The sequence below is a fragment of the Rhodococcus globerulus genome, from assembly GCF_019334125.1.
GTDB classification, from domain to species: domain Bacteria; phylum Actinomycetota; class Actinomycetes; order Mycobacteriales; family Mycobacteriaceae; genus Rhodococcus_F; species Rhodococcus_F globerula.
Genome location: NZ_CP079698.1, coordinates 3,144,035 through 3,605,407 on the forward strand (window position 1 = coordinate 3,144,035; position 461,373 = coordinate 3,605,407).

General features: G+C 60.9%; 437 protein-coding genes and 2 pseudogenes (1 of these 439 running past the window's edge). 188 read left to right on the top strand and 251 right to left on the bottom strand.

Annotation, left to right across the window (positions count from 1 at the left end):
* Positions 1-101: 101 nt before the first annotated feature.
* The 10 genes from KYT97_RS14120 to KYT97_RS14165 all read left to right on the top strand — a co-directional run bounded on the left by KYT97_RS14120 (position 102) and on the right by KYT97_RS14165 (position 7,822).
* Positions 102-1,394, top strand: coding sequence for a cytochrome P450 (locus tag KYT97_RS14120; RefSeq protein WP_219112636.1), 1,293 nt, complete (start codon positions 102-104; stop codon positions 1,392-1,394).
* Positions 1,394-1,582, top strand: a complete 189-nt coding sequence (locus tag KYT97_RS14125; RefSeq protein WP_045064766.1) for a ferredoxin — start codon at positions 1,394-1,396, stop codon at positions 1,580-1,582. Before KYT97_RS14120 ends, KYT97_RS14125 begins: the two co-directional genes overlap by 1 nt.
* 41 nt (positions 1,583-1,623) lie before the next feature.
* On the top strand, positions 1,624-1,935 hold the full coding sequence (locus KYT97_RS14130; RefSeq protein ID WP_219112638.1) for a DUF1330 domain-containing protein: 312 nt from the start codon (positions 1,624-1,626) through the stop codon (positions 1,933-1,935).
* Positions 1,936-2,152: 217 nt separating this feature from the next.
* Complete coding sequence (locus KYT97_RS14135) at positions 2,153-2,689, top strand: carboxymuconolactone decarboxylase family protein (RefSeq protein WP_033237414.1); 537 nt, start codon at positions 2,153-2,155, stop codon at positions 2,687-2,689.
* Positions 2,690-2,692: 3 nt separating this feature from the next.
* Complete coding sequence (locus KYT97_RS14140; RefSeq protein WP_033237420.1) at positions 2,693-3,958, top strand: aromatic ring-hydroxylating oxygenase subunit alpha; 1,266 nt, start codon at positions 2,693-2,695, stop codon at positions 3,956-3,958.
* Positions 3,942-4,265 (top strand): hypothetical protein, encoded by a 324-nt coding sequence (locus KYT97_RS14145; protein WP_033237421.1) that lies wholly within the window; start codon positions 3,942-3,944, stop codon positions 4,263-4,265. Before KYT97_RS14140 ends, KYT97_RS14145 begins: the two co-directional genes overlap by 17 nt.
* A gap of 54 nt (positions 4,266-4,319) precedes the next feature.
* Positions 4,320-5,531 carry a metal-dependent hydrolase family protein gene (locus KYT97_RS14150; protein WP_033236973.1) on the top strand — a complete coding sequence of 404 codons (1,212 nt, stop codon included), beginning with the start codon at positions 4,320-4,322 and terminating at the stop codon, positions 5,529-5,531.
* On the top strand, positions 5,518-5,937 hold the full coding sequence (locus KYT97_RS14155) for a nuclear transport factor 2 family protein (protein ID WP_045064773.1): 420 nt from the start codon (positions 5,518-5,520) through the stop codon (positions 5,935-5,937). The genes KYT97_RS14150 and KYT97_RS14155 overlap by 14 nt, the downstream gene beginning before the upstream one ends.
* A complete protein-coding gene (locus KYT97_RS14160) occupies positions 5,934-7,028 on the top strand; it encodes an acyl-CoA dehydrogenase family protein (RefSeq protein ID WP_033236975.1) in 1,095 nt (364 codons plus the stop codon). Before KYT97_RS14155 ends, KYT97_RS14160 begins: the two co-directional genes overlap by 4 nt.
* Complete coding sequence (locus tag KYT97_RS14165; protein ID WP_218833729.1) at positions 7,025-7,822, top strand: acyl-CoA dehydrogenase family protein; 798 nt, start codon at positions 7,025-7,027, stop codon at positions 7,820-7,822. The genes KYT97_RS14160 and KYT97_RS14165 overlap by 4 nt, the downstream gene beginning before the upstream one ends.
* On the opposite strand, the gene KYT97_RS31275 is transcribed toward KYT97_RS14165, so the two are convergent.
* The 3 genes from KYT97_RS31275 to KYT97_RS14180 are packed head-to-tail and all read right to left on the bottom strand — an operon-like array spanning position 7,755 to position 10,085.
* A complete protein-coding gene (locus KYT97_RS31275) occupies positions 7,755-8,576 on the bottom strand; it encodes a hotdog family protein (protein ID WP_425332404.1) in 822 nt (273 codons plus the stop codon). The two genes, KYT97_RS14165 and KYT97_RS31275, sit on opposite strands and share 68 nt — an antisense overlap.
* Entirely contained in the window at positions 8,512-9,141 is a 630-nt protein-coding gene (locus KYT97_RS14175; protein WP_045064778.1) for a PaaI family thioesterase, read from the bottom strand. Before KYT97_RS14175 ends, KYT97_RS31275 begins: the two co-directional genes overlap by 65 nt.
* Before the next feature lie 17 nt (positions 9,142-9,158).
* On the bottom strand, positions 9,159-10,085 hold the full coding sequence (locus KYT97_RS14180; protein ID WP_033236977.1) for a TIGR03564 family F420-dependent LLM class oxidoreductase: 927 nt from the start codon (positions 10,083-10,085) through the stop codon (positions 9,159-9,161).
* A gap of 198 nt (positions 10,086-10,283) precedes the next feature.
* Between KYT97_RS14180 and KYT97_RS14185 the strand changes: the two genes are divergently transcribed.
* The gene (locus tag KYT97_RS14185) at positions 10,284-10,865 is read left to right on the top strand and encodes a nuclear transport factor 2 family protein (protein ID WP_219112642.1); all 582 of its coding nucleotides are present in this window, start codon (positions 10,284-10,286) and stop codon (positions 10,863-10,865) included.
* 57 nt (positions 10,866-10,922) lie between these two features.
* Here KYT97_RS14185 and KYT97_RS14190 read toward each other — a convergent pair whose 3' ends face one another.
* The 3 genes from KYT97_RS14190 to KYT97_RS14200 are packed head-to-tail and all read right to left on the bottom strand — an operon-like array spanning position 10,923 to position 13,873.
* Positions 10,923-11,705: an enoyl-CoA hydratase gene (locus tag KYT97_RS14190; protein WP_033236979.1), complete on the bottom strand. Its 783-nt coding sequence runs from the start codon at positions 11,703-11,705 to the stop codon at positions 10,923-10,925.
* A 10-nt stretch (positions 11,706-11,715) separates the two neighbouring features.
* The gene (locus tag KYT97_RS14195) at positions 11,716-12,891 is read right to left on the bottom strand and encodes an acyl-CoA dehydrogenase family protein (protein WP_033236980.1); all 1,176 of its coding nucleotides are present in this window, start codon (positions 12,889-12,891) and stop codon (positions 11,716-11,718) included.
* On the bottom strand, positions 12,875-13,873 hold the full coding sequence (locus tag KYT97_RS14200) for an acyl-CoA dehydrogenase family protein (protein ID WP_045064781.1): 999 nt from the start codon (positions 13,871-13,873) through the stop codon (positions 12,875-12,877). Before KYT97_RS14200 ends, KYT97_RS14195 begins: the two co-directional genes overlap by 17 nt.
* 176 nt (positions 13,874-14,049) lie before the next feature.
* Between KYT97_RS14200 and KYT97_RS14205 the strand changes: the two genes are divergently transcribed.
* From KYT97_RS14205 to KYT97_RS14215, 3 genes are read left to right on the top strand one after another with little or no spacing between them, the layout of a single operon-like run.
* Positions 14,050-14,706: a TetR/AcrR family transcriptional regulator gene (locus KYT97_RS14205; protein WP_230590427.1), complete on the top strand. Its 657-nt coding sequence runs from the start codon at positions 14,050-14,052 to the stop codon at positions 14,704-14,706.
* 56 nt (positions 14,707-14,762) lie between these two features.
* Positions 14,763-15,587 (top strand): acyl-CoA thioesterase, encoded by an 825-nt coding sequence (locus KYT97_RS14210; RefSeq protein WP_219112643.1) that lies wholly within the window; start codon positions 14,763-14,765, stop codon positions 15,585-15,587.
* Between the two features lie 42 nt (positions 15,588-15,629).
* Positions 15,630-16,709 (top strand): NAD(P)H-dependent amine dehydrogenase family protein, encoded by a 1,080-nt coding sequence (locus tag KYT97_RS14215; RefSeq protein WP_219112645.1) that lies wholly within the window; start codon positions 15,630-15,632, stop codon positions 16,707-16,709.
* Between the two features lie 9 nt (positions 16,710-16,718).
* Here KYT97_RS14215 and KYT97_RS14220 read toward each other — a convergent pair whose 3' ends face one another.
* The 3 genes from KYT97_RS14220 to KYT97_RS14230 are packed head-to-tail and all read right to left on the bottom strand — an operon-like array spanning position 16,719 to position 20,251.
* On the bottom strand, positions 16,719-17,597 hold the full coding sequence (locus tag KYT97_RS14220; RefSeq protein WP_033236984.1) for an ArgK/MeaB family GTPase: 879 nt from the start codon (positions 17,595-17,597) through the stop codon (positions 16,719-16,721).
* A 58-nt stretch (positions 17,598-17,655) separates the two neighbouring features.
* Entirely contained in the window at positions 17,656-18,795 is a 1,140-nt protein-coding gene (locus tag KYT97_RS14225) for a thiolase family protein (protein WP_033236985.1), read from the bottom strand.
* A complete protein-coding gene (locus tag KYT97_RS14230) occupies positions 18,788-20,251 on the bottom strand; it encodes a class I adenylate-forming enzyme family protein (protein WP_219112647.1) in 1,464 nt (487 codons plus the stop codon). Before KYT97_RS14230 ends, KYT97_RS14225 begins: the two co-directional genes overlap by 8 nt.
* A 52-nt stretch (positions 20,252-20,303) precedes the next feature.
* On the opposite strand from KYT97_RS14230, the gene KYT97_RS14235 reads away from it, so the two are divergent.
* On the top strand, positions 20,304-21,065 hold the full coding sequence (locus KYT97_RS14235) for an SDR family NAD(P)-dependent oxidoreductase (RefSeq protein ID WP_033236987.1): 762 nt from the start codon (positions 20,304-20,306) through the stop codon (positions 21,063-21,065).
* Positions 21,066-21,259: 194 nt separating this feature from the next.
* Positions 21,260-22,153, top strand: coding sequence for a TIGR03619 family F420-dependent LLM class oxidoreductase (locus KYT97_RS14240; protein WP_045064789.1), 894 nt, complete (start codon positions 21,260-21,262; stop codon positions 22,151-22,153).
* 61 nt (positions 22,154-22,214) lie between these two features.
* On the opposite strand, the gene KYT97_RS14245 is transcribed toward KYT97_RS14240, so the two are convergent.
* The 4 genes from KYT97_RS14245 to KYT97_RS14260 are packed head-to-tail and all read right to left on the bottom strand — an operon-like array spanning position 22,215 to position 26,351.
* The gene (locus KYT97_RS14245) at positions 22,215-22,982 is read right to left on the bottom strand and encodes an enoyl-CoA hydratase/isomerase family protein (protein ID WP_033236989.1); all 768 of its coding nucleotides are present in this window, start codon (positions 22,980-22,982) and stop codon (positions 22,215-22,217) included.
* Between the two features lies 1 nt (position 22,983).
* A complete protein-coding gene (locus tag KYT97_RS14250; protein WP_219112649.1) occupies positions 22,984-24,072 on the bottom strand; it encodes an acyl-CoA dehydrogenase family protein in 1,089 nt (362 codons plus the stop codon).
* Complete coding sequence (locus KYT97_RS14255; RefSeq protein ID WP_033236991.1) at positions 24,059-24,964, bottom strand: acyl-CoA dehydrogenase family protein; 906 nt, start codon at positions 24,962-24,964, stop codon at positions 24,059-24,061. Before KYT97_RS14255 ends, KYT97_RS14250 begins: the two co-directional genes overlap by 14 nt.
* Positions 24,945-26,351, bottom strand: a complete 1,407-nt coding sequence (locus KYT97_RS14260; protein ID WP_219112651.1) for a class I adenylate-forming enzyme family protein — start codon at positions 26,349-26,351, stop codon at positions 24,945-24,947. The genes KYT97_RS14255 and KYT97_RS14260 overlap by 20 nt, the downstream gene beginning before the upstream one ends.
* A 139-nt stretch (positions 26,352-26,490) precedes the next feature.
* On the opposite strand from KYT97_RS14260, the gene KYT97_RS14265 reads away from it, so the two are divergent.
* The 10 genes from KYT97_RS14265 (at position 26,491) to KYT97_RS14310 (ending at position 40,184) form a co-directional block, all read left to right on the top strand.
* Positions 26,491-27,537, top strand: a complete 1,047-nt coding sequence (locus KYT97_RS14265) for a ferredoxin--NADP reductase (RefSeq protein WP_033236993.1) — start codon at positions 26,491-26,493, stop codon at positions 27,535-27,537.
* A gap of 367 nt (positions 27,538-27,904) precedes the next feature.
* Positions 27,905-28,858, top strand: coding sequence for an ABC transporter permease (locus tag KYT97_RS14270; protein ID WP_033236994.1), 954 nt, complete (start codon positions 27,905-27,907; stop codon positions 28,856-28,858).
* Positions 28,855-29,757, top strand: a complete 903-nt coding sequence (locus KYT97_RS14275; protein ID WP_141485104.1) for an ABC transporter permease — start codon at positions 28,855-28,857, stop codon at positions 29,755-29,757. The genes KYT97_RS14270 and KYT97_RS14275 overlap by 4 nt, the downstream gene beginning before the upstream one ends.
* A 90-nt stretch (positions 29,758-29,847) precedes the next feature.
* Positions 29,848-31,416 carry an ABC transporter substrate-binding protein gene (locus KYT97_RS14280; protein WP_033236996.1) on the top strand — a complete coding sequence of 523 codons (1,569 nt, stop codon included), beginning with the start codon at positions 29,848-29,850 and terminating at the stop codon, positions 31,414-31,416.
* A gap of 52 nt (positions 31,417-31,468) precedes the next feature.
* Complete coding sequence (locus tag KYT97_RS14285) at positions 31,469-32,467, top strand: ABC transporter ATP-binding protein (RefSeq protein ID WP_033236997.1); 999 nt, start codon at positions 31,469-31,471, stop codon at positions 32,465-32,467.
* A gap of 8 nt (positions 32,468-32,475) precedes the next feature.
* The gene (locus tag KYT97_RS14290; RefSeq protein WP_116103671.1) at positions 32,476-33,495 is read left to right on the top strand and encodes an ABC transporter ATP-binding protein; all 1,020 of its coding nucleotides are present in this window, start codon (positions 32,476-32,478) and stop codon (positions 33,493-33,495) included.
* 39 nt (positions 33,496-33,534) lie between these two features.
* The gene (locus tag KYT97_RS14295; protein WP_033236999.1) at positions 33,535-35,109 is read left to right on the top strand and encodes an ABC transporter substrate-binding protein; all 1,575 of its coding nucleotides are present in this window, start codon (positions 33,535-33,537) and stop codon (positions 35,107-35,109) included.
* Positions 35,110-35,492: 383 nt separating this feature from the next.
* A complete protein-coding gene (locus KYT97_RS14300) occupies positions 35,493-36,941 on the top strand; it encodes an ABC transporter substrate-binding protein (protein ID WP_245006128.1) in 1,449 nt (482 codons plus the stop codon).
* A gap of 32 nt (positions 36,942-36,973) precedes the next feature.
* The gene (locus KYT97_RS14305) at positions 36,974-39,211 is read left to right on the top strand and encodes an arylsulfatase (protein WP_219112655.1); all 2,238 of its coding nucleotides are present in this window, start codon (positions 36,974-36,976) and stop codon (positions 39,209-39,211) included.
* Between the two features lie 55 nt (positions 39,212-39,266).
* Complete coding sequence (locus tag KYT97_RS14310; protein ID WP_033237001.1) at positions 39,267-40,184, top strand: LysR family transcriptional regulator; 918 nt, start codon at positions 39,267-39,269, stop codon at positions 40,182-40,184.
* A gap of 2 nt (positions 40,185-40,186) precedes the next feature.
* Here the strand turns inward: KYT97_RS14310 and KYT97_RS14315 are convergent, their stop codons facing one another.
* From KYT97_RS14315 to KYT97_RS14330, 4 genes are read right to left on the bottom strand one after another with little or no spacing between them, the layout of a single operon-like run.
* Positions 40,187-41,239, bottom strand: coding sequence for a CaiB/BaiF CoA transferase family protein (locus tag KYT97_RS14315; RefSeq protein WP_116103675.1), 1,053 nt, complete (start codon positions 41,237-41,239; stop codon positions 40,187-40,189).
* Positions 41,236-42,192 carry an LLM class F420-dependent oxidoreductase gene (locus KYT97_RS14320; RefSeq protein ID WP_033237003.1) on the bottom strand — a complete coding sequence of 319 codons (957 nt, stop codon included), beginning with the start codon at positions 42,190-42,192 and terminating at the stop codon, positions 41,236-41,238. Before KYT97_RS14320 ends, KYT97_RS14315 begins: the two co-directional genes overlap by 4 nt.
* Complete coding sequence (locus tag KYT97_RS14325) at positions 42,177-42,605, bottom strand: cobalamin B12-binding domain-containing protein (protein WP_033237028.1); 429 nt, start codon at positions 42,603-42,605, stop codon at positions 42,177-42,179. The genes KYT97_RS14320 and KYT97_RS14325 overlap by 16 nt, the downstream gene beginning before the upstream one ends.
* The gene (locus tag KYT97_RS14330) at positions 42,605-44,182 is read right to left on the bottom strand and encodes a methylmalonyl-CoA mutase family protein (RefSeq protein ID WP_033237029.1); all 1,578 of its coding nucleotides are present in this window, start codon (positions 44,180-44,182) and stop codon (positions 42,605-42,607) included. The genes KYT97_RS14325 and KYT97_RS14330 overlap by 1 nt, the downstream gene beginning before the upstream one ends.
* Positions 44,183-44,252: 70 nt before the next feature.
* Here KYT97_RS14330 and KYT97_RS14335 point away from each other — a divergent pair, with 70 nt between their 5' ends.
* Together KYT97_RS14335 and KYT97_RS14340 are read left to right on the top strand one after the other, a co-directional pair.
* A complete protein-coding gene (locus KYT97_RS14335; protein WP_045064808.1) occupies positions 44,253-45,080 on the top strand; it encodes an SDR family oxidoreductase in 828 nt (275 codons plus the stop codon).
* An 89-nt stretch (positions 45,081-45,169) separates the two neighbouring features.
* Entirely contained in the window at positions 45,170-46,228 is a 1,059-nt protein-coding gene (locus KYT97_RS14340; RefSeq protein ID WP_219112657.1) for an alpha/beta fold hydrolase, read from the top strand.
* An 8-nt stretch (positions 46,229-46,236) separates the two neighbouring features.
* Here KYT97_RS14340 and KYT97_RS14345 read toward each other — a convergent pair whose 3' ends face one another.
* Positions 46,237-47,349 carry an Rv3169 family protein gene (locus KYT97_RS14345; protein WP_245006129.1) on the bottom strand — a complete coding sequence of 371 codons (1,113 nt, stop codon included), beginning with the start codon at positions 47,347-47,349 and terminating at the stop codon, positions 46,237-46,239.
* Positions 47,334-48,458 (bottom strand): phosphotransferase family protein, encoded by a 1,125-nt coding sequence (locus KYT97_RS14350; protein WP_245006130.1) that lies wholly within the window; start codon positions 48,456-48,458, stop codon positions 47,334-47,336. The genes KYT97_RS14345 and KYT97_RS14350 overlap by 16 nt, the downstream gene beginning before the upstream one ends.
* Positions 48,459-48,619: 161 nt before the next feature.
* Here KYT97_RS14350 and KYT97_RS14355 point away from each other — a divergent pair, with 161 nt between their 5' ends.
* On the top strand, positions 48,620-49,243 hold the full coding sequence (locus KYT97_RS14355; protein WP_045064816.1) for a TetR/AcrR family transcriptional regulator: 624 nt from the start codon (positions 48,620-48,622) through the stop codon (positions 49,241-49,243).
* Here the strand turns inward: KYT97_RS14355 and KYT97_RS14360 are convergent.
* Positions 49,233-50,495: a vWA domain-containing protein gene (locus tag KYT97_RS14360; protein WP_219112659.1), complete on the bottom strand. Its 1,263-nt coding sequence runs from the start codon at positions 50,493-50,495 to the stop codon at positions 49,233-49,235. The two genes, KYT97_RS14355 and KYT97_RS14360, sit on opposite strands and share 11 nt — an antisense overlap.
* Positions 50,496-50,613: 118 nt before the next feature.
* Here KYT97_RS14360 and KYT97_RS14365 point away from each other — a divergent pair, with 118 nt between their 5' ends.
* From KYT97_RS14365 to KYT97_RS14380, 4 genes are all read left to right on the top strand, one after another.
* Positions 50,614-51,117, top strand: a complete 504-nt coding sequence (locus KYT97_RS14365; RefSeq protein ID WP_219112661.1) for a MarR family winged helix-turn-helix transcriptional regulator — start codon at positions 50,614-50,616, stop codon at positions 51,115-51,117.
* 11 nt (positions 51,118-51,128) lie between these two features.
* Positions 51,129-52,199, top strand: a complete 1,071-nt coding sequence (locus KYT97_RS14370) for an LLM class flavin-dependent oxidoreductase (protein ID WP_172937616.1) — start codon at positions 51,129-51,131, stop codon at positions 52,197-52,199.
* Positions 52,196-52,759 (top strand): FMN reductase, encoded by a 564-nt coding sequence (gene msuE, locus KYT97_RS14375; protein ID WP_172937617.1) that lies wholly within the window; start codon positions 52,196-52,198, stop codon positions 52,757-52,759. Before KYT97_RS14370 ends, msuE begins: the two co-directional genes overlap by 4 nt.
* 72 nt (positions 52,760-52,831) lie before the next feature.
* Positions 52,832-53,206, top strand: coding sequence for a CD225/dispanin family protein (locus tag KYT97_RS14380; RefSeq protein ID WP_095887071.1), 375 nt, complete (start codon positions 52,832-52,834; stop codon positions 53,204-53,206).
* Here KYT97_RS14380 and KYT97_RS14385 read toward each other — a convergent pair.
* Positions 53,203-54,336: an alpha/beta hydrolase gene (locus KYT97_RS14385; protein ID WP_141485113.1), complete on the bottom strand. Its 1,134-nt coding sequence runs from the start codon at positions 54,334-54,336 to the stop codon at positions 53,203-53,205. The two genes, KYT97_RS14380 and KYT97_RS14385, sit on opposite strands and share 4 nt — an antisense overlap.
* 184 nt (positions 54,337-54,520) lie before the next feature.
* Between KYT97_RS14385 and KYT97_RS14390 the strand changes: the two genes are divergently transcribed.
* A complete protein-coding gene (locus KYT97_RS14390; RefSeq protein ID WP_045064827.1) occupies positions 54,521-55,984 on the top strand; it encodes a flavin-containing monooxygenase in 1,464 nt (487 codons plus the stop codon).
* On the opposite strand, the gene KYT97_RS14395 is transcribed toward KYT97_RS14390, so the two are convergent.
* A complete protein-coding gene (locus KYT97_RS14395) occupies positions 55,897-56,145 on the bottom strand; it encodes a hypothetical protein (RefSeq protein WP_133637934.1) in 249 nt (82 codons plus the stop codon). The two genes, KYT97_RS14390 and KYT97_RS14395, sit on opposite strands and share 88 nt — an antisense overlap.
* Before the next feature lie 184 nt (positions 56,146-56,329).
* Here KYT97_RS14395 and KYT97_RS14400 point away from each other — a divergent pair, with 184 nt between their 5' ends.
* Entirely contained in the window at positions 56,330-57,001 is a 672-nt protein-coding gene (locus tag KYT97_RS14400; protein WP_245006131.1) for an NAD(P)H-binding protein, read from the top strand.
* Here the strand turns inward: KYT97_RS14400 and KYT97_RS14405 are convergent.
* Together KYT97_RS14405 and KYT97_RS14410 are read right to left on the bottom strand one after the other, a co-directional pair.
* Positions 56,979-57,749 carry an ABC transporter permease gene (locus tag KYT97_RS14405; protein WP_033237016.1) on the bottom strand — a complete coding sequence of 257 codons (771 nt, stop codon included), beginning with the start codon at positions 57,747-57,749 and terminating at the stop codon, positions 56,979-56,981. The genes KYT97_RS14400 and KYT97_RS14405 overlap by 23 nt on opposite strands.
* A 35-nt stretch (positions 57,750-57,784) precedes the next feature.
* The gene (locus tag KYT97_RS14410) at positions 57,785-58,222 is read right to left on the bottom strand and encodes a GtrA family protein (RefSeq protein ID WP_045066699.1); all 438 of its coding nucleotides are present in this window, start codon (positions 58,220-58,222) and stop codon (positions 57,785-57,787) included.
* A 142-nt stretch (positions 58,223-58,364) separates the two neighbouring features.
* Between KYT97_RS14410 and KYT97_RS14415 the strand changes: the two genes are divergently transcribed.
* Positions 58,365-59,069, top strand: coding sequence for a TetR/AcrR family transcriptional regulator (locus KYT97_RS14415; protein WP_045064834.1), 705 nt, complete (start codon positions 58,365-58,367; stop codon positions 59,067-59,069).
* 61 nt (positions 59,070-59,130) lie between these two features.
* Here the strand turns inward: KYT97_RS14415 and KYT97_RS14420 are convergent, their stop codons facing one another.
* The gene (locus KYT97_RS14420) at positions 59,131-60,630 is read right to left on the bottom strand and encodes an MFS transporter (RefSeq protein WP_033237018.1); all 1,500 of its coding nucleotides are present in this window, start codon (positions 60,628-60,630) and stop codon (positions 59,131-59,133) included.
* Positions 60,631-60,730: 100 nt separating this feature from the next.
* Here KYT97_RS14420 and KYT97_RS14425 point away from each other — a divergent pair, with 100 nt between their 5' ends.
* Entirely contained in the window at positions 60,731-61,390 is a 660-nt protein-coding gene (locus tag KYT97_RS14425; RefSeq protein WP_239654629.1) for a TetR/AcrR family transcriptional regulator, read from the top strand.
* A 9-nt stretch (positions 61,391-61,399) separates the two neighbouring features.
* Here KYT97_RS14425 and KYT97_RS14430 read toward each other — a convergent pair.
* Positions 61,400-61,637 (bottom strand): annotated as a pseudogene (locus KYT97_RS14430) (PspC domain-containing protein).
* A gap of 156 nt (positions 61,638-61,793) precedes the next feature.
* Here KYT97_RS14430 and KYT97_RS14435 point away from each other — a divergent pair.
* Positions 61,794-62,645, top strand: a complete 852-nt coding sequence (locus KYT97_RS14435; RefSeq protein WP_095887076.1) for an alpha/beta fold hydrolase — start codon at positions 61,794-61,796, stop codon at positions 62,643-62,645.
* A gap of 14 nt (positions 62,646-62,659) precedes the next feature.
* Here the strand turns inward: KYT97_RS14435 and KYT97_RS14440 are convergent, their stop codons facing one another.
* Positions 62,660-63,439 (bottom strand): IclR family transcriptional regulator, encoded by a 780-nt coding sequence (locus KYT97_RS14440; protein WP_219112663.1) that lies wholly within the window; start codon positions 63,437-63,439, stop codon positions 62,660-62,662.
* A 169-nt stretch (positions 63,440-63,608) separates the two neighbouring features.
* Between KYT97_RS14440 and KYT97_RS14445 the strand changes: the two genes are divergently transcribed.
* From KYT97_RS14445 to KYT97_RS14455, 3 genes are read left to right on the top strand one after another with little or no spacing between them, the layout of a single operon-like run.
* Complete coding sequence (locus KYT97_RS14445) at positions 63,609-64,376, top strand: CoA transferase subunit A (RefSeq protein WP_174557385.1); 768 nt, start codon at positions 63,609-63,611, stop codon at positions 64,374-64,376.
* Positions 64,373-65,035, top strand: a complete 663-nt coding sequence (locus tag KYT97_RS14450; protein ID WP_095887077.1) for a CoA transferase subunit B — start codon at positions 64,373-64,375, stop codon at positions 65,033-65,035. Before KYT97_RS14445 ends, KYT97_RS14450 begins: the two co-directional genes overlap by 4 nt.
* A complete protein-coding gene (locus KYT97_RS14455) occupies positions 65,032-66,225 on the top strand; it encodes an acetyl-CoA C-acetyltransferase (protein WP_219112665.1) in 1,194 nt (397 codons plus the stop codon). Before KYT97_RS14450 ends, KYT97_RS14455 begins: the two co-directional genes overlap by 4 nt.
* A gap of 15 nt (positions 66,226-66,240) precedes the next feature.
* Here KYT97_RS14455 and KYT97_RS14460 read toward each other — a convergent pair whose 3' ends face one another.
* Complete coding sequence (locus KYT97_RS14460; RefSeq protein ID WP_245006132.1) at positions 66,241-67,065, bottom strand: esterase/lipase family protein; 825 nt, start codon at positions 67,063-67,065, stop codon at positions 66,241-66,243.
* Positions 67,066-67,302: 237 nt separating this feature from the next.
* Between KYT97_RS14460 and KYT97_RS14465 the strand changes: the two genes are divergently transcribed.
* The gene (locus tag KYT97_RS14465; RefSeq protein WP_116104779.1) at positions 67,303-67,719 is read left to right on the top strand and encodes a PPOX class F420-dependent oxidoreductase; all 417 of its coding nucleotides are present in this window, start codon (positions 67,303-67,305) and stop codon (positions 67,717-67,719) included.
* 1 nt (position 67,720) lies between these two features.
* On the opposite strand, the gene KYT97_RS14470 is transcribed toward KYT97_RS14465, so the two are convergent.
* Positions 67,721-68,074 (bottom strand): winged helix-turn-helix transcriptional regulator, encoded by a 354-nt coding sequence (locus KYT97_RS14470; protein ID WP_095887080.1) that lies wholly within the window; start codon positions 68,072-68,074, stop codon positions 67,721-67,723.
* 106 nt (positions 68,075-68,180) lie between these two features.
* Between KYT97_RS14470 and KYT97_RS14475 the strand changes: the two genes are divergently transcribed.
* A complete protein-coding gene (locus tag KYT97_RS14475; RefSeq protein ID WP_219112667.1) occupies positions 68,181-68,801 on the top strand; it encodes a malonic semialdehyde reductase in 621 nt (206 codons plus the stop codon).
* Here the strand turns inward: KYT97_RS14475 and KYT97_RS14480 are convergent.
* Positions 68,788-70,434: an MFS transporter gene (locus KYT97_RS14480; RefSeq protein WP_219112668.1), complete on the bottom strand. Its 1,647-nt coding sequence runs from the start codon at positions 70,432-70,434 to the stop codon at positions 68,788-68,790. The two genes, KYT97_RS14475 and KYT97_RS14480, sit on opposite strands and share 14 nt — an antisense overlap.
* A 193-nt stretch (positions 70,435-70,627) precedes the next feature.
* Between KYT97_RS14480 and KYT97_RS14485 the strand changes: the two genes are divergently transcribed.
* The 5 genes from KYT97_RS14485 (at position 70,628) to KYT97_RS14505 (ending at position 75,002) form a co-directional block, all read left to right on the top strand.
* On the top strand, positions 70,628-71,083 hold the full coding sequence (locus tag KYT97_RS14485) for a DoxX family protein (protein WP_033237350.1): 456 nt from the start codon (positions 70,628-70,630) through the stop codon (positions 71,081-71,083).
* Positions 71,084-71,351: 268 nt separating this feature from the next.
* Positions 71,352-71,999, top strand: a complete 648-nt coding sequence (locus KYT97_RS14490) for an ABC transporter permease (RefSeq protein WP_033237349.1) — start codon at positions 71,352-71,354, stop codon at positions 71,997-71,999.
* Positions 71,996-73,192: an ABC transporter ATP-binding protein gene (locus KYT97_RS14495; protein ID WP_033237348.1), complete on the top strand. Its 1,197-nt coding sequence runs from the start codon at positions 71,996-71,998 to the stop codon at positions 73,190-73,192. The genes KYT97_RS14490 and KYT97_RS14495 overlap by 4 nt, the downstream gene beginning before the upstream one ends.
* 110 nt (positions 73,193-73,302) lie before the next feature.
* A complete protein-coding gene (locus KYT97_RS14500; RefSeq protein ID WP_372472413.1) occupies positions 73,303-74,019 on the top strand; it encodes an ABC transporter permease in 717 nt (238 codons plus the stop codon).
* Positions 74,016-75,002 (top strand): glycine betaine ABC transporter substrate-binding protein, encoded by a 987-nt coding sequence (locus tag KYT97_RS14505; protein WP_095887084.1) that lies wholly within the window; start codon positions 74,016-74,018, stop codon positions 75,000-75,002. Before KYT97_RS14500 ends, KYT97_RS14505 begins: the two co-directional genes overlap by 4 nt.
* On the opposite strand, the gene KYT97_RS14510 is transcribed toward KYT97_RS14505, so the two are convergent.
* Positions 74,999-75,781, bottom strand: coding sequence for a trans-aconitate 2-methyltransferase (locus KYT97_RS14510; protein WP_045064850.1), 783 nt, complete (start codon positions 75,779-75,781; stop codon positions 74,999-75,001). The two genes, KYT97_RS14505 and KYT97_RS14510, sit on opposite strands and share 4 nt — an antisense overlap.
* Before the next feature lie 46 nt (positions 75,782-75,827).
* Complete coding sequence (locus KYT97_RS14515; RefSeq protein WP_219112670.1) at positions 75,828-77,354, bottom strand: HNH endonuclease signature motif containing protein; 1,527 nt, start codon at positions 77,352-77,354, stop codon at positions 75,828-75,830.
* A gap of 135 nt (positions 77,355-77,489) precedes the next feature.
* On the opposite strand from KYT97_RS14515, the gene KYT97_RS14520 reads away from it, so the two are divergent.
* The gene (locus KYT97_RS14520; protein WP_219112672.1) at positions 77,490-79,028 is read left to right on the top strand and encodes an AMP-binding protein; all 1,539 of its coding nucleotides are present in this window, start codon (positions 77,490-77,492) and stop codon (positions 79,026-79,028) included.
* On the opposite strand, the gene KYT97_RS14525 is transcribed toward KYT97_RS14520, so the two are convergent.
* Complete coding sequence (locus tag KYT97_RS14525; protein WP_219112674.1) at positions 79,015-79,569, bottom strand: TetR/AcrR family transcriptional regulator; 555 nt, start codon at positions 79,567-79,569, stop codon at positions 79,015-79,017. The genes KYT97_RS14520 and KYT97_RS14525 overlap by 14 nt on opposite strands.
* A gap of 163 nt (positions 79,570-79,732) precedes the next feature.
* Between KYT97_RS14525 and KYT97_RS14530 the strand changes: the two genes are divergently transcribed.
* The gene (locus tag KYT97_RS14530) at positions 79,733-80,953 is read left to right on the top strand and encodes a cytochrome P450 (protein ID WP_219112676.1); all 1,221 of its coding nucleotides are present in this window, start codon (positions 79,733-79,735) and stop codon (positions 80,951-80,953) included.
* On the opposite strand, the gene KYT97_RS14535 is transcribed toward KYT97_RS14530, so the two are convergent.
* Positions 80,943-82,538, bottom strand: a complete 1,596-nt coding sequence (locus KYT97_RS14535) for an amidohydrolase (protein WP_219112678.1) — start codon at positions 82,536-82,538, stop codon at positions 80,943-80,945. The genes KYT97_RS14530 and KYT97_RS14535 overlap by 11 nt on opposite strands.
* Positions 82,535-83,503, bottom strand: a complete 969-nt coding sequence (locus tag KYT97_RS14540; protein ID WP_219112679.1) for a DMT family transporter — start codon at positions 83,501-83,503, stop codon at positions 82,535-82,537. The genes KYT97_RS14535 and KYT97_RS14540 overlap by 4 nt, the downstream gene beginning before the upstream one ends.
* Positions 83,504-83,556: 53 nt before the next feature.
* Here KYT97_RS14540 and KYT97_RS14545 point away from each other — a divergent pair, with 53 nt between their 5' ends.
* Positions 83,557-84,114 carry a TetR/AcrR family transcriptional regulator gene (locus tag KYT97_RS14545; RefSeq protein ID WP_095887090.1) on the top strand — a complete coding sequence of 186 codons (558 nt, stop codon included), beginning with the start codon at positions 83,557-83,559 and terminating at the stop codon, positions 84,112-84,114.
* A gap of 23 nt (positions 84,115-84,137) precedes the next feature.
* Here the strand turns inward: KYT97_RS14545 and KYT97_RS14550 are convergent, their stop codons facing one another.
* Together KYT97_RS14550 and KYT97_RS14555 are read right to left on the bottom strand one after the other, a co-directional pair.
* The gene (locus KYT97_RS14550; RefSeq protein ID WP_116104770.1) at positions 84,138-85,025 is read right to left on the bottom strand and encodes a carboxymuconolactone decarboxylase family protein; all 888 of its coding nucleotides are present in this window, start codon (positions 85,023-85,025) and stop codon (positions 84,138-84,140) included.
* Positions 85,012-85,638 (bottom strand): TetR/AcrR family transcriptional regulator, encoded by a 627-nt coding sequence (locus tag KYT97_RS14555; RefSeq protein WP_245006133.1) that lies wholly within the window; start codon positions 85,636-85,638, stop codon positions 85,012-85,014. The genes KYT97_RS14550 and KYT97_RS14555 overlap by 14 nt, the downstream gene beginning before the upstream one ends.
* 268 nt (positions 85,639-85,906) lie before the next feature.
* Between KYT97_RS14555 and KYT97_RS14560 the strand changes: the two genes are divergently transcribed.
* The 3 genes from KYT97_RS14560 to KYT97_RS14570 are packed head-to-tail and all read left to right on the top strand — an operon-like array spanning position 85,907 to position 89,365.
* Positions 85,907-87,139, top strand: coding sequence for a cytochrome P450 (locus KYT97_RS14560; protein WP_045064860.1), 1,233 nt, complete (start codon positions 85,907-85,909; stop codon positions 87,137-87,139).
* Between the two features lie 28 nt (positions 87,140-87,167).
* Positions 87,168-87,983 carry an SDR family oxidoreductase gene (locus KYT97_RS14565; protein ID WP_092803729.1) on the top strand — a complete coding sequence of 272 codons (816 nt, stop codon included), beginning with the start codon at positions 87,168-87,170 and terminating at the stop codon, positions 87,981-87,983.
* 14 nt (positions 87,984-87,997) lie between these two features.
* Positions 87,998-89,365 (top strand): aldehyde dehydrogenase family protein, encoded by a 1,368-nt coding sequence (locus KYT97_RS14570; RefSeq protein WP_219112681.1) that lies wholly within the window; start codon positions 87,998-88,000, stop codon positions 89,363-89,365.
* A gap of 54 nt (positions 89,366-89,419) precedes the next feature.
* Here KYT97_RS14570 and KYT97_RS14575 read toward each other — a convergent pair whose 3' ends face one another.
* Genes KYT97_RS14575 through KYT97_RS14595 form a run of 5 tightly spaced genes read right to left on the bottom strand, consistent with a single transcriptional unit; the run spans position 89,420 to position 94,354 of the window.
* Positions 89,420-90,754 (bottom strand): MFS transporter, encoded by a 1,335-nt coding sequence (locus tag KYT97_RS14575; RefSeq protein WP_033236672.1) that lies wholly within the window; start codon positions 90,752-90,754, stop codon positions 89,420-89,422.
* 44 nt (positions 90,755-90,798) lie between these two features.
* The gene (locus KYT97_RS14580) at positions 90,799-92,256 is read right to left on the bottom strand and encodes an FAD-dependent oxidoreductase (protein WP_095887094.1); all 1,458 of its coding nucleotides are present in this window, start codon (positions 92,254-92,256) and stop codon (positions 90,799-90,801) included.
* Positions 92,253-93,035 (bottom strand): SDR family NAD(P)-dependent oxidoreductase, encoded by a 783-nt coding sequence (locus KYT97_RS14585; RefSeq protein WP_033236670.1) that lies wholly within the window; start codon positions 93,033-93,035, stop codon positions 92,253-92,255. Before KYT97_RS14585 ends, KYT97_RS14580 begins: the two co-directional genes overlap by 4 nt.
* Positions 93,028-93,864: an SDR family NAD(P)-dependent oxidoreductase gene (locus KYT97_RS14590; protein ID WP_033236669.1), complete on the bottom strand. Its 837-nt coding sequence runs from the start codon at positions 93,862-93,864 to the stop codon at positions 93,028-93,030. Before KYT97_RS14590 ends, KYT97_RS14585 begins: the two co-directional genes overlap by 8 nt.
* Positions 93,865-93,913: 49 nt before the next feature.
* Entirely contained in the window at positions 93,914-94,354 is a 441-nt protein-coding gene (locus tag KYT97_RS14595; RefSeq protein ID WP_095888002.1) for a nuclear transport factor 2 family protein, read from the bottom strand.
* A gap of 142 nt (positions 94,355-94,496) precedes the next feature.
* On the opposite strand from KYT97_RS14595, the gene KYT97_RS14600 reads away from it, so the two are divergent.
* From KYT97_RS14600 to KYT97_RS14640, 9 genes are all read left to right on the top strand, one after another.
* Positions 94,497-95,219 (top strand): IclR family transcriptional regulator, encoded by a 723-nt coding sequence (locus tag KYT97_RS14600; RefSeq protein WP_045064872.1) that lies wholly within the window; start codon positions 94,497-94,499, stop codon positions 95,217-95,219.
* A 100-nt stretch (positions 95,220-95,319) separates the two neighbouring features.
* Positions 95,320-96,285 carry a pirin family protein gene (locus KYT97_RS14605; RefSeq protein WP_095887095.1) on the top strand — a complete coding sequence of 322 codons (966 nt, stop codon included), beginning with the start codon at positions 95,320-95,322 and terminating at the stop codon, positions 96,283-96,285.
* Position 96,286: 1 nt separating this feature from the next.
* Positions 96,287-97,048, top strand: a complete 762-nt coding sequence (locus KYT97_RS14610) for a pirin family protein (RefSeq protein ID WP_045064874.1) — start codon at positions 96,287-96,289, stop codon at positions 97,046-97,048.
* Between the two features lie 28 nt (positions 97,049-97,076).
* Positions 97,077-97,841, top strand: coding sequence for a pirin family protein (locus KYT97_RS14615; RefSeq protein ID WP_033236665.1), 765 nt, complete (start codon positions 97,077-97,079; stop codon positions 97,839-97,841).
* A 45-nt stretch (positions 97,842-97,886) separates the two neighbouring features.
* Complete coding sequence (locus tag KYT97_RS14620) at positions 97,887-98,807, top strand: PaaI family thioesterase (protein ID WP_219112683.1); 921 nt, start codon at positions 97,887-97,889, stop codon at positions 98,805-98,807.
* 68 nt (positions 98,808-98,875) lie between these two features.
* Entirely contained in the window at positions 98,876-99,865 is a 990-nt protein-coding gene (locus tag KYT97_RS14625; RefSeq protein WP_219112685.1) for a peptidase associated/transthyretin-like domain-containing protein, read from the top strand.
* An 87-nt stretch (positions 99,866-99,952) separates the two neighbouring features.
* Positions 99,953-100,429: an Rv1352/Rv1906c domain-containing protein gene (locus KYT97_RS14630; RefSeq protein ID WP_138870389.1), complete on the top strand. Its 477-nt coding sequence runs from the start codon at positions 99,953-99,955 to the stop codon at positions 100,427-100,429.
* 95 nt (positions 100,430-100,524) lie between these two features.
* Positions 100,525-101,382 carry a type IV toxin-antitoxin system AbiEi family antitoxin domain-containing protein gene (locus KYT97_RS14635; protein WP_219112687.1) on the top strand — a complete coding sequence of 286 codons (858 nt, stop codon included), beginning with the start codon at positions 100,525-100,527 and terminating at the stop codon, positions 101,380-101,382.
* 39 nt (positions 101,383-101,421) lie between these two features.
* Positions 101,422-103,380, top strand: coding sequence for a M13 family metallopeptidase (locus KYT97_RS14640; RefSeq protein ID WP_045064883.1), 1,959 nt, complete (start codon positions 101,422-101,424; stop codon positions 103,378-103,380).
* A 66-nt stretch (positions 103,381-103,446) separates the two neighbouring features.
* Here KYT97_RS14640 and KYT97_RS14645 read toward each other — a convergent pair whose 3' ends face one another.
* Positions 103,447-104,361, bottom strand: a complete 915-nt coding sequence (locus tag KYT97_RS14645; protein ID WP_033236661.1) for an SDR family oxidoreductase — start codon at positions 104,359-104,361, stop codon at positions 103,447-103,449.
* Between the two features lie 102 nt (positions 104,362-104,463).
* Between KYT97_RS14645 and echA20 the strand changes: the two genes are divergently transcribed.
* The 4 genes from echA20 to KYT97_RS14665 are packed head-to-tail and all read left to right on the top strand — an operon-like array spanning position 104,464 to position 107,950.
* Entirely contained in the window at positions 104,464-105,240 is a 777-nt protein-coding gene (gene echA20, locus KYT97_RS14650; RefSeq protein ID WP_033236660.1) for a (7aS)-7a-methyl-1,5-dioxo-2,3,5,6,7,7a-hexahydro-1H-indene-carboxyl-CoA hydrolase, read from the top strand.
* Between the two features lie 6 nt (positions 105,241-105,246).
* The gene (ipdA, locus tag KYT97_RS14655) at positions 105,247-106,140 is read left to right on the top strand and encodes a cholesterol ring-cleaving hydrolase subunit IpdA (RefSeq protein WP_033236659.1); all 894 of its coding nucleotides are present in this window, start codon (positions 105,247-105,249) and stop codon (positions 106,138-106,140) included.
* Positions 106,137-106,892: a CoA-transferase subunit beta gene (locus tag KYT97_RS14660; RefSeq protein WP_033236658.1), complete on the top strand. Its 756-nt coding sequence runs from the start codon at positions 106,137-106,139 to the stop codon at positions 106,890-106,892. Before ipdA ends, KYT97_RS14660 begins: the two co-directional genes overlap by 4 nt.
* Positions 106,889-107,950, top strand: a complete 1,062-nt coding sequence (locus KYT97_RS14665) for an NAD(P)H-dependent flavin oxidoreductase (RefSeq protein WP_033236657.1) — start codon at positions 106,889-106,891, stop codon at positions 107,948-107,950. Before KYT97_RS14660 ends, KYT97_RS14665 begins: the two co-directional genes overlap by 4 nt.
* 51 nt (positions 107,951-108,001) lie before the next feature.
* On the opposite strand, the gene KYT97_RS14670 is transcribed toward KYT97_RS14665, so the two are convergent.
* Positions 108,002-109,234 carry a winged helix-turn-helix domain-containing protein gene (locus tag KYT97_RS14670; RefSeq protein ID WP_219112689.1) on the bottom strand — a complete coding sequence of 411 codons (1,233 nt, stop codon included), beginning with the start codon at positions 109,232-109,234 and terminating at the stop codon, positions 108,002-108,004.
* An 81-nt stretch (positions 109,235-109,315) separates the two neighbouring features.
* On the opposite strand from KYT97_RS14670, the gene KYT97_RS14675 reads away from it, so the two are divergent.
* Positions 109,316-109,873, top strand: a complete 558-nt coding sequence (locus tag KYT97_RS14675) for a TIGR03086 family metal-binding protein (protein ID WP_141485129.1) — start codon at positions 109,316-109,318, stop codon at positions 109,871-109,873.
* A gap of 10 nt (positions 109,874-109,883) precedes the next feature.
* Here KYT97_RS14675 and KYT97_RS14680 read toward each other — a convergent pair whose 3' ends face one another.
* Genes KYT97_RS14680 through KYT97_RS14690 form a run of 3 tightly spaced genes read right to left on the bottom strand, consistent with a single transcriptional unit; the run spans position 109,884 to position 113,222 of the window.
* Positions 109,884-110,249, bottom strand: coding sequence for an HNH endonuclease (locus KYT97_RS14680; RefSeq protein WP_233366212.1), 366 nt, complete (start codon positions 110,247-110,249; stop codon positions 109,884-109,886).
* A 22-nt stretch (positions 110,250-110,271) separates the two neighbouring features.
* Positions 110,272-111,546: an alkaline phosphatase family protein gene (locus tag KYT97_RS14685; RefSeq protein ID WP_219112691.1), complete on the bottom strand. Its 1,275-nt coding sequence runs from the start codon at positions 111,544-111,546 to the stop codon at positions 110,272-110,274.
* The gene (locus KYT97_RS14690; protein WP_219112693.1) at positions 111,543-113,222 is read right to left on the bottom strand and encodes an alkaline phosphatase D family protein; all 1,680 of its coding nucleotides are present in this window, start codon (positions 113,220-113,222) and stop codon (positions 111,543-111,545) included. The genes KYT97_RS14685 and KYT97_RS14690 overlap by 4 nt, the downstream gene beginning before the upstream one ends.
* A 130-nt stretch (positions 113,223-113,352) precedes the next feature.
* Here KYT97_RS14690 and ilvD point away from each other — a divergent pair, with 130 nt between their 5' ends.
* Complete coding sequence (gene ilvD, locus KYT97_RS14695) at positions 113,353-115,047, top strand: dihydroxy-acid dehydratase (protein WP_033236651.1); 1,695 nt, start codon at positions 113,353-113,355, stop codon at positions 115,045-115,047.
* A gap of 41 nt (positions 115,048-115,088) precedes the next feature.
* Here ilvD and KYT97_RS14700 read toward each other — a convergent pair whose 3' ends face one another.
* Both KYT97_RS14700 and KYT97_RS14705 read right to left on the bottom strand, forming a co-directional pair.
* Positions 115,089-115,745: a chymotrypsin family serine protease gene (locus KYT97_RS14700; RefSeq protein WP_045064893.1), complete on the bottom strand. Its 657-nt coding sequence runs from the start codon at positions 115,743-115,745 to the stop codon at positions 115,089-115,091.
* 74 nt (positions 115,746-115,819) lie between these two features.
* Positions 115,820-116,533, bottom strand: coding sequence for a DUF6319 family protein (locus tag KYT97_RS14705; RefSeq protein ID WP_033236649.1), 714 nt, complete (start codon positions 116,531-116,533; stop codon positions 115,820-115,822).
* Between the two features lie 196 nt (positions 116,534-116,729).
* Here KYT97_RS14705 and KYT97_RS14710 point away from each other — a divergent pair, with 196 nt between their 5' ends.
* A complete protein-coding gene (locus KYT97_RS14710) occupies positions 116,730-117,779 on the top strand; it encodes an adenylate/guanylate cyclase domain-containing protein (protein ID WP_371851348.1) in 1,050 nt (349 codons plus the stop codon).
* Between the two features lie 21 nt (positions 117,780-117,800).
* On the opposite strand, the gene KYT97_RS14715 is transcribed toward KYT97_RS14710, so the two are convergent.
* On the bottom strand, positions 117,801-118,433 hold the full coding sequence (locus tag KYT97_RS14715; RefSeq protein WP_116104794.1) for a TetR/AcrR family transcriptional regulator: 633 nt from the start codon (positions 118,431-118,433) through the stop codon (positions 117,801-117,803).
* Between the two features lie 70 nt (positions 118,434-118,503).
* On the opposite strand from KYT97_RS14715, the gene KYT97_RS14720 reads away from it, so the two are divergent.
* Positions 118,504-120,075 (top strand): MFS transporter, encoded by a 1,572-nt coding sequence (locus KYT97_RS14720; protein ID WP_033236647.1) that lies wholly within the window; start codon positions 118,504-118,506, stop codon positions 120,073-120,075.
* Between the two features lie 13 nt (positions 120,076-120,088).
* On the opposite strand, the gene dmpG is transcribed toward KYT97_RS14720, so the two are convergent.
* From dmpG to KYT97_RS14735, 3 genes are read right to left on the bottom strand one after another with little or no spacing between them, the layout of a single operon-like run.
* Positions 120,089-121,117 (bottom strand): 4-hydroxy-2-oxovalerate aldolase, encoded by a 1,029-nt coding sequence (gene dmpG / locus KYT97_RS14725; RefSeq protein WP_033236646.1) that lies wholly within the window; start codon positions 121,115-121,117, stop codon positions 120,089-120,091.
* Positions 121,114-122,058: an acetaldehyde dehydrogenase (acetylating) gene (locus KYT97_RS14730; protein ID WP_033236645.1), complete on the bottom strand. Its 945-nt coding sequence runs from the start codon at positions 122,056-122,058 to the stop codon at positions 121,114-121,116. Before KYT97_RS14730 ends, dmpG begins: the two co-directional genes overlap by 4 nt.
* On the bottom strand, positions 122,055-122,882 hold the full coding sequence (locus tag KYT97_RS14735) for a 2-keto-4-pentenoate hydratase (RefSeq protein WP_033236644.1): 828 nt from the start codon (positions 122,880-122,882) through the stop codon (positions 122,055-122,057). Before KYT97_RS14735 ends, KYT97_RS14730 begins: the two co-directional genes overlap by 4 nt.
* A gap of 69 nt (positions 122,883-122,951) precedes the next feature.
* Between KYT97_RS14735 and KYT97_RS14740 the strand changes: the two genes are divergently transcribed.
* A complete protein-coding gene (locus KYT97_RS14740; protein WP_033236643.1) occupies positions 122,952-123,713 on the top strand; it encodes an IclR family transcriptional regulator in 762 nt (253 codons plus the stop codon).
* Positions 123,714-123,725: 12 nt separating this feature from the next.
* On the opposite strand, the gene KYT97_RS14745 is transcribed toward KYT97_RS14740, so the two are convergent.
* On the bottom strand, positions 123,726-124,247 hold the full coding sequence (locus tag KYT97_RS14745; RefSeq protein WP_219112695.1) for an Lrp/AsnC family transcriptional regulator: 522 nt from the start codon (positions 124,245-124,247) through the stop codon (positions 123,726-123,728).
* A gap of 144 nt (positions 124,248-124,391) precedes the next feature.
* Between KYT97_RS14745 and hppD the strand changes: the two genes are divergently transcribed.
* Positions 124,392-125,597, top strand: a complete 1,206-nt coding sequence (gene hppD, locus KYT97_RS14750; RefSeq protein WP_219112697.1) for a 4-hydroxyphenylpyruvate dioxygenase — start codon at positions 124,392-124,394, stop codon at positions 125,595-125,597.
* On the opposite strand, the gene KYT97_RS14755 is transcribed toward hppD, so the two are convergent.
* The 5 genes from KYT97_RS14755 to KYT97_RS14775 all read right to left on the bottom strand — a co-directional run bounded on the left by KYT97_RS14755 (position 125,594) and on the right by KYT97_RS14775 (position 130,285).
* Positions 125,594-126,253, bottom strand: a complete 660-nt coding sequence (locus KYT97_RS14755) for an NUDIX hydrolase (protein WP_219112699.1) — start codon at positions 126,251-126,253, stop codon at positions 125,594-125,596. The genes hppD and KYT97_RS14755 overlap by 4 nt on opposite strands.
* The gene (locus KYT97_RS14760; RefSeq protein WP_219112701.1) at positions 126,250-127,530 is read right to left on the bottom strand and encodes an adenylosuccinate synthetase; all 1,281 of its coding nucleotides are present in this window, start codon (positions 127,528-127,530) and stop codon (positions 126,250-126,252) included. The genes KYT97_RS14755 and KYT97_RS14760 overlap by 4 nt, the downstream gene beginning before the upstream one ends.
* A gap of 28 nt (positions 127,531-127,558) precedes the next feature.
* The gene (locus KYT97_RS14765; RefSeq protein ID WP_219112703.1) at positions 127,559-128,545 is read right to left on the bottom strand and encodes a hypothetical protein; all 987 of its coding nucleotides are present in this window, start codon (positions 128,543-128,545) and stop codon (positions 127,559-127,561) included.
* 16 nt (positions 128,546-128,561) lie between these two features.
* Positions 128,562-129,581, bottom strand: coding sequence for a serine/threonine-protein kinase (locus KYT97_RS14770; RefSeq protein WP_219112705.1), 1,020 nt, complete (start codon positions 129,579-129,581; stop codon positions 128,562-128,564).
* Between the two features lie 65 nt (positions 129,582-129,646).
* Positions 129,647-130,285 (bottom strand): hypothetical protein, encoded by a 639-nt coding sequence (locus KYT97_RS14775; RefSeq protein ID WP_033236690.1) that lies wholly within the window; start codon positions 130,283-130,285, stop codon positions 129,647-129,649.
* A gap of 156 nt (positions 130,286-130,441) precedes the next feature.
* Between KYT97_RS14775 and KYT97_RS14780 the strand changes: the two genes are divergently transcribed.
* Positions 130,442-131,539 (top strand): ABC transporter ATP-binding protein, encoded by a 1,098-nt coding sequence (locus tag KYT97_RS14780; RefSeq protein WP_033236689.1) that lies wholly within the window; start codon positions 130,442-130,444, stop codon positions 131,537-131,539.
* Positions 131,540-131,595: 56 nt separating this feature from the next.
* Here the strand turns inward: KYT97_RS14780 and KYT97_RS14785 are convergent, their stop codons facing one another.
* A complete protein-coding gene (locus KYT97_RS14785) occupies positions 131,596-132,285 on the bottom strand; it encodes an HAD family hydrolase (protein ID WP_116104782.1) in 690 nt (229 codons plus the stop codon).
* Entirely contained in the window at positions 132,285-133,103 is an 819-nt protein-coding gene (locus KYT97_RS14790) for a DeoR/GlpR family DNA-binding transcription regulator (protein ID WP_045064910.1), read from the bottom strand. The genes KYT97_RS14785 and KYT97_RS14790 overlap by 1 nt, the downstream gene beginning before the upstream one ends.
* Positions 133,104-133,446: 343 nt before the next feature.
* Here KYT97_RS14790 and KYT97_RS14795 point away from each other — a divergent pair, with 343 nt between their 5' ends.
* The 4 genes from KYT97_RS14795 to KYT97_RS14810 are packed head-to-tail and all read left to right on the top strand — an operon-like array spanning position 133,447 to position 137,415.
* Complete coding sequence (locus KYT97_RS14795) at positions 133,447-134,403, top strand: carbohydrate ABC transporter permease (protein WP_051730728.1); 957 nt, start codon at positions 133,447-133,449, stop codon at positions 134,401-134,403.
* On the top strand, positions 134,403-135,257 hold the full coding sequence (locus KYT97_RS14800) for a carbohydrate ABC transporter permease (RefSeq protein ID WP_033236635.1): 855 nt from the start codon (positions 134,403-134,405) through the stop codon (positions 135,255-135,257). Before KYT97_RS14795 ends, KYT97_RS14800 begins: the two co-directional genes overlap by 1 nt.
* Positions 135,258-135,310: 53 nt before the next feature.
* Entirely contained in the window at positions 135,311-136,684 is a 1,374-nt protein-coding gene (locus tag KYT97_RS14805; RefSeq protein WP_219112707.1) for an ABC transporter substrate-binding protein, read from the top strand.
* Positions 136,685-136,686: 2 nt separating this feature from the next.
* A complete protein-coding gene (locus tag KYT97_RS14810; protein WP_219112709.1) occupies positions 136,687-137,415 on the top strand; it encodes a glycerophosphodiester phosphodiesterase in 729 nt (242 codons plus the stop codon).
* 5 nt (positions 137,416-137,420) lie between these two features.
* Here the strand turns inward: KYT97_RS14810 and KYT97_RS14815 are convergent, their stop codons facing one another.
* Entirely contained in the window at positions 137,421-138,182 is a 762-nt protein-coding gene (locus KYT97_RS14815; RefSeq protein WP_033236632.1) for an SDR family NAD(P)-dependent oxidoreductase, read from the bottom strand.
* A 184-nt stretch (positions 138,183-138,366) separates the two neighbouring features.
* Between KYT97_RS14815 and KYT97_RS14820 the strand changes: the two genes are divergently transcribed.
* Positions 138,367-139,164, top strand: a complete 798-nt coding sequence (locus KYT97_RS14820) for an SDR family oxidoreductase (protein ID WP_033236686.1) — start codon at positions 138,367-138,369, stop codon at positions 139,162-139,164.
* Between the two features lie 114 nt (positions 139,165-139,278).
* On the opposite strand, the gene KYT97_RS14825 is transcribed toward KYT97_RS14820, so the two are convergent.
* Genes KYT97_RS14825 through KYT97_RS14850 form a run of 6 tightly spaced genes read right to left on the bottom strand, consistent with a single transcriptional unit; the run spans position 139,279 to position 144,943 of the window.
* Positions 139,279-140,100 carry a MaoC/PaaZ C-terminal domain-containing protein gene (locus KYT97_RS14825; protein ID WP_033236631.1) on the bottom strand — a complete coding sequence of 274 codons (822 nt, stop codon included), beginning with the start codon at positions 140,098-140,100 and terminating at the stop codon, positions 139,279-139,281.
* Between the two features lie 14 nt (positions 140,101-140,114).
* On the bottom strand, positions 140,115-141,293 hold the full coding sequence (locus tag KYT97_RS14830) for a lipid-transfer protein (protein ID WP_033236630.1): 1,179 nt from the start codon (positions 141,291-141,293) through the stop codon (positions 140,115-140,117).
* Positions 141,293-141,721, bottom strand: coding sequence for a MaoC family dehydratase (locus KYT97_RS14835; protein WP_219112711.1), 429 nt, complete (start codon positions 141,719-141,721; stop codon positions 141,293-141,295). The genes KYT97_RS14830 and KYT97_RS14835 overlap by 1 nt, the downstream gene beginning before the upstream one ends.
* A complete protein-coding gene (locus tag KYT97_RS14840) occupies positions 141,718-142,833 on the bottom strand; it encodes an acyl-CoA dehydrogenase family protein (RefSeq protein ID WP_033236628.1) in 1,116 nt (371 codons plus the stop codon). The genes KYT97_RS14835 and KYT97_RS14840 overlap by 4 nt, the downstream gene beginning before the upstream one ends.
* Positions 142,833-143,780, bottom strand: coding sequence for a bifunctional MaoC family dehydratase N-terminal/OB-fold nucleic acid binding domain-containing protein (locus tag KYT97_RS14845; protein ID WP_033236627.1), 948 nt, complete (start codon positions 143,778-143,780; stop codon positions 142,833-142,835). Before KYT97_RS14845 ends, KYT97_RS14840 begins: the two co-directional genes overlap by 1 nt.
* The gene (locus tag KYT97_RS14850; RefSeq protein WP_033236626.1) at positions 143,777-144,943 is read right to left on the bottom strand and encodes an acyl-CoA dehydrogenase family protein; all 1,167 of its coding nucleotides are present in this window, start codon (positions 144,941-144,943) and stop codon (positions 143,777-143,779) included. The genes KYT97_RS14845 and KYT97_RS14850 overlap by 4 nt, the downstream gene beginning before the upstream one ends.
* Before the next feature lie 134 nt (positions 144,944-145,077).
* Between KYT97_RS14850 and KYT97_RS14855 the strand changes: the two genes are divergently transcribed.
* Complete coding sequence (locus tag KYT97_RS14855) at positions 145,078-145,530, top strand: nuclear transport factor 2 family protein (protein ID WP_219112713.1); 453 nt, start codon at positions 145,078-145,080, stop codon at positions 145,528-145,530.
* Positions 145,531-145,539: 9 nt separating this feature from the next.
* Here KYT97_RS14855 and KYT97_RS14860 read toward each other — a convergent pair whose 3' ends face one another.
* Entirely contained in the window at positions 145,540-146,760 is a 1,221-nt protein-coding gene (locus tag KYT97_RS14860; protein WP_219112715.1) for a fatty acid desaturase family protein, read from the bottom strand.
* Between the two features lie 111 nt (positions 146,761-146,871).
* Between KYT97_RS14860 and KYT97_RS14865 the strand changes: the two genes are divergently transcribed.
* From KYT97_RS14865 to KYT97_RS14875, 3 genes are all read left to right on the top strand, one after another.
* Positions 146,872-148,083 (top strand): enhanced intracellular survival protein Eis, encoded by a 1,212-nt coding sequence (locus tag KYT97_RS14865; protein WP_245006134.1) that lies wholly within the window; start codon positions 146,872-146,874, stop codon positions 148,081-148,083.
* 66 nt (positions 148,084-148,149) lie between these two features.
* Positions 148,150-148,689, top strand: coding sequence for a GtrA family protein (locus KYT97_RS14870; RefSeq protein WP_138870431.1), 540 nt, complete (start codon positions 148,150-148,152; stop codon positions 148,687-148,689).
* Between the two features lie 279 nt (positions 148,690-148,968).
* Positions 148,969-150,171: a ricin-type beta-trefoil lectin domain protein gene (locus tag KYT97_RS14875; protein WP_245006135.1), complete on the top strand. Its 1,203-nt coding sequence runs from the start codon at positions 148,969-148,971 to the stop codon at positions 150,169-150,171.
* Between the two features lie 66 nt (positions 150,172-150,237).
* On the opposite strand, the gene KYT97_RS31105 is transcribed toward KYT97_RS14875, so the two are convergent.
* The 3 genes from KYT97_RS31105 to casI all read right to left on the bottom strand — a co-directional run bounded on the left by KYT97_RS31105 (position 150,238) and on the right by casI (position 153,232).
* A complete protein-coding gene (locus tag KYT97_RS31105) occupies positions 150,238-150,363 on the bottom strand; it encodes a hypothetical protein (RefSeq protein WP_255285241.1) in 126 nt (41 codons plus the stop codon).
* A gap of 410 nt (positions 150,364-150,773) precedes the next feature.
* A complete protein-coding gene (locus KYT97_RS14880; protein WP_033236622.1) occupies positions 150,774-151,604 on the bottom strand; it encodes an SDR family NAD(P)-dependent oxidoreductase in 831 nt (276 codons plus the stop codon).
* Positions 151,601-153,232: a steroid-22-oyl-CoA synthetase gene (gene casI, locus KYT97_RS14885; RefSeq protein ID WP_033236683.1), complete on the bottom strand. Its 1,632-nt coding sequence runs from the start codon at positions 153,230-153,232 to the stop codon at positions 151,601-151,603. The genes KYT97_RS14880 and casI overlap by 4 nt, the downstream gene beginning before the upstream one ends.
* 272 nt (positions 153,233-153,504) lie before the next feature.
* Here casI and casG point away from each other — a divergent pair, with 272 nt between their 5' ends.
* The 5 genes from casG to KYT97_RS14910 are packed head-to-tail and all read left to right on the top strand — an operon-like array spanning position 153,505 to position 157,481.
* Entirely contained in the window at positions 153,505-155,166 is a 1,662-nt protein-coding gene (casG, locus tag KYT97_RS14890) for a steroid-24-oyl-CoA synthetase (protein WP_116104847.1), read from the top strand.
* Positions 155,163-155,633: a nuclear transport factor 2 family protein gene (locus tag KYT97_RS14895; RefSeq protein ID WP_219112721.1), complete on the top strand. Its 471-nt coding sequence runs from the start codon at positions 155,163-155,165 to the stop codon at positions 155,631-155,633. Before casG ends, KYT97_RS14895 begins: the two co-directional genes overlap by 4 nt.
* Positions 155,634-155,669: 36 nt before the next feature.
* Positions 155,670-156,026 carry an EthD domain-containing protein gene (locus KYT97_RS14900; protein WP_219112723.1) on the top strand — a complete coding sequence of 119 codons (357 nt, stop codon included), beginning with the start codon at positions 155,670-155,672 and terminating at the stop codon, positions 156,024-156,026.
* 44 nt (positions 156,027-156,070) lie between these two features.
* The gene (locus KYT97_RS14905; RefSeq protein ID WP_033236618.1) at positions 156,071-156,967 is read left to right on the top strand and encodes a TIGR03619 family F420-dependent LLM class oxidoreductase; all 897 of its coding nucleotides are present in this window, start codon (positions 156,071-156,073) and stop codon (positions 156,965-156,967) included.
* A 1-nt stretch (position 156,968) separates the two neighbouring features.
* Positions 156,969-157,481, top strand: a complete 513-nt coding sequence (locus KYT97_RS14910) for a nuclear transport factor 2 family protein (RefSeq protein ID WP_033236617.1) — start codon at positions 156,969-156,971, stop codon at positions 157,479-157,481.
* Positions 157,482-157,526: 45 nt separating this feature from the next.
* Here the strand turns inward: KYT97_RS14910 and KYT97_RS14915 are convergent, their stop codons facing one another.
* The 3 genes from KYT97_RS14915 to KYT97_RS14925 form a co-directional block, all read right to left on the bottom strand.
* Positions 157,527-158,720: an NAD(P)-dependent malic enzyme gene (locus KYT97_RS14915; RefSeq protein ID WP_045069512.1), complete on the bottom strand. Its 1,194-nt coding sequence runs from the start codon at positions 158,718-158,720 to the stop codon at positions 157,527-157,529.
* A 183-nt stretch (positions 158,721-158,903) separates the two neighbouring features.
* Positions 158,904-159,200, bottom strand: coding sequence for a putative quinol monooxygenase (locus KYT97_RS14920; protein ID WP_033237388.1), 297 nt, complete (start codon positions 159,198-159,200; stop codon positions 158,904-158,906).
* A 185-nt stretch (positions 159,201-159,385) separates the two neighbouring features.
* Positions 159,386-160,378, bottom strand: a complete 993-nt coding sequence (locus tag KYT97_RS14925; RefSeq protein ID WP_172937663.1) for a cyclase family protein — start codon at positions 160,376-160,378, stop codon at positions 159,386-159,388.
* A 494-nt stretch (positions 160,379-160,872) separates the two neighbouring features.
* Between KYT97_RS14925 and KYT97_RS14930 the strand changes: the two genes are divergently transcribed.
* The gene (locus KYT97_RS14930) at positions 160,873-161,655 is read left to right on the top strand and encodes an enoyl-CoA hydratase/isomerase family protein (RefSeq protein WP_092805074.1); all 783 of its coding nucleotides are present in this window, start codon (positions 160,873-160,875) and stop codon (positions 161,653-161,655) included.
* A gap of 20 nt (positions 161,656-161,675) precedes the next feature.
* Here KYT97_RS14930 and KYT97_RS14935 read toward each other — a convergent pair whose 3' ends face one another.
* The 6 genes from KYT97_RS14935 to KYT97_RS14960 all read right to left on the bottom strand — a co-directional run bounded on the left by KYT97_RS14935 (position 161,676) and on the right by KYT97_RS14960 (position 168,343).
* Positions 161,676-162,608: an ABC transporter permease gene (locus KYT97_RS14935; RefSeq protein WP_219112725.1), complete on the bottom strand. Its 933-nt coding sequence runs from the start codon at positions 162,606-162,608 to the stop codon at positions 161,676-161,678.
* Positions 162,609-162,635: 27 nt separating this feature from the next.
* Positions 162,636-163,577, bottom strand: a complete 942-nt coding sequence (locus tag KYT97_RS14940) for an ABC transporter permease (protein WP_033237386.1) — start codon at positions 163,575-163,577, stop codon at positions 162,636-162,638.
* Positions 163,577-164,404 carry an ABC transporter ATP-binding protein gene (locus tag KYT97_RS14945; protein ID WP_051730853.1) on the bottom strand — a complete coding sequence of 276 codons (828 nt, stop codon included), beginning with the start codon at positions 164,402-164,404 and terminating at the stop codon, positions 163,577-163,579. The genes KYT97_RS14940 and KYT97_RS14945 overlap by 1 nt, the downstream gene beginning before the upstream one ends.
* Positions 164,401-165,432 carry an ABC transporter ATP-binding protein gene (locus tag KYT97_RS14950; RefSeq protein ID WP_051730854.1) on the bottom strand — a complete coding sequence of 344 codons (1,032 nt, stop codon included), beginning with the start codon at positions 165,430-165,432 and terminating at the stop codon, positions 164,401-164,403. Before KYT97_RS14950 ends, KYT97_RS14945 begins: the two co-directional genes overlap by 4 nt.
* Positions 165,433-165,524: 92 nt before the next feature.
* On the bottom strand, positions 165,525-167,114 hold the full coding sequence (locus KYT97_RS14955; RefSeq protein WP_051730855.1) for an ABC transporter substrate-binding protein: 1,590 nt from the start codon (positions 167,112-167,114) through the stop codon (positions 165,525-165,527).
* A gap of 44 nt (positions 167,115-167,158) precedes the next feature.
* Positions 167,159-168,343 carry an amidohydrolase family protein gene (locus KYT97_RS14960; RefSeq protein ID WP_033237423.1) on the bottom strand — a complete coding sequence of 395 codons (1,185 nt, stop codon included), beginning with the start codon at positions 168,341-168,343 and terminating at the stop codon, positions 167,159-167,161.
* 485 nt (positions 168,344-168,828) lie between these two features.
* Between KYT97_RS14960 and KYT97_RS14965 the strand changes: the two genes are divergently transcribed.
* The 3 genes from KYT97_RS14965 to KYT97_RS14975 are packed head-to-tail and all read left to right on the top strand — an operon-like array spanning position 168,829 to position 171,524.
* Positions 168,829-169,713, top strand: a complete 885-nt coding sequence (locus tag KYT97_RS14965; RefSeq protein WP_051730822.1) for an NAD(P)-dependent oxidoreductase — start codon at positions 168,829-168,831, stop codon at positions 169,711-169,713.
* A gap of 51 nt (positions 169,714-169,764) precedes the next feature.
* Positions 169,765-170,619 (top strand): sugar phosphate isomerase/epimerase family protein, encoded by an 855-nt coding sequence (locus KYT97_RS14970; protein WP_033237246.1) that lies wholly within the window; start codon positions 169,765-169,767, stop codon positions 170,617-170,619.
* A gap of 56 nt (positions 170,620-170,675) precedes the next feature.
* Positions 170,676-171,524: a sugar phosphate isomerase/epimerase family protein gene (locus KYT97_RS14975; RefSeq protein WP_072782903.1), complete on the top strand. Its 849-nt coding sequence runs from the start codon at positions 170,676-170,678 to the stop codon at positions 171,522-171,524.
* A 223-nt stretch (positions 171,525-171,747) separates the two neighbouring features.
* Here KYT97_RS14975 and KYT97_RS14980 read toward each other — a convergent pair whose 3' ends face one another.
* Positions 171,748-173,370, bottom strand: a complete 1,623-nt coding sequence (locus tag KYT97_RS14980) for a flavin-containing monooxygenase (protein WP_219112727.1) — start codon at positions 173,368-173,370, stop codon at positions 171,748-171,750.
* Between the two features lie 190 nt (positions 173,371-173,560).
* On the opposite strand from KYT97_RS14980, the gene KYT97_RS14985 reads away from it, so the two are divergent.
* On the top strand, positions 173,561-174,499 hold the full coding sequence (locus KYT97_RS14985; protein ID WP_219112729.1) for an SDR family NAD(P)-dependent oxidoreductase: 939 nt from the start codon (positions 173,561-173,563) through the stop codon (positions 174,497-174,499).
* Between the two features lie 81 nt (positions 174,500-174,580).
* Here the strand turns inward: KYT97_RS14985 and KYT97_RS14990 are convergent, their stop codons facing one another.
* Positions 174,581-175,165 (bottom strand): HtaA domain-containing protein, encoded by a 585-nt coding sequence (locus tag KYT97_RS14990; RefSeq protein WP_219112731.1) that lies wholly within the window; start codon positions 175,163-175,165, stop codon positions 174,581-174,583.
* A 4-nt stretch (positions 175,166-175,169) separates the two neighbouring features.
* Positions 175,170-175,925, bottom strand: coding sequence for an SDR family oxidoreductase (locus tag KYT97_RS14995; protein ID WP_219112733.1), 756 nt, complete (start codon positions 175,923-175,925; stop codon positions 175,170-175,172).
* Between the two features lie 233 nt (positions 175,926-176,158).
* Here KYT97_RS14995 and KYT97_RS15000 point away from each other — a divergent pair, with 233 nt between their 5' ends.
* The 4 genes from KYT97_RS15000 to KYT97_RS15015 all read left to right on the top strand — a co-directional run bounded on the left by KYT97_RS15000 (position 176,159) and on the right by KYT97_RS15015 (position 180,115).
* Entirely contained in the window at positions 176,159-176,971 is an 813-nt protein-coding gene (locus KYT97_RS15000; protein WP_219112735.1) for an IclR family transcriptional regulator, read from the top strand.
* Between the two features lie 211 nt (positions 176,972-177,182).
* Positions 177,183-178,412, top strand: a complete 1,230-nt coding sequence (locus KYT97_RS15005) for an NAD(P)/FAD-dependent oxidoreductase (protein WP_219112736.1) — start codon at positions 177,183-177,185, stop codon at positions 178,410-178,412.
* A gap of 36 nt (positions 178,413-178,448) precedes the next feature.
* Positions 178,449-178,772, top strand: coding sequence for a ferredoxin (gene fdxA / locus KYT97_RS15010; RefSeq protein WP_033237250.1), 324 nt, complete (start codon positions 178,449-178,451; stop codon positions 178,770-178,772).
* Positions 178,773-178,774: 2 nt separating this feature from the next.
* Positions 178,775-180,115 (top strand): FAD-dependent oxidoreductase, encoded by a 1,341-nt coding sequence (locus KYT97_RS15015; RefSeq protein WP_219112738.1) that lies wholly within the window; start codon positions 178,775-178,777, stop codon positions 180,113-180,115.
* A gap of 175 nt (positions 180,116-180,290) precedes the next feature.
* On the opposite strand, the gene KYT97_RS15020 is transcribed toward KYT97_RS15015, so the two are convergent.
* The 7 genes from KYT97_RS15020 to KYT97_RS15050 all read right to left on the bottom strand — a co-directional run bounded on the left by KYT97_RS15020 (position 180,291) and on the right by KYT97_RS15050 (position 187,300).
* On the bottom strand, positions 180,291-181,511 hold the full coding sequence (locus KYT97_RS15020; protein ID WP_245006136.1) for a CaiB/BaiF CoA transferase family protein: 1,221 nt from the start codon (positions 181,509-181,511) through the stop codon (positions 180,291-180,293).
* Between the two features lie 5 nt (positions 181,512-181,516).
* On the bottom strand, positions 181,517-182,665 hold the full coding sequence (locus KYT97_RS15025; protein ID WP_092805080.1) for a thiolase family protein: 1,149 nt from the start codon (positions 182,663-182,665) through the stop codon (positions 181,517-181,519).
* Positions 182,658-183,071, bottom strand: coding sequence for a Zn-ribbon domain-containing OB-fold protein (locus KYT97_RS15030; protein ID WP_033237253.1), 414 nt, complete (start codon positions 183,069-183,071; stop codon positions 182,658-182,660). Before KYT97_RS15030 ends, KYT97_RS15025 begins: the two co-directional genes overlap by 8 nt.
* A complete protein-coding gene (locus KYT97_RS15035) occupies positions 183,068-183,286 on the bottom strand; it encodes a ferredoxin (RefSeq protein WP_202026694.1) in 219 nt (72 codons plus the stop codon). Before KYT97_RS15035 ends, KYT97_RS15030 begins: the two co-directional genes overlap by 4 nt.
* Entirely contained in the window at positions 183,283-184,572 is a 1,290-nt protein-coding gene (locus tag KYT97_RS15040) for a cytochrome P450 (protein ID WP_033237254.1), read from the bottom strand. The genes KYT97_RS15035 and KYT97_RS15040 overlap by 4 nt, the downstream gene beginning before the upstream one ends.
* A gap of 241 nt (positions 184,573-184,813) precedes the next feature.
* On the bottom strand, positions 184,814-186,304 hold the full coding sequence (locus tag KYT97_RS15045) for an aldehyde dehydrogenase (RefSeq protein ID WP_033237255.1): 1,491 nt from the start codon (positions 186,302-186,304) through the stop codon (positions 184,814-184,816).
* A 117-nt stretch (positions 186,305-186,421) separates the two neighbouring features.
* Entirely contained in the window at positions 186,422-187,300 is an 879-nt protein-coding gene (locus KYT97_RS15050; protein WP_033237256.1) for an SDR family oxidoreductase, read from the bottom strand.
* A 1,178-nt stretch (positions 187,301-188,478) separates the two neighbouring features.
* Here KYT97_RS15050 and KYT97_RS15055 point away from each other — a divergent pair.
* Together KYT97_RS15055 and KYT97_RS15060 are read left to right on the top strand one after the other, a co-directional pair.
* A complete protein-coding gene (locus tag KYT97_RS15055; protein WP_033237258.1) occupies positions 188,479-189,648 on the top strand; it encodes a cytochrome P450 in 1,170 nt (389 codons plus the stop codon).
* Between the two features lie 2 nt (positions 189,649-189,650).
* Positions 189,651-189,860 carry a ferredoxin gene (locus tag KYT97_RS15060; protein ID WP_092803899.1) on the top strand — a complete coding sequence of 70 codons (210 nt, stop codon included), beginning with the start codon at positions 189,651-189,653 and terminating at the stop codon, positions 189,858-189,860.
* Between the two features lie 161 nt (positions 189,861-190,021).
* Here KYT97_RS15060 and KYT97_RS15065 read toward each other — a convergent pair whose 3' ends face one another.
* The 4 genes from KYT97_RS15065 to KYT97_RS15080 form a co-directional block, all read right to left on the bottom strand.
* Positions 190,022-190,783, bottom strand: coding sequence for a FadR/GntR family transcriptional regulator (locus tag KYT97_RS15065; RefSeq protein WP_033237260.1), 762 nt, complete (start codon positions 190,781-190,783; stop codon positions 190,022-190,024).
* 287 nt (positions 190,784-191,070) lie between these two features.
* Positions 191,071-191,820: an SDR family NAD(P)-dependent oxidoreductase gene (locus KYT97_RS15070; protein WP_033237261.1), complete on the bottom strand. Its 750-nt coding sequence runs from the start codon at positions 191,818-191,820 to the stop codon at positions 191,071-191,073.
* Between the two features lie 76 nt (positions 191,821-191,896).
* The gene (locus tag KYT97_RS15075) at positions 191,897-192,763 is read right to left on the bottom strand and encodes a mycofactocin-coupled SDR family oxidoreductase (RefSeq protein ID WP_033237270.1); all 867 of its coding nucleotides are present in this window, start codon (positions 192,761-192,763) and stop codon (positions 191,897-191,899) included.
* A gap of 105 nt (positions 192,764-192,868) precedes the next feature.
* On the bottom strand, positions 192,869-193,714 hold the full coding sequence (locus KYT97_RS15080) for an NAD(P)-dependent oxidoreductase (protein WP_033237262.1): 846 nt from the start codon (positions 193,712-193,714) through the stop codon (positions 192,869-192,871).
* Between the two features lie 400 nt (positions 193,715-194,114).
* Between KYT97_RS15080 and KYT97_RS15085 the strand changes: the two genes are divergently transcribed.
* The 5 genes from KYT97_RS15085 (at position 194,115) to KYT97_RS15105 (ending at position 199,792) form a co-directional block, all read left to right on the top strand.
* A complete protein-coding gene (locus tag KYT97_RS15085; protein WP_095887121.1) occupies positions 194,115-195,299 on the top strand; it encodes an amidohydrolase family protein in 1,185 nt (394 codons plus the stop codon).
* A 35-nt stretch (positions 195,300-195,334) separates the two neighbouring features.
* Entirely contained in the window at positions 195,335-195,562 is a 228-nt protein-coding gene (locus KYT97_RS15090) for a hypothetical protein (RefSeq protein ID WP_033236798.1), read from the top strand.
* Positions 195,563-195,664: 102 nt separating this feature from the next.
* Positions 195,665-197,323, top strand: a complete 1,659-nt coding sequence (locus tag KYT97_RS15095; RefSeq protein ID WP_172937868.1) for a thiolase C-terminal domain-containing protein — start codon at positions 195,665-195,667, stop codon at positions 197,321-197,323.
* 38 nt (positions 197,324-197,361) lie between these two features.
* Positions 197,362-198,591: a CaiB/BaiF CoA transferase family protein gene (locus KYT97_RS15100; RefSeq protein WP_219112740.1), complete on the top strand. Its 1,230-nt coding sequence runs from the start codon at positions 197,362-197,364 to the stop codon at positions 198,589-198,591.
* A gap of 49 nt (positions 198,592-198,640) precedes the next feature.
* Positions 198,641-199,792, top strand: coding sequence for a thiolase family protein (locus KYT97_RS15105; protein ID WP_116104650.1), 1,152 nt, complete (start codon positions 198,641-198,643; stop codon positions 199,790-199,792).
* 97 nt (positions 199,793-199,889) lie between these two features.
* Here the strand turns inward: KYT97_RS15105 and KYT97_RS15110 are convergent, their stop codons facing one another.
* Positions 199,890-200,954, bottom strand: a complete 1,065-nt coding sequence (locus tag KYT97_RS15110) for a CaiB/BaiF CoA transferase family protein (RefSeq protein ID WP_245006137.1) — start codon at positions 200,952-200,954, stop codon at positions 199,890-199,892.
* Positions 200,955-201,069: 115 nt separating this feature from the next.
* Here KYT97_RS15110 and KYT97_RS15115 point away from each other — a divergent pair, with 115 nt between their 5' ends.
* The 3 genes from KYT97_RS15115 to KYT97_RS15125 are packed head-to-tail and all read left to right on the top strand — an operon-like array spanning position 201,070 to position 203,818.
* Positions 201,070-202,230: an acyl-CoA dehydrogenase family protein gene (locus KYT97_RS15115; RefSeq protein ID WP_095887123.1), complete on the top strand. Its 1,161-nt coding sequence runs from the start codon at positions 201,070-201,072 to the stop codon at positions 202,228-202,230.
* Between the two features lie 47 nt (positions 202,231-202,277).
* Positions 202,278-203,045, top strand: a complete 768-nt coding sequence (locus tag KYT97_RS15120) for an SDR family NAD(P)-dependent oxidoreductase (RefSeq protein ID WP_033236795.1) — start codon at positions 202,278-202,280, stop codon at positions 203,043-203,045.
* Complete coding sequence (locus KYT97_RS15125; protein WP_095887124.1) at positions 203,042-203,818, top strand: crotonase/enoyl-CoA hydratase family protein; 777 nt, start codon at positions 203,042-203,044, stop codon at positions 203,816-203,818. Before KYT97_RS15120 ends, KYT97_RS15125 begins: the two co-directional genes overlap by 4 nt.
* A 55-nt stretch (positions 203,819-203,873) precedes the next feature.
* Here the strand turns inward: KYT97_RS15125 and KYT97_RS15130 are convergent, their stop codons facing one another.
* The 9 genes from KYT97_RS15130 to KYT97_RS15170 form a co-directional block, all read right to left on the bottom strand.
* The gene (locus KYT97_RS15130; RefSeq protein WP_033236793.1) at positions 203,874-204,851 is read right to left on the bottom strand and encodes an NADPH:quinone oxidoreductase family protein; all 978 of its coding nucleotides are present in this window, start codon (positions 204,849-204,851) and stop codon (positions 203,874-203,876) included.
* Between the two features lie 73 nt (positions 204,852-204,924).
* A complete protein-coding gene (locus KYT97_RS15135; RefSeq protein WP_095887125.1) occupies positions 204,925-205,686 on the bottom strand; it encodes an SDR family NAD(P)-dependent oxidoreductase in 762 nt (253 codons plus the stop codon).
* Positions 205,687-205,791: 105 nt separating this feature from the next.
* Positions 205,792-206,535: an SDR family NAD(P)-dependent oxidoreductase gene (locus KYT97_RS15140; RefSeq protein WP_095887126.1), complete on the bottom strand. Its 744-nt coding sequence runs from the start codon at positions 206,533-206,535 to the stop codon at positions 205,792-205,794.
* The gene (locus KYT97_RS15145; protein WP_095887127.1) at positions 206,532-207,836 is read right to left on the bottom strand and encodes an acyl-CoA dehydrogenase family protein; all 1,305 of its coding nucleotides are present in this window, start codon (positions 207,834-207,836) and stop codon (positions 206,532-206,534) included. The genes KYT97_RS15140 and KYT97_RS15145 overlap by 4 nt, the downstream gene beginning before the upstream one ends.
* A gap of 61 nt (positions 207,837-207,897) precedes the next feature.
* Positions 207,898-208,554: a TetR/AcrR family transcriptional regulator gene (locus KYT97_RS15150; RefSeq protein WP_095887128.1), complete on the bottom strand. Its 657-nt coding sequence runs from the start codon at positions 208,552-208,554 to the stop codon at positions 207,898-207,900.
* Between the two features lie 31 nt (positions 208,555-208,585).
* The gene (locus KYT97_RS15155) at positions 208,586-209,608 is read right to left on the bottom strand and encodes a phosphotransferase family protein (RefSeq protein ID WP_095887129.1); all 1,023 of its coding nucleotides are present in this window, start codon (positions 209,606-209,608) and stop codon (positions 208,586-208,588) included.
* Between the two features lie 170 nt (positions 209,609-209,778).
* Positions 209,779-211,395: an AMP-binding protein gene (locus tag KYT97_RS15160; protein WP_245006138.1), complete on the bottom strand. Its 1,617-nt coding sequence runs from the start codon at positions 211,393-211,395 to the stop codon at positions 209,779-209,781.
* Positions 211,392-212,123 carry a tyrosine-protein phosphatase gene (locus KYT97_RS15165; RefSeq protein WP_092803921.1) on the bottom strand — a complete coding sequence of 244 codons (732 nt, stop codon included), beginning with the start codon at positions 212,121-212,123 and terminating at the stop codon, positions 211,392-211,394. Before KYT97_RS15165 ends, KYT97_RS15160 begins: the two co-directional genes overlap by 4 nt.
* Before the next feature lie 58 nt (positions 212,124-212,181).
* Positions 212,182-212,703, bottom strand: coding sequence for a DoxX family protein (locus tag KYT97_RS15170; protein ID WP_033236787.1), 522 nt, complete (start codon positions 212,701-212,703; stop codon positions 212,182-212,184).
* Positions 212,704-212,857: 154 nt separating this feature from the next.
* Here KYT97_RS15170 and KYT97_RS15175 point away from each other — a divergent pair, with 154 nt between their 5' ends.
* On the top strand, positions 212,858-213,622 hold the full coding sequence (locus tag KYT97_RS15175) for an SDR family NAD(P)-dependent oxidoreductase (protein ID WP_033236786.1): 765 nt from the start codon (positions 212,858-212,860) through the stop codon (positions 213,620-213,622).
* Between the two features lie 123 nt (positions 213,623-213,745).
* Here the strand turns inward: KYT97_RS15175 and KYT97_RS15180 are convergent, their stop codons facing one another.
* A complete protein-coding gene (locus KYT97_RS15180) occupies positions 213,746-214,195 on the bottom strand; it encodes a MarR family winged helix-turn-helix transcriptional regulator (RefSeq protein ID WP_165826234.1) in 450 nt (149 codons plus the stop codon).
* A gap of 127 nt (positions 214,196-214,322) precedes the next feature.
* Here KYT97_RS15180 and KYT97_RS15185 point away from each other — a divergent pair, with 127 nt between their 5' ends.
* Positions 214,323-216,029, top strand: coding sequence for an MFS transporter (locus tag KYT97_RS15185; protein ID WP_095887132.1), 1,707 nt, complete (start codon positions 214,323-214,325; stop codon positions 216,027-216,029).
* 35 nt (positions 216,030-216,064) lie between these two features.
* Here KYT97_RS15185 and KYT97_RS31110 read toward each other — a convergent pair whose 3' ends face one another.
* The gene (locus tag KYT97_RS31110) at positions 216,065-216,718 is read right to left on the bottom strand and encodes a TetR/AcrR family transcriptional regulator (protein WP_095887133.1); all 654 of its coding nucleotides are present in this window, start codon (positions 216,716-216,718) and stop codon (positions 216,065-216,067) included.
* A 158-nt stretch (positions 216,719-216,876) separates the two neighbouring features.
* Between KYT97_RS31110 and KYT97_RS15195 the strand changes: the two genes are divergently transcribed.
* Positions 216,877-217,707, top strand: coding sequence for a TauD/TfdA dioxygenase family protein (locus KYT97_RS15195; RefSeq protein ID WP_033236784.1), 831 nt, complete (start codon positions 216,877-216,879; stop codon positions 217,705-217,707).
* A 102-nt stretch (positions 217,708-217,809) separates the two neighbouring features.
* Here KYT97_RS15195 and KYT97_RS15200 read toward each other — a convergent pair whose 3' ends face one another.
* Entirely contained in the window at positions 217,810-218,568 is a 759-nt protein-coding gene (locus KYT97_RS15200; RefSeq protein ID WP_233364777.1) for an enoyl-CoA hydratase/isomerase family protein, read from the bottom strand.
* 307 nt (positions 218,569-218,875) lie between these two features.
* On the opposite strand from KYT97_RS15200, the gene KYT97_RS15205 reads away from it, so the two are divergent.
* Positions 218,876-219,931 (top strand): acyl-CoA dehydrogenase family protein, encoded by a 1,056-nt coding sequence (locus tag KYT97_RS15205; RefSeq protein ID WP_033236782.1) that lies wholly within the window; start codon positions 218,876-218,878, stop codon positions 219,929-219,931.
* Between the two features lie 101 nt (positions 219,932-220,032).
* Here the strand turns inward: KYT97_RS15205 and KYT97_RS15210 are convergent, their stop codons facing one another.
* The 8 genes from KYT97_RS15210 to KYT97_RS15245 form a co-directional block, all read right to left on the bottom strand.
* Positions 220,033-220,830, bottom strand: coding sequence for a crotonase/enoyl-CoA hydratase family protein (locus KYT97_RS15210; protein ID WP_033236781.1), 798 nt, complete (start codon positions 220,828-220,830; stop codon positions 220,033-220,035).
* 30 nt (positions 220,831-220,860) lie between these two features.
* Entirely contained in the window at positions 220,861-222,015 is a 1,155-nt protein-coding gene (locus tag KYT97_RS15215) for a thiolase family protein (RefSeq protein ID WP_033236780.1), read from the bottom strand.
* An 89-nt stretch (positions 222,016-222,104) separates the two neighbouring features.
* Entirely contained in the window at positions 222,105-223,619 is a 1,515-nt protein-coding gene (locus KYT97_RS15220) for a class I adenylate-forming enzyme family protein (protein WP_219112744.1), read from the bottom strand.
* A 253-nt stretch (positions 223,620-223,872) separates the two neighbouring features.
* Positions 223,873-225,063, bottom strand: a complete 1,191-nt coding sequence (locus KYT97_RS15225) for an acyl-CoA dehydrogenase family protein (RefSeq protein ID WP_033236778.1) — start codon at positions 225,061-225,063, stop codon at positions 223,873-223,875.
* A gap of 48 nt (positions 225,064-225,111) precedes the next feature.
* The gene (locus KYT97_RS15230) at positions 225,112-225,894 is read right to left on the bottom strand and encodes an enoyl-CoA hydratase/isomerase family protein (RefSeq protein ID WP_172937870.1); all 783 of its coding nucleotides are present in this window, start codon (positions 225,892-225,894) and stop codon (positions 225,112-225,114) included.
* A gap of 93 nt (positions 225,895-225,987) precedes the next feature.
* A complete protein-coding gene (locus KYT97_RS15235) occupies positions 225,988-227,268 on the bottom strand; it encodes an FAS1-like dehydratase domain-containing protein (protein WP_033236777.1) in 1,281 nt (426 codons plus the stop codon).
* Positions 227,269-227,460: 192 nt separating this feature from the next.
* Positions 227,461-228,966: a class I adenylate-forming enzyme family protein gene (locus tag KYT97_RS15240; protein ID WP_092803947.1), complete on the bottom strand. Its 1,506-nt coding sequence runs from the start codon at positions 228,964-228,966 to the stop codon at positions 227,461-227,463.
* Between the two features lie 57 nt (positions 228,967-229,023).
* Positions 229,024-229,335: a hypothetical protein gene (locus tag KYT97_RS15245; RefSeq protein WP_092805089.1), complete on the bottom strand. Its 312-nt coding sequence runs from the start codon at positions 229,333-229,335 to the stop codon at positions 229,024-229,026.
* Positions 229,336-229,503: 168 nt separating this feature from the next.
* On the opposite strand from KYT97_RS15245, the gene KYT97_RS15250 reads away from it, so the two are divergent.
* Both KYT97_RS15250 and KYT97_RS15255 read left to right on the top strand, forming a co-directional pair.
* A complete protein-coding gene (locus tag KYT97_RS15250; RefSeq protein WP_033236774.1) occupies positions 229,504-230,262 on the top strand; it encodes an SDR family NAD(P)-dependent oxidoreductase in 759 nt (252 codons plus the stop codon).
* Between the two features lie 120 nt (positions 230,263-230,382).
* Positions 230,383-231,282, top strand: a complete 900-nt coding sequence (locus KYT97_RS15255; protein ID WP_092803950.1) for an acyl-CoA thioesterase — start codon at positions 230,383-230,385, stop codon at positions 231,280-231,282.
* 134 nt (positions 231,283-231,416) lie between these two features.
* Here the strand turns inward: KYT97_RS15255 and KYT97_RS15260 are convergent, their stop codons facing one another.
* From KYT97_RS15260 to KYT97_RS15270, 3 genes are read right to left on the bottom strand one after another with little or no spacing between them, the layout of a single operon-like run.
* On the bottom strand, positions 231,417-233,705 hold the full coding sequence (locus tag KYT97_RS15260; RefSeq protein ID WP_172937874.1) for an acyl-CoA dehydrogenase family protein: 2,289 nt from the start codon (positions 233,703-233,705) through the stop codon (positions 231,417-231,419).
* A 47-nt stretch (positions 233,706-233,752) separates the two neighbouring features.
* Positions 233,753-234,532: an enoyl-CoA hydratase-related protein gene (locus KYT97_RS15265; protein ID WP_051730737.1), complete on the bottom strand. Its 780-nt coding sequence runs from the start codon at positions 234,530-234,532 to the stop codon at positions 233,753-233,755.
* Between the two features lie 7 nt (positions 234,533-234,539).
* The gene (locus KYT97_RS15270; protein ID WP_033236772.1) at positions 234,540-235,529 is read right to left on the bottom strand and encodes an NAD(P)H-dependent flavin oxidoreductase; all 990 of its coding nucleotides are present in this window, start codon (positions 235,527-235,529) and stop codon (positions 234,540-234,542) included.
* Between the two features lie 303 nt (positions 235,530-235,832).
* Here KYT97_RS15270 and KYT97_RS15275 point away from each other — a divergent pair, with 303 nt between their 5' ends.
* Positions 235,833-236,633, top strand: a complete 801-nt coding sequence (locus KYT97_RS15275; RefSeq protein WP_033236771.1) for a FadR/GntR family transcriptional regulator — start codon at positions 235,833-235,835, stop codon at positions 236,631-236,633.
* Positions 236,634-236,767: 134 nt separating this feature from the next.
* Here the strand turns inward: KYT97_RS15275 and KYT97_RS15280 are convergent, their stop codons facing one another.
* From KYT97_RS15280 to KYT97_RS15290, 3 genes are all read right to left on the bottom strand, one after another.
* A complete protein-coding gene (locus tag KYT97_RS15280) occupies positions 236,768-237,625 on the bottom strand; it encodes a VOC family protein (protein ID WP_033236770.1) in 858 nt (285 codons plus the stop codon).
* 71 nt (positions 237,626-237,696) lie between these two features.
* Positions 237,697-239,133: an aromatic ring-hydroxylating oxygenase subunit alpha gene (locus KYT97_RS15285; protein WP_033236769.1), complete on the bottom strand. Its 1,437-nt coding sequence runs from the start codon at positions 239,131-239,133 to the stop codon at positions 237,697-237,699.
* A gap of 66 nt (positions 239,134-239,199) precedes the next feature.
* Positions 239,200-239,481 carry a ferredoxin gene (locus tag KYT97_RS15290; protein ID WP_033236768.1) on the bottom strand — a complete coding sequence of 94 codons (282 nt, stop codon included), beginning with the start codon at positions 239,479-239,481 and terminating at the stop codon, positions 239,200-239,202.
* Between the two features lie 580 nt (positions 239,482-240,061).
* On the opposite strand from KYT97_RS15290, the gene KYT97_RS15295 reads away from it, so the two are divergent.
* Positions 240,062-241,591: an MFS transporter gene (locus tag KYT97_RS15295; RefSeq protein WP_033236767.1), complete on the top strand. Its 1,530-nt coding sequence runs from the start codon at positions 240,062-240,064 to the stop codon at positions 241,589-241,591.
* A 76-nt stretch (positions 241,592-241,667) separates the two neighbouring features.
* A complete protein-coding gene (locus KYT97_RS15300; protein WP_033236766.1) occupies positions 241,668-242,648 on the top strand; it encodes an NAD(P)/FAD-dependent oxidoreductase in 981 nt (326 codons plus the stop codon).
* Between the two features lie 74 nt (positions 242,649-242,722).
* Here the strand turns inward: KYT97_RS15300 and KYT97_RS15305 are convergent, their stop codons facing one another.
* From KYT97_RS15305 to KYT97_RS15335, 7 genes are all read right to left on the bottom strand, one after another.
* The gene (locus KYT97_RS15305; protein ID WP_230590393.1) at positions 242,723-244,312 is read right to left on the bottom strand and encodes an FAD-dependent oxidoreductase; all 1,590 of its coding nucleotides are present in this window, start codon (positions 244,310-244,312) and stop codon (positions 242,723-242,725) included.
* Between the two features lie 53 nt (positions 244,313-244,365).
* Positions 244,366-244,941 (bottom strand): VOC family protein, encoded by a 576-nt coding sequence (locus tag KYT97_RS15310; RefSeq protein WP_230590391.1) that lies wholly within the window; start codon positions 244,939-244,941, stop codon positions 244,366-244,368.
* A 356-nt stretch (positions 244,942-245,297) separates the two neighbouring features.
* Positions 245,298-245,891: a carboxymuconolactone decarboxylase family protein gene (locus tag KYT97_RS15315; RefSeq protein ID WP_051730736.1), complete on the bottom strand. Its 594-nt coding sequence runs from the start codon at positions 245,889-245,891 to the stop codon at positions 245,298-245,300.
* A gap of 156 nt (positions 245,892-246,047) precedes the next feature.
* Entirely contained in the window at positions 246,048-246,893 is an 846-nt protein-coding gene (locus tag KYT97_RS15320; RefSeq protein ID WP_033236763.1) for a TauD/TfdA dioxygenase family protein, read from the bottom strand.
* 78 nt (positions 246,894-246,971) lie between these two features.
* A complete protein-coding gene (locus tag KYT97_RS15325) occupies positions 246,972-247,718 on the bottom strand; it encodes an SDR family NAD(P)-dependent oxidoreductase (protein ID WP_033236804.1) in 747 nt (248 codons plus the stop codon).
* Between the two features lie 181 nt (positions 247,719-247,899).
* On the bottom strand, positions 247,900-248,307 hold the full coding sequence (locus tag KYT97_RS15330; protein ID WP_033236762.1) for a nuclear transport factor 2 family protein: 408 nt from the start codon (positions 248,305-248,307) through the stop codon (positions 247,900-247,902).
* A 212-nt stretch (positions 248,308-248,519) separates the two neighbouring features.
* Entirely contained in the window at positions 248,520-249,482 is a 963-nt protein-coding gene (locus tag KYT97_RS15335) for a VOC family protein (protein WP_202026728.1), read from the bottom strand.
* Positions 249,483-250,047: 565 nt separating this feature from the next.
* On the opposite strand from KYT97_RS15335, the gene KYT97_RS15340 reads away from it, so the two are divergent.
* The 7 genes from KYT97_RS15340 (at position 250,048) to KYT97_RS15370 (ending at position 259,094) form a co-directional block, all read left to right on the top strand.
* Positions 250,048-250,893 (top strand): IclR family transcriptional regulator, encoded by an 846-nt coding sequence (locus tag KYT97_RS15340; protein ID WP_080711852.1) that lies wholly within the window; start codon positions 250,048-250,050, stop codon positions 250,891-250,893.
* Between the two features lie 1,205 nt (positions 250,894-252,098).
* On the top strand, positions 252,099-253,064 hold the full coding sequence (locus KYT97_RS15345; protein ID WP_245005830.1) for an ABC transporter permease: 966 nt from the start codon (positions 252,099-252,101) through the stop codon (positions 253,062-253,064).
* Positions 253,061-253,966 (top strand): ABC transporter permease, encoded by a 906-nt coding sequence (locus KYT97_RS15350; RefSeq protein WP_080711851.1) that lies wholly within the window; start codon positions 253,061-253,063, stop codon positions 253,964-253,966. The genes KYT97_RS15345 and KYT97_RS15350 overlap by 4 nt, the downstream gene beginning before the upstream one ends.
* Positions 253,963-255,081: an ABC transporter ATP-binding protein gene (locus KYT97_RS15355; protein ID WP_051730735.1), complete on the top strand. Its 1,119-nt coding sequence runs from the start codon at positions 253,963-253,965 to the stop codon at positions 255,079-255,081. Before KYT97_RS15350 ends, KYT97_RS15355 begins: the two co-directional genes overlap by 4 nt.
* Positions 255,081-256,127 (top strand): ABC transporter ATP-binding protein, encoded by a 1,047-nt coding sequence (locus KYT97_RS15360; RefSeq protein WP_033236759.1) that lies wholly within the window; start codon positions 255,081-255,083, stop codon positions 256,125-256,127. Before KYT97_RS15355 ends, KYT97_RS15360 begins: the two co-directional genes overlap by 1 nt.
* Positions 256,128-256,225: 98 nt before the next feature.
* A complete protein-coding gene (locus tag KYT97_RS15365; protein WP_051730734.1) occupies positions 256,226-257,764 on the top strand; it encodes an ABC transporter substrate-binding protein in 1,539 nt (512 codons plus the stop codon).
* A 595-nt stretch (positions 257,765-258,359) separates the two neighbouring features.
* The gene (locus KYT97_RS15370; protein WP_092803983.1) at positions 258,360-259,094 is read left to right on the top strand and encodes a TetR/AcrR family transcriptional regulator; all 735 of its coding nucleotides are present in this window, start codon (positions 258,360-258,362) and stop codon (positions 259,092-259,094) included.
* Between the two features lie 735 nt (positions 259,095-259,829).
* Here KYT97_RS15370 and KYT97_RS15375 read toward each other — a convergent pair.
* The 4 genes from KYT97_RS15375 to KYT97_RS15390 all read right to left on the bottom strand — a co-directional run bounded on the left by KYT97_RS15375 (position 259,830) and on the right by KYT97_RS15390 (position 264,747).
* The gene (locus KYT97_RS15375; protein WP_033236757.1) at positions 259,830-261,203 is read right to left on the bottom strand and encodes a cytochrome P450; all 1,374 of its coding nucleotides are present in this window, start codon (positions 261,201-261,203) and stop codon (positions 259,830-259,832) included.
* Between the two features lie 56 nt (positions 261,204-261,259).
* On the bottom strand, positions 261,260-261,475 hold the full coding sequence (locus tag KYT97_RS15380; RefSeq protein WP_033236756.1) for a ferredoxin: 216 nt from the start codon (positions 261,473-261,475) through the stop codon (positions 261,260-261,262).
* A 50-nt stretch (positions 261,476-261,525) separates the two neighbouring features.
* On the bottom strand, positions 261,526-262,980 hold the full coding sequence (locus tag KYT97_RS15385; RefSeq protein ID WP_072782853.1) for an aldehyde dehydrogenase family protein: 1,455 nt from the start codon (positions 262,978-262,980) through the stop codon (positions 261,526-261,528).
* A 519-nt stretch (positions 262,981-263,499) separates the two neighbouring features.
* Complete coding sequence (locus KYT97_RS15390) at positions 263,500-264,747, bottom strand: amidohydrolase family protein (RefSeq protein ID WP_033237377.1); 1,248 nt, start codon at positions 264,745-264,747, stop codon at positions 263,500-263,502.
* A gap of 442 nt (positions 264,748-265,189) precedes the next feature.
* Here KYT97_RS15390 and KYT97_RS15395 point away from each other — a divergent pair, with 442 nt between their 5' ends.
* Positions 265,190-265,864 (top strand): pyridoxamine 5'-phosphate oxidase family protein, encoded by a 675-nt coding sequence (locus KYT97_RS15395; RefSeq protein WP_033237378.1) that lies wholly within the window; start codon positions 265,190-265,192, stop codon positions 265,862-265,864.
* A 467-nt stretch (positions 265,865-266,331) separates the two neighbouring features.
* A complete protein-coding gene (locus tag KYT97_RS15400; protein WP_095887140.1) occupies positions 266,332-267,180 on the top strand; it encodes a mycofactocin-coupled SDR family oxidoreductase in 849 nt (282 codons plus the stop codon).
* Positions 267,181-267,364: 184 nt separating this feature from the next.
* Here KYT97_RS15400 and KYT97_RS15405 read toward each other — a convergent pair whose 3' ends face one another.
* The 8 genes from KYT97_RS15405 to KYT97_RS15440 all read right to left on the bottom strand — a co-directional run bounded on the left by KYT97_RS15405 (position 267,365) and on the right by KYT97_RS15440 (position 276,409).
* Positions 267,365-267,793 (bottom strand): nuclear transport factor 2 family protein, encoded by a 429-nt coding sequence (locus KYT97_RS15405; protein WP_033237383.1) that lies wholly within the window; start codon positions 267,791-267,793, stop codon positions 267,365-267,367.
* Positions 267,794-267,804: 11 nt separating this feature from the next.
* Entirely contained in the window at positions 267,805-268,893 is a 1,089-nt protein-coding gene (locus tag KYT97_RS15410; protein WP_202026741.1) for a Gfo/Idh/MocA family protein, read from the bottom strand.
* 81 nt (positions 268,894-268,974) lie between these two features.
* Positions 268,975-269,784, bottom strand: coding sequence for an SDR family NAD(P)-dependent oxidoreductase (locus KYT97_RS15415; RefSeq protein WP_179300763.1), 810 nt, complete (start codon positions 269,782-269,784; stop codon positions 268,975-268,977).
* 339 nt (positions 269,785-270,123) lie between these two features.
* Positions 270,124-271,638, bottom strand: a complete 1,515-nt coding sequence (locus tag KYT97_RS15420; RefSeq protein ID WP_219110179.1) for an AMP-binding protein — start codon at positions 271,636-271,638, stop codon at positions 270,124-270,126.
* A gap of 350 nt (positions 271,639-271,988) precedes the next feature.
* Positions 271,989-272,849: a mycofactocin-coupled SDR family oxidoreductase gene (locus tag KYT97_RS15425; RefSeq protein ID WP_033237425.1), complete on the bottom strand. Its 861-nt coding sequence runs from the start codon at positions 272,847-272,849 to the stop codon at positions 271,989-271,991.
* 67 nt (positions 272,850-272,916) lie between these two features.
* The gene (locus KYT97_RS15430) at positions 272,917-274,371 is read right to left on the bottom strand and encodes an aldehyde dehydrogenase family protein (protein ID WP_219110181.1); all 1,455 of its coding nucleotides are present in this window, start codon (positions 274,369-274,371) and stop codon (positions 272,917-272,919) included.
* Between the two features lie 673 nt (positions 274,372-275,044).
* Positions 275,045-275,920 (bottom strand): alpha/beta fold hydrolase, encoded by an 876-nt coding sequence (locus tag KYT97_RS15435; RefSeq protein ID WP_165826344.1) that lies wholly within the window; start codon positions 275,918-275,920, stop codon positions 275,045-275,047.
* 15 nt (positions 275,921-275,935) lie between these two features.
* The gene (locus KYT97_RS15440) at positions 275,936-276,409 is read right to left on the bottom strand and encodes a cupin domain-containing protein (RefSeq protein WP_051730848.1); all 474 of its coding nucleotides are present in this window, start codon (positions 276,407-276,409) and stop codon (positions 275,936-275,938) included.
* A 146-nt stretch (positions 276,410-276,555) separates the two neighbouring features.
* On the opposite strand from KYT97_RS15440, the gene KYT97_RS15445 reads away from it, so the two are divergent.
* The 3 genes from KYT97_RS15445 (at position 276,556) to KYT97_RS15450 (ending at position 279,372) form a co-directional block, all read left to right on the top strand.
* Positions 276,556-277,020, top strand: coding sequence for a cupin domain-containing protein (locus KYT97_RS15445; RefSeq protein ID WP_033237321.1), 465 nt, complete (start codon positions 276,556-276,558; stop codon positions 277,018-277,020).
* Positions 277,021-277,666: 646 nt separating this feature from the next.
* Positions 277,667-277,789: a hypothetical protein gene (locus KYT97_RS31115; RefSeq protein ID WP_255285247.1), complete on the top strand. Its 123-nt coding sequence runs from the start codon at positions 277,667-277,669 to the stop codon at positions 277,787-277,789.
* A 716-nt stretch (positions 277,790-278,505) separates the two neighbouring features.
* Complete coding sequence (locus KYT97_RS15450) at positions 278,506-279,372, top strand: IclR family transcriptional regulator (protein WP_172937941.1); 867 nt, start codon at positions 278,506-278,508, stop codon at positions 279,370-279,372.
* A 360-nt stretch (positions 279,373-279,732) separates the two neighbouring features.
* Here the strand turns inward: KYT97_RS15450 and KYT97_RS15455 are convergent, their stop codons facing one another.
* Positions 279,733-281,172 (bottom strand): FadR/GntR family transcriptional regulator, encoded by a 1,440-nt coding sequence (locus KYT97_RS15455; RefSeq protein ID WP_033237331.1) that lies wholly within the window; start codon positions 281,170-281,172, stop codon positions 279,733-279,735.
* A 179-nt stretch (positions 281,173-281,351) separates the two neighbouring features.
* Positions 281,352-281,744, bottom strand: a complete 393-nt coding sequence (locus KYT97_RS15460) for a HepT-like ribonuclease domain-containing protein (protein WP_202026744.1) — start codon at positions 281,742-281,744, stop codon at positions 281,352-281,354.
* Positions 281,745-283,231: 1,487 nt separating this feature from the next.
* Between KYT97_RS15460 and KYT97_RS15465 the strand changes: the two genes are divergently transcribed.
* The 3 genes from KYT97_RS15465 to KYT97_RS15475 all read left to right on the top strand — a co-directional run bounded on the left by KYT97_RS15465 (position 283,232) and on the right by KYT97_RS15475 (position 288,166).
* Positions 283,232-286,000: a branched-chain amino acid ABC transporter permease/ATP-binding protein gene (locus KYT97_RS15465; protein WP_219110183.1), complete on the top strand. Its 2,769-nt coding sequence runs from the start codon at positions 283,232-283,234 to the stop codon at positions 285,998-286,000.
* Positions 285,997-286,773, top strand: coding sequence for an ABC transporter ATP-binding protein (locus KYT97_RS15470; protein ID WP_172937943.1), 777 nt, complete (start codon positions 285,997-285,999; stop codon positions 286,771-286,773). Before KYT97_RS15465 ends, KYT97_RS15470 begins: the two co-directional genes overlap by 4 nt.
* Positions 286,774-286,909: 136 nt before the next feature.
* The gene (locus KYT97_RS15475; protein ID WP_033237324.1) at positions 286,910-288,166 is read left to right on the top strand and encodes an ABC transporter substrate-binding protein; all 1,257 of its coding nucleotides are present in this window, start codon (positions 286,910-286,912) and stop codon (positions 288,164-288,166) included.
* A 276-nt stretch (positions 288,167-288,442) separates the two neighbouring features.
* Here the strand turns inward: KYT97_RS15475 and KYT97_RS15480 are convergent, their stop codons facing one another.
* Both KYT97_RS15480 and KYT97_RS15485 read right to left on the bottom strand, forming a co-directional pair.
* Positions 288,443-288,913, bottom strand: coding sequence for a VOC family protein (locus tag KYT97_RS15480; RefSeq protein ID WP_033237325.1), 471 nt, complete (start codon positions 288,911-288,913; stop codon positions 288,443-288,445).
* A complete protein-coding gene (locus tag KYT97_RS15485; RefSeq protein ID WP_172937944.1) occupies positions 288,910-289,278 on the bottom strand; it encodes a hypothetical protein in 369 nt (122 codons plus the stop codon). Before KYT97_RS15485 ends, KYT97_RS15480 begins: the two co-directional genes overlap by 4 nt.
* Positions 289,279-289,514: 236 nt before the next feature.
* Between KYT97_RS15485 and KYT97_RS15490 the strand changes: the two genes are divergently transcribed.
* The 4 genes from KYT97_RS15490 (at position 289,515) to KYT97_RS15505 (ending at position 293,839) form a co-directional block, all read left to right on the top strand.
* Positions 289,515-290,303 (top strand): FadR/GntR family transcriptional regulator, encoded by a 789-nt coding sequence (locus tag KYT97_RS15490; RefSeq protein ID WP_051730847.1) that lies wholly within the window; start codon positions 289,515-289,517, stop codon positions 290,301-290,303.
* A gap of 1,001 nt (positions 290,304-291,304) precedes the next feature.
* Positions 291,305-292,165 (top strand): mycofactocin-coupled SDR family oxidoreductase, encoded by an 861-nt coding sequence (locus tag KYT97_RS15495; protein WP_033237425.1) that lies wholly within the window; start codon positions 291,305-291,307, stop codon positions 292,163-292,165.
* A gap of 32 nt (positions 292,166-292,197) precedes the next feature.
* Positions 292,198-292,413, top strand: a complete 216-nt coding sequence (locus KYT97_RS15500) for a ferredoxin (RefSeq protein ID WP_033233201.1) — start codon at positions 292,198-292,200, stop codon at positions 292,411-292,413.
* A 55-nt stretch (positions 292,414-292,468) separates the two neighbouring features.
* On the top strand, positions 292,469-293,839 hold the full coding sequence (locus KYT97_RS15505; RefSeq protein ID WP_033233202.1) for a cytochrome P450: 1,371 nt from the start codon (positions 292,469-292,471) through the stop codon (positions 293,837-293,839).
* 414 nt (positions 293,840-294,253) lie between these two features.
* On the opposite strand, the gene KYT97_RS15510 is transcribed toward KYT97_RS15505, so the two are convergent.
* Positions 294,254-294,763: a nuclear transport factor 2 family protein gene (locus KYT97_RS15510; protein WP_033233802.1), complete on the bottom strand. Its 510-nt coding sequence runs from the start codon at positions 294,761-294,763 to the stop codon at positions 294,254-294,256.
* Between the two features lie 264 nt (positions 294,764-295,027).
* Here KYT97_RS15510 and KYT97_RS15515 point away from each other — a divergent pair, with 264 nt between their 5' ends.
* Positions 295,028-295,285 (top strand): hypothetical protein, encoded by a 258-nt coding sequence (locus KYT97_RS15515; protein ID WP_092804012.1) that lies wholly within the window; start codon positions 295,028-295,030, stop codon positions 295,283-295,285.
* 121 nt (positions 295,286-295,406) lie between these two features.
* On the opposite strand, the gene KYT97_RS15520 is transcribed toward KYT97_RS15515, so the two are convergent.
* Together KYT97_RS15520 and KYT97_RS15525 are read right to left on the bottom strand one after the other, a co-directional pair.
* Positions 295,407-295,907, bottom strand: coding sequence for a hypothetical protein (locus KYT97_RS15520; protein ID WP_033233204.1), 501 nt, complete (start codon positions 295,905-295,907; stop codon positions 295,407-295,409).
* Between the two features lie 523 nt (positions 295,908-296,430).
* Positions 296,431-296,571 (bottom strand): hypothetical protein, encoded by a 141-nt coding sequence (locus tag KYT97_RS15525; protein ID WP_165826230.1) that lies wholly within the window; start codon positions 296,569-296,571, stop codon positions 296,431-296,433.
* 195 nt (positions 296,572-296,766) lie between these two features.
* Here KYT97_RS15525 and KYT97_RS15530 point away from each other — a divergent pair, with 195 nt between their 5' ends.
* Positions 296,767-298,239 carry an FAD-dependent oxidoreductase gene (locus tag KYT97_RS15530; RefSeq protein ID WP_219110184.1) on the top strand — a complete coding sequence of 491 codons (1,473 nt, stop codon included), beginning with the start codon at positions 296,767-296,769 and terminating at the stop codon, positions 298,237-298,239.
* Between the two features lie 46 nt (positions 298,240-298,285).
* On the opposite strand, the gene KYT97_RS15535 is transcribed toward KYT97_RS15530, so the two are convergent.
* From KYT97_RS15535 to KYT97_RS15570, 8 genes are all read right to left on the bottom strand, one after another.
* A complete protein-coding gene (locus tag KYT97_RS15535; RefSeq protein ID WP_033233205.1) occupies positions 298,286-299,731 on the bottom strand; it encodes an aldehyde dehydrogenase in 1,446 nt (481 codons plus the stop codon).
* A 255-nt stretch (positions 299,732-299,986) separates the two neighbouring features.
* Positions 299,987-300,775, bottom strand: coding sequence for an SDR family NAD(P)-dependent oxidoreductase (locus KYT97_RS15540; RefSeq protein ID WP_033233207.1), 789 nt, complete (start codon positions 300,773-300,775; stop codon positions 299,987-299,989).
* Positions 300,776-300,800: 25 nt separating this feature from the next.
* Positions 300,801-301,451 carry a PaaI family thioesterase gene (locus KYT97_RS15545; RefSeq protein WP_033233208.1) on the bottom strand — a complete coding sequence of 217 codons (651 nt, stop codon included), beginning with the start codon at positions 301,449-301,451 and terminating at the stop codon, positions 300,801-300,803.
* Positions 301,451-302,320: a MaoC/PaaZ C-terminal domain-containing protein gene (locus KYT97_RS15550; RefSeq protein ID WP_033233210.1), complete on the bottom strand. Its 870-nt coding sequence runs from the start codon at positions 302,318-302,320 to the stop codon at positions 301,451-301,453. Before KYT97_RS15550 ends, KYT97_RS15545 begins: the two co-directional genes overlap by 1 nt.
* Positions 302,320-303,522, bottom strand: a complete 1,203-nt coding sequence (locus KYT97_RS15555; RefSeq protein ID WP_045064948.1) for a lipid-transfer protein — start codon at positions 303,520-303,522, stop codon at positions 302,320-302,322. Before KYT97_RS15555 ends, KYT97_RS15550 begins: the two co-directional genes overlap by 1 nt.
* Before the next feature lie 7 nt (positions 303,523-303,529).
* Positions 303,530-305,710, bottom strand: a complete 2,181-nt coding sequence (locus KYT97_RS15560) for an acyl-CoA dehydrogenase family protein (RefSeq protein WP_219110185.1) — start codon at positions 305,708-305,710, stop codon at positions 303,530-303,532.
* Between the two features lie 34 nt (positions 305,711-305,744).
* Complete coding sequence (locus tag KYT97_RS15565; RefSeq protein WP_033233804.1) at positions 305,745-306,908, bottom strand: steroid 3-ketoacyl-CoA thiolase; 1,164 nt, start codon at positions 306,906-306,908, stop codon at positions 305,745-305,747.
* Positions 306,909-307,088: 180 nt separating this feature from the next.
* The gene (locus KYT97_RS15570; protein ID WP_033233213.1) at positions 307,089-307,700 is read right to left on the bottom strand and encodes a TetR/AcrR family transcriptional regulator; all 612 of its coding nucleotides are present in this window, start codon (positions 307,698-307,700) and stop codon (positions 307,089-307,091) included.
* Positions 307,701-307,871: 171 nt separating this feature from the next.
* Between KYT97_RS15570 and KYT97_RS15575 the strand changes: the two genes are divergently transcribed.
* Positions 307,872-309,404 carry an FAD-dependent oxidoreductase gene (locus tag KYT97_RS15575; RefSeq protein ID WP_219110186.1) on the top strand — a complete coding sequence of 511 codons (1,533 nt, stop codon included), beginning with the start codon at positions 307,872-307,874 and terminating at the stop codon, positions 309,402-309,404.
* 57 nt (positions 309,405-309,461) lie between these two features.
* On the opposite strand, the gene KYT97_RS15580 is transcribed toward KYT97_RS15575, so the two are convergent.
* The 7 genes from KYT97_RS15580 to hsaA form a co-directional block, all read right to left on the bottom strand.
* The gene (locus KYT97_RS15580) at positions 309,462-311,315 is read right to left on the bottom strand and encodes an alkyl/aryl-sulfatase (protein WP_245005831.1); all 1,854 of its coding nucleotides are present in this window, start codon (positions 311,313-311,315) and stop codon (positions 309,462-309,464) included.
* 160 nt (positions 311,316-311,475) lie between these two features.
* Entirely contained in the window at positions 311,476-312,480 is a 1,005-nt protein-coding gene (locus tag KYT97_RS15585; RefSeq protein WP_219110187.1) for a TIGR03617 family F420-dependent LLM class oxidoreductase, read from the bottom strand.
* Between the two features lie 10 nt (positions 312,481-312,490).
* Positions 312,491-313,363 carry an SMP-30/gluconolactonase/LRE family protein gene (locus tag KYT97_RS15590; protein WP_095887156.1) on the bottom strand — a complete coding sequence of 291 codons (873 nt, stop codon included), beginning with the start codon at positions 313,361-313,363 and terminating at the stop codon, positions 312,491-312,493.
* Positions 313,364-313,462: 99 nt separating this feature from the next.
* Positions 313,463-313,921 carry an SRPBCC family protein gene (locus KYT97_RS15595; protein WP_045064958.1) on the bottom strand — a complete coding sequence of 153 codons (459 nt, stop codon included), beginning with the start codon at positions 313,919-313,921 and terminating at the stop codon, positions 313,463-313,465.
* Positions 313,914-314,264, bottom strand: coding sequence for an ArsR/SmtB family transcription factor (locus KYT97_RS15600; RefSeq protein ID WP_033233216.1), 351 nt, complete (start codon positions 314,262-314,264; stop codon positions 313,914-313,916). Before KYT97_RS15600 ends, KYT97_RS15595 begins: the two co-directional genes overlap by 8 nt.
* Before the next feature lie 56 nt (positions 314,265-314,320).
* Complete coding sequence (locus tag KYT97_RS15605) at positions 314,321-315,616, bottom strand: type I glutamate--ammonia ligase (protein WP_245005832.1); 1,296 nt, start codon at positions 315,614-315,616, stop codon at positions 314,321-314,323.
* A 45-nt stretch (positions 315,617-315,661) separates the two neighbouring features.
* Positions 315,662-316,828 (bottom strand): 3-hydroxy-9,10-secoandrosta-1,3,5(10)-triene-9,17-dione monooxygenase oxygenase subunit, encoded by a 1,167-nt coding sequence (hsaA, locus tag KYT97_RS15610; protein WP_033233218.1) that lies wholly within the window; start codon positions 316,826-316,828, stop codon positions 315,662-315,664.
* Between the two features lie 237 nt (positions 316,829-317,065).
* Here hsaA and KYT97_RS15615 point away from each other — a divergent pair, with 237 nt between their 5' ends.
* The 4 genes from KYT97_RS15615 to KYT97_RS15630 are packed head-to-tail and all read left to right on the top strand — an operon-like array spanning position 317,066 to position 319,832.
* Positions 317,066-318,229 carry a 3-ketosteroid-9-alpha-monooxygenase, oxygenase component gene (locus KYT97_RS15615; RefSeq protein WP_033233219.1) on the top strand — a complete coding sequence of 388 codons (1,164 nt, stop codon included), beginning with the start codon at positions 317,066-317,068 and terminating at the stop codon, positions 318,227-318,229.
* Positions 318,207-318,503 carry a hypothetical protein gene (locus KYT97_RS15620; RefSeq protein ID WP_033233220.1) on the top strand — a complete coding sequence of 99 codons (297 nt, stop codon included), beginning with the start codon at positions 318,207-318,209 and terminating at the stop codon, positions 318,501-318,503. The genes KYT97_RS15615 and KYT97_RS15620 overlap by 23 nt, the downstream gene beginning before the upstream one ends.
* 30 nt (positions 318,504-318,533) lie before the next feature.
* Positions 318,534-319,322, top strand: a complete 789-nt coding sequence (locus tag KYT97_RS15625) for an SDR family NAD(P)-dependent oxidoreductase (protein ID WP_045064968.1) — start codon at positions 318,534-318,536, stop codon at positions 319,320-319,322.
* A gap of 51 nt (positions 319,323-319,373) precedes the next feature.
* Positions 319,374-319,832 (top strand): nuclear transport factor 2 family protein, encoded by a 459-nt coding sequence (locus KYT97_RS15630; protein ID WP_219110188.1) that lies wholly within the window; start codon positions 319,374-319,376, stop codon positions 319,830-319,832.
* 1 nt (position 319,833) lies between these two features.
* On the opposite strand, the gene KYT97_RS15635 is transcribed toward KYT97_RS15630, so the two are convergent.
* The 5 genes from KYT97_RS15635 to KYT97_RS15655 form a co-directional block, all read right to left on the bottom strand.
* Positions 319,834-320,628 (bottom strand): SDR family NAD(P)-dependent oxidoreductase, encoded by a 795-nt coding sequence (locus KYT97_RS15635; RefSeq protein WP_219110189.1) that lies wholly within the window; start codon positions 320,626-320,628, stop codon positions 319,834-319,836.
* A 169-nt stretch (positions 320,629-320,797) separates the two neighbouring features.
* Positions 320,798-321,742, bottom strand: coding sequence for a TauD/TfdA dioxygenase family protein (locus KYT97_RS15640; protein WP_045064974.1), 945 nt, complete (start codon positions 321,740-321,742; stop codon positions 320,798-320,800).
* An 89-nt stretch (positions 321,743-321,831) separates the two neighbouring features.
* On the bottom strand, positions 321,832-323,352 hold the full coding sequence (locus tag KYT97_RS15645) for an AMP-binding protein (protein ID WP_095887159.1): 1,521 nt from the start codon (positions 323,350-323,352) through the stop codon (positions 321,832-321,834).
* Between the two features lie 34 nt (positions 323,353-323,386).
* Positions 323,387-324,508: a DUF5938 domain-containing protein gene (locus tag KYT97_RS15650; protein ID WP_033233226.1), complete on the bottom strand. Its 1,122-nt coding sequence runs from the start codon at positions 324,506-324,508 to the stop codon at positions 323,387-323,389.
* Positions 324,509-324,558: 50 nt separating this feature from the next.
* On the bottom strand, positions 324,559-325,362 hold the full coding sequence (locus tag KYT97_RS15655; protein ID WP_219110190.1) for an SDR family NAD(P)-dependent oxidoreductase: 804 nt from the start codon (positions 325,360-325,362) through the stop codon (positions 324,559-324,561).
* A 189-nt stretch (positions 325,363-325,551) separates the two neighbouring features.
* On the opposite strand from KYT97_RS15655, the gene KYT97_RS15660 reads away from it, so the two are divergent.
* Positions 325,552-326,259 carry a TetR/AcrR family transcriptional regulator gene (locus KYT97_RS15660; protein WP_095887160.1) on the top strand — a complete coding sequence of 236 codons (708 nt, stop codon included), beginning with the start codon at positions 325,552-325,554 and terminating at the stop codon, positions 326,257-326,259.
* Here the strand turns inward: KYT97_RS15660 and KYT97_RS15665 are convergent.
* Positions 326,256-326,879, bottom strand: a complete 624-nt coding sequence (locus KYT97_RS15665) for a TetR/AcrR family transcriptional regulator (RefSeq protein WP_245005833.1) — start codon at positions 326,877-326,879, stop codon at positions 326,256-326,258. The genes KYT97_RS15660 and KYT97_RS15665 overlap by 4 nt on opposite strands.
* A gap of 72 nt (positions 326,880-326,951) precedes the next feature.
* Here KYT97_RS15665 and KYT97_RS15670 point away from each other — a divergent pair, with 72 nt between their 5' ends.
* From KYT97_RS15670 to KYT97_RS15680, 3 genes are all read left to right on the top strand, one after another.
* A complete protein-coding gene (locus KYT97_RS15670; RefSeq protein WP_179300765.1) occupies positions 326,952-327,713 on the top strand; it encodes an enoyl-CoA hydratase-related protein in 762 nt (253 codons plus the stop codon).
* A 243-nt stretch (positions 327,714-327,956) separates the two neighbouring features.
* Positions 327,957-328,472, top strand: coding sequence for an OsmC family protein (locus tag KYT97_RS15675; RefSeq protein ID WP_219110191.1), 516 nt, complete (start codon positions 327,957-327,959; stop codon positions 328,470-328,472).
* A 36-nt stretch (positions 328,473-328,508) separates the two neighbouring features.
* Positions 328,509-329,822 (top strand): bifunctional o-acetylhomoserine/o-acetylserine sulfhydrylase, encoded by a 1,314-nt coding sequence (locus KYT97_RS15680; protein WP_045064988.1) that lies wholly within the window; start codon positions 328,509-328,511, stop codon positions 329,820-329,822.
* A gap of 64 nt (positions 329,823-329,886) precedes the next feature.
* Here the strand turns inward: KYT97_RS15680 and bphC are convergent, their stop codons facing one another.
* The 4 genes from bphC to KYT97_RS15705 all read right to left on the bottom strand — a co-directional run bounded on the left by bphC (position 329,887) and on the right by KYT97_RS15705 (position 334,171).
* Positions 329,887-330,807: a biphenyl-2,3-diol 1,2-dioxygenase gene (gene bphC / locus KYT97_RS15685; protein WP_045064991.1), complete on the bottom strand. Its 921-nt coding sequence runs from the start codon at positions 330,805-330,807 to the stop codon at positions 329,887-329,889.
* A gap of 35 nt (positions 330,808-330,842) precedes the next feature.
* The gene (locus KYT97_RS15690; protein WP_033233236.1) at positions 330,843-332,021 is read right to left on the bottom strand and encodes an acyl-CoA dehydrogenase family protein; all 1,179 of its coding nucleotides are present in this window, start codon (positions 332,019-332,021) and stop codon (positions 330,843-330,845) included.
* 304 nt (positions 332,022-332,325) lie between these two features.
* Positions 332,326-333,186 carry an alpha/beta fold hydrolase gene (locus tag KYT97_RS15700; protein ID WP_033233239.1) on the bottom strand — a complete coding sequence of 287 codons (861 nt, stop codon included), beginning with the start codon at positions 333,184-333,186 and terminating at the stop codon, positions 332,326-332,328.
* Positions 333,187-333,262: 76 nt separating this feature from the next.
* On the bottom strand, positions 333,263-334,171 hold the full coding sequence (locus KYT97_RS15705) for an IclR family transcriptional regulator (protein ID WP_033233241.1): 909 nt from the start codon (positions 334,169-334,171) through the stop codon (positions 333,263-333,265).
* 137 nt (positions 334,172-334,308) lie between these two features.
* Here KYT97_RS15705 and KYT97_RS15710 point away from each other — a divergent pair, with 137 nt between their 5' ends.
* Both KYT97_RS15710 and KYT97_RS15715 read left to right on the top strand, forming a co-directional pair.
* The gene (locus KYT97_RS15710) at positions 334,309-335,178 is read left to right on the top strand and encodes a TIGR03619 family F420-dependent LLM class oxidoreductase (RefSeq protein ID WP_033233243.1); all 870 of its coding nucleotides are present in this window, start codon (positions 334,309-334,311) and stop codon (positions 335,176-335,178) included.
* A gap of 31 nt (positions 335,179-335,209) precedes the next feature.
* Positions 335,210-335,719 carry a nuclear transport factor 2 family protein gene (locus KYT97_RS15715; protein WP_033233245.1) on the top strand — a complete coding sequence of 170 codons (510 nt, stop codon included), beginning with the start codon at positions 335,210-335,212 and terminating at the stop codon, positions 335,717-335,719.
* Positions 335,720-335,782: 63 nt separating this feature from the next.
* Here KYT97_RS15715 and KYT97_RS15720 read toward each other — a convergent pair whose 3' ends face one another.
* Positions 335,783-337,366, bottom strand: coding sequence for an acyl-CoA synthetase (locus KYT97_RS15720; RefSeq protein ID WP_219110192.1), 1,584 nt, complete (start codon positions 337,364-337,366; stop codon positions 335,783-335,785).
* A gap of 70 nt (positions 337,367-337,436) precedes the next feature.
* Positions 337,437-337,589 (bottom strand): hypothetical protein, encoded by a 153-nt coding sequence (locus KYT97_RS15725; protein ID WP_162487725.1) that lies wholly within the window; start codon positions 337,587-337,589, stop codon positions 337,437-337,439.
* 258 nt (positions 337,590-337,847) lie between these two features.
* Here KYT97_RS15725 and KYT97_RS15730 point away from each other — a divergent pair, with 258 nt between their 5' ends.
* Positions 337,848-338,786: a 3-oxoacyl-ACP reductase gene (locus tag KYT97_RS15730; RefSeq protein ID WP_033233249.1), complete on the top strand. Its 939-nt coding sequence runs from the start codon at positions 337,848-337,850 to the stop codon at positions 338,784-338,786.
* Positions 338,787-338,814: 28 nt separating this feature from the next.
* Positions 338,815-339,558, top strand: coding sequence for an SDR family NAD(P)-dependent oxidoreductase (locus KYT97_RS15735; protein WP_033233251.1), 744 nt, complete (start codon positions 338,815-338,817; stop codon positions 339,556-339,558).
* Positions 339,559-339,602: 44 nt separating this feature from the next.
* Here KYT97_RS15735 and KYT97_RS15740 read toward each other — a convergent pair whose 3' ends face one another.
* Positions 339,603-340,508 carry an amidohydrolase family protein gene (locus tag KYT97_RS15740; protein ID WP_219110193.1) on the bottom strand — a complete coding sequence of 302 codons (906 nt, stop codon included), beginning with the start codon at positions 340,506-340,508 and terminating at the stop codon, positions 339,603-339,605.
* A 126-nt stretch (positions 340,509-340,634) separates the two neighbouring features.
* On the opposite strand from KYT97_RS15740, the gene KYT97_RS15745 reads away from it, so the two are divergent.
* Both KYT97_RS15745 and KYT97_RS15750 read left to right on the top strand, forming a co-directional pair.
* Positions 340,635-341,162: a nuclear transport factor 2 family protein gene (locus KYT97_RS15745; protein ID WP_033233253.1), complete on the top strand. Its 528-nt coding sequence runs from the start codon at positions 340,635-340,637 to the stop codon at positions 341,160-341,162.
* 5 nt (positions 341,163-341,167) lie between these two features.
* Positions 341,168-342,301 (top strand): NADH:flavin oxidoreductase, encoded by a 1,134-nt coding sequence (locus KYT97_RS15750; protein WP_033233811.1) that lies wholly within the window; start codon positions 341,168-341,170, stop codon positions 342,299-342,301.
* A gap of 71 nt (positions 342,302-342,372) precedes the next feature.
* On the opposite strand, the gene KYT97_RS15755 is transcribed toward KYT97_RS15750, so the two are convergent.
* Complete coding sequence (locus KYT97_RS15755; RefSeq protein WP_219112971.1) at positions 342,373-342,936, bottom strand: ribonuclease H family protein; 564 nt, start codon at positions 342,934-342,936, stop codon at positions 342,373-342,375.
* A 73-nt stretch (positions 342,937-343,009) separates the two neighbouring features.
* Between KYT97_RS15755 and KYT97_RS15760 the strand changes: the two genes are divergently transcribed.
* The 3 genes from KYT97_RS15760 to KYT97_RS15770 all read left to right on the top strand — a co-directional run bounded on the left by KYT97_RS15760 (position 343,010) and on the right by KYT97_RS15770 (position 346,839).
* Positions 343,010-343,936 (top strand): DNA-3-methyladenine glycosylase family protein, encoded by a 927-nt coding sequence (locus KYT97_RS15760; protein ID WP_219110194.1) that lies wholly within the window; start codon positions 343,010-343,012, stop codon positions 343,934-343,936.
* A 414-nt stretch (positions 343,937-344,350) separates the two neighbouring features.
* Entirely contained in the window at positions 344,351-345,718 is a 1,368-nt protein-coding gene (locus tag KYT97_RS15765; RefSeq protein ID WP_245005834.1) for an NHL repeat-containing protein, read from the top strand.
* Positions 345,719-346,104: 386 nt separating this feature from the next.
* The gene (locus KYT97_RS15770; protein WP_219110196.1) at positions 346,105-346,839 is read left to right on the top strand and encodes a FadR/GntR family transcriptional regulator; all 735 of its coding nucleotides are present in this window, start codon (positions 346,105-346,107) and stop codon (positions 346,837-346,839) included.
* An 80-nt stretch (positions 346,840-346,919) separates the two neighbouring features.
* Here the strand turns inward: KYT97_RS15770 and KYT97_RS15775 are convergent, their stop codons facing one another.
* The 5 genes from KYT97_RS15775 to KYT97_RS15795 form a co-directional block, all read right to left on the bottom strand.
* Positions 346,920-348,278, bottom strand: a complete 1,359-nt coding sequence (locus KYT97_RS15775; RefSeq protein ID WP_219110197.1) for an MFS transporter — start codon at positions 348,276-348,278, stop codon at positions 346,920-346,922.
* Between the two features lie 27 nt (positions 348,279-348,305).
* The gene (locus KYT97_RS15780) at positions 348,306-349,265 is read right to left on the bottom strand and encodes an alpha/beta hydrolase (protein ID WP_219110198.1); all 960 of its coding nucleotides are present in this window, start codon (positions 349,263-349,265) and stop codon (positions 348,306-348,308) included.
* Positions 349,262-350,281, bottom strand: coding sequence for an LLM class flavin-dependent oxidoreductase (locus KYT97_RS15785; protein ID WP_219110199.1), 1,020 nt, complete (start codon positions 350,279-350,281; stop codon positions 349,262-349,264). The genes KYT97_RS15780 and KYT97_RS15785 overlap by 4 nt, the downstream gene beginning before the upstream one ends.
* 84 nt (positions 350,282-350,365) lie before the next feature.
* Positions 350,366-351,835 (bottom strand): aldehyde dehydrogenase, encoded by a 1,470-nt coding sequence (locus KYT97_RS15790; protein WP_219110200.1) that lies wholly within the window; start codon positions 351,833-351,835, stop codon positions 350,366-350,368.
* Positions 351,832-352,986, bottom strand: coding sequence for an acyl-CoA dehydrogenase family protein (locus KYT97_RS15795; RefSeq protein ID WP_219110201.1), 1,155 nt, complete (start codon positions 352,984-352,986; stop codon positions 351,832-351,834). Before KYT97_RS15795 ends, KYT97_RS15790 begins: the two co-directional genes overlap by 4 nt.
* A gap of 219 nt (positions 352,987-353,205) precedes the next feature.
* Here KYT97_RS15795 and KYT97_RS15800 point away from each other — a divergent pair, with 219 nt between their 5' ends.
* Positions 353,206-353,997, top strand: a complete 792-nt coding sequence (locus KYT97_RS15800) for an SDR family NAD(P)-dependent oxidoreductase (RefSeq protein WP_219110202.1) — start codon at positions 353,206-353,208, stop codon at positions 353,995-353,997.
* A gap of 98 nt (positions 353,998-354,095) precedes the next feature.
* On the opposite strand, the gene KYT97_RS15805 is transcribed toward KYT97_RS15800, so the two are convergent.
* From KYT97_RS15805 to KYT97_RS15820, 4 genes are read right to left on the bottom strand one after another with little or no spacing between them, the layout of a single operon-like run.
* Positions 354,096-355,307: a CaiB/BaiF CoA transferase family protein gene (locus tag KYT97_RS15805; protein WP_219110203.1), complete on the bottom strand. Its 1,212-nt coding sequence runs from the start codon at positions 355,305-355,307 to the stop codon at positions 354,096-354,098.
* Entirely contained in the window at positions 355,300-356,193 is an 894-nt protein-coding gene (locus tag KYT97_RS15810; protein WP_219110204.1) for an HpcH/HpaI aldolase/citrate lyase family protein, read from the bottom strand. Before KYT97_RS15810 ends, KYT97_RS15805 begins: the two co-directional genes overlap by 8 nt.
* Positions 356,194-356,208: 15 nt before the next feature.
* Entirely contained in the window at positions 356,209-357,855 is a 1,647-nt protein-coding gene (locus KYT97_RS15815; RefSeq protein ID WP_219110205.1) for an AMP-binding protein, read from the bottom strand.
* Between the two features lie 60 nt (positions 357,856-357,915).
* Positions 357,916-359,586 (bottom strand): flavin-containing monooxygenase, encoded by a 1,671-nt coding sequence (locus KYT97_RS15820; protein ID WP_219110206.1) that lies wholly within the window; start codon positions 359,584-359,586, stop codon positions 357,916-357,918.
* Between the two features lie 263 nt (positions 359,587-359,849).
* Between KYT97_RS15820 and KYT97_RS15825 the strand changes: the two genes are divergently transcribed.
* From KYT97_RS15825 to KYT97_RS15840, 4 genes are read left to right on the top strand one after another with little or no spacing between them, the layout of a single operon-like run.
* Positions 359,850-360,614 carry an enoyl-CoA hydratase/isomerase family protein gene (locus tag KYT97_RS15825; RefSeq protein WP_219110207.1) on the top strand — a complete coding sequence of 255 codons (765 nt, stop codon included), beginning with the start codon at positions 359,850-359,852 and terminating at the stop codon, positions 360,612-360,614.
* A gap of 39 nt (positions 360,615-360,653) precedes the next feature.
* On the top strand, positions 360,654-361,562 hold the full coding sequence (locus KYT97_RS15830) for an SMP-30/gluconolactonase/LRE family protein (RefSeq protein WP_219110208.1): 909 nt from the start codon (positions 360,654-360,656) through the stop codon (positions 361,560-361,562).
* Complete coding sequence (locus tag KYT97_RS15835; RefSeq protein ID WP_219110209.1) at positions 361,559-362,311, top strand: SDR family NAD(P)-dependent oxidoreductase; 753 nt, start codon at positions 361,559-361,561, stop codon at positions 362,309-362,311. Before KYT97_RS15830 ends, KYT97_RS15835 begins: the two co-directional genes overlap by 4 nt.
* A gap of 37 nt (positions 362,312-362,348) precedes the next feature.
* Positions 362,349-363,350: an LLM class F420-dependent oxidoreductase gene (locus KYT97_RS15840; protein ID WP_245005835.1), complete on the top strand. Its 1,002-nt coding sequence runs from the start codon at positions 362,349-362,351 to the stop codon at positions 363,348-363,350.
* Between the two features lie 70 nt (positions 363,351-363,420).
* On the opposite strand, the gene KYT97_RS15845 is transcribed toward KYT97_RS15840, so the two are convergent.
* From KYT97_RS15845 to KYT97_RS15855, 3 genes are all read right to left on the bottom strand, one after another.
* Positions 363,421-364,224: a crotonase/enoyl-CoA hydratase family protein gene (locus KYT97_RS15845; protein ID WP_219110210.1), complete on the bottom strand. Its 804-nt coding sequence runs from the start codon at positions 364,222-364,224 to the stop codon at positions 363,421-363,423.
* Positions 364,225-364,245: 21 nt separating this feature from the next.
* Positions 364,246-365,010 carry an SDR family NAD(P)-dependent oxidoreductase gene (locus KYT97_RS15850; protein ID WP_219110211.1) on the bottom strand — a complete coding sequence of 255 codons (765 nt, stop codon included), beginning with the start codon at positions 365,008-365,010 and terminating at the stop codon, positions 364,246-364,248.
* 67 nt (positions 365,011-365,077) lie between these two features.
* On the bottom strand, positions 365,078-366,256 hold the full coding sequence (locus KYT97_RS15855; RefSeq protein WP_219110212.1) for a thiolase family protein: 1,179 nt from the start codon (positions 366,254-366,256) through the stop codon (positions 365,078-365,080).
* Positions 366,257-366,387: 131 nt separating this feature from the next.
* Between KYT97_RS15855 and KYT97_RS15860 the strand changes: the two genes are divergently transcribed.
* Positions 366,388-367,557 (top strand): acyl-CoA dehydrogenase family protein, encoded by a 1,170-nt coding sequence (locus tag KYT97_RS15860; RefSeq protein WP_245005836.1) that lies wholly within the window; start codon positions 366,388-366,390, stop codon positions 367,555-367,557.
* A 339-nt stretch (positions 367,558-367,896) separates the two neighbouring features.
* Here the strand turns inward: KYT97_RS15860 and KYT97_RS15865 are convergent, their stop codons facing one another.
* The 8 genes from KYT97_RS15865 to KYT97_RS15900 form a co-directional block, all read right to left on the bottom strand.
* Complete coding sequence (locus KYT97_RS15865; RefSeq protein ID WP_245005837.1) at positions 367,897-369,132, bottom strand: cytochrome P450; 1,236 nt, start codon at positions 369,130-369,132, stop codon at positions 367,897-367,899.
* 68 nt (positions 369,133-369,200) lie between these two features.
* Positions 369,201-370,226 carry an ABC transporter ATP-binding protein gene (locus tag KYT97_RS15870; RefSeq protein WP_219110214.1) on the bottom strand — a complete coding sequence of 342 codons (1,026 nt, stop codon included), beginning with the start codon at positions 370,224-370,226 and terminating at the stop codon, positions 369,201-369,203.
* Positions 370,201-372,201 carry a dipeptide/oligopeptide/nickel ABC transporter permease/ATP-binding protein gene (locus KYT97_RS15875; protein ID WP_219110215.1) on the bottom strand — a complete coding sequence of 667 codons (2,001 nt, stop codon included), beginning with the start codon at positions 372,199-372,201 and terminating at the stop codon, positions 370,201-370,203. The genes KYT97_RS15870 and KYT97_RS15875 overlap by 26 nt, the downstream gene beginning before the upstream one ends.
* A complete protein-coding gene (locus tag KYT97_RS15880; protein WP_219110216.1) occupies positions 372,198-373,139 on the bottom strand; it encodes an ABC transporter permease in 942 nt (313 codons plus the stop codon). The genes KYT97_RS15875 and KYT97_RS15880 overlap by 4 nt, the downstream gene beginning before the upstream one ends.
* Before the next feature lie 58 nt (positions 373,140-373,197).
* On the bottom strand, positions 373,198-374,715 hold the full coding sequence (locus tag KYT97_RS15885; protein WP_219110217.1) for an ABC transporter substrate-binding protein: 1,518 nt from the start codon (positions 374,713-374,715) through the stop codon (positions 373,198-373,200).
* A 334-nt stretch (positions 374,716-375,049) separates the two neighbouring features.
* Positions 375,050-376,129, bottom strand: coding sequence for a Zn-dependent alcohol dehydrogenase (locus KYT97_RS15890; protein WP_219110218.1), 1,080 nt, complete (start codon positions 376,127-376,129; stop codon positions 375,050-375,052).
* A gap of 66 nt (positions 376,130-376,195) precedes the next feature.
* Positions 376,196-378,319 carry an acetate--CoA ligase family protein gene (locus tag KYT97_RS15895; RefSeq protein WP_219110219.1) on the bottom strand — a complete coding sequence of 708 codons (2,124 nt, stop codon included), beginning with the start codon at positions 378,317-378,319 and terminating at the stop codon, positions 376,196-376,198.
* Between the two features lie 82 nt (positions 378,320-378,401).
* Positions 378,402-380,516, bottom strand: a complete 2,115-nt coding sequence (locus tag KYT97_RS15900) for an acyl-CoA dehydrogenase family protein (protein WP_219110220.1) — start codon at positions 380,514-380,516, stop codon at positions 378,402-378,404.
* Between the two features lie 103 nt (positions 380,517-380,619).
* Here KYT97_RS15900 and KYT97_RS15905 point away from each other — a divergent pair, with 103 nt between their 5' ends.
* A complete protein-coding gene (locus KYT97_RS15905; protein ID WP_219110221.1) occupies positions 380,620-381,225 on the top strand; it encodes a TetR/AcrR family transcriptional regulator in 606 nt (201 codons plus the stop codon).
* A gap of 23 nt (positions 381,226-381,248) precedes the next feature.
* On the opposite strand, the gene KYT97_RS15910 is transcribed toward KYT97_RS15905, so the two are convergent.
* From KYT97_RS15910 to KYT97_RS15965, 12 genes are all read right to left on the bottom strand, one after another.
* The gene (locus KYT97_RS15910; RefSeq protein WP_219110222.1) at positions 381,249-381,989 is read right to left on the bottom strand and encodes a FadR/GntR family transcriptional regulator; all 741 of its coding nucleotides are present in this window, start codon (positions 381,987-381,989) and stop codon (positions 381,249-381,251) included.
* Positions 381,990-382,074: 85 nt separating this feature from the next.
* The gene (locus tag KYT97_RS15915; protein WP_219110223.1) at positions 382,075-382,482 is read right to left on the bottom strand and encodes a Zn-ribbon domain-containing OB-fold protein; all 408 of its coding nucleotides are present in this window, start codon (positions 382,480-382,482) and stop codon (positions 382,075-382,077) included.
* A gap of 15 nt (positions 382,483-382,497) precedes the next feature.
* Entirely contained in the window at positions 382,498-383,673 is a 1,176-nt protein-coding gene (locus KYT97_RS15920; RefSeq protein ID WP_219110224.1) for a thiolase family protein, read from the bottom strand.
* A complete protein-coding gene (locus KYT97_RS15925; protein ID WP_245005838.1) occupies positions 383,670-384,128 on the bottom strand; it encodes a hotdog family protein in 459 nt (152 codons plus the stop codon). The genes KYT97_RS15920 and KYT97_RS15925 overlap by 4 nt, the downstream gene beginning before the upstream one ends.
* Positions 384,125-384,733, bottom strand: a complete 609-nt coding sequence (locus tag KYT97_RS15930; protein ID WP_245005839.1) for an FAS1-like dehydratase domain-containing protein — start codon at positions 384,731-384,733, stop codon at positions 384,125-384,127. Before KYT97_RS15930 ends, KYT97_RS15925 begins: the two co-directional genes overlap by 4 nt.
* Positions 384,734-384,806: 73 nt before the next feature.
* Positions 384,807-386,027 carry a CaiB/BaiF CoA transferase family protein gene (locus KYT97_RS15935; protein ID WP_219110225.1) on the bottom strand — a complete coding sequence of 407 codons (1,221 nt, stop codon included), beginning with the start codon at positions 386,025-386,027 and terminating at the stop codon, positions 384,807-384,809.
* On the bottom strand, positions 386,024-387,301 hold the full coding sequence (locus KYT97_RS15940) for a CoA transferase (protein ID WP_219110226.1): 1,278 nt from the start codon (positions 387,299-387,301) through the stop codon (positions 386,024-386,026). The genes KYT97_RS15935 and KYT97_RS15940 overlap by 4 nt, the downstream gene beginning before the upstream one ends.
* A 4-nt stretch (positions 387,302-387,305) precedes the next feature.
* Positions 387,306-387,512 (bottom strand): ferredoxin, encoded by a 207-nt coding sequence (locus KYT97_RS15945; RefSeq protein WP_219110227.1) that lies wholly within the window; start codon positions 387,510-387,512, stop codon positions 387,306-387,308.
* Between the two features lie 127 nt (positions 387,513-387,639).
* Entirely contained in the window at positions 387,640-388,428 is a 789-nt protein-coding gene (locus tag KYT97_RS15950; RefSeq protein ID WP_219110228.1) for an SDR family NAD(P)-dependent oxidoreductase, read from the bottom strand.
* Positions 388,429-388,519: 91 nt separating this feature from the next.
* A complete protein-coding gene (locus KYT97_RS15955; protein WP_219110229.1) occupies positions 388,520-389,356 on the bottom strand; it encodes a glucose 1-dehydrogenase in 837 nt (278 codons plus the stop codon).
* An 84-nt stretch (positions 389,357-389,440) separates the two neighbouring features.
* Positions 389,441-391,117 carry an FAD-dependent oxidoreductase gene (locus tag KYT97_RS15960; protein ID WP_219110230.1) on the bottom strand — a complete coding sequence of 559 codons (1,677 nt, stop codon included), beginning with the start codon at positions 391,115-391,117 and terminating at the stop codon, positions 389,441-389,443.
* A 42-nt stretch (positions 391,118-391,159) separates the two neighbouring features.
* Positions 391,160-391,639 (bottom strand): nuclear transport factor 2 family protein, encoded by a 480-nt coding sequence (locus tag KYT97_RS15965; RefSeq protein WP_219110231.1) that lies wholly within the window; start codon positions 391,637-391,639, stop codon positions 391,160-391,162.
* Between the two features lie 1,016 nt (positions 391,640-392,655).
* On the opposite strand from KYT97_RS15965, the gene KYT97_RS15970 reads away from it, so the two are divergent.
* Complete coding sequence (locus KYT97_RS15970) at positions 392,656-393,066, top strand: hypothetical protein (protein WP_033233259.1); 411 nt, start codon at positions 392,656-392,658, stop codon at positions 393,064-393,066.
* Between the two features lie 29 nt (positions 393,067-393,095).
* On the opposite strand, the gene KYT97_RS15975 is transcribed toward KYT97_RS15970, so the two are convergent.
* Genes KYT97_RS15975 through KYT97_RS15995 form a run of 5 tightly spaced genes read right to left on the bottom strand, consistent with a single transcriptional unit; the run spans position 393,096 to position 397,189 of the window.
* Positions 393,096-393,464, bottom strand: coding sequence for an ArsR/SmtB family transcription factor (locus KYT97_RS15975; RefSeq protein WP_033233260.1), 369 nt, complete (start codon positions 393,462-393,464; stop codon positions 393,096-393,098).
* A 56-nt stretch (positions 393,465-393,520) separates the two neighbouring features.
* The gene (locus tag KYT97_RS15980) at positions 393,521-394,717 is read right to left on the bottom strand and encodes an acetyl-CoA C-acetyltransferase (protein ID WP_033233262.1); all 1,197 of its coding nucleotides are present in this window, start codon (positions 394,715-394,717) and stop codon (positions 393,521-393,523) included.
* A 38-nt stretch (positions 394,718-394,755) separates the two neighbouring features.
* Positions 394,756-395,208: a MaoC family dehydratase gene (locus KYT97_RS15985; RefSeq protein ID WP_116102726.1), complete on the bottom strand. Its 453-nt coding sequence runs from the start codon at positions 395,206-395,208 to the stop codon at positions 394,756-394,758.
* 51 nt (positions 395,209-395,259) lie between these two features.
* On the bottom strand, positions 395,260-396,006 hold the full coding sequence (locus KYT97_RS15990; protein WP_095887165.1) for a GntR family transcriptional regulator: 747 nt from the start codon (positions 396,004-396,006) through the stop codon (positions 395,260-395,262).
* Between the two features lie 31 nt (positions 396,007-396,037).
* Positions 396,038-397,189, bottom strand: a complete 1,152-nt coding sequence (locus KYT97_RS15995) for an acyl-CoA dehydrogenase family protein (RefSeq protein ID WP_033233268.1) — start codon at positions 397,187-397,189, stop codon at positions 396,038-396,040.
* 220 nt (positions 397,190-397,409) lie between these two features.
* On the opposite strand from KYT97_RS15995, the gene KYT97_RS16000 reads away from it, so the two are divergent.
* Genes KYT97_RS16000 through KYT97_RS16010 form a run of 3 tightly spaced genes read left to right on the top strand, consistent with a single transcriptional unit; the run spans position 397,410 to position 400,560 of the window.
* Positions 397,410-398,285: an HpcH/HpaI aldolase/citrate lyase family protein gene (locus KYT97_RS16000; protein ID WP_219110232.1), complete on the top strand. Its 876-nt coding sequence runs from the start codon at positions 397,410-397,412 to the stop codon at positions 398,283-398,285.
* The gene (locus KYT97_RS16005; RefSeq protein WP_219110233.1) at positions 398,282-399,310 is read left to right on the top strand and encodes a MaoC family dehydratase; all 1,029 of its coding nucleotides are present in this window, start codon (positions 398,282-398,284) and stop codon (positions 399,308-399,310) included. Before KYT97_RS16000 ends, KYT97_RS16005 begins: the two co-directional genes overlap by 4 nt.
* A gap of 20 nt (positions 399,311-399,330) precedes the next feature.
* Positions 399,331-400,560 (top strand): CoA transferase, encoded by a 1,230-nt coding sequence (locus tag KYT97_RS16010; protein ID WP_219110234.1) that lies wholly within the window; start codon positions 399,331-399,333, stop codon positions 400,558-400,560.
* A gap of 67 nt (positions 400,561-400,627) precedes the next feature.
* Here KYT97_RS16010 and KYT97_RS16015 read toward each other — a convergent pair whose 3' ends face one another.
* Positions 400,628-401,785 carry an acyl-CoA dehydrogenase family protein gene (locus tag KYT97_RS16015; RefSeq protein ID WP_045065007.1) on the bottom strand — a complete coding sequence of 386 codons (1,158 nt, stop codon included), beginning with the start codon at positions 401,783-401,785 and terminating at the stop codon, positions 400,628-400,630.
* A gap of 297 nt (positions 401,786-402,082) precedes the next feature.
* Here KYT97_RS16015 and KYT97_RS16020 point away from each other — a divergent pair, with 297 nt between their 5' ends.
* The 5 genes from KYT97_RS16020 to KYT97_RS16040 all read left to right on the top strand — a co-directional run bounded on the left by KYT97_RS16020 (position 402,083) and on the right by KYT97_RS16040 (position 408,162).
* The gene (locus KYT97_RS16020) at positions 402,083-403,420 is read left to right on the top strand and encodes an MFS transporter (RefSeq protein WP_373557481.1); all 1,338 of its coding nucleotides are present in this window, start codon (positions 402,083-402,085) and stop codon (positions 403,418-403,420) included.
* Between the two features lie 135 nt (positions 403,421-403,555).
* On the top strand, positions 403,556-404,686 hold the full coding sequence (locus KYT97_RS16025) for a thiolase family protein (RefSeq protein ID WP_095887168.1): 1,131 nt from the start codon (positions 403,556-403,558) through the stop codon (positions 404,684-404,686).
* Between the two features lie 54 nt (positions 404,687-404,740).
* Entirely contained in the window at positions 404,741-405,505 is a 765-nt protein-coding gene (locus KYT97_RS16030; RefSeq protein WP_095887169.1) for an SDR family NAD(P)-dependent oxidoreductase, read from the top strand.
* 11 nt (positions 405,506-405,516) lie between these two features.
* The gene (locus KYT97_RS16035; protein ID WP_219110235.1) at positions 405,517-407,199 is read left to right on the top strand and encodes a class I adenylate-forming enzyme family protein; all 1,683 of its coding nucleotides are present in this window, start codon (positions 405,517-405,519) and stop codon (positions 407,197-407,199) included.
* Complete coding sequence (locus KYT97_RS16040) at positions 407,200-408,162, top strand: NAD(P)H-dependent flavin oxidoreductase (RefSeq protein ID WP_219110236.1); 963 nt, start codon at positions 407,200-407,202, stop codon at positions 408,160-408,162.
* Here the strand turns inward: KYT97_RS16040 and KYT97_RS16045 are convergent.
* The 6 genes from KYT97_RS16045 to KYT97_RS16070 are packed head-to-tail and all read right to left on the bottom strand — an operon-like array spanning position 408,159 to position 414,185.
* Positions 408,159-409,037 carry a LysR family transcriptional regulator gene (locus KYT97_RS16045; RefSeq protein WP_033233289.1) on the bottom strand — a complete coding sequence of 293 codons (879 nt, stop codon included), beginning with the start codon at positions 409,035-409,037 and terminating at the stop codon, positions 408,159-408,161. The two genes, KYT97_RS16040 and KYT97_RS16045, sit on opposite strands and share 4 nt — an antisense overlap.
* A 3-nt stretch (positions 409,038-409,040) precedes the next feature.
* Positions 409,041-409,943 carry a LysR family transcriptional regulator gene (locus tag KYT97_RS16050; RefSeq protein WP_141485168.1) on the bottom strand — a complete coding sequence of 301 codons (903 nt, stop codon included), beginning with the start codon at positions 409,941-409,943 and terminating at the stop codon, positions 409,041-409,043.
* Between the two features lie 30 nt (positions 409,944-409,973).
* Positions 409,974-410,786 carry an enoyl-CoA hydratase/isomerase family protein gene (locus KYT97_RS16055; RefSeq protein ID WP_219110237.1) on the bottom strand — a complete coding sequence of 271 codons (813 nt, stop codon included), beginning with the start codon at positions 410,784-410,786 and terminating at the stop codon, positions 409,974-409,976.
* Positions 410,783-411,544, bottom strand: coding sequence for a crotonase/enoyl-CoA hydratase family protein (locus KYT97_RS16060; protein ID WP_033233296.1), 762 nt, complete (start codon positions 411,542-411,544; stop codon positions 410,783-410,785). The genes KYT97_RS16055 and KYT97_RS16060 overlap by 4 nt, the downstream gene beginning before the upstream one ends.
* A 38-nt stretch (positions 411,545-411,582) precedes the next feature.
* A complete protein-coding gene (locus KYT97_RS16065; protein WP_219110238.1) occupies positions 411,583-412,629 on the bottom strand; it encodes an MBL fold metallo-hydrolase in 1,047 nt (348 codons plus the stop codon).
* Complete coding sequence (locus KYT97_RS16070) at positions 412,626-414,185, bottom strand: AMP-binding protein (protein WP_033233815.1); 1,560 nt, start codon at positions 414,183-414,185, stop codon at positions 412,626-412,628. Before KYT97_RS16070 ends, KYT97_RS16065 begins: the two co-directional genes overlap by 4 nt.
* 159 nt (positions 414,186-414,344) lie before the next feature.
* Here KYT97_RS16070 and KYT97_RS16075 point away from each other — a divergent pair, with 159 nt between their 5' ends.
* Positions 414,345-415,289: a LysR family transcriptional regulator gene (locus tag KYT97_RS16075; protein ID WP_033233301.1), complete on the top strand. Its 945-nt coding sequence runs from the start codon at positions 414,345-414,347 to the stop codon at positions 415,287-415,289.
* On the opposite strand, the gene KYT97_RS16080 is transcribed toward KYT97_RS16075, so the two are convergent.
* Positions 415,223-416,140 carry a LysR family transcriptional regulator gene (locus KYT97_RS16080; protein ID WP_033233303.1) on the bottom strand — a complete coding sequence of 306 codons (918 nt, stop codon included), beginning with the start codon at positions 416,138-416,140 and terminating at the stop codon, positions 415,223-415,225. The two genes, KYT97_RS16075 and KYT97_RS16080, sit on opposite strands and share 67 nt — an antisense overlap.
* Positions 416,141-416,173: 33 nt before the next feature.
* Positions 416,174-417,364 (bottom strand): acyl-CoA dehydrogenase family protein, encoded by a 1,191-nt coding sequence (locus KYT97_RS16085; protein WP_095887174.1) that lies wholly within the window; start codon positions 417,362-417,364, stop codon positions 416,174-416,176.
* Positions 417,365-417,587: 223 nt separating this feature from the next.
* Here KYT97_RS16085 and KYT97_RS16090 point away from each other — a divergent pair, with 223 nt between their 5' ends.
* A complete protein-coding gene (locus tag KYT97_RS16090) occupies positions 417,588-418,808 on the top strand; it encodes an acetyl-CoA C-acetyltransferase (protein ID WP_045065029.1) in 1,221 nt (406 codons plus the stop codon).
* A 12-nt stretch (positions 418,809-418,820) separates the two neighbouring features.
* On the opposite strand, the gene KYT97_RS16095 is transcribed toward KYT97_RS16090, so the two are convergent.
* The 4 genes from KYT97_RS16095 to KYT97_RS16110 form a co-directional block, all read right to left on the bottom strand.
* On the bottom strand, positions 418,821-420,017 hold the full coding sequence (locus KYT97_RS16095; RefSeq protein WP_219110239.1) for a CaiB/BaiF CoA transferase family protein: 1,197 nt from the start codon (positions 420,015-420,017) through the stop codon (positions 418,821-418,823).
* 33 nt (positions 420,018-420,050) lie between these two features.
* Positions 420,051-420,791, bottom strand: a complete 741-nt coding sequence (gene fabG / locus KYT97_RS16100) for a 3-oxoacyl-ACP reductase FabG (RefSeq protein ID WP_033233311.1) — start codon at positions 420,789-420,791, stop codon at positions 420,051-420,053.
* Between the two features lie 39 nt (positions 420,792-420,830).
* The gene (locus KYT97_RS16105) at positions 420,831-421,994 is read right to left on the bottom strand and encodes an acyl-CoA dehydrogenase family protein (protein WP_116102709.1); all 1,164 of its coding nucleotides are present in this window, start codon (positions 421,992-421,994) and stop codon (positions 420,831-420,833) included.
* A gap of 106 nt (positions 421,995-422,100) precedes the next feature.
* Entirely contained in the window at positions 422,101-423,165 is a 1,065-nt protein-coding gene (locus tag KYT97_RS16110; protein WP_219110240.1) for an enoyl-CoA hydratase/isomerase family protein, read from the bottom strand.
* Positions 423,166-423,274: 109 nt separating this feature from the next.
* On the opposite strand from KYT97_RS16110, the gene KYT97_RS16115 reads away from it, so the two are divergent.
* Complete coding sequence (locus KYT97_RS16115; RefSeq protein WP_033233313.1) at positions 423,275-424,456, top strand: CoA transferase; 1,182 nt, start codon at positions 423,275-423,277, stop codon at positions 424,454-424,456.
* Positions 424,453-425,820: an amidohydrolase family protein gene (locus KYT97_RS16120; protein WP_219110241.1), complete on the top strand. Its 1,368-nt coding sequence runs from the start codon at positions 424,453-424,455 to the stop codon at positions 425,818-425,820. Before KYT97_RS16115 ends, KYT97_RS16120 begins: the two co-directional genes overlap by 4 nt.
* On the opposite strand, the gene KYT97_RS16125 is transcribed toward KYT97_RS16120, so the two are convergent.
* A complete protein-coding gene (locus tag KYT97_RS16125) occupies positions 425,817-427,337 on the bottom strand; it encodes an acyl-CoA synthetase (RefSeq protein ID WP_219110242.1) in 1,521 nt (506 codons plus the stop codon). The genes KYT97_RS16120 and KYT97_RS16125 overlap by 4 nt on opposite strands.
* A 45-nt stretch (positions 427,338-427,382) precedes the next feature.
* Complete coding sequence (locus KYT97_RS16130) at positions 427,383-428,180, bottom strand: enoyl-CoA hydratase (RefSeq protein WP_095887192.1); 798 nt, start codon at positions 428,178-428,180, stop codon at positions 427,383-427,385.
* 110 nt (positions 428,181-428,290) lie between these two features.
* Between KYT97_RS16130 and KYT97_RS16135 the strand changes: the two genes are divergently transcribed.
* Positions 428,291-429,721, top strand: coding sequence for an aldehyde dehydrogenase family protein (locus tag KYT97_RS16135; RefSeq protein WP_095887193.1), 1,431 nt, complete (start codon positions 428,291-428,293; stop codon positions 429,719-429,721).
* A 26-nt stretch (positions 429,722-429,747) separates the two neighbouring features.
* On the opposite strand, the pseudogene KYT97_RS16140 reads toward KYT97_RS16135, so the two are convergent.
* From KYT97_RS16140 to KYT97_RS16180, 10 genes and pseudogenes are all read right to left on the bottom strand, one after another.
* Positions 429,748-430,139, bottom strand: a pseudogene (locus KYT97_RS16140) (type II toxin-antitoxin system death-on-curing family toxin).
* A complete protein-coding gene (locus KYT97_RS31120; RefSeq protein ID WP_257013245.1) occupies positions 430,136-430,270 on the bottom strand; it encodes a hypothetical protein in 135 nt (44 codons plus the stop codon). Before KYT97_RS31120 ends, KYT97_RS16140 begins: the two are co-directional and overlap by 4 nt.
* A 58-nt stretch (positions 430,271-430,328) precedes the next feature.
* Positions 430,329-432,257, bottom strand: coding sequence for an SEC-C domain-containing protein (locus KYT97_RS16145; RefSeq protein WP_245005841.1), 1,929 nt, complete (start codon positions 432,255-432,257; stop codon positions 430,329-430,331).
* Positions 432,258-432,319: 62 nt separating this feature from the next.
* Entirely contained in the window at positions 432,320-434,161 is a 1,842-nt protein-coding gene (locus KYT97_RS16150; RefSeq protein WP_219110243.1) for an SEC-C metal-binding domain-containing protein, read from the bottom strand.
* Between the two features lie 44 nt (positions 434,162-434,205).
* Complete coding sequence (locus tag KYT97_RS16155; protein WP_033233383.1) at positions 434,206-434,871, bottom strand: GAP family protein; 666 nt, start codon at positions 434,869-434,871, stop codon at positions 434,206-434,208.
* 18 nt (positions 434,872-434,889) lie between these two features.
* The gene (locus KYT97_RS16160; RefSeq protein ID WP_219110244.1) at positions 434,890-436,443 is read right to left on the bottom strand and encodes a polyamine aminopropyltransferase; all 1,554 of its coding nucleotides are present in this window, start codon (positions 436,441-436,443) and stop codon (positions 434,890-434,892) included.
* The gene (locus KYT97_RS16165) at positions 436,443-436,913 is read right to left on the bottom strand and encodes a DUF350 domain-containing protein (protein ID WP_033233385.1); all 471 of its coding nucleotides are present in this window, start codon (positions 436,911-436,913) and stop codon (positions 436,443-436,445) included. Before KYT97_RS16165 ends, KYT97_RS16160 begins: the two co-directional genes overlap by 1 nt.
* A 40-nt stretch (positions 436,914-436,953) precedes the next feature.
* Positions 436,954-437,319, bottom strand: coding sequence for a DUF4247 domain-containing protein (locus tag KYT97_RS16170; protein ID WP_371851334.1), 366 nt, complete (start codon positions 437,317-437,319; stop codon positions 436,954-436,956).
* A gap of 35 nt (positions 437,320-437,354) precedes the next feature.
* Positions 437,355-437,855, bottom strand: coding sequence for a DUF2617 family protein (locus tag KYT97_RS16175; protein WP_033233387.1), 501 nt, complete (start codon positions 437,853-437,855; stop codon positions 437,355-437,357).
* Complete coding sequence (locus tag KYT97_RS16180) at positions 437,852-438,442, bottom strand: DUF4178 domain-containing protein (RefSeq protein ID WP_033233388.1); 591 nt, start codon at positions 438,440-438,442, stop codon at positions 437,852-437,854. The genes KYT97_RS16175 and KYT97_RS16180 overlap by 4 nt, the downstream gene beginning before the upstream one ends.
* Before the next feature lie 224 nt (positions 438,443-438,666).
* Between KYT97_RS16180 and KYT97_RS16185 the strand changes: the two genes are divergently transcribed.
* A complete protein-coding gene (locus tag KYT97_RS16185) occupies positions 438,667-440,043 on the top strand; it encodes an NAD-dependent succinate-semialdehyde dehydrogenase (RefSeq protein ID WP_033233389.1) in 1,377 nt (458 codons plus the stop codon).
* A gap of 5 nt (positions 440,044-440,048) precedes the next feature.
* Here KYT97_RS16185 and KYT97_RS16190 read toward each other — a convergent pair whose 3' ends face one another.
* Positions 440,049-440,780: a GntR family transcriptional regulator gene (locus KYT97_RS16190; RefSeq protein WP_245005842.1), complete on the bottom strand. Its 732-nt coding sequence runs from the start codon at positions 440,778-440,780 to the stop codon at positions 440,049-440,051.
* A 170-nt stretch (positions 440,781-440,950) separates the two neighbouring features.
* Between KYT97_RS16190 and KYT97_RS16195 the strand changes: the two genes are divergently transcribed.
* From KYT97_RS16195 to KYT97_RS16215, 5 genes are read left to right on the top strand one after another with little or no spacing between them, the layout of a single operon-like run.
* On the top strand, positions 440,951-442,216 hold the full coding sequence (locus tag KYT97_RS16195) for an MFS transporter (protein WP_219110245.1): 1,266 nt from the start codon (positions 440,951-440,953) through the stop codon (positions 442,214-442,216).
* Positions 442,217-442,269: 53 nt separating this feature from the next.
* Positions 442,270-443,064, top strand: a complete 795-nt coding sequence (locus tag KYT97_RS16200) for a putative hydro-lyase (protein ID WP_219110246.1) — start codon at positions 442,270-442,272, stop codon at positions 443,062-443,064.
* Complete coding sequence (locus tag KYT97_RS16205) at positions 443,061-443,816, top strand: LamB/YcsF family protein (RefSeq protein WP_219110247.1); 756 nt, start codon at positions 443,061-443,063, stop codon at positions 443,814-443,816. Before KYT97_RS16200 ends, KYT97_RS16205 begins: the two co-directional genes overlap by 4 nt.
* On the top strand, positions 443,813-444,451 hold the full coding sequence (locus KYT97_RS16210; protein ID WP_116102685.1) for a 5-oxoprolinase subunit B family protein: 639 nt from the start codon (positions 443,813-443,815) through the stop codon (positions 444,449-444,451). Before KYT97_RS16205 ends, KYT97_RS16210 begins: the two co-directional genes overlap by 4 nt.
* Positions 444,448-445,374, top strand: a complete 927-nt coding sequence (locus KYT97_RS16215; RefSeq protein WP_219110248.1) for a 5-oxoprolinase subunit C family protein — start codon at positions 444,448-444,450, stop codon at positions 445,372-445,374. Before KYT97_RS16210 ends, KYT97_RS16215 begins: the two co-directional genes overlap by 4 nt.
* Here the strand turns inward: KYT97_RS16215 and KYT97_RS16220 are convergent.
* A complete protein-coding gene (locus KYT97_RS16220; RefSeq protein WP_219110249.1) occupies positions 445,332-446,204 on the bottom strand; it encodes a LysR family transcriptional regulator in 873 nt (290 codons plus the stop codon). The genes KYT97_RS16215 and KYT97_RS16220 overlap by 43 nt on opposite strands.
* A 149-nt stretch (positions 446,205-446,353) precedes the next feature.
* Between KYT97_RS16220 and KYT97_RS16225 the strand changes: the two genes are divergently transcribed.
* Positions 446,354-447,208: an amidohydrolase family protein gene (locus KYT97_RS16225; RefSeq protein ID WP_219110250.1), complete on the top strand. Its 855-nt coding sequence runs from the start codon at positions 446,354-446,356 to the stop codon at positions 447,206-447,208.
* Positions 447,209-447,221: 13 nt separating this feature from the next.
* A complete protein-coding gene (locus KYT97_RS16230) occupies positions 447,222-448,055 on the top strand; it encodes a mycofactocin-coupled SDR family oxidoreductase (protein WP_219110251.1) in 834 nt (277 codons plus the stop codon).
* Positions 448,056-448,381: 326 nt separating this feature from the next.
* On the opposite strand, the gene KYT97_RS16235 is transcribed toward KYT97_RS16230, so the two are convergent.
* Positions 448,382-449,344, bottom strand: coding sequence for an alpha/beta hydrolase (locus KYT97_RS16235; protein ID WP_245005843.1), 963 nt, complete (start codon positions 449,342-449,344; stop codon positions 448,382-448,384).
* A gap of 433 nt (positions 449,345-449,777) precedes the next feature.
* Between KYT97_RS16235 and KYT97_RS16240 the strand changes: the two genes are divergently transcribed.
* Positions 449,778-450,551, top strand: a complete 774-nt coding sequence (locus tag KYT97_RS16240; protein ID WP_219110252.1) for an SDR family oxidoreductase — start codon at positions 449,778-449,780, stop codon at positions 450,549-450,551.
* A gap of 274 nt (positions 450,552-450,825) precedes the next feature.
* On the opposite strand, the gene KYT97_RS16245 is transcribed toward KYT97_RS16240, so the two are convergent.
* The 6 genes from KYT97_RS16245 to KYT97_RS16270 all read right to left on the bottom strand — a co-directional run bounded on the left by KYT97_RS16245 (position 450,826) and on the right by KYT97_RS16270 (position 456,888).
* Positions 450,826-451,284, bottom strand: coding sequence for a 6,7-dimethyl-8-ribityllumazine synthase (locus KYT97_RS16245; RefSeq protein WP_095887203.1), 459 nt, complete (start codon positions 451,282-451,284; stop codon positions 450,826-450,828).
* Positions 451,285-451,408: 124 nt separating this feature from the next.
* Positions 451,409-451,942 carry a riboflavin kinase gene (locus KYT97_RS16250; protein ID WP_245005844.1) on the bottom strand — a complete coding sequence of 178 codons (534 nt, stop codon included), beginning with the start codon at positions 451,940-451,942 and terminating at the stop codon, positions 451,409-451,411.
* 143 nt (positions 451,943-452,085) lie between these two features.
* On the bottom strand, positions 452,086-453,561 hold the full coding sequence (locus KYT97_RS16255; RefSeq protein ID WP_219110253.1) for an MFS transporter: 1,476 nt from the start codon (positions 453,559-453,561) through the stop codon (positions 452,086-452,088).
* A 326-nt stretch (positions 453,562-453,887) separates the two neighbouring features.
* Complete coding sequence (locus tag KYT97_RS16260) at positions 453,888-454,274, bottom strand: nuclear transport factor 2 family protein (protein ID WP_219110254.1); 387 nt, start codon at positions 454,272-454,274, stop codon at positions 453,888-453,890.
* Between the two features lie 206 nt (positions 454,275-454,480).
* Entirely contained in the window at positions 454,481-455,743 is a 1,263-nt protein-coding gene (locus KYT97_RS16265) for an acyl-CoA dehydrogenase family protein (protein ID WP_219110255.1), read from the bottom strand.
* A 17-nt stretch (positions 455,744-455,760) separates the two neighbouring features.
* A complete protein-coding gene (locus tag KYT97_RS16270; RefSeq protein ID WP_219110256.1) occupies positions 455,761-456,888 on the bottom strand; it encodes an acyl-CoA dehydrogenase family protein in 1,128 nt (375 codons plus the stop codon).
* Between the two features lie 357 nt (positions 456,889-457,245).
* On the opposite strand from KYT97_RS16270, the gene KYT97_RS16275 reads away from it, so the two are divergent.
* On the top strand, positions 457,246-458,145 hold the full coding sequence (locus tag KYT97_RS16275; RefSeq protein ID WP_219110257.1) for an AAA family ATPase: 900 nt from the start codon (positions 457,246-457,248) through the stop codon (positions 458,143-458,145).
* A gap of 14 nt (positions 458,146-458,159) precedes the next feature.
* Here KYT97_RS16275 and KYT97_RS16280 read toward each other — a convergent pair whose 3' ends face one another.
* A complete protein-coding gene (locus KYT97_RS16280; RefSeq protein WP_219110258.1) occupies positions 458,160-458,831 on the bottom strand; it encodes an alpha/beta fold hydrolase in 672 nt (223 codons plus the stop codon).
* A 41-nt stretch (positions 458,832-458,872) separates the two neighbouring features.
* Here KYT97_RS16280 and KYT97_RS16285 point away from each other — a divergent pair, with 41 nt between their 5' ends.
* Entirely contained in the window at positions 458,873-460,234 is a 1,362-nt protein-coding gene (locus KYT97_RS16285; protein ID WP_219110259.1) for a VWA domain-containing protein, read from the top strand.
* Positions 460,235-460,316: 82 nt separating this feature from the next.
* Positions 460,317-460,616 (top strand): hypothetical protein, encoded by a 300-nt coding sequence (locus KYT97_RS16290; RefSeq protein WP_095887212.1) that lies wholly within the window; start codon positions 460,317-460,319, stop codon positions 460,614-460,616.
* 85 nt (positions 460,617-460,701) lie between these two features.
* Here the strand turns inward: KYT97_RS16290 and KYT97_RS16295 are convergent, their stop codons facing one another.
* A complete protein-coding gene (locus KYT97_RS16295; protein ID WP_095887213.1) occupies positions 460,702-461,112 on the bottom strand; it encodes a Zn-ribbon domain-containing OB-fold protein in 411 nt (136 codons plus the stop codon).
* A 5-nt stretch (positions 461,113-461,117) separates the two neighbouring features.
* Positions 461,118-461,373, bottom strand: partial view of a thiolase C-terminal domain-containing protein gene (locus KYT97_RS16300; protein WP_143547524.1) — the 3' portion only. It continues 872 nt past the right edge of the window; 256 of the gene's 1,128 nt are visible here — the last part of the coding sequence; the start codon falls outside the window, past its right edge; it ends in the stop codon at positions 461,118-461,120.

Here is a 461,373-nt window from a genome sequence, read left to right on the forward strand (position 1 = left end):
ATGTCCCACTGTTCGAAATGACCCACTGACTCAGGTGAGCAGCCCCTCGCCTCAAGAATCGAGACATACGCGCGAGCGATGTCGCGGGAAACGGTGTAGCCATGACCGACTTCGAGACCAAGAACTTTTTCAAAGACGACGATCTTGTCGTGGACCCGTATCCGTACTTCGAGGCGATGCGCGGTCAATGCCCCGTCAAGCGCGAACCGCACCACGACGTAGTCATGGTGACGGGGTACGAGGAAGCCGTGGAGGTGCTGCAGGACAGCGTGACATTCTCGTCGTGCACGTCGGTTACCGGGCCGTTTCCAGGTTTCCCGGTCCCGCTCGAAGGCGACGACGTCTCGGAATTGATCGAACTGCACCGCCACAAGCTCCCGATGAACGATCAGCTTCCGACACTCGATCCCCCGATGCACACCGATCACCGCGCGCTGCTCATGCGATTGATCACCCCCAAGCGCCTCAAGGAGAACGAGGACTGGATGTGGACGCTCGCAGACCAGTTGCTGGACAAGGCACTCGAGGGCGGCGAAGGTGAATTCATCAGCGAGTTCGCCCTCCCGTATGCGTTGCTGGCCATCGCCGATCTGCTCGGTGTTCCCGAGGACGATCGCAACGATTTTGTTCGGAATCTCGGACAACCTCACGGTGGTGGGGGCGGCGGTGTCGGAAGCACCGGTGACGACACGATGGCCCACACTCCGATGGAATTCCTGTACGCACAGTTCACCGCCTACGTCGAGGGCCGTCGCCGTGAACCACGTGACGATGTCATGACCGGTTTGGCCACCGCAACGTTCCCGGACGGCTCGACCCCCGATGTCGCAGACGTTGTACATGTTGCTGCCAACCTTTTTTCGGCCGGCCAGGAAACCACGGTCCGCCTGCTCAGCTCCGCACTGAAGATCCTTGCGGAAGAGCCGGAGCTCCAAGCACTTCTACGCAAGGAACGCGACCGCATTCCCAACTTCATCGAAGAGACACTGCGGATCGAAAGCCCGATCAAAGGCGATTTCCGGCTCTCTCGGGTTCCCACAACCATTGGCGGAGTGGATATCCCGGCAGGAACCACGGTGATGTTGGTCAACGGCGCCGCCAATCGCGATCCGCGCCAGTTCCCGGATGCTGCGACGTTCGACATCGATCGACCCAATTCCCGCACACACATCGCCTTCGGCCGTGGCATTCACAGCTGCCCCGGCGCCCCACTCGCTCGTACGGAAGCCCGGATTTGCCTCGAGCGCCTTCTGGACCGCACCACGGACATCCGAATTTCGGAGAGTATTCACGGAACGGCGGATAACCGTAATTTCCAGTATGTTCCGACGTTCATCCTCCGCGGTCTCACCAACTTGAATCTCGAGTACACGCTCGCCGAGGAGGGCGCCTGATGAAGGTCACTGTCGACCCGGACGGATGCAAGGGGCACGGCGTCTGCCTCACGATCGCCCCTGAGGTCTTTACTCTCACCGACGACGGTTACGCCGAGGCGATTGCCGACGAGGTTCCGACAGACTCGGAAGGTGCAGTTCGTGACGCTGTCTCGAATTGCCCCGAGCGCGCAATCACCCTGACCTGACTTCACTTTCAACCATCAATCACGACAACCAGGAGTACGCAATGCCCAAGGGATATGTCATCTTGACCGAAGCCGTCAAGGACGAAGCCGGCATGAATGCCTATGGCCGGGCATCTGCGCCCTCACTGGCAAAGGGCGGCGCCACAGTTCTGTCGGTCGAGACGACACCTCGCGTACTCGAGGGCGATTGGCACGGCGACCGGACAGTCGTCCTCGAGTTCGCATCGGTCGAGGCGGCACGTACTTGGTACGAGTCCGACGAGTACCAGGAGGCAAAGGTGTTGCGCGAGAGTGCTGCCGAGACCAATGCCGTGATCCTGTCAGGATTCGAGATGCCGAGTCGCCGTGAGTGATGTCGACCTCTAACGGGTCGAGCAGACCCTGAATCTCACGCGGTGTTCGTCTGTCGAACACCGCGTGTTTTTTGTGTGTAGACCGACCGAACCCGGCCGACGTTGACGACGGGTGAGGACTGTGGAAATATTGCGCTCAGTTAAAGAGAATGTGATTCTCAAAGATGAGATCGAAAATATTGCACCTTTCGATGACAGCAAAGGAAACGAACATCTGATGCGGCTATCTCCGTTACCCGAAGCAGATTGGGACGACCAGGTCCGAATGTCGTTGCGCGGAATGCTGCCCCGTGAGCGGCAGAACCCGGAAGGTGCCGGACCGGCTCTGTCCACTCTGGTGAATCACCCTGAACTGACCAGGGACTTCCTCATCTTCAGCACGCGAATGCTGTACCGCAACAGCCTTCCGCCGCGCCTGCGCGAACTCGCCATCCTGAGGGTTGCAACGCGCCGAAACTGCGCTTACGAGAAGACCCACCACATCATCATCGCCCAGGAGGAAGCAGGCCTGACGCCGACCGAGATCGAATCGGCGATGCGCGGCGAAGCCCTCGTCGAACCCGACATCACGGTGTTGCGCGCCGTCGAAGAGCTCGAAGTCGATTCGATCGTCTCCGACGAGACCTGGGCTGCACTCAGCGAGTACTTCGACAAACGACAGCTGATGGATTTTGTCTTCACCGTCGGCTGCTATGGCCTGATGGCCATGGCCTTCAACTCATTTGGCATCGAGCCAGACCACGAAAGCGAGTAGACCGTGCCACACTTCGCCAAACCGGCCGCGGGAAGCTGGACCGAACAGTATCCCCACCTCGGCACCGCACCCGTCGACTACACCGACTCCATCGACCCCGAACACTACGAAGCCGAACGCGAAGCAATCTTCAAACGCACCTGGCTCAACGTCGGACGCGTCGAACGAGTCCCCCGCACCGGCAGCTACTTCACCAAAGAACTCGCCGCCGTCAACACCTCCCTGATCATCGTCAAAGGCGCCGACGGAACCATCCGCGCATTCCACAACGTCTGCCGCCACCGCGGAAACAAGCTGGTATGGAACGAAATCCCCGGCGACGAAACCTCAGGCACCTGCCGCCAGTTCACCTGCAAATACCACGCCTGGCGCTACGACCTCGACGGCAAACTCTCCTTCATCCAACAAGAAGGCGAATTCTTCGACGTCGACAAGCAGGACTACGGACTCGTCGAAGTCACCTGCGAAACCTGGCAAGGCTTCATCTTCGTCAACCTCAACCCCCAGCAAAGCCTCGAGGAATACCTCGGCCCCATGCTCAAGGGCGTCGAAGGCTACCCCTTCCACGAAATGACCGAGGTCTACAGCTACCGCGCCGAAATCGGCAGCAACTGGAAACTCTTCATCGACGCATTCGCCGAGTTCTACCACGCCCCCATCCTGCACCAGAAGCAGGCAACCAAGGCCGAAGCAGACAAACTCGCCGCCACCGGCTTCGAAGCACTCCACTACGAACTCGACGGACCCCACTCCCTCATCTCCTCATGGGGCGGAATGGCACCGCCGAAAGACCTCAACATGGTCAAGCCCATCGAACGCGCACTGCGCAGCGGACTCTTCGGCCCCTGGGACCGCCCCGACATCGAAGGCCTCGACCCCCTACCCCCCACACTCAACCCCGCACGCCACGCAGCCTGGGGCGAAGACAGCTTCACCATCTTCCCCAACTTCATGCTCCTCATCTGGGCACCAGGCTGGTACCTCACCTACCACTACTGGCCCACCGCAGTCGACAAACACATCTTCGAAGCCAGCCTCTACTTCGTACCCCCCAAGAACACCCGCGAACGACTCGCACACGAACTCGCCGCAGTCACCTTCAAGGAATACGCACTCCAAGACGCGAACACCCTCGAAGCCTCACAAACAATGATGGCCACCCGCACCGTCACCGAATTCCCCCTCTGCGACCAAGAACTCCTCATCCGCCACCTTCACCACACCGCACGAACACACGTCAAGGAGCACCGCGATGCCACTACCAACTGACTTCGCCGACCTCGAACGCTTCGCCGACTGGATCCTCCCCACCGAAGGCGAACGCTACGCAAAACGCCTCGCCTCCACCATGCCCGAAATGCAAGACTTCTACGACGCCGCCTTCAACCGACTCGAAGACGCCATCACCTACTGCGACAAATTCCCCCTCGACGACCTACCCGACGACGCACGAGCACTCGTACACCTCATGCAATCCTTCGTCATGGTCACCTTCCCCATCGAAGTCTGGAAACAACCCCGCGTCCCCGACAGCGGCGCAGCCTACGTAGCCGTCACCGTCGAACCCGTCGTCTGACCCGATCTACCGATCGTCTGATCTTCTGATCTTCTGATCTCAAAGGGACTGAACATGATCACACTCAAAGCAGCGGGAATGCTCGACGTCGACAGCGGCGAGATCGTCCGGCCGGCCGTCATCAAGGTCGACGAAGGCAAGATCGTCGGAATCGGCGGAACACCCGAAGGCGAAATCGTCGACCTCGGCGACCAGATTCTTCTTCCCGGACTCATGGACATGGAGGTAAACCTGCTGATGGGTGGACGCGGCGAAAAGCCGGTCTACTCAACGGTTCAGGATGATCCGCCGCTCCGGATGCTGCGTGCCGTCGGCAACTCACGTCGCACTCTGCGCGCGGGTTTCACCACTGTTCGCAACCTGGGACTGTTCGTGAAAACCGGTGGCTACCTGCTCGACGTGGCTCTCGGCAAGGCAATCGATGCGGGTTGGGTCGACGGACCGCGAATCATCCCGGCCGGCCACGCGATCACTCCCACTGGTGGCCACCTCGATCCGACGATGTTCGCGGCGTTTGCTCCCGGCGTGTTGGACCTGACTATCGAAGAGGGCATCGCCAACGGTGTCGACGAGTGCCGTAAGGCTGTTCGCTACCAGATCAAGCACGGCGCTCAGTTGATCAAGGTCTGCGTTTCGGGTGGAGTCATGTCACACACCGGACTACCTGGTGCGCAACACTATTCCAACGAAGAACTGCGTGCGATCGTGGACGAGGCGCACCGACGCGGTCTGCGTGTCGCGTCGCACACGCACGGCGCAGAAGCAGTGAAGGCGGCAATCGAAGCCGGCATCGACTGCATCGAGCACGGCTTCCTGGTCGACGACGAGGCCATCGCAATGATGGTCGAGCACGGCACCTTCCTGGTGCCGACCACGCGCTTGGCCGACGCCATGGATACCTCCAAGGCCGCGCCGGAGCTACAGGCCAAGGCGGCCGAAATGTTCCCGCGTGCACGACTTTCGGTCAAGGCGGCATACGACGCCGGTGTGAAGATCGCCGTAGGCACCGATGCGCCGGCAATCCCGCACGGAAAGAATGCAGACGAACTGGTTGCCCTCGTCTCTCGCGGCATGAGCAATATCGCGGTGTTGCGGGCGGCCACCACCGTCGCCGCAGATCTCATCAACGTCACCGACCGTGGCCGTCTGGCCGAAGGTCTACTCGCCGACATCATTGCGGTACCCGGAGATCCGTTGGAGGACATCACGGTTACCCAGCGAGTCGGCTTCGTCATGAAGGGCGGAAAGATTTATGTCAACAACTGACGAGATCATGGAGATCTCGCAACTTCTCGCTCGCTATGCGGTCAACATGACCAAGGGCGATGTCGACGGTGTTGTCGCTGTGTTCACTCCGGACGGCACGTACAGCGCTTTCGGCGACAAGTACCCACTCGACGAGTTTCCCGCTCTGGTTGCGGCCGCTCCCCAGGGGCTGTTCATGACGGGGACACCCGTCGTCGAATTCACCGGTGCCGACACGGCAACCGGAAGCCAGACACTGTGCTTCGTCGATCATGCAACGCACGACATGCGGATCGGCTACTACAGCGATACGTACCTGCGCACCGAAGACGGTTGGCGGCTGCAGACGCGCGCGATGACGTTCCTGCGCCGCAACGGCGATCATGATTCGGGTATTCCTCACGCTTTCGATCGTCCGGGGGCATGAACGTCCCCGAATTTCGGTCGGCCGTTCAGACCTGGCTGGCCGAAAACGATCTCTCCCCCGGATCCGATCATTCGCTCGACGGTCAGGTAGAACAGCTCGGCCGCGTTCGAGGTGCACTGTTCGACGCGGGTTGGATGCGGTACGGCTGGCCCGAGGAGGTCGGCGGGCTCGGTGGGCCCGCTGTCCTGCGTGCGGTTCTCGGCGAGGAAGTTGCCACTCGCGACCTCGCCGAGCCCGGCATCTACTCGATGATCGAAGTCCTTGCTCCCACGATGATTTCGTACGCCCGGCCGGAGTTGGCAGCGGAAATGGTTCCGCGACTTCTCAGTGGACGTGAGCAATGGTGCCAGGGCTTCTCCGAACCCGGTTCGGGTAGCGATCTCGCGTCGCTGAGCACCCGGGCAGTCCGAGACGGGGAAAACTGGGTTGTCAACGGTCAGAAAGTCTGGACGTCGCTGGCTCAGTATTCGGCGCGATGTGTCCTGCTCACCCGTACCGGGCCGGGCCACGACGGAATTACCGCCTTCTTCGTCGACATGGACACTCCAGGCATCACCGTCCGGCCGCTGCGCACCATGCACGGAGTCGACGAGTTTGCCGAGGTCTACTTCGACGACGTCGTCGTTCCGGCGGACCGCATGCTCGGCAAGCCGGGCGACGGTTGGCGAGTGGCGATGGATCTACTGCCCCATGAGCGTTCCACGTGCTTCTGGCATCGGATCGCGTACCTGTTCTCCCGTCTGGATCAGCTGCTCGCCGAATCCGACACAGACGCAACAGATGACGCCGAACTCGGCGCCGCCTACCTGGCACTGCACACCGTGCGAGCCCGGTCCCTCGCGACACAAACCCGATTGGCGGAGGGCGCAAAGATCGGCCCGGAGACATCGATCGACAAGGTTCTGCTGGCGACCTCCGAGCAGCAGTTGTTCGATACCGTGCGCGACTTGTTGCCTGGCACCATCGAACTCGACGAGACGCCATGGCGGTCGGAGTTCCTGTACTCGCGTGCAGCCACCATCTACGGCGGTACAGCTGAAATTCAGCGCAACATCATCGCGCGGCGGCTGCTGGATCTGGGGAAGGAATGAGCATGCACGACGACGAGCTGAATCTGCTCACCGAAACGCTCCGCAAGACAATGCTCAGTGTGTCCGGCAGCAAACTCGATGCCGCCATGACCGAACTCGGTTGGACCGAGATGCTCACCGAAATGCCCGATGTAGCAGTGCCTCTGGTATTTCGCCTGCTCGGCGAGACCGGCGCCCATGCACCACTGGTCAACGACGTGGTGTTGGCCGATACCGCGCTGAGTCTGCCCGTGGGCGGTACCGTCGCGCTGCCGTACTCCGGTGGGCGCTGGGTCCTGTGGGAACGGAGCGAGGGACCCGGAACAACATTGGACACCGATGTTCCGCTACGCGTCGTGGAGGCCGGTGATGCCGTCCCGCTCGCGGCGGGTCGCCGGGCACTCGGATGGTGGTTGGTGGGTACCAGTCGCGCAATGCTCGATCTCGCCCGCACCCATGCCTTGAACCGCATGCAGTTCGGTAAGCCGGTGGCATCGTTCCAGGCTGTTCGTCATCGGCTTGCCGAGACGCTGGTCGCCATCGAGGGCGCGGAAGCAACGTTGAATACCGCCACCGACGACCTCGGCTCGCTGCTGGCGAAGGCCGCGGCCGGCAAAGCCGCTCTGACAACGGCCCGCCACTGCCAGCAAGTACTCGGCGGGATCGGTTTCACTGCCGAACACGACCTTCACCGTCACGTCCGTCGGGCCATGCTTCTCGACGGATTGCTCGGCAGTGCACGGGAACTCACCCGTGAGGCGGGGGCAACCATCCGAACTCAGGGATTTGCTCCACGTCTGACGCAACTGAGCTGAGCTCACACAAGTCAGGTCGTCCCCCCCCCCCCCCCCCCCCCCCCCCCCCCCCCCGCCCCCCCCCCCCCCCCCCCCCCGCGCGGCCCCCCCCCCCCCCCCCCCCCGCCCCCCCCCCCGCCCCCCCCCCCCCCCCCCCCCCCCCCCCCCGGGGGGGGGGGGGGGGGGCCCCCCCCGCCCCCCCCCCCCCCCCCCCCACCGCCAGGTACCCGTCCACGGTGATCTCACCGTGAGCGCGGACCTTCTCGTCTTCATCGCTCATCCGACGACCGGTGATCACAACGCCTTCGAAGAGTGGGAGCGGCTGGTGGTAGCGCACCACCAGTTCCTCCAGAAGGGTCGATCCCTCCGGGTGTGTCAGGCCGAGTATGTGATCGAGCATCAGCGCCGACATCCCACCATGCACAAGTCCCTGCGGTCCTTGGTAGGGCAGGCCGAGCGAGCCGGTCGCCCGGACAGTGCCGTCAGGCAATCTCTCCATATCCAGGGGCGGTGCGAGGGCATTGCCTCTCCCACTGACAGGGTCACGGAACTCCACGGGTCCAGCGTTCTGCTCGAGCGCCGCTTCGATGCGGTCGAGTTCGTCGGCTACCGCGACCAGGGCGGGATCGTTCTCGTCCACCCTCAGGAGAAGGTCAGTCAATCGCCGCAGTCCGTCCGCCGCGTCGTCGATCGGTGACGGGTTAATCACGTCAGCCCTGTCGATCCTGGCCACGAGCCCCTCCTTCGCGCGGAACGATGAACAGTCCTTCTGCACTCACGCACAGGTCGTGTTCCCACCAGATTTCTCCACGGCACCACGACTTTCGGCCGTCTACGTACACATGCCAGGCCCGTACCGTCAGGTCGCAGCACACCGGCATCGGGTGGTGGTAGCGAAGCGTCAAACCTGCTGTCATGGCGGGGACTCCTGCTGCCATGTTCGCTTCCGCGAGAGCAACGTCGAGGACCATCGCCGCAAAACCCTCATGCACTACTCCGAGGGAACCCTGATGCGCGACCGAAAAAGTGACTGTCCCCTCGTTACCGTCGCCGATGTGACGCAAGTGGAGCGGAGCTGCAAGCACATTGGCGGATCCGACTACCGGACTGTATCGGACGATCCTGCCGATAGTGTTCATCTGATTCACCCGCTCCGCGGCAGAGCAGGAGCGAGCCTCGAGATCGTCAGCGAGAGCATGTATCCGCGAGGCCACGGCAGAGAGCCCCGGCATGTCGGAGCGGGCGGCCGCTACAGCCGCTGTCAGCCGCCGCACGGACACAACAGCTCGGGCAACCTCATCCGAATCCTGCTGTGCCACCGTGTCCACGTCGTACCTCATTCGGTTCCTCCCGGAAGTTACCCTGTTACCGGAGTTGCCATTTCGGCGAGAAGATCAGTGGTCCGGCGGACGGATTCCTTCCGGTCCGCACCGACGGGGAAGACGGCAGCCCAGATATCGGTCGCACCGGCATCCACCAGGGACTGCAATTGTGCGCGCACCGATCGAGCGTTGCCGACAATCGCCACATCCGCTGGGCTGCTTGCTCCGCCGGCGTCGAGAACCCGTTGATAGTTGGGCATTCCGGCATACGCGGTGGCATTTGCAGCAACAGCGGCGCGAGCTTCGTCGGCATCGTCGTGAACCGCCACCGGCAACCCGGCGACAATTCGAGGCGCTGGGCGACCCGCAGATTCCGCAGCAGTATGGAGCGCGGGAGCGATGTGGGACTCGATCACCTTGCCCGACGCCATCCATAACACCGTGCCATCGGCGTATTGTCCTGCCACCCGCAACATGCGGGGCGACATGGCGGAGAGCAGCACCGGGACGTCGTGGACGACCTTGGCCATCCGGCCGGCACTGCGCGTCGACCAATCCGCGCCGCGGAAGTCGACGTCTTCCCCGCGAAGCAGTGCGGTGACGATCTGTACATATTCTTCGGTATTGCGACCCGGGCGGTCGTAGGACAAGCCGTACACGTCCCGGACCAGCGATTCGTGCGAAGGTCCGAGCCCCAATGTGAATCCCTTGCGTCCCATGGCCTCTGCTACGGCAGCAACGCGATTCGCCTGCAGCAGTGGATGGCACGGATAGGTCTGCAGAACAGCAGTTCCGAGTTCGATCGACGTCGTGGCCCGCCCGGCTACCGCAAGTGCAGTCAGCGGATCACCGGCGACCGTGCTGGCGTACCAGAGTGAGGTAAAACCGTCTGCCTCTGCTCGTTGTGCTTGCTGGACAATTTTGTCGGTGGACGAAGCGCCGCCGGTCAATCCGATTCGCATGATTCCTCCAAAGTTGGAGTGGCTGATCCCGGCCACCGTCTGGCGCGAATAATGCTGCCAGAGAATTGGGTTGGCCTCGACGGAGACATATGACCGCCGGTCGAATCACGCCACGATTGGACTATACAACTGTATAGTCCAATGCGTCTATCGCGGCAGACTTCCCACCGACATCACATCAGCTGAAATGAGCAGAGGATGACCCTCGACAACTCCACCGAGACCCAGCAGCTCGAGACACTACAGAAAGATGTTCGCTATCTCATGGATCGCACCGCGATCCTGGACTGCATCAGCCGGCACGCCCGCGGATGCGATCGACACGACATCGATCTCATCACCGCCGCGTACCACGACAACGGCGTCGACGAACACGGGTTCGCAACCAATACGGGTCCCGAATACGGTGAATGGGCGAACACTGCCCACGCCGAAACCTCGCAGGTACACACGCACAACATCACCACGCACTCGTGCGACATCGACGGCGAGGTCGCACATGCCGAAAGCTACGTCATCGTTGTCCTCGTCGGCAATGACGGCAAGAGCGCGCAATTCATCAGTGGACGCTATCTCGATCGCCTGGAACGGCGAGAGGGTCAGTGGCGCATTGCAGTTCGCAGATCAACCGTCGAGGCAATGTTCGTCGCCGACGCACGGGTGCTGCAATCGCCCTTCTTCACAGAAAAGGGCTACCTCGTCGGCACCCGCGACCGCGAGGATTTGTCATACGAACGTCCGCTGACGTTGGAGAAGCCTGCCCCCGCAAGGTGGGAATAACCCTGTGCGCCTTTCCGGTAGCGCGAACTACCAGAAAGGCGCACAGAGCCGAAGGCCCTACTTGATCTTTTCCTTCATCTCGTCCAACTTCACCAGGATCGGGTAGCCCGAAACGCTGAGGGCATTGCCGTGACCGGTCTGGTGGATGTCGAACACGGACTGCACGGCAGCATAGAAGCCCTGCACGTCGAGTGTCTGGTTGACTGCGCGCTTGGCCTGACGGAGGCCGAATGACGGCATCTCGGCAATCTGCAAGGCCATGGCGCGCGCCTCGGCATCGAGCTGATCGCGCGGCACAACCTTGTTGACCATGCCGGTCTTCTCAGCCTCTTCGGCCGTCACCGGACGACCGGTGAAGAGGATTTCCTTTGCCTTACGGGCGCCGAGTTCCCACGTGTGACCGTGGTATTCGACGCCGCCGATGCCCATCAACGCAACCGGATCGGAGAACAATGCGTCCTCGGAAGCAATGATGAGGTCGCACGGCCAGCACAGCATCAAGCCACCCGCGATGATGCGCCCCTGAACCGCTGCGATCGACGGCTTGGGAGTGTTGCGCCAGCGCAACGTGTATTCCAGGTATCGACGGCTTTCGGCGCGGTAGATCCATTCCAAGGTGATTTCCTTGGGCGAGGGCCAACGATCATTGAGGTCGTGACCGGCCGAGAAGTGCTTGCCTTCGGCGCGAACTACGATCACCGCGACGTCGTCGTCCTCGGCCGCACGGGTCCAGGCTGCGTCGAGTTCGTCGAGCAACTGCATGTTCTGGACGTTCGCAACTTCGGGACGGTTGAGGGTGATGGTCGCGATCTTGTCGGCCACCTCGTAGAGAATGTACATGTCAGGCTCCTCAGCTTCGGGGAAGGCCGAGCACGCGCTCGGCGACGATAGTGCGCTGGATTTCGGAGGTTCCACCGGCGATCGTGCCGGCGAAGCTTCGTGCATAACGTTCGAACCAACTCGAACTGAAGGCCTCGTTGTCCATCGGGTTGTACGCCGACGTCAAAGCCGGATGAACCAAACCTTCGGGTCCGGCGGCGATCAAGGCTTCTTCCGAAGAGCGTTGTACAGCTTCGGAACCGAGCAGTTTGAGTATCGACAGGGCGGCCACGTCCTGTTCACCGCGAGCAGCGCGAGCCAACGCTGCCGAACCGAGCAGACGCAGCGCCTGATGGTCCATCACGAGCGTCGCGTAGTGATCCCGGTCGATGTCCGTCGCCGGATGGAAGTCCGCCATCAGATCTTGCAGGCGATCGGCAAAGCTGAGCCACAACAGGTTTCGCTCGTGTCCGAGCGAACCGGTTGCCACTGACCACCCCTTGTTCAGTTCACCGATCAGGTTCTCTGCCGGAACTTTCACATCGGTGAAAAACACTTCGTTGAAGTCGAGATCATCGTCTGCGCAGATGGATGCAAAGGGCCGGCGAACCAAGCCTGGTGAGTCGGTGGGGATCATCAGCACACTGATGCCCTGATGCTTGGGGGCATCGGGATCGGTGCGGACGAAGGTCAGGATCACGTCGGCGTCATGCGCGCCGGATGTCCAGACCTTCTGACCGTTGACCACAAAATGGTCTCCGTCACGATCGGCACGGGTGCGCAGCGACGCAAGATCCGAACCTGCGCCTGGCTCGCTCATGCCGAGTGCAGCGGTGATCTCAGCACGCAAAATCGGTGCGGCCCACTGCTTTTTCTGCTCCTCGGTTCCGAACGAGAGCAACGACGCGGCGATGATGCCCAGTCCTTGCGGATTGAAGCTGTGATAGATCCGCCGCTTCGACAGTTCCTCCAGATGCACGTACTGCTCGAGGATCCCAGCATTGCGCCCACCGAATTCCGGCGGGTTGCCCGGTAACAGCCAACCGTTGTCGAACTGCAGACGCTGCCATTCGCGCGCCCACTGCGGAATATCCGCGCTGGATCCGGCGCGCTCCGCGGCCTGCGCCTCGCTGGGAAGATTCTCGTCCAGGAAAGCGCGGAACTCTGCCCGGAATTCCTCGACGTCGGCGTCAAAGTTGAGTTGCACGGTACTCCTCGGCGATCAGCGCCCGATGCTGTGCCGCACCGCCGAGCAGTAGCTCACCGGCTTTGGCACGCTTGAGCGCAAACTGTAGGTCGTTTTCCCAGGTGAAGCTCATCGCTCCGAACAGCTGCATTCCGTTGCGGAACACCAACGATTGGCACTCCCCGGCTGCAGCCTTGGCCATGGACGCGGCCAGCCGCCGCCTCGGGTCGTTCTCGGCAATCGTCAGCGCTGCGTAGTACGCGAGGGCACGGGCACGCTCGATTGCGAGGTGCATGTCGGCAGCTTTGTGCTGGACAGCCTGGAACGATCCGATGAGGGAACCGAACTGCTTGCGGTTCCGCACATGGTCGAGTGCAAGATCAAGGACGCGCTGACACGCTCCGACTGTCGTGAGCGCCATTCCGGTGAGCGCGAGGTCCATGGCCCGTGCCGGATCTGCGCTACTGCGCTGGTCGACGCCGACCCGCACGCCGTCGAACGACACTTCCGCAACGTGAAGCACCGGATCGAAAATCGGACTGCGCGTCGCTGTGACGTCCGCGGCCGGAACAACAAAGACTCCCGCCGACGTGACGACGGCCAACTTCTCGGCGCGATCACCGTCGAGTACGCGGTGCGCCGTGCCGTCCAGACGCCACCCGTTTCCGTCACGGCTGGCACTGACGCCCTCGAATACTGCCGTTCCCGGCTGCTCAGGATCGATCGGCTCACTCGAAAGTGGAGCAAATTGTGTCATTGTCGCCAGGTAGGGAGTGGGATCCGTCGCTCGGCCCAACTCTTCCAAGACGATTGCCAATTCAACTGCGGTATCAGGATCGGTCAACTCGGTCCAACCGAGCGAAACGTAAGTTTTCCAAATTTGTATCGGGTTGGCGTCGTTGTCGACGACGTCCCGGATCAGCGACGACGGGCATTCCTTTGCCGTCACTTCGCGCACGGTGTTTTGCCATAGTCGCTGATCGGAGTCGAACTCGAAGAGCATCCCGAACTGCCTCCCTGTCGGAGCTGCGGTGCATTATTGTTTGAGAATAGCATTCTCGCTCAGCGATAGTAATAGTCTCGAAAATGTAAATAACACTTGGTCGTTCCACTGTGACACAGACATCTCCGGTACAGTGCAAACATGTTTTTGACAATCGGAAGGGGGCTGGTGCAGTGGTGACCACGCCCAGCGAAGAGCCGGCATGGAAGCAACGGTCGGTCGAGCGTTCCATCAAGACCGCAAAGCTTCGCGCAGAGCAACGCGTGCAGCGATTTCTCGATGCGGCACAGTCGATCATCACCGAAAAAGGCACCACCGACTTCACCGTGCAAGAGGTGGTCGACCGGTCCAAACTGTCCTTGCGTAGCTTCTACCTCCAATTCGACGGTAAGCACGAACTACTGTTGGCATTGTTCGAAGACGCCCTGAGCCGTAGCGCCGAACAGATCCGTGCAGCGACCGCCGGCACATCCGAACCGATGGACCAACTCAAGATCGCAGTCGAGCTTCTTTTCGAGTTCTGTCGTCCCGACCCAGCTGCTCAGCGTCCGCTGTTCACCGATTTCGCCCCCCAGTTGCTGCTGTCGCATCCGGCCGAGGTCAAGGTTGCCCACTCCTCGCTTCTCGCGTTCTTCGTCGAACTGATGGAGAAGGTGAGCGAAGCAGGACAGTTGCGCGAGGGCGTCAACCCCCGCCGAATTGCCGCCATGACCATGCAGACGGTGATGTTCATTGCGCAGTCCAGCGGCGCCCCGGACGACGCAACCGTCCATCCCATTTCCTCCGACGAGGTCTGGGCCTTCTGTTCACAGGGGTTCGCACACAAGGGCTGAAAAACAGGATTGAGAACTTCATTCTCAATTGAGGAAATTTTATATACACTCGGCCGATGTCCGAGTTATGGAACGACCTCCTAGCCTGCCTCGACCTGCAACCGCAGACCGGACGAACTGATACCGACGAGAATGCGGCCACCCTCGTTTTCGAGGGTCCCAACCTGCATTTGACGTACCACCGACTTTTCGGCGGGCAAATTCTCGGTCAGTTCGTCCGCGCGGCCGAATTGACCTGTCCGAACAAGAGCATGAAGTCGCTTCATTCCCTGTTTGCCAGGGAAGGCAGCGCCGACGAAACCGTCCGCTACGAAGTGACGCGTCAACACGAAGGCCGTTCCTTCGCAACATTGACCATCATTGCGCGCCAATCCAAAGGCGTCATCGCCACGTCCCTGATCTCCATGCATGCTCCCGAGGACGGCCCGGATCGTCAGTCAGAGAACACAATTGCGTCGCCACTCGGCGAAGAGTTCCGGACCGACGTCGACCTGATCCCGTGGGAAATACGCACCGACGTCGACCTCAACTCCACCGACACCGGCGCGCCCGAGTTCGAAATGTGGATGCGCACCCCACCGGTCAGCCAGAACCTCGCGCCCGCCATCGCCACCTACGCCACCGACCTCACGCTGATCGGCACCGCCCTACGCCCGGTCGACGGATTGAGCCAACTCGGCAACGGAACCACTTTCACGTCCGCAGTCACCTCACACAATCTGTGGTTTCACCGACCCTTCACGACCGACTCGTGGCTATTGCTGCGTCAGGACAGCCCCGTGACTGCTCACGGGCGCTGCTTCGGCCGCGGCGACGTGTACTCCGAAGACGGCAACCTCGTTGCCTCGTATGCACAGGAAGCCCTGCTCCGCCTACCGTGACAACCGATTCTCGGTAGCACCGACCGATCAGTTAGGTGTGACATGAGTTCAAATACACTGTCCGACAGCGCTGTCCAGAGAACCTCTGCCGTGAGACCCTACCGGGTGGTTCAGTGGGCGACCGGCAACATCGGCACCCGCTCGTTGCGCGGCGTCATCGAACATTCAAATCTGGAATTGGCCGGGGTATACGTGCATTCGGCTGACAAGGCCGGTCGTGACGCCGGTGAACTGTGCGGTATCGACGACGCCGGGGTGGTGGCCACCAACAGCATCGACGACGTCATCGGGCTGGCCGCGGATTGTGTGCTGTACATGCCACGCCAGTTCGACGCCGACGAAGTATGCCGCATTCTCGCGGCCGGCTCGAACATCGTCACCACTCGTGGAGAATTTCACTACCCTGCCGGCATGGACCCAGCACTGCGCGAGCGGATCGAAGCCGCGTGCCGAACCGGAGGAACGTCGATCCACAGCACCGGCAGCAGTCCCGGATTTGTGACCGAGGCACTCCCCCTGGTGTTGAGCTCGATTCAACGTCGCCTGAACCACCTCGCGATCAGTGAATTCGCCGATCTCTCCCAACGTAATTCACCCGGGATACTCTTCGATGTCATGGGATTCGGGCTCACCCCGACCGATTTCGACGAGAACCGAATCGCACACGTGAAGTCGAACTTCGGTCCGTCTCTCCAGCTGGTCGCCGAGTCGATCGGCATGCCGCTGGACTCCGTGGACGCCCACGGCGAGCTGGCCACCACCCGAACTACAGTCCAAATCGCAGCGGGAACCCTGGAGGCGGGCACCGTTGCCGCTCAACGGATCACCGTGAGCGGCAAACATGCCGGCCGAGAACTGCTGAGCTTCTGCGCAACGTGGTACTGCTCGAGCGAACTCGACGTGGATTGGAAGATTCGTGACACCGGCTGGCACATCGACGTCGACGGCGATGCGCCACTCGACATCGATCTTCGTTTCCCCATCCCCTTGGAGAGGATGAGCGAGACCGCGCCGGCCTACACGGCAAACCGGGCAGTCAACGCCATTCCTTCTGTCTGTGATGCAGCTCCGGGAATTCGTACGACACACGATCTTCCGCAGATTGTCGCAGATCTGAGCTAGCTGGCTTTCCTACGTTCCGAGCAGTCGCGCCGCAGCGGTGTACGCATCGCTGCGGCCCGCTGCGACGGCAGCGGCAAGTTCGTCGAGGTCTGCGTGGGCACGCAACCTCGATTGCGCCAACGACAGAATCTGCACCCTTGCCCGAGCCGTTCGCCGGGCAAGGGTGTCTGCACGCTGGTGAGCGTCGATGGCATCAGCCAGTTCTTCCGCACCAACACCTTTGGACGCAATCAGCTTGAGAATGGGGACGCCGGCCTCGGCGCGCAAGTCGCGGACGGTCTGATCCGCACCCTCTCGATCCGCTTTGTTCACGACCAGGATGTCGGCAACCTCGAGCAGTCCGGCCTTGGCCGCTTGAACTGCATCCCCCGCACCGGGATTGAGAACGACCACTGCGGGATCGGCGATGGCCGAGATCTCGATTTCGGACTGCCCGACGCCCACCGATTCGAGCAGAATCAGATCGTAGTCGAGCGCCGCGAGGAGGCGGATCGCTGCGGGTACGGCAACGGCCAGACCGCCCAGGTGACCGCGAGTGGCCACCGAGCGGATGAGGACGTCGGCGTCGTCGATGTGCTCTGCCATCCTGATTCGATCGCCCAACAATGCCCCGCCGCTGTACGGCGAGGATGGATCGACCGCAAGAACGGCAACCCGCAGTCCGCGCTGACGGTAGGCCCGCACGAGGACTGCGATGGTGGTCGACTTGCCTGCGCCCGGCGGACCGGTCACTCCGACCACCCGCACCGGTCGTGAGCCGACGATGTCGAGAACTTCTTCTCGCCGACTACTCTCGACCAGACTCAACAGCCGACCCGCGGCGCGCAGTGAACCTGAGCGCGCCGCGGTGACAAGATCCTCGATCGTTGCAACGGTAATTACAGTCATCGAGTACTCGAATACCTCTCGGCCCCAGTCGAAATCCCAGTCGATATCCCAGTCGACGTCACGGAGCCGGAACCTCGATGACAACCGCCGAACCCATACCGCCGCCGGCGCACATAGCTGCCACACCGATCCCGCCGCCGCGGCGTCGCAGCTCGTGCACCAGGGTCACCAGCATGCGCGCACCGGTGGCTGCCACGGGATGCCCGAGAGAACATCCACTGCCGCTGACATTTACGCGGTCAGCGTCGATTCCGAGCATCTTGATCGTCGCCACGCACATGGCCGCGAACGCCTCGTTGATCTCGAACAGATCCACGTCGGCCAGCGACATTCCCGCGCGTGCCAACGCCTTCGGAATTGCCTCGACAGGAGCCAGACCCGTGAATGCGGGATCGACCGCGACGGATGCCCACGACTTGACGGTTCCCAGTCCCGGCATTCCCAGATCGCTGCTGGCGATGGTGAGAACCGCAGCAGCATCGTTGGCGCCGCTGGCATTTCCGGCGGTGATGCTGAAGCCTTCGATCTCGGGGTGCAGCACCTTGAGCGAGCCGAGCTTCTCCAGGCTCGTCTCACGGCGCGGATGCTCGTCGACGGAGAAGAGTCCGTGCGGTGTGCTGATCGGCACGATCTCTTCTTTGAACCGCCCCTCGTCAATGGCGCTCACTGCCTTCTGGTGCGAGAGCAGAGCCCACGCGTCCATGTCCTCGCGCGAGACTCCGGCCTTCACCGCGGCATTCCAGCCCACCGTGATCGACATGTCCTTGTTCGGCGCATCGGGGCGATCCGGGTGCGTCGGGGACATCCACGGCACAAATTCGCCGTCGACGCGGAACAACGACCTCGGGCTGGTCGACGAGGAGTTGACGCCACCGGCGATGATCAGCTTGTCCATCCCGGAACGGATAGACCCTGCAGCGGCCTGCACGGCGCCCAGGCTGGCCGCACAGTGCCGGTTCAGTGCCAGGCCTGGCACCGTAGTCAGGCCCGCGGTAATTGCCGCGTGGCGGGCGATCACGCCGCCGCCGTACAGTCCCTCGGCGAGCATGACGTCGTCGATCTGACTCGCGTCGAGAGTTTCTGCTGCCGCCGCGACGACATGGTGCGCGAGGTCGTGAGCGGTGGTGTCTCGCAACGTTCCCTTACCCGCGGTACCGATGGGGGTTCGCAGAGCGGAGACGATAATTGCTTCAGGCATGGGTGTTCTCCAATTCGGCCAGCAGAACGCGGCGCAGTAGTTTTCCGGTTTCGGTCTTCGGGAGTTCGTGTCGGAACACGACGATGTCGGGAGTCTTGGACGAACGCAGTCGTTCCTTGACCCACGCCTTGATCTCTGCCTGATCGACCTCACCGACGAGAACAGCAACTATCCGCTGTCCCCATTCAGGATCCGGAACGCCGATCACAGCAGCCTCGATGATGGCGGGATGCGCAAGAAGCACGTCCTCGATTTCTGCGGGGGCGATGTTCTCACCCCCTCGGATGATGGTGTCGTCCGCGCGCCCCTCGATGAACAGGAAACCGTCGGAGTCGAGTCGGCCGAGATCACGCGTGGCGAACCAGCCGTTCTCGTCGAGGACGCTCCGATTTCCGTACTCACCGGAAATCTGCTCGCCTCGAACGAACACCAGGCCGGTAACCCCGGCACCGACCGGATCACCGTCCTCGCTGCGCACCTCGATTTCGATGCCCGGCAGCGTTTTTCCGACCGATCCGAGACGATCACGCACTGCCGGATCGGTAGAGGCAAACGCAATCCGGTGATCGTCGGGGCCGAGAACTGCCACCGACGACGCTGTCTCCGTGAGTCCGTAGGCATTGACGAATCCGGTATCCGGGAAGCTTCGCAGCGCGTGCTCGAGTACCGGCCGGGGTGTTCTCGATCCGCCGTACGCCAAACTTGCCAGCGAGGGAGTATTTGCATCGTTCTCCCCCAATTCGGCGACAACACGCGCCAGCATCGTGGGAACGAGCATTGCGTGAGTGACGCTTTGGCTCCGGACGGTGTCGAGCCACACGTTGGCGTCGAACGCGGCCAGATAGACGATCCGACGCCCGGTGTAGAGATTGGAGAGCAGGTTCGTCAGACCTGCGATGTGGTACGGCGGAACAGAGACCAACGACGCGTCGCTCTCGTCGGCCGACGAGAACTCCATGGTGTTGAGCACGTAAGCAAGTAGATGCCGATGCCGGAGTATCGCGGGCTTGGGATCAGCGGTGGTTCCGCTGGTGTAGATGATTGCGGCGACGCTGTCACCGTCCCACTGTGGAGCCGGAGCATCGGATGGAGCCGGAGCTTCGGATTCGGCCGAATCCTGCTGTATCGCTTCGATGTCGATCAGTTCGTCGAGATCGTCGAGACGCAGCACCAGTGCACCGGGGTGGCGGTCGATCAGGGCAGTCAACTGCTGATCGCCCAATCGGTAGTTGAGTGGCACGAACGGAACCCCGGCCATCGCGGCGCCGAACAGCGCGACGGGGTACGCGAGGTGGTTGGTGCCGAGGTAGAGCACGGCAGGGTATTGCCGGAATCGGACGGCGGCGCGGCGGGCAAGGGCAAGGAGTTGCGCGGCGGTCAATGACCGATTTTCGACGGTCACTACGGCCCGATCGCAACTCGATGCGGCCATTTCTGCAATCATGGTGATGTTCATGAGAACATTATTCTCTCAACAGAGATCAATACTTGCAAGAAGGGAAATCAAAATGCAGATCAACGGTTGTTCCGCCATCGTCGTCGGTGGCACCGGAGGGCTCGGCGAGGCTACGGTTCGCCGTCTCCACTCGGAGGGAGCCAAGGTCGTCGTGGCCGACGTTGCCGACGACAAGGGCAAGGAACTCGAACGCGAACTCGGCGTTCGATACGTCCGCACCGATGCCGGCGACGAAGACAGCGTTCTTGCCGCAATCGCCGAAGCCGAATCACTGGGTCCGCTGCGCATCTCGGTCGACTGCCACGGCGGCCCCGCCGGTGGCGGCCGCCTGGTCGGCAAGGACGGCAGCGCCATGAGCCTCGAGGCGTTCACGACCACGATCAATTCGTACTTGATCTCGGTGTTCAACGTGATGCGCCTGTCGGCAGCAGCGATGGGTCGTCAGGAGGCTCTCGAGAGTGGGCGCGGCGTCATCATCAACACGGCGTCCATCGCCGCGTACGAAGGCCAGATCGGCCAGCTGCCATACTCCGCAGCCAAGGGCGGCGTTGTCGGCATGACTCTTGTTGCCGCACGCGACCTCTCGCCGCTCGGCATCCGCGTCGTGACGATCGCTCCCGGCACTTTCCTGACGCCCGCCTACGGAAAGGCCGGCGATCAGCTCGAGGCGTACTGGGGACCGCAGGTTCCGCATCCCCAGCGCATGGGCCGCTCGCCGGAGTACGCCACGCTGGTCTCCTCGATCGTGGAGAACGATTACCTCAACGGCGAGGTCATCCGCCTCGACGGCGCACTGCGGTTCCCCCCGAAGTAAATTGCCGGACCGCGACGCCCGGGGGTGTCGACGCCAGTGCGACGCCCCCGACCGTTCGCGAAACACTATGAAAACCTTTGTTCTGCAATAACAATCAAAGATTCTGGTTATCCGACAACTTGAATGCCAGTCCCATACTGTGTCCGCATGACTTCCATACATTCGACAACCAGCGGCCAGCGTAGGGCAGAAGCATGAAATTCTGGACCGGCACAGCCTTCATGAACACCGCCGAGATGCCCTCCGTCGCAAAGATGCTCGACGAAAACGGCTACCACGGCGTCCTCGTATCGGACCACCTCATCTTCCCGCGTGAACTCAAAACACGTTATCCGGCAACGGAAAGCGGCGTGCCGTACTGGCAACCCGACACCGAGTGGCCCGATGCCTGGGTTCTCATCGGCGCAATGGCCGCGGTGACGGAGAACCTGCATTTCGGCAACAACGTCTACATCGCTCCCGCGCGCCCCATCCTCGAGGTCGCCAAACAGGTGGGCACCGCGGGTGCACTGTCCAACGGACGCGTGTCCATCGGACTCTCAGCCGGCTGGATGCGTGAGGAATTCGAACTACTCGGCCAGGACTTCGACAACCGTGGACCACGACTCAACGAAATGATCCAGGCACTGCGGGCCCTCTGGAAGGGCGGCTGGGTGTCGTGGAAAGGCGAGTACTACGACATCCCGGAAATGATGATCGAACCGCACCCGCCTGCCCATGTCCCGATCCTCTGCGGCGGCGAATCCGCTGCCGCGCTCAAACGCGCAGCGCGTTACTGCGACGGCTGGGTCGGGACTGCATACACGCTGGAAGAAGCCACTGTGTGGATCGACCGGATCAAGGGCTACCGCCGCGAATACGGACGCGAAAACGAGCCTTTCGAGATCATTCTCGGATTGTTCGACGAGCGGACACCTGACCTCTACAAGCGGGCAGAAGACATCGGCATCACCGGCGTGATGTGCTCACCGTGGGCCGACTGGGACCTCCAGCACAGCGGAGACCACTCGCACTTGAAGGGAAGCGCGGAGCAGTACCGAGCCCCCATCGAGAAGTTCGCCGAAGAGATCGTCTCCAAGTGCCTGTGATGTGAAAAGAAAAGGCTGGGCACAGATCCCCTGGTGCCCAGCCTCTTCCACTTTCTCCGATTCAACTCTTGACGGCGGTGAGCTTCGCGATGTTGTCCCGGAAATCCTCGCTCTGGAAAGTCAGCTCTTCTGCCGTCGTCGCGAAGTCGAGTGTGGCAAGAATCGCCCGCTCGAGGTGCATGTTCAGCAGTCGCTTGGTGCTCTCGACGGCCTGACGCGGCTGCGAGGCAATCTTTTTCGCGCATTCGATGGCGTCGGCAAGTGGATCGAGCGACACATGGTTGGCCAGGCCGAGCGTGCAGGCCTTCTCCGCTCCGATGCGCGTCCCGGTCAATGCGTATTCCTTTGCCAGCAGCAGACTGATCTGCAGCGGCCACGTCAGCGGTCCACCGTCGGCGGCAACCAGTCCGACCTGTACGTGCGGGTCGGCCAGGTAGGCGGATTCTGCGATGTAGACGATGTCGCTCAGTGCAACGAGGCTGCATCCCAGGCCGACGGCCGGGCCGTTGACAGCCGCGATCACGGGGACACGGCACCGAGCCATTCCGAGCACCAGATCACGACCGTGCGCGATTGTGCGAGCCCGCATTTCGGAGTCTTCGGCCAACTCTGCGAGGTAGGCAAAATCGCCACCCGCCGAGAAAGCCTTACCGTTGCCGGTGAGTACTGCGGCACGGGCGTCACGATCCGCGCTGAGCCGTGGCCACAACTCCGCCAAGCCGGTATGCAGACTGTCGTTGACGGCGTTGAGCGCGTCCGGTCGATTAAGAGTGATGATCCGCAGCGAGCCTTCTGCGCGGACGTCGATCTCTTCGGGCATGTCGTACATGTCAAACTCCCAATCCGAGAATGCGCGAGGCAATGATGTTCTTCTGAATTTGTGATGTCCCACCCATGACGCTCTGGGCGCGGCTGTACAGGTACGAACCGAGCATCTCGGTGTCGCGGCTACCCGCCTCCGTCAACGCTGCGTGCCCGACGGCCTGATCCACCCAGGTCATCAGGAGCTTGTCGAGCGAGCCCTCAGAACCGTGGGAGAGTCCGTCCAACTGCTCGGACAACCGGCGACGCACGTGTAGCCGCAACATCTCCGTTTCCACTGCAGCCCAAGCTAATTCCGTCGACCGCGGTCCGTCGCTCCTGGCTGCGAGCTGGCGGACCAGTTTGCCGTAGCGCGCCGCATAGCCCAGCGTGGAGGGTTCACGTTCGTGCCCGACAACCGTCATGGCCAACGCCCAGCCTTCACCGGGAGCACCGACCATCTGATCGACCGGCACACGAGCACCGTCGAAGAGCACCTGGCCGAACTCCTTGGTGACACCGTTCATCATCTTGAGCGGACGCTGCTCGATACCGGGCTGGTCCATCGAGACGATGAATGCGGTCAGTCCGCGGTGACGCTTTGCATCGGGTTCCGTCCGCGCCAAGAGCAGGCACCAGTCGGCGACATCGCTGTAGCTTGTCCAGATCTTGTGGCCGTGTATGACGTACTCGTCGCCCTCACGGACGGCGGTGGTCGTGAGCGAGGCAAGGTCCGAACCGGCACCTGGCTCACTGAATCCCTGGCACCAGCGTTCGGTGCCGTTGATCATTCCGGGAAGGAAACGACGCCGAAGATCCTCACTGCCGTGCCTGCCGAGTCCGTGTACCAGGTATCCGAGGCTGGGCCGAGGTGGAGCACCCGCTATGGCCAGTTCCTCGTCGACGATGACGTCGTAGACGGGCGGCAGTTCCTGTCCGCCATATTCTTTGGGCCACGATGCGCCGAAGAATCCGCCGCTGTAGAGCGCCTGATGCCACTCGCCCTGCCGTGCCCAGTACTCGTCTCCCGAGCTCGGGAATGTCTTTGCCCGCTCAGCTGCCCATGACCGCAGTCGGTCTCGGAAAGCGGCTTCTTCCGGCGAATCACGAAAGTCCAAGGTCGATCTCCTCCAGCCTTACGGGAAACAGTTCGGTGGACGTCAATGCCCGCCGCAGGTACACATGCACGAGGCACTCCCACGTGTTGCCGATTCCGCCGTGCACTTGCACTGCGGTTTCACACACGGTTCGAGTTGCCCGCGCGCAGTAGATCTTTGCGATCCGCGCCGCTGCGATCGCCTCGGTCGGCGGCAGCTCGTCCACGGCCCACGCCGCGTACCGGAGCACACTCACCGATCCTTCGATCAGCGCGAGGCCTTCGGCCAGCAGATGTGCAACAGCCTGGTACGACCCGATCGCCGTGCCGTACTGCTCACGGACCTTGGCGTACTCGGTCGCAACATGGTGAGCGCCCCGTGCCGTGCCGACCAGATCGGCACAGGTAGCGACGAGCGCAAGTGCCTCCCACCGCGTCACGTCGTCCGTCGATATCTCCCCGAGGGAATCCGTCGGATCGAGCAACTCGGCAAAACCTCTGGTCAGATCGGCGCCTGCAGCTACCGGTCCGACGCGGCCGGCAAATGCCTTGTTCTCACGCAAGACGAGAGCGTGGTCGAGACCGGTCGCGTCGACCGCCTCGTCACCGACAGCTATTGCCCACGTGAGCTGATCATCGGCGACATGACGACGTAGATCGTCGGCAAGCACCGGTCCGAGAAATGGAACGTCGACCAGTCCGCGGCCGAATTCCTCTGCGACGATAGCAACTTCGACGCCAGACGCTCCGTCCGAGCGGAGTGAACGCCAGCCGGTTGTGGCCACCGCCTTCTCCAGACGAGCGATGCGAGAGCCGTCCTCCAAATCGAGGACCGAACCCGGTCCCAAATCGTCGGCCAGTTTTGCGGCAGCGTCACGCAGCTGCCGCTGTTCATTAGTCAGACGTACGTCCATAGCGCTCCTTGAGTTCTCGGCGCAACACCTTGCCGGAGGGCAGGCGAGGAATTTCGGGCACGAACACCACTCGCCGCAGGCGTTTGTAGCCGGCCATCCGGCCGGCTACGAGTTCCATGAGTTCCACTTCCCCGATCGAGCCGCTTGTCGCGACAGCCGCGACGATCGCTTCGCCGTCTTTCGGGTCGGGGATTCCGAACACCGCGCAATCCGCGACGTCGGGGTGTCCGTGGAGGACTGCTTCGATCTCGGCCGGGGCTACCTGGAAGCCGCGAACCTTGATCATTTCCTTGAGGCGGTCGGTGATTCGCAGCCAACCGTCGTTGTCGAGATGTCCGACGTCACCGGTGCGGTACCAACCGCCGGCGAACGCACCGGCGGTTTCCTCGTCGGGAAGATACCCAGCCATGACCGAAGCCGACAGTGCCTGGATTTCTCCGGTCTCGCCGGTGCCGAGCACCTCGCCGGTTTCGGTGGACACGATTCGAAGGCTCACGCCCGGTGCCGCACGCCCCACGCTGTCGAGTTGTGCACCCTCGACGGGGTTGCACGCGATGACGGGCAGCTCGCTGGCACCGTACGCCGGCATCCACCCGACACCTGTTCGCCGCGTGACTTCCTCGGCAACGCTAGGTGTCACCGGCGTTGCGCCCCACATGATGTAGCGCAGCGACGAGAGATCGTACGATTCGAGTTTCGGATGCGAGGCGATTGCCAGAGCGATGGGCGCCACGGCCATTTCGACGGTAATCCGGTCTACCTCGATGTGGTGCAGCATCGTATCGAGATCGAATCGGCGGTGAAGCCGCAGCCATGCACCGGACTCGAGTGCCGTCACGATGTTGAGCAGCCCGAGTATGTGTGAAGGCGGAGTCACGATCTGCATGCGATCGCGTTCCGTCAGCTCCAGCACGTCTCGCCACTGCTCGACGGCAACGGCAAACGACGCATGAGTGTGCCGGACCGCCTTGGGTAAGCCGGTTGTTCCCGAACTGAAGACGAGAACGGCATCCGACGCGGGATCGGGCTCGCCGAACGTTTCGGTATCGGAGCTGCACGAGACCGACTCGTCAAGGCTCAGCATCGGCATCAGTTCCGCGAGCACAGGATTGTCTCCGATTGCATACACGGGGCTCGTTGTCGCCAGTGCGTGCGCAACCTCGACGCTCTTCCACGCCGGACTGATCAGCACGACAGCGGCGCCCGCGCGCCAGATCGCAAGTACCGCGACTACAAACTCCGGACGATTCGACGACATGAGAGCAACGCGTTGACCAGCAGTGACACCATCCCGAACCAGCCGCGATGCAAGCGCGTCGGCTAGCGTCTCCAGCTCGTCTCGGCTGTATTTTTGTTCGTCGAACACAAGGACGCTCTGCCCGCTCATCCTTGGCTCCTCACTGGGGGATGGGGGCTAGCGCATCCCCCGTCTCGCGTGTACAAATGCTTCATTGAGAAGATCCTATCTCGTTTGAGAGAATAGTATTCTCAAACTTATAGAATCTCAATATCAGCAGGAGGTAGCCATGGCGAGACCACCGTTGTTCCAACGAGCGACCGTCACCCGGATCGTCAAAGAGAGCTCCGACGCGCGTACATTTGTTCTCGCTCCGGCAGACGGTCCGTTCACCTACAGCGCCGGGCAGTTCTGCACATTCCGCGTCGAGGTCGACGGCACCGAACTGTTCCGCTCCTACTCGATGTCGAGCTCACCGGACACCGACAACGAATTGATGACCACCGTCAAACGTGTTGCCGGAGGCAAGGTCTCGAACTGGCTACACGACAATGTCTCCGAAGGTGACGAGGTGGTCGTCACCAGGCCGGCCGGCACGTTTCGCCTTCGCGAATCCGAGGCGCCGTTGCTCGGGTTCAGCGGCGGCAGCGGCATCACCCCGATCCTGTCGCTCGCCAAGACCACTCTCGCCACCACCGATCGCGAGGTTCACCTTCTGTGCGCCGATCGTGATCACGACTCGATGATCTTCGAGCGCGTTCTCTCGGAACTCGTCGACCGCTACCCCGGTCGGCTCACCGTCACACGCCACCTCGACGACAAGAACGGATTCCTCGACAAGGCCGCAGTACTCGACTTTGTCGGCAAGCACGTGGGAGCCGACAGTTACCTGTGCGGCCCCGAACCCTTCATGGACCTGATCGAATCGGCCCTACCGGGACCGGGTCGCGTCTTCAGCGAACGATTCGGCAGTGCAGCCGAACCGATTGTGGCCGAACCGATCGTGGCCGAACCGGTGAGCACCGGTGAATCTGCCGCTACCGAACCAACTTCCACCGAAGTCACCGGAACAGTGACCATCGTTCTCGGGCGAAAGAAGACCTCGGTACCACGACACCCCAACGAGACTCTGCTGGAAAGTGCTCGGCGCGCTGGACTTACGCCGCCGTTCTCCTGCGAAGCCGGAAACTGCGCAACCTGCATGGCACACGTCACCTCGGGAAGCGCCGTGATGAGAATCAATGACGCACTGACCGACGAGGAGGTGTCGGACGGCTACGTTCTGACCTGCCAGGCAATACCCGACTCCGAGTCGATCACAGTGAAATACGAGTGAGAAAGGAGATTCCAGGCCAAAAGTCGTTGTAAAACAACAGAATTGACGCATTCGCTCGGGGCCCATCAGCTCGCCGACATGAGCAACATCGCCGTGCCCAATTTCGGCAGACACGCTGAGGGCGCTACTTTGACAACCCTCAATCCTGTTGAATTAAACGATCATTCACTGGAACTCGGCGAACGTCGAAATGCACCAACGGGAGTTCGATCCAGGTTTCTCTTGCTATTCGCAGCGATCATTGAATATATTACAACAAATCCAGGTGCGCCAAGAGTGCGCATAATCACACGCAAGCTTCGTAACAGTCCAAAATCTCTGCATACAAGGAACTTTGGCCGCGCTTGCATGATGAAAGTCGAGTTGGATGATTCTCACAATTACGAGGCGTGTAGGCCGCAGCTTGGTGGTCGTCTTGTTGGTAGCGGCAGCAGCTGTTCTGCTGTTGAGCCTGGCACCCGGGTCTGCCGCCGAGGTGATCCTGGGTGAAAACGCTACCCCCGAGGCCGTTGCGGCGATGGAAGCAAAGATGGGACTCGACGTTCCCGTCTGGACTCAGTACTTCAATTGGCTCGGTGACGCATTCCGCGGAGACTTCGGAACCTCACCGCTCACCGGTCAGTCAGTCAGCGAGGCCATCGTCGAGCGCCTCCCTGTCACCCTGCAATTGGCCGCTATGGGCCTGATCATTGCTCTGGTTGTTGCCGTTCTGATGGCCGTCGCCTCCGCGTCGCGCCCAGGAAGCAAGCTCGACCGCGGCATCAATGTCGTTTCGGCTGTGTGCCTCTCGGTTCCCGCGTTCATCGCCGGCCCGGTCCTGATCTACTACTTCGCGATCAAATTCCAGCTCTTCCCGGTGACAGGCTGGTCGCGTATGAGCGAAGGCCTCGGTGCAAACCTCCAGAGCGCACTGCTGCCCGCGATCGCAATCGCGTTGACCGAGATCGCCGCATTCCACCGTCTACTGCGCACCGACCTGATCGGAACCCTGCGCGAGGACTACGTGGCAGCGGCTCGGGCGAAGGGAATGCCCGGGTGGTACGTGATGTTCCGGCACGCGCTCCGACCGTCGTCGTTCTCCCTGATCACCGTTGCCGGCATCAGTCTCGGTCGACTCATCGGTGGCACCGTCATCGTCGAAACACTCTTCGGTCTACCCGGTTTGGGACAGCTCATCTCCTCGTCCATCACGTCGCGCGACGTGATCATGGTCCAGGGAATCGTGGTCTTCATCGCGATTGTGTACGTGGGTATCAACACCCTGGTCGACCTCAGCTACGGATTGATCGACCCACGGGTCAGGAAGGTTGTCGGAGCATGACGCGATCAGTTGTCGAAGACCGGACCGGCTCGCAGGACGAGCAACCGTCGGACCCGCCGGCACCTCTGGTGCCACCGGCGAAGAAGTCACGATCCATTCTGGTGTACCTCTCCTTCGGTTGGCTCGTCACTGTGCTTCTCGCAGCGGCGCTGGCAAATGTCCTGCCCATTGCCTCCTACTCCGTTCCGGTTGGCGCACCGCGCCTTTCACCGTCGTTCGAATCCCTCGATCTGCTACTGGGGACGGACACCCTCGGGCGGTCGATGCTCTCCCGCATCATCTACGGCGCCCGTGTCTCGCTCCTTGTCGGCACTGTAGCCGGATTGATCGGATTTGTGGTGGGCTCCTTCATCGGCCTGATCGGCGGCTACTTCGGTAGGCGTCTCGATTCCGGCGTGACCCTCCTTGCCGACGCGATGCTCGCATTCCCGCCGTTGATCCTGCTGCTGGCGCTGGCGTCCGTCCTGACCCCCTCCATTCCGACCATGCTGCTCGGACTGACCTTGGTCGTGATCCCCGGATTCATCCGTCTGGCCAGAGCCAACACAATGTCGTGGAGCTCGAGGGAATTCGTCCGGGCCGCACGGAACATGGGCGCCGGCCACTGGCGAATCCTGTTCAAGGAAATCCTGCCGAACGTCCTCGCTCCCCTGGCTGCGTTCCTTCCGATCATCATGGCCGCCCTGATCGTCGCCGAAGGCTCACTGAGCTTCCTCGGCCTGGGAATCCCACCGCCACAGCCCAGTTGGGGCGGAATGATCGGCGACGGCAAGAACTACATTGCCGACTACCCATACTTGGTCTTCGTTCCTTCGTTGGCGATCTTCTTCACGGTGTTCGCCCTCAATCAGGCAGGTGACTTCCTCCGCAACAAGTTCGACCGCACTCTGCACGACTGAACCTCGAGGACTGCACGACTGAACGACCAAGACCGTTTTCCCGCTCGACACGACGTACTCATTTCCACGTTCCACCTGAGAGGGCTTTCCATGATCCGAAAAAGACGCTTACTGACAGCGGTCGCGATGGTGTGTACCGCAGCATTCGTGCTGACCGCCTGCGGCTCCGATTCCGGCAGCAGCAACGAGGGCACCACGGCTGCAGGCGATCCCGTATCCGGCGGTGCCGGCCGCGCGATCATGGCGGGCGAGCCGCGGTCCCTCGACCCGGCCACGCTGTCCAACACCTGGGCACACCAGGGCATCCTCGGCAACTCGCTGTACGGCACGTTGATGATCAACGACACCAAGACCCTTGACGTCACATACACCATGGCCGAGGACTTCTCGACCGCCGACGGTGGTGCCACGTTCAACCTGAAACTTCGCCCGAACCTGAAGTTCTCGGACGGAACACCTCTCGACGCCGAAGCGGTCAAGTTCAACTGGGAGCGCCTCAAGGACCCGGCTCTCGGTTCGACGTCTGCTCGCTACGTCGCACAGATCGCCAATTTGAGCGTCGTCGATCCGGCCAACCTCGCGGTCACGATGGTTACGCCTACCCCGCACTACTCGCAGACCCTCATCGCCAGCTCGATGAACTGGATCGCCTCACCGGCCGCACTGCAGAAGGGTCAGGCCGGATTCGACGAGAACCCCATCGGTGCCGGACCGTTCACGCTCACCAAGTGGGCGCGACAGGACTCCATCGAATTGGCAAAGAACCCCACGTATTACGACGCACCGCGCCCGTACCTGGATACCCTCACCATCCGTGTGGCCGCTGACACCAATCAGCGTTACAACACACTCTCGACCGGTGGCGCTGATCTGATCAACGAATCGAACTGGCAGACGTTGGATACCGCCGAGACCGCGGGCTTCCCGACCGAAATCGTTCCGATGGGCGGCGGCCAGTACTTGTCCATGAACTTCCGACGCGCCCCCTTCAACGACGAGCGTGCCCGTCGTGCAGTGTCACTCGCAGTTGACCTCGACGCCATGAACACCGTCGTCTACAGCGGCAAGGGCGAGGTCCCGGAGACCCTGTTCCAGGAATCCTCCCCGTTCTACGCGGACATCAAGTTGGGCGAGTACAACAAGGCCGAAGCGCAGAAGCTCTTCGACGAGCTCGCCGCTGAAGGCAAGCCTGTCTCGTTCACCTTCACGTCGTACCCGACGGCCGAGAGCAAGACCGCCGGTGAGGCACTGCAGGCACAGTTGAGCGCCTACAAGAACGTCGAGGCCAAGGTCGACGTGGTCGACTACGCCGCCGCTACCGCCAAGATGGGCACCAAGGACTTCGACATGGTGATCTCCTCCGCGATCATCCAGGATCCGGATTCCATGTGGTCGACCTTCCACAACAAGTCCCCTGGCAACATCATCGGTGTCGACGATCAGGAACTGAGCGACGCACTCGATGTCGGCCGTACCTCGCAGTCGCAGGACGAGCGCAAGGCCGCGTACACGACCGTGCAGGAGCGCCTCGCCGACCTCACCGTCGGACTCTGGTACATCCGCGCAGCACCGTCGACCGTGACGGGCAAGGACGTACAGGGCGTCACCATGTACGGCTCGGGCTCGCCGCTCACCGACGCTATGTGGATCGCGAAGTAGCCGAAAGCAATTCGACGCAGTAGCCGACTACAGATCAAAGGGCCGGATCACCATGAACTCTCAGCCACTCCTCGAAGTAAGGAACCTACGTGCCCACATCGGCACACCACGCGGAATCGTGCGTGCCGTGGACGGGGTCTCCTTGACCTTGGACCGAAGTCAAGCACTGGGAATCGTCGGTGAATCCGGCTCCGGCAAGTCCGTCATGGCACGGGCCATCATGGGCCTGATGCCACCGCGTTCGGGCCGATCAGGGGAAGTCACCTTCCAAGGACGCGATCTACTGTCGCTGACGAAGAAGGAAAAGCTCGAGATCTGGGGCAACCAGATCGCCATGGTCTTCCAAGATCCGGGCAGATCACTCAACCCTGTAGTCAAAGTGGAACGACAGATGACCGAAGGGATGCGCCGCCATCTCGGAGTCAGCCGTTCCGAAGCTCACAGTCGGGCCCTCGACCTCCTCAAGGAGGTCGGGGTGCCCGACCCCGAACGACGTCTGAGCAACTACCCCCACGAAATGTCCGGCGGCATGCGCCAACGCGTCATGATCGCGATCGCACTCGCGTGCGAGCCGGATCTGTTGATCGCCGACGAGCCCACCACGGCATTGGACGTGACGATTCAGCGCCAGATCCTGGACCTGCTGCGACGCATCCAACGCGAACGTGGCACCTCGATGCTGCTGATCAGCCACGACCTGGCTGTCGTCGCCGGCCGAACCGACCGCGTCTCCGTCATGTATGCGGGAAAGATCGCCGAAATCGGCTCCACCCGAGAAGTATTCGACGAGCCACGCCACCGCTACACCCACGCCCTCCTGGGAGCAACGCCCACCATCGACCACGAACGCCACTCACCGTTGCGTTTGATCGACGGATCGCTCCCCGACCCCACATCCCCACCCGAGGGTTGCCGCTTCGAGCCACGCTGCGGTCAGGCCGTCGCAGAGTGTTCCACTCCCGGCCTGCAGTTGGAATCAGTTGGCGCAGACCATGACGTGGCGTGCCTCAACCCGGTCGCCGTTCCGGCGTCGGCAATGTCCGGAAGGTAAAGAATCTCATGGCTGGTAGTGGTAGCGCCCATCTACGGGGCGACGACGCTCTCCTGAGTGTTCAAGATCTTGTCGTGGAATACCACACAAGTTCCGGAACCGTTCAGGCCGTATCCAAGATCAGTTTCGACGTACTGCCCGGCGAAACCCTGGGCATCGTCGGCGAATCCGGTTGCGGAAAGTCCACCACCGGACGCGCAGTTCTGCGTCTGGACCGAGTCACCGCGGGCCGAATCCGCTTCGGCGAGGACTGGATCGAAAACGCCGACGAATCGCAGATGCGTAAACTGCGCCGCGACATGCAGATGATCTTCCAAGATCCGGTAGCGTCGCTGAACCCGCGGCGTTCCGTCAAGGACATCGTCGTCGAGGGCATGGCAGTCGCCGGCGCCCCCACCGCAGAAAAAGTCACCACCTCGGCATCGGTTCTCGAACAGGTCGGCCTGTCCGGCACGCGGTTCGCAGAGATGTTGCCGCGCCAACTTTCCGGCGGCCAGGCACAGCGTGTAGCGATCGCGCGCGCACTCGCACTGAGCCCACGACTGTTGATCTGCGACGAACCCGTCTCCGCACTCGACGTCTCCGTCCAGGCACAGATCCTGAACCTCATCGAGGTACTCAAGAGCGAGTTCGACCTCACCGTTGTCTTCATCGCCCACGACCTCGGTGTGGTGCGAACGGTCAGCGACAACGTCATGGTCATGTACTTGGGCAAAGTCTGCGAGTTCGGCGACTCCGTCGAGGTCTATGACGACCCCGCACACCCTTACACCCGCGCACTACTCGATTCCGTACCGCTGACCGATCCGGAGAAGGGCTTTGCCGGGCCAGCGCTGGAAGGGGATGTGCCGTCGCCGCTTTCACCGCCGAGCGGATGCCGATTCCGCACCCGGTGCCCCCAAGTCGAAGAACGTTGCGTTACGGAGGAACCTGAGATGAGAGAGGTTCGTCCCGGCCAGTTCGCAGCGTGTCACTTCCCCCTGGCTCCGGCGAGCAAGAACCTTCTGGTGGACGCCGTCGCCGGGTGAACTCGACTTGCCAGCTGCATTACTTCTGAAAGGTCGACCATGATCCGAACGAGGCGCGCACTAGCCGCGACTCTGGCCGCGGTGTGTTCCGTGGCAGTTTTTGTCAGTGCGTGCGGCACCAGCCCCGCAGAAACCACCGGAACCAGCGCCGATGCCGGTGACCCGGTAGCGGGTGGGGTGGCGCGCGCCATTGTCATCGGCGAACCTCGCACTCTCGACCCGGCTGGACTGGGTAATTCGTGGACGCGGCAAAGCCTTCTCGGAAACGCGCTGTACGGGACGTTGATGATCGAGGATCCCTCGACGCTCGACATGAAGTTCACCATGGCGACAGACTTCTCCACAGTCGACGGTGGATCGACGTTCACACTGAAACTTCGCCCCGGGCTGACATTTTCCGACGAAACACCGTTGGATGCGGCTGCCGTGAAGTTCAACTGGGATCGTCTGCGTGATCCTGCGAATCCATCCGATTCGATCAGGCAGGCGTCGCAGGTGGCGTCCACCGAGGTGGTGGACGCCACGACTCTGAACGTCGTGATGGCAGCGCCCAGTCCGGTCTTCCCACAGGCGCTGGTGACCGGTGCCATGAACTGGATCGCCTCACCCACTGCATTGCAGAAGGGGCAAGCCGCCTTCGACGAAAACCCCGTCGGTGCCGGGCCTTTCACGCTGACGAGGTGGACACGCCAGGACGTCATGGAGCTGAAGAAGAACCCGCGGTACTGGGATGCGCCGAAGCCGTACCTCGACGGGCTGACCCTCCGAACGGTCGCTGACGCTACGCAACGCCTCAACACGATGATCGCGGGCGGCGCAGACTTTGCCATGGAAACGAACTGGGCGAGCCTGGCTCAGGCGCAGGACGCCGGTTTGTCCACCGACACAGTATCGTTCGGCGGCGGACTCTACATGGGCATGAACGTGCGGCGCGCACCGTTCGACGACGAACGCGCCCGTCGGGCAGTCTCCATGGCTGTGGATCTCGAAGCAGTCAACACCGTGATCAACGACGGTAAAGGCGTTGTCCCGCAGACACTCTTCCCGGAAACGTCACCGTTCTTCTCCGACATTCCACTGACGACCCCCAACAAGGAAACGGCGCAGAAACTCTTCGACGAGTTGGCAGCCGAGGGCAAACCCCTGTCCTTCACCTTCACCACCTATGCACTGCCGGAGAACAAGGCAACCGCCGAAACTGTGCAGGCGCAACTGAGCGCCTTCAAGAATGTGTCCATGGATATCGAAGTTGTGGATGCCGCGACCGGAAATTCCCGCAATGCCACTCACGATTTCGACATGATCATTGCATCGGCATTGTTCCAGGATCCCGATGCCGCGCTGTGGACCGCATTTCATTCCTCCTCGCAGGGAAACATCACCGGAATCAGCGACCAGCAACTCACCGGCGCCCTGGACGCCGGCCGTGTCGGGAAGACGATCGAGGAACGCCGCGCGGCGTACGAAACCGTGCAGAAGCGTCTGGTAGCACTTAATCCGGGTATTTGGTACGCAAAGTCTGCACCGTCGGTCATCACTGCAAAGAATGCACATGGCGTTGTGATGTACGGCTTCGGATCACCACTGCCCGAGGAGTTCTGGATGACCAACTGATCTTCCACAACTGAAGACACAACTATGGTCCCGCGAGTTGCGAACTCGCGGGACCATCTTCGTCGTCCGGCAAGGCCGAAGTCACAGGACACGCGGCGTCGATACATTCCAATGATTGTCTCGATACGAAATGTCTATTGGACGTACCGCCTGGCGCTGACTTGTAATAACAAGCACCCCTTGCCGATCAGGCAACTTCCCCGGCACGCGATTCCTCCGAAAGGCTGACGATGACTCGAGCGCAGCGAGTGTCTTTGAGAAAGTTTCGACCCACACGGCAAGCTAGAACGACACTAGTCTTGGCGTGTGCGGCGGTGCTCTTCCTGAGTGCTTGCGGCGGCGGAACTGCTGTCGATCAAACATCGACCACTGCAGGAGATCCGGTGGCAGGCGGCAGCGCACCGCTCACGTACAACAGCGAGCCTCGCACCCTCGACCCTGCAGCACTGTCCAACACGTGGGCACACCAGGCGGTTCTGGGCAACGCACTGTACGGAACGTTGATCGTCAACAACGCCGATACCCTCGCGATCCAGTACAAGATGGCCACGGACTTCTCTACCACCGACGGTGGCCGGACCTTCATGTTGAAACTTCGCCCGGGGCTTCAGTTCACCGACGGCACTGCGCTCGATGCCGCTGCCGTGAAGTTCAACTGGGACCGATTGCGCGACCCTGCGTTGGCATCGACGTCGCTCCGACAGGCCGCGCAGGTCGCGAGCAACGATGTGGTGGACGCAACCACACTTCGCGTCACCATGACCTCCCCCAGTCCGCACTTCCCGCAGAACCTGCTCGCCGGCGCCATGAACTGGATAGCCTCACCCACGGCACTACAGAAAGGACAGGCGGCATTCGACGCGGAACCCGTCGGAGCCGGTCCATTCACCCTGACCAAGTGGATGCGCCAAGATGTCATCGAGCTGTCGAAGAACACGGGTTACTGGGACGCGCCACGTCCATACCTCGACAGCATTACCCTCCGCGCCGCGAGCGATAACGCTCAGCGACTCAACGCGGTCACCACGGGCGCTGTCGACGTCGCAGCAGAAACGAGTTGGGCGAACCTCGCAAAGGCAGAAGAGGCCGGATTCCCCACTCAGACGGTGCCACTCGGCGGCGGCCAGTTCATCGGAATGAATTTCCGCCGAGCACCTTTCGACGATCCCAGGGCTCGCCGGGCAGTCATTCTCGCGATCGATCCGGAATCGGTCAATGTCGCCGTGTACAACGGCAAGGGGCAAGTTCCCGCCACCCTGTTCCAGAAGAACTCCCCCTACTTCACCGATATTGCGCTGCCGAGTCCGGACAAGGTCGAAGCTCAGAAACTGTTCGACGAACTGGCAGCAGAAGGCAAGCCTGTCTCCTTTGCCTTCACCACCTACCCGACGCCGGAAGCCAAGGCAACGGCCGAGAGCGTCCAGGCCCAGTTGAGTGCATTCGAGAACGTCGAAGCCAAGATCGATGTCGTCGACTTTGCTGCCGCCACGGCGCGCACCGCGGCGCACGATTTCGATATGACCATCACGTCTGCGCTCATCCAGGATCCGGATTCCGGTCTGTGGAACGCCTTTCACTCGACCTCACGCGGAAACACGATCGGCGTCGACGATCGAGAGCTCACCGCTGCGCTGGACGCCGGCCGCGTTGCCGAAGACCCGGCTGCGCGCAAGGAAGCGTACGAAACAGTGCAGAATCGTCTGGTCGCATTGAATCCCGGGATCTGGTACGTGCGGTCGTCACCGTCCGTCATCACCGGCAAAAATGTACATGGCGCGCAGATGTACGGCCTTGGATCTTCACTACCCGAGGAACTCTGGTTCCAGAACTGACCTGTCAACACACCGTTCACCGAAGGAGTGGGATGTCCGCGAATGCGCACAGCCGCAAGGCACCAGAAGGTTCACCCAACGTCGTCGTCATCGTTCTCGATGATCTGGGCTTCGGCCAATTCGGCTGCTACGGTTCGGATATCGAGACTCCGAACATCGACAAACTGGCCCAGGGTGGACTGCGCTACAACCGATTTCATGTTACCGCTCTGTGCTCGCCGACGCGTGCCGCCCTCCTGACCGGGCGCAATCACCATGCCGTTGGAATGGGGTTTCTCGCCGATATCCCGACGTCGGATCCCGGCTACACCGCCAAGATTCCGCCGGAAGCGGCAACCGTCCCCCGCATCCTGCGTGACGCTGGGTGGAACACGATGGCCGTCGGCAAGTGGCACCTCCTCCCGTCCGGTGAACGCAGCAGCGCCGGACCGTACGATCGGTGGCCGTCGGGACTTGGCTTCGAGAAGTACTACGGTTTCCTGCGCGGCGACGCCAACCACTGGGCTCCCGAGTTGGTCCGCGACAACTCGTACGTAGATCCTCCGAGCGGACCCGAGGACGGCTATCACCTCACCGAAGATCTTGCAGACGAGGCTATTCGGATGGTGGTCAACCAGCAGGAGTCGGCGCCGGGCAAACCCTTCTTCCTCTATTTCGCCACCGGCGCCATGCATGCGCCGCACCATGTCGAGAGGAAATGGGCGGACGACTACGCCGGTCAATTCGACCTCGGTTGGGATCGATGGCGCCAGAACGTCTTCGAGCGGCAGGTGGCCGAAGGAATCGTCCCCGCCGATACAATACTGACGGAGCGACCGTCGTGGGTTCCGGATTGGGAGCAGCTCACCTCTGACGAGCGGCGCCTGTACTCACGTATGCACGAGGTGTACGCCGGGTTCCTGACACACACCGACGCTCAGATCGGCCGCGTCGTGGACAGTCTCGAGGAATTGGGGATCCTCGACAACACACTGATCTTCGTGATGTCAGACAACGGCGCCAGTGCTGAGGGTGGGGTCGCCGGCACATCCAACGAACACCGGTTCACGCACCGCATTCACGACAACATCGAGGAGAGTCTCGATCAACTCGAGGATTGGGGCGGAATTCACGGATACCCGCACTACGCCTGGGGTTGGGCCTGGGCCGGTAACACTCCGTTCCAACTGTGGAAGCGATACACCTGGCTCGGCGGTACTCGTGTCCCGATGATTGCGCACTGGCCCAAGGGCATCAGCGCTGCCGGCGCGGTGCGTGGGCAGTTCGCGCACGTTATCGACGTCTTCCCCACAATCTTGGAAGCCTGCGGCGTCACCGCTCCCGATACAGTCGGAGGCGTCGCACAGCAGTCGGTCGACGGGGCAAGCCTGCTGTCGACGTTCAGCGACGCATCTGCTCCCGACCCGCGGACTGTTCAGTATTTCGAGATGCTCGGTTCACGATCGATCGTGGCGGACGGGTGGAAGGCAACAACCAATCACGTGTCGATGGGTGTGATGGACGAGGAACTGCTGATGGAGGGCAGTCGCGATTTCGACAACGACCGTTGGTCGTTGTTCAACCTGGAATCGGACTTCTCCGAAGCCAACGACGTGGCCGACGAATTCCCCGACGTCGTAGCGAAACTCGAGCAGCTGTGGTTCACCGAGGCGGAACGGAACAACGTCACACCGATCGCCGACAACCTGCGGGGCCGCACTGCAAGCATTGTGCCGCGGGACTATCCCGTCGGCTCGGACATCACGCTCTACCCGAAGGGCGGTCCGGTATCGGACGAGGCGATTCCCCGACTTTTTGCAGGCGGGCGTATCACCGCCGACGTCGATGTGGCAGCCGAGAATCCCGAGGGCGTTCTGTTTGCTCTCGGAGATTGGACCGGTGGTTTCGCGGCGTACGTCTGCGACGGGGTCCTTACCGTCACGGTGGCGACGCCGGGCGGGGAGATCCTGCTCTCCGCCGATCGGAAACTCACCAGTGGACGTCATCAGCTCGGGTGTGTTCTCAGTCCTGTACCCGAAGGCGGTGCGCGCGTGCAGATTTTCGTCGACGGCAACATTGTCGGGACCGGGCACAGCGATCATTCTCTGCCCCATGCCTGGCAACACGGCGGCACATCGATGACGCTCGGGTACGACCGCGGCCTCCCGGTCAGTAACAGCTACCGTCCGCCTTTCGCGTGGAACGGAGTGCTGCACCAGGTTCGGATCGAGGCCGGTACGCAGATCATTCCGGAGAAGGATGTCATCAGAATCGCGCTCCAGGTCGAGTAGCGGGGCACCGTTCTACCTGCCGGGACACGACATCCCGGCAGGTAGACTCGCGCGCATGGAAGTACAGCAACTCCGCTGCATCGTCGCCGTTGCCGACTACGCCCATTTCACCCGCGCCGCACAGTCTTTGCACCTCACTCAACCGGCACTGTCCAATGCCATCGCGAAGCTCGAGAAGGAACTAGAGCTCAAGATTTTCGTTCGGACCCCGCGCGGGGCGGAAGTGAGCGTGGACGGCGCCAGAGTTGTCGATTCAGCCCGGCGAGTGTTGCACAGTCTCGGCGAATTGAATTCCGTCGTCGACAGCATCAAAGGCGTCACGACGGGTGCATTGCGGATCGCCACACGCCGGACGTTCATGCGTACGACTACCGAGTTGGTGCGACGCTTTCACGAGAAGTACCCATTGGTCTCCATCGACGTCACGGATCCGATGACCGACGAGGAGGTCTTCGACGCTGTCGATCAAGGCAAGTGCGACGTGGGGTTCTGCCGGATCGGCGGACGTTTACCCGGGCTCGACTTCCAGGTCTTGTACGAGAGCGAACTGGTGGTGCTGAGCGCCGCTACTGCCGACGACTGCCCGCCGAGAGTTCTCAGTTGGCCCGACGTCGCGGAGTTGGAGTTGATCGCACCGTCTGCGGGCAGCCCTGTGCGGGTGGGGTTGGAGCGTATCTTCATCGAACAGTCATTGCAGATGAAGGTCTGCATCGAGAGCGAGAATTTCGAGTCACGCGTGGACATGGCACGAATGGGTTTGGGTTCCACGATTGCAGACCGAGTATCGGTACTCGGCTTGCCGGGGTTTCGAATCGACTCCATCAATCCCCCGATTCCCACGAAGATCGGAGTCATCAACCGAAGTCACTCGGTTCCCCCGACCGTGCACGCATTCAAATCCCTTGCGCGAGAATATTTCACGGACAACTTTCCGCAAGTAGCGCAATTCGAGCTCGGTGCACGGCCGGCGTGACATCAGATCCGAGCCGGAATGTCCCCGTGCTCACCGAGCAGGGGCGGCGGGCCGTACTCGGGTTCGTAACCAGCGACGCGGATCGGACTCCCGACCAGACGGTAGTCCCCGGCCGTCACTATCGCCTCCGGAAGCGCGTTGAGCGCGTCAGGTAGTGAACGCACTGCAGATGCGGGCACTCCTAATGGGCGCAGGCGAGATTCCCAGTTGGCTGCGGTGTCCGTGGCCAACACTTCGGTAACGGCGCCCAGTACCTCGTCTCTGCGCTCAGCTCGCTCAGCCATCGTCTCGAATCCCACGATGCCGGCTTCGCCGGCAAACGAGCGCCAGAAACCGTCGTGTGTGATGAACAGTGCGAGGTGTCCGTCTGCCGTCGGAAATAGTTGAGCGGGAACATAGTACGAATGCGCGCCTGAAGGGAGTCGACGCGGCTCCACACCGTCGTTGAGGTAGGACGACGCTCGATAGTTGAGCTGCGAGAGCATGACGTCTTGCAACGACACCTCGACCTGTCCCCCACTACCCGATACGATCTGCGCCAGAAGTCCAAGAGCCGCAGTAAGTCCGGAGGAATTGTCTGCCGAGGAGTATCCGGGAAGCGTCGGCGGACCGGACGGGTCCCCGGTCAGCGAAGCTACGCCGGTTGCTGCCTGAATGACGTAGTCGAAGGCAGGATCGTCACCGGCGGCCAGCCCGAATCCGGTAAGTGCAACGCATACGATTTGTTCGTTCCATTTACGCAGAGCCTCGTAGGTCAGGCCGTACCGGTGGATGGCCGACGGTTTCAGGTTTGCCAGCAGCGCATCGGATTCCTCCACCAATTCGCCGAGTCGCGCCTGCCCGGCCTCTGTCGTGAGGTCGATGCAGATACTCCGCTTGCCGCGATTGAGGCTCGCGAAGTAAGAATCGCTGACCTGGCGCGATATGTCTCCACTCGGCGGTTCGATCTTGATGACATCTGCGCCGAGATCAGCCAGCATCATGGTCGCGTACGGTCCGGCGAGCATGTGCCCGATCTCGAGGATCCGGATGCCTGCCAGCGGCCCGGAGGTCACCGGAACTCCGCTGCGATCTGTGCGATCACTTCGCGCGTCCGGTATTTGGAGGCGATCAGCTCGTCCCGGTTGTCACCGATGGGGAGTAGTCGCATCGAAAGATCGGTAACCCCGGCGGCCTCGTAGCTGCGGAATCCCTCGAGTATCGCATTCTCGTCACCCACAACGCACAGATCACCAATGTCCTTGGCGCCACCCTTTTCCAAGAGTTTCTGATAGTTCGGCGACACCTCGGCTTCACCGAGGATCCGGTTGGCTCGCTCGCGCGCTTTGTCGACTTCGGACGGACTGCACAGACAGACCGGGATGCCGGCGATGATGCGCGGATCGGGACGGCCGGCGTCGGCTGCTGCCTTGCTGATCCGAGGAACGACGTGATCTTCGATCGCACGCTGGTCTGCCATCCACAGTATGGTTCCGTCGGCGCGCTCGCCGGCGATCTTCAGCATGACTGGTCCGAGAGCGGCAACCAGAACTGGCATCGGAGATACGGGACCGATCTCGAGCGGATTGTGGACCGTGAACGTCGAGTTCTCCACGTCTACCGGACCGGGGCCGTTGAGGGCAGCGGCAAGGACCTCGAGGTAGTCGCGGGTGAGCCCGGCCGGCTTGTCGTAGGGCAAGCCGAGCATGTCCTCGATGATCCAGTGATGCGACGGACCGACACCGAGCGCCAACCGCCCGTCGGTTGCTGCGTGTGCCGAGAGTGCTTGCCGCGCCAGCGCAATCGGATGTTGTGCCTGCAGCGGAACGACAGCTGTGCCGATTTCGATTCTCGACGTCCGCGTGCCCATCAGGGACACAGCCGTCAACGCGTCGAAGTCGCTGGGAACCTGCGGCACCCAGACACTGTCGAGACCGGCGGCCTCGGCCCACTCCACGTCCGCCATCATGCGGGCGACCTTCTTCGCGGAGTCGCCCCGCTCGGGGCCGATCATCACTCCGATGCGCACGGTTCCTCCAGATTTGCTGTTGCCGATGTTTCAGTCAATGCGCGTACTCCGCTGACCAGCTCTTCCAGTGAAGCGCCGGTGGGAAACACTGCCGAGGCACCGGCCTCGAGCAGGCGCGGCACATCCGACTGCGGGATTGTGCCTCCTACAACAACTTTGATGTCTCCTGCGTCCGCAGCCCGAAGAGCCTCGACGGTTCGAGATGTAAGCGCGACGTGAGCCCCGGAGAGAATACTGAGTCCGACAACGGCCACATCTTCTTGCAGCGCAATGGTGACGATGTCTTCGACCGTCCGCCTGATACCGGTATAGATAACTTCGAATCCGGCGTCGCGCAACGCTCGTGCGACGATCTTGGCACCACGGTCATGGCCGTCGAGGCCTGGCTTTGCAACAAGTACGCGGGCGCTCATCAGAACACCACCGGCTGCTGGAATTCGCCCCATACTGCCTTGAGGGACGAAACCATCTCGCCGACTGTGCAGTACGCGTTGGCGCAGTCGATCAACTTGTGCATCAGATTGTCCGTTCCTTCCGCTGCTCGGGACAGTGCCGTCAGTGACCTCGCCACCTCGTCAGGATCACGGTCCGCTTTGACCCTCGCGAGCCGTTTCAGTTGCAGCTCACGCCCTTCGGCGTTGAGCTCGTAAGTCGAAATCTCCGGCGCGGGTTCCTCGGAGACAAACCGGTTGACACCGACAACCGGCTTTACGCCCGATTCGACGTCCTTGTGGAGTTGGTAGGCCTCATCGGCGATCAGCCCCTGCAAATAGCCGTCCTCGATGGCTCGAACCATGCCGCCGTGCGCCTCGAGATCCGCCATGATCTCGATGAGCCGCTCTTCCGTTGCGTCCGTAAGGGCTTCGACGAAGTAGGACCCACCGAGCGGGTCAGCCACCCGCGTCACGCCGGTCTCGTAAGCGAGGATCTGCTGGGTACGCAGGGCCAGCGTCGCAGACTCTTCACTGGGAAGAGCAAACGGTTCGTCCCAGGCCGCTGTGAACATGGACTGGACGCCGCCGAGTACCGACGCCATGGACTCGTACGCCACACGCACCAGGTTGTTCTGCGCCTGCGGCGCGTACAGCGACGCGCCACCGGCGACACAACCGAAGCGGAACATCGACGCCTTGTCCGTGGTGGCGCCGTAACGCTCCCGGACGATGGTGGCCCAACGACGGCGTCCGGCACGGTATTTGGCGATCTCCTCGAAGAAGTCGCCGTGCGTGTAGAAGAAGAACGAAATCTGCGGCGCAAACTCGTCGATGGTCATGCGTCCACGCTCGACCACTGTGTCGCAGTAGGTGACACCGTCCGCGAGTGTGAAGGCCATCTCCTGGACGGCGGTGGCGCCGGCATCACGGAAGTGCGCTCCGGCCACCGAGATTGCATTGAACCTGGGCACCTCGGCGGCGCAGAACTCGATGGTGTCGGCAATCAACCGCAGCGACGGCTCCGGGGGCCAGATCCACGTACCTCGGGAGGCATATTCCTTCAGGATGTCGTTCTGGATTGTCCCGGTGAGCTTCTCCCGCGGAACACCCTTGCGTTCAGCAGCAGCCACGTAGAACGCCAGCAGAATCGCGGCCGTTCCGTTGATCGTGAAACTGGTGCTGATCTTGTCGAGCGGGATGTCCTCGAACAGCACCTCCGCGTCGGCAAGGGTATCGACGGCTACACCGACGCGCCCGACTTCTTCGGTGACCTCTGGGTCATCGGAGTCGTAGCCGCATTGGGTGGGCAGGTCGAGGGCAACCGAGAGTCCGGTGCCGCCTTGCGCGAGGAGATAGCGATAGCGAGCGTTGGACTCTTCCGCGGTGCCGAACCCGGAGTACTGCCGAAAAGTCCACAAGCGCCCTCGATATCCCGAGGAGAAGTTGCCGCGGGTGAAGGGGTACGCGCCCGGTGCGGGCGGATCGACAGTCCTGTCCTCCGGTCCGTAGACCGGAGCGAGAGGGATGCCGGACGAGGTTTCCGTGAAGTCGTTCATCGTTGAATACGGTACTTGCAAAAAATGAGAATGCCAATACCATTCCAGAGAACGAGAACTTAGGAGAACGATGCCCAGCCAGAACGCACTCACCGATCGCACCTTGGTCATTTCCGGCGGAAGCCGTGGAATCGGCCTTGCCATCGCCACCGCAGCAGCCAAGTACGGAGCGAACGTCGTTCTGCTCGCCAAGACAGGCGAACCACACCCGAGACTTCAGGGAACCGTGCACACAGCCGTCGAAGGCATCCAAGCTGCCGGCGGAAAGGCCGTTGCCGTCGTCGGCGACGTCCGAAAAGAAGAAGACGCCAGGCGCGCTGTCGCCGTCGCGGTCGAGAATTTCGGTGGCGTCGACATCTGCGTCAACAATGCGAGTGCAATAGCCCTCGAAAGCACGGAAAACCTGCCGGCAAAGAAGTACGACCTCATGCAGGAAATCAATTCGCGAGGCACGTTCCTACTCACACAGGCCGCCCTGCCACACCTGCGCGAGTCGGAAAACGCACACATCCTCACCATCGCACCACCGGTGAACATGAACCCGTACTGGCTCGGCGCACACCCCGCATACACGCTCTCGAAGTACGGAATGAGCCTGCTCACCTTGGGCTTTGCGGCGGAATTTGCCGACGCCGGCATCGCCGCGAATTGCTTGTGGCCACAGACGTACATCGCCACTGCAGCGGTGGCCAACATGGCCGACGGAGACAGCCTGCTGTCCTCGTCACGTAGTCCGGAAATCATGGCCGACGCGGCCGTCGAGATCTTCTCCCAGCCGTCCACGAAGACCACCGGCAACTGCTTCATCGACGCCGATGTACTCATCGAGTCGGGAATCACGGACCTGTCGGTCTACGGCGGCGGCGACAATCCGCAGCTTGATCTGTTCCTGGACTGATTCGAACACACTGCAGCGGGTGTATGTGATCGTAGGTAACATACACTCGTTGTGGCCGAAGCACGGCTGCCGACTGCGAGGGGACAGCTGTGTTGGATACGAGGCGTTTGATCACGAGTGCTCGTAACGCGTGGGGTCTGTCCTTCGGCGACGGAGTCGAAGGGCGCCGGCGCACCCCGTCCACCCTGATCTCCGAAGGTCCGCACCGCGATCTGTACCGCTTCGGAGAAATCCAGGGACGACCCGTACTCCTGGTGCCCCCGTTGGCTGTCCCCGCATATTGTTACGATCTCCGGCCCGGCCAGAGTCTCGCTTCCCATCTCGTTCGAGGTGGACATACGCCGTACGCGCTCGACTACGGAACGATGCAATACACAGATCGGCACATGGGATTTGAATCCTGGATCGACGGCATCATCCCCGATGCCATACGTGCGGTCTCCGAATTGCACGACGGCACAGATGTTTCCGTCATCGGCTGGAGCCTCGGTGGAACCATGACGCTGTTGACCGCGTCGGCTCACTCCGACCTGCCGATAGCGTCGATCACAGCGATCGGCACCCCGGTCGACTACACCAAAATTCCCACAATCAGCCCACTTCGGCTGATCGGTGGATACACCGGCGATCGCCCACTCACGACGGCCATCGATCTGATCGGCGGGCTTCCCGCTCCCCTGGTGCAAGCTAGTTATCGCGTGACCGCGCCGCAACGGGAACTACTCAAGCCGTGGTTCATCGCCAAGAACCTGCACAACACCGAGACCCTTGCCCGCATGGAATCGATCGACACCTTCATGGCGGACATGCCCGGCTACCCCGGGCGGGCATTCAGGCAGATCTGTAGGCAACTCATCCTGGGAAACGGGTTGTACAAGAACACAATCGTTCTGGGAGGCCGAAGCATCGACCTGTCCGAACTGAATGTGCCGGTACTCGCCATCGGCGGAACATCCGATGTCATCGCACCCGCCGCCTCGGTGGCGGCAATCCGGTCGGTCCTGACCGGATCACCGTCCGTTCGATTCGAGGAGGTGCCGGGAAGCCACCTCGGCATTGTGGCCGGCCCGACGTCAGAGAACTCCACCTGGGCGCACATCGACAGCTTCTTGAAAGACGTTACCCAGCAGATGGTTACGGCTCTCTAGATACACGTTCACTTCGCCATGTCGAGCCAACCCACAAAGCCGGACGGGTCGTGGCGCCCCATGACGGCGTGTTCGAACATGCCCCACCCCTCGGACCCGTTGCAGGTTGCCCGCGCGATATGGTCGATTGTTCCGTAGGGAAGCTTGGCAACGATCGCCGGGTCGGTGAGGTCGTACACCGACGACGAGCTCCAGTTACGACCGCGCCATTCTCCATGCGTCCAGTCGCTGTCGCCGCCGTAGCCGGCACCGACGTTGAGAGCAACAAATCCGATGGTGTCGATATCGACAACCAGAGCCTCGCCGGCCGGCGTAGCCAAGTGAATACGTGCGCTCTCGGGATGCCTGGTTCCGGGTCGGTACGCGATTTCGGTACGCGGCCAACCCAATTGCTCGACTCGTCCGTCCGGGAAGGTCCGCGTCGCGTGGCTCAGAGTGCGGTAGCCGTCGGGGCTTTCCTGCACGATGATCATCAACGCAAAATCGTCGAATCGAAGCGGCACATACGTCCACCAGTGACCGCCGGGAGGTTCGTCGCCCATGCGGCCCGCTGGATCCGGCTCGCCGACGGGTCTGATCCCCCACGAGCGGTCACGACTTCCCGTCCACACTGCCGGATCGACGGCAATGTCGGTGCCGCGCACGCTCATCGTGCCGGACCAGCTTCCGACCTGCGCAAAGCGGGTGGCGTCGAGGATCGCTCGCGGACCCGACATCAAAGTGTGGTGTTCCTCGAGAACCGAATCGAAGGCGCCCTCCCATGTCATGTCGAAAGCAAGGTCCTCGTGTTCGCAGACAACCCGCAAGGTCTGCAGCGGCTTGATCACCTCGACCCGGTACCCACCTACTTCGGTCTTCGTCGACGCACCGTCGTGTGCATCCGAAAATCGCACTGCTACTTGCGTATCACCGGTGCGGACGGTGGCAAATGCGTCGACGACGCCGAGGTTGGGGTACACCCCGAGTCCGGTCACGAGGAAGACGTCCCCGGTGCGGTCGTGGGCGTTGAAGTAGCACCGGTCGTAGAAATTGCGGTCCGTGCTGGCAACGCGCGCCATCGACAGCGGCGCCTGGTGCACTGGGTATTCGTCCAGATCGATCGGCTTCATTTCTTGTCCCATTCGTAGGTTCCATCGATGAGGTCGGCAAGCATGCGGTGATGCAGTACGTATTCGTCGGGATTCTCCGGAGCCTCTATCTCCCCGAAGTGGATTCGACGTCGAGCGATCTGCGACATGACGATTCCGTGCCGCAACGCCGCGTACACCAGATAGAAGTCGAGGTCACGAACCGTCACACCCGTCGCCTGCTCGTATTGTGCGACTACGTCTTCGCGTCGGAACATCTTCGGCAGTCCGGGCATGGAGAACTGTTCCGCCAGGTCCTGGAACTGACGGTGGAAGAATATGAACCAACCGAGATCAACTTCGCGCGGCGCCGCGGCTGCCGATTCCCAGTCGAGGACCGCGACCGGAGTGGTCCCTTGGAACATGATATTGCCAACCCGAGAGTCACCCCAGCACAACACATCTGCACTCGGCTCTTTCGGCCAGTGGGCTTCGAGCCATTCGAAAGCAGCTTCCAACAGCGGGATTCGTAGTCCGTCGTCGCGGCGGGTCCAGTCGTAGTATGCACGCTCGCCCTCGAAGTGTCGGCGCAGGCCTGACATGCCACTCAGAAAGGGCAGTTCTGCGCCGATTCCGTGAATCCGCGCCAGAATATCGATACTGCTCGACTGAACACGCGCCTGGTCTTCACTGCTCGATTCCAGAAGCCATCCACCAAATACGTAGGGCGGGTTGTCCACCGGGACTGCACCGGTCACTCGGTCCATGACCAGGAACGGGGTCCCGAGGGCTTCTGGCGAGGTCTCGACCCAGCGAACGTGCGGGACGGGCACGTCACTTCGCTCGCGTACCGCGGTCAGGACGTCGAACTGATATTGGAGGTCGTACGTGGGGAAAACAGGAAATGCCGAGACCTCAGGTGCCAGTCGCGCCACCAACTGTGCCGACTGCGGGGCTCCTTCCTCGGTCCAGTCCAGATCGAACAGCACTGAGACACTGGACATTCCCGAATGAGCCGGCCTGCTCACGTTGTACACACGCACATCGGTGGCGGCGCCGAGCGTTCCGACAAGCCACTTTTCGAGTTGCGCAGAGACAACCTCGAGGTCGGTCTCCGTTGTGGTGATCGACGCTTCCACGTCGTCCGGCATGCTCGTTGTCACTTCAGGGAGCCTTCCTTCACTTGATTCACGTTCGCGCCGCATCTTCGACTCCGAGAAAATCGCCGGCAGCGTCAAAAGTTCCGTGATTGGGCTAAACTTTCTGTACTGCAGGCCAAATATAGACTTGAGTTTAGTTTTGTGGAAGGTTTTCGGGAGAATTGATGACCGACGAACAGATGCCGCTCTCACGCCGCGAGCGCAACAAGTACGAGACACGCCAGCGACTCCTGAGCGCAGCCCGCACATTGTTTGCCGAAAGGGGTGTAACAGGTACGACGATCGACGACCTCGCCGAGGCAGCCGATGTCTCGCGCGCGACGTTCTTCAATTACTTCCCCAGCAAGGATGCGGTGGTCTCGGCACTACACGACGGCCACATGCAGAAGCTGGGCGTTCTGATCGACGGACTGCTCGAGCGTGAAATGACGACAAATGAACGGATTCGCCTCGTCCTCGAAGACGTCACCGACGCAACGCACAGATTCAGGGAGTACCTCCGCGCCGGCGAACTCGAGCGAGACCCGGCGCGCGAACAGATCAGTCCCGAACGCACCGAACAGTTCCACGATCAAATCCGTCGACTACTCGATCGCGGAATCGTCGACGGCGAAGTGCGCACGGACTTCTCGGCCCATTTTCTCGCTCAGACAGCTGCTGCCGTGTATATCTCATCGGTTCAGTACTCGCGGCCGCCAGCAGCCGACAACACGGATAACACCGGCAGCTTCGACGACGCTCTACGTTTCATCGCCGAAGCACTCGAACCGCGAGACGCTATCTCGTGATTCCGGCTGCGACGGCACTCTTGTGCCAGTCCGGGAATTCGCTCAACAACCGTGAATAGAGCTCGGAGTCGGAAACGGAATCGATGTCGTCGAGTGCAAAGAACCCGGCGTTGTCGACCACTCGCCCGTCCATGTCGTCGAGCTTCTCGAGCACTCCGTACTTGGCCTTGCCGATCCCGACGAACTGCCAGAACGCCGGTAGCGCCGACGCGTCGCGCATCAGAGCCGTAATTTCCCGACGCTCGGTGAATCCTCCGTCGGTGAAGAAGAGGACAAGCGTTGGCGCCGTACCGGAGCGCAAGCCGGAGACGATTTCCGTCATGATCGGAATTTCGCGGTTGGACGCACCGATCGCGTCGTAGTCGAATCCGCCGTGCGATCCGCGCAGGTGGAGGTATTCCTCCGACCAGGATTCGGCGTCGTGCACCGATATCTCCGGAAGTTTGTGGAAGCCAACCGCATACAGGTACGGCTCGAGCTTGCCGTCGTCGTCGAGCTGAATCGCGACGGGAACCATTCGCTCGACGACCCGGTGAACCACCTTCGACCTGTACTGCTTGCTCATGCTGCCGGTTTTGTCGATCACCAGGATCACGCGGGCGCGGATTCCGTTGCCGCCCTTGGTCAACAGCACCTTCGCGACTTCGCGTTTACGAAGGTCGAGCTTCTCGCGCTTGACCATCGACAGCTTGGCTTCGTCGGGAACGCTGCGAATACCGTCCGTCGACGCTTCTGCAGGCTCATCGTCGACCGAGACCCCGAAAGTCGTTACCAGGTCCGCCAATCCCCCGTCCCACCCGGCTGAGACGTTGCGGATCTTCCATGCCTCACCGCGGCGGTAGATCTCGACCAGCACAGCCGCCCGTTCGGTGGTCAAGCCCAGCGCAGGGGCAGCGATCCGTTCACCGCCTGCCTGATCGCCCCCTGCCTGATCAACCATGGCCCCCAACTGCGGCACGTCGGCAAGAGCACCGGACACATTGCCGTCGAGCGCGACCGCAACGCTGAGCATCATGATGTCGGCCGGCACGCCGGCGCTGTCGATCTCGACAACTCCTCCGTCGCTCAGCCGTACCGCACCTTCCGGCGAATTCGGCTGATTGAAAAAGATGAAATCCGCGTCGCTGCGGACCTTGTTGTTGCCGTCGAGCTGGAAAACCATCAGGTCGACGCTGCCAGGTGCGGCACCCGTCACCGCCACTCTCAGCGTGTGTCCGTCGACCGTTGTGTTCGCTCCGCGTACCAACTCCATGCGGGAACACTATCGAGATCCGGACCTCTCAGAGCGTTCGGGAATAGATTCCGCCCTCCCAGCGTAATAGTTGAGTAAGCAATACTTGCGTAAGCAAATAAATCGAGGAGCGAGGGCGATGGACCAGGACAAACAGACGCGCGGCCGGGTGTGGCGCAATCTTGTCGTCGCGCACAGCGTCATCCTCGGAAAAATGGAGGCTGACCTGCGCGCAAGCACCGGGCTGACGCTCGGTCAGTACGACGTACTGCTGCGACTGCACGAAGCCCCCGGCAATTCACTGCGTATGGGCGACCTCGCCCAGCAAGTCCTGGTTACCACCAGTGGCGTCACCCGAGTCGCGGATCGACTAGTCAACGCCGGACTGGTAGAGCGGGTGCGCCCCGACGCCGACCGACGGGTCGTCACGGTCTCGATGACACCCGCAGGCAAGGAAACTCTGCGAGCCGCATCTGCCATTCATTCGCGCGGAATAGCGGAGTACTTCGCCGACCTGGTCGAAGCGGAAGAACTTCCGGTCCTCGATCGCTTCTTCAGCCGCCTCGCGGCTCACCACACCACAACAACTGACACCTGTGATGTCGGCGGCACGCGCCTCCCCATCACCCCCGCGACACGATAGAGAGAATCACCATGGCATTCGAACTCGGCATCTACCATTTCGGCGAACTCACGCCCGACCCCGAAACCGGCAAGACGATGAACCCCGGTGTCCACCTTCGACATTTGGTGGAGCAGGCAACCGTTGCCGACCAGGTCGGGTTGGACGTCTTCGGAGTCGGCGAGCATCATCGGACGGACTTCGCGGTCTCGTCGCCCGCTGTGGTGCTCGCCGCGATGGCGCAGGCCACCGACTCCATCAAACTCTCCAGCGCTGTCACCGTACTCAGCTCCGACGATCCGGTCCGCGTCTTCCAGCAGTTCTCGACGCTCGACCTCCTGTCCGAGGGACGAGCGGAGATCATCGCCGGACGCGGGTCCTACACCGAATCGTTCCCACTGTTCGGATACGACCTGTCCCAGTACAACGAGCTTTTTGCCGAAAAGCTCGATCTGCTCCTGAAACTGCGGGACGAGAATCCGATCACGTGGGAGGGACACCTGCGTCCCAGCCTCGTCGACGGTGACGTAACACCTCGGCCTGACCGTCAGATCCCGGTGTGGATCGCTGTCGGCGGCACCCCGGCGTCGGTAGTTCGGGCAGCCAAGCTGGGACTTCCGTTGTCGCTGGCCATCATCGGCGGTAGTTACCAGCAGTTCGAGCCCTTTGTCGACCTGTACCGCCGGGCCGCCGTGGAGTTCGGCCACGACCCGAAGAACCTGAAGGTTTCGATTGCGTCGCCAGGCTTCGTCGACACGTCGAAGCAGGCCGCTCTCGATACGTCGTACCCGTACTTCCAAGCCGGTTGGATGCAGAACCACCACCAGCGTGGCAACGGAGTTCCCATGCCGCGCAGGGCATACGAAGCGCAGGCGACAACAGCCGGAGCCTTCTTCCTCGGTGGTCCGCAAGAGATCATCGACAAGACAATGGCGCAGTACGAACTGTTTCACCACGACCGGATCATGATCCAGATGGGTTTCGGCAACGTTCCCCAGAAGGACATGCTCCGAGCCATCGAGATCCTGGGCACCGAAGTCGCTCCCGTCGTCCGCAAGGAAATCGAATCCCTGACACCAACCGAGAAGCAGGACAACTCATGACAACACCCCTGAAAGTTGTTGCCGTTGTCGGCAGCATGTCCAGGCCGTCGAAAACCCGGGCACTGGTCGACCTCGTCATCGAGACGATGGGAGACGTCGAGCAAGTCGACGCTCGGGTGATCGAGATCGTGGATCTGGTTCCCGGCTTGGCCGGCGCACTCGATCGTGACCACGTCGACGCAGCCACCGCCGACGCGCTGAACGCGGTCGAAAACGCAGACATCGTGATTGCGGCGTCGCCTGTGTTCCGCGGTTCGTACACCGGAATGTTCAAGCATTTCTTCGATCTCGTCGATCAATATGCTCTCGCGAACACGCCTGTCATTCTCGCGGCAACCGGCGGAAGTGATCGGCATGCACTGGTTCTCGACCAGGCACTGCGGCCACTCTTTGCGTTCTTCCAAGCATGGACTGCTCCTGTCGGCATCTATCTCAGCGCCGGTGATTTCGACGGGACGACCATCCTCAACCCTGAGGTATTCGAACGTATCGACATGGCCGTCAAGGACGTTCTTCCGGTAGCCAGGTTGCTCGCGGATCACACACCGGTTTCCGCCTAGTTGGGTTACTCCGATGATTCTCGAGCTGAATCGCAGTAGCGTCGAGGAGAACCCTCATGTCAGGAGCCCATCATGACAAGTTCGGAACAACCCCCTCGGTCGCAACCCACCGCTGCGCAACCCACCGCTGCGCAACCCACGTCTGCAGCCTTCCCGCGGAACCCCGACCGCCCACCGGTCAATGCCGGGTGGGCGGTGGTGTCCTTGCTCTTCTTCTGGCCGCTGGCCTTCTCGGCTTTCAACCACGCGTTCAACGTGTATCCGTTGTGGGCGGACGGCGACGCGGACGGTTCACGCTACGCATCGGACCGGGTCAAGAGGCTTGGACAGATATCACTCGTGATAGCGGGCGGGCTGCTGTTGATCTTCGTCATCCTGTACGCGATCGCGGCAATAGTGTGGTTCGCGCAGACCGGCGACAGCGATTTTCATCGCCGCATGCGCTAGCGCATTACTCGCTGCGTGAACTCGACAGTCTGATCCATCGATGCAATCACGGACTGACTGTGGGGGACTCCCTGGATTTCTTGATACTCGAATTGCGTACCTCTGGAACGTAGATCGACGAGTTGCGCCCAGGTGAACGGAATGGGAAGTGTTGTGTCGGCGGTGGACTGAACGATGCGCAACGGCCGGTCGTAACCGTCGACCGGAACCTGAAGCATCTCTCGCATCAATTCGTAAATGTGTGGCGTCCACAGCGATTGAGAAAAGAGAGCGCCCAAGGGAACCCTCTCGCTTGCAACAGTCTTACCGATATCGACCGCACACTGCGTCGCAGCCTTCTCCATCCACGAAATTCCGAGGGGCGAAAGATACTGTCGGACATTCTCTTCCGGACGCTGATCATCGATCCCACCGAGAAGGTAGAGGACATAAACCACGAGTCCGGGAATACCCAACTCCGGGAACAACGGGCCACCGAGCGGGAACAACCCCTCCAGGTGAGTAGGTCCGGCAACAACCACTGTGCCCCGGAAATCCAATTCCGGTGCGCGGGAACTTGCTTCATGGCCGGCGAAGTAGGCAGCATGCCCACCTTCCGACAGACCCGCCACCATCCAGCGTTCGTCCAGCACGTCGCCGTACACCTCGTGCGCGGCGCGAACGATGTCGATTGCGTTGGCACCCGCGGCTGGGCCGTCGAGGTAGGCCAGAGCGCCCTCGGTCCCGAGTCCCGAGTAGTCCGTCGCCACAACTGCGTAGCCCTCCGCCAACCATCGCTCGATGGGGCGTCGTTCGGTCTCGTAGAACCCGGCCACCGAAGGCGCGCAGCGATCAGCGCTGCCCACCGTTCCGTGGGCGTACGAGATCACCGGCCACCCACCCGTCGGCGGTGCCCCCTCCGGCAGGAATATCGAACCCGACGAGATTCCTTGCCGATCGGCCGTCCGAAGAGTTCGGTAGACAATCTGTTCGGAAACGGCGGCTCCAATCGGTAGCGTCGCCGCGGCGAGTGGCATATGAGAGACAACCGATCCCGCGATCGGTTCTTCCGCGCGCGCAACTGTCGCATTCAGTGACAGCGCTGTACACACAACCACCAGTGCCGCGCCGACCCTACTCGAACAGCCCATGTTTTCTTTTCTCCATAACAATGCCCATGACGTGTACTCGGACATCCCATCATCTGCCATAACAGCCGTGAATTGTGGAGCTTCGCGGCGCGAGGTTCCGATTTCGATCGCCGGCGCATCGGTCAGTAGGCTGGGTTTCGACCACCTTTTCACCGGGACGGCGCACTCGATACGGAGTACACAGATGAGCACCGAACACCTCGATGTACTGATCGTCGGTGCAGGCCTGTCGGGTATCGGTGCTGCGTATCGCCTTCAAACCGAGCTTCCCGGAAAGTCGTACGCCATTCTCGAGGCCCGCTCGAACAGTGGCGGAACCTGGGATCTGTTCAAGTATCCCGGCATTCGCTCCGACTCCGACATGTTCACGCTGGGGTATCCGTTCCGCCCGTGGACCGATGCCAAGGCAATCGCCGACGGCCCGTCGATCCTGCAATACGTCCGGGACACCGCCAGTGAGAACGGTATCGATCAGAAGATTCGGTACAACCAGAAAGTGACTGCGGCGTCCTGGTCGTCGGAAACGTCGGTCTGGACGCTCACTGTCGTGTCCGAGGATCGGGAACACACACTCACCTGCAATTTTCTCTATCTCTGCAGCGGGTACTACAGCTACGACGCCGGATACACACCCGATTTCCCAGGCTTGGAAACGTTTGGCGGAACCGTCGTGCATCCACAGTTCTGGCCGGACGATCTCGATTACACCGGCAAGAAGGTGGTTGTGATCGGAAGTGGCGCTACCGCAGTCACTTTGGTTCCCACGATGTCCAAGAGCGCCGAGCACGTCACGATGCTGCAGCGGTCGCCGTCGTACATTCTCACGTTGGCGTCGAAAGACAAGATCGCGGATTCCTTCCGCAAGTACCTGCCGAGCAAGGTGGCACACAGCGTGGCCCGATGGAAGAGCGTCCTGGTCAATCTCGGCTTCTACCAACTGTGCCGCCGCAGCCCGGCACGCGCGAAGAAGCTACTGAGCATAGCCGCCAAGCGGCAACTCCCCCATGATGTTCCGATCGATCCGCACTTCACGCCCGCCTACGACCCGTGGGATCAGCGACTATGCGTCGTACCCGACGGCGATCTGTTCAAGGCGCTGAAATCCGGCAAGGCCTCCATCGAAACCGATCGCATCGAGACGTTCACCGAGTCCGGGATCCGCTTGATGTCCGGCACTGAACTCGACGCGGACATCGTGGTCACAGCAACAGGATTGAAGATGGAAGCCTGTGGCGGAATGTCCCTCGACGTCGACGGTGAGCCGGTATCCCTTGGCGATCGATACGTCTACAAAGGCATGATGATCAGCGAAGTTCCGAATCTCGCGATGTGCGTCGGGTACACCAACGCGTCGTGGACGCTGCGGGCAGACCTGACGTCTATGTACGTGTGCCGCCTGCTCGCCGAGATGGACAAGCGCGGATACTCCACCTGCGTTCCGCAGGTAACCGAAGACATGGATCAACGCCCCATTCTCGATCTCGAGTCGGGATATGTGTTGCGTGCCGTCGAACAATTCCCGAAGCAGGGATCGAAGTCGCCCTGGAACATGCGTCAGAATTACATCCTGGATCGCTTCCACTCGACGTTCGGGAGCATCAACGACCACATGTCGTTCTCGAAGAACAACTCGCGCGCAAACAGGTAGACCAGTCGAACGAGTCCCACCACCACACCGATGAGAAGGCACATCGCGGAACCTGCGACAACAGCACACAGCGCGCCGAAAACGATGATGGTCAACGCCTCCACACATCGACCGGCGGTTTCCGACCCGAGCACATGTAGCTCGTCCCCCGCTTCGTCCATGCACCCATCCTCTCCCTACCGTCCGGACGGTTTGTAGGGACTTTGGTCGCAAGTTGGATGAAAGAGACCAATCGTTGCAGGTCAAACGTTCAGTTGGTGCTCCGGCATACTCCGCCCCGACACCGCTGCGTAGTGTGTTCGCAGAATTCGACAACGCAGAATTCGACAACGGGGGGCAACACAGATGAAGGTCGTAATTTTCGGGGCAACGGGAATGGTGGGCAACAGCGTTCTGCGCGAGTGCCTGACGGATTCGCGAATCGACACGGTAGTGACCGTCGGCCGTAATCCGATCACGATCGGCGACGCAAAAATAGTCGACATCGTTCATCGCGATCTGCTTGATCTCACGAGCATCGAGGGAGACCTCATCGGCGCCGATGCCTGCTTCTTCTGCCTCGGTGCCTCGTCTGCCGGAATGAACGAAACCGACTACACCCGGATCACCCGCGACTTCACGCTCGCTGCCGCGACGACACTCGCACGGCTGAATCCGCGCATGGTGTTCGTCTACGTTTCCGGCGAGAGTGCCGACTCCACCGAGACCAGCACGACCATGTGGAAGCGAGTACGTGGCGCAACCGAGAACGCACTGCTGGCACTGCCTCTGACCGTCTACATCTTCCGGCCGGGGTTTATCCGCCCGCGCCCCGGATCACCGTCGAAGACGTGGTGGTACAAGGCGTTCTATCAACTGTCAGCGGGGTTGTACCCACTGCTGCGCATTGTGCTGCCGGCAAGCGTCACAACAAGTGAGAACATCGGTACGGCAATGATCACTCTCGCGTCGAACGCCCCTGATCTGCCCGATCGGGTCCTGCGCAGCAACAAGATCAACGAACTCGCGCAGCTCTGACTCTCCTACCTCGGTAGACGCGGCCTCGCGCAACCAACTCCACGGCAACAGCTACCGCGCAGGTTTGCGCCAACAACAGCCCTGCCAATACAAGGATCTGCACAGCCCCGGCCTGCACCGCGGATCCCGTCGCAAGCAGAACGCCGACAAACGCTCCGGGCAAAGTCACCAGGCCGACGGTTCGCGTCTGGTCGACTCCTGGCAGCAAAGCGTCGGCGGCGGCAGTTCTCGCCACCTCCCACCGGGCGTCGCGCTGCGAAAAACCAAGGCTGAGGGCAGCTTCGACCTCACCGTATCGGGAGTCGATGGCGTCGAGTCCACGTTTAGCGGCCATCGATGTCGCGGTCATAGCGCCGCCCATCACGATCCCGCCGATCGGCACGATCGCAACCCCCTCCAAGGGAACCACCCCTGATATGAGCATGAGTGGGAGCACAACGGCGATGCCCGCGAGCACAGCGGCACTCAGCCAAACGCCGGAGCGACCGGAGTTCGATCTACGCGCAGCCGTGAATGACGCGGCCGCAAACATCCCGATCAGCACGAGTACCGCCGACCAGAGGTGAGCGAGAGCAGCAGCCAGGATCAAGGAAATCGCTGCCAATTGGATGGCGCCACGCACCAGCGCACCGGGGACGACACGAACACTGCCGATGCGAGTGAAGCGATAAACGAGCGCCGCCAACACCGCCATCGCCAGACAGAGCAGCCCGAGACGGATACCGGAGTCGGCTATCGACATGCTCATGACTCACAGTGTTCCGCACGCTGCGTCTGGTTCGGTCAGAACACCCATCCGCGGAGGGCGACAAAGCGCAGGCCTCCGACGAGTGCGCTGACTCCGATCACGAGGCCGGCTTGTACAACGCCAGTTGCGCCGGGGAACAGGAAACCCAGGGCGCTGATGGCAGCCGAGCTGGCGAGCAGTCCGACAAGTGCCAGTCCGCCGCCTTCCCACTGCGCGGTGAACCAGTGGACGCGGTCAGCGGCGTGGAACGTGAGCCGCCGATGAAGTTCGTTGGCAAGAATAGTGCTGAGCACCGCGCCCACGGCGTTGGCGACAAGGACTCCGTCGCCATGCAGAGCAAGGAACGCGGCGAAGTAGAGGATGTTACTGATGCCGCCGACAAGAGCGAATCGGATGAGCTGGATGAACGCACCGTCACCGGAGAGAGCCCGCAGTGCGCGGCCCGAGAAGCCGATATTCCGCGTACCCATCATCGAGGTCGTTTTACTCCCGACCCAGATGTCAGACGTGCTCATAAATGGCTTCTCTCGTGAAGTTAATCGGAACCATTCGTTCCGCTTAGCAATATAACACTAGCGGAACCGTATGTTCCGCTTAGTGTCGTAGACTGTGAGGATGCCGACAAGTCACCCCGATGCACTAGTGGGATCGTCGGACATTTGCGGACAGCCACGTCTGCGTGCCGACGCCCAGGCGAACCTCGAACGCATCCTCTGTTCCGCGCGTGAAGTCTTCGGAGCCCAGGGCCTCGATGCCACGCTGGCGGATGTCGCACGTCACGCGGGCGTCGGAGTCGGCACCGTCTACCGACGATTCGCCAGCAAGGACGAATTGATTCAGGCCTTGTTCGACTCCCGCTGCGCGGAGATCGAATCCCTTGCGACAACGTCACTCGAGATTCCCGGCGCCTGGGACGGGCTTGTCCACTACCTCGAAGCGATCTCGCGTCGTATGGCAGACAGTCGCGGATTCGGCGACATTCTGATGGACGCCCGTTTCACGTCCGACGCGTTCACCCGTGCCCGTGCCAGCATCACTCGCAGTACCGCCGCCCTCGTCAACCGTGCGAAGGATGAGGGCACCTTGCGCGACGACTTCGAAATCAGCGACGTTCCACTTCTCATCCAGACCATCAAGCTGTCGCAGAATTTCACGGGCGACGATGCTCCGGAGGCATACCGCCGCGTTCTAGGCTTCATCATCGACGGCTTGCGGGCATCGCGGACCACGCACCGTGAACTTCCCGTGCCGGCCCTCACGACCGAACAACTCGACCACGTTATGCACCGTTACGGAAGTGGACCGGACGGCCCCTGCTGAGTCGAGAAGGTCGGGGCCGCCCGCTGACCAGTTCATTCAGACAACAGCCCCGACCTTTATCTCAGTGCACCAGAACCGGTTCACCCTCAGGTGCCGTCGGGAGTAGTCCACTCCGAACAACCAATGCCGTCAGCACAGCGCCGACCGCAAAAATAGCTGCAGCCCAGTAGAACGTCGTGGTGTAACTTTCGACGGCGGCCTGCGCCTGCGTGATGGGGTTGACCTCACGACCGACGAGGTAATTCGTAGACGCGGATGCCGCGATGGTGCTCAGTAGTGCTGTCCCGATGGAACCGCCCACCTGTTGCATCGTGTTGACCGTTGCCGACGCAACTCCGGCGTCTTCGTAGCGCACACCCGAGGTTGCGCCCTGCATCGACGGCGCGAAGATGCTGCCCATACCGAGGCCGGTGACGACCAGTCCGGGCAGAATGTGGACGGCGTACGTGCTGTCCACCGAAATCTGCGCCAGAATTGTCATTCCGATTGCGGCGATGACCATTCCGCTGGTGATCAGGATACGAGGACCGAATCTCGGCAGAAGTACTGCCGTGGACAGCGTTGCTGCCGTGACGATTCCGAACACCATGGGCATGAAGGCCAGACCGGTCACGATCGGCGTGTATCCGAGGATCAACTGCATGTAGTACGTCAAGAACAAGAAGACCGCGAACATGCCTGCGCCGGAAAGGAAGATAGCCAGGTACGAGCCGGCGCGGATTCGATCGGTGACCACTCGCAGCGGGAGCAGCGGATGGTCGGACTTGGTCTGCCAGTAGATGAATGCGGCCATGAATACGACGCCCGCGGTCAGCCACGCAATGGTGGTACCGGCACCCCAACCGTTCGATTCAGCCTTCGAGAATCCGAAGACGATGCTGAAGAGGCTGATCGACACCAGAACGGTTCCGGGGATGTCGAGTTTCGGCCTGGCTCCGGTAGTGACGTGGGGCGCAAACAGCAGCACGGCTCCGACCAGCGCGATTGCCGCGAAGAACAGGTTCACATACAGGCACCAGCGCCAGTCCACCCACTCGGTAAGCGCACCGCCGAGGAGCAATCCGATAGCGCCGCCGCCGCCGGCCACTGCGCCGAAGATGCCGAACGCCTTTGCCCGTTCTGCCGGATCCGTGAAGGTCACCGACAGTAGTGACAGTGCCGCCGGAGCAAGTAGCGCACCGAAGACGCCCTGACCTGCACGCGCGGCGACCAGCATTTCGAAATTGACCGCCGCGCCGCCGATTGCCGAGGTAACCGCAAATCCGATCAGCCCGACGATAAAGGTGCGCCTGCGGCCGAACAGGTCGCTCAACCGGCCACCGAGCAGCAGCAAGCTGCCGAAGGCCAAGGCGTACGCGGTGATGATCCACTGACGATCGGAATCACCGAATTCCAATGAACGCTGCGCTGCCGGCAGCGCGATGTTGACGATGGTGGCGTCCAAGACCACCATGAGCTGCGCAATTCCCAGAACCGCGAGAATCAGCCACCGTTTTGCGTGGTTGTCCCCTGAAGGCGCCGGGGACTTGTCGATTTCAGTCCACTCAGCAGTTTCTGACATGTTCCCTCGCCCGAGCTATGCGGAGATGGCTTCTCCGGTTAGCAAAAACGGTACACCCAAATGGAGATCATGTCTCCACTTGGCGAGTAAACTGGACATCATGAGCACCGCAATGGAGCGCCCTCTTCGCGCCGACGCCGCCCGCAACAGGCGATTGATCATCGACGCCGCGCGTGAGTTGTACGCAGAAGAAGGCATCGACGTCACACTCGACGACGTCGCTCGCAGAGCAGGCGTCGGCGTCGGCACGGTGTACCGACGGTTCGCAAACAAAGAAGAATTGATCGACGGCGTCTTTCAACAGAACTTCGCCGACATGGCCGCTGCCACCGAGGCGTCACTCGCCAATCCGGACCCCTGGGACGCCTTGGTGACATTTGCCGAATTCGCTTGTGGCCGAATGTCTGTCAACCGTGGACTCAAGGACGTACTCAACGGAACAGACGAGGGATGCGAGCAGGTCGCGAGTCAGCGATCCATCATCGAACCTGCCGTCGAAGAGATCTTTCGGCGAGCCCGAGACGCCGGAATGCTGCGCCCCGATGCGGTGTCCACCGATCTCTTCGGACTTATCTTCATGGTGGGAGCGGTCACCGAGTTCGCCCAACCCGTCAACCCGACGGTGTGGCGCCGGTTCCTGTCGGTGATGCTCGACGGACTCCGCGCCGAGGGCAAACACCGAGACCCCTTACCTTTGCCGCCCCTGACGCCGGACGAGCTGCATCAGGCAAAGCTGATCATGAAGTCGCGCAAACGCTGAACAGCGCGCTCAGATCGCCTCGCGCGGAATGAAAATCCACATCACGAGGTAGATCAGAAACTGCGGTCCGGGCAGCAAGCACGACAGTACGAACAGTCGACGCCTTCCACCCGAAGTAGCGTGCAATGCCGGCGCAGACACCGCCGAACATTGCACCCGATCGTGCACGAGTGAGCTTGCGGGTCTTCATCGATGACGTCATGGACTGACCTTTCGGTACGTGTCGCGGCGACTGCCGCGTTGACATCAACTATCCGCCGAACTGCCGCGCCGCACATCGGGCGCAGGACCCATCTTTCCGGCCGCGGCTCATCCTCAGGTATCAGTGCTACCCCGAGTCGCAATCAGGGTTGACCCCGACAGAAACACACCTCAAAACTGAAACCTGTTCTAGCATTGCCGAATGGATGTGAGCTACGAGGGAACCAAGAGAGAAATCGCTACCGACAAAGGGGTATTGCGTTATCACGAGGCGGGCGACGGTCCACCGCTGATTCTGTTACACGGATCCGGAATCGGAGTCAGTGGATGGCGAAACTACCGCGGCAATCTTGCCACCTTCGCGCAGCACTTCCATTGTTACGTACTGGAATTCCCCGGCTTCGGCATCAGCGATCCCGTCGACGGGCATCCCGTCGTCACCGCAGGTTCCTCAGTCACTCGCTTCATGAATGCTTTGGACATCGAATCCGCTGCGATGATCGGCAACTCGATGGGCGGTGTCGTCGGGTCGAACGTGGCGATGCGGCACCCCGAGCGAGTGAAGAAACTGGTCACGATCGGCGGTGTTGGCCCCAACATTTTCAGCCAGAACCCGAGCGAGGGCACTCGACTGCTTCAGGAATTTGCCGACGGTCCCACTCGGGAGAAGTTGATTCGATGGCTTCGATGCATGGTGCATGACCCCGGCATCATTACCGAAGAACGCATCGAGGAACGCTGGGAGAGCGCCAAGGATCCGGAATCCCACAAGAGCCTCGCAGCGATGTACGGGTCCAAATCCTTTGCCGCGCAGCAGAAAATGACGTCCGAGTCGAATCGGCCACCGTACTGGTCCATGATGCACGGCGTGCAATGCCCGACATTGCTGACCTGGGGCCTCGACGACCGTCAGTGCCCGCCCGACATGCCGATGATCCCGATGCGACTCATACCGAACGCCGAGTTGCACATCTTCCCGAACTGCGGGCACTGGGTCATGGTCGAAGCGAAAGAAGCATTCGAACGAGTCACGCTCGAGTTCCTCCTCCGGTAGTGACGCGGCAAGTTCTACGGTACGGAGTGGGTTTTGAGCCCAGTCGTCAGGACATGTGCCTGCTCGAGCAGGAGTCTTCCCAGTTCGGGGATCCGGTCCGGCCGGAATCGAGTCTCGACACCGGTCAAGCTCAGGGCCCACGCCGGCCGTCCCCGTCGGTCGAAGACGGCGGCGCCCATCCCCCAACTCCCCTCGACGAGGAGAGCCGGATTGACCGCGTAGCCGGCGGCGCGGGTCAGGCTGATTCGACGGCGAACGGCTTCCTCACTGTGGTCGTCTCCCCACTCCGCGGTGAGATCTCTGCGCGCGAAATAACTGTCGACCTCACCGGCAGGCGAGTGACTCAGGATCACCAGACCAGCCGACGCGACGCCTAGTGGAAATCGTTTTCCTTCATAAAGCACATGGGATCTCAGGGGAAAGCTCCCCTCCTGCCTCACGACACACACTGTTTCGTCGCCGCGCCGTGCGGACAAGAAGGCACTCTCCCCCGTCAATCGGGCCAGATCCTCGAGAACATCGCGCGCCGAGTCGGTGATGTCATATCGACTGCCCGCAGCGGTACCGAGGAGGTACAACTCCGGCCCCAGAGACCAACGACCGCTCTTCGCGTCGCGGTCCACCAGACCCTCCTCCGCCAGAGACGTAAGCAGCCTGTGAGCCGTCGGACGAGCGAGATCGGCCGCCTTGCTCAGCTCAGTGGTCGTTGCACCGTCTGGTTCCGACGCGGCGACCGCACGCAATACCGCTGCCACCCGCGCCACCATGTGCGGCGCTTGCTCTCTCGATGTCATGTGACCATCTTAGCGTTCACTGAATGAACGTATTCACGAGAATTGGTCGCCCAGCGACCATTTTCTATCATCTTTCCAGCCGTCATTGATTGCTGGAGCTGCGCATAGTTGAATTCATCCAGAGAAAAACAATGCGTTCATCAGATGAACGCAAGATGGGGAGATGACGATGGCAACGAAGGTGTACCAGTCCGCGACCGATGCGGTCGCCGACATCACCGACGCCTCGACCCTGGCCGTCGGCGGATTCGGACTGTGCGGAATCCCTGACGCCTTGATCGAAGCGATCGCGGCAACCAGCGCACGGGAACTCGAAGTGTTCTCCAACAACTGCGGCGTTGACGATCACGGACTCGGAATCCTGCTGTCTGCCGGTCGAATTCGGCGCGTGACGGCGTCGTACGTCGGCGAGAACAAGGAATTCGCGCGTCAGTACCTGGCTGGCGAACTCGAAGTGGAACTGACACCGCAAGGAACACTGGCAGAACGCCTGCGCGCCGGCGGAACCGGAATCCCGGCGTTCTTCACTCCGGCAGGTGTCGGTAGCCCTATCTCCGACGGCGGCATGCCCTGGCGCTACAACAGCGACGGTTCCATCGCAATTGCGTCCCCACCCAAGGAAACTCGCACCTTCGGAACCAAGCGATACGTGATGGAAGAAGCAATCACGGCCGATTACGCCCTGGTTCACGCCGTCATGGGTGACACCGAGGGCAACCTCGTCTTCGACAAGACGGCGATGAACTTCAACCCACTCGCTGCTATGGCGGGGCGAATCACCATCGCCCAGGTGGAACGGCTTGTCGAGCCTGGCGAGATCGACCCGGCTTCAGTTCATCTTCCTGGGGTTTTCGTCCAGCGTGTTGTCCACACCGGGCCCCAGAACAAACGAATCGAAAAGCGAACCGTCAGCGCGTCCGAAGGAGCAACACGATGACCGCATCAGCCACAGTGACCGGTTGGACCCGCAACGACATGGCGGCCCGTGCCGCGGCCGAGATGATCGACGGCGAATACGTGAACCTCGGAATCGGTCTCCCCACCTTGATCCCCGGGTACCTCGGCTCGGACGTTCGGGTAGTTCTGCACTCGGAGAACGGAATCCTGGGCACCGGCCCGTATCCCACCGAGGACAACGTCGACCCGGATCTCATCAACGCGGGCAAGGAAACCGTCACCGTCAATCCCGGTGCGGCATACTTCGATTCCGCACTTTCCTTCGGCATGATTCGTGGCGGCCACATCGACACCGCAGTTCTCGGTGGCATGCAGGTCTCGAAGACCGGCGACCTCGCCAACTGGATGGTGCCCGGCAAAATGGTCAAGGGCATGGGCGGCGCGATGGATCTTGTCCATGGTGCCCGCCGTGTCATCGTCGTCATGGAACACACCGATCGCGACGGCAACCCCAAGATTGTCGACGCATGCACCCTGCCGCTGACCGGCCAAGGCGTCGTAGATCGCATCATCACCAACCTTGCAGTCATCGACGTCACCGACGGCGGCACACTCACCTTGCGTGAATTGGCCCCCGGCGTCACTGTCGATGACGTTGTCAGTGCCACCGGCACCGAATTGAAAGTAGACCTGACATGACCAGTTCTGTGATTGTTGCCGGAGCCCGTACCCCGATGGGTCGACTCATGGGTTCGTTGAAGGACCTGTCCGGGTCCGATCTCGGTGGCATCGCCATCAAGGGCGCCCTCGAGAAAGCCGGTGTCGCCCCCGAGCAGGTCGAGTACGTCATCATGGGTCAGGTTCTCACCGCCGGCGCCGGCCAGATGCCGGCCCGCCAGGCCGCCGTCGCCGCGGGCATCCCGATGAACGTTCCCGCCCTGAGCATCAACAAGGTCTGCCTCTCCGGTGTCGACGCCATCGCCCTCGCCGATCAGCTGATCCGCGCCGGCGAATTCGACGTCGTCGTCGCCGGCGGGCAGGAATCGATGTCCCGCGCACCGCACATGCTCGAAAAAAGCCGCGAAGGGTTCAAGTACGGCGACGTCACGATGCGCGACCACATGGCGTACGACGGCCTGCACGACATCTTCACCGACCAGGCGATGGGCCTGCTCACCGAACAGGTCAACCAGCAGGACGACACCCACATCACCCGCGCGGAGCAGGACGCGTTTGCCGCGGCCTCACACCAGAACGCCGCCCGCGCCTGGAAAGACGGCCTCTTCGACAACGAGGTCGTCCCCGTCTCGATCCCGCAGCGCAAGGGCGATCCGATCGTCTTCACGCAGGACGAGGGCATCCGCGCCGACACCACCGTCGAATCCCTCGGCAAACTGCGTCCCGCGTTCAGCAAGGACGGCACCATCACCGCCGGCTCCGCCTCCCCGATCTCCGACGGCGCCGCCGCCGTGGTCGTGATGAGCAAGGCCAAGGCCGAAGAACTCGGCCTGGCGTGGATCGCGGAGATCGGCGCCCACGGTGTGGTCGCCGGACCCGATTCGACCCTGCAGTCCCAGCCGGCGCGGGCCATCGCGAAGGCCTGCGCGAAGGAAGGCATCAACCCCGCCGATCTCGATCTCGTCGAGATCAACGAGGCGTTCGCGGCCGTCGGTATCGCCTCCACGCGTGAGCTCGGCCTCGACCCGGCGAAGGTGAACGTCAACGGCGGCGCCATCGCCGTCGGGCACCCCCTCGGGATGTCCGGTGCCCGGATCGCGCTGCACCTCGCACTCGAGTTGGCGCGCCGCGGCGGCGGCATCGGCGCGGCCGCACTGTGCGGCGGCGGCGGGCAGGGCGACGCACTGATCGTCCGCGTACCCAAGGCCTAGAGGCCAGACGACGGTTCAGCGCGGATACAGTCGCCGCAGATGCCTGGGAACGACAAACGGATCCCAGGTATCTGCGGCCTGCGCGAGCCGGTCGGCCACGGCCCACAACGCCGAAGGATTGTGCGTCAACCCCATGTGACTGCCATGTACCGCAACACTTTCCGAACGATCCGACGGGAAGTCGCGGCACACCTGCCACGGAACCACACCGTCCCGCTTGGAGTAGAGCGCCGTTGCCGGAACGGGTAACGGGTGACCGAGTTCCCACTCGATACCGTTGACGGGTGGGAGAATCGCATGGTTGCCGGACATCCGCGAGTACAGCGCACCGACACGCGTCTGCTGCAGGTTGCTCAGCCCGAATGGACTTCCCAGAGTGATCACTTGGCGCACTGCGTGCGGGAGGTCCCGCGCCAGCTGGCGGGCATAGATACCGCCCAAGCTCCACCCGATCACCGACACCGGTTTGTCGTAGCGATCCGCCAGACCTGCGAGGACCTCAGGCAGACCGTCGACAACCTCGGGCGTCGGCCCGGTATTGATGCCGAGGTTCCAGCCGTGGACTCGATATCCGAGAAACCGCAAGTACGCGCGCATTGCCATCGTCGACGTGTCGGACGCCAACAATCCCGGCAGGACCAGAATCGGGTGTCCGTCACCTCGCGGCGAACGGAGCAACCACGGTGCCGCGAGCACCAGCGAGGCAATGTCAGCGAGCCCTCGTGGCGGTTCCGTCAGGCACATCGCCAACGACGGCGGGCCGGGAAGAAGCTCGGGGAAAGTTTCGGGAAGCTCGGAGCACCCGAGGTCCACTACAGACGTATCCGCCGCGACAGACACCTGGACTCCTTGTCGGCCGGTGTCCGGGCGGTTCGCCCCACCTGGCCGGAGGGGACGGTTCCGTGGGCTGTGTTCTCAACCCACGGAGCCTTGTCCGTGATCGCCACCGGTAGCGAACCTGGACCGATACTGCGCACCAGTTTCCGAGGTGGAAACTCGGTGTGATCCAGAACACTATTGGCGCATACGTTGCAACTACGTTGCGGACTTGTCGCGAACCTGCGGAAGGATCAATTGATGTCGTTCACAGACCAGGAAATCGAGTACATGGCGTCGCAACCTCTTGCGAGAGTTGCCACTGTGGGCCCAGACGGTCAACCGGACGTCGTGCCGTTGGCCTTCGAATACGACAGCACTCATCTATGGATAGGTGGGGTCGGCGAGGCCGTCGTCAATACCCGCAAATTCCGCAACATCCGCTCAGGGCACTACGAGGTTGCACTGGTCATCGATGACATGCCGTCGTTCGAGCCATTCGTCGCGCGCGGAATCAGGATCTACGGCATTGCCGAACCGCCGATCGACAGAGTGGGCATGGTCGGCCCCGGGGTCTACTCACGCATCACACCGACGGTCTCGTGGAGTTGGAACTTGGGCGGAGAACCGACAGGTGACACCTGGTACGAATCTCACAAGACTATTCACACGCAGTAGGTCAGTTCGAGCAACTCTCGGGTGGCAGGTTTTCGGCGGCCCACGTTGTCAGTTCGCTGAGAGCGGGGAGCAGCGCCTGCCCCGACGCCGTGAGTTCGTACTCCACCGCGATGGGCGGACCGGCGTCGACGGTCCGTGTGACCAGGCCGGCACCAGCCAGTTCGGTCAATCGGTCCGAGAGCACGGAGTCGCTGATTCCCCCGACAGCACGCTTCAGTTCCGCGAATCCCGCAGGCCCACCGAGCAGCGTTGCGAGGATGACACCGTTCCAGCGTTTGCCGAGAAAGCGGAAAGCCCGTGCCAACGCCGCATCACAGACGCGGGGTTGATGATCAGTTCCACTCTTACTCTCCACTTCACCATCCTAGCGTCAGTGCTAACGTACTCATAGTCACTTTGTTTTTACTAGCAACTTGTCTTGCCGGAGATGCCTGGCAAGCCATCACGGAACGGAACCACCGATGTCAATCGACGCAGCCACCCCATTTACCGCACAGCAGCTCGACGAAGTCGGTCGCGAACTGCTGTTCACAGCAGCCCGCACGGCCAACTCATTCTCCAACGAACCTGTGACCGACGACGAACTCACCGCGATCTGGGAACTCGCGAAGTGGGCGCCGACCGCAGCCAACACCAACCCGCTTCGCGTGCTGTTCGTACGAACAGAGGAGGGTAAAGCGCGCCTTGTAGAGCACATGGCCGACGGCAACAAAGCCAAGACTGCTTCCGCGCCGGCAGTCGCGGTCCTCGCTGTCGACACCAAGTTCTACGAGCACATCCCGGCGCTCTTCCCGATCCGCCCGGAAATGAAGGACCACTTCGCATCCGACGAGGCTGCTGCCACGTCGACCAGTCGGTTCAACGCCGCCCTGCAGGCCGGCTATGTGATTCTCGCGATCCGCGCACAGGGCCTGGTCGCCGGCCCGATGGCCGGATTCGACGCTGCGGGCATCGACGGCGAGTTCTTCGCCGACGGCCGCTTCAAGACCACCCTCGTGGTCAACATCGGCCATCCCGGCGAGAACCCGTGGTTCGACCGCCTGCCGCGCCTGTCCAACGAAGACGCACTCAGCTGGGCCTGAGTCTGGCGCTCGCCTGCACTCGAAACGCTCCGATCAGACCCAGGACGAGGAACGCCGCCGACACGTAAAGCGAGTAGCGCGTCGCTTCCGCAAATCCGTCGGAGAGCAGACGCACGACATCTGGGCCGGCTTCGCCCAGTTGTCCGTGCGTCCCCTGCTCCCGCAGGACTCCGATAGAACTGCCTGCGGATTCTCGTGTCGCGTCGGACAGTTGGATTGCTTCGGACGACGGCACTCCCCCTGATTCGAGCGTGCCTGGCATGTTTCTCGACAACCCGAACGCCAATACTGCGCCGACGACGGCACTTCCGATGGCCGAGCCCAGCTGGCGAACCGTGCTCTGCGTCGCTGATCCCTGACCGGATTCTTCGGTCGGTATGTCTGCCAGGGTAATTCCGGTGAGCTGCGCGGAGGCCAATCCGAGGCCGGTTCCGTAGACCACCAGAAGCAGCGCCAGAAGCCACGGCGCGACAGTCGAACTGACAAAAACAGCAACTACGACAACACCGACAACTTCCAGGAGCAATCCCAGAATCACTGTTCGGGGTGCGCCGATCAGCGCAGTGAGATGCCGTGCGAGCGAACCGGATATGAAAGCGCCACCGGCCATCGCGGCAAGCACGAAGCCTGCGCCCATCGTACTCAGACCCAATGCGTTGACGAGATAGAGCGGCAGTACGAACAACAAACCGAATTCGGCGATCGCGACCGTCATGGCAGTCACGTTGCCCCAGCTGAAGGTGGGCGTGAAGAACAAATTCATGTCCAGAATCGCAGATCGGTGAATTCGTCCACGATGCCTCTCCCACAACACAAATCCCAGCAGCAGGAGGATACCGATCGTGCCGATCGTCGGAACCACGGATAGTGGTGCGTCGGCGGACCACGTGATACCGAAGAGATGCAGATCCGCCTTCTGAGTCCACCAACCGAGTGTGCCGCCCTCGATAAGTGCAAAGATCAACGCACCGAAACCGAAGGCGCTCAAGAACAGTCCCAGAACATCGAGCCCCGGTTCGACGACCCCGGCTCGGGTTTCGGGAACCACCATGTATGTCGCGATCATCAGGGCGATGCCGATCGGCACGTTGATGACAAAAATCCACGGCCAGGTGAAGTACGTGGTGATCCAGCCACCGAGTAGCGGACCTATCGCAGCAACGCCGGCGATGACGGCACCCCACACGCCGAACGCCACCGCCCTGTCCTTGCCTCTGAAGATCGAGTTCATCGAGGACAGCGTGGCGGGCAGTACGCACGCACCACCGACGCCTTGAATCGCTCTGGCCACAATCAGGCTGGTTGCGACGTCCGCGGTAGAGGCCAACAAGCTACCGACCACGAATATCGCGATACCGACGACGTACAGACGTCGGCGGCCCAATCTGTCGCCTAACCGACCTGCAGTGAGCAGAAGCGCAGCAAAGATCACCGAATAGAGACTGTTGACCCATTGCGCGTCGTCGAAATTCAACTTCAGATCGTCGATCAGAACCGGGAGCGCTACTCCGACGATGGTGCCGTCGATGACGATCATCGCCAGACCGCCGACCAGTACGATCAGGGCGGCCCACTTGTTCTTGACTGCAGACTTGTCGGGCTCGGGTGCGGTCTCCGTATTCGGCTTGTCCATGTCACACTCCCATAAGGGCGGATTGGTGGATTTACCCTAGGCCGCATTCTTTGAACTCGCAGCAAAATCTCCGACGCCCTTGCCTCAGTTACCTTGCCGCACATTTGGGATGTAAACCCACATGGAAGGACCTCGGACACCCGTCCAGTTATTAGGGTAGGCAAACCATACTCGAGTGTGTAATGCTCCTCCGGTGAAAAACATATCCAGCACGGCGGCACCATGGGGCATCGCAGCATTCCGCATCGTTGTCGGTTTCCTGTTTCTCTGCCATGGCCTGTCGACACTGACCGGATGGCCGGTAGCTCCATGGGGCGGAAACACATCGTCGTGGACGGACTGGCCCGGCGGCTGGGCAGCAACGATCGAGCTGGTGGCCGGCACGTTGATAATCATCGGACTCGGCACTCGTGCAGCAGCTTTCATTGCCTCAGGTTCCATGGCCGTTGCCTACTTCTGGAAGCATCAGCCCGACGGCTTGCTACCCATCCAGAACGAGGGAGACTCGGTTGTCCTGTTCTGCTGGTCCTTGCTCCTGCTGGTCTTCATCGGGCCGGGCGCTGCTGCTTTGGACAACCTCAGACGAGCCAAGGCCACCTCCAGCGAAGTAGCGGATGAGCCAGTTGCAGTAGGAACTTCCAGCCCGTAGTCCGTCATTTATCCAGAGCGACAAATCTGACCCGAACCTACGATTGCCGAACAGCCGGCGTCACACCGCATATACCTGCGGGTGACGCCGGCTTTTCGTCTGTTGAGCAACATCCGACACGCAGCTATCCGAAATAGTTGCAGTACTGAACTTTTTGGACGAGGGTCGACGTAAACACTTCACGACTCGAACGACGCCTGTGTATCCGAACTGCGGGACGGGTACACGTTCGAGTCAGCAACAGTCCGAAAGAGGGTCGGTTCGGAAAATGGGCGCACTGTGGGAATTTGTCGTCGAACGACGACAACAGCTATTGACCGATTCGTATCTCCATGTTTCGGCCGTCATTCAGTCGGTGATTATTGCAACCATTGCCGCGGTTGCCATCGGAATTCTCGTGTATCGCAGTCCTATTGGTTCATCAGTGGCAACAGCGCTGGCCAGCACGATCTTGACTGTTCCATCGTTCGCTCTTCTCGGACTTCTCATTCCGATTCTCGGTCTGGGTGTCGCGCCGACCATCACCGCACTGATTCTCTATGCACTACTTCCGATCATCAGAAACACCATCATCGGTCTCGACTCGGTGAATCCGGCCATCACCGATGCTGCACGCGGTGTCGGTATGAATCGACTGCGTGTACTCGGCCGCATCGAACTGCCTCTCGCGTGGCCGTCGATCCTGACCGGTATGCGGGTCAGCACTCAGATGCTCATGGGCATTCTGGCTATCGCGGCGTACGCAAAAGGCCCAGGTCTGGGCAACTTGATCTTCTCCGGACTATCTCGCGTCGGCAGCCCAACTGCTGTTCCTCAAGCGCTGACCGGCACGGTACTCATCGTCATTCTGGCTCTGATACTCGACGCCATCTACGTCGTCATCGGTCGGCTCACTACCTCGAAGGGTCTCCAGTGACTGAAACCATCCCCCATGACGTCACCAGCGATCCCACGGTTTCCGGAGTCGAGATCGTTCTGGAATCCGTGACCAAGCGATACCCAGGGCAGAAAGACGCGGCAGTCGACAACGTGTCCCTCACTGTTCCTGCAGGTGAGATCGTTGTCTTCGTCGGCCCGTCCGGCTGCGGCAAGACCACGACGATGCGCATGATCAACCGTCTCATCGAACCCACGTCCGGAAAGATCACCATCGACGGCAAGGATGCCTTGTCGATCGACCCGGACAAGCTGCGACGCGGCATCGGCTACTCGATCCAACAGGCCGGCCTGTTTCCACACTTCACGATTGCCAAGAACGTGGCGACGGTGCCGGGATTGATCGGTTGGGACAAGAAGCGGATTGCTGCCCGCACCGACGAGATGCTGGATCTCGTGGGGCTGGATCCGGATACGTATCGAGACCGCTATCCCCGGCAACTGTCCGGTGGTCAGCAGCAGCGTGTCGGGGTCGCGAGGGCACTTGCCGCTGATCCCCCAGTCCTGTTGATGGACGAGCCCTTCGGTGCTGTCGACCCCATCACGCGCGGACTACTGCAGGACGAGTTGATGCGTCTGCAAACGGAACTCGGGAAGACGATCGTATTCGTCACCCACGATTTCAACGAAGCAGTCAAACTGGGCGATCGAATTGCCGTGCTGGGCAATCAATCCACGATCATGCAGTACGACACTCCAGAAGCTATCCTCGCCAATCCGGCCAATGACATGGTCGCGGGCTTCGTCGGCGCCGACGCCTCCCTCAAGCAGCTGACATTGACGCGGGTGCGGCAGATCAAACTCAAGCAATGCCTCACCGCGCGGGAGACCGACTCGGTGGACGAGCTGAGAAGTTCACTCGCAGCACGTAAGTGGAAGTGGGCCCTCATTCTCGATCAGCGCGGACGCCCACTCCGCTGGGTCTCACCGTCACATCTGGCACACGCGTCGTCGCTGCGTGGCGTTGGCAACGAGATCGGTGAGGCTGTGTCCGTTCAATCGACCTTGCAAGATGCACTCGAAGCGCTGCTTGCCGAAAGCAATGCATCGACGGTAGTCACCGGCCGGCGCGGCGAATACGTCGGTCTCATCACCATCGACACACTGGTCAGCCATCTTTCGGAGATGCGTGAGGAACACGCACACGATCATGACGAGGATGTTCCGGAGTGAGCGCGTCGACGGAGGACCTGGCAGCGCCGCCCGCTGCTGGAGCCGCAGATCTCGATGGCGGCGCGGATCTCGGTGCCGCCGAAAATGCCGCAACACGTAGAGCAGAAAGGATCCGGCTACTGGTTCAGCCGGTTGTCGTCCTGATACTTGTAGTCGGAGTACTGGTCTGGGCCTTCAGCCGCGATCTCAACGCAACCCAGAAAGCCAGTATCAACGTCGACAACATTACGACGCTCACCTGGCAGCACATCTTGCTCACAGCCGCGGTGGTCATCATCGTCGTCGCGGTGGCCGTGCCGCTCGGCACTCTGCTGACCAGACCGAGATTCACCCGTCTGGCGCCGTTCTTCGTGGGAATAGCCAACATCGGCGCAGCCGCACCGGCCATCGGCCTTCTGGTCCTGTTCTATCTCGCCACTCGCACCACCGGATTCTGGATCGGTGTATTCCCCATCGCGTTCTATTCACTGCTTCCGGTGCTGCGCAACACGATTCTCGGCTATCAGCAGGTGGACGAGACACTGATCGACGCCGGACGCGGCCAAGGCATGTCAACATTCACCATTTTGCGACAGCTCGAATTCCCCATGGCAGTTCCGTATATCCTTGCCGGTCTTCGTACTTCGTTGGTACTCGCGGTGGGAACGGCAACACTGTGTTTCCTGGTCAGCGCAGGTGGACTGGGAATCATGATCGACACCGGGTACAAACTGCGCGACAACGTGACGCTGGTAGTAGGCGCGGTGCTTGCGGTATCGCTCGCTTTGCTCATCGACTGGTTGGGCGCACTCGCCGAACAGTTCCTCGGGCCAAAGGGATTGCGATGAATCGACGACGCACACGCGGTTGGAAAATTACCGCAGCCGCACTCGGGTTTGCCCTTGTGGCGTCGTGTGGTTTGGAATCCGGCGGCGCACTACCCCTCGCGGTCGGTCCGGGAAGTATCCAGCCAGTTCCGGAACTCGAAGGCGTGAAGATCACCGTCGGTTCCAAAGACTTCACCGAGCAGATCATCCTGGGATACATCATCGAATTCGCGATGTCTGCGGCCGGCGCCGAAGTTCGCGACCTCACCAACATCCAGGGCTCCAACAGCACCCGCGACGCGCAACTCAACGGGCAGATCGATCTTGCCTACGAGTACACGGGCACCGGATGGATCAACTACCTCGGAAACGAGACACCGCTTCCCAATTCGCAGGCTCAGTTCGAGGCAGTCCGCGATGCGGACCTGGCTGCAAACGACATGGTGTGGACCGATCCGGCGCCGATGAACAATACGTATGCCTTGGCGATGAGCAAGGAGACGGCCGAGAAGACCGGAGTCAAGACTGTCTCCGACTACGCTAAGTTGGTCGAATCCGATCCCGGTGCTGCAGTGACATGCGTCGAGACCGAGTTCAACGTCCGTCAAGACGGATACCCCGGTCTCGCAGAAAAATACGGATTCGACGCTTCGCGTGCCCAGCGCCAGATATTGCAGACCGGCATCATCTACCAGGCGACAGCCGACGGTGATCAGTGCAAGTTCGGCGAGGTGTTCACCACCGACGGACGCATCATCGCCCTCGACCTCGAGCTACTCGAGGACGATCTGTCCTTCTTCCCCAAATACAATCCAGCCCTTGTCATGCGTGCGAGCTTTGCCGAGGATCATCCGCAGGTAGCTGAGGTCATGGCGCCGATTTCGGCTCGTCTCACCGACGAGGTGATGACCGAACTGAATCGCCAAGTGGATGTCGAAGGCAAGGAACCCGCAGAGGTTGCCCGAGATTGGATGGTGTCGGAAGGGTTTGTGACAGCGGACTAGTCACTCATTTTTCGCCCCACGCAGAAGACTCTTCGGAACGGGAACAGTGTGCCTGCGGCCGTGGAGGGATAGGCCTCGCGGAGCCTTGCGGAGTACTCCTGCTCGAATTCGAGCGAGTCGGCTTCACTGAGCACATCAAGCACCGGACGCAGGCCTGTCCCCCGAACCCAGCCCAGCACAGGGTCTTCGCCAGTCAGCACATGGATGTACGTGGTTTCCCAGGCATCGACGTCGAACCCGTGAGCCTGCAGCCTGGCTGCGTAGTGCGCCGGGTCGTCAACACCCTCGGGTCCACGCAAAACTCCACCCACGCGATCTCGCCATCTCGACGACTCGGCAAGTTCACGCATCAAAGCGTGCGACGGGGCGTCGAAGTTACCGGGAACCTGCCACGCAATCCACGCTCCGGGCGCCATGGTCTCGGCCCATCCGTCGATCAGCTCACGATGGTTCGGAACCCATTGCAATGCAGCATTGCTCACAATGACGTCGTAGCCGGTGGCGTCGAACTCGTTGATGTCCTGCAGCGTGATGGTGACGTTGCCTGGCAGATCGGTGGGCGCCTGTGCCACCATCTCGGGCGACGAATCAGTCCCCGCCACACGAGCATCCGGCCAACGCTCACCGAGTATCCCGGTCAGTGACCCGGATCCGCATCCGAGGTCCGCGACTCGCGCCGGCGCCTGCGCCGCAATCCGCGAAGTCAAGTCGATATAGGGGCGTGAGCGTTCGTCGGCGTATCGACCGTAGATTTCGGGGTTCCACGTAACACTGCGCATGTGCTCATTGTGCCTGTCGTGGCAAATTGGTGGAGGCTGTGACACCTCAGAACGGTGGTGGGTCGTTGCCGTAGTCGACGGTTTCTCGGGGCATGGGCTTGCGGGGTGTGGAGATCGGGAAGGTTTGGCGGCGTTTCCGTTCGGCATGTTGTGCCGCCCGGTGTTGAATCTTGACGCGACGGTGTTTTCGTTCGCTTCGGATGTGGGCAGCTTTGTTTTCGAGTCGTGTGCGTCGCCGGGTTCCGCCTTCTGGTGGCGGCGGTTCCTGCATTCCGGCGAGTAGTCCGGCAGCTCTGGTGCGGTAGCAATGGCCCGTCTGGGAGGTCAGAGTGATGCTGCGATCCAGATTCGGGTCCAGTTGCCACTTGCCGGAGTGCTTGAGGCGGTGATGGTTGCGGCAGAACGCACTCAGATTCGACGCAACCGTCTTCCCCCCGTTTGTGGGGTTGGTGTGGTTGAACGGATCGTTATGGTCGAGGTCGCAATTCCAGGCCGGGACATCGCAGTGCGGCCACTGGCAGCTGCCCGCGCTGACCCGCAGCCACGCATCGAGCGCTGTCCCGGGACGGTACACAAACGCCGATGCCGGCTCAGGTGTCGGTTCAGGTTCAGCATCTGCCGGGACTCGCACTTCCCGAACGTCTGCGTCTTTCGCGATGTCGCGGGCATGCTCGGCGCTGATGACGCCAAAGCCGTCGAGATGTGCAGGTTCGTTCGATCCTGGGCCCAGGGTGGAATCGTGTACTACGACATGTACCAACGGCCGGCGCATGATCACCAAACCACTGCGGTCCTGCGGGCAATCACCGCGCTCGCAGTCGCACACCAACACCGTCGAACCACTCACCAAAGCGCCCAAGGCATCGGCTCGGCGCTGCTCGTACGTGCGGGAATCATGGCGGCACACCGACATCGCCAACTCCCGCAACCGGCCGTCGAACGCGCGGGCTTGCTCCGCCGGGATACTGCCGAGGATGCGGGCCATCCCGTCCTCGGCGGCGCTGACTCCGACAAACCTGTCGGCGAGGGCGCGGCGGCGTCGTTCTCGCATCCCTTCCGGATCGACGCGGGCGACGATCCGGTCGATCGCCGCGGTCAACCGCCGACCCGTCAAACCGATACCGCCGTCCACCGGTGGAGCCAACACCTGCTCGAGCAACAAGCGTTCGACCTCGTCGATCAACTCGTCACCGACATTCGCGGTTGCGGACTCGATCAACCCCACCCGGTAGAAATCGAGTTCACCGCGGGCCATAGCCGCACGAGTGCGATGCAACCGCGTCTTCAACGCAAAACCCAAACCGATGAGCTTCCCGGCAGCAGCGCGCCCCATCGTCAGGACCGCGCCGACCTCGGATTCGGCGAGCTCGTGCGCCGACGACGTCCACGTACCGCCCTCGACATGCTCAGCGCTGCGGCGGGTGAAGAACTCCGCCACCACCGCCAGTTTCCGCTCGACCAACATCGCTTCACATGAATGCAACTGGGCCATCAAATCAACGAGGGCGCAATCGGTTTCGGTACCACTCAGCTGTGCTGAGATACCGAAACTTCCCACCCCCGAATCGAACATTCCCCAACCATAATCGAAATCCTGTTCGAATAGAACAGCTATTCGAAACCAGTCGGAATAGTCCGAAAAATCACCCGGTAGAGGCCTGATGCGATGATTTCGGAGTCGTTGATTCACTGCCGCCGGAGGACAGTCATGTTTTTGACCCAGTTCATTCATCGGTCCCTGCGCGAATCGCCGGGACGCCCCATGACGGTGTTCGGCGATCGAACCTTCAGCACCACCGAATCTGCTGATCGCGTGGCGCGACTCGCGAACGGACTGGGCACCGGTACGGGCGATTGCGTCTCACTCCTGTCGCTCAATTCGGATCGATGTCACGAGACGATCTTGGCTGGTTGGTGGTCAGGCGCAACGGTCAGCCCGCTCAACTCACGGTGGACCGCGCCGGAAATCGCCTTTGCCCTCGAGGATTCCGGATCCACGATTCTGATCGTCGACGAGAATTCCGCCCCACTGGTTCCCGAACTCCGCGAACTCTGCCCCACCCTGGACCGCGTCGTGTACGCCGGCTCGGGGGCTGTCCCCACGCGCATGATCGACTACGACCGCCTCATCGCCGAATCGGAACCTGTCCCCGACCTACGGATCGGCGACGACGCCGTTGCGCTTCTGCTCTACACAGGTGGAACGACTGGCCGTTCCAAAGGCGTGATGGTCAGCCACAAAGGCCTGATGACGTCGACGTTCGGAACGCTGGCTGCCGGCAAACCCGCCATCGCCGACGGCGTGAATCTGCTTGCGAATCCACTGTTCCACATCGCCGGCATCGCGAGCTGGATGGCGCAGAACCTCATGGGCGGCACGCAGGTATTCCTGCCGGTGTTCTCGGCCAGGGCCATGCTCGAGGCGATCGACCGACATCGTCCCACCACGGTGGGCGTCGTACCGACAATGCTTCACATGTTGGTTGCCGCAGACGATCTCGATTCCTACGACCGTTCGAGTGTGCAAGTCGTCAGGTACGGCGCCTCCCCCATTTCGCCGGCTCTGCTCGAACGCGCCATGGAGGTGTTTCCGCATAGCGGTTTCACTCAGGGTTACGGGATGACCGAAACAGCGCACATCACCGTCCTGAGCGCTGCAGATCACCTGAAAGGCGGCGAATTGCTTCGCTCTGCCGGTCGCGCACTTCCGCATTGCGAAGTGCAGATCGTCGATCCCGCCGGAAACGAGGCACCAACCGGAACCGTCGGCGAAATAGTTACTCGCGGTGATCATCTGATGCTCGGATACCGGAATCTTCCCGCCGAGACGGCCGAGGCTCTCGCCGGCGGCTGGATGCACACCGGCGACGCTGGATACCTCGACGAACGCGGTTATCTGTTCATCGTCGACCGGATCAAGGACATGATCATCACCGGAGGTGAGAACGTCTATTCCACGGAGGTGGAGAACGCGCTGGCCAGGCATTCTGCTGTCGCCGCGTGTTCTGTTGTGGGAGTGCGCGATCCGAAGTGGGGCGAGCGAGTACATGCCGTGGTGGTTCTGCAGCCCGGCGTTCACGTCGAGTTCGAGGAACTTCGCGATCACGTGAAATCGCTTGTCTCCGCGTACAAGGCACCCCGCTCGATGCAGTTCGTCGACGCTCTGCCCCTCTCTGCTGCCGGTAAGGTCCTCAAGCGCGATCTACGCATCGCTGCGGAGGCAGAAGGGGCAATCACCTCCCGATAAAAGATTCGACCATGCGTCGTTCTGATTCTTCATCAGCCAACGGCCAGGCAAGTAGCGTGAGAACTATCCTGACCACCCACTGTGAGGTTTCGTCGCCGGCGCCCAGCCCCGCAAGATGCTTCGCCGACTCACCCAGCAGCGGCGACGACATGAGGTACTCGTCCATTCCCTTGCCCCGGGCAGACGCGAATCCTGCACTGACTGCAGCGTTCGCCCGGATCGCACGCACCGAAGCAAGCACGGCTTCGACTACCCGCTGCTCCCCATCCAATGGTTCGACGGCAGCTGACACCTCGAGCGCTACCGCTTCAACCGCACGGGAGATCACTCCGTCTTGGATCGCCTTCTTCCCGCCGACGTAGCGGTACAGCGTTGCCCGCGAGCACCCCGCGCGCTCAGCCACCTCGTCGACGCTGATTCGTTGGAATCCGCGCTCGAGAATGAGTTCGGCGGCGGCCGCATAGATGCGTTCCACCGCCAACTCATGACGATTACCGCCGGCCAGCCAGTCTGCGCCTTTCGGTTCAATATGTCTCACCATGAGACAAAGATAGCCAAAGATTCTCATCTTCGGACCCATTCCACTGCTGTGACCAGCATCGAATGCGAGAACGACGAATCGGGTGAGAATTTATGAAACTCCCTGGTCAACTCCTATTTTTCGGTGTTGACAATGCCTGTGCGAGCGGAGAATTCTTAGGCCGATGACCGCCTCGACCGACATCAACCGATTTGCCATCACAAACATCGAAAATCCGTACCCGCTGTATGCGTCACTGCGACAAAAGTGCCCGGCGTACCGGGTTCCCGGTACCAACTTCTACCTCGTCTCGAGTTGGAAACTTGTCACCGAGGCACTCACCCGGACCGAAGACTTCTCGTCCCATCTCACCGGTGTTCTGGTCCACCCGGCAGAAGGTCCACCGGTCACGTTCGACATGGATGGCAATGGGCAAGCGATTAACGTCCTTGCCACCGCTGACGATCCCAGCCATCAAAGACATCGCAAACTGGTTCTACCCACACTGGTCGCCAAACGAATCCGTACCATGGAACCTGCCATCGCCGACTACGCAGAACGGTTGTGGAACAACCACTTCGATGGACGGCACATCGAGTGGGTTTCTGCGCTCGCCGATCGACTACCACTGCAGATGGTCGCCCATCTGATCGGACTACCCGAAGCGGATGTGCCGCAACTACTGACGTGGTCTTACGACAGCACTGAGTTGCTCAGCGGGTTGGTGAGCGCTGAACGCCTGCCCGAAGTCGTGAACGCAGCCACCCAACTCGCCGGGTACCTGTACAACAAACTGGAAGCCGCCCAGGCCGCACCAGGCGAGAACCTACTCGGCGATCTGGTGCGCGCCAACACCAACGGCGATATCGATACAACCGTCGCAGTATTGATTCTCGTCCAACTTGTCGGCGCTGGAGGCGAGTCCACCGCAGGTTTGATCGCTAATTCCGCTCGGATACTGGCCGACAATCCCTTACTACAGCAAGAACTTCGAGAGAATCACGAATTGATTCCACCGTTCCTCGAAGAATCCCTACGACTCGAGTCCCCGTTCCGCGGACACCATCGCCATGTCACCCGCGATACGACGCTAGGCGGCGTCCCACTTTCGGCGGGAAGCCATCTCATCCTCTTGTGGGGCTCCGCCAATCGCGATCCGGCCACCTTCCCGGATCCGGACAGCCCGAACATCGGACGGCCAAATCTTCGCTCGCATTTGGCTTTCGGCAAGGGAGCCCACTTCTGCGTCGGCGCCGCTCTTGCTCGACTGGAAGCAAAGATCGCACTCACAATGCTGCTCGAGAAGAGCCAACACGTGAGCCTGACAGACGGTGCGCCTCCCGAATGGGTGCCGAGTCTGTTCGTGAGGCGCCATCAGAGTCTGCTCCTGACCGTCACACCGTGAAGATCGTTTCTCCGCCCACAACAGTCCGCAGTACCCGAAGTGCCGCCAGATCGACAGTGTCATCTACAAGCGGATCTCCGTCAAGGACAACAAAATCCGCCAGCAGACCTACTGCGATTCTGCCCTTGTCCACCTCTTCGCCGGTGATGCGTGCGGCGGCATGTGTGTAGCCGGACAACGCATCGCGCGTACTCACACGTTGCTGCGCACCGAGAACATGACCTTCGCGTGTCAGTCTATGGACAGCGGTATTCATGGTGAAGAGCGGATTCACCGGAGTGACCGGGCAATCACAATGCAAACCGTAGGGAAGTCCGGCAGCCACCACCGACGCTACCGGGCTGATTCGTTCACCTCGGCCGGGACCGAGAAAACGATCGCGGTGACGATCACCCCAGTAATAGACGTGATTGACGAAAATCGATGCAACAACACCTACTTCGACCATTCGCTGAATTTGATCCTCGCGAAGCGTCTGCACGTGCTCGAGTCGGTGCGCAACGTCGATGTCAGGGTACGCGGCCTTGGCGAGGGCAATGGCGTCGAGCGCATGGTCGATAGCCTTATCGCCGTTGGTGTGAATCGCTACCTGCCGTCCCGCGCCGTGATGCTCACTCACCAGAGCATCGAGCGCACCCGACGGGATTGCCATTCCACCACAATGACATCCACCCAAATCGTGATACGGCTCGCTCAGCGCCGCAGTGTGCAGCTGAATGGAACCGTCCGAAATCAGTTTCACGCCGCCAACCGCTACATGGCTGGTCGAATCAGCTAGTTCGCCCAACTGATCATGCACACCATGACCCAGGTACAGCCGCGCACGTAGGCGCAGTTCACCCTCGTCGTCAAGCTCGCGGTAGGCGTCGTACATCTCCGAGGTGACGTACATGTCGTGGAAGCTGGTCACGCCTACGGATGCCATCACATCTTGCGCTCGCAGTAGCGCCAGCTTGGAGGCACCCGGGTCCATTGCCGGAGCCAGATTGTGCACCAACGACATTGCCGGAATCTCGCACAGCTCACCGGTAGGTGTGCCGTCGGCATCGCGGACGATGACGCCACCCTCGGGATCGACGGTAGCCTGCGTGATCCCAGCCATTTCGAGTGCAAGCGAGTTGACGTAGATCCCGTGAGCAGACAGGTGACGCACCAAAATCGGATGCTGCGTCGACGCGCGGTCGAGATCTGCCGTCGTCAATCCCCGATCCTCGGCCACAAGACTGTCGTCGAATCCCCACGCCTGGATAGCCTCGCCAGGCGGCGTCGTCTCCGCACGCGCGGCCAATGCAGCAACAACCGCGTCGATTGTGGGGCACGCACCCGTCGTGGCCTCGACGTCACCGAGCATCAATCCCCACATCATCGGATGCAGATGGGTTTCGATGAATCCGGGAACTACCACCGCTCCGTCCAGATCCACGATCTCCACGTCAGGTCCGGCCAGCACCGTGATCTCGGCATCGGATCCGACGGCCACAAATCTGCCGTCCTTGCTTGCCATAGCCGTCGGCGCAACTGAGCCCGATCCGTCCATGGTCTTGATGTCGCCGTTGATGTAGATGCGGTCGGCCGTCACGGTCATGCTCGTGTCTCCATTCGTTCACCGACAACGGCTGTCGGTGTTTTCGCTGCAGGCTGCCGCGTCGCGACAACCACTCCGGCAAGAATCAGCGCCGCACCGACAATCTGCACGACGCTGGGGATCTGAGAAAGCAGAAAGGCACCGAACAATAACGCCGACGCCGATTGCAGCACCAAGCTGGCGGCAACGGAACCAGCTGGCAACCGCTGGCTCGCACTTGCCACCAATAGCCACCCCACCACTTGAGATACCAAGGCCAGCAGGATGAGCCACCCTTGAGCAGGTAAAGCTGGTGCAAGATCAAGAGTTCCGGTGACAATTCCGATCAGGCCGGATGTAAGTCCGGTAGCGATCGTGGAAACCAGCACCGGCAATGCAGTCCGGCCCGCAGCTCGCGTCGCCAATCCCATCAGGAAGATATACACGGCATACGCGCCGGCAGCGATCACCGCGAACGTCGCACCGACAGCAGGGTTGGCCCCGGTGAGCGTCGTACTCATTCCCGCAACCAACGCAACACCCACCAGGAGAAGTGGCAGGCTCGTCACCAGTTCCTTCGTAATGCGCTGGCGTAGCACTATGTAGCCCAGGACAGCCACAAAGAGCACCTGCAGATTCAAGAGCACCGTCGACAAACCGGCGCCAATCGAGTGAATCGCCTCATGCCACAGAACGAGGTCGACGCCCAGGAACACTCCAGCAAGAACAGCCTTGACTATCCACGGCCTCGTCGAGATCTTTCCCGGTTGGCGGCGTCGTTGAACCCAGACGAGGATCCCGAGCGGAATCAAGGCGTAGACGCACCGGAAGAACGCGCCGGTCGCGGGCGACACCCCGGACAGGTCGTACAGGATCGACGTGAGGCCGAGAATGCATGCACCAGAGACAACCACTCGCAGATCTCGACGGCGTTGCTCGTCGCCGGTCCGCGCCGAGGCGAGTCCCGAAGATACATCATCACTCATAGTGATAATGTATCACCGACAGTGAGATCTGCCCCACAAGGGAAGATGGAGCCATGAGAACCCCGGTCACCCGCGAACGCGTCATCTCCGCCGCAGCCGAACTTGTGGACAGCAATGGCCCGGACGCACTGGTTCTCAGCCAACTCGCCGACACCCTCGACGTGCGGCAATCAGCTCTCTACAAGCACGTTGACGGCGTCGACGACGTCCAACACCAGCTCAGCCTCCTCGCCCGGAAACTGCTCGCCCAGCACCTCCGCGACGCCGCAGTCGGCCTCTCCCGCGACGACGCCGTCGTGGCACTCGCCGACGCGTGGCGAGAATTTGTTCGCATCCACCCCGGGCTGTACGCAATCACCGACCGCTACCCCACCGCTCCACACGCTGACCTCGTCGCTGCGGTCGGAGAAGTTGTCGACGTCATCAACCGCGTCATTGCCGGATACGGCCTCGGTGAAGACGACTCGGAGCAGGCAGCGTGGTCGTTGCGAAGCGCACTGCACGGCTTCTGCGTGTTGGAGTCCCAAGAAGGCCACCCAGCCGGCACGGATCCCGACCGCGTTTATCGGCGCCTGGTCGAACTTCTCTGCGCCGGAATCAGTCGAATGTAGGTATGCACGAAGGGTCGTCGGATCTAGGCGCGGAAGCCCAACCCGAACGTGACCTGCCCGTCCTCGTCCACCTCGTAGATTTCCACGCCTTCATCCACGTGTGGGGCGTCCGAACCGAACGCGACAGCCACTTTCGAGCTTGCGTTTCTGGTCATATCCAGAACCAGTTCCACGGCCTCAGCCGGCGAGAAATGTTCGTGCACTTCACTGATCACGTGAGCCGGGATGTAGCCGGGTTGCCACACCATCGCGTCAGCCAGCGCCAAAGCCGCCTTGTGGCGATCCGACAACCCGCTGTCCTGGTAGTTGTCGACCTCGTCGAAGAGGGCTTCGTCGGCACCGGCCTCGAGCGCAGAACTCATTCGCAGGGACTTGCACAATCTGCAATTGTGTTGGCGAGCTTGGCGCAGCCGCACAAGTTCGGTGGTGACCGGATCGAGAACCCGCAACCGCGCCACGCTGCGCGAGAATTCTGCACTGTCCACCGACAGTTCTGTTTCGCGCCAGTCCTGCGGTGTCGGCCATTGCATTGTCGACGGCCTGAACAGCAGATCCAATGCATGCAGTAGCCGCGGAAACCAGTCCGCCACATACACCGCAAACACGAATTCCTTGGCCTGCGATCCCAGTTCGTTCAACAACGCGCCGCGCAGACTGCTGTCGACATTCGACACGTCGATGCTGAACTGCTCGGCAAAATCGTGCGCTACCGATTCCTGGGCGAAGTCAGTCGACGGCGGCAACGGCAAGGCAGACAGCGACAAAGCCTCGGCGCAGGTCGAGCGCACCTGCGCGTCGAGCACACCGCTACTGCTGAAGATCATGCGGTACAGCACTTCTGATACTTCCGGCGCGTATCGGGACAGCGCTTCTCCAGCGTCGATGCCAGTTGACTTGCTATACACGTCCATAAATCGACCCCATCCAGACCGCGCACAGTGCCTGCGTCGCCGCAGCCACATCAGCAGCCTTTTGATCACCGATCCAGTAGCGATCGCCCATGCGGGCAATGCTTTCCAACAGAACAAGCGCAAGCATCCGACTGTCGGCACCGACAGGCGCGCGGCCGGATTCCCGCTCCGAATCGATCACTGCCGCAACAGGTTCGACAAACCCTTCCAACCCACGGTTCCACAGGTCGTCCACCCCAGGATCCGATGATCTGGCGTCACGCATCGCCCGGAACAAATGCGGGTGGCGCATCCACGTGTCACGAACCGCACCGATCATCTGCCCGACTTGCCCCGCGGGATCATCAGTCCCACCCGAATAGATTGCCGACGCTGCTGCAACCTCTTCGTCCACCGCTTTGCTGAGTTCGCTGACTGCCGCAGCTTTGTTGTCGAAATAGAAGTAGAAGGCCGAACGGGTTACCCCGGCAGCCTTGGAAATATCGCGGACATTCAGTTCATGGAGAGTTGTTGTCTCCAAAAGGTTTTCCAAGGCACGCAGAATCGACTCCCGCCGAAGTTCACCTTTATCCGACCTTCCGGCATCAACACCGTCTCGCACAGCCGATTCCACAATCCACCTTCACGTCGATCAGTTTGTGAGCCGAACCACATCGTATGGAAGTTTTTGACACGTGTCAATAGTGCCGAGTCCAGTGCATTCAAGGACCGGACAGGCTCAGTCCCACTCACCGGGACCGGCGTTATCGCACCCACGTCAAATCCTGTTGCCTCTCCATCATTCGCAATCACAGACCTGCAATCCTGCAGTGCACCTGGTGATTTCATCCCCCACTGCCTTTCAAGTGGCGCACAAATCTCACCCAGACAAAGGATTCACCATGACGAGTACCGTCCCGTCCGTCACCGAACACCCGAGCGCGCCCTTCCCCTGGCCTCGCCCTCCGATCGACCCGCCGGCCGAGTACCAGTGGTTGCGTGAGAACGCCCCCGTCACGCGAGTCGAGATCTTCGGCGGCGAATATGCCTGGCTCGTAACCCGTTACGACGACGTTCGCTCGATCCTGTCCGATCCGCGAGTCAGCGCCGACAGCCGCAATCCCGGATATCCCCGATTCGGCGCACCACCCGAACCCGAAGACCAGCGACTTTTCTTGCGGATGGACGGCGCCGAGCACGAGATCTTCCGCAACCTGCTGGCCAAGAACTTCACGCTCACCGCGATGAAGAAGATCCGTCCGGCGCTGCAAGAACTCGTCGACACCACCATCGACGCGATGCTGGCCACTCCCGAAGGCCAGACCGACTTCGTGAAGGCCGTTGCGCTCCCCATCCCCAGCACGGTTCTGAGCTGGATTCTGGGCGTGCACGCCGAGGACCGCGCATTCTTCAACAAGGCCGCCGACGAGGCTCTGATGGCCAATGACCTCACGAACCCCGACGCGATGGGCCGAGCCATTGCAGCCATGAACGATCTACGCGGATATATCCGCAAGATCGCGAACGAACGAGCAGCACTTGATGATCCGGGTGACGACATCATCGGTCAGCTCGTGGCCGCCGAACGGGCAGGCACCATCACGATGATGGACGTCGAGAACTCCGGATTCCTCCTCATCATCGCCGGGCATGACACCACCACCAACATGACCGCCCTTGGCATGTACACCTTGCTGCAGCACCCTGAGCAGTGGGCGCAGATGCAGGAGAACCCGGCGCTGGTTCGCAATGCCGTCGAAGAACTGTTGCGCTACCTGACCGTCGTCCATCTTGTCATCCTCCGATCCTCGACCGAGGACATCGAAATCGGTGGCGTCACCATTCCCGCGGGCGAAGCCATCATCCCGCTCAACCTGTCGGCCAACCGCGACGACGCCCACTTCCCCGGTGCAGACGCACTCGACATCCATCGAAAAGCACGTGACCACTTCGCTTTCGGCTACGGCGTTCATCAGTGCATCGGTCAGGCCCTGGCTCGTCTCGAGCTGCAGATCATCTTCGAAACCCTCGCTCGCCGGGTGCCGACGCTGAAACTGGCCGCTCCGCCCGAAGAACTGCAGTTCAAAGTGTGGTCCGGCATCAACGGAGTCTTCTCACTTCCCGTCACCTGGTAGCCACCCCCTCACGTCAGGAGCATCAATCATGATCAGTTTCACCGGCAAAACCGTTGTCCTCACCGGATGTTCGTCCGGAATCGGAGCCGAGGCCGCCACCAAACTAGCCGCTCTCGGCGCCCGCGTGATCGGTGTCGACCGAGTCGCCTCGACCGACAACTCGATCACCCAGATGATTGTCGGCGACCTCTCCACCCAGTCGGGTGTCGCGGACATCGCCGCGCAGATCGACGGCCCCGTCGATGTGCTTATCAACAACGCCGGCGTCGCGGCAACACTGCCGTGGCGAACCGTCATGTCGATCAACGCGCTCGCTCCGCGCGATCTCACTCGCCTTCTCCTGCCGAAATTTGCCGTCGACCCGGCGGTAGTCACGACCGCGTCACAGGCAGGCTTTCTGTGGCAGCAGAACTTTGCCCGGCTCAATGCCTTTCTCGCCATAGATAATTGGGACGACGCCCTCGAATCTCTCGCAGACTTCCCCGGTATCGAGGAGGTCTGCTACAACCTCTCCAAGGAAGCCGCCATCATCAATGCGGGCAACCTGGCCGTCGACGGCAAGCACATCGGACTACGTTCCAACTCTGTATCCCCCGGCACAGTCGGCACGCCGCTCCTGAAGGACTTCACGGCCACCATGGGTGACGCCGCTATCTCCGGTGCCGTCACCTGGGCGGGCCGTCATGCCCAGCCAGGCGAGATCGCCGACGCCATCATCTTCCTCGCCTCCACAGACGCGGCCTGGATCAGCGGAGCAGACATCCCGATCGACGGCGGATTCAGCGCCATGATCTTCCGTTCGTACATCGCGCCGGCCATGGCCGCGATGGCGACCAGCGCCTAGTCAGGAGAACCACTATGAGCACCGACAACGAACTGATCTCGATCAATCCGGCGACTCTCGAGGAAGTGGGGCGCACCGCCGTCACCACGCCGGCCGAACTCGATGCGAAAGCTGTTGCCGCCCAGTCCGCCTTCCAGTCCTGGCGAACGTCGCGGAGCACCCGGCAGGGTCTACTCGCTGCTTGTTCCTACGAATTGATGCGGCAGTCCACGGCGATCTCCGCCCTACTCACCGCGGAACAGGGTAAGTCACTCACCGATTCGAGCGGCGAAGTCTGGATCTCGGCCCGCTGCCTCGCACACTTCGCCCGCCTCGACTGGGCGGACGAATCGCAAGCTCCGGCATCGCCGATACGCGACGCTCGAATTCAGCACCGCCCGTTGGGCGTCGTTGCGGCTATCGTGCCGTGGAACTTCCCGATCTTCCTCATGATGGCCAAGATTGCGCCCGCACTGGCCGCAGGAAACACAGTCCTGGTCAAACCTGCCGAGTCGGTGTCGCTGGTAGTCGGTGAGGTTGTCCGCATCCTGCAAAGCATTCTTCCCGAGGGCGTACTCGACATCGTCTACGGCGGACCGGATACCGGCAAGGCGTTGATCGAACACGCTGCCGTGCGCAAGGTCTCGTTCACCGGTTCAACGGGGGTTGGCAAGGCGATCATGAAGCAGGCCGCCGAAACGATCACGCCGGTCACCCTCGAGCTTGGTGGCAACGATCCCGCGATCCTCCTCGACAGCGCAGATATCAATTACGCCGCAGGATTTTTGGCGCACTCCGCCTTCTTCAACAGCGGGCAGATGTGCATCGCCCCCAAGCGCGCGTACGTGCCCGCCGACAAGGTCGACGCCTTCTGCGCCACGTTCGAAGCGGTCATGTCGACAATGGTGGTGGGCGACGGGGCCGCAGCGGGCACCACGGTCGGTCCCCTGCACAATTCTGCGCAACTCGAGTACGTGCAGGGCCTGCTCGACAAGGCCAGAGCTGACGGCGCAGCCATCACCGGCGGAAATCGAATCACCACTCTGCCCGGGTATTTCATGGAACCCGCTTTGGTGCGCGGTGTGGACGACTCCAGCGACATCGTCAAGTTCGAGCAGTTCGGTTTGGCATTCCCCGTCGTTGCCTACACCAACGTCGACGACGTTGTCTCCCTCCTGAACAGTCAGGAGTTCGGACTCGGTGCATCTGTCTGGGGAGAACAAGCTGCCGCAGTCGAGGTGGCCGAACAGATCGATGCCGGTCAGGTGTGGGTCAATACCCACAATGCCCTCGAAGTCGAACTTCCCTTCGGCGGAGTGAAGAGCAGTGGCTTCGGCCGGGAAGGTGGCGAAGCCGGTGTCCACGATTTCCTGGAGACCCGCGTGGTGAGTGTAAAGCTGTAACGCACTGTGCGCCTTTGTCAACCGCCCGCGGTTAACAAAGGCGCACAGCAGGGCTCAGTCGATCTGCAACGCGACGCCTTTGGTTTCCTTCACGAAGAACACCGTGACAAATGTGATCAGGGCGCAGAACACGAAGTAGCCGGCCGGCGCCAGATTGTTGTCGGTCACACTGATCAGGTACGTCGCAATGAAGGGTGCGGTACCACCGAGAAGCATGTTGGTGACATTGTTACCCAGGGCGAGACCGCTGTATCGCACTGACGCCTTGAGCATCTCGACGTACGTCACGTACGACGCACCGTTGACTACGGAGACGCAGATGAACAGAACCGACTGACCGGCCACTGCAGCCCACGTGCCCGAACTCGCCATCAGCATGAACATCGGGACGCCCAGGACCACCGACGCGGCACTACCGGCAAACAGCACCGGACGACGTCCGTACTTGTCGGCCATGTAACCCGCGATGGGGAGTGTGATCACGCCGAGCACCAGGGCGAGCGACGTGGACAGGAATGCAACCTGCTTGGAGTGTCCGCCGGCAGTCTGGAGGTACGTCGCGGCGTACACCGAAGCGATGTAGTAGCCGCCGGTGATGAGCGCTCCGAGAAGGATGATCTTGACGACGCTGCCACCTGAACTGCGCAGCAGTTCCTTGATCGGGAGGGACTCGGTCTCACCCTTTTCCTGGAGCTCCTCGAACTGCGGGGTGTCTTCCATCTGGCTACGGATCCAGATACCGATACCACCGATCAGCAGGCTGAGCAGGAACGGCAGACGCCATGCCCATTCGAGGACCTGTTCTTCGGAGAACACCGACGTGAGGCCGAGTGCGATCAGCGAAGCCGCGAGAGAGCCCAGGTAGGTTCCGGTGTTGACCATCGACGTCTGGGTCGCACGCCACCGCGCCGGAGCGGACTCGGAGACAAATGCGTTGGCACCGCCGAGCTCACCACCGGCTGCGAAGCCTTGAAGGCAACGAGCCAACACCAGGATCGATGTCGCCCACATGCCCAACGTGGCATAGGTCGGTAGCAGACCCATACCGGCGGTGGCGATAACCATCAGCAAGATGGTCCACGACAGCGCGTTCTTACGGCCGTACCGGTCGCCGATATGACCGAAGAAGATTCCGCCGGGAACACGGAGGAAGAAGGCCACGGCAAACGCCGCGAAAGTACCGAGCAGCGCTGCATTCGGATCGGAGGACACGAAGAACAGCGCGGCGATGGTGGTTGCCATGTATCCGTAGATACCGAAGTCGTAGTACTCGACGACGGTACCGACGATGGCCGCGCGAATCACCTTGACGGTGGACTGGCGTTCGGCTGGAGTGCCACTGTCTTCGACGCCGCCCTCGGCGCGCGCCATGGTCTCATTCTCTGACATGTTGGTCCCTACTGACTGAAGTCGTGCAGCGCAAACGATAGACGTCAGGCGTGCGCAATGGAATTGACCGGTACGCCCGCGGCGTCGGTCTTCGTGAAACTCGCCGCATTGCGTCCCGCAATACGACCCATGGTCAGAGCGTTTGCAACCGCGTTGCCACCGCCCACGTAGCGCAGTCCCAGAATGCCGGCACCGGCCTCGCCGGCGGCGTAAAGTCCCTCGATCGGAACACCGGTTTTTCCGAGAACTGCTGCACTGCTGTTGATTTCCAGACCGGCGTGTGTACACACCAGTTCGGCGGGAAGGATCTTTGCCGCGTAGAACGGTGCGGTGCCGATCCGGTCCGGATTGCCGACCGCACCTTTGTTTCGCAACGTGCGGTGACGCAAGAAGTCGTCGTCGTATCCGTTGGGCAATTGCTCGTTCCAACGATCTACCGTTGCCGTCAATGTCTGCGCCGGAACGCCGATCAGTTCGGCGAGTTCCTCGACCGTGTCGGCTCGAAGTGTGCGACCGGCAGCAGCTTCTTCGGCGACGCGCTCGGGGTTCCAGTCTGCATAACCGGGAGTCTGATTCACTCGGGCGTCCTCGTCGAAGATCATCCAGCCGTAGCCGCCCTGCTGGTCGATGATGCCCGTCGAGACCGCGTACGACGCGTCCTCGTCCATAAAACGCCGACCGTTCTGATTGACGTTGACGCGGGACTTCGGCGGAAACCCGGACTGCCAGTGATGGAACCGCTGGAAGTAGACGGTCGGCATGATGAGGCCCCAGCCGTCACCGGCAACCGACGCGCCGAGATCCTGAGCGAACCGCAGGTGGTCGCCGCGGCTGCCGTCGGCGGCAACGACGAACAACGATTCTTCAGCTTTGTTGGCGTCGGGGAAATAGCGATCGACCAGAGCCGGATCCTGAGCAAAACCACCGGAAGCAACGACGACGGCACCTGCAGGAACCTCGATGTCGTCGGCAACTACGCCGACAACCCGACCGTCTTCCTCGATCAGCTTCTGCACCCGCGTGCCGAAGATAACTTCGATGCCGTGCTTGCGCCGAGCCTTGTCCAGTACCTGAATCAGACCGTATCCCTGGTCTTTCGGAACGTGGCCACGCCAGACATCTTCGACTCCGGCCTGTGCCAGCCCCGGCTGATGGGCGTTACCCGAGATCGCGGCCGGGATCTCGACGCCGAGGCCGATGAGCCACTCGAGCGTCGGTGCGGCGTTCTCGCAGAACGCACGAATCAATCCGGGTGCAAGCACCCACTGGTTGAGATCCATGTAGTGCTGGAAGAACTTCTCCGCGGTGTCGTCGATACCCAGGCCGGACTGCACGCTGGTGCCGGCAGCCGTGAAGATGCCGGCGGAAAGTGCTGTGGAGCCGCCAAGTTCGGTCTCGGATTCGAACAGCAGCACGGAAGCGCCCTCTTCGGCTGCCGATACCGCAGCTGCGAGTCCCGCTCCGCCGCCGCCGATGACAACAACATCCCAGTGATCACTCACGAAAGTTCTCCAGTCTCCGCAATGATGCGGTGGTACAAGCCGTTCGAGACCAGTCCGCCGTCCACAGTGATTTCGGTTCCACTCGTGTAGGTCGACTTGTCGGACAGCAGGAACAGAACGGCCTCGGTGATCTCGTCCAGAGTTGCCATGCGCCCGAAGGGAACCGACTTCAGTGACGCGGCAACAAAATCGCTTGCTCCACCGAGCAAGTCCGTACCGACCAGACCCGGGTGCACCGAGTTGACACGAATTCCCCACTGCGCAAAGTTGCCTGCCGCTGATTTCGACAGCCCGGTCAGGCCCCATTTGCTCGAGGAGTAGGCCGGTGAGAAGTATCCGACCTGACCGGCGATGGACGAGATGTTGACGATGGATCCGCCTCCGCTCTCCTGCATCAACGGAGCCACCGCCTTCATGCCGTAAAACGGCCCGAAGAGGTTGATCTTCATGGTCAGTTCCCAGATATCATCAGGGGTGTCCATGAATTCGAGCCGCCGAGAGATACCGGCATTATTGATCAGCCCGCCCAGTTCACCGTGCGCAGAGCGGATTTCGTCGACAACTCGCGCCCACGCGGAGGGGTCGGTGACATCGAGCGAATGCGCGGACGCCGAACCTCCACCTGAGATGATCTCCTCGACCAGAGCGGAGGAATCCGCCACATCCGCGATGCACACGTGGGAACCACGAGCCGCCAGCGTGCGCGAGTGGTGTGCTCCCATGCCTCCGGCACCACCCGTAACCAGAACGACACCAGGATAATTCGTGCGATCAGACATGTCGCGAACCGCCGTCGACGGCAATGCTGTGACCGGTGACGTAACGCGCGCTGTCCGAGAGCAGGAACAGCACCGGGCCGAATACCTCTTCCGGGGAACCCAACCGGTGCAGCGGAACAGCGTCGAGAGCCTTGGCCAGTGCGGCCGGATCTTCCTGGACCCATTTGGTCATGGCGGTGTCGATGTACCCGGGCGCTATGGAGTTGACACGAAGTCCCTTGTCGCCGAATTCGACTGCGAGAGATTCGGTGAGGTGCGCGACGGCTGCCTTCGACGTGCAATACGCACCACGGCCCTTACGGACGCGCAGAGCGGACACCGAGGACATGTTCACGATGGCACCACCGGGCTTCATGTGGCGAGCGGCGGCCTGAGCGCCGTACAGGACGCCTTCGACGTTGACGCTCAACGTCGCACCGATCTGCTCGGGTGTGATCTCCTCGGCCAGCGCAAACGGGAAGATACCGGCGTTGTTGATCCAGAAGTCGACCTGTCCGAACTCCGCGAGTGCCAGCTTGGCCAGCGTCTCGTGATCGTCGGGCTTGGTGACGTCGACGCGGGCACCGATCACACGGCCGGGCTTGTCCGCCAAGGAGTTTGCGCTCAGTGCAGCATTGATTGTCTGGGCAGTTTCCAGCATCTGCTCTTCGTTGATGTCTGCACCGACTACGTTGACTCCGCGTGACGCCAGACCTTCCGCGAACGTCGCACCCATTCCCTGGGCAGCGCCGGTCACTACGGCAACCTTGCCTGCCAACTCCGGGTACACCGCCGACATTTGCGTGGCAACGGTGCGGCCCGGGTTCGTCTGATCGGCGTTAACGGTCATGATATTTGGTCTCCTACTGAATTCTGTTGTGCACAAACGTGAAAGACGGTTAGGGATTGCGTGGCGCGTCGTCGCGGGACACGATGCGGCGGGCGATCTTCCACTCGTCACCGACTCGAATCACTCGATCCGTGATCGTTGTCATCCGAACCAATCGCGTGTCCCCACCGCGCTTGGTCGCGACGATCTGCAGATAGCCGCGCACCGTCAACTCGGCTTCGACTGCCGTTTCCACCAACAAGTTGGTGATCACGTGCCGATGAACCTCGTCCGCCGCTTCGGCTCCGGAGTAGAACCGGCCGGCAAAAGCTTCGAGATCCGAAGAACCGACTACCGGTTCCGGATAGCTGGGCGAATGGAACTCACCGTCAGTCGTAAATGTTGCCGCCCAATCCCGTTGATGCCCGGAGTCGATGAGATGACTCTGCAATGCATACAACTGGTGGATTGCGGCAACGTCGCCGGCCGCCACTCCGCGGTAGTCAGTCATGAGGATGTTCTCTCCGGAAAACACTGCGCTGGACTCCCCTGAAGGGTTGCCCACCTGTCGAATGTGTGCGATAATCGCACAGGCCGTGCGATATGAACAAAGCGTAGGTGGCCCACCTCACAAACGTCAAGGAGCGAACTCGATGCGCGAACTCAGTGATGACCATCGACCCCGAATAAGTCCAGTTCAAGTGGACTCCGGCATGTCGAAAACTCTCCATCACGGACTCGAGATTCTGGAGCTCCTCACCTCCTATCCGCACGGGTTGTCGGTCACAGACATCGCCGACGGCATCGGAGTTCACCGCACGGTCGCGCACCGACTCATCCGGACTCTCGAGGCACATCACTTGTGCCGCAAGGACACTTTCAAACGCGTCACACTCGGCGCAGGACTGGTCACCCTCGCCGAACCGGTGGAGCAGGATTTACGAACCCTCGCCCGCCCGATCCTCGAAGAACTTGCCGACGCCACCGAAGCGACGGCCCACCTCGTGGTCCGCGAGAGCGAGACCGAAGTTCGCGCACTGATGGTCGTCGAGCCACGCAGCGCCCGAATGCACGTCGCCTTCCGTCCCGGCCAGGTCGATCCGATCGACCGCGGCTCCGCCGGCCTGTCCATGCTGGCCTCACTCCCACCCGTCGACGGTGAACGAGACGAAGTGCGTATTGCCCGTGCGCGCGGTTACGCGTCGACGATCGGCGAGATCACCCCTTCCGTCCACGGCATATCGGCGGCAGTTCCCGGACGCCGCGGCGACGCCATCACCAGTATCGGAATCTCCGCTTTCCACGCCGATGACCAAGACGCACTCGGCGCGGAGGTTATCGCCGCCGCACAAAAACTGGGAAGCTTGTTGCGCTGATCGCCGCAATGTCGAGCCTCGGGAATATCGCAGGCTCGACATTGTTGAGTCAGCATGAGATAGTTGAACAATCAACTACCTGAGTGCAAGGAGTTACGACATGCCTGCTGTGACAGTCGAGAATATTTTGGCCCTGCCCCGGCTCGACGAGCCTGCAGCGTCCGCAGTCAGCCGTCCCGTCAAGAGCATCACCACCGCTCCCGTCGGCTACGAAGGCGAAGGCTTCCCCGTACACCGCGCATTCGCGGGCATCGATCTCTCAGCACTCGACCCGTTCATCCACATGGACCAGATGGGTGAGGTCAACTACGCCCCCGGAGAACCCAAGGGCACGCCCTGGCACCCGCACCGCGGCTTCGAAACCGTCACCTACATGATCGACGGCATCATGGAGCACCAGGACTCCAACGGCGGCGGCGGCATTATCGGCGGCGGTGACACCCAGTGGATGACCGCAGGTGGCGGCATCCTCCACATCGAGACTCCCCCGGAGCACCTCGTTGTCAGCGGCGGCCTCTTCCACGGCGTCCAACTGTGGGTGAACCTCCCCCGAGACAACAAGATGGCAGCGCCGCGGTACCAGGACATCACCGGAAACAAGGTCGCTCTGCTCTCGTCGCACGACGGCGGCGCATTGGTACGCGTCATCGCAGGCGAGATCGCCGGCCACGCCGGACCGGGATCGACGTACACGCCCATCGCGTTGTCCCACACGACCATCGCACCTGGCGCCAGCGTCACGTTGCCGTGGAACCCCGAGTTCAACGCCATCGCCTATGTTCTTGCCGGTGAGGGAACCGTCGGCGCAGAGCGTCGGCCGATCCGCGCAGGCCAGACCGCCGTGTACGGACGCGGCGACTCCATCACCATCGCCGCATCCGATCATCAGGATTCCCGGACCGAATCGCTCGAGGTCTTCATCCTCGGCGGCAAGCCGATCCGCGAGCCCATCGCCATGGCCGGACCGTTTGTCATGAACACGAAGTCCGAGGTCATGCAGGCATTCGAGGACTTCCAGGCCGGACGCCTCGGTTCCATCCCGGCAGCCCACGAAACTCTGAGCTGACATGAAATCGGTAGTAGTTCAGCGTGCGCATGAACGTGCGCACCTGAACTACGGCTGGCTCACGTCCCGTCACAGCTTCCCCTTCGCCGGTAACTTCGACCACGCCGCTTACGCGCACGGACTACTTCTGGTCAACAACGACGACATCGTCGAAGCCGGCTCCGGTTTCGACACCCATCAACACCTCGATACCGAGATCGTGACGTGGGTGCTCAGCGGTTCCCTGGTCCACCAGGATTCAGCTGGGCACACCGGCGAAATTCATCGCGGCCTCGCGCAACGAATGAGCGCCGGAACCGGGATTCTGCATTCCGAGCGCAACGACACCCGGCGCGCCGACGGTACCCGCCATACAGAACCGGTCCACGTCGTCCAAATGTGGATTCCGCCAGACGAATCCGGGATCACTCCGAGCTATCAGGAACTCGACGTCAATACCGAACTCGACGCCGGTGGCTTGATCACCTTGGCGTCGGGAATGCCCGCGCATCGCGATCACAGCGCGATCACGCTTCACAACAAGTTTGCGGCGCTGCACGTTGCACGCCTCGACATCGGTCAGACGATAACCCTGCCGGACGCCCCGTATGTTCACGCCTACATCCCGCAGGGCTCCGTCACAGTCGAGGGCGTCGACACTCTCTCGACCGGAGATTCGTTGCGACTCAAGGAAACCGGCGGACATCGAGTCACCGCCGCGGAACCCGCAGAAGTTCTGATCTGGGAGATGCACGCCGGACTGCGGCCCCATCTCGTACGCTGAAAGCATTCGGCCCCAAAGGAGGAACGCCATGTCGGCGCTCACAACCCCGCACATCGACGTCCACCGCAGCGGTGATCGCCTGAAATCCCGCATCTCCTGGCTTGATTCGAAGCATTCGTTCTCGTTCGGGCAGCACTACGACCCCGACAACACCCACCACGGCCTGCTCCTCGTCAACAACGACGACACCGTGCTCGCGGGTACCGGATTCGACACCCATCCGCACAAGGACATGGAAATCGTTACCTGGGTGCTGCGCGGTTCGCTCGTTCACCAAGACTCCATCGGGCACTCCGGTGTCATCTATCCCGGACTCGCGCAACGGATGAGCGCAGGCACCGGGATCATGCATAGCGAGAAGAACGACTCGTGGCGTCTGGGCGGCCAACAGCACTCCGATCCGGTGCACTTCATCCAGATGTGGGTTGCGCCCGACGAGGGTGGACTGACTCCCGGATACGAACAACTCGAAATCGACGACGAACTCCTACGCGGCGGACTCATACCCGTCGCCTCCGGAATGGATCGCTACAAAGATCATTCGGCCATCCGCATCAACAACAAGTACGCGGCACTGCATGTGGCGCGGATTCTCCCCGGCACAAGTGTGACCCTGCCGAACGCCCCGTTCCTCCACGTTTTCGTGGCCGAAGGAACCGCAGACATGGAGGGCACCGGCACCCTCTACGAAGGTGATGCCGTCCGCATGAGCGACTCCGGCGGACAACTCGTCACCTCCGAAACCGGTGCCGAAGTGCTGGTCTGGGAAATGCACGCACGTATCGGTGGCTGAGACCCGGCGACCGGTCCCATCTCCGGTACGGGCGATACTCGATACATGAGCATCGACAACTCCGCGCCCACCGTCAAACTTGATCCCCTCAACACCTTGATGGATGTACGCGCAGTAGCGATCACTCCTGGCGATCTCAGCTTCGCGCAGACAATCGGGGACCGCTTCCACGACCACCGCGGACGCACAGTGCTCGGATCGCTCGGCGTCATGATCGACGGCGCCATGGGTGGGGCTGTGTACTCGGGGCTCACTTCGGGTCACCAGTCGGTGCTCGCACAGGTCACGGTCAGTGCGGCCGCCGATATCCCGTCGACGGGAACAGTTGGAGCCACCGGTGCACTCGTGCACCTCGACGACGGAGTCGGACTGGCGTCGGGACAACTACGCGGTGACGACAGCACACTTCTGGCAGTGATGGCCGGGCGCGCCATGATTGTCTCGCGGCCGCCCGTCGTTGCACCCGACGACTACATCGCCGGCCCCGCCCTCGACGTGCCGGTTCCCGAAGAAGTCAGTGACCTGAGTGGACTGAGCGGATCCGACGTCGTCGAAGGAATCCTGGCCGGAACTATCAAGCGTGGACCGCTCGCCGGACTCCTCGACCTCACGCTGACCGAGGTGACGCCAGGCGCTGTCGTCGGCGAACTCGCGCCGGTCGAATGGATGGCCAACCCACTCGGCGCAGTACAGGGCGGTGTACTCATCTCCGCCACCGACGCCATCACCGGGCTCGCCGCGCAAACCCTGACTACCGCCGAACAGGATTACCGCATCCTCGACCACAAGATCGACTTCCTGCGCTCACCGGCCATCGGTGGTCCCGTCATGCGCGCCGAAGCCAGCGTGATCCGCGCCGGACGTAGGCTCGCACTCATCGAATCGCGCATCGTGGACAACACCGGTCAGGTCTACATCCGCGCCACCTCGAGCGTCCAGATGATCTCCCAGCAAGTTCACAGCTGATAACCAGCCCCGCGCCAGACCGCTCGTCCACCATTGATTCAACAGCCCAGATCAATGGAGGTAGACGCGTGAACAAAGACATCGAAGCCAGTCGGCAACGAGTGAGTCGCAGGCGAGCACTGGCGCTCGGCGGCACCATCAGCCTCGGCGGACTCATCGCCGCATGTTCCGGCAACAGCGGCAGCTCGACCACGACGTCCACCGCTGCGGCGTCCACGACCACCGCCGGCACCGGCGCCGCTGCTGCCTCGGCTACCTCCGGCGACGCTGTCACCGCGCTGCTCGCCAAGGCACCACAGTGCGTCATGAGCGAGGAAGAAACTCAGGGCCCGTACTGGTTCGACGTCGACTCCATCCGCAGTGACATCCGCGAAGATCGACCAGGCACAACCCTCCAGGTCGCACTGCGGGTGCAGGACAACAGCATTTGCAACGCCGACGGCACCATCGGCGCCGTCAGCAACGCCGTTGTCGAAATCTGGCACTGCGACGCGGGCGGCGTGTACTCCGGCTTCGAGTCCGGCTCACTGAGCGCAAACGGTGGCGGCGGCGGTGGAACTCCTCCGTCCGGTGGCATGGGCGAACCCCCGGCAGGCGGAATGGGTCAGCCGCCGTCGGGCGCACCCGGCGGCGGTATGGGCGGAGGCATGGGTTCGATGGGCGGCTCCGGCGAAACTTCCGACGGCTCGTACAGCGTCGGTGACAGCGAAGCCACCACCACCGACGACGGCACCTACCTGCGCGGCGCCCAGACCACGGACGCAAACGGCATCGCGCAGTTCACCACCATTTTCCCGGGCTGGTACATGGGCCGCACCACGCACATCCACGTCAAGGTTCACATCGACAAGAAGACTGTCCTCACCACGCAGACCTTCTTCGAGGAGACCCTTCTCGACGAGGTGTATTCCGTCAGCCCGTACAGCGAGCACACGGGCCGTGAGAACAACACCAACAATTCCAACGACAACATCTTCTCCGACACCGGCATGATGACCGTCGAAAAGCAGCCGGACGGGTCATACCTCGCCGTCATCAACCTGGGCATCGACGCCTAATCCTTCACAATCAAGGGGCCCCACTTAACCAGACCGGTCGGTCGGCTAATGTTCGCAAGTCCAGTTTGCGAACATTGGGGTTATTGAGTGAAGAAGAAGTTTGTCGGCGCACTGTTGTGCGTCACGTCGGCAGTCGGTATGGCACTCGCAGGAGGTGGTGTCGCCAACGCCGCTGGCACCTACATCCCGGCTGGCACCGACGGCGTATACCGCGTCGGTGGCGGTGACGGCCAGATGCTGCCTGGCCTGTGGAGCACTTCAGGTGGTCGATCCTGCTACTGGGAGCGCACCGGCTACGGCCGGGACATCATTGCCAACAACTACGGCGGCGGCCCCGAAACAATCGAAATCAGTTGGGGCGATACAAGCTTCACCTCCGACCGATGTGGCGCCTGGCAGCGTCACGCACCGGTTCCCAATCCGATCCCCGGACTTCCGCCCATCGAGGCTGTCGACTACCAGAACATGATGTCTGTGCTCGTCCCTCTCGGCATTGGATCAGCGGCCGTAGGTTCATCGATGGGTTCCACGATCCTCCCCGCACTGATCGTCAGCGGGAGCTGATCCGATCGTGAAGGATTTTGTTCGCTGAGCGAGCAAAATCCTTCACGATCAGCGGCCTCGGGGAACCTCCAGCGCTGTGCTACGTCCAAGCAGTCATGAATACCAACAAAATCATGGCGGCCCAGGACGGCGTCATCACCCGCGCGCAGGCAATAAGCAGTGGTGTCAGTTCCGCTGCAATCTCGCGGCGACTGATCTCCGGCGAATGGACGGCCCTGCGCACCGGGGTCTACCTACGCGAGGATCGCGAACGGACACCGGCAGTCGATCTGCGTGCGGCCGTCTACAGCAGCGACGGGTGCGCGCACGGCCCCTCGGCTGCATGGTGGCACGGACTGCTCAGCAAACCTCCACGCCGCCATTCGGTGACCGTGCCCTTGTCCCGGTCCGTCACCTGCACGGGCGTTCAGGTGCGCCGGCGCGACCTCGATCGCCGCGACGTCGACAACCGCCGCTCCCTGCGCGTAACCAGCCTGCCACTGTCAGTGCTGGAGACAGCGGTGGTGGTGTCCGATGGTGCGGAGCTGATGGATCGAGCGCTTCAACGCCACACATCCCTCCCGATTCTCGAAGCGGTGCATCAACGCAACCTCGGACGCACCGGAAGCGCCGCGGCAAGAAAATTGCTGCACGCCGCTGGACAGGGCGGCGAATCCGAAGCCGAGCGGATCTTGCATCAGCTTTTGAGATTGCACCGGATCTCCGGCTGGACTACTCAGCACCGAAGCTGCGGCTTTGTCATAGACGTGGCGTTCGTCTCGCACGGCGTAGCGATCGAGGTCGACGGTTGGGCGTGGCACCGAGATGTGGACCGGTTCAATTCCGACCTGCACCGGCAGAACATTCTGGTCAACGCGGGCTGGCATGTCCTCCGCTTCAGCTGGCATCAATTGACGCTCACACCTGAACTTGTGGTGACGCAGATCGCCCGAGCACTGAACGGCTCACGATAACGACTGAGCGGATTGTGGTGATCGTGTAAGGATGGAGAAATGACCACGGCTCATCGCTCAGGCATCGACCTCACCCACCTAGACAGCGAGACCCGCGCGCAGGACGACCTGTTCGTCCATGTCAACGGGAAATGGCTCGCCGAATACGAGATTCCCGCAGACCGCGCAGTCGACGGCGCTTTCCGCACGCTGTACGACAAGGCCGAGGAAGATGTGCAGACCATCATCACCGAGGCTTCCGCGTCGTCACCGGAGTCCGGTACCGATGCCCAACGCATCGGCGATCTGTACTCGAGTTTCATGGATGCCGACGCTATCGAGGCTGCCGGTCTCACCCCGATCGACGACGAACTCGACGCAATTGCGGACGCGGCCGATCGTTCTTCGCTGGCTACCGTGATCGGACGCCATCAGCGCACGGGTGTCGGCGGCGCCATCGCGCACTACGTCGACACCGACGCCAAGAACTCCGAGCGCTACCTCATTCACTTCAGTCAGTCGGGTATCAGCCTTCCCGACGAGTCGTACTACCGCGAAGACAACTACGCCGAAATTCGCGACAAGTTCGTCGCCCACGTCGAGAAGATGTTCAACCTCGCCGGACTCGGCTACGAAGCGCAGCGGGTATTCGACCTGGAGAAGAAGATCGCGGCCGGGCACTGGGACGTCGTGAAGCGTCGTGACGCCGAATTGAGCTACAACCTCGTCGAATTCGAGGAGCTCACCGAGCAGAACCCCGGATTGGATTGGGCTGCTTGGCTGTCCGGCTTGGGAACGACGTCCGAGAAGTTCTCGGAAATCGTGGTTCGCCAGCCCGGATTCCTGCACACCTTCACCGCACTGTGGGCGTCGGAAGAACTCGACGACTGGAAGGCATGGGCTGCGTGGAAAGTCATCCATGCGCGCGCTCCGTACCTGCATTCCTCGTTGGTGGACGAGAACTTCGCGTTCTACGGCACCGCGCTCTCGGGCACCGAGGAGAACCGTGAGCGCTGGAAGCGTGGCGTCGGCCTGGTCCAAGATCTGCTCGGCGAGGCCGTCGGCAAGCTGTACGTGGAGCGTCATTTCCCGGCCGAGGCCAAGGTTCGCATGCTGGAGCTGGTCGGCAATCTGCAGGAAGCCTACCGCCGCAACATCTCCGAACTCGAGTGGATGAGTCCGGATACCCGCAAGGCCGCACTGGCCAAGCTGGACAAGTTCACTCCCAAGATCGGCTACCCCGACAAGTGGCGTGATTACTCGGGTCTCGAGATCTCGGCTACGGACGTCGTCGGCAACTACCGCCGCGGATACGCCGCGGAATACGACCGCGATCTCGCAAAGTTGGGCGGCCCCGTCGACCGCGACGAGTGGTTCATGACACCGCAGACGGTTAACGCGTACTACAACCCGGGTATGAACGAAATCGTTTTCCCCGCAGCTATTTTGCAGCCGCCGTTCTTTGACGCCGCCGCTGACGACGCCGCCAACTACGGCGGAATCGGTGCTGTTATCGGTCACGAGATCGGGCACGGTTTCGACGATCAGGGCGCCAAGTACGACGGTGACGGCAACATGGTCGACTGGTGGACCGACGACGATCGGACCGAATTCGGCAAGCGTACAAAGGCTTTGATCGAGCAGTACAACGAATTCGAACCCAAGGAACTGCCGGGTCATCATGTCAACGGCGAGTTCACGATCGGCGAGAACATCGGCGATCTGGGTGGGCTGTCCATCGCGATCGCGGCGTACAAGATCGCGACCGAAGGCACCGAACCGCCCGTTATCGACGGTCTCACCGGTTTGCAGCGCGTGTTCTTCGGCTGGGCTCAGGTGTGGCGGACCAAGGCGCGCGAGGCCGAGGCACTGCGCCGACTCGCCGTCGACCCGCATTCACCGCCGGAGTTCCGCTGCAACGGCGTCGTCCGCAACCTCGATGTCTTTCACGAGGAGTTCGACGTCAAGCCCGGTGATGCACTGTATTTGGAGCCCGAAAAGCGCGTAAAGATCTGGTAGGGGCAAAGCCCCTGTGCGCCTTTTTGGTAGTTCGCACTACCAAAAAGGCGCACGGGGCCGAAGGCCCTAAGCTCCGTACACCGGCGTCGGGGTCTCGGCCTTCTCCAACAGCGATGCCACAACGGGTCCGATTTCCTTCGGATCCCAGCGATCACCCTTGTCTTCGCTCGGGCCGTGACGCCATCCTTCTGCGACGGTGATCTTGCCGCCCTCGATCTCGAAGACGCGTCCCGTGACGTCCTTGGACTCGGCGCTACCGAGCCACACGACGAGCGGTGAGACGTTCTCCGGAGCCATGGCGTCGAAGCCCTCTTCCGGAGCTGCCATCATCTCGGCCATGGCGCCGCCGGCACCGACCGTCATGCGGGTACGCGCGGACGGCGCGATTGCGTTGACGCTGACGCCGTAATTCTTGAACTCTGCTGCTGCCTGGATGGTCATCTCGGCGATGCCGGCCTTGGCTGCGGCGTAGTTGCCCTGGCCGATGGAGCCCTGCAGTCCGGCGCCCGAGCTGGTGTTGATGATGCGTGCGTCGATCGGGTTGCCTGCCTTGGCCTCGGCGCGCCAGTAGGCAGCGGCGTGGCGCAGGGGCGCGAAGTGACCCTTGAGGTGGACGCGGGTGACGGCGTCCCATTCGGCTTCGCTCATACCGACGAGCATGCGGTCACGCAGGAAGCCGGCGTTGTTGACGAGCACGTCGAGGCGACCGAAGTTGTCGATGGCGGTCTTGATGAGGTTTTCCGCACCCGCCCAGTCTGCGACGTCGTCACCGTTGACGACGGCCTCGCCGCCGGCTGCGATGATTTCGGCGACTACCTGCTCGGCCGGGCTCTCGCCGGTTGCGGAGCCGTCCGCGCCTGCACCGATGTCGTTGACGACAACCTTGGCGCCCTCTGCCGCGAATGCCAGTGCGTGCGCGCGTCCGATACCGCGACCTGCCCCGGTGATGATGACTACGCGTCCATCGACCAATCCACTCATTTTTATCTCCTATTGCACTCTGCTCGGGCTTGTCGGCTCCGCTTGTGTGCTAACTTACCAAGCAATCGCTTGGTTTGGTACACAGACGTAAGGAAACCCGCTATGGGCATCAGCACCTCCTCCGACGGGACCGGCATCACCACGGTCACCATCGACTACGCACCGGTCAATGCAATCCCGTCGCAGGGATGGTTCGATCTCGCCGACGCGATCCTCGCCGCAGGTAAGGACCTCAATACCCACGTCGTGATCCTGCGAGCCGAAGGCCGTGGTTTCAACGCCGGCGTCGACATCAAGGAGATGCAGGCCACCGACGGCTACGACGCTCTGGTTGCTGCCAACCGCGGTTGCGCTGCTGCTTTTGCCGCGGTCTACGACTGCGCCGTTCCGGTCGTCGTGGCAGTCAACGGATTCTGCGTCGGCGGCGGCATCGGTCTGGTCGGCAACGCTGACGTCATCGTCGCGTCCGACGACGCGATCTTCTCCCTCCCCGAGGTCGACCGCGGTGCACTCGGCGCAGCCACGCACCTCGCTCGCCTGGTGCCGCAGCACATGATGCGCACGCTGTACTACACGGCGCAGAGCGTCGACGCCCACACACTCAAGCAGTTCGGCAGCGTCTACGACGTCGTCCCGCGCGAGAAGCTCGACGATTGCGCCCGCGAGATCGCCGCCAAGATCGCCGCCAAGGACACCCGCATCATCCGGTGCGCGAAGGAAGCCATCAACGGCATCGACCCCGTCGACGTCAAGAGCAGCTACCGCCTCGAGCAGGGATACACCTTCGAGCTCAACCTGCTCGGTGTGTCCGACGAGCATCGCGACGAGTTCGTCGCAACCGGCAAGCCGCGTGAGAACGCAACCCAGAAGGAAGGCTGAGACATCATGGCTAGCAAGCGTGACAAGACAATGTCGCTCGACGAGGTTGTCGGCGAGCTTCGCTCCGGAATGACCATCGGATTGGGCGGCTGGGGATCTCGCCGTAAGCCGATGGCTTTCGTGCGCGCGATCCTGCGTTCGGACATCAAAGACCTCACGGTCGTCACGTACGGTGGACCGGATCTCGGCCTGCTGTGCTCGGCCGGCAAGGTCAAGAAGGCGTACTACGGCTTCGTGTCCCTGGACTCGGCTCCGTTCTACGATCCGTGGTTTGCCAAGGCACGCACCAACGGTGAGATCGAGTCCCGCGAAATGGACGAGGGAATGGTCAAGTGCGGCCTCGAAGCTGCAGCTGCCCGTCTCCCCTTCCTGCCGATCCGCGCAGGCCTGGGATCCGATGTCCGTAACTTCTGGGGCGACGAACTCAAGACCGTCACCTCCCCGTACCCCGAGGCCGACGGCCGCTCCGAGACCCTGATCGCGATGCCCGCGCTCAACCTCGACGCGTCGTTCGTTCACCTCAACCTCGGTGACAAGCACGGCAATGCCGCGTACAACGGCGTCGACCCGTACTTCGACGACCTGTACTGCATGGCAGCGGAGAAGCGTTACGTCTCGGTGGAGCGCATCGTCGAAACCGAGGAACTGGTCAAATCCGTTCCGCTGCAGAATCTTCTGATCAACCGCATGATGGTCGACGGCGTCGTCGAAGCCCCGAACGGTGCTCACTTCACCCTCGCCGGCGAAAGCTACGGCCGCGACGAGAAGTTCCAGCGTCACTACGCCGAAGCCGCAAAGACCCCCGAGTCGTGGCAGGCATTTGTCGACACCTTCCTCTCCGGCAGCGAAGAGGACTACCAGGCCGCAGTAAAGAAGTTTGCAGAGGAGCAGGCGTCATGAGCGAATCCACCGTCACCCGCGCAGAGTACGTAGTCCTGGCTTGCGCCGAAATCTTCTCCGGCGCAGGTGAAATCATGGCCAGCCCGATGTCGACGTCATCGACCATCGGCGCTCGCCTTGCCCGCCTGACCACCGAACCCGATCTCCTGATCACCGACGGCGAAGCCCTCATCCTCGAGGACACCCCGGCAGTGGGAACGAAGGGCCCCATCGAAGGATGGATGCCGTTCCGCAAGGTGTTCGACGTGGTCGCTTCCGGTCGTCGCCACGTGGTCATGGGCGCAAACCAGCTCGACCGCCACGGTAACCAGAACCTCTCCGCGTTCGGCCCGCTTCAGCAGCCGTCGCGTCAGATGTTCGGTGTGCGCGGCGCTCCGGGTAACACGATCAACCACGCCACGAGCTACTTCGTCCCCAAGCACTCCAAGCGAGTGTTCGTCGACAAGGTCGACGTGGTGTGCGGCGTCGGCTACGACCAGATCGATCCCGAGAACCCGGCATACAAGTACCTCAACATCCCCCGCGTTGTCACCAATCTCGGTGTCTTCGACTTCGGCGGACCGGGAAACACCTTCCGCGCGTTGAGCCTTCACCCCGGCGTCACGGCCGAAGAGGTTGCCGAGAACACCTCGTTCGAGGTTGCCGGACTCGCCGAGGCAGGCGTCACCCGCGAACCCACAGTAGAAGAGCTCCACCTCATTCGCGAGACCCTCGACCCGCGCAACCTGCGGGACCGTGAGGTCTCGGCATGACCCCCACCCTCAAGACTGCGCTGACCGAACTGGTCGGCGTGGACTACCCGATCGTGCAGACAGGCATGGGCTGGGTTTCCGGTCCCGCTCTCACGTCGGCGACGGCTAACGCCGGTGGTCTGGGCATCCTGGCTTCGGCCACGATGACGTACGACGAGCTCGAGCACGCGATCAAGAAGACGAAGCAGCTCACGAACAAGCCCTTCGGCGTCAACATGCGCGCCGACGCCACCGACGCGAAGCAGCGTATCGATCTGCTCATCCGCGAAGGTGTCAAGGTTGCCTCTTTTGCCTTGGCTCCCAAGAAGGATCTGATCTCCAAGCTCAAGGACAACGGCATCGTTGTCGTTCCGTCCATCGGTGCGGCGAAGCACGCCGTGAAGGTTGCATCCTGGGGCGCGGACGCCGTCGTCGTCCAGGGCGGCGAGGGTGGCGGTCACACCGGCGGTGTGGCAACAACCCTTCTGCTCCCCTCGGTCCTCGACGCCGTCGACATTCCGGTTATCGCCGGTGGCGGTTTCTTCGACGGCCGCGGCCTGACGGCTGCACTCGCGTACGGTGCTGCCGGCGTGGCGATGGGCACGCGTTTCCTGCTTACGAGCGATTCCTCGGTACCGGATTCCGTCAAGCAGGAATATCTCAAGCGCGGACTGACGGATACGACCGTTTCACGCAAGGTCGACGGCATGCCGCACCGCGTGCTCAACACCGACCTGGTCAACAGCCTCGAAGGTTCCAGCTACGCAACCGGTTTGATTGCTGCCGCCAAGAACGCCATGAAGTTCAAGGCTATGACCGGCATGAAGTGGTCAACGCTCGCCAAGGACGGAATCGCGATGAAGCGATCCGGCGACCGCACCATCATGCAGATCATCATGGCTGCCAACACCCCGATGTTGCTCAAAGCCGGTCTGGTGGAAGGTAACACCGAAGCCGGTGTGCTGGCGTCGGGTCAGGTTGTCGGCATGATCAACGATCTGCCGAGCTGCAAGGAACTGATCGACAGCATCATGGAAGACGCCGTCAAGCGCATCGACGCGCTGGCTGCTCTTCGCTGAATCACGTAGCAATCACCGAGTGCGTCTCCCCCGACATCAGGGGAGGCGCACTCAGTGCGTTAAGGCTGCGTCGGGCACAGCTCTCATCGCGTCCGCCAACTCCGCCGCCATCGTTCCCTTGTTCTCCACCACGACGGTCTCGCAGCCCTGCCAGAGTGCGGTTCGCCGGAGCAGCGCCGCCAGGCGCGGTGCAGTATCTGCGTCGGCGTCGGGTTCTGCCCAGGCGGAGCGCACGAGCAGTTGACGGTTCTGACGGTCATTCTTGAGATCGACTCGCGCACAGATCTTGTCGTCGATCAGCACCGGCAGGACATAGTAACCGTGGACCCGCTTGTGGGCGGGAGTGTAGATCTCGATCCGGTAGTGAAAGTCGAAGAGCCGCAACGCTCGATCACGCGCCCATACGACCGGATCGAAGGGAGACAACAGAGCGTCGGCCCGAATTGCCCTTGGCCGCTTCGCCTGAGGATCGATCCATACCTCCCGCGGCTTTCCTCGACGCTCCCAACCTTCGACGGAGGCGGGGCGCACGCTGCCGGCGTCTTCGAGCTCTCGCAGTGCAACTCGTGTCTCGGCGCTGGGGAGTCGAAAGTAGTCGGCGATATCGTCGAGAGTGCCCAGTCCGTGTGCCCGCACTCCGCGCAGCACAAGCTCACGGATCGCGTCCGGCCGCTCCACCCTGACGTCGAGTATCGCCGGCGGCAGTATGTTCTCGGCGAGTGCGTAGCGACGTTCGAACCCCGCTCGACCTGCCGATACCACCTCGCCCCACCGGAACAGGGTCTCCAGGCCGACCTTCACGTCGGACCACCCCCACCAGGGTCCGCGCCGCGTGTTCGCGTCGTGCTCGACCTCGCTCGCCGCCATCGGCCCGTTGTCCCGCAATTCGCTGCGCAACCACTCGAGAAAGTCGAGCCGATCGGACGCCCATCCGTTCTTGTCTGCGAGGGCCTTGGCCCGAAACTGATCCATTCGCCAACGGAACAGCGGCCACATGTCGACGGGCAGGAATGTCGCCTCGTGGCCCCAGTATTCGAGGTATCCCGATCCTGGTGCAAAGGCGAGCTGGTCGAGTCTCGACTTGTCGTACGCACCCATTCGTGCATAGATCGGCAGATAATGACTGCGCTCGAATACGTTGACCGAATCGATCTGGAGCACCTGCAATCGGTCCATTACCCCGATCAAATTGCGTCGTGTCACGGCTGCAGGATGCGCTTTTCCAAACCCCTGAGCTGCAAGCGCGATGCGACGCGCCGCGGCCGGAGACACTACTTCGCTCATACTCGTGAAGACTAGCCATCACCTCCGACAGCAAAAACGAAAACCACGATTGAGCCCGCCAAGATCGGGTTACCCTCCAGTGTGGAATTTGACTGGCTCGAACTCGTGCTCACTGCCCACCGCGAATTCGGTTCGCGACTCGCTCAGGTCGAGGACTGGAATGTGCCTACCCCCGATTCCGACTGGCAGGTGGAACACCTGGTTCGTCATGTGATCGAGGAACAACAGTGGGTGCCTCCGCTGCTGTCCGGGCTCACCGTGGGCGAAGCGACGCCGGACATCGTTCCGGTTGGTGACGACCTGTGGACCGAATGGCAGAAGTACTCCGAAGCCGCGATCAACGCCTGGAAATCGACAAATCTCGATACGCAGGTTCATCTGTCCTACGGCACGGTGAACATGGAGCCGTATCTGCGTCAGCAGACGTCTGACGTCACCATTCACGCGTGGGATCTGGCACGGGCAGTTGGTGCGGACGACCGATTGGACCCGACGCTCGTCGAAGCCGTCTGGTCCGATCTCGACGGTCAACGCGACATGCTGGCCGAAAGCGGTTTGTTTGCCGCCCCGGTCGAGATTCCCGAGGACTCGCCTCTGCAGGACAAGTTGATGGCACTGACCGGCCGTGATCCGCGCTGAAGGAGACGCGCTAAAGGAGATCTGCCTCCGAGAAACGCCCTCTCAGATCGATACCGATCTCGGCGTGACGGAGTAGGAACGACTTCTCGTCGTACCCTTTGCGACGCAACCAGAGTGTGACTTCGCTGTTGCATTTGCTGGCGTTGCACGACGCGCAGGCCGGCGCAATGTTGTCGAGGGTGTAACGGCCTCCCCGCGAGATCGCGAGAACACAATCACGTTGCAGCGGTACGTCTTGCGCGCCGCAGTAGGCGCACCCACCCCACGAGGATCTGAGCGCGGCCCACTGCTCGGTGCTGAGGTCGTGTGTCGTGCTATCCATCCGGCGCTTGCGTTTGCGCGCGTATCGGGCTTTGCGACTGCGGTTGATCGTCACCTCGTCATGCTACTGACCGCCGCTAGACACCTACCGCGACACCCGCCGTGCGAGCGGCACCGTCCCACCCGCCAGTCGGTGCCGGAAGACCCAGGAGTGCCGCCACTGTCGGCGCCACGTCGATCGTGCGCACGGGGGTGTCGACGCGGCGGCCGCCGTCGAGGCCAGGATGCCCACCACTGAGGAAGAACGGAATCGGCAGTGTCACGGAGTGGCCGTGATTGCCAGGGATCGGGTTGGACAGCGGTGTCGGATCACTGAACCGCCACCCCTGTGCGCAGAACGCAACAACGTCACCGGCATTGTCACCGAGATTGAATTCCGCCGGCAGATGGCTCGATTCGACGCCGTCAACGCCCGAGACAATTTCCTGAATACGTCGAACAGCCTCGGCCCGTTCCTGATCCGGTCCTACGAAGTAGATCAGATCGGCGCCACCGTTCTGCGCGATGCGGATCTTCCCTGCCAACAACGGATCTGCGTTGAGTGGACGATCCAGCCCGATAAGGCGCGTCGGCTCCGACCAGTCCATCGAGTGATCGGCCAGCACGATGAGGACGCTCCGATTCCACCGTCCGGTGCTGTGAAGGAAATCGACAAAGCGTCGTACCTGATTGTCGGTGTTCTGCAGTGCGGCGGTACGCGCGATCCGAATCGACGGCCCCGAAAGATCAAGGTGACCAACACGGTCCACGTCGCCGAGGTTGGTGAACGACAACCGCGGTGAGCTCTCGCCGACGATCCGGATCAACGCGTCGATCGTGAAGTTGTCCGGGGCGTGCTCGGTGCCGGGAAGCAGCGGTTGCGGATCCCAGACGACGGATGCACGATCACCGAACAGTCCGTGCAGGTATTGCTTGGACAGCACACTCGCAGTGGTCAACCCGAGTTCGGTGCGCGCGCGGTCGAGGACCGTCGACGTCTGCAGATCCGAGGCCTGATCGAGGTCGCGCTTCCTGTCGATTGCCGGGTCGTAGACGGAATTGGCCGGCACACCCGAACGCACGGGGTACACACCCGTCATCATCGCCGTGTGGTTGGGAAGCGTCTCGGCGATGTTGATCGCGGTGGCATTCGGGTAGTGGACACCGCCCGCGGCCAGGCCGGTCAGCATCGGAGTGAGATCTGCTCGCAGTTCGTCCGGGCGCATACCGTCGACAACGACGACGTAGACGTCGACATCGGGCAGACCGCCACCGATAGGCACACCCGCGTGCGCGGGTGCACCGAGCAAAGCTGTTCCGGCAAGCACACTTCCGCCGATCAAGACGTTGCGGCGCGAGAGTTCGAGGCTCACTGGTTGACTCCTGGTCGGTACGAGTTCGGGTCGAGCGGACTGAAGGACGGAGCTACCCTGGCACCCGCACCGGCAGGCAGGCGGTAGCTGGTTGCGTAGTGGGCGTTGCTCTGTGGATCGGTGACGTTGTCGACGAAGTACCAATCCATCTGGGTACCGTCGCGGGCGATGTCGAATACGCCGTAGCCGTGCGAATCCAATTCGACGTACCGAACGTGGCGATTGACCGTCTTGAACGCTTCTTCTGCCGCAACGGATGCGGTGCGCGGCGGCACTTTCAACATGTCGTCGATGTTGGGAGAGGTCACCGACGGAACAACGAACTCTGCTCCGACGGTCGGTCCACCCGGATAGTTGGCGGCGTTAGTGGGCAGGTCACACGCCCACGACGTGTGAATGTCACCGGTGATGAAGACTGTGTTGTCAACGTTGTTCGACGTGATGGCGTCGAACAGTCGTGTGCGGTCGGCGGTGTAGCCGTCCCACTGATCGGTGTTGTACGGGAACCCGGCCTGCGGGATTCCCACCAGTTCGGTCAGCGCTGCGGTAGTAGCGGGTTCGAGCGGCGGAAACACACACGGGGTGATCATGACGGGATTGCCGACGATCTTCCATTGCGCCGGCGAGCTGACGATGCCGCTGGTGAGCCAATCCATTTGCGCACGTCCGGTAATGGTGCGATTCGGGTCGTCGACCTGACGCAATGTGGGCTGCTCGTCGCGGTACGTGCGCAAATCCAGCATCGAGATTTCGGCCAGGTTCCCGAAGCGGAACCGCCGGTACAGTTGAACGCTCGAACCACTGCCAGAGGGCCGAACCGGCATCCACTCGAAATAGGCCTTGGCCGAGTTGGCCTTTCGATCCGCCCAATCGCCTTCGACACCGGAAGTATGGTTTTCGGCGCCGTCCCGGAACGCATTGTCCGCCGATTCGTGATCGTCCCACGTGGTGATGAACGGCAGTTTCAGATGCAGAGCAGCAAGGTCCGGGTCGGTCTTGTACTGCGCGTGCCGGATTCGGTAGTCGGCCAGGGAAATGATCTCGTGTGCCGGTTCGTGCAGCCGTACCGATCCGTTTCTCGCGCCGTATTCCCCCTGACCGTATTCGTAGATGTAATCGCCCAGGTGGATGATCGCATCGAGATCCTCCCTGAACCCGAGATGGCGGTAGGCACCGAAATACCCGGCCTCCCAGTTGGAGCAGGAGACAACACCGAAGCGCATCCGTTCGAGATCTGCCGAATTCGACGGAGCGGTGCGTGTGCGGCCGACGGGCGAAACTACCGAACCGGTGGTGAATCGGTACCAGTACGTAGTGGAGGAATCGAGTCCCGTCACATCAACTTTGGCAGTGTGATCCGAATCTGCCGAAGCCACAACACTTCCCGACGCCACGACAGTCGCGAACCCCTCATCGGTCGCGACGTGCCAGTTCAGCGTCACTGCCGGCCCGATCCCCGAACCCGGGGTCGCGTCGGCCGTCGGCGTGATGCGCGTCCAGATGATGACGGCGTCCGGCAGTGGGTCGCCGGACGCAACTCCGTGGTTGAAGCCGACGGGCACCGCGGCACTCGCACGGTTCGCCGAGGCGACACCGAGGCCCACCGCACCGGCAAGTGCTGCCGAGCTCTGCAGGAGGCCACGTCTGGTTATTCGATCAAAGGCATTCGTGTGCACGCTAGGAGTGAATCTGCATCTGAACAGATGTTCAAGAGAGCTTCGGAATGTTCACCCAGGCTTCGCCTGTGCGCCTTTTCGGTAGTGCCGGCTACCAGAAAGGCGCACAGGTGGAGCCTATGCTTGGCAAATGACCGAACCCGACATCAAGCCCAGAAGTCGTGACGTCACCGACGGACTGGAAAAGACCGCAGCGCGAGGCATGTTGCGAGCAGTAGGAATGGGTGACGACGACTGGGTCAAGTCCCAGATCGGCGTCGCGTCCTCCTGGAACGAGATCACCCCGTGCAACCTGTCCCTCGACCGCCTTGCCAAAGCCGTCAAGGAAGGTGTCCGGGAGGGCGGTGGGTTCCCCCTCGAATTCGGCACAATCTCCGTGTCCGACGGCATTTCGATGGGTCACGAGGGTATGCACTTCTCCCTCGTCTCCCGTGAAGTCATCGCGGACAGCGTGGAAACCGTCATGCAAGCCGAGCGCCTCGACGGTTCCGTCCTCCTTGCCGGCTGCGACAAGTCACTACCTGGCATGTTGATGGCGGCTGCTCGCCTCGACCTCGCCAGCGTGTTCCTCTACGCCGGTTCCACGTTGCCTGGCGTCGCAAAGCTGTCCGACGGCACTGAACGCGAAGTCACCGTCATCGACGCCTTCGAAGCCGTAGGAGCGTGTGCCCGCGGGCTGATGAGCCGCGAAGACGTCGACACCATCGAGCGCGCCATCTGCCCCGGCGAGGGTGCATGCGGCGGCATGTACACCGCAAACACCATGGCCAGTGCTGCGGAGGCCATGGGTATGTCCCTTCCTGGTAGCGCGTCGCCGCCTGCACCCGACCGACGACGCGACGGATTCGCGCGCGAGAGCGGCAAAGCCGTCGTCGAACTCCTCCGTCGGGGAATCACCACCCGCGACATCCTCACCAAGGAAGCATTCGAGAACGCTATAGCGGTTGTCATGGCATTTGGTGGTTCCACCAATGCGGTGCTCCATCTCCTCGCGATCGCTCACGAAGCGTATGTCCCTCTGACACTCGACGATTTTGCTCGTGTCGGAGCCAAGGTTCCGCACCTCGCCGACGTGAAGCCTTTCGGAAAACACGTCATGACCGACGTCGACCGCATCGGCGGAGTTCCCGTCATCATGAAGGCGTTGCTCGACGCCGGTCTCATGCACGGCGATTGCCTGACCGTTACCGGCAAGACCGTGGCGGAGAATCTGGCGCACATCACCCCGCCCGATCCGGACGGCAAGGTTCTACGGGCGATGAACAAGCCCATTCACCCGACCGGCGGCATCACGATCCTCAAGGGCTCGTTGGCTCCCGGCGGCGCAGTCGTCAAGTCAGCCGGATTCGAATCCGACGTATTCACCGGCACTGCACGAGTTTTCGAACGCGAACGCGCCGCGATGGACGCTCTCGAGGACGGCACGATCACTGCCGGTGATGTTGTGGTGATCCGATACGAAGGCCCCAAGGGCGGCCCCGGAATGCGCGAGATGCTGGCCATTACGGGCGCTATCAAGGGCGCCGGCCTGGGCAAAGACGTCCTGCTGCTGACCGACGGGCGATTCTCCGGCGGAACGACCGGCCTGTGCGTCGGGCACGTCGCGCCCGAGGCGGTGGACGGCGGTCCCATCGCGTTTGTTCGTGACGGCGATCAGATCCGGCTCGATGTCAGTACCGGACTGCTGGAACTGCTTGTCGACGACTCGGAACTGCTTGCCCGCAAAGAAGGTTGGGAGCCACTTCCTCCGCGCTACACACGCGGTGTGCTGGCGAAGTACACCAAGCTGGTGGGATCAGCGTCAGGTGGAGCAGTGTGCGGCTGAACCCGAACAGATAGCGCGCTGATGCCAGCCAGCGCACCGATCTAGATCGGCTGGAACCCGGCACCGACGCCTCCATCGGAATTGATATCCGCGATGATCGAGGACATGTTGGTGCCGAGTTCCGGCCCCAGACACGGCACGTACAGGTAGGCGTTCACCATCGCCACCAATGTGGTTCCGACGGTGACAGGGGCTCCGGAATCGCCGTGATCAACACACACCTGCGTCCAGGTTTGGGCGTCGGCGCTCAGATTTCCCCACACGACGCCGCACGTCTGCCCCGTTGTCCGACCTTCTTTGCAGGCGATGGCCGGGAAGCTCGCCGGCTGGCCGATTGACGTGATGGTGGCACTGTCAACGGTCCGCACGGGCGTCACTTTTGCCGGATTGAACTCGATGATGGCGTAGTCTAGCTCCGAATTGGACTCGACGAAGGTGCCGACGACCCCGGCTCCTTCGTCATCCTCCGGAACAACCGTCGAACCAGGTCCGCCACAGTGACCTGCAGTGATCCCCACCAGCCGACCGCCGTTGTCACGCCCGATCGTTGTCAACGTACATATCGTCTCGTCGCTGATGATGATGCCGCTGCCCCCGCCGAGGGGTGTTGCCGCGGCAACGGCCGTCCCTGTGACCACCAACCCGAGTCCCAGTGCAATTACGACCGCCGCCAAAACGGAAATGATTCTCTGCAACATCACACACTCCCCGCCGAGATAGTCCCCGCTGCACAAATCGCATACCCCGGATACTCGGCACCTACGCAGGAGAGTTACTCGTTGGTCCCCAGCGCTTCGAGCATCTTGCGTGCTTCTTCGAGTTGACGGCTGAGCTCGTCCACCCTCGCGGCCGCTGCGTCGCGCGCCTCCACGATGATCGATTCGACAGCTTCGATGGCCGTCGGCTCACCCAGTTCGCGGATTGCGCGCTCAACTGCATCGGGTGCCACCGGAACCGCTTTGCCCGGCCGCTTGGCTCCCAAAGTGACGGTGACGCTCCAGTCGTTGTCGGCGCCGGCATGGATGGTGACGCTGACTCCTGGCGGCAGTTTCTTGGCACGCTTGACCGCCGGACGAGGCGCGGGAGCCGCAACGGGCGCAGGGGCCGGAGCGGCTGCTGCCGGTACGGTTCGGGGCTTCGGCCGAGTTTCGACGAGTGGTTCCATGAGCGGTTCGGACTCCACAACTGGTTTAGGGCGGGGCGCCGGCTTGGGGGGCGTCGACGCGACGCGGTTGATTCGCAATTCCTCTGCCTCGAAGGGCAATTCGTCGTTCACGCCCTTGGGGCGGATCAGCACGGTATTTCCGTCCACCGACACCACCTTCGCGGAAGTGCCTGCGTCGATGCCGAGGCTGGGAGTTGCCTCGCGCAGGTATACGGTGGCGCGTTTGCCTTCGGCGACTGCCGTGGCGAGAGCTGCCAAATTTTCCGCAGTGAGGTGATCCGGCGTTGATGCGGTAGCGCCGGAACGTCTACGGGGTGGCATGCGCAAATCCTTTCGAGAGTGTCGGTAGAGCTTTTCTCGGGGCAACTCTTGCACAGGGCACCGACGTGTTCCCGCGCAGCGCCGCTCAGGTTCGCCGAATTCAGTACTGTTCGGCAGGCAGCACGTGAAAGATAGTGTCGACAACACCGCAACATGGGACGCAAGGAGCACAGTGAGCAGTTCGGAGTCAGCACCGATCGACGAGGGCACCGAACCATCCGCGTCACTGTCGCGAAGTGGGTTCGACGCCCCTACCTTCAGCCGCATTCAGTCCGACGTCGAAGAGTTCCTCCTTGGCGGTCCTCGTTGTTACACGCAGTCTCAGATCGCCGAATTCGCGGGTGTTTCCCGCGAGCGCGCAGATCGCCTGTGGGTCGCGATGGGATTTGCCGTCGACGACGACCCGGACGCCGTCATGTTCACCCAACAGGACGCCGATGCGTTGCAGGGCATCATCACCATGGTCGATCGTGGAATCATCTCGCGCAGTAGCGAAGTCGCTGCGGCGCGCGCGCTGGGCCAATCGATGTCGCGTCTCGCCGAATGGCAGGTGTCGATCATCGGCACTCACATCGTCGATCAATTGACGGAGTCCGCGGATGACGATCCCGAGGCGATCCGGAAGCAAATTCTGCGACTCGGCGCCGAGATCATCCCCGCTGTCGAATCGCTCCAGACCTACGTGTGGAAGAGGCACATCGCTTCGTCGACGGGACGGAACGTCGGAAATCCCGGAGAAGAATTCTCCAGCCGAATCTTGATCGTCGGTTTTGCCGACATCGTCGGATACACCTCACTGACTCGGGGACTGGATCCCACCGAGCTGAACGATTTGCTCGAACGCTTCGAATCCGCGTCAACCGAAATCATCGGCCGAAACTTCGGCTGGGTCGTCAAAACCGTCGGTGACGAGGTGATGTTCGCTGTGGAAAGCCCCCGTCACGCTGCCGAAATCGCCTTGCAGATTCAAAGCGCCGTGCTCGCCGACCACGACGATCCACAACTGCGCGTGGGTCTTGCCATGGGTCCGACGCTCGTGCGTTTCGGCGATCTGTACGGGTCGGTGGTCAACAAAGCTGCCCGTCTCACCAGTTCCGCGCGTCCCGGCACGGTCCTGATCGATTCGGAATTGGCTGCCGCAGTGAGCGACGATGCCAATTTCAAGCTCCGCCACCTCCGGCCGCGTCGCGTGCGTGGCATCGACCGCCTCGAACAGTACGTACTACGACGAAATCTCGAACCCTAAAGATCTCGAACCGCAGCTATCTCACGCTCGCCTTGCCGCGAGGAAGTCGTCGACTATCTGCGCACACGCTGATTCCCCCAACGGGGTGAGGGTTGCCAACTTCGTGAGCACCAACGGACCGACCAACTGCGCGAGCGCAACGTCGTAGTCGTACTTCCCCAATTCCTCGATGGCCTCGGGCGTACGCAAGACCCGGTCGAACGCGTCCCGGTACTGCTCGATGATCATCTGCCGCAGCGACCGCATCTCCGGTTGGCGCTCGGTCAACGCGGCCGCGCTCGAGTAGCCCGTCAGATCCGGCCCCAAGCCGAGCCAGCACATTGCTGTGACCTGCACGGGAGCGCTCTCGATGGCCTTGGCTTGATTGGTGAGAAGCTCGAGCAGCTGCGCTCGCAGATCGCCCTCTCCCGATAGTGCCGGTACGGACGGCAGTAGCCGCGCAAAGGCAGCAGCCACCAGCTCGGTGCCGCTGTCGAAGTGCCGATACAACGTCGCGCGAGCAACATTCGCGAGCTTGGTGACGGCGTCGATCGTCACCGCGTCGACTCCGCCTTCGGCAAGAAGTGTTGTTGCAGCATCGAGCAATCGAGTCCGGGATCGCAGTTTGCGCGGATCCTCGTCTGCTGCCTGCCGATCAGAGCGAACCGTTGTCACAACCACAGTTATACCCAACCTGGGGTTGTGGAACTAGCATTCTCCCAACGATACTGATGGTCTCGTTTCTATGGGAGGCTTCGTGACCAGTAAGACGGAGATCGAACAGAGCACCTGGACGCCGCGGCAGATCTGGATGCTGACCGTCTCGTGCTGCGCGGTGGCATTGGTGGTCGCAGCCATGGCCGCACTCAACACCGCACTCCCCGACATCGCCCGGGACACCGGCGCCACCCAAACTCAGCTCACCTGGATCGTCGACGGCTACACGCTCGTGCTCGCCTGCCTGCTGCTGGCCGCCGGAGCACTCGGTGACCGCTACGGCCGACGCGAACTGCTGATGTTCGGGTTGGTCGTCTTTGCAGCAGGCAGCGCGATCCCCGTCTTCATCGACGAACCGTCCTGGATCATCGCCTCCCGCGTCGTCTCGGGAGTGGGTGCCGCATTTGTCATGCCTGCGACACTCTCATTGCTCACGGCCGGTTTTCCGGCTACCCAACGCAGTCGAGCCGTCGGCGTGTGGTCCGGCGTGGCCGGCTCGGGCGCCATCGCCGGACTTGTGATATCCGGTTTCCTGATCGAAAAGTGGTCGTGGCATTCGATATTCATCAGCCTCGCCGTCGTCTCGGGCCTCATCCTGGTGGCCTCGTTCACCATCGCGTCCTCGAAGGACGAGGAGACAACTCCACTCGATTTTCTGGGCACTGCACTGATTGCCACGGCGATCGGCCTTTTTGTCCTCGGCATGATCGAAGCACCCGTCCGGGGGTGGCTGAACCCTGTGGTTCTTGCGCTTCTGATCGGCGGAATCGCCACGGGTGTTGTATTCAGCTTCGTGGAATTGCGTTCGGCCCATCCACTTCTCGATGTCGGACTGTTTGCCAACCGTGCATTCGGTAGTAGCGCAACGTCACTCGTACTTCAGTTCCTCGCCACATTCGGAATGTTCTTCATGCTTGTGCAGTACCTGCAACTCGTGCTCGATTACTCGCCACTTCAATCAGCACTCGCACTTCTTCCGATGGCCGTCCCCGTCATGGCTCTGTCCGTCGTGTCGCCGCTGCTGATCCCGCTCGTCGGACTCCGAATTCTCACCTCGGTGGGAATTGCGCTTCTCGGCACAGGAATCGCACTCGTGACCCGGTTGGAGTTGGGATCGAGCTACGTCGACGTGTGCATTCCCCTGATCGTCGCGGCCATCGGGTTGGGACTGTGCACCACACCCGCTACCGCTGCAATCGTGTCCAATACACCGGATGCCAAACAGGGCGTCGCGTCGGCGATCAACGACGTCACCCGTGAAATCGGTTCTGCGATAGGCGTTGCGCTTGCGGGCAGCATCCTGGCCACGACGTACGCTCGGCATGTTCAACCTGCTGTAGATATGCTGCCCGAGCCGGCCAAGGAACCGGTCTCGGGCTCCTTGGCCGCGGCCCTGCACATCGCGGAAAGCGCGGGCTCACAAGGCGATCAACTGGCGGACTTCGCCCGCGAAGCCTTCATCGAAGGCATGAACCAAGCTGCACTGACCTTGGCCGTGATCATCTGGGTGTCTGCGGTCATCCTCGGATTCTGGGCACCCGGACGGCAGAAAACCGCAAAGGCGCTGCCGTCGGAATCGACAGCAGCGCCTTTGGCTTGACAGCTAGTGAGTGTCAGGCGGATGCGCGGTCACGTTCTGCAGCGAGGGTGAGCGCGATGTCGACGATCATGTCTTCCTGACCGCCCACCAGACGACGCTGGCCGGCTTCGAGCAGCAACGTGCGGACATCGATGCCGTAGCGCTCCGACGCGGTCTCCGCGTGGCGCAGGAAGCTCGAGTAGACACCTGCGTAGCCGAGCGTGAGGGTTTCACGGTCGACGCGAACGGGCCGGTCCTGCAGCGGACGGACGATGTCGTCGGCAGCATCCTGCAGAGCGAACAGGTCGCAGCCGTGCTCCCACTCCTCGATGTTGGCGACGGCGATGAATGCCTCGAGGGGGCAGTTACCGGCACCGGCACCGTGACCGGCGAGCGATGCATCGACGCGGGTGACGCCGTTCTGAACTGCCACAACGGAATTGGCAACCGAGAGCGACAGATTCTCATGCGCGTGGATACCGATTTCGGTGCCCTCGTCGAGGATGTCGCGGTACGCGCGAACACGGTCGGCGACGTCGTTCATCACCAGACGTCCACCCGAATCGGTGACGTAGACGCAGTGCGCGCCGTACGACTCCATCAACTTGGCCTGCTTCGCCAGTTCTTCGGCAGGCGCCATGTGGCTCATCATCAGGAAGCCCGAGACGTCCATGCCGATCTCGCGGGCGGTCTCGATGTGCTGCGCGGAGACGTCGGCCTCGGTGCAGTGGGTGGCAACGCGAACCGAGCGAACGCCCAGGTCGTAGGCATGCTTGAGTTCACTGATCGTGCCGACACCCGGAAGCAGCAGCGTGGTGAGGCGAGCGTGCTCGAGCACCTCGGCCGCTGCTTCGATCCATTCCCAGTCGGTGTTCGAGCCGGGACCGTAGTTGAGCGAGCCGCCAGCGAGACCGTCGCCGTGTGCAACTTCGATCGCGTCGACGCCGGCAGCGTCGAGAGCAGTGACGATCCGCTTGACGTCGGTGGGCGAAATGCGGTGGCGGACAGCGTGCATGCCGTCACGAAGGGTGACGTCCTGGACGAAGATCTTGCGGTTGCTCACTTGGTTGCTTCCTTCTGCTGGGCGATGCGCTCCGCGATCTGCATTCCGGCGGACGTCATGATGTCGAGGTTGCCGGCGTACGCGGGCAGGTAGTGTGCAGCACCCTCGACCTCGAGGAATACCGACACCTGGTGGGTGGGGCGATTGCCGTCGACGAGCAACGTCTCGACCGGCTGGTCGGCCGGGATCTCGGTGATCTGGACTTCCTGCTTGAGGCGGTAGCCCGGGACGTAGGCGGAGACGTCGCCGACCATCTTCTCGATCGACGCACGGATCTCCTCGTGAACAGCCGGGTCCGGGGCGTCGACGAGGCAGAAGACGGTGTCGCGCATGATCAGCGGCGGCTCAGCCGGATTGAGGATGATGATGGCCTTGCCGCGGCGGGCACCGCCGACTGCCACGATCGCCTCGGATGTGGTCTCGGTGAACTCGTCGATGTTGGCGCGCGTTCCGGGACCGGCCGACTTGGAGGCAATGGACGCGACGATCTCCGCGTACGCCACCGGAACAACCCGAGAAACAGCGGCAACCATCGGGATCGTGGCCTGGCCACCACACGTCACCATGTTGACGTTAGGTGCGTCCAGGTGCTCGTCCGCGTTGACGGCCGGCACGACGTACGGGCCGATCGCGGCAGGTGTCAGGTCGATCATGCGCTTGCCGAGCGGTGCCAGGCGTGCGTTGTTGGCGACGTGCGCCTTTGCCGACGTTGCGTCGAAGACGATCTCGATCTCGTCGAAGTTCGGCAGACCGACGAGGCCCTCGACGCCTTCGGCGGTGATCGGCACGTTCAGGCGCGCCGCGCGAGCCAAACCGTCCGACGCGGGATCGATGCCGACCATGGCACCCATCTCCAGGTAGTCGGAATTACGCAGCACCTTGATCATCAGATCGGTGCCGATGTTGCCCGATCCGATGATCGCGACCTTGACCTTGCTCATGCGATGTCCCCTTTAGTGGAAAAACTTGTGGTGACCGAACCGAGTCCGGATACGTTCACGGTGACGACATTTCCCGCTACAACCGGCGCCATGGGGCCGAGAGCGCCGGAGAGAATGACCTGACCTGCAGTCAACGGCTGACCGAGTTCGCGGGCCGTGCGGGCGAGCCAGACAACTGCCTCGATGGGATCGCCCAAGCAGGCGGTTCCGACGCCGGTGGACACCTCGGTGCCGTCGACGCTCATCGACATGACAACGTCAGCAGGTTCAACCTCGGCGAGGGTGTGACGCTCGGTGCCGAGGACGTACACGCCGGACGACGCGTTATCGGCCACGGTGTCACCGAACTTGATGTCCCAGGACTCGATGCGGCTGTCGCAGATCTCGATCGCCGCGACGGAGTATTCGATCGCGTCGCGAACCTGAGCGTTGTCCAGCGGTCCGTCGACGAGGTCAGCACCGAGTACGAAAGCAACCTCGGCCTCGACCTTGGGCTGGATCAGGCGGTCCATCGGGATCGACTCGCTGCCGGTGAAGTCCATATCGGCGTACAGAACACCGAGGTCGGGCTGATCAACGCCGAGTTGCTGCTGGACTGCCACCGAGGTCAGGCCGATCTTGCGGCCCACAACGACGGCACCGGCATTGCGACGGATTTCGTCGACGCGGCGCTGCACGGCGTATGCGGCAACGAGGTCTTCACTTCCGATCAGATCCCGCACGGGTGCGCAGGGCACGCCGGTTGCGGCGGCGGTCGCGAGGCGATCCGCGGCAGCGGCGATGTCGGTCTCGCTCGCTGTACTGGAATTCGAGGGCTGGCTCATGACCCCTACTTTCCAGGCTTGCACCCCACTACGCCAGGCTGATGTCTCACTCACCGATACGATTGACGAATGACTGGTGCCGCAAACCTCGACACCGTGCTCGGTAAAGCCGTGACGATCTTGCGCGCCTTCCGCCCCGACGACCACGCCGTGCCCCTCGCGACGCTTGTCGCGCGGACCGGATTGCACAAGGCGACAGTGCACCGCCTCGCCGGTGAACTGGTCGCGAACCGGCTACTCGACCGCGTCGAGGGTGGCTACCGCCTGAGCGGCGGCCTGTTCGAACTCGGCATGCTCGCCTCGCTCGAGCGCAGCCTCCTGGAAATGGCGATGCCGTTCCTGCAAGACCTGTACGAGCGAACCCATGAAACTGTGCATCTCGGTGTGCGCGACGGTCATGACGTCGTGTACATCGCCAAGATCGGTGGGCATCGTCAAGCCAACTCCCCCTCGCGCACCGGCGGACGAATTCCGCTGTACTGCACGGCAATCGGCAAGGCTTTGCTGGCGTACTCGGATCCGGAGTTTCGCCGCGAAGTGCTCGCGGCACCGATGACCCGACGCACCCCGCACACGATCGTCGCACCCGGCATCCTGAGCAATCAGCTGGACCGGGTCTTCGAAACCGGAGTGGCCTTCGAACGCGAAGAATCAGCGCCGGGCCTCACGTGTGTGGCCGCGCCGGTATTCGGAAGCAACGACAAACTGGTGGCAGCCATCAGCGTCACCGGCCCCACCACTCGGTTCAAGCCCGAAAGCCAGGTAACCGTCCTGCGTGCAGCCGCCGAAGGGTTGCGCAGCACGATGGCCCGCCGCGAGCACCTGCGCTGACCAGGGAAATAGTCACGCCCGATACGCGGGCGCCTTGGCAGAGCTGCGAGTCTCCAGGGTCTCGAGCAACGGCAACGCCCGGAACGGCACAACCACCGACAGAACCATCACGCTGGTGGAGCGCGTGGCCACTCCCGAACGATTGAGGTCGAGCAGGGTCTGCTGCAAACCTTGATGCGACGCTGCGGCGACTCGACACAGAACGTCACCGGCTCCCGTGGTCGCAAACGCTTCGATCACACCGGGTATGGCTTCGAGTTTGACCGTGACGGTGTCGAGCGCACCTTGGGCAATCTCCAGGGTCACAAATGCCTGCACGCCGAAACCTGCTGCAGCCAGGTCGATATGGGGCTCGTAGCCGGCGATGATTCCGCCGTCCTCGAGCCGGCGCAGTCTGGCCTGCACAGTGGCCCGAGCTACCCTGGTCACCCTCGACAGTTCGAGTGCCCCCGCCCGCGGATGCGTGTGCATCGCTTCGAGCAGCGCCAGGTCCAGACCGTCGATCGACACTGCAATGCGTACCGATTCCACCATGGCCTCCAACCTATACACAGCGACTGGAAAACCACACCCATCTAGCGGTATTCCGTCGAAACGGCTAGCAGGAAGCACGCCCGTTGACTAGCTGCATCGCGCCGGACTTAGCTACATGCATCGACACCGCTGGGAGGACACGAGATGACCATCGAACACAGCATCACCGACGAGGAACGACTGGCCGGACTCGATCTCGAACAACTACGCCAACTGGTGGGACTGGTCGAATACGACGACGCTTCGGATCCCTTTCCGGTCCACGGATGGGACGGACTCGAGTGGATCGTCGGCAACGCCACCCAGACTTCCCACTTCTATCAGTCCGCCTTCGGCATGACATTGGTGGCCTACTCGGGTCCGTCCACCGGTAACCGCGACCACCACGCGTTTGTACTCGAAAGCGGCGCAGTGCGTTTCATCGTCAAGGGAGCAGTAGACCCGGCAAGCGAGTTGATCGAGCACCATCGCGTACACGGCGACGGTATCCGCGACATCACCTTGAACGTCCCCGATGTCGACAAAGCCATAGCGCACGCAATTACGCAGGGCGCGCAGGTCATTGCCGAACCGCACGACATTGCCGATGATCACGGCAGCGTCCGCCTCGCCACCATCGCGACGTACGGCGACACGCGCCACACACTTGTCGACAGGTCCGGATACCACGGACCGTATCTGCCCGGATATGTCAGTCGCACATCGTCATTCGTGGCCCGCCACAGCGCTCCCGAGCACATCTTCCAAGCTCTCGATCACGTGGTCGGGAATGTGGAACTCGGGAAGATGGACGAGTGGGTCGACTTCTACCGCCGCGTCATGGGCTTCACCAACATGGCGGAGTTCGTCGGTGGGGACATCGCAACCGACTACTCCGCGCTGATGAGCAAAGTGGTCTCCAGCGGCGACCACCGCGTCAAGTTTCCGCTCAACGAACCCGCCATCGCGAAGAAGCGATCACAGATCGACGAGTACCTGGAGTTCTACCAAGGCCCGGGCGCCCAACATCTGGCACTCGCCACTGCCGACATCCTGGCCGCCGTCGACGCACTTGTTGCCGAAGGAATCGAGTTCCTGTCGACACCGGCGTCGTACTACGAAGATCCCGAGCTGCGGGCCCGCATCGGGAAGGTGCGGGTCCCCATCGACGAACTACAGAAACGAGGCATCCTCGTCGATCGAGACGAGGACGGCTACCTCCTGCAGATTTTCACCAAACCGGTCGGCGACCGACCCACCGTGTTCTTCGAACTCATCGAACGCCACGGCTCACTCGGTTTCGGCTTGGGCAACTTCAAGGCACTGTTCGAGGCGATCGAGCGTGAACAGGCGATGCGCGGAAACTTCTAGGTGTCCGCGCTCCACCGCCACACAACAGACGGGCGACCCGTTGAACTGACCCGCACCCGCTCGTCGGTACGTTCCAGTCCAGGTAAGGATTTGAGTGTGCGGTTGAGATTGCCAGGGTCCGGACGGGCGCCGGAAAGTTCCTCGGCGACGGCCAACGCATAGGACGCCGGAAACGACGCACCGGTCAGTGCCCGAGTGAAGACCTCATCGCGCCACAGCAGAGAGTCCGCAAGGATCGGCCGGGTATCCGCCACTATCCGATTGTGATCGAAGGCAAGATCACCCGGGTTATCCCAGCTCACCCATTCCGGGGTGATGTCACCCGTAGGCACGTCACCCGAAGTGATCACGGCCCACATCGTCACCGACAGTGTCGGACCACGCGGGTCTCGATGAGGTTCGTCGAACACCGCCAACTGTCCGCTCGCCAGAATCGCGTCATCGGGTAGCCCGAGCTTGGTGGTCACCGCTCGCCGAGCCGCATCCTGGAGCCGTTCACCCGCACCGAGCAGTACACCGGGCAACGCACGCTGCCCGGTGTACGGTTCTGCCTGCCGCTGCGCGACGGCAAAACGCAACTGGCCCGGTTCCGGATTGCCGAAACGCAGAGCGATAACGTCGATCGAGACAAGTGACTGTTCCACGCCATCCATCATGCAGGCACGCCGGCGCGAAGCCGACGGTCGGCCCGGTCCGGTCCGTCCGAAGTAAGCACTACCGGAACGCCGGCCTCGCTACCCAGGTAATCGATAAACAGCTCGGCTTCTGCCGGAACGTCCCGTCTCACAGCCGACATGGCCCGCAGCGCTTCCGTCAACGCTGCCTGGTGTTCGAGATCCTTCCGCTCTCCGACAGGTATACCCGCGCACCCGTCATACCTGTCCACACCCTGGATCGGTGTTCCCGCCGTTGTTGCACGCTCCAGCGCGTCGAGGTGTGTGAGGGCCAACCCGTCGACGCCTCCGCAGACCTCGATCGCGTACCGCAGCAGCAGTGTGTCGAGGTGCCCTACCCGAAATGACCCCTGGTACTCGCCGACGCCGTTGTGCGGTTCCGGCAGGACCACCCCGAGCGCGCTGTCCTCCGTAGGAAAGGGCCCGGCACCGTGACGCGTGGTGTACGTGCGGGTCACGCCGAGCACATAACTCTCCCTGCCTATTTCGGAGACCATCGTGCGGGCATTGGACGGTTCCACCGTCGACCACGTGGTGTGCGGGTGAAATCCACGCCACTCGTCGAGGAGGACACCTTGCGCACCTTCGAAGACCAATCGGCCACGTGCACCGATGGACTCCAGCGCCCCAGGCCCGGCGATATCCACTACTGCAGCAAATTCCGCGTACATGTCGACCATGTCCACAATCTCTGGAAACCCATGACGACTGTCGGTGATCAACGGTCCGTAGTACGCCGCCATGTTCTCGAGCTTGCGAGCGAGCACATCCGGCCGTTGGCAGTCCCCGACAGTCGGCGCATCAGGGCGCTCGAGCGCATACGCCGCCGTCTCGCCGATTCCCTTGCCACACGAGCCATGCCGATTGTCACCTCGCGCATCCTCACGCGCTCGATTGGCCGCAACGTGAATCGGCGTGGTCAACAGTGCCCGCCCGTCGATGGTCAACAGGTCGAATGGATCCTGCACGCCAACAGCTTCCAACGCTCGCGCTTCCCTCGCCAAAGAGATCGGCTCGACCAGCATGAATTGGGAGAGAAACGTGGGGACACCGTTGAGCGTCCCCGATCCGAATTGCGAGAAGGTGTGGTGGCGTTCTCCGTTCACGACATTGTGAGCGGCCTGCGCGCCTCCGTTGAATCGAACCACTGCTGCCACATCGAGATCCGCCTGCGGTGAGCAGAGCCAGTCGACAGTGGCGCCCTTTCCGGCGTCACCGAAGCCGAGGTCGACTACAATAATGTCACTCCGAGCGTCCATTGTGTCCTCCCTCAGTCGGTGTCCTAACTCAGTCGAAATCGACGTCATCCGAGCCTGTTCCGAGATCCTTCGGCAATGCAGCCACCCGTGCGGGCGTCCTTCTCGTGATTCTCACCAGTGCCTTGTGCACCGTCTTGGCTTCGGCTGTCGATCCCACATCGCGAAGGTCGGCCAATCCGTCACTCAAGTCGATGCGGTCTTCACCGATCCCCACGGTCAGGGCGATGAGTTCGCACACGGCGGCAGGATCGTCGAGCTTGAGGAAGCGTTCACCCAGGAGATCCGTCCAGTGGTCCGCGATCTCCGGATCGTTGTAGTACGACGACTGATTGGGCAACACGAAGTAGACGTTCCACTTTTGCTCCAGTTCCCGATACACCGAGGGAACGGAAATATCGCGCCGAACCTTGTCACCGATCACGTCGCGAATGTGACGACCCGACAGGCGCGGCTTGTTCAATTCGTCGCCGATGATGAACAGGTAACCTTTGCGGCCCCTCTTCTCCCAAGCGTCGGTGCTCGTGTGACGCGCCATGAAATATGCTGCCAGTTCGTAGCTTTCCGATTTCTGACCACCACCGTTTCCTTCGAGGAAGATGGTGCGCAACTGCTCGTCCATCGCGTTACCCGATTCGAATTGCCCTACCTGCAGGGGAACCCGATCGGAATCTGCGTCGCCGATTCCACCGAACAGAATCTGCGGGTCGTCTGCATATCCTTTGCGTTGCAGCAATCCGTGCAGCTTCCCGAGCTTGTCCTGCATGATGCGCGGAACGGCACCCATCGAACCGGTGACGTCGAAAAGCACTGCAATAGGCAAAGAATCAGGGTGTCCATCCGAATCCCGGCATTCTCGTTTGTCTACACCGAACGGATCGAGACTCGGATCTGCTTTCCAACTGTTTCGCGGACGCGACCGTAGCGTGTCGGTGTACCCGAAATCGTCGACACCGCGCGCGGCACGGAATGTCTTGCCCGCCAGGTATGTGTTGTCGTCCCAATATCCGTATCCCATGATGAATCACTGCCTTTCAGATTGGGCGGACGGTAAACGCCCGAAAGGTGCGTTCGCCGTATAGAAGCTCTAGGAGTTCGTCGAACTCGCCGAGGAGATCAGTGGCGTCGGGTCGTAGTCGTGGATTGTCTTGCATACACCCCAGTGCAAAAGTCTTCATACGACTGGGGATTCGGTCGCCGAGCATGGTCGTCATCAACTGATGCGCCATGTATATGTCCCACCCCGGGGAAGCTGCTTCGCCAAGTTCCGGTGGATAGGCACTTCGGCAGGAACTGATCTTTGCTGCCGGCCGCATTCCTGAACGAGTCGCAAACGACCAGCCCACCAGCACCACGCCATGTAATTCGGGCTGTATCAGCACATTTTCCTCGACGATCGCTGTATGGACCCAATCCGCCTGGTGGGCTGCCGCAAGTGCGCGCAACAGGCGTCGGTGCATCCAGGCCCAGTCTCGTGGATCGAGGCCGTTCGGGTAAGCGCGGCGAACATCGGCGAGGGTGACAAAGCCGGTGGACAGATCATCGAGCACATTGATCCGGCGAACTTCCCCCGAAGCTGGGTCGGCCGCTGAAATGCGGTCGACCAGCGTCGGGACGTACGGCGCGCCGCGGATGTCGGTGAGCGCCGACCTCTCAGTCTCCATCAGCGGGTTCGCTCGCCGACTCCGAGGGATCTTCACCACAACAGATGCCCCGGATCGGTCCTGCGCACGGTAGAGAGTTGCCACCGAACCTCGGGCGAGGACATCACCCAACACGTACTCGTTGTTGTCCCCGACATATGTCGCGGATGACTGCACTGCTTCGGCTTCCGCCACCCAACTGCGGTACAGCTCATTCAACCGAGTTGTTGCGGCAGCGTATCGCGCAACATCACTCGCCTGCGCCCGATCCGGATGGATCGCAGCAACCAAGCAATGGAATTGACGCTTCGCCTGCCGGCGCGATTCCGAATCCGTGGTGGCGCTTCCGAACAGCTCGGTCGAGGTTGTTGCCGCCTCGACAGTTTCGAGATCGTTCTTCACCGTGTTCATGAGTTTTAGTCTAAGTGACTAAAACTGATCGCGCAAGACGGCTCCTTCCGAGCAGCACAGTCTTGCTAGGCCGGTTCCGCCACTAGCGCACCGGGGCGACTTCTTCCGAGGAATACCGCAGAAGCGAACAGGAAGAACAGTGCGCCGACAAAGGTGCCGATGTTCGCCACGTTGGGATCAAGCGTGTTCCCGTCTTTCAGAATGAACGAACCGACTGCGGACACGCCAAATGCGATAGATCCGAGAGCATTGAGCCACACACTTTGCCATTCCGCCGATCGAGACGCCCAGCGCGTATTCGAGCGCCACAGCATGAGTATCGCCAGAAAACTTGACGCCAAGAACGCAATCGACCCCTCGGCGTCGGGATTCCACACGAGGTTGATCTCTCCACGAACATTGAGCGTGCGCATAGCTGATCCGGTGCTGATATTGAACATGATGGTGCCGAGCAATTGCACCGCTGCAGACAACCACACAACGCGTACCGCAGGCCTACCCGAATCAGTGATGATGACGGGACCGGCGAGCGCCAATTGAACAATCGCCGCTGCGGTGAAGAACCACGACCCGACAAAGAAGAGAAGATTCACGAGCGTTGCTCCGAAAAGCGACGACAAGTAGGGGGCTGAACCAAGCGCAAAGAGCGTCGATCCGATCACGAAGCCCCAGGACTGTACGCGAAGTGTCGGATGAATCAGCATGCGCTGCATTGTAGTTCAATGGAAGTGCGATACCCGGCATTTCTGCTGTGCGCCACACTCCGTTCACCCGGCTCGTGTTCAGTTGCAGAGGCGATACTCTCGCTCACTCATTCACTCGGATCGTCGGGCACGTTCCTGCCCGTGAAGGGAATCACCATGGCCAGCGTTACTTTCGACCGCGCAACTCGTTCATATGGGGGAACCGATCGACCCGCACTCGACCAACTCGAGTTGGATATCGCAGACGGAGAGTTCCTTGTACTCGTCGGACCGTCGGGCTGCGGGAAATCGACGTCTCTGCGGATGCTTGCCGGACTCGAACCCGTTGATTCGGGCCGAATTCTGATCGGCGATCGTGATGTCACCGATGTGGAACCGCAGCATCGCGATATCGCGATGGTTTTCCAGAATTACGCGCTCTATCCACACATGAGTGTGGGAGCAAACATGGGCTTTGCCCTCAAGATTGCCGGGGTTCCGAAGCAGGAACGGGAAGCTCGAGTGCTCGAAGCCGCCCGAGTGCTGGATCTCGAGCAGTACCTCGATCGCAAACCGAAGGCACTCTCGGGTGGGCAGCGGCAACGAGTTGCCATGGGTAGGGCCATTGTTCGCAATCCCCAGGTATTCCTTATGGACGAGCCGCTGTCCAATCTCGACGCCAAACTGCGAGTGCAGACTCGAACGCAGATTGCCTCCCTGACCCGCCGACTCGGTGTCACCACCGTGTACGTCACCCACGACCAGGTCGAAGCGATGACCATGGGTGATCGTGTTGCGGTACTCAAAGACGGTGTGTTGCAGCAGGTAGATACGCCTCGCCGCCTGTACACGAGTCCCGCCAACATCTTTGTTGCCGGATTCATCGGCTCACCCGCCATGAGCTTCATCGATCTCGACCTCGACGACGGCGAGATGTCACTCGGCGGGACGGCGTACCGCGTTCCACGTTCCGTCGCCGATGCCTCACTGACTCCCCACGTCACAGTGGGTATCCGGCCGGAGTCGTTTGTGCGGGTGGACAAAGGAATTACCGTCGTTGTCGACGTTGTCGAAGAACTGGGCGCCGACGCATTTGTCTATGGCCACACCATGATCAACGGCAAGCGCCATGAGTTGGTGATTCGCGAGGAAGGAAATAGTGCGCCGCCGATCGGCTCACGATTCGACGTTCTTCCCGTAGCCGAAAGCATGCACCTCTTCGACCCGACCACCGGCACCCGCCTGTCCACCGATGACACCGCTGTGCACGTGTAAGCACTGAATCACGAAGGTCCCGCCGCAGTTTCGTTCGCGGCGGGACCTTCACGTCTTCAGATCGACTGCAATTCGAGCGACGCTGCTCGCCCAGCCACCAACTCCTCGAGGTCCGTGACCGACTTTCCGGCCAACGTCGCCCACAGGACAACGCCTGGATCTTCCTTCAGACTCACCATGTTCGGCACGCCCACTGCGACGGCGCCCGCGGCAATCGCCGACGCCAATCCCGGAATCGAGTCCTCGATCGCCACAACCTGATCCATGGAGATCGGGCCGGTCAGCGCCGAGAGATCCGTTCTGGCCCGCAAGTACGGCTCCGGGTGCGGCTTACCGTGCTCGACCATGTCTCCGGTAACCATCAACTGAAATGTTCCCGGTGGGAGCGCGCTCGCAACAGCCTCCGCCAACGGCGCCTCGCTCATCGTCACCAACACACTGGGTATTCCGGCGTCGCGAACCTGCGCCAACAACTCACGGGCACCCGGACGCCACTCGATGGACTGCCGAACACCCGCCACGACGGCGGCCACCAGTTCATCGACTATCTCGCGGATCGTGAGATCCGCCCCCGCCGCGCGAAGGATCGCAGCAGAGTCGGGCAAGGCCTTCCCCACCAGTGCTGTTGCCTGTTCGTCAGACCACTCCACCCCGTACCTCGACATCAAGGCACGCTCCGCCGCAAACCAACTCGGCTCGGTGTCCACCAGTGTGCCGTCCATGTCCCAGAAGACCGCTTGCAGCATCAGGACTTTCCTTCCTCTTGTAGCTCAACACGATCGGATCCAACGACGCGCACCACAACACCCTGTGCACGGATATCCTCGATAATCCCCAGTGGTGCACCGTCATCGGTGATCAACTCGTCGATCACGTCCCAACCACACACTCGATGTAGCGAGGTGTGCGCCAATTTGGAACTGTCCATCAGGAGAACCCGCCGACCGGCACACCGAATCATCTCCGATTTGAGCCGAACGACTTTCTCTTCCTGGTGATACATGCCGTCGCGATCAGCACTCGACGTCGAGAAGTACAGAGCGTCAACGCGCAGTTCGCGCACGGCCTTGGCTGCACCCTCGCCGACAAACGATTCATGACCGGAGTCGAAGTCGCCGCCGATAGCGGTCACCGAAATGCCGGTCACTTCGGACAGTTCACGAAGTGAGGGCAGATAGTTCGTCACAACCCGAAGTTCTTCGATCTCGATCAAGTGGCGGATCATGTGGGAGGCGGTGGTGGAATCGTCGAGCATTATCACCTGCCCCGGAGCAACCTCGGTGGCAGCAGCAGCGCCGATCGCCAACTTTTGTTCGGTGGCGATGCGACGCCTCAGCGGTGCTGCAATCTCGTAACTGCTGGTTCGTTCGATGCTGACTCCGCCCCTGAACTTTCGGACTATTCCGCGGCGTTGAAGTTCGTCGAGATCACGGTGGACCGTCATCAACGACATGTCGAAGTGAGCGGCCAGCGATTGTGCGGACGCCGATTCATCTGCCATCAAGCATTCGAGAATGCCGTCCAGCCGTTCTTGCCTGGTGTGGGTGATCAATCGTCGACTCATCCAAGACCTTGCTGTTGCTGGTGTGATTACGAGTCATTTATATCACTCTTCCTGATATGAATGCTCGATGAACGAGTCGAGAAGCTTAGGCATGACAAACTGAAACTTCAGCTCGGTCACCGCCAGAACCGAAGACGCATAATTGACTAAACTCGCTGTGTAACAGCACATTTAACACGTATCGTAGACATTTCACACTCGCGCGCTCTGCCCGTTTTGACCATTTGACGACCATCCGCACGAGTGAAACGATCACTGCGATCAACGAAGACGTAACACCGTCGATGTGATCTTCACCGTCTCGCATCAAGAAAGCGACACCCCCGGAAGAAATGGTCTCGACATGTCGTTGACAACTCAACGCCCGGCACCGCCGACGGTCTCCGCCCCTGTGAGTCGCGGATCAACCCGGGGTCGCCCTACCCGAAGGCGTGAGCGCAAGGGCTACAAGCTCTTTGTGCTCTTCACCTTCCCGAACCTGCTGCTGATAGCGGTCTTCGCATATTGGCCCGTTATCGGCAACATCTACCTCAGCCTCACTGAATGGGACATGATCGCGCCGACGCCGCTGTTCGTCGGCGTCGACAACTACACGAAGTTGCTGCACGATCCTGCGTTTCTCCGGGTGTTACGCCTGACCTTGGTATGGGTTGTTGCGATTGTCGGCATCAGCCTGAGCGTGGGACTGGCCCTGGCGTGCCTGTTCAATCGCCAATCACGAGGACGCGCAGCCGTTTCCGCTTTGGCATTTTCGCCGCACATCCTCTCGGGCGCGGCGGTGGCCGCGATTTGGTTGTTCATCTTCGATCCGAACTACGGACTGTCCCGAGCGCTGTTCGGGTTGTTCGGAGCAGATTCACCACACTGGACAACCTCGAGTTCATGGGCGATGCCCGCGCTGATCATCGTCTCGATCTGGAAAGGTGTCGGCTTTGTAGCCATCGTCTATCTAGCTGCGCTTCAGTCGATGCCGGCCGACGTCCTCGAGGCGGCACGTCTCGACGGGGCAGGGGCATGGCAGACATTCCGCCACATCACCATGCCGCTACTCTCACCGACAACGTTCTTCCTCCTGATCACCCAGGTCATCAGCGCCTTTCAGTCCTTCGACGTCATCGCGATGATGACCAGCGGCGGACCCGCAGGCGCCACAACCACTCTCAGCTGGTTCATCTACCAAGAAGGATTCAAGGCCTTCAGTGCCGGCACTGCCGCCGCCGGATCCATGGTGATGTTTGTCGTCCTGATGGGCGTCACAGTGTTCCAAATGCGATTCGTCGAGAAGAAAGTGCACTACTGATGTCCGCACCCAGCAGAACGACAACCCCGAACAAGACGCGCATTAGATTTCGCCTGTCCTGGATCGGACTGGTTGTTGTCGGCCTCGTCTTTGCCATCCCGTTCTACTGGATGATCTCGTCGGCGTTCAAGCCGGAGAGCGAGATCTACCAGTGGCCACTGCAATTCGTCCCCAGCCGTCTGGCGTGGGAGAACTTCAGCCACGCGTGGAATGCCGTTCCGTTCGGCGACTTCTTCGTCAACTCACTGATCGTCACGATCGTCGGTGCCACTGCGAAGGTCACCTTGGCAGTGTTCAGCGCCTATGCCTTTGCCTTCCTTCCCTTTCCCGGCAAGAAGTGGATCTTCCTCGCGGTCCTGGGAGCCTTGATGGTGCCGGGGCACGTGACACTGTTGCTCAACTACATCACCATCGGCAATCTCGGAATGATCAACACCTACGCGGGAATCATTCTCCCCGGACTCGCGAGCGCATTCGGAACATTCCTTCTACGCCAGCACTTTCTGAGTCTCCCGAAGGAAGTCATGGAGGCTGCAGAACTCGACGGCGCCGGACACATCCGCAAGCTGTTCTACTTTGCATTACCGATGTCAGTTCCGGCGGTTGTCACCGTTGCGCTGATCGCTGTCATCGACGAGTGGAACGACTTCATCTGGCCTCTTCTCGTCACCAATTCCGTTCAGATGCGCACTCTTCCCATCGGTTTGATGGCACTCAAAGAGAGTGAGGGTGTTGACAACTGGGGCGCGATCATGGCCGGCACCACCATGGTTGTCCTCCCCATGCTGCTGCTCTTTCTTTTTGCCCAGCGGTTCATCGTTGCCGGGCTTGCCGGAGCGTCCGTTCGACGCTGATCAGTTTTCCGACCTTCCCCTGCCAGTTCAGCATCCTCCAGGAGATACCCATCATGTCGTTATTTGCCCGATCAGGCTCCGCGCAGAAGCCTGTGAACATCTCTCGCCGCAGCTTTCTCACTGCTGCCGGTATGACCGCGATCGCACTCCCCGTACTCGCGGCGTGCGGAAACGCCGGCGGCAACGCTTCGTTCTCGGCACCGGACGTCAAGGCCCCCAGCGAATTTGCCGGGAGGACCAACGTCGTCATCTGGAGTCCGTGGTCGGGCAACAACCACGAAGTCTTCACCGGAGTGGTCGACGGATTCAACCGCTCGCAATCCGGTATCTACGCAGAAGTTCAGCAGTTCAACGGGTACGACGGCGTCACCGAGAAGATCGCCGCCGGACTCCAGGCCAGGCAGATCCCCGACATCGGCGTCTTCTCCGACGTGTCGTGGAACAAGTTCTTCCTCAACGACACACTCGAACCGCTCGGCGGATACTTCGACAACAACTTCGGTCCGAGCACGTTCAACGAGCGCCTGTTCACCGAGGGCGTTGTCCGCGGCGAGTCCTACTGGATCCCGTTCGGCCGATCGACACCACTGTTCTACTACAACAAAGAGATCTTCTCGTCCGCAGGTTTGCCGGATCGCGCCCCCACCACCTGGGATGAATTCCGTTCGTGGGGAAAACAAATCACCGGCCAGAACTACAATGGCAATTCTCTGAAGATGCGCGCATACACCGGTGCCGACGACTGGTACATGCAGGGACTGCTCTGGAACTTCGGCGGATCGATCTCCGACGGACTCGACGTCACCGTGGACTCCGCAGCTGCAATTGCCGCCGCAGAGTTCGACCGGGCCGTGATCAACGACGACAAGATCGCGTACCTCGCGCAGGAAATCAACAATGACTTCATCAACGGCCAGGTCGCAACCATCACGAACTCCACCGGATCACTGACCGGACTGATCAAGGGCGCCCAGTTCGAAGTCGGTGCCGGCTTCCTGCCTCAACAGACCATACACGGCGTGCCGACCGGTGGTGCCGGACTCGGAATCATGAAGAATGCCAGCCCGGAACGCAAGGAAGCCGCCGCGCAGGTACTCGCGTATCTGTCCGGCGAGGAAGCGTCGTCGACCTGGACCGTCGGAACGGGATACCTGCCGTCGACAATCTCCGCGGCACACTCCACCAAGGTGCGTCAGGTCATGTCCGACAATCCGAACTACAAACTGGCCGTCGACCAACTCGAGCTCGCCCGCCAGCCTGACGCGGTTCGACGGTACGTCCAGAGCACCATCACGGAAATGCGCACCGCAATTCAGAAGCTGTACACCGAAAATGCCGACGCCGGCGCAACTTTGAAGGCAACGGCAACCAAGCTGCGCGCAGACACGGAATCCGTGCGCAAACTCTACGAAAGCAAGGTGGCCTGACCATGCGATCCGAATCATTCACCTTGGTAGGCCACCGCGGCGCCATGGCTCACGCACCCGAGAACAGCATTGCGTCATTTCGCCTCGCCGAGGAGATGGGCGTCGACGAGATCGAACTCGACGTGCGCTTGACCGCCGACGGCGTTGCGATCGTGCTCCACGACGCGACGCTCGATCGCACCGCCGCCGACGATTCCGGGCGTGGGCTCGGTCCCGTCGCGGAACTCTCGTTCGACCAGATCAAAGACATCGAATTGGACTCCGGACGCGGCGTCCTGACCTTCGACGAAGCGCTCGACAACACCACGGTGACCTTGCAGGTGGAGATCAAGGCCATCGAGGTGGTGCCGGAACTCGGACGGATCGTGGCGGCGCGGCCGGAAGACGCTCAGCGCATTCAGTTCACGAGCTTCTCGGCCGAGGCTCTGCTCGCAGTTGCCGAGGCAGCACCGTTCATCCCGCGAGGATTGATCGTGTCGGCGTATCCAAGCGCCGACGCTCACCCGGCCGGTATCGAATCCGTTCTTGCGGCCACCGGTTCCGGCGCGTTCTACTGCGGCTGGGACGGCCTGACGGCCGACCTGGTCCGCGACCTCCATGAAGCCGGACTGCAGGTTCACGCGTGGCCCCTGCGCACTCCGGCAGATGCAGCACGAGCCCTCGAACTCGGAGTGGACGGCACGACCACGGATTTCCCGGCGGACGCCAGGGAGTGGCTCGACCGCACCTGACGGAATTACCCCCAGCGCGACTGTCCACCGTCGAGGGGGATGGTTGCGCCGGTCAGGTAACCGGCATCTTCGCCGACCAGGAAGACGACGGCACGTCCGATGTCGGTTTCGGGATCACCCACGCGACCCAGCGGGATTCCCGCGACAAAGGCTGCCGCTTCTTCCGGGTTCTTGTCCATCCACCACTGCAGGGCCGGGGTCTGCGCGTGTGGCGCAACGTTGAGGACACGGATATTGTCCTTGCCCCACTCGCAGGCCGCAGCGCGGGTTAGTGCGCGCATGCCCTCCTTGATGGAGCCGTAGGCACCGTAGTTGCTGGCATCCCAGCGCACGGCCGCGGAGGTGACCATGTTGATGATGACGCCGCCGCCGCGGCTGTTCATGTGGGGATACGACGCCTGCATCATGCGCAGGGTGGCGAGCGGTCCCGTCGCGAAGGAGCGTTCGAAGTCTTCGTCGAGCACGCTGAGCAGGGGGCCGGGCTTGCAGTCGTTGGCGTTGTTGATCAGGATGTCGATTCCGCCGAACAGTTCGACGGTACGGTCCACGGCGGCGGTGATGTCGTCCTTCTTGCTGACGTCACACACGACTACCTCGCCGCGGGCACCGATGTCGGCGAGCAGCCCGCACGTGGTGTGGAGCTTGGACTCGGTGCGACCGGCTACCGCGATCTCGGCGCCTTCTTTCGCCAATGCCAAGGCAATGCCTTGCCCGATTCCCTGACCTGCACCGGTGATGAGTGCAACTTTGCCGTCAAGCGTGCCCATGTGATTGCTCCAATGTCCTGTTGCCTGCGGGGACTGGTCGATTCTGGTGACTGCCGGTGTTGGTCGTCTACACTCAACGAACTAAGCAACCAAGCATTTGCTTGACCCTATGACGACCGGCACTGTCGCGTCAATCACACTGGGCGGCAAATCGGCTCGGCCCCAACATCAGGAAGGCTCCACCGTGACACTCCCCAACCCCGTCGATTTCAGCGGACGCTCGGTGATCGTCACCGGCGGCACCAAGGGCATCGGCTTTGTCATCGCCGAAACCTTCCTGGCTGCCGGGGCAAACGTACTGGTCTGTGGCCGAAACGAGCCCGAAAAGCTCCCGTCGGCTGACGGACGCACTGCAGCATTCAAAGCCACGGACGTCCGCGATCCTGCAGACGCCGCAGCGCTCGTCCAGGATGCCGTCGATCGCTTCGGCCGACTGGACGTTCTGATCAACAATGCCGGCGGCTCCCCCGACGCCGACGCAGCCACCGTCTCCCCGCGCTTCGTGGAGAAGATCGTGGCGCTGAATCTGCTGGCCCCCTTCAACGTTGCTCAGGCTGCAAACGCCGTCATGCAGACACAGGACAACGGCGGCGCCATCATCAACATCGGCAGTGTCTCGGGCATCGACCCGCAGCCCGGCACCGCGGCATACAGCGCCGCCAAGGCCGGACTGTTGGTCCTGACAAAGGCTTTGGCGCTCGAATGGGCCCCCAAGGTCCGCATCAACCACATCACGACCGGCTTGATCCGCACGGAAGCAGCCGCAGAGGTCTACGGCGCAGACGGCGGCGCGGCCGTCACCGAGATCATCCCGATGGAGCGCATGGCCGTACCGTCGGACATCGCGAATTCCTGCCTGTTCCTGGCAAGTTCGCTCTCGTCGTACGTGACGGGGACAGATATCGCCGTCCACGGCGGCGGCGAATACCCGGCCCGTTACCTTGCTACCCACCCCGAGCTGTTTTCGCGAACCAGCTCGTAAGACCGAGCAACCAAGGAAGCCCTCGAGCAATTGCTCGAGGGCTTCCTCGTTTTGTGTGAACAACTGCGGGGCGCGACGGGGGGGTCAAGCGCCCCGCAGTTGAGTCTGCGGGTGCTAGCGAGCGGAGAAGCTCACTCGCGCACCGGAAATCGCTACCTGACCGTCCTTGTGCACCTGGAAGGCCAGGTCGTCAGGAGTACCCCACGCAACGATGGACGGCGCCTCACCCGGATGAATAGCCGCCGCAAATCGACCCTCGAGGCTCACGAGGTCTGCCGGATGCACTCCGGCGACCCGGGCAAGCTCGAGCGTGCTGGCAGCCAACGTGCACAGGCCGTGCATGATCGGGCGCGGCTGATTGATCCGTGCCGCGGCCTCTGGATCGATGTGGATGTGGTGCATGTCGCCCAGCAGGCGATACATCGCCGTCTGATTCTCCGCCGTGGTCAGCACACCGGTGAGTGAAGGCTCGCCCGTCGGCTCTGCCGGACGGGACGGCCCACGTTCTCCGCCGAATCCACCGGCGCCGGGAGCGAACAGCGACCAGGTCGCGACGAAGTACTCGCACTCCACCTTCACTTCGAAGACGGCTGCAGCACCCTTGTCCCACACCTCGCCGACCGAAGCCTTCAGCGTCACCTCACCGCTACGCGGCAGCGGAGCAAGCACTTTCAACTCTTGCGAGCCGTGCAGTGCCGTCGAGGTGTCGAAAGCGCCCGCCGAGCCCAGAGCGTCGGGAGCCCACTGCGCCAGTGTCAGAGCAAATGTCGGCAGCACCCGAAGCTGATCCTCGAAAACGAGGTCCAACTCGGTTGCCTTGGCGCCCACGGCAAGCGCGTACAGGATCGCGTCGCGCTCGGTGTACGACACGGTGCGGGTACCGAGATCGGCTCCGCGCCAATCGCCGGCAGTCTTCGCAGTTTCCGAAGTAGTCACGTTCAATTCCTCTCTCACACCACGCCGAGAATGAGACCACTGGTAGGTACTGCTGTTCCGGCAGTGACCAATACGTTCTCGACACCATCGGGCTGATTGGTCGACGTGCCACGAATGAGCCGCACACCTTCGGCAACACCGTTGACACCGTGCAGGTACGCCTCGCCGACCTGACCACCGTGAGTGTTCGCCGGCAGGCGTCCACCGAGTTCCAGGTTGCCTTCGCGGATGAAGTCCTTGGCCTCGCCGGGCTTGCAGAATCCCAGTTCTTCGAGCTGTGGGAGGACCAGCGGAGTGAAGTGGTCGTACAGGATCGCCGCGTTGATGTCGTCCGGTGTCAGGCCGCTCTGGCTGTACAGCTGACGGCCGACCAGACCCATCTCCGGGATACCCGTGATGTCGGGTCGGTAGTAACTGGTCATCATGTGCTGATCCTTGCCACTGCCCTGAGCAGCGGCCTTGATGAAGGCCGGCTTGTTGGCCAGATCCTTGGCGCGCTCAGCGGAGACGACGACGAGCGCCTGGCCACCGTCTGTTTCCTGGCAGCAGTCGAGCAAGTGCAGCGGTTCGGCGATCCAGCGGGAATTCTGGTGATCCTCGAGTGTGATCGGACGCTCGTAGAACCAGGCAGCCGGGTTGTTGGCAGCGTGCTTGCGGGCCACCACTGCAACTCGTCCGAAGTCCTCACTCGTCGCACCGTACTGGTGCATGTACCGCCGTGCGAACATAGCGACCCACTGAGCGGGAGTCGACAGGCCCTGCGGGGTCATCCACGCATAAGCCGCGCGGTCCGCTGTGGTTGCCATCGGGCGATCATGCTGACCCAGGCCGTAACGCTCACCGGAGCGCTCGTTGAAAGCGCGGTAGCAGACCACGACATCGGCGACACCCGTCGCAACGGCCATGGCTGCCTGCTGCACGGGGCCGCATGCGGCGCCACCGCCGTAACCGATGCGGGAGAAGAACTTCAGCTCGCCGAGACCACAGTTGCGAGCCACAATGGCTTCGCCGTTGGTTTCTGCGGTGAAGGTCGAAAGTCCGTCAACCTCGGACGGGGCGATACCCGCGTCAGCGAGTGCCGCGACGATGGCCTCACAGGCCAACTGCAGTTCGGTGCGACCGGAGTTCTTGGAGAACTCGGTGGATCCGATGCCGACGATGGCAGCGGCTCCCGAGAGCGGGCTGATCGCCATCAGGGCTTCCCCTCTTCTTTGAAAGCAACTGTGACGGTGCCGGATGCATGGTTGCCGAGGCTGTTTGCGCCCTGCACCTTGACCACGACAACACCGTCTTCCTTGGACACGACCTCACCGGTCATCGTCATGGTGTCACCCGGGTAGTTGGGCGCGCCGAGACGAATGGCGATGCGACGCAGGGTCGATGCCGATCCAGCCCAATCCGTGACGTACCGGCCGACGAGACCGTTGCTCGTGAGGATGTTCATGAAGACATCCTTCGAGCCACGCTCCTGGGCCAGGCTCGGATCGTGGTGCACGTCCTGAAAATCGCGAGTGGCGATTGCCGTGGCGACGATCAACGTGCGGGTCAGCGGGATCGCCAACTCGGGCAATGCCTCTCCGACAACGACGTTTGCGTAGCTACGACCGGCAAGAACGGTCATGCGAGCACCTCCACACCGGATGCGAGCTGCGCACCCAGACGCGCGAGATCGGAGCTGGAACCGCCGAGGGTGGCAGCAATCTGCTTGCCCCACAAGAGGTGACGGTGAACCGGGTAGTCGGTGTCGACGCCCATACCACCGTGGACATGCGTGGTGCGATGCACGACGCGCTGTCCGCCGTCGGTGGCCCACCACTTGGCGACGAGTACCGAGGTGCCGAGATCCAATCCCACGGAGATGCGCCATGCAGCCTGCCACAGTGTCACTCGCATCGCTTCGAGATCGATGTAGCAATCAGCGAGCTGGTGGTTGACCGCCTGGAAGGTCGCGAGCGGACGGCCGAACTGCATGCGGCCGTTCAGGTACGTGACGGCCTGTGCAACAGCACCGGAGCCGACGCCCCATTGAATTGCGGCCAATGCCAGCTCAACTCGGTCGATCAGCCACGGAACCGTGGTGCCGTCAGCCGCGCCGATCAGCTGCGCGGGGGCAGCGGCAAACGTGAGGTTGGCACAGATCTCGTGGTTGGTGGACTGCGTCTGCTCCACCGTGACACCGTCTGCATTCAGATCCACCAGCAACAGAGCCGTTCCCGTGGACGTGGTTGCCGAGACGAGCGCGAGGTTCGCGATGTTCGTGATCGGCACAACGGCCTTCTCACCGGTCAGCGTCCAGTTACCGTCGGCATCCTCGGCAGCCGTCGTCAGCGGGTCGCCGCCCGTGTACGGTCCGAATTCCTCGAGCCCGATCGTCAGGAATCGACTGCCGTCGGCAACACTCGGAAGGAGCTCTGCGCGAAGGGAATCGGAACCGAACTCGTTGATCGCCAACGCGGCGAGCGCCGTTTCCCAGATCGGTACGGCCGCAACGTGGCGGCCCTGTTCCTCGAGCAGGGTGTACAGCTCGGACAAGCCGAGTCCGCCGCCGCCGAACTCTTCGGGCAGGGCGATACCTAGCAAGCCGGTGGTCGCGAGTTCGCGCCACAGTTCACGGTCGACGCGCTCGGCGGAGAGTTCGATCTCCTTGGTGCGCTCGATCGTGGCCTTGCTGGTGAAGACCTCGTCGGCCAGTGAGCGAATCGCGTCCTGCTCTTCGCTGAAATTGAAGTCCATCAGTGCTCCTCGCGTGCGGCCGGCCGGAACGCGGGAAGCGTCAAATCCGGGTCGGCGTCGATCCAGTCAAGTTCCACGGGCATGTCGACCACGACATCTTCGGGCGCGATACCCACCATGTTGGCGATCAATCGGGTTCCCTCTTCGAGTTCGATTACCGCAACGATGAGCGGGTAGTCGAACGCGTCGATCTTGGGGTGATGATTGACCACGAAGCTGTACACCGTGCCACGCCCCGACGCGTCGATCGTGTCCCACTCGAGTGACTGGCACTCGCCGCACATCGGGCCGGTGGGATGACGCAACGTCTTGCAGGACGTGCAGCGCTGGATCACCAGACGGTGTTCCTTGGCCGCTTCGAACCAGAAAGCGTTGTCCGCGTTGAGAGCCGGACGCGGACGCAGTGCGCGCGGAGCCTCCGGAGCCTTGGCTTCCTGCGGTTTGAACCGCAGCGTCCGCCACCGCTGCGTGCCGACAACTTCGTCGTCGCCGTTGCGGTAGGTCTTGAGCGTCGTCACGAAGTGTCCGACGCCGAGTCCGGTCTTCTTTTCCGGGGAAATCGACTCGATGACCTCGGTGTAGTTCACACGATCGCCTGGGCGCAGTTCGCCGAAGAACTCCTGATCGGAATCGGTGGCGACGACGGAGCTGTAGCCGGCCGCGTCGAGGGTGGCGATCAGATCGGTCCACACCTGCGACGGGTCGTTGCCCGCCATCTTGTCGGTGAACGTCCGCATGATCCAGACCTGGAGCATCTGAGCCGGAGCGACGACGCCGTCACGGCCGGTGGCGCGGGCAGCTTCGTCATCGAGGTAGACGGGGTTGGTATCGCCCATGGTCTCGGCCCAATGCCGGATCATGGGGATGTTGACCTCGTCGGGTCCCCAGGTGGTGGGAACAAGCGTCTGGCCGACAAAAGCGTCGAGTTGCGCCGAAATGTCGCTCACTTGACCCTCTTTTCGCGAACGAGTCCCAAGCCGATGGTGCCGACCATGTCACGCAGAACCTCGTTGACGCCGCCGCCGAAGGTGTTCACGACACCCTGACGCGAGATCTGCTCGATCTGACCGGCAAGCAAAGCGCCCGGAGACTCGGGGCGGATGCGTCCGGCGGAGCCGAGAATTCCGAGCAGAGTGCGGTAGACGTCGACGTGAGTCTCGGTCCCGTATGTCTTGGTAGCGCCGGCGTCGGCTCCGGAGAGCGTGTCCTGTGCGACGGCTGCCGTCATCTTCCAGTTCAGCAGTCGCATGGCCTCGAGCTTGGCGTGTGTACGAGCGAAGTCCTGCTGCACCCACGGGATGTCGATGGCGCCGTTTTCCTTGGCCCAGTCCAGAACCAGGTTCCACAGACCGTAAGTGCGACCACCGATGGCCGCCAGGCCGATTCGCTCGTGGTTGAGCTGAGCGGTAATGAGCTGCCAGCCGCCGTTGACCTCGCCGACAACGTCCTTCGACGGGACGCGAATGCCGGAGTAGTACGTCGACGTCACCATCAAGCCGCCGACGGTGTTGATCGGTGACCACTCGAAGCCTGCGTCCTCCGTGGGGACGATCAGGATCGAGATGCCCTTGTGCTTGGGGGCGTCCGCGTCGGTGCGGCAGGCCAGCCACACGTAGTCGGCAGTGTTGGCGCCACTGGTGAAGATCTTGTTGCCGTCGACGATCCACTCGTCACCGTCGAGGACTGCACGGGTCTTGAGCGAAGCCAAGTCCGTTCCGGCCTCCGGCTCGGTGTAGCCGATGGCAAAAACGATGTCGCCGGCAAGAATGCCCGGCAGGAATCGTTCCTTCTGCTCTTCGGTGCCGTACTTCATCAATGTCGGCCCGACGGTATTGACCGTCACGAAGGGGAACGGCAATCCCGCGCGCTGAACCTCGTCGAAGAACACGAACTGCTCTTCGATGGAGCGTCCCTGGCCACCGAATTCCTTGGGCCAGCCGATACCGAGCCAGCCGTCCTTGCCCAGCAACTTCACGATTTCACGGAAGTATTCGCCGCCAACACCCTGTTCACCGGCAGCGCGGCGCTTCTCCTCCGGCAGCAGCGTCGCGAAGTACGCGCGCAGCTCCTTGCGGAGCTCCTGCTGCTCGGGCGATTCCCTCAGATCCATCGCGGTTCTCCTATGGCATTCATGGCTAGCAACTTTGATCTGGACGCTAACTAGATGCATCTTTGGGCGCTGAATGTGTCTCGTTGAGCGGGAAGGCGAAACATGAGCGCCGTCACATAAGGTGAAATGCTGCCATGGAACCCTCGGATCGGATCGCCCTCACCGACTTGGCTGCCAGGTACGCGCAGGCAGTCGACCGACGAAATCCCACCGCTCTCGCAGCCCTGTTCACCGAAAATGCCACCTTTGTCCTGCCGCCGGCATTGAACGGCACCGACGGACCGACCGAAATTCAGGGCCGGTCGACTCTGTCCGATTCGATAGTCGGCGCCGTCGCACACCTGCGCTCGACGCGGCACATCGTCGAGCAGCAAGTCCTGGATTCGGACAGCGCCACCACGGCCCACGGCGAGGCGTACTGCTCGGCGCACCACATCTATCCCCGCGGCGAGGGATACCGAAACAACCGGATCGAGATCCGGTACCAGGACAGTTTCGAGAAGGTCGACGGCACCTGGCTGTTTTCTCGTCGCGAATTGGTTGTGGACTTCGCCGAGGACGTGCCGGTCATTCTGCTCGGCAGTTAAAGGCGAGCGTCAATTCGCCATCATGGCGATGGCCGTTCGCAGCCCACGACGCTTACCCGTGTGCGGATCGACTCCGAATACTTCCTTGATGCCGCCCCGAACGCGAAACTTCAACTCGGAGTGCGTTTCCGGCGCGTCATCCTGGGAGGCGGAGAGAAACCTGTTGGGAAGCGACAACTTCCAGATGGTGCGCAATGTCAGTCCGTACTGCTTCCACAGTGGACCTGTTGTGTACGGGAGATCGTACTTGTCACATAATTCACGAAGTGGCACAGCGATTTCCGAGTATCGGTTGCTCGGCAAGTCGGGGAAGCAATGATGCTCGATCTGGTAGCAGAGGTTGCCGCTCATAAATGCCATGATCGGTCCGGCGTGAAAGTTGGCCGAGCCGAGCATCTGTCGTAGGTACCATTGCGCGCGCGATTCGTTCTCGAATTCCTCGAGAGTGAACTTCTCGGCTCCGTCGGGAAAATGCCCGCAGAAGATGACTGCGTAACTCCAGTAATTGCGAATGAGATTCGCGACGATATTTGCCGTCAGCGTGGACTTCCACGCTGGGCCGGTCAGAGCTGGGAACAGAATGTAGTCCTTGGTCACCTGCCGTGCGATCTTCTTGCCGATTTCCTTTGCCATCTCGGATTTGTCGGACCACTTCACCTGCCCCTTGCGAAGTTTGTCTGTCTCCAGATGGTGAAGTGCGACGCCCCATTCGAACAGTGTTGCCAACGCGAAATTAGTGATCGGCTGGAATAGGTAGTCCGCGTGCCACTTCTGATCTCGCGTGACGCGCATGATGCCGTAGCCCACGTCATTGTCGAGACCGACGATATTGGTGAACTTGTGATGGGTGAAGTTGTGCGAGTGCTTCCAACCCGACGATGGGCAGGTGTTGTCCCACTCCCAGTTGCTCGAATGAATCTCGGGATCGTTCATCCAGTCCCACTGACCGTGAATGATGTTGTGGCCGAGTTCCATGTTCTCGATGATCTTGCCGACCCCCAGAAGCGCTGTTCCCAGAATCCATGCGGGCTTCTTCTTGCTGGCAAACAGGACGACACGACCGGCCACCATGAGAGAGCGTTGAAACGCGATAGTTCGCTGAATGTATCGAGCGTCACGCGCACCGCGCTTGTCCTCGATGTCGAGCCGAATAGCGTCCAATTCACGCCCGAGCGCCTCGACGTCTTCCTCGGTGAGGTGCGCATATTCCTTGATATCGGTGATCGCCACTGTATTCACTCCTGTCGCGGGGCCGGTTCGTCGGACGGTACCCCCAAGAATCGCCGGTGAAACGTCGGCTCGCGCGCTACGTGCGTCACCGCGCAATCTGTGCCAGCATCAATGAGCGTGAGCACCGACAACCAGATCACCATCCGAACTGCCACTGAAGCCGACTGGCCGGCGATCCAGTTGCTCGACTCGACTGGGTTCGGGTTTCATCCGTCGAGCGCCGACAAAACACTCACTCGGACGCTCTATCGCCCCGAGGACATCGTCGTCGCGACAGAAGGTGATCAAGTTGTCGGACTGGCCATCGAGTTCGACATGGAAATCACGGTTCCGGGCGGGAACCAGCTACCCACTCGCGGAATCACATGGGTGTCCGTCGCCCCGACGCACCGTCGCCGCGGAATCCTGCGCTCGATGTTCGTCCGGTTGCACCACCACATCGCGTCGACGGGTGCTCCCCTGGTAGCTCTGACGGCCAGCGACGCGCGTATCTACAACCGGTTCGGCTACGGCCCCGCAACCGTCAGCGAGAGCATCACGATCGATCGACGTTTTGCCGATTTCCGCCCGCAGGCCCCAACCGGAAGCGGCGTGCGGATCACCGACGCGCAGACCGCAGCCACGCTACTGCCCGCAATCTACGACCGCTGGCGCCTCGTCACTCCAGGCGCGCAAAGGCGTCCGCAGGCGCATTGGGATTTCACATTTGCCGACCCGTCCGACCATCGTGCCGGCGCCTCGGGACTGTTCTTTCTGACACATCCCGACGGCTACGTTTCCTACCGCCACCGAAGTGACGGCTCCGACAGCGTCGTCGACATCGCCGAGTTCGTTGCCATCAACGACGACGCCTACGCCGCGCTGTGGCGGACAATGTGCGGGCTCGATCTCGTGACCCGCATCGAAGCCGAGCAGCATCCTGAAGATCCGCTGCGACTGATGCTGACGGACTACCGTTCGGTGCGGACAACCCGCCGATCCGACCGTCTGTGGCTGCGAATCATGAACGTCCCAGCAGCACTCGAAGCTCGTGAATATGCCGCTGACCTCGACACTGTCATCAAAATCGAGGATCCGTTCCTCGACTCCGGTGGTACGTTCGCGCTCAGCATTCGGGGTGGAAAGGCCACCTGCCGACCCACGGACGCCGACGCACAGATCACGATGGCGTCCGATATCTTGTCCAGCATCTACCTGGGTTCGCATCAGGCTCGAATCTTCGCGGCAGCAGGGCGCGTCCAGGCCTCCACCCCTCAGGAGATACGCGACTTCGACTTCGCTTTCGGCACCACACGCCCCGCAGTCATGGGGTATGGTTTCTAACTTTCCGAACGCTCCGGCGCTTGCGATTTTTATGCCTAACGGCACCGACACGGTTAGCCTCGACCAATGGCGTTTGTAGGAAAACTGGTCAATTGGCTTCCTGAGAAGATTCTCGTACGGGTTTTGCCGCACGCGGAGATGCTCAAGTTTCTGGTGGTCGGCGGCATCGCCTTCATCGTCACCACGGTGTTGTTCTTCGGCATCAAGTGGACCGTACTGCCGCAACATCCGGTTACCGCCAACATCATCGCGGTCCTGGTCGCGACGGTCCTGTCGTACGTACTGAACCGGGAATGGTCGTTCGCTGAACGGGGTGGACGACAACGTCATCACGAGGCGGCACTGTTCTTCATCGTCGCCGGAATCGGCCTGGCCATCAACCAGGTGCCACTCTGGATCTCGAGTTACGTATTCGACCTCCGCCAGCCAAACGTCTCCGTATTGATGGAGAACTTCGCCGACTTCATCAGTGGCTCCATCATCGGCACGCTGCTCGCAACGGCCTTCCGTTGGTGGGCGATGCGCAAATTCGTCTTCCCTGAAGAGTCCACGAACGGCGAAATGATCCTCGACGCGGAAGCCACAGACGCTCCTTCACTCGACTGACGCCGGCAGCAACCGAAGAGCATCACGCACCGGCGAATTTCTTCAATATCTGCACTATTTCAACCTTCCCGAAAGGTGCAAATAACCCCGATCCTTTTGTGTAGCATTTCGCCAACAAAGCCTGTGGAATTGTTTCCACCGGGCTAGGTTCTCGCCGCACAAAAGAATGGAATCACAATGAGAGTGACTGTGTTTTCGTATATTTCGGGGGAATCGTCAACAAAGAATCGACATTCGAAACAGACCGTTTGTTTTCTCATCGCGTCCATCGTCATGGCGATGGGCGCACTGGTAGTTTCTCCGGCCGTGTCCGAGGCTGCCGTGATCGGCGCGGTCAAGACACCCAGTGGGCGATGCCTGGAAAACAAGTGGGGCGTGACATCGGACGGCAACCCGGTTCAGATCTACGACTGCAACGGCTCGGCCGCACAGATCTGGAGCGTTGAAAGCGATGGCACCGTCCGGGTACAGACGAAATGCCTGGGTCCCCAGGGTGGTTCTCTGGCGGCAGGGACTGCCCTGGTCATATCGAATTGCACAGGCGCAGCATTCCAAAAATGGACCTCCGGTCCCGGAGGTACCGTTCGAAGCCAGGTCAACGGACTCTGCGTCGAGAATCGCGGTGGTGTCAATGCAAACGGAAATCCAGCCGTCGTACAGGTATGCGATGGCACACAGGCGCAGAGTTGGTCGTACACCGGAGCCATCGTGACGCTTCCGTCTCCGTCAGGGGTTGCGGTACCGGTCGGCAATCTCAACGGATGGCGTCAGATCTTCTACGACGACTTCACAAAAGACGCTGCGCTGGGGACGTGGGCAAATACGTGTGATCCCAACAAGATCGTCTACACCGGCGCACAAGGGCAAAAGTGGCGAACATACCCGTCTTGTTATCTCGATACATATCAACAGCGGCCGTATCGCGCCGACCAAGTTCTCAGCGTCAAGAATGGCGTCCTCAATTTCAATCTGCACAATGTCAACGGGCAACCGGCGGGGGCAAGCCCGTCACCCGTCATCAACGGCCAGAATCAAAATCAAACCTACGGCCGCTATTCTGCGAGATTCAAGGTCGACAACCCGAATCTCAACGAATATTACGTTGCCTGGTTGTTGTGGCCGCAGTCCGAAGTATGGCCGCGCGATGGTGAATTCGACTTCCCCGAAGGTGGACTGTCCGGCACTGCAGGCGGTTTCCACCACTACTCCGGTGCGGGTTCTTGCGTAGGCGGGTGTCAGGACCTCGCAACGGACATCGGAGCGCGGTTCACCGACTGGCACACGTACACGATCGAGTGGTCGCCCGGGCGGATCAAATATCTACTCGACAACCAGGTAGTCCTGGAAAGCACGTCCTGGGTTCCGTCCACCCCGATGCGCTGGCAGTTGCAGACCGAGACAAAAGGCACGGGGACCAGCAACGGGAACCTGATGCTCGATTGGGTCTCGGTCTATGCCTACGACACGAGCGCACGGCCGTAACCTCAAAACCCGAGAAGGTCCGCATGCCAGAGGCGCGCGGACCTTCTCGGTCGATTCGATGCGGAACTAGCTCAACCCACCGAAAACCACGACGAGACTGTTCACGGTGTTCGTCAGAGATTCGAACACGCCCTTGAGGACGAGGTCTGCGCTACCGACCGGGATCATGAGAATTGTCGAAAGGGAACCCATTGTGTGCCTCCATGATTGGACCAGGCCGAAGAAACCGGCCTTTTCGAGAAAATAGATCGCGCTCGGATAGAGCGCACGTTGAAGTGCGGTGGCGACTACTGGTAGTCACCGCAGTCCGGGCGCGCTATCAGCTACCGAACGCTCCACCGAGCACACCGAGGAGGTACTTGAACGCAGCCAAAGCCTGGCTCTGGGCAAGAAGATCGGCGATCGATCCCATGTGAAACTCCTTATGTGAAGGGTTGCTGTACTTGCGCTTTCGCTGGCCAAAGACAGCAAACATCGCTCGTGCCCGAGCTGTTCACCCGGGCACCATCGGATGCTAACACCGTGATCGAGAGCTGTGGGGTGCTACGAATTAGCCGTCAACTGCTCGAGTATTCGGCCTTCTCGTCGATGAACCCCAAGCTTCATTTCTTCTCGTGAAGCGTCGCCATCAGTTTCGGACCGTCCACCACTCGGCCGAGGAATCGGTCGGCATCGGGATCAGTTGCCAGCCATACTGCGGCCGCTGCCGGGACCGACGCCGGTGTGGCGGCGAATCCTGCGTCCACGATCGCGTCCGCACCACCGCGAGCCTTACCCGATTCCGTGATCACAAACCCCGGACTCAGATTGAATGCCTTGATACCGGCGCCGCGGTACTCCGAATTGATCGCACCCGCGATACGCCCGAAGCCGGCCTTCGACGCTGCATACGACAGGCCCCAGCCGCCTTCACCGGGAGGCGCCGGTGGGTCCATGGTGGCCGAACCGGATGCGAGACCGATGACAACACCGTTGCCGCTCTTGATCATCGACGGAAGAATCACCTGGACCAAGGCGAGCTGATGCAGATAGTTTCCGACAACCATTGCCTGGGCATCGTCGATCTCGATGTCGAGAATCCGGTCCATGTTGCCGACGGTCTGTGCATAGGCGTTGTTGACCAGCACATCCACCCGGCCCCACTCGCGCAGCACCTGCTCCCCGGCCGCAACAACCGATGCCCGATCGAGGAGGTCCATCGGAACCGCCATGGCCCGCACGCCGCAGGCCTCGATTTCGGAAACTGTCGTCTCGAGACTTCCGGTAACGGGGATAACCTGCTCGCCGTCGCGCGTTCGCGGTGCGGCTCTGCCTTCACCTTCACGGACGGTGCGGGCAGTGATCGCGACATCGAACCCGGCGCGAGCAAATGCCAGTGCACATTCGCGGCCGATACCGCGAGAAGCGCCGGTTACCAGCGCAACTCGGTTCACAGGAACCTCGAACGACCGTGAGTCTCGAACTCCTTCTCGAGGCTCTCGATATCAGCTTCTGTCATCAGCGTGTACTCGGGAGCGCCGCGGCCCACCCAGTGGTACACCGGCTCGTCGGTCCGCCAGCGATCGACCTGAAGGTCACGCTTGAGTACCTTGTTGGAACCGGTGACGGGCAGGTTGGTCGATACGCGAATGAAGCGCGGCGCCGACTTTGTTCCCAAATCTGCCTGTGCGGCAAGGTAAGCCGCAAATTCGACGGGGTCGAAATCCGCCAGATCCGCAACCTCGATGCCCGCCATGACCTGATCACCCGAGCGCGGGTCAGGTACCGCAAACACACCGGTTGCGATCACCTTGGGGTGGCGACGCAGAATGTGCTCGATCATCAGAGCCGACGTGTTCTCACCATCCACGCGGATCCAGTCACCCTTACGGCCGGCGAAGTAGATGAATCCCGCTTCGTCGACGTAACCGAGATCGCCTGTCCAGTACCAACCGTCACGGATCTTCTCCGCCATGGCGTCTTCGTTCTTGTAGTAACCCTCGAACTTCTGCGAACCTGCCTTGTCGACCATTTCGCCGATGGACTCGTCCGAGTTGAGCACGTGTCCGTGCTCGTCCAGGATCGCGCGCGGACGCTCTTCCTTGGTGTCGGGATTGACGATGACGATGTTCTCGTTAGCCGGACGTCCCAACGCTCCCGCGGGCTGGTTCGGATCGAGGACCACCGAACCGGCGCCTTCGCTCGAGCCGTAGCCCTCGAAAAGCTGTGCGCCGAAGCGACGAATGAACTCGGCCTTGTCACCCGGCGACGCTTCGGTACCAAAACCGTGTGTAAGGGTGTTCTCGATGTCGTCGGACTGCTCCGGCGTCGCCATCAGGTAGCCGAGTGCCTTGCCGACATACGTGAAATATGTTGCGCCGTAGAACCGGACGTCGGGCATGAAGCCCGAAGCCGTGAACTTGCGAACGAGGCAGACCGTAGCGCCCTGTGACAGCGCGGGAGCCCACAGTGCCATCAGCGCGTTGCCGTGGAAGAGCGGCATGCAGCAGTAGCAGACGTCATCGCGATCGATGTCGTACTTGGCACAGTTCGCGTATGCCAGACGCGTCAGACGACCCTGGCTGCATCGGACAGCCTTCGACATACCGGTAGTGCCGGAGGTGAAGAGGAGAAGGAAAAGCGTCGACGCATCGACGCCCAGGTCGATCTGCGGCGTCTCGACGCGATGCGCAGCAACGGTTTCGGCATACGACGCGTCGTCGACGAGGATGAAGCGGTCGTCGGTCAGACCGAGATCGAGACCAGCGAGCTTCTCGTGGCCTGCCTTGTCGGTGACGATCATCTGGCAATCGACATACCGGACCTCGGCTTCGAGTTCGGCACCGCGACGAGTCGGGTTGATTCCGACGATCGTGGCGCCCGTCAGTGCGGCGCCGCCGAGCCAGAACAGGAACTCGGGCTCGTTCTCGAGGAGAACACCGATGTGGAAGGGGCCCGGCGCGCGAAGCGACTTGGCGTACGAACCGCGGGCGGCACTTTCATGGACAACCTCGTCCCACGTCCAGTCCTGAGTACGCGTCCGCAGTCCCAGATGCTGATCACCGACACGATCGATCAACATCTGTGCGACGTCCGCGCGCTGCGGAGTGGCAACGGAACTGCTCGGAGGTGCTTCGGTGGCGGTGTTCGTCATCGTGATCCTGTGTCCTACTCGAGAGGGAGGGAATTCGTGTGCGCTCACGCTCATTCCTTCGGCTGCGATTCTTTCGGAACGCTAACTGCGCGTTATGTCAGTAACCCGCTCAGTCTCGCTCAGTGGTAACCGCCCCACAGATAGGATTGTCCCGTGACATTTTGTGACGTGAAAAGCGCCACAATACGAAAGGCCATTCCATGACTGCCCCCGCAGATCCGCAGTTGCTCCTGGACCAGGCGGTCTCGCGCCTCACCGGTCCCGGTGGGCCGTTCGAGATCGTCGAAGAAGAGGTTCTCGGCACCGTCATGCCCGTGATGAAGAATCGCGGACATGCCATCGGTGAGCTCATCTCCGCGTCCCGGGCCTGGGGCGACGGCGACTATCTCGTCACGAGCGACCGTCGGATTTCCTTCACGGAGCATGCCGACGCTGTAGCCGCGCTGGCGACTGCGCTTCGCGACAAGTACGGCGTCCGCAAGGGCGATCGAGTGGGAATTCTTGCCGCCAACAACCCTGAATGGGTCATGACCTTCTTCGCGACGCAGGCACTCGGCGCCATCGCGGTCGGTCTCAACGGCTGGTGGGTTCCGCGCGAGGTGACACACGGCATCGAGCTGTCGAGCCCGAAGGTGCTGGTAGTCGACGCCAAGCGCGGCGCTGCGCTTCCCGAACTGCCGGCAAGCATCACCGTTCTGACCATGGAAGAGGATCTGCCCGCACTCATCGCCGAATACGCCGGCGCAGATGTACCCGCCACGGACATCGACGAGGACGATCCGGCTGTCATCCTGTTCACCAGTGGCACCAGCGGCCGCCCCAAGGGCGCCCTGCACTCACACCGCAACGTGATGGCTGTTGTCGACTACCACAAGTACAGCGACGCCATCGGCGCTGCGTTCACGGGCCGCGAGTACGACGGCTCCAAGCCCAGCCCGCTCCGCTACCTCCTGACCTCTCCCCTGTTCCACATCGCGAGCCTCCATAACCTTGTCATCCCGCGTCTGGCTACCGGCAGCGCTGTCGTGATGATCGACGGCGGCTTCGACGTGGACAAGGTGCTCGGTTTGGTCGAACGCGAACGCATCACCAACTGGGGCGCGGTTCCCACCATGGCGTCGCGGTTGCTCGAACACGGCAACATCGGCAAGTACGACGTGTCCTCGCTGACGGCATTCTCCCTGGCATCGGCGCCGTCGTCGCCCGCGTTCAAGGAACGCCTCAAGGAGCAGGTACCGTTCGCCCGCAACGCCCTGGTCGACAGCTACGGCCTCACCGAGTGCAGCACGGCTATCGCCGTTGCCGTCGGAGCTGAGCTCGAAGAGTTCCCCGGGACTCTCGGACGTCCCATTATCACCGTGTCCATGGAAATTCGTGACCCCTTCGGTGAATGGCTGCCCGACGGCATCGAGGGTGAGGTCTGCGTGCGCAGCCCGTTCGTGATGCTCGGTTACTGGGAGAACGAAGAAGCCACCGCTTCGGCAATTTCTCCCGGACGCTGGCTCCGCACCGGCGATTTCGGCGTGATCGAGAACGGTCGCCTCCGTCTGACGGGACGCCGGTCGGATCTCATTCTGCGTGGCGGCGAGAACGTCTACCCCACAGAGATCGAACAGACCCTCGACGAGCATCCCGACGTCATCGAATGCGCCGTCATCGGTTCGCCTCACCCGGACCTCGGCCAGGAAGTGTCAGCTGTCGTCGTTCTGCGCTCCGGTGCAGTCACCACCGAGGAAGACCTCCGCGAATTCGCGGCTGAGCGTCTGTCGTACTTCAAGGTGCCCTCGAAGTGGCGTATAACCGGCGATCTGTTGCCCCGCAACGCAACCGGAAAGATGGTTCGCCGCGAGATCACGGTATGACCGAAGAGCTGTCACGGATCGTCGCCGAGTCGGCGATCCGTGACCTGCTCTGCGAGTACACGCACCTGATCGATCAGGGTAGGTTGCGTGATGTCGCATCATTGTTTGCGCACTCCGATTACGGCCAGTGCGGCGCGGACGGTGTTGCAACAACTCTGATTTCGTCCGATGCCGACGCTGTGTTCGCCGCGTGCAGCAGCTTCATCCGGATGTACGGCACTCCCGCGGTCCCGCGAACCAAACACCTGCTGACCAATACCCGCATCTCGGTTGACGGAAACGAGGCGTCGGCGCTGTCCTACATCACGGTCATCCAGGGCACCGAAGATTTTGCCCTGCAACCCATTTTGTCCGGACGCTACTTCGATCGATTCACGTGTGTTGACGGATCGTGGCGTTTCGCATCACGACTATTCTGCATGGACAGCATGGGCGATATGTCTGCCCATGCCAACCGGTCACTCTGAGTACATCTCGCAGCACCTTCAACGGGGAGACGAACGATGTTCAAGGCAATCGCACTACTCACTCGTAAGCCGGGACTCACGAAAGAAGAGTTCATCGACTACTACGAGAACAACCATGCCCCGCTGATTGCCACAACCTTCCCGTCGATCATCGAGTACCGGCGGAATTACCCCGATCTCGCTCAGGTTCTGCGCTCAAAGGGCACGCCTGACCCACATTTCGATGTCATCACCGAAATGTGGTTCCACGACAAGGCCGGGTACGAAGACATGCTGGCCACTCATGCCCGCCCGGAGGTCGGCGATCGAATTCGGGCCGACGAATCCAACTTTCTCGATCAAAGCAAGATCATTCAGTTTGTTACCGACGAGCGCGAATTGCCGCAGAGCTGAGACCCGCCCGTCGTTCCCGCAGATTTTCGGAAAGGACTGTTTGCATGGAAATCGGTGTCAACGTATTGGGCCTCGAGGCACTGTTCGAGGGAAAGATCAGACCGGTTCTCGATTTCGCCGCTGCCGCCGATCGGGCCGGCGTCGACTTGATCTGCACCGGCGATCACCTCGGGTTCAATGCTGACGCTCATGCGCAGCGCGTCAGCGAACACAACTTCCTGTTCCCGCTCGATCATCCTTGGTACGAGCCGATTTCGCTGCTCTCCTCGATTGCTGCAGTCACCGAACGCGCTCGCCTCGGAGTGTCGGTTCTCATTGCAACGGTTCGACCACCGGCACTGCTCGCCAAACAAGTCGCCACCCTCGACGCACTGTCGGACGGACGCGTGACCATGGGCTTCGGAGTCGGGTGGCAAGAGGCCGAATACACCGCCACGAACATGCCTTTCGATGCCAGATTCGGGCGCATGGAGGAAACCGTCGCAGCGTGCCGTGAACTCTGGACACAGGCTCCCGCCAACTTCAAGGGGCGCGACTTCTCCTTCGAGAACTACCACAGCATTCCGCTCTCGACCCAAGACCGCGTTCCTGTCCTCTTCGGGTTCGGGCCCAGCCAGCGGAACTTCGACCGCGTCGCACGTGTCGCCGACGGCTGGACCGTCAACCCTGCCGATTTGGATACATTCACGGACAGCGTTGCGCTGCTACGCAACACATTCGAAGCTCACGATCGCGATCCCGATACCGCGCGCGTGCAGGTGTCTGCATCGCCGGTTCGTCGTGACAACGGAACCGTCGACCTCGAAGCCACTGCTGAGAAGGCTCACGACTGGTCCCACCGCGGCGCATCCGTCGTCGTCTTCCGTCCGGTCGTATTCGACTGTGCCAGCGAAGAACTACCGGAACTGCTCGACTGGATGATCAGCGTCAAGGAGTCCTGAAATGGAACAGCAATTGCAGGATCTGCTGGACAAGCAGGCTATTCGTGAAGTCGTTTTGACGTATGCCCGAGGCATCGACCGGCTCGATTTCGATCTCGTTCGCAGCGCCTATCACCCCGACGCCATCGATCATCACACCGGATTCGACGGCAACATCGACGAATACATTGCCTGGGTGAAGCCCAAACTCTCCGTCATCGGCGGCACCATGCATCACATCGGCAACCACCTCGTCGAGCTGCACGGCGACCACGCGATCAGCGAGGCATACTCGATGTCAACGCATTGGGGCGGTCCCGAAGGCGTCGGAATGATCAACTTCACCAGCGGCGCACGCTTCATCGACCACATGGAGCGTCGAAATGGGCGTTGGGCAATCAAGGAACGATGGGCCGTACGCGAATGGACCCGCTCCGACGAAGGCCGATTCGTGAATCCCGAGAGCGCCGGCCCCCGAGGACGACGCGATGATTCAGATCCGTTGGCCGCCTTACGAAAAACTCTCCCCATCTAGTCTGCGTGAACCCCGCGAGTCTTTGAACCGGCAGGTTCAATCCTCTTAGCTGGTCACGCCCTCAGCGTGCGCTGCGGCCGCGACGGCTTCCGCAACTGCGGTCGCCACGCGAGGGTCGAGTGGGCTCGGAACAATCTTGTCCACAGCCAACTCGTCGCCGACCACCGACAGGATCGCCTCGGCGGCAGCGAGCTTCATACCTTCGGTGATGCGACGGGCACCGGCGTCGAGCGCGCCCTTGAACACACCGGGGAAGGCAAGCACATTGTTGATCTGGTTCGGGAAGTCACTGCGGCCCGTAGCCACGATCGCCGCGTACTTCGACGCGGTCTCGGGGTGAATCTCCGGATCCGGGTTCGAGAGCGCAAACACGATCGACTCGGGAGCCATCGACGCGATGAGCTCCTCGGGGATCTTGCCCGCCGAGACACCGAGGAAGACGTCCGCTCCGGCCAAAGCCTCGACGGCACCGCCGTGGACACTGCGCGGGTTGGTGCGCGACGCCAGCTCTACCTTGATCTCGTTGAGGTCGCTGCGCTCGCTGGAGATGATGCCCTTCGAGTCGAGCACGACGACATCGCTGATACCGGCGGCGAGCAGAATGTTCGCACACGCGACACCCGCTGCACCCGCACCGGAGATGACAACCTTGAGCGTGGTGATGTCGCGGCTCTGCACCTTCACGGCGCCCTTGAGCGCAGCAAGAACCACAATCGCGGTGCCGTGCTGATCATCGTGCATGACGGGGCAGTCAAGTGCCTCGATGACCCGCTTTTCGATCTCGAAGCAGCGCGGCGCCGAGATGTCCTCGAGGTTGACCGCGCCGAAGCTCGGACGCAGACGGATCAGAGTCTCGACAATCGCGTCGGGATCGGTGGTGTCGAGCACCAGCGGAATGGAGTTGAGTCCGGCAAAGCTCTTGAACAGAGCGGACTTGCCCTCCATGACGGGCAACGATGCGCGGGGTCCGATATCGCCCAGACCGAGAACCGCCGTGCCGTCACTGACGACGACAACCAGTCGGTTGGTCCACGTGTAGCGATCGGCAAGGGTCTCGTCAGCGGCGATGGCGCGGCTCACCTGAGCCACACCCGGCGTGTACGCGATCGACAGAGCGCGCTGCGTATCGAGCGGCGCGGTGGTCTCGACCGACAGTTTGCCACCGACGTGAGCGGCAAAGATTTCTTCGTCGGTCAACTCGACCTTGGGTACGTTGATGGCTTCAGTCACAAGGGACACAATGACACTCCTGAAAAGTTCGAGATACTGGCGATAACTGACAAGCTGCGTGGGGGGTCGAAGAAAGCCGACGCCGAACTGCATCCCCTACTGCCGAAGGTGCTCGCGTAAGGGCAACAAGTATGGGGCGTGCTCTTCGGCACTGTTCACGAAGGACACGCCCCATCTGGACAAACAAATAGGTCAGATCGCAGAGTCGAGTGTGTACTTGGCCAGTCCTGGCGCCCCTGCGAGAAGCGGTCCCAAATCCTTGATCATGCCTGGGCCGGCGCGCCATTCGCGGTATGCGGCATCCGCCTCGGCAGTAGACCATTTCTCGAAACACAGCCAGTGCGTTTCGTCGTCGGCATCAATCAATACGTCGACACCTTCGCAACCTTCGAAAGCACGGGTCTCAGTCAAGATTCGTCCCACCACCTCGCGTGCGGTAGCAAGACTCTCTTTCTTGAGTCGCAGGTCCAGAATCGCGGAAATCGTCACAGAAAACTCCTTGTTCTCAGGGGGTGAATTCGAATCATTCAGGAGCACCCACGTTTTCCAGGGTGCACAACTCCAAGGTGCACAACGCACGTCCGACAGACTTCAGACTGTCGAAAGCACACTCTCGGACAAACTGTTGATGTCCGAGAGTGTGCCGAACCGATAGCGACAACCTTGTCGAGAGGTCAGTAAAGGAACAACGGATTGATCAGGACACCCGTCGAACGGTGGATGGCAGTCGGAGCCGCTACGACAAGACCTGTCGACGTATTTGTCTGCTTCAACGCCGCCACGGCCGGGCCGAGTAAGCAGTTGTCCACCAGACACAAACCGATCGCATAGATCAGGTTGTGCACTTCCAACGAGCCGGCAGGGTTGTTCCGGGCATCGTGGAAGTCCCACAGCACCAAGCCCGGATCCTTCGATGCGATCCAGACTGCACCGTCCTCACCGATACCTGGGCGCGCCACTGCTGCGGCGCCGCTCGGGTAGATGTTGCCGGCCGCCTCGTAGCGATCGCGCCCCTGGTAGATGATCAGCGCATCGCCAGGCTCGAGGGTGACTCCGGTTGCCGCGAGCGCTGCGTCCAGGTCCTCGCCGGTAACGGGGTGTTCGGCGTCGATCCACTCGACCCCTCGCGCTCCGGCGACATCGAGGACTACACCACGCGTGGCGATTCCATGGTTCGCCCACGCCACCATGGTGTCCTCGTCAGTCAGGGACGCCTCGGCGGGAATCGGCCCGTGCCAAGACCCTTCGGCACCGATGTGCGCCAAACCGTCCATGTGTGTGTTGTGGACTCCATGGGCGTCGTACTTGATCACGTCACCGCCGTGGGCCGAGCGCATACCGCGAACGCCGACCTGTACATCGAGTTCTACTGATCCGTGGCCAGAAGGCATCTCGGCAAGCCCCAGCTTTTCCCACTGCGCTGCCTCGAGTTCCGCCACAGCTCGACCATCGGCAAGGCGGCCGGGGCGGGTTTCCACCTCACGTTCGAGAGAGATGGCTTTCCCGTATCTGACAGCGGAAACGCCGCGCAGGCGGGCCGATTCATCGATGAGGTCCACGGAACCGCGGCACTGCACACCGTCCACGTGTCGTGATGAATCGTGCTCGTCCTTGATCTTACGGAGCCACGGGGCGAGGGGATCTGTTTCCAGGTCGTCGACTGTCATTCGTTTCTCCATATTCGTTTCCGAGGGGCAGAATCAGCTGATATTCGTTCCGAAGGGCAACGTCAGGCTGACAACGCCCCGATGCAGCGGTTGAGTTGCAGGGACTACTGAATCGAATCATCTTCACACACTGGGTATGTCGATCGGCACATCCGGTCCTGTTGTTCGATTCTGTCATAGATACTCGCCCAAACGAAGAAGTCGAGCGAGGCAATCTCTCCAGACCGAAACTCCGTCGATCACATGGCCAGTCGTAGACACAAAAGGTGTATCAGCTTGAACTGTGCCAGGTTTCGTCCGGAAACCGACTGCCTCGTTACCCAGACGCCATACACCCGTGGGCGACCCAGACATGCCCATTCCGCTAGCCGGAACATCCCGTTGACCAGGCATCCACGATGCAGTTATCTGAACCCCGGCGAACCATGTGCAGGCATCGTGACCTTTCGAAGCCGTCACTGGCCACGACATGGAGAATGCTATACGCTGCATTTATGGTAAATAGCTTGGGCGCCAGCGGTTTACGATTCGAACGTGAAGGCTCGATCGGATGGTGCATCATCGACCGTCCGGCTGCCAGAAATGCGTTGACCTCCGCGATGTACTACGGATTGAAGCGAGCAGTACGCCTCGTGAATTCCGACCCGGAACTGTCGGCATTGATAATCACCGGGGTTGACGACGTATTCGCCCCCGGAGGAGATCTGGGAAGGCGATCGGATCCGGGAGATGCTTTGCCGGAGGGCCTTTCGAGCATCGATATCGTTCCCTTCCTAACCATTCGAGACAGTCGCGCACCCGTCATTTCCGCGGTCAACGGAATCTGCCAGGCCGGTGGACTACTGATTGCAATGATGTCCGATATCGCTGTCGTCAGCGACCGGGCGACATTCCGTGTTCCCGAACTTCTACGAGGCATCCCGGATGCGACTTTCGCTGCAGTCCTGCCGGCACACATCGGAATCGCCGCAGCACGCGACTTGATGTTTTCCGCGCGCAAGTTCGATGCGGCAGAAGCGCTTCGGCTCGGAGTGATCTCCCGAGTTGTGCCACATGAGAACCTTCGGACTGCGGCACTCGAGGCTGCGCGTGAGGTACTGCAGACCGCACCTGTAGCCCGAGCCCAGGTCAAGCGAATGCTCAACGAGCGCTACGGGCAATTCGACTACGAAACCATGTTCGGCGCACTCGACACTTCTCCGGAACCACGTGAGGGAATGCGGGCGTTCATGGAAAAGCGTGACGCGTGCTGGATACCGGCGAATCTGCCGCGATAACGCGGCAGATTCGCCGCTCGTCATTCGTCGTTTGAAATCGAACCCGAACCTTCGAGCGCATCCCGCAAACCGTCACCGAACGTCGAGAATGCCAGGACGGTCAGCACAATCATGATCGCCGGTGCAGCAATCAGCTCCGGAGCTGTGTAGATATTGTCGAAAGCCTCACGCACCATTGAACCCCAGGAAGTCTGTGGCGGCTGAACACCGAGACCGAGAAAACTCAGACTTGCCTCGGCGACAATCGCGACACCCGCCGAGAACGAAAGCTGCACCAGTAAAGGCGAAGCCGCGTTTGGTAACACATGACTCCACAGCAGCCTGCCCTTGCCGCAGCCCAGCGCTCGGGCAGCTTCGATATACGTTTCCGTCGACACCGACTCCGCAGCACCTCGTGCCAACCTGTACAGCGATGGGGCCATAACCAGTCCGATCGCCATCATCGCGTTGGTCAATCCTGGACCGAAAATTCCGATGATCGCAATGGCGAGGATAAGAGGCGGCAAGGACTGCAGGGCATCAGAGATTCTACTGATCAGTCCCCCAGCCCATCCCCGGACAAGTCCCGCGAACAGCCCTGTGGGAATACCGATCACAGCCGCAACTCCCACCGCCTGGACAACCGCGAGCATGGTGACACTTGCCGAGGCGAGCAACCTGCTCATGACGTCACGACCATAGACGTCCGTACCGAGCCAGTGCTCCCCGGAAATTCCGGCCAAACTGTTTCCCAAGTTCTGCGCGTTCGGATCATCGGGCGCAATCATGGTGCCGAAACCCGCGACCAGAAACACCAGCACTAAGAAAACCAGCGAGATCATGGCCGGGATGTTCCTGCGCAGCAGTCGAAGTGGACGTGAAGTCCGCAGTGTGTACATGAAGCGGCTTCGGCTCGAAAATGGTGTCGCGCGCCGCGGGTTATCGGGATCCGCAACAATACCGGTTTCACTCATGAAAATGCCTTTCGACAGCTGACCGGGTCAGGCCCGGGTCCTCGGGTTGAAGTAGCCGTAGGCCATATCGACGATCAGGTTGATGATCACGATGGCAACCGCCATGACCATGACGATGCCGAGGATCACCGGAATATCCCGGCTGAAAACAGAATTCACGGCAAGAGTCCCGAGGCCAGGTAGCGCGAAAACGAACTCGACTGTCACCGCGCCTGCAAATACTCGACTGACCTGTAGACCGAGGACCGTCACGATCGGAACTCCGGCGACCTTGAGGGCGTGCTTCAGCACGATCTGCTTGGTCCGCAGCCCCTTCGCCCGAGCAGTGCGGATGAAATCCTTGGCGAACGTGTCAACCATGGCCGCACGGGTTTGGCGCGCCACTTCCGCAGTGGAAATGGCCGCAATCGCGAGAGCCGGAAGAATCAGGTGTTGAAGCCAAACCCCAAACCCTTCGCTGAGCGGTGCGTACCCAGTCGCCGGAAAAACCGGCGCGGAGATTGCGAGGGCAATGACCAGAACCAAACCGATAATGAACGGTGGGACCGCCATCGCAACCGACGACACAGCCGTCAACGCGCGGTCGAGCATCGAATTGGCACGCATAGCGGCAATGATTCCGATCGGCAGACCGAGCAAGATCACAATTACCATGGTCACGACGGTCAAGGACAGAGTGGTCGGTATCCGATCCGCGAGGATCTGAGTGACGGACTGAGAACTGTAGAGCGAGGTGCCGAAATCACCGGTAATGATGTGACCGAGCCACTCGACGTACCGGATCAGCAGTGGCCGATCCAGACCCAGTTGTTCGCGAACCGAAGCGATTTCGTCCTGCGTTGCGTTGTCACCGGCAAGCCCAGCTGCAGCGTCTCCTGGCATGAAGTCAACCAGCACGTAAACGAAGAAGCTGAGGAACAGCAACAGTGGGATTGCCGAAAGCACCCGTTTTCCCAACAGATTCGCCATTATGACCCTCCCGTCGGTACTGAAACTCTGCGACGACGGTTCCTCGGGTCCGGAACTGCCGAGACCAGCATCTTGGTGTACGAGTGCTGCGGATTCTCGAACAACTCCTCCGCGGTCCCGGCTTCGACTACCTCGCCCCGGTACATAACGATGACGTGGTGGGCGAGATATCGCACGAGGGAGAGATCATGCGAGATGAAAATATAGGCCAAGCCGCGCTCGGCCTGCAGGTCGAGCAGCAGGTTGAGAACTTGAGCTTGGATTGAAACATCCAATGCAGCAACAGGTTCGTCACACACAATGAAGTCGGGATCGAGTGTGAGCGCCCGGGCAATCGCGATCCTCTGAAGCTGACCGCCGGAGAACTCTCGTGGATACTTGTCGAGTTGGTCCTCGCGCATACCGACCCTCTGCAGAATTTCCACGACACGCCGATCACGCTCTGCCCCAGCGATTCCGAAGTGGATCGACAACGGTTCGCCCACCGCGTTGCGAATCGTCATATGCGGATCGAGCGAGCTGAACGGATCCTGAAAGATCATCTGCGCGCGCCGCCGAAAGGACAGCAAATCCTTGCCCTTGAACTTACGGACATCGTGTCCGTCGAACCGGATCGTGCCGGAGTCGGGTTCGATCAAACGCAGAACCTGACGTCCGATCGTCGACTTCCCCGCTCCGGATTCGCCCACAATGCCGAGCGTTTCACCACGTTCCAGGGTAAAACTCACATCGTTGGTCACCACGGACCGCTCTCTCACGCGACCGAGAAAGTCTCTCTTGACCGGATACGACTTGCGTAGTCCGGAGACCTCCAATAACGGACTCATCCGGTAAGTCCCTTCAGATTCAGTTCGCCCTCACGCACGCAACGTACTGACCGATTGCGAGCGATGTCGTGCAGTATTATCGGTTCCGAATCGCATCGACCAGCATCTGCGTAGTTGCAACGATCCTGGAACCGGCACGTTTGCGGCCAGTCCCATGGAGCTGGAACTGCACCCGGAATCGACGACAGACGTATACCTTTGGCCCTCGGGTCGGGAATTGCTGCCAGCAGACCCTCCGAGTACGGATGGCGTGGGTCGTCGAACAGGTCATCGATCAAGGTCGATTCGACAACCTGCCCCGCATACATCACCGCCACTCGGTCGCACATCTCGGCAACGACCCCCAAATCGTGAGTGATGAACAGAATCGATACGTCGAACTCGTGTTGCAGATCCTTCATCAATCGCAACATCTCTTTCTGCACCGTCACGTCCAGCGCGGTCGTGGGTTCGTCCGCAATGAGCAGTTTCGGTCGACATACCATTGCGATTGCCAACATGACGCGCTGACACATGCCACCGGAGAACTCGTGCGGGTATGCCTTTGCCCGATTGCGTGCATCGGGAATACCGACCGCGTCGAGCATCTCGACAGCGCGGGCAAACGAGTCCTTCTTCGACAAACCTTGGTGACGACGGACAACCTCGGCGATCTGATCCCCGACAGTGAATGCCGGAGACAGACTTCGCCTTGGTTCTTGAAAGACCATCGATACGTCGACCCCACGAATGCCGGACAACTCCGACTCCGACAACCCCACCACCTCACGGCCGGCGATACGGATCGATCCAGTTACCCGACAACCCTGGGAAGGCAGTAATCCCATTGCAGCCAAGGAAGTTACGGTTTTCCCGGATCCGGATTCACCCACCAGCCCGACCGTCGTGCCGGGTGCTACTCGCAAGGACACGTCGTCGACGACTCGAGTCCAGCCGCGATCGGTATCGAAGTCGACCGAGAGATTCTCGATCCGCAGGATATCGCTGTCCGTCGCGTCGAGCGACGACAACGGTAGATCAGTTGCCATGGACAGGATCTCCTAGCGTCAGGTAGTGGACGGCGACAACGGGCGCACCGCCCAAACTGGATATGAGTGAGACTTCGACTATTCGCGCAGAATCATTTCGCGACACCGACGTAGCGCAGGTCCATCACCCCGGTGTAATGCGAAACGCCCATATTCGAAGCACCGATTACATTGTCTGCGAAGGCAAACTGTGTACTTACAGCACAGAGGAAGACGTCGAAAGCGTTCTCGACCGCAACGGCTGATGTCGCTTCGAGAGCAGCAGTACGGTCTACCTCGGACACGTTGGGATCAAACGCCGGCGCCAATGAGTTCTTGAACTCCGCGGGAAGTGTTCCCGGAAAAAGGCGTGGGACTGTGTAGTTGCGGTTGAGGAACTGTGCAGAACTCGGATCGCCAACTCGCACACTGACGATGGACGGTTGTGCCTTCGCTGCAAACTGAGCAGTCATGTCGACCAGATCCACCGGCTTGGCATTCATCGTGACACCGACTTCGGCGAACTGCGCTTGCAGGGCCGACGCGATCTCGTCCTGCGGCGAAAGTCCCGCACCGAGAAGCGTATTGAATGTGAGACCGTTGACCCCTGCCTCCGCGAGCAAAGCCCGCGCCCGATCCGGATCGTAGGTGTAATCGATCGGCGGATCCGAAAGGTGCCCGTCCGCGCCGACCGAAAGCGGTTGGCCGGAGACCTGGCACTGATTGTTGAGCAACGACGAGTTGATACCTTCCCGGTCAACGGCAAAGTTCAGCGCTTGACGCACCCGCACATCCGAGAACTCCGGGCTGTCGATATTCATGGCCATCGTGTACAGCTGTGCAGGCGGATAAGAAAAGAACCCGTATCCAGATCCGAGCGCCGATGCCTGCGGGTACTGACCGATCTTGGATATCATCAGATCGATCTGACCTGATCGCAGCGCGTTCAGTCGAGCATTGTCGTCGACGATGCCGGTGATCGTGATCGTCTTGGACAACTGTGCTGCAGGATCCCAGTACCCCTCCCGACGCTCGTATGTCACCGAATCACCTATCCGGACCGAGGTCGCGACGTACGGACCCGAACCCACCGGATTGATGTCCAGATCCGGATTGTCGAGAGCCTTCGGACTGATCAATGCCGCTTCCACACCGGAGAGCACAAACGGCAAATCTGCGGCGGGTCGGGTAGCGATGACCTTTACCCGGTTCGGATCGACCACCTCTACCGAATCGATCATCGAAAAGGTTGACGCCACAGTCGATCCCGCCGCCGTCTTCGCATGATCAAGCGTTGCCTTGACTGCGGCGGCATCGAGAACTTCACCATCGGTGAAAGTGATCCCGTCACGCAATGTGAAGACGACCTCACGGCCGTCCTCGGAAAACTCCCACTCGGTCGCAACCATCGGAGCTATCGCGAGAGACCCATCCTCGTCGACCATTTGGGTGAGCCTGTCGTACACCGGAGTCAGATACGGGTACGCGGCCGGCGCAGACGGCATCTTGTGCGGGTTCAGCGCCGGTGTCGCCACAGTGTGGCCGACCCGGAGATGTCCGTTCGGATCGGCGTCAGCGGCCGCTGCGCCGACGGCACCACCTAACGCCGGGGACGAATTGCCGGCACTTCCACTGCCACAGGCGGAAAGCACCAGGCTAAGAGCGGCAATGGCAACGCCGATACGTACGGAACGTGTGATCACTATCTTGGTGTTCCTCTCGATTGGGTTAGGTACGCGGCAGTGGTTTAGGTACGGGGAAAGTGCAGCAGGGCACGGGCATTGGTTTCGACCATCTTCTCGACTTCGTCATCGGGAACATCGATCATCGCGTCGTGTACTTTCTTGCGACTGTTCGGCCAGTTCGAATCCGAGTGCGGGTAGTCACCCTCCCAGGTGATGTTGTCGATACCGACGTCGTGACGGTTCTTGATACCGAAGTTGTCCTCGATGAAACAACCGAAGAGGTGCTTGGAGAACAATTCCGACGGACGCACTGTTTGGTTGATGTTCTGGTAGAACCGGTGCTTCTCCCACGTCTGATCCATCCGTTCGAGCATGTACGGAACCCAGCCGATCCCGCCCTCGGAGAGCAGGAACTTCAGTGTCGGATGGCGATGGAAAACCGGGGAGAACAACAGATCGGCGGTCGCGTACATCGAGTTGCACCCGAAGAGTGCCGTCATCACGGCCATCGGGGCTTCGGGGGCGGTGATCGGGGCCTTACCCGAGGTGCCGAAGTGCACGGTCAACGGGATGTCGACATCCTCACACGCCGAGAACAGCGGATCCCAGTGATCGGTGTGGAACGACGGAAGTCCTAGCGGTACAGGATTTTCGGGGAAGGAAATCGCTTTTGCGCCCTTGGCTGCGGTGCGGTAGACCTCTTTGACGCATTCCTCCACCGACCACAGCGGCAGGATCACCAGCGGGATCAACCGGTCCGGGGCGCTCGCGCACCATTCGTCGATGTGGTAATCGTTCCAGGCCTTGACCGAGAGCAACGCCAACTCCCGGTCCTTGCCTTCGAGGAAGACCGTTCCGGCGAACCGGGGGAACGAAGGAAAGGACAGTCCGGCTTGGACGCCGTCGATATCCATGTCCAGCACACGGGCTTTCGGGTCGAAGCAGCCGGCGATCATGTCCTCGTACCGGGTGGGCTCGGCGCCGTACTCCTCGGGTTTCTTCCCAGCCACCGCGTTGAGTCCGATGTACGGGTAGACACGGTCTTCGTAGATCCACACTTCGGCGAGTTTGGTGCCGGCATCACCGCGGGCGCCGTCACCGGCGTGCACCGATCGCGGCATCACCTTCTCGATGATCCGGGGTCCGGCGTCGAGGAACTTCTTCGGCAGACGATCCGACCAGAGCTTCGGATGCTCGATCAGGTGATCGTCGGTGGAAATCAGATGCATGTGGTTCTGCAGGGGCATGAGTCCTCCGGGGGTACCCTCAACGCACGCGAAAGGGATAACTTGTTTACCTATGTGGACGATAGCACGCACTGTTGTCCACGTCACTACGGCATGTTCGAACCAAAATGTCGCGGCGGAAGTGCCATTGCGACAGCATGTCCCGGCACCGTTGCCTGAACTCCTATCGAGCATCACCCGTCAGCCACCTAGAAAAAGTGAACTGCTTCACCTTTAGCTTATGTAGTGATGCAAGCAACATGGTATGACTAGTTAACCTAATTTGCCTTCTCGAGTTGCCACAAATTCGAGATGACTGTCTCTCTCCGGCTTGCCGGATCCGCGATACGCGAGACACCTGAGCAACGACGGCGAGCCTTGCTCGGAACCGCTGGTCGAAGATCACCGGTCCGAGTTCACAAAGCACAGAGGAGATCGGACATGCAACAACTGAAGGCGAACGACCTGTCGGGCCCCGAATCCATGACTGTTGCATTGAGCCCGCGATGAAGATCGGATTCATCGGAGCGGGCAGAATGGGCGGGCCGATCGTCGAACGCTTGATCGCTGCCGGGAACGACGTCACTGTTCTGACTCGAGGATCCGAAACACGATCCACCGCAAAGGCCAAGGGGTGGAACACCTCCGACACAATCGAGCAAACAGTGCAGTCCGCCGAGTTGGTCATCAGCATCGTACTCAACGACGAGCAGGTGCAGGCCGCGCTGCTGGGATCGGGTGGCGCCGTCGCGGCCATGGCACCCGGTGCAATCCTGGTGCAGCACACCACCTGCGATCCCGACACAGCAGTCATGGTTGCCGACGCAGGGGCTGAACGGGGCGTGCACGTGCTTGACGCTGCCGTCTCCGGCAGCCCACAAGACACGGCTGCCGGTCGCCTCACGCTCTGGGTGGGAGGCGATGAATACGTACTCGACAGCGTCCGCCCCGTGCTCGAGTCCTATGGCTCCCCGGTGATGCACGTCGGTCCGATCGGTCATGGTCAGCGCGTCAAACTCGTCAACAATGCGCTCTTCGTCGCGCAGATCGGGCTCGCCGTCGACGCCGTGCGCCTCGCTGCGGCCGTCGGAATCGGTGAGGCAGAGATCCTGGCCGCCATCCAGCACGGCAGTGGCGACAGTCGAGCGCTGAGCAGCCTCGCCTGGATTGGGGTCGACGCCGTCGGCATCCGGCTCGCAGAGCTCATGCTCAAGGATGTAGATGTCATACGGCAGATCGCCGACCGGACCGGAGCTGATCTGGGACTGATCGGAGAAGTGCTTTCCTCAGAGTTGGTCGAACGCGAAGTGCTGTACTCGGGCGCGCCGCCGAACCGCGAGCTCATCGAGCAGACACCACTGACCCCAGGCTCGATGAAGCCGTCGATGTGAACACCACGCGGCCGATACCGCCACGCTTGCCGGCGCTCTGGAAGGACACTCATGACTGAAATCGGAATCGAGTACCAAACCGTCCTAGGCCTACCACCAGTGGACTTCGTCCACCTGGCAGCAGATCTCGGCTGCCACCACATCTCGATGAAGGTGGCCGGCGGCGGCGGACCGTACAACCCATACGGCCACCCGACGTATTCCATGCTCGACGACGTGGCTTTGCGTCGGCGTTTCATCGCAGCGATGCAGGATCGCGACGTGTCGATCTCACTGGGTGAAGGGTTTGTCGTCCAGCCGTTCCACGACCTTCGTGATGAAGATGCGAACCTGGATGTGATGGCCGAACTCGGGGTAACCCGGGTCAACGCCGTGACAATGGACCCTGACCTGCCGCGCAGCTTCGACCAACTGGCTACGTTCGTAGAGATGGCAGCCGGCCGAGGAATGACCACAACGATGGAATTCGCGAAGTCGCTCACCGTTCCCGACCTACCGACAGCGCTGCAGGCCGTCGGACACGTCGGCCGTCCGGACTTCAGTCTGCTCGTCGACACGATGCACTCCTCCCGATCCGGCCACGGCGCGGAAGATCTCATAATGCTCGACCACGAATATGTCGGCTACATCCAGCTCAGCGACAACACACTCGCGCAGCGAAACCCGGTGTATCGGGACGACTCGATCGATCGTTGTGTTCCCGGTCAGGGTGAACTGCCGGTGGTGGAGATAGTGGCAGCGCTTCCACCTGTCCCCGTGATCGGCGTCGAAGCTCCGATGCGGTCGTTGGCTGTTGCGGGCACCTCGGCGCAAGAGTGCGCGCGTCTTGCCGTTATCGGGGCGCGGAACGTGCTTCACGCCGCCGACGAGATCCGGCGGGTGCGCGCTCTCGGTTGCCACACGTGACACCCGATCCCCGTTCCTGAAGCCGGGCGAGACCGGTCATGACAGAAGGCAGAACAATGAACACCAAGAGCGATTACAACACCGCCACGACCGACCGAGCGCACCCGCGAGTGTCCGTGAGCGGCCTGTGCTTCCCGACTTTGTCGGCGATCGACGCGATCGAGGCGATCGGCGAACTCGGCGTCTCGAAGACGTCCATGACGTCGGCAAAGATCCGGGAAAGTGGTGTTGACGCAGTCGCAACGGCGAGCCGCAGACACGGGGTCAGCATGGTCACGACCACCGCTCTCCTGCGCTTCGATCTGACGCCCGGCGCCGATATCGAGGGTCAGATCGACGGGGCGCGCGCCGACATCGACCAGGCGGCAGCGGTCGGTGCCGGCTCCGTCTATACCCTGACCGGACGCCGCGCCTTCGCCGACTGGGATGCCAATGCGGCCGCATACGCCGAAGCCACGTCAGACCTCGTCCAGTACGCCGCCGACAAGGGCATCGCTGTAGCCGTAGAACCGACGAACTGGCTCTACGCCGACCTCAACTTCGTGCACAGCTTCCACGACGCGCTCCTGCTGGGCGTGCGCACCGGAATGGGCGTGTGCCTCGACCTCTTCCATGTCTGGACCGAGGCCGAGTTACTCGACGACATCCGCAAGAACATCGAACTCGTCTCGCACGTCCAGCTCAGCAACATGAGTGCCGGCATGCGATCGCTGCCCTGCCGGGATGTCCCCGGCGCCGGGGACATCCCGATCCGGCACATCGTGAAGGAACTGCTGGACTCCGGGTACACGGGAACCTTCGACCTGGAACTCAGTGGTCCGAGTATCGACGATCGCGGACACCGAGAAGCTGCCGCAGAGTCCGTCGCATGGCTCGGTGAACTACTGACCGAGCTGGGCGCCTAGCCGACCTCGTGGTCATCGACGGAATCCGCTGAGGGTCCGGACGAGCCCTCCGGGACCATGACTCTCCGATCACGTTGTCGCGGATCGATTTTCAGTTCCCGAATCGACACGAGGATCGACGTCACGTTCCCTGGCTCGACGCCACGCGTGGGTCGGCACCTCCCGAAGGGGAGGCGCCGACTTTCCACGAGCCGAAAGGCCGGCACCACCGATCGCGTGATCGTCAGACGCCGACCCGAACCGAAGAGGAAAGCGCACCGCCGAAATCATGTGTGGCGGATACCCCGTCGAGGATCTCGTGTAGCTTTGCTCGCCCACCGGGGTTGAGCAGGAATTTGCGAGCCTTCCCTTCGACGTTCGCACCGTAGTAGTGACTGTGCTCGGCGGAGAAAATCGAGAGCGGCGCGAGAGTCTCGACCATCGTCATCCACGTTTCCTGGTGAGCTGCAGTCGGTTCGAACCGATCGAACCCGTGCTCACGCGCATAGATCAACGTCTTCATAATCCAATCGACCTGATCCTGCGAGTAGCGGGGGTAGTTGCCGCCGCCTGCGCCGTGCGGACCGCCTGGGAAGAAGAAGTTCGGCATGTGGTGTGCACTGAACCCCCCGAAGTCGGACGGTCCGTCTACCCAATCCACGCTGAGGTCAAGGCCGCCATGGCCTTTCACGCCCATTCTCGTGAGGGCACCGGTTCCGAAATCGAATCCGGTCGCGTAGACGATGATGTCGTAATCGCGGTGCTGCTCGGTGGTTTCGATGCCCCTGGCATCGATGCGGACGATCGGTGTCTCCCGGAGCGCGATGAGCGAGGCGCTCGGCTTGTTGAACGACTCGAAATAGTCCGCGACAAAAGGCGGACGCTTCGCACCGAAGAGCTGATCCTTCGGAATGAGACGCTCGGCCGTTTCCGGGTCGTCTACGATCTTTCGGATCTTGTCCGCGAGAAATTCGCAAAACTCCAGATTGACCTCGCGATTCGTCGTCATGTCGTAATAATTCGCTGTCAACTTGGCGAAACCTGGACTCTTCCAGATCTTCTCGTAGAAGGCTTGCCTCTCCTCCGGCGAGTCGTCAGTCGAGAACTTTCCCGCCGGCTCATGCAGGAAGCCGGAAGGGCTCGTGTTCAAGACGGTGGCAATCTCGTCGAAGTTATCGCTGAGCCATTGCCACCGCTCATCCTCGATCGGCGCGTTATTCAGAGGCGTCGTCCACGTCGGCGTGCGCTGATAGAGGTCGACTGCTTCTACAACGTCGACAATCGCGGGCAGGAGCTGCGCGCCACTCGGCCCGTTGCCGATGATCGCGACGCGCTTGCCACTGAAGTCGAGCGGAGTGTGCGGCCACGCGCCGGTATGATGGGCCTCCCCCTGAAAGCTGTTCAGCCCGTCGATGTCCGGGTAGTTGGGAACCGAGAGACCGCCGGTTGCGGAAATGACCCAACGTGCGCGCAACGTGTCACCCTGCGCAGTCGTCACGACCCACACGTTGTCGGCCTCATCCCACAGCGCGGAAACGACTCGCGCTCCGGTGCGGATATGTCGGCGCAGCTCGAAGCGATCCACGACATGGTTGAGGTAGCTCTCGATTTCGGGCTGCGTCGCGAACTCTTCCGACCAACGCCACTCGTCGAAGAGCTCCTTGGAGAAGATGTAACCGTAGGTGTAGCTCTCCGAATCGAATCGCGCTGCGGGGTAACGATTCCAGTACCACACCCCGCCGACGCCGTCGCCGGCCTCCAGCGTCACGGCACTGAAACCGGCTTCGACCGCCCGATAGAGAGCGTAGATGCCGACCACTCCGGCACCGATCACCAACACGTCAACGTCGGCTTTATCGTCAGACATCATCGCCATTCGACTTACTCCCATTCGATTCCGTCCATATTTCACTTGCCACTAGATAAGCACATCTGCTCAAAAGCTCCAAGCAATTCCTCGTATGCTCACATTTAACCTGGGTTTTCGAGCTAGCATGTGATCTCATTACATGAGCGATCATGGTGAAAATTTGGTCGATTCAGTTCAAAGGAGAATGATGAACGACAGCAATGACCTTCGATTCGACGGACGAGTCGCCATCGTGACCGGCGGGGGTCGTGGACTCGGCCGAGCCCATGCACTGCTTCTCGCATCACGCGGCGCAAAGGTGGTGGTCAACGACCTCGGCGGCTCGAAGGAGGGCGAAGGCAGCGATACCGGCCCCGCGAACGACGTGGTGCAGGAAATCAAAGCAGCCGGGGGCGACGCTGTCGCCGATATACACAACGTGGGAATCGAGGAAGACTGCCACTCGCTCGTCGACACCGCCATCCGCGAGTTCGGGCGGATCGACATCGTCGTGAACAACGCGGGCATCTCCCGCTGGGCTACATTCCCGGAGGCGGACGCCGACAACCTCGAACGCACACTCGATGTGCACTTGCGAGGTACGTGGCACACTACGCGCGCGGCGTGGCCTTACATGGAAAAGCAAGGGTACGGCCGCATCATCACGACGACGTCGACCGGCATGCTCGGCCTACCGGACAATCTCGCCTACGCGACAGCGAAGGGCGCGCTCATCGGATTCACCCGGAGCCTTGCAGTCTCGTCAGCTCCGAAGGGCATCCTCGTCAACTGCATCGCCCCCAACGCCATTACCCGGCCCAGCATTTCGGCGAAGAAGCCCAACATCGTCACCACCACCCCGACAGATCCGGCCATCCTGCAGGCAATGGAAACCGGACTGGTTTCTCCCATGGTTGCGTTTCTTGCACACGAATCGTGCCCAGTGAACGGAGAGATCCTGGTCGCCGGCGCCAAGCGGTTCTCCCGATGGTTCCTCGGCATCACGCCGGGCTGGATCTCTGACGGCGAGCCTGCAATCGAGGATGTCGTCGAGCACTGGGACGAGATCAACGATCAAGATGGATACTACGTACCTGCGAGCCTTAAAGACTGGACGTCGACGTTCATGGCACATCTCGGCAGATAACTCATCGGCCCGGCCACGGGTTCCTCAGCACCGGTTGCCGCGAAGACCGGCACCGAGGAACCCGTAGCGGGGAAGTGACGGTCACGCGTCCAATTGGACTCGAATCCCCAGGGACGCCATGTCAGTGCCCTTGGGATAGACATTTCCCAACAGTTCCGCGCCGGCAGTCGCCAACTTTGTTGGAACCTCCTGCCAGACAAGCTCTTTCCACGAAAATTCTGGAGATGCGGCGTCGGTCACCACCATAGCAATGAGCTCGTCGGCATCACCGCGAACATGAGTAGCGAGTACTCCACCGCCTGGGCCCACGACGAGTTCCGGGTCCACGATCAGAACGTCCAAAAGACCATGATGCGCAACAAAGTGGACAGAGCCGCCAAAGGACAATCGCCAGTCGTCACCCTCTTGGACTGCCCGTCGCAGCGGAAACGCGAATTGCCCGTCTTCACCCTCAGTGACTCCGCCGGCGATCGTGTACTCGCCCCGTGCAATCAGAGTGACGTACCTGACGAACGATTCCCGGATTGCCCATACGAGCCTTCCTGTCGCGGCCACGAACTGGTCCACAACCACCGCTTCCGCGGATTCCGGGGCGCTGACCGGGAGTCCACCGTCTGCGTCGCTCCAGCTTTCGTTGGGGCTCAGGGGAATTTGTCTGTTCAGCATGTTCTCACCCGATGAACGATCCGCCGTTGACGCTGAGCGTCTGACCTGTCACGTACGAAGCACCTTCGGAAACAAGGTATGACACGGCATTCGCGATGTCTTGACCGGTACCCTCGCGGCCGACCGGGATGTACTTTGCCATGTCCTCTGCCGAGGGAATGGTTCCTTCCTCCCGCTTCTTCTGCACGCTCGGTGTGTCGATCGACGACGGTGCCACAGTGTTGACCGTTACGCCGCTTTTCGCGAACTCGACGGCCAGCGCCTTCGTCAGCGCAATCTGGCCGCCCTTCGACGCGGCGTAGTGGGCCATCCTCGGAGCACCGCGCTGCGCGCTGGACGAAGAGATGAGAACCACACGGCCCCAACCTGCTTCGACGAGATCCGGGAGGCACGTCTGAACGACGTTGAATGTGCCCGTCAGATTGACCCCGAGGGTGTGATTCCACTGTTCGAGCGTCATGCCCAAGAACTCCTGCTGTCGGGCAATCGCTGCATTCGCAACGACGACCGCGATGGGGCCGAGATGCGCGCGGGCTGCCTCGACAGCGATGTCGACCTGTTCACGGTTCGCAACGTCGGCACGGTATCCCTTGGCCTCGCCGCCCGCCGCGGTAATGGCGTCAGCCGCAGCCTCAGCTGCGCCGTCTACGACGTCGAGGACAGCGATCTTGAAACCGTCATCGGCCAGTCGCTGGGCGATCGCCAACCCGATACCTGCTGCTCCGCCGGAGACGACTGCAACTCGACCAGAAACCGTCATCGCGTTCGCACTCCCTTGTTCGCGGCACTGCATGCAAACCACATCGCGTTTCAATCCCTCTCGCTGACAGCCTGGTGTCCGGTGCGCGACCCATCGCCTGAAGAGCCTGACGCGCCAACACGCATTGCGTTGAATAGAACGACCGTTCCATTGAAGCCCAAGGCTTAAGGCTCGCTTGCGCTACGGTCTGTTGTCAAGCCTCTTCGGAAGAATACGAGTGAAATGGATGCGCAATGACCAAGCTGACAGATGAGGCCGAACAAGAGCCAGGCAACGAAGGGCGTCGACGGCAGCCCCTCGCGCGTGGAATCGAAATACTCACATTCATGATCGAAAGCGAACACGACTCACATGGCGTGCGAGAACTCGCTGGTCACCTCGATGTAAGCCCGAGCACTGCCCATCGACTGGTGACAGACCTCGAGAAGCTCGGCTTGATGCGACGCGCAGAGAACGGCTCCTACCGACTCGGACTGGAGTTCTTGCGGCTCGCCTGGACAACGACGAACAAGTATCCACTGCAATATCTGTCGGCCGAGACACTCAACGAACTCATGGAGAAGTCGGGAGAATCCGCATTCTTCTCGCTGTACAGCGAACAACGCCACGAGATGATGTTCACCCTCACAGCCGATTCTTCACATCCGCTTCGCTACACGCTGCCGATGCGGCAGTGGCTCCCGTTGCACGCCGGCGCAAGCGGTCTCGCAATCCTCGCCTTTCTTCCCAAAGAGGTCCGACACGCAATCGTCCACGGCCGACTGACGGCTGCAACGAATCGAACGCTGACAGACCCCGATGAACTGCTCGCGCGACTGGACACCATCCGCCGCGACGGTTACTCGATCACGCACGGGGAACGTATCGAGGGGGCAATCGCGATAGCCGCGCCGATCTTCGGACGTTCCGAAACCGTGGTCGGCGCCGTTGGCATCACTCTTCCCGAAGCACGACTCAATGCGACGAATGCATCGACACTGGTAGCGCTTGTCCGCGAAGCTGCGGGGCGGATCACCGAGCTGATCGCAGGAACGGAGGAGCGGTAAGCCGCCCTCCCCCAGCTGAAGTCGTACGCTGCGGTAGTCCAACACAAGGTTGACAGTATCCCCTGTGCGGGTCGATACTTCTGTTGCGTTGTAGCGACCAAGTGTTCCGTTAAACGGAACATGGCGCGAACGTGCAGTGCGCCCTCACCCGCTTGGGTCTCTGACAGATGGGCGGCTTCCGCGATCTGACACCACAGTAAGGACTTGAGCCATGACTGGATCCGACGCTCGGCGCCACATCCTTGTAGTCGGCGCATCGCTTGCAGGCACTCGCACCGCGCAATGCCTTCGCGCAAGCGGCTATTCGGGTCCGATAACTCTGGTCGGAGCCGAGGCTGATCTGCCCTACGATCGCCCGGCCCTGTCGAAAGGCTTACTCAGCTCAGAGTGGTCCGACGCTGCAGTGGAGGCGAACCGGCTCATCACCCGGCCGGAACTCGACGCCCTCGACATCGTTACGAGGCTCGGAACAGCGGCCACCGGCCTCGACACCACGACACGGACGGTCTCACTCGACGACGGCTCTACCGTCACCTACGACGTCCTTGTCATCGCCACCGGAGCGATCGCACGACCTTCGCCATGGCAGCCGACATCTGGAGTGTTCCAACTGCGCACTCTCGGCGAATCACGGGCCATCGCCGAGCGACTCAGCCTCCGCGAGGCTGTCGTTGTCGTCGGCGGAGGGTTTATCGGCACCGAAATCGCTTCTGCTGCAGTTAAACTCGGATGCCCGGTCACTGTCGTCGACCCAGTTCCCGAGCCGATGGAGCGACTCGTCGGACCCGAAATCGCGAGCCTCCTCGTCGACCTTCACCACCGCAACGGTGTAGAAACCAGATTCGGTGTCGGAGTTGCCGATATCCACGGTGAAGCCGGCTCCCTCACCGTAGTCCTGGATGACGGTACCCAACTCGAGGCATCGACGGCAGTCGTGGGAATCGGCTCCCTCCCCTCAACGGACTGGCTTCTCGGCTCCGGTCTCACTCTCGACAACGGTGTGCTGACCGACCGGCACCTCCGTGCGATCGGCGCAGACGACGTGTACGCCATCGGCGACGTCGCGCGCTGGCCGCATTCGGATCGAGGCATGGATGTGCGAGCCGAGCATTGGACGAACGCCAGTGATCAGGCCAGATTTGTCGCGAACGCGATCACCGGAGGCCTGGCCGAGGGGTACGACTCCTCGGACTACGTATGGTCCGACCAATACGACTGGAAAGTGCACTCGGTCGGCCGCCGTGATCCGGCAGGCAGCTCGACAGTCTTCGGAGACCTCGAGGCGGGCGAGAGAGTCGCAGTCGTCCACGCCGACGAGACCGGAAGAGCATGTGGCGCTGTAACAGTGAACTGGGTGCGCGCCCTCAATCAAGCACGACGGGTTATCGCCGCAGGCGGCCCGACCGAAGAAATCGTCGACAAACTGCGGCAATGGGCCTAATTCATCCCAGCTGCAGAGGCAAGGAGAAAAGCCGTCATGGTCTACGTAGTCACAGAGGCGTGTGTTGACGTCCAGGACAAGAGTTGCATGCAGGAGTGCCCGGCCGATTGCATCTTCGAGGGAGGCCGGATGACGTACATCAATCCGGACCTGTGTATCGACTGCGGTGCCTGCGTACCGTCATGCCCGGTCGACGCAATCTTCTACGAAGCTGAGATCCCCGGCGATCAGGAGCATTACATCGGGGTGAACGAGCGATTCTTCGCAGAGACGACGACGCCGAAGAGCGGCCGCAAGGGCGGAAAGATCGACTACGACGTCGACCTGATCACCGCTCTGGCCCCGAGGGGAGGCAGCTGATCGTGAGCACATTCAGAATCGCAGTCGTAGGGTCGGGGCCGTCGGGTTCGTACTGCGCACAATTACTGTCCGAGGAATCGGATCTACCGATCGAAGTCGATGTCTTCGAACAACTTCCGGCTCCGTTTGGCCTCGTGCGTTACGGTGTCGCCCCTGACCATCCGAAGATCAAATCCATCACGATGTCGTTCTCCGAGGTATTCGAGGAGACACCAGGTGTGCGCTTGCTCGGGAACGTGCGAGTCGGTGTGGACATCACCTCGAGTGAACTTCGTAGCCACTACGACGGGGTGGTGTTCGCCTCCGGGGCCCCGCTCGACCGACGACTGGGTGTGCCGGGGGAAGACCTTGCAGGCGCACACGCGGTTCGCGACTTCGTATCCTGGTACGGCGGTCATCCGGATACGCCGTCGAACGCATTTGTACTCGACGGGCACCGAGCGGTCGTGATCGGTGTGGGAAACGTGGCACTCGACGCCGCACGCATGCTCGTGCGCACCACCGAGGACCTGCGTGCCACCGATGTACCCCAGCACATCGTCGAGGCGTTCACGGCGAGCACCTTTTCCGAAGTCGTCATCGTCGGGCGCCGAGGCCCCGCGTATGCGAAGTTCACCAACAAGGAGTTCATCGAGCTACTAGACCTCGAGAACTGCGACGTCATCATCGACCCTGACGATCTCGAACTCGATGCCGCACAACAGGAATACCTCGATTCCAACCCCGCTGCGACGCGCTTGTTCGCTTCATTCCGCAAAGCGGCGGAGCGTGGTGCGCTCGGCCGAAAGTACAGGATTCGCTTCGTGTTCGATCGCACTCCCGTCGAGTTCCTCGGCGAGGACGGATCAGTGTCGGGTGTCCGACTGGCGAAGACCAGCGATCCGACTGTCACGGAGACTCTCGATACCGAACTCGTTTTCCGCTCGGTCGGATACATGGGCAAAGCAGTGCCAGGCCTTCCGTTCGACACCGAGACCGCCACCGTTCCCCATCGCGATTCACGGGTGATCGACGGCGAAGAAGAAGTTCCCGGGGTGTACATCGCAGGATGGATCAAACGGGGGCCGACGGGAGTCGTAGGGACCAACCGCCGATGCGCCTTGGACACTGTCACGTCGATCCTCGAGGACATCGGCTCGAAGTCCTCGTCGGCCTCCACCTCGACCGTCGTGGACGAACTACTTCGCTCTCGCGGCGTCCAGGTTGTCGACTGGGCGGCCTGGCGAAGGATCGACGAGGCTGAGCGCGCGGCAGGCGAATCGACGGGACGTGAGCGCGTGAAACTGCACGACCGCAACGAAATGCTGCAGTTCGCTGCCGACGACGTGATTCGACTCGGCTGATCGTAGCCACCGACCGGCCGTTCAACGGCCGGTCGGACGATTCACCACGGTTACATCGTCGTCCAACTCACGTTGCCCGGAAACGGCTTCGGCGAACCTGTAGATACGGCTGCATTCCACAACAGGTCTGCCCCTGCGGTAATAATCACCGCAGGGGCAGACCTGTTTCACCGTCTTACGTTGTGACGCTCACAGCCGACGGCACACCGACCACACCGTCTGTCACGAGTGCCGCTATCTCTTCGTCGGTGAGTCCCAATTCCGTCCTGAGAATGTCGTCCGAGTCCTCGCCGAGGGCGGGAGGATAGCCGGGCTCGACATCGGCGGTACCGACGAAACGGATTGGCATGGCGACGTTCTCGAACTCGACCGTTTCGTTCCCCACAGTCACGAGCGATCCGTCATCGGCTTCTCTCGCATCGTCAAGAGCTTCGAGCACGTTCTTCACTGGAGCTACCGGAACCGACGCCGCGGTGAGCAGGCCGACCCACTCTGCAGCCGGGCGCTCGGCGATCCTGGCCTCGAGAATATCCGACAGAGCTTCCCTGTTCTGCAAGCGTGTCGCAGCATCCACGAAACGCTCGTCGACAATCAACTCGTCGAGCCCGACAACACGGCAGAGATCTTCCCACATGCGTGGTGTATTGGCCGTGACGACGAACTCGCGGCCGTCGCCACCACGGAAGGAACGGTAGGTCGCGATCGAATCATGTGCTGCCCCTTGAGGACCGGGCGCAACTCCGTTGAGGTTGGTATACAGGGCTTGGTAGGACAGCATCGCCAGCTGTCCGCGGAGCATGGAAACATCGACGATTCTCCCGCGACCGGACTCTCCGCGAGCATGAAGAGCGCCGAGGATACCGATCACTGCGTATAGCCCGGCAACCACGTCACCGGCTGGTATTCCGAGCCGGGCTGCTGGGGAGCCCGCATGTCCATTCAGACTCATCACACCGCTGAGCGCCTGCACGACCATGTCGTAAGCCGGTCGGTCGCGCCACGGACCTTCCTGCCCGAATCCACTGATCGACGCCCAGATCAACGCGGGATGGTCCTCCACGATCTGCTCGGGCACGAGTCCGAGCCTGGTGGTGACTCCTGGCCGAAAGTTCTCGATCACAACGTCAGCTCCGGCGATCAGGTCTCTGACGACATCTCGTCCACGCGGCGACTTGAGATCGACTGCAATACTTCGCTTATTGCGATTGTTGGCAAGGTAATACGCACTGTCACCGTCAAGCTCCGGACCGACGATCGACCGACTGGAATCGCCGCCGAGCGCCTCGACCTTGATCACGTCTGCACCGAGGTCTCCGAGAAGCTGTGTTGCAGACGGACCGGAGAGAAAAGTCGTCAGATCGATGACCCGGATCCCCTCCAATGCGGGCCGTTCCACCGTGATCACACGCCCTCGAAGATATGGATCGTGCAGGCGCCGTGGTCCAGACCGGCCGTGCCACCACCGGTCACATGCGTCATCGCCCAGCGTGCGTCGTCGACCTGGCGTGCGCCGGCGTTGTCGGTCAGCTGCCAGAATGCCTCGGCGACCTGTGCCACGCCGCTGGCACCGACCGGATGTCCCTTCGAGAGGAGACCACCACTGGGGTTGACCACGACGTCTCCGCCGAAGGTAGTCTTTCCGTCGCGGAGAAGATCGATCGCACGTCCACGCTCGGCGAGGCCGAACGCCTCGTAATACACGAGTTCGGCGATGGAGAACGCGTCGTGCAGCTCGATCATGTCGAGGTCCTTGGGTCCGATCCCTGCCATCTCGTACGCGTCAGAAGCGGAATGCTGGCTGATCTCCGGCATCGTCATGTCGCGATACCCCTCCTTGACCTCGCCCGAGTGCAGAATCGAGGCCGCGACACGCATCCCCTTCGGTGTGTTCAGACGGTTGCGAGCGCGCTCCGACACGAGTACGACGACGGCTGCACCGTCGCCGGTCGGGCAGCACATCATGAGTGTGAGTGGATCGGCGATCGGACGTGCGCCGAGCACCTCGTCGACTGTCACCTCACTGCGGAACTGTGCGAAGGGATTGAGCGCCCCGTGCTTGCGCGCTTTCACACTGACAAGTGCGAGATCCTCGACCGTCGCTTCGGTTTCGTGGAGGTACCGCGTCGCACGCATCGCGTAGACGGCCGGCATCACGATGCCTTGCTTCACCTCTCGATCCTCGGGAGACAACGGAAGGGTCCCTCCGCCGAACTGGGTCAGTTTTTCGACTCCGACCACGACTGCGACGTCGACAAGCCCTTGTGAGATTGCCGTCCAAGCCTCGTGGATAGCCGTCGCACCGCTCGAGCATGCGTTGTCGACATTGACGGTGGGCACCGTCCCGAGGCCGATTTCCTTACAGATCCGTTGTCCGGTCATCATGCCGCCGAAAGAGTGTCCGACGTAGACCGCGTCAACGTCCGACTTCTCTATCCCCGCTCCGCGAAGGGCGTCGACGAGCGGTGCGACGGCGAGTCCGACATACGACGATGTGCGGTGTTTGCCGAACGGGATCATGGCCGCCGAAACGACAAAGACTTCTTCAGTCATCGGATTCTCCTCCATTCACACCGGATACCGGAGCGAAGAACCAATTGGAGCCATCCACGCCGAGTTCTACCTGCAGTCCGGGTTGCAATGACTTCCCGTTCTCACGGATATCGGCGAGTGTTCGAACATCACCCTCTAGGTCGACGTAGCCCAGGATGCGGACACCGTCGCCGCCGACATGCAGCCGAGTGAAGGTGTACAGCGAACCACTCGTCGGGAGCTCGATGCGACTCACCTCTGTGCTGACACAGGCACTGCAGACCACGCGGACGCCGATCATGGCGCGCCCACAGCGATCACATTTCGTGCCGACAAGCCGCGGCCCACCAGGAAAGGACCCGAGGAGGCCGTCACTGTCCAGATCGGCAATCGGTCGAGAGACCGTCGCCTCGGTCGTAGTTGTCACTGGGTATCGACTCCTTCTGCTCCAGCTGCACGAACGATGGAACGCGTCGGGCAGACGTCGATCGCCTGCTGAATGTTGTCGTGGTCGTCACCGTGATCGTCGATGACCACGGCGATGCTCATCTCGTCGAGGTCGAAGGTGGCCGGAGCATAGAACGTGCACTGCCCCGACCCCATGCACCGATCACGGTCGATGGTCAGTTCGCCCGATATCACGCGTCCGCCTGGGTGAATTCGAGATAGAGATGGGTATGCCCGCGGAACTTGTAGCTGCGGATGAGTTTCCATTCGCGTTCCCCTACGGGTCCGTGATACTGCTCGTTGATACGAATACTCTTGGTACGCTGCAGAATTCGCTGTATTGAGAAGACCGCCTCGGCGCGCGCAAGCGGCGCTCCCGGGCAGGTGTGGATACCGCGGCCGAATGCCAGGTGCTGCCGCGCGTTCGCGCGCTCAACCTGGAACTCGCCGGGGTTTTCAAAGACCTTCGGGTCGCGACCGGAAGCCCCGTTGATCAACATGATGACGGTGCCAGGTGCGAGGTCGAGGCCCCCGATACTTGTCGGCCTCTTGGTGAGCCGGAACGATCCCTTGATGGGCGCCTCGACGCGAAGGGCCTCTTCGATGAATTTCGGAATGAGTGACGAGTCGGCGCGCAACCGGTCCTGCAGTTCGGCGTCCTCGGCGATCCGCTGCATGGCGATGCCCAGGAGCTGGACGGTTGTCTCCTGCCCTGCCGCGAAGAGGTTGGAGGCGATCCGTGCGACCTCGATCGGCTCGGGAAGCGAACCATCCGGGAAGGTCGCAAGCGCCATTCCCGTGAGGACATCCTCTTGCGGTGTCTTCCGACGGTCCTCGATCTTGGCCACGAAGTAGTCGTACAGCGTCTCTAGGCCACCGTGGTGAACGGCTTGGAGTTCGAGATTTCCCAATACGGGCGCCGGCACGGAGGCCAGGAGGTCGAGGAGCATCGAGTGCTCTTCCTCCGGCATACCGAGCAGGTCAGCGACCGCGAGAACTGTGTACTTCTTCGCATAGTCCCAGATGAATTCACAGTTTCCGCGAGGGATGAGTTCGTCCAGGTAACGGTCGGCGGTGTCCTTGAGGAACTGCTCGTTCTCCTTGAGCCGCTTTGGCGTGATCAACCCCATCAAGATCGCGCGGTGATCCGTGTGAAGTGGTGGGTCGAAAGTGACGAGTTGATCGTTCGACGAGAAATATCCGCGGTGCTTCTCGAGGATCTCACTGATGTCGTCGCCGACGATTTCGAAGGGGAGGTCGACCACGGGGCCACCGGTGCGGTTGATCGACGAGTACACGTCGGGCTGGTGGTAGACCTGCAGTGCTTCTTCATAGCCGGTCACGATCACGACGCCGTACTTCGGCTCGCGGAATACCGGATGATTCGCCAGCATGTAATCGAAGTAGGGCTCCGCCTCCGCCGCGATGTCAGCATCGGTGAAGAAATCGGTCTCTCTGGGGTTGATCTCGACGCCAGTCATCTTTCGTCAATTTCCTTTCTTTGCGCGACCCGTACTTGCTCTGGTAGCAGGCTGAAGCACTGCCGAGTTCGTAGTAATTGATCGAGGCCGCCGCACCGTGCTCGTTAAGTTTCGTCAGCGGGATCGCCTGTATCGCAAACGCAACGAACAGATTCGATTCCCACTGGTCAGAGGTCAGGCACAGTTCCGGGCAGATGCGATATCCCGGCCTGCACGCAGCAGTCCGGGATATCGCGGCTGTTCATCGGAATTGCGCGGGAGCTCCGTCTAGCAGCACTGTCTTGGACTCCAGGTAGGGCAGGAGGCCCTGAAGGCCACCTTCCCGCCCGACGCCCGACTGCTTGAAGCCGCCATATCCCATCCTGGTGTCCGTCTTGAATCCGTTGTGCCCTACCGTGCCCGAACGAAGTCGACGTGCGACCTGGTAGGCACGGTCCACATCATTCGTGAAGACAGCTGAGTTGAGTCCATATGGCGTGTCATTCGCCAATGCGATTGCGTGCTCTTCGTTCTCGGCCGGGATCACCGACAGAACTGGCCCGAAGATCTCCTCCTGCGCGATGGTGGACCTGTTGTCGACATTCGAGAACACTGTCGGCTCCACGAAGAAGCCACGGTCGAGGTGCGCGGGACGGTTGCCGCCCGTCACGAGCGTCGCGCCCTCGTTCTGGGCAGTGTTGATGTAGCCCAGAACCCTCTCCTGCTGCCTGGCCAGGGCAAGCGGACCGAGCTGCGTCTGCGGGTCGAAGGGATCTCCGACCCGTACCGCTCCGAAGACCGAGCCCAGCGCCTCGGCGAACTCGTCGTGGCGCGACTTCGTGACGATGACGCGGGTGAGCGACATGCACACCTGGCCGTTCAATGAGGTCTCCTGCGCAGCGATCGCAGCAGCTGCTGTGGCGAGGTCGTAGTCGTCAAGGATGACCGCGGCCGACTTGCCGCCGAGTTCGAGGGTGTATCGAGCCAGACGCGCTCCACACGTTGCACCGATTTGACGTCCCACAGCACTCGAACCGGTGAAAGCGATCTTGTCGATCCGCGGGTCGGCAACAAGCTGCTCGGAAACCTGGCGGTATCCGTTCACGACGTTCAGCACGCCTGGCGGCAGGCCGATCTCCTCCGCGACCTCGGCGAGAATGTACAGCTCACCCGGCGCTTCCGGCGGGGCTTTGAGGACCATCGTGCAGCCTGCGAGAAGAGCCGGCGCGACCTTGTACGCGGCGAGAGAGAGTGGCGTGTTCCAGGGAACGATCGCCCCGACGACGCCGACCGGCTCGTTGACGACCGCACCGAACGCGGAGAACTCGGGCGTATCCTGCGTCGCCCACGGGTAGTTGGCGGCAAGGTCGGCGTAATACTCGAAGAGCGCGGGCACGCGGCTGAGCGCGCCGACAGACATACCGAAGATGACTCCGGCCTGACGTGTCCAGAATGTGCCAGCCTCTTGAGTGCGGGCACGCAGGCCGGCGGCCATCTTCCGGAGGTACTCAGCTCGCTCCGCGGGTTCGAGAAATGGCCACGGAGAGTTATCGAAAGCGTTGCGCGCCGCGGCAATTGCCGCGTCCATGTCTTCGGGACCGGTCTCGGCTACGCGGTAGAACGTTTCCTCCGTCGTGGCATCGATAATGTCGATACTGGAGGGATTGGCCGGAAGTTGCCACACGCCGTTGATGTACAGACGATCCGGATGCTTCAGATTGATTGCGGTGTCGCGAATGTCCAGGACGGTCACAGAAGTCTCCTTGGTTCAAGTTGGTAGATCTCGGGGAGCGAGTGCCCCTGACGCCGGGTGTTCGATGAACAATCCCGGCTCAGTTACCCGAGTTCGCGTGCTCGTTCTCGGCTGGAGTTACGCACTCGGCTGCTGCGAGAGGACGCCGCGAAGAGTCCACCCGAGCCGATCCGGCGCCAGCCCTGCGATCTGTAGCGCGTTCATGCCGAAGTCGACGGAGGTGTGCGTTCCCGACACGTAGCTCGCTAGGTCGCTACCGAGGAACGCGAGCACTTTCGCCATCTCTACCGACTCTGCAAGACGCCCTGCCGGCCCGAGGTCAGCTTCGACGGCTTCCTGACCGCCCTTCATCTCAGCGAATTCGGGCAGCATCCCCGAGATCGTCATGGCGGGGAGAACGGCGTTGATCCTGATTTTGCGCAGGCTTGCGAGCGGAGCGACCTGCTCCGCGACCCAGAAGTTGAGCAGACGCTTCGACATGATGTAGCCGAGCGATCCGGGAACACTGCCGAACTCCGCTTCGAACTTCTGAACCGTCTGTACGAGGTCGTTCCAGTTGTCGCCGCGGGTGAAGAGCTCCAATTCTTCACGCACTGCAGGGGTTTCCCAACGGACCCCACCATTTGACGTTACGAAGACGAGAGAACCGTTCTCCGTGATGCGATCAGCAAGAAAGGTGTCGGTGACGTACTTGTTCGCGATGAAGTTGACGGTGAGTGTCTCCAGGAAGCTGTTGTGAACACCGGAAACTCCCGCGACCCCGAAGAAGACATCGATCTGCAGTGGCAACTGTGCAAATGCCGCATCGATCGAGTCCTTGTTCCCGAGGTCCGCGATGATGGACTTCGTAACGCCGGCAACCGGGGGCTCCACTCGATCCAGTGCATACACATTCGCACCGAGATCAACCAAGATCTCGGTGAGCGCCTTCCCCATACCCGACGCGGCACCGGTGACGACGGCAGTCTTTCCGGCATATCCGAAGTAATCGTTCACTTAATTGCTCCTTGGTGTGTTGTGGACGGGACATGCAGGAGGCATCGGCCTCTGGCACCGCCGTCCGTTGCATTTCGGATTCACAGCGCTAGCGGAATTCGGTGGGGCCATGTCGCCACCCTCTGCGACGGAAGGCGTGGCGTACCTGATACCGCAGATCCGACATTGTTGAATGTCCCTACCGAGGCAAGAATCCCTGAAAATGATTTTTGGACAACGGAATACACGTTGACTGCCCCACTCGCAAGGCTGGGCACGGCAGAGTGCACCACTGTGAACACGAACGAGCAGACTGCCAACATCAATATGGCAATTCTCGAGCCGAGTGGGCGCCGAGAATCGATTTCGGTCGGCACGAGTGTCGTCATGTCTTGTCACTCTCACATCGAGGTCTGCGGCGAAGGAACAATGCGTGTGGGAGTTGCCGGGGCCTCAACGAAACAGTTCGCTTCGACCGGGTGTGCTCCGTTTCGGTATGCACAGGACTGAGCTATGGCGGAGTCACCACACACAAACCCTGTTCGCTTTAACGGAACACCTGATCCGTACAACAGTAACAGTGTGCTGTACGACACCATTGGTGTCAATCGTCGCCCTGATAACAGACCTGGTGGTCACTGCACGATCATTCGTCAGCGAACAATGCCATTCGACCGATACGCGGTCCCCCCACAGGGAAACCCACAGACGCTTCGCCGACACTCTTACCTGAAAACGCAGTACACGCCGCCCACACCAGCACTGGGAGATAACTTGGGAGCCAGGAGTTTACAGCTCGAACAAAGCAACTCCCGCTGCCCGCGACACTCAATTCGACCCGGCAGTTCGGTATGCGCATTTCCCCGTGAACCACGCCGGGCGGGATACACCTACGCCAGAAAGTCAGAGCTACAACAACATTGACAAGGCATGCCTACGTGGATTTACTGCACCCCGGACGCAAGCAGTGCACCCGCAGCACACTGCAGACCTGATCGTCTGCATTGGTCATCGCATGACGTTCGCTGGCGTTTTCACGTGAAACTACGAAAGTGCAACGCGGGCAATTCAGATGAGTTGCCTCGTGGTCTAGACGCACGGCACTAATCGTGACTAAACTCTCGAAAATAAGCACTCCACCTCAAAAGTAGGAGGCGCTCATTCACGCCCCGCGCTGTTCGCCGATCAAGGGAGATCTCATGGCTACCACAGCCTTCTCGACGCAACGCATGGATCCGTACAGTCCCCCGCCCGAGCACCTGCGACTGCAGGAAGTCGAGCCGGTCAGCCAAGTTGGCTGGCAGAATGACGGCAAAATCTGGGCGATTACGAAGCACGCAGACGTTCGTGCCGTTCTGAGCGACAGCCGGTTCAGTTCGGATCGGACATTGCCCGGCCACCCGACAAATCTCGGATACGCTCCGGGTAACAAGCTCAAGCAGTTGATCGAGATGGACCCCCCGGAGCACACAGAGGCTCGAGGTCGTGTAATGGGGGAGTTCACCTTGAAGAAGATCAGTGCTATGCGTCCGCGCATCACCGAAATCGTCGACCAAGCCCTCGACGCGATGCTGCTGGGGAAGTCCGAGGCTGACCTCGTGGAAGCACTCGCACTCCCGGTACCGTCAGTTGTGATCGCCGAACTGCTCGGCGCACCGTACGAGGACCACGACTTCTTCCAGAAAAACAGCTCTGCTTTCGCCGATCCTCATGCATCCTCCGAAGTGCGCATGGAAGCGATGGGTCGACTCAAGGGATATATTGCCGATCTTGTGAATTCCCGCGTGGAAAATCCGGGCGACGACATCCTGAGTCGACAACTTGCGGCCGGAGCGAACCCGGAGGACCTGACCGGCCTCGGAGTCCTCCTGCTCATCGCCGGACACGAGACGACCGCCAACATGATCTCCCTCAGTATCGCAACGCTGCTGGACAAGCCCGAACTCCTTCAACAACTACGCGATAATCCAGAGCTCATCCCGGGCGCTGTGGAAGAACTGCTGCGCTACTTCACGATCGCCGAGATCGGTGGTCTGCGTCTGTCGACCGACGACATCGAGATCGGCGGTACGTTGATCCGGTCAGGCGAGGCAGTGTTCGCGGTATGCAATACCGCCAACCGCGACCCGGAGGTGTTCCCCGAGCCGAACAAGATCGACTTCACACGAGGAGCGCGTAATCACGTCGCTTTCGGTTTCGGTCCACATCAGTGTCTTGGACAGAATCTCGCTCGATTGGAGCTCGAAGTCGTTCTCTCCGCAGTCATCCGTCGGATTCCGACACTGCGTCTCGCCATTCCGTTCGGGGAAATTCCATTCAAGGAATACGGTCCCACCTATGGAATCTTCACGCTCCCGGTTGCGTGGTGACGATGCTGATTGTTGCCAACCAAAGCTCGTGCATAGGGTCTGGGCAGTGCGTCTTCACCGATCCCGACACGTTTGACCAGGACGACAACGGGGTGGTGGTCGTGCTTCGTTCGGAGCCGGCGGCCGACGACGAAGTGGCGCTGGCCAAGCAGGCTGTTGACGTTTGCCCGAGTCGCGCGCTCTCGCTTGTGGCAAGAAAGACTCCTGTGTGAGCCAGGGGGCACACAGGCATCGGATACCACAACCTCTGCGAACCTCCGCCCGTCGGAGTGGACTGGTTCGGCACTGAAGAGTTACTCACTGCAAACGAAACTGCGGTTTCCCCCTCACCTGCAACGAGGGGGAAACCGCAGATCTGGCCGAGGCCGCAAGCTCAATCGAACAGACTGATGATCGAATCTCGTTCGCGATTGCGATAAACGACTTCCGCAGCACCGTAGAGGTGCGCTCGCCAGTGCTTTTCCGCCGCAGCCGCGTTTCCTGCTTCGACCAATCGGACCAATTTCTCGTAGTCCGCGATCACACCGGGAATGTACGACGTGTCCGCAACCGCATCGGGATCTGCTCGACGTTGGATACTCACGACGCGATGAGCTCCGAGTACGTCCGCCAATGACTTGGATTGCGCCTCGAGTGTCTTGTTCCGGCAATGCAGCGCGATGAGATTATGGAAGTCTCCGGTGAGCGATACCCAGCGCGCAAAGTCCGCTCCAGTATCGACGCCTGCCTCCCACACTCGATACTGCTCTCGGACGCAGGCCGTCAACTCCTCCAAGCCTTCTCGGGTGCAGCGCTCTGCCAGCAATCGCACGCAGATGGCACCGAACTCCGCTCGCGCTTCGAGCAGATCCGCAAGAGTTGCACCGCGAGTCTGCAAGTACAGTCCGATATGCCTGGACGCAACGCTTAGGTCAGGTAAGCGCACCTGAGGTCCGCCTCGAGCTCCGGTCAGTACCGTGATCAAGCCCTCGCTTTCGAGAATACGAAAGGCCTCACGAAGCGTCGGCCGAGAGACGCCCAGATCTTCGACCATCCGTTTCTCCGTTGGAAGCATACCGCCGGGGAGAATCTCGCCTCGAACGATCTGTCCGCGCAGACGATCAGCAATTCGCTCCGAAGCCTTGGGTACACGCACGCTCGAATGCGTGGCCCCTCCCCCAAATTGAGAGTGCACGCCTTCACCGATCCTCTCCCCGTCACTGACATGACAACTCTAGCCCGCCTGGTTGGCATTACCTGATGTCCGTACCAGTGCATCATCGATCCCATCGACGAGTTTCTGCCAAAGGTTCTTCGAACTCGAAATCCAAGGCCGGACAACGTCGCCGCCTGCCGAACGCGGACTCACTGAGGCCCATCACATTACGTGCGACGTGCCGCAGTCGGTCCGAGACGCACGAGCACATGGCGGGCGGGGCGCTACTAGCCGATCATCATCAATCCACCGTCAACCGCAAGTAGTTGACCCGTGATGAATTTCGCCGCGTCACTCGACAGGAATGCCAACACCGGCCCCAGGTCCGACACCGGATTGCCCAGCTTGCCCCCAAGGGGAATTACCATCTTCAACTGCTGCTCGTACTGCTTGATCGCCTCCGGACTCATGGTGCCGAGCCTGCGGTCGGCGCCCGGCGTCTGGACAGCCGGCGCGAGCGCATTGACTGTCACGCCATCCGCACCCCACATTTTGGCCACCGACCGCGTCCACGAATGCACCGCAGCCTTCGCTGCCGCATAGGTCGCCGAGACCGGGCTTCCCGAAACTCCTTCGCTGGAGCCGAAGTTGATGATCTGGCCGCCGGATTCTTTCATCACTTCGTACGCAGCCTGATTTGCGAAGACCGTTGAACTGAAATTGACGTCGATCATGGTTCGGATGTTCTCTGCGTCGATGTGTCCCGGCGCGCCCAGTTGCCAACTGCCTGCCGCATGGATCAGTACGTCGAGACCGCCCAACGCTGCGACTGCTTTTGCCACGGCTTGTTGCACCGACGACTGATCAGTCACGTCACACCGAATCCAGGTTGCTGCCGACTCGGTATCGGGTTCGGTGTTGTGGAAGGTGCCCACCACCCGAGCCCCGGATGCAGCGAGCACTTGCACTGCAGCCGCTCCGATTCCGGTGGCGGCACCGGTAATCAATACACGCCTGTTTTCGAGAGACAGGTCCACTTCGTTCTCCTCCACGCTGCCGTAATTCTGACGCCGCCCGCCACGATTCAAGTAAAATTGAGCTTTACTGACTAATTCAGGCAGGGGCGCCGGAGGACGTGCTGACCAACAAAGCCCCGGCGTCGACCTTGAGCTGCTGACCGGTCACGTACCGCGCTGCATCCGAAGCCAGGTAATACACAGCCTCACTGATGTCACGCGGATCGATCGTGACGACCGGAAGTTGGTGTGCGATACCGAATGCGGGCTCGGCGTCCTCCCGAGTCGGGTTGGGTAGATCCGGACGGAACACCTTGTACATAGCGTCGTTCTGAAGCATGGGAGTGTCGATGTTTCCGGGATGCACTGCGTTGACCCGGATCGACAGCGGGGCGAACTGCAAGGCTGCGTCGTGGACGAATCGCGCCACACCCCGCTTCGCGTACGCGTATCCCGCGGCACCGGGGCCGGCCTCAGGACTGGTCATCGTCTGGGACATCATCGCTGCCATCGATCCGGTACAGATTATCGATGCACCCGCACGTAGATAGGGGAACGCGGCTTCGACGGTGTTGACAACACCGACCAGATCCACCGATACCGTGTCGAGGAAAGCCGACGCGGCGACGTCCGGACCGAGTGGGCAGATACCTGCGTTCGCTACGACCACATCGATACGTCCGAACTCGTCGTAACCGGCCTGGGCCGCGGCGATGAGTGCGGAGCGATCACGTACATCTGCAATGCGCGGCAGAACCCGGCGACCGAGTGCGGTGATCAGCCGAGTCGTCTCGTCCAAATCAGACTCAGTGGCCATGGTATGCGTTGCGGATTCGATCTGTGCACAGATGTCGATCGCAATGATGTCGGCGCCTTCCTCGGCCAACTTGACCGCATGACTACGGCCTTGACCCTGACCTGCACCTGTAACGAAAGCTACTCGACCCGACAAACTTCCGGCCATTTCCGACTCCTTCTCCACGTATTCGTTCAAGCTGATTTCGAGATCCCACATAGTGCAGTGGCCGACCATCGCAGATGCGGTGTCATCGCCGGCGCCTAGCTATCCTCAAGCCCGCGACTTCTCGAGTCCGTCGGCCTGTACGCGGTCGTCGAGGTCCATCGGTCCGCGTTCGGCCGCGGCAAGAAGATCCTCGATATCGATCCCCAGATCCGCGGTGACAGTCCTGACGGAGGCAAGGTCCTTTCGCAGATAGCGGGGCAATCGGGCGCTGTAGGTCTGTGCATCCTGTTCGGACGCAGCGACGTAACGCGCGGCAGTGCTGCCTCCGCTACTTACAGCAAGTACGTCGAGAAGCTTGTTCTCATCCAATCCGAGGGATCGTCCTGCGGCAAGGGCCGAAAGCGTAAGTTGAGAACACGCTGCGAACAGAGCATTGTTCAGTAGCTTTGCGGCCAGCGCTGTACCCAACGGACCGGTCCGGTGAATATTCGACGCATACGCCGCAACAACGCCGGCTGCAACATCGACAGCATCGTCGTCGCCCGCAAGCAGCACTGTCAATTCCCCACGACGAATATCCTCAGGCTTCCCACTGAAGGGCGCCTCCACCACTGATACCCCACCCTTGTGCCCGATGTCGCGGAGTCGCTGGATCATCAACGGACTCCCCGTCGTGTGTGAGATGAACAGGGATCCCGGACTCATCTTCTCGATGATCGGCGTGCACTCCTGGAGTACGTGCGCATCACTGAACAGGCAGGTGACCACTACCGGAGCAGCCGCTAGCTCCTCCTGATGCGCCGCAATAATTGCGCCACGTCCGGCCAACCTATCCCGAACCTCCACGCGTCGGGCATAGACGGCCGTGCGTCGGCCCGTAGCGAGGAACTTCTCGACCATCGGTTCGCCGATCTGGCCGGCCCCGATGAATCCGATATCAGGCAGAGTCATTCATTTGCTCCATTGTTCGAGGACAGTCCGTGCCGCACGTGTCAGCGTCGCCGAGTCAACGCAGATGGGCGACAATCTTCGCTGCACTCACGGCAGACACGCAGGTAGGACTGAGGGCGAATGTGCCGTCGTCCGGCATCTCGAATTGATCGGAATCCAGGCGGCTGAACTAGTAATAAGTGAACTAGTTCTACCATGTGTCCTCCATCACGGCAAAGGATCGATAGCATTCCCGCCACGGGTCGAGATCGAGTGTACGAAGTTGCTGGATAGTGCAACTGACTACTACCGATCCGCAGGGTGGAATTCAGTAGTGACGTGGGCAACAGTGCATGCTACCGTCCACATAGGTAAACAAGTTATCCCTTTCGCGTGCGTTGAGGGTACCCCCGGAGGACTCATGCCCCTGCAGAACCACATGCATCTGATTTCCACCGACGATCACCTGATCGAGCATCCGAAGCTCTGGTCGGATCGTCTGCCGAAGAAGTTCCTCGACGCCGGACCCCGGATCATCGAGAAGGTGATGCCGCGATCGGTGCACGCCGGTGACGGCGCCCGCGGTGATGCCGGCACCAAACTCGCCGAAGTGTGGATCTACGAAGACCGTGTCTACCCGTACATCGGACTCAACGCGGTGGCAGGGAAGAAACCCGAGGAATACGGCGCCGAACCCACCCGGTACGAGGACATGATCGCCGGCTGCTTCGACCCGAAAGCCCGTGTGCTGGACATGGATATCGACGGCGTCCAAGCCGGACTGTCCTTCCCTTCATTCCCCCGATTCGCCGGAACGGTCTTCCTCGAAGGCAAGGACCGGGAGTTGGCGTTGCTCTCGGTCAAGGCCTGGAACGATTACCACATCGACGAATGGTGCGCGAGCGCCCCGGACCGGTTGATCCCGCTGGTGATCCTGCCGCTGTGGTCGGTGGAGGAATGCGTCAAAGAGGTCTACCGCACCGCCGCCAAGGGCGCGAAAGCGATTTCCTTCCCCGAAAATCCTGTACCGCTGGGACTTCCGTCGTTCCATACCGATCACTGGGATCCGCTGTTCTCGGCGTGTGAGGATGTCGACATCCCGTTGACCGTGCACTTCGGCACCTCGGGTAAGGCCCCGATCACCGCCCCCGAAGCCCCGATGGCCGTGATGACGGCGCTCTTCGGGTGCAACTCGATGTACGCGACCGCCGATCTGTTGTTCTCCCCGGTTTTCCATCGCCATCCGAAGTTGAAGTTCCTGCTCTCCGAGGGCGGGATCGGCTGGGTTCCGTACATGCTCGAACGGATGGATCAGACGTGGGAGAAGCACCGGTTCTACCAGAACATCAACCAAACAGTGCGTCCGTCGGAGTTGTTCTCCAAGCATCTCTTCGGTTGTTTCATCGAAGACAACTTCGGTATCAAGAACCGTCACGACGTCGGTATCGACAACATCACCTGGGAGGGTGACTACCCGCACTCGGATTCGAACTGGCCGAACAGTCGCAAGAAAGTACACGACGCGATGATCGATGTTCCCGATGACGAAGTCGAGAAGATGGTCGAAACCAATGCCCGTGCCCTGCTGCACTTTCCCCGCACCTAAACCACTGCCGCGACCGAGAAACCGGGAGGAATGCCATGGAAGAACTGATCGAGCAGTTCCCAGAAGATGATTGGGTCGACCAGGACCTGCTCACGCGAGACCTGGCAGGCGAATTACTGGACGCGGAGATCAAAGCCGAGAAAGAACGCCTCGAATCTCCGGATGACGCCGACGCCGGCCTGTTCAGCCACTCCGACCGGCGGCGCAGAATCGCTGCCATGGTTGCCATCCGGGATCGCCATCGTGCACCGAATACCCTGTAACGCTGTGAAATCCGACACCCTGCAGCGGCGCCGGCACCAACAGGTCAGCGGTGTCCCGTGCCAACGACGAGCAACGAAATCGCAACTTCGAGCGGAGAACACGTGAGTCCCATCGTGGATACCGGCCGGCCACTGCCCCAGCCGACACTGGCAAGCGCCGAGTTCTGGGCCTCGGGCGCCGATGGCATCCTGCGGATCGCCCAATGCTCGGATTGCGGTAAACGCACACATCCACAGTCGGTGCTGTGCCCGGACTGTCATGGTCGCAAGCTCCCCCTGCATCCAGTATCGGGAAAGGCTGTTGTCGTCGGCGTGACGATCAATGTCCAACAGTGGCTTCCGAACTTCCCGCCGCCGTACGTCATTGCGATTGTCGCGTTGGCGGAAGATCCGCAGGTGCGCCTGACGACGAATATCGTCGGGTGTGAGCCAACTGATGTCCAGGTCGGTACTCGAGTCCGTGTCGTATTCGAGCAGGTCGAGGAATCAATCTGGTTGCCGCTCTTCGAGATCGATCCCGATGCCGACGAGCCCGGCCCGCTCCCCGAACCCGAAAACTACAAATCCCGGCTGCGCCAACCGGTGAGCACCAACCGGTTCGAGGATCGGGTCGCGATCAGCGGGGTCGGACAGTCGAAAATCGGCCGCCGACTCATGGCCGACCCGCTCTCACTCACTGTCGATGCATGCTTGGCCGCCGTCACCGATGCCGGTCTGACGCTCGATGACATCGACGGATTGTCCACCTACCCAGGCAGATCCGTCGGCGGCATGTCCGAAGGCGGAATCATGCCCGTCGAGCAAGCACTGCGGATACGTCCGACCTGGGTCAACGCAGGCGGTGAACTACCCGGGCAGAACGGATCGATCGTGGCCGCGATGCTTGCGGTGGCCTCAGGACTATGCCGGCACGTGCTGTGTTTCAGAACGGTGTGGGAATCCTCGCACTCGGAACTCGTCCGCTCCGGCGCTTGGGCGTCCGGCGCCGGCCGAGCCACGGACATGTTCGAATTCCGTCATCCTTTCGGCGCGATGTCTGCGGCTAACTGGATTGCCTGCCAAGCGTCGCACTACTTCCACCGCTACGGCGATGCGAAGGACGCTCTCGGGGCAATCGCCGTAAATACCCGCGACAACGCCTCCGCTAATCCGGAGGCCGTATACCGCACCCCCATCACCATGGAGGATTACCTCACCGCCCGCCCGGTCTCCACACCGTTCGGCCTGTACGACTGCGACGTTCCCGTCGACGGCGCGGTAGCGGTCATCGTCTCGGCCGTCGACACCGTGCAGGACCTGCGCCACAAGCCCGTGTTCGTCGAGGCTGTCGGTACTCAGATGATGGAAAATCTCTCCTGGGATCAAGGCACTCTTACCCATTTACCGCAATCTCTCGGACCCAGCGCGCATTTGTGGAGTCGCACCGACCTGCGGCCGGATGACGTCGACGTCGCCTTGCTCTACGACGGGTTCACTTTCAATGCGTTGTCCTGGCTGGAAGCCCTCGGGTTCTGCGAATTCGGCGGCGCGGGGGACTTCATCGACGGTGGCCGCGGTATCGCGATCGACGGGCGTCTACCGCTCAATCCGCACGGAGGCCAGCTTTCTGCCGGTCGGACCCATGGTTACGGATTCTTCCGAGAGGCCGTGCTGCAACTTCGCCGGCAAGCACCTGGCCGTCAAGTCACAGATCCACGCGTCGCAGTAGTTACCTCGGGTGGCGGAGTGCCATCTGGAGCAATTTTGCTGCGCGCCGACTGATTCCACTCACCCCGAACCTCCCATCATCAGGAGCTGACATGCAACGACCACTCGAAGGTATCCGCATCCTCGAAGTAGCCCAATACACATTTGTGCCCGCTGCCGCGGCTGTGCTCGCGGACTGGGGTGCCGACATCACCAAAGTCGAACACGCCGTGAACGGAGACGCGCAGCGAGGACTCGTCCGCGTTCTCGGCTACGACGCCAACCGCCCTGGGTCGTCGTTCGCACCGATTATGGAAGGACCGAACCGCAGCAAACGCAGCATCGGCATCGACCTCGCGAATCCTGAATCACGCACGGTTCTCACCGAACTCGTACGCCGAAGCGACGTGTTCCTCACCAACTACCTGCCCGGCCTGCGCACCAAGCTAGGTTTGACGCTCGAAGAAATCCGGGCAATCAATCCCGACATCATCTACGTCACCGGGAGCGGTTTCGGCAGCGAAGGTCCCGACGCCAACAGTGGTTCATTCGACGCGACCGGATTCTGGGCTCGCGGTGGCAGTGCCGACGGCCTGATGCCGCCGGATACCGAACACATGGCGTTCATGCCGGCAGGCGCTTACGGCGACAACATCGGTGGTATGACCATCGCGGGTGGTATCGCAGCCGCGATCGCCGGCCGTGAACGCACCGGCGAGCCATCGGTTGTCGACGTCTCCCTACTCGGAGTAGGTGCCTGGGCTACACAGTTCACGGTCAACCTGGCGCTGTTCACCGGCGGACCACTACCCAAGGTACGCAAGAAGTCCGCCGCGGCAGGAAATCCTCTGACCGGCTCCTATCGCACTTCGGATAACCGCTGGCTGCAATTCTCCATGCTCCAGCCCACAAAGTTCTGGAACGAGTTCGTGACCGCTCTGGGCCTCGAGCATCTCGCCGGGGACAGCCGATTCCAGACCATGGAGTCCATCACCGAGCACAGTGAAGAAATCACCGGCTGGTTCGCCGACGCGATCGCCTCGCGCCCCTACGACGAGTGGACCGCAGTCCTCACGAATCTCAGCGGACCGTGGGCTCCCGTGCAGAACAGCTGGGAGTTGGGTCACGACGAATCGCTCGTCGCCAACGGCCGCATCGTCGAGGTCACAGATGCTGACGGCGTGCCGCAGAAACTCGTCGCAAATCCAGTCAAATTTGATAATTCCCCAGTGCAGATGACCCGCGCCCCACAGTTCGCCGAGCACACCGACGACATTCTGCGCGAGCTCGGCTTCGACGATGAACGACTCATCGGGCTCAAGATCGCCGGAGCCGTTACCTAGCTGGCGCCCAACACAATCCATCCGCTTGAACGACAGGAGTCAAAACAGCATGCGAATCAGAGAAGCCGTCATCGTCGAGGCGGTACGCACGCCGATCGGCAAGCGGAACGGGTCGTTGAGCAGCGTCCACCCAGTTGATCTATCCGCTTTGGTGCTCAATGAGCTGATCCGACGGACCGGAGTCGACCCGTCGTTGATCGACGACGTCATGTGGGGCTGCGTCACTCAACTCGGTGACCAGTCCAGCAATGTCGCGCGATTCGCAACCTTGGCGGCGGGCTGGCCGGAAAGCGTACCGGCTGTCACCGTCAACCGTGCGTGCGGATCAGGTCAACAGGCCATCGAATCAGCGGCCCACGCGGTGATGTCGGGCGCCTACGATATTGCTGTCGCGGGAGGGGTCGAGATGATGTCTCGAATTCCACTCGGCGCAGCCCGAGCTTCCGGCTTCCCTTATGGTCAAACCGTTCTCGACCGATACGACGTCGACAAGCTCGACCAAGGAATCGGCGCGGAACTGATTTCCCAGAAGTGGAATCTCTCGCGTCAGATGCTTGACGAGTTCGCCTCCAGATCTCATGAACTCGCAGCCAAGGCAATCGACGGCGGAGCGTTCGACTCACAACTTGTAACGGTAGACATCGGCGAAGCACAGCTCGCTGTCGACGAAGGTCTGCGGCGCGGAACGTCGCCGGAGACGCTTGCCAAGCTGAAGCCGTCATTCCGCGACGACGGTGTGATCCACGCCGGAAACGCGTCACAAATCTCCGACGGCGCATCGGCAGTAATGATCACGACGCCGGAAAAGGCCGCAGAGTTGGGGCTGGTCCCCATCGTTCGTCTGCTCGCCGGCTCGGTTGTCGGTGCAGATCCCGTCATGATGCTCACTGCTCCCATTCCCGCCACGCAGAAAGTTCTCGCCCGTGCCGGTCTCGGAATCAACGACATCGGCGCAATCGAGATCAACGAAGCGTTTGCGCCGGTTCCGCTGGCATGGCAGATCGAACTCGGTGCGGATCTCGAACGCATCAATCCACTCGGTGGCGCAATCGCGGTGGGACACCCCCTCGGCGCGTCGGGGGCGATCCTGACAACCCGGCTCGTTCACCACATGCGCGATCGCGGACTCAAATACGGGTTGCAGACCATCTGCGAGGGCGGCGGAACTGCCAACGCAACGATCTACGAACTCGTCGAGTGACGCGGACCGTGGTCGCCGTTTGATCTTGCGCACTTACGAACCGTCCCGATGACGGTTGTCAGTCATCGGGACGGTGAAACCAATACGGCACAGAGATTTACGGGCCCGCCGTCCCTTGACCCCACAACCGGAGGATGTCGTCTACTGGCTTAGCGGCGTCGGAGTATCCGATCGGCAGTCGCGGAGTCCATGCATCACCGTCCTCGGCGACGAGGATGCCCCGTGCGGCAACGTGCGGATGGTGCGGCGCCTCCGCCAGGCTGAGAACCGGCGTCAAGCATGCGTCGGTGTGGCCGGCGAGGTCAGCCCATTCGTCACGGGTTCTCGTCGCGACGGCCGCCGCAATTCGATCTCGAAGAGCAGGCCACGCCTGGGGATCGTGCCTACCCTGGGCCAATTCGGGTTCGAGCCCGAGGACCTCGAGGAGCACATCGAAGAACGGATCTTCGAGAGCTCCTACAGCCACGAACTTACCGTCAGCGCAGGGATAAACATCGTAGTAAGGAGCGCCTGTGTCCAGCCGATTCGTACCGGGTTCGTCGGACCACCGTCCAGTCGCGCGGTATTCGTGAAGCATCGAGGTCAGATAGTTGGTGCCGTCGAGAATCCCGATATCGAGAACCGACCCCGTGCCGGTCCGGTCGCGCTCGAAGACAGCTGCCAGAATCGCTGTGACGAGATACATTGCGCCGCCTCCGAAATCGCCGAGAAGGTTTGCCGGCGGCACGGGCACCGAACCCACTCTGGTGGCGGAGTGCAGCGCACCTGTCAGTGCGATGTAATTGATATCGTGCCCGGCGGTGAACGCAAGCGGACCCGTCTGGCCCCATCCGGTCATCCGGGCATAGATCAGACGATTGTTCACAGCTGCGAGATCATCCGGACCCAATCCGAGACGCTCCATGACACCGGGACGAAACCCTTCCACCAAGACATCAGCAAATCCGATGGCATTGTGTACGAACCGAATCGAGTCTGGATCTTTGAGGTCGACTTCCATCGTCGACCGGTTACGCACCAACGCCGGTATCTCCGATCCGGGGCGGCGCAAGGTCAGGATCTCAGCTCCCAAATCGGCCAGCAGCATGCAACCGAAGGGAGACGGTCCCAATCCGAGAAACTCGACAACTCGCAGACCACTAAGCGGCGCACTAGATTTCATGTCATCCATCCCTTGGTTTCAAATTAGTCTGTCGGTAGATTGAACCGCAGGCTCGCCCATGTCGACAAACTGGACGCCGAGCACGAGTATTACCGATCAATTTAGGAGAAGCCAAGTGCCTCAACCATTTTACGACGATGACCACAACCAGTTCCGCGCACTGGTGCGCGAATTCGTGAAGCGTGAAGTCACCCCGAACCTCGACCGATGGGAGGAGGACGCAAGCACTGGCCGCGACGTATGGAAATCCGCAGGCGCACACGGAATTCTCGGTATCCGAATCGCCGAAGACCTCGGCGGAGGCGGAATGAAGGACTATCGCTTCCGCTGTGTGATCCAGGAGGAACTTGCCGCAGTCGGAGCGGCATCCCTCGCTTCCGGGTTCTCGATCAACGAGGATATCGTCGCGTCGTACCTGACGACATTCGGGACGGCCGAACAGCAAAAAGAGTGGCTCCCCGGGATGGCCGAGGGCTCCATCGTCACGTCCATTGCCATGTCGGAGCCCTCGGCCGGCAGCGACCTCCGTGCGATGAAGACGTCGGCGGTGCGAGACGGCGACGATTGGGTCATCAACGGCTCCAAGACATTTATCACAAGTGGATTCTCTTCCGACCTAGTTCTCGTCGCCGCACGTACCGGCGAGGTCGATGGACGCCCCCGACTGTCGCTCATCCTCGTACCCACCACCACCGACGGATTCGTACGGGGTCGCAAGCTGCGCAAACTGGGCTTGCACGCCCAGGACACGGCCGAGATCGCCTTCGATAACCTGCGTGTCCCTACGTCTAATCTCGTCGGTGAGGAAGGACGTGGGTTCCACCACCTGACGGCGCAGCTTCCACTCGAACGCCTGTCGATTGCATGGCGCGCCCTGTGCGCGGCCGAGGCGGCACTGGAGTGGACGGGCCGCTACACCAGCGAGCGAAAGGCATTCGGCCAACGCATCATCGACCTCCAGAACACGCGATTCCGGCTTGCGGAGATGACGACCGAAGTAGACATCACACGAACGTTCCTGGAGCAGTCCATTCTCGCGTACAACGACGGCACATTCGACGCTACCCTCGGAGCGAAGGCCAAGTGGTGGTCCACCGAGTTGCAGAATCGCGTCGTCAACGGATGCCTGCAGTTGCACGGCGGATACGGGTACATGGACGAGTACCCGATCTCACGTGCCTACGCCGACGCCAGAGTGCAAACCATCGTCGGCGGCACAACAGAAATCATGAAAGAAATCATCGGCCGCGACGTAGCCGCCCGATTCTCCTCATGACACACACCCCTCGATCCTCCCCTCCCCTTCCGAAGAAAGCCTGACACATGCAATTGCGAGACAACACATTCCTGGTTACCGGAGCAGCCTCCGGCCTCGGTGAAGCAACGGCCACCGTTCTCGTCGAGGCCGGTGCGCGCGTGGTGATCGCCGATCTTGCCGAGTCCGACGGAAAAGCGACCGCAGCACGCCTGGGCGACGCGGCCGTCTTTGCGCCGATCGATATCACCGATGAGGCGTCATTCGGTCCCGCACTCGACGCTGCCGAGGCGATCGGCCCCCTGCGCGGAGTCGTGCACTGTGCCGGACGCGGCGGCGATCGTCTACGCATTCTGGACAAGGAAGGCAATCCGAACGACTTGGAAAGCTTCCGCAACGTCCTCGAGATCAACCTCATCGGCACCTACAATGTCCTCCGCTGCACCGCAGCCAGGATGGCACGCAACGAGCCCCTCGACGGTGAGCGAGGCAGCATCGTGCTCACTGCATCGGTGGCTGCATTCGACGGTCAGATCGGCCAAACCTCCTACACCGCATCGAAAGCCGCCGTTCACGGCATGACACTCGTCGCGGCACGCGATCTCGCAAGCTTCGGGATCCGAGTCAACACGATCGCTCCGGGATTGTTCGACACTCCCATGCTCGCGCGACTTCGCTCGGACATCCGTGAGGGCCTTGCCGCAGGCGTGCCCTTCCCGAAGCGACTGGGTCGCCCGCAGGACTATGCGGCAATGGCCACTGCACTCCTGACGAATTCGTACGCGAACGGTGAGACTATTCGACTGGACGGCGCGATCCGGATGGCGCCTCGATGAACGCACTGACAACGGCCGACGTGCTCGTGGAAGCTGATGCCGGGATTCTCACGATCACCATCAACCGTCCTGCACAACGCAATGCGATGACGCTGGCCGCTGCGACCGAGATCGCCGCGGCGTTGACTCGTCTCGACGAGGACCCGGATCTGTCGGTTGCAATTCTCACTGGCAGTGGCGGAACATTCTGCGCGGGAATGGACTTGAAGAGATTTCAGCTCGGTGAGCGGCCAGTGGTTCAGGGCCGCGGTTTCGGCGGCCTCGTCGAAGCGCCACCGGCCAAGCCCCTGATCGCCGCGGTCGAAGGATGGGCGCTGGGCGGAGGATTCGAAATGGTTCTGGCCTGTGACCTGGTCGTCGCGGGCAGTGGTGCCAAGTTCGGACTTCCCGAGGTAAAGCGCGGCCTTGCCGCGCGCGCCGGCGGAATCTTCCGTGCTCCCCGAACCCTGCCCCGCGCTGTCGCGCTCGAGATGCTGCTCACCGGCGAACCGATCGACGCGCAGACTGCGCTCACGCATGGCCTGGTCAATCGAGTGGTTGACGACGGTTCCGCGGCGGAAGGCGCACGCGCTTTGGCAACAGCGATCAGTGCAAACGCTCCGCTGGCGGTGCGCGCCAGCAAGGCTCTGGCGCTTCAATCACGGACCTGGACCGATTCGGAAGCCTTCGAGCGCCAGAACACATACACGGATCCGGTCTTCGCTTCCGCTGATGCGCGCGAAGGCGCGGCTGCATTTTCGGAGCGTCGAACGCCGAACTGGCAAGGCCGGTAATAAAAATGGCCGATGCCTACGGCCACTCGAAAGCAGTCGTAGGCATCGGCTGGTATCAACGCCGGGTCATGTCGATGACCAGTTTGCCTGTAGTGAGCCGTTCCGACATACGAGTCAAGGCGAGCGGCACTTCATCGAGTGTGTAGATTTCGGAGACGTAGGGCTTCATTCCTTGTCCGACAAGACGTTCGATCTCCTTGCGACCCTCCTCGACAGCTTGCGGTAGATGAGCGGCGAGCGTACGAATCTCGAACCCTCGCAGGATCGCGCCTTTCAGGAGAACTAGATTCATCGGGATCCGCGGAATATCACCTTGCGCAAAACCTAGGCAGACATAGCGCCCGCCCCACCCGATCGCTCGAATCGCTTGCTCCGAGTACGCACCACCCACCGGATCGATCACCACATCAGCACCCGTGCCGGTGATTTCCTTGATCCGCAGTTTGAGATCCTCGTCGTCGTAGGCGATCGTTTCCACGGCGCCGAGCGCACGACAGGCTTCAGCGCGTTCCGCGGTGGACACTGCGGCGATCACCTTAGCTCCGAGACGAGTCGCGATGTCGATACAGGCAGTGCCCACACCACCAGCGGCGCCGAGAACCACCACCCAGTTCCCAGGTTTCATATCTCCGAATGTCGTCAGAGAGTGGTATGCGGTTCGGTAAGTGACGTTGAATGCTGCGGCATGGATCATGTCCAACCCTGCAGGGGCCGGCGACAGTGCGGTGTGCGGAACGGTGATCTGCTCCGCAAATGCACCGCCGAATGCCGTGCCCATCACGGCATCCCCAGGTACGAAGTTCGTGACCTCGGCTCCGACTGCCAGCACCCGCCCAGCGAATTCGCTTCCCGTAGTGAACGGAGTCGGCACCGTCACCTGATAGCGATCCGCAGCGATGAGGACGTCCGGATAATTCACGGCGGCAGCCTCGATTCCCACAAGCACCTCCGACGGTCCGGCTACCGGATCGGGTATTTCACGGATCACAATCTTGTCCGGATCTCCGTGGATCTCACACCGCGCTGCTCGCATGCTATGGCCTTCCTGCCGAGTGGGGTTTGCTTGGGTTTTCCGCTTTTGGTGTTGTCGCGCTGCCGCCCGCCCGCTACCTGACCATGAGCGACCCGCCGTCGACTGCGAAGATCTGCCCCGTCATGAATCGTGAGCCTTCGCCTGCAACAAATTCGAGTACTGGAACCAGATCCTCGACGTTTCCGAGTTTGCCACCGAGCGGAATCAGGTTTGTCATTTTCCGGTCGTGCTCGACCAGTTGCTCAGGTGTCATCGACGCCCGCGTCGTCTCGTACATCGGCGTACGAATTGCCGGAGCGATTGAGTTGACGGTAATCCCGTACTGCGCCCATTCGGCCGCTACGGTCCGACTCCAGCCCAGCACGGCGCCCTTACTCGCTGCGTACGCGGCCTTACCCATCAAGCCTTTTGCACCTGCTGCGGAGGCAAAGTTGATGATGCGCCCGCCTCCATCTTTCAGGTACTCGAATGCCGCTTGGTTAGTAAGGAACGTCCCCGTGGCGTTGACCGCCATAGTGGACTCCCACATCGACAGCGGCGTGGATTCTGCCGGCGCGCCAGGAGCGATTCCAGCGGCGTGGATCAATACGTCGAGGCCCTTCAAGGATTTCACACCCCGCGCGAAGGCCTGGTCAACCGATTCCTTGTCGGTGACGTCGCACCGAATGAACTCCGCGCCTGCCTCAGCGGCAATCCGCGCTCCCTCGTCCGCTGTGACGTCGAAGGAGACTACCTTTGCGCCCGATTCACCGAACGCTTTGACTAACGCGGCGCCCATTCCACTAGCGCCCCCGGTGATGATGACACGTCGATCAGTCAAATTTCGATTTCCCATTACGTACTCCATATCTGTTGATTCGAAACGAATTTGAGCGGCGCACCTACTGGAAAGGCGCGCGTTCACTGGAACCGGAGTTCAGTAAACGCGCGCCTTTGCCGTTCAGTACAAGCCGCCGTCGACGCGGATCAATGACGAGGTGGTGTAGCTGGATGCGGGACTCGCAAGGTACAGGGCAGTAGTGATGATCTCTTCGGGGTTTCCAGGCCTTCCGATCGCACTCTGCGTAGTGTGCCGCTTCTCTTCAGCCCACGACTTGGAGATGTCGGTCAAGAACGGACCCGCGGAGATCGTATTGACTCGCACTTTGGGTCCGTACTCGCGTGCAAATACTCCCGTCAGCGTGTTCAGAGCCGCCTTCGCGCCGGCGTAAGGGCCGAATCGCGGCTGCGGGAAGAGCGCTCCCGAAGACGAGATGTTGATAATCGATCCGCCGTCGCCTGCTGCCATGCGCTCACCGACCAACGATGACAGATGGAACGGGCCTTTGAAGTTGACGCCGATGACCTTGTCGAAAAGCTCCTCGCTGGTTTCAGCCGACGACGGCGCGAGTGGAGACATACCGGCGTTGTTGACCAAGACGTCGATCCGCCCGAACACCTCGTAGGCCTTCTTGACCAGTGCATCGATTTCGTTCCACTTACCGACGTGACAGCTCACCGGAAGAGCCTTGCGGCCCAGGGCTTCTACCTCTTTGGCGACGTCGGCGCACGCTTCCGCTTTGCGGCTGGTGATCACGACGTCGGCGCCAGCTTCAGCGAAGGCCAACACCATTTGACGTCCCAGTCCTCGACTGCCACCGGTGACGAGGGCGACCTTACCTTCGAGAGAAAAGTGATTGCTCATGCGATTCCGTGCTCCTCGAGAATAGCGGCATGCTTGATTTTTGCCTCGGCCAATCGGGTGGGAATGTGCTCGCTGGGGAACAAGTTTTCAGTGGGCTCGTAGTTCGCGAGTACACCGCGTGCGACGGCAACCTTGTGCACTTCGGTCGGTCCGTCCGCCAAGCCCATCGAGATGACGCCGCTCCACCAGATATGCAGCGGGGTTTCAGTCGTGGCTCCCAGTGAACCGTGAATCTGGATCGCGCGGTGAATGATGTCGTGATAGATCTTCGCCATCGCGACCTTGCACATGGCGATGTAAGTGCGTGCCGCACCGTGTGGTTCGTTGTCGATGACCCATGCGGTCTTGATCACCAGCAGTCGGTACTGCTCGAGTTCGATCGCCGAATCGGCGATGAACTGCTGCACCATCTGCTTCTTCGCAAGGGTCTCGCCTTGCGTACGACGCGAGAGCACTCGCTCGCCCATCATGTCCAGGGCACGCTGGCATTTGCCGACGGTGCGCATGGCGTGATGGACGCGGCCGCCGCCGAGTCGAGACTGAGCCACTTCGAAGCCCTGTCCGGGACCACCGAGGATCGCGTCGGCCGGCAGGCGCACGTCGTTGTAACGGATGTAGGCGTGCGTTCCCTCGTCGAGTTCGTCTCGATCACCCATGACGGAGACGTTGCGGACGATCTCGATTCCCGGAGTTTCCGCGGGCACGACGAACATCGACATCCGGCGATACGGCGACGCTTCGGTGTCCGTCACCGCCATGACGATGAGGAACGACGCGTAGCGCGCATTCGACGAGAACCACTTCTCGCCGCTGATAACCCACTCGTCACCGTCCTTGCGTGCCGCGCAGACGAACTCCTTGGGATCAGACCCTGCCTGCGGCTCGGTCATCGAGAAGCATGAAACGATGTCGCCATCCAGCAGCGGCTGCAGATACTTCGCCTTTTGTGCATCGGTTCCGTACATCGCGAGAATTTCGGCGTTTCCGGTGTCCGGTGCCGCGGTACCGAAAACCGTTGGAGCCCACATGGACCGACCTAGAACTTCATTCAGCAACGCAAGCTTGAGCTGACCGTAACCCTGCCCGCCGAGCTCCGGACCGAGATGGCACGCCCACAGACCCTGTTCTTTGACCCGGTCTCGTAACGGGCCGAGTATGGCCCGTGCGGCCTTGTTTTCCATGTTGTACGGCTGACCGAGGTGAGGGAAGAGCAGGTCCAGCGGCTCGCACTCCTCGCGAACGAATGTCGCCGCCCAGTCGAGCTTTGCCTGAAATTCAGGATCGGTCTGGAAATTCCACATCGTATGAGTCCTTTGTTAGTACGGGGTTCACACTCGAGCGACACGCACGGTCGGGCGAACTTCAGTGTTCGGTTACGGCTTTGAGACAAAACTGCAGCAGATGCTCGCGTTCTTCTTGTATGGGGGTGTGATCGGCTTCGAGATATGTTGTCGTCAGGCCCATTACCAAGGTCTGAATGAACATGGCGGTGCGTTCGGGGTCCGGGACGTTGCCCTCGATAAGGATGTCGCAGAGTAGATCCCGGATACGGCTGAGTCCGACTGGCTTGATCTCGCTTTTAGTTCTGGCGATCTGGCCCATGTTCCAGATGATTACCCGGCTGACATCGGAGAGATCAGGATCTTCGATCTGCGCCAAGACTCCGTCGATCCAGGCGGCGAGACGCCCTTGAAATCCGGATTGCTTGAATACTCGATACTTCAGGTAGGCATGGATGTTCAGGAGCCCCTGCTCGTAGAGCGCGACGATGATGTCGTCTCGACTCCGGAAGTGCCGGTAGAAGGCCTGATTCGACATTCCCGCCTCGCGGACGATTTCGGCAATTTTGGGCTGATCGGTACACCCCTTACTCAACATCACAGTCTGGGTAGCCCGGATCAGTAACTTCACCTCGCCGTCGTACGAGGCCTGCCGACCAGGCTTAGGCACTCGACGGAGTTGACTCCCACCCGCGATCACCGGCGGTGCGTTATCTACATCGCGAAGTGGTTCGGACATCACGTATGCTCTCGTTCTTCGATTGCCGCGATCAATATCCGATCAGCGCGAGTGCTTCTGTCAGCAGGCCAGGCAGTGCGGGTTCCATCTTCTGGAATGCCGGGCTCAATGCTCCGCGTTTGCGTCCACGTTTGATCAATAGTGCTGTCGCGGCGGCTTCCTTGTACCGCGTGAGTGCGTGAAACCATTCGATGTCCTCGACTGGCCGACCCAGGGTCTGCTCGTAGATCCGGACAACCTCGTCGACAGTTGGTGTACCGCAAGGCTTTTCTGAGTAGGCCGCGGGGTGGGCGGCCTCATCGGTGAAGTAGGTGAGCCAGGTGAGATCGATTCGCGGGTCACCGACCGACCAGATTTCCCAGTCGATCAACGCTGTGACACGGTCTCCCTCACAGAGCGTGTTACCCAATCGATAGTCACCGTGGTTGACGACGGGTTCCGCCGGGACTGGCATCGTCGCATGCAATGCCTTTGCACATCGCAGATAGTCACCGCTCAGATCATCCGAAACTGTCTCGAATGCTCTGGTCCACCTGTCGATTTCATCGCCCAGCGACACCACCGGCTCGTCACCCAGACCAATATCGGAAGGCTTGACCGAATGCAGATGAGCAAGCATCCGCGTAGCGGAGAGGTACCTCTCGCGTGTTTGCGCACGCGCCGCCCCGTCTCGAGGACGTTGAGCATCGAGCAGTGGTTCCACACATTCTCCAGCGACCATTTGCATTGCCACGAAAGGAGGATCACCCGCGTCCTCGAAATAGACTGCCGGTGTCGACACCCCGGCAGCACCCTGCAACGCCTGCATGACACGTCCCTGACGTAGCACGTCTCGATTTCGAACGGGTGCCAGTCCTGGAGGCGCAACCTTGAGGACGACAGATTCGTCGATTGTCCCACCCGAAACGTCGGCGATGAAGGTCAGGCTCGATGTTCCGCCGGTCAGTGGCCGCACGTTGGAAACCTCGAGATTTGTTTGCCAACTGTGACTGGCATCGCCAGCTCGGACGCTCAGATCGGCGAGGAGTTCGGTATGTTCGGATTCCGTTGTCATGGAAGATCCTTCGGATTTCGGACAATCCAAAAGTGAGATTGTCATTCTGGGAACATGATTCTGAGGTTTCGGCACGATGTCAATAGACGCATTCCACTCAGCAGAACCGGGCCCGGAATATACCCGGAATCTGAAGACTGAACTCCGAGAGCATCTTCCGCGGACCATTCTCAGGTGAAATGCGCGGAGCGGAGCTCCGCCTTACGAATCTTGCCGAGCGCTGTTCGAGGGAGCTCGTCAACGACAACAAGCCGCTCGGGTGTCTTCACTCTGGCGAGCCCGGACGCCGCGAAATGCTCACGAAGTCCGGCGAGTTCAAGTTTCATGCCCGGAGAAAGTACGACAACGGCCGCGACCACTTCGCCGTAACGTTCGTCCGCAGCTGCAACGATCGCGCCCTCCCGGATCGCCGGGTGCGTGACGAGCACGTCTTCGATCTGGCCGGAAGACATCGTCTCACCAGCCCTGATGACGACATCCTTCATACGATCGGTGATCGTCAGCCGACCATCGACATCCAGGTGCCCGAGATCGCCGGTCCGCATCCACCCGTCCTCAGTGAATGCCTCGGCATTGAGGCTACTGTCGCGATAGCCGACAAATTGGTCCGGACCTCGAAGTATGATCTCGCCGTCGCCCCCGACCGGAACATCGATGCCGAGTTCATCGACGACACGCACACGTACCCCGTCCATCGGTGCGCCGTCTGTTCCCAAACGCGCATCCTCGGGATCGTCGACGCCCCCTGATGTGGCCGTCGGATGCTCAGTGGATCCGTAGCAACGAAAAGTTGCAATACCGACTCTCTGCGCCCGACGCACGAGATCCTCCGGCACCGTGGATGCACCAATGAGGAAGTCGGACAACGTCGTCAGCTTGTCGGCAACACCGTCTACGTCGAGGATCCCGGCAAGGTGAAATGGGGTTCCACCTGTCGCAGTCACCCGATGGGACGAGATCAGTTCGACAGCAAGTTCCGGATCCCACATCTGCATGTACACCGCGTTCCAGCCGTGTACAAGAGGGCGCAGCACACTGGAGACGCCGGCAATGTGTCCGGGCGGAAAGGAAACGAGTTGCACCGAATCGTCGCGGCCGCGGAGATAGCGGGAAGCAGACCTGACCTCCGAAAGCAGCGAATTATGACTGTGCTGAACACCCTTCGGGGCCGCTGTGGTCCCGGAGGTATAGATAAGCAGCGCAATGTCGTCCGCATGTACTGCGGGAGCTGTGTATGTCGCATGCGTGCTCAAATCCGACCATGCGAGACAACCATCCGGGCCGTCGTCACCAACCACGACAATTCGTTCGAGGGTGACGATATCCCGATAATCCCCGACCCGATCACCGTAGTTGATCGAGCGCCATTGGTTCGGCTGGATGAACAGCTTCGCCTCTGATTGCTCGAGAATGAACTGCACCTCGTTCGGGCCGTACACATGCACAATCGGAACCAGTACCGCGCCTGCCAGAAGTACGGCGACGTAGGCTACCGATGCCTCGAAACAATTGGGCAGCTGAACTGCTACAGAGTCACCCGAACCGATGCCGTACCCTCGCAGGGCCGAAGCAACATCTTCTGCAGCAGAGTAGATCTCACCAACCGTGGTCTCGCTCTGTGCGCCGTCGGCCGCGACGTACACGATTCGGGTAAGCGCATTCTCCGCACATTTCTCGGGTAGAACGTCGACCCAACTTCGGTGTGAGTGAAAACCCTCTCGGTACCACAATTCGCTGAGATCACTGATGACCTCAGCCCTGCACATCGAACCCGGCAAACCCTTCACACTCCATCCGCCCGTTGGATGAGCGCCGGCACCGGGGCTCCGTGCAGTCGAGTTCGCCACATGTCGAGCAGGACAGGATCCGCACCGTGATCGAGCATCCACTGCGCCGGTCCCCCACGCGTTGCGGTGATTCGTTCGACGATCGGTTCGATCGCCGAGGACGGCGCGTGCATGTACTGCTCCGGAAGCGGCGGCGACTTCGCGGTGCGCACACCGACGTCGAACCATCGAGCCATGAGGTCAGGCAGAGTCCGCTCGGTACGCACGTAGTCATCGACGACGGCCTCAGGCCGCACGCCTGCAGCAAGAAGCAATACCGCTACCGCAACACCGGTACGGTCCTTACCGGCCGTGCAGTGCAACAAAACTGGGCCCTCTGGCTGGGTAACCAGATCAAGAAGTTCACCGACCCAGGAACTGCCGCGGTCGATCATGCGCGCATAGACGACTGACAGATCGCTCGGCTGAGCGTCGGGGGCCGCAGCGGCAGAAAGCGGTACGTGATGCACGCTGGTTCCTACCGGCCATTCATAGGCAAACCGAGCACGTTCCCTTGCACCTCTCAGATCAATGACGCTCTTGGGTGGCCACAATGCAATTTCGGGAATCACGGAATCGCCGGGGTAAGGAGCGTCTCCGCGATACAGGATGCCGTGCGCGGTCGCGCCCTTGCCTAGGAGCGGCAAACCGCCGACGTCCCGGAGATTGACCAACCCCCGGCCGGTCACACGCGACTCCGGACACTACTGATCCAGTTAACATTTTGACCTTCAACAGTTTTCACGGTCAACCTCGAGCAGGTTCCGCGGCAACAACTTCGGGGCGATAGGCACTTCCGAGCAGAATTCCCGCCGCCACTAGGCCGCCGACCGCCGCCGTGAGACCGCCTGCCCAGCCGGCGAACAACTCGCCACCGAAGAACTGGTTATCGAGGCTTGCCGTTCCGGGTCCGGTGATCGCGACGACGACAGCACCAACTGCGAGCACCATGTTGTACTCCCACCCGTCTCCGGCGATGAAGAATCCCTTGTCGCGGTGCACAGTCCACGCCGCGACAAACATCAGGGCGACAAAGCCCGCAGCAGCGAACGGAGTGAGCAGGCCCAACGCAAGAGAGATGCCCGCAGCAACTTCGGTGGCAGCAGCCAACCACGCGTGCACCAGTCCCGGTCGCATGCCGATGCTCTCGAACCATCGTGCAGTGCCTGGGATTCGGCCACCTCGGAAGAGTTTCCCGTATCCGTGCGCGGCCATGGTCAGGCCCAAGCAGACCCGCAGGATCAGCAGTCCCGTGTCGATCGAATTCACTACCACTCCATCCGTCTGATCGACAGCACATCACTCCTCGAACTGCCGGTTTAATAGACAAATATTACCTCTATAACTAAGTTATAAACAAGGGTGGACCTCCCGGCTCGTTCGAAACGACCAATTCCGCACTCACCTCATCGAAAGGCACACCATGGACCTCACCAACGCGTCTGCTGCAGTTACCGGCGGCGCTTCCGGCCTCGGGCGGGCGACCGCAGAGGCTTTCCTAGCCCGCGGCGTCCCGACAGTAATCATCGATCTGCCATCCTCGAACGGCGAAGTAGTAGCCAAGGAACTAGGCGACCTGGCTACATTCATGCCGGCCGACGTCCGTGATCCCGAGGCTGTCGACGCCGCCCTCGCCGAGGCGGAGAGCAAAGCCCCGTTGCGGGCAGTCGTGCACTGCGCTGGACGCGGCGGAAAACTGCGCGTGGTCGAAAAAGACGGCACACCAGGGAGCCTGGAGCTCTATCAAGATGTCATCAGTACAAATCTCGTCGGAACGTTCAATGTATTGCGACTGGCCGCTGCCCGCATGGTCAAGAACGACGTGGTCGACGGAGAGCGCGGCATCATCATCATGACCGCATCCGTGGCTGCCTTCGAAGGACAGATCGGCCAGGCCGCCTACTCGTCTTCCAAGGCCGGCGTTGCGGGGCTGACCATCGTCGCGGCTCGCGATCTGGCACGCAAGTTCGTACGCGTCGTTACGATCGCGCCCGGTACCTTCGAGACGCCGATCCTCGGCGGCCTGTCCGACAAAGTGAGGGAGTCGCTCGCCTCCCAGGTCCCCCATCCGTCCCGTTTGGGCGCTCCGACGGAGTACGCCAAGCTCGCGCTGGCGATCGTCGACAACGCCATGATCAACGGCGAGACCATCCGAATCGACGGCGCGATTCGTATGGGCCCGGTCTAGTCCGAGATCAGAACGGAATCGAAATCGGCATGCGAGGAAACAGCGCACCGATTTCGATTCCGCGGATTACGAACACCACGAATACTCGTCTTGCCCAGTCGCTCTCATTGGTCGCTACAGTCCTCAATTTCCGTAGGCAGATTGATTGAACCTATCCAGCAACAAGACGAACACCGACACATCCTGCTGCGTCCAATCCGATACCACGTCTGCTGTCCAGCCGTGCCTCGCCTTACTGACCGCACTGAACTTCTCCGCGGCATCGGGCGTCGGGGAGAACAAAGCCACGCGGCCGTCATGGGGATCAGGCTCAGAGACCAGATAGCCGTCCCTGGTGAGAGCCGTGAGATGTCGACTCACCACACTTCTGTCCAATCCTGTGGCGGCAATCAGCGCTGCCGGCGATGCCGGAAACGTGTCCGCAATTTGCGTCATGATGACAAAAGCGGCCGGCGCCATCTCGGGCGCTATCAGAGCCACATTCGTGATCAACGCCTTCCTCGAACCCCGCACGAGCTGACTGATCCCCGCTTGAATCGAGCGGATATCGGCTTCACGTTGTGTCGAACTCACAGGATCAGCATAGATCTTGCCACGACACACACTGCACATCTTCCGTCGATTTTAGTTGCTTAAATCAACTATATATGTTTGACTTTCGTCACATACTTTTCGGATCGCACAGCTCTCGAGGAATCCCATGACCGAAACGACGGCCGAGAACGGCTCATCGCCGACGATGTCCCGACGCCAAGTGAACGAAGCATTCGCCGGCATCCTCATTGGAATGCTGGTTGGCATCTTGTCGACCTCGGTGGTCAACACTTCTCTCCCGCGTATCGTGTCCGATCTTCACGGTGATCAATCGACGCTCACCTGGATTGTCACCGGAGCCCTGCTCACGACCACGGTGAGCACCCCGATCTGGGGCAAACTGGCCGACCTCTTCAATCGCAGACGTCTGTTGCAAATCGCACTCGCTATCTTCATCGCCGGTTCACTCGCCGCCGGATTTGCACACGAGCCCACGCTGATGATCGGAGCGCGGTTGATACAGGGAGTCGGAACCGGCGGACTGATGGCACTCTCCCAAGTCGCGATCGCTGACATCATCAGCCCTCGCGAGCGTGGAAAGTACATGGGCGTCCTCGGTGCTGTCGTCGTAACCGGCACAGCCGGCGGCCCTCTCCTCGGTGGCTTTGTCACCGACACAGTCGGCTGGCGCTGGAACTTCTACCTCGTTATTCCCGTTGCAGTGATCGCGATGATCGTCATCCAGTTGAAGCTCATTGTGCCGACACGTAGGGGCGCTACCAATATCGACTATGCCGGGTCGATTCTGCTCATTGCCGCGATCTCGACGCTTCTCATCTGGCTCTCGCTGGGCGGCAAGCAATTCGCGTGGGAATCCTTGCTGTCGTGGTGTCTGGGTGTCGGTGCAGTAGTGCTGATCGTCGTAACCCTGATCGTCGAGAGCAAAGTGAAGAACCCCGTCCTCCCCCTGCACATGTTCCGGCAACGGACCTTCACGTTGGCGGTCGTGGCCAGCGTGTCCGTCGGCATCGTCATTTACAGCGTCTCGATCTTCCTCAGCCAGTACATGCAGCTCAGTCGTGGTGCCACAGCCACAGGAGCGGGTCTGATCACCTTGCCGCAAGTTGCTTGCAACCTCATCGCCTCCACCGTCGTCGGCGCTCTCATCAGCAGGACAGGGAAGTGGAAGCGATGGTTGATCACAGGCGCTTCCCTCCTCACGGTCGGCGTTTTCCTGCTCTCGACCCTGCGAGTCGACACTCCTTTTACCGTGATTTTCCTGGCCACACCGCTGGTCGGTCTCGGCCTCGGCATGCTGATGCAGAACCTGACTCTCGTCGTACAAAATTCCGCAAGCGTACTCGAGATCGGCGCTGCCAGCTCCGCCACCACGTTCTTCCGTAGCCTGGGCGGTGTCCTGGCCGTGACAGTGTTCGGTGCTGTCCTCTCCACTCGAGTCGATACCGAGATCGAGCAGGGCCTACAGCAAGCAGGCATCGCGCGATCGGCAAGCGGACTAACGGACGGTAATCTCCCGAACCTCCCGGCCTTGTCCGATCAGGTGCGCAACACTGTCGAGTCTGCATACGGCCAAGGCGTCGGAGAGGTATTCCTCTATTCCGTTCCGTTCGCCGTCATCGCCCTGATCTGTACCATTTTCATGCCCAATGCCGTCCTCGGAACCAAAACAGGTATCCAGCAACTCTCCGACATCGTGTTGGACACAGCATCAAACGACTTGGATACCGTCAATGTTCCACGACACTCGGAGAAGCTTGGTGCCGAACGTGAAATGGCCCTCGCGGAATACTCGGGAAGTGGAAGCGATCGCGTGACGTCGGCCGCATCGCCACCCAATACGAGCAGTTCGTAACGCACTCCTCAATCGTGACTCGAGCAGTCAGCTTCCTAGCGGCCCTCGACAAATGTGGGCGGCGCCGTGAGCAATCCGACCATCGCATCGACGAGGTCGGTCTCGAACTCTTCGCGGGTCAGTTCCTGGTCTTCGCCCGCAACCATCCGAGATTGACGATTCGCAATCGTGTGCATCATCAGCTCGACAGCCATCGAGTGCCGATGCCGACGCAGCGGTTCGGACAGTTCAGTGAGCGCTGCCTTGATCCCCTCAGCCGCAATTTGCGCGCTCACCACATGGTCGATCGTGGTGGCATATGCACCGGCGCGTTTCTCCGGGTCGGACATCAGTCGAGCAAGAAATGCCACGTAGTGGTTGGTGTGCGGATCGAGGTCAACCAGAGGTCGCACCATGGACTCGACGAGGGCACGTAATTCATCCTGACGTCCCTCGCTGCGCATCCGGTCGAGAAACTCGAGTCGTGCGGCGTTGATCGGGGGCAGTCGATACTCGAGGATCGCCTGCAGCAGAGCCGTTTTCGACCCGAAGTGGTATTGCACAACTGCGGGATTGCGATGGCCCGCCGCACTGCCGATTTGCCGTAGGGATACACCGTCGATCCCGTGGACAGCAAAGAGCTGCTCCGCTACCTGCAATAACTCGACGGGGTTTCGTTCACGGACCGACAACTGTGACGCCTCGCGCATGGTTCTGATTCTCTCACGCCCCTCCTCTCAACCATTGACCCTGCAGTAAGGCATGTGATTTAGTTTAAAACAGTTGTTTGATTGCAACGCAATCCTACGTTCGTATTCGACAAATCGAATGCATGCGCCGTCTCCACTCAACCCGGAAACGAGGTCTCATGATCCATGTTCGCCCTCTCAGCAGCCGCATCGGCGCAGAAGTTCACGGCGTCGAACTCGACGGAACCCTCCGTCCAGAAATAGTCGCCGAACTAAGGAAAGCGCTGGTCGAATTCAAGGTTCTCTTTTTTCGCGATCAGACACGCATGACCCCTGACAAGCACCTCGACTTCGGTCGCCTGTTCGGCACGCTCGAAGCACATCCCGTGGCCACTGCCGATCGATCCGAGTTGATGACGCTCCGGAGGGCACCGGATGTCGCTACTGCACGCGCGAATTTCCCGTACGGCGAGGACTATTGGCACTCCGATGTCAGTTGGCGTGAGCATCCGTCATTCGGCTCGATCTTGCGCGCCGTCGAAATTCCCCCCGTCGGCGGTGACACCCTATGGGCAGACATGGAAGCAGCATTCGCGGGTCTGAGCCCCCAGATGCAGGGAGCACTGCGGCCACTACGCGCAATCCACGACTTCGACCGAGCCTTCGGACCAGGACTGGCGCCAGAAGATCGCGCAGCTATGGCCAAACGCTTTCCGCCCGTCGAGCATCCGGTTGTGCGAACCAATCCGGACACCGGAGCACCTTTGCTCTACGTCAACGAAATTTTCACGACCCGAATCGTCGGCATGGACCTTCGCGAGAGCGACTCTCTCCTCCAATTCCTGTACCGGCAGGCGACAAAGCCTGAGTACCAGTGCCGGTTCAGTTGGAGAGAGGGATCAGTCGCGTTCTGGGACAACCGCACCACTCAGCACTACGCGTGCCACGACACCGGCGAAGGCGTTCGCGAAATGCATCGAGTCACTATCTCCGGCGACCGCCCGTACTAGAACACGCCTCGCTGTCGTGACGATCTGCGCGACGCACGGTCACGCTAGTTGACCTGTTTCATGAAAGATGTTGGGGCGGCATCGGATAACCCTCGAACAGTCTCAGCGGAATACCGGCGCCCGCTTCCCGAGGAACGCCGCCTTCGCTTCAGCCGCATCGCCACCCGTGATGTTGTTGCCCTGAGCCTGTGCTTCCAACCTCAATGCAGACTCCAGACTCCCCCCGTCTGCAGACGCATCGAGAAGCTGTTTTGTCAGGGAGAGCGCACGCGCGGGTCCCGCAGCGAGCCGCTCGGCCATCTCGTCCACAGTTGCGTCGAGGTCGGCTACCGGCACCAGCCGCGTGACCAAACCCATTTCTGCTGCCTCCGCCGCGGAATACATGTCACCGAAAAAAGCGATTTCCTTCGCCTTCTGAATTCCGACCAACCTTGGGAGTAACCAGGAACCGCCCATGTCGACGGAGAGCGCACGACGAACGAAGATCTGCGAGAACCGAGCTCGATCGCTGGCAACCACCAGATCACAGCCCAGCGCGAGGTTCCACCCCGCGCCGACGGCGACACCGTCCACCTTGGCGATCGTCGGAATTGTCAACGCGTGCAACGCGCGTGCCGCATCACTCGCATCGGACATGAAGTCGAGAGGATCACCGTTCACACTTGCCAGATCGGCGCCGGAACAAAAGTCGCCGCCGTCTCCCGTCAGCACCAACACGCGGTCGGTATGTGAATGCTCGACACTGGTGAACGTCTCGGCCAGTTCGCGCCACATCTCCAAATTCGCCGCGTTCTTCTTCTCCGGACGCGACATCACAACCGTTACGACACCGTCGCGACGTTCGACACGCAGGAATTCCACCGTCGCACTCCCATCTCTTCTTACATAACTAAGTTATCTGGATAACGTGAAGACGCAGAGACAACTACGCCAAAGTGTGACGTTTGATTTTCCGAGGAGGTTTCAGGCCGCTCAGCGCGACCGCCGAATAAGTGGTGCACACTATCCTGAGCGAGCCACACGGATGCAGCGACGACCACTCGACGCCAGACCAGACAACGAAGGAAGGAAGTGGACTCTCGATGCAGACGCACTCCTTGGCGTCACTACCGAAAAGGTAGATGACATGGTTAACTATGTCAAGAAATACGACTTATAGAGGAGAGCCATGGACTTCGCGCTGAGTGACGAGCAGGTAGCCCTAGCGGAGGCCGAACGGGCCTGGTTGGTGAAGAACTCACCCCTCATGGAACGCCGCCCGTTGATAGACGATGCTCCGGCGCGAGTTTCGCCGGCACGCCTTCGCCGTCTTGCCGAGTCGGGTCTGATCGGTCTTCTCACAACAGAGATGGGTGGCACGCACGTCGATCTGCTGGTGCTGGCAGAGGAGCACGGCCGCGCAGGAAGCCCCGTACCCGTGGCCGAGTTGGCTGCGGCGGCCCGCTTACTCGAACAAATCGGCCACCAGGCCCTCGACGAGACCACTGACGGGGCGTCCTTGGTCGTGCCGGCGCTCAGCTCACCCGAAAACTCCGCGCTGCATGCCACAGTCGAAGGGACATCACTTCGAGTACAGGGAACTACGGCTCCGATAACGGGCCTGATAGACGCCCACCGACTCCTTCTCGTCACATCCACTATCGACGGCGCCGAGGTCGCCGCAGTAGTGGACATCGCAGCCGTCAGCACGCGTGTCCTCGAAACTCTGGATGTAACGCGGTCATGGGCGGTAGCCGAGATTGATCTCACCTTCGAAGCCGGCGAGTGGACGCTGCTATCCAGCGGCACAGTGGGTTTCGTTCGTGATCAGTTGGCAACCTTCCGAGCCGTCGACGCGCTCGGCGCCGCAGAAGCACTCCTCGCCCTCACGGTCGAATACGCAGGGCAACGCACGCAGTTCGGGCAACCGATCGGAAGCTTCCAGTCCGTTAAACACCATTGCGCAAATATGGCCCTGTCAATCGAGGCATCGCGCGCGGCATTGTGGGCCGCGGCTGTGGCTCTCGACGGGGACGACCCCGGTGTCCGCGCTCGGGCCGTCGCGGCGGCCGCAGCGTTCACCGGTGAGGGAACCAGCTCCGCCGCTCAGACGGCGCTGCAAGTACACGGCGGAATCGGATTCACCTGGGAGCACGACCTGCATCTACTCATCCGCCGAATCAAAGTCGACGAGCTACTCGACGGTTCGGTGAGCTACCACCGTCGCCGCCTCGTCAACGTCTGAGCCGAACCAAGACTACGAGGCAGCAAGCCAACACAAAACGACCCGGATTGCATTTGAGTAAGTGCAACCCGGGTCGTTTCGGAATAATCAGAGAACTCGGTTCAGCGTGCTTTCCAGACCGGCTCGCGCTTTTCCGCAAACGCGCGAGGCCCCTCCTTGGAGTCCTCACTAGTTGCGAGCTGATCCCACTCGGCGGCCGACAAAACCCACCGGTCAGCCTCCTCGACGCGGATCGAGTCCACGACACCGTAAGCGACGCGCTTACTGGCTTGCACCGACAACGGCGCGTTGACCGCAATCCGCTGTGCCAGTTCGACAGCCGCACTGACAACCTGCCCCTCGGGCACAACCTGGTTGATCAGACCGACCTCGAGTGCGCGGGCGGCACTGATCGGATCGCCGGTAAAGATCATTTCCATTGCCAGTCGCTGCGGCATCTGTTCAGGCAACCTGAAGACACCACCAGCGCCCGCAATAAGCCCACGCTTGACCTCGGGCAAACCGAAGGTTGCATTTTCGGCCGCAACGATGAGATCCGCGGACATCGCCAACTCCGTGCCACCGCCCAGTGCCGTTCCGTTAACCGCGGCAATCGTGGGCTTGTCGGTGTACTTGTTGACGAAACCGGCAAATCCCCATTCCCGATTATTCGGCGCGTACACCGATTCACCTCTCGAAATAGCCTTGAGGTCAGCACCCGCACAGAAGGACTTCTCCCCTGCTCCTGTCAGAACAATCGCACGCACATCGGGGTCCGCGGCAGCTTCGTCCAATGCTCCGCCGACGCCCGCACTTACTGCGGAGTTCACCGCGTTACGTGCTGACGGACGGTTGATCGTAATCACCATGACATTGCCCACTCGCTCTACGAGAACCGCGGGTTCGTTCGTTTCGCTCATTGTTGTCTCCTCCTTGTGCTGGATCGGGTTTCAGCGCGCGTTCACGAGCTCGAGGATGGTGGCGTTGGCTTGTCCGCCGCCCTCGCACATCGTCTGCAAGCCGTATTGGATGTTGTTGCGAAGCATGTGATGCAGCATGTCCGTCAGAATTCGTCCGCCCGATCCACCGAGGGGATGCCCGAGAGCAATTGCACCTCCGTTGGGGTTGACCCGCGCGGGGTCCGCTCCGACCTCTGCCAGCCACGCAAGTGGCACGCTCGCGAAAGCTTCGTTGACTTCGAAGACACCGATATCGTCGACAGTCAGACCAGCTTTCTCGAGCACCTTCTTCGTGGCCGGGATCGGAGCTGTGAGCATGATGATCGGGTCGTCTCCGACAACAGCGACCGAGTGAATCTTCGCTATCGGAGTCACCCCGTACCGCGCAGCGGCCTCTTCGCTCATGATCAGCAGCGCCGACGCGCCGTCCGAGATCTGTGACGCGTTACCCGCATGGATGACACCGTCTTCCTTGAAGACCGTCTTGAGCTTTCCGAGTGATTCGACAGAAGAGCCGCGACGGATTCCCTCATCTCGCGAGACCACGGTGCCGTCCGGCGTCGTCACCGAAACGATCTGGTGGTCGAACAGCCCTGCATCCTGAGCAGCTGCTGCACGTTCATGTGACTGAACTGCGAACGTGTCCAGGTCATTTCGCGTCAGACCCCACTTCTCCGCGATCGCCTCTGCACCAACGCCCTGGTTCGGCTTGACTCCGTTGTAGCGCTCCATGTAAGCCGGGCTGTACGGGCTCCCCTCGAAGGTTCCCGCGGACCCCATCGGCACTCGGGACATCGACTCGACACCACCGGCAACGACAACGTCGTAGTGTCCCGCTGCAACACTGGCGACGGCAAAGTTGAGCGCCTGCTGCGACGAACCGCACTGACGGTCGACCGTCACCCCCGGAACGGATTCAGGCCAGCCGGCGGCCAGCACCGCATTGCGAGCAACGTCGTTGGCCTGGTCTCCGACCTGCTGGACGCAACCCCAGATGACATCCTCGACAATTGAAGGGTCGATACCGGCGCGCTCGACCAACGCATTGAGAACTACGGCCGACAGATCGGCCGGATGAACGCTCGACAATCCGCCGTTGCGTCGGCCGACCGGGGTGCGCACTGCTTCTACGATGACTGCAGTCATGTTGTACTCCTTGCATTACCGGGCAGCAGCCCGAATTCGTTTGAGTGGTACCACGAGCGATTCGAAAAGGCGTTTAACGATCGCCTGCGTCAAACTCGGGCAGCTTCGAGATCTGCCACCAACTCCAGCAGTCGGCGACGATCGATCTTGAGTGATACTCCCCGCGGAAGTTCGTCGACGGTGTGGATATCGACGGGCACCTCGTAACCGGTCAACTGGCCACGGAGGAATGTCTTCACTTCGTCCTCGACCAAAGGAATCGCACCGTCCACAAGCTCGACAACAGCGACCGGCACCTGTCCTAGCCGATCGTCAGCTTTCCCGTACACACTCGCGTCGAGGATCGACGGATGCGCACGCAAGGCGTTCGAAACGACCTCCGGGTGAACTTTGAAGCCGCCCCGGACAATTGCGTCGTCAGCTCGACCGTCGATATACAGGAATCCGTCCTCGTCGATGTGCGCGAGATCGCTGGTACGCAGCCAACCGTTCGCACCTTTACCGGTCTGACCCGCCCGCACTTCGAGCTTTCCGGTCTCGTTGACCGGCAGGACCTCTCCGTTGTCGTCGACAGTCTGCAGATGCACGCCCGGAAACGGCCGCCCGACGCTGCCACGCTTGCGCGCCCACCATTCGGTATGCAGCGGCTTGGTCCATCCGGCGATGGCACCGGAAAACTCGGTGGCACCGTACATGATCAATACGGGCACGCCGTACCGGTGCGTGAACTCCTCGGCCAGATCCGGGCCGACGTAGGTCGTGCCTGCCGTCACCGCACGCAAGCTCGACAGCTTCTCTGCCGGGATATCGGCACTGAGTACCGATCGCATTGCCGCCGGGGGCAAGCTGGCGACCCGCAGTTGATGCTCGGATACCGCGGTAACCCACCCGTCTACGGTGAATCGCGAGAGTAGGACAAAGGGTCGAGCTTCGGTGAGCGCCTGCAGAACTGCCCACAGGCCGCCGATGTGAACCATCGCCAAGAACACCAATGACACCCGTCCGGTGAGCGGGTCGCGTTCAGGGCCGGCCGCACCGGTATGGCCGTGCACCGCTGACATCGCGGAATCGAGCTGGCGCCATGTCAGCGGGACCCGTTTCGGAGGTCCTGTTGTTCCAGAGGTGAACATTTCCACCGCCACCGGATGCTCCTCGGTGTGCAGGGCTTCGATCGTTGCCGAGGATCCGCCACTGCATTGTCGGAGCTCGACGCCATCTACAGCGAAGCCCACAATTCCCGAATCCTCAGCAGCCGAAAAGAATTCAGTCTCCTTCCAGACACTCGAGGGGCCGAGAACGACCTGCGGTTTGGAACTCACCAGGTCCGATGACAGACGTGCAGCCGGCTGCATCGGGTTCAGCGTGACGATTGTTCGCCCTTTGCCGAGGATGGCCACGAGGGCCGCGACGGACTCCATCCTGTTTCCCAGAACAACGCCGACACGAGAACCCTCGTCGCATCCCACCCGGCTGAGTTGCTCGTCGATACGTTCAGCGAGGACGCGAACCTCACCCCATGTGACCCATCGACCATCCTGCTGGATCATGTTCGCGCCATCGGGTGCCAACCACAGAGCACCCAACCCGTCTCTGATTCCCGCCATTGACTGCCTCCAGTTCTGCCGACGAGGAAGCCATTGCTCCCCCGGCCCGCCCATAAGGCGCCACCCGGCATCCGATCGCGCCGATAGAACGCGTGTAACTATAAGATAGATCACATAGTTAACTAGGTCAATTCTTTTATTTCTTCGGTGATGGCTCCGAACAAAAAAGGGGAGACTCGAATATCACGAGTCTCCCCTTGCCGGAGCGATGCACATCCTGAAATCGGCGGCGCCGGCTATGTAAATCCCTGCGTCAGCGCGGCATTGACAATCCACGTTCCGCGATAATGTTGCGCATGATCTCGGAACTTCCGCCCGCGATCGTATAAGCGCGGGCATACAGGAATTCGTCTTGCCAACGCCCACAATCGATTGCATTCGGGTCGCGCTCGACAAGAACGCCGGCCTCACCACTGAGCTCGAGCGCGAATCGCGCGATCTCGACTCCCAATTCGCTGAAGAACAGTTTTGCCATCGGGCCGTCGAAGACCCGTTCTGTCTTCCGTGACCACCGACTTACGTTGGCGTACACCATCGCCGAGAGCGCTTCGACCGACGCAGTCAACTGACCGAGCTTGTCCAGTACGGCGCCGTCTTCGATAGCGGGACGTCCGTTCCTCGTCACCTTCTTGGCGAGATCGACGAGAGCGGAAACATTCTGCTGCAGCCGGGCTGCGCTGGCTGCGACTGCGCTGCGTTCATGTCCAAGACTGGAATTGGCAATCACCCAACCCTGGTTCAGATCACCGATCAGAGCATCGGGACCTACCTCGACATTGTCGAGAAACACCTCATTGAAGTCCGAAGTGCCAGTCATCTCGCGGAGGGGGCGCACCTCCACGCCCGGCAATCGCATATCAATGATGAAAGCACTGATCCCCCGATGCTTCGACGCTTCCGGATCCGTACGCGCCAGCAGATAGCCGTAATCAGCCCACTGACCGTTGGTCGTCCAGACCTTCTGTCCGCTGATCCGGAACCCGCCGTCGTCGGTACGTATCGCCTTCGTACGCAGTGAAGCCAGGTCGCTACCGGAACTCGGCTCGCTGAAAAGTTGACAGAAGATCAGCTCACCGGAACGAATGCCGGGCAGGAACGCCTTTCGCTGTTCCTCGGTTCCATAGTCGAGCAGTGCGTTCGAGACAAGTTTGGAGGCCCCCTGAACCGCGGCGGGGGTGCGGCCGCGAGCCAACTCTTCCCCCACAATCACCTCGCGTTCCATCGATTCCGGATTACCTTGCCCCCCGAAACGTTCCGGCCACGACTCACCCACGTATCCAGCATCGAAGAGCTTTCGTGTCCAGTCCTTCAGTAACGCAAGCTCTTCCGCATCCTCTGCCGTGCGCACCCCCGCCTTGGGCGCGATCGCAGGCGCGTTGGCCTTCACGAATGCCCGCACCTCGGCGCGGAAATCCTCGAGTTCGGCAGTCATGCCGTAGTCCATCTCAGCTCCCTTTGCGCATTGTGCCGGCGCAGTGCGCCAACGCGGCGGTCATCGAACCTCGTACTTTCGCGTAGGCACCTCTGATCGGCTGACCTGAGCCTTGCCGATCGGATTGCCCAACGATGTGTACGACATCGCCGTGGCGAGTGCGTGCGAACGAGTCGAGTCCTTCGACTCCCAGATCGCACGAATACTTCCCTGGATCGCGGCCGCCGGCTTGGCCGCGATCCGGCCGGCAAGATCCTGCGCGCGGTCCCACAGATCACTGCGCGACACGATCTCACTGACCAGTCCGATCTCGCGGGCACGCTCCGCGGACATCCGCTCGTCGAGACCGAGCAGAACCATGCGCAGCACCTCCCCGATCGGGATGCGGTGCGCCAACCCGATCGGCTCGAGCGCCGCGACCAGGCCGTAAGAAACGTGCGGGTCGAAGAATTGCGCATCATCACTTGCAATGATGATGTCCGCCTCATTGATCCAGTACAGCGCACCGCCCGCGACCATGCCATGCACTGCACAGACCAAAGGCTTCCAGCACCCGTTCTGCTTCGGTGACAGGTCAGCGCCCGGGTCTCGGCGGGTGAATACGTTCTCGGCGACGTACGTCCCTTCCTTGACGTCCATCCCGGTGCTGAATGCGCGATCCCCGTTTGCCCGCAGGACCACAACATGGACGTCGTCCGTCTCCGCCGCGTAGTGCCACAGCGAACGGAACTCGCTCCGCATGACATTGGTGAACGAATTCATCCGATCGGGGCGGTTCAACGTAATCGTCAGAACATGATCGTTCTGCTCTGCGATCACCGTCGTCAAACTGCTCAAGTCCACAGGTCCTCCTGAAGTTAGGGACACACCGTAACGAAATTTCTCAGCCACCGAGCTACCCGACTCGCCGGCACGTGAGCGGATCGGCGCGGTTGCTCAAGCCTTCGAGCCAGAACGTGCCTGCGCACGCAACTCACCGTTGCGCTTGAGCATCTGCGCGGCAATCCGCTCCCACTCCGCCGGCGCGGTCGGGAGAACGGCAAGGTCGGACTCCCGACTCGGCAGCGACACCGTCGCTGTAGCCGGACAGGTCACCTCGCCGCGCTGACTTGTTCCCCGGAGTTCGATGTCGATCAGGTGTCGGTCGCCTTCTATTCTCTTCCCCACAACCTCTCCAGTGAAGATGTGGGTATCACCGAGGTAGTTGAACTTACGCATCTGACTGGACATCGTCTCGATCCAGCCTCCGTCACCGATCCAGTCGGTCAGGACGTGCGTCAGCCAGCAGTCACGCATCATTCCATAGTCGTATGCAGCCGGAAGGCCGATGGAGCGGGCGTACTCACTATCCCAATGGATGCGTTGCGCCACATCAGGAACGCCCTGTTCGTTGGGAATGTAGAACGGGGCGATGCGCTGCCGATTCTTGTATGTCAGGCGCGAGGCCGACGGCGTATAAGGCGCGAAACCGTAACCACCGGAATGGAAGACCATCATGTCGGTAGCTGTCAGCGGGCCCTTTGCCATCTGGTCGAGGCTCTCGCCGACCTGTACGTCGTCCCAGTATCGAGGCTCTGCACCTCGAGGCTTCTCGGCCGCGTAGATCTCGTCGATCTTCGCAATGTCCTCGGGCGTGTATGTCGCAGGCTCGATTGCGTCATACTTCTTTCGCTTCTTCGACTCGTGCCGCTCCGTGTGGATCGTGAGCACGCGCTGCGCCTGCACGACCTCTGCGCGCTGGTTGAACTGCACGTGAATACGCGTGACGAGTAGCGATCGGCCCGCGAATTCGGACTCTTTGAGCTCAACCTTCTCGAAGCCGTGGAACGAGTAGACGGTGTCACCGTCGTACACAGGTCGGTACCAGTCGGTTGTGCTGCCGGAGACAAACACGTGGATACCACGGAAGGCCGGGCGACGCTGTTCGCGCGGGACACGATCTGCGAGCAGTTCCTTGCGCAGTCCGATGTTGATCATCGGCGGTGCAATCTGGCCACCCCAGCGTGTGTCACGTCCATATTCTTCATCGACGAACAACGGATTGTCGTCTCCGTAACTGCGGGCGAAGTTGCGCACCACGTCCGGCGTGACCCGGCTGAACTGCTCGCGCTGGGTGACGGCGTGGTAAATGCCGACCAGGTCCCGGGCCCGCTGAATGTCGTCCTCGAGGAAGCTGTAAACCTCGGGTTCGGCTTCCGTGATCTCCGATGTGCTCATGGAATTCCTCCGTGATCGATAGGGCGCAAATGATGTCTATGCCGATACGCCAACTGGGCGAGCGGCATGATCCAACTCGACCCCACCCAATAGTAGGTCAACTTAGTAATATATGTAAGAGATTCCAAGGATCGGATGTTGGCACGAACCAAGATGCGAAGTCGAAATCGACTGCAGCTGAACGTAACCAGATCAGATAGGTGCTACCTGCGTACCGAGCCGTTCGACCACATGTCGTCGGACAAGCTTGCCCGTCTCCGTGCGCGGGAGTTCGTCCCAGTACACGATTCGCTCAGGTGTCTTGCTACTGCGCAACTTCTCGCGCACAAAGGCGCGCAATTCGTCCACATCGGCGCCCTCGCCCGGACGAAGCACAACCGCCGCCTCGATTCGCTGCCCCCACTCTTCGTCCGGCATCCCGACGACGGCAACATCCAGCACGGCCGGGTGCCGCAGAATCACATCTTCGATCTCGGCGGGAGCGATGTTCTCCGCGCCTCGAATAATGGTGTCGTCCACACGACCTCCGACAAAAAGATAGCCCTCGTCGTCGAGATATCCTTTGTCCCGCGTATCGAAGAAGCCGCGGCCGTCAACCATCCGACCAACTCCTGCATACTCTGCCGACACCTGGTCACCGGCCACACAGATTCGGCCCACTTCTCCTGCCCCCAAGACCGTTTCATCGTCTCCGCGAATCTCGATCTCGACCCCGGGGACCGGACGACCCACCGAACCAAGTCGTGCCCTGGCCTTTTCGTCATCGCCGACAATCGCTGTTCGATGATCATCAGGGCCGAGAACTGCGATGGTCGAGCTGGTCTCGGTCAATCCATAAGCATTGACAAAACCGATCTCGGGCCACAATTGCAGCGCTCGCTCGATAACCCGAGTGGGCATCGGCGCTCCGCCGTATGCAAGGCCCCGCAAGGACGGAATATCCTTTGTCGCATCGGAATCCACAATTCGGGCCAACATCGTGGGAACCACGAGAGCGTTTGTGACGCCTTCACTGCGAACCGTATCGAGCCACTGCTCCGGCGTGAACTGCTCGAGGACCATCGTTCGACGACCGGCGTAGAGATTCGTGATCACATTCGCTACTGCCGCAATATGATAGGGCGGAACACTGACCAAGGCCGCGTCCGCATCCTCCGCGCTTGCAAATTCGACCGATCCGAACACGTACGACGACAGATTCTCGTGGCGAAGAAGCACGCCTTTCGGCGCGGAGGTCGTGCCGGAGGTATAGATGACGACCGCCGGGCCGTCGTCATCGAGAGCCTCCTCCTCATCGGCCGTCGTCACGTCCGAACCCGAGAGCAAGCGCATCCACTCTTCCGGCGTATGCACACTCAGTCCGGCACTCGCCAGAACGGCAGCCTGGTTCGGGTCAGCGATACCCAGCGCTCGGGGATGATTCGACAGAAGTGAATCGAGCTGCTCGCGACCCAAACGGTAGTTGACCGGAACCAGCGGCACGCCTGCGCGCGCAGCGGCAAACATCGCGACCGGAAAAGCCGGACCGTTGACTGCCAGATACACCACTGCATCAGCACCCGATTTCCGGATCATGTCTGCGCCGGCCACTGCCAGTTCGTTCAACCTCGTCGCGGAGATGCCCGCGTCTTTCGATCCGATGACAACGCGGTCGCCGAAACCATCGACCGCCATGTCCAGCAGCATCGAAATATTCATCCGTCACTCCACTCGTCTTCGTTCTGGGTACGCACTACTTGGCCGAAAAGCAGACTGCTAGTCGGAGGACGGAAGCGGCTTTGCGGTCTTGAGCACAAGCGCGACCCCGTCCAATGCGAGCTGCCCCTGACCGGACTTGGTGCACAGCACCTCCAAACCCGAAGACTCGTCGACGTACCGCTTGCCGAGCACGGCGCCACCGGTGTTCGCCGGATCGATCGTGGAACCGTCTCCCGAGGGCTTCTTGCCCTCTTCCATCGCAGACCCACCGCAGGTCAGTGTCACGTCACCTCCCTGAGGAGAGCGAACCACGATCAGTGTGGTGGTGTCGACATTGCTGGCCAACGATTGACCGACCTTGAGAATCACGATTGCTCCGTTCATGGGGACAAGCAGTTCGGCCGCGCACGGCCACTGAGAATTCTTCGGACAACGCACCTATGCCCCCTAAAGGTAGCGCGCGTCACATAGTTTAGATAGTACTATAAGTTAACTCAAGCCTTCACAGGCGAACACCTACACGATTAAGGACGACGTATGAATATCACCGGAAAGAAGGCCGTAGTGGTAGGCGGCGCATCGGGCATGGGCCGGGCGACGGCCGAAGCCCTCGCCGCGGCGGGAGCCAAGGTCGCAATTCTCGATCGGGAGACCAGTGACGGCAAAGAAATCGCCACCGACATCGGCGGCATCTTCCATCCGATCGACATCACTGATTTCGAGGGAGCCGAACAAGCTCTCGGCAACGCCGTGACCGAACTGGGCGGACTTCACATCGCCGTCAACACCGCCGGTGGCGGATCCGTGAAGAAGACCCTCGGCCGCAACGGCCCCCACGACCTCGACAGCTTTCGAAAGATCATCGATCTCAACTTGATTTCCACCTTCAACCTCAATCGGCTGCAGGCCTTCCACATGTCCAGCAACGACCCCGAGGACGAGGAGCGTGGAGTCATCGTCAACACCTCCTCCATCGCCGCCTTCGAGGGTCAGATCGGCCAGGTCGCCTACAGCGCCGCAAAGGCCGGCATCGCCGCGATGGCACTGGTCATGGCACGAGACCTCGGACCGCAGGGCATCCGCGTCGTCGCAATTGCACCCAGCTTGTTCGCCACCGGCGCCACCGCGAAGTTCACCGACGAGCAGGTCGCACCTCTCGTCGAGGACGCGGCGTTCCCGAAGCGAATGGGCCGACCGGAGGAATACGCCAAGCTCGCACTCGCGGTCGTCGACAATCCAATGCTCAATGGACAGGCCCTGCGCCTGGACGCCGGACAGCGATTCGCACCCCGCTAGTTCCAGCGACCTGATTCGCCAATCCCCCTCCTGCCGTGGCTGATTCGTGTCGACGTGCCGAATCGGCCGCGGGCGCGCCCGCAATACTGATTCAAGATTACCTAGTTATACTTTTCAGCTATGCCTCATCCATTGGCGACGCCCGCCCTAGCCAGCCTTTCCCGTCCACCGGTCAGCTCGATCCTTGAACTCGCGCAACTCGATTCGAACAGCTTTCGCGGTGAATCACACACTGGTGTCCGCCGCGTCTATGGGGGACAGACCTTGGGACAGTCGCTCCTCGCGGCAGGCCGTACCATCGAGCACGAGCACCACCCCCATTCACTGCACGCAAATTTCGTCCACCCGGGAAGGTCCGATCTCCCAGTGGACTACCACGTCGAGCGCGTGCGCGATGGCGCGAGCTTCACCACCCGCCACGTACGCGCCGTTCAAGGTGGACGGACGCTACTCCTGGCTACGGCATCTTTCCAACGAGATGAAGAGGGACTGCGACATCAAGATATAGAGCCGTCTCCTGTACCACCGCTACCGGAGGATCTACCTCACTTTCAGGACAGCCTCACCATTTCGGAAGCCGCCGAGGCGAATTGGCTCCCGCCATTGATGGCCGGCGTCGGAATCGAGTTCCGCTTTCCCGAAGAGTACCCACGACTCGCCTGCCGACGAGGAGAGAACGGACCGCCGCGGCAACGCGCGTGGATTCGCACGCTGGAACCCCTGGGGGACGAACGTCTGATCCATGCCGCGGGGTTCGCATATTGCTCAGACCTGTTCCTGCTTTCGGCGACCCTCCCTCCCCATGCCCGACATATCGACACACCCGGACTCCAGCTGGCGAGCATGAACCACGCGGTGTGGTTGCACGCACCGTTCAGATCTGACGAATGGCATCTATACGAACAGCACGGATACTGGATGGGTGGCGGACGCGGAATCAGCACAGGCCGCCTTTTCGACCGGAAAGGCACGCTGGTGGCAAGTACAACGCAGGAGGGCCTGCTCCGCTTTCCGCTCTGAACGCCGATCCCCTGCGCCATCGAACGTTTCCCAATCTTTATACCGGTCAACCACATACGCAATAAAAGGCCGTGAAGCCTGGTCACCCAGGGTTCACGGCCTTCGTCATGTCCGGATCACACTGATCACGCTGATTACCCCAGACGGGCGATCAACTCGCCGGCGGCGAGATCCCTCAGCACCTCGGGCCGACAGATCGAAGCCTCATTCGCCATTGCTCGCCGAAGGAGCAGATGCGATGGATGCTCCCAGGTGAAACCGATACCACCATGAATCTGGATACATTCCTCGGTTGCCTTCACCGCCGCCGACAACGCCTCTGCCGCAGCAAGATCGGCAGCTGTTGCAGCATCCGGATCAGCAGCATCACGATCCGCAGCCTCGAGCACCTGGGCTCGAGCGCCTTCCGCGAGGACCAGCAGATCCGCGCATTTGTGAGCGATCGCCTGGAACGAACCGATGGCATGACCGAACTGTTCACGCCGGCCTGCCCACTCGACTGCGAGTGCGAGCGCCCGATTCGCAACACCGACCGAGTCCGCGGCAACCAGCAAACGGGCTACACGACCTGCGGACTCGAGTGCACGAACTACATCGGTTCCAGAGGCCACGGTCGTCGCCGCCGCCCGATCGAACGTAACTATGCCTACCGTCGAAGTCAGATCCACCGGGTTCTGTGTCGTAGCTGTGAACTCCTCCGATGTAATGGTCGCGAGCACCGGATCGCCGGTAGCCGCATCAGTCGCGAGCACCACCAGCACATCGGCTACCGGCGCACCCACGACACGTTCCACGGTGCCGGTCAGCCGGCCGCCCTCGACCACCGGTAATCCCTCGTCGCGAACCCATCCACGATCGTCCACCGCGGCGACGAAGGCCGCAGTCGCTCCACCGATGACAGCTTCGGCCGCGTCCTGCGCCCCGACCGCAAGGAGCAACTCCAGAGCGATTGCCGTGGGGACCAGCGGCACGGGCGCGAGATGGTATGCGGCTTCCTCGACGGCAACGCACAACAGACGCAGTGAAGCGTCCCCTCCACCGAGAGAGCTCGGTGCGGCCAAACCGGGTAGCCCGAAGCTGACCAGATTGTCCCAGAGCCCGATGTCGTAGTCGGCGGGTGCCACTTCCCGGGCAAGAAGCCGCTCGGTCTCTACACCGGAGGACACCATCGAACCGACGACCTCACGCAATGCTGCTTCGTCCTCTTCCGGGGTGATGAGCGGCCGGCCGGGTGTCACCGTGGGAATCCGCCGACCTTCGCCTCGATGCGACGGCAGTCCGAGCACGCCCTCCGCAATCGTGTTGCGTTGGATCTCCGCGGTTCCGGCGCCGATCGTGGCTGCTCGTGACATCAGATATCCGAAAGTCCACCGTCCATTTTCAACCACTCCGGTCGAACGCGCGCCGAGAACGACCGCGTTCCCGGTCAGCCGCAGCGCCAACGAATGCAAACGCTGTTCGAATTCGGATTTGACCAGCCTGTTGATCGACGCGACACCGCCTGGATCTTCACCGCGCAGTACCGCATCAAGCGCCCTCGCGCTATTCGCCGCGATGCTCCGCACCGACGTCTCGAGCTGTGCAAGCTCCTGACGAATCAGTGGGTCGCTTCCATAGCCCTGATCAATCGCCAGACGGACAACTTTGTCGACGGTCCCTCGGTAACGGAACTCGTCCGCGAGAAAGGCGGTAGCGCGTTCATGGCCGAGAGATGTCCGCATGATGGACCATCCCTCGCCTTCGACCCCGAGGCGGTTCGCAACCGGTACCTCGACGTCGTCGAGGAAGACCTCGGCAAAATGGTGGCCTCCGGCAGCATCGCGCAAGGGTCGCACCTCGATTCCCGGTGAGTTCATCGGGATCAACAGGTAGGTGATGCCCGATGTTCCTCGACCGGCCGGTCCGGTCCGGACAAGCGCAAAGATCCAATCGGCCTTGTCGGCCTTCGTTGTCCAGATCTTCTGACCTGTCACCCGATAGACATCTCCGTCACGGACTGCGCGGGTGGACAGTGATGCGAGGTCACTTCCGGCGCCTGGTTCGGAAAAGCCTTGGCACCAGAGTTCATCCGCACGTAAGAGTGGATCGAGGAAACGGTCCTTTTGCTCTTGGGTCCCGTGGACGATGATCGTGGGTGCCACAATCATCGACATAGCACATGGATGCTTCGGAACTCCGGCCTGCGATGTCATCCGGTAGTAGTCGAGCTGGTCTTCGAGTGGGAGTTCCATTCCGCCGACCTCGGCGGGCCAGCCGGGGGCCGCCAAACCCGCGTCGACGAGTTCACTCTGCCAGGACACCGACTCTTCGAATCGAGCCCGGGACGTAGCCGGACGCGTACGTGCCCGATAGTCGTCGAGTAGTGCGGTCAGGCGAACACGCCAGTCGCCGATATGCGCGTCGAGTACTGCCGTAGAAGCCATTTCCACCGCGGCCACCTCCCCTTGCTTGGTTCGAAAACTTCTCTGGATCAGTCTTTTTCAGCGCGACGCTTGCCGAAACGAGCACCGACATCGGCACCGTTCGTGCGGAAGCCCACCGACGCCTCGATTTCGAGACCGAGGGCGTGCGACGTGGATGCTCCTGCGCCTTCCTTGAGAAGACGCAACATTCGCTGGATCGCACCAGGGTGACCGGCCGCGATCTTGTGAGCAATCTCGAGGGTGCGGTCCATGAGTTGGTCATGCACTACAACCTCATTCGCGAGCCCGATCCGTGCTGCGGTCGCACCGTCTATCGGTTCCCCGCTGAGCATGAACTGTACGGCTGCGGGCAACCCCACCATTCGTGGGAGCATCGCGCTGCCGCCCCATCCGTTGAGCAGGCCGATCTGCGCATGAGTATCGGCGAACTCCGCGAGGTCCGAGGCAATGATGAACGAGCAACTCACCACGAGTTCGTAACCGCCGGTATAGCACGGTCCGTTCACAGCGGCGATGACAGGTTTCGAAATTCCTCTCAATACCTGTGTCGGCGTAGCACCTTCTGTTCGCGGAGACGGGCCTGAAAGCGCCTCGGGGAGATCGACTCCTGCGGAGAACGAGGTGCCGGCACCGGTGATGACAACGACGCGGACGTCGTCGTCGGCGTCGGCCTTCCAGAGTTCTTTCTTGATCGCCTTTCGCATTGCTCGGTTGATCGCATTGCGACGTTCCGGACGATTGAGTGTCAAGACCGTGACGTGTCCGTCTCGCTCGACCAGAAGCGGCGACTCGTCAGTTTTCACGACTGCTGAACCAGTCTCTGTCATGAGAAGCTCAGCCCGCAGTCACAGGGCTGACAACAACATTGCGGGCGAGGTTTCCCAGCAGAGTCTCCGCATCCGCAGCGATTCGGCGCACGAGGTCACCGGCCGAAGGAACATCATGGATCAATCCCTGAACGACACCAACGGTCCAGATGCCGGCCTCCGGATCCCCGTACTCGTAGACCTTGCGGCCGCGGGTACCCACGACAAGATCCTTGACATCCTTGAATCGCCCACCCTTGTCAAGGATTTCGACAACCTCCTCACTGACCGAGTTTCGCGCTGCGCGCATCGTGTTGCGGAGCTGGCGGAAGATCAATTGGGTATCGAGTTCTGAGGCTCCCACGATTTGCTGCTTGATGTTCTCGTGAATGGGGCTCTCCTGGGTGCACATGAACCGAGTGCCCATATTGATTCCGTCCGCGCCCAGGGCGAGTGCCGCAGCAAGTCCGCGGCCGTCGGCGAAGCCGCCAGAAGCGATGAACGGAATCTTCAGCGCATCCGCCGCCGCAGGAATCAGTACCAGGCCCGGGACATCGTCCTCTCCCGGATGTCCTGCGCACTCGAATCCATCGATGCTCACGGCATCGACGCCGATCCGCTCCGCTTTGAGTGCGTGCCTCACACTGGTGCACTTGTGAATGACCTTGATACCGTTTTCTTTCAGGTGCTCGACGTGCACCGTCGGATCGGAACCGGCTGTCTCCACGATCTTTACACCGGAATCGATGATCACCTGCCGGAACTCGGCGTACGGAGGTGGATTAACCGACAAAGTGAGTGTCAAATTTACGCCGAAAGGCTTGTCCGTCAGCGCCTTACACCGCTCGATTTCGAGCGCAAGCGCCGCCGGAGTCGGCTGCGTCAGCGCCGTGATGATACCGAGACCCCCGGCCTCGGACACCGCTGCTGCAAGTTCTGCTCGTCCAACCCACATCATGCCGCCCTGCACAATGGGGTGCTCAACGCCAAATTCCTCGGTAAACCGTGTCGTCAACATTGCCGCTCCTTGGCGTGTGCCGGAAATCCGGCAGTCAGTATCACGGTGAGCTACCACACCGTCCATTTCAACGAAGGTAACATAGTTTACTATGTTATGTGACATTATCAGTCCGTGAAATCCAGGGAATCGAGAACGGAACACACTCATGCTGTCCGTATTCGGCAACCACGAGGTTCGAGAACTTCCACACGTGCCCACCCACACCGTAGTGACAATGCGCCCAGCTCCCGCCAATGTTCTAAATAGGATGCTTTACTGAGTATGCATAGTTACCGTTGACTAGAGAAGGTGTACGTACCCATGACCGATGACGCCGCCATAGCGCCCGTCTTCGAGCAACGATCACCTTCCGGGCGCGCCATCCGCACCCCGAAGACCGCGGAGCTGGTTGCACTCAAGCTTCGCAGCATGATCGTTGACGGCGAACTGAAGGACGGCGACCACCTCCCACACGAGGCTGAACTGATGGAACACTTCGCGGTGAGCCGTCCGACACTCAGAGAAGCGGTTCGAGTCCTCGAATCCGAACGACTCGTCGAAGTCCGTCGCGGATCGAGATCCGGTGCACGCGTGTGTGTACCAGGCCCCGAAGTGGTCGCCCGGCCTGCCTCGCTCCTACTGGAGCTATCGGGTGCCACCGTCGTCGACGTCTTTGCCGCCCGCGAAGCTATCGAACCAGCAGCAGCTCGGATCCTCGCCGAAACCGGGTCAACTGAAGACTTCGACGAACTCGAACGGCTGATCGACGAGGAAGTACCCGCGGCCTTCGCAGTAGGTGATTTCGGCCCTGCCGCAGCACGGTTTCACCTCCGAATGGTCCAGTTGTCGGGAAACGCCACACTTGCACTGATAGGCGGAATGCTCCAAGAAATTTTCGAACGCCATTCCGGCAATATCGCCCGCGAAAGCGCCATGTCCAACGCCGAAGCCGCTCAGCAGCGATACAGGTTGTTCATCCGATCGCTGCGAAAACTCATCAAACTCCTCCGCGAACGCGACGGCGACGGCGCATCGACTCACTGGAGTAAACACATGAAGGCCGCACAGGCAATGCTGCTGGCCGGCAACGAAAACACACAAGTCCGCGACATCCTCAACTGATCCGCCTGGACGAGTTATTGCCGAACGTTGTTCATCCGGACCGGCAAGCCAGTTAGATTTCCGTGCAGGAACTTACGCGCTATATGACTGATGCCCCGGCGCTCAAAAAGAGCACCGGGGCATCATGTCTGCAATCAGGCGGGGAGCGGCGGCGGGGTGAACTTGTGTCCCCAGAGCGCCCCTTCGGTTATCGCGTAGGTCGGTTCCTCGGTCTCAACCCGAATGCCTTCCCAACCACATTCGATCGCGTACAACTCCGGCGAATAGACGTAGAACGACAGCATCTGGTCGTTCGTGTGCTTGCCGAGTGTGTTCATCATCGGAATGTTCAGGTCAGCGGCGCGGTCGAGGGCACGACCGACATCATCGATCGAAGCCATTTCGACCATCAAGTGGAGCAGTTTGCCCGGGCCAGGCGTGGGAGCAAGACCGAATGAATGATGTCGCGGGTTGCAACCCATGAAGTACGTCGGGCCCGCTGTGTTCCGCTCGACGAATCCAAGTACGCGAGAATAGAAGTCGAACGCCGACGGCACATCCTCGGCGGAGACGATGGCATGTCCCATTCCCATGTCACCGGTGACGAAACGACTCACCAATGGCGTGTTGATGAGAACGTGATCGAGCACGGGTCCGTAAAACAATTCGACCGGATTTCCAGCCGGATCGTCGAACCGAGCGAATCCTGTAACCCGTCGCTCAGCACATTCTTCAGTCGAACCAGCGGTGACCTTGATTCCCTCTGCTTCTACGGCAGTCACGACTTCAGCCAGGTCACGTTGGTTCAGCACCTCGAAACCCAGTGCCCCGAGCGAGGACTCTTCCGCCGCAGATACCACCAGACGCGGTGGATAGTGGTCCATTCGGAAATAGAGCGAGTCCGGATTGTCTCCGTCGATACGCATCAGCCCGAGGAAGTCCTCCCCGAATGTCTTCCACGCATCGATGTCAGGTGCATTCAGCCTGACATAGCCGAGAGATCGAATCCCCATTTTCCACTCCAATCGTCAAATGACGCAAAGAAAAACGAACAAAACAAAACACGAATTGCTGCGTGCCGAGGTCAGTCGGTCCAGATATAGCGATCCGCAACACGATGATGATTCCAAATCGTCATCTCCTGCTCCTCGCTGAGCCGATGACCATCAAAGCTCGGCGAATGCATTCCCACCGTCACTTCCTTCATATTCGCGAAGTCCTGATTGAAAACCTGCCCCATATCGGCATCGCGGTAATCATCGAAATACTCCGGCGTAAACTCACGCTTCTTGTCGTAGTCGGCAACCGGAATCTGATCAAGACTGAAAACCTCGAACAGACACTTGTTCGGATCATTGTCGACCGGACGCGACCGATACCAGAACACAGACCCCTGACCAGGAAGAATAATGCTGTTGGGGAACACATTCCACGCACTACCCGCCTCCGTCCACTGCTCGGGCGTAATAACCGGCCAGTCGTAGCCCTCCGCAATCGAAAGCTCCCGATACAACTGAAGGAAATACTGACCCGCCGACATACCCTCAGGCACCTCCGACGTCTTCAACGCCTCCGCAGCACGCCAACTACGCTCGTTCTCCAGCCCACCCATATCCTCGTGCAGGTACTGCACTGCATTCGCTACCGACAAGCGCTCATCGGACTTACCGTCGCCACTACGCTTCGACGGATCCTTGCCCGCATCCTTCGACGCCGACGACTTCGGTCCGAGCGCCGAATAATGAGCATGCCGCTCATACACCGTCGTCGGCGCCCACGGACGAATATCAAGCTCGCGCAACGACGCAATCTTGTCATTGGTGCGATCAAGACGAAACAGCTGAGGATGCGTACCCGCAACGTGATACGCCTCGAGAAACGCATCCAACGCCGTCTTCCAGTTGCACTCCATCACAACGCCCTTGCCCCACCGGATCCGAAAATTCTCGATCTGGAACGGCTCGAAAATCCTCGCGATCGGGTCCAGATACTCGAGCAGCGGCTTCGCCTCAGGATCCATATTGATGAATACGAAACCCGCCCACTGCTCCGCTCGCACCTTCCCCAAACCCAGATCGTCATCCGAACGCGGCACGAACTCCTCACGGTCGAGCACCAACTTGATCGAACCGTCCAAATTCCACCGCCACCCGTGGAAAGGACAGATCAACGAACCCACCCGACCACGCCCACGCGCAAGGCGAGTACCGCGATGCCGACACGCATTGTGATACGCACGAATCGAATCCTTCGACTCACGCACCACCAGAATGGAATAACGACCGATCTCGTACTCCACGAAGCAACCGACACTCGGCAACTCCTCAACCCGACACGCAATCTGCCACGTCCGAGTGAACATCTTACCGAGCTCGAGATCCAAGAACTCTTGATCAAGGAAGCGAGTCTTCGGAATGAAAGCTCTTCCCAGACGGTACTTCTCAGGAACCTGCTCCGCCGGAACATCACCCTCGAACCACGGAACAACCCGATCGACCTTGGATTCATCCAGAACGGACATCGACAATCACTCCTCTTGTAACTGATGCTCAATCGTGCGTGTCTGCACGGGAAACTGGGACAACGACTAGCCGGCGTTCGGACCGGCGATTTCGACACCGTCTGACAGGCGGGCAACGTGGATGCAGTTACCGGGACATTCGTCTGCTGCATCTATGACATCGAGGCGAAGGTGTTCTGGCACATTCGCCGACGCCCCCTCATCGGTCAACAAGGGTCCAGCAGGGTCGTTCTTGACGTGTGCTACCCCACCCGCGTCGAACTCGAAGACATCGGGGGCGTACTGAACACACAGTCCATCTCCAGTACACAGGTTGTGTTCGATCCACACTCGAACTTCGTCACTCATGCGATATGCCTTCCTCGTCCACTAGCTTTTCCGGGGCCTCGCAGAAGGTTTACTTCCCCGACAGCAATCCGATACGCAGCGACTGTTGACGGCAGTGCCTAGGCGCAATCTAGCGATGCGCGACCGACTGCTCGAACAACGTCCTAACCAGATCTGCACGTTCGCGAGGAGTCACTGCCACCCGCCGAAACCCATATATCCGGCCTGAAAAATACTCTCCACCAGTCGTTTCCGAATGTCCATTCGCCATTCCATCAAACGGAACCGGGACTATGTAACTTGCATGAACACGATTTATGCTTGCCGGACAATGACGGACCCGCGTGTGAGGGCGCGGCTACTGCACTTGCGCCGACAACACGCACAATCCCCTCCTCGTGCCGACGGCAATCTGACGCCGGCCATTCGTCTCAGCATCGTTACGGAAGTCGTTGCGGCCCTGAAGACCCCACATTGCCGGATCATGCAACGTCGCCGACCGTCTTCTGCACCACAGCTACACCTAGTCCCTCATAGAGCGAACACTCGCGAGGCTGCGTGCCTGCAGGTTCGTCCTTACCTCAATGAGAAGAGATCTCAGATGGCACTTTCGATGACAAAGAATGGCAGCGACCCCGGATCCGCGCAGGGTTGGACCGTCCGCCTGATAGTCGGAACAATTCTCATGGCGATGGTGCTCGAAGCGCTCTCGCTGGGCACCAGCATGGTTTCAATCGGCCTGCCCGACATTCTGAAGGCATTCCCGACGACGCAGGGCGGTTGGCTGACAACCGTCTACTTCCTCGTCGGCGCGGTATGTGCACCGCTGCTCGGTAAAACTGCCGACCTCTACGGCAAACGCCGGGTGCTGCTGATCACGATGATGGTGTCCGGAGTTGGTGCCCTCATCTGTGCCGTCGCTCCGAACTTCACGATCCTGCTGATCGGTCGTGTACTCCAGGGTCCCATCCTCGCAACGCTCTCGCTGATCCCCTCTTTCGTCCGTGACATCTACCCGCCCAAACAAGCCGCATTCGCGGCCAGTATCACCGTGACAGGAATGGGCGCCTTCTCCCTCGCGGCACCTACAGTCATCGGTTGGCTACTGGCAAACTACGGCTTCCGCGGAATGTTCCTGTTCGATGCCATATGGACTCTCGGCCTCTGCGTTGCTATCTGGGTGACCCTGCCCGAATCGAAGATGCGCCGCGAGACCAAGCCGGATCTACTAGGCGGCCTCATCCTGGCTGGTGCTGTCCTGCCTGTGATGCTCTACGTGAGTATGGGCCGGACTTGGGGCTGGCTTGAAGCCTCACCGCTCCTGCTCATCGGCATCGCGCTGGGATTCCTGTTTGTGCGACACACCCGTAATGCCAACGAGCCCATCATCAATCTTTCGCTCTTCCGACGTAAGCCCCTCGTCTTCGTGGCGTTCGCCGGAGCGATTTCATACTCGATATCCGCCTCGATCTACCAGCTGATCCCCCTGCTCGCCATGACCTCGAAGGACAACGGCGGCACATACGGTCTCGGACTGAACACCATCGAATTCTCGGGCATCGCGACTCCGAAACAACTGGCCACGGTCATCGGCGGCGTCGTCATCGGCTTCCTCCTTGCACGGGGGCGGAACCCGCGGATATTCCTGACCCTTGGAGTCGCCCTCTTTGCGACGGCGTTGATCTCGCTCGCGCTGGCACACGATACTTTCGCCACCGTGATGATCGGCAGTCTGCTCCTCGGTCTGGCAGGCGGCGTGTCCAACGCTGCGATCCCGAATCTGGTTATGCGTGCTACTCCCGTCGGCGACCAAGGATCGACCGCCGGCACGGTTCAGTTGTGTACGACAGGAGCATCCTCGATTCTTCCCGTCGTCATGTTCGCTGTCCTGGCTCCCTACATGATGGCCGCACCGGAAGGTGGTGTGTTCTACCAAGACCAGGGCATCACCATGTGGCTGTGGATCTCGGCCGCTATCTGTGTCGTTGCCCTCGTCGTCGGTGCCACGGTTCTCCGCGAGCGGCGTGGCGAAAGCTTCGAGGAGTTCTCGGTCAACAGCCCGAACCCAGCATCGGATACCGCTGACGGCGTCGCACCGCCAGCAGCCGATCTAGAAGCCAACAAGATCTGACATCTACACGTTGGTCTGCCGACACGCTTCGGTAGCAGACCAAACTCATCGTTGCCACACATCAGGAGGTTGGCCCATGGCCGAGACCGTTACGACAGACATCCTCATCATCGGTGCAGGTCCCGTTGGACTGTTCGGTGCATACTCTGCAGGTTTTCGCGGCTTGTCCACAGTGCTCGTCGATGCCCTTCCCCAGTGCGGAGGACAGATCACCGCACTGTATCCCGAGAAGGAGATCCGCGATATCGCAGCCGTCCCGGGCTCTCTCGGCCGGGAAGTTGTCGCTGCGCTGAAGGCACAAGCCGACGCTTTCAAACCGATCTACCTTCTAGGGCGCCAAGCAGTCACTCTCGGTTACACCGACGGTCGCCCTGTTGTCACACTCTCCGATGGCACCGTTGTCAATGCCGGTGCAGTGATCGTCACCGCCGGCATCGGGACCTTCACTCCCCGCACACTCCCGGCCGGAGAAGAGTTTCTCGATCGTGGCCTGAGCTATTTCGTACCCGACCCGCAGGAACACACTGACCGCGACGTACTCGTCGTGGGCGGCGGCGACAGCGCCGTAGATTGGGCCCTTGCCCTGCGGAAGATCGCTCGATCCGTCACTTTGGTACACCGCCGCAGCGCGTTCCGAGCCCACGCGGCGAGTGTTCAGGAATTGATGGACAGCGGCGTCGAGATCATTACCGACGCACAGGTAGAGGCGCTCCACGGAAACGGCACACTGCAGCAAGCCCACATTCGAATCGACGGTCAGAGTGAGCCTCGAATCCTCCCGGCGGACGCGGTAGTCGCCGCCTTGGGATTCATCAGCAATCTCGGACCGCTGACTGAATGGGGCATGGACTTGGACCGCCGCACGATCGTCGTCGACACTCGTATGCAGACCACCGCCGCACATGTCTATGCGGCCGGCGATATCACGTCGTACACAGGCAAGGTTCGGCTCATGTCGGTCGGGTTCGGCGAGGTTGCCACAGCTGTCAACAACGCAGCCGTCGCCTTGGATCCTGCACTCTCGCTCTTTCCTGGTCACTCAACCGACGCTGCATAAACACCAGATCAGAAAGTCGATGGCCCCGAAGGAAATCCTTCGGGGCCATCGACTTTCATCTGACACTTCGCGAATCAGCCGTTCGGACCAGCCATGTCCAAAGCAGCCAGGTACGAGAAGACCATCGACGATCCCACCGGACCACCCGCACCGGGGTAAATCCGACCAGTCATCGGTGCCATCGTGTTGCCCGAGGCATAGAGACCTGAAATCACAGACCCATCCTCCCGCAGAACTCTGGAGTTCTCGTCCGTCTTCAGTCCGCCCTTCGTCCCGAGATCCGACAGTACGATCTGCGCCGCGTAGAACGGCCCCTTGTCGATTACACCCAGGCACGGATTCGGGCCGTCCTCGTGACTGCCACACATACCGACGATGATTCGATCCCACGGTGCGTCGCCTCGGCCGAACGCTTCATCCTTGCCGCTGCGCGCGTACTCGTTGAACTGCTCGACGCTCTTCGTCAGGGCGCCTGCCGGAATACCGATAAGCTCTGCCAACTCCTCGAGTGTGTCAGCCTTTCGGAGAACACCGGCAGCGAGGAACTTGTCCACATCGAACCAATTCGTGGACTGCGGTGCGACCGGAGGCGATGCAAATGCCCGTTCGTTGTCGAACTGGCGTTGATCGAACACCCAATGCGTCGGCAGATGCGACACCTCCGACGCTCGGTGCGCACGAAGTATCTCATGACCCGACCTGTCGTACGGAAGTCGTTCATTCATGAAACGCTCACCGGCATCGTTCACCCAAATGCCACTCCACACAGAGGTATAGAACACCGGACGCTCATTGGGAACCACCAGTCCCGGAGCAAACCAGGCTTCCTCGAGTAGATCAGTCGCAGCACCGATTTCCATGCCGGCAACTAGAGCATCACCAGTATTGCCGGGCGCTCCCTGGGACCATTCATCCGTCACTTCCGGTTGATATTTCTGACGCAGTTCAGCGTTCCTCTCGTAGCCACCGGCTGCAAGGAGCACGCCTTGACGCGCACGGATAGTTATCGATCCACCATCCGTGGTCGCGTCGACCCCAACTACGCGGTCGCCCTCCAGAACGAGCCGCTCCAGACCGGTGTTTGTGCGGATCGTTCCGTTACCAGTGGCTACGAAGGCAAGCAACAGTCGAGCGATCAGCGCCTGCCCGCCAGTCATGACGGGCCCCGGCTCTGCACCCGAACGCTCAGCCCACTGCGGTCGCCGAACCAGCGGCTCGAGGTCACCCAAAGCCGAACGATCAAGCGGCTCAGGAAAAATCGTGCGCCCGGTCGACAAGCTGCCCGGAGCCTTCTCGAAGTAGTCAGGAACGCCCTGCCAGTAAAACTGTCCAAGCCATTCATGGCTCTCCAGTTCGTCGATCATCGGCGCCCCCACCTGCAGAAAGGCTTCTCTCAGCGCAGAGGGAGCATCGTCACCGACGATCGCATCCAGATAAGGCCGGGCTTGATCCGGACCGGAGTCGACCCCGGCGCGACGCTCCGCGGCATTGCCTGGCAGCCACAGGCCAGACCCCGAGTATGCGGTTGTACCACCGATGAACTCGGTCTTCTCGATGACAAGAGTCTGCAGACCGCGCGAAGCCGCAGCGAGTGCACCGACCAACCCGGCACCTGAACCGACGACGATGACATCGTAGATGTCATCAATCTTATTGCTTTCCACTTTCATTCCTCTCGTGTATTACCGGAAATGCGCGACACGCGATGTAGCGGAAATCAATTGACCACGTTCGAGGCCGCTTCCAGCTTCGCGAATCCGCTCGCACCGGCTTCGTCGAGTTCCATCACCTCGACGAAGTGACCGAGTTCCGCCGTCAGATCCAGATAACCGAACCGGATACCGCCGCTTCTTCCGTATTGCGCCCACGTACGCCCACTTTCGGCAACGATTGCGGATGCCTCGTCGAAATCGTCCACGCGAAAACCCATGTGATGGAGTGTCGCTGGAGCACCGCCGCGCAGTGCGCCCCGGTAAAGATCGACCGCGCCACTGACCGGCCGAATGATCTCGATGTTGGTTGCGCCGGCGTTGACCAACGCGACATCGATCACCCATTCTTCGGCTATTGTTCCTCCGACAACTACGAACGATCCCTGGGGTTCATTCCCATTCGCACGTGAGGACTCTTCGGCCGCAATCTCATCAGGCCGACGACCCAATGACGATCGATAGTGTTTCACGCACTGGACTGTCCCCAGCGTTTTCTCGAGAAATTCTGCGGCGGCATCGATATCGTCTGCCACATATCCGAGTTGCATACAGTTACGTAGCAGATCACTCAATGATTTCATCCGAAACCTCACCTTCAGCCTTGTAGATATGAGTGGGCGCTCGCCACGAGCGTGTGCAGATCACCGAGCCCACAACACATTGACTGTCGCCGCTCGGAAGGCATCGAGTCCACCGCTCATACCATCAGGCGGAATCGGATCCGATCCTTTCAGCGGTAGTGGACGCTCGAGCGCCTAACCGGTCGACTGCCCCGAACAGCGCAGTGCATCACAGGTGTTGGACCCGGCGACTCCGATTCGCGGCATCGACAAACGTCCCCCACAGGCCGTCGGGGCGGGCCGCACCAGTGGGTACGTCCCCCTGCGAATTGACCGACTGCTCCACAAGGACTTTCATCGTGGGGAGTCCAGGGCGACTAGAAACCTTGCATTCCAGGTTCCAGTTGCAGCCCGAAGGTGTTGAACACCATGCAATGCATGTCGTAGGCGCCGATCAGGAAAACCACGTCCATCATCTGCTTGCGATCGAAGTATGTTGCAAGCTCAGCCCAGGTGGCGTCGGAAACGTAACGGTCCTGGCAGATTTCTTCTACGGCGCAGAGCAAAGCCGCATCCATCGGACTCCAGATAGTCGCCGATGAGCCAATTTTGACGGCCTCGATCTCGTCATCGGAGAGCCCCGCAGCTCGACCCATTCCTGTATGTTGCGCCCACTCGTACTCACCTCGTCGTAACCATGAAGTCCCGAGCGTGAGTAGCTCCCGGTCCCGTTCATTCAACGTCGAATCGCGCAGATGATTGGAAAACGTCAGCCAACTGCGACTCAACTCAGGGTGCCACGCGTAGATAGCGATGATGTTGGGCACTGATCGGGGCTGGGGAGGAGTCACGACCGGTGGCTGCGCGCCGACAGTCGAGTTGCTCTTGCCCGTGCTCAGGACAGACAACGCGTCTCGAACTTCTTCGTCCCAATCTTCCAGGGGGCGAGGAACAATCCGGGGTTCACTCACTGCGTCACTCCATTGTGCTCTGGTAGACGGGACTGACGATCCAGTCGGACTGGGGTCGCTCACCTTTGTCGACCTCCCCCACACGGTCTACGCGTTGACATATTGCCTTACGTTTTCTGCGGCTGTGCAGCAGACCCTACAAACCCAAGCTGGGTGTTACTCAGTGGGTTCCTCACCGACAAGTGTGCAGCGGATCATTTCGCGCGCGGAACCGTCTTCGTAGGGTTGCACACGGTGCAGCATCCCCGGATTGTCCCAGATCACGGTGTCACCGACCGACCATTCGTGGCTGTACACCCGATCCGGCGTTGTGGCCCGAGCAACGAGATCGTCGAGGAACAACCGACTTTCGTCCTTACCCATACCCACGATGTAGTCCGACGTGCCGCCGATGATCACCGAAGGGCGGCCCTCACGGTGCCGCCAGACCATCGGGTGTTCACGGCTCTGCATCGCCGCCCAGGCCTGTTCCTGCTCCGGAGTAGGGTTCGGGATCACTCGTCGCCGGGAACCGGCGACGGAGTGCACAACCCGCATCGTCGACAACCGGTCCTTCTCTTCATCGCTGAGCGAGTCGAAGAATGCACGGGTGCTGGCGAATTCGGTTTGGCCGCCGGTCTCGGATGTGACCGCGCAGGTGAGGATTGTTGCCGGTGAGGGGTTCTTCTCGGCGGGCAGAGTGCAGCCGTCCATGTGCCAGTTGAACGTGCCGCGCACGGTCTCCTGGCCACCGTTCTTCTTCGGGTCCATCGAGACCCGCTGAATTCCGGGTTCGTTGTACTGCTCCCCGTTGGTGCGGTCCAGGGTGCCGAGTCGTTCACTGAATTGGAGTTGGGTGTCCGGAGTGAACCCGAGGTCATGGAAAAGAAGGACGCCGTGCTCGCGTAGTGCGTTCCAGATCAGTTCCGGGACAGTGTCGTCGTGAAGCAGTTGGTCGAGGCCGATGCCGCTGATCTCTGCGCCCATGGACGCCGTCAGTGTGTTGATGGTCAAGGTACTCATGAAACGTTGTCTCCTTGGAGAAAAGGATTCCTGTCCGGAATAGACCTGTCGCCGTAGCCGGCGCGGCTACGGCGAGGTTCAGGCGAGGTAGGAACCGCCGTTGACGCTGACGGTCTGCCCGGTAACAAAGGACGCGTCGTCAGAACACAGGTACGCACACGCCCCTGCGATATCTGCGCCGGTGCCCATGCGGCCCACTGGAATATGTCGGCCCATCACTTCATTCGACGGGACCAGACCGGCTTCCTGCTTACGGCGAACACTGGGGGTGTCGATCGAAGACGGGGAAATGTTGTTGATCGTCACGCCCAACGGCGAGTATTCGAGAGCAAGCGTCTTCGTCAACGCGATCACACCCCCCTTCGACGCGGCGTAATGGGCCATCTTCGGACCGCCACGCTGTGCACTCGACGAGGAAATGAAAACTACGCGGCCCCAACCAGATTCGACCATTTCCGGCAAAACCGATTGCGCACAGTTGAATGTGCCGGTGAGGTTGATCGCCATGATCCGATTCCAGGACTCCACACTGATTTCCGCGAACGGCTCCTGAATGGCAACCGCGGCACTGGTAACCAGCACACTCACTGAACCCAGCTCTGCCCGGACCTCTCCGAGGACGCGATCGACGTCAGTTCGATCACTGACGTCAAGCTGATACCCGACAGCCTGGCCACCGGCAGCTACGATCTCTTTCGCTGTCAACTCGGCACCGTCACCATTGAGGTCGAGAACAGCGACCGCGTAACCGTCGGCACCTAGGCGCTGACAAATTGCGCTACCGATACCTGAACCGCCGCCGGTCACCACCGCCACACGCTTCATCACAAGCACCGACCCAATCCCTCAAAAAGACTCACGAACTTCGACCAATCCCTAACGGCCATAACCATGGACCTTTCAAACGCGGCATTATCTTCCGGAGGCACCGGATTGATTCTCGGACTTTCGGCTGGTTCCCGGAGCACTCCGAATTGACCAGCCGGTCGATCGAAGACCTTGGAACTCAGATTGCAAAGGACAGTGTCCGGCGCTGGAACAGCCACGCGCCGCTGACGGACCGCAGGATGTCCTGATACTTACCGACCATGATGAGCCCCCAACCGGCGTCGCCCTTTTGAAGGACGAGGAGGTCACTGCTCACCTCTACCTCGCCTTCCTTCTGATCGGAGACAAGCGTATTGACGACCACATGCCGTAAGGGCGCCCCACCTGTCGTGGTCGCGTAGTACTCACGGATCGCATCGTGCCCCTCGGCAACCACACCGAAATTGGGAATCTCGAATACGGCGTCGCTGCTGAATGTGGCTAGGACGTCGTCGAAACGGCCAGAATCCATCGCCTGGGTGTATGCAGCGAGGCTGGCCTGGACACCTGCGACAACGTCTGCGTAGGTCAGAGTTTCCGTACTCATACGACCTCCTGGGTCAGCACATCGATACACAGACGGAATGGGCATCGAAGGGTGCGGGTGGGATGGGCGGCGGATGCCCACAATTTTGGTTCGAGATGTGACTGCCAACACAGATAGTTAAGCACAGTTTGTTAAGAAATGGGAAGCATATTTTCCGGCAATCTTCTCGAAACCCAGCGGTTGGGCGTCCCTGTGCGCGCAGGCGTACATGTTCAACGCGGATCACCTGGGACCCTCTTGGTTGTAAAGCCCCACGGGACACCGAGACTCGTAGAGGGGTCGGTAATGATCGTGTCGTCAGTGCGGGTCAAGATGCGCAAGCCCTGGGCTTCGACATGACGTTCGACCCGATCGATGTCGACAACTTTCCATGTTATTGCGTGATACACGTCGTCCGCACCATTCGCAGCAAGGTCTGCTTGCGCGGCCGAATCTGCATCCGGTGCTGCGTACTGGAGGATCGCATCGGCAAGATGAACGTACGAACCGGTGACACACCGGACATTGTCGTGACCCTCATGGATGACTGTTCCACCCAAGACATCGACGACAAACTTGTGTGCCCGGTTCGGGTTATCAGTCAATACCGTGTGGTGCGAACAGTATTCGATGCCCAGCGGGTCATCTTCTGACACAACGGGAATAGACCAGTCAGGCGTCAGTCGGAGGTCAGGCTTGAAGGGAAACAGCGGAAAGAAGTAGTAACGAATTCCGGCATCCACCGGAAGCGTATGGAAGTGCGGAATCGGGCCGGCCATCGGCAGCTCGTCGCCTTCGGCAATTTCGTCCTGGCTGTTGGTAACTCGGATGCCTTGATGCTTGAGTTCGCGGTAAAGCTCGGGCATTCCCTCGATGTACCAACCGAAGGTCTGCAAATGTCCCTGCTCGACTGCAGGTCGCTGGACTCCCCCAGTGATGTACCGCTTCGGATCAAGACTGTCGATCAGAACGTCGCCAACAGAAGTAAATATCGAATGGTCGATGGAATGATTCGGCTTCGGCGGTGCTTTCCTTACCGACGCGAGGGGGGTGCTCGACCGGCCGAAAACCCTCCGGTAAAAATCTTCGGCTTCGTCGAGATCAACAACGTGAAGCACAGGGTGGTAGATCATCTTGACGCGAAAGTCACGCTCACGAGCTTGAGCATTTATAATGCTTCTTGTGTTTTCAGACATGGTCACCCTCTCGTGTCATGACAATGCAATCGATCGATTTCCCTCTGCGCACCGGTATCGTTGTGCACCGGTGCGTTTGTGTATCGGTACCGGGATCTCTACACCGGCACACATCCGGAACGGTGCCGACTACCTCGCGGGTGTCGGTTCGAGCGCGATGCCTACTGGAAATGGCAAAAAGCCCTTGCAGTCGTTCACAACCACTTCGCGATCATCTCGCTCCCTGATCCGGCAGTCCCTCGCACTCACCTCGGACCGACTGCCGCACAGCAGTGCGCCAGCCTCCATGCCTGGATCAGGTCAGAGTTGGACCGATCCAGGTCCGACCACATCGAATCCTAGCAATTAAGCATAGTAGCTTGGATTGTGTCAATCACCTGACACGAGCATCGACAAATGGTGCGGTCACATGCATTGCTTGATGTCGACGCGGTTTCCGAAGTACACCCGAGCAAGGGTCGCGCTGGACTCCCGACTTCACGCAGCGAGACCACGTTGATGCTAACGTTCGATCGAACGGGACACTCGTTTCGCTGTGAAGAGTCAAGTGCCACACAGAAGACGAATGACGCAAAGAGCAGATCCCGAGGAGATGAACTTGGTCGTAGAAAGTCCACAGGAACTGTTGGAGCAGAACGAAATCAGGCGGCGCCGTGATCCACTGGGGCGAGCAATACAACTTTTGGTCCACATGGTCGACAGCGGTGAAGAGGCCTACGGTGTCCGAGAATTAGGTACGCGACTGGGCGCGAGCGCGAGCACAGCCCACCGTCTACTCGGCGAACTTGAACAACTCGGAATGGTAGATCGGACACCCAGCGGCACCTACCGAGTCGGACTGGAATTCCTGCGAATCGCCCGAACCTCGATAGCCCAGTTCCCACTACACGACAAGGCGAACGACGTTCTCTGCGAGCTCACTCGACGCAGCGAAGAAACCTCGTTTCTCAGTGTTTACAGTAGTCAACGTCAACAGATGATGTTCACTTTGTCCATCGAGTCCGCTCATCCGCTCCGCTACGTGCTCCAACTGAACAAATGGCTCTCGGTCCACACCGGCGCGAGTGGACTCGCGATCCTCGCGTTCCTACCCGATGAGGATCGCCGCGAGATCGTGGAAAAACAACTCGGCACATCGCCTGATATCAGCGACGATACGTTGCGCCTCACCGAACGCCTTACAGAGATTAAGCGCCAGGGCTACGCCAGTTCCCGCGCCGAACGGATCGTTGGCGCCGTGGCGGTGGCCGCACCCGTGTTCGGGCCCTCCGGTGAGGTTTTCGGCGATGTCGGCGTCACGATCCCCGAGAGTCGGTTCAACGAAACAGACGAACCTGTCCTTGCCGGACTCGTCGTCCACTCGGCCGAGATCCTCACTGTCAGTATGGGCGGGACTGTACCTACGAGTTGACCGAATGTCAGATTCCGCCGAAACATGCTGACCTCGGCTGACTTCCGTATTCGTTCCCCCCGCCACAAGAATCGCTGCAGGAATCGGCTTTAGCGGGTCGACACTTGACGGCGCGGTCTTGTAGCCCCGAAGGCTCTGTCTGCTCGAGACAGGCAGATACGCCTGGGTACCAAATCCATTGCAGACAGCCGATTTTAGTCAAATAGGACCGTACGGTCGTGTTGGTGGTAACTCCAATGACCGAAGGGCATGTGCACGGCTACCGATGGTCGATATATTCACTCCCTGGGTAGCCGACGGCGCATACTGTGAGCGATGACAAAACCGAGTGGCGCTTAATTCGATCTAGTCATCTGAGCGTTGAAACCCGGAGGCATTGCCAATCTGTCGGCACCTATTCGCCGAAACGACTGCGGATCCCAGCTCACATCTGTAGCTTTCACAAGGCCGCCACTGAGCACCGCAGCTCCAGGGCGACGCGAATTACCGAGGCCTGATCGTGTCCGCACCGGCGCGATATCGCCAGATAGGACAACGCCTTCGTGAAGATATGCGGTGAGTGCAGCACGCCCGAACCCGTCAGACATAGAGGCCGTTTTGGCCTGTGAACAGCCCGAACTCGCAAACCGGCGGGAAGATCGACTGGGTCGATTGCCGCCGAATCCACGAAACTTCAACCTTCCACGGCCGACCGAGATTACGGCTCTGCACCACTACACACATCGGACTCTGCCGAGAACTGAGTTCTTGAACCAAGTAAATTACCTTGATCGTCCAGAGCGAATGGGTCTCCTGAAGAACAGGACCGGGCACACCCCTTGACGCTGACAACCTCAGCTGCCAAGCTTAATCGAAACACGGAACATGCGTTCCGTTATCCGGAACGATAACGAGCGCTGTTTCGTAGGAGTGCTCAACGAACTGGTTAGATCCCGAGACCGCGTGAGGACGACGATGCCAGTATCCGAGCCGGCTCAACTGCAGACCTTCCTCACCAGAACTGCATGGGAAGTGAACTGGCCGAAGGCATATCGCCTCAGCTGACTTCTCGGCCGGCACGTCGGTCCACTTTCGATCCGGACGCACTTCGTAACTGTCATCGCACCGCTGTTCCCCACTCGCTTGACTGCGCTTCTCGAGCAAATTCCGGAAGAAGGATGTCCCGTGGGGTTAAAGAGATTGGGATGTAAAGAGATGGTAGAAAAGTGAAAACATGGAATTTCACGCAGCGAGCTGGTTCGCTGTTCCAGTTCCTGATGCTGCTGTTCATGGTATCGGTGGCGGTGTTCTTGCTCCTCGAGCTGATTCCAGGCGACCCAGTGGATGCGCTTCTTCCACCAGATGCCTCCCCTGAGCAGATAACCGCCGCCAGGGATGCGTACGGACTCAATGATCCACTGCTGCAACGGTATTTCAGTTGGATGGGAGCGGTTCTCCATGGTGACTTCGGCAGGTCCTATCAGACGGGCGTTTCCGTCGGAGAGTCGATCATGGAGCGGCTTCCCGTCTCCCTTGAACTTGCTCTGGTTTCCATAATTTTGGCTCTGGTCATAGCGATTCCGACGGCAGTCTGGTCGGCATACCGTCCGGGCGGAATAGTCGATCGGGTGACCACGATCATTTCGTCGGCCATGTTGGCAACACCGTCTTTTGTTCTGGGAATCGTGCTTATCTTTGTTTTTGCAATGACACTGAATATCTTTCCGCCGATGGGGTGGGTGCCGTTCTCGGAAGACCCGATTGCACATATTGAGAAACTGATACTTCCGGTGGTAACTCTTGCCGCGTCCGAAATCGTGCTCTTCATACGAATTCTCAAGGGCGATATGATGACTACTCTCCAGCAGGACCACGTTCTGTCGGCCCGCGCGCGTGGGCTTCCGACATGGCGCATCCTGTCGGGGCACGCATTGAAGCAGTCTTCCTTCTCGTTGGTAACTGTGTCCGGAATGGTGATCGGCCGGCTCATCGGAGGCACCATTTTGGTTGAGGCGATCTTTTCTCTCCCCGGCTTGGGAACACTAGCCATCAATGGAATTCACTCCCGCGACTACGTCGTGGTGCAAGCTGTGGTGCTGGTCTGCGCTGTCGGATACATACTCATCAACGCATTGGTTGACCTCACCTATCCGCTACTCGACCCGAGAGTCAGGAAGGAAAGGACGTCATGAGCGAAGTTATCCAGGATTCGCCCGGATCCGTCGCCGTGGCGGAACGGAACGCGCAGTCCCCACTGCCAGAAGTGGTTATCAAACCCATTCGGCGCCGGCGTGATATCGGCGCCCTGATCGGTGTTATCTGGATTACCGTTGTGTGCCTGGGCGCGATTTTCGCGAACGTACTGCCTCTGCCGGATCCGAACGACGTTTCCAGCGTTTTCAATGCGATTCCCGGAACTGACGGGCATATTCTCGGAACCGATTCGCTAGGTCGAGATGTCTTGTCTCGCCTAATATTCGGCGCCCGTGTGTCGCTGGCAGTTGCCATCGGTGCCACCAGCATCTCGCTTGTCCTCGGCGTAACCCTAGGGATGCTCGCGGGCTACTTCGGAGGAACAGTTGACAAGTTCATCTCGTTGTTCATCAACTTCACGCTTTCTTTTCCTCCGCTGATCTTCCTGATCGCCATGGTGGCAGTTCTCGAGCCGAGCCTGAGCACACTGGTGATTGCGCTGGCCATCATGGGCATCCCGAACTTCGCACGTGTCGCTCGGGCCAACACGTTGGCTTTTGCTGAACGCGAGTTCGTTACTGCTGCAAAATCTTTGGGTGCATCACCGCTACGCATCCTGCTCCGTGAACTGCTGGCGAATGTCATGCTACCCATTCTGTCGCTGGCGTTGGTCGTGATGGCGACTCTCGTGATCGCCGAGGGATCTTTGAGTTTCCTCGGCGTGGGTGTTCCCCCGCCGACTCCCAGCTGGGGTGGCATGCTCGCAGCTGGTCGCGAACAGATGAGCCGGCACCCTCAGCTTGTACTGATACCAGCGCTGTTCTTCTTCGTAACCGTCTTCTCCTTCAACAGGATTGGCGACTGGGTTCGTGGACGTGTTGGAAAGGATTCGGCGATATGAGTCAGGCAATCAAGTCTCCCGAGCACGAACATTCTTCGGCGGATGTCGACTCGACCGAAGTACTTCGGGTCAGGGATCTCCGGGTGTGGTTTCAGACGCCGAAAGGGCTGGTCCGGGCCGTTGAAGGTGTCGATCTCGATTTGCGTCGCGGTGAGACATTGGGCATCGTCGGTGAATCCGGATCGGGCAAATCCGTTCTGTCCCGGGCGATCATGAAGATCCTCGCTCCCAACGCGCATGTCCTTCCGGGTAGCAAAATCATCCTCAACGGAGTGGATCTGGCAACAGTTACCCGCAAGGACAACCCGCATTTGTGGGGCGTGGACCTATCGATGGTTTTCCAAGACCCGATGACGTCGCTGACGCCGGTGATCACCATCGGAAAGCAACTGACCGAGACGCTCAGTTTCCACCTCGGTCTCGACAAGAAGCAAGCCACGGCAGAGGCGACACGACTGCTCCGAATGGTAGGCATCCCCGAACCGGAGAAGCGCTTCAGCCAGTACCCGCATAATCTGTCGGGAGGTATGCGTCAACGCGTTACTATCGCACTTGCCATCGCGTGCTCACCCAAACTACTTATCGCGGACGAGCCGACCACCGCGCTGGATGTGACAGTTCAGCATCAAATCCTGAACCTTCTGCAGGATCTGCAGGAATCGTCGGGAATGGCCATGATCCTCATTACCCACGATTTGGGTGTGGTCGCCGGCCGTGCTGACAACATTGCGGTGATGTACGCCGGACGTGTAGTCGAGAAGGCGCCTACACGCCAATTGTTCGCAAACATGCGCCATCCCTATACCAAGGCACTTATTGATGCGATCCCCAAGGTTTCTCATCCGAGCCATACTCGGCTTCCGTCCATTCCCGGGCGTCCCCCGATTGTGATCGACCCACCTGCGGGATGCAGTTTCGCTTTGCGGTGTGCTTCAGCGCAATCTCGTTGTCTCGAGGAAACCCCGACCCTGCAGATAGATCCATTCCAGCCAGAACACTCGGCAGCCTGCTTCTTCCCGCTGGGCACCGCTGACGGAGATGCCGCTCGTTTACGAAATTCCGAAGCAGGCTTCACTGCTGCGGGTACCCCGGTTGGTAATGAGGTGATGATCTGATGGCTGGTAGTGGAACAGCACATCTACGCGACCAGGATGACGTCGTTCTCAGCGTTCGAAATCTGGTGGTGGAGTACGCCGGCCGTGGCGGACAGCGAGTCTATGCAGTGTCGGACGTCAGTTTTGACGCTATCCGCGGTGAGACAATCGGCCTGGTCGGTGAGTCCGGTTGCGGCAAGTCCAGTGTGGCGAAGGCAATCATGCAACTTCCGGGTCCTACCTCCGGATCGGTCGAGTTCGATGGCGTCAACGTTGTCGGTCTCAAAGGCGCTGCGTTGCGCCGCCAACGCCGCAAGATTCAGATGATCTTTCAGGATCCGATTTCCTCGCTGAACCCGTTGCGCAAGGTCAAGGACATCATCGCCGAGGGTCTGCGCATACACGACGACCTGAGCAAGTCGGAGGTTCTGGCCAAGACGCAGGCGATGATCGAGCGGGTCGGACTTGACCCTGATACTGCCGCAGACCGCCGTCCCCACGAATTCTCGGGTGGTCAATGCCAGCGCATTTCCATCGCGCGCGCTATGGTGCTCGATCCCGAGGTGATTGTCTGCGACGAGCCGGTATCGGCACTGGATGTTTCGGTTCAGGCTCAGATCATGAACCTGCTTCATGAAATGAAGGAGCGGTACCAGCTCACGATGGTCTTCATCGCCCATGATCTGGCCGTGGTCAAGAACCTCAGTGACCGCATCGTGGTGATGTACCTCGGAAAGATCTGTGAGATCGGAACTTCGGAGGAACTCTTCTCGTCCCCGGCCCATCCCTACACTCGTGCACTCGCACAGTCGATTCCAGAACCTGATCCCGATGCTCCGATTCGGGAGGCCGCACTCTCTGGCGACTTGCCTTCGCCGCTGAATCCGCCGAGTGGGTGCCGGTTCAGGACACGTTGCCCGTTGGCGCAAGAACAGTGCGCCTCTGATGAGCCGGAAATTCGAGAGGTTCGTCCAGGTCGCTTCGTCGCCTGCCACTTCCCTCTCGACGACTCGGCGCTCCTGCAGGCAACTGGTCAGAGTTCGGTGCTGTCAAAAAATCCCGCCTGATACACGAAGTCCCACAAGCACAGACATCTTCCGAACCCTCACGAGCAGGGACGGGTAAGCAAATGAGAATGGAGTTCACTTTGCGCACGCAAAAAGGTATGAAGTCTCGGCGGGTCATTGGCGCCCTCGCGACTATTGTCGTCACGGGTATCGCCCTGACCAGTTGTTCTTCTTCTTCGGGAAGCGAGGGCGATTCCGTAGGCGAGCCGAAGACCGGCGGCACGTTGGCATATGCAATGGGAGGCGAAACCCAGTCCATGGACCCGGCGAACTGCGGTTTGGTTGCGTACCACCGCTGTTCACCTGTGTTCGGCACATTGGTGCGTTATGACGCCGCGACTGACACGTTCGTGCCGTATCTCGCAGAATCATTCGAGAGTTCGGACGGGGCGAACTGGACGCTCAAACTCCGTGAGGGCGTCACCTTCAGCGACGGCACCCCGTTTGACGCTGAAGCGGTCGTGTTCAACTGGGACCGCATCAAGGATCCCGCGACGCTTTCGGCCGCAGCGTCTGCCACCAATGGTATGGCGTGGGAGATCGTTGATCCGCTTACCGTCAAGGTGACGCTCGACGAAGCGAACTTCCAGCTGCCCTGGCAGTTGGTCAGGGGCCTCGGTGCTATCGGTTCGCCCACCGGGATCAAGGCAGCAGGCGCGGAAGTCGGCAACAAGCCCGTCGGAGCCGGCCCGTTCCTCATGCAGGAATGGGTCCGCAACTCCGAAATGAAGCTCGTCCGTAATCCGACCTACTTCGAGCAAGGCTTGCCCTACCTCGATGCGATGACCATCAAACAAGCTGGCTCCGATCCTCAGAAAATGAATGCGGTTATCAGTGGAGAAGCTTTGATGACCCCCCTTTCCAGCACTATCGATGCCGAGAAAATGGAGGACAGCGGCTTCAACACCGATGGCGGTCAGCTCATCGGCGGCAGCGGCGTTATCTTCAATTACAAGGATCCGACCATCCAAGACGCTGGTCTACGGAACGCAATGCTGCACGCAATCGATGCCGACCAGATGGTTGCGGCGCTCGGCACCCAGACCGTGACTGCTGACGCGTTCATGCCTTCGGACAGTGGCGCAGCGTTCCCCGAACTTGCCTTGAGCGAGGCACAAAAACTGTTCGATGACTACCTGAGCAGGACCTCGAAGACGAGCGAGACCATTTCGCTCACGACTTATGCGGGTTTCCCGGTGATGGAACAGACATCTCAGATGCTCCAGGCCCAACTGCAGAAGATCAACGGCCTGACCGTCAAGATCGTGCCCCTCGATCCCCCAGTTCTCTTGGCAAATCAGAGGAAGGGCGACTTCCAACTCATGACCACGACTTATCAGTCTGCGTCCAAGGATCTGCTGTTCGACCTGTTCTACACCAATGCACCGCAGAACGCGACCGGCTATTCGAATCCCACAGTGGACGCTGCACTCGAGCTCACCCGCTCGTCGAAGGACGCCGCTGAAGTCGCCAAGGCGTACGAGATTGTCAACACCGAGGTCTCTCGGGACGCTCCGATGCGTATCTGGCAGTACATCGGTGCCTACATTGCCTCGGACAAGAAGGTCCAGGGCATCACGGTTGTTCCGACGGGTTCAGGTGCAGCATGGGACTGGGAAAAGGTCTGGCTGAACTGATCGAAATACAGGTTGGCCGGCTGATCAGCCGGCCAACCTGTGCGGACAGACCGCCAGTGTCAACGGCGGCTCCTGCCTCGCCTGAATCTCGCCGTAGCCGCACCGGCTACGGCGACAGGCCTGTTCCGGAAGCCGGACAAACACCCAGCAGAATCGTCCCCAGCCGGCCCTTGCTGGACACCGGATGCCTGCACAGCCAGACGGCACGAAGATTAACCAGACAAACTTAATTCATACTCATAGTAATTTGCGCTGCACATTATTTGCAGCACCGCAGGGCCCAGAGGTGTGACCCAGGCGACAGGTGTCAGTTCCTTCACTGAATCATCTGGCGGCGTCATCCCTGAAACAAAATAAGCTATAATACTTAATTCCAAGGCTGCCCGATTCGAGGTACCGTAAGTTAGAATCCAAATTCGCAGGAGCGGGGCCGGGTACATCAACCGATCTGGAAATTGACACAAGGCATACGCTCTCCGCGGATAGAGATGAGCAGACGAGAGGGGGCGGGGACAGCGCCGGACCATAGGCACTTCCCTGGGCAAATATGCCGATAGCACCAGCGGACAAGATACCTTCGAGCGACGGCGGGAACATGCGGCCTTCCGCTGGTAAGGAACGAGTAAACTCACGGGGCGACGCGACCCGACTGCTACTTCTCATCACAGCCGAACAGCTATTTGCCGAGCGCGGAATCGCAGCAGTTCCCCTCAGGGACATCGGCATCGCTGCCGGCCAGAAGAACCATGCCGTGGTGCAGTACCACTTCGGCGACAGGGAAACTCTGGTGAGCGAAATTATCGCGTACAGGGCCCACACCAGCGAAGAACGTCGTGTGGAAATGTTCGCAGATTTGATGGTACGCGGCCAGCCTCGAGTTTCCGACCTCGTGCGACTATTCGTCTTCCCTCTGGCCAGCCATCTGGACGAGGACAATCATTACCTTGCATTTATGTCCCGTTACATTCTGGAGAATGGCGGCTATTCACGGCTCAGTGTAAGTAGCAACACTGTAATTCCGTCCGCCACTGCCAGTACCGTACTGGGGCTATTGGGCCGACTCCTGTCCAACCTTTCCGAAGAAGTCCTCGAAGAGCGCTGCATGCACATGCTCACGGGTACCGTTCATACACTGGCTCGCTATCAGGCGGTTCTGGCGTCTGGCGAGAAACTCCCCCTGCCGATGGACGTCCTACTCGAGGATCTGGTCCAGTTCTTCACCTCAGGGCTTGAAGCATCGCTAGGGCCGGCCACTGCAACGGCCAATGCCGCTCCGGATCGAGGGCGGGCTCCTAGCCAACTGAAGCGGAACACTATCTCCGCCAAGTAAGTTCCGACGAGGAACTTGATGGCCCGTGCGGTGTTTTTCGAAACCTTCCGATCATTGCGCGTAGTTCACCGGAGCCACTGACCCACGCGCGACGCGGATACCGACATCATTGACGATATCGGTATCCGCGCTAGATTCGATTCCCGTTAATGAAGGCCTTGATCCGGTGACCGCCGGCGTTCGTACGGGCACGTCACGTACTCGAAGTCAGGACTTCGATGCCGACTCGATCGCGCCCGGCGCCCGTGTCCCCCGGGGTCACAGTCCCCGTGCCGAGAAGAATTCGGCGATGAAGGTATGAGTGAAACGAACGCGCTGCACTACGTACCCAATAGTGACGACGTCCTCAGTCTGGCGCGGCACAATTCCAACAGATCGCGTCTCAGCGAGAACCTCAACTCCATTCGCTTACTCAGCGCAACAACCGACAGTCTTTCGTAGAACTGCCGACTGCTGATTCCGAACTCTACGAAAACTTCCTCATCCGGCACCGCGCCGTAATGGACCCACCTCGCGCCGAACTCAACCATTCGGTTGCATTCAGCCTGACTCAGACGGAACGCGCGAGACGACGTCTCGGCCCCGACCGAACCGCAAACAACTTTGTTCATCTATTCCCCCACATCCCGCATCGAAGATTCTCAACAGAACTGCATTACCCGTCATGGCATAATGACACGAAAACTACACTGGGAGAGCGGAATTCAATCTCCGCCCTCCCAGCCTTGTTCAAGATCACCCGCCGACCGACGCAGCACCTCTCCTTGACGCCACGGGCTCGGCCAGCCCCTGCTCGATGACGATCTGCTGGACTCGCTCGATAGTTTCTTCCAACCCCGGCCCGATGCGTTTGCCCGGAGCGAAAGTCGCCGGCAGGTTCACCAGTCCGTTGATCATCGCCACTGACTCGTAGTGCACAACCTTCTCAGGATCGACGACGAAGTCGGGCATGCGTTCGAGCACCGCGGTCAACATCCGTTTGAAGAGGACGCGAGCGACGTTCGAGCCGATGCAGCGGTGGATCCCGAGACCGAAGGCTGTGTGCCGATTACCGCGACGGTCGAAGTCGACCTCATCCGGGTTCGGGAACACATCAGGTGAGCGGTTTGCCATGGCCCACGAAAGCCAGAGACGCTCACCTTCCTTGAACTCGACGCCGTTGATCTCGACATCCTGGCTGAAGGTCCGCCCATCACCCTGCGCCGGTGTGACGTAGCGGAGGAACTCCTCCGTTGCAGGGTCGAGAAGAGTATCGATCTCGTCGATGAGACGAGCCCGCTCTGCCTGATGTTGGGACAGCCACAGGATGGACTGACCGGTCAGTGCAGTGGTGGTGTCGAACCCCCCACCGACCAACAACGCCGCCGTAGCTCGGATCTGCTCATCGGAGAGAGGCTTACCGGCTACCGTCGACCTGACTAGTGCATCCAGCAAACCAGGTCGCGGATTCGCTCGAACGTCCTTCACCGACTCCATGAGCGCAAGCTTGCTCTCCTCGAAAATCTGCCTGACCCGACCGAAATCAGGAGAATGAGGAGGTGTGTACATCAGCGCGTGAGCCGGCTCGTTGTGGATCACCCAGTCGGTGAGCGGCAGGCCCAACAGTCCCATGGTGACGACAGCCGGGACGACATTCGCCAGATCGAAGACGAAATCGATACTGCCGCTTTCGATGTTGTCGTCAATGCACGCACGAACGAGGTCGTCGATCACCGGAACCCACCGCGCGACGGCGGCCGGCGACAGGTAGGGATTGAGAATTGTCCGGAAGTCGGTCTGTTCCGGCGGATCCAGCTCGAGGAACGACGGCGCGGTGTACGGACCGCTCTGCGCGTACGCCGGGATCGAGATGCCCTTGTACCCGTTCTTGCTTCCGTCGACGTCCCGGAAACTGGTTACCGCGTCCGATCGGCGAGCAATTGCGAACAGTTCGTCAATTCCGCTGGCAACCCAGTGTCCATCGTATGAATCGCTCCACGCGATCGGGCACTTCGCATGAAGCTCGTGTGTCTTCTCCACGAACTCGTCGCGAAAGTTCGGCCCGTGACGTTCATAGTCGATCGGGCACTTCTTCAGGTTTTCGACATTGCGAACATCGTCTGCTGTCATGATTACTCCGGGATGCGATCAAGGCGCTCTTACGCAGCGCCAGAGGATATTACGGTTCAGGCTTCCTGAATTGCGTGCTCGGAAACCTCGACGATCGCGCGCTCCGGGCACGAGAGCATTGCCTCGCGCGCGGCGCCCTCGAGCTCGGCGGGGACGTCACCGTCGATCGCGTAGGCATGACCGTCCTCGTCCCTGAGCGCAAAGAGGTCGGGTGCGACCATCGAGCAGATTGTGTGCCCCTGACAGATGTCCTGGTCGACATAAATGTTCATGGTGCATTCTCCTTCGAAAAAATCAGTCGGCATTCAATGTTGTTCATTGACTAGGCAGGACGGGCGATGGTCTTGACCTCGAGGAGATCCTCTAGACCTTCGACGCCCCACTCACGGCCGATTCCGCTCTGCTTGTAGCCACCGAACGGTGCCGTCGGGTGATTCCACGTGGCGCCGTTGACGCTGATCGCTCCGGTCCGCATACCCTTTGCCACCCGCATCGCCCGCTCCACATCCGCACTCCACACGCTGCCGGCGAGACCGTAGATCGTGTTGTTCGAGATCGCGACCGCGTCGGCATCGTCCTCGTAGGGCAGCACGCTCAGCAACGGACCGAAGATCTCCTCCTGCGGCACGGTCGAGAGGGAATCGACGTCGGTGAGCACAGTCGGCTCGACCCAGAATCCCTTCTCGAAACGGTCGCTGGCCTTACCACCCAACGCAATCCGCCCGGTCTGCTTCGCGATCTCGTAGTAGCGGAGCACCGATTCGTACTGACGCTTGTTGGCTACAGGCCCCATGTAGTTGGCAGGATCATTGACGTCACCCCACGGGAACTTCTGCATAGCCGCCACAGCCAAGTCCACTGCGTCGCCGAGGCGCGAACGCGGCACCAGCAGCCGCGATGGGACACCACAGCCTTGACCCGCGTGACTGCAGGTACCGGCAACCACCCTGGGGATCAGTGCGGTGAAGTCCGCGTCGTCGAGCAGGATCGATGACGACTTACCACCGAGCTCGAGGGTGAGACGTTTGACCGTCGGCGCAGCCGCCGCCATGATCCGCCGACCCGTGACAGTCGATCCGGTGAACGTAACCGCATCCACCTCCGGATGGGTCGTGAGCACAGACGCCACGTCATTGTCGTCAGTACTGACGATATTGACCACACCAGCCGGAATATCGGTGTGCTCGAGCAGGATACGACCGATCTCCAACGTGTTCCACGGAGTATCCGGCGCCGGCTTGAGGACCACGGTGCACCCCGCAGCCAACGCGGGAACCAGCTTGCCGAGCGCCAGGTGGAACGGGTAGTTCCACGGCGTAATCGCCGCGACGACACCGGCACCCTCACGCCGCACGATGCGGTGCGCCTTCTCGTCACCGGCAACCGGGGTAATGACCCGCTCGAACTCGAACGTATCGAGGAGACCGATGTAATGGCTCATCAAATCGATCGAGCGGTCCAACCCGACGTCGTAGGTCAAGGCAACCGGTAGGCCGGCTTCGGCGACGATGACCGGTCGCAACTCTTCGGCGTTCTTGCGCAGAGCGGACTGCAACTGCACCAGGCACCGCTGACGGAACTCGGTGTCTGTCGACCACGTCGTGGTGTCGAAAGCCCGCCGCGCAGCCAGGATCGCCCGTTCGACATCGGCCACACCGGCATTCGGCGAAACACCGATGACTTCTTCGTTCGCCGGGTTGACATTCTCGTAGGTGCGGCCCCCCGTCGCGGCGACCAGCGCACCGTCGATCAACATGCGGTACTCGGAATTACTCATTTGTCACTTTCTCTCAGTCCACACCCGTTGTCGGCGTTCTCTACATCCGCTAACCGAATTCGAGTCCGGCGATTAATCGCAGTGCGACAGAAGCTCTGTTTCATCTATTCGATATTCGACGCCCCCGAGGGCAACAAACACATATCGCTATCGACCCACGACTCGTACCGGCGGGGGGAGGGATCAGTTTCGGTTGCACTTCACTGATTGTCCAGCGCGACGAGAAAAGTCGAATCATGTTGCGAATTATCGGCATATCCGGTGTCGACTCCACCTAACCGACGAACTCCGTCTGACAATTGATCCCGGTGTTGCCGGTGCGCTGGATCCGAACAGCGCGTATTGCAAGGTGCCTGCGGCGCCACCGGACCTCTATGGACTCAGTCAGGTCTCTTGCTGGAGGCACCGCAGGCATCAGGGCTTCGACTCAGGGAGAGATTCCGCCCTCATCACGTTGACGAACCTCGAGCCGTCGCCCAACTCCCGCGACCGGTCATCGGGACATGCCGGTCATGAAAATTACGCTCCTACAGTGGCATCCGGACGCATGTGCGCGGTGGGTACGACACTGGTGTCCCAATCCGGAACGCGACTGCGCAGCGCCCCGACTGTGGCCTGCTCTCGCGAAATATGAGCGAACGGATCGTACTGGAAGTGCTTCATCGCGTTGAGGTGGGTGATCTTGTTGATCGTCTCATCGGAGATTCTGTTCATGTAGCGCATTGCTCCCTCTGGGGAGTTGGGCCACATCGTGTCGGAGTGCGGGTAGTCGCATTCCCAGGTGACATTGTCGATGTTGAGTCGATGCAGGTTGTCGACGCCGACCTCGTCGTCGATGAAACAGGTGATGACGTTCGAGTTGAACAGTTCCGAAGGCAGACGGCCACCGAGATCCATACCCGACCAGTGCTGAGTGTGGTTGTACAGGTAGTCCAAACGCTCCAGGAAGTATGGAACCCAACCGATTCCACCTTCCGATAGTGCGACGCGCAGTCGGGGGAACTTGATGAACAGTTTGCTCCATACAAGATCCGCGGCAGCTTCGAACGAGCCGATGGGCGACAGCGAGTAGATCAGCTCTACAGGTGCGTCCGGGGACGTCGTCGGCGCCTTCGAGTTGGAGCCGATGTGCATGCACACAACGGTTCCTTCTTCCTCACACGCACGCCAGAACGGATCCCAGTGATCCTGGTAAATGCTCGGCAGACCCAAGTCGTAAGGATTGGAAGTGAAAGTAACTGCGTGGCAGCCCTTCTTCGCTACTCGGCGAATCTCTTCGGCTGCCAATACCGGATCCCAGAGAATCGGAATGGCCAGCGGAATGAACCGGCCTGGGTAGGTACCAGCCCACTCGTCGATATGCCAGTCGTTGTAGGCGCGGACCATGGCGGCGGACTGATCACGATCGCCGTTTTCCAAGAAGAGTGCACCGGAAAAACGGACGAACGAGGGGAAGCACATCGAACCCAGCATGCCGTTGACATCCATGTCCTTGACACGCGCGTGGATGTCGTAGACGCCCGGTCGCATTTCCTCCCGACACACGGGGTCCATGCCCCACTCGGACTTCGGTCGGCCCACAACCGCCTGTACAGCGGGGTTCAACACGACGGCGTCCCCGTACACCCACGCCATTGTCCCGTCTTCGCGAGTGATGAAGCGGGGTGCCGCATCGGCGTACTTCTTCGGAAGCCGACCTTCAAATAGGTGGGTCGGCTCGATCACATGATCGTCCGTGCTTACAAGAATCAAGTCTTCAGTCCTCATCGGACACCTCTCCGTAAACCATTCGGATGACTCGCAACATGGGAAGTAGAGCATTTCCTCCACACACGCTTACGTGGAGAACCTTTCACAAGCCGTACGACCAGCTGGTATGTGTTAAATTAATCACTAGAGCTCAGTTTGTCAATGATCCACGGGGCATCCCCTTCCTTCGACGAAACTCCAGCGTCGTCGCCCCGAGATCTACGGCGTCGTCACGCCAGGTCCGCAGCCAGATCTACTTGTGCTCAGTCGATCTCTGCCTGACCGCTGGAAAAAATGCGATGACGGAATCGATATCGTTGCTGGCCCCAGCCCTGCATGCAGGCCGGCACTGAACTAAACAAGGGCGAACAGTCGAGATAGACCTCCATACTCCGTCTACAGCAGATAGCCGGCATCACGTTCGAGGTTTTGCCAGGGCGGACCGGAGCACCCTCGGGGCATGCTCCCGGACGACGATCTCCCTGGCCGAAGGAAGAATCCGCACGGGATCTTTGCGACCACCGATGTCGCACAGGAAGTTTCGTCAAAGGCTGTACCGTTGAGCGGAATCGTCAAGACCTATTTGCGCGCGACCCACATAGCATCCATCAGCATGGCAAAAAGAATCGATAATCTCGAGGATCTGTCGGCCTTCAAACTCTCCGAGGACGACCGCGAGAAGTTGTTCGACTTGCAGCACGAGTGCACCGTCAGCTGGACGAACAAGGACGGATGGCCGGTGTCCATGCCACATTCATTTGTGCGATCGGAGGGTAAGTTCTGGGTCCACACCACGACTAACCGCAAGCGAGTGCAGGCATTGCGCGCACGTCCCGAGAGTTGTGTCGTGGTCTCGAGCCTGGGCACCGGAATGACCGGCGCCATGGTCACCTCCAAGACGATCGCGACAGTTCACGACGGAGATCGCGATCTGGTGCGTTGGCTTCTGCCGTTGTTCCTGAAGCGAGTCGGAATGGGCGCCGACGAAGAAGCAATGAACCAGCAGTTGTCGCTGCTCGACACGCCGAACCGCGTAGTGGTCGAGTTCGACCCGGTCCAGTTCTTTACCTATAACTCGCAGGCACTGCGCCAGGCCGTAGCGTCCAGCGGCTACGACCGATGGTCCCAGAAATGAATCTGGTTACTTAAGGCAGGTTGACCCCGAATCACGGTCATTCGATGTTGCACGGGAGCCAAGAGAATGACACCGATCAGCCGAGCATTTGAAGTTCAATCATGCCGAGATCGACTGATCAGCAGTAACTCCTGAACATCAACGGATAGCGACCCACACCGTGACCTGTTGCCATCCTCGCGCTCCCGGAAATGTTCTGTGCCAGTCCGATATCGCCCCGTACCAACAATTCGGCTTGCCCCTCGGCGAAATCGCTGCTGCACAACCGATACCGGTGAAACATGTGAGTTCACTCGTGTGGAGTGAGTGCGACAGCAACCTTGCGATCCCTGCCCCGGCTACCTCGATATCGATCGACCGACAGAACGAAATCTTTTGCAAGAGAGTCGAATTGAAGTTGCGCAGGCCACTTTGGAGACATACTGTGCGTGATGGCACTCTGCCACATTTCACGACCGAGGAGCGAAATGACCATCGAGATTCCCGAAGCGCCGATCCCCGACGCCCCCAACGGCCATAGATACGAAGGGAAGGTTGTGTTCATCACCGGAGCGGCCCGAGGACAAGGACGCGCTGAAGCAGTCCGCTTCGCAGCCGAAGGCGCAGATATCATCGCTCTCGACATCTGCGAAGACCTCCCGACTGCTGAATACCCCGGCCCGACAACCGAAGATCTCGACGAAACCGCACGACTGGTGGAAAAGCACGGCCGACGCGTCGTCACCAGCGTCACAGACGTCAAAGACTTCAGCGCTCTCAAAGCCGCGGTCGAAAACGGGGTCGATCAGCTCGGCAGACTTGACGTTGTAGTCGCCAATGCAGGCATGACCACCGCTTCGCTGTCCTGGGAAATTGATCTCGATCACTGGCACTCCACCATTGACAATAACTTGCACGGTGCCTTCTACACGGCCAAAGCCACTGTGCCGATCTTGATCGAGCAGGCAACCGGCGGCTCGATCGTCTTTACCAGCTCAGTCGCCGGCCTGAAGGGTCTTCCGTTCCTCGCAGACTACGTAGCGGCAAAGCACGGTGTAACAGGCCTCGCGAAGACGATGGCAAACGAACTTGCCAAGTACCGAATCCGGGTCAACAGCGTTCATCCGCACGGTGTCGCCACCGGGCTCACCGTCCCCGAACTGCATCAGAAGATGGAGGCGCGTCAAGACCTAGGATTGCTGTTCATGGGAAGTCTCCCCGACCCGGTTAGCGAGTCTGAAGATATAGCCGCTGCCGTAGCATGGATCGCCTCCAACGAAGCCCGTCACGTCACCGGCATTCAGCTACCCGTCGACCTCGGACGTACCAACCGCTGAGCCTTCCGAGGGACGCACCTGGCCGATTCAACGACTGCGACGGGGCGAGCGGCGACAAGTCTTGTGCATCAATTCACCACGGGGAGAGAAGTCGCTGAACTGGATTCGGCAAGGAAACAACGAGGCGCCGCCGGGGTAGATTCCCGGCGGCGCCTCACCATGACTCTTGACGACTATCCATATATCAGATGTCGATGCGGAGTCGTTCCAGGCGCAGAGATCGGATGCGCCACTGTCCATCCTGACGTTCGTAGTGCTCAACGTAATGCCCGTAGCCATTCGTGATCGTGGACCCCTGAGGAGAAACGCGCTCGAGAACGTCCGACATGGCCCAGACGCCCGTCGCAGTGTCCGGACCGGTGATCTCGATCTCCGGAGCGTGTAGGTGGTGAACAGTACGTACACCGTCCATACCGACACTGATTCCCTGCACGATTCGCGCCCGCCCTTCCCACCGTAGATCCGCTTCGGGCGCTTCGAGCGTTGCATCGTCTGTGAAGCAGTTCCCGAACTCGTCCCACCGCTTGGTGTCCAGGAATCGCGCGACGCGGGCACGCATCTGCTTGATGGACTCGACGGTCCACAACTTCTGCAGTAGGTCGTCTGTGTTCATGCGGTACTCGGTCACTGGCCCTGAATGCACTGGCGCGAACCGGTTTCCGCTGCTCGCTCAATGGCGTCGAGCAACCGGTGACGCAGAAGTCCGTGCGCGAAGTCCGGTGCCTGCTTGCTGCCCCCATTGAGGTCCAGTCGAAGGCGGTCGTAGGCGTGGGCGACAGCGTGGGCGGGTGAGCCGACCAAATCAGCGTGGTGATCGTAGCCGTCGGGAACCGGTAGTTCACTCAAAACATCGTCACCGCGCGCTCCCCGGATGGTCACCGGGTTGGCCAGAGTGCCCCCGGTCCCGTCGATCCTCAGGTGCCCCTCGGTGCCGTTGATCTCCCAGATCAATTTACTGGAGTGATCATTCATCCCTCTGAGATGGAGCGAAGCGATCGCGCCATTGGTGAGAGTTCCCGTCACGACAATCTCATCCTCTGCCGTGGCAGTGACGAACTCACCGGAATCGGTGTTGAGCACCGTGGGGCGCCGTATACCCGTAGTGGCGTTCAGGTCGGCTAAGTCGCCGACGATGTAGCTGAACGAGTCCACAAGATGGCCAAAGACGATAGACAGCAGAGTCGCACCGTTGGACTTGTCGAGCAGGTACTCGGTGCGATTCCCGACAGGCCCACCCCAGGGGCCCGCAGTTGCGATCAGGCTGGTGGAGACCAGTTCACCGACAAATCCGTCGGCGATCAGATCCTGTAGGTAGCGCACAGCCGGCGCAGCTGTTCCCTGAAAGCCGACATAGGCATGCTTGCCTTCGGCGGCACTGGCCAGTTCGGCGGCCTCAGCAACACCGTTGGCAAGGGGCCACTCGCACAGCACCGGCTTCTCGGCGGACAATGCCTCGAGGACGAGCTCACGATGGTGAGGCACCTTGACTGCCACCACCACGAGATCAACCTCGTCGCATCGTGCGAGGTCCTCGACGCTCGAAAACGCCAGCGGCACCCCGTAGGCCTCGGCTGCAGCTTGCGCTGATTCGGGGGAACTCGTTGCCAACGCGCGCACTTCGAAGCCCTCGACGGCCCGCAGCGCGGGCAGATGCGCGTATGACGCCCAGCTTCCCGTGGCGCTCAAACCAACCACACCAACTCTTACTGTCATCGTCTCTCTACCCATCTGTTCGAAGAAGCTTCCGGTTCTTGGCAGTCACACTTGCGATCTAGGGGATCTCGAAGGGAGAAGTCATTGAAAAACGCCGATCTTGTGGGCGGACTCCCCACCCACATGGAAGCGTCCGCCATCGATGCGAAGTACTGAGCCGTTGACCCAACGCGCATCGGGCCCGAGGAGATAGAGCACGGCGTTCGCAATATCGGAAGGGTCTCCGAGGCGCTGCATCGGGATGAGCCGGCTCTCCGCTGCTTCGCGCTCGCCTTTCCAGATCGCACCGGCGAGATCTGTCTTGATGATGCCGGGTTCGATGGCGTTGACTGTCACGCCACGAGGTCCGAGTTCGCGTGACAGCGTGAAGGTCAAGCTCTCGAGTGCGGACTTTCCCGCAGTGTAGACACCCGCCGTCTCGTGAACGCGTTGCGCCCCAGCCGAAGAGATGTTGACGATCGACGAACCCTCGGGGAGGCCACCTGCCACGGCTGCTTGGATAATCGCCACGGCCGGCCAAGTATTGGACAGGATTGTCTTGATGAAGGCTTCCCTTCCACAATCCAGAACCCGTCCCGAATGAGCGCTGGTCGCGGCATTGTTGACCACGAAGTCGATTCGTCCGAACTCGGATTGGCAAGCACCGATCAGCTTTTCGGGAAATTCGGGGTCAGCGAAGTCGCCTTGAACCCCGATCGCCGAGCCACCGGCATCTTCGATTTCCTTCACTGCGAGATCGAGAACCACCTGATCCCGCCCGTTGAGGACAACCGACGCACCTCGTACTGCCAATTTCCCGACCACAGCGCGTCCGATGCCGCGCGATGCCCCGGTGACAATTGCCACCTTGCCCTCGAACCAATCGTCGACGCCTTCGCTCACATGCCCCATCAGCCCCGCCAATCCGTATTTTCGATCCTGTATCGTTCGGGCGGTTTGTACGGTCCGGAAAGGTGGAGTTCCATCCCTGAGCCAAGCCGTCAGAAACACAAGTTGGTCCCGATGGGACGCTATCAAGATTTTCGACGTGCTCGATACCGAGTATTCCGTTGTGCGGAAAGAACTCCCGAGTTCAGTTGACATCTTTGACCGACACCGAGCGTCGTCACCCCTGGCCATGCGCGCACTACCACCGCACAGTCAGACCATGACGGCGATCGTGCGAAAAGTGCTTCTACGCATTACATCTTGACCGAACCTCGCCAGAACTGAGCTGACCGGTTGCTTCGTTCATGCTTCGCCGAAACGTGCCATCAGCTCGCGGCGCAGTATTTTTCCGCTGGGTAGCCGGGGCACCTCGTCGAAACTCACCGACCGCGGAGCTTTGTATCGGGCAAGACGCGCTCGACAGTATTCGATGAGCTCTTCAACCAGTGCTTCGTCGGCTACGACACCCGGCGTCACCGCGACTACTGCGTGCACCTTCTGCCCCATCTCGTCATCGGGAAGTCCGACTACGACAACATCGTCGACTGCAGGATGGAGGGCGAGTTCGTCTTCGATTTCCCGAGGATAGATGTTGACTCCGCCCGAGAGAATCAGATCGGTGCGCCGTGCAGACAAATAGAGGTATCCGTCTTCGTCGACATGCCCAAGATCGCCGAGCGTGTTCCACCCTTTGTCGTTGAAGGACTCTGCGGTCTTCACAGGATCACGGTGATACTCGAATCGGCGGATGTCGCTGAACCACACCGTTCCGATACTCCCAGCTGGTAGTTCCATCCCCTCGTCGTCACAAACATGAACCACACCGATAACAGCTCGTCCGACAGAACCCTTATGCGCCAACCAGTTCGGGGAGTCAATCATGAAGAATCCAGTGCCCTCGCTACCGCCGTAGAACTCGGTCAACTTCGGCCCGAACCAGTCGATCATTCGCTCTTTGATTTCGATGGAGCATGGAGCTGCTGCATGAACAACCAGTTCCATGCTCGAGACGTTGTATCGCAAGCGGGTGACGTCGTCGAGTTTGAGCAAGCGCACGAACATCGTGGGAACGAACTGGCCGTGGGTAATCGAGAACCTCTCGATGAGGGCCAACGCAGACTCGGCGTCGAACCGCTCCATGACAATGGCAGTCCCTCCGTTGCGCATTGTTCCCAGGCACCAACCGAGGGGTGCGGCATGGTAAAGCGGACCCGTACTGAGGTACACCGCTTCAGGTCCGAATCCGAAGGCTGAGGCCATCCTGGAATCAATCGGGAGCCCCGACCCGAAGGGCTGGTCTGTCCGTTCCGGCACAATTCCCTTGGGCCGACCCGTGGTGCCAGACGAGTAGAACATGTAATAGCCCTCGGACTCGTCCGGAATAGGCGTGACGGGCACCCCTTCTAACTCTGCTTCCAGCGAATCTCCGGCACCCGAGCCCACCACCAACCGTGACTTCAGCTGAGGTGCTGACGCTTCCGCCTTCAGCGCCAATTCACTCAGCGATTCAGAATGTACAAGTAGCCGAGCGCCACAGTCCTCGACGATATAGGCCGCTTCATCGGCGCTGAGGTGCCAATTCACCGGCGTGTACAACAACCCGGAGCGTTGCGCCGCCCATACGATAGGGAAAACTTCAATCTCGTTCTCCATGAGGATCGCGATGTGATCACCTGCGATCAGTCCTCGCAGTCGAAATAGATGCGCAATCGCATTCGACTGTTCTTCGAGTTGCCGATACGTCAGCGATTTTCCCGTTCGTCCCATGACAACGGCAAGCTTGCTCTCGTATAGCCCGGCGAGTTGCGTCAGATTCACGATTCATTCCACCTCTGAGTGCCAGCAGCATGAACTGCCACGTTCCGGCGATGCACGAAACCTTGCAATGAAGCGGAAAGGGACTGCTGTACAGACGATTACGTCGCACACAGAGCGCTTCCCGACTAGGTCGATATTGGTCGGCCGACCTCGCTGGTGTCAGTGCGCAGAATCTCGGCGCGGTATCCGAAACCAATGAGCGAACGCGCACCGTCGATATCGTTCTTCCGGGTATACCGACGAACAGCAAAACCTCCGGTCGGAGGCGGGGCTTCGATAAGCCACACCCCAACCGGAGGTTCCCTTCACATCACACCGAGGCGAGGACCTTCGGAGCTGTCGGTGGGTGTTTACGGGTGGAAGGAATGCATCTTCAGGTAACCGCCCGCATCGACCCGCATCTGAGTGCCGGTGACGTAGCGTGCTTCATCGGAGGCAAGGTAGAGGACGGCGTTGCTGATGTCGACAGGCTCGACCCACGGAATCGGCATCGCCTGCTGAACATGGAAAGGGCCGACAGCATCGTCGAGAGTCGGGCTCTCGAGATCCGGACGGAAAATCTTGTACATCGCCTCGCTCTGCAGCATGCCGGTGTTGCAGTTCGTCGGATGGACGATGTTCGCACGAATCATCTGAGGTGCGAGAGCGCGCGCGATTTCGTGAATGTACTGCGAGAGCATCATTTTCGCGACCGTGTAACCGGATCCGCCCGGATCCGCTCCCGGATTTTCCACCACATCGTTGGGCATGAACGCCGCCGTCGATCCGGTCGCGATGATCGACGCACCCGCCTTCAGGTGCGGCAGGGCCTCGTGGATCGCATTCTGCGCACCCATCAGGTTGACGCCGATGACATCGAGCCAGCCTTGCATGTTCGGGCCCCCCAACATCGGGGCGATACCAGCGTTGGCGACGACGATGTCGAGCTTGCCGAATTCCGAGATCCCCTGATCGAGTGCCGAACGCAACTGCGAAGCCTCACGCACGTCCGCTTCCACGGCGACGATACGACGGCCCTGCGCCTCGACCAGACGGACGGTCTCCTTCAGGTCCTCGGGTGTCCCGAGTGGATAGGAGTTGGTCTCGATGTTGCGGCACAGGTCGACCGCGATGATGTCCGCGCCCTCCTCCGCAAGCCGCACCGCGTGACTGCGTCCCTGTCCACGGGCTGCGCCCGTGATGAATGCGACCTTACCTTCAACTCTGCCCATCGAAGTTTCCTCTCGAGTGAATCTGAATGTTGTTCAAAGCCTGGCTATCTGAAATATCGAGCACGAATCAGGCCGGGCGGGCGATGGTCTTGACCTCGAGGAGATCCTCGAGACCTTCGACGCCCCACTCCCGGCCGATTCCGCTCTGCTTGTACCCACCGAACGGTGCCGACCGGTGATTCCACATCTGATCGTTGACCTGAATGGAGCTCGCCCGCATACCCTCGGCAACCCGCTGAGCCCGCTCGACATCCGCACTCCACACACCGCCGGCGAGACCGTAGATCGTGTTGTTCGAGATCGCGACCGCGTCGGCATCGTCCTCGTAGGGCAGCACACACAGCAGCGGACCGAAGATCTCCTCCTGCGGCACCGTCGAGAGGGAATCGACGTCGGTGAGCACAGTCGGCTCGACCCAGAATCCCTTCTCGAAACGGTCACTGGCTTCACCACCCAACGCAATCCGCCCGGTCTGCTTCGCGATCTCGTAGTAGCGGAGCACCGATTCGTACTGACGCTTGTTGGCGAGCGGTCCCATGTAGTTGGCGATGTCGGTGGGATCGCCCCACGGAATCTGTTGCATCGACGCGACCGCAATTTCGACTGCCTCGTCGAGTCTCGCGCGGGGCACCAGTAGTCGCGAGTAAATACCGCAGCCCTGACCGGCATGGCTGAGAGTGGTAGCAGCCACAAACGGAATCGCAGAGGTGAAGTCCGCGTCGTCGAGCAGGATCGCCGACGACTTACCACCGAGCTCGAGGGTGAGACGTTTGACCGTCGGCGCAGCCGCCGCCATGATCCGCCGACCCGTGACAGTCGATCCGGTGAACGTAACCGCATCCACCTCCGGATGGGTCGTGAGCACAGACGCCACGTCATTGTCGTCAGTACTGACGATATTGACCACACCAGCCGGAATATCGGTGTGCTCGAGCAGGATACGACCGATCTCCAACGTGTTCCACGGAGTATCCGGCGCCGGCTTGAGGACCACGGTGCACCCCGCAGCCAACGCGGGAATCAACTTCGCGATCGCCAAGAAGATGGGGTAGTTCCATGCGGTGATCGCCGCGACGACACCGGCACCCTCACGCCGCACGATGCGGTGCGCCTTCTCGTCACCGGCAACCGGGGTGATGACCCGCTCGAACTCGAACGTGTCGAGGAGATCGATGTAATGGCTGATCATTTCGATCGAGCCATCGAGCGCCACGTCGTAGGTCAACGCGAGCGGCAGGCCACCCTCTGCAACCATCACCGGCCGCATCTCTTCGGCGTTCTTGCGCAGAGCGGACTGCAACTGCACCAGGCACCGCTGACGGAACTCGGTGTCCGTCGACCACGTCGTGGTGTCGAAAGCCCGCCGCGCGGCCAGGATCGCCCGCTCGACATCGGCCACACCGGCATTCGGCGAAACACCGATGACTTCTTCGTTCGCCGGGTTGACATTCTCGTAGGTGCGGCCCCCCGTCGCGGCGACCAGCGCACCGTCGATCAACATGCGGTACTCGGAATTACTCATTTGTCACTTTCCTTTGAAGATCGGATCGTTACGGCAGGGCTGGCCTCTCCCCTGGTTCGTCAGAGGCTGCTGGAGACACTCACCAAAATTCACCTGTATTACATGTAATACTTTGTATATGTAGTGAGCTCCATCACGCAAACTGTAGAACTTCCGCTCGATAAGCACAAGTACTTCAGTTGAACTCCGGCTTCCCTCTCCTCGCCACACCAAAATCTCTGTCTACAAGGAATTTCCACGGCTGGTCCAGTAGTCCCACCACACATTTCGAATCGGTGCCATGCGCCCGACACCACTACGCGCTACGTCTACCGCGACGCCGTATGCCCTAGAACTGAATCTGTGCGGCCATCCTGCCGCAATCTATGAGTGTGCTTGCACGATTCGACATCGTGCGCATTGCGTCTGACTCCGAATGTCCTCGTCGCCGGCAGCGGAAGCCAGGCTGTTGTCTGGACGCTTACGTTGAACTGTCACCCGCTCGATCACTCCGGCGCACCGCCGCAGCGCTTTTCGGGTACATGTGCGCCAACCGTGAAGACGACATAGAAGCACTGAAGGTGAAAGCGATCGTCGAGCGCCGGGCAGCCCGCTTCATCTATTGCGCTCTGAGACAATTCTGCCCCGGCGGTCCGTTGGATCACCGGGGCAGAAAGATTGTCCCAGAAGGGCTTCAGAGCACTGGTGCAAGCTTCCGGTCGCGGAGCAGGTACGAGAGCACCACGCTTTCAAACTCGTCTTTGCGTTCGATCATCGCCCAATGCCCACAATCGTAGAAGACGTGCAGTTCACACTTCGGGATCAGTCGCATCGGGACAAGCGAGCTGTCCATGGGCGTTACACGGTCGTCGCGGCCGAAAGTGATCAGCGTCGGCGCCTGGATCTTCGTCAGTGCTCCAACCTGTTCGGCTGCGTTCGTACCCCGATTACGCATCGCCGCCAGCGAACGGAAATTGAACAATTTCTTGATGTCAGCAAGCGCGGCCGGGTCCGATGCGGCTCTCCACCGCATCTCGACGAACTCCTCCGTCAGAATGGAGGTGTCGTACACCATGGCCTCCATCCACGTCATCAACCGCTCACGTGTCGGGTCCTCGACGAACTGCACGAGAAGCTTGATGCCTTCCGGGGGCGACGGACTGAACACAGGCAGCCCGATGCCGCCAATCGTAACGAGTCGAGTCACTCGCTCAGGATGTCTGGATGCCAGCTGTGCCGCAATGTTTCCGCCCATCGAATTACCAACGACCGGAACAGAATCGAGCGACATACCGTCGAGGAAGTCCAACACCGCCGGCAGTCCGGCAATCATCGGATTGTCCTCGCACGAATAACTCTTGCCGAATCCAGGGAAGTCGAGAACGAGCGTCCTGAAATGCTCGGCGAAGACCGGTAGATTTCCCTGGAAGTTCGCCCAGCCACTGACCCCTGGACCCGAGCCGTGCAGCAAGAGCAATGGAGGACCGTCGCCAGCCTCGTGATAGTGCAGCGGCCCTCTGGGCGTCTGCAGAGTCCTGCTCGTGCCTTCAAACGTAAATTCAGCCATCAGTCGTGTCTCCTCCTCTTAGCTCGACGGTGCTTCCAGCCAACCAAAGTCATGCCAGTACGTCTCGAGTTCGGCTACCGGCTTCGGCCAGGTCTCGATGTAGGTGACGCCTTCGGACCCGGCCGTCATCGTGTACGCAGTGCCTGCGCGGCTGAGAAAGAACTCCCCCGGACGCACTCGCACGGTCTGCCACTCGCCGTCTTCCTCGTACTCAATGCTGTACTCGCCTGCGAAGACAAAGAGCAACTCGTCCATGTTGTGATGGTGGCGAGGTACCGTAAAGTTCGGTCGCACCCGCAAAGGGTTGCGATTGAAGCGCTTCACCTGAATTGGCTTTGTGGTCACCCACATCGACCCGCCGAACGTCGCCGCGAAATCCACTGGCGCGTCGATCAGCAAACCACCGTCCTTCCAGAAGTAACTCGGCGCCACATCAAGGCCCAGAGGAATCCAATCCGCATCGTCCACCAGATCACCAAAAGTAAGTGCCATTCCGAAATAGTATGTGCGGCTGTACATCCTGTCGCCGGAGAATTCCGTTTGATGGAACGGGTCTGACGAGCACGGTCACCTGCCCCCATTCCGTCCAACGGAACCTGTTGATGACACACCCTGTCATGTTCGACAGACTCCGGAGTATGGCAATCGAATACTTCAATCTGCTGTCCGAAGAAGAGGGTTGGATCGACCTGTCGGTCGATCAGGACCTTCCCTCTTACCTCTGGAATGAAGGCGGACTCCTCGCCGATGCGCCGATCGACATGGAACAGACCTTCAAGGGCAATATGTGGGTCTCGAACAAGGTAGACAGGTCGTTCAATCTCAACGGCCTTCGGTGCGCCCCGAACTTCTCGGTGCCTCGTCACCACCACAATCTTGACGAGTTGATCATCGTATTCGAGGGTGAGTTCCATGTCGCCTGGGGCCAAGACGGCGAGGAAGGTAGCCAGACCATCGGTCCAGGCGAATTCTGGATCAGTGAGGCCGGCACCCCCTACATCATGACTGCGGGGCCTGAAGGCGTCACTTACATCGAGACCTGGCCCGAACCGATGGAGAAGCTCGAGACGTACTGGCACGACGCAGGCTGGGTACATCGCTGAGTAGCAGCCGACCGCTCCTCGATCACTTGTGAGGTTGCCGCCCTGAACTTGTTCACAACAGAGAAACAGGGCGGCAGTTTTGCATCCACGAAATCATCGGAGCAACCGCGCGGCGCTAGCGCCTCCGTCTCCATGCACTGCCTCTTCCGATCAACGGGCGAGCCGGAGCGGTAGCGGATGCATTCCAATTATCTTTCTGGAGTTACCGATTGGCGCGTGTTGCTGGGGTCACGACCTCACAGATACGCGCGCACCGCTGTTCACCGCCCGACTTTTCCAAGGCCGCGAATTTTCCTGCGTGAATGTCGAATCCGTGCCACGTGGTCGGGCGTCCGCATGATCGAACTTTCTGTGAGTCCGGTCGCTTGTTGCTCGCTGTCGAGAAAGACGTGGGCATGCAGGCAAGGTTTCCATCCCGGCAATGCCACTCTCTTCACCGATCGCGAATGATCCTGAAAGTGAACTGGAGTCGCGCGCCCGGGCCTGTCGCGGCCACGGACTTTTCACGGTCAACGGACTGAGCCTTCCAGTCATGGAGTATCTGGGGCGAGCGTGGTGAGTGTCCATCCCTCGACCTCCGCCCCCGGCCAGATCACCGATCGAGCGGCAACCACTGTCTGCCTCCTGAATGCCCTCCCTGAATGCAATGGTTACGTCGACGAATTCCGACGACGCCGCACTCATGCGCGATCTTCACAGCCTTCTCGACGCCGAACTCGCCACGATCGTCCAGCTCGCCGATGATGCAAGGCACCGTTCGCGTTCATAGAAGTCGAGGTCGACCCATCCGAGGTCAGCTGTGACTCTGTATCGTTCAACGAGTATCGCTGCGCCACTTACTTTTTGATGCTCAGTCGATTTCGAGGCCAGGCGCGGCCGCGCCACCTTGGTAAATTCCGAAGGCCGCGCACTCCGCAGCGGTCAGCATCGTCCACCTGTTTCCAATGCAGCGAAACGATCCCGACCACCCAAGATCCGGACCGTTGTACGCTCACTGTTGCGGCATTTCGCCGGCTTCCCAGGCCACGGCCGTTCCGGCCTCCCAGGCCGCTGCCGTTCGCCGAAGTTCGTGTCGACCTCGTGACACTTGTGTCACGAGGAGCTTAGTTCGGCTTGTCAGCAATTTGCAGAATCGAAGGCAGCGGACAGCGCCACCGGAGCGAACTTTTTTGCTATTACTACCGATCTACGGGGTTGATTCACCGCCAATTTCCGTTCTCGGCCGGCTCACAACACCTCCCGATCAGTGCACGGCCGAGGTTGACCACCCGTTGCGTGCGTGACTCCCACCAGGCAATTACTGCGCCTACGCGGGCGATTTAGCTGATTCGACACGCGGGGGTTGACATGCGCGCTCGTTGATGTGACCCTGATTACAGGAATAAAGGACACTAATTTAGAAAACATTCCGGGATGTGCGCATGCAATCCTAGATTTGGACCGAATTAAGTGTCTATTAGTAGCCTGAATTGGGAGGTGGCAGCCGTGACATCGAGTTTGACGCAGTGCACGTCGATTTTGCCGATGGAATCAGTGGTCGATTCCATGGACGAGTACATATCGTCCATGGAGGTCGATCATGTCGGAACTGACGTCCGACTCCGACCCGAACGCACCGTGATGGGAAGGGTCGCTGCCATCATGGGGGCGTTCAACGGCAAACAGCAGGTGCTCGGTCTCGGCGATCTCAGTGAGAGCACTGGGCTGCCGAAATCGACGTTGCATCGACTTGCTGATCAACTGTGCCAAGTGGGATGGATCGAACGGGATCCTGACGGCTACCGCATCGGCATTCGCATGTTCGAGCTGGGAAGTCTTGCTGTCGAAGGAAACCAACTCTACGAAGCCGCGATTCCACATCTGCAAGCCCTCGCAGCCAAGACCGGAATGTCCACACAACTCGGCATTCTCGATCAGTCCGAGGTCGTATATCTCGAACGTATCGCGGTAGGCGCAGTCCGTTTGCCGACCCGACGCGGCGGACGAAATCCCGCGTACTGCACCGCATTAGGCAAGGCCATGACCGCCTTCGACGACGACGCCATCCGCACAGTAACCTCCTCGCCCATGCTTAGGCGGACGGCGAATACGATCACGGACCCCGCAGCGCTACGGACCGAGCTCAGCCAAGTGCGCAGGGTCGGAATAGCGTTCGATCGTGGCGAGATCTACCAAGATTTCGTGTGTGTTTCCGCGCCGATCCGTAGCTCCGGAAACGTGATCGGAGCCGTTTCCGTTACCGCGCCGGCGGGCCGAATGAGATGGGGCATAGCGACCGAAGCAGTTCGGAGCACCGCCGCCGCGATCTGGAATGCAACCCACAGACTCGGCGGAGCAAGCACCCGATTGTAGTAACTTTTCGATGTGTCCACACGAGCATAACCGCCGTACCGGCCCCGAAGTGCTTCCGAATCTCTATGTAAAACCCGGACTCTGAGCACTTCGAGGCATCAGATCCCGCGCCGACGACTACCTGACCGACTCTCGGAGTCGGGTGGTCGTCAGCTCGAATTTCGACGGAATGTCGGAATTCACGACATTTCGAAAGGCAACCCGGCCGTGAGAATACCCAGGTGCGCCGGTCGAAGAGTCCCTCGGCTGAGACACCTCGACTGATCTGCCCAAGTTCGTTGCGACTCGTCGATCACCACCGCGGCGAGTATTGGAACTCGCCCCGTAAATTCGTCCTCGATCAGGTAGACGTTCCCAAACCTAGTGCCACCACGTGGTGAGCTCCTGTAGGTGGCGCCGCATGCGATGCTGAGCGAGCCCATCGTCCCCAAGGAGGATTGCCTCGAGGATCTTGTCGTGGGTGCACCGGACCTGCACCTCGACGGCCGGAGTCATGGACTCTTCGGAGCGACTCTGGCGGGTCCAGAGGTCGGTGATGACGCGCAAAAACAGTGTCAGAACCGGGTTGTCGGCAAGGTCTGCAACCTCGGTATGGAACATGTCGCCGGCGTCACCGTGCACAGTGGTGTGGTCAAGTGCAGCACGTAACCGCGAAGCTACATCGGGGGCAGTTGCGACGGCGGTGACGGTCTGGATGCACCCCAACTCGATCACTTCACGAACCAGGTGGAGGTGGTCGGGGCTCATACCCTCGAAATCGAGATAGAGAGCGATCGCACGAATACTGGCCGTTGGGTCGGGAGCCAGGACGACCAGTCCGCCGCCAGGTCCGCGGCGCATCCGAGCAACGCTGTGGTGTTCGAGGATCCGAATCGCTTCACGCAGGACCGCACGGCTAACCTCGTAGCGCGCCAAAAGATCTGGCTCCGATCCGAAGACCTCACCGATCTGCCAGCCGTCGCTGGTGATGTCGTCATGGATACGGCCGGCAATAACCTCGGCAAGTTTGGTGCCTTTTGTGGCGTTCGGGTTAGGGTCGCTGGGTCGAGTCCGCATGCGATGCGATGGACGTCGGATCCGGTTGGCCAGCATCCACTCCTCGATCTCTTCGAGATGGGCGCTTAGTTGGCTCTCCGAGGCTGCGGCGTCACCTGCGATTACCGCGTCTACGATTTGGACGTGCCGCGCGATGGCAACAGCCTTAGCCGCGGCCCCCGCCTCCCTCGACGTTGGCCCCCAGGCGCGAATGTAGCGGGACGTCAGCAGCATCACAACCTCGATGAACAGCTGCAGCACCGCGTTGCCGGACAGGCTTCCGAGCAAAATGTGAAACTCGTCGTCGAAGGACCAGTTCGGATCACCGATCTGCTCCTGCTCTTTCCCAACGATCGACCGCAATCGATCAATACCGTCCTCGGTGATCGCCCCCGCTGCCAACCGAGCTGCGAGCGGCTCGAGTAGCAATCGGGCGTGGAGCAGATCTTCGACGCTCACGCCTATGTACTCCAGGTAGATCACCAACGCACGCATGGACGCCGATGCGTTCGGGGCGCACACCACCAGCCCTCCGCCTGGACCGCTACGCATCCGCGCGACCGAATGGTGCTCGAGCAGCCGAATCGCTTCTCTCAGAACCGACCGAGACACTCCAAAGCGCTCCAGCAACTCGGGCTCCGAACCCAAGACCTCACCGACCGGCCATTTCCGGACGATGATCTCATCCTCGAGCTGCCGGGCAACCTGTGACGCGAGCTTCTCCGGACCCACCGACCATGTCTCTGTATCTTCCGCACTCGTCATCAAGCCGGTCGCTCCCAATCCCCAAGAAACACGGATCTCGAACACCGAGATCTTTGAATGTTCATTACGATACTGAGATCCGTGACCCGATAGAGTGTTCCCTACCTACGCTACCTATCAGCATGCTGAAGTCACCAAGATCCAATCGAGAATTGGCTCGCCAGGCCTCGACAACACATTCACGCAGAAGCGTTGGCCTCGATCCAGCGAGTGACCTGCTGCACGTACTCCTCATATCCGGAAGTCGCCGCGGACACGACCGCGGCGACTTCCTCGGGTTCGGTGTCCATGTACAGCTGGAGAAGAACGTTGTGCGGGCCTTCCGGAGGCACTAGAGCGGTTGCTAACTCCGCGTCGATCATCCCGGCCTTCTCGGCCGCACCGAACGAATCTGCCGATTTCTGCGGCACTTCACCCAGCACGCTTTCCAATACATGATTGTTGATCGCAACCGCCAATTCGACCAGTAGCGCCAGGATCCGTTCAAGGACAAGCCCTATCGCCGGATCGATTTCCAGTCGCTCGCGGTCCAACGAACCGACGCCGACGAGCTGTCCGACCGCTCTGCGCATCGTGATCAGTCTGTGTTCCACAAATCCCCGGTCCAGGCGAGGCTGTACCGCTCGACTATTTTGATTCGCGGACTGTCGCGGCTTCCAATCTGCCACGACAGCAAGCGCATTCATCATGCTCGTCGACTCTTCACTCGAACTGATCACCTATACATAGTCCCATACTCTCACGCCTCCGAAGCCTAGATCGACCTGTCGCTTGATGAAGCACTGTAAGCGCCTCCACCGAACCGACTGACCAAGTCAACCAGTTTCAGAGCTGAGCCATCACCTATGGTTCCGCCTGACGGAACAGACAGTAGACAACCGGGATATCAAGGCGGAGAGTCAATTTCCATGCAGTAATATCGGCTGTATTCGGCAACAACACCAGAGGTGAACTCGCTCAACGATCGAGTCGTCGATGCCGCTCTGTCAAAGCTGTTCCAACCAAGTTGGAGAGCATCCGCCCAGCCTGGGACTCGGCCGATCTCCATCGGGACACCAATCGGCCGGAAGAGCCAGTGACGCCACATCCCTGGGCGTGCGCAGCGAAACGTCAACGTCAACGTCAACGAAGCATCGGCAATCGTGCATACGAGGGTAAGAAACTGGACCTAAATCACTGCCTTTCAGTTCTACATTAGATGTTCGAATGATTCTGGTGTACAACAATTTTCGGTTTCACCTGCGGACAAATCGCCCACGTAATGCGCCGCATCAGCCTGACCCCGAAAGCGCCTCGGACCCATCGTCACAGCCACCAGAACGGTCCACTAGACACGCCGGCCTGAATCTGTCGCAAAACCTGACACCTCCGACATCTCCCACACCTCATTGGGGCGACCTCCGAGGACATTTGCACTCAGGCGAAAACTTTCATCCCTAGCGCGCGTCGCCCGAGTGTGCCAATCCGCCCGCACGAGATCGCGATGCCACGCCACGTCACAGAGAGCATCTACCGCACCGAAGCCGACTTCGCTACAACCAACAAGGCAGCAAAGACCCTTGCCACCTTCATTCGATTAGTGCGGTGTTGAATTCGACGTGTCAGAAGGCAGCAAATAGTTCGATATCTAAGTTATCTATATCTTTACTCATCGCTGTCCAGTAATTGAGCTGGAGATTTTCCACTCAGCGCTCCTCGAACAGTAGCAGCTCCGGCAGTTCAACTGACATCGGTAAGTAGTACAAATCCGTTGCGCTGCAAGTACTTATTCGACATCACTACAACAGGCCGCACGGGCGGTTCGGGCACGACTCCCACCACAAGACGACCGACGACGCACTTGCGACCAACCCGGCCGAACCGAAACTTCACCCACTTAGTGACGTACATCATCATGTTGTGTCATAGTAGAAACCTGACTTAGTGACCTAAGTCTCTCGGGAGATGTCAACGCGGAGGTCAGAGGCCGTCGCGGCGACTAGCTAACTGACCCTGAGGTCATCCTCAACTGATCCGACAGCAGCAGCCACTCTTCCCTTTCTAGCGAAAGACCCAAGTGATGACCCAAGATCTCCAGTTCCTGCTCCTCGGGCTGGGTAACGGCGCTGTCTACGCAGCGCTCGCCCTGGCATTGGTCATGACCTACCGAAGCTCGGGCGTAGTGAACTTCGCGACCGGCGCTATCGCGCTTTACGTCGCCTATACGTACGCCTACCTACGCAGCGGCGAACTCCTGATCCCGATACCTGGCCTGCCCAAAACCCTGGATCTGGGTGGCCCGATAGGACTGATCCCAGCGATGGGCATAGCAATGGCCATCGCCGCAGCCCTAGGCGTGCTGATGTACTTCGCAGTATTCAGGCTGCTCAGGACCGCGCCGGCCACCGCCAAGGCCGTAGCCTCGATCGCTCTGATGCTTGCCGTTCAGGCTCTCTTGGCGGCGAGGGTCGGCACAACTCCGGTCTCGGTGAAAGCCATCCTGCCTACAAATGTCATGAAATTCGGCGGCATTCGTATACCGGCAGACCGAATCTGGTTCGCCGCCATCATCATCGTTCTGACCATCCTGCTCGTGCTCGCTTTCCGATTGACCCGATTCGGACTGGCAACCCGAGCGGCTGCCGAATCGGAGAAAGGCGCGATCGTCACCGGGCTCTCCCCCGAACGAATCGCCTACGCCAACTGGGCATTGAGCACCATGATCGCCGGGCTCAGCGGCATCCTCATCGCCCCGATCGTGCCGCTCATCCCGATCTCTTACACAATGTTCATCGTCCCGGCCCTCGCCGCGGCGTTAGTCGGAAACTTCAATTCCATCGGACCAGCCGTGGCTGCCGGACTCGGAATCGGTGTGCTCCAGTCGGAGATGACCCACCTGCAGGCAACGGTGAGCTGGCTACCACAAGCGGGAATGGCCGAGTTGATTCCGCTGATCCTGATCCTCATTTTTCTCGTCTTCCGCGGACGACCGCTCCCCACACGTGGTGCGATCATCCAGAACACCCTTGGCGCCGCGCCACGGCCCAAGAACTTGGTGATCCCCACAGTCACCTTCACCGTGATCGCGCTAGGATTTCTCGTCTTCACTCACGGCAGCTACCGCGGTGCGGTGATCTTGACGTTCACCCTCGCGGTCATCGCCATCTCACAGGTGTTGGTCACCGGATTCGCAGGACAAATATCGTTGGCGCAGTTAGCGCTTGCCGGAGTGGCCGCATTCATGCTCAGCCGCTTCACCACGGAGTGGGGAATCCCCTTCCCCATTGCCCCCGTCCTCGCAGCACTGGTGGCGATGGTGATCGGGGTAGTCGTCGGCCTGCCGGCACTACGCATCCGAGGACTACCCGTCGCGGTGGTGACGTTGAGCCTCGCAGTGTTTCTCGAGATGTTCTGGTTCCGCAACAACAAGTTGAACGGTGGAGTCAACGGAGCACGCGTCGACGACCCGTCGCTGTTCGGCATCGATCTCGGGATCGGATCCGGCGACTCCTATCCAAAAATCTCCTTCGGCATTCTCTGCCTCGCAGTACTGGTGATCATCGCCGTCGGTACGGCAAAACTACGAACCAGTCGACTCGGTGCATCAATGCTCGCGGTACGTGCAAACGAGCGATCTGCTGCCGCCTCCGGCATCAACGTTTCCCGCACGAAACTGATTGCCTTCGCGATCGGCGCGTTCATCGCCGGTCTCGGCGGGTCCTTGATGGCGTACCAACAAACCATGGCCGTTCCTGAATCCTTCTCTGCCATGGGCGGAATCGCGATGTTCGCAGTCGCCTACCTGGCAGGTGTCACCTGCGTCTCCGGCGGAATACTCGCCGGAGTCATGGGAGCCGGCGGAATAATGTTCATCTTCCTCGACCGCGTCGCCAACGTCGGTAGCTACTACGCAGTGATCACCGGGGTTCTCCTGGTTATCACCGTCATCATGAATCCAGAAGGAATCATCTCCGAAGTGCACAAGACGGTCGACTACCTGCGCCGCAAGATCACCCCCGCAACTACCGACCCAGAATCCGAGCACATCGAGTTCGAGTTGGACAGCACAACCCCGTACCTCGGCACTGCCCGTCCGATCGGTGACGTCGTCCTCTCCAGCCACGAAATCGGTGTCCGATATGGCGGCATCACCGCACTCGACGACGTCTCATTCGATGTCCGTGACGGCGAGATCATCGGCCTGATCGGCCCCAACGGAGCCGGCAAGACCACCTTTATCGATGCGATCAGCGGCTTCGCCGACGCCACCGGCAGTGTCACAATCGGCGGCCTGAATCTCAACGGCAAGAGGGCTTTTCAACGCAGTCGCTCCGGACTCGGGCGCACCTTCCAAGGCATCGAGTTGTACGACGATCTCTCGGTCCGCGAAAACGTCTCCGTCGGCACAACTGCGTCACACCATCGAGGACCGGACAATCCGCCACTCGATTCCGCTGGCCTCGACGAACTATTCGAACTACTACACCTGAGCTCGGTCGCGGACCGACCGGTCAAGGAACTCTCTCAAGGACAACGCCAGTTGGTCTCGGTTGCCCGCGCTCTCGCCGGCCGGCCGCGCGTCGTACTGCTGGACGAACCTGCTGCCGGACTGGGCAGCACCGAAAGCATGTGGCTGGGGAATCGACTACGGGCCGTACGTGATTCAGGCCTGACGGTCGTCATGGTCGATCACGATATGGAGCTGGTCTTGGAGGTCTGCGACCGGATTGTCGTTCTCGATCTGGGTAAAGTCATCGCAATCGGCACTCCGGAAGAAATACGCAAGGACCCCGCAGTTACCCGGGCCTACCTCGGCGCGACGCACACCGGACAGGAGCTGAACGCATGACCGCGGTCTTGAAGTGCACCGATATGGATGCCGGCTATTCGCAGGGCCGACCCTGCGTTCGCGATTTCGATCTAGAATTACGTGAAGGCGAAATCCTCGCGCTCCTCGGACCGAACGGCGCAGGCAAGACAACTATGCTGCTCACGCTGGCAGGTTTGTTGCCCAGTCTCGGTGGCACGGTGGAGATCACCGGCCATCACGTCAAGTCCGGGCACGCACGCAGCGCATCCGACGCCGGGCTGGTGTTCGTCCCCGACGACCGCGCACTGTTCACCACCCTGACCGTGGAAGAGAACCTTCGACTGGCAGTGAAATCACGACGCGAATGGGCCGCATCGCGAGAGAAGATTCTCGGCTACTTTCCAGAGCTGGACAAGCGACTGAAAGTGCACGCCGGCGCACTCTCTGGTGGAGAACAGCAAATGCTTGCCATCGGGCGCGCCCTGATTCAACACCCGAAAGTACTTCTCATCGACGAGTTGAGCATGGGTTTGGCACCTGTCATCGTCGAACGGCTTCTCCCGGTATTGCGGACAGTCGCCGATACCACCGGAACTGCCGTCATACTCGTCGAGCAGCACGTGCAGCTCGCACTGACGGTGGCCGACACAGCACTCGTCCTGCGCCACGGTGACAACGTCTTGCAAGGGGATGCCGCCGAACTTGCGGCACACCCTCACCTGATCGAAGACGCATATCTGGGCGCAAACGAACGTCCGCGCACGGAAGCAGTAGAGACCGTGGACGCCGTTGAACAGAGCACGATCATCTGACACAGGGCTGACGAATACGCCGCTACGAGCAGGCATATCGAAACCCGGAGCGCTTCTGCCGTCTCCATCCACTTCACCCGGTCCGCCATGGCTTCAACGGCGGCCGATGTTATCCACCCCAACAGAAGGACCACCGATGAAACCCTCGAACGGCCTGCATGTTTCAAAGATAGTGGCGGCGTCCATTGCCGTCGTTGCGATGACAGCAATGACTGCTTGTAGCAGCGAGAGCGCAGGCGATACCTCCGACTCCTCATCGTCCTCCTCTTCGGCAGATCTACCCGCCGGCGCATTCCCCGGTATCGCCGCCACAGGCACACCTGTAAAGATCGGGTTCATCAATAACGAAAATGGGCAGGCTGTTTCACAGCCCGAAAACCGGGAAGCCGCCGAAGCTGCCGCAAAATATGCAAACGAGCAGCTCGGTGGCATCGGTGGCCGCCCTGTCGAATTGGTCATCTGCAAACAACAAGAAGAACCTGTCTCTGCACGCGATTGCGCAAACCAGATGGTCGAAGCAAAGGTATCCGCGGTGGTACTCCCCAGCAGTGGCCTCGGCCAGATCATCGCACCCATCATCACTTCAGCAGGGATCCCCTACGTCGCCGCACTCGGTGGCAGCGCCGTCGAGACCACTGGCGACGGCGCGTACATGTGGACCGCAGGTTCCAACACTTCCCAGGCCATGGCTCAATACGCCGGAGAGAAAGGGATGAAAAATGTTGTCGCATATACGATTGATCTTCCCGCGGCAACCGGATCTCTCGAACAGATCGGCGTACCCGCATTCGCCGCCAACGGCGCAAATCTGAAGATCATCCCCATCCCCTTCGGAACCCCCGACGCCACTCCACAGGTCAATGCGGGGCTCGACAGTAACCCGGACGGTATCGTCGTCTACGGCGAGTCAACGATCTGCACTTCCATCCTGAAGGCACTGAACACATTGGGCTCGACCACCGAGACCATGGCAGTTCAATCCTGCGCCAACGCGGACGTTGTCGACGCCGTCGGCGCCGCCATGGAGGGCACTAAGATCATCGGATCCGCGGACACAGTCTCCAACTCCCCCGAAAGCGTTCTGTATCGGGAAGTTATGAAAAAGTACTCACCCAACACTCCCGTCGAGGGTTACGCCGTGACCGGCTATCAGGGAATGCTCGGCCTGATTCGTGCCACCAAGTCTGTCACCGGTACCGATACGTCGCCGGCAGCACTAGACGCGGCAATCCGTTCCGCCAAGGACATCCCGCTGCCCGCCGGCGCAGGGCTGACCTTCACGTGCGACGGACAAGCAATCGCCGGATTCAAAGCCGTATGCGGCAACGGTCTTATCGTCTTGACCATGAAAGACGGTGTGCAAACCGACCCGACTACGGTAATCATCAAGTAACGCCGGAGTCGCCACACCGAATTTCCGGTAGATCGAAGGAAGCTGCTATCTCTGCTCTGTGTGGCAGAGATAGCAGCTGCGTTTACCCATCCGGCGATCAGCGATCGGTGCGGCGAAAATTTACAGGACTGACTATCCGGATCGTGGAGCACCGCGGGCGAGAGTTGCGATCACGTCCACTTAGCAATGGCCGCAACCAATTCCGATGTAGAAGCCGGGCAAAAAAACCGACGTGTGCGAAGTTGTGAACCCCACACACGTCGGTGTCTTTCTGAACTAGGACGACAACTTTCCAGTCTCGAAGTAGCGGTCCAACACAGGCTTGAGATTCCGGCTGACAATCTCGATGCGTGGACCGGACGGACTGCAGTGATAGGCCCAATACGCAGTGCCGTCCGGCCAGTTGCCTACCGCCTCGACTGCGTAGCCTCGCCGCGTCAGTTCGGCGGACTCCGCACTGACATCGTCCACCCAATAGCCCAGATGGTGAATGCCAGAACCCTCAGTGGGAGTCCACACTGAGCCTGGAACACTCTGAACGATCTCCATTCGCGGTTCGGACAGTGAATACCAGGCTTTGAGCTCGACAGTTGTATCGACGGTCGTATCGCCGCTGGGCACGGTAACCGTAGTCGGGCCTCCCATCATTTCGCCCCATTCGTAGCCGAAGAGTTCCGAGAGCTCGAGCATCTTCGCTTCTGGATCATCAGTGACGATAGCGATGTGGTACTGATCTGCAGCCTTCATTCGATCACCTGAATTGGGGTGAACATACAATCTCCATTCTCTGCCACAGGTCCACCACTCACGAGAACATCAATGTAGGTGGTTGCCTGGACATACTCGACCTGGTTGGCGCGACATATTTCGGTGACGATGCACTCACGGCGTAGTGCAGCGAAGTTAGGTCTCGTTTGGAGAACGTGGCACCAAGACGACCTAACTGAACCGAATAGTACTGCAATAAAATAGATTTCGATGGAAGTTCGTAACAAGCGCCCTTTTGCACCAATGCGCGCATCACTCATGCGAACGGGAATCTTGCCCACCACTGTCGGTAGATCACCGACCGCTTCTCCCCCGAGATCCGCCTCGACAATGGTCAACTCCACCCCGGACAGCATCGGGAACGGCGCCCGCGTTTGCGAGGAACATCTACATCCCACTAGCTCACTACATAGTTACATTTCTACAACTCAGAGGAGCTGAGACCGATCCGTTCGTCGCGATACCAGGGCGGCAATTGATCTCATCATCATCCGTTGTGAACCCGATCAAGCACTTCGGGGTGCTTTACTAGGTATATGAAGTTGCTCCAGACCAAAGGCGAGGTAGACCAGTGACTGACATGACCGAGGCTCCGGCGTTCAACCTGCTCAGCACAACAGGGCGACCGGTCCGTACGCCGAAGACAGCCGAACTCGTTGCCGGCAAGCTCCGTCGCATGATCGTCGAAGGAAAACTGGTCGACGGCGATCACCTGCCCCACGAAGCAGAACTGATGGAACACTTCTCGGTCAGTCGACCGACTCTCCGCGAAGCGGTCCGAGTCCTCGAAGCAGAACGTCTCGTCGAGGTCCGTCGCGGATCACGTACCGGCGCCCGGGTCTGCGTGCCCGGACCGGAGATAGTGGCCCGCCCTGCATCATTACTCCTCGAACTCTCGGGGGCAACGGTTTCCGACGTGCTCGTCGCCCGCGAAGCTATCGAACCCGCCGCAGCCGGCCTTCTTGCGGTGAGCGGGACAGAGGCTGCGTTCGACGAACTCGAGCGATTCGTCGACGAGGATATCCCCGCTGGATATGCGGCCGACGACTTCGGCAGTGCTGCTGCACGTTTCCACCTCCTCATGGTTCAACTATCGGGAAATGCCACCCTTGCCCTGACCGCTGGCATGCTTCACGAGATCGTAGAACGCCACACCGTTTCCGTCGCGCTCGAGCGCAGTCGCAATGACGTCGAGACATATCAGGCAAACTACAAGTTGTTCGTACGGTCACAACGGCGACTGATCAAGCTTCTACGTGCACGTGACGAAGCCGGTGCGATAGCCCATTGGAAGAAACACATGGGTGTCGCACGTTCGATAATGCCGGCGGATCACCTGAGCGCTCAGGTTCGAGACATACTCCACTGAGTCTGTGGGCGCTGGCGCCCTGGAGAATCGCTGCTGCGGATGTCTTGCCAACATCCCACTGTGCGAGCGCAGCGAATCCGATTCCGACACCCCATCCGGACCATTCACCGAGACGTGAACCGACACTTGGGTGTTCCCTCCAGCTCCTTGCCGATCGTCAGGGGTGACGATACTCTCGCCGCCCCTGACGATCATGGTCGTTTCGGCCCTCGACGTAAAACTCGCTGCCATCGTCGAACGAATATCACCGATACAGAGCGAATCCCTTGCCGAGGTTTGTTCAGCCGCATACCTCGCGCTCCGGCAACGGGGCCATGACTTTCAATTCACGCGCTGCAATCTCATCGGGATCTTCTACCCGAGAAACGTGTAGCCCCATTCCGGCAGTCCGTCCGTCGAGGTTGGTTACCGTGCTCGGTACCCAGTTGTAGACGTAACGCCACGTCCCATAGCGCAACCGCAACATTGCGACTCGGACTTCGGCCCCGGTGACGTCATCACGCTGCTATTTCCCGCACCAAATCAGCGGCCCCGTCGTCGTTGACCACCAGCGCGTACGACGTGGTGTCGCGACGTTGGTCCGACGCGCCAGATCTCGACCCCGATGCGAGGAGTCGATCTACTAATAGCGGGACCACCAGCAGCACAAAGAGGAATGATGCGTGTCCAAATCTCTTGTGTGCAGAGAATCCAAAGCCGCCTGCGAGCAAAAACGTGGATGGACGAAGTGGGACTTGCGCCACCCCGCAACACGACCTAGAGTTCATGTGGTCGAGATCACTGAGTAAACGAAGTAAAAGATGTAACCGTCGGGAGTCGGTAGGTGCCAGGAATGCATTCAGGTGTCGGCGCTGACGGACTGGATGTGGCCGGGTGGGGCGTCGAAGGTCTCGAGGATCTCCTCGAGGTCAAGACCATCGCCCGCCCGGCCTGATTCGTGCTCGATATTTCAGATAGCCAGGCTTTGAACAACATTCAGATTCACTCGAGAGGAAACTTCGATGGGCAGAGTTGAAGGTAAGGTCGCATTCATCACGGGCGCAGCCCGTGGGCAGGGACGCAGTCACGCGGTGCGGCTTGCGGAGGAGGGCGCGGACATCATCGCGGTCGACCTGTGCCGCAACATCGAGACCAACTCCTATCCACTCGGGACACCCGAGGACCTGAAGGAGACCGTCCGTCTGGTCGAGGCGCAGGGCCGTCGTATCGTCGCCGTCGAAGCCGACGTGCGTGAGGCTTCGCAGTTGCGTTCGGCACTCGATCAGGGGATCTCGGAATTCGGCAAGCTCGACATCGTCGTCGCCAACGCCGGTATCGCCCCGATGTTGGGGGGCCCGAACATGCAAGGCTGGCTCGATGTCATCGGCGTCAACCTGATGGGTGCGCAGAATGCGATCCACGAGGCCCTGCCGCACCTGAAGGCGGGTGCGTCGATCATCGCGACCGGATCGACGGCGGCGTTCATGCCCAACGATGTGGTGGAAAATCCGGGAGCGGATCCGGGCGGATCCGGTTACACGGTCGCGAAAATGATGCTCTCGCAGTACATTCACGAAATCGCGCGCGCTCTCGCACCTCAGATGATTCGTGCGAACATCGTCCATCCGACGAACTGCAACACCGGCATGCTGCAGAGCGAGGCGATGTACAAGATTTTCCGTCCGGATCTCGAGAGCCCGACTCTCGACGATGCTGTCGGCCCTTTCCATGTTCAGCAGGCGATGCCGATTCCGTGGGTCGAGCCTGTCGACATCAGCAACGCCGTCCTCTACCTTGCCTCCGATGAAGCACGCTACGTCACCGGCACTCAGATGCGGGTCGATGCGGGCGGTTACCTGAAGATGCATTCCTTCCACCCGTAAACACCCACCGACAGCTCCGAAGGAGATGCACCATGAGAATTCATGTCGACCAGGACATCTGTCAGGGACACACAATCTGCTCGATGGTCGCACCCGACCTCTTCCAACTCAGGGACGAGGACGGGCACGCCTACGCGATCGACGGTGACGTCCCCGCCGAACTCGAGGGCGTCGCGCGCGAGGCCATGCTCTCGTGCCCCGAGCGCGCGATCGTCGAGATCTCCGAGCATGCAATTCAGGAAGCCTGAACCGTAATATCCTCTGGCGCTGCGTAAGAGCGCCTCGATCGCACCCGGAGCAATCATGACAGCAGACGATGTTCGCAATGTCGAAAACCTGAAGAAGTGCCCGATCGACTATCAACGCCACGGGCCGAACTTTCGTATCGAGTTCGCGGAGAAGACACACGAGCTTCATGCGAAGTGTCCGATCGCGTGGACTGATTCATACGAAGACCACTGGGTTGCCAGCGGAATGGACGAGGTTTTCGCACTCGCTCGCCGATCCGACGCGGTAACCAACTTCCGGGACGCCGACGGCAGCAAGAACGGGTACAAGGGCATCTCCATCCCGGCGTATGACTATGGCCCGTACGACACTCCGTCATTCCTCGAGCTGGATCCGCCGGAACAGACCGACTTCCGGAAGACGCTCAACCCCTACTTGTCACCAGCCGCCGTCGTACGGTGGATTCCGGTCATCGACGACCTCGTTCGTGCGTGCATCGACGACAAGATAGAAAGCGGCAGTATCGATTTCGTCCACGACCTCGCGAACGTCGTTCCGGCGGTCGTGACCATGGGCATGTTGGGCCTGCCGCTCACCGACTGGGAAATTCACAACGAACCCGCTCACGCGCTGATGTACACCCCGCCAGGTTCGCCCGACCACGAACGGGTGACGCAGATGGCCATGGACAGCCGTGCCGCCCTGACCGCGGCGGTGCCCGAGGTGCGCGCGAATCCCCGACCAGGCCTGATGGACGCTCTCGTGAAGACAACCGTCGTAGGCAAGCCCCTCACCGACCAGGAGGTCACGGGCACAGCGATGCTGCTGGTGGGCGGCGGGTTCGACACCACAACCGCACTGACCGGTCAGTCCATCCTGTGGTTGTCTCAGCATCCGGCAGAGCGAACTCGTCTCATCGACGAGATCGACACTCTTCTCGACCCGGCGACTGAAGAATTCCTCCGCTATTTCACCCCTGCACAGGGCGACGCGCGGACCTTCAGCCAGGATATCGAGATCAACGGCGTCGAGTTCAAAGAGGGCGAGCGCCTTTGGATCTCATGGGCGATGGCAAACCGATCGCCTAATGTGTTCCCGAACCCGGATGAAGTGGACTTCGACCGCGGTGCGAACCGTCATGCTGCGTTCGGACTCGGTATCCACCGCTGCATCGGCTCGAACGTCGCTCGCGTCCTCTTCAAGCGGATGTTGACCGCGGTGCTCGAACGCATGCCCGACTTCGTCGTCGACTCGGAGAAAGTTGTGCATTACGAGTCCGTAGGGCAGATCAACGGACTGGTGAACATGCCCGCAACGTTCACACCCGGCAAACGGCTCGGTCCCGGCTTCGCCGAGACCATCGATCGAGTGCAGAAGATAGTCATCGAGCAGAGCTTGGCAGAACCTGTGGTGTCACGGAGAGAAGCGGCGAAGGTCGGCGACTGAGAACGTGCGGTGTTGCGGTAGGGAGTCTTGTTCCGAGTATCTCCCTGCCGCATTACACCAATGGACTGGGCTGGGGATGTGAGTAGTGATCCGGCTCGATGTGATGAAAAACTGATCAAGTTACGACAGTTCACGCAACTCCCCCTTGTCCCTCCTAGCTCCAGGCGAGCCGGGAGGGATTAAGGAAGCCTTTTCGTCAAGGATTGGGCACGAGGCCGGCCCCTGCATCGAAGTGAGCTCGAGCAGTCGCTCGCGTGAAGTGAAGTTTCCCGCAGCACTGTCCGCAGAGCGCTGTCCGCTGGCGGGACACACCAATTGTGAACCGAGTCGTCACCAAGGTAGCCCGTCATGTCGGACCGACGTTGCTGTCGCACAGATCTGATCCTCCTAGTCACCGTCGGAGATATAGCTGCGTCAGCCCAGAACCTGGTAGCTCGGGTCTGTGGTGTCCCTTCGCCCCCAGGTTTCAGGTCCCGCTTGATTCGACGTCTCATGCATGAGGTCTGCAACGTAGATCCGATGATCGATTGCCCACAAGTCTTCGCGCAGAGACCATCGATCGACGTATCGGCCGCGGTGAAACACATCGGTGACCGTTCCTCCCGACGGTGCCGACCGCAACCACACGGCGACATACGATTCGCTCTTCGCCGTGCCCGAATTCAGATCGACCGAGATGATGGTGTTGCTCACCATATGGGAATGCGACTCTAACCTGAGGTGGTAAGCCCACACGAAATCGAGAAACCCCGCTGCACTGCCTCGATATCCTGGACCGTAGTCAGCCGTACCGTCTGGGTGCCAGACACTGTCGGCCAGCGGTCGATCCATTCGATCGAGCCCACGGCAGTACGAGTACAGCGATTCGGCGATCTGCTGTCTGGCCGCCAACTCGGCGATGACGTTCGATTCGGTTGAAACCACGGTGAGCACTCTTCCCGCTAGATGTAAAGTGAGAAACTCGTCTTAGCCTACCCAAATCTCTCACCCGGTTCCTTCACGGATTCCGGTGGCCGGTACGACATTCCACCCGACCGCCGAATCACGCGAAAGGCCAAGGCTAGATACAACCTAACGAACGAGCCCTGGCCATCGCCCTGCCTTCACTGTCGTGGAATGCCAACATCCCGACACTCGAAACGCTAAACTTAAAATACAAGGATTAATTTTCAACGAAAGGAATTCCTCGTGATTGCAGCTGATCTACGTGACGAGCTCACGTCGGGCTCCAGCATGAGTGTTGCCATCGCTCGCGAGTTCGACCGAGCTGTGGACAATTACGTCTACGAAGGTTTGGCCGACGGAGCGGTTGTATCCGTACTGTCGTCGCTTGTTTCCGCTGTTGGGATACTGGAAGAGGAAGTCCGGAGTCTTTCGAACATCCTCGCTCAGACCCGAGGCGAGTCAAGGCTCACCACGTCCGGCGAAGCCGCAACTGAGAATTAGGAGCAATCGACAGCGGGTAGGTGGCGTATCGAGCCAATGACGAAGCTCTCGAGGAGACCTTCGCGATCAAAAGCAAGGGGAATGCCCAACTAGGCGGCAAACCAAGCCCAGTCGCGCAAGATCAAACCGTCATATTCGACTTCTCCAGAGACCGCTCTGCGTTGTATCGCAGGATCGCCGACGCAGTGTAATCGTCTACGCCATACCGCTCGGCGACCGCACCGACGAGCCTGGCGGCTCCATCTGCACCACCATCCGCCAAAAGATCCACGAGGACCGCCTGGTCCGCGGCGGCCAAGTCTTCGTCCCTGCTGTGATCCACTATGTGAGCGACGATCAGGGCAGATTGGCCGTTGGCTGGTTCAACAGCCATCACTACCGGCTCTCGCAGTATTCCATCGCGCCGCCGCAGGACTACGTGATTGCAGTGCTTCGCACTGAGCGCGGCGGCGACCTCTGGACGCACATCACGCAGACCACGCCGGGGTTGGTTGACCTGACGTTCCACCGATTCGACGAACGTTTCCCCGAGAATGCTCGCCGCAGCGCTACAGACAGTCACCGTGGACGTGGGTAAGTCGATAACCAGCCTTCCCACCAATGCTGTCGTGCCATCGCCCATTGTCTTCACCCCTACTCGTTCCAGCCGCTAGCCAACAGAGCGCGGATTTGACGTACCCCAATGACAAAAACACTATAACTAATTAATACAAGTGAAGGAACTGTCCCGACGGAACCCGATCGAGATCGAGACACGACAATCGCAAGCCCAAGTCTTCTTCGTCGAGGCGATGGGTCCCGCACGAGTACGCAGGGTGTGGACGGGCGTCGGCCAAGACGGCAACCTCTGCGCCAACTCCGGCGCATGAGATAACGATATTGAGACAACCGACGAAGACATTGCGCAGCGTTGGGCTGGAGCGAACACGCAATTCACAGAGCCCCACTCGACGTCAGTCAGATTCAGTGTCGTCGACACTGCACGAGTGATCGCTCTCAGTGGACTGGCGGGCTGCGTGGGCGCGAGTAAGCCGGATGTAACAGTTCTGGACTTTCTGGGCAGCCTTTCCGATCTCCCCCCAAAAAGCGCACCAACCAGGGCAACGACCCGCCACCGTTCTGACGGACCCTGGCGTACTCGAGGCTCAATCCGATGTGGGCGTGTCTTCACCTTGCTCGGCAAGAGGATCGATGGTGTCGACGCCCTCCAACACCGTCAGCTCTTCTTCTGCCTCGGCTAGCAGACCTTTGGCCTCGGCCTCGATCTTCTTCACCCAATCGGACATCCCGAGCCTCGTCTCTTCAATACGGAGTTCTCGATTTCTGGATTCAGGATACGTCGCCGGGCCTCTGCGAGTCAGCCGACTGGCTGCCGAGCTATCTACTCAGACCCGACATCTCCCGCTGGATGGCACAAGCACTTCACCAGCACTACGAGCGACCGTAGCGTGCGGAAAACACAACTGAACTGGAGATCTTCTATGAGTGCGCGCCATCCCGTAGCCCCACTGAATATCCACGATGTAGAGAATTTCGACCACGAAACCGAAGTCCTCGTCGTCGGATACGGCTGCGCGGGTGCAGCGGCAGCGTTGGAGGCCTGCGCTCGTGGCAGTGACGTGATTCTGCTCGAACGGGCAAGCGGTGGAGGCGGGTCGTCCGCACTGTCCGGTGGCGAAATCTATCTCGGCGGCGGCACCGAAACTCAGCGTGCATGCGGATTCTCCGATACTCCCGAAGATATGGCGGCGTACCTCATGGCTGCGCTCGGGCCGGACGCAGACAAAGAGAAAATCGATGCCTACGCCCATGGCAGTTTGGAGCACTACCAGTGGCTGGTCGATCACGGTGTGCCGTTCAAACCGTCGTTGTGGGATTCTCCTACGTGGGTGCCACCCACTGATGACGGTTTGATGTGGCTGGGCGAAAACAGCTGGCCTTACGACGAACTCGCCAAACCAGCTCCGCGTGGTCACCGCGTCACCGCTGACGGCTTCGGCGGCAAGGTATTGATGGCAAAGCTCTCCGAACAGGTGGCTGCACACAATATCGGCGTACACACCGATACATACGCCACACGCCTCATCATGGACGGCATTCGCGTCGTTGGGGTCAGTGCACGTAGTTTCGGCAAGACGGTCACATACCGCGCGCGACGCGGGGTTGTTCTCACCACAGGTGGCTTCGCCGACAATGCCGAGATGGTGGCTCAACACGCACCACAGCTTGTGGGATTGGGCGTGAATAGTGATGGTGGCGACGACGGTCGGGGCATCGTTATCGCCCAGGCAGTCGGAGCTGCCGTCAAACACATGTCTGCCGGCCAGGTGGGAATCACGCTGGTTCCCGCAATGATGGTGCGCGGCATGATCGTCAACAACGTGGGGCAACGCTTCATCAACGAGGATGTCTATCCCGGCTTGGTCGGTCAGGCCGCGTTGTACCGACACGGTCTCGATGTATGGGTAATCCTCGATGAGCAGGCGTACGAAGAAGTCCCCGAAGTAGAACGTTGGGGGGTGCAGCCTCACTATGTGGCCGAAACCCTCGAAGAACTCGAGGAAGAAATCGGGATGCCCGCAGGAGCGTTGGTCACCACGATCGGTGAGTACAACAAGCATGCAGCAGATGGAGTCGACCCGTACTTCCACAAATCTGCGCGATGGTTGCGTCCGCTCCAATCTCCTTACGCGGCAATTGATGTTCGACGCGGGATGGCGCCTCCCGAGCTTGGCGCATCGAATGGGGGCGGTGCCGAGGTGTTTACCACCGGCGGTCTGTGGACCACTGTCGACGGCAGAGTCCTCAATCTGGACGGGGAAGCTATCCCTGGACTGTTCGCGGCCGGCCGAGCAACATCAGGCCTGCATTCTTGGGGATACATCAGCGGAACCTCGTTGGGAGACGGCACCTTCTTCGGCCGCAAAGCCGGTATCTCGGCGGCCGGCCGATAGACAACCGCAGCCCCGGAGTTCGGCACTCCGGGGCATTCGAGCAGTGCTACTCCGGCAGGAAGATCGATTTGAGGCTGTAGTACGACGCGAGCCCTTCCGGCCCCAATTCACGGCCTACCCCACTGGCCTTGACCCCACCGAAGGGCGAACCCCAGTCCAGGCCATAGGTATTCACTCCGAAGGAACCTGTTTCCACCTTCCGGGCCACGTCGATCCCTCGATCGCGGTCGGCAGTCCACACCGTGCCGCCGAGGCCGTACTCGGAATCATTCGCCAACGCGATGGCGTCGGCTTCGTTGCTGTAGGGGATCACGGTCAGAACCGGCCCGAACACTTCGTCCTTCGCGATGTTCGCGTCGTTGCTCAGATTGCCGAATACTGTCGGCTCGACGAACCATCCACGATCGAGGTGCGCAGGACGCTTGCCACCTGTCGTGACCGTTGCGCCCTCGGCACTTCCCGCGTCGATCATCGACAGAACTCGCTTGTACTGACGCTCGCTGACCAAGGGGCCGACAAAGGTACCGGCATCAGCGGGGTCACCGATCGGCAGCGACGCCGCCATTGCAGTCACCGCATCGAGGAATTCGGAATACCGATTGGCCGGTGCAAGAATTCGCGTCGACATGTAGCACGTCTGACCACTGTTCAGCAGAGACGCCGTGGCCAGGCCTGCCACGGTCGTTTCGATGTCGGCATCGTCGAGGATCAACGCGGCTGACTTTCCGCCGAGTTCGAGGGTGACGGGACGCAGAAGTTCACCACAGACTCGACCGATGTGCCTACCGGCAGGTGTCGAACCGGTGAACGCAACCTTGTCGACGCCTGGGTGGGCCACCAAATACTGACCGACGTCGGGGCCGCCGGTCACGATATTGAGAACACCTGCAGGCAGGCCGGCTTCGACGGCAGCTTCCGCCAGGAGGTAGGAGTCGAGTGTCGTTTCGGGAGAAGGCTTGAGCACTACCGTGCAACCGGCGGCCAGTGCAGGAGCGATCTTGAACATCGACAAGATGGCCGGGTAATTCCACGGTGCGATCGCGGCCACGACGCCGACCGGTTCCTTGCGAACGATCGTCGTACCGGCACTGGAGAGACTCTGACGCACTTCTTCGACCGACGACGAACGAATCAGATCGGAGTAGTAGCGCAGCAGCTGCACCGGGGCGTCCCCCTCAGCAAACCGGGCGAGAGTGATCGGCATACCGTTCTGCCGGCTGACCAGCGAAGCTCGCTCCTCCGATCGCCGTTCGACAGCATCCGCGAACCTGTCGAGAATCGCGGCGCGATCGGATCCGTCCAGGTTTGCCCACTCCGAGGAGCGCAGTGCTCGGCCTGCGGCAGCGACGGCCGAGTCGACATCTGCCGTCGAGGATTCCGGAAAAATGCCAAACAACTGTTCGGTAGTTGGCGAGAATACCTGAATCGCACCACCAGTCGCCGGCTTTGCCCACTCGCCGTCGATGAACAGAGTCGAATGCTCGATTTCCATGTCTGCCTCGGTACTTTCAGCTCGGAAGAATAGCCTGAGCGATCGATCGCAGACGCCACTGCAACGCCGTGAAGCCTCAACCTGCAATCGACAGGTTAGCGATCGTTCGTTTGACTACTATCGGTGAGCCACGAGGCGCTGTCAAGGACGTGGTTTGTTTCGGGTACTCGAGGCAGGAACGGGACAAGGCCTACAAACGCACAGTGGCTCGACGCTGAATCAGCGTCGAGCCACATGTGTCTATGCAGGCGAAAGTCAGTCCACGGTAGGCGCCCACTGCACACCGTTGATGTGCCCACCACCGTCGACGAAGAGGGTATTGCCGGTGACATAACGACTGTCGTCACTTGCCAGGAAGGCTGCAACGGGGCCGATATCGTCGAGGGGATCGCCGATCCGCCCCATCGGATTCTGCGCGGCCATGACGGCCACGTTCTCCGGATTAGCTTCGGCAACACGCTTATACGCCGCGCTCTGCGCACCGGGGCAGATGACGTTGCAGTTCACGTGCTTGGGAGCCCACTCGCGGGCAGCAGTGCGAGTCAGTGTCCGCAGCGCTTCCTTGGCCGCGTTGTACTGCACCGAGTACATGTGAGCATTCACGCCGTTGAGGCTGCACATGTTGATCACGCGGCCGGTGCCGTGACGCTCGAGTTCAGGCAACGCGGCTTGCATGGCCCAGAAAGCGGCCATCACTGCCATGTCGAAACCGCCGCGCAACTGCTCGTCCGTCATCTTCTCCAGCCGAGCGAAACCGAAAGTCCGCCAAGCATTGTTGACCAGGATGTCGAGGCGTCCGAACCGCTCGACGGCCTTGTCGACCATGGCAAGAACCTGAGCTTTGTCGGTGACGTCGGTGCGGATGAATTCTGCTTCCGCGCCCCACTCGTCGCGCAACCACTGGGCGGTTTCGAGGCCGGCCGCCTCGTCGATCTCGGCAACCAGCACCGACGCGCCTTCACGCGCGAAGGCACCTGCCACACCACGTCCGATGCCCATGCCGGCGCCGGTCACAACAGCTACGCGTCCGTCGAGCTTCCCCACTGGGGTTCCTCCTTCGTCAGAACCCCTACCTGGGGCGCGGAATTGTCTTGTCGATGAACAGACCCTCGACCGAAACGCACACTTCACCGTCGGGCGTCCTGATCTCGCCCACCGTGTGAACCTTGCGGCCTTCTTTGGAGATGAACTTGCCACTGATGGTCAAGGGCACGAACAACGGGGTCGGACGGTGGTAGCGCGTGCTCAATTGTGCTGTCATACCGGCTGTTCCACCCCAAGCGTTCGCGACACCGAGGACGTGATCGAGCAGCATCGCCGACACGCCACCATGCACGTGGCCGGGAGGGCCCTGGTACGGCAATGTCAACGTGACAACGCCCTGCACCGAACCGTCTTCGAGTCCTTCGAGAACCACCGGCGGTGCGATGGCGTTTTCTCGACCGGTCACCGGGTCGTGACGAGTGACGCCTTCGCCGTTCCACATGTCGATCAATCGCTCTTCGACCTCGGGCGCATGCTGCTCGAGGTGAGCGACGATGCTGTTGAGTTCCTCGGCAACTCGATCGAGGTTTGCGTTGTCGCGGTCAGTGCGCTGTAACGCGTCGATGAGCCTGCGCGCCGCCTCGGTCGCACGATCGATGGGAGCATCCTGCGGCGGCGACGTCAGAACCGTTCCGCCCGGATGTGTTGCGGCAGTGGGGTGGGTTCCGACGGTCATCAGTTGATCTCCATTGTGGCGTGCGTGAGAACCGGGGAGTTCTCGCGCTCAGGGCAGGTTGCCGCCAGCGTCAAGGTGTTGCCGTCCTGCCACACCGACGTGGTGATGGATTCGCCCGGGAACAACGAACCGGCAAAGCGCACCGAGTAGTTCTTCACCCGAGAGGGGTCGCCGCCGAGCACACCGTCCACGACGGCCTTGCAGACGATGCCGTACGACGCGAGGCCGTGCAGGATCGGTGCGTCGAAGCCGGCCATCTTCGCGAATGCCGGATCAGCGTGCAGCGGGTTCATGTCTGCACTGAGCCGGTAGAGCAACGCCTGCGACGAGCTGGTTGCGGAGGTGAGCACGGCGTCGGGCGCACGATCGGGAACTCCGGCAACAACTTCGGGACCGGCGCCTCCACCGAATCCACCTTCACCGCGGGCCCAGATTTGCATTCCGGTGGTCCACAATGGATTACCGTCGGAGTCCGCGGCCGCAGTCTCGAGCACGATGACGGCAGCCTTGCCCTTGTCCCACACATCGGCAATGCGAGTGGAGATGCGCGCAGTACCCGTCGACGGGATCGGCGCGTGCAGGGTCAGCGACTGTCCGCCGTGCAGAATCTTGCGCAGATCGATGTCGATGCCGGGCATGTTCATCGCCGCGGGCGGCAGTACGCCTGCCGAAATGCCCTGACCCGCAACCATCGCGAAGGTCGGAAGAACCTTCAGACCCTTTTCGTACACCCAGGTGAGCTCGGCAGGATCCAGAGCATTTACTCCCGCTCCGAGGCCCAGCTGGTAGAGCATGACGTCGCGGTCAGTCCATGACGCTTCGCGCACAGTCGGTTCGGCGGCCAATGCCACCTCGAGATCGATAGCCATCAGTTCTCCAAAGTTCCGGCTCGGTAGACCGTCACGACGCACGCGCCGCCCAGTCCGAGGTTGTGCTGCAATCCGATTCGAGCGCCCTCGACCTGACGGGCGTCTGCGGTACCGCGGAGCTGCCACGTCAGTTCGGCGCACTGCGCCAACCCGGTGGCACCTAGCGGGTGGCCCTTCGAGATCAGGCCGCCAGACGGATTGACCACCCACTGGCCGCCGTACGTCGTGGCACCGGATTCGACGAGCTTGCCGCCTTCACCGGCCGCACACATTCCGAGACCTTCGTAGGTGATGATCTCGTTGATCGCAAAGCAGTCGTGCAGTTCGATGACATCGACGTCGTCGATGCTGATGCCGGCTTCGGCAAAGACCTGCTCGGCGGCCGCAGCCGTCATCGGAGCGCCGACCACGTCGATCATCGACTTCTCGGCAAACGCTGCCTCGGTGTCGGTAGTCATGGCCTGAGCGACGATCTCGATCGCACGGTCCTCGAGTCCGTGTTCACGGACGAACTTCTCACTCACGACGACGGCAGCACCGGCGCCGTCCGAGGTCGGCGAGCACTGCGAACGTGTCAGCGGCGCATGGATCATCTTGTCCTCGAGCACCTGTTCGAGGGTGTACTCGTCACGGAACTGCGCATACGGGTTGTTGACCGAATGCTTGTGATTCTTGACCGCGACGGCAGCGATCTGTTCGACCGTGGTGCCGTACTTCTGCATGTGCTCGACGGCAGCGTTACCGAACAGCTGAGCTGTCATCGGCGAGCGGGCGAACCCGTAATCCTCGACCATGATCTTCAACTGCGAGTCCAAGGTGGTGACCTTGGGCATCTCACCGTTGCCGGTCAGTGCCGTCTTGGTCATCTTCTCGAACCCGACGGCCAGTGCACAGTCGGCTTGTCCGGCCTGGACCCATTCGCGAGCCATCATCAGCGCCGTCGAACCGGTGGCGCAGTTGTTGTTGACGTTGAAAATCGGGATACCGGACAGACCTGTTTCGTACAGGGCACGCTGGCCCGCTGTCGACGCGTTGAACACGTAACCGACTGCAGCGCGCTGGATCTGGTCGTAGCTGATCCCTGCATCGGTGAGTGCGTTCGTGACAGCTTCGGTCACCATGTCCGGGTATTCCCAGTCACGGGTCTCGATCTTCTCGAACTTGGTCATACCCACGCCGATGACGAATGTGCGATTGCTCATGTGCAGATCACTTTCCCGGTTCGGGGTCACGAGGTAGACCCAGGATTCGCTCACCGATGATGTTGAGCTGAACATTCGTTGTACCACCCGCGATGGACATGCACTGCGAGTTCAGGAACATCTGAGTTGCAGACATCCGATGCTGGTCGCCCAGTAGCGAACTCGGTCCGGCCCACTCCATGGCCACGTCCCACACCTGCTGGATGTGCTCGACACCGATGAGCTTCGCAACGGAGGACTCCGCACCAGGCTGCGCACCGGACAGCGAGCGCAGCGTGGTCCGCAGACCCAGCAAACCGCCGGACTGCGCGTCACACAGCACCTTTCCGAGTACCGTCAGCTGCTCGTCGTCGATACCGCCTGGCAGTCCGTCGACCAGGCTCAGCAGTGCCTCGCCGCCCGATCCCAGGGAGGAGTCGTTCGACAGCGAGACACGCTCGTTGGCCAGCGTGGTTCGAGCGAGCTTCCAGCCGTCGCCCGGCCCGCCGACGAGGCACTCGTCGGGAACGAAGACGTCGTCGAAGAAGACTTCGTTGAACAGTGCTTCACCGGTGATCTCGCGCAGCGGGCGAATGTCGAGGCCGCTGTTCTTGATGTCGATGAGGAAGTAGGACAGGCCCTTGTGCTTGGGGGCGTCGGCGTCGGTGCGGGCGAGGCAGATGCCCCAGTGCGCGTCGCGTGCCATGGACGTCCATACCTTCTGGCCCTGCAACTTCCAGCCACCGTCGACCTTGGTGGCCTTCGTGCTCAGAGCTGCGAGGTCGGAACCTGCGCCCGGCTCGGAGAAGAGCTGGCACCAGACGATGTCACCGCGCAGTGACGGTGGGACGAACTTGGCAAGCTGCTCTTCGTTGCCGTGCGCGATGAGCGTCGGGATGACCCAGTTTCCGATGATCATGTCGTGCGGCTTGATCTTCGCCGCGCGCAGTTCCTCGGCGATCACGAGCTGGCTGACGGCGTCGGCGGACTTGCCCCACGGAGCCGTGAAGTGCGGTGCGGTGTAGCCCTTTTCCGCGAGGTACGTCTTCTGCGCGGCGCCTTCGAGTTCGAGAGCCGGAGCGAGTTCAGCGCGAACATCGGCGCGGATCGCCTCGGCCTCCGGCGGCAATTCGATGCTGAGCACGCGGCGGGTGCCGGCAATGGTCAGCGCGGCGACACGGCGACGCCAAGAAGCGGTGGAGCCCAACAGAATCCGCAGGGACTGCGCGCGGCGCAGGTACAGGTGCGCGTCGTGCTCCCACGTGTAGCCGATTCCGCCGAGCACCTGGATGCAGTCACGGGTGATGGAGAAACCGGCTTCGAGGGCCGTGGCTCCGGCGACTGCTGCTGCGAGAGAAGCCTCTTCGGCACCGACTCCGTTTGCGGGCGTCAGCGCACGCGCTGCGTCCCAAGCACAGACACGGGCCTGCTCGGCAAGAGCAAGCATCCGGGCAGCCTTGTGCTTGACACCCTGGAACTGGCCGATCGGGCGCCCGAACTGCTGACGCACCTTCGCGTAGTCGGCAGAAGTGGTCACCGCCCAGTCGGCCAGACCCGAAGCCTCGGCCGCGAACAGGGTTGCGGCGATGTCGAGTACACGCTGGCTGTCGATGTCGAGGATCTCGGCGGCGGTGAGCACCAGTCCGTCGACGGTGACCTCGGAATTACGACGCACGACGTCGTAGCTGGCCAAGTCGGTGACCTCGAGCCGGTCGCGTCCGAGCAGAACGAAACCGCTGTCCGTGGCGAGTAGGAACTGGTCGCCGACATGTCCGCCGAGGATGTGGCTCGACGTTCCGCTGAGGGTAGCGGTGTCACCGTCACGGGTGATCTTCAGCGAACCGGGCTGCACGGCAACAGCTCCGAGCGTGCTGCCGTCGACCAGGCCGGCAAGCGGCGCGGTGACTCCGGCGTCGCTGAGGACTGCGCTGACCAGCACGGTCGGCAGGAACGGGCCGGGAACCATGGAGCGTCCCAGTTCCTCGACGACGATCGCGAGTTCGACGAGTCCGTATCCGGCGCCACCGAATTCCTCGGCTACGTGCAGACCCAGAAGGCCCTGCTCGGCAAGCCCGTCCCAGAGTTGCGGGCGGGTCTCGACCTTGGCCTCGACAGCTTCGCGGATGACGGCGGGCGTTGCGTGGCGCGCGGCCCAGCCCCGTACGGAATCGCGGAGGTCGCGATCTTCTTCACTCAATCCAATAGTCATGTCTACCTCGTCAATTCGAAAGTGTGAGTACGGATCAGATGCGTTCGATGATGGTGGCGGTCGAGAGAGCTCCACCGGCGCACATCGTGATCAGAGCCGTGGACTTGTCGGAACGCTCGAGTTCGTGCAGCGCCGTCGTGATCAGGCGAGCACCGGTGGAACCGACGGGGTGTCCCAGAGCGATTGCGCCGCCGTTGACGTTGACCTTGGACAGGTCTGCCCCGTGGACCTGCGCCCAGGAGAGGACGACGGAGGCAAAAGCCTCGTTGATTTCGACGAGATCGATGTCGTTCAGGGTCATTCCGGCCTTGTCGAGCACCATCTGGGTGGACTCGATCGGTCCGTCCAGGTGGTAGAAGGGATCGGATCCGACCATGCCGGATGCGATGATCCGCGCGCGGGGCTTGAGGCCCAGTTCCTGCGCGCGCTCTTCACTCATCAGCAGCACTGCTGCGGCTCCGTCGCTGATCTGCGACGAGTTGCCGGCGGTGTGGATATGACCCTCGATGACCGGCTTGAGTCCGGCGAGCGCTTCCGCAGTGGTCTCGCGAAGGCCGCCGTCACGGGTCACCGTAGCGATCTCGCCGGTCGGCGTACCTTCCTTGGTGACGACCGGAGCCTTGACGGGCACGATTTCACGGTCGAAGCGACCTTCGGCCCACGCCTGGGCTGCGCGGCGCTGCGACTCGAGACCGAACGCGTCGACGTCGGCGCGCGTGATGCCACGCTTCTCGGCAATTCGCTGCGCAGAGGTGAACTGGTCGCCCATGTCGATGGTCCAGTCGTCCGGGTACGGGTTTCCCGTTCCGGGCGCATTTGCCTGGCCCAGGAACACACGACTCATAGCCTCGACGCCGCAGCCGATACCGGCCGAGATCTGACCCGAGGAAATGAGGCCGGAAATCAAATGCACTGCCTGCTGGGCAGATCCACAGGCGCAGTCGATGGTGGTTGCCGCGGTGCTGTACGGCAGTCCGGCGTGCAGCCATGCCTGACGCGTGACGTTGTTGGACTGCTCGCCCGCCTGGGTGACACAGCCGCCGATGATCTGTCCGATGTCTTCCGGGGCGACGCCTGCGCGTTCGAGAACTCCGAGCTGCGCTGCTCCCAGAATCTCGGCGGGGTGCAGTCCCGCCAGCGCGCCGCGACGACGGCCGATCGGTGTGCGGGCGGCTTCGACGATGACTGCATGGCCCATGATGAGCGCTCCTTCGTAGAGATATCGGTTGGTGAGCTGGCTCACCTATCACTTTTCTGCAATGTATTCTATTTATTTAAGTAGAGCAACGCGGCGGTCCACGTTTAGTGCGCTTCTTGAATTAGAATTCATTTCAATTTTGAGAATAAGACAAGCTCAACGCCCGGAGGCGAATCGCTGTCAGTGCCGCGAAAGATTGACCAGAAGCAAATCGCAGCCCTTGCGGATGTCGTACTCCGCGTCGGGAATCGAGATTCGCCCGTTGAGGCAGGACTGAATCACGCCGAACCACAGCTGCATCAGCAGTCGCAATGCGGTGTTGTCGTCTTCGGTGGGATTGTCGATTCCCGCCGCATCCAACACGATCTGACGAAAACCCCGATCGATCTTGCCTGCATCGGGAACTGTTGCGACGTTGGCGGTGCTGGTTGATTGCAGCATCGCTGTCGAGAGGGCCGGCCGACGCAGTAATCCGCGAGTTGCGCGCACCAACACTTCGTAGACGGCATCTTGTGGATTAGCCGACTGCACCTGATGCTTGGTGAAGGTGTCGCCGATCTGATCGATCTGCTCGACCATCACGGCAACGAACAAGTGAGTTTTCGACGGGAAGTAGCGGTACAGCGTCCCGATAGCGACTCCGGCACGCTTCGCGACCTCGTGCATCTGGACGCGAGCAAGTTCCTTCTCCGTCGCCAGCTCTTCTGCAGCTTGCAACATCCGGACATGGCGTGCCCGCTGCTCGTCCGAACTGGGCTCGGCCGCGTCTCTGACCTCGGCAATTCTCGGCACCGTCGCCCCTAATCATCCTGTGAGTGTGTAGCGGCCGCGGACGACCGAGTCAATTCTCGCACCCAATCCCCGCATGTCGGCATATTGCCCGCTGAGTGAGACCTGACATAGCCAACGCGGGCCACTGGGTATTGCGTGTAGGCCCCACCCTCTTCGAGTTAGGACGCAATGATGCAGGACTGGACCACGGAGTGCGACGTATTGGTCGTCGGTTCCGGCGGCGGCGCGCTGACCGGTGCTTATACCGCCGCAGCTGCCGGATTGAGCACCATCGTGATCGAAAAGACCAACCGCTTCGGCGGAACGTCGTCGTACTCCGGAGCTTCCATCTGGCTGCCGGGAACTCAGGTCCAGGAACGTGCCGGCCTGCCCGATTCCACCGAGAACGCGCGCACCTACCTGCGCTCACTGCTCGGTGATTCCGAGTCCGATCGCCAGGACGCGTACGTCGACACAGCCCCCGCTGTCGTCGCGCTACTGGAGAAGAACCCGAACATCGAATTCGAGTTCCGGGCTTTCCCCGACTACTACAAGGCTGAAGGCCGGATGGACACGGGACGCTCCATCAACCCGCTGGATCTCGACCCGGCCGACATCGGCGACCTCGCAGAACTGGTTCGTCCCGAACTCGATCAGGACCGAACCGGCCAGGGCCATGCGCCCGGCAAGATGATCGGCGGACGTGCACTGATCGGCCGTCTACTCGCAGCCGTTCAGAGCACCGGCAAGGCCGATCTGCGCACCGAAACCACTCTCACCTCCTTGATCGTCGAAGACGGCCGCGTTGTCGGCGCCGAGGTCGAATCCGGTGGCGAAACCCAGCGCATCAAGGCAAACCGTGGCGTGCTCATGGCAGCCGGTGGAATCGAAGGCAACGACACGTTGCGCGAGCAGTCAGGCACCCCGGGCAAGGCCATCTGGAGCATGGGCCCGTTCGGCGCGAATACCGGCGACGCGATCAGTGCCGGCGTTGCTGTCGGCGGCGCAACAGCGCTGCTGGATCAGGCCTGGTTCTGCCCCGGCGTCGAGCAGCCCGACGGCAGCGCCGCATTCATGGTCGGTGTCCGCGGCGGCCTGGTCGTCGACAAGGCCGGCGAGCGCTACCTCAACGAGTCGCTGCCGTACGACCAGTTCGGCCGCGCGATGGACGCGCACAACGACAATGGTTCTGCCGTACCGTCGTTCATGATCTTCGATTCCCGTGAACGCGGCGGATTGCCCGCGATCAGCATCCCCAACACCCCTCCCGCCAAGCACCTCGAGGCTGGAACCTGGGTTGCTGCAGACACTCTCGAAGAGCTCGCAGAAAAGACCGGCATCCCGGCTGACGCGCTGCGTAGCACCGTCGAAAAGTTCAACGACGCAGCAAAATTGGGTGTCGACGAGCAGTTCCACCGCGGCGAAGATCCCTACGATGCGTTCTTCTGCCCGCCCAACGGCGGCGCCAACGCAGCACTCACCGCAATCGAGACCGGCCCGTTCTACGCGGCACGCATCGTTCTCAGTGACCTCGGCACCAAGGGCGGCTTGGTCACCGACATCGACGGACACGTTCTGCGCGCCGACGGTACCGTGATCGACGGCCTCTACGCAGCAGGCAACACGAGCGCGTCGCTCAGCGGCCGCTACTACCCCGGCCCCGGCGTCCCGCTGGGTACGGCCATGGTCTTCTCCTACCGAGCAGCCCAGGACATGGCGAAGTAGCACTACACAGGCAAGTGGGGCAGGCGATGTCGTACCGCCTGCCCCACTTGCCTTGTTTCACGGCGTGGCGATATCGAAATTCGGATCGAAGGTATCCATCACCTCGGCCAGCGTCTTCAAAACCGACAGATCACCTGTTGCACTTACTTTCCCACCGTCGAGAATCGCTGATGCGCCACCCGGTTTCAGCAGGATTCCCGCAAGTAGAGGCTTGGGACCGCTGAGCGTCAGTTGCGCATCCGGGACGTGCCCTGCCCGAGCGTTCAACACCGCCCGTCGCACCCACATGTTCCAATCCTGTTTTGTGTCAGCAAAACTGAAGTTGATGGAAATGTCGACGTCGTCCGCCTTTTCTGCGATGAGATGTACTGCCGCGTAGTCGAAAAGCAGATCGATCGGCAGCGCAAGAATTGTGTCGGTTGTGTCGGTGTTGATCTGGCCTGCACCGGTCACCCCGTTCCGCAGTTCCATCGCTGTGGCGAGAAAGATCGAACGATACTGCGGCACTTCCTGCTGGTATCCGAGCTGCTCGTAGGCGTCGGCCTGCAGGTTCTTCGCCTCGACGTCGTCAGGGTCGGCAAAAAAGAGGTGGTGCAGCAGTTGCACTGCCCACCGGTAGTCACCGGACTCGAAAGCGTTGCGCCCTTCGGCAAGCAACTTTTCACGTCCGATCAGGTCGACGTGGCGCATGGCATGATCTACCGGCAACAACGGCAAAATCGTCGCAGGGTCACCGTCCCAGAAGCCGAGCTCCTTGTGGAAGACAGCGCGAACGTTGTGATGCAATCCGCCGTGGTAGTAGCGGTTGTACCACTTCTGACCGATTGCCTCCGGTAGCCGGACGACCTCCGCAGCTTCGAGCGGCGTGTAGCCCTGGTTCGCGAATCGTAGCGCCTGATCGTGAATGAACTTGTACATGTCCCGTTGCGATTCAAGGAATTCCACCACCGTGGCGTTCCCCCACACCGGCCACGTGTGTGGACCGTGATGCACTTCGACGTCGGCACCCCATCGCACCAAGGTCTCATCCAGATACCTGGCGAAGTTGCGCGCATCTCGGGTACGTGCGCCTCGGATCGTCTGGATGTTGTGCATCGAGTGATTGGCGTTCTCGGCACAGGTGAGTGCTTTGATGGCCGGGATCCAGATGTGCATCTCCTCCGGTGCTTCGGTATCAGGAGCGTAGAGGAACTCGAAATCCCACCCGCCGAGATTGCGTACCTCACCGGTCTTGGTGATGCCGTCGGTCGGCGGAATGTAGGTCATGTGGATGTTCATTCCGTCAGCGCCAGAGCCCAGGCCAACGGTCACCAGCCCGCAATCACATTGCGGCAGAATCAAACCGAAGGTGTATCCCATCCGCCGCGACATCGCATTACCGGTGATGACATTCTCGCCGATCGCGAACTTGTTGAAAGACTCGATGGTTCCGGGCGCGACGATCGGGACTTTTCCCGATGCCACGTCTGCTTCGTCGACCAGGCCTTTGACTCCGGCGTAATGGTCGAAGTGTGTGTGGGTGTAGATGATCGCGGCGATAGGTTTGTCATTGTTCAGCTCACGCCGGAACAGTTCGAGTCCTGCTTTGGCAAGGTCGGCGCTGGTGGTGGTGTCGATGATGACGAGCCCGTCGGGGGCGTCGACGATGGTCAGGTTAACCGCGAATCTGACTTGGTACAGACCGTCGACAACCTTGTACAGACCGGACCGCTTCACTACCTGCGACTGGCGCCACAGGCTGGGGTTGACGGACTCTGGCGCAGGTTTGTCGTCAGCGATGTACTCGAGTGGTCGACCGTCGTGGATCAGCTCGCCCTTGTCGTTGAAGACCTGGTCGTTTTCCCACCCGGTGATGAACCCCCGGTCCGCGTCACCAAAATCTTCCCGATCCGACATCGGATAATTAGCCACCGCCGCGCGGTTGATCTCAGCGGTGAATGCTGTTGCTGGTTTTTCCTGCCCGGAACATGACGTCTCCTCCGACTTCGTCTCAGAACCCTCAGGAGTCAATCTGGCCTGCCGACACCGTCGGCGCATCACCCGTAAGAGATGAGATCAAACCGCAGCAGTATTACTCCGCGGCTCGAAACTCCGCGCACATACTTCGGAAATCTTCATCGTCGGCCGGATCCGTCGGGATCGCCAAGGCAACGCCGTCACAGATGCTTCCGTACTTCGTAGTCAGCACTTCCGGCAACTCTGAATACGTGCATTGTGTGATCAACCCGTCAAGAACGTCGTCGGTAAGTACGCCGGCCAGATCGGCCCAGCCGCCCGAGCGCGCCATCGACGTCAACTTCTCACCGACCTCAGGGAATCCCAGTACATCCAACGCAATTCGGTAGGCCGGTGTGGAGTACAGGAACGCAAGCTCTTTGCGTACCGGCTCACGGGCCGCAGCTACTGCGGCGCCATCACGCCCGGTGATCACCTTCGGAACTGCGACAATCCGAGGTTTCCGGCCACCGGACTCGAGCGCCGGAATTATCTTCTCCCCGAGCACTTTCGGATGTGAACTCGTCGGATGTGCAACAAAACCGTCGGCAACCTCGCCTGCCAGGGCGCACATCCGCGCGTTCACCCCGCCCGTCCAGATCTCGGGTGCGGGGACGTCGATCGGCCCCGGATTGAAATACGGCTGCAACCGATTGAATGTGTAGTGCGTGCCCTCGTAGTCGAGAGCACTACCGGATCGGAAAGCCTGGAATATCGACCGGACAGCACCGACGTAATCGCGCAGTTGCGCAACAGGATCAGTCCACGGCATCGAATACCGTCCGACGATGTTTCCGCGCACCTGAGTTGCCAAACCCAACTGGAACCGCCCGCCGGAGAAGTCCGCCAGATCCCAGGCCGCCAATGCCGTCAGCATCGGACTACGCGCAAACGCCACCACCATGGACGTCCGCACGGTGAGCCTGGAACTGTGCTCAATGGCCAGAGCCGCAACGGCAAACGGATCTCGAACGGTCTCCGAAATGTGCACGGTGTCGAAACCGAGTTCCTCGATGCGGCGCACCCGTTCCGCAACGTGCCGGAGCGGGGTATCGGCAGGCAGCGACGTCACTAATTCCATGTGAATCCAACTACTCCAGACGTATCGACAACAACTTTCCTTCCGTTGCCACCTTACGTGCGTGCTCGTTGAAATCCGGTGCCGCACAGACAAACAGTGTTCGTCCGTCTGCCCCACCCAACCCGCAGGCAAACACCCCGGTTTCGAAGGGAATCTCGTCGATCACTCCAGATCCCGCCGCCACATGAAGTATCCGACTACCGATTGCGTCGGCTACCCACATCGAATCGTCCGCATCGATGCAGCACCCGTCGGGCGCGATCACCATCTGGGAAATGGTGGACTCCATCGTCGAACCATCAGGCACGCCGCCGAACGTCGCCCAATCACGACGCTCCCCCAGGGAACCGTCGTCCGCGACGGAGAAAACACTGATGCGATTGCCCAAGGTCTCGTCCACCAGCAGTTCCCCACTGGAAGTCAGTGCCATGCCGTTGGGAAAGTGCAGATCCCGCGCCACAACATGCACGCTGCCATCCGGATCGACCCGCAGCAGATCCGCAGTCTCCACCGCCGCCAGATTCATCAGATCGAACCCGAAGTTGCCGACGTACGCACGGCCGTGAGCGTCGACGAGCATGTCGTTGACGTTGCCGCTCACATACGTCGACAGGTCCGCATGAACGACCAGTTGCCCGTCCGGTTCGCGACGAAGGACCTTCTGATCGCGCATCGACACCACAAGCAACCTGCCGTCCGGCAACCAGCCGAGACCCGACGGCTGCCCGGGAACTTCGGCCTCGACGCGAACATCCGTTCCGTCTTCGCGAGCCGAAACCACCTGGTGGCTATAGAAATCCGATACCCAGATGCGGTCGTCGTGCCAACGTGGGCATTCGAAATAGGTGTAGCCGTCGAGTACGACGGTCGTCTCACGCGCCATGGCCTTGGACTCCCCTTAAATCGGTGAAGTGCGGTATCGGTGAAGTGCGAGCTTTCCGCCATTCAATCACCGGCACCGGGACACAGGGCCCGATTGCGACTATTCAGTCATCAACTCCTCGAAGATGTCGAAGGCCTCGTTCCAACCGTCGTACACATTCCCATCGCCCTTGAATCCGGGGATACCAACCAGGTGGAACGTCATTTCCGTCTTGTCCCCTTGCTCCACCAACGTGACGGTGATGCGGGGTGCACTCTCGACCGACTCCTCCGGGTTACCCCAGGTGAAGACCAGCCGCTTCGGCTCTTCGACTTCGAGATAGGTTCCGCCTGTCGGGTATTCGGCGCCGTCCTCGTCGTTGATCATCAAATAGCTGTATGTCCCACCAACGCGCGGGTCGATGGCGACGTGCTCGCGGGGGCTCCTCACACCACGCGGGTGCCACCAGCGCGCCGCCTCGTCCGGGTCGGTCCAGGCACGCCAGAGAAGTTCGCGCGGTGCGTCGAAGATTCGGATGATGGTGAATTCTGCGGTCTGATCGACATTGTGCTCACTCATTGCCCTTCTCCTTCTTCAATTCGGGATTCTTCAGTTCACGGAGTCGCTCGTCGAGAAGATCGAAACGCTCGTTCCAACCGCGACGGTGTTCCTCGACCCAGACGGCTGCGTCGTCCAGACCTTCGGCGCGCAGCGTGCAGGTGCGCCATTGCGCAGAGGCCGTCCGTTCGATCAATCCGGCCTTTTCGAGCACCTTCAGATGCTGCGATATCGCCGGCCGACTCATCTCGAACGGCTCGGCCAATTCCCCCACGGTCATGGAACCGCTGGTCAAGCGTGACAGCATCGCACGCCGGGTGGGATCTGCCAACGCCCCGAATACCGCGTCGAGCTCATTGCTCATTTAAGCAACTCCTTAATTAAGGAACAACTTAAATTTAGAACGCCCATCGGTCCCCGTCAAGCACTCCAGGCGTATCGCAATCGCTCGACGAGCACCGACTCGTCCAACTCCGAGCACCGTGACTTTTCGAGTGCTTTCACGGCAACCATTGCGTCGATGATCGCGTCTCCGAGGACACTCTTCGCAACTTCCGACAAACGCAGTCGTTGCAGCATCTCGCCCATCTCGGTCGGCATGCGCGTAATCGAAAGCACCGCCCGCTGTGCATCAGCCAGACCTGACGGATTGACGCTCACTTCCGGCGGCAGCGTCAGCGCACCGGCAATACCCGCATGCATGGCGCCGAGAATGACAGCAGTAGCAAGATACGGATTCGCGGAGGCATCCACCACTTTCACTTCGACGTTGGCGCCGTGAGGATTTCCGATGGATTCGGCGCAGAATCGGACTGCGGCCTCGCGGTTTTCATGACCCCAACAGATGAAGGCACCTGACCAGGTGTCGGGCTGCAACCTCAGTCCCGAAAGCGGCGACGACGCCAACACCGCGCCCAGGTCTGCGAGGTGAGCGAGCAAGCCACCCACCGCACCGGCACCGTCTTCGGTCATCCCGTAATCCTGTTTTCCAGCGGAGAAGATCGGCTTGCCGGATCGAGTCAACGAAATATGCTGATGTGCACCGTTTCCCGAGCCACCCACGATGGGCATCGGCGAGAACGATGCAGCCATTCCGTGCGATCGGGCGGTGCGGCAGATCAGAATTCGGGCTGTGATCACGCTGTCCGCCGCTTCGAGCGGTGACGCCGGCGCCAGCGAGATCTCGAACTGTCCGAGGCCGTACTCCGCGTGAAACTGTTCGATATTCAGTTGGGCGCGTTCGGCATTCACCAACAGATCCCCGACAAAGCTCTCCTGCGCAAGTGCAGCTCCGAGTCCGTAGGCGGACCATTGTTCGGCCACAACCCCGCCGAAGAGTGTGAACTCGATTTCGTGACCCACCCGAGCTTCGAGATTGTCGTGCGCAAGCGTCTGGACTGTGCGGCGTAGTGCCGTTCGACTGCACACAGCCGATATCGATCCGTCCAACTCGTGCAGGGTCGCAGGCGCCCAGGACACATCGTCCCCCACGGCACGCAGGTCTGATTCCGCGATCCTCAACCGAAGATCACCCACCGCGGAAAGCTCCTCGGTGAAGGCGAGGGCGTCGTCGGCGCAGAACACACTCCAGCTCGGCGACGCCCCCATCCCGCTGGTGACAAAAACGTCAACCCTGTTCGCGGGCACCATTTTCGCCCGCGAAACACCAGCCAGATCGACAATCGACCCGATGATCAGTTCGGAGGTGTACCTCACAGGGCGGAGGTTACCCCGCAACCTCACATTGTGAACCCGGGACAGTCAGATCAGATTGTCTTCGACCGGCAAACCGAATGCTGCCCGTCCGTACAGCGCCAGCGCCCGCTCCGGTTCGTTTGCCACATGCACGCTGCCCGCGTGAACGTCACGCCACGCCCGCTCGATCGGGTTGCCGCGCGACAGCGAGTTTCCGCCGGCCGTCTTGAACAGCATGTCGATCGCTTCCACCGAACGCTCCGTAGCGCGAACCTGGTCACGCCGAGCACGCAGCCGCATCGAGAGAGGCAGCTCCTTACCGGCCGCGGCGAGTTCGTACATCTCGCGGACGTTGCGATCCATCTGCAGAATCGCCGCATCGATCTCCGACGACGCCCGCGCCACGGCCACCTGAGCGAATTGGTCCTCGCTGAACCGTCCACCGCCCAGGCTGAGCCGAACACGCTCGCGCATGACTTCGAGGTAACCCTCGTAGCAACCGGCGACAATTCCCACGCAAGGTGCTGCCACCGTCGACGTGAAGATAGTTCCGAAGGGCAATTTGTACAGTGGACCGGGATTGACCGCCTGGCCGGGTCCCTGCAAGTGGGCCGTCTCGTAATTGCGCTTCAACCGGTGCTCGGGGACAAAGGCCTTCTTCACAACAATTTCGTTGCTCGCCGTCCCGCGCATGCCCACCACGTCCCAGACGTCACGGATCTCGTAATCGGTGCGCGGTACCAACACAGTCATGAAGTCGACCGGGCGGCCGTCCATTCCCACAACCATCGCTCCAAGCAAAGCCCAGGTGGCGTGCTCACACCCGGAGGAAAATCCCCAGTTGCCGGACAGTTCGTATCCGCCTTCCACCGCCGTCAGACGACCGACCGGCGCATAGGCGGACGAGATGAGCGTCGACTGGTCCTCGCCCCAGACATCTGCCTGGGCACGGTCGTCGAAGAGGGCCAGATGCCACGGATGTACGCCGACGACGGAGGCGACCCACCCGGTCGACCCGCAGGCTGCAGAAATCGCACGAACCACTTCGTAGAACTGGACGGGATCACTCTCGGCGCCGCCGTAGCGCTTGGGCTGCAGCATCGCGAAGACACCCGCATCGCCAAGCTCACGAATGGTTCGATCCGGTATCTTCCTGGAGTCGTCCACCTTCTGAGCTCGCTCGGCAATCTTGGGAAGCAGATCGCGAACGGCGCTCAGAACCTTGTTGACCATGGGAAGACACTCCTTGCACCGATCAACGGAAACTGGATCGGCAAATAGACATAGCGGATGCCCCGTCACGATATCTTCTTCCGCGATTCCGCTGACCGGAAGTCCCGGAGGCCGGGACTGATGCCGTCTTCGACTCGGTCACACACTGGTCCCGCCTAGTGAGACGACGGCCAGAGCGCCCATCACGGCTCACCTAGCGTCAGTCTGACATTGACCCTGGAAAGGACGGGACTCATCGTGACGATCAATCAGTCCGACAACGACGAGGTTCGCGAGATCCAAGCTGGAACCGCACCTACTCGCTTTGCACGTGGATGGCACTGCATTGGACTCACGGAGTCCTTCAAGGACGGCGAACCGCACTCCATCGAGGCGTTCGGCACCAAGCTCGTCGTCTTCGCCGACAGTGAAGGCAACGTCAAGATTCTCGACGCGTACTGCCGTCACATGGGTGGCGACCTGAGCCAGGGCACCATCAAGGGCGACGCCATTGCCTGTCCGTTCCACGATTGGCGCTGGGGCGGCAACGGCAAGTGCCAGAAGATTCCGTACGCACGCCGCGTTCCCCCGCTCGCAAAGACGCGTGCATGGCAGACCCTCGACCAGGACGGCATGCTCTTCGTCTGGCACGACCCCGAGGGCAACCCGCCGACGGACGACGTAGCCATCCCCCGCATCGAAGGCGCGCTCAGCGACGAGTGGAGCGACTGGGTCTGGTACACCACGACCGTCGACACCAACTGCCGTGAAATCGTCGACAACATCGTCGACATGGCGCACTTCTTCTACGTGCACTACTCCTTCCCGACGTACTTCAAGAACGTCTTCGAAGGCCACGCCGCAACGCAGTACATGCGCGGCGTCGCTCGCTCGGACATGCGTCCGCACGCAGCAGGCACCCCGAAGATGGTCGGCAGCAACTCCGTCGCCACGTACTTCGGCCCCTCCTTCATGGTCGACGACCTTACCTACGAGTACGAGGACTACAACGTCGACTCCGTACTCATCAACTGCCACTACCCGGTCAGCGCAGACAAGTTCGTCCTCCAGTACGGCATCATCGTCAAGAAGTCGGATCGTTTCCAGGGCGAAGCCGCCGACGCGATGGCAGCGAACTTCGGCACGTTCATCGCCAAGGGCTTCGAGCAGGACGTCGAGATCTGGAAGAACAAGACTCGCATCGAGAACCCGCTCCTGTGCGAAGAGGACGGCCCGGTCTACCAGCTCCGTCGCTGGTACGAGCAGTTCTACGTCGACGTCGCGGACATCGCTCCCGAGATGACCGAACGCTTCGAATTCGAACTCGACACCGCGCGCCCCGTCGCCGCCTGGCAGAAGGAAGTCGAAGACAACCTCGCTGCGAAGAAGGCAGACGAAGATGCAGCCTCTTCAGTGCGCTGAGTGCAAGGCGCAGGTCCTGGTCCAGAAGAACAGTTGGGAACACACCACCGTTCAGTGGAGTGACCAGGCCCGCGCCAAGTGCCTCGAGATCGCCGACGAACGTGAATTCGGGCAACGTGAGGGACGCCCAGGCGCTCCTCGCAAGGAGTGCGGCGCCTTGATCGCGTCCATCGTGAACGCTGCAACGGCAGGCGAGCTCGAGATCCTCAACGACGAGCCGGTGCCCAAGCCGATCGTCGACGACAGCGAACCCGTTCCCGCCCCGTTTCATTAGTCAAGCCAACATCTTTCGAAGAAGGTAGTAATGATCGATCCTCAGTACTACGGCCCGTGGGCAGTCATCGCCGGCGGTTCCGAAGGTGTCGGCGCGGGGTTCGCCGACGAGCTCAGCAAGCTCGGTATCAACCTCGTGCTCATCGCCCGCAAGCCGGGCCCGCTCGAGGAGACCGCGGCCAAGGCACGCGCCAACGGCGTCGAAGTACGCACTCTTGCACTGGATCTGCTGGTTCCCGACGCGCTCGATCAGATCAAGGCTGTCACCGACGACGTCGAGGTTGGCCTGCTCATCTTCAACGCCGGCGCCAACAGCTACGGCCACGAGTTCGTCACCGGTGATCTGACGGGATTTGCCGGAGTCATCGAGCTGAATATCAACAAGCAGCTCGAACTCTCGCACCACTTCGGCGGATTGATGAAGGATCGCGGACGCGGCGGCATCATGCTGCTCGGTTCGCTGGCCGGATTCATGGGTTCCGAGCACCAGAGCATCTACGCAGCGTCCAAGGCATTCGGACGCATCTTTGCCGAGAGCCTGTGGCTCGAACTCCAGCCGTACGGCGTTCACGTCGTCGAGTTCATTCTCGGGGTGACGCGCACACCGGCTATGATTCGCGCCGGTCTCAACTTCGACATCCCCGGCATGAACGTCGCCGAGCCCGAAGATGTTGCACGCGAAGGCCTCGAGCACCTTGCCGACGGCCCGATCTGGGTTGCCGCAGGAAACTACGAGGGCGCTCAGAAGCGCAGCGGCTTCCCCCGCGACAAGATGGTCAAGGGCGCTGCCGAAGCGATGCGCAAGCTGCTCAACCGCTGAGATCTGCTGTGCGCCTTTATTAACCCCCCGACGTTAAGAAAGGCGCACAGCATGAGCGTCGACATCACGATTCTTCACGCCGAACGCGAGATCACCCGCTCCATCTTCGAGTTCGCCCGAGCCATGGACGCTCGCGATTGGGACGAACTCCACCGGATCATGACGCCGGACGCTACTGCAGAACTGGGTACCGGAACGCTGCGCGGACCCGCCGAGGTCGTGGCTTCCATCCGCTCGTTCCTCGACGAGTGCGGTCCCACCCAACATCTGATCGGCAACGTGCTGGTCGAGGTGGTCGGCGATCTCGCCACCAGCCGCTCCTATGTCAGCGACATGCATGTTGGCACCGGGAGCAAAGCTCACCTGAACTTCTTCACCCTCGGCGACTACCACGATTCGTGGGCGCGGATCGACGGAACGTGGCGAATGACGCACCGCACCAAACATTCCCACGCCAGCCAGGGATCTATCGAGGTTCTGGGCACCGGCCCCAGCGGTTGGCGGAGCTGACTCAGCTCAACATCGACGAACGGCCGGTCGCGAGCGGGCTCTTGCTGGTGAGTCCCCCGTCGACCACCAAGGTCTGCCCGCTCATGTAGCGAGATTCGTCCGAGGCCAGGTAGACCATGGCGTGCGCGATGTCTTCCGGCTGCCCGAGGTACGGCAGAGCGTTTGCCTGCTTCATTTCTTCGATGACGTCAGCCGGGATGTTGTCCACGAGTGCGGGTGTCATGATCGCACCCGGTGCCACGGCGTTGCACCGAATGTTCTCCGGCCCGTACTGAACAGCGATGTACTGAGTCAGCCGGATCACCGCAGCCTTGGCCGCACCGTAGGCCGACTGCAAAGAATCACCGATCAATCCGCCCACCGACGCGGTGTTCACGATCGACCCACCGCCTGCCTTGATCATGTGCGGAATCGCCAGCCGCGACGCGACAACGGTGCTGCGAGCATTGAGCGCCATGACGCGATCCCACTCGTCCAAGTCCATCCGAAGCAGATCAAGATCCTTGCGCGGATTGCTTCCACCGACGTGATTACACAGCACGTCGATGCCGCCGAATTCGGCTACTGCTCGGTCGATCATCGCGGCGACGGCATCTTCGTCCATCACATTGACGCCGAAACCTACTGCAATACCGCCTGATTCACGAATCGAAGCAGCAGCCTCCTCCGCGTGAGACGCATCAAGATCGGCAACCAGAACCTTCGCACCTTCTGCAGCCATCAACCCTGCCGCAGCGCGCCCGATCCCGCTGGCCGCCCCCGTGATCACAACATTCTTACCTTCGAGCCTGTTCATCTTCGTTCCTTTCGGCGTATCACCGAGCTCCGGATCTCCCGTTAGGCGAGAAATACCCAATTGATCCCAGTGAACGCCTGACGAACGGCTCGGTTCAACTTTCTTGAATGAACTCACAAGTACGTGACGAGTGGCCTTGCCCCTGCTACACCCGAAATTCGGCGGGCGGCTACACGATCCCAACCGGCCGGTCACCGACGATGGAGATCCGATCCATCACGCGCCGCGCGGGAAAATAATCACTCGACGCATAGTGCTGACACGTCCGATTATCCCAGAAGGCAACGGTATTCGGCTCCCATTTCAACCGGACCTGGAACTCCGGACGGTTGACGTGCCGGTACAGCAGGGTGAGAAGTTCGTTCGACTCCTCTTGCGAAACGCCGACGATCCGCTGCGTGAAAGTCATGTTCACGAACAGGACCCGTCGGCCGCTCTCGGGAATAACGCGCACAACCGGATGCCGAACCGGCGGAAATTTGGGGCGCAGCATGTCTACCGCTTCGGCCGGCATCGACTTTCCGAACGCGTTGATCCAATCATGCTCGGCTTCAAGGTGTTCGATGCGTTCTTTGATGTCCTGCGGCAAGAGGTCGTACGCCGCAGCAGTGTCAGCCCACAACGTGTCGCCTCCAACTTCCGGCACTTCGACGGCTCGAAGAACTGCCGCAAAGGACGGATGCTCGTGCCACGTCACATCGTTGTGCCAGTTGTTCTCGACGCCCCCAACCATTGCGTCCTTGGCCAGCGTCGTGACGTCGATGTCGGTCTGACCAGGCTGGGTGTATTTGAAGAACGGATGCTGCTCCAGTGAACCCCATCGTTCCGCGAAGGCACGATGCTCCGCGCGGTCGATGTCCTGGTCCCGAAAGAACAGCACCTTCCACTCGAGCAAGGCGCGGCGTAGTTCGGCCATGACCTCGTCGGACAGGTCGCCACCCAGCCGCAGCCCCGAGATTTCCGCACCGATGGTGGGTGTGTGCGGCTTGACCGCAAAATGGATATACGGCTCTGGTGCAACCGTTTCCGGATTCCGTTTTGCCACTAGCGGGCCATACGCAGCCAATGGGTCCGTCGGAATCGGAAAGATCATGGTGGGAAACAGGACGGCCATCTTCAGACTCCCTCGAGTACAGCGACAGTGAACCAGATCACTTCAACTTTAAGGAGACGCCCTTAACCTGTCAATGACTCATCCCGGACTTATCCCAGCAACACCCCCTTGATCTCGTTCTTGAGCACCTTCCCCACTTTCGACCGCGGCAGATCTTCCCAGACGACAACCTCTTTCGGTGTCTTCACGCTTCCGATGCGAGCCTTCACAAAGGCCATGACTTCGGCTCCGTCGATGACAGCTCCCTGATGCGGCTGCACTACAGCCACAACGCGCTCGCCCCACTTGTCGTCAGGGAGGCCGATCACCCCACAGTCCTGAATTCCCGGATAGGCCATGAGGGCCTGCTCGACCTCCACCGAATAGACGTTGAATCCCCCGGTGATGATCATGTCCTTCGCCCGGTCGACGATGAACAGGAAGTTGTCCTCGTCCAGATATCCGATATCACCAGTGTGATGCCATCCGTGTGCCGATGCCTCCGCACTGGCTTCGGGGTTCTTGAAGTACCCCGCCATCACCAGCGAACTGCGAATCACGACCTCACCGCGTTCTCCGCGCCCGAGCAGTTGCCCCTTTTCGTTCATGATTGCGACGGTGACCAAAGGCGACGGGCGTCCGGCGGAGGACAGCCGCTCGGTTGCAATGGCACCGTCCGGGCCGAAATGGTCCTTCGGTGCCATCGTGGAAATCATCATCGGCGCTTCGCTTTGGCCGAACAGTTGCGCCATGACCGGCCCGATCTTGGTGATCGCCTCCCCCAGCCTGGTCGGCGAGATGGGCGCTGCGCCGTACCAGAAGCATTGCAGCGAGCCAAGATCCGTGTCCGCCAGATCGGGATGCTCGAGCAGCATATAGATCAGCGTCGGCGGCAGGAACGTGTGCGTGACCCGATGCCTCTGTACGTTCTCCAAGAAGGCACCGAGATCGGGTTTCGGCATGATGACAACCTCCCCGCCCAACGCCATAATCGGGAAGCAGAGAACCCCGGCCGCGTGTGTCAACGGCGCCAACGCGAGATACACGGGACGACCCTCGAACGGGTAGCTCATCAACGTGATCGCTGTCATCGTCTCGATATTGTGGCCGGTCAGCATCACACCCTTGGGGCGCCCGGTGGTGCCGCCGGTTCCGACGAGCATGGTCACGTCGTCGGGCGGCGACGCCTCCGAATCTTGCTCCCCGAGCCATTTCCCGAGTGACGGCGCCCAGTCGGTCTCACCGTCGATGCAGACCAGCGTCGCCAATTTCGGCAGCGCCTGCCGGATCGAATCGACAAGAGGCGCATACGACTTCTGAAAGAACAGGGCCCGAGTATCGAACAGATCCAACAGGTCACGGTTTTCCGCAGCCTCGTTACGTGGATTGATCGGACACCACACCGCACCCGCCCGGCTGATACCGAAAACGCACGAAAACGAGATCGGATCATTGCCGGACAGGATGGCCACTTTGTCTCCCGGGGCAATCCCGGAGGCTGCAAGGGATGAGGCAAACCGGCGACTGAACTGTTGAACGTCACCGTAGGTGAGCGTGCGCTCCCCCATCGTCAAACATGGCGCGGTGGAACCGAGAGAGGCTCCCTTGTCGAGATAGTCGGTCAAACGCATAGCGGGAGCCTCTCAGGCAGAATCGAATGGTGGTCTAGGTGTTGACGGTGATTTCCGGCTCCAGCACCAAACCGAAACTCCTTAGCGCACCGAGCAATTCACGGTGTCCGAAGGCCTGGCACGCCGACGCCAACCCGGCACGCTTGGGCGGCTGCTGCAGCAGCGAGTGAGCCGCGTACGCCTGCAGCAGGCCCGTCTGCTTGTAGTTGCAGTTGCCGTGGATGACGACGTGAGCACGTCCGAGCGGACCGGATGCGTACACCGAGTCCATCGACGTGTTGATGCGCGGGTTTTCCCGTGGCGGCATGCCTGCCTGCACCGAACCGGCGATTTCCGCCAGCGCTGCCTCCTGCTGATCGGCGGGCAACGTCTTGATCTGCTCTTCCACCATCTTCTGGGTGGCAACAACACCTTCCATCACCGACCGATCGAACACGCCACCCGCAGCCTTGACGTTGGACACGCGCGGGTCGTTCTTGAACCACACAGGATGACAGGTTCCGCCCCACGGCAAAGCGAGAGCGGTTTCGTGCTGACCCGGAACAACAACGTCGAAGGTCGAACCGGGCGCCCACTGCACGTACTTGTTCTGCTCGAGGTAGTACCAGTCGGCTTTGAGGATCGTGAAGATGGTCTGGGTGGACGCGTACGTGGGAAAGCCCTTCCACAACACCAGAATATCGAGCGTGTCGAGGCCCGGATTCTCCAGCGCGATGTTGGCAGCGATCTCACCTGTCGTGTACATCTGCGCAATACCGGGTGAGAGCAACAAGCCCTTCTCCTGGTACTTGTCGCCGAATTCCTCTTGGACGTCGAGAACCCAGTCCTGCTCACCGGTGGTGTCCATGTAGTGGCAGCCGGCATTGAGCGCTGCCTCGACCACGGTGCCACCCAACTTGATGAACGGGCCAACCATGTTGCTGACTACCTGTGCGCCGGTGAACAACTCGGTCAATGCTTCTACCGTGTGCTCCACCTCGACCACTTCGTGATCAACAGTGTCGAGGCCGGGGATCTTGTCGAGCACTTCCTGGATGCGTGCGGCATCTCGGCCGGCGGCGATGAACGGAATGTTGAACTCACGCAGGTATTCACACACGAGGCGTCCGGTGTACCCGGAAACGCCGTAGACGACGACTGGCTTCTTGTCAGACATGTTGGTTGAACCTTTCGAAGTTGGGGTCGAGCCGAAAAAGACTGTGTGGGTTACATACCCATGCCGCCGTCGACGGGCAGGCCGATACCGGTAATGAAGCGGGCAGCATCCGAGGACAGGAAGACGACCGCGTCCGCCATGTCGTTCACTTCACCGAGACGCCCCAGCGGGGTGAGACCGATGACGTCGCCAACGGCCGCCTCCGCACTGGGCCACAGACCGAGTTTCTCCATGTCCGACGCAAGACCCAGCCCCATCTCCGTCGCGACAAGTCCCGGATAGACGCAGTTCACGCGTACTCCGTAGCCGAGTTTGCCGGACTCCGTCGCAGCAACGCGGGTAAAACGGTCGACGGCGGACTTGGTGGCCGAGTACCCACTGATTCCGGGAAACGGAATAGTGGCCGCAACCGACGAGATGTTGATGATGGAACCGCCGCCGCCGGCAATCCCACCAGGCCGCATGCTGCGCAAACCGTGTTTGGTGCCGAGCGCGGTGCCGAGGATGTTCACCTCACACATCCGGCGGATGTCATCCGCGTCCAGGTCCACCACGAGCGAAGAGATTTCAATGCCCGCATTGTTGACGAGGATGTCGAAACCGCCCAGGGCCTCCGTCGTGGCAGCGACCGCGTCAGCCCAGTTGGCGTCGTCGGTGACGTCCAGCTTCACGAAGCCGGTCTTGGCTCCGCCCGAACCGACGGCCTCCGCGGTTGCCCGGCCCTCGTCCTCGAGAACGTCGCCGATCATCACCGACGCTCCCGCCTTTGCCAACGCCTCTGCCATTCCTGCACCGAGACCCTTGACGCCGCCTGTGACCAGTGCTTTTCGTCCCTCGAGATCAAACACGCTCATTTTTCACTGCCTCCATGACTGAAATGAATCTCGCGATGCCACCGTTCACAGCGACGCTGCCAAGTGGCGTGTGTCACAGAGTATTCAACTTTGGACGAGTGTCAAGAGAAATCTTGACGACTGTCAAGATTTTGTTACACGATCGTCAAAGAGCAGGGACTACACTGTTTCCAGCAGCCGGTCATACTGATGGCACACATCGCACGAACAGGACGTAACGCCGTGACTACTACCGTCGAGAATGCAAGTGGGACAAGTAAAAAGTCCTCCCCGAGCAATGCCGACAAGGTCTCACGTCGGCAGGTCGACAAGTTCTCGGATCGCCGCGACGAGCTGGCCGAAGCAGCGTTGCAAACGCTCGCCGAACTCGGATATGCGCGGACCAGCCTGCGCGAAATCGCTCAGAACTCCGAGTTTTCGCACGGCGTCCTGCACTACTACTTCAGCGACAAAGTCGACCTCATCACGCACTGCGTGCGCCACTACAAGGCGCGTTGCGTCACCCGCTACGACGGCATAGTCTCCACTGCGCAGACACCCGACGAGCTGCGAGCGGGCTTCGGGGCTATCTTGGCCGAGACCATGATCAACGAGGCGACCATGCACCGGCTCTGGTACGACCTGCGAGCACAGTCTCTGTTCGAGGATTCTTTCCGCGCGGATGTGGCCGCGATCGACGAAAGCCTCGAAAACATGATCTGGCGCATCGTCAGCCGCTACGCAGAGCTCCTCGACACCGAACCCACCATTACGCCCGCCGCTATGTACGGAGTTTTCGACGGCCTGTTCCAACAGAGTCTGCTTCGCCATTTCTCCGGCGACGCGAGCGCAGCCACGTATCTGTCCGACACCGTACAGTCGATTCTCTCACAGGTGGTGCCCACACCACACGCCTAGCGGGCAGCGATACTATCCGTGACAAACCTTGCGCCACGATCGAATTCGGCCACCACATCGTAGCCGGCATCCTGACGCCAGAACCTGACCAGCGTGCTGTAGACGCCACCGATCATCTGCGCCAAGAACAACGGTGGATAGTCGGCTCGAACTTCACCAGTCTCGAGACCTGCCGTGACGATGCGCAACAGTTCCACGTGAAACCGCTTGTCGTGGGCGGCTCCCGCACCGGATGCGGCAAAGTCGCGTTCCAATTCCGTTGTCACCATACGCAAATAGCGTGGATGCTTCACCGCTTGCAGTGCAAAATCCTCGAAGAGCTTGACAATTCGATCCGTCGTGGACATCGGCGTACCCATGAGCTTGTCCACCATTGACGCCAGCCGATCCAGATGGTCGCTGTGCAGCGCTTCGAGAACCGCATCCTTGCCCTGAAAATAATTGAAGAAAGTAGCCCGCGAAACTTCTGCCCTTTCGGCGATATCGTCGACGGTAGTGCTGGCAAATCCTTGCGCCGAGAAGAGAACACGGGACGCGGACAACAACCGATCGTTGGTGTCGCGCTTGTTCTGCTCGCGTTTGGAAACCATGCCTTTGGAAACCACGTCTTTCGAAACCACGCGGACTCGCCTCCTCAGCCCTTGGCCTTGCAATCAGCGTACGTAAGAATATAGATGGACTACAGTCCAATTATGTCGACTGTAACCACTGAACGCCAGGGCAAGGTACTTATCGTTCGGATCGAACGCGAAGAACGTCGCAACGCCATCAACCGCGAAACCGCCGAGGGCATCGAATCCGCACTCGACCTCCTCGACGACGATCCCGAGCTGTGGGTCGGCATCATCACCGGCACAACCTCCGTCTTCTGCGCCGGCACCGACATCCGTGAGCGGGCCGACCTTCGCATGCCGCGCGGTGGCGAATACGGCATCATCCGGCGACAGCGCAACACGCCGTTGATCGCAGCAGTCGAGGGATACGCATTGGGCGGCGGATTCGAAATCGCCCTGGCCTGCGACTTGATTGTTGCCTCTCGCACAGCACAATTCGGCCTTCCCGAGACCCGCCGCGGATTGGTCGCCACGTCGGGCGCCCTGTTCCGGGCACCACGCGCACTACCTCTCAACGTTGCCCGTGAACTCTTGATTACCGGCCGCACACTCGATCCCGAACGCGCGCTGAATTTGGGCGTCGTCAATGCGGTAACCGAATCGGGCAAGGCGCTCGACGAAGCACTGGCTATAGCGTCGGAAATCTGCGAATCCTCCCCCACCTCGGTGAGCCTGACTTTGAAGTCGGTGAATGCCCTGTACACCGAAGATGATTCGCATGGCTGGAATGTCACCGACACGGCGCGCGATCACATCCTGCAATCGCCGGACATCGCCGAGGGACTCGACGCATTTGCCAACCGCCGAGTGCCACGTTGGAACAACGTCCCGACCGCATGAGCAACCAGCATTCGGGACAGATTCCCTATAGGGCTGGTGGGAAAGGTTGCCAGCCGGTTACAGTCACTGGCGTGACGGGATTCGGCGCATACACGACACGCACGCTGCTGACGCGGCGTCGCCATGTCGATTTTGCGCACGTCTGTACCTCTGGGTGTCCGATCTTCTGATCGGACCTACTTCCGCGGTCACCGCCCGCGGAAGGTATTCGTATGCTCACCCAGATCAGGGGATCTTTCTGTCATGACCACCGCATCCGTTTCACACTTGAGTTCCGTTGTTGCCGCAAACGCTGACGCGATCGGCAAGGACGCCGGCAAGGCTCATGTCGTCTTCAAGGCGTCGGCGCAAGCTCACGATGCCGTTGCCAGCACAGTCACGCTCGGCAAATACAGCGTCGAGGTCGACGAACCGCCGGCCCTCGGCGGCGAGAACACTGCCGCCAATCCGGTCGAGTACTACCTCGCTTCACTCCTGTCCTGCCAGGTGGTGACGTATCGAGTATGGGCGGACAAGCTCGGCATCCGACTCGACGACATCTCGGCACGCGCCGAGGGCGACCTCGACGTGCGCGGCTTCTTCGGATTCGACGACGCTGTCCGCCCCGGTTTTTCCGAGGTTCGTGTGGTTGTCACACTGACCGGCCCGGAATCGCGTGAGCGCTACCTGGAGTTGCAGGAGACGGTCGACGCCCATTGCCCCGTGCTTGATCTCACCCGCAATCCTGTTCCAGTGAATACAGTCGTCGAAACCGCCTGACCCGCATCAATCACCTTCACTACGGAGTATGAATTCATGAGCGAGAACACCCCAGCCGAAATTGATCCGACCGCCAACTGGTCGTTCGAAACCAAGCAGGTCCACGCCGGGCAGGGCCCCGACAGCGCCACCAATGCTCGGGCACTGCCGATCTACCAGACCACCAGCTACGTCTTCGACAGCACCGACCACGCCGCCGCGCTGTTCGGCCTCGCCGAACCCGGCAACATCTACACCCGCATCATGAACCCGACGCAGGACGCCGTCGAACAGCGCATCGCTGCCCTCGAAGGCGGAGTTGCGGCGCTACTGGTCGCGTCCGGTCAGGCTGCGGAGACGTTCGCGATCCTCAACCTCGCCGAAGCCGGTGACCACATCGTCTCGAGCCCGCGTCTGTACGGCGGCACGTACAACCTTTTCCACTACACGCTGCCCAAGCTCGGTATCACCGTCGACTTCGTCGAAGACCCGGACAACCTCGATCACTGGCGCGAGGCAATCCGTCCGAACACCAAGGCGTTCTACGGCGAAACCATCTCCAACCCGAAGAACGACGTGTTCGACATCCCCGGCATCAGTGCGATTGCCCATGAGAACGGCATCCCGCTGATCGTGGACAACACGGTCGCAACTCCGTATCTCATTCAGCCGCTGAAGCACGGCGCGGACATCGTCGTACACTCCGCCACCAAATACCTTGGCGGACATGGCACCGCGATTGCCGGCGTCATTATCGACGGCGGAACTTTCGACTGGACCCAGGGTCGCCACACCAATTTCACCACCCCGGATCCCAGCTACCACGGCGTCACCTTTGCCGACCTCGGTGCGCCCGCTTACGCTCTCAAGGCCCGCGTTCAGCTTCTGCGCGACCTCGGTTCGGCAATCGCACCGTTCAACGCGTTCCTGATTTCGCAAGGCATCGAAACGTTGAGCCTGCGTATCGAGCGCCACGTGTCCAATGCGCAGAAGGTGGCCGAGTTCCTCGACAGCCGCGCCGAGGTTACGTCGGTGGCCTACGCCGGACTGCCGTCATCTCCGTGGCACGAGCGCGGAAAGCAGCTGGCACCCAAGGGCACCGGCGCAATCGTGGCGTTCGAGCTGGCCGGTGGGGTCGATGCGGGTAAGAAGTTCGTCAACGCCCTGACTCTGCACAGCCACGTCGCCAACATCGGTGACGTCCGCTCGCTGGTCATCCATCCCGCGTCGACGACGCACTCGCAGCTCACTCCCGAGGAGCAGCTCGCGTCGGGCGTTACCCCGGGACTCGTCCGCCTGGCAGTCGGAATCGAAGGAATCGACGATATCCTCGCCGACCTCGAAATCGGTTTGGCTGCAGCAGCTTCCTGATCGCCGACAACAAAAGGCTCGGCCCCGACGCGAAAGTCGGGGCCGAGCCTTTTGCCGGGTGAAACTAGCTCTTGGGCGTGAAGGCCGCAAGCGGTTCGCTTGCTGACCAGTCGTGGCCCCAGTAGCTGTCCGCTGTGATTTCCTCAGCGGTGTAGAACGCTTCGTCGACCAGCATTCCCTCGCAACCGAATTCGAGGTCCCAACCACCGGGAGCGCGCACGTAGAACGACACCATCTTGTCGTTCGTGTGACGGCCCAAGGTCGAGGAGATCGTGAAGCCGAGCTTGGCGACACGATCGAGTGCCTGACCGACAGAGTCGAGGGTCTCGGCTTCCATCATCAGGTGCACCAGACCAGGCTCGTCGACCGGCGGGGCCGGGCACAGAGCCAGGCTGTGGTGACGCTGGTTGACACCCATGAAGCGGACACGGCGAGCCGGCGGCGGCGCGTCGATACCGCCGAGGCGAATGGAGCCGCGCGGCAGGAAGCCGAGAACCTCGGTGTAGAAGGCGTGTGCTTCGTCGAAGGCCGTGACGGGGAGCACGACGTGGCCGAGTCCCTGATCGCCGGTGACAAAGCGTCCACCGTGCGGGGTGACCAACGGGCTGTGGTCGAGAACCGGCCCGAAGAAGACCTCGACACGGTTGCCGTTGGGATCGTTGAACGCGATGACCTGCTCGGCGTCGCGGTAGCTGGCATCGGTCTCGGAGAGAACCTCGACCTCGACCCCGGCCTTCTCGACGGCTTCGCGAACACGCTGGAGCGCGAACTGATCTCGCACTTCCCAGCCCACTGCCAGCGCCTTGTCCGACTCACCCGGAAGGACGATCAGTCGCGAGCGACGCTCGTCCAGACGGAGGTAGAGGCCGTCGGGTTCCGGGCCGCTGCCGACCGCGAGACCGAGTCCGTCAACCACGAGCTCGCGCCAGCGAGCCACGTCCTGCGTTTGGATCCTGAGATACCCCAGGCCCCGAATTTCAGTCATGCCTAACCGTCCTTGCTTCGAAAGTATTTGTGGGACTAGATCATCGAGCGGTGGATGCCCTGCGGCTCGCCACCGAGCTGCGTCAGGGTCGACGCGTGGAAGATCGATCCGGGCACGTGGATGGCATGCGAGAGACCCGCGTGCGCGTCACGCCAGAATCGCTGCATCGGAGTGCTGAGCTGGAGGGCGCCGCCGCCGGAGCGAGCGAAGATCTCGTCCACTGCGCGCACTGCACGCCACGCGGCAGCCGTCTGAGTGCGTCGGCCGATGGAACGAAGTTCGAACGAAACTTCCTGGCCCTTTTCGGTCATGTCCCAGAAACGGTCGACCGTCTCGAGGATCGCCGCGCGCGAAGCCGCGATCTCCGCAGCAGCCTCGCCGATGGCGAAGAGTACGTACGGATCTTCCTTGATCGGGACACCACTGACTGTGACGCGCTCACGCTGGGCTGCAATGTTGCAGGCCAATGCGCCTTCGGCGATACCGATCAACGAGGAGGTGATGCCGAGCGGGAAGATGCAGGAGAACGGGAACTTGTACAGGGTCTCCGTGCGGCCGGCTTCCTTCCACGCGCTGCCGTCGTACACCTTGGACGCGTCGATGGTGCGGTAGGCGGGGAGAAAAGCATCCTTGATGATGAGGTCCTTGGAACCGGTGCCTCGCAGGCCCACGACGTTCCAGCTGTCCTGGTCGATTTCGTAATCGCTACGCGGCAGCAGGACGTGCAGGTGCTTCGGCGGCATGAGGGGCTTGCCCTCGGCGTCGCCGACCATCGCGCCGATCATGACCCAGTCACAGTGATCCGTTCCCGAGGAGAATGACCAGCGACCGTTGAGGATGTAGCCACCGTCGACGGGACGAGCAACACCCATCGGTGCGTACGGGGAAGCCATCCAGGTGTCCGGGTTCTCGCCCCAGACCTCTTCCTGCGCCTTCTTGTCGAAGAATGCAAGCTCCCACGGGTGGACGCCAACGATGCCGCTGACCCAGCCGGTTGCGCCGTCCATCGCGCCGATAGCCATTGCCGTCTCGGCGAACTCACGCGGGTGCGATTCGAGCCCACCGAATTCCTTGGGCTGGAACATGCGGATGACGCCGGAATCGCGAAGACGCTTCGCGTTGCCGTCCGACAGCTGCATGATCTTGTCGCCCTCGACGCCGCCTGCGCGGATCTCGTCGGCGAACTGAGAGATGTTGTCTAGAACCTGTCCCATGGTTTTCTCGGCTTTCTGGTTTCGGTACCCGGCGAATGCCTAGGCAGACTTCTTCGCGGCGAGTCCAAGCGCGATGTCGATCAACTGGTCTTCCTGCCCACCAACTACCTTGCGGCGGAAAACTCGCTGCGTATCACTGAGCATCGCGTCCTCCTGGAAGATCTGGCGAGGTGAAAATCTGTTGGTGAAACCGTGGCAGGTGCGGATCGGTAGTGCAGAAATGCTTCCCGGTGAGTGGGAGCAGCCCCTGTGCGCCTTTTTGGTAGTGGGAACTGCCGGAAAGGCGCACGGGGGCCGAAGGCCCTTACGGGCGGGTAAGGAATGCCAGAACTGCCGAGACCCAGGCGTCGCGGGCCTCGATCATCGTCCAGTGACCGCACCTGGGGAAGATGTGCACTTCACCGTTGGGAATGTCGCGCATCGGCAGAATCGCCATGTCGACGGGGCTGACGCGGTCATCGCGACCCCAGGTGAGCAGTGTCGGAGCCTTGATCTTGTTCAACTGTGCCCAGTACGGAACATCCGTCGACGCAGCAGCGGCGGCGCCCATAGCGGCCATGGCCTTGCTGCTGTACATCCGGCGTGCGATCTCGAGGGTCGTCGGCTCGGTGGCGAGCGCCCAACGCTCTTCGATGAGCTGCTCGGTGACAACGGCCGGGTCGAAGACCATCGACTGCAGCCAACGGATCAGGGCTTCGCGGGTGGGGTTGTCGGTGAATTCCATGAGGAGCTTGATGCCTTCACCGGGGCCGGGCGAGAAGGTGTTCTTGCCCATGCCACCGATGGTGACGAGCTTGCTGACGCGGTGCGGTTCGTCGATCGCGACCTTGGTGGCGACAATGCCGCCCATGGAGTTGCCGATCAGGTGGACGGGACCGAGACCGAGTCCGTCGAGGAACGCGCTGACCGAAGCCTGAGCCATCATCATCGGATGGCCGTCGCCCGGGTCGCTGACGCCGAAGCCGGGGAACTCGAGAACGTAGCAGTGGAAGTGCTCGGCGAAGTCCGCGAGAACGCCGCGGTAGTTGCGCCACCCGGTGACTCCGGGACCTGATCCGTGCAGCAGCACCAGCGGCGGACCGTCGCCGGCCTCGTGATACCGAAGCACACCGAGATCGGTCTGCAGCTCTTTCAGAGTGTCCTCGTAGCTCAGTTCAGTCGTCATACCCGGAACGGTGCCATCACCGCCGCTGAGCTGCTACGAACCGTCCCGATCAGCGAGACAGAAAGGGCAAGAAAACTCAGATCCACTGCTCGGTGGACGCCGCCAGAAGTCGGTCCATCGTGTCTGCCGAGAAGGTGTTTGTCGGGATCGGAGGAGCCTTGCGGCCACGGCGAGGCGCACCCAGCTCGGGGTACAGCGAGCGCGAGACCTCACGGGCCGCGTCGACTACCAACGGGGCGACTCGCTCGAGCTGAGCCGTCCGCATGTCGCCGCACAACGCAATGCTGCCGACGGGGCCTTCATGCCCACGAATCGCAGCGGCCACGCATGCCAGGCCGCGAGCGGATTCACCGCGCTCGAAGGCCAAGCCCCGGCGCTGACGGATGCGGTTGAGTTCCTGATGCAAGATGCCGATCTCCGCGATGGTGTTCTCGGTACAGCGCGGAAGGGTCGCGCCGAACAAGGCGTCGACGCGCTCCGGATCGATCCACGCGAGCATCGCCTTGCCGCCCGCGGTGGAGTGCGCAAGAACCCGGCCACCGACGCGCGACGGGAGTGCAGCGGCAAACCGGCCGCCGACCTTGTCGAGATAAACAGTTTCACGGCCGTCGAGCACCGAGAGGTGCACAACCATTCCGGTCTGAAGGTGCAGTTCGTGCAGGAGGGGTGCAGCAGCTTCACGAATCTGGCTGTGGCCACCGTCGCCGCCACCGAGGCCGAGTGCACGCCGTCCGAGGCAGTAGCCGAACGATGCGTGATCTACCCAGTCGAGCTTGACGAGCTGATCGAGAATGCGGTGGACGGTGGAGCGCGGCAACTGCGTGCGGCACGCCACCTCTTCCAGGGTGAGCCGTGCTGCGCGTCCGTCGAAGGCGTCGAGAATCAGCGTCATCCGCTCGACCATCGACGGCGGAAGATCCTTTTTAGCCTGAGCGCTGGTCGGCTGAGCAGTGGTCATGGTGTCGTTGATTTCAACGATGGTCATTGACGCCTCCCGGAAACTGGAATTGATTCTAGTGACTATAACCCAGGTCACAGTATCTGGAAAGCCAATCCGACAATCTCATCCCGATCACCGGAAATTTCTGTGCCAGAACTGCTCGTCGCAGCTATAAACGCTCGATGCACCTCGGACTCGTCACACCGGTACTGATCCAGCACCCCAGCACCCGATCAGATTGGGAAGCGACGGCTGAGATCGACGAGGTCGCACAGATCGCCGAAACTGCTGATCGCCTCGGTTTTCACCACCTGACCTGCAGTGAACATATCGCAGTTCCCACAGAAATAGCCGGAGAACGCGGCGGAACCTACTGGGATCCGCTCGCAACACTCGGATATCTTGCGGCTCGAACACGCACTATTCGGCTCGCAACTCAAGTGCTCGTGCTGGGATACCACCACCCACTGGAGATCGCGAAGCGCTACGGAACGCTGGATCGGGTCAGCAACGGGCGACTTGTCCTCGGCCTCGGAGTCGGGACGCTAAAAGAAGAATTCGATCTCATAAACGCTCCGTTCACCGATCGTGGAGCTCGCGCCGACGACGCCCTCGCAGCGCTGCGCACCTCGCTCTCCACTCCGCTCCCGGAGTACCACGGCGAGTTCTACGACTACTCGGGATTTGTTGTCGAGCCGCACGCCGTCCAACCGCGAGTGCCTCTCTGGATCGGTGGCCGCACCAAGCGCTCACTGCGCCGCGCACTCACCCATGGCGACGGCTGGGTTCCCTTCGGACTGCGCCTCTCGGAGCTCGCGGACATGCTCGCGGCAGCGCCGCTCCCCGAGAACTTCGACGTCATCTTGTCCACTGGCGCAGCCTTCGATCCGCTCGGCGACCCGGAACGCGTCGTCCGCTCACTGACCCGAGTCCGCGACGCCGGTGCCACGATCGCCAGCACGTCGATCAGCGCGTCGAGCGCTGAGCACTTCGCGGAACAACTCGAGGAACTTCACCGCATCGCCCTCGCCGAGGGCATCGATTTCACCTGATTGATCCACTTCGTCTACGTAAGGAATGCCGATGACCGACGCCACCGCACTGAGCAACTCACTTGCCCTGGTCGAATCACTGATTGCCCGAGTCGAATTGCTCGAAGACAAGCTGGCCATCACCGAACTGCTCACCGCGTACAGCCCGGCCGTCGACAGTGGATCTGCCGACGAGGTCGCAAACCTGTGGCTAGAGGACGGTGTCTACGACGTCGACACGGGAGCAATGCACGGCCGTGGCGAACTCCGCGCCATGGTGCGCAGTGCCGCTCATCAGAACTGGATCATGAACGGCGCAGCGCACATGATGACGCCGGCACACATCCGCATCGACGGCAACAAAGCCGTCGCAACCTGCCACTCGCAGCTCGTGATCAAGGATCCCGAGAACCCGTCCGGATTCAAGGTTCTCCGCATCACCGCGAACCGGTGGGAACTGGTCAAGAACGACGGCGTCTGGAAGGTCGAATTGCGTACGAACGCGCTCCTCGACGGCCGCCCCGAAGCCCGCGCCCTCTTGGCCGCAGGAGTAACGAACTAGTTCTGTGCTCTGCCCGAACGTCATCCAGCGCGTCCCTCACAAAACGCGCTGGATGACGTCGAACTATTTGGCTTCCGTCAAAGTTGCCTTGGCCCAGCGGTAGTCGGCCTTGCCACTGGGAGAACGACGGATCTCCGACACGCTCACGACGGTACGAGGCACCTTGTACCGCGCGACCTGAGACGCGCAATGCTCACCGATCTCGGCGAGGTCCGGGACAGCGAAACCGTCACGAGTGGTGATGACCGCAGCCACGCGCTCGCCGAACTTGTCGTCCGGCACTCCGGCAACCAAGGCGTCGAGAACAGCCGGATGACTCTTGAGTGCCTGCTCGACCTCTTCGGGGTACACCTTCTCGCCACCGGTGTTGATGCACTGAGAACCGCGCCCCAGCAGAACGATCGAGCCGTCGGCCTCGACCCGTCCGATGTCGCCGAGTACCGACATGCGGACGCCGTCGACGACGGGGAACGTCGCTGCCGTCTTCACGGGATCGTTGAAGTATCCGACCGGAACGTGACCGGAACGAGCGATGTACCCGGTCTCGGGTGAACCGGGCTCGAGCGGACGCATCCGATCGTCCACGACACGAGTCTCGTCGCGAGCGGCGATCCGCATCAAGCCGTCCGCGCCGATCTCGAGGTTGCCGTCGACGCCGGACTCGGACGAACCGAAACCGTCGCGGATGATCAGGTTCGGAAGAATCGACTTCAACTGCTCACGCAGTGAGAGCGAGAACAACGCTCCGCCGGACGAGACCATGCCCACCGTGCTGAGGTCGTATTCGGCCGCGTTCGCAGCCAATTCGTCGGCGAGCGGGCGTGCCATCGCGTCGCCGACAACGGTGATGGAGACGGCCTTTTCGCTCCCGGCAAGCTGGAGCGTCTTCTTCGCGTCGAAACGCGCCATCAGAATTGCGTTGGCGCCCATGAAGAATCCGGTGAACAACGAGTAGGACGCCGCGCCGTGCATCAGCGGTGCAGTGCTGAGCATGTTCATCGCGGGGACGTGCGGCACAGCGGCGTACAGATCTTCGGCCTTGACGTGCGGAGGGCCGAACGGGTTTCCACCTGTGAGCGCTGCGAAGTAGAAATCCTCGTGACGCCACATGACGCCCTTGGGCATACCCGTCGTGCCGCCGGTGTAGATGACAAAGAGGTCGTCTTCGCTGCGCGGCCCGAAGTCTCGCTTGGCCGACTGCGCCTGCGTTGCAACGTCGTAACTGATGCTGTCGACGCCGGCAAGCTCGGCTTCGCCGACGACGACAACATGCTTGACGCCGGGCGTTGTGGGAAGGATCGACGCGACGGTGTCGGCAAACTCCTCGTCGACGATGAGTGCGACCGCCATGGAGTCGTTGTAGAGGTACGTCAGCTCGGCATCGACGTAGCGGTAGTTGACATTGATCGGCACTGCGCGAATCTTGAGGCAGCCCAACAGGCTCTCGACATATTCGATGCTGTTGCGCATGTGCAAGGCGACGTGATCTCCCGGTCCGACGCCAACACTCGCGAGGTGATGGGCGATGCGGTTCGAGCCTTCGTCGAGTTCCGCGTATGTCCGTCGACGCCCGTCGCACACGATTGCCGTGCGATCCGAGATCAAGTCCGTTACGCCCTCGTACAGATCTGCCAAATTCAGTGACACTGTTGGTGCCTTCCGTTATTTCAGGTGCGGCAGGTCCGGCCCGGCCGCATCTAGTGGTACTTCGAGTGCGTCATCCGCCGATCCGACGCCCCAACAACGATGCCAGGAGCTGCGCAGATCCTCCCGTTGTTCCACCCGATGCAGCCAGAGCGGATCCTGCTGTGAGGATCTCCGACGATTGGCTGGGGCGTAGATGCTTCCGAGCAGGCGAGTCGTTGAACATGGGTTGCTCCGGGCAGTGTCGGCGGTGACGCAAGTGCGTGCGCGCCCGGTCGGCGCGTAGCCACAAGGTGGCATGTCCAGCTCGTGACCTACATCACCGCTCCCACTGACCGGGACTGTAGTGTTCTGGCTCGCATTTCTGATCAAAACTAGAACTAATTCTGATTTTGACTCTGCTAGTTTTGCCGAATTTACGCCAAAATAGACTGAACAAATTAGAATGAATACTAATTTCTGACCCGGATCGAAGGAGCACGACATGACGCAATCACTGAGCTTGGAAGGCAAAGTAGCCGCAGTCACCGGTGCCGGCGCCGGACTCGGCCGCGCGGAGGCACTCGGCCTCGCAGCAGCCGGCGCAGCCGTCATCGTCAACGACATGGGCCCCGCAGCCAATGACGTGGTCGACGAGATCAAGGCCGCAGGCGGACAGGCCATCGCCATCACCGGCGACGTCTCCGACTGGTCTCTCGGTGCGCGCTTCGTCGAGGAAGGCGTCAAGAACTTCGGCTCCTTCGACATCCTCGTCAACAACGCGGGCATCCTGCGCGACAAGATGATCTTCAACCTGACCGAATCCGACTGGGACGACGTCATTCGCGTGCACCTCAAGGGCCACGCCGCAACCTCCCATGCAGCTGCAGTGCACTGGCGCGCCGCAAGCAAGGCAGCCGACGCTCCCGTCTACGGACGCATCATCAACACCTCCTCCGAAGCCTTCCTCTTCGGCAGCGCCGGACAGCCCAACTACTCGGCAGCCAAGGCCGGCATCACGGCTCTGACGCTCTCGAGCGCAGCCGGCCTCTCCCGTTACGGCGTCCGCAGCAACGCAATCTGCCCGCGCGCGCGGACCGCAATGACAGCAGATGCGTTCGGCGAGAACAACACCGGTGTCACCGGTCTCGATCCGCTTGCACCCGAGCGTGTTGCAACTCTGGTCAGCTACCTGGCTTCGCCCGCCTCGGACGAGATCAACGGACAGGTCTTTGTCGTCTACGGCAAGATGGTGGCGCTGATGGAAGCACCGAAGGTCGAGAACCGTTTCGACGCAGCCGGATCCGCGTTCACGGTCGAAGAGCTCGGTGGTCAGCTCTCGTCGTACTTCTCGGGCCGTGGCCCCTACGAGACCTACGCCGCTTACAGCATCGCCGGCCTCGAGAAGATCGCACTCGCAGTCGACGAGACCGCAACCGTCTAAACAGCATCAACACAGAAGGAGCGTTTTCATGAGGTTGAACGGCAAGGTAGCGATTGTCACCGGCGGCGCCGGCGGAATCGGTCGCGCAATCACCCGAGTCTTTGCCCGTGAAGGCGCGAAGGTCCTGTTCGTCGACATCAACGACGAGCAGGGCCAGGCCCTCGAGCAGGAACTGGCCGGCGCCGGCAAGTTCCTCAACGTCGACCTTGCCGCCGCAGGTTCGGCAGAGCAGATCCGCGACGCCGCACTCGAGGCGTTCGGCAAGCTCGACATCCTGGTCAACAACGCCCACGCGTCTCGTCAGGCCCCGCTGCTGGAAACCACGCAGGACATGTTCGACCTGTCCTTCAACACCGGCTTCTACCCGGTTGTGCACCTGATGCAGGCGTGCCACGACGAACTGGCGAAGACCAAGGGTTCGGTCATCAACTTCGCCTCCGGTTCAGGCTTGGACGGCATGCCCACCCAGACGTCGTACGCAGCGGCCAAGGAAGCTGTGCGCGGTCTGACCCGCGTCGTTGCCAACGAGTGGGCGCCGGAAGGCATTCGGGTCAACGTGGTCTGCCCGTTCGCCGCAACCGAAGGCGTCGTCAAGTGGCAGGAAGCCTTCCCCGAGCGTGCAGCCGCGTCGGTGGCCAAGGTTCCTCTCGGACGTATCGGTGATCCCGAAACCGACATCGCTCCCGTCGTCGTGTTCCTCGCGAGCGACGACTCGCAGTACATGACCGGTCAGACGTTGATGGCCGACGGCGGCAGCATCAAACTGCGCTGAGCGAAGCTCTTCACTGCGCTGAGTCGAAGTTCTTCTCGGTGGGCTCAGCTCACCGAGAAGAGCTTGGCCGCGTTGTCGTGTACGACGGCGCGCAACCACTCGTCTCCGAGATCGAACCGCGTAAGTGCTTGCAACGATTTGAGATACGGGTACGGAATGTTCGGGAAATCGCTCCCGAAGAGTATCCGGTCCTGCATGTCGATCAGGCGAGAGATATCCGACTTCGGAAAGGCACACTGCTCTTCCGTGAAGTCGGTGAACGCCATGGTGGTGTCCAGGCGCACATTCCCGTACGCCTCTGCAAGATCAAGGAATTCGCTGTACTCCGGCATACCCATGTGCGCGATGATCAGCGGCAACCTCGGGTAGCGTGCCAGCAACGACACGATTCGATCCGGCCCGGTGAACGTACCCGGCGCCGGCCCTGAGCCACAGTGAATGACGATGGGTGTCTCGGCGTCCTCGAGTTGGCCCCACACGTTGTCGAGCAACGGATCGTTAGGGTCGTAATTGCCGACCTGGATGTGGGACTTGAAGATTCGCGCGCCCGACTCCAACGCTTTCCCGACGTACGACGCGGCCGTCTCTTCGGGATAGAACGTGGCCGTATGTAGGCAATCCGGCGTTTGGGCGGCAAACTCGACGGCCCACTGATTGAGCCACTCAGCCATCGCGTTCTTGTGCGGGTAGATCATCGAGGTAAAGGCGCGGACTCCGAATTCACGCAGCCGCTGTACGCGTTCCTCTTCCACCAGGCGATACGTGATCGGCCATGGTCGACCGATCATCGGCCCTGCCGAGTCGAAGTACCCCCACACTTTGTCCATGACACTCTTGGGCATGAAATGGGTGTGAACGTCGATCAAGCCCGGAACACCCAGCTCATCCCAAAAGTCCCGAACCGCGGCGATCTCCTCGGCCCCGGGGACCGAATCCGTATCTACGCACATAGCGAGCGCTCCTTCCGTTTGCTCGACCATACCGAGTGTTGTCGCGCTCACTGAGACAGGTGATTGACGGCAAGGCTGTACGCACTCGAATCTGAAGGCATCTTGCCGATTACTGCTGGAGGTTGCATGTCTTTGACCGAGTCCGAAGTCGCGTCACTCAGTCCTGTCGAGGAACTACTCGCAATCGAGGAAATCAAGAAGGTCTTCTCGGCTCGCCTGCGTTGCATGGACACCAAGCAGTGGCATATCTACCCGACACTGCACACCGAGGACGTCGTCAGCGAAACCTGGGGCGGCCTCCCCACGGACAAGCAACCCAAGACCGGTGACACCTCCAATCAGGTGGTCGGTATCGAGAAACTCACCAACGCCATCCGGAACATGCTCGACGGCGAGATTCCTCTCACCACGGCGCACCACGCACACACACCTGAAATCGTGCTGACCTCCCCCACCACCGCCACGGGAATCTGGGCGATGGAGGACATGCTGTGGTGGAACGACGGTGAGAAGGAATTGCACCTGCACGGCTACGGCCACTACCACGAGGAATACCGCAAAGAGAACGGTAAGTGGCTGATCAGCTACCGCACTCTCACGAGGTTGCGCGTCGATCAGGACCCCGGATTCTTCCGATTCATGAAAGCACTGTGATTGACATGACCAGTCCCCTTTTCCAGCCTTTGCGCATTCGTTCGCTCGAATTGCCCAACCGCATCGTCATGTCCCCGATGACGCGCACCTACTCCATCGAGGGCGTCCCCGGTCAGGATGTCGCCGACTACTACCGTCGACGCGCTGAGGGCGGCACCGGCCTGATCGTCACCGAAGGCGTTGCGATCGACCACGTAACTGCGGTCGACCATGCCAACGTCCCCAACCTGCATACGCCCGCCGCTCAGGCCGGCTGGCGCAAGGTCATCGACGACGTTCACGGCGCCGGCGGCAAGATCGTGCCGCAGCTCTGGCACGTCGGCCCGTTGTGGGGCGCGATGACGCAGATGGATCCTTCGCTCAAGCCGATGCGCCCGTCCGGTGAGTGGGGTCCGCTCGGTGTCACCTCGTACTCTGCCGCCTACGTCGAGCGCGCCCAGGCAACAACCGACGCGATGACCGAGCAGGACATCGAAGACGTGATCGCCGCCTACGTCCGCAGTGCGAAGCACGCTGTCGAGCTCGGCTTCGACGGCATCGCCATCCACGGCGGCCACGGCTACCTACTGGATTCCTTCTTCTGGGAAGGCACCAACCGGCGCGACGACGCGTGGGGCGGCGACTTGGAGCGTCGTACCAAATTCCCCGCAGCCGTCGTTGCGGCGATCCGCGAAGCCATCGGCCCCGATCTGCCGATTATCTACCGCTTCTCCCAGCACAAGCAGCAGGATTTCACCGCGAAGATCGCGGAAACCCCGGAAGAGCTGGGCGTGATCCTGGGCGCTTTGGTCGATGCCGGGGTCGATGTGCTGGACGCCAGCATCCGACGCTTCGACGTTCCCGCCTTCGAAGGCAGCGACCTCTCGCTCGCCGGCTGGGCCAAGAAGCTGACCGGCGCCGTCACCATGGCCGTGGGCAGCGTCGGCCTGGGAAAGTCGTTGCGCGACAGCCGCATCGAAGGCGTTGCACCCGTCGTGGACAACATCCCCCAGCTCGAGGAGCGCATCGGTAGCGGAGAGTTCGATCTGATCGCGATCGGCCGCTTGCACTTGGCTGATCCGGCACTCGCCACCACCCTGCGTGCCGGCGGTCCCTTGCCGGCATTCGATCGAGCGGTGCATGAGGGCAGCTTGATCTAGGGGGCTGCGCCCCCTGTGCGCCTTTTTGGTAGTGCCCACTACCAAAAAGGCGCACAGGGCCGAAGGCCTTTTTAGAACAGTGTGAACAGATCTTCCGGTTCGACAGCCGTCGTGGACTTCTCCTTGTACGAGGAGTTCACGACGGTTACTTCTTTTTTCACCGGCACCGGTGCCTGCGCAGCAAGTGGTACCGACTCGATGTCCCCGGAGACAATCGCACGGGCGGCTTCGCCTGCCAGCTTGTCGGCCATCTCGTTGTAGTGGTTGCCCACGTGCCCGCGGACCCAACGGAAACGCACCGGCCCGACACGATCGGTGATGGCACGGTCGATGCTCTGCACAAGTTCCAGGTTCTTGACAGCGCCGCCGCTCGCGGTTTTCCAGCCCTTGCGCTTCCAACTCGGCAGCCACTCCGACGCACATTTGATGGCGTATTGGGAGTCGGATTCGATGAGCAAAGGCTCGTCTCCGGGGTGAGCGACAACGGCCTCGAAGAGCGCCCTCAACTCGGCGATCTGGTTGGTTCCGGATGATTCGCCGCCCGACATCGACGGACCCTCGTGATTTACCCAAGCCCAGCCGATAGCTCCGCCGGGGTTGCGCAGACAGGATCCGTCGGTGCTCACGATGATCATGGCTCGGACCTTACGTTGCCCCACCGACATGTGTCTGAACGCGGGGCGACCGTTGCAGATACGCTGGCCGACGATGACGCCGAAACTCGAGGCTGCCGAAGTCACGGTGACTTCTCAGCGACCACTCGATGCCGCGCTGACGCTCAGCCCGCATCAGCGCGGACCTGGCGACCCCGCTCACAGGCGTACCCCGGACGGCGCGATCTGGCGAGTTTCCCGCCAACTTTCGGGTCCTGTGACCTACCGCATTACACAGTCGGATCGCCACACCGTCCGCGTGCAGTCGTGGGGCGTCGGCGCTACGGAGTTCCTGGGCGGAGCCGAAGCATTGCTCGGTCTCGACGACGAAGCCGACGATTTTGCTCCCGAACATCCCAAGCTGGCCGAAGCTCATCGACGCTTCCCGCATCTGCGGATCGGACGCACCGGACGCGTCATGGAGGCTCTCGTCCCCGCCATCCTCGAACAACGTGTCCACGGCGTCGACGCCTTTGCAGCGTGGAGACGTCTGCTGACCAAGTTCGGAGAACGAGCTCCCGGACCGGCGCCCGACGGAATGCGAGTTCCACTCACCGCGGATCAGTGGCGACGGATGCCGTCGTGGGAGTTTCATCGCGCGAACGTGGACCCGGCAAGATCCAAGACGATCGTGCAGTGCGCTCGGGTTGCCGATCGACTCGAGCAAGCGTCGACCTTCTCGAGGGCGGAGGCGACGAGGCGATTGCGAGCCGTGCCCGGCGTCGGAATCTGGACGGCCGCGGAGGTGGCCCAGCGTGCATTCGGCGATTCGGACGCTCTGTCGGTGGGCGACTACCATCTCGCCGCAGTTGTCGGCTGGTCACTCCTCGGCGAACCGATCGACGACGCTCGTATGGTCGAGTACCTCGCTCCCCTGCAACCGCATCGGTATCGGGCGGTCCGGCTCCTGCAGGTCAGCGGCCAGGCCGTCAAACCGAAGTTCGGGCCTCGCACCGCAATCGCTGATCATCGTTGGTACTGACACTGCCGCGCGACCACACCGCCGCGCGACCACGTCAACACTTCATCCATAAACCTTGCGCCCCAACAGATTCAGATGTTCTTCGGGAAATTTCAATCAAACTACGCTGCAACAACTTTGGTCGACTCCAGCAAAACAACCACCGAACCCCGGAGTCCGTTTCCTCGACAGGTCCACGGTTATCACGCACCTCCGACGAGTTAACTCGTTACAGCACAGACTTTTTCATAGCACCGTACCCGTAAGACGTCGACTATGGTCACGGCCCCGACGCGACTTCGGTGTGCGATCGGTCTCATCACAAAACCACGAATCAAAGTTAGGGTTACCTGACCTCCAGATTGGGAGGCATTCTGATCAGAAAAGGCATCCTTCATGAGATTGCATCACTACCGACGTACGGTCACGGCGCCAATGGCTGTCGCTGTAGCCGTCGTCGGTTTGGCCGTCATGGCACCCTCCGCACACGCCGCTCCGGCGAAAGCGCCGACGTACGGCGTCATAGCAAGCATCACTGCGAATCAGCCTGGCGACATCGCCGTCGATTCAGCCTCGCACCGTGCTTATGCCACGCAATACGGCACGACTTCGCTTGCAGTGCTGGACATAAGCACCGGCGCGAATCTGTCGTCTGTAGACGGTGTCGTGGCGTACCAGTCAGCGGTTGCCGTGGATCCGGATCTCGGACGGGCATACGTGACGTCGTCCTACGGCGGGGCCATCTCCGTCATCGACACGGTGACCGGCTCTGTCACCAAGACAGTAACGCTCAGCGACAAGAACCCCGACGGCACTCGCCCGGCGATCAACGACGTGGCCGTCGACCCGGTAACGCACCGCGTGTACTTCGCCGACTACCGCACCGGGATCATCCGCGTCCTCGATCCCAATGCCGCTGACTCGGTGACGGACCTCGTCGTCCATGCTGACGCCACACCCACAAAGCTCGCCTTCGACGCGAAGCGCGGCCTCCTCTACGTCGCCGACACCAACCTGATCTCCGAGAGCTACGGGCGCACGCTGTGGCAGATCGACGTACGCAATGGCGGCGCTCCGACACCCGTCGTGCGCGGCTCGGACATCTACCCGGTCGAACTGGATGTGAACGACGACAACGGCTACGTCTACATGACGGACACCCGCACGACGAATGTCTGGGTAATCGACCCCACGCCAGGACGTATTCAAGTGCTCGACAAGATCACCCTCTCCGGTGACACGATCGCGAGCGGAGTCGTCGTCGACTCAGCAGCGGGCATCGCCTATGTCGCAGATGTGAAGCAAGGTCTCCTCTGGTCAGTAGACCTCGCTGACCGTTCCGTCGCAGCACTCGACAGCACACGCGTTCCCGAACTCGATCGCGTGAAGTCTCTTGCACTCGACGAGTCCACCGGAGCCGTTGCGACAACAACCAATAGCGGCCGACTGACCGCCATTGCTACCTATCCCGAGCTGACGACGACCTCCCTGCCGACCGCACACGTCGGCCAGGCTTACGTGCACCAACTCACCACGGTAGGAGCCCGCACCGTCTCCTTCGAAGTAACCGGGGCCGCACTACCTGCAGGGCTGACACTCGCAAACGACGGAACTATCTCGGGCATCCCCACTGCGACCGGAACATTCACCACCGAGATCACCACGCGGGGCGTTCTGTCTCAGACAACAAGCCTGACCATCCTCGTCGACGACGGCGAAGTTACCCCGGAAGTGCCTGGCACCGGAGGGACTGGGTCGCTCGAACTGCCCACCGGCAGTCTCGGCGGGCGCTCGGGCCGCTGACACCCGGATACGGCAATCGACTTCACGCGGAATGCAGAGCCCGACCACAACACGTGTTGTGGTCGGGCTCTGCATTCCGGAAGTAGCCATCACTCAAGCTCCTACCAGCGCGTGAAATACACCCGTTGCATCATGTTTCAGAACTGGGCCGAGTCGGCCGATGCACAATGCGCAGAGTTACGAAAACTGCTCGAGCATTCACAGCGCCAACGAAATCGAGCCGTTTCAACCAGTTCGACCCGTGCCAGTGCCGACTCACAAACTCAACCACCAATTCTCAGAAAAGGGGATTCTGTCAATCCGTCGCTACCACCGCAGCCTGACCGGTAGCTTCCGTCCCGTAACATCTGTTTCCGAATCGAGCACAGGGTTTGGAGGGGACACGCATGGCTGCCAGATCAGGTAGGCCGGAAAAGACCGCAATGATCGTGGCGAGGCGAATCGTCTCCGAGATCGCGGCGAAAGGGCTACGCCCCGGGGACCGTTTACCCCCGGAAAAAGTCATGCTCGATCAGTACGAAATCGGCAGGGGAACGCTTCGCGAAGCGCTCCGATTCCTCGAACTGTCTGGTGCACTGTCGCTTAAGCCTGGTCCGGGCGGTGGCCCTACCGTCGAGAAGCCGGACGCCTCGCACCTCATGGACAGCCTCGCTCTACTACTTCAGTTCGAGAAGACACCCTTCGATTCGATCCTCGAGGCCCGGGTGGGTCTCGAGCCGATGAACGCACGTCTCGCCGCCGCACGGGTCACCGACGAACACCTGACTGCGATGGAAGCGGCAGTGTCGCGGATGGACGACAACATCCGGGACATCAATCTGTTCCATGAAACGAGCAAGGAATTCCACGATGCGCTGGCCTGGGCGTCTGGCAATGCGGTCTTCGGATACCTGATCGACGCCATCGACGGCATCTTCGAAGGACCGATGTTCTCCGAGTACCCTCTCGCCCGCAGAAAAAAGGACCTGGCAGCTCATCGGGCGGTTCTGGACGCCGTTGCCCGGCGCGATCCGGACGGTGCCGAAGCCGCGATGCGCGAGCATATGGACGAACTCGCGGGGTTCCTGCGTAAAAAGTCTGCGGCACTTCTCAACCAACCGATTACCTGGGCAGCGCTCTAGTCGGATTCAGCCCACTTCTCATAACGCGAAGACAGGCCGGGGATCTCCCTGCCCGTCTTCGTAGTGCGCATCCGCTCGTGTCAATGCGCGGCGGAGGCCGCATTCTCCTCGATGTCGATCGACTCTAATTCCGGTCTCCGACTCAGCCTCCACAATGCGTGAGTAGCCCAGGCGCCGATCAACATCGGGATGGCTGCGAAGTAGTACAGCGTCTGTGGTGCAACAACGGCCAACGCATATCCGACAAAAATCGGAGCCGAGATCGAGCAGAGTCGGCCGACGCCGAGCATCCAGCCCATCGCGGTGGCCCGCGAACTTGCAGGGTAGAGTTGCGGCACCACAGCCGCGCTCGCAGTGATCGCGACGTAGGTGAACAGACCCACTGCCGCGGTGATGGCGATCGCAACGGCGGAATGGGTGAAGAAGGCAGCGAAGGTAAATATCGAGATCGCCGCACCCAGCATCGAAATCCAGAGCACCCGTGGCGCCGATGTCTTGAGGGTCCACAGGCTGAATGTCAGCGCACCGAATAGTCCACCGAGACTGAGGATCAGACCGGCAGTCGTACCCAAATTCGCGTCGCCGCTGGCTGTCTTCACCAACTCGGGGGTCCACGTGTTCGCAAAATAGAACGAGCACATCAAACTGGCGTAGGCAATCCAAGACAACAAAGTTCGCCTGGCGAGCCGGCCCGAGAACAGACTCCGTAGGCTCCCCTCCGCGACGAGAGCCGGAGTCGCGACCGGACGAGCATCGGGGTCGATGGACGGATCGTCCAAGCGCGCGACGATCCTGTTGATCTCGGCTTGCGCCTGCGGAGTATTGCGGGTGACCAGGAAGTCGATCGATTCCGGCATGAAGGCGTAGGCGACGGCGATCGCTACGAGGGTGATCACCGCGCCGAAGGCAAACATCACATGCCAAGATCCGCCGAGCGAACCCACCAGGAGTGTGCCGATTCCTCCGCCGACCAGGCTACCGACTGGGAACCCGATCGAATAGATGCCCACCATCAGGTTCCGACGACTGTCGGAGCAGTACTCCTGAACGAGCACAACCAGACTCGCGGCCATGCCTCCGATACCGATTCCCGTGATGAGCCGAGCCACGATCAGGGCTTCGACGTTCGGTGACATCGCACTCGCTACCATCCCCACAAAGCTTGCGGTCAAACAGATCTGAACCAGCTTCCGTCGTCCGATCCGATCGGCCAAGGGTGCCAGCAGTATCGACCCGGCAGCCATTCCGAACAGTCCCGCGCTGAGCAGATAGCCCTTCTCTGCTGTCCCGGAGAAGAAGTCGTCGGGAAGGTGTGGCAGTACGAAACCCATGACGAACACATCGAATCCGTCGACGGTGATGACAAGTAGACATGCCATGAGCGACACATACTGGAATCGCTTCATCGGTTTCGTCTTTATCGCAGTGAGAACATCCATCAGAGTTCCTCCCTCGGTTTCAGGTTGCTAGTTACGAAAGCCGAAGGCCCTCAGGAGTGCCTCGGAGAGTTGCGCGGCGGCGCGGGGAACATAGTCCCCGAGTACGGAGTCGAATCGAAAGAATCCGTGATTCATCTGAGGGTGGTCGATCAACTCGACTGGAACCCCCGCACGCCGCAGCCGTTCGGCGAAATCCACGCCCTCGTCGTGCAGCGGGTCGTGCCCGGCCACGAGCAGCACCGTCGGTGGAAGCCCGCCGAGATCCTCGCCATTCATCGGAGAGAACATAGTGCCAGCGCGGTCCTCCGGATTTGGGCAATAGTGGTCCAGGAACCACTCCATCTCCTTGGTACCGATTCCGTCGGCCGACGATGAACGCCTGTACGACGGGCGAGAGGTATCACTGTCGAGAACTGGATACAGCAATACCTGAGCTGCAATATCGATGACACCACCCAAATGCGCGACTGCAACTGCGGCAAGGTTTCCCCCAGCGCTGTCTCCTGCAACTGCAAGCGGCAAGCCTACGGTTGTGGCGGCAACCGAAACGACCGCAGTCACAGCGTCGTCAGCAGCAGCGGGGAATCGCGCTTCCGGCGCAAGTCGGTAGTCGACGCTGACCACTTCGACTCCCGCCCCGGCGACAAGATATCGGCACACGTTGTCTGCGTAATCCAGATCGCCCGTGACCCAGCCGCCGCCGTGGAAGTACACCACCACCGCAACGGGGTCTTCGCCTGCCGCCGGAAAGTAGCGTCTAGCCGCCAATGACGTCGATCCCAGCGTAATATTCTCGACTCCAACGGCATTCGGTCCAAGAGCACAGAGCACGTTGCCTGCTGTTACTTTGGCCCGCGCATCGTGAACCGCCAACTCGTACATCGGCGGGCCGCCCATGCTGCGGCCACGCTCGAGTAATTCCCGCAGCCGCCCGTCGAGCGGTGCCGGCGCGGCACCCGCATCCACGCTCTCGCCCGCGCGAGTCATGCCGCGCTCGAAGCGAACTCGGGCAGCACCCGATCGCGGAACAGTTCCATGGTTTTGAGTAACTCGTCCTGCGGCAGGTCGTACCACTGCATCCTCAAGATCACGTAGGTGATGCCCTGCTTCTCCAGCGCTTTGAGCTTCTCGACAGCGGTATCCGGATCGGTGAACAGATACGACTGGTCGGCCACTTCCTCTGCGGAGTTGGCGCCGTCCAGGTGCTTGTAAACACCCGAAGCGTCGGGTGCGTTGAAGGCCGAGTATTTCTGGGTCAACGCGCCGCGGGCGCGCACGCCGATCTCACGCGCACGGTCCGGGTTCTCATCGAGCACCAGTTCACGTCGGACAACAAGCTCGCCGTCAGAGCCCTTGCCCAGCAGATCGCGCTCCGCACGGTAGTGCCCGAGCACCACATCCAGGCGGTCGGGTGTCACGTGCGGAGGAATGATCCAGGCATCGCCGAGTCGGGCAGCACGCCGAGCGCCGGTCTTGTGTGCACCCGCGCCGATCCAGATCTTGGGACCTCCGGGCTGAACCGGTTCGAGACTGATTCGCTGCTCATCGAGCTGAAAGTGCTTGCCCTGGAAACTGACTGTGCGCCCACTCCACAACTCGCGAATAACCTCGACGCCCTCCTCGAACCGGGCGACCCTCTCGTCCATCGGTACACCGAATGATTCGAACTCGTTGTCGCGATATCCCATTCCGAAACCGGCGATGACATTGCCGGCACTGAGGTGATCGATCGTCGCGAATTCCTCGGCGACGGCAACGGGGTGCCGCAGGGGCAGGATGAACATATTAGTGCCAACGTCCATCCCGTCGGCGCGCTCGGCCAACGAAGCGATCAATGGGATCGGCTGCAGAGTAGGCATGTTCCCTAGATAGTGCTGCAGCACCCACACCGATTCGAATCCCGATTTCCTTGCAGCACTCACCTGCTCGCGCAACTCGGTAAGTTTGGCAGGGTTGAGCATGCCGGGCGGAAAATCGTTCATGATGGCCAGACCGAACTTCATGGTTCTCCCTTGAATCAAAAAATTTTCGGGCGATTCGAATATCACTGTCCGCGTGAAATACTCAGCCTCGGTGTCACTTCCCGTTCACATGTTCGGACCGAGAGCGATCGACTGCTTCTCCAGATACGCCGCCAGACCCTCAGGACCCATTTCACGGCCGATCCCGGACTGCTTGAACCCACCGAACGGAGTGCCGAAGGCCTGCGGGTTTCCGTTGATGCTGACCATTCCGGTACGGATCCGACGCGCCACGGACACTGCCCGATCGGTGTCAGCGGACCAAACAGATCCGGATAGTCCGTACGGCGAATCGTTCGCGATTCGCACGGCATCCGCCTCGGTGTCGTAGGGAATGATTGCTATGACCGGTCCGAAAATCTCCTCACGTGCTACCCGCATGCCGTTGTCGACGTCGGCGAGCACTGCCGGATTGACGAAGTAACCATTGTCTTCGCCTGTCGGGCGTCCGCCGCCGATAACCCGGGCTCCCTCGTCCGCTCCAATGGAGAGGTAGCCCTCGACCCTATCGCGCTGCGCAGCGCTGACCAGCGGGCCGATGTCGGTATCGGTATCGAACGGATCTCCGACGCGCAACGCTGTGACAGCGGCGGCGAGGCGGTCGACGATTTCTTTGTACCTGTTGCGTGGAGCCAGGATTCGACTTTGCGAAATGCACAGCTGTCCGTTGACGATCATCGCCATCGGGACCACTTTCGCGACGACTGCGTCGAGATCGGAGTCGTCGAGGATCACGGCCGCCGACTTGCCACCCAGTTCGAGCGTGACCCGAGCGACCCTTTCGGCGCACAGCGCCATGATCCTCTTCCCGGCCGCGGTACTGCCGGTGAAGCCCACCTTGTCCACTGCGGGGCTGCGCACCAGGTGTTCGCTGACCTCACGGCCGGCGGGCAGCACGCTGAGCGCTCCTGCGGGCAACCCCGCGTACTCGAACGCCTCGGCCATCATCAATGCCGACAGCGGAGTCTCGGGCGCCGGCTTGAGCACTACCGAACAACCGGCCGCCAACGCCGGCGCAACCTTGAGAACCGGGCTGCTCAACGGGCCGTTCCACGGCGTAACTGCGCCGACAACTCCGACCGGAGTTTGGGTGACCAGGCTACGCAGGGTCGAGTCGCCGCGAATCTCGTCGAACGGATAGGTCCGGATCAGCTCGGCGTAGTATCTGATCATCCGAATCGGGTTCGGCACGTGCGCGCGGTCGGCAAAACTCCGAGGGCAGCCGAGTTCACTGGTGAGGACATCCACCGCCCGATCCCGCTGGGATTCAAGGTAATCGGCAGCACGGTCCAGAACTGCTGCACGATCACCTGGAGCGGTGTCAACCCAGGTCCTAGCCTCGAAGATATCCCTGGCTGCGTCGACCGCGCGGTCTACATCGACTTCGGAAGCCAGCTGGACCGTGGCTAGTGCCGCACCGTTGGCAGGGTTGCGAATCTCGACGGTTTCACCGCCACGACTCGACTCCCACTTTCCGGCGATGAACGGGATCCCACCATGGACAGGCGCCGTGTCAGCCCTTGTCGCCGAGGTCATTTGACACCATCCCGCACGAGTTTCTTGGCTAGCGAATCGAAGATGACCTCGGTCGAGCCCTCGTAAATTCGCATTGGCCGCGCCTCGCGGTAGAGCCGTTCGATCTTGCTCCCGCGGACCAGACCGAACCGGCCCATCATCTGCACGGACCGGTCTACGACCCGGCCGGCCGCCTCGGTGGCACCGGCTTTTGCGATCGACGACAGGTGCAGATTCGCTTTCGGATCCCGCGCTGCGGCTGCAGCGGCGCGGTAGGCAAACGTACGGGACATCTCCACATCAACCCAAGACTGAGCGAGAAAGCTCGGGATCGGCCCGAGTCTTGCCAGCGAAACCCCGAACTGTTCACGAGAACTGGTGTGCCGAACGGCCTCGTCGAGCGCAGCCTGCGCAAGGCCGACCGCAGCACCGGCGACAGAGACACGGAACGTCGCCAAGGTATTGAGCACAAGACCGAAACCCTCACCGGGAGCACTGATACGGTTTCCCTCTGGTACCCGGACGTTGTCAAACACGATGTCACCCAGGATATGCGGTGCGATGATTTGGAACGGAGTCTCGACGCGGACCCCTTCAGCGTCAGCCGGTACCAACACGAGCGAATACCCGTCCCCCTCCTTCGCCAGCACCGAATAGAAGCCTGCGGCGCCGCCGTTGGTGATAAACGACTTGTGTCCGTTGACGACCAACATGTCACCCTCGGGCTTAACCGACGTCGTCATCGCCTTGAGGTCCGAGCCGACCTGCGGTTCTGTCAGGGCGAGTGCCGCGATAGCCTCCATCGAGGCAACCTTCGGAAGCCACTCTTGCTGCAATTCAACGTTGCCACAGGTGGATAGCCCGAAACTGCCGATGCCTTGCATCGCAAACAGCGAGTCCAGGTGCGCACACTCGTAGGCCAGCGCCTCGCGAACGACCGTGACAGCCAGGGAGTCGACGGCTTCGTCGCGGCCGCCGAACCGCGCAGGAACCACCACGCGGGCGAGTTCGCTCTCCGTGAGCAGTGCCCGAACCTCGGCGTCGACAGTTGCCGACTCGTCGGCACGGTCCGCGATAGGAGCAACCACCTTGGCCAGTTCGCGCGCCTCCTGCTGCAAGTCCCGATACCGCGCGGGCAGTTCGAAAGGTTGTACGTCCTGGTCTACGGACATTCTTCTGTCCCCTTCTATGGTCCGCCGCACCGGCGCGAAGCACTAAGGCCTCGATTCAGCGCAGCCCTTGGGTGGCCGTGACGGGCATCGCCTGGTTTGGCGCCCTGCCCATAATTCATTATCATAATATCTATGATCTACCTCTCGTCAAGATAGTCTCCCATTTATTCGTTGCGGTGTCCGCGTACGCACCGCTTACATCCTTCGAAAGGTGATTACATGTCTACCGACCTATCCACCGAGAACACGGCATCCACTCGAGGAGTCGCAATCGATCTGACCGGCAAGGTCGCCCTCGTGACCGGTGGAAGCCGCGGACTTGGCCGTGCCATGGTGGCGGGCTTCGCCGCAGCCGGCGCCGATGTCGTGATCGCCAGCCGCAACGGCGACGCCTGCGCCAAATACGCCTCGGAGATAACCGAACTCACCGGCCGTCGCGCTTTCGGCATCGGAGTGCACGTGGGTAAGTGGGACGATCTCGACCGGCTCACAGATCAGGTCTACGACGAATTCGGACAGGTAGACGTATTGGTGAACAACGCCGGGATGTCTCCTCTCTACGACACGATCGACTCAGTGAGCGAGGAGTTCTTCGACAAGGTCATAGGAGTAAATCTCAAGGGACCGTTTCGCCTGACCGCAAACATCGGCAGCCGAATGACGCAAGGAAACGGAGGGTCCATCATCAACATCAGCAGCGCAAGTGCAGTGCACCCCCGAGCTGGCCTAGTGCCGTATGCCGCTGCCAAAGCGGCATTGAATGCGATGACGATCGGTATGGCACACACCCTCGGCCCCACCGTCCGGTGCAATGCGATCATGGCCGGGACCTTCCTGACCGATGTCAGCAAATCCTGGGACATGGAGGCATTCGGCAAGCGCGCCGAGGGCTTCGCGCTGGGGCGCGGCGGCCAACCGGACGAGATTGTCGGCACCGCTCTCTACCTCGCCAGCGACCTGTCCAGTTTCACCACAGGCGCGATCATTCCGGTCGACGGCGGACACCCCTAGTTCGACTCCCCATATTTCGGCCGGCCGACGAGGGAAGCCCGATACGGATAATCCGTACCGGGCTTCCCTCATCCCCAACAGGTTTCACATAAACCGTGTCAGGCGTTCCCGCCGATGACGCACTCTGCTCGAAGCTCCGCGATCGACTCCGCCGAAGCACCGATCAATGCGGCGAGCAACTCGTCGGTGTGCTCACCGATCCGGGGAACACCGTCGTAGTTCGGCGTCGGACTCTGCCGCATATGCAGGATCGGACCGGGCATCAGAACGGACTTCAACAACTCCTCACCCTTGACCTCGACCAGAGTTCGCTCCAGGAAGTGCGGGTCCACAACGATATCGCTCGAGTCGTTCACCGCCGAGGACACCACCTCGAACTTTCCCAGAATGCCGAGCGCTTCCCCCCTGGGGTAACTGGCAACCCAATCGATCACCTTCTCCTGGAGGGCATCGTTGTTCTCCATTCGTGCGGGGTTTGTTGCAAACCGGGGGTCGTCGAGAAGTTCCGGCTGACCCATGGCGTGAAACAACCGCTTGGCGATGCCTTGATTGGATGCGGCGATGGAAAGCCACTTACCGTCGGCGGCCTGGTAGATACCGCGCGGTGAGGCCGACCCGGTACCATTACCGACCCGGTCCTGAATTTCTCCGGTCGCAGTGTACTTGAGGATCATGTCGCCGAGAATGAACATCAGCGGTTCGTAGAGCGCAACATCGACCTCTTCACCCCGCCCTGTCCGCTCTCGACGGAACAGAGCCATGGCGGCACCCATCGCGGCCGAGATGCCGGCAATCGAATCAGCGAATCCGAACGGCGGGGATGTCGGAGGTTTGTCTGCCCATCCGTTGACGTGTGCGAATCCGCTGGCCGTCTCGGCCACCGTGCCGAAACCCGGAAGCTCTGAGTACGGACCCGTCTGCCCGAAACCTGAAACCCTGACCAGCACCAACCCTGGGTTAGCCGCACTCAATTCGTCGTAGCCCAACCCCCACTTCTCGAGACGCCCCGGCCGGAACGACTCGATCACCACGTCGACCTCCGCGGCGAGTTGACGCACGAGGTCTCGGCCACGATCCGTGCGAAGGTCTATCCCGATAGAACTCTTGCCGGCGTTCAAACGTGTGAATCCCAGTGACAATCCGTCTTTCTGGGGAGTCCAGTGCCTGGCGAAGTCGCCTGTCTCCGGGTCTTCCACCTTGATGACCTGGGCTCCGAAATCACGCAACATCCGGCCCACGGTGGGGGCGGCATACATGGTCCCGAGTTCGAGTACCCGAATTCCGTGAAGAGGCGCGTTCGCGTCAGACATTTCTGCTTCCTTCCGTGAGCTCTGCGGCATATTCGAGCCACTGGAGCGCCTTGTCGTAATGTGCGCGGTCGATATGCAAACCCCGGTAGCGGACAGCGCCGTCCCCTGCGCGTTCCCCCGCGAGGTAGGCATCGGCGAGCCCTCTGTAGAAGGCAATGTCCGTCTCGGACGGTGTGAAGGCTGCGTTGACCACCGAGACGTGACTGGGGTGGATCACAACCATGCCCCGAAACCCGAGGCGACGCCCACCGTTCGCGAACCCGGCCAGACCGTCGAGGTCACCGAGTTCCTCCCACAGCCCGGTCAGGGCATGAAGGCCGGCCTCTCTGCAGGCCAATAGGATTCGGCTCCGTAGGTAGAGCGTCTCAGAACCTTCCGCACTCCACTCGAAGCCGACCTCCCTCGCGATGTCGGCGTGCTCCGCGGTCGGTCCGATCATGGCCGAAATTCGAGACGACGCCAGTGCGATCTCCCGGCAGTTGTGGATGGCCTTGACGGTTTCGACGGGAACAATCACGTGCTGATGATCCGCACCGTTGCGCTGCTCGAAATGGTCCAGCAACGCATCGTACGCAACCACATCGTGCACGGTTTCGATCTTGGGCGCGAATATGCCAGTGAGTCCGGGCAACACCACCGTCTCGAGATCCGCGCCGGTACTACGGGTACCGAGAGCGTTGGGACGAACAAACAGCCCGACCTCTGAATCATGTTCTCGTACTGCGTCGATGGTCTCGGCGACGGTCTTGCGTGCTGCTTCTTTTTCTGCCTCGGGAACAGAATCCTCGAGGTCCAGCACAATCGCGTCGGCGCCGGCGCGGAGCGCTTTGAGCGCCCACTCCGGCTTGTGCCCCGGGACGAACAACAGTGTGCGGTAAGGCTTCATGCTCTGCTCCTGCCCTTAGTGCGCCGGGACCAACGTGCGGTCGGCGGTGTCCTCGGTGATGCCTTCCTCGCGGAGTACAGCCTTCCGCACCTTTTCCGACGGCGTCTTGGGAAGTGCATCTACGAATCGGATGTATCTCGGGACCGCAAATGCCGGAATTCGTCCCTCACAGCGGTTCCAAATATCTTCCGCGGCAATGGGTTCACGCGCGACAATAACGGCCAGAACTTCGTCCTCGCCACCGTCGACGTCTGCCGTAACGCCGATGACGGCGCACTCGACAACCTCGTCGATGGACAGCACGGCCTGCTCCACTTCGTACGAACTGATGTTCTCACCGCGTCGGCGCAGCGCATCCTTGTAGCGGTCGACGAAGTAGTACCAGCCGTCCTCGTCCCGGCGTAATGCGTCGCCGGTGTGAAACCACAAGTTCCGCCAGGCCTCGACTGTCTTGTCCGGCATGGCGTAGTAGCCCTGACTACAGGTCCATGGAAGTCGAGGCCGGACCACAAGTTCGCCGACCTCGCCGACCGGAACCTCCTCGTCGGTCGCCGGGTCGACCAACCGGACGTCGAACCACTCCGCCGCCGCCAGTCCGGCGGCACCTGCGGGCCGCTTCACTCCGTACGGTGAGAGGATCGGCGCGCAGGTCTCGGTGAGCCCGAATACCTCGACAAACGCTTCGACCCCGAACCTGGCAGCGAATTCGTCGACGATAGACGCAGTCGGCGCAGCGAAGATACAGCGCAGCGTGTTGTCTGCGTCGTCCGATCGCGGTGGCTGCTTCCAGGCGAAGTCCATCATCACGCCGAGGAAGTTGGTGACAGTGACCTCGTTCTCCCGAACGAAATCCACCCACCTGCTGGCACTGAACTTCGATCGCACCACGAGTCGGGCACCGGCGATCAGCGCCGGGTAGGCGGCCATGAACTGCGCATTTCCATGGAAGAGCGGAGTCATCGTCAGATAGGTATCCGCGGCCGTGAGACGAGTCAACGCGACGACCTCCTCTGCGAAGAAATACATCTGCGCGTGCGGCATCGACACCCCCTTGGACGGTCCCGTAGTACCGGAAGTGAACAGGATCGAGGCGGGGTCCTGTGCACACGGTGCAGGCAATTCGACGCGAGCACCGTCGAGCAACGTGTCCCAGGGGTCAGCAGTCCAGCCCTGGCTGCGGAGAGTTTCCAACGCGGAATCCATTGCGCCCGTTCCGGTATCGATAACCCAGAATCGCTCGATCTGACCTGAACTCGCCGCGATCGCGACGAACCGATCAGCGAACGCGTCGTCGATCACGGCCCAACGTGGGCCAACGGTATCTAGCTGATGGCGCAGGAACTCGCCTTCGTACGCGGTGTTGATCGGTACCTCGACAAGCGATGCAACCGCCGAACCGAACCAGGTCCGGATGAAGCGCGAGGAATTGACGGCCATGATCAGCAGTCGGTCACCTGCGGCCGCACCGGCTCCGTGCAATGACCCCGCGACGGCCTCTGCTTCATCGAGAACCTCAGCGTAGGTCCACTGCCCGGATTCCTCGGGCGCGATCAGGAAAAGATCGTCGGGGGCCGACGCCGCGCGACTACGCAGCACGGTGGGCAGGGCCCAGTCGTGCGGATCGACGAATGTGGGCTTTAGATCCTCGTACACCCTGGTCATGTTGCGGTCACACCTCGTTCGCTTGATATTTACTGTGGGATAGAAGAACTCGACGGAAACTCAGTGCGAGACAAAGCCCTCGTAGCCGTTCGCCGCGACCTTTTCGCAGTGCCGACGGAAATTTCCGACGCCACCCACATAGGGCATGAACACTCGCGGTTTTCCTGGCACATTGGCGCCGAGATACCACGAGTTCGCGGTCAGGTACAGAGTGTCGGCAGCAGCGTCCTGGACCTGCTGAACCCAATCGTCCTCGTCCGCCACGTCTGCGGCAGCGTAGGTATGCCCCCGTACCGTGAGGTACTCGATGTAGTCCGTGATCCACTCGACGTGCTGCTCGACCGACATCAGGACATTACTGATCACCGAAGGACTGCCCGGACCGGTGACCGTGAACAGGTTGGGGAACCCGGCTGTGGCGACCCCGAGTAACGTGCGCGGGCCGGCATGCCACTTCTCCTGCAATGTCACCCCGTTCTCACCGCGGAAGTCCACTCGAAGCAGCGCTCCTGTCATCGCATCGAATCCGGTCGCGAAGACGATGACGTCGAACTCGTACTCGGCATCGGCGGTCTTGATCCCCGTTGCGGTTATCCGCTCCAGCGGGGCCGATGCGACGTCGACGAGCGCAACATCGTCCCGGTTGTAGGTCTCGTAGTAATCGGTGCCCAACGCAATTCGCTTTGCGCCCACTGCATAGTGCGGGCTCAGGAGTGCTGCGCGCTCCGGATCAGTCACGATCTGGGCGATCTTGCCACGGATGAATTCAGCCAGCGTCTCGTTTGATTCCGCATTGCGCAACAGATCGCCGTAGGCACCGACGATATCGGGTCCACCACTCTCCCAATGCATCTCGTATCGCGATTGCCGCTGCTCAGGCGTCTCATCGAGCGCGGACTGTTCGCGCAGGTTACGCAGGATTCCGCCGGGTGCATACCGAGCCTGTTCACGAAGTTGTGGATAGCGGGCCTTGAAGTCAGTGGTGAATTCAGTCGTCAACGGGGCGTTTCGCGCGGGCATCACGAAGTTCGGTGTGCGCTGGAAGACGGTGGTATGCGCAGCCTGCTCCGCTACCAGCGGGATCAACTGAACCCCGGAAGATCCGGTGCCGATCACCGCGACCCGCTTCCCCTCCAACTCAACGCCCTCGTGCGGCCAGTCACCGGAGTGGTACCACTCGCCACCGAACGACTCGAGGCCGACAAAGTCAGGGACACGCGCCGAGGACAGACATCCCGTCGCCATGACGACAAATCGCGCGGTCGTGGTCGTGCCGTCAGTGGCGCGGACCGTCCACCGAGAACCGTTCTCGTCGAACTCCGCGCTGGCAACCCGGACGCCGAACGTGATGTCCTTACGGAGGTCGAGTCGGTTTGCCACGTGCTCGATGTAGTTCAGTATCTCGGGCTGGGTAGCGAACCGTTCCGTCCACTCCCATTCATTCTGCAGGCCCTCGTCGAACGAGTACGAGTACTCCATGCTTTGCACGTCACATCGCGCGCCGGGGTAACGATTCCAATACCAGGTGCCGCCGACGTCATCTCCGGCCTCGAGAACCCGCACCCGCAAACCTTGTGCGCGCAAGCGATGCAGTGCGTAGAGGCCCGCGAACCCGGCCCCCACTACGAGGACGTCCCACTCCGGCGAGACTGGCAAACCCCCTGAACGGCCGCTACCTGCTGCCGAGTCGTGGCCACTACCTACTGCTGCCGAGACCGAGGCTCGAGACATTGCATACCCTTTCAGTCGAACGTGATGCACGCCACGGCCGACTATACATTCAATGCGCATCAATAGCATCATTTATTTTGGACGCATACATTTACGCGGAACACAGAATCTTCTTGTGCCACATCCCATCCACCCAGTTCGGCAGCAACGACACCTCAATTTCAGATGCTTGACTCTGAAGAAATCTATATGCACCATTAACAGCAATAACTGATGTGTCGGGTGACACTTTTCGACACGACACTAGGAAGACGAGGGAACAGATGGCCGACATCGAGACCAGCGAACGTGGTTCTGCACTGTGGATCCGGTTGAATCGGCCGGAGCGACGCAACGCTTACGACGCAGCGATGGCGGGCGCGATCTCGGACGCCATCGACGACGCCTCGCGATACCGCTCGGTCGTCATCACGGGTGTGCCCGGAAGCTTTTGCGCCGGTGGCTCGCTCGGCTCTCTGGCCACCCCAAGCGTGACCGAGATGCGCGGTCTTTACCGCTCGTCGTTACGGTTGTTCGACTCGATCCGTAACTGCCCGCGCCCCGTCATCGCAGCGGTGAACGGTCCTGCAGGCGGTGGTGGCAACGAGCTCGTCGTAGCGTGCGACCTCGCAGTAGCAGCTCGGTCCGCCACCTTCGGGCAGACCGGGCCACGCGTGGGAAGCTCACCCGTCACCGGCGCCACCAACGTGATGGGTGTGCAGATCGGCGAGAAGCGCGCCAAGGAGCTCTCGATGCTGTGCCGGCGATACAGCGCCGAGCAGGCACTGGTCATGGGACTGGTGAACGAGGTCGTCGAGGACGACGACCTCGAAGCGGCCGTGGTGCGCTGGACAGAGGAACTTGCCGCCCTGAGTCCGCGCTACCTGGAGATCACCAAGGTCAGCTCGAATCTGTGGTGGAACAGCGCGCGCGATTCCTTTGCCAACGGTCTCGGCATGCTTGTCCAAGCGATCGGTAGCGACGACATGATCGAAGGCGCGAACGCCTTCATGGAGAAGCGGCCTCCACAGTTTCCGGATCCGTCCTGATCCGCAAACGCCCAAACCACCCCTCATCCAAGGATTCCCATGACACTGACCAACCTGAACGCACGTGAAATCAGCACTGTCGTCGACAACCGCGCGTTCCTCGAGTGCCCCCGCTGGCACGAAGACCGCCTCTGGGTGTCCGACCTGTACGCCCACGAAGTCCTGTCCATCGGACAGTCCGGCGACGTACGCGTCGAAGCCCTGGTCCCGAACCGGCCGTCAGGCCTCGGCTGGTTGCCGGACGGCAGGTTGCTGATCGTTTCCATGCTCGACCGAAAGATCCTTCGCCGCGAACACTCCGGCGAACTGGTTGTCCATGCCGACCTGTCCTCATTGTCTCCCACCAAGATCAACGACATGGTGGTCGACGGCAACGGCCGCGCCTGGGTGGGCAGCTTCGGGTTCGAGTTCCGCAGCGCCTCGGCTGTGGAGCCTGCCGACCTGATCCGCATCGACCCGAATGGCACAGCGTCGGTGGCCGCTACCGGATTGCACTTTCCCAACGGCACCGTCGTCACACCCGAAGGTGTACTCGTAGTCGCCGAGAGCATGGGCAACCGGCTCACGGCATTCGACATCGAGAACAACGGTGATCTGACCGGACGCCGCGTTTGGGCAGCATTCGGTGACGACGTGCCCACCTCCTCGGTTGCCGACGCGATGGCCGCGTCGTCCGTCGCACCGGACGGCATCTGCCTGGACGCAGAGGGAGCAATCTGGGTCGCGGACGCGCTCAACCGTCGACTCGTCCGAGTTCGCGAGACGGCAGGCGTAGTCGACGAAATCCAGTTCGACACCGGAGTTTTCGCCTGCATGCTCGGCGGCGCCGACGGCCGCACCCTGTACGCTTGCGCGGCGCCGTCGTCCTCGGAGCACAAGCGCGCGCACACTCGCGATGCCAGCATGCTCGCTGTACACGTGGAGGTCCCGCACGCAGGCAAGCCATGACCGGCAACGGATTCTTCGGCGCGTCGACGATCGTGACCGGCGCCGGCAGCGGCATCGGCCGGGCCGTTGCATTGGCTCTTTCCGATGCGGGGGCCCGCGTATTGGCGGTGGATATCGACACGTCGAGGCTCGCCGTAACGTCGGAGCGCGCAACCGGGGCACCAATTGTCACCTTCACTGCGGATGTCTCTGTCGCCCAGCAGGTTCGCGGATACGTTAATGCCGCAATCGAGACGCACGGCCCACCCGAGCTGTTCTTCAACAATGCAGGGGTCGCCGGGCACGCGCAGCCCATCACCGAGCTGAGCCTTCAGGATTGGGCATCGGTGATCGACACCAACCTCAACAGCGTGTTCTGGGGGCTCAAATTTGTTCTCCCCCATATGTATGCCGCGGGTCGCGGGGCAATCGTCAACACGGGTTCGATCGCCAGCTTGCAGGGCGCCGCAGATCGCGCCGACTACGTGGCTACCAAGCACGCCGTTCTCGGCCTCACCAGATGCGCGGCCGCCGAAGCGCGGAAGAACCGGGTGAAAGTGAATTGTCTGTGCCCGGGACCTGTCAATACCGAAATGGTCGCCAAGTTCCGCAGCGCAGTCTCATCCGCCGGGTCCGATTCGGCCCCGACCACGTCGATGGCAACACCGCAAGAGATTGCCGAGACAGTCCTGTTCCTGTTGCGGCCAGACGTACCGTTCCTCACCGGTTCGGCCGTCTCCGTGGACGGCGGCATGGCAGGCTTATTCTGAGCACCACGCACACGACACCTATCGAGGTTGGATCCCCTTGCCAGAAAACAACATACCGCCGGACAGACACGTTCCGGAGCCCACACGTCGTTGGGGACTGACGATTCCCCTCGACGGAATACCACTGCGCGACCAACGAGATCTCATCGCGGAACTACCCCATCTCGGATACACCGACGTGTGGTCTTCGGAGTCCTCCGACGCAGATGCCTTCACTCCGCTTGCATTAGCCAGCGTATGGGCGCCGACTCTCCGACTGGGTACAGCAATCGTCCCCGTCTACACCCGCGGCCCGGCTACCCTTGCAATTTCGGCGAACACTCTCGCTTCGGTAGCCCCCGGCCGCTTCGTACTCGGTATCGGATCCTCGTCGAGTGTCATTGTGGAGAAATGGAACTCGATCCCATTCGACGAACCGTACAAACGTGTCCGGGACTCGCTCCGCTTCCTCCGATCGGCATTAGCCGGGGAAAAGGTGACCCAGCAGTACGGCACATTTGGTGTCGACGGGTTTCGCGCAGGTCTGATCGCGGACCCGCCGCCGCCCGTGCTCCTCGCTGCGATGCGACCGGCGATGCTCCGTTTGGCCGGGCGGGAAGCTGACGGCGCCATCGTCAACTGGCTCTCCGCAGACGACGTCGAAACTGTTGCCCCCTATGTCCATGCAGGAGGGTCGGACAAAGAAATCGTCGCTCGGATCTTCGTCCTGCCTGGTGTCGATTCCGATACCGCACGCGCTGTCGGGCGCCGCAGGATCGCGGCATATCTCAATGTCCCGGTCTATCGAGCATTTCATGAATTCCTAGGCCGCCAAGAGGAACTCGGCGGAATGTGGCAAGCCTGGTCGGAAGGAGACCGGGCCGGGGCGTTGGCTGCAATTCCCGATCAGGTGGTCGACGACCTGTTCGTCCACGGGCCTCCCGAGGCCTGCCTCGAGCACATCGAACGCTACACGGCAGCGGGCGTCACGACTCCCGTGATCTCAGTGCTGACGCCGGGGGACCCGATGCCCGCAATCCGGGCGTTGGCGCCTCGATAGTCGAATAGGGCTGCAATGCAAAGCAGGTTGCCCAGAATCGATCCCAGGCAACTCGCCATGCCCCTGCTGCCTACCTACCCTGCCAGCGCGGTGCGCGCTTCTCGGTGAAGGCGCGAGCCCCCTCCTTCGCGTCCTCGGAGCCACGTACAGGCTCACTGAGTTCACGTTGGCGGACGAATTGCTCGTCAAGTGTCCAATCCACCGATTCTACGATGATCTGTTTGGTCGCCTTGACTGCCAACGGACCGTTCCCCGCGATCTCCTTCGCGATGGCCAAGGCCGCTTCCAACGCGCCACCAGGATCGGTCAATTCGTTCACGAGCGCTGCCCGGTACGCGTCTTCCGCGCTGATGAACCCGCCGGTCAATGCCCATTGCATCGCCAGGTGGTAGGGCGCGCGGCGCGGTAGCCGCATGAGGCCCCCAGCTCCCGCGACCAGACCGCGTTTCACCTCGGGCAGACCGAACTTGGCGTCGCTCGCCGCCACAATGAGATCGCACGACAGTGCGATCTCGAAGCCACCCGCGAGAGCATAACCCTCGATCGCGGCGATCATCGGCTTTGCAGGCGGTTCCTCGACGATTCCTGCGAATCCACGACCAGGCAGTGAGGGACGCTCCCCGTTCAGGAATCCTTTCAGATCCATCCCGGAGCAGAAGGTTCCGCCTGCACCGGTAATGACGCCGGCCACGAGGTCCACCCGCGAGTCGAGTTCCTCGAGTGCCGCAGCGATTGCTTCCGCTGTAGCCAAATTGATGGCGTTTCGGGCACGAGGCCGGTTGAGCGTGATCACCTGGACGCCGTCAATCTGCTCGACCAGGATTGGGTACTCCTCGGCGTCCACCGCGGTGCCGCCGGGTTGTGATGCAGTCATAGTGTTCCTTTCTCAGTACGATTAGCGCGGCTGCATACGGATTGCACCGTCGAGACGGATCGTCTCTCCGTTGAGCATCGCATTGTCGATGATGTGCAGGGCCAACGATGCAAACTCGTCGGGTTCGCCCAGCCTTGACGGGTGCGGGATCTGCTTGGCCAGGCCGTCCCGGATCTCGTCGGAGAAACGGCTCAGGATCGGAGTGTCGAATACACCGGGCGCGATCGAGCACACCCGGATCAGTTTGGTGGCGAGATCTCGGGCCGCCACGAGCGTCATACCGACAACGCCGGCTTTGGCTGAAGCATAGGGAATTTGACCGATCTGGCCTTCCCAGGCAGCGACCGACGCCGTGAGTACACAGGCACCGCGCTCACCGTCGACCGGGTCGTTCTTCGACATCCTTGTCGACGCGAGCCGAAGCACGTTGAAAGTACCGACGAGGTTGATGTCTACCAGCTTTCGATACAAATCAAGATCGCCCGGAGTACCGTCGCGGTTCACAAGACGCACCGTGCCGCCGCGCCCCGCGCAGTGCACCAGTGCCCGGATAGGTCCTTTCTGTTCGGCGAGATCGAGTGCTGCATCGACCGCCTCGGGGTCGGTAACATCTGCAGGTCCGAAGGTGGCGAGCGGTCCCAACTCGTCTGCAACCTGAGCTCCTGCCGAACTCGGCAGGTCGATCAGAACGACGGGGACCCCGCAGTCGATGAACCTGCGAACGCTCGCGAGCCCGAGGCCCGACGCACCACCGGTGACTACGGCCGATCCATTGTCAAGTTTCATTTCTGCACCCGATTCTTCTCGCTCATGTGAATTGTTGTGCGCACTATCGCTTGGGAAAGAGCACTTTTCAGTTGATCAGCTCGATAATGGTGGCGTTTGCCATGCCACCCGCCTCACACATCGTCTGCAACCCGTACCGGCCACCACGCTGTTCGAGCTGGTTGATCATGGTGGTCATCAATCGACAACCGGAGGCACCCAGCGGATGTCCGAGCGCGATGGCGCCACCTGCGGGGTTGAGTCGATCGCTCTTGACGCCGAACTCCTCCTGCCACATCAGGGGAACCGAGGCAAAGGCTTCGTTCACCTCGACGACATCGAGGTCGTGAACCCCCAGCCCGGCACGGCTTAGCGCCTTGCGGGTGGCATCGATCGGCCCGGTCAACATCATCACAGGATCCGAGCCCACTACTGCGGATGCCACAACCCTCGCCCGAGGTCGAAGACCCAGTGCTTTTGCCTTGTCTTCGGACATCACCAGCAGCGCACTTGCGCCGTCCGTGATCTGAGACGAGTTGCCCGCCGTGACTTTCCAGTCCAGTTCCGGGTACCGCTCTCGATGAATATCGGTTCCGAAGACGGGTGCAAGGCCCGCGAGTTTCTCCGCAGTCGTGCCACGCCGAATGCTCTCGTCTGTCGAACGGGTCTGATCGTCAACGGTGAGCGGGACGATCTCGTTGTCGAAGCCCCCACTGTCTGCGGTCCCGGCAGCCAATTCATGTGAGCGAGCGGAGTACTCGTCGAGTTGAGCCCGAGAGAGATCCCAGCGGTCTGCGACGAGTTCAGCGGCCACACCCTGGGAAACCAAGTCGGGATACCGTCTGCGTACTCCTGGCCCCTGCGGATCGCGCCCCATCGCCGCGGATCCCATCGGAACCCTACTCATCGACTCCACGCCTGCTGCGATCGCTATGTCATAGGCGCCCGCCGCTACTCCCCACAGCGCAAAATCCAATGCCTGCTGCCCGGACCCGCATTTGCGCTCAATGGTTACCGACGGCACGTGCTCGGGGTATCCCGCGGAGAGCCAAGCCTGACGTCCCGGCGTCGCCGACTGTTCACCACTCTGGTTCACGCACCCAACCAGCACGTCGTCGACCAGACCCGGATCGAGTCGGGCGCGGTCGACCAGTCCGGTCAGAACTCCACCGAGTAGATCTGCCGGATGCAATCCGGAGAGCGCACCCCCCGACTTACCCCGGCCCATGATCGAACGCACCGCGTCGACGATGACCACCTCGCCCATAATTCCTCCTATTCATTGTCATAGATGACCGTACCTCAGTCCGTGCAGAATATTTCGAATTCAGCACTATGCACAGCCTCTTCCGATAATCTATGCTCACCAATATAATGAAATCGAAGGAAGGTGTTCCGATGACATCAGTGGCGACAGTAAACGCGGCAGAGAGGGAGGCCGTTCGCGAGCTGGCAGCAAGCCTCGGCCGCGACCGTTATGCCCCGAAGGCCGCGGAATGGGACGCCAATCGCACGGCATTCCCACACGACGAACGCAGACATCTGGGCTCGCTGGGACTACTGGGTATCGCACTCCCCGAGGAGTACGGCGGCTCCGGAGCTCCGCTTCGCGACGCCCTCGTGGTGATCGAGGAAATTGCAAAGCATTGCAGACCAGCTGCTTTCCAAGTCTTCGAGGCAAACACCGGCCCCGCGCACGTAGTCGCCATGCACGGCACGGAAGAACAGAAGCGTCGATTCCTGCCGAATATCATCGCCGGCGAGACCACCATGGCCGTCGCCATCTCCGAACCGGATGCAGGCTCTGCGGCAACGGACATGACAACCAAGGGAACTCGCACTCCGGAGGGATATCGCATCACCGGAACCAAGCGATGGATCTCCAACGGGAGCGAGGCAGACACCTACCTCGTGTACTGCCGACTCTCCGACGCCCCCGGCGCCAAGGGACTCGGAGCGATACTGGTCGAGGCCGACCGTCCCGGCGTCAGCTTCGGCACTCGCGAGAAGCTGATGGGTTTCCGCGGAATCCCATCAGCCGACATCAATTTCGACGATGTCGAGGTACCGGCCGAGAACCTACTGGTCGGCCCAGGCGGATTCCGGACACTCTTTTCCGCATTCTCGATCGAGCGCCTCGGCAATACCACCATGAGCCTGGCGATCGGACAGGCAGCACTCGACCGCACCATCGAGTACGTGCAGGAACGGACCCAGTTCGGTAAGGCGCTGATCGAGTTCCAAGCCGTACAGATGACCGTCGCAGACATGATCCTGCAGGTCGAGGCAGCGCGTCGACTTCAGGAAAAGGCGGCAGACTTCCCTGCGGGCACTCTACCCAACACCCTGGACGTATCCCTTGCCAAGTGCACTGCCAACGAGATGGCCAAGCGCGTAACCGATCTCGCGATGCAACTGCACGGCGGAAACGGCTACACCGAAGAATACGGACTCGAACGCCTCCACCGAGACTCGCACGGCTGGGCACTGGCCGGCGGCACCCCGACCATGCAGCGCACCCGCATCGTGTCAGAACTTCTGGGCCGTAACTTCGATCAGCGTCGATAGGATCACGCGACGACCAGGAGCACTGATGATGGCCCCCAGAAATCATGTTGGGGGCCATCTTTCATTATTCATGCGAATAATTCGTAGAACTGCACCTAGTCCTCGACGCCGCACTGAGAAGGACAAACGGAGTTGTCATCCGTGAGCGAGCACTGTGCCTGTACCACGCAGTCTCCACGTACCAACGACAGCGGGAACGTCGACGAAGCCGCGTCATTCTACTGTGAGGCCAAACCGGCACCGCAACCAAACTACTGACCGCACACAAAGGACCTCCGGAGCCCTGCAGGCTCCGGAGGTCCTTTGTCGACCGAGGTTGTGACGCGAACCTTTTCGCGTCTATACGTCCCACTGCAATGGCAGCGAGAGCAAGGAGAGCTGCCCACCCCGCTCAGTCAGCTCGGCACCGGTCGCGACCCGATAGTTCGGAATGCGAGCGTGCCACTCCCGCAAGACAACCTGAAGCTCGAGCCGGGCCAGGTGCATTCCCAGGCAACGATGCGCGCCGGCCCCGAATCCGAGATGCTGATTGACTCCGGTACGCCCCAGGATGTACTCGTCAGGCTCCGGAAACTTTCGCGGATCCCGGTTAGCAGACCCGATGCCGAGCCAGACTACGTCACCCTTGCTCATCTTCAGATCGTCGAAGTCGGTATCCTGGGAGACTTCTCGCCCGCCCTGGATCACCAGAGGATAGAGCCTGATGAACTCCTCCATTGCAGCCGGAATCAGCGATGGATCTTCAACCAATTCCTGACGGTGGTCGTCGTGCTCGGCAAGGTGCGTGAAAATATAGCCCAGCGCGCTGCGCGTAGTGTCCAGACCAGCCAGCATCAATGTCATGCAGACAGTAAGAATGTCCTCGTGTGGGATCGGCTGGTCGTCGATCTTCGCTTCGATCAGCCGGCTGACCAGATCTTCCTTCGGGTCCTTCGGATTCTTCCGACGATCGGCCACGGCCTTGTCGAAGTAATCCATGATCTGATCACCGGCTGCCTTCGCTTCCTCCTGGCTGCCGCCGAAGAAACCGTCGAAAACCTTGTCGACCCACGGTAAGAAGAATTCGCCATCTTCAAGTGGGAGTCCGAGCAAGTGCAGAAACATGTCCGTCGGATAGCGAATCGCGAACTCCGAGACGAAGTCACACTCGCCCCTCGGCGCAAGTTCCTCGATCAGCTCGATGCACCGATTGGTCGCGGCCTCCTCCAGCCGCCGGACTGCAGCCGGCGCAAAATACGGGTTGATAACCCTGCGCATGGCGATATGCGGCGCACCGTGGAGATGCTGAGGTAACAGATCGACCGTCCGCGACGGATTGAGTGCACTCGTGACGTTAGTCGTGAAGTCCTCGGCTCGTTGAAATCCTTCGAGCACGTCGTCATAGCGCGTCAACATCCAAAAGCCACGATCCGTGGTGTCGTTGAACTGGAAACGGGAGGCCTCACGGTCCGCATTCAGCAAGTCGTAGTGACTACCCATCGGGCCGTCAGCCGTGTAGTCGGTGTGATTGAAGGGGCAGCCTTCCTGCTTACCGGGAGAACCGGAAGCGGGAGAATGCAGATCTTCGATTGTCACTTGTGGTCACCTTCTCCTCGATGCGACACCTCGGACGAGGCTCGCGTCAAAATCGTTGATGTCGCGGTTTACGCAATCTTGACTGGGACACGCTGCGCTCCAACACACTCCGGGTGCGTTGACGCCGAGTCGTAGAGATGACACGCCACCTCTACGCCCTCGCATACGGTCCGGGCCGGCCGAGTGGAAAGGCACACCGGAGCGGAGTGCGGACACCGGACAGCGAAGGGACAACCCGTCTCGGACGCGTGAGACGCCCCCGCGGTGGTTGCCGAAACAGATTTTCGCCGAAGCTCACGCCGCTGCCGCTGCAGTACGGGGTTGGCGACTGGCGCTGCTGCAACCAAAGCCTTGGTGTACGGATGCAAAGGTCGGTCGCACACGCGTTCCGCCGGACCACTTTCCATCACCTGGCCGCGATAGAGAACGACAACGCGATCCGAGATGTGCCGAACCACGGCGATGTCGTGCGCAATGAACAGATACGCAACACCGAGCTTATTCTGCAGCTCGTCGAGAAGGTTGATCACCTGCGCCTGGGTCGAGACGTCCAGTGCGCTCACCGCCTCGTCACAGACCACCAGTTTCGGCGAGATCGCCAGAGCCCGGGCTATCGCGATGCGCTGACGTTGCCCACCGGAGAACTTGTCCGGGTATCGCTCTGCCGCATCAGCGGGCAGACCGACTGCGCGCAGCAACTCGGTCACCTTGGCCTCCGCCTGCACCTTGGTCATTCCCGGCTGTGTCAGAAGGGGCTCGGCCAGAGTCTTACCGACCGGGTGACTCGGGTTCAGAGAACTGAACGGATTCTGAAAGATGACTTGGAGGTCCTCTGCCAACGACCGCCGAGTCCGGCCCGACGCATGCGTGATGTCAGCACCGTCGAATCTGATCTCGCCGCCCGATGCTGGGGTGAGGCCGAGCACCGCGCGCCCGATCGTGGACTTACCCGAACCCGACTCGCCGACGAGACCGACTGTCTCACCTGCATTCACAGTCAGGCTCACACCGTCCACTGCACGTAACGGCTTGGTCTTCCTACCAGGAATCCGATATGTGACCTCGAGGTCAGACAGCTCTAGAAGAGTACTCATGCTTCACTTCCTCCAAGGAGTCGATACGGATGCATCGGCTCTGTCGACCGAATGCGTCAAGTGCCACGAGATGTATGGGCTGAGTGGTGCAATCGGAAGCGGCAAACTCGCACCGCGACGCAAACCTGCACGCGTGCGGCCAGTCCCGGGGCACCGGCACAGTCCCTTCGATAGTGGGCAGTGTCCCCTCTGCCCCGTCGAGCGAGGGTGTCGATCGCAGGAGGCCCTGGGTGTAGGGGTGACGGGGCTGCTCGAACAGCTCCTCGACGGGTGCCTGTTCCACGACCTGCCCGGCGTACATGACAACCGCCCGGTCGCAGATGTCGGCGACCACTCCCAGATCGTGTGTCACCAGGATCAGTGCCATCCCCAGTCGTTCCTGCAACGAGCGCAGCAGGTCGAGGATCTCGGCCTGCACAGTAACGTCCAGAGCAGTGGTGGGTTCATCGGCGATCAACAACTCCGGTTCGCCTGACAACGCGATTGCGATACCTGCCCGTTGAGCCATGCCGCCGGAAAGCTGATGGGGGTAACTACGAAACACGTTTTCCGGATTGGGAATCCCGACCAGTCCGAGCAATTCGAGTGCACGCTCACGTGCCTGGGCTCGATTCATCTTCGCGTGGTAACGGATCGGTTCGCACAGTTGGTAACCGATTGTGAATGACGGATCGAGCGAGACCATCGGCTCCTGCGCGATATATCCGATCCGCGTTCCTCTGTATGCCGCCAACTCCTTGTCGGTGACTCTGGCGAGGTCGACACCGTCGAACAGCACCTGACCGCTCACGATGTTTCCCTCGCCTGGAGTCAGTCCCGGAATAGACAGTGCGGTAACAGTTTTGCCGCATCCGGACTCCCCGACCAAGCCGATGGTCTCGCCTTTGCGCACCTCGAAACTGACTCCGTCGACTACTGGCTGCAAGCCGCCCTCTGCCGGGAACGAGACCACGAGATCCCGGACCTCGAGCAATGGCGCACTGCCGGTCGACGTCTTCTCGTCACCGGCCGGACGAGCCAAACCAGGCAGTTTCGACCTGGCAAACGGCTTGCCAGTTGCAGCATTGCCTTTGGTAGTCGGTGCAGCGTCGCGCAACGCGTCACCGAGAAAGTTGAACGACAGCACCGTGACAATGAGAACCACACCGGTCGGCACCATCAGCCAAGGGTCGACGTTGATGTTCAACGCTGCCTCGGCGATGCCGGCGCCCCAGTTCGGCGCGGGTTGCTGGGGCCCGAGACCGAGGAACCCCAAGCCGGACTGTACCAACAGGGCGGTTCCCAATGTAACTGAACTCAAAATCAGTAGCGGCGCAGTCACATTGGGTAACACGTGACGCACAACGATTCGGAATCCACCCAGGCCGGAGACCTTGGCCGCGTCGACGTAGAGTTCATTACGTACCGCTGCTGTCGTCGCGCGGACCAACCGAATGAAGCTCGCCGAAACGATGATGCCGAAAGCGGTCATCGAGATAGCGAAGCCGCGTCCGTATACCGCCACCACCGCCAGCAGGATAATGATGGTCGGCAGAGCCATCAGCAGTTCCGCGATCCGGCTGATCACCGCGTCGAGCCAGCCAGCCCGGTATCCGGCGATCAGGCCCAGCGGCACCCCGATTACCAGCGCGGTCACCACTGTGGTCGCAGAACCGAGAATGCTGATCGACCCGCCGTGCATGAGCCTACTGAGGATGTCGCGCCCGAGAGAGTCCGTGCCGAGCCAGTACTCACCGGAGGGCAACGCAAAGGAGTTGCCGAGATCCTGGGCAAGCGGATCGTGCGGTGCCAGCACGGAAGCACCGAAACTGCAGACCAGCACGAGCAGGACCCAACCCGCGCTGAACCACACGCCCGGCCGGGACACCAGTCTGCGCAGGTACCCATGGCCTTTGGGGGCCGCGGAGCCTGCAGATGCGGACTCGACCGGTTCCGGTGCAACAAGATTCTCTTGCGGTGTAGTCACGGTTGTCATGATCGCCTCATCTTGGGATTGAGCCAGCTGTTCGCGATGTCCACGAGCAGGTTCACCGCGAGCACGATGGTGGTCGTGCAGATGACCACGGTCAGGATCATCGGCAGGTCCTTCGCATTGACAGCCTGCAAGGTCAGCGCACCGAGTCCGTTGAGAGCAAACACCTGCTCGACGATGACAGTTCCGCCGAGCAACCCGATGAATTGGAATCCAACACTCGTCACTATCGGAATGGATGCGTTGCGAAGGGCGTGCCGAAAGACCAAGGAACGATGCGGAATTCCCGTCGCGCGCAGGGTTCGAATGTAGTCGTTACCGAGTACGTCGAGCATTGCGCCTCGTGTCTGACGTGAGATCGCGGCCACCCCCACCGCACCAACCGAGATGGCAGGCAACGTTATCGAGCTGAGCCAGCCTGAGAAAGACTGCTCGATAGGCACATAACCAACAGAGGGGAACATGCCCAGCTTCACGGAGAAGACCAGCACCAGCAGCGCACCGAGCCAGAACGAAGGCACCGACATCATCAGACTCGAAAAGGCCTGAGTGCCACGATCAATACGCCGCGAACTCATTGCGCTGAGAACTCCGAATGTCAGACCGACCAGGACGGTCAGAATCACCGCGCCGATCACCACCGACAGCGTGATCGGCAGGCGGGAATTGACGTCTGTGATTGCGGGCCTACCTGTTTGAAGCGACGTCCCGAAGTCACCTGTCAAAACTCCTGTGAGCCACGACCAGTACTGAACGACGAGCGGACGGTTGTAACCCATCTGCTCGTTCAGCGCCTCGACGGCTTCGGGGGTGGCCGATTCCCCGAGGATGGTGCGCCCGGGGCTGCCAGGCATGAGGTTGACCAGCAAGAAGGCCATGGTGGCGATCGCCCACAGCATCGGGATGACAGTCAACAGTCGTTTCGAGATTGTGATTAGCACAGTTCACTCCTCTACCTGTTCGTGTGGCCCGCTGCTGCGGGCCACACGAACTCTGGTACTACGCAGGTTGGAGGGTCCGGACGACCGGCAAGGTGGGATCGAACTGGGTGAACTCAGGCTCCTTCAACGTCTTCGGGTTGTAAAAGTAGTACGCGTCACCAAAGTTCGTGATCGTGAAGAATGCCTGCTCCACCGTATAAGCGGAGAGTTTCTTGAACGTGGCGTCCTGCTCCGCACCGGTCTGCACCGCGGCCTGGGAAATCAGCTCGTCGACCTTCGCGTCCTTGATCTTGTACGCGTTGTAGAGGCCGTTACTCGAAAGTATCTGTGTCGCGTCGTAGAAGTTGTCGGCCGGGTTGTAGAACCAGGCGTAAGTCGGCGTCTGCCCGGAGAATCGCGCTGTCTGGTAGTCGGGCAACTGAAGGTTGTTGATGGTTGCGTTAATTCCGACCTTGTTCAGCATCTGCGCAGCAGCCTGAGCGTAGCGATCGAAGAACTGCACCTGCGTGCACACGATTGTCAGATCGAGTCCGTTTGCGTACCCGGCTTCTGCCAGCAACTGTCGCGCTTTCTCTGGGTCGTACGGATACTTGGTGTCCAACGCCGGGTCATTGCCCGGACTGCCCGGCGGGAAGACCTGCGTCGAGATCGTGCCTTCACCGATGGTCTCCTGCAAAGCTTCTCGATCCATCGCGTAGTTCAGTGCTTGACGGACGCGAATGTCGCCGAGCGCGGGAACGTCACGCCCTTCCCGGTCGCCGATCATCAGACCGGCGCTGTAGGACAGTTGCTGATGCGTCTTCATTCCTGCTTGCTCCGCAGTAGGTACGTCCGGCCGATTGCCGATCGTTCCGTCGATCTGACCCGAGCGCAACGCGTTCAGGGCTGCCGCAGTATCCGAGATCTTCTTGAGCACAAAAGTATTGAAGTTGGTGTTCTCGACGTCCCAGTAACCGTCGTTCTTCACGAAAGTGAAGGTGTCGTTCGGCGTCGAACGAGAGGCGTCGAGTGAGTACGGCCCCGAGCCGATCGGGTACTGGTCGAGCTGGTCGGGATTGTCGATGGCCTGCGGGCTCACCATCATGCCGAGGTTCTGGGTGAGGACTAGCGGCAGTGAAGGATTCGGCTGCGAGAGCGTCAGCTTGACCTTGTACGGATCGGTGACTTCCACGCTCGAGACGTCCGCGAGCTGGAACGTCTTCGGCCCGGTCACCGTCTTGGCTCGGTCAAGATTCTTCTTCGCAACTGCGGCGTCGAAGGTAGTGCCGTCGGTAAACGTGACTCCCTCGCGCAACGTCATCTCGAAGGTGGTGGGCGTCGAGTAAGACCACTCGGTGGCCATCCCTGGCGAGAACGCGCCGTCCGCACCCCGATAGATCAACGAATCGTAGACCGCCTGAAGTCCCTGCTTGAACACGCTCCAGTCATTCTTGTACGGATCCCATTTGCTGACCACGCTAGTCGCAGCCAGCGTGACCGTATCCGTGGACTGCGCGCTTGTCGTTCCGCCCCCGCAAGCCGTGAGCAGTCCGACGGACATGAGTCCCGCCATCACCGCCGCCACCTTCGTGCGCATGAACCCTCCTGGATGATTTCGTTCGTGGCTCCTGCCACGCAATAGATGAATCATGATGCAGATCACATCTAAAGTCAATGACAATTATGCGCATCGTTAGCACTAATTTCTAGTCGAACAATCTCGCCGGCCGATACCGTGAATCCCGGTCCGCGCCGAACAGAAGTCCTAAGCGCTTTCCGAATGTCGGGTCGTCTGTAAATGGATTCGACAGTGTCCCTTGATGCACTGGACGCGGCCGGACACAAGTCGGCAGCCCGTCGGACCAGATGTCCGGCGGGCTGCCTTCGCACTTGTTGCCGCGGTGCCGTCCGACGGCACCGCAATGGATCTTCTAGAAGGTGAGCACCGCACGTGCGCCGAGGGGATGATCCAAATCCTTCAGAGCTGCGTTCACACCTGCAAGCGGTACCCGCTCGCTGAGCAATGCATCGAGTTCCAATCGCCCGTCAAGATAAAGTTGGCAGTACAGCGGGATATCCAGGCGAAAGCGCGTAGACCCCATCTTGGTCCCTTGCAGTTTCTTCTCCAGTAGAAGTTCCGTCGCCGGAATTCGAACTTCCACGTCGGGTCTGGCAACTCCGACCACCGTTGCGGTACCCATTGTATCGAGCATCGCGAACGCCTGCTCTATTGTCACCGCGATACCGACCACCTCTATCGCGTGGTCGACACCACCGCGGGTGATCTCCCGCACGGCTTCAACGGGGTCGCATGCGCTTGCATCCACCACGTCCGTCGCACCGAATTTCTTGGCGAATTCGAGCTTCTCGGGGATCTTGTCGACCGCGATAATGCGCGATGCGCCGGCCAACCTTGCACCCTGGACGACATTGAGACCGACACCGCCACAACCGATCACCGCCACGGTCTGACCCGCCTGCACATTTGCCGCTCGCCGCACCGCACCGAGTCCGGTGATACCCGCACACCCGAGGAGCGCCGCTATATCGAGAGGCATCGCCTCCGGCAGACGAACCAACGTGCGCTCGTGCACGAGCAGTACTTCTGCGAATCCACCCAACCCGACGAAAGCATCAACTGCCTCACCCACGCGAGACAGTCGAGGGGTTCTACCAGCCGGCCTCGCACGCTTCTTGTCCTCACAGTGCTGCAGTTCACCGGACATACACCAGCGGCACACCCCACAGAATGCAGACGCACAGGTTGCCACTCGGTCACCCGGTCGTACGTACGTCACATCGCTACCCACCCGCTCGACGATTCCCGACGCCTCGTGCCCCAGCACCAACGGCAGGGCAAGAGCCTGAGCGCCGCACTGCATGGTCCGGTCGGTTTGGCATACTCCCGAAGCAACAGTGCGGACCAGCACTTCGTGCGGCCCCGGATCCGCGACATCGATTTCCTCGATGCTCAGATCCGAATTGAATTGGTTAAGTACTGCAGCTTTCAACGCTTACACCTCCGGGTTGTCGGGGACTTGTCAGGCAGTGGGATCCAGGTCAGCGCACCAGCGCACTCAGTTGGCATCTCGCCACACGACCAGCGCGTCGAGCGCCTCGATCGTCGAGCCATCAACCCGAAGCGGGTTGACTTCCAACGAATCCAAGTTGGGTTCGAGCTCCTCCGCAAGACAACCGACCGAGTGCACAACCTCGGCGAGCGCGTCCAGGTCGACCGGCGTGCCGCCCCGCACGCCGTGCAACAGTGCAGCCCCTCGCAAGCTCTCGAGTAGGCTTCGCGCCTCATCCTTGGTTACGGGAAGAGGCGCCAACGCAACGTCATCGAGGACCTCGACAAGGACTCCGCCCAGCGCCACGGCAAGCATCAAGCCCCAGTCCTGGTCGCGCGTTACTCCTACCAACAGTTCGATGCCACCAGACCGCATGGGTGAGACCAGAACTCCATCCAGGATCGCACCATTTGCCGCAGGCTGAGCTGCCGCGGCAAGGATTTCGCTGTAGACGCGGTCCGCATCGGCTTCCGTCACCCCAAGGCGGACGCAGCCGAGATCGCTCTTGTGTGCAATATCCGCCGAGACGATTTTCATTGCCACAGGGCAGCCGAACTGCCGTACAGCTTCGGCCGCGGCAGTAGCTGAGTGCACGTGTACCGCCGGAACGACCGGGACACCGGCAGATTCGACGAGGTTACGGGCACCGACTTCGGAAAGCGAGGCTGAGTCGGCAGTTCGCGTCACCACGTCGTGCGCCTCATCCGTCTCGCCGATCCGCGCACGACGCTGCGACCAGTGCGCAACGCGCGCAAAGGCATCCACACCCAAGCGCAATCCCGGAATCACGTGCGGCACACCGCCCCTGCCCATGGACTTCCGCGCCGTTGCACCGATCGGCTGGGTCACCTGTGTCAGGTAACTGCCTGGAGCCTTACTTCCGTTCAACCCCGCGCCGATCGCGTCCACGAGCGATTGACCGTAGAAGTCCTCCCCGGTATCGCCGAGTGGCAGGCTATTGACTACCAGGACGGCACCGACCTCGGGGTCGTTACCCACTGCCGCAACCGCTGTCCTGAACAAACGGGGATCAATGATCGCGGCGCCGGTCACGTCCAACGGATTCTGGACGTGCCCGTACGATGGCATGGCTGCCGCGATTTCACGCACGGTTCCTTCTGCGAGCTCAGGAATACGTACACCGGCATCGTGCGCCAGATCCGCGATGATGTCACACGCGCCACCGGAGATCGATACGATGCCGAGTCCAGTTCGCTCCAACGGTCCTGTGTGCGCAGCAAACCCAGCAGTCACCAACATATCTTCGACGGTGTCCACGCGGATCACGCCGAGCCTCGCAAAGACCGCATCCACGACCCGGTTGTCCCCGACCAGCGCGCCGGTATGCGCGGTCGCAGACCTGGCGGCGAGTTCACTCTTACCTGCCTTGAGCACAACCACCGCCTTCCCTGCCTTGGCTGCCCGCCGGGCAGCGGATGCGAATACCTCCGGCTGCCGGATCCCTTCCATGAATACGGCGATGGCCTCGACCTGATCGTCTTCGACCAGGTAGTCGATGAGGTGGCCGACCGTGACCATAGCTTCGTTCCCGACGGTGAAGACGTGCGAAAGTCCGACACCGGAAAGGGCTGCAAAATCCTTCATTGCGGCACAACTGGCACCGCTTTGCGAAATGAGGGCGACGTTGCCCGGCTTCTGCGGTGGGTTCGCCAGCGCCATCGCCGGAATACCGGCCGCGACATCGACGTACCCCAGCACGTTCGGTCCGATCAAAACCACACCCAATTCTTCTGCAACAGTGCACAATTCCCGCTGACGCTGCTGCCCTTGCGTCCCGGTCTCGGCGAAGCCCGAACTGAGTACGAGCACCCCCTTTGCTCCGGCGCCTGCGGCATCACGCAGCGCCTGTGCCGCCGCTGACGCCGGCACCATGACAAAGGCCAAGTCGATCGACATTCCTACGGACGCGCAGGTCGGATGCGTCTCGCGCCCATGCACCTCCGGTGAGCGGGGGTTGATCAGAAAGGTCCTCGCTTCATGCCCGGCGGCAACAAGATTCGCATGCACAAGACGTGAGAAGTTGGACTTGTCGCTTGCCCCGATTATCGCAAAACTCTCGGGGGTGAACGCGACTCTCAGCCGCTCCGGTGTGATCGGTGTACTTTCCATCAGTCCTCCAATATCGCTCGCCGCTATGTTCAATCAACTTGTGGCACCGCCGATAGTTGACGGCGACCTGGGTTATCGGGAACTACTCGCGCGCCATGCCCATTCGACGCGCGATCAACGCACGCTGAATGTCATTGGTGCCGCCGCCGATGACAAACATCGGAGCCGCCCGGAGCGCCTGTTCGAACACCCCGTTGCCGACGGAGCCTGCACACCCTGCGGACAACGCTGCGTTGGGTCCGAGCACCTCGAAGGCAAACTGGCCGAGATCCTCGGCGAGCTCACCGGCGAGGACTGCCACCATCGGTGCAGTGTCTGCCTTTCCGGAGCCGTCTGCGACTTCGTCGTTCGCGGCGGCCACCATCACTCGCGCCGCCTGCAATCTCGCTGCCAGACTGGAAAGCCGTTGCCGCAGATAGGAGTCGGAACTCCCCAGCATGCTTTTCGGGTCGGCGCGGACAAGCCCCACCAGGTCGTCGAACTGTCGATGCAGCGTCGCCGCGATCCCTCCCATGACCAGACGCTCGGAAGTGAGCGCGTCCGTGATGACGCGCCACCCTCCGTTGACGTCACCCACCCGGGCCGAGTCCGGAACACGCACGCGATCATAGAACACCGAACATGAGATCTCCCCGGATAATGCTGTGTGGCTTTGAATTTCGATACCTGGTGCATCCATGGGCACAAGGAAGATAGTGATACCAGCATGCCGTGGGGACGCTTCGGGGTCAGTTCTGGTGGCCAGCCACACGTGGGTGGCCGACAATGCCCGGGTTGTCCAGGACTTCTGCCCGTCAATCACCCAACCACCGGCCTCCCTCGTCGCCCGAGTACGCACCGACGCCAGATCCGAGCCCACCTCCGGTTCGCTGTAACCGAGACAGAAGGCCATCTCACCGCGGCCGATCAGCGGTAGGAACTCCGCCTTCTGCTCGTCCGTTCCGTGCCGGAGGATTGCGTGACCGAGGAGGCTTGTCGCACTGAGTGCGCGATCCACTGGGACAGGTGCCCGGAAGTACTTGGACTCGGCCGCCAGAGTGGCGCGATCCGCTGCTGTCGCCGAACGCCCGCCGAATTCGTCGGGCCAGCCCAGCTTGTACAGTCCTCGCCGGGCATACTCGTCACGCAAACCCTGTTCGTCAAAATTCTCACCGGATTCCCAGCGATGCAGTATTTTCCGAATTTCCGATCGGAAAGCACTGTCACCAAGCACCCCTGCATCAGGCAATTGCCTACCCCCCTCGACCAACTGGCCGGCGACCTGCGAATTACGGCCACGCAATCGGTCGAGCACAGCGACATCCGCATGTACCCGACGGAAGAGCCAGCTCGCCTGATGCTCCTCGAAGTACCCGATGGCGCCGAGCGTGTGCTGCGCTGCGAACAGCGCGGTGGTAACGACTTCCCGTCCGTGGTGCACTGCCAGGTCCGCCGACATCGCGATATCGAGCGAGTCTCGATGCCGAATCACTTCGTCCACAAGAAGATCTGCAGAGACAAGTTCGATCTGCGTATGTGCGATCCGCTGCTGGACAGCACCGAAGGCGCCGATAGTTCGCCCGAACTGGGTACGAGTGCGAGCATGGTCTGTCGCAAGTTCGTGTGCGCATCCGGCCGCGGCGAGAGTTCGCACTACCAACGCCAGCTCCGCGATACTCCGAATCTGTCGCACTTCGCTGACATCCAGTCTGCGAGTGCAGACGGAATCCGAGCCCGATACCCGCGACCAGGTCGGCACGGCCATTCCAGGAGTGGCCAGGCGATGCTCCACAGGGAGTAGATCCACCAGCGCATTGAGAGTGTCGACCCGAACCAGATGCGTCGCGCTGGACGCACATTCGAGGGAGAAAAATTCGATCCGGTCAACCTGGTCCGTGAAACAGACGAGTGGCCTGATCACGCCTCGAGCAATCGTATCGGCCTCGTCGCCGCCGAGAAGCTGGATCGCCGTGTACGCGTCTGCTATCGGCAGCGGACAGGCGCGGCGACCGAGTTCACGTTGTGCGGCCACCAGGAAACCCAGTGCACGGTCCACACCCAGTTCGAACCACCCCTGTTCGGCAGCAACGTCCCACAACCCGGCGATATCGGCACCAGGCGCCGCCGTTGCATCACCCCACAGTCGATCAAGCACCCGCCCAACAGAATCCGCAAAGTCCTTGTAGTCCGTCGCGTCGGATTCCACAGCTGTCGTCATGCGCCCACCCTTACTGAACGATCATCGTTGATTAATTACTATATGAACGCTTATCGTTCAGTAAGTCAACTGGCAATCTTGCAAAACATGCGAAACTGGAGCCATGATGATGGAAAAGACTGGGAGACCGCGAGATCCAGAGGTCGACCGCCGGATCACCGATGCCGCGATGGACGTGTTCGGCAGCGCCGGGTGGGCAGGCTTCTCCATCGACGCGGTAGCTCGAGCCGCCGGCGTCGGAAAGGCCTCGATCTACCTGCGCTGGGCAAGCAAAGAAGAGTTGCTCACAGACAGCGTCGGGCAGTGTTTCGCGCCGATCGTCGAGATCGACAACGGGAACGTGCGTGAGGATCTACTGGCGATGACGTCGGTACTCGTGGACCTCTTCAGCGGTCGACACGGCCTCGCCGCCCGCCGAATGACGGTGGAATCGCACGCCACCGAAGGCATTGCCGAACGCTGGCAATCGGTGCGCAGATCGCAGATCAGGGCGGCACGAACCATCGTTCAGCGAGGCGTCCGCCGAGGAGAACTACGTTCGGACACGCCGGTGACGATTCTGCTCGACACCCTGTGTGGCGCTGCAATCAACCATGCAATCGCGACCCCACCACATTTGCGAGATCGCGTTGCCCGGGAACGCGACAAGTACACGCGCGATCTCGTGGACTTCGTACTCGCCTCACTGACCTCCACACCGGGCACCTGACGCAGGACGCACCGACCTGCCGACTAGTGCATCGCGTCCCAGGTCACAGCCTGCTCGAGCGCCTCGGGGTACTTCTTGCGCAGATACCTACTCAACTCCAGGATGTGTTCACGCATCGAGTCCAGGGCAGCCGCGGGGTCTTTGGCTTCGATCGCGACGTATATCGCGGAATGCGCCTTCAACACCGCAGACCTGCGGTGCACCGGATAGTCGACACCCAACGCCGCGCCTTCGAAGATTCCCTCGATTGCATCAATCAGATATCCGAACAACGGGTTCCCCGACGACCACGCAATGATGTCATGGAACGACTGGTTCGCCTCGAGAAATACCTCCCGGTCGGCGAGATTCTCACGCATCAGTTGCACGGACGCTTCCAGCTCCGCAAGCTGATCTGCACCTATTCGTTGCGCAGCGAGACTCGCGATCAGCGGTTCGAGGCTTTCTCGAACCTCGACGATGGAACTGAACGGCGCACCCTCGAACTGCAGCAGCAAACCCAGACTGTTGGCGAGATGCGAAGCATCGGGCTTCTCTACGGTGGGGCCACCACCCGGGCCGGGTTTTAGCGAGATTGCACCCGAAAGCTCAAGGTAGCGAAGGGATTCCCGCAGGGTTCCGCGTCCCACTTCATAGCTGCCGAGCATGTGCTTCTCGGAGGGCAACCGGTCCCCTTGCTTGCATCCGTCTTGGTGGATATCCGCGACTATCCGTCTCGCCACGATCAACGCGGTCTTCTGTGGCCGCGCGGTACGTACGCTCATCTTCGATCCCTCCAATCCGTCGATGCTGCTGCTATTCATCGCTATGAATAGCAGCAATAGAGATCAGTATATCCGGAACCCGGGTTTACGACCGACCTGTATGCAGCCGTGCGACCGGCATCACTTCACCACCCTCGACCTCGGCGAACTCGACCACGACAGAAGTCCCCGCAGTCAAACCCAGCCCGTCGTGATCAACAAGCGCCATGTGCACCCACGGGCCCTCCGACATCTCGACCAACGCGATAACCTCGGGAGGCGGTGCGACTCCGTCATGAGGGCGGCCGGTAATGACGGTCCAACTGACCACTTCGCCATGTCCGATCGAATCCGCCCATTCCAGGCCTCTACTGTGGCAATTGGCGCACAGCAGCGCGCCCGGCTCTGACCAACTCTCGCATTTGGGGCAGTGGCGGAGCATCAGCCGACCCTCCGCCGTACCGTCGAAGAAGGGCGCCGAACTTTCGTCCCGCAAGACTGCAGACAATCCCATCAGGTTTCTCCGATCTCAGTTGTTCGTGGGCCGTGGGCTCAAGACGAGGCTTGAATGAAAATCCAGTACGCCCCCGTTGCCGCTGACCAGCACATGGTCGTGGGAATCCACCTGTCGCTCTTCCGCTTGGCCACGAGCCTGGATCACCGCCTCCGAAAGCGGAGTCATCCCCCACATGTAGTAACCGGAAAGCTCTCCGCCACCGGTGTTGGTCGGCAGCGACCCGCCCGGCGCGAGTGCGCCGCTCTCGACGAATTTGCCGCCCTCACCCTTCTCGCAGAATCCGTAATCCTCCAACGTCACCAACGTGGTGTACGTGAAGCAGTCGTAAATCTCGGCAATATCGACGTCCGCAAGTTCGATCCCGGCCATTCGCAACGCGTCCGGACCCGAGGTTTTCGCGCCCGTGACCAGACCGAAGTCACTGCCACGCGCCTGAATGTAACCGGGGTGGCCTTGTCCCCAGCCGCGCACGTACACGGGCGGCTGCGCAAGGTGACGAGCGCGATCCGCACTCGTCACGATCACCGCAACCGCACCATTGCTCACCAGGCAGCAATCCAACAGCCGAAGCGGGTCCGCAATGACGCGTGAGTTCTGGTGATCCTCGAGGGCCATCGGATCCCTCATCTGTGCAAGGGGATTCATCTCAGCCCAGGCCCTCGCCGCGACTGCAACCGCGCCGAACTGCTCGGAAGTGGTCCCGTACACTTCCATGTGTCGGCGGGCAGCCATCGCATACTTCGCCGGGGCACTTCGTAACCCGGCTGCGGTGGGCAACGCACCGATGCCGGTCAGACTCCGTCCGGCCCCACCGTAGGCTCCACTCGAGCCCTTACCCTGAGTCAAGGGGGCATCGGCAAACACACAGACAACCGTGTCAACCATCCCAGCCTCGATCGCCAGAGTGGCATACTGCACCATGGCACCTGCGGATGAGCCGAAAGCCTGAACAGCAGTGAGCATTCCGAGGTTACGCATCTGCAGGGAGAACTGCAGTTGCATGCCGATGTCGCCACCCACCCCGGAGTTCACGAGCAGCCCGTCGATCTCCCCCAGCTTGATCCCCGCATCATCGGCGGCCAGGCAGATGGCGTCGACTGCCAATTCCGCGGCCGACTTACCGTAGATCTTTCCCATGGGCGTCATGCCCAGACCCACGACCGCGGACGTCGCCGGACGCGTGCTCATGCTGCTACCTCGACGCGACGAGGCAGTGTCACCGTGACGACGCCCGGACCAACCGAAATTCCTCGAGGGCTTCTGGATTCGACTTCGAGGCTGATCACCCCAGCCCCACTCGCATCGATCACCTTGCCTATCACCTTGCCCTGCACCACCATCGTCTCCCCCACGTAGTTGAACGAACGCATCCGGAACTTCTCCAAACTGCGGATGGTTCCGCCGATTCCGATCCAATCCCGCACGCAGCGCTCCCATGTTCCGAGCAGGAAGCCTGTGTTTGCATACATCTCGTCGGCGCCACTGGCCATGGCGGACTCGGTGTTGTGATGGATCGAGTTGAAGTCCCGGGTAGATCCGGCGGCCATGACCATCCGGTACACGGTGAGCGGAAAGGACACGGCCTCGGTGCACTCACCCACTTCGATGTCTTCGAAGTAACGCTGCGACAAATGTGCGCTCACACGCTCTCTCCTTTGTGCCTCGGCACGTACGCAAAGGTGCCGGTTCGCTGGCGCGCCACTACCTCGCCGGCCTCGGTGACGATGTCGCATTCCCACTTGAGGAAAGCTCCCCGTCCCAACGCAGTTTCCTTCGGCGAACAGGCCACGAGGCGATTCGACTTACGACCCAACCGCTCGCCGGCGACTACCGGACGCAGGAAGTCCATGTCGATGTCGGTTCCGATGAAACCAGTTGTCTTCGGGCCTATTCCGAGACCCTCGTTGTTGATCGGACTGCGAGCGGGCTGGGCGTTACGATCATCTGAATCGAACAGCACCTCGCCCGGGCCGCGCATCTCTGGAATCGTCGCGCTCATCATCGCCACGTACGGCATTGTCACGTCAGCGAATCCATGCTCCGTGGCCGCAACCGGATCGGTGTGCAGCGGGCAGTCGAGTTCCAAAGGCTCGGTAAACCTACGGATCGACCCGCGCTCGACCATATCCGCGCCCCACTGAATCTCACCGTCGGAGAAGTCTCGACCGATCGCATCCACCACCGGCTGCCACTCCTGCTTCCAGTCGTCGACCTCGGTCGGCGTCTCCCCCGTTACTGTTTCAGTCAACGTATCCACTCCTGTGTCGAGTCAAATGCCCTCGGGCAGAATGACTGCCCGCCTGATTGATCACCGCAACCCGTCAACTCATGGTCCCGGCGGCATGTAGGTTCGCTATCTCGTCAGCCGAGTATCCGAGTTCCTCCGTGAGTACGACGCTGTTGTGCTGACCCAGCATCGGGGCGCTGGTTCGAGGCCGGCCGGGGGTCCGCGACAATCGATACCGCGGTCCCTCCACTGTCACCTCGCCGTGCAGCGGGTGCGGGACGGCGACCAAATGCCCACGGTGCACGAGTTGCTCGTCCTCGGCGAAGTCTCGACTCGAAGCCGAACGATGCGCGGGAACGCCTGCCGTCTGCAGAATATTCTCGACCTGCGCCGCTGTTCGGGTACTGGTCCACTGTGAGACCGCAGCGTCAAGAGTCGCGCGGGCAGATCGTCGACCGGCGGCCGAGTCCAGCAACTGATCCGAGAGAAGGTCAAACCGTCCCATCGCCTCCACAAGTCTGGGCCACTGCGCGTCGTCGGTTACGGCAATGGCCACGAACCTGTCGGTTCCGTCCTCCGAGAGACTCGGGTAGACCCCGTGCGGCGCATATACGGAGTCTGCATTTCCGTGTCGCTGAGCGACCACACCCTCGGCGAAGTAGTGCGCGCACTGTGGAGACAGGAAGAACACACCCGCCTCCACCTGCGAGACATCCAGATACCGGCCCGTACCCGTTCTGTCCCGATCAGCCAGCGCCGCCAGTAATGCCACCAATGCGAGACGTGGACCGACGTAGTCGGTGTACGGACCAAATGGCCCGAACGGCAGTCGATCCGGGTAACCCACCAGGTTTTGAAAGCCACTCGCCGACGCTCCGATGTTGCCGAAGCCGGCCAACGTGGACAACGGGCCCGACTGACCCATCAGCGAAGTACTCAACATGATCAGACCTGGGTTGCCCGCGGACAGAGTATCGAAGTCCAGACCCCAGCGTGCCATCAGACCTGGTGAGAACGACTCGATCACCACGTCTGCCTTCGAGGCCAGCGCCGCGACCACGCTGCGGCCCGACTCGGAGCTGAGATCGACGGTGATGCCACGCTTTCCAGCGTTTGCATTGCCGTAGAGCATCGAATTCTCGACGCCTTGCTCGCCACCCTGGAAGGGCGGCATCAGTCGGGCAGTCTCGATACGAACGGAGGACTCGACTCGGATCACATCGGCGCCGAAGTCAGCCAGCGTACGACCGATCAGCGGCCCCGCAACCACCCAGGACAGGTCGAGGACCCGCAACCCGTGCAGTGCGTCAGTCATGCGAGCACCTCACTCGTCGAGAGTTCGGACAGGGCCGGATCGTCAGCTCCGAGCCAGGATTCGAGTACCTCGGCGGTGTGCTGACCGATACTCGGAGCCGGTCGGCGGACATCGGGGTCGGCTCCTCCGCTGACGTGCACCCACCGCGCAGGCAGTCGCACCTGATCTGCGCCGGATCCGGTCTCCGCGAAGAACCCACGATGACTCAATTGTGGGCTGGCCGCGATATCGCTCATGTCCGAGATCCCGATACACAGCAGCCGGTAACGCACGGCAGCCTCCTGCACCTGAGACTTGGTCTTCGAACCGAGGAACTCAGCTGTCAGGCGTCTCACCTCGGTGATGTCGTCCTCGCTGATCTCACCCGATTCGATCAGCGCCGGGACGGTACGCCAGTCCCAGCCGAGAAGATAGTCGGCACAGGCCCCCTCGTCATGCATCCACCGGATGAAGTTATTTGTGAAACCGCCGGAGGCCGGACCCATCGCCAGGTGCAATTCTACGATGCCGTCAGTGCAGTGCCACTTCTTCAAAGCACTGGAAGTCGATGCACCGCTGCCACTTTGGTCGACGCGCTCCGGTGCGGGCTTCGCCGCCTTGAATGTGGGTTGCTGGTGCCACTGAGGCTTGGCATCCCCGGCCGTGTGCGCCAACACCCGACCAAGGGTCGCGACCCCCAAACTGGCCTGCGCGGACACATCGACAACCTGGCCACGGCCGTCGGCGCCCCGGACCCGATGGGCCAGTAGTGCGCCGGCCGCCGCGTCGGTCGCCGCGTGCAGATACGCCTGCTCGACGCTGATCCGAAGCGGCGGGAGGTCGCCGTCACGATGGGGATCGAGTGGCCCACCCGCAGCCCAGATGACGAGATCGGAATCGAGATACCTGGATTTCGGCCCGGTCAGGCCGAACGGAGTGATAGCCACATGAACGAGTTCGGGATGTGCTGCCGTGGTCCGTTCGGGATGCAGACCAAGCCGCTCGAGATCTGGCACGGGCATCGACGTCACCACAATGTCGGCAACTTCGAGCAGGGCGTCCAGGCACCGAGCACCGTCGGGCGCCGAGGTGTCAAGAGCGATACCTCTTTTGTTGGCGGAGAACGTCTCCCAGAACATCGACCTGCCGCGAGTGTCGAGCGGAGTCGCCGACCGGGCAGTCGACCCGCCCTGCGGTTCCACCTGAACGACATCCGCGCCGAGATCTGCCAGAAGGCGGCCGCACGCGAGCCCCCGATGATCAGTGAGATCGAGAACCTTGAGGTGGTGGAGCATAGGCTCAGACCGTGCCTGTAGAGCGGCGGATGGCAATCTCGGGGCAGGCATTGACAGCCTCCTCCGCCTGCGCCTCGAACTGGGCCGGTACCGCAATCTCGCCCGTCTCGGCGACATAGCCTTGCTCGTCGTCCGAAAGAAGGTCAGGGGCGACGCTGTAGCAGCGTCCGTGACCCTGGCAGCGACTCTTCTCGATAGTCAGAAAGCTCATCACGACTCCCGTTCGTAGGATGGCGACCCGCAACCTGCGTGTTCCAGATCACCCTAAATCTATGACTATCATTAGTCTCTATTGCTGAGTTGTCAAGGATTGCCGGAGCTCCGGGACAAGGCCCAGGTCACGCCCGCACGCCCCGCCACGAGGTCGTCCCACCGTCCACGGGGTAGACGCCCCCAGTTATGAAGGACGCCGCATCAGACGTCAGGAAACACACCAGTGCCGCAACTTCCACCGGCTCCCCACGCCGCGGAATCAAGTGCGTGCCACTCATTTCACGCTCTCGCTGTTCCTTGTCCTCTGCGTCGGCGAGATGCGCGTCGGCCATCGGAGTCTTGATCGAACCGGGGCAGAAGCAATTTGCGCGGATATCCGGCGCAAGCGCGATCGCTGTGGTCCGGGTGAGCTGAATGACTGCGCCCTTACTCGACGCGTACGCCGGCAAGGAGTATCCCGTCATGCCCGCCACCGACGCGGCATTCACCACCGAAGGACCTCGATCCGACGCCCGAAGGTGCGGCGCCGCGAACTTTGTCGCCAACCACATCGCCTTGACGTTGACCGCATAGACCGCGTCCCACGCTTCCTCGGTCAACTCCTCGATACTCGCCGTATCACAGAAGACAGTATCCAGAACGCCCGCATTGTTGATCAGAACGTCCAGACCGCCGGCAGACTCCACCGACTTCTCGACCATTGCCCGGACTTGATCCGAATGGCGCAGATCGACATGCACCGCAACGGCTTTCGCGCCGAGTTCGCGCACCTGCGCCGCAACCACCTCTGCCTTAGCCAGATCGAGATCGGCAACCGTGACATGTTCGGCACCTTGCCGAGCGAATTCGAGCGCAATCTCACGTCCCATCCCCATTGCAGCGCCGGTAACCAGTACTCGCTTTCCAGTGTTCATTTTCTGCCTTCTCATGTTGATCGTGTCTGAGCGAACGTGAGCGACCGCCTCGGTAGCGACAGACTCGTTGAAATACGAAGCGAAAGAAGGATCAGCCGCGCAGGCCGGCATGCAGGAACGAGGATGGCTCCTCGTGACGGCCCGTGCTGAATGGCGCCGTGCCACCTGCCCGAGTCATACCCGCATCTACCGGAAGCGCGATTCCGGTCACGAAGGATGCATCGTCACTGACCAGGTACAGCGCGGCGGCCGCAATATCCTCAGGGGTCCCCGGGCGGCCCATCAATGCAGTACGACCGAGCGAGGCCCTGGCTCCGTCGATATCGTCCGCGCCGCCCGCCGTGAGGTCTGCGGTCATCGCCGAAACCACAGCCCCCGGTATTACCGCATTGACTCTGATGCCGTGCGGACGCAGTTCGGCGGCCACGGACTGCGTGAGTCCGATGATTCCGGCTTTTGTCGCGCTATACGCATGCGGACCGACCCCGCCCATCACACCTGCCGGGCTCGACGTCGAGAGAATTACACCTTGTTTGCGCGGAATCATCACGCGAGCAGCATGTTTCATTCCTAGCAGTGTCGCCCGAAGATTGACTGCAATCGTGATGTCGACGTCATCGGACCGCAACTTCGCAATCGGGCCCATCGCACCCATGATGCCCGCATTGTTGAACATCACGTCAAGACATCCGAACTGCTCAACCGCCGCGTCGACAGCTGCTGCAATATTCGATTCCTCGGTAACGTCGGTCCGCACGAACAAAGCTGCCTCGCCGAGTTCGGCGGCCAAGGCTTCACCCGCGCTCACCTGGAGGTCTGCGATGACTACACACGCACCCTCAGCCACGAATCGGCGTGCGGTTCCTTCGCCGATCCCGCTCGCTGCGCCGGTGATCACGGCGACCTTGCCGTGCAATCGATCGGACATTACTACTCCCGTCGTCGACTTTCATCAATGATCCACATAAATCCCTGTCGACCAATCACTCTGGTCTTCACTATGTTTCGAACTTCAACCTCGCGCTACGGATGCCATCTCGTCGATACGTATCAGCTTGACTCGGCGACGGCCCGTTTCCGTTCCGGCCGCACGTTCAACCGCGTCGATCTTCTTCCAACCTGCTCCGTCGACAGGGTTCGCACCTCGCCCGGAAACCAGATCGACGATGTCTGCTGGGGACTTGCTCGGTTCGGGAAGCGCCCCGGCGCGGAGGTCCGCCACAACCGCTCGCGCAGTCTCTTCCCCGCACATACGATTTCGACCGATACCGCCGGTGGCACCGCGTTTGATCCACCCTGTCACATAGACCCCGGGTACTACGTCCCCTCGAGCGGTACCGACGACTCGCCCTTCGACATTGGGAACAACCCCGGTCACGTCGTCGAAGGGCACGCCGTCAAGAGGGAGACCGGTATATCCGATGGCGCGCATCACCAACGTGGCTGGCAGGTCGAACTCCTCACCTGTTGCTGCGACAGACGCGCTGCTACCCGACACCTCACTGAACTCGTTGCGCACACACCGCACCGCGTCTGTTCGGTCATCGGCACCGTCGATCGCAACAGGCGAGACCAGATACCGGAACACGACCCGCTTGGCCCGTGGGGTCGGCATCCGAGCGGCGAATTCCTCGGCGATCCGCAGCTTTGTCGCAATCGTCGAGTCGAGAGTTCCGTCAAGGCGCGCCTGCGCATTTGCCGGATCCAAGACCAGCTCATCGGGAGCGATGATCACATCCACACCCGGTAGGTCACCCATTGCAAGAAACTCCCCGACGGTATACGCAGCCTGCGCGATCCCCCTCCGAGCCATGATCACGACCTCCTGGATCTGTGACTCGCGCAGGGCCTCGAGAGCATGATCCGCGATATCGGTGGTCCCGAGTAGATCAGGGTTCGTAAGCAGTATCCGAGCCACGTCCAGCGCAACGTTGCCATTGCCGACGACAACTGCTCGCGAGCCGGACAGATCGAACTGGCGATCCGCGTAGTCCGGATGCCCGTTGTACCAGGCCACGAAATCAGTTGCCGCAATACTGCCGGAGCGGTCCTCGCCGACAATTCCCAATCGTTTGTCCGCGGACGCGCCGTGCGCGTAGATGACTGCTCCGTACCGTTCACGCAGTTCGTCGGCACTTACGTGGCGGCCGACCTCCACGTTGAGGAAATACTCGAACGACTTCTTCGAGGCGACGGAAGCGAAGGTCTTCTCCACCTGTTTCGTCGAAGGATGATCGGGCGCCACACCAGCACGGACCAGCCCATACGGAGTGGGAAGCCGATCGAACATGTTGACGCGCACGGCTGGGTGTTTCACCAGTTCTGCGGCCGCATAGAAGGCTGCGGGCCCCGCCCCGACGATTGCGACATTCAACTGATCACCGTCGATGAGTGGAAGATTCTTGCCAGGCACGACCAGCCCAGCGGTCACATCATGATCGGTGTAATAGTCGGCATTGATCTGCAGATATCGCTGCTGTCCCTCGTCGAGCGACTCGTCGTCGAGAATTGCCTCGACAGGACACTCCTCTACGCATGCTCCACAGTCAATGCAGGTCGCGGGGTCGATGAACAACATCTCGGTCCGCAAGAACTCCGGCTCGTCGGGAGTGGGATGGATGCAGTTCACCGGACACACGCTGACACAACTCGCGTCGTTGCAACACGGCTGGGTGATCACATAGGTCATTGGGCTCGAATCCTCTTCCTTGACTTTCCCGCGGAGTCGCTGTCAGCGTCCGATTGGCGCAGACCAGCCGGCCTCGAGAGTTGTTCCCACTTCTACGGCGATCTTGTGGTCGATCAGGGTCAGCGGATCGGCGGTATCGACAGTGCAGCGGTAAGTACCCCAACCGATCCCGGAGTCCTGTAGTGGCCGACCGACATACAGAAAATAGGCTTCCAAGGAGACGACGTTCGGGGACACCCAGGTCGGCGCGATATTGGATATAAAGTGCCGTTTACCTGTCGGTCCGGCAGCCCACGACCGGACGAAGAACTCTACGATTTCGTCTGTACCGGTGAAGGTTCCAACACGAGTGTCGAGAACGCTGCGCGCGGTATATAGACGACGAAGCGCGTCGGCATCATGGTTGTCGACAGCAGTTGCGTAGGCCGCGAACACACCACGTGCCGCCTCGATCTGTTCAAGGCGCTCCAAGCGAGCAAGCACCGTCGCAAACTCGTTCCCTGTAACGGTGCCAGCAGGCATCGTGTTTCCTCCTTCGAGACTGTCAACGCACGTGGCATTGCTTCCGGTGATGCGCACTGCCCGACATTCATCGACGTGTGCCGCATCACTCATTAACATGCTAATTATTAGTATGAATTACCTCAGGATGCAAGACCACTTGTCGACTCATTCGAGATTGCCCCCGCAACTCCTTCGTTGCCTCACGTGAATATGCCTGCGAAACGGCGTGTCAACGTGATCCGACGGAATATGGCACCGGCACCAGCCACGAAAGCCGTACACGAGCGAACTCCACGACCGCCGAAATAGGGTCCCAATGTCATTGCAGCGCCGATCTTCTGCTGCGCAGCATCGAGGACGCCCGCCGGGAACGTCTGGCGCCACTGTCGACCGCGGGTCGACACCCGAACGTAGCAAGCACCATCCTCGTGGGCGCTCGCACACAAAACCTTCGATCACTGTTCACAATCGCAGATCCCGATCCGAACATGGGCGCAGTGGGCAGCAACTCCGTCGGTAACCGCTACAGTCGCACTGCTAGGCGCGGATTGAAGACAACGGCACCGAGTCGCTCCCGAAACAGCGTGACGGCGCGAAGACGACCAAGAAATACGATTGCGCGAGCCCCTCACACAGATGCGCGCGCACAATCACGAGAAGGTCAGCACTGGGAATAAAAGCAGCCCTTTTCGGTACCTATAGCTCTATCAACCCACCCGTGGTGCAGATGCACCATAGTCAACGAACCGGCCTTCGACGGGCACTTGACATGATGCAAAATGGCCTGCCTCGGCTGAGCCCAGCTACGTGCGATCAGGCAGAGCGCGAGCAAAAGCAAGCAGCACTCGTCGCTCCGACGAACAATCCGGCACAACCTGTAGAAACGAATGAGACTGGGCGGTTTCAGGAGTGTGGGGGCCGGGTAGCCACTTGTCACGACCCGTCGCGTGCAAGGCTCTGCTTGCGAGCGCATCGCAGTGCTCGACGGGTCCGCTTGTGCCCGAAAGTTCCACACAGACAGATTGGCTTTCCCCATGAAACTGTCCCGAACTCTGACCATGACCGCGATTGTCGTTGCTGCCGTCGGCGCAGGCGCCGGCACGGCTGTTGCAGCTCCGAACACCGGCTTCGATCCGTTCAACCAACCGGTAAGCACGAACAGTCCGACTGCAGCGACGCTTTTCCCGGGTAACGATGCCAAACAAGCTGCGTTCGACACCATGACGAACGAAATCAATATCGGGTGGAACAACGGCGGCTTGCAGTCGACGCTCGGCGGTGCGGCCACAGGTATCGGGATTGGGTGCTTGTCGATCTTCCCCAACTTCATCGCCGGATGCATCGTCGGCGGAGCCATCGGAACGGGTATCGGTCTGGGCAACGGCATCATGAACGGAAACCCGAATGCCGCACCGGCAGTGGAGAAATTCTTCGCCACTCCGTAGTTCAGGCGTGGTAGTTCAGTCGTGGTAATTCAGTCGTGCGAGTGACCATGTGTGGGATCGTCGCCGAAGTGCGTGGCACCGATCGAGTGAAGTAGCTGGTGAACGGTGTCGTCAGCCAATTGGTAGCGCATCGAACGGCCGTCTCGCGTCGCTGTCACCCACCCCTGGCTCCGAAGCAGCCGAAGTGCATGCGAGACAGCCGTCCCGCTCATTCCCAATGCCACGGACAGGTCCGTGACGCAGATCCCCGGCGCGTGATGCAGACACAGGAGAAGCCGAAGGCGATTGGCATCGGACAGCAGTTCAAACCTGTTGGACCACACAGTCACGTCCAGGCCCTCGAGCGCCGCCTGCCCGCGCCGGACATCGGCGATGTTCAAAGCGCCGCTTGACTCCATGCCCGACCGCCTCCGTAGTGCTGTTATCCCTCATACGGAGTGTACCCAGGGGACGCTCAGGCGGATTCCACCACAGCGGCCAGGCCCTGCCCGCCGCCGATACACATGGTCAGCAGCGCTTTTCCGCTACCGCGGCGACTGAGTTCATGCAGGGCTGTAGTCGTCATTCGGGCACCCGTCGCACCGACGGGATGTCCGAGTGAAATTCCGGACCCGTTGACGTTGAGCCGATCGAGGTCCTCGAAGCCCCATTCCTTCACGACGCCGAGAACCTGGCACGCAAATGCCTCGTTCAGCTCCACCAACTCGAAATCGGAGAAGCTGCCGCCGGTCCGGGCAAAGAGCTTCGATACTGCTGCGACGGGTCCGAGTCCCATCAGCGCGGGTTCACAGCCGGCGGCAGCCCAACTGTCCAGGAAGCCGATCGGTTCGAGACCCAACTCGTCCAGTCGATCTTCGGCAACCACCAACATCGCAGCCGCAGCGTCATTCTGCTGACTGGCATTTCCGGCCGTGACGACGCCCCCCTTCGTGACGGTCCGCAACCGACCGAGTGTGTCCATCGACGTGTCGTCGCGAATTCCCTCGTCGCTGCGGAACTCCGTGACGTTGCCCTTACGATCGGTCAGTTCCACGGAGACGATCTCGGTGTCGAAACGGCCGGAATCTCGCGCTGCCGTTGCCTTGCGATGACTGTCAACCGCAAACTGATCAGACTGCTCGCGACTGATGTCGCAGCGTTGCGCGACATTCTCGGCGGTTTCGATCATGCCGCTGATCTTGCCGAATCGCCACTCCGGCTGTGACCGCTCACGCCCACGATCGAGCCTGTCGAACAGTTGCAGCCCACCGGCTTTGGTGCCCCATCGCGCTCCGGTGGTGTAGTGCTCGATGCCACTCATTGATTCGACACCGCCCGCGAGAACCACATCAGCAGCGCCTGTTTGAACCATCATCGCCGCGGTGATGATGGCCTGCAGGCCCGTTCCGCATCGGCGATCCGTCTGGAAACCGGCAACCGAGATGGGAAGCCCGGCCTCGAGCGCTGCCCACCGGCCGATGCACGGTGCCTCCGAATTGGCGTACGACTGCCCCATCGCAACATCGTCGATGCGGGCAGGGTCGATGCCGCTGCGACGAACCGTCTCCTTGATCACTGTGGCTGCCAAAGTCTCGGCAGGTACGTCACGCAGTGCCCCGCCGAAGCGGCCCACCCCGGTCCGAACCGGCGCAACCAGCGCTGCTCGTTTCATGATTTCCTCGAATCTTGTTCTGTAAGTGTGAGAATGAATCAGGCGACAAGCAGGCGAACCGTCTCGGCAACAAGCGCAGGCTTGGTAGCGCCCTTGATCTCGATCGTGTAGCGCACGACAATCGTCGCGCCCTTCGCAGTGCGCTCGAACGACAGAATTTCAGCGCCTGCGCGAACCGACGAACCGACCTTGACCGGCTCTGGGAAGCGAACCTTGTTGCTGCCGTAGTTGACAGTCATGGCAATGCCGTCGACGCGCATCACCTGGGCACCGAGCACAGGCAGCAGTGACAGGGTCAGGTAGCCGTGTGCAATGGTGCCGCCGTACGGACCCTGCGCGGCGCGTTCGGGATCCACGTGAATCCACTGGTGATCTTCTGTCGCGTCGGCAAACTTGTCGACTCGCTCCTGGGTGACCGGAAACCACTCGCTGTATCCGAGGTGCTCGCCTACTGCCGACTCGACGTCGTCGATTCCGTTGAATACTCGCATGGTCTCTCCTGAGAGATTTTGGGTGACAACGAGATACGACCGCGGGAACCGCTAGTGCGCGCCTCGTCGTAGCGTCACTCGATAGGTGTACTGCTCGGGCAGGAAGTAGCTGACGGACAATTCGTTGGCCAGACCGGCAGCGTTGGTATACAGGCGATCGACGCGCAACATCGCATGCCCGGGTTCACAATTCACGTCCCTGGCAACGTCAGCAGTAGCCGGTGCCACCGTAATCGACTGCGCTGCTTCGATTATCGGACTGTCCAACAGTGGCTCCAATAACCCGATCACGGTATAGGAGCTGACGGCACCTGCCAACATTTCGGGTGCGTCGACGATGTGACGGGCAACAGCTTCGGGCAGGTGCGCGGTAGTCTGCACAAAGGGAATGCCTTCGTGAAATCGGCGAAACACCACCGTATACACCACATCCGTATCCAACCGGAGCCTGCTTGCCGCTTCGATGTCCACACGCCGAACCAGTGGCGCGACGACTTCCATTGTCGTGTCCTTCGACAGGTTCATCAGGTCTTCGATGGACCCCAGATGCCGCAGATACTGGCCGGTGTTCTCCGTCACGAACGTGCCACGACCCGGGACCCGATACACGATGCCTTCGGAAACCAGGTCGTGGAATGCTCGTCGAACCGTCTGGCGGCTCACACTGTGCTGCGTCGCCAGTTCGGATTCGGTGGGTAACTGAAGACCGTCGCGGTAAGTTCCGGCGGATATCTGCTGACGAAGCTCACGGGAGAGGCGTTGATACGCCGGCTCCGTCTCTCTTTCCTTACCGCTCATAGCATTCAGATTCTACTGGCTCACCGAGTGGTCACAGACCACCGCGCGCAACCAGCTGCGCGACGATGACATTGCGCTGAATCTCGTTGGTGCCCTCGCCCACGATCATCAGTGGGGCGTCCCGGAAGTAGCGCTCTACGTCGTATTCCGTCGAATAACCGTAGCCACCGTGAATGCGGACCGCGGACAACGCAATTTCCATGGCAACCTCGGACGCATACAGCTTGGCCATTCCGGCTTCCATGTCGCACCGCTCGCCGCTGTCGTACTTCTCTGCCGCGTGCCAGGTCAATTGCCGAGCCGCGGTCAGCTTCGTCGCCATGTCCGCGAGGTAGTTACCGATCGACTGATGCTTCCAGATCGGTTTGCCGAAGCTTTCACGCTGCTGCGCGTAGGCAAGCGAATCCTCGAGTGCAGCGGTCGCAACACCGAGCGCCCGGCAAGCCACCTGGATACGGCCGGTTTCGAGGCCCTTCATCATCTGACCGAAACCCTTACCAGGCACGCCGCCGAGGATCGCGTCTTCAGAGATGCGGTAGTTGTCGAAGGACAACTCGCAGCTCTCGACGCCCTTGTAGCCGAGCTTGGGGAGATCACGGGAAACGTTGAGCCCCTCGCCCTGTTCGACCAGGACGATCGAGATACCGGCATGCCGCGGACTTGCCGAAGGATCCGTCTTGCACAACAGTGCGATCACACCGGATCGCCGCGCATTGGTGATCCAGGTCTTGGCTCCGTTGATGACCAGATCGGTACCGTCACTCTTGGCGTTGGTTGTCATCGCCTGCAGATCGGAGCCACCACCCGGTTCGGTAAGAGCCATGGTGGCTCGAATTTCACCGGTTGCCATCAGCGGCAGATACTTCAGTTTCTGTTCCTCGGTGCCGAACAGGGTGATGAGCTTGGCTACCACCGTATGGCCACCCATTGCACCCGCTAGCGTCATCCAACCTCTGGACAGCTCCTGGGTTACCTGCGCATAGCAAGGCATCGATACAGGGCATCCACCGTATTCCTCGGGAATGGCGAGGCCGTAGATCCCGATCTGCTTCATCTGGTCGATCCACTTTTCGGGATATTCGTTCGCGTGCTCCACCTCCTGCACGGAGGGCTTGACCTCGCGATCTATGAACGATCGCACCGTGTCGACCAGGAAGGTCTCTTCGTCGTTGAGCTTGAGCATGAATCCGCCTCGACATTGTTCAAAGTTTGTACGGCCATATTTAGCCATTGTTGGCCCTTTGTCAACACTTCGCCTTGACAGTCACCCGCAAATGCTGTCAGCATCGTGGGAAAACCAGTGCAATTCTGGAAATAGCCACGCAATTTCGACTGATTCACGGCAACTCACCACATTTTCAACTGGCCGTACATTTGGGCCCTGATCGAGGTAATCGACACACGTGACTAACAACGAGTACCGATCTGTCCGACGCCGCACCGCCCTGGTCGCTCCCGGATCAGACGAGCGCAAAGCACGCAAAGCACTGAACTCGACCGCGGACGAGGTGATCCTCGATCTCGAAGACGCCGTCACCACGGCCAATAAAAACACCGCCCGCGAGCTTGTCACCGAACTTGTTCGCGAGTTCGGCGCAACCCGAACCGTGTCCGTGCGCGTCAACGGACCGACCACCCCGTGGTTCGTCGCCGACATGACCGCGTGCGGCGCACTCGGCGAATCGTTGACCAGTGCGATAGTCCCGAAGGTGGAGTCTGCCGAGGAACTCCTCGAAGCGCAGCGGCTTCTCGTGGCAGCAGGCGGAAACTCCGTTACCCTGCAAGCGCTTATCGAGACACCGTTGGGCGTCTCGAACGTCGACGCCGTCACCCGATCGACGACGCGCCTTCAGGCAATCGTCATCGGATACGCCGATCTCGGTGCAGCACTGGGACGCTCGCGGACCGCTCTCCCGGAGCACTGGCTGGCCGTGCAGGACAGAATTCTGATCGCCTGCCGCACTGCCGGTATCGCTGCCATCGACGGCCCCTTCCTCGGGATCACCGACGACGACGCCTTCCGCCACTCCGCGGCCTGGACCAGCGCGCTCGGATTCGACGGAAAGTGGGTTATCCACCCGGCACAGATCGATTCCGCTACTGCGGCATTCACACCATCGGACTCCGATGTCACCGACGCCCGACGCGTCCTGGGCGCACTCGAAGAAGCCGAAGCCTCCGGCGCCGGCGCAGCGCAACTCGACGGCCAGATGCTCGACGAAGCCGTCGCCGTCGCAGCACGTCGCACACTTGCCCGAGCAGAAGGAGTCAGCGTATGAGCACACAGAATGGGAGCGACCATTACGCCGCCGAGCATTATGTAGGTGGACCGTATTTCGACGAGCTCACCCACGGGCAGGTTTACGACGAAGCGCCCGCCGTAACGCTGACGAGTGGCCTCGCCGCCACCCATCAGGCCATCCTCGGCGACCGGATGCGACTTTCCCTCGACGCCCATCTCTCGACTGCAGTTACGGGAAGTGCTGCACCCGTTGCCAATCCCGGCTTGGTAACCGACATCGCGATCGGCCAGTCCACGGTGGTTACCCACCACGTGAAGGCCAACCTGTTCTACCGCGGACTGCGATTCCACAGGTTCCCCGTTCTCGGCGACACCCTGTACACGCGTACCGAGGTGGTGGGACTGCGCGAAAACTCGTCCAAGCCCGGTCGCGCCCCCACCGGCCTTGCGGCACTGCGGATGACGTCCACGGACCAGAACGGCAACACCGTTCTGGACTTCTACCGTTGTGCGATGCTGCCACTGAGCGGCAATCCCGACGACGGGCGCACGCGGCACAACGACGATCTGTCGTCCATCGGCCCTGACGCAGTCGCCCCGTTTGTGACGCCGACAAACTGGAACCTTGACGCCTATCGAAACAAGGTTCCCGGCAAGCACTTCGAGCAGGTTCTGGTCGGTTCGATCCACCGCAGCAGCAGCGACGTCGTGTCCAGCGCACCCGAGCTCGCCCGGTTGAGCCTCAATATCGCGGCGACGCATCACGACGAACGCGTCGGCGCCCATGGCCGTCTTGTCTACGGTGGCCACACCATCGGTATCGCCCTCGCGCAGGCAACTCGGGCACTCCCGAACCTGGTCACCGTCCTCGGATGGCACTCATGTGATCACACCGGACCCGTCCACGAAGGCGATACACTCACCAGCGAACTCCGCGTCGAGAGCGCCACTCCACTCGAACACGGCACTGCCGTCGAGCTTCGATCACTTGTCTACTCCCACAACAGCTCTGCCACCGACACTCCCGTGCTGGACTGGCGATTCACAGCTCTGATGGCATGACCGACACGCTAAGGACCATCATGACCACCCAGAACACCTCCGCCGGCCCGTTGGCAGGACTCCGCATCATCGAGATCTCCAGCTTCGTCGCGGCTCCCCTGTGCGGGCTGACTCTCTCCCAACTCGGCGCCGAGGTCATCCGAATCGATCCCATCGGCGGCGCTTCCGATTACAACCGTTGGCCGGTGACCGACCAGGGCGAGAGCATCTACTGGACGGGTCTGAACAAGGGCAAGAAGTCACTCGCCGTGAACATGCGCTCCGAAGAGGGACAGGCATTGGTGCAACAACTGGTCACCGCACCCGGCCCCGGCAACGGCATCCTGGTCACCAACGCGGGCGGACGCGCGTGGATGAGCCACACCACCCTCGCCGCCCTGCGAGAGGACGTCATCACCCTCGAAATCCTGGGCCGCCGCGACGGCTCCCCCGGAGTCGACTACACCGTCAACGCCGGGTTGGGATTTCCGATGATGACCGGGCCTGCAGACCACGCCGGCGTCGTCAATCACGTACTCCCTGCCTGGGACATGGCCTGTGGATTGCATGCGGCACTGGCGATTACCTCCGCAGCACGCAAACGTGACAACACCGGCGAGGGTTCACAGATCACGCTCCCCCTCGAAGACGTCGCGCTCGCAACGGCGGGCACACTCGGGTACTTCACCGAGGTCCAGATCAACGGACACAGCCGCACGTCCGGCGGCAACGCGGTGTACGGAACGTACGGAATCGATTTCCTCACCAGCGACAACGAACGTTTCATGATCGTCGCGCTGACCACCCGCCATTTCCGTGACCTCACGGCCATGACCGGCACAACCGTCGCCGTCGAAGCCGTCGAAGCCGCACTGGGCGCAGATTTCACCACCGAAGCCGACAGGTACACCCACCGCGAGGTGCTCACCGCACTGTTCTCACGTTGGTTCCGCGAACACAGCGGTTTCGAAGTCGCTGCAGCACTGGACAAGACATCGATCCTGTCCGAGCGCTACCGGAGTTTCGAAACGGTTGTCGAATCCGGCGAACTCGAAAAGAACCCGATGTTCACGACGCTCGAACAACCTCGCATCGGGTCCTACCTCGCCGCCGGTCATCCCGCATCATTCAACGGAACTCACTTCACAACCGGCCCCGCCCCGGTAGTCGGCGAAAATTCCGTGACCGTACTGGCCGAGATCCTCGGCACGACTGCAGATCGTGCGGCCGAGCTGGCAAAGAACGGCACAGTCGGCGTTCCGGCACTCTGATCACCTGCATACAACTTCGGCCTCGGGAAACTCTCCCGAGGCCGAAGTTGTAGGTACACAAGAACTGTCAGAGGCCAAGATCTTTTGCGATGATGGTTTTCATGACTTCACTTGTACCACCGTAGATTCGCGTGACGCGTGTATCAGCGTAGAGGCGCGCGATGGGGTACTCGGTGATGTACCCGTACCCGCCGTGCAACTGGAGGCATTTGTCGATTACTCGACCGGCCGCCTCGGTGCAGAACAGCTTTGCCTTTGCTGCATCGGCGATGGTCAGCGTGCCACGGTCATGACACTCCAGTGCGTTGTCGGACACCAACTGGATTGCATCAACTTCGGTAGCGCACTCCGCCAGAACGAATTTGGTGTTCTGGAAGGCCGCAACCGGCTTGCCGAAGACCTTGCGATCCTTGACGTAATCGATGGCAAATCGAAGTGCTGCAGTGGCCGTCGCGGCCGCACCGAAAGCAATGGTCAGTCGTTCCTGCGCCAGGTTGTGGGTCAGATAGCTGAAGCCGTCACCTTCCTCGCCGAGCCGATCCTCGACGGGCACCTGGACGTCGACAAACGACAGCTCCGCGGTGTCCGAGGTCTTGAGCCCGATCTTGTTGATCTTGCGCCCCACCGAGAAACCCGGTGACGATGTATCGACCACCAGAATCGACAATCCACTACGACGGTTCTCCGCGGTACTGGGCGCGGTCCGGCACACCACCAGAATGCGATCGGCAAGCACGCCGCCGGTGATGAACGTCTTGGCTCCGTTGAGCACATAGTGCGTACCGTCCTCGGACAGCTTGGCCGACGTCGCGATGTTCGCCAGATCCGAGCCCGTTCCCGGTTCGGTCATCGCAATCGCGAACATCAGATCGCCGGATGCAAACCCGGGCAGCCACCGATTCTTCTGTTCCTCGTTTGCGTACTCGAGCAGGTACGGCAGGATGAGGTTCGTATGGACCGACTGCGAGCCGAACGAGGCCCCGGCCGCGGCAACTTCCTCAGCTACGACGACATTGAACTTGAGCGAGGACTCACCGCCTCCGCCATATTCCTCCGGAACCTGAATTCCGAGTACGCCCAGCTCACCCAACCGGCGATAGAAATCACGGGGCGGGTGACCGTCTTCTTCCCACTTCTCGTGGACTGGCGTCACTTCCTTCGCGATGAAATCGCGGACGGTTGCCCGGAATGCCTCGTGATCCTCGTTGAACACGGTGCGCTGCATGTATGAACTCCAGTCGGTCAAGGGAAACGAGGGTGATCCTTTTTCTCACCTTGCCTCAATTTGCCGCGTGCGATCCAACACCCATCACCTATGTGTCCGATAGGGCATTCCAATACCCCCTGACCTGCGATACATAGGTAACCGCTATCGTTCCGATCACCGACGCGACATTGCCGAAAGTGATCCAGAACACGTTGAATAGGACAGCCGGCAACGCACACAATCGATCGCTTCGAGGCCGTGCTTCGATCACGATCGCCACCGCCTACCAACCTCGAAGGGACGCCCGTGACCAACATCGCGCAGCATCGTAACGACGTCCAACCAGAATCGTCTGTCGTCCCGGTCTTCGGCACCCGCAAGCGTGCATGGACGATGACCGGACTGGTCGTCTTCCTCTACGTCGTCAACTACGCCGACAAAGCAGTCCTCGGAATCATCGCTCAGCCGCTTGCCCGTGAGCTCGGACTGAAGTCATCGCAAATCGGCATGGTCGGCTCACTGTTCTTCCTGATGTTCTGCATCGGTGGCTTCATGGCCGGACCCCTGAACAAGTACCTGACCCTTCGTTGGGCGCTGCTGATCTTGGCGGCGATCTGGTCCGTGGTCATGCTCCCCCTCGTTCTCGGCGCAAGTCTCGCAATGCTGATCGTCTCGAGGATGCTGCTCGGACTTGCCGAAGGACCCAGTTCAGCTCTGATGCACACCGCCGCATATTCGTGGCACCCACCGGCCAAGCGCGGCCTTCCCGGCGCGATGCTCGCCGGATCCGCTTCCGTCGCAAAGATCGCCCTCGCTCCCGTGCTGACGTTCATCGCCGTTCATTACGGTTGGCGCGCAGCAGTTCTCTCGCTCTCCGTTCTCGGTCTGGTGTGGATGGGTTGCTGGCTGGCCGGTTGGTCCGAAGGACCGTACACGAGCAAGGCAGTCAAGGCGACCAAGCAAGCAGATACCGAAGGAGCAGTCGAGACGACTGCAAAAGCAGTCACCGAACCGAACGTTCCGTGGCGCAAGATCCTGCTCTCCCGCACGTTTGTCAGCTGCTGCTTCCTCATCGCCGCCATCTACGCGCTGACCACCGTCGTCCTCACCTGGCTGCCGTCGTACTTCGAGGTCGGCCTCGGTTACAGTGCGATGCAAGCCGGTTCGATGTTTGCACTGCCGTCGATCGTGGGCCTGATCCTCATGATCACCTCCGGTTCCGTCACCGACAAGCTGATCGGCCGCGGTTTCACATCTCGCACAGTTCGCATCATCGTTCCCTGTGTCGGCGTTCTGATCTGCGGATCGATTCTCCTGTTCCTCCCCCAGATCTCCGCTCCCGCCGTCGCGGTCGCCATGGTGTCGATCGGCTACGGATTCTCGGCAATCACTTTCCCACTCATCAACGCCGCGATCTCCGAACTGTGCCCGCCGCAGCAGACTGCCGGAACCATGGGATTCTTCCTCGCCATCATGTCGATCGGTGGCCTGATTGCGCCTTACGCAACGGGAGTCATCGTGGATAACGCCGCAACGGCTGCCGACGGTTATGCCCAGTCCTTCCAGGCAATCGGCATCATCGGCGTCATTGCAGCGGTTCTGGTCCTCGTCTTCGCCAATCCCGACCGCGACCGAAAGCTCATCCGCGGCTGAGAACTCCACTCATAGCCATTCGCTAACAAAGCCATTCACCGAAAGACATTGCCGGGTCGCCCTTGCGCGTGATCGACTCGAAGCACGCCCCGACCGCACAGTCGCAACACCGGGCACGAACAGCAGGAGAGACACATGCGAGATGCCGTCATCGTCGACGCAGTACGTACACCGATCGGCCGACGCGGCCGCGCCCTCTCGGAGATCCATCCGGCGGATCTGTCTGCACACGTGCTGCGTGCACTCGCCGAACGGACCGGACTCGACGCGGCAACGGTCGACGACGTGATCTGGGGATGCGTCAGTCAGGTCGGCGAACAGGCCGGAAGCATCGCCCGCACAGCGGCACTCGCCGCCGGTTGGCCCGACAGCGTTCCAGGTGTCACGCTGACCCGCGCCTGCGGATCGAGCCAACAGGCAGTCTCCTTCGCCGCGGCCACCGTCATCTCCGGCCAGAACGACGTGGTCGTAGCGGGCGGCGTCGAATCGATGTCACGAGTGCCGATGGGAACCGCCAGCAAGAACGGTGAACATTTCCCCGCTTCGGTACTCGAACGATTCGGCGTCGACGGATTCAGTCAGGGAACCGGCGCCGAAATGATGGCCCGCAAATGGACACTCACACGGACGGCTCTTGACGAATACTCCCTCCGCTCACACGAACTCGCGGCGCGCGCCACCGATGCGGGTGCATTTACCGGACAGATTGCTCCGATCGCCGACTTATCTCAGGACGAAGGAATTCGGCGAGGAGGAAGCCTGGAGTCGCTCGCGAAACTGCCGGCAGCATTCGACGCTGACGGAGTGATCCACGCCGGCAACTCTTCTCAGATTTCCGACGGAGCGGGCGCCACACTCGTCACGACCAGTGAGTACGCCCGAGCACGTGGCTGGAAGCCCCTCGTCCGTATTCACACAGCAGTTGTCGCGGCCGATGATCCTGTCATCATGCTCACCGGTCCGATTGCCGCCACGGCAAAGGCATTGGAGCGGTCAGGGTTGTCCATCGACGACATCGGCGCCTTCGAGATCAACGAGGCATTCGCGCCCGTTCCGCTAGCTTGGCAGGCGGAAACCGGCGCCGCCATCGATCGGTTGAATCCGCTCGGCGGCGCGATCGCAGTCGGCCACCCACTCGGTGGATCGGGTGCCATTCTGATGACTCGGCTCGCGCATCACATGCGCGATAACGGAATCCGTTACGGACTGCAGTCGATGTGCGAAGCCGGCGGCATGGCCAACGCGACAATTCTCGAATTGATCTGACGCGACGTCATTGTCCGGTCTACTCGTCATCCAGCAGGAAAGAAGAACTGATTCATGAAACTCGAGGGACTTTCCACCGCCATCACCGGCGGCGCTTCAGGTTTGGGCCTGGCAACCGCTCGACGGCTGCTCGACGCCGGAGCGCAGGTCACGTTGATCGACCTGCCTTCGTCCGAAGGTAAGCAAATAGCAGCCGATCTCGGAGCTGCGGCACAGTTCGTCGAGGCCGACATCACCGACAGCGAACAATTCGCGGAAGCACTCGACGCGGCACACGAGCGTGGTGGCCTACGCGCTGTTGTCCACTGCGCCGGCGCCGGACGTCGCATGCGCATTCTCGACAAGGACGGAAAAGCCGGATCGGTCGAGGATTTCGAGTTCGTCGTCAAACTCAATCTTGTCGGTTCGTTCAACGCACTCCGTCTCGGCGCCGAGCGGATGGCAGAACTCGATGTCGTGGACGGTGAGCGCGGCGCCATCGTCATGACGGCGTCGGTCGCAGCCTTCGAAGGTCAGATCGGCCAGATCAACTACACGGCATCCAAAGCCGGGATCGTCGGTATGACCGTCACCGCTGCCCGCGATCTCGCCAGCCGAGGTATTCGCGTCAACACCATCGCGCCAGGCATCATGGACACACCATTGCTGGCACGTCTGCGCGAAGACGTGCGGGCAGGCCTCGAAGCCTCGGTTCCCAATCCGTCGCGGCTAGGTCGCCCCGACGAGTTCGGCCAGCTGGCGGTATCCATCCTCGAAAACGGCTACCTCAACGGCGAAACCATCAGACTCGACGGCGCTATCCGGATGGCGCCCAGGTGACGGGCGGGGGCATGACTGCCAATCCACAACTGCGCCACAACATGCAGTATCCAGACACCACCATGGCGTACTGGGCGCCCAGCATGGCGGCTCTCTACGGTGACCGCCTCGCCGTCGTGGACGGTGAGCGTACATGCACGTTCCGCGAACTCGGTGAGCGCAGTGCACAATTCGCCGGCGCGCTGCGACAGTCCGGGGTCGGTGTCGGTGATGTCGTGTTGCTGCACCTCGGAAACTGCGTCGAGTTCCTGCAGGCTTACTACGGCTGCCTGCAGGCCGGGGCAACGGTCACGTTGGTCAACCCCTTGCAGCCGGAACCGGGATTGCGCAAGCAGATCGAGGAGACGTCGGCCGTCGCTGCGGTCACTCAAAGCGCACAGCTGCACACACTCCTCGGGGCAGCGTCGGGAACCTCCGTCCGCACGATCGTCATGGTTCAGGACCCCGACGTCGCCGTTGACGCACCGGAGCCCGTCGTCGCGTTCGGCTCCTTCATCGCGGGTCTACCCACCGAATTCACCCCTGCCTCCGTCCGAAGTGACGACGTCGCGCACATTGCGTTCACCGGCGGCACCACCGGAGTCTCCAAAGGCGTTCGCGTTCTTCACCGCAACGTAGTCGGCAACGTCACCCAGATGTGTGGCTGGCGAACCGGGCACGAGTTGGGCGTAGGTGCCGACGGACTCGTCACGCCGCGGCCCATCGACGGCCTCGACGTGCTCGGGCCGACGCCGGGAACGGGGGCGACTATCGTGGTCTCGCCTCTCTTCCACGCACATTCGTTGCTCAACACGTCGTTCCTGTTGATTTCCGGGCTCACTCAAGTATTTGCCGGCCGGTTCGAACCCGGTCGGATGCTCGAATTGATCGAAAAGCACGGCGCCACCTATCTCACCGGCTCACCAGCCATGTGGCACGCACTGTCGGTCCACCCCGACGCGAACGTGCGCAACACCGACAGCGTCTGCGTCGTGTCCTCGGGCGCCGCCCCGATCGACAGCGTCACGCTAGCAGCTCTCCGCCGCGCATTTCCCAAAGCTCTTGTCGTCGAGGGTTACGGGCTGACCGAGGCGACGTGTGTTGTCACGGCAGCTCCGCTGATCAACGGTTCGGAATACCGTCAGGGCAGCGTCGGGTTCCCGATCTTCGACACCGAGATCCAGATTCGCGACCAGATCGACAGGCACACAGTTCTCGGCGAGAACGAACGCGGCGAACTATGGGTACGCGGACCTCAGGTCACCGACGGCTATCTCGGCCACCCGGAAACCACCGCACAGCAATTTGTCGACGGGTGGCTGGATACCGGAGACATCGCGTACGAGGATTCGGACGGATACCTCTTCATCTGCGACCGGGCCAAGGACATGCTGATCTACAAGGGGTACAACGTCTACCCCCGTGAACTCGAGGAGATTCTGGTCTCACACCCGGCGATCTCGACGGCTGCGGTCGTCGGCCGCGAGGTGGGAAGCAACGGTCAAGAGCCGGTGGCTTTTGTCGTGATGATTCCCGGAGCTGAATTCGACGCCGAGCAGATCAAGTCGTTTGTCGCCGAACAGGTGCTGCCGTACAAGAAGATTCGCGAAGTTGTCGAGGTCGAACTACTCCCCACCTCCGCCGCGGGCAAGGTCCTCAAGACCGACCTTCGCTCGAGGCTTCTCGAATCCGTCGACAAGACAGGTGGTTCCTAGATGACAACCTTCGCCGATCTGACCTCTCGGTTGCGGGTACCGGTTCTCGCCTCACCGATGTTCATCATCTCGACTCCTGACCTCGTCATCGCACAGTGCACCGCTGGGATCATCGGGTCGTTCCCGGCACTGAATGCTCGCCCACAATCAGCGCTTCGGGATTGGCTCAAACTGATCACGGTGGCGCGTGAGGAACACGACCGTGAGCACCCGGAAACCCCGTCGGCGCCGTTCGCCGTCAACCTCATCGTCCACCGGTCCAACAACCGACTGGAAGAGGACCTGGCAACCATCGCCGAGTTCGAGGTTCCCATCGTCATCACCTCGCTCGGCGCTCGCACCGACATCAACGATGCCGTCCATGCGTACGGCGGAATCGTTCTTCACGACGTCATCGACAACCGCTTTGCGCGCAAGGCCGTCGAAAAGGGTGCCGACGGACTGATTGCGGTAGCTGCCGGTGCCGGTGGTCATGCCGGTACGCAATCACCGTTCGCTCTGATTCGCGAGATCCGGGAGTGGTTCGCCGGTCCAGTTCTGTTGTCTGGCGCCATCGCTCACGGAGATTCGATTCTCGCTGCACTCGCTGCGGGAGCCGACTTGGCCTACGTCGGCTCGGCATTCATCGCAACCGAAGAGGCTAACGCCGATCCCGCGTACAAGGAGATGATCGTGGGTTCCGGGGCTTTCGACATCGTCTACTCCAACCTGTTCACCGGAGTACACGGAAACTACCTGCGCGGCAGCATCGAGGCCGCGGGATTGGACCCGGACAACCTAGCCGAATCCGATCCTTCCGCAATGAGTTTCGCGACGACCGACACCGATGCCAAGGCGTGGCGCGACATTTGGGGCGCCGGTCAGGGAATCGGACCGATCGACGCTGTCCTTCCGACACACGCAGTGGTCGAGCGTCTCGCCGCCGAGTTCGATGCTGCGCGCGAACGCATCTGCCGTCTCTAGCCCGGCAGGCATTCGTGCACCAAGTCCACGAATGCCTGCCCCACCGGCGAGAGGATGGACGGGTCGAAGACAAGCCCGTACGTCCGCAGGAATCTCGGCTCACAGGCCCGCTCCACAACCTGTCCCGGCATCGACTTCGCCACGGCACGCTCGACCAACGACCCGCCGAGCCCGGCAATGACCATGGGCAGCCTCGATTCCCGCTGCTCAGTGACGACGGCGAGCTCGGTTCTCGTCCCAGCCTTGCGAATCGAGTCTTCGATAGCGTCGCCCATCGCTGCTCCGCGAGGAACAAAAACCATGGGAATGTCGGGCATCTCGGCAAGGCGCACCGGCCCCTCCGGAAGTTCGGTTCCGACAGGATAGACCAGTCGATAGTCCTGTTCCCCCAGCTCGATGATCTCGAATCCCTTCGCTGCTTCGAGGGGCAAATGGGCAACCGCGAATTCGCAATGGCCGTCACGGATCAGAGAATCGAGATTGTCTTCACGCTCCAACTCCGAAAACCTCACTCGCGCCCGGGGATACCGAATGCAGAACTCGGCGATCAGATCGACGATGGTCCCGGACGTGAGAGCGGGAAACGCCATGATGTCGAGTCGACCGACGACGGCGCCGTCAGCAGCAGTCAACTGCCCCTCGGCGGCAGCAACATCGCGGAGCACCTGACGGCTCGGCCCGACCAGACTGCGTCCGGCCGCACTGAGCACCATCCCCCGCCCGATCCGATGGAAGAGCCTTACTCCCAGTTCGCGTTCCAGCCCGCGCAGTGCCTGAGACACTGTCGGCTGAGCGACGCCCAGCGCGGCAGCCGCACCACTGATTCCCTTGTTCTCGACAACCGCGAGAAAGTACTCCATCTGCCGAAATTCCACAGTTCACTCCTTCGCCGTGGATCCTGCAGAAGCGGTGGCCATTTCGGCTGCTGTTGCGATGAAAGCGGCGGCCGCGGGTGACTGCTCACCGGCGCGATAGACAAGACCGACGTCTCGGGCCAGCGGCGGATCGAACGAGAACGCGAGCACATCCTTCATCTGTTGCTGCGCAACCTTTCTCGGCACAACCGTGGCTCCGATGCCCCGACGTACGAGTTCCCAGGTGGTCACGGGATGCACACAATCCACCACGACGTTCTCTGCACCGGCACTGAGCAGAGAACGGAATTGGTTCGATTGATCTCCGAGATCTACCACCAGTGGCAGAGCATGGAGGACGTCGCGCCGAACCGGATCGACCAACGGTTTCACAAGCCTGTCGGACAACGACACATGTGTGGCGAGCACCATCTCCTGGGTCGTTATCGGTGCGGTGACCAGACCTTCGTATCCGATACTCAGATCGGTGACTCCGACCTCGGCGGATCCACGCCTCAGGGCAGTATCCACTCCGGCCGGCCCGAAGGTATCGAGAACCCGCACGACAATCTTCGGAAAGTTGACCCGGAATCGCCGAACCAACTCGACCATCGGATCTATCGAGAATGCCGAGTACGACACGACGTCGACACGACCGAACTCGAGTTCACGGACGGCGGTCACCTTGGCCTTCGCGCGCTCGACGTCGGCAAGGATTCGCCTGGCCGCGAGATCGAATGTGCGGCCAGCATCGGTGAGGACCAGACGTCTTCCCGTCCGGTCGAACAAAGTGGCACCCAATCGGCGTTCAAGCGTACGAATCGCCTGAGAAAGCGAAGGTTGCGAAATGTAGAGAGACTGAGCCGCCTTCGTTATCCCACCGTGGTCGACAACAGCGACGAAGTAGGTAACAAAGTGCAGATCCACTCACCCATCATACGACCAGCGATGCATCCCTCATTCCACTCTAGGTGCCCCTGATACCGCCCACTCTCCGGTGAAGACCGGTTCGCGCTTTTCCACGAAGGCTCGAACTGCGTCGGTAGCGTCCGTCGCGAAATTGACGGCCTGTGCCCTCGCCTCGTTGTCCAACGCCTCTCGTAAGGTCAGCGAGGTGTGCTGCTCGAGCATGGCAGCAGACTGACTCAATGCGGCAGGCGGACCGTCAGCCAACCGCTGCGCAAGTTCGGCCGTGCGTTCGTCGAGTTCGGCCGGTTCGACCAGATAGGTCACCAATCCGAGTTCGTAGGCTTCCCGTGCGTCGATCGTCTCGGCGAGCATCACCAAACGTTTGGCTTGCTGGACGCCGACCAGTCTCGGCAGGATCCACGACCCGCCGAAGTCGACGGACAACCCCCGTTTGGCAAAGATCTGACTGAACTTCGTACCCTGTGCCGCCACCACGAAGTCGCAGAGCAATGCCATGTTCCATCCGGCTCCGACCGCAAACCCTTCGACCTTCGCCACCAGGGGCTTGGCAAACTCACCCAGTGCGATCACGGTTGCGTTGATGACCCGCATGCGATCGAGCGGGTGCGACGAGCCTCGCTTGTCGAGATCGGAGCCCGCACAGAAGGTGCCGCCCGCGCCGGTCAGGATCACGGAGCGAATCTGCGAGTCCTCCTGAAGTTCGTGCAGTGCCTCGCGCAGAGCGATCCAGGCCTCGAGGTCCAGGGCGTTGCGACGGTGTGGTCGGTCGAGCACGATCGTGGCAACAGCGCCGATGCGCTCGACACTGACGGCCGCACGCTCGATGGTTTCGGCACTCACGAGCCACTCCACACGGGAGAACGCTTCTCGGCAAATGCCGTAGCGCCTTCCTTGGCATCACGGGAAGCAAAGACCGGATCGATGAATTCGCGCTGCGCGACAAAAGCATCCGGGTCGGTGTACTTCGCGGACATCGCGAGGACCTGCTTGGTTGCTCGAACTGCCAATGGACCGTTTGCCGCCACCCGCGCCGCAAGTTCACGTGCGACCGCCAGTGCTTGTCCAGGTTCGGCGAGCCGATTGACCAGCCCGTGATGATGCGCCAACGTGGCGCTGAGCGGGTCACCGGTGATTGCGATCTCCATGGCCAGCTGATACGGCAGGATCTTGGGCAGACGCAGAAGACCGCCGGCGGCAGCGGCAAGCCCCCGCTTCACTTCGGGCAAGCCGAATTTCGCATCGGTAGACGCCACGATCAGGTCGGCCGCCAAGGCCAGTTCACAGCCGCCTGCCAGCGCCCAACCCTCGACTGCTGCGATCAACGGCTTCGACGGCGGGGCCTCGGTCAATCCGGCAAATCCACGACCGGGGAGTGACGGCCGTTCTCCGCGCGCGAATCCCTTGAGATCCATACCAGCGCAGAAGGTTCCACCAGATCCGGTCAGAATGCCGATAGTGAGATCTGACCTCGCCTCGAACTCGTCGATCGCCGCAGCCAAGGCTTGTGCAAGTTCGAGGTTGACCGCATTCTTGGCCTCGGGTCGATTGAGTGTGATGACGGCAATGCCGTCGGCGAAGTCGGTGAGCACAACGCTCATGTTCGGTTCCTACTTCCGTGATGAGAATTTTTGAATGGTCACAGCGATCGAAGACTCCATCGCACGGGCGAACGGCCGGACGCGGTCACCCTCTCGCGCTTGGCCAACACAACCAGATGAGCGTGGGTTTCGCGGACTGCCAGGCGAAGTAGTCGCGGCGACATCTGATCGAACGGGCGAGACCAGGAGATCGTGCGCGACAGTTCCCAGGCCGTCGATTCGGGATCGGCCGCAACGGCCACAACGATTTCCGACAGCCTCGCCTCGTGATGTCCCATCAACTGACGTGCGCGATCGGCGATCCCGCGGAATCGATACTCGTGTGCGGGCAGCACCTCGCATTCACCCAAGGCTGTTGTTGCCTCGAGTGAGAGCAGGTAGCGATGCAGCGGATTCTCGAGTTCACCGGGAACCGTGGAGATGTTCGGACTGATCCGCGGCAGCATGTGATCACCGCTGAACAACAAGCCCCTGCCCTCTTCCACGAAGCAGAGGTGTCCGGGTGTGTGCCCCGGCGTCCATTGCGCGCGGAGATTCCATCCCGGTAGATCGAGTGGATCTCCATCGCCCAGAACAACGTCGATTGATTCATGCTCGCCGAACCGCACCAGATCGACCCGAGACGCGTCGAGTACTGCAGTCGGCGCTCCGAGTTCGGACAGTTGCACATTCCAGCCGGTGATGTCCTCGCGTGTCTGCTCGGGACCGTGGTATCCGAGTAGCGTCGCATCAGCCACATGCATTGCCAGTGTTGCGCCGCTGACTTGTCGAAGACGCGGCGCCAGACCGAAGTGATCGGGATGCAGGTGTGTGATTGCCGCATACCGCACTTCGGAAACGTGGTAACCGATCGACGCTATGCCGTCCACGAGAGCCTGCCACGACTGTTCGTGATCCCAACCGACGTCGATGAGTGCAAGTCCATGATCGAGCGCGAGCGCGTAGACGAGCACGTAACGCAAGGGGTTGTCCGGCATAGGAACCGGAATCGACCACAAACCGTCCCGTACCTGTTCCACCGGCGGAAGAATGTTCTTCGCCCAGGCCTCGCGTTGTGCGACGCCGACGTCTTCGGTCACGATCACGATGCTTCTCCGCTCGCACTCAGCGTGGTTCGCAGGCTCGACTTGAGCAGTTTCCCGCTCGCATTGCGAGGTAGGGAGTCCACGAAATGGATCTGTCTGGGCTTCTTGTACGACGCCAACCTCGCTGCGCTGAAGGCGATCAGCTCGTCGACGCTTGGCATGTCGGCGCCGTCGACCAGTTTGATCACCGCGGTGACGGATTCACCCCAGCGCTTGTCGGGAACCCCGACAACTGCTACTTCGGCAACCGAAGGATGCTCGGCCAGAATGGATTCCACTTCGATCGGATAGACGTTCTCGCCGCCGGTGATGATCATGTCCTTGAGACGGTCGGTGACAAACAGGTAGCCCTCGTCGTCCAGGTGCCCGGCGTCGCCCGTTCGAAGAAAGCCGTCGTGCGTGAACAATTCGGCGCTTTCGCGTTCACGTCGCCAGTATCCGCGTGTGTTGTTTCTGCTGCGCGCGACAATTTCTCCGGATTCGTTGGGCGGCAACTCCTCGCCCGTCATGACGTCGCGAATGGAGATCTCCACGCCGATCATCGGCTTTCCCGCGGACCGCAGTAACCCGGAGCGAGGCCCACTGACGTGATGGTCGTAGGCACGAAGTACGGACACAGACCCCGTTGTTTCGGTCATCCCGTAGCGCTGAACAAACTTGCAGTTCAGGACATTCATAGCGTGAGCGAGGAGCGCCGGCGTGATCGGCGACGCCCCATACGCAACCACCTCCAAGCTGGACAGATCGAAACCCTCGAGAGTGGGCAGATCGACCAGTGTCTGAATTACCGCCGGTACCAGAAATGCGTGGGTGACATGGTGTGTTGCAATAGCTTCAGCCACCCGGGCCGGCGCCATGTCGCCGAGCAGAACCATCGGCACCCCGGCCGACAGACACGTACTCATCCAGCCGGCACCAGCGATGTGAAAGAGGGGAAGTGCGTCCAGAGCCACTGCATTCGAACCGAATTCGTACACCTCGAACCCCACGGGTTCGTTGTACAAATTCCGGTGTGTGGCCACGACGCCTTTGGGGCGGCCGGTGGTCCCGGAAGTGTACAGCTGCAGAACCGCGGTGTCCGGATCGTGCCCCAGTCCGGGGTCGATACCCGTCCCGGACGCCACGAACTCTGCCCAGGTTCGCGAATCTGTCACGCCCCCTTCATCTCCCACGGTAACAACCGTCACCTCCGGCAACACTGCGGAGATCGCGGCGGCCCCTACTGCGAACTCGTCGTCGACGATCAAGACGTCGAGTTCTGCGTCCTCGGCGACGTCCACGAGCTCCCGCGGACTGAGCCGCCAGTTCAACGGAATGAAGACCGCGCCCGCCTTTGCACACGCGATGAAAGTTTCCGCGCCTTCGAGGCCCATTCGCAGTAGTGCTCCGACACGAGCACCGCCATTGGAAACCCCCACAAGTGCACTCGCCAACGCATTGGTCTCGGCATCGAGATCGGCACACGTCAATGTCCGGTCGCCGCACGTGATCGCGGGGTCGGATGGTCGCGCCAACGCCGAGTGACGTATCCGGTTGGGCAGGTGAAGCTCGCTCACATCATGCTCCTGAGATTCGGCGGTACTGGAACAGTCGACCATCGCTATGGCCCGCGCCACAAAGACGAGTAGGCGCACCGAGCCATAGCTCAGACCTATATCGGCAGGTCGAAGGATGTCATCACAGTCGAGACGGCATCATCTGGGAGAATTCGTCAGATGCAGGCACCCGGGATGGACATTCGCAGCGCGCAGTACCTCGTTGCCGTTGTCGATCACGGCGGTGTCACCGCCGCCGCGAACGCACTGCACATCTCCCAGCCGTCGCTGTCACAGGCGGTGCGCAATCTCGAACGGACTCTCGGTTCCACACTGTTCGAGCGCACTGCACGAGGCTTGATCCCCACCGCTGCCGGAGCAGCCGTCGCCGACGCTGCTCGGACACTACTGCGTGACGTCGCCAAGGCCGAGACCGCAGTCGCTGCGGTAATCGCACTGCAATCGGGTGAACTCACCATCGCTGTTCAATCCGACCTTGCGCTCGACTCGGTCGCCGATCTGGCTGGTCAGCTTCACCGCACCGCTCCGGGTATCACCTTCTCCACAACCGCGGCGCCCAGCGCCCACGAGGTGCTGGCCTTGGTCCGGTCGGGCAGGTGCGAACTCGGTTTTCTCGAACGCGATCTCGCGGACGGACCGTCGGACGGCCTTCTCGAGATCGAGACCAGCGCTCAGGAGATGGTTCTGTCGATCCCACCGGCACTTGCGGTCGACCTTCCCGAACCGGTGCCCCGCGCGCCGATCGGGGCCTTGCCCATGATCGTCGAAACACGGACAAGCCGTCGCAGCTACCCGGTCGGAGGCGACTGGGGCCTCGTCAACGTCGTCGCCGAGGTCCCCGATCGCCTGGCCGTTCGTGAGATGGTCGGCCACGGTGTCGGCGCCGCACTACTGCCCCGCTCCATCGCCGAGCAGGACTCCCCCGCGGCGAGCGTTCGATCGCTGGACCCACCAGTCATCCGACGGACACGCATCGTCTTTCGTGACGGTCCGTTGTCACCGGCTGCGGCGGCGCTGGTTTCGAATCTCCCTACCGCTCAGAGTCCTTCGACAAACATCTTCCCCAACGGTGACAATCTCTCCGGATCGAACTCGATGCCGTAGGTCAGCGAGATCACTGGATTCAACGGGAAAATCTCGGCCCCTGACGCAGCTGCACGTTCGGCAAGCGAACGTTCCATGAACGCCATACCCAAACCGGCGAGGACAAATTCCCCGACGGTTTCTCGCTGCGCAAGTTCTGTCGACATCCGTGTTCTGGCACCGGCAGCATGCAAGGAAGACTCGATGACGATCCGGGCCTGTGAGTGCTTCAGCACCCCGACCACGGGAAGATCAGGAAGCGCGGTCAACGAGACAGGCTCTCCCACAGTAGGTTTAATTCCACGTGGCCAGACCGAGAGCGGCGCCTGCGGGGGAAGAGCAAGCCAGTAGTCGTTCACTCCGATGACGTGTGTCGACAGTTCAGACATCTCCGGTGGCCAATAACTGAAAACCAGCTCGCACACCCCGTCAGCCAATACCTGTTCGGCGGTATCGCCGCGTGGGAGCTCGCTGACACGCACCGTGATTCCCGGGCAGCGTCGACGGAAATCGGCCACGATCCGCGCCACCGGCCCCTCCAGTCCCTGAGCGGCAGAGCAGATGTCCAGGCGGCCCTTTGGTTCGATATCCACCCCGATCGCAGCAGTGGACGCAGCTGCGCTACTTCGCATCATTTGCCGAGCGGGCCCGATCAGTGCGCGTCCGGCCGACGTCAAGACCAGACCCCGACCGACGCGGTGGAAGAGTTCGACGCCCAGTTCACGTTCGAGACCGCGAATACCTTGCGACAACGACGGCTTGGTCACCGACATGGACTGCGCCGCCGTCGCCAACGACATGGGCTGCGCTGCGCTCGCCAAGGACTCCCCGCCTGCAACGGCGAGAAAATACTCGATCTGACGTAGGTCCACCCGTCGACTTTACGACGGACACCAAAACGCGGTTCAGTTATACGAGCGCAACAGTCCCTTGCTGATGATCTGCTTCTGGATATCGCTGGTGCCCTCACCGATCAGCAGGAAGGGCGCCTCACGCATCAAGCGCTCGATCTCGTACTCCTTGGAGTACCCGTAACCGCCGTGAATACGGAAACTGTCCTGGGTGACTTCGGCACAGAACTCACTGGCCAGGTACTTCGCCATACCGGCAGCAACGTCGTTTCGTTCGCCCGAGTCCTTGAGCCGAGCCGCATTCACCATCATCAGGTGGGCCGCTTCGACTTTGGTACCCATCTCCGCGATACGGAACGCGATGGCCTGATGCTCGGCAATCGGCTTACCGAATGTCTCACGCTGCTTTGCATACGTCACCGCAAGTTCGAAAGCACGCTGCGCGATACCGCACGCACGCGCCGCCACATTCACTCGGCCGACCTCGACACCATCCATCATGTGCCGGAACCCGACGCCGGGCTTGCCACCGAGAACCGCGTCCGCGCTGATCTCGAAACCGTCGAAGACCATCTCGGTCGTGTCGATTCCCTTGTAGCCCATCTTCTCGATCTTGCCGGGGATGGTCAGGCCGGGAAGAACTTCACCGAACCCCGCAGGCTTCTCGATCAGCAACGTCGTCAGATTGTTGTGCGCCTTCTCCGCGCCTTCGTCCGTCTTCACGAGCACAGCCACCAGAGTGGACGAACCACCGTTCGTCAGCCACATCTTCTGCCCGTTCACCACGTAGTCGCCGGATTCGGTGCGTTTCGCCTTGGTCGAGATGGCGGCAACGTCGGAACCCAGAGCCGGCTCCGACATCGAGAAAGCACCGGTGAGCTCCCCGGTAGCCAGCCTCGGCAGGTAGTTCGCTTTCTGCTCCGGTGTCCCGTGCGCCGAAATCATGTGTGCCACTATGAAATGGGTGTTGATGACACCGGACACGCTCATCCAGCCGCGAGCCAATTCCTCGACGCACAGTGCGTACGTCAGGAGGGATTCTCCGATGCCACCGAACTCCTCGTCGATCGTCAGACCGAACAGACCCATGTCTTTCATCTGCTTGACGATGTCCGTGGGATACGTGTCGGTGTGCTCGAGTTCTTGCGCGGCGGGAATCACCACACGATCGACGAATTCACGCACAGCACCGATGATGTCGTTCTGCGTCTCGGTCAATCCTGCAGTCTGCGCCAAACGCGTCACTGTTCCACCTGTTCATCGAGGGAGATCCTCCGACCATTCAATCCCCGAAACTCAGGGGTGTCAAAGTTCGACAACCATACGAATGGTTAGGGAAAAACTATGTCCGAGCAGCACTTCTACCGCTGTTGACAACCACTGCGCGCATGCTGAATATTCGAGGGCACGCGTTCGTATTTCTCTAAACGCACATTCCTCGTCCACACTCTCCCGACAGGCGCATTCCATGTATGACGCAGTCATCTGTGAACCCGTTCGTACGCCAGTAGGCGGATTCGGCGGGGTCTTCAAAGACGTTCCGGTAACCACGCTTGCGGCCACCGTGATGCGGGGACTGATCGAGCGGACCGGACTCCAGTCCGCCGATATCGACGACGTCGTCTTCGGTCAGGGTTACGCAAACGGCGAGGCCGCTGCCATCGGGCGCATCGCAGCACTCGATGCCGGACTGGATATCTCGGTTCCCGGCATTCAACTCGACCGCCGTTGCGGATCCGGTCTGCAGGCAATCATCTACGCGGCCATGCAGGTTCAGACCGGCATGAGTGATCTTGTGATCGCCGGCGGTGCCGAAAGCATGAGCGGCGTCGAATTCTATTCCAACGACATTCGTTGGGGTACGAAGAAACCCTCGGTCGAGTTCCACGACCGCCTGGCCAAACCCCGCACCAACTCGGGAGGCGTCAATTTCCCGGTCGAAGGCGGCATGATCGAAACGGCCGAAAACCTGCGACGCGAATATGCGATCTCACGCGACGAACAAGACCGCTACGCGCTTCGCTCGCACGAGCGTGCCGTGAACGCACAGGACAAGGGATACTTCGACGAGGAGATCATTCCTGTCACCGTCCCATCCCGCCGCGGCGACGCGAAAGTTGTTACCCAGGACGAGCATCCGCGTCGAGATGTGCAACTGTCCGACCTCGCCGCACTGCGCCCGCTGCGTAGCCGCGTCGACCCGGACGCGACCGTTACCGCCGGAAATGCCTGCGGGCAGAACGACGGCGGCGCGGCGGCCATCGTCACCACGCCCGCCAATGCCGAACGACTTGGATTGCGCCCCTTCGCGAAGCTGGTCAGCTGGGGCGTCACCGGCGTCGAACCGAACCGCATGGGCATCGGCCCCGTTTCTGCGGTGGCAAAAGCGCTCTCACGGGTCGATCTGCAACTCTCCGACATCGATTTGATCGAAGTCAACGAGGCATTCGCCGCTCAGGTCCTCGCCTGCGCCCGCGCCTGGGGTCTGAGCGAGACGGATCTCCTCGAACGGTTCAACGTCAACGGTTCCGGCATCTCACTGGGCCACCCCGTCGGCGCTACCGGCGGACGAATCCTCGCGAACCTGCTGCGTGAACTCGACCGTCGCCAGGGCCGCTACGGAATCGAATCCATGTGCATCGGCGGCGGCCAGGGCATCGCCGCGGTCTTCGAAAACCTACGACGATAAAACGTTGGGGCGCTATCCGATCGATCCGTCTCGGTGAAGGTCGGCGATCTGATCGGCCGTGCGCCCCAACTCCGTCAGAATCGACTCGGTGTGCTGACCAAGGGAGGGCACATCACCCATCTTCATTTCCACGTCGGAGAAGGTCATCGGGGGTAGCACAGCGTCGATGGGCCCAACTTCTGTTCCCACGGATCGCCACCGCGAACGCTCGTCCAGCTGAGGGTGTTTCAGCAATCCGCCCATGTCGTTCAACGCTGCTGCGGGCACACCCGCTGCGGCCAGACGCTTATCCAGCTCTGCGGTCGAATACAGCCGCGTGAGTGATCCGACCATCTCATCCACCTCGGCTCGATTCTCGACCCGGACGATATTGGTGGCATATCGCGGATGATCCACCAGATCTTCCCGCCCGAAGACGTCGACCATGAGCGTCCGCCATCCGCGCTCGTTCTGGACTCCGATGAGGATCTCACCATCCGACGTCGGGAACGAATCGTACGGAACGATGGCCGCATGCCCGAGCCCGACTCGCGGAATCTGCTTGTCCGCATACATTTTCATGTACATCGGGTGGCCGAGCCACTCGACGGTCGCGTCGAACATCGACACGTCGACCGTTGCGCCTTTGCCAGTTCTCTCCCGACGGAACAAGGCACCCAGTATCGATGTCAGCGCGTACATCCCGGCTGCGATGTCGGAAACCGGAACACCCGTTTTCGTAGCCGTCTCGGGTGTTCCGGTCACCGAGATCATTCCGGTCTCGGCCTGCACCAACATGTCGTACGCCTTGCGCTCACGACGTGGTCCGGCGCTGCCGTATCCCGACATGTTGATAACGATGAGCCGAGGAAACTCTGCTCGGAGCGTGTCCGCACCGAAGCCCAGTCGATCTGCAGCATCCGGAGCGAGGTTCTGCAAGAAGACGTCGGCTTCCGCGATGAGATCGAGCACGACTCGACGGCCGGACTCCGACTTGACGTCGACGGCAATCGATTCCTTGGAACGATTGAGCCACACGAAGTGCGAGCCCTGACCGCGCACCGCGCCGTCGTAGTGACGAGCGAAGTCGCCCTCACCCACCCGCTCGATCTTGATCACGCGAGCACCCATGTCCGCGAGATGCCGACTGGCGAGCGGCGCCGCAACGGCCTGTTCCAACGCCACCACGGTAATCCCGTCGAGTGGGAGATCCGAATGCGACTGTCCCATGTCAGAGTCCATTCCTGAATTGAAGCACGCGCCTCAGATGTGGCGCCCGCCCGTAATTTCCAGGACGGTACCGGTCAGGTAGCTCGACATATCACTCGCGAGGAACACCACCACGGACGCAACCTCGGACGGTTCCGCGGCACGACCCATCGGAATTTCGGCCAGCTTGCTGTTCCAGACGCGCTCCGGCATCGCTTCGGTCATCGCTGTGCGAATCAGTCCGGGCTGGACGGCATTGACCCGAACATTCTTGAACGCAACCTCTTTGGCAGCAGCCTTCGTGAGACCGACGATTCCGGCTTTGGCGGCCGAGTAGTTGGTCTGGCCCAACATGCCGACCTTGCCGGAGATCGACGAGATGTTCACGATCGATCCCGTCTCACGCTCGCGCATGCGGGCCGCGGCTGCGCGAGTTCCGTTCCAGGCACCCTTGAGGTGGACGGCAATCACGTCGTCGAAGTCCTGCTCCGTCATGTTCCGCATTGTCGCGTCGCGAGTCATGCCGGCATTGTTGACCATGACATCGACTGGGCCGAAAGCACTTTCAGCTAGATCGAGCATTGCCTCGACCTGGTCGGAATGGCGAACGTCGCACGAGATGAACCGCGCCACGGAATCGCCACCGAGCTCAGCTGCGGCAGCGACGCCGACAGTCTCGTTGATATCGCCGATCACCACGGTGGCGCCTTCTTTGATAAAGGTTCGGGCAATTTCGAACCCGATACCCTGTGCGCCCCCGGTCACTACTGTCACCTTGCCGTCCAACAGTCCCATGTCCACTCCATTCGTCAGTTGAAGAAAGTACGTGCTGTATTACTTCGCTTGCTTCTTCGCTTGCGACACAAGACCGCCGCCGAGTATCAACCGCTGAATTTCACTGGTTCCCTCGTACAGGCGCAGCAACCGCACTTCCCGATAGATCCGTTCGACAGGAACGCCCCGCATGTACCCGCTGCCACCGTGGATCTGGACAGCGAGGTCAGCTACGTTTCCGACCATCTCGGTGCAGTAGAGCTTTGCCGCAGACGGTCCGAGTCGACGGTCCTCGCCGCTGACGTAGCGCGCCGCAACCTCACGGACCATTGCCCGGCCGGCCATCACACCTACTTGTTGATCTGCAAGCATCGCTTGGACCAATTGGAAGTCACCGATCACAGTCCCACCCTGTTCCGTAACAGTGGCAAAGGCGACAGATTCGTCGAGGGCTCGCTGGGCTGCTCCCACCGACAATGCGGCAATATGAACGCGTCCACGTGCCAAGGAAGTCATGGCAGCGCGATATCCGGTGTCTTCGTCGCCCCCGACCAGGGCCGATGCGGGGACGCGCACGTTGTCGAAGCTGACCTCGGAGGTCCAGGCACCTTCCTGACCCATCTTCTTGTCCTTCGGCCCCACCGTGACACCTTCGGTATCGGCCGGGACCAGGAAGACAGCGATACCGGGACCGTCGGAGTCGGCCGGACGCGTGCGTGCGAACACGACAAACAGTTGCGCTGTCGGGGCATTGGTGATGAACCGCTTGTTGCCGTTGATCACCCAGTCGCTCCCGCCGCGGACTGCCTTGGTGCGCAGGCCGGCGGGGTTGGATCCCGCGCCCGGTTCGGTCAGTGCGAAGGACGCGACTACCTCACCCGACGCGATGCGTTCGAGCCATTCAGCCTTCTGCTCATCGGTGCCGAAGCCGACGAGTACCTGCCCGGCGATGCCGTTGTTGGTGCCGAACATCGAGCGCAGAGCCAGCGACGTGTACCCGAACTCCATCGCGAGTTCGACGTCTTGCGTGAGGTCGAGGCCCAGACCACCCCATTCCTGGGGAATGGCGTAACCGAACAGTCCGATATCGGCGGCCTTCTTCCGGATGTCCTCCGGAATGGCATCGGTATCGGCTATCTCCTGCTCACGAGGGACAACTTCCTTCCGGATGAATTCCCTTGCCGTCGCCAAGATATCGGCGAAGTCGTCCGCGTCGACCTGCATACCCACCACTCACCTTGCTCGTTCCACGTTAATGCGTCTTCCGAAGTCAATCCGGTCGAGCATTATGAGTCAAAGACTTGAAAACGAACCGAAGGTAAGGCGATGCCTATATCGACGCGATCGAATCGATCAGGCCCCAGTCGAGCGCACGCTCCGTATTGATCGCAGCACCGGAGAGAAACAGGTGGTAGGAGCGCCAACGCCCGATCCGGCGCGGGATGGACACAGTGCCACCCGCTCCCGGAATCAAGCCCATCGAGATCTCAGGCAGGCGGAACACCGTATCCGGGTGCGCACACACATCGGCGGCAAAGGCCGGCACCTCGATGCCCGCTCCCACGCAACTTCCGTGAACCTGTACCTCGATTCGATCGGACAGCCGGGCCATCAGCCGCGCGGCTCCCGATCGCGTTCGAATCAGATGCGCGATCGCCAGATCCGGAGTGGTCCCGAACTCGTCGAGATCACCTCCCGCGGAGAACGACGGCCCAGCGCCGTCGAGCAGAACCTTCTCGATGCCGGGGTCCATCACGGCGACCTGTAATGCTGCGACCAGCCCGTCACGCACCTGCGCCCCGTAAGCGTTCCGACGTTCCGGGCGGTTGAGCGTGATGTGCAACAACCCATCTCGACGCTCGATCAGCACCGGTTCCTGCGGAGCTGGGGGCGGCAGCGGACGCGGTCCTCGACCAGAGAGCCACCGCTCGAAGTCCGGAGTGCCCAACAGCGTCGAGTAGGCCAGAGATTCCACGTCAAGCGCTGCGGGCATCGACAGGTTTTCACCCAACCGCAGAACCTGCGAGGCAACAACTGACGCATAAGGATTTTCTTGGAAGCGGTCGAAGACAGACGCCAGTTCAGCGTCGGGATCTTCGACACCCACAAACTCTCGGACGTTCTCGGTCAATACTGTCGACACCGTCGAGTCGAGCGAACGCGCCAGTGTTCTTGTTGCGGCATCCGGTGTACGGCCCGTGTACCGCCCGAGAACAACACGGTCGGACCTGAGGACTTTTGCCGACACCGCACGGGCTTCGTCCTCTGAGAACTCCTCGTCCAGGTCGACCACGACCACTGGATTATCAAGTGCGCCACCGTCTGCAAGAAGTGGAAGATCGATCCTGCCGTCGAGAATGTCCTGCGGCGACAGCGCGTGCATCTGGTTGACCATCTTCATCCTTCTCGAGCGCCGAATCATTGCTCGGCTTCCTGCACCCGACGGCAGTTCTGCACGCGGGATACCTTTTCCGGTAATACTTTTCGGAGTGTAACATCGGAGAATGTTTGCCTGGCCCGACGACGCGGACGAGGACCGCCGCGTCCTCGACTGGCTCGGCAGCGGGATAGTGCCACTCACCGGCTCGCCCGACGAATCTCCCCGAATTCCCCCGGGAAACGCCGCCACCCTGGCACGGCACCTCGGTGAATTCATCAACGGCAACGAAGACGGAGCCCGCTTTCTTTCCGAACGCGCGGCATTCACCGGATTCACCCGCAGCGGTTCAATCTCTCTCGGAGGCAGTTGCCGCCTCCTCCCTACACAGGACGGCTGGGCAGCCGTGTCGTGTGCCCGACCGGACGACCCGATTCTGCTCGGTGCGCTGATCTCCGCGGAGATCGATGATGATCCCTGGCCGGCGGTAAGTGCCTGGTTAGCCGAACACCCCGGAGCCGAGTTGGCCGAGCGCGCAGCCCTACTCGGGTTGGCGGCTGCCCCGGTCGCACGCCCAACTGCGTCAGTTCCCGCGCCCACTACCCGGCGATCGGTCAAGGATCTGCTTGTTGTCGACTTCAGTGCACTGTGGGCGGGTCCTCTGTGCTCACACCTACTCGGAGCCGCGGGCGCGCGGGTCGTCAAGGTGGAGACCCCGACAAGGCCGGACGGAGCACGGCGCGGTAACAGCGAGTTCTACGAACTACTGCATGCCGGGCACGAGTCCGTCGTCCTCGATCCGAGTGCCGCTCCCGACAGGTCGGCGCTGGCGCAGCTCGTGGAACGCGCAGACATCGTTATCGAGGCGTCGCGGCCACGCGCACTCGCGGGCTTCGGGCTCGACGCAGAAGCTGCGGCCGCATCCGGTACCACCTGGATCTCCATCACTGCGGCAGGAAGAAACTCCGCTCGCATCGGATTTGGTGACGACATCGCAGCATCAAGTGGTCTTGTTGCACAAGATAATTCAGGTGCGCCCGTATTTGTCGGCGACGCGATAGCCGATCCCCTGAGCGGACTCATGGCAGCCGCCCTCGCCATGTCGGAGACGCCCACCGGCGCAGGATACCTCTGGGACCTCTCGATGGCCGACCTCGTCGCGTCGACGCTCACCCACGGAACCGATGCTCCGTTGCCCCCATCGTGCACTGTGGCTATTCCGGAGAAACGCCAGTACGTCGGCAGTGCGTCCACCTCCGGCTCTGACACACACGCCGTTCTCCGCGGCCTCGGAATCGTCGCCCCGTGAACCATCTGCTGATCACCAATTGTTCCGTCGGTGGCCGTCACAGCCTCGACATTCGCATCACGAGCGGCGTGATCACCGAGATCGGCCGCGGACTGACTCGCCACGGCGAGGACGTCCTCGATGCCGACGGCAATCAGATCATTCCCGGCCTGTGTGATCACCACATCCACCTACATGCGCTGGCTGCCCGACGCAGTTCCGTGGAATGTGGCCCGCCGGCGGTCCGAAATTCCGGAGAACTAGCTGCCGCACTACAGGTTTCACCAGGTTCCGACGGCTGGGTGCGAGGTGTCGGATACTTCGAATCGGTAGCGGGCGATCTCGATCGCGATGCCCTCGATCATCTTCACGCCTCACGACCTGTTCGTATCCAACATCGCAGTGGCGCAATGTGGGTGCTCAACACAGCGGGCGTCGTTGCAGCCGGATTGGAACCGGCTGACCATCCCGGTATCGAACGCGATGCAGCCGGAAAACCAACCGGCCGAGTGTGGCGCGCAGATTCCTGGCTCCGAGCACGGATTCCGGGAAATGCCCCACCGCCGTTACGCGATGTGGCGACCGAACTGTCGCGACTCGGCGTCACTGCGGTAACTGATGCAACGCCGGACCTCGCTCCGGAGAGCATCGAATCCATCTGCGCAGCAATGTCTTCGGGAGAATTGCCACAACGGGTTCATCTCCTCGGCGTGCCACTGGGTGTCTCACTACCGTCGACGGAACCAACCGTCGGCCCGTACAAGATCGTGCTTGCCGATTCCGGACTTCCCGATCTCGAACAGCTTGCCGCCGTTATCGAGTCCGCACACTCCATCGGGCGAGCGATTGCAGCACACAGTGTCAGCCGCGAAGCTCTGCTGATCTTGCTCTCCGTACTCGGCGAAATCGGCACGATCCCTGGTGACCGGATCGAACACGGCGCATTGATTCCGATCGAATCCATTTCCGAGATCAACCGCCTCGGTTTGGCTGTCGTAACCCAGCCGGGGTTCATTGCCGATCGCGGTGACGACTACCTCGAACATGTTGCTGCCATCGACCACCAGGATTTGTACCGTTGCCGATCCTTGCTGGATGCATCTGTTCCGGTGGCGTTTTCGAGCGACGCACCGTACGGACCACTCGACCCGTGGGCAGTTATCGCAGCGTCACAGGCGCGGTTGACACCCGCGGGCACTGTTCTGGGCGATGCGGAGACAATCGACTACAACACCGCACTGGACGCCTATCTCGGCCGTCCCGGGGATCCAGGCGGCCCACCGCGCCGGGTAAAAGTCGGCGCAGCGGGCGACCTGGTTCTGATCTCCCGCTCGCAGCCGCCGTCAGTACTCGCCACGATCATCGGCGGCAGGCAGGTCTACTAGACGGTGCGCAGTTCCCGCTTCAACAGCTTCCCACTTTGATTCCGGGGAAGTTCCTGCACAAATCGAATGTGCTTGGGCACCTTGAAGGGAGCGATCTTTTCCTTCACGTAGGCGATCAACGCCTCCGGCGTCATGGCGTCTTGACCGTCCTTGAGAACAACGATTGCGGTGATCGCTTCGATCCACTTCTCGTCAGGTGTTCCGATGACGGCAACTTCGGCAACACCGGGATGCGTGTAGATGGCGTCTTCGACTTCACGGGATGCGACGAGAATCCCGCCCGTGTTGATGACGTCTTTGATGCGGTCGACGACGGTGATGAACCCTTCACTGTCACGCACCACGAGGTCGCCGGAATGGAACCAGCCGTCGCGGAAGGCTTCTGCGGTTGCTTCCGGGTTTTCCCAGTAGCCATTGCAGAGTTGCGGTGAACGGTAGAGAACCTCACCAGAGACACCGTCCGCAACATCGTTACCCTCGGCGTCGACAACACGGGTTTCCACGAAGAACACTGCCCGACCGCACGACGACGGCCGATCCGCGTGCTCGTCCGGCTGCAGAACTGCTGCCAGCGGGCCGATTTCGGATTGTCCGAAGCAGTTGTAGAAACCGATGTCGGGGTAGCGCTCGCGCAGACGGTTCAGCACGGTGACCGGCATGATCGACGCACCGTACTGCGCTTTCTTCAGCGACGACAGATCCCGGGTGTCGAGATCGGAATGATTGGCGAGCGGCACCCAGACGGTGGGAGCGAGGAAAAGTGAGCCGATCTTGTCGGCTTCGATGCGGCGCAGAATCTCCGGGATGTCCGGTGCCGCCATCACGTTGACCGTCGCACCGACGGACAGGTACGGAAGCATGAACACGTGCATTCCCGCAGAGTGGTACATGGGCATGCAGATCAAGGGGTTATCTGCCTTGTCGAGCCCGAGCGCGATCACCGACGACACGTACTCGTGGACCAGAGCGGCGTGAGTCATCATCGCGCCCTTGGGCTTCGACGTCGTTCCCGATGTGTAGAGCAACTGCGCAAGATCCGTTGACGAGGCCCGTGGTGGGAAGTGTGGAACTTCTCCGGCAGTGCTGACGGCGACCACTGAATTCGCGTCGTCACGCAGCGGCACAACGTGGTCGATATCGAGATCGCCGCGCACGGAGTCCAACGTCGGCAGCAATGCCGGATCCACCAGAACGGCCCGAGCGCCGGACTGCGCAACCAGGTAGCGCAGTTCATCACCCTTGAGCGCGTAATTCACCGGAACATGGACCAATCCTGCCCGGCAACACGCGAGGAACCCGATGACATACGCGTCGGAGTTGGTTCCGTACGCGGCCACACGATCGCCGTGCTGCAAGCCGAGGTCGACGAGGTGCGCCGCGACCCGCGTTACCGCCTCGTCGAGTTCGCGATAGGTGCGCGAGCGATCCTCGAAAACAATGGCCACCCGATCGGGGTACTTGGCTGCCGAGCGCCGAAGCACTCCGTCGATGGTGTTGGTACGCGGGTCCAGGCTCATGAACGATAGATTATCGGACGTCCAACTAATCCGAAAGGGTGTAGTTCATTTGTTCTGCCACTGCGGCGCCCGCTTCTCCACAAACGCCTGCATACCTTCCTGAGCGTCGCAGGTCACGGCGTTTGTGGCCATGGTTTCGGCCATCGCTTCGTACGCCTGCGCCTGGGGCAGATCGATCTGCTGATAGAACGCCTGCTTACCGATCCGAACCGTCAGGGGGCTGGCGGTCGTGATCTTCGCAGCCAAGTCGCGCACTTCCCGGTCGAGGTCAGCCGGGTCGACCACGAAGTTCACCAGACCCCAATCAGCCGCCGTCTCAGCATCGATGGTTTGGCCCGTCAGCAGCATTTGCATCGACCGTTTGCGGCCAACAGCCCTGCTCAGGGCAACCATCGGAGTGGAACAGAACAAGCCGATTTTCACTCCGGGAGTACCGAAGACAGCATTCGACGCCGCCACGACAAGGTCACACGACGCCGCCAACTGGCATCCCGCCGCGATTGCCGCTCCCTGCACCGCAGCGATCACCGGCTGGGCAATCTGCTGGACCGTTTCCATCATCTCGGTGCAGCCGTCGAATATCGCGCGCTCGTCATCGAGGGTGCGGCCGATCATCTCCGTGAGATCGTGGCCGGCCGAAAACACGGGCCCCTCGGCCCGCACGACAACGATGCGGACTCGCGGATCGGCGGAGAGTTCCCGAAGGCCCGCAGTCACCTCGCTCATGGTCTGCGCCGAGAGCGGATTGCGCCGCTGCGGCTGATCGAGCGTCAGAAATCCGATGCCCGTCGACTCTTCGACTGATGTAGCTACCGCACTCTCGTTTATCTGCGTCTTCGACATGCGTCCTCTCTACCAATCGAATCCGTCCCGGTCAACGAGACGAAACGGGCAGCTCGCACCGAAGCGTCGATACCTTTTCAGTTAATACTTCGCCACTACGAGGAGTGCCCATGAGCACCGACGCCATCATCACCACCGACCTTGCGCAGATCCTGCAGGCGCAACAGGACGCCACCCGCGCCGCGGGAGCGCCGACTGCAGAAGAGCGTCGCCGGCGCATTCAACAGGTGATCGACCTGCTCGTGGCGAACCACAAAGACTTGACCGAAGCCATGAACGAAGACTTCGGTGGACGCCTCCCGGCCTACTCGGTCATGAATGACGTTCTCGGATCGATGGTTTCACTCAAGCACGTCCGAGATTCCCTTGAAGACTGGATGGTTCGCTCTCCGCGCTCCACCGGCGCCGTCCAGGATCAGCTGGGCGCCAAGGCTTACGTCGCGTACCAGCCCAAGGGTTCCATCGGCATCATCGGCACCTGGAACGCACCCCTCTTCACACTCTTGAGCCCCCTCGCCTGCGCACTCGGTGCCGGTAACCGTGCCGTTCTGAAGCCCTCCGAAATCGTGCCGCACACCGCTGCCGTCCTGGCCGACGCTGCGGCGCGCACCCTCGATCCACTCGAAATCGCCGTCGTCACAGGCGGACCCGATGTGGCCGACAATCTCACGTCACTGCCCTTCGACCACCTGGTCTTCACTGGAAGCACGTCCATCGGCAAGCTGGTGATGGCAAACGCCGCGAAGAACCTCGTGCCGGTCACCCTCGAACTGGGCGGAAAGTCGCCGAGCGTCCTGGGCAAGAGCGCAGACTTCGCCGAAGCTGCACACCGACTGGCTATTGCGAAGTCCACCAACGGCGGTCAGCTCTGCGTCTCCCCCGACCTGATCTACGTTCCGCGTGAAGGCATCGAACGATTCATCACCGCGTTCGCAAATTCGTTCACCGGCCTCTTCCCCACCGTTGCCGACAACACCGACATGGTCTCCATCGTCAACGACCGCCATCTCGCCCGCATCGAGGGATACATCGCCGATGCCGCGGATCGTGGGGCACGCATCATCACGGTTCCCGACGAAGAACTTTCGGCCGACACGCGTCGACGCCCACTGCGGATGGTCGTCGATCCCCCGGCCGATGCCGAGATCATGAAGGAAGAAATCTTCGGGCCGGCCGTCGTGATCTTGCCTTACGACGAGATGGATGCCGTTGTCGCCGATATCAACTCGCGCCCGAAGCCCTTGGCTCTGTACTACTTCGGCACCGATCTCGACGAGAAGGAATCGGTGCTCGAGCGCACCAATTCCGGTGGCGTCACGATCAACGACGCGATGGCGCACCCAGGTCTCTCCGACGCACCGTTCGGCGGCGTCGGCGCGTCCGGAATCGGCCACTACCACGGCCGCGAAGGATTCCTCGAGTTCAGCCACGCACGGACGGTTCTCGAAGCAGCAGAATATGATCCGCGCGGCGAGTGGGGCATGTTGCCGCCGTACGGTGACAGCTTCGAGCAGATGATGCTGGCTCAGGTCACACCTTAGGGGCACAGCCCCTGTGCGCCTTTCCGCTAGTCGCCGCGACCGGAAAGGCGCACGGGCGCAGCCCAACTGCCGAGTAGAGGCGCGATCTGCGCTATGTCGGCGACACCAGTCGCTGCGTCGATAACCACGTCGTACGCATCATCTTCGGGCGCATCGAGATGTAGCCCGTTGATCGAATAGAAGACAAAAGCAGCAACCCACGACAATCGCTTGTTCCGTCGACCAATGCATGATTCCGGACGAGGGACTGCAGCAGCGCAGCTGCTTTGACATGAATGTCCGGATAAGCCTCGTCACCGAAGACCGTTGCACTCGGTCGATGCGCGGCTGATTCGAGCAAGCCGACATCCCGAACCTGCAGACCGCCGAGCTCATCACAAAGCACTAAAAGATCGTCGACCGTCAGATACCGAATCACTGTGAGAGACGGTCGAGCAACGGGCCGTACTCGGAAATGGCGGCGCGGGCAGCTCGTCGAACTTCGGTATCTTGACGCAGACGTGCCGCTCGATCAGCAATTGCCCTGATCACGGCTTCCTGCTTGCTCATATTCGAATGATGCCGCTCTGATACCAGCACCGAAAGCGGCAAAGTTACCAGTTAAGCGCTACCGAAGTGCAGCGAACCGAGCGCTCAAAAACTCGACCAACTGCCATGGCTCCGTGTCCGGCGAATCGAGCAAGGCAATCAGTCCGTCCTTGTCGGCAGCAGCGATCGGTTCGATTCCCCCGAAGGTTCGCATAGCGCTGCCGGCGGGCAACACCCGCGCACAGACCAACGAACCAGCTTCGAGGTTCAGGCTTCCCCACTCGTCGGCGACGTCGTACGCCACATCGGTTCGGACATCGCGCAACGTCAGCGATGTACCCGGCACCGTCGACGCAACCTCGTACACCGACTGCGGTACCTGCAACCACTGCTGCGCCAGTTCCAGTTCGTCGGCCGGCAGCAGTTCACCGCGTCGCTCGACAAACACTCCGAAGATGTTGCTGTCGAAAAGTGCTGTGTCGACAGCCAATCCACCCTCGAGCGCACGAGTCAACGCGTCGTCGTCATCCCAATGCTGGGCGCGAACCTCGGCGAGGTCGAAGACAACATCGAAGTACTCGGGACTGCGGGAGAAGAGTTGCGCCTTGATGTACAACCAATTTGCCCGGTCGTCGAAGGTGATCTCCGACTTACCCAGATGGCAGACCTTGTACTTGCGTCCGGATCCACACCAGCACTTGTCATTACGGCCCAGCTCAGGATGTTCGGCCGGCGCATAGCGCGCGAGAACGTCGTGCAGAATCTCCGACTCTCCGCCTTCGATCCGACCCAACAACGCAAGCGCCCGCGTTGCGTCGCTCCGATCCGCCGCGAGCAACGCAAGCTCGAAAATCGCCGGCACCCAATCTGGATCGCGATCGAGCGCGCTCTCGTAGTAGGCCTCGGCCACAATGATCTTGCCGAGACGATCTGCTGCCTTACCTGCGAGCCAGTACGCGGCGGGCTTTACCCGGCGCGGCCCCTTGTCGGCCAGCGCCGTAGCCACCGCGTGCAGGATCTCGTCGTGGTCGTCGAGTTCGGACAACAATTCAAGTGCCGCAGCAGCTGCCGGCGGTTCGGCAACGGCCACATAGATCTGCGGGTTCTCCGTGATCTGCGCACGCGCCCAGTCGCCGATTTCCGACGTGTCTTCCGGGAATTCGAGATGCGCAGCCGACACGAGATCGACCAGCGCGATAACCGCAGCTGCTTCGTCGGGGTGCAGGTTGTCGCGAATCTCGAGCATCCGCGCGCGGTTCGCCAAATGGAACGCCTCGAAATCGAACCCTTCGATCGCGACGTAATCGCCGTCGCGAACATAGCCGGCCGATTCGAGCAGTTCCCCCAGCGGAGCGGCGGGCTGACGGAACAGTGTCGGCTCCTCGAGCATCAACTGCCAGACAATCGCGTCGAGTGTTTCAGCGCCGGTATCGGTGAGGATGTTCGCTAGGGCGTCCGCAAAACCGGGTGTCGGATCGACTACGTCGGCAACGGTACAGAGCGTCAACTCACGATCTGCGACAAACAGCCCGATCAGATCGCCTGCCGCGCATTCCGACAATGCGTCGGGGGCAAGCAGAAAACCTTCGTCAGCCGGGAACGTCGGGTCGTCGATTCCGCGTTCGGCCAGGGCGGCGTCGTCGAGCCCACGATGTACGACGCGAATCTCCCGATCCTCGGTGTCATCGAAGCTGTCGAGAAAAACACGCAAGACCATGAGATCGGGGTTTGCGTCGAGAACGCCAGAGCTGATCTCGGCGTCGGTGAGGCGATGCGTGAGTATCCGGTGCTCGAACAGTGTGTCGAGCGCGGCGTAGCGGGCCCCGGTCAGATAGCCCAACAGCGGATCCTCGACGTACTCCACGAACTCCGTCATGTCGTCCGGCGTTCCATGCCCGGCGTCAGCCAGCAAGTTTCCCCAGTCAGCAGCGGTCTGGGGGCCATGTTCGCGCAACAACTCCATCGCAGCTTCGGCGATCAAGTCATTGGGGTCCATAGGTTCGCTCACCTATCCAACTTTATCCGGTAGGCCCCGGCACGAGTATTCCGCATCGACCAGCGTCGACGCCCTCAGCTCAGCACTCTGATCAGCTCAGCGACATCGTGATGATCCCGCCCTAGAACCTGGAGCACATTTGCGGCCTGCAACTCGGAAGACACGATGACGCTGCCGACAACCTGGGCGCTCGAACCTGCAGGCAGAACGCGAGCACACACCAGATCACCGGGCTCGAGATCTGCGGCACCACTGACAGTCACGGTGTCGCCGGTCCGGCGATCCAGCAGCGTGTTCATCTCGGTCACCTCGAACACGGAACGCTCGACATCGAGCCATTGACGTGCCGTCGCCACCTCATGTTCGGTGAGTAAATTTCCGCGGCGGGTGATGAACTGCGCGAAGATTCCACCCTCGAACAGCGCGATGTCCAAGGCCGGCCCGTCGAAGATACTCCGATCGTCATCGCTGCCGGCGGCGACAAGATCGTCGAACTGAACCACCATGTCGGCAAATTCGGAGGAAAACGCGAACATGCACGCCTTCTTGTAGAGCCAGCGGCCGTCTTCTCGAACCGACTCGTCAACCTTCCCCAGATGGCAGACCTTGTATTTTCGGCCGGATCCACACCAGCACTTGTCGTTTCGTCCCAGCTCGGGATGCTCTACCGGAATGAACTCCTGCAGTACTTCGTACAGGGTTTCCTCGGATCCACCGTCGATCCTGCCCAGCAAAGACAGTGCTCGGGTCGCGTCGCTCCGGTCGGCGGCGAACTGAGCCAATTCGAAAAGTGCCGGACCCCAGTCAGCTTCCCATTCCAGTGCCTTCTCGTAGTGCGCTTCCGCGTCGAGAACGCGTCCGAGACGATCAGCCGCCTTACCTGCCAACCAGTGTGCCGCCGGCTTGACGGCCTTCGGACCGCGTTCGGCCAGCTCGCCGCCAAGCGCTTCGAGGATCATGTCTGCGGTGGGGTCCTGGTTCCGGAATCCCAGATCGAACGCCGCCACAGCTGCGCCCGCATCCGCAAGGGCGGCAAACGAATCCGGAACAACACCGACATGTCGACGTGCCCAGTCACGAAGGTCGAGATTCTCGATCTCGGCGTCGACATATCCGCGCTGAGCCAGGTCGACAAAAGCTACAACAGCTACGGCTTCGTCGTGCGTGAGATCGTAGGTCGACGCAATCTCTGCGGTCTGAATCTGAACTGCGTAGGCAGCAAAGTCGAATCCATTGCGTGCAAGGAGTTCTCGTTGATGCTCGTATCCTGCCGCGGCAAACATCTCGCCCAACGGAGTGCTGGGAACAGTGAACAACGACGAGTCGTCGACAGCAAGTTGCCAACCCACCGCCTCGAGCGCTTCCACACCGTTTTCGGCGAATATCTTCTCGAGTGCCGGCGCCAGATCCGGCTCGTCTTCGACATCCGCCTGCCACACCGTCAGTTCACCGTCTTCGATGGCAATCGCGATCAGATCACCAGCTGCGAAGTTGGCCAAAGTCCCGCGGGGCAAGGCAACAACACGGCGACTGACAGCAGCGTCGATTCCGCGCTCTCGCAACAAGTCTTGTTCGAACTCTGCCTCGACAACCCGAACTTCGCCGTCGATACTCGACGCGAAACGCAACACCGGTTCGAGGTCAGGCGTCGCCTCGAGCACCTCCGACGCGATCTCGATTTCGCTGAGCCTGTGCGTGAACACCAACCCTTCGAGCAACTCGTCCAGAGCGACATACTTGCCGCCGGGGAGGTACCCGATCATCGGATCATCAAGGTACTCGAGCACTTCGGCAATGTCGGACGGCGAGCCGAACTCACTGACACACTGCGCCCATTCTTCGAGACTGAGCGGACCGCGCTCACGCAGAGCGGTCATCGCAGCAGTAGCGAGGGCATTGTCGTCGACTTCGTTCACCACCCAATAGTAGGCGAGCGCGCAGGCTCGCCAATCTGCCTCGACTAGCCGAGTCCACTGACCCCTTCACCCAACACCATCGCGCCGAGCAGAGCCAGGATCACCGTCATCATGACGGCGTTGTTAGCGGCCATCCACGATTTTGCCGAGTCGAGCATCGACGCGGCACGCTCGCCGAATACGAGGTTGACCACAACCGGTGCGGCGACTGCGGCGCTCGCAACAATCGTGAACACAACAGCGGCGATGGCTTGCTCAGCCACAACGTAGGTTCCGGCGGCTATGGCCGCGCCTCCCGCGACGGCCAGTGCAGCATTCTTGGGATTGGCCGCTGAGAGCAACGCGATCCCCAGGGATTTCAGCGGGCTGAGCGAACTGACACTCGACATCCACTTCGGCTGAGTGGCTTCTGCGTCGCCCCGTGGCCGGGATCGCCATTGCCTGAATGCGAGCGCGAACAAGGCTAACCCCAGCACTATCCGGACGACACTTGCCCACCGCGTGGTCTCGGATTCGGGTACGGCGGTGTCGACAAAAGCGATAGTCAGTGCCACCACAGCTCCGATGCCCACGACCCAGCCGAGAATGAAGGCTGCAACCGAGCGTCGTGCGTCTGCAGTGACCAGCATGAGAACCACAACTGCCATTGGCACGGACACAATCGCCAAGCCGACTGCAACGGGCAATGATTGACCTAGCGCATCAAGCACGTGGGTCCTCTCGGTTAGTTAGCGCTCATAGCCCTTGCGCATATCATCTACTATCCGAGGCTGGTCGAGCGTCGACGGTTCCATGTCGCGGCGTGGACGGTCCCGCGGAAAGACCGAAGCCGACGCCAAAGTAGGTTCGTCGAGGAAGCGTAATTCCGGAGCGCTTTCAGGCAGACGCAATTCCGGTGGCACTCCCCCGGACTGAGCAAGTACGTATCCCCAGTCACCAAAACTGGGAACGAACACGTGGTACGGGGAGACTCCGAGACCAACTGCGGATACCGTAGACACTGTTCGCCAATAGGCATCGGGCGTCGAATACGGACTGCCCGACTGGACGACCATCAATCCGCCCGGATTGAGCGCTGCCGCGGCCAGACCGTAGAACTCCATCGAATAGAGCCTGCCCAATGCCGGGGTATCAGGATCGGGCAGATCGACGATCACCGAGTCGAATCCGGGTTGAGGTGCCTCGCGCAACCACTGAAAAGCATCATCGAGCACAACGTGTACCCGTGAGTCTTCGAGTGCGCCGCCGTTCAAGGATCGCAGTCGGGTGTTCGCCAGTTCGATGACGGCAGGATCGAGCTCCACCTGCACAATTTCCTGAACGCTGGGCATCCGCAACACTTCCCGTGCCGCAAGTCCGTCTCCGCCGCCCAAGATCAGTACCCGTTGCGGATTGTTCGAGAGCGCCGGATACACCAGAGACTCCGTGTAGCGGTGCTCGTCGACGCTCGAGAATTGGAGATCTCCGTCGAGGAAGAGCCGGACGTCGTTCTTACGTTCCGTGACAACAATTTCTTGATACTGCGATCGCGATGCCGCGACCACAGGGTCGGTGTACAAGCGCTGACGGGCCGTGGTTTCGATGTCGGAAGCGGCGATCAACAACCATCCGATCAGGCTCGCGGCCAACAACATTGCCACGACGGCAATCAGTCGGGCGCGCAAGCTGAGCTGCCACCGCAGCAGAATCAAGGCAACGACTGCCGCAGCGACGAGGTTGATCATGCCGGTAATTGCTGCGCCCCGGATCATCCCGACCCACGGCAACAAGACAAACGGCCAGAGCAACCCGCCGATCAGCGCACCCAAGTAGTCCGCTGCATTCAGATTGGCGAGCACTTTTCCGGCACTTTGTGCGTCGTTGTCGGTGCGTCCGGATTGCAGCAACGTCATCAGCAGTGGCACTTCCGCACCCACGAGAATGCCGATCAGTGCCGTGGCAGCAACAAGAACTGCCCCGCTGGAACCAAAGAACGTGAAGGTGACGTAGAGCGTGACCGCGCTGAATCCCCCGATGATGCCGAGCAGAATCTCCACTGTGACAAAGGAAATAGCCGCGTGCCCCAACAACGGTTTGGCGGCGAGGGCACCGATACCGAGCGCCGCAACGAATCCGGCGACAATCAGTGACGTCTGTGTGATTCCGCCGCCGGTGAGACTGACCGACAGAGTGAGCAGTGCCAACTCGTAGATCAGTCCGCAGGCAGCGCAGGCAGCGACGGCGGCAAGGAGCAGCACCCGCGCCCGAGCAGTGAGCACAGCGTGTGAATCGGTGACAGTCATCAGGTGAGAGCAGCGGCGTTCACCAAGCCGATGGACAGCAGGGTCACGCCCACCGCCCAGGCCGCACCGCACATCTTCGGATCCTGTACCAGCGCAACCAACTTACCCGGCAGGAATGCATTCATCAGTCGCAGCGCAATGGCCTGGAGAACAATTGCGAACAGACCGTACACGGCTGAATCCGCAAGTCCCTGGGCAAATCCGTCGGAACTGGTGAGAATGGCGGTCACGACGATAATGGCAAGCGCCAGATGGTTGGCACCCAGAAGAATTGCCGCATTCGGATTCTTGTCGACGTACACCTGGTGGCGGAGATTGCCCGGCGTCATAAGATCGAGAACCAGAAATCCGGTGGCCAGAACTGCAACTCCGACTACGAAGTACGCCAGCGTCCCCAGAACACCACCGACCAGCAGAGCTGGGTCAACAGTGCCGATTTCCACAGTTTCAGCAGCAAGGTTGGCGTTCACGAAGCTCTCCTGAGTTTGGTCCGATTGTCACTTGATGTGGTCATTTCGCACTTCCCGATCCACCGCTGCCGCTGCCGCCACCGGCCGGTGATCCCGGATTGAATCCTGGTCCCAGATAGGCATATCCGCCGCTGCGGTATGTGCCGTTGATGTCTTCGACCTTGATGGTGCTTCCCCCTGCTGCTGCGCTGACGGTAACGATGTCGTCGTCGTAACGCAGGTACTCGTTGCCGCCGTCGGCGCTGCGGGCCGCAGGTTCTTCCGCATCGACGATCCGCGACACCGTCGTACCGACAGGATCTTTCGACGAATACACAGCGACGTCGCCGGTTTGCGAACTCTTGGAATAATTGTCCGCAATGAAGTCCTTGACCGCGTTGCCGCACGACGACAGCACACATGCCATGGCGATCATGACGGGAACAACCCATTTCCTGCCGATCACGGATGCCACCTACTTCTGGTCTTCACAATCACTCCGGTCCCCTCCCCTGGGTACAAATGCCAACTCTGCCAAGCCCATCCATGCCCCAGGCTGCTGCCGAACAACACCGTGACAGCGGTGTCGTCTCCGGGAAACGAACCGCAAATCCAACCATCTGCCGCTGCCTGCACTTTCAGGCGGGCAGCCTCGGCAACGAACTCGGTTCGATCGAGAGTCTGCGTGGAAGATTCGAAACGATACGGTCCCAGAACTTCAGCACCCGGCAGTGGATCGCCACCAGCTGTGACCGCATCGCAGGACACCTGCTCGGTCAAGGTCTCACCACCCGAGCGTGCCGTCACCACATGCGATGCCCCCAGCACTCCCAAAGTCAAAGCACCGTCGACTGTTTCGATAACAAGCTGGGCCAAGGCCGGTGGCGCAGGTGCGTCCACCACAAGGCCGAGCGCAGACGCATCCACGTCGGTGGGCTCCACGTCGAGGAGATGCACACTCACTGCGGAGGGCCGGAATGTATGACGGTCAACTCTGCACGGGTGACTGCGCGGCCGGTGGAAACCTCCCACGACTGGCCGCGCGCCCACTTCTCGAATGCAATGAGTCCGGTTTTGTCAGCAGTTGCATAGTCGGCGTAGTCCATCACGCCCGACGGCGCGGTTCCTGTCGTGCCCTCGGCTGTGAATCGTGCGGTTCCGCTTTCGATCCTGCGGTGCACCTTGTCGTCGAGAATGACGTCGCCACTCGGCTCGAGGTTGGTGCCCTCACGCCGCATCCACAGCGTCATCTCGAGTTCACCCTCGTCATCTTCGACGGTCAGCCAGCGGCGGCCGGTCGAACCGTCGAGAAGGTGCTCGCGCCAGATGTACCCCTCTTCGTCGAGGGTGATGGTCCCGCGAACCACGTGATCGATCCCCGCGTAGGTGACGATGTCTCCGACACCGATCTTGTGGGGGTCGTATACCTCCGGATAGTCCGCAAGCGGGTCTACACGCCCCACCGGAGCGCTCTTACGACCACGCAGAACCACGAAGGCCACTGCCGCGATCACAACAAGTATCAGTACAACTATCAGCACGTTCGTCAACGGTCACTCCGAAATCGTCGGGCTCGGCAAGGGCGCCGGGGCAATACCCTACCGATCGCTACTCGCCCGAGCGTCCGTACGTCGCTGCACCCGATCCCGCTCGATGCCGATTTCGGACAAACGGCCGTGCATACCCAGTCACGTTTCCCTGAAACCCGTTGGACGGATTCACTTTCGATGTGGATATCTCGGAATCCTCGAGGGCCCTCGCGCGTTGAACAACTATGGCCAACTACAAAACAGTCAATCCCGCGACAGGTGAAACCGTCAGGGAATTCGATACTTTGGATGACGCCGGAGTGGAAGCCGCACTGGAAAAGGCTCATAACGGCTATCTGAACTGGCGAAAGAGCGCGCCGACGCAACGCGCGCAGATACTGACCAGAACCGCCGAACTGTACAACGAACGTGCCGACGAACTGGCACGCATGATCGCCCTGGAAATGGGCAAGCCCGTTCGCGAAGCCAAGGGCGAGGTACAACTGTCCGCGGCGATCTACCAGTGGTACGCCGATCACGGACCGGCGTTGCTCGCAGAAGAACGACTCGATGTTCCCGGTGCCGAAGAGTCTGTGGTGTACCGACGCCCGATCGGGGCGCTCGTCGGCGTCATGCCCTGGAACTATCCCTACTATCAGGTCGCCCGGTTTGCGGCGCCCAATCTCATGCTCGGAAACACCGTCATCCTGAAGCACGCGTCCAACTGCCCTCAGTCGGCGCTGCTGATGGAGGAGATTCTGCAGCAGGCAGGCCTGCCAGAGGATGCATACGTAAACGTTTTTGCGAGCAACGAGCAGATCGCAGACATGATCGCTGACCCCCGTGTGCAAGGTGTCTCGTTGACCGGAAGCGAACGCGCCGGGACCAGTGTTGCGGAAACGGCGGGGCGCAACCTCAAGAAGGTGGTACTCGAGCTCGGTGGTTCGGATGTGTTCATCGTCCTCGACTCCGACGACATGGACGCCACAGTCAAGGCGGCAGCCAAAGCACGATTGTCCAACGCTGGTCAGGCGTGCAACGCCGCCAAACGATTCATCGTCGTCGAGGACTTCTACGACGATTTCACTCGGAAACTGACCGCGTCGTTCCAATCCGTCACGGCCGGCGATCCGCTGGAAGCGGATACGGTCCTCGGTCCGCTGTCGTCCCAAACCGCAGCAGATACATTGCTCGAGCAGGTTCAAGACGCCGTCGACAAGGGCGCAACGCTTCTGACCGGTGGAGCTAAGATCGACCGACCCGGCGCCTACGTCCAACCGACATTGCTCACCGATGTCACCCCGGACATGCGCGCCTACAGCGAAGAACTCTTCGGGCCGGCGGGCGTGGTGTACAAGGTGAAGTCAGCGAAAGATGCCGTTGACCTTGCCAATTCGTCGGTGTACGGGTTGAGCGGATCCGTCTGGAGTACCGACCTGGACGCTGCTCGTGCGGTCGCCGCCGATCTCGACGTCGGAATGGCCTTCGTCAACGAACACGGCACCACCCTGCCCGGCCTTCCCTTCGGCGGAGTCAAGCGGTCCGGAGTGGGACGTGAGCTCGGCCCTTGGGGTATGGACGAATTTGCCAACAAGAAGCTGATCCGCGTGTCCAAGAAATAGGAGCTTTACGTTCGACCTGACAACTTTTCGACGGCGGCCGGATAGTCGGCCAGGATCTGATCGCGTGCGTCGTACAGATACCGCTGCAGCAATTCGACCGCCGTCGCATTGTCACCGGCTTTCAACGCGCTGTGTATCTCGTGATTCCGGGCGAGATACGGCGAGTGGAATCGGTGTGCGTCGTCCATGACGTGAAAGACCAGTCGCAGTTCGTTCCACACGCCGCCCATCAGTTCGTCGATTCTGCTGCTGTTACTCAGACCAGCGATAGCGCGATGGAAATGGATGTCGGCCGTTCCCACTCCGGTCCAGTCATCGGCGGCCAGACGTTCTTCTGCGAGCTCGAGCGCGGCGGTGACATCACCGAGATTGCCTGTTTCCGGATCGAAGTCTCGCACTCCCGCCGACTCGACCACCCGACGGCAGATGTACAACTCGGCGATGTCGTCAGCTGACGGGACTCGAACGAATACGCCACGGTTGAGTTCGTGTGAAACCAACCGGTCTTCGATGAGGATCTGGAACGCCTCGCGCACGGTATTTCGGGAGACATCCAACGCCGCGCAGATGTCGGGCTCGGACAGTCGTGCGCCCGGACGAAAGCTTCCGTCGATGATCAGCTCGCGCAGAATCCCGGCGACCCGCGCTGTTCGACTGGTGCGCTCGAGGAGCCCTCGATGGGCGGCCAACGCGGCGTTAGCATCCTCTTTCGGAGGATTCAGGCTGGTCAAGTGCACTCCTAGTGGTTTGTTGCTGCCCTCATCATAGTGAGAGCGGGGCGTCCGGACGGCCTACGGCTGCCCCCAAAAGTTTCCAGCACATTAATTATCCCTTCATGGGATTGCAGGATCGTTGAACGATTTTGTACGTTGGGAGTCCTGACATTCCATCTTCACGCGAGGTACCGATGACCGCTCCGATTCAAACCGCAGGTGCCCCTCCGCGCCCGTTCGACTGGTTCCGCACGCTTGGACCGAAGGGCAAGAAGGCATTCGTCGGCGCTTTCGGCGGCTACGGTCTCGACTCCTACGACTTCCAGGTTCTCCCTCTCGGGTTGGCCGCGATTGCCGCGTACTTCTCGATCACGACGGGACAGGCCGGTCTGCTGACCACCGTCACGTTGGTGGTTTCCGCGCTCGGCGGTGTCCTCGCCGGCATCCTGGTCGACCGCATCGGACGTGTCCGCACCCTGCAGGTGACGGTAGCGACCTACACGATCTTCACGGTCCTGTGCGGATTTGCACCCAACTTCGAGACGCTGCTCATCTTCCGCGCGTTCCAAGGTCTCGGCTTCGGCGGCGAATGGGCTGCCGGCGCAATTCTGGTGGCCGAATACGCAAAGCCCGAGTACCGCGGCCGAGCGGTCGCCTTCGTCCAGAGCGCCTGGGCGGTGGGCTGGGGTTTGTCGGTCATCATCTACACGATCGTCTTCCAACTCTTCGATCCCGACATCGCGTGGCGCGTTCTGTTCTGGACCGGAGTCATCCCCGCCTTCCTCATCATCTGGGTGCGCCGCAACCTCGAGGACCCGGAAGAAATCACCGAGAAGCGTGAGAAGAAGGCCGACAAGGGTTCTTTCCTCGCCATCTTCCGCGGCCCGATGCTCAAGACCACGCTGTTTGCTTCACTTCTGGCCACCGGAGTCCAGGGCGGTTACTACACACTCGCGTCGTGGCTTCCGACTTACCTGAAGAACTCACGCGGCCTCGACGTCGTGGGCACCGGCGGCTATCTCGCGATCCTCATCAGTGGCGCATTCCTCGGCTACGTCAGCGGCGGCATCCTCACCGACAAGCTCGGCCGTAAGCGGACCATGCAGTTGTTCGCCACCTTGTCTGCCGTGTTCATGGTTCTCTACACACAGGTTCCCGACGGCGCCAACACCCTCATCATGATTCTCGGATTCCCGCTGGGCTTCTGCACGTCGGCGATCTTCAGCGGATTCGGTTCGTTCCTCTCGGAGCTCTACCCCACCGCGCACCGCGGTACCGGTCAGGGCTTCACCTACAACTTCGGTCGCGCAGTCGGTGCGGTGTTCCCCGCCATCGTCGGTTTCCTCGCAGCCAGCAGTCTCGGTATCGGCGGCGCCATGATCTTCGGCGCCATCGGCTACGGCATCGCTGTCCTGGCACTCTTCGGACTCCCCGAAACCCTGGGACGCCAACTCAACTGATCGGTGTTTTGAACTGATCGGCGCCTTTTCAGGAATGAGGATTGGACTTCACCATGATCGAGAATCGCACCAACCCGGATCCACGCTCGGCTCGCGCGGGATTCAGAGCCGGAGACGTGTTCCCCACGTCCGGAATCGCACCGGGCTTCGCCCAGACCAATCTCATTGCGGTCCCTAAGGACTGGGCATACGACGTTCTGCTCTTCGCGCAGCGGAACCCCAAGCCCTGCCCGGTACTCGACGTCACCGACGCCGGGGATTTCACGACGATTCTCGCTCCCGGAGCAGACATCAGGACGGATTTCCCGCTCTATCGCGTGTGGGTCGACGGCGAACTGACTGCTGAGATTCCAGATGCGACGCAGTACTGGCGCGACGATCTGGTGGCATTTCACATCGGCTGCAGCTTCACCTTCGAACACCCTCTGATGGCCGCTGGGATTCCTCTTCGCCACGTCGAGCAGAACCGAAACGTCCCGATGTACATCACAAATCGCGAATGCCGACCCGCCGGGCGGGTCAGCGGGCCGACCGTGGTGTCGATGCGTCCCGTCCCCGCAGACCAGGTCGAACAGGCGCGCTCCATCACCACGCGTATGCCCGCGGTTCACGGTGCACCCATCCACATCGGCGATCCAGCCGAACTCGGCATCTCCGACCTGAGCCGTCCCGACTTCGGCGACGCTGTGGAACTCCAACCGGGCGACGTACCGATGTTCTGGGCCTGCGGCGTCACTCCGCAAGCTGCGGTCATGGCGTCGAAACTCCCGTCCGCCATCACTCATGCTCCCGGGCATATGCTGGTCACAGACGCCCCGGACAGCGATTACACCCTGGATCTGGCATGAACATCGACCTCAATTGTGATCTCGGAGAAAGCTTCGGAGACTGGCGTATGGGCGACGACGCGGCGCTCCTCGACATCGTGACGAGCGCCAATATCGCGTGCGGATTCCATGCCGGCGATGCGGCCACCATGCGACGAACCTGTGAGATGGCGGTCGAACATTCGGTATCCATCGGAGCGCACATCGGTTTTCGGGATCTGGTCGGGTTCGGCCGACGGCACATCGACATCACGCCAGGTGATCTGTTGGACGAAACTCTCTACCAGGTCGGCGCACTGGCAGGATTCGCTCACTCCGCGGGGTCTTCTGTCACCTACGTCAAGCCCCACGGCGCGCTCTACCACTCCGCATCGAAGAGTCCCGAACTCGCCGACGCTATCGTGACCGCCATGACCGAATTCTCGAATCGCCTTGCGCTGCTGGGACCACCACAGTCTCATCTGCAGAAAGCTGCGGAAGCACACGGCGTCGACTTTGTCGCCGAGGGATTCGCCGATCGCATGTACACCCGGTTCGGGACGCTGACCCCGCGCAGTGAACCTGGTGCGGTCATCTCCGATCCGAACGCCGCGACGGCGCAGGCGATCGACTTGGCCAGCAGCGGAACTGTTCTCACCTCCGATGGGATTGCCATCCCAATGTCGGTGAAAAGCATTTGTGTTCACGGTGATTCGCCTGGCGCCGTTGCCATGGCCAATGCCATCAAGGCGGGCCTGATCAACTCCCGCATTCGGGTGGAGTCGTTCACATGAGTCGCCCGACTATCCTCCCGGCCGGTGAACACGGGCTCCTGGTGGACCTCGACACCGAGGCCGACGTTCTGGCATTCACCCATGCGCTCACGCGCAACACTCCGGCTGGAGTGGAGGATTTCCTGCCCGCCGCACGCACGGTTCTCGTGATCTGCATGCCCACGGCAAATGTCACTGCGGTGCTCCATGAACTGAACGAACTGGCACGCACGATGTCCGAGGCAATCCCGGACGAGCGCGGCGACGATACTCCCTTCACCGTCAATGTCCGCTACGACGGACCCGACCTCGACGACGTAGCAAGGATCCTGAAAATGAGCCGCGCCGAGGTCATTTCAGCTCACACCTCAGCGGAGTGGCGCTGCGCCTTCATCGGATTTGCGCCGGGATTTGCCTACCTGACGTCCGGCGACGCTCGGCTCGACGTCCCGCGTCGAGCCCAATCACGCACCGCGGTGCCCGCCGGCGCCGTAGCCCTGGCCGGCGGATACAGCGCGGTGTACCCGCGAGCCTCCCCGGGTGGCTGGCAGATCATCGGCAGCACCGACGCCGTGATGTGGGACTTGGACGAAACACCGCCTGCCGCCGTACAGCCCGGGCGTCGGGTGCGATTCGTCAATGAGGACAAGCGATGACCGGGGTGGAGATACTCGAAACCGGTCCGCTGAGCTTGGTTCAGGACCTCGGTCGAACCGGTCATCTGCGCTCCGGCGTCGGTGTGTCCGGTGCTGCCGACAGACGATCCTTGCGACTCGGCAATCGACTTGTCGGCAACTCCGAAGACGCTGCCGGAGTGGAAATTCTGATGGGTGGCCTGAGTCTTCGCGCGCAACAGCAGATCACCCTGGCCTTCACCGGAGCCCCCGCGCAGGCGTACCTCGACGGCATCCCCGTCGGACATTCGAGCGTCGTCGTCGCGGACCCCGGTCAGGTAGTCCGCTTGGAGTACGCGCCCACCGGCCTACGGACGTACCTGACCGTCCGGGGCGGAATCGCGGTGCCCAAGATTCTCGGATCACGCAGTACCGACACGCTTTCCGGAATCGGTCCGGCGCCCCTCAAACCCAACGACGTGCTTGAGGTCGGGCCCACTCCAGTCGCATTTCCGCTCCTGGACGTGGCACCTGTTCAGCCGGTTACAAACGGAACACTCGACATTCGGGTGATCTTCGGGCCGCGCGCGGATCGTTTTGCCAATCCGGAAACCCTGACCCAGGGGCGATGGACAATCTCGACCGACTCCGACCGCATCGGTGCCCGACTCGACCGCGTCGGCAATGACGCACTGCTGCAGCGGGTTGACGGACTCGAATTGCCCACCGAAGGCGTTGCGCTCGGTTCGATCCAGGTTCCGCCCAGCGGCCAGCCCGTCATCTTCCTGGCCGATCACCCCATCACCGGCGGATATCCCGTTGTCGGTGTTGTGGCCGACACCGATATCGACCGACTCGGCCAAGCCCGCCCGGGTCAGCAGATTCGATTCATCGGCAGCAGTGGCATCAGACAGTCCTCCATTCAACTGTTGGGAAACTCTGCTGCTAGGGCATCGATGATCTGACGTGTGCCGAGATCGGTTCGCCAGGTCACGTACCACTCCGTCACGCATGCCGGCAAGATCGGTCGCCACGTTCGTCCCGGGGGTTGATGACCCATAGACTCCACGCAGATCAGGACTGTGTCGGAGTCGTCGACGAGGTCTGCACCGGTGGCTGCGCCGAACGTGGTGGTGCGACTCCATTTTGGTGCTACGCCGGTCATCACCAGAATGCTCTCGACGAAGCTGTTCCAGCGGCTGAGGGCGCTGTCGATAGACACGATCGGGTACTGGACGAGCTCTGCGCGATCCACGGCGTCGAATGCCGCCAGTGGGTGATCCTCGGACATCACCACGATTACGGGTTCATTGGTGAGCAACCGGGTTTGCAATCCCGGTCCGTGAATAGCCTCGCCTATTGCGAGGGTGAGGGATCCGCTGACAAGTCGGTCACGAACCTGATTGTGCGGCAGGGTTGTCTGGTTGATGGCATGGTCCGGGCATGATCGGCGGAGGGCCGAGAGCGCTCGGCGCGGGACAGTGAGCGAGGGCTCAGAGACGTGCACGTACACTGCCGGATTAGCGGCGCTGATTCGGCGGGTGGCGTCAATGGCGTCCGCGATGTCGACAAGTATGTGGCGTGCGCGCGTGGCCAGCAGGGTCCCGGCCGGCGTAGGAGCGACCGTACGACTGGTCCGATCGAACAGTTTCACGCCGACGCGGCGTTCGATTCGCAGAATCGCTTGGCTGAAAGCGGGCTGCGCGATGTGCACTCGCTCCGCTGCCCGGGTGAAGTTGCGTTCCGCCTCCAACGCAGCAATGTACTCGAGATCGCGCACGCTGACATCTAGCATGCTCACATGCTAGATCCAGTCGGATTAAGCGTTGGTTATCTCGTCAGAATGGGCTGAGAATTGTGGTGCCCAAAGGCTTACCGACGACCCGCGCCCACCGAGCGCTCATGTCGAGTGCCTACCCCCCTTCGTGAACAGGAACCCAGCAATTGACGTATGACGTAGTCGATGCGCATGTGCATCTATGGTCTGTCACCGACAACGCGTGGTACCCGGCGCTACAACGTATGGCTGGTCAGCTTGAACTACCCGAGTTGTACAGCGACTTTCTGCCTGCCAACTATCTCGATGCGGCCGGAGAGTTCAAGGTGGACGCTTTCGTGCACGTGTCCGCCACCACGGCAGCCCGCACATACCTCGATGAGCAATCGTGGGTCGAAGAACTCGCTGATCGCGCATCACTGAACATGGTGACGATCGGCACCATCGACCCCGCGCTGCCGGAGTCCGAGATCATTGCCGACCTCGAGCATCAGGCCCGCAGTGACCGATTCCGCGGAGTACGTGTGCTCTACGACTTCCACCCCGACAGCACTGCGGCACACACTGTGTTGCAGTGGCTCAACGACCGGAACTATGTATTCGACTTGGTTACGCAGCCTTCGGGCATGTCGGCGTGGCTGAAAACTCTCGAGAGGTACCCAGACGTGGTGGTGGTCTTGGAACACTGCGGTTGGCCTTCATCGACCACGAACGCTGATCGAGACCACTGGGAAGTGGCGATACGCGCCTGCGCTGAGCGGACCAACGCACTGTGCAAGATCTCCGGGCTAGGGATGGTGACCGCCGACATTTCAGCGTCGGCACTCCGACCATGGGTCGAAGGCACGATCGAGGTATTCGGTTGGGAACGAGTCGCTTTCGGATCGAACATGCCGATCGAAACAATCGCCGGTTCCTACGGCCAGCTCATCGAATCACTGCGCTCGATTATCGGCGAATCATCGGACCAGGAACTTCAGTCGTTCTACTCCGAGAATGCCCGCCGCTACTACAAAATTTGAGAATGGAGTGCACATGCCCCAATTCGAAGGGAAAGTTGCGCTCATCACCGGCGCGGCACGAGGACAAGGACGCGCTCATGCCCTTGCCCTTGCCGAAGGCGGCGCGACGATCATCGCGCTCGACTGCTGCTCGGACGTGGAGACGATCCCGTACCCACTCGCCCGAACGGAAGACTTGAACGAAACGAAATTTCTAGTCGAAGAAGCCGGATCTCGTTGCATCACAATCGAAGTTGATACCCGCGACAGCACCGGCATGCGAGCTGCTGTCAGCAGAAGTATCGCAGAATTCGGGCGGCTGGACATCTGCATCGCGAACGCGGGCGTTGTGAGTTTCGGGAAGATCACCGACCTGACCGACGCACAATGGTCCACTATGATCGACATCAACCTCACCGGAGTATTCAATACCCTTCGGGCCGCTGCACCCCCGATGATCGAGCAAGGTTTCGGCCGCATCATCACCGTCGCATCGATGGGAGGTAGAGCGGGCACACCGAATCTCGGGCACTACTCCGCCGCCAAGTGGGGAGTGATCGGGCTGACGAAAACCCTGGCACTCGAGACGGCGGGGAGCGGAATTACCGCGAACACCGTATGCCCGGGAACCGTCTCCACGGATATGGTTCACAACCAGGCGATGTACTCCCTGTTCGCACCTGACATCGACAACCCGACCAAAGAACAGGTGGCCAGTCGATACGCCGGCCTCAATCCCATGCGAGCGCCCTGGAGTGATACATCCGACGTTACCGCGGCAGTCTTGTACCTCGCCTCAGATCAGGCCCGGCACGTCTCCGGAACAACCCTCGAAATCAGCGCTGGTGTTTCTGCGCGTCTCCCGTGAGACAGCGGTGCGTCCGGCAAGGGAATTCGGGTGAGATGACCACCGTAGCGGACCACAATCGCTTCTTTGGTCGGATGGAAAATTGGTAGAAGCTCTCCCGGACTTAGCAGCGAACTCCCGACCGATGACACGAATCGAGTTAGCAACTATCAGGCACAATTGAATACCGAAAGAACAAGCCCCGGAGTACAATTCCGATCGACCACAGGATGCCATGCCCTCATCGACTCCACGCAGACTGCGCATTACTCTCGACCATACCCCATCTGGTACACAGGTTTTCGACCACTCATTTTGTGACAAAGAAGCCCACGGCGACGCCCGTCTCACAAGCTGCCGATAACTCTGCAACGATCAGCAAGCATTCGCCGGGACACCCCGATCTCGAAACTCATACGGTCATACCCGTGCAGGACTCCGGGGAGAACGTGCAGTTCGCAAGAGACTCCCGCCTTGTGCAGACTTTGCGCGTAGGCGATGCACTCATCCCTGAAGATGTCGAGTTCGCCCACCTCGATGTACGAGGCAGGAAGCCCCGAGAAATCCGCGAGACGAGCAGGCGCGGCAACCGGGGAAACCGCATCGCTTCCGAAAGCATCCCCCAACAAAGCTTTCCAGCAGGTCCAGTTGTTGTCATAAGTCCACGCGACCACGTCTTCCAACCCCGGATCCGGCTCGATAGTGCGGTCATCGAGCATCGGATAGATGAGGATCTGTTTCGCCAGTCGCACTCCTCGATCGCGCGCAAGGATCGCAGTTCCGGCGGCCACGCCCCCACCACCGCTGTCGCCCATCACAGCCACGCGAGTACCGTCTACCCCAAGGTCATCAGCATGCTCGAGAAGCCACTGAAGGGCGCTGAACCCATCTTCTGCCAAACCTGTTCCCGTTCGCTCCGGAGCTAGCCGGTAGCCCACGAGCAGCATAGGGACAGTCGATTCCTGTACGTAGTGCCTCGCGAGCCCGTCATAATAGTCGAGTTTGCCGCCGATCATCCCTCCGCCATGCAAGTACACGACCGCAGGACAACTAGTCGATCTGGCGGAATCGATGAAATACCAGCGTAATTCAAGCTCCTTGCCATCGGGAGTCGAGGCAAGATGCGAACTCACAAAGACGCTAGTCGACGGAGGTGAGAGTATCCCGGCCATTCCGAGGTCGAGCAACTCTCGAAGGCCGAGTGCATCGCCGCGCTCGGGGAGCGTCGGGATGCCGTTAGCCATTACTTCCTCGGTCATCGCTACGACTACCGCAGCGAGTTCCGGATCGATCATGTCCATCGATACCATCTTCTGTCCTGTTCAGGATTCGGCCGGTCTCCGAGAAACGTATGAGTGGAACTAACGAACAACTGTACGATTGTTTTCGTTAACGGACAACTGTAGGTTTGTCGTCGTGTCACCGAGAGTCAAGGAGGCGTCAGCGGGTAACACCGGGATACCTCCCCTACCAGTTATACGTAAAGAAGACCCGATTGACCCTCGGTTGACAGGATCACATCACGAATTATCCTCCGCATTCGAACAGCACCCCGAAGCGAGCCATGTGCCGCTACCACAGGGAAGTGCAGAGCCCCCTCGATCTGCTCTCATCAATGGCAAACATCTACCTGGGCCAGCACAAGAACGCCGAAACTCTGAACGCCCCGAAGGGCTTTCACTTGCCCGCCCCAGACCCCCACACCCATCACCTATCACCAGTCCATCGAACGGAGCAAAACGCATGAGTAGCAGGACCTACGCGATCACCGGTGCAGCATCAGGAATCGGCAAGGCGACCGCCGATCTTCTCGTCGAGTCAGGCCACCGAATCATCGGGATCGATCTTCGTGACGCTGACATCAACATAGATTTGTCCGACCCCACGGACCGCAACGCACTCCCAGATTTGGTGGCTGAGCTAGCCCCAGACGGCCTTGACGCCATCCTTGCGATTGCCGGCGGCCCGCCGAATGTCAACTACTTCGGGGCAATCGCTACCCTGAACGGACTTCGCCCCCTCCTTGCAGGTTCATCCGCGCCGCGAGCCGTCGCCGTCACCTCGTTCGCGGCAATCAATGAGATCGACGACCGTCTTCTCGCGGCCTACCTCGAAGGAGACGAACGCAAAGCAGCAGCAGAAACCGAACGAATCACCGCGTCGGGAAGGACTGATCTGCTCTACCCTTCCTCGAAACGTGCTCTGTCTCAGTGGCTTCGACGTGAGTCCATCACACCCGATTGGGCAGGAAACGGCATTCCCCTCAACGGTGTGGCACCCGGCATCATTCGAACACCGATGACGTTCTCAATCCTCGAGAATGAGGACAGTCGTCAATCGCTTCTCGACATGGTTCCGATGCCCCTCAATGGTCCAGCAGACGCCCACGTCCCGGCAAAGCTGGTGGCTTGGCTTGCCAGCGAAGAGAACTCACATGTCACCGGGCAAGTTATCTTCCTCGACGGCGGAGCTGATGCCACTGTCCGCGGCGATGCCATCTTTGCTCGACAGCAGTAGACCTCAGTTCACGTTCTTCGATCTAGATGGCCCAGCACAATCCGCGCTTTGTGGAATCGCTCGAATAGACTGTGACGAAGCACTTTCCACGCGAGCCTGTAACCGTCCCCTTGTCTTTGCAGAACTCGCACCCATCACCTGAGATCAACCCCGATTGAACCCGAAACGGCGAATTCGAGAGGCTCTTACAACATCGACGATAGGTTTGCTTGGTTTCAGTACATCGCACTGACGCTCGACTGGGGCATCCCAGTCGAGCGTTTTCTGTGAACACCTACAAGCTGGGAAGAGACCGCAAGGACGTAAGGGTGGCGGTGCAGGCTTTGGCCGCCTCGGCCCCCTTCTTCTCGAAGTGCTCCGTAAAGTACGTGGTGTGGTCGTTGTGCTCATGAAAGTGGTGCGGAGTCAACACGATTGAAAAAACCGGCACACCAGAATCTAGTTGAACTCGCATCAGCCCGTCAATGACAGCAGTCGAAACGAATTCGTGCCGATAGATGCCGCCGTCGACTACCAAGGCCGCGGCCACGACCGCATCGTATCGGCCACTACGAGCCAACCGCTGGGCATGCAAAGGAATCTCGAACGCTCCAGGTACCTCGAAGAACTCCACATGTTCCCGGCCGTATCCCAGCGTCGTCACCTCGTCGAGAAAGCCTTTACGTGCACGTTCGACAATGTTGCGGTGCCAGGTGGCCTGAATGAAGGCGATCTGACCCTTGATGTTATTCATGATGACTCTCTCCTGTTTATGGCATGGCGCTACGACGCGGCAGAATCACACAGCCGAACGGAATCTCCGAATCCTTTTCGGCCGCTAACTTTTCGACGTAGCGGTTCCCGATTCTCACCTGCGGTCAAGCGTCCTGCGTGACGTAGTCGGCACGGACCAAAATCCTGCGTATCGTCTCGACATCGCAGCTCATTTGCACTATCAGGGCATCTATCGAGTCGAAAGACTTCACATCACGCACATGTGCAACAAAGGCGATCTCAACCGCGACGCCGTACAATTCGAGATCGGTGCGGTCCAGCACGTAACTTTCGATACGCCGATCGCGTACGCCTTCGAATGTCGGATTTGTGCCGACGCTGATCGCAGCAGGGTAGATGTCCCGAGTATCCGTCCGACGCAACCAGCCGGCGTAAACACCATCCGCGGGTACAGCTTGCCGATCGTCCACCGGTACGTTGGCGGTAGGGAAACCAAGCTGACGACCACGCTGGTCGCCGTAGATCACGACGCCGTGTACAGGGCGCGAGAAGACCAAATCCTTTGTTGTATTGAAGATGCCACCGCGGAGAGGGAGACCATGCGTGTCCGGCGTTGAGCATGACTCGGTGACTCGGTGGGCGAGAAGCTCCAGGGGTGTCGCAGATTCCGTTGCCATTTTCGATTCCTCCGGAAGGTGTGAGTGCTGGTGGGACTTCGTGCGTGGTTGCGCGGACAGTGTCGAGCGACCCGACGCCCTCGTAATCCTGGCAACGGGATTCAGAATTTCCTCATTACCGCTGTTGTGCAACAACATTCGAGCTATTCGGAGGTCAGGGCACTTGTCCCGACGCCGTCGCCGGTAGCGAAAGTGCGCTGCGTGGGTGCGCGGCGAGGTATCAGGAAGGCAAGGATCATCGAGATGATGATTCCAGTGATCGCAAGACCGATCGCAATGCCGTAGGCGCTGACTTGTGGAAACTGTGTGCCAGGAACGACCGCGCTCGACAACACGACTGCGAACGCCGAGATGCCCACGCTCTTGCAAATGGCTCCAACGACGACGACGACACCCATCCCTTCACCCATGTTCTCCTGTGGAAGGAATTCTGCGAGCAAGTTGGGAATCGCCGACAAGATAAAGGTGACACCGACACCGCCGAGAATCAACAGCGCGATCATCACTGGCAAGTCTTCTCGTAGGAAATAAAAGCCTGGCAGTGTTACCAACTGGATCACAATTCCGATACCGATGGGCGTCCGCGCCCCCGATATCCGGGCGAGCCAGCCGGACAGTGGAGTGAATAGGAAACCTACGATGGAAAGCACAAGCGCTATTTGGCCGAACTGAGACGGTGTGAGCCCAAGACCCACCGGCGCAGAGGTGGGCCCCTGAAACAGAATCGGTTGCAGCAATTGCATTCCACCCAGCGCTCCGAATGTGACGAACGCGAAGATGCCGAGAGTCAGCGCGTACTGCGACTTGGCAAGTAGACGAAGGTTCAGCAGCGGGTTCTCGACGCGCAATTCCCACAGGACCCAGATGATTCCGATGACGACGCCGAGTCCGATACCGCCGAGCACAGTCACGTTCCCCCATCCTTTGGTCTGCGAAGACGTTGCGCCGTAAAGAATTAGGGCAAGAGCAGGAACAAAGAGGGCACCGCCGACGAAGTCGATCCGTTCTCCGCTTACTCGGGTAACGGGTGAACGTTCTATACCGACAGCGCACATCAGGGCAGCGAAAGCGGCTAGTGCCGCCGCCACGATGAAGATCGCTTGCCAACCGACGTGCTCGATCAGTAGACCAGAGACGTAAAAGCCAGCCGCGCCGGCCAAAGTCTGAACGCCGGCAACAACTGAAAGAGTCACCGGCACACGCCTGGGGAGGACAGCCTCACGCGCTATCCCGAGGACGAGCGGAAGCACCGCGCCAGAAACTCCTTGAAGTGTGCGACCGACAACAACTGCCGCGAAGGTTCCTACGGCGACGCTCACGACCGAGCCGACAATGGACAGCAGCAGGACGATAATCAGAACCTTCTTACGACCGAAGAGGTCGCCAAGCCTGCCCCCGATCGCGGCGGAAGCTCCGACCATCAAATAGAATCCGGTAAACGCCCATCCGATATCAGCTGTCGTGACGTTGAAGTCTGCGATCAATTTCGGCACTACTGCGATAAGCATGCCTGCCTCGAACGCGCCGGTCGACTCTGCGGCAACCATCGCCATGAGAACAAGCAAGTACGGCTTTCTACGGGACTCAGACGAAGTAGTCGGCACCTGTGATCCATCCATTTTTCTGCTTGTCCTTTTCCTGTCGAGCCACAAAAAGTCTCGAGATCTGCAGGGGGACAGTATTGAATAGGGCCCCTTACAGCGCTGATTTGGCGGCTACGGAACGATCTCGAGTTCATCCGGTGGCGCGCGGGGTATCTCGGTATTGATGAACACATCGGCGTTGATGTGATCGGCTTTGCCGTCCTGGAAGTATATCCACGGCACACTCTACGGGAGTTTCTGCGCTGCAGGATCATTCGAGCGTACGGCGTTACCGGTCCATCTTCTACGGAAATCCGGTTCAGGGCCCGGGACGCCGTGCGCCGGGCCCTGAACCGAACAGATCATCCGAAGTCGTGGTAATCCACGACCACACCGTCACGGAAAGTCAGAAATGTGGCTAGATCGAGGCTGATTTTTTCGCCCGCAGCAGCCATACCCGGAACGTCCACAGTCGGGGTGACTGTCCAGGTGTGACGAACGACGACCCGATCGGGACCAAGAACGTCCAGTGATTGGCGGTCGACGAAGGTCTTGCCCGGCATCATCTGCCCGGACGCTTCGAACATCGCCATGATGGCCGGCCGTCCCGCCAACGTCCCCCCGCGATTGTGGTGGGTCAGCTCGGCATCCTCACCGAACACTGCTTCGAGGCGGCCGAGATCTCCGCTGTTGTAGGCATCGATGAACTTCTCGGCGACCGCTGTCAGGTCGATGGTTTGATTGCTCATGTTCACTCCTTATGGGTCAAAAGATGTGCCGACTATGTCCGGCTGAACAGAGTCGCTCTGGAAACTACTGTCCAATATCGATGGAAAGTTGTCAGATCTACTGGGGACTAACGCTTTACAATCGTTAGCCGACAAGTTGATTGCCGGCGATGATCATGCCGTTCGTTCTGGGCGAAACCCCTGAAATACCCGTGATGTCTGCACCCTCAGCGACCGCGACGGACATCCTTGTACGGAAGGTCCCGGTCGGCCGAGTACTCACGCGGCATCCCGAGTACTCGCTCCGCGATGATGTTGCGGGCAATCTCGGTGGTGCCGCCACCCATACAGGCTGCCTGTCGCGTGATGAACGTTTCGCCGATCGCGCGGTCACCGATTGTGCCCACCGGGGAAACGATCCCGTGCGAGCCACCGATCTCGAGTGCGATCTCGGTTTCGCGAAGGTGCCCCATACCGTGGAACAAACGAATGATCGAAGCGGCCGACCCCGGCAGGTTCTCTGTTCGCATGCCTGCAACAACACGCTCGACCAGATGCTGCTGCACCTTGCCCATCGCATGCGCCTCTGCGATCAGCTCCCGCACGTGACGGTCCTCCGAGCGACCCGTTCGGCGAGCGATATCGATCATTCCCTCGGTTGGCGAACGCCGCTTCGGCCCCATCAGCTTTCCGCTTACGTACTGAGAGCCACCGCCCACCGAGTTGCGCTCGTGGAACATCTGACGCGATGCCACTGCCCAACCGCCGTTGATTTCGCCAACAACGTTCTCGATAGGAACCTCGACGTTGTCGAAGAATTCCTGACAGAACTCCTCATTTCCGTTCACCTGCCTGATGCGACGAATCTCGACACCAGGTTGCTTCACCTTGAGGAGGAACATCGTCAAGCCTCGATGCTTAGGTGCATCCCAGTCGGTACGCGCCAGGCAAAGTGCGTAATCCGCGGAATAGGCCCACGAACTCCAGATCTTCGAGCCGTTGAGAATAAAGACATCACCATCGCGAGTGGCGCGGGTGACCACCCCGGCGAGGTCGGATCCACAACTGGGCTCGGAGAGAAACTGCACCAGCGCTTCCTCGCCGCGGATCATCGCCGACAAGTGCGTCTTCTTCTGCTCTTCAGTACCCATATCGAGGATGGTCGGCCCGCAAATGCTGAACGTCGGCGAGTTGAGCAACTGCGGCATCTCATAGCCGACAACCTCTTCGTTGAAGGCATTCTGGTGTGCAGGCGTCAGACCTTGACCGCCATATTCCTTCGGATAGCACAAACCTGCAAACCCGCCGCTGTACAACAACTTCTGCAGTTCACTGGCGCGTTCCCACGCAGCTTCGTCGTAGTCTTCGCTCTCAGGTTCTTCGCCGGTCACCGGCTTTGCCGGAGGTAGGTTGGCTGCAATCCACTTCTTGGCTCGCGCCCGGAAGGGCTCGACGTCCTCGATAGCGTCAATCTCTGTCGGTGATCCCATAATGACTCCCCTTTGTGTCATACGCCGATGATCGTGGCGAGACGCTCACGATGCTCGGATGGTGTGCCCCAGCTGACCCGATTCACCGTCGCGCGGCGCAGGTATAGGTGAATGTCGTGTTCCCAGGTGATTCCGATTCCGCCATGCAGTTGGACGCAGTCCTGAATGATGTCGGTTGCGACCTGTCCGATGTAGGACTTCGCGATGCTCACCAATTCAGCGGCCTCAGGTGATCGGTTCTGTACCGCGCGCGCTGCGGCGGCAGTAGTACCCTGCGAAGCTTCGAGCCACATCTTCATATCGGCGACACGATGCTTGAGCGCCTGGTATGAGGCGAGCGGACGACCGAACGAATATCGGTCGAACATCCACTGAAGAGTGTCTTCGAGCACGCGGCCGATGACCCCAACGAGTTCAGCACACTGAAGCACAATCGCGATTTGCAACTGCCGCTCGATCGCCTGCTCGGTCTCGTCACCCGAAAAGACCAGTGCCGAACTGGGGATCCGCACACCATCGAAGCTAACCTGCGAGTACCGGCGAACAAGATCGATACCCGTTAGAGGGGTGATCGTCAATCCCGGCAGGTCAGCAGGCACGAGATATTGGGCAAGTCCGTCGTCGCGGCGCGCAGTCACGAGCATGAACTCCGATTGCTCGGCAGACTCGACCCGATCTTTGACGCCGGTCAACACGACTTCGTCGCCGTCCGAAGTGGCTACCAGCTGAGTACCAGCGGGATCCCAGCCTCGGTCGATCTCGCACATCGCATACGTAGCGACCGCGTCCCCGGCCATCAACTGTTCAATTGTCTTCACGTGTGCCGATACGTTGCTTGATTCCGACAGCGCGGCAGCCACCACGTTAGCCACAACGAGCGGTCCGGGCGATACAAGGCGGCCCATTTCTTCCGCAACGATCGCCATGTCGAGCAGACCAGCGCCCGAGATGCTGTCGCCTCCGGACTTTTCGCTCACCAACATCGACATCCAGCCGAGGTTGGCACCTCGCTGCCACCAGTCACGATCGAAGCCTTTGCCGTTTTCGGCCAGCTCACGAACCTTCTCCAGCGATGATTCCTTTTCCAGAAAGTCCTTGGTCGTCCCGCGGAACAGTTCCTGATCCGGGGTTAGTTCGAACTCCACCGAGTCTCCTCCTAAATGCCTACCCGTCCGGGCTTCGCCGGTACGGCCATCGAGCGCCTGTCACTTGCCGCCGCTAAAGCCCCTGAAAACTGTTGCGACAGAATTCTCTTCGTCTCCACTGTCGGACCTAGGCCAGTAGCTCAGCCGCACTGTCAAGGGTTTATCGAGCGCGGCGTGTGAAGTGACACCGATTCGAGCACTCTCGACACGATGCATCGAATGTTCGAATATCATCAATATATGGAGGGCACCTACTGCCGTCAAGACCCAAAAACTGCCACTTGACCCGAGATCGTGAGCCCCATAGTTTGATACTTCCTGAATTATTGGATAAAGCTGCGGACTGAAAGGTCAGTAATGAAGGCACCCGAGGTTGATACCGACAACGCGTTCGACAGCGCCGAAGAGGTGAGCGATGCTCTGCGCACTGTCGGATACCTCGCCGATCCTCGGATTGCACAAGCCGTTCATCTCGGCTACCGGCTGCAAAAACCGGTTCTCGTCGAAGGACCAGCCGGAACCGGCAAAACAGAACTAGCCAAATCTATTGCCCTGGCGACTAATTCACGAATGATTCGACTCCAGTGCTATGAAGGTCTTGACGAGTCCAAGGCTCTCTACGAGTGGGACTATCGCAAACAGCTACTGCACCTCCAATCCCACGGTCAGCAGGAATCGGAGTCGATCCCCATCGAATCCGAGCGAAACCTGTTCGACGAACGATTCCTACTGACGCGACCACTACTCGAAGCCATCAGGAGCACCGATTCAGTCGTCTTGCTTATCGACGAGGTCGATCGCATCGACGTTCAGACAGAGGCACTTCTACTCGAGCTGCTATCCGATTACCAGGTATCGATACCCGAACTGGGCACGGTCACTGCAACACGGATCCCCGCGGTCTTTCTGACGTCCAACAACAGTCGCGATCTGTCCGACGCCCTCAAACGACGCTGTCTGTACTTGAACATCGACTACCCGAGTGCTGAGCGAGAAAGAGATATCATCGCCGCTCGGGTACCGGGGATCTCGCTAGAGCTCGCTGACGCCGTCTCCGAGGTGGTCCGTTCATTGCGCTCAATGAATCTCTCGAAGAAACCATCAATTTCCGAGACGCTCGACTGGGCCCGCACTTTGACGATACTCAACGTCGACCAGGTCAACGCGGATATCCTCGTCGACACTCTGCCTGTGCTACTGAAGAATCAGGCCGACATCGTGCTGGCGGCGAAAGAACTCGCCGAGACACCTCGATGAACCGCCCGCACAGCTCACTCTGCAAGAAAACGCACCACCGTTTCGATGGCGTGAAAATTCGTCGGTGTAGCGAAATGATCAGTTCTAGGCAGCGTCACCAATGTTGCGGCCGGCAGAGCACCAACCAGACCTGCAGCAGTCCCCGCAAAGTCATTCTCGCCCAGTACAACAAGCGCCGGCAATCTAATCTCGGCCAACTCTTCGACACTCAGTGGCGGACGTTCCGCGCGCAGAAAGCGCGCCACTGCGAAGCGGTCATTGCCCACGCCCACAGCAAGTCGGCGAATAGTCCGGGCGGTCCCCGACGAGGGCTCCTCGTCTGCCTCGAGGCCATCTACGATGTCCCCGAGCTGCGCGCCGTTGTCGCCTTCAGTCGGATCGCCGACGCCCAGAACAGCGATTCTCCGGAACGCGGCAGGACACCGCGCAGCAGCTCTGAGCAGTGCATGTCCGCCGGCCGAGAAGCCCACCGCGTCAACCTGTTTGCCGCCGGATGGACAGCCTCGCAGTACAGCATCCGCCGGATCTTCCGACGGCGAAACAAAGTCAACTCCGTGCCCGGGCAGCGTGACACCAATGACGTCGCGGCCCTCCCCTTCCAAGATGTCGACCCAGCCAGTGGCCCGCCAGTTGTGATCGAAGGACGATCCGACACCGTGGACCATCAAAACCGGTTCATGAGGCATAGAATCAGCGTATCCGAAACCTATGCGGTAGCGAGCATCTCATGATTACGGCAGTCGAAGGACTGGTCTGGGAGTTGCGCAACATTGGCCTACCCGTTTCTGTGTCCGAACACATCGACGCGGTGCGCGTACTACGGCACATCGATTTAGCGAACCGGACAGCTGTAAAGTTCGCGCTCGCAAGCGTTCTCGTCAAGAACAACGCGCACGAGTCCGCGTTTTCGACGGTCTTCGATATATACTTCGGCGTGCGCCACGCGGGAGTCTCCAACGAATCTGCCACTAAAAGTACACCGCTCGAGGACGTCGAGGAAGCGGAACTCCGACAACTTCTACTCGGCGCACTCGAGCGTGAGGCACAGCCGACACTGCTACTACGGTTGATTGCTGCAGAGATGATCAGTCGGCATGCGGGCATGCAACCCGGACGTGCAGTTGCCGGTACGTACTACGTGTTCCGAACCCTTCGGGCGGTCGACCCGAATCGCCTGCTGGCCGAGTTGATCGCGCGCGACTGCGCAAACATCGATGATCGGTTGCTGAATCGGCTACGCCGCGACACATTCCAACAAAGAGTGACAACCTTCGAGCAGGAAATCGAGGCGGAGATTCGCAACTTCCTCGTTGCCGACCGAGGTGCCGACGCCATCGCCAAGACTCTGCGTCGGCCACTGCCTGAGGACGTCGAGTTCCTCACCGCATCGAGCAAGCTCATCGAAGAGCTACAACCGGTGATCACTCCGATGAGTAGAAAACTCACCGATCGGCTAGCGCGCCACGGTCGCCGCAGCGGCGCGCTGGACATCCGGCGAACCGTCCGGCGGTCGATGTCGGTTGGCGGGACACCGATCGAACCCGTATTTCGCCGCCCCCGACTCGCCAAGCCCGAGTTGTACGTGCTCGCTGATATTTCCGGCTCAGTCGCTACGTTCGCGGCCTTCGCACTTCAACTGACCTACGCCCTCCGCTCCGAGTTCAGTCGGGTGCGAAGCTTCGTCTTCACGGACGGACTCGATGAAGTAACCTCGATCCTCGCGGAGTCGGACACGATCTCGAGTGCGACCCAGCGAATAAACGAAGAAGGACTGGGCGTTTGGCTCAACGGTCACAGTGACTACGGCAACGCACTCGACACGTTCTGGCAACGGTTCGGGGATCAGATCAATTCGCGCTCTATCGTGCTGATACTGGGCGACGCGCGGACTAACTATCACGCTGCCCGTACGGGCATCGTCGGTGACATACGTCGCCGGGCGGCCGATGTATTCTGGCTCAACCCGGAATCAAAGACCATGTGGGATACCGGTGATTCAATCATCGGCCAATACCGTGAGCATTGCAGCGGAGTCTTCGAGTGCCGAAACATCAAACAACTAGGCGCCTTTGTCGACCAGCTCGCTTGAACTTCTTACTACACAACAATTCCGGCAATTTACAGATCGGCGCCCGACGACAACACAGGGCGCCATTACAAAGGAGTTCAACATGATCATTCGTATCTCAGACCTAGAGGTCACAGTTCACGAGAGCGACGACCTCAACCGCATGCACGTAGAATCCGACTCCGACCGCACCGCTGTCGACACCGCACTACGCAACTCCGGGCTTGGTCGCATGGGCGAAGAGAACAACGTGGTTCTCGATGCCGAAGCACTACGATCACGCTGCACCGACTCGACGCCGGATTGGGAACGACGTTGGGCTGCAATGATGGACTACGCAACCAAGAAGGGGTGGACTCGCGACGACGGACGAGGCATCGTCGCGCACATCGAGTCTCCGTAGCGTCCCAGCCCTATCCGAAACGACTTGCCATGTCCTCTTCCTCCCCATGTGAGGGGGAAGAGAACATGGCAAGGGCAAGACCGAATCAGGCAGGTTCGAACGCCAGCAGCGTCCAATCATCGGTAGCGTGGACGTAGCGCACCCGGACCGGGGCGCCGATCTTGACTTCCTCTGGGTCGACACCGAGCAAGCCGCCCACCATGCGGAATCCTTCAGCCATCTCGACGTGAACGATCACATATGGCACATCGGCTTGAAACGCTTCGGTGGGCCCACGACGGATCACCGAGTACGTATAGATGGTGCCTTCGCCAACTACCGGCGCCCAGACCGCCGCGACGGACTGGCATGACGGGCATAGCTCTTTGGGCACGTAGCGGTAGGTACCGCACGCCTCACACCGTTGCACCGCAACCTTGTTCGACCTGAGTGACTGCCAGAACGGTGTCTGCCAGGCCGGGATATCGTCGGGTAGGAACTTGTCATAAGTGTTCATCGCCGCTACGCCCTTCCTAAGATTGCGGAGAAATTGTTCTGCATTGCGCCGCCGACTCCGCTGAGATACGCCAGCTCGGCACTCTGCACTTGGCGCCCTCCCGCGTCGCCGCGGAGCTGTTCGACGAGCTCGATCAAGGTAAACAGACTGCAGGAGCCCGCATGGCTGAACGACAGGAAGCCACCCGCGGTGTTGGTAGGCAATGAGCCGTCCAAGCGCAGTGCTCCAGATTCCGCGAACGTGCCGCCCTCACCGACAGCG

Excerpts from the sequence above, each read along its gene's own strand:
- KYT97_RS14370 (WP_172937616.1), top strand. The coding sequence starts at position 51,129 with ATGGCATTCGAACTCGGCATCTACCATTTCGGCGAACTCACGCCCGAC.
- KYT97_RS15535 (WP_033233205.1), bottom strand. The coding sequence starts at position 299,731 with ATGGAAATCGAGCATTCGACTCTGTTCATCGACGGCGAGTGGGCAAAG.
- KYT97_RS15455 (WP_033237331.1), bottom strand. The coding sequence starts at position 281,172 with ATGACGAGTGCGGAAGATACAGAGACATGGTCGGTGGGTCCGGAGAAG.
- KYT97_RS14855 (WP_219112713.1), top strand. The coding sequence starts at position 145,078 with ATGGAACCCTCGGATCGGATCGCCCTCACCGACTTGGCTGCCAGGTAC.
- KYT97_RS15990 (WP_095887165.1), bottom strand. The coding sequence starts at position 396,006 with ATGAGCGGTAAGGAAAGAGAGACGGAGCCGGCGTATCAACGCCTCTCC.
- KYT97_RS15250 (WP_033236774.1), top strand. The coding sequence starts at position 229,504 with ATGAATATCACCGGAAAGAAGGCCGTAGTGGTAGGCGGCGCATCGGGC.
- KYT97_RS14155 (WP_045064773.1), top strand. The coding sequence starts at position 5,518 with ATGTCAACAACTGACGAGATCATGGAGATCTCGCAACTTCTCGCTCGC.
- KYT97_RS15740 (WP_219110193.1), bottom strand. The coding sequence starts at position 340,508 with ATGTGCGTAGATACGGATTCGGTCCCCGGGGCCGAGGAGATCGCCGCG.
- KYT97_RS14345 (WP_245006129.1), bottom strand. The coding sequence starts at position 47,349 with ATGGGACAAGAAATGAAGCCGATCGATCTGGACGAATACCCAGTGCAC.
- KYT97_RS14185 (WP_219112642.1), top strand. The coding sequence starts at position 10,284 with ATGACCCTCGACAACTCCACCGAGACCCAGCAGCTCGAGACACTACAG.
- KYT97_RS16265 (WP_219110255.1), bottom strand. The coding sequence starts at position 455,743 with ATGGGATCACCGACAGAGATTGACGCTATCGAGGACGTCGAGCCCTTC.
- KYT97_RS15100 (WP_219112740.1), top strand. The coding sequence starts at position 197,362 with ATGCAACGACCACTCGAAGGTATCCGCATCCTCGAAGTAGCCCAATAC.
- KYT97_RS15195 (WP_033236784.1), top strand. The coding sequence starts at position 216,877 with ATGATCCATGTTCGCCCTCTCAGCAGCCGCATCGGCGCAGAAGTTCAC.
- KYT97_RS14635 (WP_219112687.1), top strand. The coding sequence starts at position 100,525 with ATGAATACCAACAAAATCATGGCGGCCCAGGACGGCGTCATCACCCGC.
- KYT97_RS14600 (WP_045064872.1), top strand. The coding sequence starts at position 94,497 with ATGCGCGAACTCAGTGATGACCATCGACCCCGAATAAGTCCAGTTCAA.
- KYT97_RS14515 (WP_219112670.1), bottom strand. The coding sequence starts at position 77,354 with ATGTTCGATTCGGGGGTGGGAAGTTTCGGTATCTCAGCACAGCTGAGT.
- KYT97_RS15790 (WP_219110200.1), bottom strand. The coding sequence starts at position 351,835 with ATGACCTCGGCGACAAGGGCTGACACGGCGCCTGTCCATGGTGGGATC.
- KYT97_RS14975 (WP_072782903.1), top strand. The coding sequence starts at position 170,676 with ATGAACACCAAGAGCGATTACAACACCGCCACGACCGACCGAGCGCAC.
- KYT97_RS16295 (WP_095887213.1), bottom strand. The coding sequence starts at position 461,112 with ATGAACACTTATGACAAGTTCCTACCCGACGATATCCCGGCCTGGCAG.
- KYT97_RS15915 (WP_219110223.1), bottom strand. The coding sequence starts at position 382,482 with ATGGGATTGTCTGCAGTCTTGCGGGACGAAAGTTCGGCGCCCTTCTTC.
- KYT97_RS16035 (WP_219110235.1), top strand. The coding sequence starts at position 405,517 with ATGACTGCCAATCCACAACTGCGCCACAACATGCAGTATCCAGACACC.
- KYT97_RS14380 (WP_095887071.1), top strand. The coding sequence starts at position 52,832 with ATGACAAGTTCGGAACAACCCCCTCGGTCGCAACCCACCGCTGCGCAA.
- KYT97_RS14230 (WP_219112647.1), bottom strand. The coding sequence starts at position 20,251 with ATGAACATCACCATGATTGCAGAAATGGCCGCATCGAGTTGCGATCGG.
- KYT97_RS14245 (WP_033236989.1), bottom strand. The coding sequence starts at position 22,982 with ATGTACGACATGCCCGAAGAGATCGACGTCCGCGCAGAAGGCTCGCTG.
- KYT97_RS15735 (WP_033233251.1), top strand. The coding sequence starts at position 338,815 with ATGAGGTTGAACGGCAAGGTAGCGATTGTCACCGGCGGCGCCGGCGGA.
- KYT97_RS14585 (WP_033236670.1), bottom strand. The coding sequence starts at position 93,035 with ATGTCTGATCGCACGAATTATCCTGGTGTCGTTCTGGTTACGGGTGGT.
- KYT97_RS15770 (WP_219110196.1), top strand. The coding sequence starts at position 346,105 with ATGGCTGCCAGATCAGGTAGGCCGGAAAAGACCGCAATGATCGTGGCG.
- KYT97_RS15025 (WP_092805080.1), bottom strand. The coding sequence starts at position 182,665 with ATGACTGAAGAAGTCTTTGTCGTTTCGGCGGCCATGATCCCGTTCGGC.
- KYT97_RS14490 (WP_033237349.1), top strand. The coding sequence starts at position 71,352 with ATGGGCGCACTGTGGGAATTTGTCGTCGAACGACGACAACAGCTATTG.
- KYT97_RS14865 (WP_245006134.1), top strand. The coding sequence starts at position 146,872 with ATGAGCGTGAGCACCGACAACCAGATCACCATCCGAACTGCCACTGAA.
- KYT97_RS16115 (WP_033233313.1), top strand. The coding sequence starts at position 423,275 with ATGTTTGCCTGGCCCGACGACGCGGACGAGGACCGCCGCGTCCTCGAC.
- KYT97_RS14730 (WP_033236645.1), bottom strand. The coding sequence starts at position 122,058 with ATGAGCAAGGTCAAGGTCGCGATCATCGGATCGGGCAACATCGGCACC.
- KYT97_RS15440 (WP_051730848.1), bottom strand. The coding sequence starts at position 276,409 with ATGGCACTTACTTTTGGTGATCTGGTGGACGATGCGGATTGGATTCCT.
- KYT97_RS14215 (WP_219112645.1), top strand. The coding sequence starts at position 15,630 with ATGAGTTCAAATACACTGTCCGACAGCGCTGTCCAGAGAACCTCTGCC.
- KYT97_RS15040 (WP_033237254.1), bottom strand. The coding sequence starts at position 184,572 with ATGACTGGCGTCGAGATCAACCCCAGAGAGACCGATTTCTTCACCGAT.
- KYT97_RS15340 (WP_080711852.1), top strand. The coding sequence starts at position 250,048 with ATGACGCAAAGAGCAGATCCCGAGGAGATGAACTTGGTCGTAGAAAGT.
- KYT97_RS16275 (WP_219110257.1), top strand. The coding sequence starts at position 457,246 with ATGAAGGCACCCGAGGTTGATACCGACAACGCGTTCGACAGCGCCGAA.
- KYT97_RS16010 (WP_219110234.1), top strand. The coding sequence starts at position 399,331 with ATGACCACCCAGAACACCTCCGCCGGCCCGTTGGCAGGACTCCGCATC.
- KYT97_RS14135 (WP_033237414.1), top strand. The coding sequence starts at position 2,153 with ATGCGGCTATCTCCGTTACCCGAAGCAGATTGGGACGACCAGGTCCGA.
- KYT97_RS15730 (WP_033233249.1), top strand. The coding sequence starts at position 337,848 with ATGACGCAATCACTGAGCTTGGAAGGCAAAGTAGCCGCAGTCACCGGT.
- KYT97_RS15220 (WP_219112744.1), bottom strand. The coding sequence starts at position 223,619 with ATGGCGGGAATCAGAGACGGGTTGGGTGCTCTGTGGTTGGCACCCGAT.
- KYT97_RS14735 (WP_033236644.1), bottom strand. The coding sequence starts at position 122,882 with ATGAGCCAGCCCTCGAATTCCAGTACAGCGAGCGAGACCGACATCGCC.
- KYT97_RS15400 (WP_095887140.1), top strand. The coding sequence starts at position 266,332 with ATGACCATCGAGATTCCCGAAGCGCCGATCCCCGACGCCCCCAACGGC.
- KYT97_RS14850 (WP_033236626.1), bottom strand. The coding sequence starts at position 144,943 with ATGGATCTGAGGGAATCGCCCGAGCAGCAGGAGCTCCGCAAGGAGCTG.
- KYT97_RS14795 (WP_051730728.1), top strand. The coding sequence starts at position 133,447 with ATGTCGTTGACAACTCAACGCCCGGCACCGCCGACGGTCTCCGCCCCT.
- KYT97_RS14440 (WP_219112663.1), bottom strand. The coding sequence starts at position 63,439 with ATGACATCGAGAGAGCAAGCGCCGCACATGGTGGCGCGGGTGGCAGCG.
- KYT97_RS14395 (WP_133637934.1), bottom strand. The coding sequence starts at position 56,145 with ATGGACGAAGCGGGGGACGAGCTACATGTGCTCGGGTCGGAAACCGCC.
- KYT97_RS14305 (WP_219112655.1), top strand. The coding sequence starts at position 36,974 with ATGTCCGCGAATGCGCACAGCCGCAAGGCACCAGAAGGTTCACCCAAC.
- KYT97_RS15675 (WP_219110191.1), top strand. The coding sequence starts at position 327,957 with ATGACCACCGCATCCGTTTCACACTTGAGTTCCGTTGTTGCCGCAAAC.
- KYT97_RS14810 (WP_219112709.1), top strand. The coding sequence starts at position 136,687 with ATGCGATCCGAATCATTCACCTTGGTAGGCCACCGCGGCGCCATGGCT.
- KYT97_RS15325 (WP_033236804.1), bottom strand. The coding sequence starts at position 247,718 with ATGAAGCGTGTGGCGGTGGTGACCGGCGGCGGTTCAGGTATCGGTAGC.
- KYT97_RS14785 (WP_116104782.1), bottom strand. The coding sequence starts at position 132,285 with ATGCTGCAAGCGGTCTTCTGGGACATGGACGGCACACTGGTGGACACC.
- KYT97_RS14410 (WP_045066699.1), bottom strand. The coding sequence starts at position 58,222 with ATGATGGGTACGCGGAATATCGGCTTCTCGGGCCGCGCACTGCGGGCT.
- KYT97_RS14445 (WP_174557385.1), top strand. The coding sequence starts at position 63,609 with ATGGCAACGAAGGTGTACCAGTCCGCGACCGATGCGGTCGCCGACATC.
- KYT97_RS14505 (WP_095887084.1), top strand. The coding sequence starts at position 74,016 with ATGAATCGACGACGCACACGCGGTTGGAAAATTACCGCAGCCGCACTC.
- KYT97_RS15795 (WP_219110201.1), bottom strand. The coding sequence starts at position 352,986 with ATGTCCGTAGACCAGGACGTACAACCTTTCGAACTGCCCGCGCGGTAT.
- KYT97_RS15550 (WP_033233210.1), bottom strand. The coding sequence starts at position 302,320 with ATGGCTATCGATCTCGAGGTGGCATTGGCCGCCGAACCGACTGTGCGC.
- KYT97_RS16210 (WP_116102685.1), top strand. The coding sequence starts at position 443,813 with ATGAGTCGCCCGACTATCCTCCCGGCCGGTGAACACGGGCTCCTGGTG.
- KYT97_RS16185 (WP_033233389.1), top strand. The coding sequence starts at position 438,667 with ATGGCCAACTACAAAACAGTCAATCCCGCGACAGGTGAAACCGTCAGG.
- KYT97_RS15760 (WP_219110194.1), top strand. The coding sequence starts at position 343,010 with ATGACGCCGAAACTCGAGGCTGCCGAAGTCACGGTGACTTCTCAGCGA.
- KYT97_RS15425 (WP_033237425.1), bottom strand. The coding sequence starts at position 272,849 with ATGGGCAGAGTTGAAGGTAAGGTCGCATTCATCACGGGCGCAGCCCGT.
- KYT97_RS14660 (WP_033236658.1), top strand. The coding sequence starts at position 106,137 with ATGAGCGAATCCACCGTCACCCGCGCAGAGTACGTAGTCCTGGCTTGC.
- KYT97_RS15820 (WP_219110206.1), bottom strand. The coding sequence starts at position 359,586 with ATGTCTCGAGCCTCGGTCTCGGCAGCAGTAGGTAGTGGCCACGACTCG.
- KYT97_RS14950 (WP_051730854.1), bottom strand. The coding sequence starts at position 165,432 with ATGGCAACTGATCTACCGTTGTCGTCGCTCGACGCGACGGACAGCGAT.
- KYT97_RS15875 (WP_219110215.1), bottom strand. The coding sequence starts at position 372,201 with ATGACAACCGTGACTACACCGCAAGAGAATCTTGTTGCACCGGAACCG.
- KYT97_RS14355 (WP_045064816.1), top strand. The coding sequence starts at position 48,620 with ATGACCGACGAACAGATGCCGCTCTCACGCCGCGAGCGCAACAAGTAC.
- KYT97_RS15415 (WP_179300763.1), bottom strand. The coding sequence starts at position 269,784 with ATGGGGCATGTGAGCGAAGGCGTCGACGATTGGTTCGAGGGCAAGGTG.
- KYT97_RS14235 (WP_033236987.1), top strand. The coding sequence starts at position 20,304 with ATGCAGATCAACGGTTGTTCCGCCATCGTCGTCGGTGGCACCGGAGGG.
- KYT97_RS15005 (WP_219112736.1), top strand. The coding sequence starts at position 177,183 with ATGACTGGATCCGACGCTCGGCGCCACATCCTTGTAGTCGGCGCATCG.
- KYT97_RS16095 (WP_219110239.1), bottom strand. The coding sequence starts at position 420,017 with ATGGGACAGTCGCATTCGGATCTCCCACTCGACGGGATTACCGTGGTG.
- KYT97_RS15500 (WP_033233201.1), top strand. The coding sequence starts at position 292,198 with ATGAGAATTCATGTCGACCAGGACATCTGTCAGGGACACACAATCTGC.
- KYT97_RS14325 (WP_033237028.1), bottom strand. The coding sequence starts at position 42,605 with ATGAGCGCCCGCGTACTTGTTGCAAAGCCAGGCCTCGACGGCCATGAC.
- KYT97_RS15955 (WP_219110229.1), bottom strand. The coding sequence starts at position 389,356 with ATGTCCGATCGATTGCACGGCAAGGTCGCCGTGATCACCGGCGCAGCG.
- KYT97_RS15910 (WP_219110222.1), bottom strand. The coding sequence starts at position 381,989 with ATGAGCGTACGTACCGCGCGGCCACAGAAGACCGCGTTGATCGTGGCG.
- KYT97_RS15775 (WP_219110197.1), bottom strand. The coding sequence starts at position 348,278 with ATGGATGTTCTCACTGCGATAAAGACGAAACCGATGAAGCGATTCCAG.
- KYT97_RS16230 (WP_219110251.1), top strand. The coding sequence starts at position 447,222 with ATGCCCCAATTCGAAGGGAAAGTTGCGCTCATCACCGGCGCGGCACGA.
- KYT97_RS15590 (WP_095887156.1), bottom strand. The coding sequence starts at position 313,363 with ATGGCGCGTGAGACGACCGTCGTACTCGACGGCTACACCTATTTCGAA.
- KYT97_RS15330 (WP_033236762.1), bottom strand. The coding sequence starts at position 248,307 with ATGAGTACGGAAACTCTGACCTACGCAGACGTTGTCGCAGGTGTCCAG.
- KYT97_RS14200 (WP_045064781.1), bottom strand. The coding sequence starts at position 13,873 with ATGCTCTTCGAGTTCGACTCCGATCAGCGACTATGGCAAAACACCGTG.
- KYT97_RS14435 (WP_095887076.1), top strand. The coding sequence starts at position 61,794 with ATGGATGTGAGCTACGAGGGAACCAAGAGAGAAATCGCTACCGACAAA.
- KYT97_RS15635 (WP_219110189.1), bottom strand. The coding sequence starts at position 320,628 with ATGAACAGGCTCGAAGGTAAGAATGTTGTGATCACGGGGGCGGCCAGC.
- KYT97_RS14835 (WP_219112711.1), bottom strand. The coding sequence starts at position 141,721 with ATGACCGTTCTTGCCGGTCGTAGCTACGCAAACGTCGTTGTCGGAGAG.
- KYT97_RS15520 (WP_033233204.1), bottom strand. The coding sequence starts at position 295,907 with ATGGGCGATGGCACGACAGCATTGGTGGGAAGGCTGGTTATCGACTTA.
- KYT97_RS14940 (WP_033237386.1), bottom strand. The coding sequence starts at position 163,577 with ATGGCGAATCTGTTGGGAAAACGGGTGCTTTCGGCAATCCCACTGTTG.
- KYT97_RS15850 (WP_219110211.1), bottom strand. The coding sequence starts at position 365,010 with ATGAAACTTGACAATGGATCGGCCGTAGTCACCGGTGGTGCGTCGGGC.
- KYT97_RS15660 (WP_095887160.1), top strand. The coding sequence starts at position 325,552 with ATGGCACACATCGCACGAACAGGACGTAACGCCGTGACTACTACCGTC.
- KYT97_RS15530 (WP_219110184.1), top strand. The coding sequence starts at position 296,767 with ATGAGTGCGCGCCATCCCGTAGCCCCACTGAATATCCACGATGTAGAG.
- KYT97_RS15785 (WP_219110199.1), bottom strand. The coding sequence starts at position 350,281 with ATGAAGTTCGGTCTGGCCATCATGAACGATTTTCCGCCCGGCATGCTC.
- KYT97_RS15300 (WP_033236766.1), top strand. The coding sequence starts at position 241,668 with ATGGCCGAGACCGTTACGACAGACATCCTCATCATCGGTGCAGGTCCC.
- KYT97_RS14840 (WP_033236628.1), bottom strand. The coding sequence starts at position 142,833 with ATGGACTTCAATTTCAGCGAAGAGCAGGACGCGATTCGCTCACTGGCC.
- KYT97_RS15860 (WP_245005836.1), top strand. The coding sequence starts at position 366,388 with ATGACATCAGTGGCGACAGTAAACGCGGCAGAGAGGGAGGCCGTTCGC.
- KYT97_RS15655 (WP_219110190.1), bottom strand. The coding sequence starts at position 325,362 with ATGAGCGTGTTTGATCTCGAGGGACGAAAAGCACTGGTCACAGGCGGC.
- KYT97_RS15380 (WP_033236756.1), bottom strand. The coding sequence starts at position 261,475 with ATGAACATTTATGTCGACCAGGACATCTGTCAGGGGCACACAATCTGC.
- KYT97_RS15205 (WP_033236782.1), top strand. The coding sequence starts at position 218,876 with ATGGACTTCGCGCTGAGTGACGAGCAGGTAGCCCTAGCGGAGGCCGAA.
- KYT97_RS16280 (WP_219110258.1), bottom strand. The coding sequence starts at position 458,831 with ATGCCTCATGAACCGGTTTTGATGGTCCACGGTGTCGGATCGTCCTTC.
- KYT97_RS15110 (WP_245006137.1), bottom strand. The coding sequence starts at position 200,954 with ATGAAATCTAGTGCGCCGCTTAGTGGTCTGCGAGTTGTCGAGTTTCTC.
- KYT97_RS14805 (WP_219112707.1), top strand. The coding sequence starts at position 135,311 with ATGTCGTTATTTGCCCGATCAGGCTCCGCGCAGAAGCCTGTGAACATC.
- fabG (WP_033233311.1), bottom strand. The coding sequence starts at position 420,791 with ATGGGACTGTTGGACGGCAAGGTGACAGTAGTGACCGGGGGCGCACAG.
- KYT97_RS15460 (WP_202026744.1), bottom strand. The coding sequence starts at position 281,744 with ATGCGCAGAGCGGTCGGACAGCTCGTCGGCGTCGGTTCGTTGGACCGC.
- KYT97_RS14905 (WP_033236618.1), top strand. The coding sequence starts at position 156,071 with ATGGAAATCGGTGTCAACGTATTGGGCCTCGAGGCACTGTTCGAGGGA.
- KYT97_RS14995 (WP_219112733.1), bottom strand. The coding sequence starts at position 175,925 with ATGACGGTTTCTGGTCGAGTTGCAGTCGTCTCCGGCGGAGCAGCAGGT.
- KYT97_RS15810 (WP_219110204.1), bottom strand. The coding sequence starts at position 356,193 with ATGAAGCCTTACCGCACACTGTTGTTCGTCCCGGGGCACAAGCCGGAG.
- KYT97_RS14895 (WP_219112721.1), top strand. The coding sequence starts at position 155,163 with ATGACCGAAGAGCTGTCACGGATCGTCGCCGAGTCGGCGATCCGTGAC.
- KYT97_RS14180 (WP_033236977.1), bottom strand. The coding sequence starts at position 10,085 with ATGCGAATCGGATTGACCGGCGGCGCTTCGTCCACCGACAAAATTGTC.
- KYT97_RS16205 (WP_219110247.1), top strand. The coding sequence starts at position 443,061 with ATGAACATCGACCTCAATTGTGATCTCGGAGAAAGCTTCGGAGACTGG.
- KYT97_RS15295 (WP_033236767.1), top strand. The coding sequence starts at position 240,062 with ATGGCACTTTCGATGACAAAGAATGGCAGCGACCCCGGATCCGCGCAG.
- KYT97_RS15600 (WP_033233216.1), bottom strand. The coding sequence starts at position 314,264 with ATGAGCAATGAGCTCGACGCGGTATTCGGGGCGTTGGCAGATCCCACC.
- KYT97_RS16255 (WP_219110253.1), bottom strand. The coding sequence starts at position 453,561 with ATGGATGGATCACAGGTGCCGACTACTTCGTCTGAGTCCCGTAGAAAG.
- KYT97_RS14870 (WP_138870431.1), top strand. The coding sequence starts at position 148,150 with ATGGCGTTTGTAGGAAAACTGGTCAATTGGCTTCCTGAGAAGATTCTC.
- KYT97_RS16235 (WP_245005843.1), bottom strand. The coding sequence starts at position 449,344 with ATGGTATCGATGGACATGATCGATCCGGAACTCGCTGCGGTAGTCGTA.
- KYT97_RS15905 (WP_219110221.1), top strand. The coding sequence starts at position 380,620 with ATGATGATGGAAAAGACTGGGAGACCGCGAGATCCAGAGGTCGACCGC.
- KYT97_RS15130 (WP_033236793.1), bottom strand. The coding sequence starts at position 204,851 with ATGCGAGCAGCGCGGTGTGAGATCCACGGAGATCCGGACAAGATTGTG.
- KYT97_RS14590 (WP_033236669.1), bottom strand. The coding sequence starts at position 93,864 with ATGACCGTTAACGCCGATCAGACGAACCCGGGCCGCACCGTTGCCACG.
- KYT97_RS15900 (WP_219110220.1), bottom strand. The coding sequence starts at position 380,516 with ATGACGACAGCTGTGGAATCCGACGCGACGGACTACAAGGACTTTGCG.
- KYT97_RS15215 (WP_033236780.1), bottom strand. The coding sequence starts at position 222,015 with ATGACTGCAGTCATCGTAGAAGCAGTGCGCACCCCGGTCGGCCGACGC.
- KYT97_RS14190 (WP_033236979.1), bottom strand. The coding sequence starts at position 11,705 with ATGTACATTCTCTACGAGGTGGCCGACAAGATCGCGACCATCACCCTC.
- KYT97_RS16285 (WP_219110259.1), top strand. The coding sequence starts at position 458,873 with ATGATTACGGCAGTCGAAGGACTGGTCTGGGAGTTGCGCAACATTGGC.
- KYT97_RS15105 (WP_116104650.1), top strand. The coding sequence starts at position 198,641 with ATGCGAATCAGAGAAGCCGTCATCGTCGAGGCGGTACGCACGCCGATC.
- KYT97_RS16200 (WP_219110246.1), top strand. The coding sequence starts at position 442,270 with ATGATCGAGAATCGCACCAACCCGGATCCACGCTCGGCTCGCGCGGGA.
- KYT97_RS15645 (WP_095887159.1), bottom strand. The coding sequence starts at position 323,352 with ATGCGTTTGACCGACTATCTCGACAAGGGAGCCTCTCTCGGTTCCACC.
- KYT97_RS15870 (WP_219110214.1), bottom strand. The coding sequence starts at position 370,226 with ATGAGTACTCTTCTAGAGCTGTCTGACCTCGAGGTCACATATCGGATT.
- KYT97_RS15395 (WP_033237378.1), top strand. The coding sequence starts at position 265,190 with ATGCTCCCGGACGACGATCTCCCTGGCCGAAGGAAGAATCCGCACGGG.
- KYT97_RS15940 (WP_219110226.1), bottom strand. The coding sequence starts at position 387,301 with ATGCTCCACCACCTCAAGGTTCTCGATCTCACTGATCATCGGGGGCTC.
- KYT97_RS14310 (WP_033237001.1), top strand. The coding sequence starts at position 39,267 with ATGGAAGTACAGCAACTCCGCTGCATCGTCGCCGTTGCCGACTACGCC.
- KYT97_RS14540 (WP_219112679.1), bottom strand. The coding sequence starts at position 83,503 with ATGAGTGATGATGTATCTTCGGGACTCGCCTCGGCGCGGACCGGCGAC.
- KYT97_RS15185 (WP_095887132.1), top strand. The coding sequence starts at position 214,323 with ATGACCGAAACGACGGCCGAGAACGGCTCATCGCCGACGATGTCCCGA.
- KYT97_RS15265 (WP_051730737.1), bottom strand. The coding sequence starts at position 234,532 with ATGACAGAGACTGGTTCAGCAGTCGTGAAAACTGACGAGTCGCCGCTT.
- KYT97_RS14425 (WP_239654629.1), top strand. The coding sequence starts at position 60,731 with ATGAGCACCGCAATGGAGCGCCCTCTTCGCGCCGACGCCGCCCGCAAC.
- KYT97_RS15000 (WP_219112735.1), top strand. The coding sequence starts at position 176,159 with ATGACCAAGCTGACAGATGAGGCCGAACAAGAGCCAGGCAACGAAGGG.
- KYT97_RS16040 (WP_219110236.1), top strand. The coding sequence starts at position 407,200 with ATGACAACCTTCGCCGATCTGACCTCTCGGTTGCGGGTACCGGTTCTC.
- KYT97_RS15125 (WP_095887124.1), top strand. The coding sequence starts at position 203,042 with ATGAACGCACTGACAACGGCCGACGTGCTCGTGGAAGCTGATGCCGGG.
- casG (WP_116104847.1), top strand. The coding sequence starts at position 153,505 with ATGACTGCCCCCGCAGATCCGCAGTTGCTCCTGGACCAGGCGGTCTCG.
- KYT97_RS14910 (WP_033236617.1), top strand. The coding sequence starts at position 156,969 with ATGGAACAGCAATTGCAGGATCTGCTGGACAAGCAGGCTATTCGTGAA.
- KYT97_RS14945 (WP_051730853.1), bottom strand. The coding sequence starts at position 164,404 with ATGAGTCCGTTATTGGAGGTCTCCGGACTACGCAAGTCGTATCCGGTC.
- KYT97_RS15480 (WP_033237325.1), bottom strand. The coding sequence starts at position 288,913 with ATGAAGGCTGCAGATCAGTACCACATCGCTATCGTCACTGATGATCCA.
- KYT97_RS14525 (WP_219112674.1), bottom strand. The coding sequence starts at position 79,569 with ATGGTGAGACATATTGAACCGAAAGGCGCAGACTGGCTGGCCGGCGGT.
- KYT97_RS15350 (WP_080711851.1), top strand. The coding sequence starts at position 253,061 with ATGAGCGAAGTTATCCAGGATTCGCCCGGATCCGTCGCCGTGGCGGAA.
- KYT97_RS16030 (WP_095887169.1), top strand. The coding sequence starts at position 404,741 with ATGAAACTCGAGGGACTTTCCACCGCCATCACCGGCGGCGCTTCAGGT.
- KYT97_RS14790 (WP_045064910.1), bottom strand. The coding sequence starts at position 133,103 with ATGAGTCGACGATTGATCACCCACACCAGGCAAGAACGGCTGGACGGC.
- KYT97_RS15710 (WP_033233243.1), top strand. The coding sequence starts at position 334,309 with ATGCACCTCGGACTCGTCACACCGGTACTGATCCAGCACCCCAGCACC.
- KYT97_RS15175 (WP_033236786.1), top strand. The coding sequence starts at position 212,858 with ATGGACCTCACCAACGCGTCTGCTGCAGTTACCGGCGGCGCTTCCGGC.
- KYT97_RS14720 (WP_033236647.1), top strand. The coding sequence starts at position 118,504 with ATGGGAGGCTTCGTGACCAGTAAGACGGAGATCGAACAGAGCACCTGG.
- bphC (WP_045064991.1), bottom strand. The coding sequence starts at position 330,807 with ATGACTGAAATTCGGGGCCTGGGGTATCTCAGGATCCAAACGCAGGAC.
- KYT97_RS14700 (WP_045064893.1), bottom strand. The coding sequence starts at position 115,745 with ATGTTGCAGAGAATCATTTCCGTTTTGGCGGCGGTCGTAATTGCACTG.
- KYT97_RS16025 (WP_095887168.1), top strand. The coding sequence starts at position 403,556 with ATGCGAGATGCCGTCATCGTCGACGCAGTACGTACACCGATCGGCCGA.
- KYT97_RS15210 (WP_033236781.1), bottom strand. The coding sequence starts at position 220,830 with ATGAGCGAAACGAACGAACCCGCGGTTCTCGTAGAGCGAGTGGGCAAT.
- KYT97_RS16135 (WP_095887193.1), top strand. The coding sequence starts at position 428,291 with ATGAGCACCGACGCCATCATCACCACCGACCTTGCGCAGATCCTGCAG.
- KYT97_RS14365 (WP_219112661.1), top strand. The coding sequence starts at position 50,614 with ATGGACCAGGACAAACAGACGCGCGGCCGGGTGTGGCGCAATCTTGTC.
- fdxA (WP_033237250.1), top strand. The coding sequence starts at position 178,449 with ATGGTCTACGTAGTCACAGAGGCGTGTGTTGACGTCCAGGACAAGAGT.
- KYT97_RS15285 (WP_033236769.1), bottom strand. The coding sequence starts at position 239,133 with ATGTCCGTTCTGGATGAATCCAAGGTCGATCGGGTTGTTCCGTGGTTC.
- ipdA (WP_033236659.1), top strand. The coding sequence starts at position 105,247 with ATGGCTAGCAAGCGTGACAAGACAATGTCGCTCGACGAGGTTGTCGGC.
- KYT97_RS15980 (WP_033233262.1), bottom strand. The coding sequence starts at position 394,717 with ATGAAACGAGCAGCGCTGGTTGCGCCGGTTCGGACCGGGGTGGGCCGC.
- KYT97_RS16260 (WP_219110254.1), bottom strand. The coding sequence starts at position 454,274 with ATGAGCAATCAAACCATCGACCTGACAGCGGTCGCCGAGAAGTTCATC.
- KYT97_RS14545 (WP_095887090.1), top strand. The coding sequence starts at position 83,557 with ATGAGAACCCCGGTCACCCGCGAACGCGTCATCTCCGCCGCAGCCGAA.
- KYT97_RS15335 (WP_202026728.1), bottom strand. The coding sequence starts at position 249,482 with ATGTCTGAAAACACAAGAAGCATTATAAATGCTCAAGCTCGTGAGCGT.
- KYT97_RS14980 (WP_219112727.1), bottom strand. The coding sequence starts at position 173,370 with ATGTCTGACGATAAAGCCGACGTTGACGTGTTGGTGATCGGTGCCGGA.
- KYT97_RS15140 (WP_095887126.1), bottom strand. The coding sequence starts at position 206,535 with ATGAGCAATCACTTTTCTCTCGAAGGTAAGGTCGCCCTCGTCACCGGT.
- KYT97_RS14390 (WP_045064827.1), top strand. The coding sequence starts at position 54,521 with ATGAGCACCGAACACCTCGATGTACTGATCGTCGGTGCAGGCCTGTCG.
- KYT97_RS15690 (WP_033233236.1), bottom strand. The coding sequence starts at position 332,021 with ATGGGACAGGTTCTAGACAACATCTCTCAGTTCGCCGACGAGATCCGC.
- KYT97_RS15290 (WP_033236768.1), bottom strand. The coding sequence starts at position 239,481 with ATGAGTGACGAAGTTCGAGTGTGGATCGAACACAACCTGTGTACTGGA.
- KYT97_RS15505 (WP_033233202.1), top strand. The coding sequence starts at position 292,469 with ATGACAGCAGACGATGTTCGCAATGTCGAAAACCTGAAGAAGTGCCCG.
- KYT97_RS16105 (WP_116102709.1), bottom strand. The coding sequence starts at position 421,994 with ATGCAGGTCGACGCGGACGACTTCGCCGATATCTTGGCGACGGCAAGG.
- KYT97_RS14475 (WP_219112667.1), top strand. The coding sequence starts at position 68,181 with ATGTCAATCGACGCAGCCACCCCATTTACCGCACAGCAGCTCGACGAA.
- KYT97_RS14455 (WP_219112665.1), top strand. The coding sequence starts at position 65,032 with ATGACCAGTTCTGTGATTGTTGCCGGAGCCCGTACCCCGATGGGTCGA.
- KYT97_RS15055 (WP_033237258.1), top strand. The coding sequence starts at position 188,479 with ATGGCTACCACAGCCTTCTCGACGCAACGCATGGATCCGTACAGTCCC.
- KYT97_RS15080 (WP_033237262.1), bottom strand. The coding sequence starts at position 193,714 with ATGACTCTGCCTGATATCGGATTCATCGGGGCCGGCCAGATCGGCGAA.
- KYT97_RS15680 (WP_045064988.1), top strand. The coding sequence starts at position 328,509 with ATGAGCGAGAACACCCCAGCCGAAATTGATCCGACCGCCAACTGGTCG.
- KYT97_RS14275 (WP_141485104.1), top strand. The coding sequence starts at position 28,855 with ATGACGCGATCAGTTGTCGAAGACCGGACCGGCTCGCAGGACGAGCAA.
- KYT97_RS14960 (WP_033237423.1), bottom strand. The coding sequence starts at position 168,343 with ATGCCCCTGCAGAACCACATGCATCTGATTTCCACCGACGATCACCTG.
- KYT97_RS15275 (WP_033236771.1), top strand. The coding sequence starts at position 235,833 with ATGACCGATGACGCCGCCATAGCGCCCGTCTTCGAGCAACGATCACCT.
- KYT97_RS15260 (WP_172937874.1), bottom strand. The coding sequence starts at position 233,705 with ATGGCTTCTACGGCAGTACTCGACGCGCATATCGGCGACTGGCGTGTT.
- KYT97_RS15145 (WP_095887127.1), bottom strand. The coding sequence starts at position 207,836 with ATGTGGAATTTCCAGACCGATCCTGAATTTCAGGCAAAGCTCGACTGG.
- KYT97_RS15745 (WP_033233253.1), top strand. The coding sequence starts at position 340,635 with ATGTCTTTGACCGAGTCCGAAGTCGCGTCACTCAGTCCTGTCGAGGAA.
- KYT97_RS15625 (WP_045064968.1), top strand. The coding sequence starts at position 318,534 with ATGATCGATCCTCAGTACTACGGCCCGTGGGCAGTCATCGCCGGCGGT.
- KYT97_RS15715 (WP_033233245.1), top strand. The coding sequence starts at position 335,210 with ATGACCGACGCCACCGCACTGAGCAACTCACTTGCCCTGGTCGAATCA.
- KYT97_RS14970 (WP_033237246.1), top strand. The coding sequence starts at position 169,765 with ATGACTGAAATCGGAATCGAGTACCAAACCGTCCTAGGCCTACCACCA.
- KYT97_RS16125 (WP_219110242.1), bottom strand. The coding sequence starts at position 427,337 with ATGAGCCTGGACCCGCGTACCAACACCATCGACGGAGTGCTTCGGCGC.
- KYT97_RS14780 (WP_033236689.1), top strand. The coding sequence starts at position 130,442 with ATGGCCAGCGTTACTTTCGACCGCGCAACTCGTTCATATGGGGGAACC.
- KYT97_RS14125 (WP_045064766.1), top strand. The coding sequence starts at position 1,394 with ATGAAGGTCACTGTCGACCCGGACGGATGCAAGGGGCACGGCGTCTGC.
- KYT97_RS14745 (WP_219112695.1), bottom strand. The coding sequence starts at position 124,247 with ATGGTGGAATCGGTACGCATTGCAGTGTCGATCGACGGTCTGGACCTG.
- KYT97_RS14640 (WP_045064883.1), top strand. The coding sequence starts at position 101,422 with ATGACCACGGCTCATCGCTCAGGCATCGACCTCACCCACCTAGACAGC.
- KYT97_RS15545 (WP_033233208.1), bottom strand. The coding sequence starts at position 301,451 with ATGACCGTCGGAACCCACCCCACTGCCGCAACACATCCGGGCGGAACG.
- KYT97_RS15375 (WP_033236757.1), bottom strand. The coding sequence starts at position 261,203 with ATGACAGCAGACGATGTTCGCAATGTCGAAAACCTGAAGAAGTGCCCG.
- KYT97_RS15765 (WP_245005834.1), top strand. The coding sequence starts at position 344,351 with ATGGCTGTCGCTGTAGCCGTCGTCGGTTTGGCCGTCATGGCACCCTCC.
- KYT97_RS15830 (WP_219110208.1), top strand. The coding sequence starts at position 360,654 with ATGACACTGACCAACCTGAACGCACGTGAAATCAGCACTGTCGTCGAC.
- KYT97_RS14160 (WP_033236975.1), top strand. The coding sequence starts at position 5,934 with ATGAACGTCCCCGAATTTCGGTCGGCCGTTCAGACCTGGCTGGCCGAA.
- KYT97_RS15825 (WP_219110207.1), top strand. The coding sequence starts at position 359,850 with ATGGCCGACATCGAGACCAGCGAACGTGGTTCTGCACTGTGGATCCGG.
- KYT97_RS14165 (WP_218833729.1), top strand. The coding sequence starts at position 7,025 with ATGAGCATGCACGACGACGAGCTGAATCTGCTCACCGAAACGCTCCGC.
- KYT97_RS14965 (WP_051730822.1), top strand. The coding sequence starts at position 168,829 with ATGAAGATCGGATTCATCGGAGCGGGCAGAATGGGCGGGCCGATCGTC.
- KYT97_RS15885 (WP_219110217.1), bottom strand. The coding sequence starts at position 374,715 with ATGCGCACGAAGGTGGCGGCGGTGATGGCGGGACTCATGTCCGTCGGA.
- KYT97_RS16250 (WP_245005844.1), bottom strand. The coding sequence starts at position 451,942 with ATGGCAACGGAATCTGCGACACCCCTGGAGCTTCTCGCCCACCGAGTC.
- KYT97_RS14270 (WP_033236994.1), top strand. The coding sequence starts at position 27,905 with ATGATTCTCACAATTACGAGGCGTGTAGGCCGCAGCTTGGTGGTCGTC.
- KYT97_RS14770 (WP_219112705.1), bottom strand. The coding sequence starts at position 129,581 with ATGAACACGGTGAAGAACGATCTCGAAACTGTCGAGGCGGCAACAACC.
- KYT97_RS14740 (WP_033236643.1), top strand. The coding sequence starts at position 122,952 with ATGACTGGTGCCGCAAACCTCGACACCGTGCTCGGTAAAGCCGTGACG.
- KYT97_RS15640 (WP_045064974.1), bottom strand. The coding sequence starts at position 321,742 with ATGGCCGTCCTGTTTCCCACCATGATCTTTCCGATTCCGACGGACCCA.
- KYT97_RS15405 (WP_033237383.1), bottom strand. The coding sequence starts at position 267,793 with ATGAACACAGACGACCTACTGCAGAAGTTGTGGACCGTCGAGTCCATC.
- KYT97_RS14120 (WP_219112636.1), top strand. The coding sequence starts at position 102 with ATGACCGACTTCGAGACCAAGAACTTTTTCAAAGACGACGATCTTGTC.
- KYT97_RS14330 (WP_033237029.1), bottom strand. The coding sequence starts at position 44,182 with ATGAACGACTTCACGGAAACCTCGTCCGGCATCCCTCTCGCTCCGGTC.
- KYT97_RS15965 (WP_219110231.1), bottom strand. The coding sequence starts at position 391,639 with ATGCCTGCTGGCACCGTTACAGGGAACGAGTTTGCGACGGTGCTTGCT.
- KYT97_RS14615 (WP_033236665.1), top strand. The coding sequence starts at position 97,077 with ATGTCGGCGCTCACAACCCCGCACATCGACGTCCACCGCAGCGGTGAT.
- KYT97_RS15490 (WP_051730847.1), top strand. The coding sequence starts at position 289,515 with ATGACCGAGGCTCCGGCGTTCAACCTGCTCAGCACAACAGGGCGACCG.
- KYT97_RS14415 (WP_045064834.1), top strand. The coding sequence starts at position 58,365 with ATGCCGACAAGTCACCCCGATGCACTAGTGGGATCGTCGGACATTTGC.
- KYT97_RS15270 (WP_033236772.1), bottom strand. The coding sequence starts at position 235,529 with ATGTTGACGACACGGTTTACCGAGGAATTTGGCGTTGAGCACCCCATT.
- KYT97_RS15855 (WP_219110212.1), bottom strand. The coding sequence starts at position 366,256 with ATGGGCGAGGTGGTCATCGTCGACGCGGTGCGTTCGATCATGGGCCGG.
- KYT97_RS14800 (WP_033236635.1), top strand. The coding sequence starts at position 134,403 with ATGTCCGCACCCAGCAGAACGACAACCCCGAACAAGACGCGCATTAGA.
- KYT97_RS14875 (WP_245006135.1), top strand. The coding sequence starts at position 148,969 with ATGGGCGCACTGGTAGTTTCTCCGGCCGTGTCCGAGGCTGCCGTGATC.
- KYT97_RS14985 (WP_219112729.1), top strand. The coding sequence starts at position 173,561 with ATGAACGACAGCAATGACCTTCGATTCGACGGACGAGTCGCCATCGTG.
- KYT97_RS15280 (WP_033236770.1), bottom strand. The coding sequence starts at position 237,625 with ATGGGGATTCGATCTCTCGGCTATGTCAGGCTGAATGCACCTGACATC.
- KYT97_RS15895 (WP_219110219.1), bottom strand. The coding sequence starts at position 378,319 with ATGGAAAGTACACCGATCACACCGGAGCGGCTGAGAGTCGCGTTCACC.
- KYT97_RS14210 (WP_219112643.1), top strand. The coding sequence starts at position 14,763 with ATGTCCGAGTTATGGAACGACCTCCTAGCCTGCCTCGACCTGCAACCG.
- KYT97_RS14665 (WP_033236657.1), top strand. The coding sequence starts at position 106,889 with ATGACCCCCACCCTCAAGACTGCGCTGACCGAACTGGTCGGCGTGGAC.
- KYT97_RS15845 (WP_219110210.1), bottom strand. The coding sequence starts at position 364,224 with ATGACTGCATCACAACCCGGCGGCACCGCGGTGGACGCCGAGGAGTAC.
- ilvD (WP_033236651.1), top strand. The coding sequence starts at position 113,353 with ATGACCGAACCCGACATCAAGCCCAGAAGTCGTGACGTCACCGACGGA.
- KYT97_RS16290 (WP_095887212.1), top strand. The coding sequence starts at position 460,317 with ATGATCATTCGTATCTCAGACCTAGAGGTCACAGTTCACGAGAGCGAC.
- KYT97_RS15815 (WP_219110205.1), bottom strand. The coding sequence starts at position 357,855 with ATGACCAGGGTGTACGAGGATCTAAAGCCCACATTCGTCGATCCGCAC.
- KYT97_RS16220 (WP_219110249.1), bottom strand. The coding sequence starts at position 446,204 with ATGCTAGATGTCAGCGTGCGCGATCTCGAGTACATTGCTGCGTTGGAG.
- KYT97_RS14605 (WP_095887095.1), top strand. The coding sequence starts at position 95,320 with ATGCCTGCTGTGACAGTCGAGAATATTTTGGCCCTGCCCCGGCTCGAC.
- KYT97_RS15630 (WP_219110188.1), top strand. The coding sequence starts at position 319,374 with ATGAGCGTCGACATCACGATTCTTCACGCCGAACGCGAGATCACCCGC.
- KYT97_RS14220 (WP_033236984.1), bottom strand. The coding sequence starts at position 17,597 with ATGACTGTAATTACCGTTGCAACGATCGAGGATCTTGTCACCGCGGCG.
- KYT97_RS15320 (WP_033236763.1), bottom strand. The coding sequence starts at position 246,893 with ATGAGTACCTTGACCATCAACACACTGACGGCGTCCATGGGCGCAGAG.
- KYT97_RS14510 (WP_045064850.1), bottom strand. The coding sequence starts at position 75,781 with ATGCGCAGTGTTACGTGGAACCCCGAAATCTACGGTCGATACGCCGAC.
- KYT97_RS14420 (WP_033237018.1), bottom strand. The coding sequence starts at position 60,630 with ATGTCAGAAACTGCTGAGTGGACTGAAATCGACAAGTCCCCGGCGCCT.
- KYT97_RS14760 (WP_219112701.1), bottom strand. The coding sequence starts at position 127,530 with ATGGACGCTCGGAGTGACATTATTGTAGTCGACCTCGGCTTCGGTGAC.
- KYT97_RS14595 (WP_095888002.1), bottom strand. The coding sequence starts at position 94,354 with ATGACTGACTACCGCGGAGTGGCGGCCGGCGACGTTGCCGCAATCCAC.
- KYT97_RS14775 (WP_033236690.1), bottom strand. The coding sequence starts at position 130,285 with ATGCTGATTCATCCGACACTTCGCGTACAGTCCTGGGGCTTCGTGATC.
- KYT97_RS31110 (WP_095887133.1), bottom strand. The coding sequence starts at position 216,718 with ATGCGCGAGGCGTCACAGTTGTCGGTCCGTGAACGAAACCCCGTCGAG.
- KYT97_RS14670 (WP_219112689.1), bottom strand. The coding sequence starts at position 109,234 with ATGAGCGAAGTAGTGTCTCCGGCCGCGGCGCGTCGCATCGCGCTTGCA.
- KYT97_RS16060 (WP_033233296.1), bottom strand. The coding sequence starts at position 411,544 with ATGAGCGTTGTGCTCACCGACTTCGCCGACGGCATTGCCGTCATCACA.
- KYT97_RS14290 (WP_116103671.1), top strand. The coding sequence starts at position 32,476 with ATGGCTGGTAGTGGTAGCGCCCATCTACGGGGCGACGACGCTCTCCTG.
- KYT97_RS14400 (WP_245006131.1), top strand. The coding sequence starts at position 56,330 with ATGAAGGTCGTAATTTTCGGGGCAACGGGAATGGTGGGCAACAGCGTT.
- KYT97_RS14620 (WP_219112683.1), top strand. The coding sequence starts at position 97,887 with ATGAGCATCGACAACTCCGCGCCCACCGTCAAACTTGATCCCCTCAAC.
- KYT97_RS15995 (WP_033233268.1), bottom strand. The coding sequence starts at position 397,189 with ATGCTCAAGCTCAACGACGAAGAGACCTTCCTGGTCGACACGGTGCGA.
- KYT97_RS16245 (WP_095887203.1), bottom strand. The coding sequence starts at position 451,284 with ATGAATAACATCAAGGGTCAGATCGCCTTCATTCAGGCCACCTGGCAC.
- KYT97_RS15355 (WP_051730735.1), top strand. The coding sequence starts at position 253,963 with ATGAGTCAGGCAATCAAGTCTCCCGAGCACGAACATTCTTCGGCGGAT.
- KYT97_RS14260 (WP_219112651.1), bottom strand. The coding sequence starts at position 26,351 with ATGAGCGGGCAGAGCGTCCTTGTGTTCGACGAACAAAAATACAGCCGA.
- KYT97_RS14570 (WP_219112681.1), top strand. The coding sequence starts at position 87,998 with ATGAGCACCGACAACGAACTGATCTCGATCAATCCGGCGACTCTCGAG.
- KYT97_RS14610 (WP_045064874.1), top strand. The coding sequence starts at position 96,287 with ATGAAATCGGTAGTAGTTCAGCGTGCGCATGAACGTGCGCACCTGAAC.
- KYT97_RS16215 (WP_219110248.1), top strand. The coding sequence starts at position 444,448 with ATGACCGGGGTGGAGATACTCGAAACCGGTCCGCTGAGCTTGGTTCAG.
- KYT97_RS14575 (WP_033236672.1), bottom strand. The coding sequence starts at position 90,754 with ATGTCAGAGAATGAGACCATGGCGCGCGCCGAGGGCGGCGTCGAAGAC.
- KYT97_RS16195 (WP_219110245.1), top strand. The coding sequence starts at position 440,951 with ATGACCGCTCCGATTCAAACCGCAGGTGCCCCTCCGCGCCCGTTCGAC.
- KYT97_RS14405 (WP_033237016.1), bottom strand. The coding sequence starts at position 57,749 with ATGAGCATGTCGATAGCCGACTCCGGTATCCGTCTCGGGCTGCTCTGT.
- KYT97_RS15920 (WP_219110224.1), bottom strand. The coding sequence starts at position 383,673 with ATGAGCACGCGTCCGGCGACGTCCGCGGTCGTGGGTCTGGGCATGACG.
- KYT97_RS15565 (WP_033233804.1), bottom strand. The coding sequence starts at position 306,908 with ATGGGCCATGCAGTCATCGTCGAAGCCGCCCGCACACCGATCGGCCGT.
- KYT97_RS14225 (WP_033236985.1), bottom strand. The coding sequence starts at position 18,795 with ATGCCTGAAGCAATTATCGTCTCCGCTCTGCGAACCCCCATCGGTACC.
- KYT97_RS15560 (WP_219110185.1), bottom strand. The coding sequence starts at position 305,710 with ATGACTATTGGATTGAGTGAAGAAGATCGCGACCTCCGCGATTCCGTA.
- msuE (WP_172937617.1), top strand. The coding sequence starts at position 52,196 with ATGACAACACCCCTGAAAGTTGTTGCCGTTGTCGGCAGCATGTCCAGG.
- KYT97_RS14295 (WP_033236999.1), top strand. The coding sequence starts at position 33,535 with ATGATCCGAACGAGGCGCGCACTAGCCGCGACTCTGGCCGCGGTGTGT.
- KYT97_RS31105 (WP_255285241.1), bottom strand. The coding sequence starts at position 150,363 with ATGGGTTCCCTTTCGACAATTCTCATGATCCCGGTCGGTAGCGCAGAC.
- KYT97_RS15800 (WP_219110202.1), top strand. The coding sequence starts at position 353,206 with ATGTCTACCGACCTATCCACCGAGAACACGGCATCCACTCGAGGAGTC.
- KYT97_RS15595 (WP_045064958.1), bottom strand. The coding sequence starts at position 313,921 with ATGAGTGAGCACAATGTCGATCAGACCGCAGAATTCACCATCATCCGA.
- KYT97_RS31120 (WP_257013245.1), bottom strand. The coding sequence starts at position 430,270 with ATGAGCAAGCAGGAAGCCGTGATCAGGGCAATTGCTGATCGAGCGGCA.
- KYT97_RS15950 (WP_219110228.1), bottom strand. The coding sequence starts at position 388,428 with ATGAACACTGGAAAGCGAGTACTGGTTACCGGCGCTGCAATGGGGATG.
- KYT97_RS16160 (WP_219110244.1), bottom strand. The coding sequence starts at position 436,443 with ATGACTGTCACCGATTCACACGCTGTGCTCACTGCTCGGGCGCGGGTG.
- KYT97_RS14130 (WP_219112638.1), top strand. The coding sequence starts at position 1,624 with ATGCCCAAGGGATATGTCATCTTGACCGAAGCCGTCAAGGACGAAGCC.
- KYT97_RS14280 (WP_033236996.1), top strand. The coding sequence starts at position 29,848 with ATGATCCGAAAAAGACGCTTACTGACAGCGGTCGCGATGGTGTGTACC.
- KYT97_RS14560 (WP_045064860.1), top strand. The coding sequence starts at position 85,907 with ATGACGAGTACCGTCCCGTCCGTCACCGAACACCCGAGCGCGCCCTTC.
- KYT97_RS15985 (WP_116102726.1), bottom strand. The coding sequence starts at position 395,208 with ATGCGAGTATTCAACGGAATCGACGACGTCGAGTCGGCAGTAGGCGAG.
- KYT97_RS15575 (WP_219110186.1), top strand. The coding sequence starts at position 307,872 with ATGCAGGACTGGACCACGGAGTGCGACGTATTGGTCGTCGGTTCCGGC.
- KYT97_RS15310 (WP_230590391.1), bottom strand. The coding sequence starts at position 244,941 with ATGAAATCATTGAGTGATCTGCTACGTAACTGTATGCAACTCGGATAT.
- KYT97_RS15945 (WP_219110227.1), bottom strand. The coding sequence starts at position 387,512 with ATGAGCTTTCTGACTATCGAGAAGAGTCGCTGCCAGGGTCACGGACGC.
- KYT97_RS15470 (WP_172937943.1), top strand. The coding sequence starts at position 285,997 with ATGACCGCGGTCTTGAAGTGCACCGATATGGATGCCGGCTATTCGCAG.
- KYT97_RS14990 (WP_219112731.1), bottom strand. The coding sequence starts at position 175,165 with ATGCTGAACAGACAAATTCCCCTGAGCCCCAACGAAAGCTGGAGCGAC.
- KYT97_RS15410 (WP_202026741.1), bottom strand. The coding sequence starts at position 268,893 with ATGACAGTAAGAGTTGGTGTGGTTGGTTTGAGCGCCACGGGAAGCTGG.
- echA20 (WP_033236660.1), top strand. The coding sequence starts at position 104,464 with ATGGGCATCAGCACCTCCTCCGACGGGACCGGCATCACCACGGTCACC.
- KYT97_RS15755 (WP_219112971.1), bottom strand. The coding sequence starts at position 342,936 with ATGATCATCGTGAGCACCGACGGATCCTGTCTGCGCAACCCCGGCGGA.
- KYT97_RS15555 (WP_045064948.1), bottom strand. The coding sequence starts at position 303,522 with ATGAGCAATCGCACATTCGTCATCGGCGTGGGTATGACCAAGTTCGAG.
- KYT97_RS15385 (WP_072782853.1), bottom strand. The coding sequence starts at position 262,980 with ATGAGTAATTCCGAGTACCGCATGTTGATCGACGGTGCGCTGGTCGCC.
- KYT97_RS15585 (WP_219110187.1), bottom strand. The coding sequence starts at position 312,480 with ATGGAATTAGTGACGTCGCTGCCTGCCGATACCCCGCTCCGGCACGTT.
- KYT97_RS14150 (WP_033236973.1), top strand. The coding sequence starts at position 4,320 with ATGATCACACTCAAAGCAGCGGGAATGCTCGACGTCGACAGCGGCGAG.
- KYT97_RS15085 (WP_095887121.1), top strand. The coding sequence starts at position 194,115 with ATGCCCCTGCAGAACCACATGCATCTGATTTCCACCGACGATCACCTG.
- KYT97_RS15225 (WP_033236778.1), bottom strand. The coding sequence starts at position 225,063 with ATGGACTACGGCATGACTGCCGAACTCGAGGATTTCCGCGCCGAGGTG.
- KYT97_RS14815 (WP_033236632.1), bottom strand. The coding sequence starts at position 138,182 with ATGGGCACGCTTGACGGCAAAGTTGCACTCATCACCGGTGCAGGTCAG.
- KYT97_RS14900 (WP_219112723.1), top strand. The coding sequence starts at position 155,670 with ATGTTCAAGGCAATCGCACTACTCACTCGTAAGCCGGGACTCACGAAA.
- KYT97_RS14535 (WP_219112678.1), bottom strand. The coding sequence starts at position 82,538 with ATGACCGTGACGGCCGACCGCATCTACATCAACGGCGACATCAAGACC.
- KYT97_RS15060 (WP_092803899.1), top strand. The coding sequence starts at position 189,651 with ATGCTGATTGTTGCCAACCAAAGCTCGTGCATAGGGTCTGGGCAGTGC.
- KYT97_RS16075 (WP_033233301.1), top strand. The coding sequence starts at position 414,345 with ATGCAGGCACCCGGGATGGACATTCGCAGCGCGCAGTACCTCGTTGCC.
- KYT97_RS14450 (WP_095887077.1), top strand. The coding sequence starts at position 64,373 with ATGACCGCATCAGCCACAGTGACCGGTTGGACCCGCAACGACATGGCG.
- KYT97_RS16005 (WP_219110233.1), top strand. The coding sequence starts at position 398,282 with ATGAGCACACAGAATGGGAGCGACCATTACGCCGCCGAGCATTATGTA.
- KYT97_RS15475 (WP_033237324.1), top strand. The coding sequence starts at position 286,910 with ATGAAACCCTCGAACGGCCTGCATGTTTCAAAGATAGTGGCGGCGTCC.
- KYT97_RS14935 (WP_219112725.1), bottom strand. The coding sequence starts at position 162,608 with ATGAGTGAAACCGGTATTGTTGCGGATCCCGATAACCCGCGGCGCGCG.
- KYT97_RS15150 (WP_095887128.1), bottom strand. The coding sequence starts at position 208,554 with ATGTCCGAACCACTTCGCGATGTAGATAACGCACCGCCGGTGATCGCG.
- KYT97_RS15705 (WP_033233241.1), bottom strand. The coding sequence starts at position 334,171 with ATGACCATCGTTGAAATCAACGACACCATGACCACTGCTCAGCCGACC.
- KYT97_RS15805 (WP_219110203.1), bottom strand. The coding sequence starts at position 355,307 with ATGTCTGACGCGAACGCGCCTCTTCACGGAATTCGGGTACTCGAACTC.
- KYT97_RS15465 (WP_219110183.1), top strand. The coding sequence starts at position 283,232 with ATGACCCAAGATCTCCAGTTCCTGCTCCTCGGGCTGGGTAACGGCGCT.
- KYT97_RS14765 (WP_219112703.1), bottom strand. The coding sequence starts at position 128,545 with ATGGGATACGGATATTGGGACGACAACACATACCTGGCGGGCAAGACA.
- KYT97_RS15970 (WP_033233259.1), top strand. The coding sequence starts at position 392,656 with ATGAAACTGTCCCGAACTCTGACCATGACCGCGATTGTCGTTGCTGCC.
- KYT97_RS15780 (WP_219110198.1), bottom strand. The coding sequence starts at position 349,265 with ATGACTCGCGCGGGCGAGAGCGTGGATGCGGGTGCCGCGCCGGCACCG.
- hsaA (WP_033233218.1), bottom strand. The coding sequence starts at position 316,828 with ATGGTCAACAAGGTTCTGAGCGCCGTTCGCGATCTGCTTCCCAAGATT.
- KYT97_RS16015 (WP_045065007.1), bottom strand. The coding sequence starts at position 401,785 with ATGCAGCGCACCGTGTTCAACGAGGATCACGAGGCATTCCGGGCAACC.
- KYT97_RS14360 (WP_219112659.1), bottom strand. The coding sequence starts at position 50,495 with ATGGAGTTGGTACGCGGAGCGAACACAACGGTCGACGGACACACGCTG.
- KYT97_RS15135 (WP_095887125.1), bottom strand. The coding sequence starts at position 205,686 with ATGGGAAATCGAAATTTGACTGATCGACGTGTCATCATCACCGGGGGC.
- KYT97_RS15360 (WP_033236759.1), top strand. The coding sequence starts at position 255,081 with ATGGCTGGTAGTGGAACAGCACATCTACGCGACCAGGATGACGTCGTT.
- KYT97_RS14265 (WP_033236993.1), top strand. The coding sequence starts at position 26,491 with ATGGCGAGACCACCGTTGTTCCAACGAGCGACCGTCACCCGGATCGTC.
- KYT97_RS14385 (WP_141485113.1), bottom strand. The coding sequence starts at position 54,336 with ATGGGCTGTTCGAGTAGGGTCGGCGCGGCACTGGTGGTTGTGTGTACA.
- KYT97_RS15835 (WP_219110209.1), top strand. The coding sequence starts at position 361,559 with ATGACCGGCAACGGATTCTTCGGCGCGTCGACGATCGTGACCGGCGCC.
- KYT97_RS14145 (WP_033237421.1), top strand. The coding sequence starts at position 3,942 with ATGCCACTACCAACTGACTTCGCCGACCTCGAACGCTTCGCCGACTGG.
- KYT97_RS14530 (WP_219112676.1), top strand. The coding sequence starts at position 79,733 with ATGACCGCCTCGACCGACATCAACCGATTTGCCATCACAAACATCGAA.
- KYT97_RS15255 (WP_092803950.1), top strand. The coding sequence starts at position 230,383 with ATGCCTCATCCATTGGCGACGCCCGCCCTAGCCAGCCTTTCCCGTCCA.
- KYT97_RS14930 (WP_092805074.1), top strand. The coding sequence starts at position 160,873 with ATGGTAAATAGCTTGGGCGCCAGCGGTTTACGATTCGAACGTGAAGGC.
- KYT97_RS15390 (WP_033237377.1), bottom strand. The coding sequence starts at position 264,747 with ATGAGGACTGAAGACTTGATTCTTGTAAGCACGGACGATCATGTGATC.
- KYT97_RS15725 (WP_162487725.1), bottom strand. The coding sequence starts at position 337,589 with ATGTTCAACGACTCGCCTGCTCGGAAGCATCTACGCCCCAGCCAATCG.
- KYT97_RS31115 (WP_255285247.1), top strand. The coding sequence starts at position 277,667 with ATGGTTACGTCGACGAATTCCGACGACGCCGCACTCATGCGCGATCTT.
- KYT97_RS14645 (WP_033236661.1), bottom strand. The coding sequence starts at position 104,361 with ATGAGTGGATTGGTCGATGGACGCGTAGTCATCATCACCGGGGCAGGT.
- KYT97_RS14755 (WP_219112699.1), bottom strand. The coding sequence starts at position 126,253 with ATGATGGATGGCGTGGAACAGTCACTTGTCTCGATCGACGTTATCGCT.
- KYT97_RS14255 (WP_033236991.1), bottom strand. The coding sequence starts at position 24,964 with ATGGACGTACGTCTGACTAATGAACAGCGGCAGCTGCGTGACGCTGCC.
- KYT97_RS14480 (WP_219112668.1), bottom strand. The coding sequence starts at position 70,434 with ATGGACAAGCCGAATACGGAGACCGCACCCGAGCCCGACAAGTCTGCA.
- hppD (WP_219112697.1), top strand. The coding sequence starts at position 124,392 with ATGACCATCGAACACAGCATCACCGACGAGGAACGACTGGCCGGACTC.
- casI (WP_033236683.1), bottom strand. The coding sequence starts at position 153,232 with ATGTTGATCGATCGTGTCGGTGATCAGCATCTGGGACTGCGGACGCGT.
- KYT97_RS14285 (WP_033236997.1), top strand. The coding sequence starts at position 31,469 with ATGAACTCTCAGCCACTCCTCGAAGTAAGGAACCTACGTGCCCACATC.
- KYT97_RS16130 (WP_095887192.1), bottom strand. The coding sequence starts at position 428,180 with ATGTCGAAGACGCAGATAAACGAGAGTGCGGTAGCTACATCAGTCGAA.
- KYT97_RS14925 (WP_172937663.1), bottom strand. The coding sequence starts at position 160,378 with ATGACAGTCGACGACCTGGAAACAGATCCCCTCGCCCCGTGGCTCCGT.
- KYT97_RS15090 (WP_033236798.1), top strand. The coding sequence starts at position 195,335 with ATGGAAGAACTGATCGAGCAGTTCCCAGAAGATGATTGGGTCGACCAG.
- KYT97_RS14240 (WP_045064789.1), top strand. The coding sequence starts at position 21,260 with ATGAAATTCTGGACCGGCACAGCCTTCATGAACACCGCCGAGATGCCC.
- KYT97_RS16170 (WP_371851334.1), bottom strand. The coding sequence starts at position 437,319 with ATGGCATGTGTGCTGTCGTCGTGCGGCAACGCGGTCAAGGACTTCATT.
- KYT97_RS15430 (WP_219110181.1), bottom strand. The coding sequence starts at position 274,371 with ATGAGTAATTCCGAGTACCGCATGTTGATCGACGGTGCGCTGGTCGCC.
- KYT97_RS15670 (WP_179300765.1), top strand. The coding sequence starts at position 326,952 with ATGTCGACTGTAACCACTGAACGCCAGGGCAAGGTACTTATCGTTCGG.
- KYT97_RS15370 (WP_092803983.1), top strand. The coding sequence starts at position 258,360 with ATGCGGCCTTCCGCTGGTAAGGAACGAGTAAACTCACGGGGCGACGCG.
- KYT97_RS15750 (WP_033233811.1), top strand. The coding sequence starts at position 341,168 with ATGACCAGTCCCCTTTTCCAGCCTTTGCGCATTCGTTCGCTCGAATTG.
- KYT97_RS15620 (WP_033233220.1), top strand. The coding sequence starts at position 318,207 with ATGCAGCCTCTTCAGTGCGCTGAGTGCAAGGCGCAGGTCCTGGTCCAG.
- KYT97_RS16240 (WP_219110252.1), top strand. The coding sequence starts at position 449,778 with ATGAGTAGCAGGACCTACGCGATCACCGGTGCAGCATCAGGAATCGGC.
- KYT97_RS14705 (WP_033236649.1), bottom strand. The coding sequence starts at position 116,533 with ATGCCACCCCGTAGACGTTCCGGCGCTACCGCATCAACGCCGGATCAC.
- KYT97_RS15155 (WP_095887129.1), bottom strand. The coding sequence starts at position 209,608 with ATGACAACGGAATCCGAACATACCGAACTCCTCGCCGATCTGAGCGTC.
- KYT97_RS15935 (WP_219110225.1), bottom strand. The coding sequence starts at position 386,027 with ATGACTGACGCACTGCACGGGTTGCGGGTCCTCGACCTGTCCTGGGTG.
- KYT97_RS15365 (WP_051730734.1), top strand. The coding sequence starts at position 256,226 with ATGAAGTCTCGGCGGGTCATTGGCGCCCTCGCGACTATTGTCGTCACG.
- KYT97_RS15975 (WP_033233260.1), bottom strand. The coding sequence starts at position 393,464 with ATGGAGTCAAGCGGCGCTTTGAACATCGCCGATGTCCGGCGCGGGCAG.
- KYT97_RS15495 (WP_033237425.1), top strand. The coding sequence starts at position 291,305 with ATGGGCAGAGTTGAAGGTAAGGTCGCATTCATCACGGGCGCAGCCCGT.
- KYT97_RS14465 (WP_116104779.1), top strand. The coding sequence starts at position 67,303 with ATGTCGTTCACAGACCAGGAAATCGAGTACATGGCGTCGCAACCTCTT.
- KYT97_RS15445 (WP_033237321.1), top strand. The coding sequence starts at position 276,556 with ATGGCAATCGAATACTTCAATCTGCTGTCCGAAGAAGAGGGTTGGATC.
- KYT97_RS14335 (WP_045064808.1), top strand. The coding sequence starts at position 44,253 with ATGCCCAGCCAGAACGCACTCACCGATCGCACCTTGGTCATTTCCGGC.
- KYT97_RS14830 (WP_033236630.1), bottom strand. The coding sequence starts at position 141,293 with ATGGCGATCAGCCCGCTCTCGGGAGCCGCTGCCATCGTCGGCATCGGA.
- KYT97_RS15650 (WP_033233226.1), bottom strand. The coding sequence starts at position 324,508 with ATGTCTGACAAGAAGCCAGTCGTCGTCTACGGCGTTTCCGGGTACACC.
- KYT97_RS16110 (WP_219110240.1), bottom strand. The coding sequence starts at position 423,165 with ATGGTCAACCAGATGCACGCGCTGTCGCCGCAGGACATTCTCGACGGC.
- KYT97_RS15240 (WP_092803947.1), bottom strand. The coding sequence starts at position 228,966 with ATGAATATTTCGATGCTGCTGGACATGGCGGTCGATGGTTTCGGCGAC.
- KYT97_RS14175 (WP_045064778.1), bottom strand. The coding sequence starts at position 9,141 with ATGAGGTACGACGTGGACACGGTGGCACAGCAGGATTCGGATGAGGTT.
- KYT97_RS14520 (WP_219112672.1), top strand. The coding sequence starts at position 77,490 with ATGTTTTTGACCCAGTTCATTCATCGGTCCCTGCGCGAATCGCCGGGA.
- KYT97_RS15700 (WP_033233239.1), bottom strand. The coding sequence starts at position 333,186 with ATGACGACTGAACTGAGCTACGAGGACACTCTGAAAGAGCTGCAGACC.
- KYT97_RS16090 (WP_045065029.1), top strand. The coding sequence starts at position 417,588 with ATGTATGACGCAGTCATCTGTGAACCCGTTCGTACGCCAGTAGGCGGA.
- KYT97_RS14550 (WP_116104770.1), bottom strand. The coding sequence starts at position 85,025 with ATGGACGTGTATAGCAAGTCAACTGGCATCGACGCTGGAGAAGCGCTG.
- KYT97_RS15960 (WP_219110230.1), bottom strand. The coding sequence starts at position 391,117 with ATGACCTATGTGATCACCCAGCCGTGTTGCAACGACGCGAGTTGTGTC.
- KYT97_RS15235 (WP_033236777.1), bottom strand. The coding sequence starts at position 227,268 with ATGAGCACATCGGAGATCACGGAAGCCGAACCCGAGGTTTACAGCTTC.
- KYT97_RS15120 (WP_033236795.1), top strand. The coding sequence starts at position 202,278 with ATGCAATTGCGAGACAACACATTCCTGGTTACCGGAGCAGCCTCCGGC.
- KYT97_RS15075 (WP_033237270.1), bottom strand. The coding sequence starts at position 192,763 with ATGGCCGGAAGTTTGTCGGGTCGAGTAGCTTTCGTTACAGGTGCAGGT.
- KYT97_RS15525 (WP_165826230.1), bottom strand. The coding sequence starts at position 296,571 with ATGTCCGATTGGGTGAAGAAGATCGAGGCCGAGGCCAAAGGTCTGCTA.
- KYT97_RS14565 (WP_092803729.1), top strand. The coding sequence starts at position 87,168 with ATGATCAGTTTCACCGGCAAAACCGTTGTCCTCACCGGATGTTCGTCC.